405 protein-coding genes, 15 tRNA genes and 1 other RNA gene (2 of these 421 cut by a window edge) are annotated in these 461,373 nt (G+C 51.9%); 242 read left to right on the forward strand and 179 right to left on the reverse strand.

Annotated elements, in window-relative coordinates; all coding sequences use genetic code 11:
* The 10 genes from KFE80_01070 to KFE80_01115 form a co-directional block, all read left to right on the forward strand.
* Positions 1–12: the 3' portion of a hypothetical protein gene (locus tag KFE80_01070; GenBank protein UTW45554.1), read on the forward strand. The gene continues 174 nt to the left of window position 1, outside the view; the window shows 12 of its 186 coding nt (coding positions 175–186); its start codon lies beyond the left edge, outside the window; the stop codon is at positions 10–12.
* A 109-nt stretch (positions 13–121) separates the two neighbouring features.
* Positions 122–754 (forward strand): cytochrome c biogenesis heme-transporting ATPase CcmA, encoded by a 633-nt coding sequence (ccmA, locus tag KFE80_01075; GenBank protein UTW45555.1) that lies wholly within the window; start codon positions 122–124, stop codon positions 752–754.
* A complete protein-coding gene (gene ccmB, locus KFE80_01080) occupies positions 751–1,422 on the forward strand; it encodes a heme exporter protein CcmB (protein UTW45556.1) in 672 nt (223 codons plus the stop codon). Before ccmA ends, ccmB begins: the two co-directional genes overlap by 4 nt.
* 139 nt (positions 1,423–1,561) lie before the next feature.
* The gene (locus KFE80_01085) at positions 1,562–2,317 is read left to right on the forward strand and encodes a heme ABC transporter permease (GenBank protein UTW45557.1); all 756 of its coding nucleotides are present in this window, start codon (positions 1,562–1,564) and stop codon (positions 2,315–2,317) included.
* 40 nt (positions 2,318–2,357) lie between these two features.
* On the forward strand, positions 2,358–2,519 hold the full coding sequence (gene ccmD / locus KFE80_01090; protein UTW46570.1) for a heme exporter protein CcmD: 162 nt from the start codon (positions 2,358–2,360) through the stop codon (positions 2,517–2,519).
* Positions 2,519–2,998, forward strand: a complete 480-nt coding sequence (ccmE, locus tag KFE80_01095; protein UTW45558.1) for a cytochrome c maturation protein CcmE — start codon at positions 2,519–2,521, stop codon at positions 2,996–2,998. Before ccmD ends, ccmE begins: the two co-directional genes overlap by 1 nt.
* 21 nt (positions 2,999–3,019) lie before the next feature.
* Positions 3,020–4,993 carry a heme lyase CcmF/NrfE family subunit gene (locus KFE80_01100; protein UTW45559.1) on the forward strand — a complete coding sequence of 658 codons (1,974 nt, stop codon included), beginning with the start codon at positions 3,020–3,022 and terminating at the stop codon, positions 4,991–4,993.
* A complete protein-coding gene (locus tag KFE80_01105) occupies positions 4,983–5,516 on the forward strand; it encodes a DsbE family thiol:disulfide interchange protein (protein UTW45560.1) in 534 nt (177 codons plus the stop codon). The genes KFE80_01100 and KFE80_01105 overlap by 11 nt, the downstream gene beginning before the upstream one ends.
* A 241-nt stretch (positions 5,517–5,757) precedes the next feature.
* A complete protein-coding gene (locus KFE80_01110) occupies positions 5,758–7,953 on the forward strand; it encodes a hypothetical protein (GenBank protein UTW45561.1) in 2,196 nt (731 codons plus the stop codon).
* A gap of 216 nt (positions 7,954–8,169) precedes the next feature.
* Positions 8,170–10,467: an RHS repeat-associated core domain-containing protein gene (locus KFE80_01115; GenBank protein ID UTW45562.1), complete on the forward strand. Its 2,298-nt coding sequence runs from the start codon at positions 8,170–8,172 to the stop codon at positions 10,465–10,467.
* Between the two features lie 680 nt (positions 10,468–11,147).
* On the opposite strand, the gene KFE80_01120 is transcribed toward KFE80_01115, so the two are convergent.
* Positions 11,148–12,365, reverse strand: coding sequence for an MFS transporter (locus tag KFE80_01120; protein UTW45563.1), 1,218 nt, complete (start codon positions 12,363–12,365; stop codon positions 11,148–11,150).
* A gap of 425 nt (positions 12,366–12,790) precedes the next feature.
* On the opposite strand from KFE80_01120, the gene KFE80_01125 reads away from it, so the two are divergent.
* Genes KFE80_01125 through KFE80_01135 form a run of 3 tightly spaced genes read left to right on the forward strand, consistent with a single transcriptional unit; the run spans position 12,791 to position 15,495 of the window.
* A complete protein-coding gene (locus KFE80_01125; GenBank protein ID UTW45564.1) occupies positions 12,791–14,740 on the forward strand; it encodes a trypsin-like peptidase domain-containing protein in 1,950 nt (649 codons plus the stop codon).
* Between the two features lie 46 nt (positions 14,741–14,786).
* Positions 14,787–15,185, forward strand: coding sequence for a Rieske 2Fe-2S domain-containing protein (locus KFE80_01130; GenBank protein ID UTW45565.1), 399 nt, complete (start codon positions 14,787–14,789; stop codon positions 15,183–15,185).
* On the forward strand, positions 15,178–15,495 hold the full coding sequence (locus tag KFE80_01135; protein ID UTW45566.1) for a YqfO family protein: 318 nt from the start codon (positions 15,178–15,180) through the stop codon (positions 15,493–15,495). The genes KFE80_01130 and KFE80_01135 overlap by 8 nt, the downstream gene beginning before the upstream one ends.
* Positions 15,496–15,679: 184 nt before the next feature.
* Here the strand turns inward: KFE80_01135 and KFE80_01140 are convergent, their stop codons facing one another.
* The 4 genes from KFE80_01140 to KFE80_01155 all read right to left on the reverse strand — a co-directional run bounded on the left by KFE80_01140 (position 15,680) and on the right by KFE80_01155 (position 19,923).
* Positions 15,680–16,783, reverse strand: coding sequence for a phosphoribosylaminoimidazolesuccinocarboxamide synthase (locus tag KFE80_01140; protein ID UTW45567.1), 1,104 nt, complete (start codon positions 16,781–16,783; stop codon positions 15,680–15,682).
* Positions 16,784–16,943: 160 nt separating this feature from the next.
* Positions 16,944–17,960: a cytochrome d ubiquinol oxidase subunit II gene (gene cydB / locus KFE80_01145; protein ID UTW45568.1), complete on the reverse strand. Its 1,017-nt coding sequence runs from the start codon at positions 17,958–17,960 to the stop codon at positions 16,944–16,946.
* Positions 17,957–19,354 (reverse strand): cytochrome ubiquinol oxidase subunit I, encoded by a 1,398-nt coding sequence (locus tag KFE80_01150; protein ID UTW45569.1) that lies wholly within the window; start codon positions 19,352–19,354, stop codon positions 17,957–17,959. Before KFE80_01150 ends, cydB begins: the two co-directional genes overlap by 4 nt.
* Positions 19,351–19,923 (reverse strand): GbsR/MarR family transcriptional regulator, encoded by a 573-nt coding sequence (locus KFE80_01155; protein ID UTW45570.1) that lies wholly within the window; start codon positions 19,921–19,923, stop codon positions 19,351–19,353. Before KFE80_01155 ends, KFE80_01150 begins: the two co-directional genes overlap by 4 nt.
* Positions 19,924–20,542: 619 nt before the next feature.
* Here KFE80_01155 and gspC point away from each other — a divergent pair.
* The 16 genes from gspC to KFE80_01235 all read left to right on the forward strand — a co-directional run bounded on the left by gspC (position 20,543) and on the right by KFE80_01235 (position 36,452).
* Positions 20,543–21,520 (forward strand): type II secretion system protein GspC, encoded by a 978-nt coding sequence (gene gspC, locus KFE80_01160; protein UTW45571.1) that lies wholly within the window; start codon positions 20,543–20,545, stop codon positions 21,518–21,520.
* A gap of 19 nt (positions 21,521–21,539) precedes the next feature.
* On the forward strand, positions 21,540–23,555 hold the full coding sequence (gene gspD, locus KFE80_01165) for a type II secretion system secretin GspD (GenBank protein ID UTW45572.1): 2,016 nt from the start codon (positions 21,540–21,542) through the stop codon (positions 23,553–23,555).
* A complete protein-coding gene (gene gspE / locus KFE80_01170) occupies positions 23,552–25,021 on the forward strand; it encodes a type II secretion system ATPase GspE (GenBank protein UTW45573.1) in 1,470 nt (489 codons plus the stop codon). The genes gspD and gspE overlap by 4 nt, the downstream gene beginning before the upstream one ends.
* 54 nt (positions 25,022–25,075) lie before the next feature.
* A complete protein-coding gene (gene gspF / locus KFE80_01175) occupies positions 25,076–26,293 on the forward strand; it encodes a type II secretion system inner membrane protein GspF (protein UTW45574.1) in 1,218 nt (405 codons plus the stop codon).
* 41 nt (positions 26,294–26,334) lie between these two features.
* The gene (gene gspG / locus KFE80_01180) at positions 26,335–26,787 is read left to right on the forward strand and encodes a type II secretion system major pseudopilin GspG (protein UTW46571.1); all 453 of its coding nucleotides are present in this window, start codon (positions 26,335–26,337) and stop codon (positions 26,785–26,787) included.
* 34 nt (positions 26,788–26,821) lie between these two features.
* Positions 26,822–27,430 carry a type II secretion system minor pseudopilin GspH gene (gene gspH, locus KFE80_01185; GenBank protein ID UTW45575.1) on the forward strand — a complete coding sequence of 203 codons (609 nt, stop codon included), beginning with the start codon at positions 26,822–26,824 and terminating at the stop codon, positions 27,428–27,430.
* Positions 27,427–27,804: a type II secretion system minor pseudopilin GspI gene (gene gspI / locus KFE80_01190; protein UTW45576.1), complete on the forward strand. Its 378-nt coding sequence runs from the start codon at positions 27,427–27,429 to the stop codon at positions 27,802–27,804. Before gspH ends, gspI begins: the two co-directional genes overlap by 4 nt.
* Positions 27,801–28,460 (forward strand): type II secretion system minor pseudopilin GspJ, encoded by a 660-nt coding sequence (gspJ, locus tag KFE80_01195; protein UTW45577.1) that lies wholly within the window; start codon positions 27,801–27,803, stop codon positions 28,458–28,460. The genes gspI and gspJ overlap by 4 nt, the downstream gene beginning before the upstream one ends.
* A 31-nt stretch (positions 28,461–28,491) precedes the next feature.
* A complete protein-coding gene (gspK, locus tag KFE80_01200) occupies positions 28,492–29,487 on the forward strand; it encodes a type II secretion system minor pseudopilin GspK (GenBank protein UTW45578.1) in 996 nt (331 codons plus the stop codon).
* A 32-nt stretch (positions 29,488–29,519) separates the two neighbouring features.
* A complete protein-coding gene (locus KFE80_01205; protein ID UTW45579.1) occupies positions 29,520–30,755 on the forward strand; it encodes a hypothetical protein in 1,236 nt (411 codons plus the stop codon).
* Positions 30,756–30,758: 3 nt separating this feature from the next.
* Positions 30,759–31,232 (forward strand): type II secretion system protein M, encoded by a 474-nt coding sequence (locus tag KFE80_01210; protein ID UTW45580.1) that lies wholly within the window; start codon positions 30,759–30,761, stop codon positions 31,230–31,232.
* Positions 31,229–31,981 (forward strand): type II secretion system protein N, encoded by a 753-nt coding sequence (locus KFE80_01215; GenBank protein ID UTW45581.1) that lies wholly within the window; start codon positions 31,229–31,231, stop codon positions 31,979–31,981. The genes KFE80_01210 and KFE80_01215 overlap by 4 nt, the downstream gene beginning before the upstream one ends.
* Positions 31,981–32,943 (forward strand): FAD:protein FMN transferase, encoded by a 963-nt coding sequence (locus KFE80_01220; GenBank protein UTW45582.1) that lies wholly within the window; start codon positions 31,981–31,983, stop codon positions 32,941–32,943. Before KFE80_01215 ends, KFE80_01220 begins: the two co-directional genes overlap by 1 nt.
* A 15-nt stretch (positions 32,944–32,958) precedes the next feature.
* Positions 32,959–33,501, forward strand: coding sequence for a glutathione peroxidase (locus KFE80_01225; protein UTW45583.1), 543 nt, complete (start codon positions 32,959–32,961; stop codon positions 33,499–33,501).
* 66 nt (positions 33,502–33,567) lie between these two features.
* Complete coding sequence (locus KFE80_01230) at positions 33,568–35,004, forward strand: M20/M25/M40 family metallo-hydrolase (GenBank protein ID UTW45584.1); 1,437 nt, start codon at positions 33,568–33,570, stop codon at positions 35,002–35,004.
* A 140-nt stretch (positions 35,005–35,144) separates the two neighbouring features.
* On the forward strand, positions 35,145–36,452 hold the full coding sequence (locus tag KFE80_01235; protein UTW46572.1) for an MATE family efflux transporter: 1,308 nt from the start codon (positions 35,145–35,147) through the stop codon (positions 36,450–36,452).
* Positions 36,453–36,459: 7 nt separating this feature from the next.
* On the opposite strand, the gene KFE80_01240 is transcribed toward KFE80_01235, so the two are convergent.
* Together KFE80_01240 and KFE80_01245 are read right to left on the reverse strand one after the other, a co-directional pair.
* Positions 36,460–38,577 (reverse strand): hypothetical protein, encoded by a 2,118-nt coding sequence (locus KFE80_01240; protein ID UTW45585.1) that lies wholly within the window; start codon positions 38,575–38,577, stop codon positions 36,460–36,462.
* 12 nt (positions 38,578–38,589) lie between these two features.
* Positions 38,590–39,282 (reverse strand): response regulator, encoded by a 693-nt coding sequence (locus tag KFE80_01245; GenBank protein ID UTW45586.1) that lies wholly within the window; start codon positions 39,280–39,282, stop codon positions 38,590–38,592.
* Between the two features lie 163 nt (positions 39,283–39,445).
* On the opposite strand from KFE80_01245, the gene KFE80_01250 reads away from it, so the two are divergent.
* The 11 genes from KFE80_01250 (at position 39,446) to KFE80_01300 (ending at position 47,437) form a co-directional block, all read left to right on the forward strand.
* The gene (locus tag KFE80_01250) at positions 39,446–39,637 is read left to right on the forward strand and encodes a hypothetical protein (protein ID UTW45587.1); all 192 of its coding nucleotides are present in this window, start codon (positions 39,446–39,448) and stop codon (positions 39,635–39,637) included.
* The gene (locus KFE80_01255) at positions 39,622–40,137 is read left to right on the forward strand and encodes an OmpA family protein (GenBank protein ID UTW45588.1); all 516 of its coding nucleotides are present in this window, start codon (positions 39,622–39,624) and stop codon (positions 40,135–40,137) included. Before KFE80_01250 ends, KFE80_01255 begins: the two co-directional genes overlap by 16 nt.
* Before the next feature lie 2 nt (positions 40,138–40,139).
* Positions 40,140–42,173 (forward strand): marine proteobacterial sortase target protein, encoded by a 2,034-nt coding sequence (locus tag KFE80_01260; protein ID UTW45589.1) that lies wholly within the window; start codon positions 40,140–40,142, stop codon positions 42,171–42,173.
* Positions 42,173–42,769, forward strand: coding sequence for a class GN sortase (locus tag KFE80_01265; protein UTW45590.1), 597 nt, complete (start codon positions 42,173–42,175; stop codon positions 42,767–42,769). The genes KFE80_01260 and KFE80_01265 overlap by 1 nt, the downstream gene beginning before the upstream one ends.
* A complete protein-coding gene (locus tag KFE80_01270) occupies positions 42,766–43,005 on the forward strand; it encodes a hypothetical protein (GenBank protein ID UTW45591.1) in 240 nt (79 codons plus the stop codon). Before KFE80_01265 ends, KFE80_01270 begins: the two co-directional genes overlap by 4 nt.
* Before the next feature lie 139 nt (positions 43,006–43,144).
* Complete coding sequence (locus KFE80_01275; protein ID UTW46573.1) at positions 43,145–43,504, forward strand: helix-turn-helix transcriptional regulator; 360 nt, start codon at positions 43,145–43,147, stop codon at positions 43,502–43,504.
* Positions 43,498–44,826, forward strand: a complete 1,329-nt coding sequence (locus KFE80_01280; GenBank protein ID UTW45592.1) for a type II toxin-antitoxin system HipA family toxin — start codon at positions 43,498–43,500, stop codon at positions 44,824–44,826. The genes KFE80_01275 and KFE80_01280 overlap by 7 nt, the downstream gene beginning before the upstream one ends.
* 14 nt (positions 44,827–44,840) lie before the next feature.
* Positions 44,841–45,140, forward strand: coding sequence for a DUF1244 domain-containing protein (locus tag KFE80_01285; protein UTW45593.1), 300 nt, complete (start codon positions 44,841–44,843; stop codon positions 45,138–45,140).
* Between the two features lie 2 nt (positions 45,141–45,142).
* Positions 45,143–45,859, forward strand: coding sequence for an ABC transporter permease (locus KFE80_01290; protein ID UTW45594.1), 717 nt, complete (start codon positions 45,143–45,145; stop codon positions 45,857–45,859).
* A gap of 43 nt (positions 45,860–45,902) precedes the next feature.
* The gene (gene djlA / locus KFE80_01295; GenBank protein UTW45595.1) at positions 45,903–46,691 is read left to right on the forward strand and encodes a co-chaperone DjlA; all 789 of its coding nucleotides are present in this window, start codon (positions 45,903–45,905) and stop codon (positions 46,689–46,691) included.
* A 29-nt stretch (positions 46,692–46,720) separates the two neighbouring features.
* Entirely contained in the window at positions 46,721–47,437 is a 717-nt protein-coding gene (locus KFE80_01300; protein ID UTW46574.1) for a class I SAM-dependent methyltransferase, read from the forward strand.
* Positions 47,438–47,485: 48 nt separating this feature from the next.
* Here the strand turns inward: KFE80_01300 and ppk2 are convergent, their stop codons facing one another.
* The 4 genes from ppk2 to recQ form a co-directional block, all read right to left on the reverse strand.
* Positions 47,486–48,454 carry a polyphosphate kinase 2 gene (gene ppk2 / locus KFE80_01305; protein ID UTW45596.1) on the reverse strand — a complete coding sequence of 323 codons (969 nt, stop codon included), beginning with the start codon at positions 48,452–48,454 and terminating at the stop codon, positions 47,486–47,488.
* Between the two features lie 82 nt (positions 48,455–48,536).
* Positions 48,537–49,391: a PHP domain-containing protein gene (locus tag KFE80_01310; protein UTW45597.1), complete on the reverse strand. Its 855-nt coding sequence runs from the start codon at positions 49,389–49,391 to the stop codon at positions 48,537–48,539.
* Complete coding sequence (arfB, locus tag KFE80_01315) at positions 49,391–49,804, reverse strand: aminoacyl-tRNA hydrolase (protein UTW45598.1); 414 nt, start codon at positions 49,802–49,804, stop codon at positions 49,391–49,393. Before arfB ends, KFE80_01310 begins: the two co-directional genes overlap by 1 nt.
* On the reverse strand, positions 49,798–51,618 hold the full coding sequence (gene recQ / locus KFE80_01320; protein UTW46575.1) for a DNA helicase RecQ: 1,821 nt from the start codon (positions 51,616–51,618) through the stop codon (positions 49,798–49,800). The genes arfB and recQ overlap by 7 nt, the downstream gene beginning before the upstream one ends.
* 90 nt (positions 51,619–51,708) lie before the next feature.
* Here recQ and kynA point away from each other — a divergent pair, with 90 nt between their 5' ends.
* The 4 genes from kynA to KFE80_01340 all read left to right on the forward strand — a co-directional run bounded on the left by kynA (position 51,709) and on the right by KFE80_01340 (position 53,918).
* Positions 51,709–52,554, forward strand: coding sequence for a tryptophan 2,3-dioxygenase (gene kynA / locus KFE80_01325; GenBank protein UTW45599.1), 846 nt, complete (start codon positions 51,709–51,711; stop codon positions 52,552–52,554).
* Between the two features lie 70 nt (positions 52,555–52,624).
* Positions 52,625–53,188, forward strand: a complete 564-nt coding sequence (locus tag KFE80_01330; protein ID UTW45600.1) for a hypothetical protein — start codon at positions 52,625–52,627, stop codon at positions 53,186–53,188.
* A 24-nt stretch (positions 53,189–53,212) separates the two neighbouring features.
* Positions 53,213–53,554, forward strand: coding sequence for a cupin domain-containing protein (locus KFE80_01335; GenBank protein UTW45601.1), 342 nt, complete (start codon positions 53,213–53,215; stop codon positions 53,552–53,554).
* A 67-nt stretch (positions 53,555–53,621) separates the two neighbouring features.
* Complete coding sequence (locus KFE80_01340; GenBank protein ID UTW45602.1) at positions 53,622–53,918, forward strand: antibiotic biosynthesis monooxygenase; 297 nt, start codon at positions 53,622–53,624, stop codon at positions 53,916–53,918.
* Positions 53,919–53,928: 10 nt separating this feature from the next.
* Here KFE80_01340 and KFE80_01345 read toward each other — a convergent pair whose 3' ends face one another.
* Entirely contained in the window at positions 53,929–55,074 is a 1,146-nt protein-coding gene (locus tag KFE80_01345) for a methyltransferase (protein ID UTW45603.1), read from the reverse strand.
* Between the two features lie 69 nt (positions 55,075–55,143).
* Here KFE80_01345 and KFE80_01350 point away from each other — a divergent pair, with 69 nt between their 5' ends.
* From KFE80_01350 to KFE80_01370, 5 genes are all read left to right on the forward strand, one after another.
* Positions 55,144–56,061 carry a MoxR family ATPase gene (locus KFE80_01350; protein ID UTW45604.1) on the forward strand — a complete coding sequence of 306 codons (918 nt, stop codon included), beginning with the start codon at positions 55,144–55,146 and terminating at the stop codon, positions 56,059–56,061.
* A gap of 19 nt (positions 56,062–56,080) precedes the next feature.
* Complete coding sequence (locus KFE80_01355) at positions 56,081–57,082, forward strand: DUF58 domain-containing protein (GenBank protein ID UTW45605.1); 1,002 nt, start codon at positions 56,081–56,083, stop codon at positions 57,080–57,082.
* Positions 57,079–59,106 (forward strand): DUF3488 domain-containing transglutaminase family protein, encoded by a 2,028-nt coding sequence (locus tag KFE80_01360; GenBank protein UTW45606.1) that lies wholly within the window; start codon positions 57,079–57,081, stop codon positions 59,104–59,106. Before KFE80_01355 ends, KFE80_01360 begins: the two co-directional genes overlap by 4 nt.
* Before the next feature lie 40 nt (positions 59,107–59,146).
* Positions 59,147–59,785, forward strand: a complete 639-nt coding sequence (gene msrA / locus KFE80_01365; protein ID UTW45607.1) for a peptide-methionine (S)-S-oxide reductase MsrA — start codon at positions 59,147–59,149, stop codon at positions 59,783–59,785.
* Between the two features lie 95 nt (positions 59,786–59,880).
* Positions 59,881–60,360, forward strand: a complete 480-nt coding sequence (locus tag KFE80_01370; protein UTW45608.1) for a thioredoxin family protein — start codon at positions 59,881–59,883, stop codon at positions 60,358–60,360.
* A gap of 16 nt (positions 60,361–60,376) precedes the next feature.
* On the opposite strand, the gene KFE80_01375 is transcribed toward KFE80_01370, so the two are convergent.
* Positions 60,377–61,192 carry a sulfurtransferase gene (locus KFE80_01375; GenBank protein UTW45609.1) on the reverse strand — a complete coding sequence of 272 codons (816 nt, stop codon included), beginning with the start codon at positions 61,190–61,192 and terminating at the stop codon, positions 60,377–60,379.
* Between the two features lie 60 nt (positions 61,193–61,252).
* Between KFE80_01375 and KFE80_01380 the strand changes: the two genes are divergently transcribed.
* The 4 genes from KFE80_01380 to KFE80_01395 are packed head-to-tail and all read left to right on the forward strand — an operon-like array spanning position 61,253 to position 66,613.
* Positions 61,253–62,302: a phospholipase A gene (locus tag KFE80_01380; GenBank protein ID UTW45610.1), complete on the forward strand. Its 1,050-nt coding sequence runs from the start codon at positions 61,253–61,255 to the stop codon at positions 62,300–62,302.
* A 41-nt stretch (positions 62,303–62,343) separates the two neighbouring features.
* Positions 62,344–62,673, forward strand: coding sequence for a DUF4286 family protein (locus tag KFE80_01385; protein UTW45611.1), 330 nt, complete (start codon positions 62,344–62,346; stop codon positions 62,671–62,673).
* Between the two features lie 29 nt (positions 62,674–62,702).
* The gene (locus KFE80_01390) at positions 62,703–63,737 is read left to right on the forward strand and encodes a c-type cytochrome (GenBank protein ID UTW45612.1); all 1,035 of its coding nucleotides are present in this window, start codon (positions 62,703–62,705) and stop codon (positions 63,735–63,737) included.
* Positions 63,734–66,613: an EAL domain-containing protein gene (locus tag KFE80_01395; protein ID UTW45613.1), complete on the forward strand. Its 2,880-nt coding sequence runs from the start codon at positions 63,734–63,736 to the stop codon at positions 66,611–66,613. The genes KFE80_01390 and KFE80_01395 overlap by 4 nt, the downstream gene beginning before the upstream one ends.
* A 103-nt stretch (positions 66,614–66,716) precedes the next feature.
* Here KFE80_01395 and KFE80_01400 read toward each other — a convergent pair whose 3' ends face one another.
* The 3 genes from KFE80_01400 to KFE80_01410 form a co-directional block, all read right to left on the reverse strand.
* Positions 66,717–67,163, reverse strand: a complete 447-nt coding sequence (locus tag KFE80_01400) for a hypothetical protein (GenBank protein UTW45614.1) — start codon at positions 67,161–67,163, stop codon at positions 66,717–66,719.
* A 108-nt stretch (positions 67,164–67,271) separates the two neighbouring features.
* Positions 67,272–68,513, reverse strand: a complete 1,242-nt coding sequence (locus KFE80_01405; protein ID UTW45615.1) for an ABC transporter permease — start codon at positions 68,511–68,513, stop codon at positions 67,272–67,274.
* Positions 68,513–69,196, reverse strand: a complete 684-nt coding sequence (locus KFE80_01410; GenBank protein UTW45616.1) for an ABC transporter ATP-binding protein — start codon at positions 69,194–69,196, stop codon at positions 68,513–68,515. The genes KFE80_01405 and KFE80_01410 overlap by 1 nt, the downstream gene beginning before the upstream one ends.
* A gap of 115 nt (positions 69,197–69,311) precedes the next feature.
* Between KFE80_01410 and KFE80_01415 the strand changes: the two genes are divergently transcribed.
* Positions 69,312–69,905, forward strand: coding sequence for a DUF3299 domain-containing protein (locus KFE80_01415; GenBank protein UTW46576.1), 594 nt, complete (start codon positions 69,312–69,314; stop codon positions 69,903–69,905).
* A gap of 49 nt (positions 69,906–69,954) precedes the next feature.
* Here KFE80_01415 and hisI read toward each other — a convergent pair whose 3' ends face one another.
* The 9 genes from hisI to KFE80_01460 form a co-directional block, all read right to left on the reverse strand.
* Entirely contained in the window at positions 69,955–70,386 is a 432-nt protein-coding gene (gene hisI, locus KFE80_01420) for a phosphoribosyl-AMP cyclohydrolase (GenBank protein UTW45617.1), read from the reverse strand.
* 25 nt (positions 70,387–70,411) lie between these two features.
* Positions 70,412–70,807, reverse strand: coding sequence for a MerC domain-containing protein (locus KFE80_01425; protein UTW45618.1), 396 nt, complete (start codon positions 70,805–70,807; stop codon positions 70,412–70,414).
* A 37-nt stretch (positions 70,808–70,844) separates the two neighbouring features.
* Entirely contained in the window at positions 70,845–71,315 is a 471-nt protein-coding gene (locus tag KFE80_01430; GenBank protein UTW45619.1) for a transcriptional repressor, read from the reverse strand.
* Positions 71,316–71,320: 5 nt separating this feature from the next.
* On the reverse strand, positions 71,321–71,938 hold the full coding sequence (locus tag KFE80_01435; protein ID UTW45620.1) for a DUF2796 domain-containing protein: 618 nt from the start codon (positions 71,936–71,938) through the stop codon (positions 71,321–71,323).
* Positions 71,939–72,119: 181 nt separating this feature from the next.
* The gene (locus KFE80_01440) at positions 72,120–73,700 is read right to left on the reverse strand and encodes an ABC transporter ATP-binding protein (GenBank protein ID UTW46577.1); all 1,581 of its coding nucleotides are present in this window, start codon (positions 73,698–73,700) and stop codon (positions 72,120–72,122) included.
* Between the two features lie 14 nt (positions 73,701–73,714).
* Positions 73,715–74,602: an ABC transporter permease gene (locus KFE80_01445; protein ID UTW45621.1), complete on the reverse strand. Its 888-nt coding sequence runs from the start codon at positions 74,600–74,602 to the stop codon at positions 73,715–73,717.
* Positions 74,599–75,537, reverse strand: a complete 939-nt coding sequence (locus KFE80_01450; GenBank protein UTW45622.1) for an ABC transporter permease subunit — start codon at positions 75,535–75,537, stop codon at positions 74,599–74,601. The genes KFE80_01445 and KFE80_01450 overlap by 4 nt, the downstream gene beginning before the upstream one ends.
* A 6-nt stretch (positions 75,538–75,543) precedes the next feature.
* A complete protein-coding gene (locus KFE80_01455) occupies positions 75,544–77,220 on the reverse strand; it encodes a peptide ABC transporter substrate-binding protein (protein ID UTW46578.1) in 1,677 nt (558 codons plus the stop codon).
* A gap of 45 nt (positions 77,221–77,265) precedes the next feature.
* A complete protein-coding gene (locus KFE80_01460; protein UTW45623.1) occupies positions 77,266–79,290 on the reverse strand; it encodes a S9 family peptidase in 2,025 nt (674 codons plus the stop codon).
* 139 nt (positions 79,291–79,429) lie between these two features.
* On the opposite strand from KFE80_01460, the gene ffs reads away from it, so the two are divergent.
* From ffs to KFE80_01520, 12 genes are all read left to right on the forward strand, one after another.
* Positions 79,430–79,526: signal recognition particle sRNA small type (gene ffs, locus KFE80_01465), an RNA gene on the forward strand.
* 112 nt (positions 79,527–79,638) lie between these two features.
* Entirely contained in the window at positions 79,639–81,384 is a 1,746-nt protein-coding gene (dnaX, locus tag KFE80_01470; GenBank protein UTW45624.1) for a DNA polymerase III subunit gamma/tau, read from the forward strand.
* A 7-nt stretch (positions 81,385–81,391) separates the two neighbouring features.
* The gene (locus KFE80_01475) at positions 81,392–81,715 is read left to right on the forward strand and encodes a YbaB/EbfC family nucleoid-associated protein (protein ID UTW45625.1); all 324 of its coding nucleotides are present in this window, start codon (positions 81,392–81,394) and stop codon (positions 81,713–81,715) included.
* Positions 81,716–81,815: 100 nt separating this feature from the next.
* Positions 81,816–82,409: a recombination mediator RecR gene (gene recR / locus KFE80_01480; protein ID UTW45626.1), complete on the forward strand. Its 594-nt coding sequence runs from the start codon at positions 81,816–81,818 to the stop codon at positions 82,407–82,409.
* On the forward strand, positions 82,406–83,545 hold the full coding sequence (gene rnd / locus KFE80_01485; GenBank protein UTW45627.1) for a ribonuclease D: 1,140 nt from the start codon (positions 82,406–82,408) through the stop codon (positions 83,543–83,545). The genes recR and rnd overlap by 4 nt, the downstream gene beginning before the upstream one ends.
* 44 nt (positions 83,546–83,589) lie before the next feature.
* Entirely contained in the window at positions 83,590–83,880 is a 291-nt protein-coding gene (locus tag KFE80_01490) for a YcgL domain-containing protein (protein UTW45628.1), read from the forward strand.
* Positions 83,877–84,353: a YcgN family cysteine cluster protein gene (locus tag KFE80_01495; protein ID UTW45629.1), complete on the forward strand. Its 477-nt coding sequence runs from the start codon at positions 83,877–83,879 to the stop codon at positions 84,351–84,353. The genes KFE80_01490 and KFE80_01495 overlap by 4 nt, the downstream gene beginning before the upstream one ends.
* Before the next feature lie 12 nt (positions 84,354–84,365).
* Complete coding sequence (locus KFE80_01500; GenBank protein ID UTW45630.1) at positions 84,366–84,812, forward strand: hypothetical protein; 447 nt, start codon at positions 84,366–84,368, stop codon at positions 84,810–84,812.
* Between the two features lie 111 nt (positions 84,813–84,923).
* Positions 84,924–85,610 carry an ATP-dependent zinc protease gene (locus KFE80_01505; GenBank protein ID UTW45631.1) on the forward strand — a complete coding sequence of 229 codons (687 nt, stop codon included), beginning with the start codon at positions 84,924–84,926 and terminating at the stop codon, positions 85,608–85,610.
* Between the two features lie 78 nt (positions 85,611–85,688).
* On the forward strand, positions 85,689–87,170 hold the full coding sequence (locus KFE80_01510; protein ID UTW46579.1) for an inactive transglutaminase family protein: 1,482 nt from the start codon (positions 85,689–85,691) through the stop codon (positions 87,168–87,170).
* A 145-nt stretch (positions 87,171–87,315) separates the two neighbouring features.
* Positions 87,316–88,275 (forward strand): alpha-L-glutamate ligase-like protein, encoded by a 960-nt coding sequence (locus KFE80_01515; GenBank protein ID UTW45632.1) that lies wholly within the window; start codon positions 87,316–87,318, stop codon positions 88,273–88,275.
* A complete protein-coding gene (locus tag KFE80_01520; protein UTW45633.1) occupies positions 88,272–89,018 on the forward strand; it encodes a ferredoxin--NADP reductase in 747 nt (248 codons plus the stop codon). The genes KFE80_01515 and KFE80_01520 overlap by 4 nt, the downstream gene beginning before the upstream one ends.
* 64 nt (positions 89,019–89,082) lie before the next feature.
* Here the strand turns inward: KFE80_01520 and KFE80_01525 are convergent, their stop codons facing one another.
* The 4 genes from KFE80_01525 to KFE80_01540 all read right to left on the reverse strand — a co-directional run bounded on the left by KFE80_01525 (position 89,083) and on the right by KFE80_01540 (position 93,239).
* Entirely contained in the window at positions 89,083–89,454 is a 372-nt protein-coding gene (locus KFE80_01525; GenBank protein ID UTW45634.1) for a hypothetical protein, read from the reverse strand.
* Positions 89,451–89,996 (reverse strand): sigma-70 family RNA polymerase sigma factor, encoded by a 546-nt coding sequence (locus KFE80_01530; GenBank protein ID UTW45635.1) that lies wholly within the window; start codon positions 89,994–89,996, stop codon positions 89,451–89,453. Before KFE80_01530 ends, KFE80_01525 begins: the two co-directional genes overlap by 4 nt.
* Before the next feature lie 18 nt (positions 89,997–90,014).
* Positions 90,015–90,704, reverse strand: a complete 690-nt coding sequence (locus KFE80_01535; protein ID UTW45636.1) for a hypothetical protein — start codon at positions 90,702–90,704, stop codon at positions 90,015–90,017.
* A gap of 186 nt (positions 90,705–90,890) precedes the next feature.
* Positions 90,891–93,239, reverse strand: a complete 2,349-nt coding sequence (locus tag KFE80_01540) for an RNA-binding transcriptional accessory protein (protein UTW45637.1) — start codon at positions 93,237–93,239, stop codon at positions 90,891–90,893.
* Positions 93,240–93,351: 112 nt separating this feature from the next.
* Between KFE80_01540 and KFE80_01545 the strand changes: the two genes are divergently transcribed.
* The 3 genes from KFE80_01545 (at position 93,352) to fadA (ending at position 97,474) form a co-directional block, all read left to right on the forward strand.
* Positions 93,352–93,996: a class I SAM-dependent methyltransferase gene (locus KFE80_01545; protein ID UTW46580.1), complete on the forward strand. Its 645-nt coding sequence runs from the start codon at positions 93,352–93,354 to the stop codon at positions 93,994–93,996.
* Between the two features lie 131 nt (positions 93,997–94,127).
* Positions 94,128–96,293 (forward strand): fatty acid oxidation complex subunit alpha FadB, encoded by a 2,166-nt coding sequence (gene fadB / locus KFE80_01550; protein UTW45638.1) that lies wholly within the window; start codon positions 94,128–94,130, stop codon positions 96,291–96,293.
* A 2-nt stretch (positions 96,294–96,295) separates the two neighbouring features.
* Positions 96,296–97,474, forward strand: coding sequence for an acetyl-CoA C-acyltransferase FadA (gene fadA / locus KFE80_01555; protein UTW45639.1), 1,179 nt, complete (start codon positions 96,296–96,298; stop codon positions 97,472–97,474).
* Between the two features lie 205 nt (positions 97,475–97,679).
* On the opposite strand, the gene KFE80_01560 is transcribed toward fadA, so the two are convergent.
* Positions 97,680–97,988 carry a hypothetical protein gene (locus KFE80_01560; GenBank protein ID UTW45640.1) on the reverse strand — a complete coding sequence of 103 codons (309 nt, stop codon included), beginning with the start codon at positions 97,986–97,988 and terminating at the stop codon, positions 97,680–97,682.
* Positions 97,989–98,155: 167 nt separating this feature from the next.
* Between KFE80_01560 and KFE80_01565 the strand changes: the two genes are divergently transcribed.
* The 7 genes from KFE80_01565 to KFE80_01595 all read left to right on the forward strand — a co-directional run bounded on the left by KFE80_01565 (position 98,156) and on the right by KFE80_01595 (position 106,962).
* Positions 98,156–98,240: transfer RNA gene (locus KFE80_01565), tRNA-Leu, on the forward strand.
* Positions 98,241–98,265: 25 nt separating this feature from the next.
* The gene (gene tig, locus KFE80_01570) at positions 98,266–99,603 is read left to right on the forward strand and encodes a trigger factor (GenBank protein UTW45641.1); all 1,338 of its coding nucleotides are present in this window, start codon (positions 98,266–98,268) and stop codon (positions 99,601–99,603) included.
* A gap of 230 nt (positions 99,604–99,833) precedes the next feature.
* Complete coding sequence (gene clpP / locus KFE80_01575) at positions 99,834–100,412, forward strand: ATP-dependent Clp endopeptidase proteolytic subunit ClpP (GenBank protein ID UTW46581.1); 579 nt, start codon at positions 99,834–99,836, stop codon at positions 100,410–100,412.
* Positions 100,413–100,506: 94 nt separating this feature from the next.
* Positions 100,507–101,796, forward strand: a complete 1,290-nt coding sequence (clpX, locus tag KFE80_01580; protein ID UTW45642.1) for an ATP-dependent Clp protease ATP-binding subunit ClpX — start codon at positions 100,507–100,509, stop codon at positions 101,794–101,796.
* A 206-nt stretch (positions 101,797–102,002) separates the two neighbouring features.
* The gene (lon, locus tag KFE80_01585) at positions 102,003–104,468 is read left to right on the forward strand and encodes an endopeptidase La (GenBank protein ID UTW45643.1); all 2,466 of its coding nucleotides are present in this window, start codon (positions 102,003–102,005) and stop codon (positions 104,466–104,468) included.
* A gap of 183 nt (positions 104,469–104,651) precedes the next feature.
* Positions 104,652–104,924, forward strand: coding sequence for an HU family DNA-binding protein (locus KFE80_01590; protein UTW45644.1), 273 nt, complete (start codon positions 104,652–104,654; stop codon positions 104,922–104,924).
* 163 nt (positions 104,925–105,087) lie between these two features.
* Positions 105,088–106,962, forward strand: a complete 1,875-nt coding sequence (locus KFE80_01595; protein UTW45645.1) for a SurA N-terminal domain-containing protein — start codon at positions 105,088–105,090, stop codon at positions 106,960–106,962.
* Positions 106,963–107,050: 88 nt separating this feature from the next.
* Here KFE80_01595 and KFE80_01600 read toward each other — a convergent pair whose 3' ends face one another.
* Positions 107,051–108,598 (reverse strand): LysM peptidoglycan-binding domain-containing protein, encoded by a 1,548-nt coding sequence (locus KFE80_01600; GenBank protein UTW45646.1) that lies wholly within the window; start codon positions 108,596–108,598, stop codon positions 107,051–107,053.
* Between the two features lie 65 nt (positions 108,599–108,663).
* Positions 108,664–109,443, reverse strand: a complete 780-nt coding sequence (gene gloB, locus KFE80_01605; protein ID UTW45647.1) for a hydroxyacylglutathione hydrolase — start codon at positions 109,441–109,443, stop codon at positions 108,664–108,666.
* A gap of 134 nt (positions 109,444–109,577) precedes the next feature.
* On the opposite strand from gloB, the gene KFE80_01610 reads away from it, so the two are divergent.
* The 3 genes from KFE80_01610 (at position 109,578) to dnaQ (ending at position 111,605) form a co-directional block, all read left to right on the forward strand.
* Complete coding sequence (locus KFE80_01610; protein UTW45648.1) at positions 109,578–110,324, forward strand: methyltransferase domain-containing protein; 747 nt, start codon at positions 109,578–109,580, stop codon at positions 110,322–110,324.
* Positions 110,311–110,742 carry a ribonuclease HI gene (rnhA, locus tag KFE80_01615; GenBank protein UTW45649.1) on the forward strand — a complete coding sequence of 144 codons (432 nt, stop codon included), beginning with the start codon at positions 110,311–110,313 and terminating at the stop codon, positions 110,740–110,742. Before KFE80_01610 ends, rnhA begins: the two co-directional genes overlap by 14 nt.
* 140 nt (positions 110,743–110,882) lie before the next feature.
* On the forward strand, positions 110,883–111,605 hold the full coding sequence (gene dnaQ, locus KFE80_01620; protein ID UTW45650.1) for a DNA polymerase III subunit epsilon: 723 nt from the start codon (positions 110,883–110,885) through the stop codon (positions 111,603–111,605).
* 211 nt (positions 111,606–111,816) lie between these two features.
* On the opposite strand, the gene nhaD is transcribed toward dnaQ, so the two are convergent.
* Complete coding sequence (gene nhaD, locus KFE80_01625; protein UTW45651.1) at positions 111,817–113,268, reverse strand: sodium:proton antiporter NhaD; 1,452 nt, start codon at positions 113,266–113,268, stop codon at positions 111,817–111,819.
* Between the two features lie 155 nt (positions 113,269–113,423).
* Here nhaD and nudC point away from each other — a divergent pair, with 155 nt between their 5' ends.
* From nudC to KFE80_01640, 3 genes are all read left to right on the forward strand, one after another.
* Positions 113,424–114,224 carry an NAD(+) diphosphatase gene (gene nudC / locus KFE80_01630; protein ID UTW45652.1) on the forward strand — a complete coding sequence of 267 codons (801 nt, stop codon included), beginning with the start codon at positions 113,424–113,426 and terminating at the stop codon, positions 114,222–114,224.
* A gap of 46 nt (positions 114,225–114,270) precedes the next feature.
* Positions 114,271–115,350 carry a protease SohB gene (gene sohB, locus KFE80_01635; GenBank protein UTW45653.1) on the forward strand — a complete coding sequence of 360 codons (1,080 nt, stop codon included), beginning with the start codon at positions 114,271–114,273 and terminating at the stop codon, positions 115,348–115,350.
* 102 nt (positions 115,351–115,452) lie between these two features.
* Positions 115,453–116,331: an alpha/beta fold hydrolase gene (locus KFE80_01640; GenBank protein UTW45654.1), complete on the forward strand. Its 879-nt coding sequence runs from the start codon at positions 115,453–115,455 to the stop codon at positions 116,329–116,331.
* A gap of 14 nt (positions 116,332–116,345) precedes the next feature.
* On the opposite strand, the gene KFE80_01645 is transcribed toward KFE80_01640, so the two are convergent.
* On the reverse strand, positions 116,346–117,515 hold the full coding sequence (locus KFE80_01645; protein ID UTW46582.1) for an FAD-dependent oxidoreductase: 1,170 nt from the start codon (positions 117,513–117,515) through the stop codon (positions 116,346–116,348).
* A 5-nt stretch (positions 117,516–117,520) separates the two neighbouring features.
* Positions 117,521–118,261: a hypothetical protein gene (locus tag KFE80_01650; GenBank protein ID UTW45655.1), complete on the reverse strand. Its 741-nt coding sequence runs from the start codon at positions 118,259–118,261 to the stop codon at positions 117,521–117,523.
* 185 nt (positions 118,262–118,446) lie between these two features.
* On the opposite strand from KFE80_01650, the gene KFE80_01655 reads away from it, so the two are divergent.
* The 4 genes from KFE80_01655 (at position 118,447) to KFE80_01670 (ending at position 119,319) form a co-directional block, all read left to right on the forward strand.
* Positions 118,447–118,523 (forward strand) — tRNA-Pro (locus tag KFE80_01655).
* Between the two features lie 42 nt (positions 118,524–118,565).
* Positions 118,566–118,642, forward strand: a tRNA-Arg gene (locus tag KFE80_01660).
* Positions 118,643–118,687: 45 nt separating this feature from the next.
* Positions 118,688–118,763: transfer RNA gene (locus KFE80_01665), tRNA-His, on the forward strand.
* 163 nt (positions 118,764–118,926) lie between these two features.
* A complete protein-coding gene (locus KFE80_01670; protein ID UTW46583.1) occupies positions 118,927–119,319 on the forward strand; it encodes a dioxygenase in 393 nt (130 codons plus the stop codon).
* 25 nt (positions 119,320–119,344) lie between these two features.
* On the opposite strand, the gene KFE80_01675 is transcribed toward KFE80_01670, so the two are convergent.
* On the reverse strand, positions 119,345–120,271 hold the full coding sequence (locus tag KFE80_01675; GenBank protein ID UTW45656.1) for a LysR family transcriptional regulator: 927 nt from the start codon (positions 120,269–120,271) through the stop codon (positions 119,345–119,347).
* 126 nt (positions 120,272–120,397) lie between these two features.
* On the opposite strand from KFE80_01675, the gene KFE80_01680 reads away from it, so the two are divergent.
* From KFE80_01680 to KFE80_01700, 5 genes are all read left to right on the forward strand, one after another.
* Positions 120,398–120,610 (forward strand): hypothetical protein, encoded by a 213-nt coding sequence (locus tag KFE80_01680; protein UTW45657.1) that lies wholly within the window; start codon positions 120,398–120,400, stop codon positions 120,608–120,610.
* Between the two features lie 5 nt (positions 120,611–120,615).
* A complete protein-coding gene (locus KFE80_01685) occupies positions 120,616–121,551 on the forward strand; it encodes a sodium-dependent bicarbonate transport family permease (protein UTW45658.1) in 936 nt (311 codons plus the stop codon).
* A 13-nt stretch (positions 121,552–121,564) separates the two neighbouring features.
* Positions 121,565–122,047 carry a 5-(carboxyamino)imidazole ribonucleotide mutase gene (purE, locus tag KFE80_01690; GenBank protein ID UTW45659.1) on the forward strand — a complete coding sequence of 161 codons (483 nt, stop codon included), beginning with the start codon at positions 121,565–121,567 and terminating at the stop codon, positions 122,045–122,047.
* A complete protein-coding gene (locus KFE80_01695; GenBank protein ID UTW45660.1) occupies positions 122,047–123,171 on the forward strand; it encodes a 5-(carboxyamino)imidazole ribonucleotide synthase in 1,125 nt (374 codons plus the stop codon). The genes purE and KFE80_01695 overlap by 1 nt, the downstream gene beginning before the upstream one ends.
* Before the next feature lie 85 nt (positions 123,172–123,256).
* Positions 123,257–123,946, forward strand: a complete 690-nt coding sequence (locus KFE80_01700; GenBank protein ID UTW45661.1) for a heme-binding protein — start codon at positions 123,257–123,259, stop codon at positions 123,944–123,946.
* Positions 123,947–124,034: 88 nt separating this feature from the next.
* Here KFE80_01700 and KFE80_01705 read toward each other — a convergent pair whose 3' ends face one another.
* On the reverse strand, positions 124,035–124,664 hold the full coding sequence (locus tag KFE80_01705) for a hypothetical protein (protein UTW45662.1): 630 nt from the start codon (positions 124,662–124,664) through the stop codon (positions 124,035–124,037).
* Between the two features lie 144 nt (positions 124,665–124,808).
* The gene (locus KFE80_01710) at positions 124,809–126,896 is read right to left on the reverse strand and encodes an elongation factor G (GenBank protein ID UTW45663.1); all 2,088 of its coding nucleotides are present in this window, start codon (positions 126,894–126,896) and stop codon (positions 124,809–124,811) included.
* Between the two features lie 197 nt (positions 126,897–127,093).
* Here KFE80_01710 and folD point away from each other — a divergent pair, with 197 nt between their 5' ends.
* The gene (folD, locus tag KFE80_01715; protein UTW45664.1) at positions 127,094–127,936 is read left to right on the forward strand and encodes a bifunctional methylenetetrahydrofolate dehydrogenase/methenyltetrahydrofolate cyclohydrolase FolD; all 843 of its coding nucleotides are present in this window, start codon (positions 127,094–127,096) and stop codon (positions 127,934–127,936) included.
* A gap of 81 nt (positions 127,937–128,017) precedes the next feature.
* Here the strand turns inward: folD and trmA are convergent, their stop codons facing one another.
* On the reverse strand, positions 128,018–129,100 hold the full coding sequence (gene trmA / locus KFE80_01720; GenBank protein UTW45665.1) for a tRNA (uridine(54)-C5)-methyltransferase TrmA: 1,083 nt from the start codon (positions 129,098–129,100) through the stop codon (positions 128,018–128,020).
* A gap of 75 nt (positions 129,101–129,175) precedes the next feature.
* Between trmA and KFE80_01725 the strand changes: the two genes are divergently transcribed.
* The 13 genes from KFE80_01725 to KFE80_01785 all read left to right on the forward strand — a co-directional run bounded on the left by KFE80_01725 (position 129,176) and on the right by KFE80_01785 (position 142,629).
* Positions 129,176–129,583: a secondary thiamine-phosphate synthase enzyme YjbQ gene (locus tag KFE80_01725; GenBank protein ID UTW45666.1), complete on the forward strand. Its 408-nt coding sequence runs from the start codon at positions 129,176–129,178 to the stop codon at positions 129,581–129,583.
* A gap of 136 nt (positions 129,584–129,719) precedes the next feature.
* The gene (locus tag KFE80_01730; GenBank protein UTW46584.1) at positions 129,720–131,621 is read left to right on the forward strand and encodes an SLC13 family permease; all 1,902 of its coding nucleotides are present in this window, start codon (positions 129,720–129,722) and stop codon (positions 131,619–131,621) included.
* Between the two features lie 260 nt (positions 131,622–131,881).
* On the forward strand, positions 131,882–133,315 hold the full coding sequence (locus KFE80_01735; protein ID UTW45667.1) for an MATE family efflux transporter: 1,434 nt from the start codon (positions 131,882–131,884) through the stop codon (positions 133,313–133,315).
* Positions 133,316–133,357: 42 nt separating this feature from the next.
* On the forward strand, positions 133,358–133,906 hold the full coding sequence (locus KFE80_01740) for a DUF2058 domain-containing protein (protein UTW45668.1): 549 nt from the start codon (positions 133,358–133,360) through the stop codon (positions 133,904–133,906).
* A gap of 13 nt (positions 133,907–133,919) precedes the next feature.
* Positions 133,920–134,231 carry a hypothetical protein gene (locus KFE80_01745; protein ID UTW45669.1) on the forward strand — a complete coding sequence of 104 codons (312 nt, stop codon included), beginning with the start codon at positions 133,920–133,922 and terminating at the stop codon, positions 134,229–134,231.
* Between the two features lie 3 nt (positions 134,232–134,234).
* Positions 134,235–134,753: a SprT-like domain-containing protein gene (locus KFE80_01750; GenBank protein UTW45670.1), complete on the forward strand. Its 519-nt coding sequence runs from the start codon at positions 134,235–134,237 to the stop codon at positions 134,751–134,753.
* Positions 134,754–134,768: 15 nt separating this feature from the next.
* Complete coding sequence (locus tag KFE80_01755) at positions 134,769–135,959, forward strand: NAD(P)/FAD-dependent oxidoreductase (protein ID UTW45671.1); 1,191 nt, start codon at positions 134,769–134,771, stop codon at positions 135,957–135,959.
* Positions 135,956–136,915: a DMT family transporter gene (locus KFE80_01760; protein UTW45672.1), complete on the forward strand. Its 960-nt coding sequence runs from the start codon at positions 135,956–135,958 to the stop codon at positions 136,913–136,915. Before KFE80_01755 ends, KFE80_01760 begins: the two co-directional genes overlap by 4 nt.
* Complete coding sequence (locus tag KFE80_01765; GenBank protein UTW45673.1) at positions 136,912–137,529, forward strand: YigZ family protein; 618 nt, start codon at positions 136,912–136,914, stop codon at positions 137,527–137,529. Before KFE80_01760 ends, KFE80_01765 begins: the two co-directional genes overlap by 4 nt.
* A 381-nt stretch (positions 137,530–137,910) precedes the next feature.
* Positions 137,911–138,117, forward strand: a complete 207-nt coding sequence (locus KFE80_01770) for a bacterioferritin-associated ferredoxin (protein ID UTW45674.1) — start codon at positions 137,911–137,913, stop codon at positions 138,115–138,117.
* Between the two features lie 218 nt (positions 138,118–138,335).
* The gene (bfr, locus tag KFE80_01775) at positions 138,336–138,800 is read left to right on the forward strand and encodes a bacterioferritin (protein UTW45675.1); all 465 of its coding nucleotides are present in this window, start codon (positions 138,336–138,338) and stop codon (positions 138,798–138,800) included.
* Between the two features lie 107 nt (positions 138,801–138,907).
* Positions 138,908–140,863: an oligopeptide transporter, OPT family gene (locus KFE80_01780; protein ID UTW45676.1), complete on the forward strand. Its 1,956-nt coding sequence runs from the start codon at positions 138,908–138,910 to the stop codon at positions 140,861–140,863.
* 185 nt (positions 140,864–141,048) lie between these two features.
* Positions 141,049–142,629, forward strand: a complete 1,581-nt coding sequence (locus tag KFE80_01785; GenBank protein UTW45677.1) for a peptide MFS transporter — start codon at positions 141,049–141,051, stop codon at positions 142,627–142,629.
* Between the two features lie 64 nt (positions 142,630–142,693).
* Here KFE80_01785 and mnmC read toward each other — a convergent pair whose 3' ends face one another.
* The 5 genes from mnmC to KFE80_01810 form a co-directional block, all read right to left on the reverse strand.
* A complete protein-coding gene (gene mnmC, locus KFE80_01790; protein UTW45678.1) occupies positions 142,694–144,739 on the reverse strand; it encodes a bifunctional tRNA (5-methylaminomethyl-2-thiouridine)(34)-methyltransferase MnmD/FAD-dependent 5-carboxymethylaminomethyl-2-thiouridine(34) oxidoreductase MnmC in 2,046 nt (681 codons plus the stop codon).
* A gap of 2 nt (positions 144,740–144,741) precedes the next feature.
* Positions 144,742–145,266, reverse strand: a complete 525-nt coding sequence (fldB, locus tag KFE80_01795; protein UTW46585.1) for a flavodoxin FldB — start codon at positions 145,264–145,266, stop codon at positions 144,742–144,744.
* On the reverse strand, positions 145,266–145,709 hold the full coding sequence (locus tag KFE80_01800) for a flavodoxin domain-containing protein (GenBank protein UTW45679.1): 444 nt from the start codon (positions 145,707–145,709) through the stop codon (positions 145,266–145,268). Before KFE80_01800 ends, fldB begins: the two co-directional genes overlap by 1 nt.
* Positions 145,710–145,781: 72 nt before the next feature.
* Positions 145,782–146,246 (reverse strand): tRNA (uridine(34)/cytosine(34)/5-carboxymethylaminomethyluridine(34)-2'-O)-methyltransferase TrmL, encoded by a 465-nt coding sequence (gene trmL, locus KFE80_01805; GenBank protein UTW45680.1) that lies wholly within the window; start codon positions 146,244–146,246, stop codon positions 145,782–145,784.
* Positions 146,247–146,249: 3 nt separating this feature from the next.
* Positions 146,250–146,780 (reverse strand): ACT domain-containing protein, encoded by a 531-nt coding sequence (locus KFE80_01810; GenBank protein UTW45681.1) that lies wholly within the window; start codon positions 146,778–146,780, stop codon positions 146,250–146,252.
* Between the two features lie 92 nt (positions 146,781–146,872).
* On the opposite strand from KFE80_01810, the gene KFE80_01815 reads away from it, so the two are divergent.
* From KFE80_01815 to rlmM, 3 genes are read left to right on the forward strand one after another with little or no spacing between them, the layout of a single operon-like run.
* Positions 146,873–147,112, forward strand: coding sequence for a YheU family protein (locus KFE80_01815; GenBank protein UTW46586.1), 240 nt, complete (start codon positions 146,873–146,875; stop codon positions 147,110–147,112).
* Between the two features lie 4 nt (positions 147,113–147,116).
* Entirely contained in the window at positions 147,117–147,761 is a 645-nt protein-coding gene (locus KFE80_01820; GenBank protein ID UTW46587.1) for an alpha/beta hydrolase, read from the forward strand.
* Positions 147,762–147,788: 27 nt separating this feature from the next.
* A complete protein-coding gene (gene rlmM, locus KFE80_01825) occupies positions 147,789–148,847 on the forward strand; it encodes a 23S rRNA (cytidine(2498)-2'-O)-methyltransferase RlmM (protein UTW46588.1) in 1,059 nt (352 codons plus the stop codon).
* Here rlmM and KFE80_01830 read toward each other — a convergent pair.
* Positions 148,837–149,118, reverse strand: a complete 282-nt coding sequence (locus KFE80_01830) for an antibiotic biosynthesis monooxygenase (protein ID UTW45682.1) — start codon at positions 149,116–149,118, stop codon at positions 148,837–148,839. The genes rlmM and KFE80_01830 overlap by 11 nt on opposite strands.
* A gap of 178 nt (positions 149,119–149,296) precedes the next feature.
* On the opposite strand from KFE80_01830, the gene tusA reads away from it, so the two are divergent.
* Both tusA and KFE80_01840 read left to right on the forward strand, forming a co-directional pair.
* Complete coding sequence (tusA, locus tag KFE80_01835; protein ID UTW45683.1) at positions 149,297–149,530, forward strand: sulfurtransferase TusA; 234 nt, start codon at positions 149,297–149,299, stop codon at positions 149,528–149,530.
* 47 nt (positions 149,531–149,577) lie between these two features.
* Positions 149,578–150,066: a bifunctional (p)ppGpp synthetase/guanosine-3',5'-bis(diphosphate) 3'-pyrophosphohydrolase gene (locus tag KFE80_01840; GenBank protein UTW46589.1), complete on the forward strand. Its 489-nt coding sequence runs from the start codon at positions 149,578–149,580 to the stop codon at positions 150,064–150,066.
* Between the two features lie 54 nt (positions 150,067–150,120).
* Here the strand turns inward: KFE80_01840 and KFE80_01845 are convergent, their stop codons facing one another.
* A complete protein-coding gene (locus KFE80_01845; GenBank protein UTW45684.1) occupies positions 150,121–150,825 on the reverse strand; it encodes a hypothetical protein in 705 nt (234 codons plus the stop codon).
* Between the two features lie 118 nt (positions 150,826–150,943).
* Between KFE80_01845 and KFE80_01850 the strand changes: the two genes are divergently transcribed.
* Genes KFE80_01850 through KFE80_01860 form a run of 3 tightly spaced genes read left to right on the forward strand, consistent with a single transcriptional unit; the run spans position 150,944 to position 153,528 of the window.
* The gene (locus KFE80_01850; GenBank protein UTW45685.1) at positions 150,944–151,501 is read left to right on the forward strand and encodes an elongation factor P hydroxylase; all 558 of its coding nucleotides are present in this window, start codon (positions 150,944–150,946) and stop codon (positions 151,499–151,501) included.
* On the forward strand, positions 151,498–152,403 hold the full coding sequence (locus tag KFE80_01855) for a flap endonuclease (protein UTW45686.1): 906 nt from the start codon (positions 151,498–151,500) through the stop codon (positions 152,401–152,403). The genes KFE80_01850 and KFE80_01855 overlap by 4 nt, the downstream gene beginning before the upstream one ends.
* A 27-nt stretch (positions 152,404–152,430) precedes the next feature.
* Positions 152,431–153,528: a 4-phosphoerythronate dehydrogenase gene (locus tag KFE80_01860; GenBank protein UTW45687.1), complete on the forward strand. Its 1,098-nt coding sequence runs from the start codon at positions 152,431–152,433 to the stop codon at positions 153,526–153,528.
* 101 nt (positions 153,529–153,629) lie between these two features.
* Here the strand turns inward: KFE80_01860 and KFE80_01865 are convergent, their stop codons facing one another.
* The 3 genes from KFE80_01865 to KFE80_01875 form a co-directional block, all read right to left on the reverse strand.
* Positions 153,630–153,776 carry a hypothetical protein gene (locus KFE80_01865; GenBank protein UTW45688.1) on the reverse strand — a complete coding sequence of 49 codons (147 nt, stop codon included), beginning with the start codon at positions 153,774–153,776 and terminating at the stop codon, positions 153,630–153,632.
* A gap of 111 nt (positions 153,777–153,887) precedes the next feature.
* Positions 153,888–155,108, reverse strand: coding sequence for a pyridoxal phosphate-dependent aminotransferase (locus KFE80_01870; GenBank protein ID UTW45689.1), 1,221 nt, complete (start codon positions 155,106–155,108; stop codon positions 153,888–153,890).
* Between the two features lie 39 nt (positions 155,109–155,147).
* On the reverse strand, positions 155,148–155,315 hold the full coding sequence (locus tag KFE80_01875) for a hypothetical protein (GenBank protein UTW45690.1): 168 nt from the start codon (positions 155,313–155,315) through the stop codon (positions 155,148–155,150).
* 200 nt (positions 155,316–155,515) lie between these two features.
* Here KFE80_01875 and KFE80_01880 point away from each other — a divergent pair, with 200 nt between their 5' ends.
* The 9 genes from KFE80_01880 to KFE80_01920 all read left to right on the forward strand — a co-directional run bounded on the left by KFE80_01880 (position 155,516) and on the right by KFE80_01920 (position 159,862).
* Positions 155,516–156,316: a DUF1499 domain-containing protein gene (locus tag KFE80_01880; GenBank protein UTW45691.1), complete on the forward strand. Its 801-nt coding sequence runs from the start codon at positions 155,516–155,518 to the stop codon at positions 156,314–156,316.
* Between the two features lie 60 nt (positions 156,317–156,376).
* Positions 156,377–156,452: transfer RNA gene (locus tag KFE80_01885), tRNA-Glu, on the forward strand.
* Position 156,453: 1 nt separating this feature from the next.
* A tRNA-Gly gene (locus tag KFE80_01890) sits at positions 156,454–156,529 on the forward strand.
* Between the two features lie 91 nt (positions 156,530–156,620).
* Positions 156,621–156,696, forward strand: a tRNA-Glu gene (locus KFE80_01895).
* Between the two features lies 1 nt (position 156,697).
* A tRNA-Gly gene (locus tag KFE80_01900) sits at positions 156,698–156,773 on the forward strand.
* Between the two features lie 140 nt (positions 156,774–156,913).
* Positions 156,914–157,864 (forward strand): ABC transporter ATP-binding protein, encoded by a 951-nt coding sequence (locus KFE80_01905; protein ID UTW45692.1) that lies wholly within the window; start codon positions 156,914–156,916, stop codon positions 157,862–157,864.
* Complete coding sequence (locus KFE80_01910; protein ID UTW45693.1) at positions 157,861–158,634, forward strand: ABC transporter permease; 774 nt, start codon at positions 157,861–157,863, stop codon at positions 158,632–158,634. Before KFE80_01905 ends, KFE80_01910 begins: the two co-directional genes overlap by 4 nt.
* A 4-nt stretch (positions 158,635–158,638) precedes the next feature.
* Positions 158,639–159,448 (forward strand): NADPH-dependent 7-cyano-7-deazaguanine reductase QueF, encoded by an 810-nt coding sequence (gene queF / locus KFE80_01915; protein UTW45694.1) that lies wholly within the window; start codon positions 158,639–158,641, stop codon positions 159,446–159,448.
* 93 nt (positions 159,449–159,541) lie between these two features.
* Complete coding sequence (locus KFE80_01920; protein ID UTW45695.1) at positions 159,542–159,862, forward strand: hypothetical protein; 321 nt, start codon at positions 159,542–159,544, stop codon at positions 159,860–159,862.
* Between the two features lie 53 nt (positions 159,863–159,915).
* Here KFE80_01920 and KFE80_01925 read toward each other — a convergent pair whose 3' ends face one another.
* Together KFE80_01925 and KFE80_01930 are read right to left on the reverse strand one after the other, a co-directional pair.
* The gene (locus tag KFE80_01925; protein UTW45696.1) at positions 159,916–161,286 is read right to left on the reverse strand and encodes an adenylate/guanylate cyclase domain-containing protein; all 1,371 of its coding nucleotides are present in this window, start codon (positions 161,284–161,286) and stop codon (positions 159,916–159,918) included.
* A gap of 112 nt (positions 161,287–161,398) precedes the next feature.
* Positions 161,399–162,175 carry a methyltransferase domain-containing protein gene (locus KFE80_01930; GenBank protein ID UTW46590.1) on the reverse strand — a complete coding sequence of 259 codons (777 nt, stop codon included), beginning with the start codon at positions 162,173–162,175 and terminating at the stop codon, positions 161,399–161,401.
* A gap of 158 nt (positions 162,176–162,333) precedes the next feature.
* On the opposite strand from KFE80_01930, the gene KFE80_01935 reads away from it, so the two are divergent.
* The gene (locus KFE80_01935) at positions 162,334–163,320 is read left to right on the forward strand and encodes a glutathione S-transferase family protein (protein ID UTW45697.1); all 987 of its coding nucleotides are present in this window, start codon (positions 162,334–162,336) and stop codon (positions 163,318–163,320) included.
* Positions 163,321–163,339: 19 nt separating this feature from the next.
* Positions 163,340–164,239, forward strand: a complete 900-nt coding sequence (locus tag KFE80_01940) for a LysR family transcriptional regulator (GenBank protein UTW45698.1) — start codon at positions 163,340–163,342, stop codon at positions 164,237–164,239.
* A gap of 19 nt (positions 164,240–164,258) precedes the next feature.
* Here the strand turns inward: KFE80_01940 and KFE80_01945 are convergent, their stop codons facing one another.
* Together KFE80_01945 and KFE80_01950 are read right to left on the reverse strand one after the other, a co-directional pair.
* Entirely contained in the window at positions 164,259–164,798 is a 540-nt protein-coding gene (locus KFE80_01945) for a redoxin family protein (GenBank protein ID UTW45699.1), read from the reverse strand.
* A 10-nt stretch (positions 164,799–164,808) separates the two neighbouring features.
* Positions 164,809–165,411, reverse strand: coding sequence for an NAD(P)H-dependent oxidoreductase (locus KFE80_01950; protein ID UTW45700.1), 603 nt, complete (start codon positions 165,409–165,411; stop codon positions 164,809–164,811).
* A gap of 129 nt (positions 165,412–165,540) precedes the next feature.
* Between KFE80_01950 and KFE80_01955 the strand changes: the two genes are divergently transcribed.
* Positions 165,541–165,900, forward strand: coding sequence for a helix-turn-helix transcriptional regulator (locus KFE80_01955; protein ID UTW45701.1), 360 nt, complete (start codon positions 165,541–165,543; stop codon positions 165,898–165,900).
* A 106-nt stretch (positions 165,901–166,006) separates the two neighbouring features.
* Entirely contained in the window at positions 166,007–166,702 is a 696-nt protein-coding gene (locus tag KFE80_01960) for a pirin family protein (GenBank protein ID UTW45702.1), read from the forward strand.
* Positions 166,703–166,891: 189 nt separating this feature from the next.
* On the opposite strand, the gene KFE80_01965 is transcribed toward KFE80_01960, so the two are convergent.
* The 9 genes from KFE80_01965 to KFE80_02005 all read right to left on the reverse strand — a co-directional run bounded on the left by KFE80_01965 (position 166,892) and on the right by KFE80_02005 (position 174,899).
* Positions 166,892–166,979, reverse strand: a tRNA-Ser gene (locus tag KFE80_01965).
* Positions 166,980–167,023: 44 nt separating this feature from the next.
* Positions 167,024–167,578, reverse strand: a complete 555-nt coding sequence (locus tag KFE80_01970) for a nitroreductase family protein (GenBank protein UTW45703.1) — start codon at positions 167,576–167,578, stop codon at positions 167,024–167,026.
* A gap of 25 nt (positions 167,579–167,603) precedes the next feature.
* Positions 167,604–167,680: transfer RNA gene (locus KFE80_01975), tRNA-Arg, on the reverse strand.
* Positions 167,681–167,957: 277 nt separating this feature from the next.
* A complete protein-coding gene (locus KFE80_01980) occupies positions 167,958–169,610 on the reverse strand; it encodes a protein BatD (GenBank protein UTW45704.1) in 1,653 nt (550 codons plus the stop codon).
* 4 nt (positions 169,611–169,614) lie between these two features.
* Positions 169,615–171,471 (reverse strand): VWA domain-containing protein, encoded by a 1,857-nt coding sequence (locus KFE80_01985; protein ID UTW45705.1) that lies wholly within the window; start codon positions 171,469–171,471, stop codon positions 169,615–169,617.
* The gene (locus KFE80_01990; GenBank protein UTW45706.1) at positions 171,464–172,447 is read right to left on the reverse strand and encodes a VWA domain-containing protein; all 984 of its coding nucleotides are present in this window, start codon (positions 172,445–172,447) and stop codon (positions 171,464–171,466) included. Before KFE80_01990 ends, KFE80_01985 begins: the two co-directional genes overlap by 8 nt.
* Positions 172,440–172,958, reverse strand: a complete 519-nt coding sequence (locus KFE80_01995) for a DUF4381 domain-containing protein (protein UTW45707.1) — start codon at positions 172,956–172,958, stop codon at positions 172,440–172,442. The genes KFE80_01990 and KFE80_01995 overlap by 8 nt, the downstream gene beginning before the upstream one ends.
* A complete protein-coding gene (locus KFE80_02000; GenBank protein UTW45708.1) occupies positions 172,955–173,914 on the reverse strand; it encodes a DUF58 domain-containing protein in 960 nt (319 codons plus the stop codon). The genes KFE80_01995 and KFE80_02000 overlap by 4 nt, the downstream gene beginning before the upstream one ends.
* 10 nt (positions 173,915–173,924) lie before the next feature.
* Positions 173,925–174,899: a MoxR family ATPase gene (locus KFE80_02005; GenBank protein UTW45709.1), complete on the reverse strand. Its 975-nt coding sequence runs from the start codon at positions 174,897–174,899 to the stop codon at positions 173,925–173,927.
* A gap of 262 nt (positions 174,900–175,161) precedes the next feature.
* Between KFE80_02005 and KFE80_02010 the strand changes: the two genes are divergently transcribed.
* Positions 175,162–179,997 (forward strand): NAD-glutamate dehydrogenase, encoded by a 4,836-nt coding sequence (locus KFE80_02010; GenBank protein UTW45710.1) that lies wholly within the window; start codon positions 175,162–175,164, stop codon positions 179,995–179,997.
* Positions 179,998–180,342: 345 nt separating this feature from the next.
* On the forward strand, positions 180,343–181,398 hold the full coding sequence (locus KFE80_02015; protein UTW45711.1) for a quinone-dependent dihydroorotate dehydrogenase: 1,056 nt from the start codon (positions 180,343–180,345) through the stop codon (positions 181,396–181,398).
* A gap of 56 nt (positions 181,399–181,454) precedes the next feature.
* Here KFE80_02015 and KFE80_02020 read toward each other — a convergent pair whose 3' ends face one another.
* Positions 181,455–181,664, reverse strand: coding sequence for a ribosome modulation factor (locus tag KFE80_02020; GenBank protein ID UTW45712.1), 210 nt, complete (start codon positions 181,662–181,664; stop codon positions 181,455–181,457).
* Between the two features lie 233 nt (positions 181,665–181,897).
* Between KFE80_02020 and rlmKL the strand changes: the two genes are divergently transcribed.
* Genes rlmKL through KFE80_02040 form a run of 4 tightly spaced genes read left to right on the forward strand, consistent with a single transcriptional unit; the run spans position 181,898 to position 187,288 of the window.
* Positions 181,898–184,159: a bifunctional 23S rRNA (guanine(2069)-N(7))-methyltransferase RlmK/23S rRNA (guanine(2445)-N(2))-methyltransferase RlmL gene (gene rlmKL, locus KFE80_02025; protein ID UTW45713.1), complete on the forward strand. Its 2,262-nt coding sequence runs from the start codon at positions 181,898–181,900 to the stop codon at positions 184,157–184,159.
* Positions 184,160–184,170: 11 nt separating this feature from the next.
* Positions 184,171–184,410, forward strand: a complete 240-nt coding sequence (locus tag KFE80_02030) for a glutaredoxin family protein (GenBank protein ID UTW45714.1) — start codon at positions 184,171–184,173, stop codon at positions 184,408–184,410.
* A gap of 56 nt (positions 184,411–184,466) precedes the next feature.
* Complete coding sequence (gene ppdK / locus KFE80_02035; GenBank protein UTW45715.1) at positions 184,467–187,073, forward strand: pyruvate, phosphate dikinase; 2,607 nt, start codon at positions 184,467–184,469, stop codon at positions 187,071–187,073.
* 2 nt (positions 187,074–187,075) lie between these two features.
* Complete coding sequence (locus KFE80_02040; GenBank protein ID UTW45716.1) at positions 187,076–187,288, forward strand: RNA-binding S4 domain-containing protein; 213 nt, start codon at positions 187,076–187,078, stop codon at positions 187,286–187,288.
* A gap of 28 nt (positions 187,289–187,316) precedes the next feature.
* Here KFE80_02040 and KFE80_02045 read toward each other — a convergent pair whose 3' ends face one another.
* Both KFE80_02045 and KFE80_02050 read right to left on the reverse strand, forming a co-directional pair.
* Positions 187,317–187,793 (reverse strand): DnaJ domain-containing protein, encoded by a 477-nt coding sequence (locus tag KFE80_02045; protein UTW45717.1) that lies wholly within the window; start codon positions 187,791–187,793, stop codon positions 187,317–187,319.
* Between the two features lie 86 nt (positions 187,794–187,879).
* On the reverse strand, positions 187,880–188,920 hold the full coding sequence (locus tag KFE80_02050; GenBank protein UTW45718.1) for a sensor domain-containing diguanylate cyclase: 1,041 nt from the start codon (positions 188,918–188,920) through the stop codon (positions 187,880–187,882).
* A gap of 243 nt (positions 188,921–189,163) precedes the next feature.
* On the opposite strand from KFE80_02050, the gene KFE80_02055 reads away from it, so the two are divergent.
* Both KFE80_02055 and KFE80_02060 read left to right on the forward strand, forming a co-directional pair.
* Entirely contained in the window at positions 189,164–190,759 is a 1,596-nt protein-coding gene (locus KFE80_02055) for an AbgT family transporter (protein ID UTW45719.1), read from the forward strand.
* 47 nt (positions 190,760–190,806) lie between these two features.
* A complete protein-coding gene (locus KFE80_02060; GenBank protein ID UTW45720.1) occupies positions 190,807–191,202 on the forward strand; it encodes a hypothetical protein in 396 nt (131 codons plus the stop codon).
* A gap of 125 nt (positions 191,203–191,327) precedes the next feature.
* On the opposite strand, the gene acnB is transcribed toward KFE80_02060, so the two are convergent.
* Complete coding sequence (gene acnB / locus KFE80_02065; protein UTW45721.1) at positions 191,328–193,943, reverse strand: bifunctional aconitate hydratase 2/2-methylisocitrate dehydratase; 2,616 nt, start codon at positions 193,941–193,943, stop codon at positions 191,328–191,330.
* Positions 193,944–194,213: 270 nt separating this feature from the next.
* On the opposite strand from acnB, the gene KFE80_02070 reads away from it, so the two are divergent.
* Positions 194,214–194,858 carry a glutathione S-transferase gene (locus tag KFE80_02070; protein UTW45722.1) on the forward strand — a complete coding sequence of 215 codons (645 nt, stop codon included), beginning with the start codon at positions 194,214–194,216 and terminating at the stop codon, positions 194,856–194,858.
* Between the two features lie 82 nt (positions 194,859–194,940).
* Here the strand turns inward: KFE80_02070 and KFE80_02075 are convergent, their stop codons facing one another.
* Positions 194,941–195,450, reverse strand: a complete 510-nt coding sequence (locus KFE80_02075; protein UTW45723.1) for a hypothetical protein — start codon at positions 195,448–195,450, stop codon at positions 194,941–194,943.
* A 681-nt stretch (positions 195,451–196,131) separates the two neighbouring features.
* Here KFE80_02075 and KFE80_02080 point away from each other — a divergent pair.
* The 4 genes from KFE80_02080 (at position 196,132) to KFE80_02095 (ending at position 198,675) form a co-directional block, all read left to right on the forward strand.
* Positions 196,132–196,785 (forward strand): tRNA-(ms[2]io[6]A)-hydroxylase, encoded by a 654-nt coding sequence (locus tag KFE80_02080; GenBank protein UTW45724.1) that lies wholly within the window; start codon positions 196,132–196,134, stop codon positions 196,783–196,785.
* Positions 196,745–197,266: a paraquat-inducible protein A gene (locus KFE80_02085; protein UTW45725.1), complete on the forward strand. Its 522-nt coding sequence runs from the start codon at positions 196,745–196,747 to the stop codon at positions 197,264–197,266. Before KFE80_02080 ends, KFE80_02085 begins: the two co-directional genes overlap by 41 nt.
* Positions 197,267–197,344: 78 nt before the next feature.
* Positions 197,345–197,992 carry a hypothetical protein gene (locus tag KFE80_02090; GenBank protein ID UTW45726.1) on the forward strand — a complete coding sequence of 216 codons (648 nt, stop codon included), beginning with the start codon at positions 197,345–197,347 and terminating at the stop codon, positions 197,990–197,992.
* Positions 197,989–198,675: a TIGR04283 family arsenosugar biosynthesis glycosyltransferase gene (locus tag KFE80_02095; GenBank protein ID UTW45727.1), complete on the forward strand. Its 687-nt coding sequence runs from the start codon at positions 197,989–197,991 to the stop codon at positions 198,673–198,675. Before KFE80_02090 ends, KFE80_02095 begins: the two co-directional genes overlap by 4 nt.
* A 10-nt stretch (positions 198,676–198,685) precedes the next feature.
* Here KFE80_02095 and KFE80_02100 read toward each other — a convergent pair whose 3' ends face one another.
* Genes KFE80_02100 through KFE80_02115 form a run of 4 tightly spaced genes read right to left on the reverse strand, consistent with a single transcriptional unit; the run spans position 198,686 to position 201,061 of the window.
* The gene (locus KFE80_02100) at positions 198,686–199,414 is read right to left on the reverse strand and encodes a tetratricopeptide repeat protein (GenBank protein ID UTW45728.1); all 729 of its coding nucleotides are present in this window, start codon (positions 199,412–199,414) and stop codon (positions 198,686–198,688) included.
* Between the two features lie 46 nt (positions 199,415–199,460).
* Complete coding sequence (locus KFE80_02105; GenBank protein ID UTW45729.1) at positions 199,461–199,724, reverse strand: hypothetical protein; 264 nt, start codon at positions 199,722–199,724, stop codon at positions 199,461–199,463.
* Between the two features lie 46 nt (positions 199,725–199,770).
* Positions 199,771–200,493 carry a UDP-2,3-diacylglucosamine diphosphatase gene (locus KFE80_02110; GenBank protein ID UTW45730.1) on the reverse strand — a complete coding sequence of 241 codons (723 nt, stop codon included), beginning with the start codon at positions 200,491–200,493 and terminating at the stop codon, positions 199,771–199,773.
* 58 nt (positions 200,494–200,551) lie between these two features.
* On the reverse strand, positions 200,552–201,061 hold the full coding sequence (locus KFE80_02115) for a peptidyl-prolyl cis-trans isomerase (GenBank protein UTW45731.1): 510 nt from the start codon (positions 201,059–201,061) through the stop codon (positions 200,552–200,554).
* Positions 201,062–201,227: 166 nt separating this feature from the next.
* Between KFE80_02115 and KFE80_02120 the strand changes: the two genes are divergently transcribed.
* The 6 genes from KFE80_02120 (at position 201,228) to KFE80_02145 (ending at position 209,653) form a co-directional block, all read left to right on the forward strand.
* Positions 201,228–202,886 (forward strand): glutamine--tRNA ligase/YqeY domain fusion protein, encoded by a 1,659-nt coding sequence (locus KFE80_02120; GenBank protein ID UTW45732.1) that lies wholly within the window; start codon positions 201,228–201,230, stop codon positions 202,884–202,886.
* A gap of 22 nt (positions 202,887–202,908) precedes the next feature.
* Positions 202,909–204,288, forward strand: coding sequence for a cysteine--tRNA ligase (cysS, locus tag KFE80_02125; protein UTW45733.1), 1,380 nt, complete (start codon positions 202,909–202,911; stop codon positions 204,286–204,288).
* The gene (locus KFE80_02130) at positions 204,288–205,283 is read left to right on the forward strand and encodes a D-cysteine desulfhydrase family protein (protein UTW45734.1); all 996 of its coding nucleotides are present in this window, start codon (positions 204,288–204,290) and stop codon (positions 205,281–205,283) included. Before cysS ends, KFE80_02130 begins: the two co-directional genes overlap by 1 nt.
* 234 nt (positions 205,284–205,517) lie before the next feature.
* Positions 205,518–206,687: a hypothetical protein gene (locus KFE80_02135; protein UTW45735.1), complete on the forward strand. Its 1,170-nt coding sequence runs from the start codon at positions 205,518–205,520 to the stop codon at positions 206,685–206,687.
* A gap of 223 nt (positions 206,688–206,910) precedes the next feature.
* Complete coding sequence (gene gltS, locus KFE80_02140) at positions 206,911–208,122, forward strand: sodium/glutamate symporter (protein UTW45736.1); 1,212 nt, start codon at positions 206,911–206,913, stop codon at positions 208,120–208,122.
* A 22-nt stretch (positions 208,123–208,144) separates the two neighbouring features.
* Entirely contained in the window at positions 208,145–209,653 is a 1,509-nt protein-coding gene (locus KFE80_02145; GenBank protein ID UTW45737.1) for a TAXI family TRAP transporter solute-binding subunit, read from the forward strand.
* A 71-nt stretch (positions 209,654–209,724) separates the two neighbouring features.
* Here KFE80_02145 and KFE80_02150 read toward each other — a convergent pair whose 3' ends face one another.
* Complete coding sequence (locus KFE80_02150; GenBank protein UTW45738.1) at positions 209,725–210,651, reverse strand: LysR family transcriptional regulator; 927 nt, start codon at positions 210,649–210,651, stop codon at positions 209,725–209,727.
* Between the two features lie 276 nt (positions 210,652–210,927).
* Here KFE80_02150 and KFE80_02155 point away from each other — a divergent pair, with 276 nt between their 5' ends.
* From KFE80_02155 to KFE80_02180, 6 genes are all read left to right on the forward strand, one after another.
* The gene (locus KFE80_02155; GenBank protein ID UTW45739.1) at positions 210,928–213,984 is read left to right on the forward strand and encodes a TonB-dependent receptor; all 3,057 of its coding nucleotides are present in this window, start codon (positions 210,928–210,930) and stop codon (positions 213,982–213,984) included.
* A 272-nt stretch (positions 213,985–214,256) separates the two neighbouring features.
* Positions 214,257–215,438 carry a succinylglutamate desuccinylase/aspartoacylase family protein gene (locus tag KFE80_02160; GenBank protein UTW45740.1) on the forward strand — a complete coding sequence of 394 codons (1,182 nt, stop codon included), beginning with the start codon at positions 214,257–214,259 and terminating at the stop codon, positions 215,436–215,438.
* Between the two features lie 42 nt (positions 215,439–215,480).
* Positions 215,481–216,803 (forward strand): diaminopimelate decarboxylase, encoded by a 1,323-nt coding sequence (locus tag KFE80_02165; GenBank protein ID UTW45741.1) that lies wholly within the window; start codon positions 215,481–215,483, stop codon positions 216,801–216,803.
* A 211-nt stretch (positions 216,804–217,014) separates the two neighbouring features.
* Entirely contained in the window at positions 217,015–218,769 is a 1,755-nt protein-coding gene (gene ggt, locus KFE80_02170; protein ID UTW46591.1) for a gamma-glutamyltransferase, read from the forward strand.
* 4 nt (positions 218,770–218,773) lie between these two features.
* On the forward strand, positions 218,774–220,387 hold the full coding sequence (locus KFE80_02175) for an amidohydrolase family protein (GenBank protein ID UTW45742.1): 1,614 nt from the start codon (positions 218,774–218,776) through the stop codon (positions 220,385–220,387).
* Entirely contained in the window at positions 220,335–222,509 is a 2,175-nt protein-coding gene (locus KFE80_02180) for a CapA family protein (protein UTW45743.1), read from the forward strand. Before KFE80_02175 ends, KFE80_02180 begins: the two co-directional genes overlap by 53 nt.
* 112 nt (positions 222,510–222,621) lie before the next feature.
* On the opposite strand, the gene ggt (KFE80_02185) is transcribed toward KFE80_02180, so the two are convergent.
* On the reverse strand, positions 222,622–224,388 hold the full coding sequence (gene ggt / locus KFE80_02185) for a gamma-glutamyltransferase (protein ID UTW45744.1): 1,767 nt from the start codon (positions 224,386–224,388) through the stop codon (positions 222,622–222,624).
* A gap of 171 nt (positions 224,389–224,559) precedes the next feature.
* A complete protein-coding gene (locus KFE80_02190) occupies positions 224,560–225,147 on the reverse strand; it encodes a hypothetical protein (protein UTW45745.1) in 588 nt (195 codons plus the stop codon).
* Between the two features lie 109 nt (positions 225,148–225,256).
* Between KFE80_02190 and htpG the strand changes: the two genes are divergently transcribed.
* The 17 genes from htpG to ggt (KFE80_02275) all read left to right on the forward strand — a co-directional run bounded on the left by htpG (position 225,257) and on the right by ggt (KFE80_02275) (position 244,105).
* Positions 225,257–227,170, forward strand: a complete 1,914-nt coding sequence (htpG, locus tag KFE80_02195) for a molecular chaperone HtpG (GenBank protein UTW45746.1) — start codon at positions 225,257–225,259, stop codon at positions 227,168–227,170.
* A gap of 153 nt (positions 227,171–227,323) precedes the next feature.
* Positions 227,324–228,349, forward strand: a complete 1,026-nt coding sequence (locus tag KFE80_02200) for an NAD(P)H-dependent glycerol-3-phosphate dehydrogenase (GenBank protein UTW45747.1) — start codon at positions 227,324–227,326, stop codon at positions 228,347–228,349.
* A gap of 42 nt (positions 228,350–228,391) precedes the next feature.
* Positions 228,392–228,946 carry a DUF4389 domain-containing protein gene (locus KFE80_02205; GenBank protein UTW45748.1) on the forward strand — a complete coding sequence of 185 codons (555 nt, stop codon included), beginning with the start codon at positions 228,392–228,394 and terminating at the stop codon, positions 228,944–228,946.
* On the forward strand, positions 228,943–229,398 hold the full coding sequence (gene sixA, locus KFE80_02210) for a phosphohistidine phosphatase SixA (GenBank protein UTW45749.1): 456 nt from the start codon (positions 228,943–228,945) through the stop codon (positions 229,396–229,398). Before KFE80_02205 ends, sixA begins: the two co-directional genes overlap by 4 nt.
* A complete protein-coding gene (locus KFE80_02215; GenBank protein UTW45750.1) occupies positions 229,380–230,282 on the forward strand; it encodes an alpha/beta fold hydrolase in 903 nt (300 codons plus the stop codon). Before sixA ends, KFE80_02215 begins: the two co-directional genes overlap by 19 nt.
* On the forward strand, positions 230,269–231,114 hold the full coding sequence (gene pabC, locus KFE80_02220) for an aminodeoxychorismate lyase (protein UTW45751.1): 846 nt from the start codon (positions 230,269–230,271) through the stop codon (positions 231,112–231,114). The genes KFE80_02215 and pabC overlap by 14 nt, the downstream gene beginning before the upstream one ends.
* On the forward strand, positions 231,108–232,136 hold the full coding sequence (gene mltG / locus KFE80_02225; GenBank protein UTW46592.1) for an endolytic transglycosylase MltG: 1,029 nt from the start codon (positions 231,108–231,110) through the stop codon (positions 232,134–232,136). Before pabC ends, mltG begins: the two co-directional genes overlap by 7 nt.
* A 23-nt stretch (positions 232,137–232,159) precedes the next feature.
* The gene (locus KFE80_02230) at positions 232,160–232,798 is read left to right on the forward strand and encodes a dTMP kinase (protein UTW45752.1); all 639 of its coding nucleotides are present in this window, start codon (positions 232,160–232,162) and stop codon (positions 232,796–232,798) included.
* Positions 232,791–233,750 (forward strand): DNA polymerase III subunit delta', encoded by a 960-nt coding sequence (locus KFE80_02235; protein ID UTW45753.1) that lies wholly within the window; start codon positions 232,791–232,793, stop codon positions 233,748–233,750. The genes KFE80_02230 and KFE80_02235 overlap by 8 nt, the downstream gene beginning before the upstream one ends.
* A 64-nt stretch (positions 233,751–233,814) precedes the next feature.
* Positions 233,815–234,168, forward strand: a complete 354-nt coding sequence (locus KFE80_02240) for a PilZ domain-containing protein (protein UTW45754.1) — start codon at positions 233,815–233,817, stop codon at positions 234,166–234,168.
* 45 nt (positions 234,169–234,213) lie between these two features.
* Positions 234,214–234,996 carry a TatD family hydrolase gene (locus tag KFE80_02245; protein ID UTW45755.1) on the forward strand — a complete coding sequence of 261 codons (783 nt, stop codon included), beginning with the start codon at positions 234,214–234,216 and terminating at the stop codon, positions 234,994–234,996.
* A 3-nt stretch (positions 234,997–234,999) separates the two neighbouring features.
* On the forward strand, positions 235,000–235,605 hold the full coding sequence (locus tag KFE80_02250; GenBank protein UTW45756.1) for a dUTP diphosphatase: 606 nt from the start codon (positions 235,000–235,002) through the stop codon (positions 235,603–235,605).
* 101 nt (positions 235,606–235,706) lie between these two features.
* Positions 235,707–236,687, forward strand: coding sequence for a malate dehydrogenase (locus KFE80_02255; GenBank protein UTW45757.1), 981 nt, complete (start codon positions 235,707–235,709; stop codon positions 236,685–236,687).
* A 218-nt stretch (positions 236,688–236,905) separates the two neighbouring features.
* Positions 236,906–237,490 (forward strand): RNA polymerase sigma factor, encoded by a 585-nt coding sequence (locus tag KFE80_02260; GenBank protein ID UTW45758.1) that lies wholly within the window; start codon positions 236,906–236,908, stop codon positions 237,488–237,490.
* Positions 237,483–238,625 (forward strand): FecR domain-containing protein, encoded by a 1,143-nt coding sequence (locus tag KFE80_02265; GenBank protein ID UTW45759.1) that lies wholly within the window; start codon positions 237,483–237,485, stop codon positions 238,623–238,625. Before KFE80_02260 ends, KFE80_02265 begins: the two co-directional genes overlap by 8 nt.
* Positions 238,626–238,783: 158 nt before the next feature.
* Positions 238,784–242,059: a TonB-dependent receptor gene (locus KFE80_02270; GenBank protein ID UTW45760.1), complete on the forward strand. Its 3,276-nt coding sequence runs from the start codon at positions 238,784–238,786 to the stop codon at positions 242,057–242,059.
* A gap of 306 nt (positions 242,060–242,365) precedes the next feature.
* Entirely contained in the window at positions 242,366–244,105 is a 1,740-nt protein-coding gene (gene ggt, locus KFE80_02275) for a gamma-glutamyltransferase (protein UTW45761.1), read from the forward strand.
* Positions 244,106–244,151: 46 nt separating this feature from the next.
* Here the strand turns inward: ggt (KFE80_02275) and KFE80_02280 are convergent, their stop codons facing one another.
* The gene (locus KFE80_02280) at positions 244,152–244,922 is read right to left on the reverse strand and encodes a hypothetical protein (protein ID UTW45762.1); all 771 of its coding nucleotides are present in this window, start codon (positions 244,920–244,922) and stop codon (positions 244,152–244,154) included.
* A gap of 219 nt (positions 244,923–245,141) precedes the next feature.
* Here KFE80_02280 and KFE80_02285 point away from each other — a divergent pair, with 219 nt between their 5' ends.
* Positions 245,142–245,585, forward strand: coding sequence for a hypothetical protein (locus KFE80_02285; GenBank protein ID UTW45763.1), 444 nt, complete (start codon positions 245,142–245,144; stop codon positions 245,583–245,585).
* A gap of 13 nt (positions 245,586–245,598) precedes the next feature.
* Entirely contained in the window at positions 245,599–246,729 is a 1,131-nt protein-coding gene (locus KFE80_02290) for a PQQ-dependent sugar dehydrogenase (protein ID UTW45764.1), read from the forward strand.
* A gap of 4 nt (positions 246,730–246,733) precedes the next feature.
* Here KFE80_02290 and folE read toward each other — a convergent pair whose 3' ends face one another.
* A complete protein-coding gene (folE, locus tag KFE80_02295; protein UTW46593.1) occupies positions 246,734–247,273 on the reverse strand; it encodes a GTP cyclohydrolase I FolE in 540 nt (179 codons plus the stop codon).
* A 264-nt stretch (positions 247,274–247,537) separates the two neighbouring features.
* Here folE and prmB point away from each other — a divergent pair, with 264 nt between their 5' ends.
* The 5 genes from prmB (at position 247,538) to KFE80_02320 (ending at position 252,916) form a co-directional block, all read left to right on the forward strand.
* Positions 247,538–248,440: a 50S ribosomal protein L3 N(5)-glutamine methyltransferase gene (gene prmB / locus KFE80_02300; GenBank protein ID UTW46594.1), complete on the forward strand. Its 903-nt coding sequence runs from the start codon at positions 247,538–247,540 to the stop codon at positions 248,438–248,440.
* 33 nt (positions 248,441–248,473) lie between these two features.
* On the forward strand, positions 248,474–249,577 hold the full coding sequence (gene aroC, locus KFE80_02305; protein UTW45765.1) for a chorismate synthase: 1,104 nt from the start codon (positions 248,474–248,476) through the stop codon (positions 249,575–249,577).
* Between the two features lie 3 nt (positions 249,578–249,580).
* Positions 249,581–250,744, forward strand: a complete 1,164-nt coding sequence (locus KFE80_02310) for an MFS transporter (GenBank protein UTW45766.1) — start codon at positions 249,581–249,583, stop codon at positions 250,742–250,744.
* A 64-nt stretch (positions 250,745–250,808) separates the two neighbouring features.
* Positions 250,809–251,708, forward strand: a complete 900-nt coding sequence (locus KFE80_02315; GenBank protein UTW45767.1) for a 5'-nucleotidase — start codon at positions 250,809–250,811, stop codon at positions 251,706–251,708.
* A gap of 236 nt (positions 251,709–251,944) precedes the next feature.
* Positions 251,945–252,916 (forward strand): LysR family transcriptional regulator, encoded by a 972-nt coding sequence (locus tag KFE80_02320; GenBank protein UTW45768.1) that lies wholly within the window; start codon positions 251,945–251,947, stop codon positions 252,914–252,916.
* On the opposite strand, the gene pabB is transcribed toward KFE80_02320, so the two are convergent.
* Both pabB and KFE80_02330 read right to left on the reverse strand, forming a co-directional pair.
* Positions 252,908–254,269: an aminodeoxychorismate synthase component I gene (gene pabB, locus KFE80_02325; protein UTW45769.1), complete on the reverse strand. Its 1,362-nt coding sequence runs from the start codon at positions 254,267–254,269 to the stop codon at positions 252,908–252,910. The genes KFE80_02320 and pabB overlap by 9 nt on opposite strands.
* Positions 254,270–254,340: 71 nt before the next feature.
* Positions 254,341–255,300, reverse strand: coding sequence for a GNAT family N-acetyltransferase (locus tag KFE80_02330; GenBank protein UTW45770.1), 960 nt, complete (start codon positions 255,298–255,300; stop codon positions 254,341–254,343).
* Between the two features lie 111 nt (positions 255,301–255,411).
* On the opposite strand from KFE80_02330, the gene KFE80_02335 reads away from it, so the two are divergent.
* From KFE80_02335 to KFE80_02355, 5 genes are all read left to right on the forward strand, one after another.
* Positions 255,412–256,326, forward strand: a complete 915-nt coding sequence (locus tag KFE80_02335; protein UTW45771.1) for a LysR family transcriptional regulator — start codon at positions 255,412–255,414, stop codon at positions 256,324–256,326.
* A 96-nt stretch (positions 256,327–256,422) separates the two neighbouring features.
* A complete protein-coding gene (locus KFE80_02340) occupies positions 256,423–258,543 on the forward strand; it encodes a type I secretion system permease/ATPase (protein ID UTW45772.1) in 2,121 nt (706 codons plus the stop codon).
* A gap of 62 nt (positions 258,544–258,605) precedes the next feature.
* Positions 258,606–259,901 (forward strand): HlyD family type I secretion periplasmic adaptor subunit, encoded by a 1,296-nt coding sequence (locus KFE80_02345; GenBank protein UTW46595.1) that lies wholly within the window; start codon positions 258,606–258,608, stop codon positions 259,899–259,901.
* 326 nt (positions 259,902–260,227) lie between these two features.
* Positions 260,228–261,559, forward strand: a complete 1,332-nt coding sequence (locus tag KFE80_02350; GenBank protein ID UTW45773.1) for a TolC family outer membrane protein — start codon at positions 260,228–260,230, stop codon at positions 261,557–261,559.
* A 74-nt stretch (positions 261,560–261,633) separates the two neighbouring features.
* The gene (locus tag KFE80_02355; GenBank protein ID UTW45774.1) at positions 261,634–278,919 is read left to right on the forward strand and encodes a VCBS domain-containing protein; all 17,286 of its coding nucleotides are present in this window, start codon (positions 261,634–261,636) and stop codon (positions 278,917–278,919) included.
* Positions 278,920–278,957: 38 nt separating this feature from the next.
* Here the strand turns inward: KFE80_02355 and KFE80_02360 are convergent, their stop codons facing one another.
* Positions 278,958–279,641, reverse strand: a complete 684-nt coding sequence (locus tag KFE80_02360) for a transglutaminase-like cysteine peptidase (GenBank protein UTW45775.1) — start codon at positions 279,639–279,641, stop codon at positions 278,958–278,960.
* A gap of 199 nt (positions 279,642–279,840) precedes the next feature.
* Here KFE80_02360 and KFE80_02365 point away from each other — a divergent pair, with 199 nt between their 5' ends.
* The 4 genes from KFE80_02365 (at position 279,841) to purU (ending at position 284,590) form a co-directional block, all read left to right on the forward strand.
* On the forward strand, positions 279,841–281,805 hold the full coding sequence (locus tag KFE80_02365; protein UTW45776.1) for an EAL domain-containing protein: 1,965 nt from the start codon (positions 279,841–279,843) through the stop codon (positions 281,803–281,805).
* Between the two features lie 84 nt (positions 281,806–281,889).
* Complete coding sequence (locus KFE80_02370) at positions 281,890–283,374, forward strand: glutamate--tRNA ligase (protein ID UTW45777.1); 1,485 nt, start codon at positions 281,890–281,892, stop codon at positions 283,372–283,374.
* 83 nt (positions 283,375–283,457) lie between these two features.
* A tRNA-Ala gene (locus KFE80_02375) sits at positions 283,458–283,533 on the forward strand.
* A gap of 196 nt (positions 283,534–283,729) precedes the next feature.
* Positions 283,730–284,590, forward strand: a complete 861-nt coding sequence (purU, locus tag KFE80_02380) for a formyltetrahydrofolate deformylase (GenBank protein UTW45778.1) — start codon at positions 283,730–283,732, stop codon at positions 284,588–284,590.
* Between the two features lie 22 nt (positions 284,591–284,612).
* Here the strand turns inward: purU and KFE80_02385 are convergent, their stop codons facing one another.
* From KFE80_02385 to KFE80_02395, 3 genes are read right to left on the reverse strand one after another with little or no spacing between them, the layout of a single operon-like run.
* Positions 284,613–285,788 (reverse strand): ABC transporter permease, encoded by a 1,176-nt coding sequence (locus KFE80_02385; GenBank protein UTW45779.1) that lies wholly within the window; start codon positions 285,786–285,788, stop codon positions 284,613–284,615.
* On the reverse strand, positions 285,785–286,519 hold the full coding sequence (locus KFE80_02390) for an ATP-binding cassette domain-containing protein (protein ID UTW45780.1): 735 nt from the start codon (positions 286,517–286,519) through the stop codon (positions 285,785–285,787). Before KFE80_02390 ends, KFE80_02385 begins: the two co-directional genes overlap by 4 nt.
* Positions 286,516–287,841, reverse strand: a complete 1,326-nt coding sequence (locus KFE80_02395; GenBank protein UTW45781.1) for an alpha/beta fold hydrolase — start codon at positions 287,839–287,841, stop codon at positions 286,516–286,518. Before KFE80_02395 ends, KFE80_02390 begins: the two co-directional genes overlap by 4 nt.
* A gap of 296 nt (positions 287,842–288,137) precedes the next feature.
* Here KFE80_02395 and sdhC point away from each other — a divergent pair, with 296 nt between their 5' ends.
* Together sdhC and sdhD are read left to right on the forward strand one after the other, a co-directional pair.
* Positions 288,138–288,518, forward strand: coding sequence for a succinate dehydrogenase, cytochrome b556 subunit (gene sdhC, locus KFE80_02400; GenBank protein ID UTW45782.1), 381 nt, complete (start codon positions 288,138–288,140; stop codon positions 288,516–288,518).
* Positions 288,509–288,841, forward strand: a complete 333-nt coding sequence (gene sdhD / locus KFE80_02405; GenBank protein ID UTW45783.1) for a succinate dehydrogenase, hydrophobic membrane anchor protein — start codon at positions 288,509–288,511, stop codon at positions 288,839–288,841. Before sdhC ends, sdhD begins: the two co-directional genes overlap by 10 nt.
* A 70-nt stretch (positions 288,842–288,911) precedes the next feature.
* Here the strand turns inward: sdhD and KFE80_02410 are convergent, their stop codons facing one another.
* Complete coding sequence (locus tag KFE80_02410) at positions 288,912–289,124, reverse strand: hypothetical protein (protein ID UTW45784.1); 213 nt, start codon at positions 289,122–289,124, stop codon at positions 288,912–288,914.
* 139 nt (positions 289,125–289,263) lie between these two features.
* Between KFE80_02410 and bcp the strand changes: the two genes are divergently transcribed.
* The 3 genes from bcp (at position 289,264) to KFE80_02425 (ending at position 291,574) form a co-directional block, all read left to right on the forward strand.
* Entirely contained in the window at positions 289,264–289,737 is a 474-nt protein-coding gene (gene bcp, locus KFE80_02415; GenBank protein UTW45785.1) for a thioredoxin-dependent thiol peroxidase, read from the forward strand.
* Positions 289,738–289,830: 93 nt separating this feature from the next.
* Positions 289,831–290,166, forward strand: a complete 336-nt coding sequence (yajC, locus tag KFE80_02420; protein UTW45786.1) for a preprotein translocase subunit YajC — start codon at positions 289,831–289,833, stop codon at positions 290,164–290,166.
* A 127-nt stretch (positions 290,167–290,293) separates the two neighbouring features.
* Entirely contained in the window at positions 290,294–291,574 is a 1,281-nt protein-coding gene (locus KFE80_02425; protein ID UTW46596.1) for a sodium:alanine symporter family protein, read from the forward strand.
* Between the two features lie 40 nt (positions 291,575–291,614).
* On the opposite strand, the gene KFE80_02430 is transcribed toward KFE80_02425, so the two are convergent.
* Positions 291,615–291,691, reverse strand: a tRNA-Pro gene (locus KFE80_02430).
* Positions 291,692–291,936: 245 nt separating this feature from the next.
* On the opposite strand from KFE80_02430, the gene KFE80_02435 reads away from it, so the two are divergent.
* Positions 291,937–292,596: a TetR/AcrR family transcriptional regulator gene (locus tag KFE80_02435; GenBank protein UTW45787.1), complete on the forward strand. Its 660-nt coding sequence runs from the start codon at positions 291,937–291,939 to the stop codon at positions 292,594–292,596.
* 8 nt (positions 292,597–292,604) lie between these two features.
* Positions 292,605–293,156: a DUF1285 domain-containing protein gene (locus tag KFE80_02440; GenBank protein UTW45788.1), complete on the forward strand. Its 552-nt coding sequence runs from the start codon at positions 292,605–292,607 to the stop codon at positions 293,154–293,156.
* Positions 293,157–293,162: 6 nt separating this feature from the next.
* Here KFE80_02440 and KFE80_02445 read toward each other — a convergent pair whose 3' ends face one another.
* From KFE80_02445 to KFE80_02510, 14 genes are all read right to left on the reverse strand, one after another.
* Positions 293,163–294,785 (reverse strand): electron transfer flavoprotein-ubiquinone oxidoreductase, encoded by a 1,623-nt coding sequence (locus tag KFE80_02445; protein UTW45789.1) that lies wholly within the window; start codon positions 294,783–294,785, stop codon positions 293,163–293,165.
* 126 nt (positions 294,786–294,911) lie between these two features.
* The gene (locus KFE80_02450) at positions 294,912–295,175 is read right to left on the reverse strand and encodes a DUF3106 domain-containing protein (protein ID UTW45790.1); all 264 of its coding nucleotides are present in this window, start codon (positions 295,173–295,175) and stop codon (positions 294,912–294,914) included.
* Positions 295,168–295,497, reverse strand: coding sequence for a hypothetical protein (locus KFE80_02455; protein UTW45791.1), 330 nt, complete (start codon positions 295,495–295,497; stop codon positions 295,168–295,170). The genes KFE80_02450 and KFE80_02455 overlap by 8 nt, the downstream gene beginning before the upstream one ends.
* Positions 295,494–296,105, reverse strand: coding sequence for an RNA polymerase sigma factor (locus KFE80_02460; GenBank protein UTW46597.1), 612 nt, complete (start codon positions 296,103–296,105; stop codon positions 295,494–295,496). Before KFE80_02460 ends, KFE80_02455 begins: the two co-directional genes overlap by 4 nt.
* A gap of 10 nt (positions 296,106–296,115) precedes the next feature.
* Positions 296,116–296,643, reverse strand: a complete 528-nt coding sequence (locus tag KFE80_02465) for a hypothetical protein (GenBank protein ID UTW45792.1) — start codon at positions 296,641–296,643, stop codon at positions 296,116–296,118.
* 91 nt (positions 296,644–296,734) lie between these two features.
* Positions 296,735–297,550, reverse strand: a complete 816-nt coding sequence (gene xthA, locus KFE80_02470; protein ID UTW45793.1) for an exodeoxyribonuclease III — start codon at positions 297,548–297,550, stop codon at positions 296,735–296,737.
* Positions 297,547–299,553 carry a carboxy terminal-processing peptidase gene (locus KFE80_02475; GenBank protein UTW45794.1) on the reverse strand — a complete coding sequence of 669 codons (2,007 nt, stop codon included), beginning with the start codon at positions 299,551–299,553 and terminating at the stop codon, positions 297,547–297,549. Before KFE80_02475 ends, xthA begins: the two co-directional genes overlap by 4 nt.
* Before the next feature lie 467 nt (positions 299,554–300,020).
* Positions 300,021–301,376: a glutathione-disulfide reductase gene (gene gorA / locus KFE80_02480; protein UTW45795.1), complete on the reverse strand. Its 1,356-nt coding sequence runs from the start codon at positions 301,374–301,376 to the stop codon at positions 300,021–300,023.
* Positions 301,377–301,394: 18 nt separating this feature from the next.
* Complete coding sequence (gene tsaA / locus KFE80_02485) at positions 301,395–302,108, reverse strand: tRNA (N6-threonylcarbamoyladenosine(37)-N6)-methyltransferase TrmO (GenBank protein ID UTW45796.1); 714 nt, start codon at positions 302,106–302,108, stop codon at positions 301,395–301,397.
* Between the two features lie 16 nt (positions 302,109–302,124).
* The gene (gene serS, locus KFE80_02490; protein ID UTW45797.1) at positions 302,125–303,402 is read right to left on the reverse strand and encodes a serine--tRNA ligase; all 1,278 of its coding nucleotides are present in this window, start codon (positions 303,400–303,402) and stop codon (positions 302,125–302,127) included.
* A gap of 75 nt (positions 303,403–303,477) precedes the next feature.
* Positions 303,478–303,846 (reverse strand): fluoride efflux transporter CrcB, encoded by a 369-nt coding sequence (gene crcB / locus KFE80_02495; GenBank protein ID UTW45798.1) that lies wholly within the window; start codon positions 303,844–303,846, stop codon positions 303,478–303,480.
* A 1-nt stretch (position 303,847) separates the two neighbouring features.
* Complete coding sequence (locus tag KFE80_02500) at positions 303,848–305,194, reverse strand: replication-associated recombination protein A (protein UTW45799.1); 1,347 nt, start codon at positions 305,192–305,194, stop codon at positions 303,848–303,850.
* 45 nt (positions 305,195–305,239) lie between these two features.
* Positions 305,240–305,857: an outer membrane lipoprotein chaperone LolA gene (lolA, locus tag KFE80_02505; GenBank protein ID UTW45800.1), complete on the reverse strand. Its 618-nt coding sequence runs from the start codon at positions 305,855–305,857 to the stop codon at positions 305,240–305,242.
* A gap of 14 nt (positions 305,858–305,871) precedes the next feature.
* The gene (locus KFE80_02510) at positions 305,872–308,238 is read right to left on the reverse strand and encodes a DNA translocase FtsK 4TM domain-containing protein (GenBank protein UTW45801.1); all 2,367 of its coding nucleotides are present in this window, start codon (positions 308,236–308,238) and stop codon (positions 305,872–305,874) included.
* A gap of 231 nt (positions 308,239–308,469) precedes the next feature.
* Here KFE80_02510 and trxB point away from each other — a divergent pair, with 231 nt between their 5' ends.
* The 4 genes from trxB (at position 308,470) to infA (ending at position 311,214) form a co-directional block, all read left to right on the forward strand.
* A complete protein-coding gene (trxB, locus tag KFE80_02515) occupies positions 308,470–309,414 on the forward strand; it encodes a thioredoxin-disulfide reductase (GenBank protein UTW45802.1) in 945 nt (314 codons plus the stop codon).
* Positions 309,415–309,428: 14 nt separating this feature from the next.
* Positions 309,429–310,100 carry a leucyl/phenylalanyl-tRNA--protein transferase gene (gene aat / locus KFE80_02520; protein UTW45803.1) on the forward strand — a complete coding sequence of 224 codons (672 nt, stop codon included), beginning with the start codon at positions 309,429–309,431 and terminating at the stop codon, positions 310,098–310,100.
* 72 nt (positions 310,101–310,172) lie between these two features.
* Positions 310,173–310,919, forward strand: coding sequence for an arginyltransferase (locus tag KFE80_02525; GenBank protein ID UTW45804.1), 747 nt, complete (start codon positions 310,173–310,175; stop codon positions 310,917–310,919).
* A gap of 76 nt (positions 310,920–310,995) precedes the next feature.
* Positions 310,996–311,214: a translation initiation factor IF-1 gene (gene infA / locus KFE80_02530; GenBank protein UTW45805.1), complete on the forward strand. Its 219-nt coding sequence runs from the start codon at positions 310,996–310,998 to the stop codon at positions 311,212–311,214.
* A gap of 91 nt (positions 311,215–311,305) precedes the next feature.
* On the opposite strand, the gene clpA is transcribed toward infA, so the two are convergent.
* Complete coding sequence (gene clpA, locus KFE80_02535) at positions 311,306–313,594, reverse strand: ATP-dependent Clp protease ATP-binding subunit ClpA (protein UTW45806.1); 2,289 nt, start codon at positions 313,592–313,594, stop codon at positions 311,306–311,308.
* A gap of 57 nt (positions 313,595–313,651) precedes the next feature.
* Positions 313,652–314,029: an ATP-dependent Clp protease adapter ClpS gene (gene clpS / locus KFE80_02540; GenBank protein ID UTW45807.1), complete on the reverse strand. Its 378-nt coding sequence runs from the start codon at positions 314,027–314,029 to the stop codon at positions 313,652–313,654.
* Positions 314,030–314,262: 233 nt separating this feature from the next.
* Between clpS and cspD the strand changes: the two genes are divergently transcribed.
* The 4 genes from cspD to KFE80_02560 all read left to right on the forward strand — a co-directional run bounded on the left by cspD (position 314,263) and on the right by KFE80_02560 (position 317,961).
* Positions 314,263–314,517, forward strand: a complete 255-nt coding sequence (gene cspD / locus KFE80_02545) for a cold shock domain-containing protein CspD (GenBank protein UTW45808.1) — start codon at positions 314,263–314,265, stop codon at positions 314,515–314,517.
* 148 nt (positions 314,518–314,665) lie between these two features.
* Positions 314,666–316,891: an NADP-dependent isocitrate dehydrogenase gene (locus KFE80_02550; GenBank protein UTW45809.1), complete on the forward strand. Its 2,226-nt coding sequence runs from the start codon at positions 314,666–314,668 to the stop codon at positions 316,889–316,891.
* A gap of 37 nt (positions 316,892–316,928) precedes the next feature.
* Positions 316,929–317,552: a pseudouridine synthase gene (locus KFE80_02555; GenBank protein UTW45810.1), complete on the forward strand. Its 624-nt coding sequence runs from the start codon at positions 316,929–316,931 to the stop codon at positions 317,550–317,552.
* On the forward strand, positions 317,512–317,961 hold the full coding sequence (locus tag KFE80_02560) for an NUDIX hydrolase (GenBank protein ID UTW45811.1): 450 nt from the start codon (positions 317,512–317,514) through the stop codon (positions 317,959–317,961). The genes KFE80_02555 and KFE80_02560 overlap by 41 nt, the downstream gene beginning before the upstream one ends.
* Here the strand turns inward: KFE80_02560 and KFE80_02565 are convergent.
* Both KFE80_02565 and KFE80_02570 read right to left on the reverse strand, forming a co-directional pair.
* The gene (locus KFE80_02565) at positions 317,950–319,335 is read right to left on the reverse strand and encodes a DUF3482 domain-containing protein (protein ID UTW45812.1); all 1,386 of its coding nucleotides are present in this window, start codon (positions 319,333–319,335) and stop codon (positions 317,950–317,952) included. The two genes, KFE80_02560 and KFE80_02565, sit on opposite strands and share 12 nt — an antisense overlap.
* Positions 319,332–320,597 carry a DUF2868 domain-containing protein gene (locus KFE80_02570; GenBank protein UTW45813.1) on the reverse strand — a complete coding sequence of 422 codons (1,266 nt, stop codon included), beginning with the start codon at positions 320,595–320,597 and terminating at the stop codon, positions 319,332–319,334. The genes KFE80_02565 and KFE80_02570 overlap by 4 nt, the downstream gene beginning before the upstream one ends.
* Before the next feature lie 177 nt (positions 320,598–320,774).
* On the opposite strand from KFE80_02570, the gene mnmA reads away from it, so the two are divergent.
* The 4 genes from mnmA to KFE80_02590 all read left to right on the forward strand — a co-directional run bounded on the left by mnmA (position 320,775) and on the right by KFE80_02590 (position 325,196).
* Complete coding sequence (gene mnmA, locus KFE80_02575; protein UTW45814.1) at positions 320,775–321,869, forward strand: tRNA 2-thiouridine(34) synthase MnmA; 1,095 nt, start codon at positions 320,775–320,777, stop codon at positions 321,867–321,869.
* Entirely contained in the window at positions 321,862–322,503 is a 642-nt protein-coding gene (gene hflD, locus KFE80_02580) for a high frequency lysogenization protein HflD (protein UTW45815.1), read from the forward strand. Before mnmA ends, hflD begins: the two co-directional genes overlap by 8 nt.
* 109 nt (positions 322,504–322,612) lie before the next feature.
* Positions 322,613–323,980: an adenylosuccinate lyase gene (gene purB, locus KFE80_02585; GenBank protein ID UTW45816.1), complete on the forward strand. Its 1,368-nt coding sequence runs from the start codon at positions 322,613–322,615 to the stop codon at positions 323,978–323,980.
* Between the two features lie 76 nt (positions 323,981–324,056).
* On the forward strand, positions 324,057–325,196 hold the full coding sequence (locus KFE80_02590) for a cupin domain-containing protein (protein UTW45817.1): 1,140 nt from the start codon (positions 324,057–324,059) through the stop codon (positions 325,194–325,196).
* Between the two features lie 111 nt (positions 325,197–325,307).
* Here KFE80_02590 and KFE80_02595 read toward each other — a convergent pair whose 3' ends face one another.
* From KFE80_02595 to KFE80_02635, 9 genes are all read right to left on the reverse strand, one after another.
* Positions 325,308–325,754 (reverse strand): hypothetical protein, encoded by a 447-nt coding sequence (locus KFE80_02595; protein ID UTW45818.1) that lies wholly within the window; start codon positions 325,752–325,754, stop codon positions 325,308–325,310.
* A 5-nt stretch (positions 325,755–325,759) separates the two neighbouring features.
* Positions 325,760–333,367, reverse strand: a complete 7,608-nt coding sequence (locus KFE80_02600; GenBank protein UTW45819.1) for a VCBS repeat-containing protein — start codon at positions 333,365–333,367, stop codon at positions 325,760–325,762.
* A 301-nt stretch (positions 333,368–333,668) separates the two neighbouring features.
* The gene (locus tag KFE80_02605; protein UTW45820.1) at positions 333,669–334,031 is read right to left on the reverse strand and encodes a hypothetical protein; all 363 of its coding nucleotides are present in this window, start codon (positions 334,029–334,031) and stop codon (positions 333,669–333,671) included.
* A 465-nt stretch (positions 334,032–334,496) separates the two neighbouring features.
* Entirely contained in the window at positions 334,497–334,733 is a 237-nt protein-coding gene (gene acpP / locus KFE80_02610) for an acyl carrier protein (GenBank protein ID UTW45821.1), read from the reverse strand.
* A 148-nt stretch (positions 334,734–334,881) separates the two neighbouring features.
* Positions 334,882–335,634, reverse strand: a complete 753-nt coding sequence (fabG, locus tag KFE80_02615; protein ID UTW45822.1) for a 3-oxoacyl-ACP reductase FabG — start codon at positions 335,632–335,634, stop codon at positions 334,882–334,884.
* A gap of 16 nt (positions 335,635–335,650) precedes the next feature.
* The gene (gene fabD / locus KFE80_02620) at positions 335,651–336,589 is read right to left on the reverse strand and encodes an ACP S-malonyltransferase (protein ID UTW45823.1); all 939 of its coding nucleotides are present in this window, start codon (positions 336,587–336,589) and stop codon (positions 335,651–335,653) included.
* A 47-nt stretch (positions 336,590–336,636) separates the two neighbouring features.
* Positions 336,637–337,656 carry a phosphate acyltransferase PlsX gene (gene plsX, locus KFE80_02625; GenBank protein ID UTW45824.1) on the reverse strand — a complete coding sequence of 340 codons (1,020 nt, stop codon included), beginning with the start codon at positions 337,654–337,656 and terminating at the stop codon, positions 336,637–336,639.
* Positions 337,657–337,701: 45 nt separating this feature from the next.
* On the reverse strand, positions 337,702–337,884 hold the full coding sequence (gene rpmF, locus KFE80_02630) for a 50S ribosomal protein L32 (GenBank protein UTW45825.1): 183 nt from the start codon (positions 337,882–337,884) through the stop codon (positions 337,702–337,704).
* Between the two features lie 64 nt (positions 337,885–337,948).
* The gene (locus tag KFE80_02635; GenBank protein ID UTW45826.1) at positions 337,949–338,476 is read right to left on the reverse strand and encodes a DUF177 domain-containing protein; all 528 of its coding nucleotides are present in this window, start codon (positions 338,474–338,476) and stop codon (positions 337,949–337,951) included.
* Between the two features lie 113 nt (positions 338,477–338,589).
* On the opposite strand from KFE80_02635, the gene maf reads away from it, so the two are divergent.
* Positions 338,590–339,168 carry a septum formation inhibitor Maf gene (gene maf / locus KFE80_02640; protein UTW45827.1) on the forward strand — a complete coding sequence of 193 codons (579 nt, stop codon included), beginning with the start codon at positions 338,590–338,592 and terminating at the stop codon, positions 339,166–339,168.
* Here maf and KFE80_02645 read toward each other — a convergent pair.
* Together KFE80_02645 and rluC are read right to left on the reverse strand one after the other, a co-directional pair.
* Positions 339,165–339,824: an HAD-IIIA family hydrolase gene (locus KFE80_02645; GenBank protein ID UTW45828.1), complete on the reverse strand. Its 660-nt coding sequence runs from the start codon at positions 339,822–339,824 to the stop codon at positions 339,165–339,167. The genes maf and KFE80_02645 overlap by 4 nt on opposite strands.
* 41 nt (positions 339,825–339,865) lie before the next feature.
* On the reverse strand, positions 339,866–340,876 hold the full coding sequence (gene rluC, locus KFE80_02650) for a 23S rRNA pseudouridine(955/2504/2580) synthase RluC (protein ID UTW45829.1): 1,011 nt from the start codon (positions 340,874–340,876) through the stop codon (positions 339,866–339,868).
* A 609-nt stretch (positions 340,877–341,485) separates the two neighbouring features.
* On the opposite strand from rluC, the gene rne reads away from it, so the two are divergent.
* Complete coding sequence (rne, locus tag KFE80_02655) at positions 341,486–344,317, forward strand: ribonuclease E (protein ID UTW45830.1); 2,832 nt, start codon at positions 341,486–341,488, stop codon at positions 344,315–344,317.
* A 72-nt stretch (positions 344,318–344,389) separates the two neighbouring features.
* A tRNA-Ser gene (locus KFE80_02660) sits at positions 344,390–344,480 on the forward strand.
* Positions 344,481–344,620: 140 nt separating this feature from the next.
* Here the strand turns inward: KFE80_02660 and KFE80_02665 are convergent.
* Together KFE80_02665 and KFE80_02670 are read right to left on the reverse strand one after the other, a co-directional pair.
* Positions 344,621–345,898: an alpha/beta hydrolase gene (locus tag KFE80_02665; GenBank protein ID UTW45831.1), complete on the reverse strand. Its 1,278-nt coding sequence runs from the start codon at positions 345,896–345,898 to the stop codon at positions 344,621–344,623.
* A gap of 48 nt (positions 345,899–345,946) precedes the next feature.
* Positions 345,947–347,764, reverse strand: a complete 1,818-nt coding sequence (locus tag KFE80_02670; GenBank protein ID UTW45832.1) for a DUF885 domain-containing protein — start codon at positions 347,762–347,764, stop codon at positions 345,947–345,949.
* 191 nt (positions 347,765–347,955) lie between these two features.
* On the opposite strand from KFE80_02670, the gene KFE80_02675 reads away from it, so the two are divergent.
* The 10 genes from KFE80_02675 (at position 347,956) to maiA (ending at position 356,343) form a co-directional block, all read left to right on the forward strand.
* Positions 347,956–348,624, forward strand: a complete 669-nt coding sequence (locus tag KFE80_02675; protein UTW45833.1) for a Bax inhibitor-1/YccA family protein — start codon at positions 347,956–347,958, stop codon at positions 348,622–348,624.
* A 51-nt stretch (positions 348,625–348,675) separates the two neighbouring features.
* Positions 348,676–349,071 (forward strand): sulfurtransferase complex subunit TusD, encoded by a 396-nt coding sequence (tusD, locus tag KFE80_02680; protein UTW45834.1) that lies wholly within the window; start codon positions 348,676–348,678, stop codon positions 349,069–349,071.
* A gap of 3 nt (positions 349,072–349,074) precedes the next feature.
* Positions 349,075–349,434 carry a sulfurtransferase complex subunit TusC gene (gene tusC / locus KFE80_02685; protein ID UTW45835.1) on the forward strand — a complete coding sequence of 120 codons (360 nt, stop codon included), beginning with the start codon at positions 349,075–349,077 and terminating at the stop codon, positions 349,432–349,434.
* The gene (tusB, locus tag KFE80_02690) at positions 349,431–349,706 is read left to right on the forward strand and encodes a sulfurtransferase complex subunit TusB (protein ID UTW45836.1); all 276 of its coding nucleotides are present in this window, start codon (positions 349,431–349,433) and stop codon (positions 349,704–349,706) included. The genes tusC and tusB overlap by 4 nt, the downstream gene beginning before the upstream one ends.
* Positions 349,706–350,038 (forward strand): TusE/DsrC/DsvC family sulfur relay protein, encoded by a 333-nt coding sequence (locus tag KFE80_02695; protein UTW45837.1) that lies wholly within the window; start codon positions 349,706–349,708, stop codon positions 350,036–350,038. The genes tusB and KFE80_02695 overlap by 1 nt, the downstream gene beginning before the upstream one ends.
* A gap of 80 nt (positions 350,039–350,118) precedes the next feature.
* Positions 350,119–351,651: a sigma 54-interacting transcriptional regulator gene (locus KFE80_02700; GenBank protein UTW45838.1), complete on the forward strand. Its 1,533-nt coding sequence runs from the start codon at positions 350,119–350,121 to the stop codon at positions 351,649–351,651.
* 162 nt (positions 351,652–351,813) lie between these two features.
* Entirely contained in the window at positions 351,814–352,893 is a 1,080-nt protein-coding gene (gene hppD, locus KFE80_02705; GenBank protein UTW45839.1) for a 4-hydroxyphenylpyruvate dioxygenase, read from the forward strand.
* Positions 352,894–352,955: 62 nt separating this feature from the next.
* Positions 352,956–354,269, forward strand: a complete 1,314-nt coding sequence (gene hmgA / locus KFE80_02710; GenBank protein UTW45840.1) for a homogentisate 1,2-dioxygenase — start codon at positions 352,956–352,958, stop codon at positions 354,267–354,269.
* A 39-nt stretch (positions 354,270–354,308) separates the two neighbouring features.
* Positions 354,309–355,622, forward strand: coding sequence for a fumarylacetoacetase (fahA, locus tag KFE80_02715; protein UTW45841.1), 1,314 nt, complete (start codon positions 354,309–354,311; stop codon positions 355,620–355,622).
* Positions 355,623–355,695: 73 nt separating this feature from the next.
* Positions 355,696–356,343 carry a maleylacetoacetate isomerase gene (maiA, locus tag KFE80_02720; GenBank protein UTW45842.1) on the forward strand — a complete coding sequence of 216 codons (648 nt, stop codon included), beginning with the start codon at positions 355,696–355,698 and terminating at the stop codon, positions 356,341–356,343.
* Here the strand turns inward: maiA and KFE80_02725 are convergent.
* From KFE80_02725 to KFE80_02775, 11 genes are all read right to left on the reverse strand, one after another.
* Positions 356,322–356,828, reverse strand: coding sequence for a hypothetical protein (locus tag KFE80_02725; protein UTW45843.1), 507 nt, complete (start codon positions 356,826–356,828; stop codon positions 356,322–356,324). The genes maiA and KFE80_02725 overlap by 22 nt on opposite strands.
* An 18-nt stretch (positions 356,829–356,846) precedes the next feature.
* Positions 356,847–357,509: an alpha/beta fold hydrolase gene (locus KFE80_02730; protein UTW45844.1), complete on the reverse strand. Its 663-nt coding sequence runs from the start codon at positions 357,507–357,509 to the stop codon at positions 356,847–356,849.
* Positions 357,510–357,589: 80 nt separating this feature from the next.
* Positions 357,590–358,441: a hypothetical protein gene (locus KFE80_02735; GenBank protein UTW45845.1), complete on the reverse strand. Its 852-nt coding sequence runs from the start codon at positions 358,439–358,441 to the stop codon at positions 357,590–357,592.
* 30 nt (positions 358,442–358,471) lie between these two features.
* Complete coding sequence (locus KFE80_02740; GenBank protein UTW45846.1) at positions 358,472–359,188, reverse strand: hypothetical protein; 717 nt, start codon at positions 359,186–359,188, stop codon at positions 358,472–358,474.
* Positions 359,189–359,343: 155 nt separating this feature from the next.
* Entirely contained in the window at positions 359,344–360,216 is an 873-nt protein-coding gene (gene sucD, locus KFE80_02745; GenBank protein ID UTW45847.1) for a succinate--CoA ligase subunit alpha, read from the reverse strand.
* Between the two features lie 15 nt (positions 360,217–360,231).
* Positions 360,232–361,398 carry an ADP-forming succinate--CoA ligase subunit beta gene (gene sucC / locus KFE80_02750; GenBank protein UTW45848.1) on the reverse strand — a complete coding sequence of 389 codons (1,167 nt, stop codon included), beginning with the start codon at positions 361,396–361,398 and terminating at the stop codon, positions 360,232–360,234.
* Positions 361,399–361,461: 63 nt separating this feature from the next.
* On the reverse strand, positions 361,462–362,898 hold the full coding sequence (gene lpdA, locus KFE80_02755) for a dihydrolipoyl dehydrogenase (protein ID UTW45849.1): 1,437 nt from the start codon (positions 362,896–362,898) through the stop codon (positions 361,462–361,464).
* A 57-nt stretch (positions 362,899–362,955) separates the two neighbouring features.
* Positions 362,956–364,152, reverse strand: a complete 1,197-nt coding sequence (gene odhB, locus KFE80_02760; protein UTW45850.1) for a 2-oxoglutarate dehydrogenase complex dihydrolipoyllysine-residue succinyltransferase — start codon at positions 364,150–364,152, stop codon at positions 362,956–362,958.
* Between the two features lie 49 nt (positions 364,153–364,201).
* Complete coding sequence (locus tag KFE80_02765) at positions 364,202–367,033, reverse strand: 2-oxoglutarate dehydrogenase E1 component (GenBank protein UTW45851.1); 2,832 nt, start codon at positions 367,031–367,033, stop codon at positions 364,202–364,204.
* A 130-nt stretch (positions 367,034–367,163) separates the two neighbouring features.
* Positions 367,164–367,868, reverse strand: coding sequence for a succinate dehydrogenase iron-sulfur subunit (locus KFE80_02770; protein UTW45852.1), 705 nt, complete (start codon positions 367,866–367,868; stop codon positions 367,164–367,166).
* A gap of 61 nt (positions 367,869–367,929) precedes the next feature.
* Complete coding sequence (locus KFE80_02775) at positions 367,930–369,702, reverse strand: succinate dehydrogenase flavoprotein subunit (GenBank protein ID UTW45853.1); 1,773 nt, start codon at positions 369,700–369,702, stop codon at positions 367,930–367,932.
* 419 nt (positions 369,703–370,121) lie between these two features.
* Here KFE80_02775 and gltA point away from each other — a divergent pair, with 419 nt between their 5' ends.
* Positions 370,122–371,396, forward strand: coding sequence for a citrate (Si)-synthase (gene gltA / locus KFE80_02780; GenBank protein ID UTW45854.1), 1,275 nt, complete (start codon positions 370,122–370,124; stop codon positions 371,394–371,396).
* A 161-nt stretch (positions 371,397–371,557) separates the two neighbouring features.
* Positions 371,558–372,748, forward strand: a complete 1,191-nt coding sequence (locus KFE80_02785; protein UTW45855.1) for a GGDEF domain-containing protein — start codon at positions 371,558–371,560, stop codon at positions 372,746–372,748.
* Between the two features lie 8 nt (positions 372,749–372,756).
* Here KFE80_02785 and KFE80_02790 read toward each other — a convergent pair whose 3' ends face one another.
* The 18 genes from KFE80_02790 to leuC all read right to left on the reverse strand — a co-directional run bounded on the left by KFE80_02790 (position 372,757) and on the right by leuC (position 391,811).
* Positions 372,757–373,338: a hypothetical protein gene (locus KFE80_02790; protein ID UTW45856.1), complete on the reverse strand. Its 582-nt coding sequence runs from the start codon at positions 373,336–373,338 to the stop codon at positions 372,757–372,759.
* A gap of 113 nt (positions 373,339–373,451) precedes the next feature.
* On the reverse strand, positions 373,452–373,997 hold the full coding sequence (locus KFE80_02795) for an SRPBCC family protein (protein UTW45857.1): 546 nt from the start codon (positions 373,995–373,997) through the stop codon (positions 373,452–373,454).
* An 80-nt stretch (positions 373,998–374,077) separates the two neighbouring features.
* Complete coding sequence (locus tag KFE80_02800) at positions 374,078–375,277, reverse strand: O-succinylhomoserine sulfhydrylase (protein UTW45858.1); 1,200 nt, start codon at positions 375,275–375,277, stop codon at positions 374,078–374,080.
* A 9-nt stretch (positions 375,278–375,286) separates the two neighbouring features.
* Positions 375,287–376,813: an amidophosphoribosyltransferase gene (gene purF / locus KFE80_02805; GenBank protein UTW45859.1), complete on the reverse strand. Its 1,527-nt coding sequence runs from the start codon at positions 376,811–376,813 to the stop codon at positions 375,287–375,289.
* A 36-nt stretch (positions 376,814–376,849) separates the two neighbouring features.
* The gene (locus KFE80_02810; GenBank protein ID UTW45860.1) at positions 376,850–377,377 is read right to left on the reverse strand and encodes a CvpA family protein; all 528 of its coding nucleotides are present in this window, start codon (positions 377,375–377,377) and stop codon (positions 376,850–376,852) included.
* Positions 377,378–377,432: 55 nt separating this feature from the next.
* On the reverse strand, positions 377,433–377,975 hold the full coding sequence (locus KFE80_02815; protein ID UTW45861.1) for an SPOR domain-containing protein: 543 nt from the start codon (positions 377,973–377,975) through the stop codon (positions 377,433–377,435).
* Positions 377,968–379,191: a bifunctional folylpolyglutamate synthase/dihydrofolate synthase gene (locus KFE80_02820; GenBank protein UTW45862.1), complete on the reverse strand. Its 1,224-nt coding sequence runs from the start codon at positions 379,189–379,191 to the stop codon at positions 377,968–377,970. Before KFE80_02820 ends, KFE80_02815 begins: the two co-directional genes overlap by 8 nt.
* Before the next feature lie 12 nt (positions 379,192–379,203).
* The gene (locus KFE80_02825) at positions 379,204–380,127 is read right to left on the reverse strand and encodes an acetyl-CoA carboxylase carboxyltransferase subunit beta (GenBank protein UTW45863.1); all 924 of its coding nucleotides are present in this window, start codon (positions 380,125–380,127) and stop codon (positions 379,204–379,206) included.
* Positions 380,128–380,161: 34 nt separating this feature from the next.
* Positions 380,162–380,968 carry a tryptophan synthase subunit alpha gene (gene trpA / locus KFE80_02830; protein ID UTW45864.1) on the reverse strand — a complete coding sequence of 269 codons (807 nt, stop codon included), beginning with the start codon at positions 380,966–380,968 and terminating at the stop codon, positions 380,162–380,164.
* A gap of 29 nt (positions 380,969–380,997) precedes the next feature.
* A complete protein-coding gene (gene trpB / locus KFE80_02835; protein ID UTW45865.1) occupies positions 380,998–382,230 on the reverse strand; it encodes a tryptophan synthase subunit beta in 1,233 nt (410 codons plus the stop codon).
* Positions 382,211–382,846, reverse strand: coding sequence for a phosphoribosylanthranilate isomerase (locus tag KFE80_02840; GenBank protein UTW45866.1), 636 nt, complete (start codon positions 382,844–382,846; stop codon positions 382,211–382,213). The genes trpB and KFE80_02840 overlap by 20 nt, the downstream gene beginning before the upstream one ends.
* A gap of 129 nt (positions 382,847–382,975) precedes the next feature.
* Positions 382,976–383,815, reverse strand: a complete 840-nt coding sequence (gene truA / locus KFE80_02845) for a tRNA pseudouridine(38-40) synthase TruA (protein UTW46598.1) — start codon at positions 383,813–383,815, stop codon at positions 382,976–382,978.
* A gap of 72 nt (positions 383,816–383,887) precedes the next feature.
* On the reverse strand, positions 383,888–386,089 hold the full coding sequence (locus KFE80_02850; GenBank protein ID UTW45867.1) for a hypothetical protein: 2,202 nt from the start codon (positions 386,087–386,089) through the stop codon (positions 383,888–383,890).
* Positions 386,090–386,165: 76 nt separating this feature from the next.
* Entirely contained in the window at positions 386,166–387,197 is a 1,032-nt protein-coding gene (locus KFE80_02855; GenBank protein UTW45868.1) for an aspartate-semialdehyde dehydrogenase, read from the reverse strand.
* 196 nt (positions 387,198–387,393) lie between these two features.
* Complete coding sequence (asd, locus tag KFE80_02860; protein ID UTW45869.1) at positions 387,394–388,497, reverse strand: aspartate-semialdehyde dehydrogenase; 1,104 nt, start codon at positions 388,495–388,497, stop codon at positions 387,394–387,396.
* A gap of 108 nt (positions 388,498–388,605) precedes the next feature.
* Entirely contained in the window at positions 388,606–389,688 is a 1,083-nt protein-coding gene (gene leuB / locus KFE80_02865) for a 3-isopropylmalate dehydrogenase (protein ID UTW45870.1), read from the reverse strand.
* Positions 389,689–389,733: 45 nt separating this feature from the next.
* Complete coding sequence (gene leuD / locus KFE80_02870) at positions 389,734–390,381, reverse strand: 3-isopropylmalate dehydratase small subunit (protein UTW45871.1); 648 nt, start codon at positions 390,379–390,381, stop codon at positions 389,734–389,736.
* A gap of 2 nt (positions 390,382–390,383) precedes the next feature.
* Complete coding sequence (leuC, locus tag KFE80_02875) at positions 390,384–391,811, reverse strand: 3-isopropylmalate dehydratase large subunit (protein UTW45872.1); 1,428 nt, start codon at positions 391,809–391,811, stop codon at positions 390,384–390,386.
* Positions 391,812–391,942: 131 nt separating this feature from the next.
* Between leuC and KFE80_02880 the strand changes: the two genes are divergently transcribed.
* Positions 391,943–392,815 carry a LysR family transcriptional regulator gene (locus tag KFE80_02880; GenBank protein ID UTW45873.1) on the forward strand — a complete coding sequence of 291 codons (873 nt, stop codon included), beginning with the start codon at positions 391,943–391,945 and terminating at the stop codon, positions 392,813–392,815.
* Positions 392,816–392,950: 135 nt separating this feature from the next.
* Here KFE80_02880 and KFE80_02885 read toward each other — a convergent pair whose 3' ends face one another.
* From KFE80_02885 to KFE80_02900, 4 genes are all read right to left on the reverse strand, one after another.
* Positions 392,951–394,735: an acyl-CoA dehydrogenase gene (locus KFE80_02885; GenBank protein UTW45874.1), complete on the reverse strand. Its 1,785-nt coding sequence runs from the start codon at positions 394,733–394,735 to the stop codon at positions 392,951–392,953.
* Between the two features lie 145 nt (positions 394,736–394,880).
* The gene (locus tag KFE80_02890; GenBank protein UTW45875.1) at positions 394,881–395,237 is read right to left on the reverse strand and encodes an acyl-CoA thioesterase; all 357 of its coding nucleotides are present in this window, start codon (positions 395,235–395,237) and stop codon (positions 394,881–394,883) included.
* 121 nt (positions 395,238–395,358) lie between these two features.
* On the reverse strand, positions 395,359–396,024 hold the full coding sequence (gene trmH, locus KFE80_02895; GenBank protein UTW45876.1) for a tRNA (guanosine(18)-2'-O)-methyltransferase TrmH: 666 nt from the start codon (positions 396,022–396,024) through the stop codon (positions 395,359–395,361).
* Positions 396,025–396,027: 3 nt separating this feature from the next.
* Positions 396,028–398,244: an EAL domain-containing protein gene (locus KFE80_02900; GenBank protein ID UTW45877.1), complete on the reverse strand. Its 2,217-nt coding sequence runs from the start codon at positions 398,242–398,244 to the stop codon at positions 396,028–396,030.
* 369 nt (positions 398,245–398,613) lie between these two features.
* Here KFE80_02900 and KFE80_02905 point away from each other — a divergent pair.
* From KFE80_02905 to KFE80_02915, 3 genes are all read left to right on the forward strand, one after another.
* Positions 398,614–398,687: transfer RNA gene (locus KFE80_02905), tRNA-Cys, on the forward strand.
* A gap of 20 nt (positions 398,688–398,707) precedes the next feature.
* Positions 398,708–398,794, forward strand: a tRNA-Leu gene (locus KFE80_02910).
* Positions 398,795–399,567: 773 nt separating this feature from the next.
* Positions 399,568–400,512 carry a hypothetical protein gene (locus tag KFE80_02915; protein ID UTW45878.1) on the forward strand — a complete coding sequence of 315 codons (945 nt, stop codon included), beginning with the start codon at positions 399,568–399,570 and terminating at the stop codon, positions 400,510–400,512.
* A gap of 169 nt (positions 400,513–400,681) precedes the next feature.
* Here the strand turns inward: KFE80_02915 and KFE80_02920 are convergent, their stop codons facing one another.
* Positions 400,682–401,326: a hypothetical protein gene (locus tag KFE80_02920; protein UTW45879.1), complete on the reverse strand. Its 645-nt coding sequence runs from the start codon at positions 401,324–401,326 to the stop codon at positions 400,682–400,684.
* A 52-nt stretch (positions 401,327–401,378) separates the two neighbouring features.
* Positions 401,379–405,233, reverse strand: coding sequence for an ankyrin repeat domain-containing protein (locus KFE80_02925; protein UTW45880.1), 3,855 nt, complete (start codon positions 405,231–405,233; stop codon positions 401,379–401,381).
* Between the two features lie 649 nt (positions 405,234–405,882).
* On the opposite strand from KFE80_02925, the gene KFE80_02930 reads away from it, so the two are divergent.
* Positions 405,883–406,743, forward strand: coding sequence for an SGNH/GDSL hydrolase family protein (locus tag KFE80_02930; GenBank protein ID UTW45881.1), 861 nt, complete (start codon positions 405,883–405,885; stop codon positions 406,741–406,743).
* A 48-nt stretch (positions 406,744–406,791) separates the two neighbouring features.
* On the opposite strand, the gene pgsA is transcribed toward KFE80_02930, so the two are convergent.
* The 3 genes from pgsA to KFE80_02945 all read right to left on the reverse strand — a co-directional run bounded on the left by pgsA (position 406,792) and on the right by KFE80_02945 (position 409,920).
* Positions 406,792–407,355, reverse strand: a complete 564-nt coding sequence (gene pgsA, locus KFE80_02935; protein UTW45882.1) for a CDP-diacylglycerol--glycerol-3-phosphate 3-phosphatidyltransferase — start codon at positions 407,353–407,355, stop codon at positions 406,792–406,794.
* 88 nt (positions 407,356–407,443) lie between these two features.
* Entirely contained in the window at positions 407,444–409,273 is a 1,830-nt protein-coding gene (gene uvrC / locus KFE80_02940; protein ID UTW45883.1) for an excinuclease ABC subunit UvrC, read from the reverse strand.
* A complete protein-coding gene (locus KFE80_02945; protein ID UTW45884.1) occupies positions 409,270–409,920 on the reverse strand; it encodes a response regulator in 651 nt (216 codons plus the stop codon). The genes uvrC and KFE80_02945 overlap by 4 nt, the downstream gene beginning before the upstream one ends.
* Before the next feature lie 171 nt (positions 409,921–410,091).
* On the opposite strand from KFE80_02945, the gene KFE80_02950 reads away from it, so the two are divergent.
* Both KFE80_02950 and KFE80_02955 read left to right on the forward strand, forming a co-directional pair.
* Positions 410,092–411,672: a PDZ domain-containing protein gene (locus KFE80_02950; protein ID UTW46599.1), complete on the forward strand. Its 1,581-nt coding sequence runs from the start codon at positions 410,092–410,094 to the stop codon at positions 411,670–411,672.
* The gene (locus KFE80_02955; protein UTW45885.1) at positions 411,669–412,061 is read left to right on the forward strand and encodes a hypothetical protein; all 393 of its coding nucleotides are present in this window, start codon (positions 411,669–411,671) and stop codon (positions 412,059–412,061) included. Before KFE80_02950 ends, KFE80_02955 begins: the two co-directional genes overlap by 4 nt.
* Here the strand turns inward: KFE80_02955 and rapA are convergent.
* Positions 412,051–414,915, reverse strand: coding sequence for an RNA polymerase-associated protein RapA (gene rapA / locus KFE80_02960; protein UTW45886.1), 2,865 nt, complete (start codon positions 414,913–414,915; stop codon positions 412,051–412,053). The genes KFE80_02955 and rapA overlap by 11 nt on opposite strands.
* Before the next feature lie 105 nt (positions 414,916–415,020).
* On the opposite strand from rapA, the gene KFE80_02965 reads away from it, so the two are divergent.
* The gene (locus KFE80_02965; protein ID UTW45887.1) at positions 415,021–415,461 is read left to right on the forward strand and encodes a YchJ family protein; all 441 of its coding nucleotides are present in this window, start codon (positions 415,021–415,023) and stop codon (positions 415,459–415,461) included.
* Between the two features lie 13 nt (positions 415,462–415,474).
* On the opposite strand, the gene KFE80_02970 is transcribed toward KFE80_02965, so the two are convergent.
* Entirely contained in the window at positions 415,475–416,272 is a 798-nt protein-coding gene (locus tag KFE80_02970; protein ID UTW46600.1) for a zinc-dependent peptidase, read from the reverse strand.
* Positions 416,273–416,348: 76 nt separating this feature from the next.
* Between KFE80_02970 and KFE80_02975 the strand changes: the two genes are divergently transcribed.
* Positions 416,349–417,629: a glycosyltransferase family 4 protein gene (locus tag KFE80_02975; protein UTW45888.1), complete on the forward strand. Its 1,281-nt coding sequence runs from the start codon at positions 416,349–416,351 to the stop codon at positions 417,627–417,629.
* A 3-nt stretch (positions 417,630–417,632) separates the two neighbouring features.
* On the opposite strand, the gene rdgC is transcribed toward KFE80_02975, so the two are convergent.
* Positions 417,633–418,553 (reverse strand): recombination-associated protein RdgC, encoded by a 921-nt coding sequence (rdgC, locus tag KFE80_02980; GenBank protein UTW45889.1) that lies wholly within the window; start codon positions 418,551–418,553, stop codon positions 417,633–417,635.
* Between the two features lie 134 nt (positions 418,554–418,687).
* Here rdgC and ylqF point away from each other — a divergent pair, with 134 nt between their 5' ends.
* From ylqF to KFE80_03005, 5 genes are all read left to right on the forward strand, one after another.
* On the forward strand, positions 418,688–419,626 hold the full coding sequence (gene ylqF, locus KFE80_02985) for a ribosome biogenesis GTPase YlqF (protein ID UTW45890.1): 939 nt from the start codon (positions 418,688–418,690) through the stop codon (positions 419,624–419,626).
* The gene (locus tag KFE80_02990) at positions 419,626–420,348 is read left to right on the forward strand and encodes a hypothetical protein (protein UTW45891.1); all 723 of its coding nucleotides are present in this window, start codon (positions 419,626–419,628) and stop codon (positions 420,346–420,348) included. The genes ylqF and KFE80_02990 overlap by 1 nt, the downstream gene beginning before the upstream one ends.
* The gene (locus KFE80_02995) at positions 420,345–421,217 is read left to right on the forward strand and encodes a GntR family transcriptional regulator (GenBank protein UTW45892.1); all 873 of its coding nucleotides are present in this window, start codon (positions 420,345–420,347) and stop codon (positions 421,215–421,217) included. The genes KFE80_02990 and KFE80_02995 overlap by 4 nt, the downstream gene beginning before the upstream one ends.
* A gap of 272 nt (positions 421,218–421,489) precedes the next feature.
* Entirely contained in the window at positions 421,490–422,626 is a 1,137-nt protein-coding gene (locus tag KFE80_03000) for an ATP-binding protein (GenBank protein UTW45893.1), read from the forward strand.
* Complete coding sequence (locus tag KFE80_03005; GenBank protein ID UTW45894.1) at positions 422,626–423,312, forward strand: DUF4276 family protein; 687 nt, start codon at positions 422,626–422,628, stop codon at positions 423,310–423,312. The genes KFE80_03000 and KFE80_03005 overlap by 1 nt, the downstream gene beginning before the upstream one ends.
* A gap of 100 nt (positions 423,313–423,412) precedes the next feature.
* Here KFE80_03005 and prpF read toward each other — a convergent pair whose 3' ends face one another.
* The 5 genes from prpF to KFE80_03030 form a co-directional block, all read right to left on the reverse strand.
* Positions 423,413–424,597 carry a 2-methylaconitate cis-trans isomerase PrpF gene (gene prpF / locus KFE80_03010; protein UTW45895.1) on the reverse strand — a complete coding sequence of 395 codons (1,185 nt, stop codon included), beginning with the start codon at positions 424,595–424,597 and terminating at the stop codon, positions 423,413–423,415.
* Between the two features lie 24 nt (positions 424,598–424,621).
* Positions 424,622–427,216 carry a Fe/S-dependent 2-methylisocitrate dehydratase AcnD gene (acnD, locus tag KFE80_03015; GenBank protein ID UTW45896.1) on the reverse strand — a complete coding sequence of 865 codons (2,595 nt, stop codon included), beginning with the start codon at positions 427,214–427,216 and terminating at the stop codon, positions 424,622–424,624.
* Between the two features lie 30 nt (positions 427,217–427,246).
* Entirely contained in the window at positions 427,247–428,368 is a 1,122-nt protein-coding gene (prpC, locus tag KFE80_03020; GenBank protein UTW45897.1) for a 2-methylcitrate synthase, read from the reverse strand.
* A 62-nt stretch (positions 428,369–428,430) separates the two neighbouring features.
* The gene (gene prpB / locus KFE80_03025; protein ID UTW45898.1) at positions 428,431–429,321 is read right to left on the reverse strand and encodes a methylisocitrate lyase; all 891 of its coding nucleotides are present in this window, start codon (positions 429,319–429,321) and stop codon (positions 428,431–428,433) included.
* Between the two features lie 18 nt (positions 429,322–429,339).
* Positions 429,340–430,026: a GntR family transcriptional regulator gene (locus KFE80_03030; GenBank protein UTW45899.1), complete on the reverse strand. Its 687-nt coding sequence runs from the start codon at positions 430,024–430,026 to the stop codon at positions 429,340–429,342.
* 206 nt (positions 430,027–430,232) lie between these two features.
* Here KFE80_03030 and KFE80_03035 point away from each other — a divergent pair, with 206 nt between their 5' ends.
* A complete protein-coding gene (locus tag KFE80_03035) occupies positions 430,233–430,790 on the forward strand; it encodes a DUF2062 domain-containing protein (protein UTW46601.1) in 558 nt (185 codons plus the stop codon).
* Positions 430,791–430,851: 61 nt separating this feature from the next.
* Here KFE80_03035 and KFE80_03040 read toward each other — a convergent pair whose 3' ends face one another.
* From KFE80_03040 to KFE80_03050, 3 genes are read right to left on the reverse strand one after another with little or no spacing between them, the layout of a single operon-like run.
* Positions 430,852–432,078 carry an FtsX-like permease family protein gene (locus KFE80_03040; protein UTW46602.1) on the reverse strand — a complete coding sequence of 409 codons (1,227 nt, stop codon included), beginning with the start codon at positions 432,076–432,078 and terminating at the stop codon, positions 430,852–430,854.
* Positions 432,071–432,763, reverse strand: a complete 693-nt coding sequence (lolD, locus tag KFE80_03045; GenBank protein ID UTW45900.1) for a lipoprotein-releasing ABC transporter ATP-binding protein LolD — start codon at positions 432,761–432,763, stop codon at positions 432,071–432,073. The genes KFE80_03040 and lolD overlap by 8 nt, the downstream gene beginning before the upstream one ends.
* A gap of 32 nt (positions 432,764–432,795) precedes the next feature.
* A complete protein-coding gene (locus KFE80_03050) occupies positions 432,796–434,052 on the reverse strand; it encodes a lipoprotein-releasing ABC transporter permease subunit (protein UTW45901.1) in 1,257 nt (418 codons plus the stop codon).
* 162 nt (positions 434,053–434,214) lie between these two features.
* On the opposite strand from KFE80_03050, the gene KFE80_03055 reads away from it, so the two are divergent.
* Positions 434,215–434,520: a hypothetical protein gene (locus KFE80_03055; GenBank protein ID UTW45902.1), complete on the forward strand. Its 306-nt coding sequence runs from the start codon at positions 434,215–434,217 to the stop codon at positions 434,518–434,520.
* Positions 434,521–434,597: 77 nt separating this feature from the next.
* Here the strand turns inward: KFE80_03055 and KFE80_03060 are convergent, their stop codons facing one another.
* From KFE80_03060 to KFE80_03110, 11 genes are all read right to left on the reverse strand, one after another.
* Positions 434,598–434,804: a cold-shock protein gene (locus KFE80_03060; GenBank protein ID UTW45903.1), complete on the reverse strand. Its 207-nt coding sequence runs from the start codon at positions 434,802–434,804 to the stop codon at positions 434,598–434,600.
* A gap of 202 nt (positions 434,805–435,006) precedes the next feature.
* Entirely contained in the window at positions 435,007–435,255 is a 249-nt protein-coding gene (gene nqrM / locus KFE80_03065; GenBank protein ID UTW45904.1) for a (Na+)-NQR maturation NqrM, read from the reverse strand.
* A gap of 56 nt (positions 435,256–435,311) precedes the next feature.
* Positions 435,312–436,382 carry an FAD:protein FMN transferase gene (locus KFE80_03070; GenBank protein UTW46603.1) on the reverse strand — a complete coding sequence of 357 codons (1,071 nt, stop codon included), beginning with the start codon at positions 436,380–436,382 and terminating at the stop codon, positions 435,312–435,314.
* Positions 436,366–437,583: an NADH:ubiquinone reductase (Na(+)-transporting) subunit F gene (gene nqrF, locus KFE80_03075; GenBank protein UTW46604.1), complete on the reverse strand. Its 1,218-nt coding sequence runs from the start codon at positions 437,581–437,583 to the stop codon at positions 436,366–436,368. The genes KFE80_03070 and nqrF overlap by 17 nt, the downstream gene beginning before the upstream one ends.
* 30 nt (positions 437,584–437,613) lie before the next feature.
* Positions 437,614–438,231, reverse strand: a complete 618-nt coding sequence (gene nqrE, locus KFE80_03080; protein UTW45905.1) for an NADH:ubiquinone reductase (Na(+)-transporting) subunit E — start codon at positions 438,229–438,231, stop codon at positions 437,614–437,616.
* The gene (locus tag KFE80_03085) at positions 438,231–438,896 is read right to left on the reverse strand and encodes an NADH:ubiquinone reductase (Na(+)-transporting) subunit D (protein ID UTW45906.1); all 666 of its coding nucleotides are present in this window, start codon (positions 438,894–438,896) and stop codon (positions 438,231–438,233) included. The genes nqrE and KFE80_03085 overlap by 1 nt, the downstream gene beginning before the upstream one ends.
* A 3-nt stretch (positions 438,897–438,899) precedes the next feature.
* A complete protein-coding gene (locus KFE80_03090) occupies positions 438,900–439,667 on the reverse strand; it encodes a Na(+)-translocating NADH-quinone reductase subunit C (protein ID UTW45907.1) in 768 nt (255 codons plus the stop codon).
* Positions 439,660–440,880, reverse strand: a complete 1,221-nt coding sequence (locus tag KFE80_03095; protein ID UTW45908.1) for an NADH:ubiquinone reductase (Na(+)-transporting) subunit B — start codon at positions 440,878–440,880, stop codon at positions 439,660–439,662. Before KFE80_03095 ends, KFE80_03090 begins: the two co-directional genes overlap by 8 nt.
* Before the next feature lie 5 nt (positions 440,881–440,885).
* Positions 440,886–442,235, reverse strand: coding sequence for a Na(+)-translocating NADH-quinone reductase subunit A (locus tag KFE80_03100; GenBank protein ID UTW45909.1), 1,350 nt, complete (start codon positions 442,233–442,235; stop codon positions 440,886–440,888).
* A gap of 402 nt (positions 442,236–442,637) precedes the next feature.
* Entirely contained in the window at positions 442,638–444,098 is a 1,461-nt protein-coding gene (locus KFE80_03105; GenBank protein ID UTW45910.1) for a glyceraldehyde-3-phosphate dehydrogenase, read from the reverse strand.
* A gap of 156 nt (positions 444,099–444,254) precedes the next feature.
* Complete coding sequence (locus tag KFE80_03110; GenBank protein ID UTW46605.1) at positions 444,255–445,598, reverse strand: nucleotide sugar dehydrogenase; 1,344 nt, start codon at positions 445,596–445,598, stop codon at positions 444,255–444,257.
* 380 nt (positions 445,599–445,978) lie between these two features.
* Between KFE80_03110 and KFE80_03115 the strand changes: the two genes are divergently transcribed.
* The 3 genes from KFE80_03115 to KFE80_03125 all read left to right on the forward strand — a co-directional run bounded on the left by KFE80_03115 (position 445,979) and on the right by KFE80_03125 (position 449,679).
* Positions 445,979–447,655, forward strand: a complete 1,677-nt coding sequence (locus tag KFE80_03115; protein ID UTW45911.1) for an ATP-binding cassette domain-containing protein — start codon at positions 445,979–445,981, stop codon at positions 447,653–447,655.
* Positions 447,656–447,665: 10 nt separating this feature from the next.
* On the forward strand, positions 447,666–448,964 hold the full coding sequence (locus KFE80_03120; protein ID UTW45912.1) for an HlyD family type I secretion periplasmic adaptor subunit: 1,299 nt from the start codon (positions 447,666–447,668) through the stop codon (positions 448,962–448,964).
* 265 nt (positions 448,965–449,229) lie between these two features.
* Positions 449,230–449,679, forward strand: coding sequence for a GIY-YIG nuclease family protein (locus tag KFE80_03125; GenBank protein ID UTW45913.1), 450 nt, complete (start codon positions 449,230–449,232; stop codon positions 449,677–449,679).
* Between the two features lie 118 nt (positions 449,680–449,797).
* Here KFE80_03125 and KFE80_03130 read toward each other — a convergent pair whose 3' ends face one another.
* The 3 genes from KFE80_03130 to KFE80_03140 form a co-directional block, all read right to left on the reverse strand.
* Positions 449,798–451,744 carry a DUF4114 domain-containing protein gene (locus KFE80_03130; protein ID UTW45914.1) on the reverse strand — a complete coding sequence of 649 codons (1,947 nt, stop codon included), beginning with the start codon at positions 451,742–451,744 and terminating at the stop codon, positions 449,798–449,800.
* A 14-nt stretch (positions 451,745–451,758) separates the two neighbouring features.
* Entirely contained in the window at positions 451,759–453,225 is a 1,467-nt protein-coding gene (locus tag KFE80_03135) for a glycosyltransferase (GenBank protein UTW46606.1), read from the reverse strand.
* 164 nt (positions 453,226–453,389) lie between these two features.
* Complete coding sequence (locus KFE80_03140; protein UTW45915.1) at positions 453,390–454,790, reverse strand: biotin/lipoyl-binding protein; 1,401 nt, start codon at positions 454,788–454,790, stop codon at positions 453,390–453,392.
* A gap of 423 nt (positions 454,791–455,213) precedes the next feature.
* Between KFE80_03140 and KFE80_03145 the strand changes: the two genes are divergently transcribed.
* From KFE80_03145 to KFE80_03165, 5 genes are all read left to right on the forward strand, one after another.
* Entirely contained in the window at positions 455,214–456,650 is a 1,437-nt protein-coding gene (locus KFE80_03145) for an MBOAT family protein (protein UTW45916.1), read from the forward strand.
* Between the two features lie 9 nt (positions 456,651–456,659).
* The gene (locus tag KFE80_03150) at positions 456,660–457,802 is read left to right on the forward strand and encodes an alginate O-acetyltransferase (GenBank protein ID UTW45917.1); all 1,143 of its coding nucleotides are present in this window, start codon (positions 456,660–456,662) and stop codon (positions 457,800–457,802) included.
* Between the two features lie 28 nt (positions 457,803–457,830).
* The gene (locus KFE80_03155; GenBank protein UTW45918.1) at positions 457,831–458,523 is read left to right on the forward strand and encodes an alginate O-acetyltransferase AlgF; all 693 of its coding nucleotides are present in this window, start codon (positions 457,831–457,833) and stop codon (positions 458,521–458,523) included.
* 174 nt (positions 458,524–458,697) lie between these two features.
* Positions 458,698–459,711, forward strand: a complete 1,014-nt coding sequence (locus tag KFE80_03160; GenBank protein UTW45919.1) for a hypothetical protein — start codon at positions 458,698–458,700, stop codon at positions 459,709–459,711.
* A complete protein-coding gene (locus tag KFE80_03165) occupies positions 459,708–461,012 on the forward strand; it encodes a hypothetical protein (GenBank protein UTW45920.1) in 1,305 nt (434 codons plus the stop codon). Before KFE80_03160 ends, KFE80_03165 begins: the two co-directional genes overlap by 4 nt.
* Positions 461,013–461,109: 97 nt before the next feature.
* Here the strand turns inward: KFE80_03165 and KFE80_03170 are convergent, their stop codons facing one another.
* A protein-coding gene (locus KFE80_03170) for a hypothetical protein (protein UTW45921.1) crosses the window boundary here: on the reverse strand, positions 461,110–461,373 show its 3' portion. 165 nt of this gene lie beyond the right edge of the window; 264 of the gene's 429 nt are visible here — the last part of the coding sequence; its start codon lies off the right edge, out of view — the gene reads right to left on this strand; it ends in the stop codon at positions 461,110–461,112.

Raw genomic sequence — 461,373 nt, forward strand, 5'->3', positions numbered from 1 at the left:
ATGGACGATTAATCCAGGCGACTAATTATTGTCCATAAACTTGACGTGCTTCATGTGCGAGGCGGGTCAATTTTACGGTTTATCTGTATAATGCGCCCAGCTTAAAAACCGGTGCGCTTCTTTGACTTCATCCCCTCTGTTACAGCTGTGTGGGCTCTCCTTTGAGCGCGATGACCGCCTGCTTTTTTCCGACCTGAGTACCACAGTAGAGGCAGGGGATATTTTGCAGGTCAGCGGCGATAATGGCAGCGGTAAAACAACGCTTCTGAAAGTGCTAATCGGTTCGTTGTCAGCCCATTCCGGAGAGTGTCGCTGGCGTGGAACGCCGGTGCAAAAGTGCGCTTATGAATACGCCAGTGAGCTGTTATATATCGGCCATCAAACTGGCATTAAAAGCACGCTCACCCCAGAGGAGAACCTGCGTTGGCTGGATCGCCTGCAAGGGGGCAGCAAACCCTTAGAGTCTTTAACAGATACCCTCGCCCGTGTCGGCCTGCAAGGATATGAGGACGTTCCCTGCCACAGTTTGTCCGCCGGCCAGCAGCGCCGGGTGGCCCTGGCGCGTTTGTATATCAGTCAAGCCGCGCTTTGGGTGTTGGATGAGCCGTTTACCGCTATTGATCGAACCGGGGTGGCCGCTCTCGAACAGCAATTGCAGCACCATGTAAAAAAGGGTGGGGCGGTGGTGTTAACCACTCACCAGCCGCTGGCTATTGATGGCGTAAAATCCTTGCGCATGGGGTCACAGTCATGAACGGGGCATTTGGGACTGTGTTGCGTCGCGATCTGCTGCTGGCCATGCGTCGCCGCGGCGAACTGGCCAATCCACTGGTGTTTTTCCTGATTGTGTTAACACTGATTCCCCTGGCTATTTCTCCGTCACCGCAACAATTGTCGAGCATTGCGCCGGGCATTATCTGGGTGATGGCGTTACTGGCAACCTTGCTGTCTGTAGATGGTCTGTTTCAGAGCGATTATCGCGATGGCAGTCTGGAACAAATGGTGATCAGTGCCCAGCCTTTGTGGTTGATTGTGCTCGCTAAAGTGGTGGCTCACTGGTTGGTAACCGGGCTGCCCTTGACGCTGCTTTCACCCTTGCTGGGGATAATGCTGTCTTTGCCGGAAACGGGCTATAAGCCGATGTTGCTCAGCTTGCTGTTGGGTACCGCTGCGCTCAGCTTAATTGGTGCAATCGGCGCAGCCCTGACCGTGGCTTTACGTCGTGGCGGATTGCTGTTGTCTTTGGTGGTAACCCCGCTGTATATGCCGGTACTGGTGTTTGGCGCTGGATCGGTACAGCGGGCGGTAGATGGGTTTTCGCCGGATGGCCCGCTGTTGGTAGTTGGCGCACTGTTGGCGCTGTCGCTATTGCTGGCGCCCTTTGCGTGTTCCGGGGCGTTAAAGATTAGTATGCATGGGTAGTAGGTGGGGAAGCTATGCCAGTTGTGGTTTTGAAACACGCTGTGCATACGTTCTTGTAAGCTCGAGGGCAGCATCCCTGCTGCCCACGGTTTTAAAACCACACCCGGCATACTACAGTTGATAAGTTGGTGAGTTGTTGATGGCTAATTGGACTTGGTTTCACCGTTTGGGGTCGCCCAGGTGGTTTTACGAACGCAGCAGTGTGTGGCTGAAGTGGCTGGTGCCGCTGACAGTTATAGTCATGCTGACCGGCTTGGTGTGGGGGCTGGCGATTGCGCCTCCCGATGCCAAACAAGGCAACAGTATGCGCATTTTCTACATTCATGTGCCTTCCGCCATGTTGTCTCTGGCGGGCTTTTACTTGATGGCCATCGCCGGTGCAGTGGGCCTGATATGGCGTATGAAACTGGCGTTTGTTGCCATGAAATGCAGCGCGCCCATCGGTGCCGCGCTGACCGCGGTGGCACTGATTACCGGGGCCATTTGGGGCAAACCCACCTGGGGCACCTACTGGGAATGGGACGCCAAACTCACCTCCATGTTGATTCTGTTTTTTCTCTATCTGGGTGTGGTTGCACTGCAGGAAGCCTATGCGGACAAAGAGGCGGGCAGCAAAGCCAGCGCGGTGTTGGCGCTGGTGGGAACGGTGAATATCCCCATCATCTACAAGGCGGCGGACTGGTGGAATACCCTGCATCAACCCGCCACCTTTAAATTGACTGAACGGTCTTCCATCGATCCTTCCATGGCCTGGCCTTTCTGGGTGATGATCGTGGGCTTTTACGGTTTTTTTGCCGTGGTGCTGTTCTTGCGCATGCGCAACGAAGTTATCTACCGCGAACGCCGTACCCAATGGGTAAAAGCCTTGGTGACTGAATCTGCTCGGGAGTCGTGACAGCGTGTTTTACTTTGAGAGCTTTAGTGAATTTTTAGCCATGGGGCGCCATGGCCCCTATGTGTGGTCGGCCTACGGCATTGCTCTGGTCATTTTACTGGCTACGGTGATGGCCCCAATTCAGCGCGCCAAAAAATTGCGCAAGGATCTGCGGCGGCAGATGCGCCGTGATGCCGCCAAACAGCAAGCGGAGAAAACATAATGCACCCGGTACGTCGTCAACGCCTGTTTTTGGTGCTGTTTATCGTAATAGCCGCCTCCATTGTGGTTGGCCTTGGGGTTACTGCCCTGGGCACCAATATGAACCTGTTTTACACACCCACACAGATTGCTGCTGGTGAAGTTCCGGATGGCGCTCGTATTCGTGCTGGCGGTATGGTGGTTAAAGGCAGCCTCAAAGAGTCCAAGGATTCTCTGTTTGTAAGTTTTGAGGTGACCGATGGCCCTCATCAACTGGAAGTGCACTACACCGGCATTCGCCCGGATTTGTTTGCCGAAGGGGAAGCGGCTTTGGCATTGGGAGTCATTGATGCCAATGGCGTACTTCAGGCGGATGAGGTGCTGGCCAAGCACGATGAAAACTACACGCCGCCGGAAATTCAACAAGCCATGGAAGAAGGCCACCGCTGGCAGCAACAGCAAGAAGCCGGCGAAGCCAGCAATGGCCCGGATGGGGAATAAATAATGGTTGCAGGACTCTCCATGATCCCCGAACTCGGCCAGTTTGCGTTGATTTTGGCGCTGTGCCTGGCGGTGCTGCAGACGATTTTCCCCATGTGGGGGGCAGCAATTGGCAATCAGCGCTGGATGGCCATGGCGCGTTCTCTGTCGGTGGGCCAGTTTGTGTTGGTGGGGCTGGCCCTTTACTGCTTGGTGCAGTCGTTTCTCGACAGCGATTTTTCCGTCGCCTACGTTGCTGCCAACTCCAATACCCAATTGCCGGATCACTATAAGGTTACCGCCGTATGGGGAGCCCACGAAGGCTCGTTCCTGCTCTGGGAATTTATCCAAGTGGGCTGGACATTGGCCGTTGCACTGCTGAGTCGAAACTTGCCACAGGCGCTTTCTGCCCGGGTATTGGCGGTCATGGGGGGCATTAGCGCCTGCTTCCTGTTGTATTTATTAATTGCCTCCAACCCGTTCGAACGCATTTTGCCCGCGTTCCCGTCCGAAGGCCGAGACCTCAACCCACTGTTGCAGGACTTTGGCATGATCGTTCACCCGCCAGTGCTCTACATGGGTTATGTGGGCTTTTCGGTGGCCTTTTCGTTTGCCATGGCGGCCTTGATTGGCGGGCGCCTGGACACCGCCTGGACCCGATGGGTGCGGCCCTGGACCAATACCGCCTGGGCATTCCTGACTATGGGTATCGCTCTGGGTAGCTGGTGGGCTTACTACGAATTGGGCTGGGGCGGCTGGTGGTTTTGGGATCCGGTGGAAAACGCCTCTTTTATGCCCTGGCTGGTGGGTACGGGCTTGGTACACAGCCTGGCGGTAGCCGAGAAGCGGGGCATGTTCCGTACCTGGACTTTACTGTTGGCTATTTTGGCGTTTTCTCTGAGTCTTCTGGGTACCTTCCTGGTGCGCTCCGGCATTATCAACTCGGTACACGCTTTTGCAGTGGACAGCGCTCGAGGTGTGTTTATCCTCGGTATTCTGGGGGTGGTGATTGGCGGTTCTCTGTTGCTGTTTGCCCTTCGCAGTGGGGTGGTGCGCAGCGTATCACGGTTTGAGCCGCTATCCCGGGAAACCTTTTTGCTGCTCAACAACATTTTGCTGATGCTGTGCTTGGGCATTGTGTTTGTTGGAACCCTTTACCCGCTCTATTACGAGTGGATGGAAGGCCGCCGCCTTTCCATTGGTGCCCCTTGGTTTAACCTGCTGTTTAACCCGGTATTTGCGGTATTGGTGGTGTTGATTCCACTGGGAGCCATCATTAACTGGAAGCGTCATCAAGTGGCGAATCTGATGGCGGCTATACGCTGGCCGGTAGCGGCCTCGTTGCTGATGGGTGCGCTGTTGCCACTGTTCATGCCGTTTTATTCCTGGATTGCGGCAGTGTCTATCGCCATCGGTACCTGGGTGTGCGCGGTAACGTTGCAGGATTTGGCCAAAAAAAGCACTCACAATAGTTCCCGTTGGCAGGGCTTGAGGCGTTTGAAAGGCAGTTACTACGGTATGGTAGTGGCCCATGTCGGCATTGCTGTGGCGTTGCTGGGTGTGGCATTGACATCGGTATATAACGAGCGTTCAGACGTTAAAATGGCACCCGGTGACAGCGTTCAGTTGGGTGGCTACGAATTCCGCTTTGATCGGGTAGAGCAATACCAGGGGCCAAACTTTCAGTCTTTCCGAGCCCACTTTTCAGCCCAAAAGGGCAGTGGTTCACCAGCGATCTTGTTGCCCGAAAAACGCTATTACCCGGTGCGTGAGCAACCGATGACTGAGGCGGGAATTGATGCCGGTTTCTGGCGCGATCTGATGGTAACTTTATCCCGGCCAATGGAAGGGGAGGCCTGGGCGGTCAGTGTGCAGGTGAAGCCCTTTGTGCGTTGGATATGGCTGGGTGCCATATTGGTTGCACTGGGGTCGCTATTGGCGGCTTTGGACAAGCGTTACCGCCGCCTGAAGCGCCGCTCCGATACCGCTGAATTGGGGGTGACCAGTGGCGCTTAAACGCTTTTTCCCACTGTTAGCGTTTGCGGTATTTTCCCTGCTGCTGTGGTGGGGGCTAAACTCCGATCGTGATATCCATGAAATTAAATCCCCCTTGATTAACAAGGCGGTGCCGGCGTTCCAGCTGCCCCTGTTGTACAGCCCTTCCGACACCGCGGATAATAGCCAACTTGAAGGCAAAGTATCGCTGCTGAATTTTTGGGGCAGCTGGTGCTATGTGTGTATTCAAGAGCATCCGTTTTTGACCCACTTGGCTGAAAACGGTGTGCACCTGGTTGGTGTCAATTACCGGGATGAGCGGGAAAACGCCCTTGAGTGGCTGGAAGAGCACGGCAATCCGTTTAATCAGGTGTGGGCGGATGCAGAAGGGCGTTTTGCTATTGATATGGGCGTCTATGCGGCCCCGGAGACTTATCTTGTCGATAAGCAAGGAGTGATTCGCTACAAGCGCATTGGCATGGTAACCCCGGAAATCTGGCAGCAGGAGATGGAGCCGATTTATCGGCAACTGGTTGCAGAGTAATTACTGGAAAGTCGTTATTACCGCACTTTTTTTCTGTGAGAGTGTGGATTTTTTTCAATTGCAGCACAAAGAAAAAGCAGTTCTTGCATTTTCTGCATAGTTTTATGCAAAACATTCACTGGAGTTTGAACTTGTTTTTTATAAGGATAAAAAAACACGTCAACTAGCACTCCACGTTCAGTGGCGCCTCCGCCAAGTGCATACGTTGGGATAACACGCATTACAGAATAGGGAAATCATTATGCAACTGCCCCTTCTCTCCAAACCGCTGCTGTCTTCTTTTCTGCTCTCCTTGTTAGCGCTGTGTTCCGTCTATTCGAAAGCAGAAGAATTTATGTCAGATTTAGATGGCACATATAGTATTTCTGCTGATGGAGGTGCCATTCTTGGTGATACTGTCGATATTGATACTGGTGAACTTTCTTTCTATGTGGTCGACATTTCTGTGCCTGGTAATTCGAGACTTCCAGTACAGTTTGGCCGTCGTATCAACACTTCCTTTAGCCATAAATATAGTCCTATGGGGACATGGCGCTTTGATGTTCCGCAAATTGTAGGAGTGGATGGTTCCTGTGGAAACCCTTGGGGGGACGATGGTCAATCTGTAAGAGTCTTGGATACTAATGGGCAAGAGCAATCTTTAACACTGATCGGTAAATCTTACTCCACTTCTGGAGGAGTTCTAACGGCAACACCTTTAGATAACAACCCATTTCCTTCTCATGCTCGCTATGCTACGGAAAATGGTTGGATACTCTATTGCAGTAATGGCACAAGTGGATACATGATTGGTGTATCTCCTGAAGGCACCAAATACCATTTCGATCAGGATGGTGGTAAATATTCTCGGATAAAAATTGCAGGTAGCTATAGAGGAGATGATGCCTTATACGCCTCCCTGGTCGAAGATGTTTATGGCAATTGGGTTCGTTACGAGTACACAACTCCTTCTACACTCAACGCACCAGTGCAGTTAACTCGTATACATAGCAATGATGGGCGCGAAATCACTGTTGGTTACAACTCAAATGGTATGGTGTCAAGCGCAAGCACTAACGGTCGTACTTGGCAGTACCAGTACACTAGCTCTTACGCTGATATTTCTTATGCACTAAATAAAGTTATTCTTCCAGATGGTCGTTTTTGGACAATTGGTGATACTACCGCGCTCATTCGTGAAAATTTACATTCGGAATGCCTTCAAGAAACTGATCTACTTGTAAAGCACCCTAATGGTCTTTTTGGACGGTTCGAATTTCGAATTATTTCAAATGGACGAAAAGATGTAGACGCAAGTGGAAGGCCCAGTGACTATGAATTAAATCAGGATTGTGGCGAAGCTGGTTTTGACGAAGATGATGATGGTTCTAACCCCGTAGCTCCAACTAATTCGCTTAACATGGCCGTTATTCGAAAGACTCTTTATGGTAGTGGTATTCCAGATTACACATGGACTTATGATTATGAAGAAGACCTGGGTAATTTTGATGGATATTCCCCACAACTGTCCGACACCAAGGAGAGAACGATAACTGACCCAGTTGGAAACAGAATGGTCAGTTACGTTAATCGGCAAGCAAGTGGTCAAAGCTGGAAGGCAGGTATGGTTGAACGGGTGGAATATTTCGCCTCTGGATCTACAAGCCCTTTGCAGGTTATTCAACGCGAGTATCAGACTACCTGGCGCTACGGTAGATCAGTTGGGCTTAGTCGAAGTGCCAATGGTAATAAATATGGTCGATATAAATTTCTCTCCAAAGAAACTATAACTCGCGACGGTGATACGTTTACCACGGAATATACCTATAACACTGATATGGCGTCGCCACAATTCTCTTTTGGGCGGCCAGTAAGCGTAAAAACCTACTCCAATGTTTCCACTACGCCGCGCGAAACAGTCACGGCATACGAGCACAATAAAGCCAAATGGGTGCTGGGCCTGCCAAAAACTGTTACCCAGAATGGACGACAACTTGCAGCCTACAATTACGACAGTTATGGACGAAGAACCTCACAATCTCGCTACGGTTTGCTGGAATACACATTTAGTTATCACAGCAACGCTTCGTATAAGGGCGCGCTGTATTGGGCAAAGGATGCGCTGAACAGAACTACGTATTTTCTGGACTATAAGCGCGGTACCGCACAGCGTGTAAAACGCCCCGATAACCTATCAGTTTATCAATATGTGGATAACAATGGCTGGCTAACTCAAAGTCGTGACGCCAAAAATCAGGCAACGTATTACACCAGGGATGTGATGGGACGTGTAACACTGCTCAACCCGCCTGGTAGTTGGAACAATACTTCTGTGAGCTACAATTTTAATAATGGCTTGGTGCAGACAGTGACCAATGGTCAAAGTCGTTCCACTACAACCTACGATGTATTGGGGCGTGCTACTTTGGTAAGAACGCAAGATTTGTTAACTGGCTGATCTTCTTATGTCAATAGCCAGTACGATGGATTGGGTCGAACTACCTTTGTCTCTCTGCCATCTACCAGTCCAACCAATAGCGCAGGAAGAAGTTTTGCCTACGATGGTTTAAACCGCATCCAGTCAGCGTCAGAAACTGTCACGCCTTATGGTGTCACAAATTACAGTTATCACAGTTCACACAGAATGCGCGTACAAGATCCATCTGGCGCCTATATGGATTACTACAGCTACGGATACGATGGCCCCGGTAATCGAGATTATAGGGCGGTGTATCACAGTTCCGGTAAAAGAACATATCTGTATAAAAATGTGTGGGGACAGATAACCCGACTGCGGCAATGGGGTACGCAAAATGGATACAGTGACGATAAAAGTCAATATTTTTACTACGACTTTAATCAACGTTTGTGCCGCTACTATGTACCCGAAGAAGGTGCCACTAAATATCAATATGATGCAGCCGGACAGGTAGTAGCCTATGCAAAGGGGCAGAGCAATAGCGGTTGCTCGGTTCCATCGGATAACAGTCGAGTGAATGCCAGCTACGACCTACTTGGACGCCTCACTACAACAAACTTTAGCCATAGTGGTACGCCAGACATCAGCCGTAGTTACGATGCAAATGGTAATGTCTTAACAATTAACCGTGGCGGTGCTAACTGGGCATACAGCTATAACGATCTGGATATGGTGACTTCGGAAAACTTGGCAATAGATGGCCTTAGTTTTCCGATTTCTTATCTGTACAACAGCAGTGGCCACTTAACTCGCCAAACCCTGCCATCTGGACGCCAGGTAAATTACACCACGGATGGTTTAGGCCGCATAAAAACCGTCAAAAATGGCACAGCTACGCTGGCATCTAATGTGACTTACCACCCTTCCAGCCAAGTAAACACAATGACATATGGCAATGGACAGTTGTTTAGCCAGACGTTGACGGCTCGACTACAGCCAGCACGGATTTTGTCTTACAAGGGTGGACAAAAGGCCATAGATCAAACCTTTTCCTATGATGTTAGGGGGCATATTACCTCAGTTATAGATGGTGCAGTCGCCGGAAATAATCGTTCCTATGGATACGATGCTCTGGGGCGTTTAACCAGCGCCAGTGGCCCTTGGGGCTCAGGCAGCTACACGTATGATGCTCTGGGTAATATCCGCCAGAAACAGCTGGGCTCACGTACTGTGAATCTATCTTACGATAGCCTCAATCGAGTGAGTCAGTCCGCCGATACTGGACCTTCAGGAGTTCGTTCAATCGGTTATGACGCCCGCGGTAATGTCATTACTTTGGGGAATCAGTCTTTTAGTTATGATTATGCCGACCAGCCCATTGCTGTTTCGGGTGCCGCTAGTGGTAGTTACCAATACGATGGCAACCTCAAACGTGTCAAAGCTGTAGTGAATGGAAAAACTGTTTATAACATATACGATAGCTCCGAAAGATTGGTGCATATATACGAGCAGTCGGATAATCAAACTACTGATTATATTTCTGGCCCTCGGGGTTATTTGGCGCGGATTACCAATAATATTGTGACCTACCTGCACAGTAACCAATTGGGGAGTGCCAATAGCGGTACTGATGCCCTAGGAAATGTTACCTGGCGCGAGCGCTATACCCCTTATGGCGAGCAGTTAGTAGGTAATGCGGCCAATGATGATCTTGAGGGATTTACTGGTCATATTCGTGATAAAGCGACCGGCTTGAACTATATGCAGGCCCGTTATTATGATCCCGTGATGGGACGCTTTTTATCGAATGATCCTGTCAGTGCGCCACTTCATTTGGCATATGGTAATGTGAAAGGCTTTAATCGTTATGCTTATGCTAACAACAATCCACTGAGCTATATTGATCCGACGGGTAGGTCACCAGATGATGTAGGTTATGAAGGTGATGTATTTGAACCTTATGATTTTAGGGATGATTTATTTAGCTCATCAGGCGTATATTCTGTTGGCGATTATCGTGGAGATAGCGATGGTAGGAAATCTGCTACACAAGAGAATGCGTGGTATCAAGATGCGTGGAATTGGACTAAAAATACTGCTACTGGTTTTTGGGGGGAAGCAAAGTTTGGGTATAACGCAGTTGTGAATGGAGTATCTGAAGATTTTTCCAATGGATTTTGGGAAGGGATGGTACAGATCACTGGTGGCCGTTCAAATAATAGTGCTGGTGAGGATATAATTCTGAATTATAAGAGAACCAGTATTGCATTCGGCCCTCTCGAACTTGATAAAACAGCAGCGGGATTATTTGTTGCAGGTTCAATGGCGAAGAAGACCGGTGGAATGACTATTGGTCAGTGGGCCAAGATACGGTTTCAGCCAGCAAGGCATTTGCGAACAAGAATACAAACGGCAAGATTGGTTGGTGTTACGACGGTTGCGAATGCTGCCAGAATTGGCCTTGCTTACGAAGGTGGGAATCTTATTGGCTCAGGGATTAGAGTCGGTATAAATAGATTTAGCCAGAAAATGGCGGCTTGGCTTTCGGAATAAGTGAACGAAATGATGAATAATAAATTAAGTTTTTCATATAGAGTCGGTGCATTATTTATATGTTGTTGCTCCGCACTGTGTACTTTGCTTGTAGGTTTTATGTTGCTGACTGAAGGCTTTGAGTGGACTCTAATTTTTGTGATGCTTGTGAGTGGGTTCGCCAGTTACTGGAGTGGATATGCTGGTATAAAAGGAGTCCCCCTTGGGGAATCAAAGAAAGCGTAATAGAGAAAGTAGCAGGTGTAAGTGTCTTTGGCGAATTACTAAGTCAAAATGAAACTAGTAGTTTAGAAGACCTTCGTTAGTGACTTTGTCACCCAAACTTTTTCAGGTTCGAAGGGTTTGGAACTTTGGCTCCCGGCGTTTTCCCATTTTATAAGTCGTGAGCACGATGCTGGTTGTAGTGGTAGTGATTCCTATTCGTTGCTGTCTATGACGGATGCTATTCTATTAGCCCAATCAGGTTTTACGGTGGCAGTTCAGATCCATTAATGAGTTTGGTCATTATCCAATCGACGGCGTTATGCAAAAAATAGTTCAGGGTAAACACTTTGTAAAACTCATCGATGGGCAGGAGTACCCATCTGTTTGATGGATAAATTGGGTAAATGGCATGCATAGTGCAGTTCTAACTACAGCGACTCTGGCTGATGGCAGAACAGCCTTCCGTGGCTGTGTCTTCAGAGATCCCTTGACGATTCCCTTTGTTGCCAGCCCCACCAACATAACAGTACAGCCAGTGGCGCTGCTATCAGTAATAACCAGGCGCCTGCGCCGCTGGCCCCATGAGTGTCCACCAGGCTTCCCAGCCAGGGCCCAAGCAACAAATTAAACCCCCTGAACAATGTGCTCAACACCGAGTTAATAGTGGCCCGGTAAGTGCTGTCCACTAACCGGTTAATGCCTTCCCGTATCCACGGGATGGCGGCGCCGTGTAAGGTGGCGGCCAAATACGCGCCTACCAGCAACCCTGCCAAGGTGGCGCTATGGGCAATAAATGCCCAAGAGGCGAGCACGGCGATGGCCAGTAGCCACCAGCGTCGGCTTGCTAACAAATAGCGATGGGTTCCCTGGGCATAGCGCGCCACCAGCCCAACCACCAGGCATTCTCCACCCCACAACAAGCCAAACCAGAATGGATCCAGGTTAACCCCCAGCCACAAGGGTTGGTTTAACCAGGCCACTAACCAGATAAAGCTCATTACCAACAAAAACAGCGCCGCCAAAATGGGGATGCTGCGCTGGGCAGTGAATGCTTTCCATATGGCTTTGCCATTTTCACGGTGGCTCAAGCTACTGCGGGTACGAGGAGGCTCCCGCAAAGCCAGGCTGAGTAACAGTGGCAGCCAGCCCACGACCATTTGCACCAGCAACACCCAGCGGTAGCCTTTTAACATTAACAGGGTGGTTAAACCGGCAGCTACGGCCTCGCCAAAGCCCATCCAGCTGAGTTGGTGGGCAATGGCTTTGCCGCTATCCGGGCGCTTTAGGGCCTGTTCCGACTCATACACCATGCTGGTATCGGTGCCACTGCTCAGTGAAAATGCCACGCCAATCAACACTTCAAACAGTGCCACGCTGGCAAAGCTGTCGGCGAACAATAAGACACTGAATCCGAGGCCGCCAAACAGGTTGGCGATAATCAGCACCTGTCGACGACCCCAAATATCTGACAGGTAGCCAGAGGGCAGCTCGCACAACAATACCGTGCCGGCAAACACCGATTGCAGCAACATGGTCTGGTGCATGTTCAAACCGTAGTGGGCCATCAGCGGCACGAAAATCGGCAGCACCAGCATAAACATACGGGTAAAGGCGATGCTGTTCAGCAGCACCAAATTGCGTTGCCAGCTTTTTTGATGAGCGGCATTTGCTGCTATGTCCATTGCAGCATCCATGGTCTTTCTCCTCTTTGTCGTGGTGGTAAAAACCGGTAACGCAAAAAACAAAAACCCCGCGAACCGGTTTGATGTTGTGGTTCGCGGGGTTTTGAAAACGGAACTATCTGTCAAAAATGTTTTCTACCGAACAGGAACCTCCCCCCAGACCACAGCAATTTTCTGCTTGCAGGTCGGGCGCATCGCCGAATGTTTTAGGGTTCGGTAGTTCACTGAATGTCCAGTTGTTTGGGTTGTTCAGTCGATAAAACCACAGCCGCTGTTTCAGTGCAACCGCAGAGTCGATTTTTTATAGGTGGCAGGGTTTACAAACGGATGCAGTTTTACAAATTGTGTAGGGGAGCGTTACTTAAATGAAGGTTTGGAAGGTGTGGGGGCGCCTGTTATCCATCGAAGCTATCCATCGAGAATAAAGGTGGTTGATTATGAGTTTGGTTCAGCGCAGTTTTTTTGTCACTTGGGCATTGTTGCTGGCCTTGATGGCCACGGCAACGGAGCAGCCTTTAAACCCAGCGCAACTACAAACTCGGTTAAATCAAGTTGTTCAAAAAGTGATACCGGCCACTGTGGAAGTACGTCGAGGTAACGGTGCCGGAACCTTCAGTGCGGTTATTGTCAGCCCAGAGGGCTATTTGTTGAGTGCCGGCCACGCGGTACAACCGGGTGTGGCTTACGATGTTTTTTTGCCCGATGGCCGCACTTTTAAAGCAACTGGGTTGGGGTCAGAGCCCCATGTGGATATGGGGCTGATAAAAATTGATCAGCCAAACAATCTGCCGGTGGCAGAAATGGGTTGGTCGTCTACTTTGGAAGTAAATGAGCCCTGTATTAGCCTCGGTTATCCGGGGTTACGCAGTGAACAACGAGGCGTCGTTGTTCGTTTTGGCCATATTGTTGATACCGCCACCGACGACGGTTTTATTCAATCTACCTGTTTGATGGAGCCTGGGGACTCTGGTGGCCCTTTATACGATATGGCGGGTCGTGTGATTGGGATTCACAGCAATATTGGCCGTTCGCTGGATCGCAATCACGAAATTCCCGTGGATCAGTTCCGCCGCTACTGGCCCCATCTTTTGAGAAAGGAAGAGTTTCACGACCACGATGTGGATCTGTTGCCGGAGTTTGGCTTTGATATTGCCGAGCCGGAAGAATCCACCAGACACCGCCGCTGGTTGGGTGGTGCTGAGCAAACCGCCACGGTGGTTTCGGTGGACCTCGGCGGACTCGCTGATGACTCCGGCTTACGCACCGGTGATCGCCTATTGGCCATTGGTAGGGAAGAGGCAAAATACCCGCGGGAAGTAAAATTGTTACTGCAGCGCGCTTATACCCGTAAACAGTCTGAAGTAGCGGTGCAGGTGAAACGGGGTGGTCATACAGTAAACCTGTCGTTGCAGCTGCCAGAAAATACTCAGCCTGACGACGGTTGGAATCAGGGCATTGCGGTCATCCAGCAGCCGCTTGGCGTTAATAAAGTAGCACCGCAACCACAGCTGATAAATTTGCAGCAGGTATTTTCCGTTCAGGAAAAGCGCATGCAATCTTCCACTCTGTCTCTGAGCAGCGTGCGACATGGTGAAATAGTAAACACCCTGGCGACTGTCCTGCACCCAGGCAATTTACTGATCAGCAAAAGCTCCAGAGTTGGTGAGAATGTTACGTTTGAGCGCAACGGTGAGCGCTACAGTGCGACGGTGGTTGATCGTGACTCCAATCTCGACCTGGTACTACTGAAATTGCCGATGCACCTGAGGGGTGGTATTCGTCTGCCCAGTAATGGCCGTGTATCTACGGAACGAGGGCAATTGCTGATTTCTCCTCATCCCGAAAATAACGGTTTGGTCAGCGTTGTAAGCACCGGTGAGTTTGCTATTGCCAAGCGCCAGAGTGCTGGCTATTTGGGCGTTGCGCCTAATACAGTGGGAAATCGGGTGCGTTTGGAGCGGGTATTTCCAGATACTCCCGCATCGGGGCAATTCCTGGACGGTGATTTTTTGTTGACGGTCGATGGAGAATCCGTGAAGTCCGCCCAGCAGTTGATTGAAACTCTGCGTCGCTATGCCCCTGGTGACAAAATTATTTTGACCGCATTGCGCAACACCCAACCGATTTCCGTGGAGCTGGTGCTTGGCGTTCGCCCCAATTTCAGTGGCCACGTTGCCGAGTTTTTTGAGGGCGGCAAAAGTATCCGTCGAGATGGCTTTGAGGCCGTTTTCTCTCACGATGCGCGCCTGCGCCCGGAAGCCTGTGGCGGACCGGTGTTTACCGCGAATGGAGATTTTGTCGGTATTAACATCGCTCGCTACAGCCGTACCCGTGCTTACGCAATACCAGCAAAACAAGTGGTGGACTTCGTTAACAAATCCATCTAACTTGAAGTGTAACCAATAAACTTGGTTGCCAAGTGAGTGTGTTTTTATGAAGCCAATTATTCGCTCAGAACCGTTTACCCGATTGCGCAGTGGTTATTCACTGTGCTCTCTGGAAGAAATAGTCAACCCCGGCGCCAAGGAGTTTGTATTCGAGGGCAAGGACGGTCAGCGAGTGTCAATTTTTGTAGTTCGCCGTGATCATTTGGTTCGTGGTTATGTAAACCGCTGCCCCCATGCGGGAGCTCGTTTGAACAGTGCTCCCGACGATTTTCTGAGTTTGGATGGCTCGCTGATTGTGTGCAGTCATCACGGAGCTACTTTTTCCCTGGAACAGGGCGTCTGTACCCAAGGACCTTGTGTGAATTACGGTTTGCAACAAGTTCCGGTTACCGTTAACGACGGTGTTGTGTTGACTGCGGACGTAGCGGTATTGAGCAATGTATAAATTGGCGTTTTTTATTCCAGAGTCTCATCTTGAAGAGGTAAAAGACGCGGTATTTTCTGCTGGAGCAGGGCGTATAGGGGATTATGACCATTGTTGCTGGCAAGTACTTGGGCAGGGGCAGTTTCGACCACAGGCTGGCAGCCAACCCTTTTTAGGAAAGCAGGGAACTGTGGAAACCGTAACGGAATACCGGGTGGAAATGGTCTGTGAAGATCACTTGATTGGCGGTGCGGTGAAAGCATTGATTTCAGCACACCCCTATGAAGAGCCTGCTTATGATGTTTGGAAACTGGCGACAGACGTCTATTAACCCGGCGCGAGCCCAAAAGATCAAGAAGCTCCGCGCAGCATCGATAGATTTTGTTGGGCGACAATCAAATAGTTCAGGGCGAACTATTTGATTGATAGGTTAATAGCTATGGGCTGCGAAGCGAACGCTCATAAAAAAGGCGCCAACCGTTTTCGGTGGCGCCTTTTTTTGCTCAGAACGAAACTTAATCCACGAGACCAAAATCATCCCGCAGAATGTCAATAATTTCGGCTTTCGGGTTCTCTGAAAGCTGAATTGCTTGCCCGGTAATTTTCTCCGCAATATCCAGGTAGGTTTTCGACACCTGCATCAGAATTTCTTCTGGCAGTACATTGTCTTTTGCCAGCGCGGAGCGTTCTTCCATACGGTCTTTGTTGACCAGAATATCCGGGTCGGGAAAATGGCTGAGCAGTAACTGGCGAAACTCTTCTTTGGATTTTTCCACCACCACACCGTTGCGATATTCGGCGCCGTCCCAAATGCGAGATGAATCCGGGGTGCCTACTTCGTCCATGTAAATCAGCTTTTCGGTGCCGCTTTTGTCGGTGACGTAGCCAAACTCGAATTTGGTATCCACAAAAATCTGATCCAGTTTGGCCAGCTCGTTACTAATCACATCAAAGCCTTCTTTCAGCAATCGCTCGTAGCGGTCAATATCCGCTTTGCTCTGGAACTTAAACGCCTCATGATTGTTATCAATATCGCCGCGGGTGATATTGACATCGTCCTGGGCCGGAACGCCGGGAATACCTTCCAGAATGCCTTTGGTGGATGGGGTGATCAGCAGCTCTGGCAACTTACTGTCTTTTTCCAGCCCTTCGGCAATCTGGATACCGCAAAATTCTCGCTCGCCCTTGGTGTAAGCGCGCCACATAGAGCCGGTAATGTACTGGCGGGCGATGGCTTCAATCATCACCGGGCGGGCTTTTTGCACAATCCACACAAACGGGTGGGGGATTTCCAGGATATGGCTGTCCGCCAGGCCCTGTTCGCGAAATAACTTGAACCAATGGTTGGAGATGGCATTGAGTGCCGCGCCCTTGCCAGGTACACCGTCCATACCGCCTTCACCGCGCCAGATGCACTCAAAAGCCGAGATACGATCGCTAATTACCATAATCGCCAGCGGCGCATCGGCGGCCACATCGTAACCGCGCTCTTCTATCAGGCGGCGGCTGTCGGCTTCGGTAAGCCAGTACACGGAGCGAACCTTGCCACTGTGAACGGGCTGGTCGGTGCGAATAGGTAAATCGTTGTTAACGGCCAAGACTTTATTGGCAAGACTCATAGCAAAAGATCCTCGCCTCCCTCGTCGGGGAGCATCTGTTCATCGGTAAAGAAGTGAGAGAAAAGACCAGGAAATCATGGGGCTGCCGATTTCAGGCAGCCCCACTGGCTTTAAGGGAGCGGATAATAGCAGATATCCGCTTTGGGAACACAGTAACTGGTTACTGGGCGTCGTAACTCAAGTTGCTGGATTTGCCCCAGAATACCCGGTAAGAGTAGATGGTGTAGCCGATAATGGCTGGCACGGTAATGATCACTCCCACCAGCATAAATTTGAGCGACGCAGTGGCGCTGGCGGCTTCCCAAATGGTGAGTTGGTCAGGAATGATATAGGGGAAAAAGCTATAAGCCAGACCGTGGAAGCTGAGAATAAAAATCACCACCGCACTGGCGAACGGTACCCAGCAAAAACGGTCGCTGCTGTAAGGAAAGCCTTTCAAAAACTGATTGACCACCAGCACCAAGCCAAACGTGATAATGGGGATGGGTGCCAGTAACAACAGATTCGGCAAGGTCAGCCACTTGTCGTAGATGCGCTCACTGACCAAGGGGTTTACGATACACACCGCCAGGATACCTGCGGCCATAATCCACAGGCTGCGTCGGGCCCACTTGGTGGCTCTGGCCTGTAAGTCGCCATCGGTTTTCAGGATCAGCCAGCAAGCACCAATAAAATGGTATCCCGCAGTGATGCAGATAGCGCTGAGTACCGCAAACCCATAAGCGCCCAAGCTGGTGTCAAAACCGTGTATATAGCGGCCGAACATATAGCCTTGGGCCAGTGTCGCTATCAGCGAGCCAATACGGAAACAGTGGTCCCATAAACGCTTGTGGGATACCGCTGCCTTGGCGCGGAAGTCGAAGGACACGCCCCGCAGAATCAGCCCCACCAGCAAAAATGCTGCCGGTAGATAGAGCTCGCCCAGAATAACCCCGTGAGCTTTAGGGAAGGCGACCAACAAGATGCCCACCGCCAGTACCAGCCAGGTTTCGTTGGCATCCCAAAATGGCCCGATAGAGGCAATCATACGGTCTCTTTGCTGATCGTTGCTGGCGGTTTTGCTGAACGGCAGCAAGATCCCCACGCCCAAGTCGTAGCCATCCAGAATGGCGTAGATCAGCATAGCCAGGCCCATCAGCCCGGCGAAAATAGCAGGGTATACGCTGGCTTCGGTCATGCTCTGCTCTCCTCAACAGTAAGTCCCAAAGTGGGTTTTGCAGGTGCATCTTTTGCAGATTTTTGTGGTGTACCCGCTTTGCGCGCGATCAAAAACAGGGTGCTGACATAAGCGATCAGCAATACCACATACAGAGACAGGTACAGCGCCAGGGTAAAGCCGACGTTGCTGGGTGGAATCGCGGCTGCGGCGTCAGCGGTGCGTAAGATGCCGTGTACCAACCAGGGTTGGCGGCCAATTTCTGTGACGTACCAGCCGGCCAGTGTGGCTATCCAGCCAGAGAAGGTCATGCCCAGCAGTGTAGTTAACAGCCACTTCGGCAATGGGTTTTGCTTGCGCCCCAGCCAGGTGGCTAACCAAGAGCTAGCCAGCATCAGCAGGCCAATACCCACCATTATGCGAAACCCCCAAAACAACGGCATAACCGGCGGGTGGTCGGCAAAATCGTTGAGCCCGGTGATCTCGCCGTTGGCGTCGTGGGTCAGAATCAGGCTGGCCAGGTTGGGAACCCCCAGCGCGTAGTCGTTGCTGCGAGTGGTTTCATTGGGCAGTGCAAACAGCAGTAATGGTGCGCCTTGCTGAGTTTCCCAAACTCCTTCGATGGCTGCCACTTTGGCCGGTTGGTGTTTAAAGCTGTTGAGGCCGTGCAGATCGCCCACAAAGATTTGTATGGGGATCAGTATGGCGGCCAGTACCACGCCGGTGCGCAGTGCTTTGTTCACCGATGGTTGATGATCGCCACGGAGCTTGCGGTAGGCGGAAATGCCAGCCACCAGAAACGCGCCGGTTAAGCCGCAGGCCAGCATCATGTGGGTCAGGCGATAGGGCATGGATGGGTTAAAAATGATCTGCCACCAGCTCACCGGGTGGGCGATGCCATCGATCATTTCGTGGCCGGTGGGCGTCTGCATCCAGGAATTCAGGGACAGAATCCAAAATGCCGACAGGGAGGTACCAATGGCCACCAGCCAGGTAGCCAGTGTGTGGGTGCGCTCTGACACCCGGCCACGGCCAAACAGCATAATGCCCAGGAAAGTGGCTTCTAGAAAGAACGCGGTTAATACCTCGTAAGCCAGTAATGGCCCGGCAATATTGCCCACGGTTTCCATAAAACCGGGCCAGTTGGTGCCGAACTGGAACGACATGGTAATGCCACTGACCACCCCCAGGGCAAAAGTAAGGGCAAATATCTTGATCCAGAAGCTGTAGGCATCCATCCAGCTCTGATCGCCAGTTTTGAGGAAGCGCAGTTTAAAAAACAGCAAAATCCAGCAAAGGGCGATGGTGATGGTAGGAAATAAAATATGAAAGCTGATATTGGCGGCAAACTGGATGCGTGCCAAGGTAATTACCGTTGGGTCTGCAACGGTCGCAAACAGTGCGGCGGCATTCATGAGTCGTTACCTCCTGCTGTGCCAGAGCGCTTGCCTTTCAGTTTGTCTTTGATGTCCAGGACTTTGCTGACCCCAGCCCCCAGCTTCATCAATTGCGCCAGGCTGTCCGAGCTGAGCCGCTGCATGTCGTTACTCCACCCGGTGACCAATTCGATCATGTCGTGAATTTCTGCAAACTGCTGATGTGCGTATTCCTCCGCATCATCCACAGGGGGCTTCATCAACAGATTACGCAGCATGGAAAGGGTAGGGTCGATCTCCCGTTTGCGACGTTCTTCAATCAAGGTGCGGGTAACCTCCCAGATATCATCCGGCGTGCCGTAATAATCTTTGCGGTCACCGGGTACATTGTGTTGACGCAACAGGTTCCAGGACTGCAGTTCCTTGAGGCCCATGCTGACGTTGGAGCGGGATATACCCAGTGCGTCCACAATTTGGTCGGCATTCAGCGGCTCTTGAGAAACCATTAACAGGGCGTATATTTGGCTGACAGTGCGGTTCATGCCCCAACGGCTGCCCATTTCACCGAAGTGCATAATGAATGTTTGCATAGAGGGTGTAAGAGTCATGGCATATCTCAATATTTGAATTTTCAGAAATTATTGAAATTTTAGTAATTAAGTTGACTTGGGTCAATGCAATTCGTCGTGCTCAATAAAATCTTATTGTTGGGAATTTAAGGGGAATAATTGGCGCATAGGACTGCTACCAAGATTTTGGTATGCTACTCAGTCGCATACGTTAAAAAGATAAGAAAATACCTGCACTTTTTGGGTTAGTGACTGGATACCGTTTTTTTTAGGGCAATTGCGATAAATTGCCCCCCGAGTCCTGCTGTGACTTATAACGGTAAACAATGCCCGCCAGAATGCGGGGCCGCTCCAGGGTCTGTTGACGTTTCATATCCGCCGCTGTTGGCGGCTGAAAAGGCGTCCATCTAGGCGCGAGGAATGCGGTTTGGTCATTCCAAATGATTGACGAGCAACAACGAGGGGCGCCTTTTCAGCCCCAACCCGCAGGGCTGAGGCTATTTTTGCGCTCCACTGCGTTGTAAATCGCTGATGTAGAATGACTACACGGCACTCTTTACGCCTTGTTGAGCGCAAAAATTGCTCTCAGCAGAGGTGGATATGAAACGTCAACAGACCCTAGGCGACAGGTTTTGAATCAAGCAAACAGAGGTAACAGGTGTTAGCGGGCAAAGTGCCTACCATCGCGGCTAACTCGGCGCTGACACGGGCTGTTCAGCAGTTAGGTGCAGGTCTGAAGCGAGTACCGTTGCACGCATGGCAATTATTGGTTGTGGTGTTGTGCTTGCTGGTAATCGCCAACAGTGGTGCCAAACTGTTATGGGCACTGTGGCCCCAGCAACAACCACAGCAACCATTGAATGCTACTTTGTCATTGCAGCCTGCCAGTGCAGGAAATGCCGGTGCGGCCAGTGCTGATATCAGCGGTTTATTGAAGCTGAATCTGTATGGTGTGGCTGGTGAAGTTATCGTCAATGAACCCGTCGATACGATACCGGCGAACGAAGAGTTTGAAGCGGAAGATACCAAGCTGGCGTTGAAACTCACCGGGGTTTTGAGCAGCAGTGATCCCAAGGCTGCCCGCGCAATGATTGCCCACAGCAACAAACAAGCGGTTTACAAGGTTGGTGATAAATTGCCAGCCGGTCGCAATGTGACTCTTGATCGGGTGCTGGAGCGGCGAGTTATCTTAAACAATGCCGGGCGCTATGAATCTCTGTGGCTGTTTGAGGAAATGGAAGGTGAGCCTCTGTTGGTGGAAACGCCGGTTGCCGAAAGTAGAGTGCAACCAGTTAATAAACCTGTAGCTCGTCAGCGCCCGGCTGCACAGGTCGTTAAACGAGAACTGCCAACCCCTGAAACTTTGGCGCAAGTTATTCGTGTTACCAAGCGTAAACAAGGTTTTGAAGTATCACCTCTTAAAAGTCTGGCTCAGTTTGAACAATTGGGATTTAAAGCAGGTGATGTCGTAACCGCTGTTAATGGCACACCGGTGAGCACTGACCCAGAGCAGCTGCGCCAGCTGTACTTGGAAGTGTTGCAAGCACCAACGGCCCAAATGCAGATATTGCGTAGTGGTCAGACAGTAGATATTGATATTGACTTGGCAAAGCTCAGCCAAGTGATCAACCAATAAGGACCAGTAAGGAGTCGTGGTGAAGTCGCTCGTACTGAATACAACAAGAAAATGGTGTTGCGCCATTGCTTTGTCGCTGGTGTGCGCTACGGTGCCTGCTCAGGAAGACTCTGCAGAGAGAACCTGGACACCCAATTTCCGTGATGCGGATATTCGCGAGGTTATTCACTTTGTCAGCGGCACGATTGGTGCCGATTCCGTCATTATTGATCCGCTGGTAAAAGGCAAAGTGGACGTGATTTCCCGGGTTCCGCTGAGTCAGGAAAGACTGTACGACCTGTTTGTGAATGTGCTCGATGTTCACGGTTTTGCTGCTATCAACAGCGGTGGTGTATTGCGGGTCATCCCCGCCAAAAAGGCCCGCACAGCCCCGTCCAGTACAAATGGTCGCAAAGATGACAACACCGGTTTTGTTACCCGTATTATCCACCTAAAGCACGTATCTGCGGCCAAGGTGCTGCCCATTCTTCGCCCAATGGTGCCCCAACATGCCCATCTGGCGGCTTCCAGTAACGGTACCCTGGTGATTTCCGATGTAGCCGCCAATGTAAAACGCATTGAACAGCTGGTTAGGCAACTGGATACGGTGTCAAAAATTGAAACCGAGCTGGTCGAATTGCACCATGCCCATGCGGAAGAGGTTGTTGGCACTCTGGAGCAGTTGAGCAAAGGTCAGGGCCAGGACGCTCAGCAAAAACAGCTGATTATGGTGCCGGAGGCGCGCACCAACTCTGTGTTGTTAAGAGGTGATGAACTGTCCCGCCTGGAAGCCAAAAACCTGATTCGGCAGCTGGATCGCCCCGGTGAACAAACCGGCAATATCCGTACTATTTATTTGCAGCACGCCGATGCAGAGTCTCTGTCAGAAGTGCTTCAGGGGGTCATCTCCAACCTGGAACAGGGCCAGCAGCAAAACGCTGGTCAACAGGGCCGCTCCGCAGTGGTGGCAGACGTGGATACCAATTCCCTGATTATCACTGCACAGGGGGATACTCTGGATTCCCTGTTGCAGGTGGTAGAGCGCCTGGATATTCGCCGTTCCAATGTGATTATTGAAGCGGTGATTGCCGAGGTAAATGATACCGTCGATCGCAATTTGGGCATTGAGTGGTTTTACAGTGATGAAGATCGGGGCACCTTTGGCAGCTCGGTCAATAACAGCAGCAGCCTTGGAGCACTGGCCGGAGCCATTGGCGGTGATGACAACAGCTCCAATGACGATGATGACTCTGGCAGTAATGTCACCATTGCCGGTGCATTAGCCGGCATACCCGGGCAGACCATTGGTATTGGCCGCTTGGGTAGCACAACGGATTTTGCGGTTGTGTTGAACGCCCTGCACAACGACACTGACTCCACTATTCTTGCCAAGCCTCACCTGATTACTTTGGACAACAGCGAAGCGGTGTTTAACAATGGTCAGCAGGTGCCCTTTATTACCGGTTCATTTACCAATACCGGCACCAATGGCAACGCCACCAACCCCTTTCAGACCATTCAGCGTGAAGACGTGGGTATCCGCTTGGAGGTCACCCCACATATCAATAATGGCGGCAGTATGGAGCTGGAAATCTATCAGGAGGTTTCCAGCGTCAGTAGCAGCGGTATCGCTTCCGACTTGATTACCAACAAGCGAGACATCACCACCGTGGTGCGAGTAGACGACGGTGAAATGATCGTGCTCAGTGGCTTGATTCGCGATGATCTCACTGATACCGAGCGCAAAGTGCCATTGCTGGGCGATATCCCTTTATTGGGGCGCCTGTTTCGGTCTACCACCACGCAGTTGCAGCAGACCAATTTGATGGTGTTTATACGCGCTCGCATTCTCCACGACGAGCAGGACACTTACGATTTTACCGCTGAGAAGTACGACTTTATTCGTCAGCGTCAACTGGAAGCGCAAGGCAATAGTAAAGGCTGGCTCGATAAAGATCGTATCCCCGTATTGCCCAAATGGGATCAGCCGCGACCTCAACAAACTCCACAGGGCGCACCAGAGCAAACAGAAGCCGCGGAGCAGTCCGACGAATGAGCACCGCGAACAGCGATAGTCTGCCGTTTGCCTTTGCCAAGGCCCACGGGGTACTGCTGGACGAGGGCAGGGTAGTGCACCGTGAGGGACTTACCCTAACCACACTGTTGGAATTGCGTCGCTTTCTCGGTGCTCCCTTTGATTTACAGCAGGTGGATGACAGCGAATTTGCCCGCTTGCTAAGCACCAGCTATCAGCGCGGTGAAAGCGGCGAAGCCCAGCGGGTTGCCGAAGACATGAGCGACGACATCGACCTGTCGCGACTGGCGGACGAAATCCCCGAAGACAGCGATTTGATGGAAGGGGAAAATGACGCCCCGGTGATTCGCCTGATTAACGCCATTCTGTCTCAGGCGGTGCGGGAAAAAGCTTCCGATATCCATATTGAACCCTTTGAAGATCGCCTGGCGGTGCGCTTTCGCGTCGATGGTGTACTCAGCGAAGTGCTGTCACCAAAGCCGTTGCTGGCACCGTTGTTGGTGTCTCGCCTCAAGGTGATGGCGCGCCTGGATATTGCCGAAAAACGTTTGCCTCAGGATGGCCGCATCTCCGTGCGCCTGGCGGGTCACGGTGTGGATATTCGCCTGTCTACGATCCCGGCGACTCACGGTGAACGGGTAGTACTGCGCCTGTTGGATAAACAAGCGGGCCAGTTGCAGGTCGATCAGCTGGATATGCCTGCAGACATGCTGAGCACCTTCAAAAGCGCGCTCAGCCGTCCTCACGGAATTATCCTGGTCACCGGCCCCACCGGTTCTGGTAAAACCACCAGCCTGTACGCTGGGCTCAGCTACCTCAACAACAGCAGTCGCAATATCCTGACCATCGAAGATCCGGTGGAATACATGCTCCCCGGTGTTGGCCAGACCCAGGTGAATCCCAAAGTGGATATGACCTTTGCCCGTGGCCTACGGGCAATTCTTCGCCAAGACCCGGATGTAGTGATGGTGGGGGAAATTCGCGATGGTGAAACCGCCTCTATCGCCGTACAGGCCAGTTTAACCGGGCACCTGGTGCTCAGCACCCTGCACACCAATACCGCCGTGGGTGCTATTACCCGTTTGCAGGATATGGGCGTGGAGCCGTTTTTACTGGCTTCCAGTCTGGTGGCGGTGATGGCACAGCGCTTGGTGCGTGTGCTCTGCACCGAGTGCAAACAAGAGTACCTGCCCGATGATGCAGAGTGCGAACGCCTAGGACTGGACAACCCGGTGCCTATTTATAAAACAGTGGGTTGTGAAAGCTGTAACCACACTGGTTATCGAGGCCGCAGTGCGGTGTTCGAGATAATTGAAATTGACGAAAAAGTCAGCCGCCTTATTCACGATGGTGCTGGTGAGCAAGAAATTCTGGATGTGGCACGCAAACGCAGCGCGTCTTTGGCAGAATCCGCCAGAGATCGAATCATTGCCGGTGATACCAGTCTGGAAGAAGTTCTGCGGGTAACGGCTACCTCTAACGGATAACCTGCCATTGCCACGCTCTTCGTAGTGACGGTATACGACAAATAGGAACAACCATTGGGCGCCTACAGCTACCGCGCATTAACCGACACCGGTTCCGTCACCAAAGGGGTGATGGAAGGTGACTCTGAGCGCCAGATTCGCAGTCAACTGCGTGCCCAATCCCTGCGCCCACTGGAGGTCAAGGCCACCAAATCCTCTTCGGTGGATAAAGCCCCCAGCCGTTGGCAGCGCAGCAGTGGCCGACTCAAGGCACCAGAGCTGGCTCTGTTTACTCGCCAGTTGGCAACTCTGGTGGAGTCGGGGTTGCCATTAACGGACGCTTTAAAAGCCTGCGCTAAGCAAAACTCGAAGCCTCGCGCCCAGGAATTGATTTTGCAAACCCGCAGCCGGGTGCAGGAAGGTCACAGCCTGGCTTATGCGCTGGGTGAGAACTCCCGTAGTTTTGATGCTCTCTACCGGGCCACGGTAGAGGCGGGAGAGAGTGCCGGTTACCTGGGCCCAGTACTAACTCGCCTGGCGGAGTATTGTGAGGCCGGGCAGAACACCGTACAGAAGCTACGCAGCGCCATGGCTTACCCACTGGTTTTGCTGGCAGTATCGATAATTGTGGTGGCAGTGCTGATGACTAAGGTGGTGCCACAAATGGTGGATACCTTTACTCGTCGCGGCCAGGAATTGCCACTGCCCACTATGATGCTTATCGACATCAGCAATTTTTTTGTCAATTACGGTCTGCACCTGTTGCTGGGGGTAATCCTGGCCGTAGTGGGTTTTGCCTTGTGGTTGCGAAGTGACAGCAATCGCAAACGTTGGCACCGTCTGCAGTTGAAAATACCGGTTATTGGCGAGTGGAAGCGGGCGCTGGACTGTTCGCGTTTTTCCGCCACGCTGTCCATTTTGGTATCCAGCGGAGTGCCACTGCTCAACGCCCTGCAAATCGCCCGCCAGGTAATGTTGAACCTGGAATTGCGCGATCGCTGTGAAACCGTGGTCACTATGGTGGCAGAGGGCAGCTCGCTCAACCTGGCTATGGACAGGGCGGAGGTGTTTCCCCCACTACTGGTACAAATGGTGGCCAGTGGTGAACTCAGTGGTGAGCTCGGGGATATGCTTGCCCGGGCCGCTGAAAACCAAGAGCGGGAACTGGATTACAAATTGTCTGCCATGATGTCCATATTACCGCCGGCGATGGTGGTGTTTATGGGCTTGATCGTCGCCTTTATTGTGGCGGCGGTACTGCTGCCGGTGTCGCAACAAATTAATTTAATTTAGAACGTTTTATTTTAGAGAGTCTCGCGGTAATGAAAAACACAATGAACAACCTCAACGCTTCAGTTAAGGACGCCGGATTTACTCTGGTGGAAATGATGGTGGTGCTGGTGATTATTGCCTTGCTGGCGGGCATGATTGTGCCCAATATTCTCGACAGCGCCGACAAGGCTCGAGCTCAAAAAGTACAGGCGGATTTTGCGGCCATTAAAACGGCACTTTCTGCCTATCGCTTGGACAACTACACCTATCCCACTACCGAACAGGGCCTGGAAGCGTTGGTGGATAAACCGGAACTGCCACCGGAGCCTCGCCACTGGAAAAACGGTGGTTATCTGCCAGAGCTGCCTCTGGACCCTTGGGAGCGCCCCTATTACTACCAGAGCCCTGGTGAGAACGGCCCCTTTGATATTTACACTTTGGGTGCCGACGGCATTGCCGGTGGTGAGGACGTCAATACCGATATCGGTAACTGGCGACAGGAAGAGCAGCAGTAGCTGGTTTTTATTGTGAGCCCAGCGAATCAATCTCGTGACCTTACTTCCATACAGAACGCTACACCGCTTTCCACATAGCACTGCTCGCGGCTTTACCATGGTGGAGCTATTGGTGGTGGTAACCGTTGTTGGGTTGATCGCCACCATTGCTACCGTTGCTATCTTTTCCGATTCCACCCATCAACAACTGCGTCGCCTGACTGCTCAGTTGCAGGGCCAGGTGGAACTGATGGCCGAGGAGGCCCAGCTTAATGGCGCGACCATTGGGTTGTTGATCAACCGTGATGAAGACGATATTTGGAGCTATCGTTGGCGCACCGAGCTGGCGCAGGCGGATCGTCAAGCGGATCAAACCGAGGCAGACTGGTGGTTGCCCCTGGCGGGCGAAGCCCGTCAACTGTTCCCGCCGATCAGCTTCCCTGCGGGGGTTGAGTTGGAATTGCGCTTTGCGGATGTCAACGGCCCCCCGGTGGATATTGATGACGATGAACCGGTTCCCCAAGTGCTGTTTTTTCGCAACGGCGAAATAACACCCTTTCAGTTGCAGTTGATTAGCAGCGCTGGTGACAGCCATTTCCAGTTACAGGGCGACCTGTTGGGTCGAGTGGAAATGGTGGACAGAATGGACGATTCACAGCAATGAAATGGCGGTCTAGTATCCGTGGCTTGGCACTGGTTGAAGTACTGGTGGCGCTGGCTGTGGTGGCTATTGCACTACCTGCGTTGCTCAATTCTGTGGAAGGCATTACCGATGGCACCAGCCATATGCGCGACAAAGCCATGGCCCAGTGGATTGCCAGCGACCGCCTGACTCAGCGGGCCATCAATCGGCGTTTGGGGCAAACCGGCGGCACCAACAGCAGCGGTGAAGTGGAAATGGCTGGGCAGCGTTGGCAGTGGCGCATGGTGGTACGCGAAGCGCCTACAAACCCCAATTTCCAGCAGGTTGAAGTATCGGTGTTTCGCTTTGGGCAGGAGGAGTCCCTGATTGCCATGATGGCGGTGGAGCGAAAATGATGGTCACAGGCAATTACCCAAAAAGCCGGGGTTTTACCTTGGTGGAAGTGCTGGTGGCGATGGCGATTACCGCTTTTATTGGCACCGCGGCCTACCTCAGCTTTGACGCTGCCATGAGTACCGGTGATACCAGCCAGGCAAAAATGCGCCAGTTAAAAACCATCGATCAGGCCATGAGCCTGATGGCACGAGATTTACAGCAAGCCATTGGTCGCCCGGTGATCGCTGGTAATGGTCAGGCACAGTCTGCTTTTGAGGGCCTTGGCCAGGCAAACTTTGGCGGCTTTGAACAGTACCTTATGCGTTTTACCCGCTCTGGCTGGCAGAACCCCCAGCAACAACTGCGCAGCCATTTACAGCGGGTGGGCTATCGTTTTAACGACGGCCAGCTGTGGCGCGACCACTGGCCTTATATTGATATGGCTGACGATGTGCTACCCACTCAGCTGCCTTTGTTGGAAGGGGTGGAAGCGGTGCGTATCCGTTATTTAAATGCGCAAACACCCGCCAACTGGCTGCAAGAGTGGCCCGTCGGCTTTGCCTCTGGCAGCGCTTCCCTGGCAATCAGTACCGCGCTGCCACTGGCGGTGGAAATAACCCTGGAACTGGAGGAGTGGGGTGAAATTACTCGCCTGTTTATGCTGCCTTCCGCCTAGCGCCTCTAACTCGCCAAAGCAACAGCGAGGTGTGGCGTTGATTCTGGCACTGCTGATCGTGGCAGCGGTGGCGGCCATGGCGACGTTTTTAAACAGGGATTTTGATCGCAGTGTGCGCTTTGCCGAAAACCGCTTGTTTAGCCAGCAGGGTAATCACTTGCTGGCTGGCGGTGAGGCGGCAGCACAGTTTTATTTGTCTGAGGACTTAAACGACAACACCGTGGATCACTTGGGGGAATTTTGGGCGCAGAGCTACAGCTTTCCCCTGGATATCGCTGTCATTAATCTGCAGCTTGAAGACATGCAAGGGCGCTTGAATATCAACGAACTGCAAGCCAAAGTCAGCAGCGAAAGCCGCCGGGGTGGTGCAGAGAATTTTACCGTACCCCAGCGCCGCTTTATCCGCCTGCTGCAAACGTTTGACGATGTGTTGCCACTGGATCGCAATGAAGCCATTGAAATCACCCAGGCGGTGATTGACTGGCTCGACGCTGACGACGATACCACCGGTTTTGGCGGCGCTGAATCCATCTTTTACCAAACTGCTGGCCAAACCGGGTATCGGCCCGCCAACCGAGAGATGACCAGCACCAGCGAACTGCGCCTGGTAAAAGGGGTTACTCCAGAGCTTTACCAATTATTGGAACCGTTGGTCTGTGCGTTGCCTATCGGTACAGAATTGAACGTGAATACCGCGCCACTGGCGGTGTTGCGCACCTTTAATATTGGCGATCAACTGACACCGCTGTCGTTACAAGACGGTGAAGAGCTGCTGAATGAGCGCACCGAAAAAACCTATGACGACATTGCGGATTTTCTGGATACACCGATCATGGCGGATTTACAGGCCCAGGCGACTCGTGAAGGTCAAGTTTTGAGTACTGATTTGTTGAGCGTGTCTACCAGCTACTTTATGCTCAGGGCACAAGCGGTGGTGGCGCAAAGGTCCAGTTACAGCCAGAGTTTGCTGCATCGAACTCCCGACACAGTTCGCCTAATCAGTCGTGAATTGGGTAACTGGCAGTAATTCACCGGCGTTAATTTTTTGGAAAACAGGTTATGGCAAATACGATTTTTGTCCGTCAAACCCGCAGTGGTGATTATCACTGGTTCGCGGATGGCGTGGAGCTTGCCCAGGGCAGCTTGGCACAATTCAAGGCGGACTTGTCATCGCTAAGCAACGCTCGGGTGTGGTTACTGCTGCCGGGCAACGATGTGGTTTTCAACCAGCTGCCCTGCAGCGCAAGAGAGCGTCGTCATTTGCGCAAAGCGGCTCCCTATGAGTTGGAAGAACAACTGATTGATGAAGTCGATCAGCTGCACTTCGGTTTTGCTCATCTGTCTGATGACCAGCTCAGTATCGCTTGTTGCGACCATCAATGGCTGCAGCAGCTGTTGGATCATTTTCAACAAGCGGGTATTGAAGTTCACCATATGGTGCCGGAGATATTGTTACTCCCTTGGCAGCCAGAAACCTGGACCCTGGCGGTTAGAGGGCAGTCCATCGTAGTGCGTTGTGGTGCTAGCCAGGGTTTTGCCCTCGAGCCCGCGCTGATTCCAATGGCCTTGCAACAGCTAGTGCAACAGGACAAACCTCAGCGGGTATTGTTGTTGGCCGGCAGTGACGAGCAATTGCAACTGCTGCGGCGGATGCTGCCAGAGGCGTTGCAAGCCCAGTGTGACGCCGAGCTGCAAAGCTGGCCGCAAACGGTGATTGCCAACAGCCCGACAAAACCCCCATTGGATATGCGCCAGGGCGCGTTTTCCAATCACCTGCCAGTACGTCGCTGGTGGCAACACTGGCAGCGGGTGGCGGTTGTGGTGGCCGTGGCGTTGGTGGTGTTTGTGGCCGGGCAGTGGGCGCAATACAGCGATGTCAAACAGCAGGGCCTGCAGCTGCAACAGCAAATTTCAACAACGGTTTCCCAGGCGTTGTCGCGGAGAACGGTGGGGGATAGCCAGCGCCAGCTCAACGCCTTAAAGAGCGAATTGAGGAAGCGCCGTGGCAATGCCACAGGCAGCTACAACTCTCCCAGTGCCATGCTGGCGGACGTCATGCCGGTTTTTGCCGCTAGCAAAGGTGTGTTGCCGGGTAACTTTACCTTTAGCGGCCGCAATGGTGAGCTGAGAATGAATTGTTGGGCACCCAGTTTTGAGGCCCTGCAAACCATTCAGTCGCAGCTGGAAAAACGCCGCTACCAGGTGCGTTTTACCGCCAGTGCCGATGGCGATGGCCAGCAGGGTAATTTTCGCATTCAGCGCCAGTCGGCGCCCAACGCTGTAGCGGGGAGGTAAGCCATGGCCAATTGGCAACAGTTTGACCGCCGCGAACAGGGTGTCTTGCTGTTTGGGGGCATCGCTGTGGTGTTGATTTTACTGTGGTGGCTGTTGATTCAGCCGATGCTCGCCATGGTGGATAAGCGGGAGGCCAATAACCGCTTGCTCAGTGCGCAACTGCAAGAGGCCACCCAGCTGGCGGGGCAGATCAAATCCCTCAAAGCCACTAATAATCCAGCTGCAATAGGCAGCAACAATTTGATGCGTTTGGTAAGCCAGAGTGCTCGCAGCTTTGGCTTGGGGTTGAGTAACTTTACCCCCAACAGCGATGGCAGTGTGTCGTTGCGTTTTGAACAGGCAGCGTTTAATGGCTTTATGCAGTGGCTCAGCGAAATGGAAAGTCAGCACAGTGCCACCGTGGACAACCTCAGCGTAACGCCCACCGGTGACAGTGGCGTGGTTAAGGTGTCTGTTCGCTTGCGGGGGAATGGATGAAGCGCTTTGCTCGCTGGCTGTGGTGCTTGCCGCTGCTGTTATTGGTCAACTTTGTGGTTCAGGCCCCGGCCCGTTTGCTGGAGTCGTTATTGCCTCAGGAACTGGCTTTTCAGGCCAGTTCCTACCAGGGCAGTTTGTGGAAGGGGCGCGCCCAGCAGGTGGTTACCGGTTCAGACGGCGCTTATGTGAACATCGATACTGTTCAATGGACACTTCACCCTTTGTCACTACTGAGCCTGTCGCCCTCGGCGGACGTGGTGCTTGAAGCCAGCGGCAGTGAATTTCTGTCGGGAGAGGTACAGTGGTTGGGTGGGCAGCGGTTGGGTGCCAGCGACCTGGAAGTGTCTCTGCCCGCTGTCACCGTCGGCCATTATGCGGGGAGCTATCCATTGGCGGGGCAGCTATCGTTGCGCTTGGAAAAGTTAGTTCTCGATGGCAGCCGGGTAGAGGAGTTGGCGGGTAACGGCAGCTGGCAAAACGCCCGTGTGGATATCGGCGGCCGTTGGTTTGCCATGGGCACCCTGGCGGGTGACCTGGCAATGCAAGGAAACAGCGTTCAACTCAGTTTTTTTGATCTTTCAGGCCCGGTGGATTTGGACGGGCAGCTGCTGTTTAACCCCAGTGGCACAACTTCGGTGGATGCGCTGGTAGGACTGCCACCACAAACCGACGATGATGTTGTGCAGAGATTGTCGCTGTTTGCAGAGCGTCAGCCGGACGGAAAATACCATATCGAGTTTGAATACTAATGACTCGGTGGTTGCTGTTATTGGTACTGTTTTCGCCTCTGTCATGGGCTCAGTGGCACAGCGATACCCAAGCCATTATGGGAACCCAGATACGAGTGGTGCTTTGGCATGCGGACGCTGAAACCGGTTCCGCCGCACTGAATGCGGTTATGGCAGAAATGCACCGTATCGACCGCCTTTACAATCCCTGGGATAAAAACAGCGACCTTTATCGCATCAACCAGCAAGCCACCCAAGGCCCGGTGCCTATTTCTGCGGAAATGGTGCAGCTGCTGGATAAAGGGCTTTACTACGGTAAGTTAACCGGTGGTGCCTTTGATATCAGCTTCGCTTCTGTGGGGCACGGTTACGATTATCGAACCGGTAAAAAACCCAGCGATAAAACACGCAGCAATTCGGTGATTGATTATCGCCTGATTGATCTCAACCGGGGTGAAAAGCGTGTTTATTATCGCCATCCCAGCATTAAGGTGGATTTGGGTGGCATTGCCAAAGGGTACGCCATCGACAGGGGGGGCCAGCTGTTAAGGGAGTACGCCGTCGAACACGCCAGTATCAGCGCCGGCGGCGACACTCGACTGCTGGGTGACCGCCGCGGCCGGCCCTGGGTTGCCGGCATTAAAAACCCCCGTGGCGGCGACAATGACATCGCCATTAAGCTGCCGCTGCAAAATGAAGCGTTATCTACATCCGGTGACTATGAGCGCTTTTTTATCGACGAAAACGGCGAGCGTATTCATCACATTCTCAATCCCAAAACCGGTCGCTCTGCCAATGGCATTGCCAGTGTGAGTGTGATCGGCCCCAACGGGTTTGATACCGACCCACTGTCTACATCGGTGTTTGTGATGGGTGTAGAAAGGGGTTTGCAGCTGATTGATTCATTGGTGGGTTTTGAAGCGATTATTATTGATGAATACGGCAAAACCCATTATTCGAAAGGTTTGGGCGAGCCGAATTAACAGGAGGGGTTATCGATGAAATTGCGTTTATGGTTGGTGTTGTTGTGTTTTGTAGCCAGTGCTTTTGCCCATGCTGGCTCTGCGCTGCTTGATATTAATGTACGCACATTGGCCGGAGATGAAAAAGTTAATTTGGCTGACCAATACAATGGAAAAGTGGTGTTGGTGGTCAATGTGGCCAGCAAATGCGGCTATACCTACCAGTATGAGCAGCTGGAAGCCACCTATCAAAAATATCGTGATCAGGGTTTGGTGATTCTCGGTTTTCCCAGCAACGATTTTAAAGGCCAGGAACCGGGCAGCGAAAAACAAATCGCTGAATTTTGTCGCCTGACCTACGGGGTGCAGTTCCCCATGTTTGAAAAAATGTCGGTCAAAGCAGGCGGTGATGTTCACCCGTTATATCAGCGCTTGGCGGACCAGGCTGGTTATCCGAAATGGAATTTTTTTAAATACCTGATTGGTCGTGATGGCAAATTGGTGGACATGTATAACAGCAAAGTAGAACCAGATTCGGAAGAGCTGGTGTCTGCGATTGAACGGGAATTAAAGGGCTAACCAGTTAGGTTCTCGTCACGTTGAGCGCTGCCTGGGCCAAAATTACCCGCAATTCTGGAGTAAAAAATGCACTTCGCAAAACGTCTCGCATCTTCTCTAGTACTGAGTGCGTCATTCGGCCTATTCAGTGCTGGGACTTTGGCTGAAAAGCCAGTCGTGAGCGACGAGCAGATCAGTACCGCCAAACAGTTGATACAAACCGCGCTTGATAGTGACCTTGGTTTTGACATTGTTGAGTCACTGACCACCGAGATAGGGCCAAGGCTGGCTGGTTCAGAGGCTGAAAAGAGAGCCCGGGAGTGGGGGTTTAAACTCGGCAATAAACTGGGCTTCGACAAAGTAGCCATTGAAGAATTTACCATGCCGTTTTGGGATCGTGGAGAGCTGCAATTGTCGCTGGAAGCTCCGTATCAACAGGATTTGTATGGCACCGCACTGGGCGGGGCCGGGCCGTCGAAACGTGCCATTAAAGCGAGCGTTGTGTATTTTCGTGATATTCACGCATTAGAAAAAGTTGCTGCCGGTGCGTTGAAGGGCAAAATTGCCTTTGTCGACGGTGATCGAATCGTAAAAAGCCAGACCGGTGCGGGTTACAACCCAGCCAACCAGCGCCGCAGAATTGGTTGGCAACACGCTGAGCGCGGTGGTGCCAGTGCGCTAGTGGTACGCTCAGTGGGGTCTGATTCACACCGTTTCCCCCATGCGGGCATGATGAGCAAAGACGGCGACAAATGGGCGAGCATTCCGGTGGTTGCCATTTCCAGCCCGGATGCAGACCATTTGCGCCGCCTGCATAATCTGGGTAAGCCACTCGAATTGTCTTTGAATTCATCCTCTAAATGGAAAGGCGAAGTCAGCAGTGGCAATGTGACTATGGACCTGGTGGGCAGCGAACGACCTGATGAAATTGTGCTTATCGGCGCTCATCTGGACAGCTGGGATCTCGGTACGGGTGCCGTTGATGATGGGGCAGGGATTGCGATTACCACCGCTGCGGCTGCATTGATTGCGAAATTACCCAAGCGGCCCAAACGCACGATCAGGGTGGTGATGTTCGGTGCCGAAGAAGTTGGTTTGCTGGGTGCAAAAGCCTATGCAGCAAAGCATGATGCCGATTTGGAAAATCATGTATTGGCCACTGAGTCTGACTTTGGTGCGCAAACTATTTGGCGGCTGGTGTCTAATGTAAATCCCGGTGCCAATTCATTGATTGACGAAATTGCCAAGGTCCTGTCACCTATTGGTATTGTACGTGGTGGCTCTGAGGTGCCCGGTGGTGGCCCGGATATTATCCCGCTGGCGGCCAGAGGCGTACCCACCATACGCTTGAATCAGAATGGCATGGATTATTTTGACTTGCACCACACGCCGGATGACACACTGGATAAAATTGACCCGAAAGAACTGGCACAAAATATTGCAGCTTATGCGGCGACAATTTATTTGGCGGCGGATTCCGATATTGAATTTCGCAAATCTGTGACAGCAAAAGCTGGCCAATAGTTTTTATATTCAAGCGGAATAAATCATTGTCTGCCTCCAGTGAACAAGAGAAATCGACAGCAAACCATGACCACAACAAATCTGCGCTAACCCCAGATCACGATCTCACCCAGGGTTCCATTCCCCGACACTTTCGCAATATGGCTGTGCCGATGGCCATTGGTATGTTTTTTAATACCGCTTACAGTGTGGTAGATACTTTTTACGCGGGTTTGATTTCCACGGATGCTCAGGCCAGCTTATCCATCGCATCTCAGGTGTTTTTTCTGTTGATCGCTGTCGGGTTTGGGCTGAGTTCTGCGATGGCGGCGTTGATTGGAAACGCCTATGGAGAAGGGGACACAGAAAGGGCGCGCCAAATCGCCCAAAAAGGTTTGCTATTCGGCGCGTTGGTGTCATTTCTGCTCACCTTAGTTGGGCTCTATCTGGCGCCAGAACTGATCAAACTTATTTCTACAGAAGGCCCGTATCGGACTGGTGCCAATCACTACCTAAACTGGTTGTTATTGGGTGTTATCTTTTTCCTGTTGGCTTTTATCGGCAATGGCATTCTTCAGGCCAGGGGTGATACTCGTTCCATGCAGCGAGCCCATATAGTGGCTTTCTTCGCCAACCTGGCTCTCAATCCTCTATTTATTTTTGGCATCCCTGGGCTATTCCCCGCGTTTGGTTTTAACGGTCTGGCGCTTTCCACATTGCTTAGCCAGTCCGGCGTTATGTTTTATATTCTTTTTCGGGTTTTTAAAACGGGTACCTTTGCTAACGCCAGCCTGGCCAGCTTCCTTAGAATGGAATGGCAGATATACCGAGACATACTGGCGCAGGCCATTCCGTCTACATTTACCATGATGTTGATGATTCTTTCGGGATTCGTCATCCAGTTTTTTCTAAAGGACTTCGGTTCACAGGCGGTGGCGGGCTACGGGGTCGCCATGCGCATAGAGCAATTGGTTCTTTTGCCGGTGTTTGGGCTAACAGGAAGTTTGATGCCATTGGCAGCGCAGAATTACGGTGCAAAAAACTATCAACGTGTTCGTGAAGCGGCTTTTTTCTGCTTCAGATTTGGCTGCACAATGATGTTGTTGTCCGGCGCGTTTCTCTGGTTTTTAGGGGGCGTCGTACTGACCTTTTTTACCTCGAATCCGGAGGTGGTTCGCATCGGTGCCAGCTATCTGAAAGTCACTGGCTTGATACATTGGGCTTATCTGATCATGTTTGCGATTAACTCGCTGTTGCAAGCATTCAAAAAACCGGCTTGGTCGCTGCTGATCGGAATTTACCGGCAGGGTATCGGTATCGCGTTATTTAGCTACATCTATCTGGCGATTTTTGATTTTGGTGTTATCGGCATATGGTTGGGTATTGCGACCAGTGTGTTGACTGGCATGCTGTTGTCTGTAGTTATTATTCGTAGGCTTGCCAGGCAGCTTGGGGTGCTGGCAGCGTAAAACCAAATTAATCCAACGGCAGCCGCACACTAAAACAAGGCCCGGAATTATCTTCCAGATTGAATGCCCGAATTGAGCCGCCATGGTGTTCGGCAATCACTCGGGCGACATAAAGCCCTAAACCAAAGTGCCCGGGAGTTTTGTCCCGTCGTTTGGAGTGCATCATCTGGAATAAATTGGGGATCTGTTGCTCGTCAATTAAATTACCCCGATTAATCACCTGCAATTCACAGGCCTCTCGGTTCAGCAATAAATTGATAGTGATGGGTGCGCCTTCTGCGCTGAAATCCCGAGCGTTATCCAGCAATTTATCCAGCAGCTGTTCGATGTGCATATCGGAGCCGTTGAAGGGCACCGAGTCGCTGTCCATATTCAAAATTAATTTGTGATCCGGGCTCAGTTTTTGCTGGTTTTCTACGTAGGCGCTGAGCATGGCGGCCAGGTCGAATTCGAAAATATCTTCTGCGTTTAAAGCTTCTTCCAGGTTGGCAGCGTCTGCCAGTTTGCCGATCAACACACTGATTCGCATCAGTCCGCGACGGGCACTGTCCAGATAAGTGCTGTCTTTGTCGGACAGTTGTTCACGTTCCAGATTGTCCAAAGAGGTACTGATGGTATTCAGTGGATTGTTAATTTCGTGGCGCAGTGTGCGAGGAATGTTAGCCAGGAAGCCTTGGTGCTGGTTTAGCTTTTCCAGTGCCAGGTTAATGTTTCGAGCCAAGTCGCCAATTTCATCACCAGCGCGCAAATCTTTAGAAATACTGATGCCCTGCAGTCGGCCGTAATCGTCGATAGATGTATTGGTTTCTCGCCCCAAACGGCGAATGCGCCAGGCCAGTCGCGCAGCAAACAACAACATGGCAATCACTACGGCAAACAAGCTGAAAAACGTGCGTTCGGTGACTCGTTCCAGGTGTTCGCTCTGTTGCTTCAGCACATGGTGGGTGCTTTGTTCCAGCAGTACAACACCAAGAATCTGGCCGTTGCTCTGGATGGGGGAGGCAGCGCTGATAATGCGGGTTTTTTCATCCAGGGAGAGACGATTGTGAGTAGTGGCTTTGTTGCTGAGCGCATCTCGCAACATCTTATCGCTGCGGCTGCTGGTGAGGCTCGGATCGTAGTCTTCAATATCACCAGTGGGTATGCCGATCAATCGATCTGTGGCGCGGGAAATAAAGCTCCCCCATAAGTAGCTTGCATTGAGAGAGTCTTCAGCTTCGGCGATGTAGGGCTTGTTTTCGGCGCTGGCCAGTTCACCACTGTTGGCCCGCACCCGCAGTTCACCATCAAAAATCCAGATCCGAGACGACGTTTTGGCGATGCTGTCGAGGATGGTTTGCAGCTGTGCCGAGCGCAACACCATGGGGCTATAAGGGCTGCCATCTACAGTGTCGAAGGTGCCACTGAGGGTGTTGATCTCTTTGCGCCCATCCACCTGCCAGGCATCGGCGACAGCAACCCCAAGGTGGCCATCGCTGATCATTTCCAGGGGAATGCGAAATTCCAGGCGGTAATCGTTGTCACTGCGGCGCATATATCCTTGGATGCGATAGTCCGGCAGGCCTCTATCGGTGGCGTTTACCCACTCATCGTCCATAAAGTACGTAGTGGTTTTGCCGTTGCCCTCCCAAATAATCTGGGCGCGCTGCTCCACGCCATTTTTATCGCGAAAATAAAGGCGTACATGATCCGTGTGGTTGAGGCGGTTGATGCTGGGGTCGCGGTTTACTGGTGTGCTGTCGTTGGCCTCCAGCAAGCCGTAGAGGTTGCCATCCCGTTCCCCCAACACCAGATGGAAATTATTGTAAGGCTCAGACTTCAGCGTCAGGCCATAGGTTTGCCATTCTTCGTCATCCGCATCTAACTGAATGCCGGTTTGCAGTGGGTAAATAGGCAGGGTGGCATAGCCTTCCAGAGTGGGAGGGGTGTCGTTAAACAGCTCGTCCCGGCCATAGAGTAGGGTGGCAATGCCTTGGGCGGTCATCAGCTGCGCTTGCTGCTGCCCGCCCACCAGAAAATTTTTCATGGCGCGCAGGGTTTGTGTTCCCAGATAGGGAATCACCAGGAGTACCAAACCGAGCAAAATCAGTTTGGTACTGAGGCGGGGGCCGCGCAGTTTTCTCAACCCGGAAACACCTTATTTGGCCCAGCGGTAGCCAAACCCGTATTCATTTTTAATGCAATCAAATTGATCGTCCAGTTGACGAAACTTTTTGCGAATATTGCGCATGTGGGTGTTGATGGTATTGCTGGTGACGTAACTTTGAATAGTGGATTTCATCAGGCTGTCGTAAGTCACCGCTTCTCCCGGCACTCGCAGCAAGTGGGCCAGCAAACGGAATTCAGTTAAGGTCAGATCCACTCGTTCGCCGCACCAGGATGCTTGCATGGCGCTTTCGTTAATGCTCAGGTCTCCCAGAGTTTTAGAGCTGCTGTTGCTCTCTGGGGCGGAGCGCACTTCTTTAAGTCGCAGCAGAGAGGCAACTCGTTCCGCCAAAAAAGTAGCACTGATGGGTTTGGGCTGATAATCCCAGGCTCCCAAACGCAGCCCGGATATTTTGTCGATTTCGTCCACTCGTTCGGTGAGAAAAATAATCGGCAAATCCGGGTTTTGTGCCAACAGATCGCGGCACAACATAAAGCCGCCATCCACCTCGCTCTCCAAAATAATATCCAGTACAGCCAGGTCTGGCTGGCGTTCCTGAATGCCTTTTAGGGCATCGCTGCGATTGGCGTAAGCGGTGGTTTCAAACCCTTTGTTTTCAATGGCGGCGCAGTAGTTGCGGCGCTGGTCGGCGTCGTCTTCAACAATAGCGATTAGGTAGCTCATAGGGTGCCCTTTAGGTATCCAAACCAGATTTTGCGCCATCCTATCACAATCCCGGAGCGCTCTTTTCAACTCCACGATTTGTCCACGGTCTGTTCCTCGTTGGTTCACTTTCCTTGGTTTTAATGGCAGCCATAAAAACTTATGCGAACTACAGGAGCCAACCATGAAGCAGTTTGTTGCCATTACCGATGACATGTTTTACAGCAACCCCCAGTTGTTTGAGCAACTGGTGCCATTCAGTCACAGCATTGACTGCAGGCACTTGTTGCAGCAGCCACTGGCCGCAAGGCCGGAAAATGATCTTGATGATGTGTTGGATGTGCAAGTGGAGGTGAAGTCGTGTCGGTCTCACTAAAAATACTCGGGTTCTTTTCCATTGGGCTGCTGGCGGGCTGTAGCAGCCAGCCGTTAGTCCATGTTGATAGCCCAGCAACAGCGGAGCTGGTTGTGGCGGATAAACCAGTACTTTACCCGGCGCGCTTCTCCCTGCAGCTGCACGGCGGTGTTAGTGGCGCGCTGTTGCCGGAAAACCTGGATTCACAACTGGAGCCGTTATTGAAGCAGCTTGTCGATTGGCAGCAAGTAACCCGGGTTGTGGTGGTGGGGCACACCGATGCTGAGGGCTCCGCAAAGAGCAACCTTTTGCTCAGTTTGCGACGGGCCAATGCGGTGGCGGATAAGCTGCAAGATCATGGCATTGCAGCCGGTGTGCTCGAAGTGGATGGCCGCGGCGAAGAAGCTCCCATTGCTGACAACAACAGCATCAGTGGTAGAAAGCTCAATCGCCGTATTGAAATTCTTGCTGAAGGGCTATCTGAAGCGCCACAAAAAATTTGGTTTGGGCAGAGGAATTAGTCGTGAAAAAGGCATGGACGATCGCAATGGTGTTGGTGAGCTTTTTAGGGGGCTGGCCGTTGGCAGCCACGGCCAACGACAGTGACCCCGGTGCGGGTACGTTGTTACTGCGCTTTGATGGGCAATCGGTTCGCTGGGTGGCACCGACGCTGGACACGGATGTACAACTTTCTGTGAATGGCCCCATCGTTCGCTCGGTGGTGTCTCAGCGCTTTTACAACCCATCCGAGCAGTGGGCAGAGGCGAGCTACTTGTTCCCGCTGCCGGAAGACGCAGCGGTAGACCAGCTACGTATGCGTATTGGTGAGCGTGTTATCGAAGGTCAGATCAAAGAGCGCCAGCAGGCGAAGGCTATTTACAAGCAGGCCAAACAACAAGGCAAACGTGCCAGCTTGGTGGAGCAGCAGCGGCCCAACTTGTTTACTACCCAGGTTGCCAACATCCCTCCCGGCGAGCAGATTGTGGTGGAAATTGAATACCAGCACAGTGTTGCTCGAGACGGTGATACCTACAGCTTGCGCTATCCGATGACGATTACGCCTCGTTATACGCCAAGGCAGGTTGTTGCCGACATAAGTCCTACAGCAGGCCCGGCAGAATCTCAACAGCCCAATCAAGAGCAGCCGGTTGCCCCCTGGCCAATCAGTGACAACAACAGCAATCCCACCCGTATCAAAATAGAACTGGATGCTGGTTTTGAGCTGTCTGAGGTGCTGTCGCCCAGCCACCGGTTGCAAGCCAGTGCGGTCAGCCCATCCCGTCGAACTCTGGTGCTCAATGAGCCCGGTGAACGAACCGCAGCGGATCGGGATTTCTTGCTCCAGTGGCACCCCATAGAATCCCAAACCCCTCAAGCGTCACTGTTTGTGCAGCAACATAACGGTGAGCAGTATGGCTTGCTGCAGGTAACGCCGCCGTCTCTGGAAGCGGGTGCTCAGCGCTTGCCCAGAGATGTGGTATTTGTGATTGATACTTCCGGTTCTATGGGCGGTGAGCCCATACGCCAGGCAAAGGCCTCTTTGTTGTGGGCGCTGCAGCGGCTGCAGCCGGAAGACCGTTTTAACATCGTTCAATTTAATTCGGTAACTGACTCGCTGTTTGTGGATGTGCAACAAGCTATTCCGGGCGTGCTTAATCGCGCTCAGCGCTATGTGTCTCAACTTCAGTCCGGCGGCGGTACCGAAATGCTTTCGGCGTTGAACAGAGCGCTGTGCAAAAGTTGTAATGATCCGCAGCGAGTCCGGCAGGTGATATTCATTACTGACGGTTCGGTAAGCAATGAGGATCAATTGTTTCGTGCCATCAGTACAAGTATTGGTGCCACCCGCTTATTTACCGTGGGTATCGGTTCGGCACCCAACAGTTACTTTATGCGCCGGGCCGCGGAATTTGGTCGCGGCACCTTTACCTATGTGGCGGATGCCACTCAGGTGCAACCCAAGATGGCGGCGCTGTATCGTAAATTGGAAGCACCGGTTTTGACCGATTTGAAGCTCAGTGTGCCTGCAAACAGCCATGCGGAGATATTACCCAACCCTCTGCCGGATTTGTACGCGGGGGAGCCGCTGGTGGCGGTAATGAAAATGGCACCATCTTCCGCGTCTATTAATGTCAGTGGCCGAATTGGTGAGGTGGAGTGGCAGCGGGAGTTGGAGTTGCTGGAAGGGCAGCAGCAGGCCGGAGTGCATCAGCTTTGGGCGCGAAATAAGATTGCCCAACTTAATGATTTGCGTCGCAACCAGCACGACCCTGTGGCCAGAGAGCAGATTCGCGATCAGGTGGTACAAATCTCACTGAGTCACCACTTGGTCAGCCCATTTACCAGCCTGGTGGCGGTGGATACAACGCCAGCTCGCCCGCTGGATAAGCCTGTTGAATTTCGCAAAGTACCGAACCAAAGCCCTCATGGAACACGCCTTGCTCTGCCGCAAACAGCGACAGGAGCTGATATGTGGTTGTGGTTGGCGCTATTGAGCTTGTTGGTATCTGCAATGGTGCTTTATTGGCAGGGTCGATCTCGTCAGGTGGCCTGCTGATGGGTCGCAGCAGGGCATTATTAAGGCGTTATTGGGTGCCGTTATTGCTGTTGGTTGTGGGGCTTTTTTGTGCCCTTAACGGCGGATACATTCATGCCAAGGCAGTGGTTGGCCAATGGTTAATTGAGCGGGCCTGGCAGCAGAGTCTTGCCACGGGTAAGCCCAGTAAGCCCTGGAGTTGGGCGGATACCTGGCCAGTGGGGCAGTTACAAATACCCGCGCTTGGAGTGGATCAGGTGATTCTGGCGGGAGACTCCGGTCAGGCTCTGGCATTTGGCCCTGGTCATAACCCTCAAAGTGCGTCGCCGGGTGGTCCTGGAGTGGTGATAATCAGTGGTCACCGGGATACACACTTTCGCTTTTTGGCTGCTTTAGAGCCGGGCGATACCATTTTGCTGGCGGGCTCTGGCGGTCAGCAGCGTTATCGAATGGTTGATGAGCAGGTGGTGGACACCCGCAATGGCCAGCTGTTTTTGAATAACGTAGCCAATGACCAGTTGATACTGGTCACTTGCTGGCCTTTAGGGGGTATTCAGCAAAACACCCCTTGGCGTTATCTGGTGTTTGCCGAGCCATTAATTGAGGAAGTGACATGATTGAACTGCGAGTTCTGTCAGGCAGCTGTGTGTTGGAGTTTGTGTTTCTTGTAGAGAGAGCGGTGCCCGCCAAGCGTCAGGTTGTTTATCTGCAGCGGCAGCAGATACTTGAGCTGCCTGATTTGGAGTTATCCGATGCCCGTTCTGATTTTTCCCCAGTGGATGGCAGGTGGAATACAGACGCTGCTTATCAATGCTGGTATCAACGTGTTGCTGAGTTACTATCTAAAAATTAATAAAAAGCCTTTAATGGCCATTTTATAAGATTATGGCCTTTATTAAGGCTGTTGTTTTTTGTTTTGTGCTTTGATTTAATAGTCAATTATTGGTATAAAATTTAATTTATTCGATTTTATAGATTAAAAATTGGCTGTTATGTTTTTTGAGTCCGAAAGTGATAAGTCAATACTCGCTGAACTGGGTGGCAGAGTTCGGCAACTGCGCCTGCGCAAAAATCTGACCCAGCAGCAGTTGGCAGAACGTACGCTTTTATCCCTAAATACCATCAAATCATTAGAAGTTGGGCGGGCAAAGCTGGCAACGCTGGTGGCGGTGTTGCGAGAACTGGGTGAGCTGTCATCCCTTGAAGTGTTTTTGCCAGACCCAGGCATCAGCCCTATGCAGCTTGCCAAGCGCAAAGGCAAGGTGCGGCAGCGAGCGACGGGCAGCAGGGGCGGCGGCTTCGGAGACGATGGCGGCTCTAATTCTGGCCACAGTGGTGATGTGGAATGGTAGCCACGGTGGATACCGCCCTGATCTCCCTGTGGGGCAAAACCCTGGGGGCGGTAAGCTGGTTGCCTGACAAACAGCTGGCTGTGTTTGAATACGACTCCGACTTTCTGCGCAGTGGTCTGGAGCCATCTCCCATACACATGGGGGTTGCCAACATCGCTGGCGGCGACGCCATCTTCAGCTTTGCTGGCCTCAATCGAGACACTTACAAGGGCTTGCCCGGCTTACTGGCCGATTCGCTGCCGGATAAATTCGGTAACAGCATTATTGATGCCTGGTTGGCTCGCAGCGGTCGCCACGCAGCCAGCTTTAGTCCGTTGGAACGGCTTTGTTACACCGGCTCCAGAGGCATGGGCGCGCTGGAATACCAACCGGCCCTGAGCGGCCGCAACAGCGATCAGTCTGTACCGGTGGAAGTGGCCGAATTGGTAGAGCTGGCTCAGGCGGTGACCCGTGAACGCAACCAGTTGCAAGTGGAACTGGCGCTGGAAGATCAGCAGCAAAACGCCGACGCCTTACTGGATATCCTGCGAGTGGGCACATCGGCGGGTGGTGCTCGCCCTAAAGCCGTTATTGCCATTAACGATCAGGGGCAGGTGCGTTCCGGCCAGGTTGAGGCGCCATCGGATTACGGTTACTGGTTGCTGAAATTCGACGGTGTGGACGACCTGGAATTGGGTAAGCCCAAGGGCTACGGACGCATCGAATACGCCTACTACCAGATGGCACAGACGGCGGGCATTTATATGGCCGAGAGCCGGTTGTTGGAGGAGGGCGGCAGAGCCCATTTTTTAACCCGTCGCTTCGACCGCCAAAAATTGGCAGACGGCTCCGTTGCCAAGCTTCATATGCAGTCCCTCTGTGGCTTGGCTCACTTTGATTTCAATATGCCGGGAGCTTACGGCTACGAACAGGTATTCGGGGTGATGCGCCAGCTGCGCCTCTCCCGTGCCGATGCAGAACAGCAGTATCGCCGTATGGTATTTAACATACTGGCCCGCAATCAGGATGACCACACCAAGAATATTGCCTTTCTGATGGACCACCAGGGTCGCTGGCAACTCTCGCCAGCGTTCGATTTAACCTATGCTCATAACCCGGCGGGCGTCTGGACCAGCCAGCACCAAATGACCGTTAACGGTAAACGGGACCATTTTACCCGTGAGGATTTGCTGACCGTGGGCCAATCCATTAGTCTGCCCAGGCCCGCAGATACCATTGATGCAGTTGCCGAGGCATTGTCTCAATGGCCAAAATTTGCCCGTGCTGCGGGCGTGCGGCCAAGCGTTATCAAACAAATTCAGCAGGCCCATCGCCAGTTGTAATTACAGGATTTACTATGGATAAGCAGACTCAAACCGACATAGAGGCGGCGACGTTTCGGCGCTTGCTCAAACACCTTGATAACCACAAGGAAGTGCAAAATATCGACTTGATGATTCTGGCGGATTTTTGTCGCAACTGCCTGGCCAAATGGTACGCGGCGGAAGCGGAGCAGCGCGGGGAGTCGGTAGATTATGAGCAGGCCCGGGAGCGGATCTACGGAATGCCCTACAGTGAATGGAAAGCCAATCATCAAACGCCAGCCACGCCAGAACAAATGGCGGCACTTGAAGCGCGACTAAACTCCAAGGCGTAGCCATGGGTCAAACATTGCGCGAGCTAACCCTGCTGGACTTGGCCATTGCTCTGGTGCCAGTGGTGATTGTCGGCTTTATAGCCGCTCGCTGGTTAGCTAACAGTCGTCAGGTGGCCTGGGCTGCAGGGCGGATGCTGTTGCAATTGCTGTTGGTGGGTTACGTACTGCAACACATTTTTGCTCAGGATTCCCAGCCTCTGTCCTTGGGCATTTTGCTGTTGATGATTGTTATCTCCAGCGCGATCGCGTTGCGACCGATCCCAAACAAACAGGCCAATCACTGGTGGGCTACCTTGCTGGCCATTGGCATTGGCGGCAGCGTCAACCTGGCACTGGTGGTGGCGCTGTTCAGCGGTGGCAGTGACTGGCACAACCCGCATACATTGATTCCCATGGCGGGCATGGTGTACGCCAATTGCATGAACGCCGTTAGTCTGGGTGCCGAGCGTTATGGGTCGGAACTGGAACGTGAGCAAGGCTTTTTGCAAGCGCGAAACCTCGCATTCGGTGCCGCTATGCTGCCGCAGATTAACTCTCTGTTGGCGGTTGGTCTGGTGTCATTGCCGGGGATGATGACCGGGCAAATACTCAGTGGTATTTCCCCACTGGTGGCAGCTCGCTATCAGATAGTGGTGATGTGCATGATTTTTGGCAGTGCTGGCATCAGTACCGCGGTGTATCTGTGGTGGATGGGCCGCAGTGCGTTGAAATTTGAATGAAAACTACGAGTCCTGACGAAATTTTTATTTTAGGAAGAGAGCATTGATAAAAATTATTGGCGCCGTTATTGGCTTTTTGTTGCTGGGTGGTAGTTTTATAGGCGCTATTCTCGGTTACCTGTTTGCCGGCGGCTTTGAGCGTTTGCAGAACTACGGCAGCGGCGGCTTTAACCCGTTTACCCAGGGCAACCGTCAGGCGGTTTTTCTGCGCACTGTGTTTTTACTGAAGGGAAAGCTGGCCAAGGCAGATGGCCATATTTCCCAGGCTGAAATAGACCACACCGAAAACTTTATTCGTCAACTGGGCATGTCTGCGGAGCATCGCCAGCAGGCGATTGAATGGTTTAAGCAGGGTTCTGCGGAGGGTTTTGCCATCCAGCCAGCTCTGCAAGAATTTGTGGCTGCCTGTGGCCATACCCGCAACCTGCCTCAGGTGCTGCTGGTGTACCTGATTGTGATGGCCATGGCCGATGGGGTGATGGACAGTGCTGAAGAGGCCTTGTTGCGCTCTATTGCTGGCCAACTGGGTTACAGTGAAGCGCAATTTCGTCAGCTGCTGGATATGACCTTAAACCAGTCCCAGTTTGGCGGTGGTGGTCAGGGTGCAGCCTCGCCATCGGCTTTGGAGGATGCCTACAAAGCACTGGGTGTGCAGAGCGATTGCAGCGACCAGGAACTGAAACGGGCTTACCGCAAACTGATGAGCCAGTACCATCCCGATAAGCTAATGGGGCAGGGGGTGCCTGAAGATATGCTCAAAGTGGCCACTGAACAGGCCAAGGATATTCAGGCCGCTTACGACCTGATTAAAAAGAACCGAGGGTTGAAGTAATGAAGCTTGGCTCGTTCTTGCTGTTGCTGATGGCACCGCTATTGCTGAATGCGGAGTCGTTGACATCCGCTGAAAAAAACGCGATTCAACAAGCGCTAAATCACCCCAACCGACCAGCAGCGGATAAGACTCGCGACGCCAGTCGAAAGCCTGCGCAATTGCTGGCCTTTTACGGCATCAAGCCGGGTATGCAAGTGGCGGATATGATGTCTGGCGGCGGTTACTACGCGGAGATACTGTCCCGTTACCTTGGTGCCGAATCCAGAGTGTATGCACAGAATAACTCCATCGCCCTGGAACGTTTTGCCGACAAGGCCATGGCGGAACGATTGAACGGCCGCGACCTGAGCAACGTGGTTCGCCTGGATCGGGAGTTGGAACAGCCGGGTTTTCCGGCGGGGCAGTTGGATGTGGTGATGATGGGTTTGTTTTATCACGACAGCTACTGGATGAATGCCAATCGACAAACGATGAATCGCTCTATTTTTGACGCGCTAAAGCCTGGAGGTGTATTTGCCCTGTGGGACCACCGTGCTCAACCGGGCAGTGGTGAGCGCGATGTAAAAACATTGCATCGAGTGGATGAACTGCTGGTCATCAAAGAAGTATTGGCGGCGGGTTTTGTATTGGAAGCCAATGCTGAGTTTTTGGCAAATTCAGAAGATAGCCACACCCTGAATGTGTTTCAGCCAGAGATTCGCGGCAAAACCGACCGCTTTGTATTGCGCTTTCGCAAGCCGTTATAAAGGACTGATCCCCGCTTAAGCGGGGAGGGCATTCCCCTTATCCTATTTTTAACGTCGTTGCTTGGGGTGTAGTGATTTCCCCAAAATGTGCTCGCTGTTGCCAATCACATGGGCGCTGTGGCCAACAATCAATGGGTCCGGTCCCTTTTCAACCTCTTTGCTTTTGCCGTCGTAGGGCAGGCTTGCCAGAAAATGCTCCATGGTGTTGAGGCGCGCGCGCTTTTTATCGTTGGATTTAATAATGGTCCAGGGTGCGTCCGCGGTGTCGGTATAGAAGAACATGGCTTCTTTGGCCTCGGTGTAATCGTCCCATTTGTTTAACGACGCTTTGTCGATGGGGGACAGCTTCCACTGTTTTAATGGATCATTTTTGCGCGCTTCAAAACGGCTGGCTTGTTCTTCCTGAGTCACCGAAAACCAGTATTTAAACAAACGAATGCCAGAGCGAGTGAGCATGCGTTCAAGCTCTGGGCACTGGCGCATAAATTCCAGGTACTGGGTTGGGGTGCAGAAGTCCATCACCCGTTCTACGCCAGCGCGGTTGTACCAGGAGCGGTCAAACAGAACGATTTCTCCGGCCGAGGGCAGGTGTTTGATATAGCGCTGAAAATACCACTGGGTGCTTTCTGCGTCGGTGGGCTTTTCCAGGGCTACTACTCGGGCACCGCGAGGGTTCAGGTGCTCCATAAAACGCTTGATGGTGCCACCTTTGCCTGCCGCGTCCCGGCCTTCAAAAATAATCACAATTTTTTCGCCGGTTTCTTTCACCCAGCGTTGTGCTTTCAGTAATTCGGTTTGCAGGAACACTTTCTGTTTTTCGTAGCGAGAGCGATTTAATTTGGCTTTGTAGGGGTATTCGCCGGTTTCAAAAGAACGGCGAATGGCCTCGCTGTTGTGGCGCAATTCAGCCAATTGATGAGATCGGTTGGTGGTGTGGCTCGCTTCGGCATTAACGGCCATCTCGGATTCTTTCAAAATGGCGTCGTAGTCGTTGGTTTGCTTGTTGGAAGTGTCCATGACAATGATCTCAATGAGGTGAAGTAATCCATTAATTATAGATACCTGAGAGACTTCGAGACGGCCGGATGATTGATGCAAATCAACCGAAACCCATGTTTTGTAGCCGTGAAAAAACCGTATTTTCACTGTCAGGCAGGTGGGCGTATTGGCCAATCTCTGCCCAGTGAGTATCCGGGTGGTGAAAATCAGAGCCGCAAGATGCCAGCAAACCTGTTTGTTGGCAGGCAGCCATCATTGCCTGGGTGTCGGAGGGTACCTGTTTGCCAGAAGCTACCTCCATGGCTTCGCCACCTAAAGCTTTAAAGTCGTCCAGCAATTGCAGCAGTTTTGTGCGCGTTAATTTGTATTTCAGGGGGTGAGCCAATACCGCAATGCCACCGGAGGCTCGTATCCAGTGAATCACTTGCTCCATGGTTGCCCAGTGTTGTTTGGCGTCTCCCGGCTTGCCGTCGCCCAAATATTTTTTAAACGCTTGCTGAGTATTGGCTACCTGGTTTGTGGACACCAGATACTGGGCAAAATGAGGGCGCCCCAATTGGCTGCCATTGGCGATTTTTACAATCTCTTGCAGGGGGCAGTTTAATCCGGCTTTGCTGAGTTTACTGGCGATACGCTCGGCGCGCTGTTGGCGAGCCCGGGTCTGCGCTGTCACTGCTTCGGCAATAGCCGGGCTGTTCAAATCGATACCCAGGCCAACAATATGCACACCGCGCTTGCGCCACGTGGTGGACAGCTCAATGCCGGGAATCAGGGTTAGCGGGCATTCCTGTGGGTCGATTTGCGAATAGGCCGCCACGGTATCGTGATCGGTGATGGACAGATGTGTGACCCCAAAGCGGTATGCTCGTTGCACCAATTGATTGGGTGGTAAAGAGCCATCCGACGCGGTGCTGTGACAGTGGAGGTCAAATTTGATCGCTGCCGGATCCGTCATCAGTCGCTCACTTTGCCGCGCATGGCTTTCACTTTTGATCGTCTTGCCTTGCCGTCCAGGCGACGCTTTTTGGACGCCAGTGTGGGTTTGGTGGCGCGGCGTTTTTTCTGTACCGCGGTGGCCGCCAGAATCAGTTCTTTCAAGCGGGCGAGGGCGGCATCGCGATTCTTTTCCTGAGTGCGAAATTCCTGAGCTTTGATGACCACAATGCCGTCTTTGGATATGCGTTGATCGCGATAATTCAGCAGCCTTTGTTTGTAAAAACCCGGCAGAGACGAAGCGCGAATATCAAAGCGCAAATGAATGGCACTGGAGACTTTGTTGACGTTCTGGCCGCCAGCCCCCTGGGCGCGAATGGCGTTAAATTCCAGTTCGTGCTCAGGGATGGTGACCTGGTTTGATACGGTCAGCATTGGGCGTGCTCGCGTATGACTTCGAGAAAATCGACGCCAAACTTGTCCAGTTTTGACTGGCCGACGCCGCTGATATTCAGCAACTCCACTTCACTGGTGGGCTGGTATTCCATCATCTCCATCAAGGTGGCGTCGTGGAACACCACATATGGCGGTACACCGTTTTCATCCGCCAGTTGTTTACGCCGTTGGCGCAACGCTTCCCACAGTGCTCTGTCGGCGTCGCTGACGTTGCTGTCAGCGGCTTTGCGCGCGGGTTTGCGCAGGGTTTTTTGCGCCACATCCTGGCGCAACGTCAAAATCACTTCGCCGCGCAACAGGGGGCGGCTGTGCTCAGTGAGGCGCAGGGCTCCGTAGTGCTCGGCATCGGCCACCACAAAGCCCTGTACCACCAGCTGCCGCAACACCGAGCGCCACTGGGTTTCGTTTAGGTCAGCACCGATACCAAAGGTGCTCAGTTGCTGATGTTGCCACTGGTGGATTTTGTCGTTCTCCCGACCTCTCAAAATATCGATGACATGAGCGGCGCCAAAACGCTGGCCGCTGCGGTATATGGCGGACAATAATTTTTGCGCAGCTTCGGTGCCATCCCAGGTTTGCGGTGGTGTTAAACAGGTGTCGCAGTTGCCGCAACGGCCGTCGCCACTGGGGCCCTGATAGTGCTCGCCAAAATAGGCCAGCAGTGAATGGCGGCGGCATTCGGTGACTTCGCACCAACCCAACAAGCTGTCCAGTTTGCTGCGCTCAATACGCTTTTGTTGCTCTGGAGCCGTTGAGCTGTCCATCATCTGCACCAGTCGAACCACATCTTGTAGGCCGTAAATCATCCAGGCATCAGCGGCCTCGCCGTCGCGTCCGGCGCGCCCGGTTTCCTGGTAGTACGCCTCCATGCTTTTGGGCAAATCCAAATGCGCTACAAAACGCACATCCGGTTTGTCGATACCCATACCGAATGCGATGGTGGCGACCATAATAATTGCGTCTTCGCGCAGAAAGCGCTGCAGGTGTTCGGCGCGCATATCACTGGGCAGACCTGCGTGGTAAGGCAGGGCAGTCAGGCCACGACTACAGAGCCACTGGGCGGTGCTCTCTACTTTTTTGCGCGACATGCAGTAGACAATGCCACAGTGTTCTTTGTGGGGCAGCAGAAACTTGATCAGCTGTTTTTTAGGGTCGCTTTTTGGGTGTACCTGATAGCGAATATTGCTGCGATCAAAGCCACTGATAAAGCTTCGATGATCACAGAGGCCAAGTCGCTGGGGTATTTCTTGCTGGGTACGCGGATCGGCGGTGGCGGTGAGCGCCATACGCGGTACGCCGGGAAAGTGCTCTGCCAGGGTGTACAGCAACAGGTAATCCTGACGAAAATCGTGACCCCACTGAGAGACACAGTGAGCTTCATCGATGGCAATCAGGGAGACGGGTATCTGGCTCAACAGGTTCAATGTGCGCGGCTGCAACAGCCGCTCTGGGGCGATGTAAAGAATATCCAGATCGCCGCAGTGCATTTTTTCAACCACTGCTTGTTGCTCGCCAGGGCTTTGGGAGGAATTGAGAAACGCCGTATCAAGACCCAGTTGCTGCAGGGCGGATACTTGGTCTTGCATCAATGCAATCAGCGGTGATACCACAATGCCCATGCCCGGTCTCAGCAGAGCCGGAATCTGGTAACAGAGGGATTTGCCACCCCCGGTTGGCATCAGCACCAGGGTGTCAGAACCTTCCAGAGCCGCCTCAATAACCGCCTGTTGCGGCCCACGAAAGGCTTGGTAGCCGTAAATTTCCCTGAGTATGTGCAGTGCTTCGTCGATCATCGCGGCATTATAGCCGGGCATGGGTGCACAGTTTCCCTATTTGTGTGGGAACGACTAGAATTTTTGCTTGATCAAATCCGGAGAGCCGACGTGAAAACCCCCAAACCCGAAAATGCGGTGGATCTGAGCGGTGAAGATATTCACTGGAATCAGGACATCAGCTACGGCCAATACCTGAATCTGGAAAAAGTGCTCAATGCCCAGCAGTGCCTGTCTGGCAGTCACGATGAGATGATGTTTATTGTCATTCACCAGGCCTCGGAGCTGTGGATGAAACTGATGATTCACGAGCTGACCGAGGCCATGGCCTGTGTACAGCGAGACGATTTGGGGCCAGCCATGAAAATGGTGGCACGTATTGCCCGCTGCCAGGAACAGCTGACGTACTCCTGGAACGTGCTGTCGACCATGACCCCCAAAGACTATCTGAGTTTTCGCGATTCTCTGGGCCAAAGCTCCGGGTTTCAGTCCTATCAATACCGCATGATTGAATTTGCCCTGGGCAATAAGAACCCGGGTATGGTGGCTGCGCACAAGGAGTTTCCAGAGATTTACCAACAGGTAAACCGCGTTCTCAATGCCCCGAGTATTTATGACCTGACCATCCAGCTACTCGCCAGGAGAGGCTTTGATGTGCCCGATGACTATCTACAACGGGACTGGAGCCAGCCGTATACTGCCAGCCCGGCTATTGAGGCGATCTGGTCGACGGTTTATCGCGACAGTGAACAGTATTGGGAGCTGTACGACTGGGCGGAAAAGCTGGTGGATATTGAGCACCGCTTCCAGACCTGGCGCTTTGCTCATATGAAGACTGTGGAGCGCATTATTGGTCATCGCCGCGGCAGTGGTGGTACCGGCGGAGTTAGTTACCTGGTGAAAGCCTTGGAGCTGAGTTTTTACCCGGAGTTGTGGTCGGTGAGAACTGCCCTTTAGTTTCGGCTATCCGAATGGGCTATAGTTAATACCTGTAGTTAATCATTTGTTTCACCTTGAGGAAAATATCATGAAATTGGCACTCGTAGCGGCGCTTTTGGCCGCGGTAACTGTCATTGGTGGCTGCTCCACGGTAAAAGGCAACTCGGTTCAGGAGAGACGCGCCTACGTGGACACTATGCGCAACAACACCCTTCAAGACCTCTACAAAGAGCACCCCAAAGCGCGCCAGCAAATTGCCGATGCGGCGGGCTATGCCATCTTCAGCAACATCAACACCAACCTGATTTTTGTCACCACCAGTGGTGGCTACGGCGTAGTGACTCGCAAAGGTGGCAGCAAAACCTATATGAAAATGGCCGGTGGTGGCTTGGGTATTGGCGCGGGTTTGCGGGATATGCGCCTGGTGCTGATTTTCAAGAAAAGTCACGACCTGGAAAACTTTGCTGACAATGGCTGGGATGTCTCCGGGCAAGCCGGTGCCACCGCTCAATCCGATGATCAGGGCGGCTCGGTAAATGTGGTTAAGTCTGTGGATTTTGATATTGTCAGTTACGAGTTGACCAAAGCGGGTATTGCGTTGGAAGCTACTGTAGATGGTATGAAGTTCTGGAAGGATAAAGAACTGAATTAAAGGCTGACCGGTTTTCCTTTTGCTATGAGTGTCGTTAACACCAAAAATTCAGATCACTATAAGTGGGGCCAAAGCTCTGATGGTTGGCACTTGCTTAAATCGGATGGTCTAAGTGTTATCGAGGAGCGTGTCCCAGCGGGTGAAAGTGAAGAAAGACATTATCATAACGAATCACAGCAGTTTTTCTATGTACTGTATGGTATTGCCCATCTGGAAATATCTGGTGATGTGTACGAGGTGCATGCAGGCAGTGGTATTCATGTTTCTGCAAAAGCACCTCATCAATTAATGAATAAAAGTTCTGGTGACTTACGTTTTTTGGTTATATCACAGCCAAAAAGTCATGGTGATAGGGTCGTTGTATAAAATTTTAAATTTGCTGCAGTCTCTTACCAGAAACCCTTCAAGTAAAAGTAGTTGTTGAGTAAACGCGTTGCCAAAAATAATACTACAAGGCCATATTGTTGTGCCTGAAACTGATCTGCCCGAGGTGGAGGCTGAGCTTCCTCGGCATATCGAATTGACAAAAGCTGAGAAAGGTTGCCTGGATTTTCAGGTAACCCAAAGCTTGGAAAATAAGCGTATTTTCACTGTTTACGAAGAGTTTATTGATCGGGCCGCTTTTGAATATCATCAGCAGCGGGTTAAGAAGTCGTACTGGGGAACAATGGCAGTTAATGTGGAAAGGCACTATAGAATCAGTGAAATTGATTGCCCCGAAGCACAATAAAATATCTAGACTATTTCTTAGTTGATTTTAAAATTACAAATTTTTGATTGCTCACCACTGTCTGGCAATTGCCGAACAGTCTCTTGAGTTTCACGTGGTAGCCCAAGTGGCGGTTGCCAATCACCCAGAGTTCTCCACCGGTTTTTAATACTTGTTTTGATTCCCGAAACATTTGCTCCGCGACCTGAGTGCTGACCGCGTTTTGTTGGTGAAAAGGTGGGTTGTTCACAATCAGATCAGCACTGTTTTTTGCGATGCCCTGCAGGCAGTCGGTTACTTTAAAGGTTGCGTTTCTGTCGGCAAAATTGGCTGAGAAATTAGTTTTAGCAGACGCCACCGCCATAAAGGATTCATCCACAAAAGTCATATCGGCTTGTGGGTTTCGCTGTGCGGCCACTATTCCCAGCAGACCGTTGCCACAGCCTAGATCGATTATCTGTTGATAACGATCATTAGCAGGCAGGTGTTCCAGAAAAAATCGCGTGCCAATATCCAGCTTATCTCTGGAAAATACATTGGCGTGATTGCTGACCTCAAGTTTGAGTTCCGGTATCGGGCAGGTTTTGGGGTAGGGGTTTTCTACCGGTTCATGCTTGCCTGGTTTACAAAACACCAGGCGGGCCTTTTTCTTTGCCAGTGATGTGGTGGTGGCGCCCAGCAGTCGTTCAAACAAAGTCAGGTGGGAGTTGTGCAAATACTTGACCATAGAGGCCGCTACGACAACCGTGTCAACGCTTATAAACTGCTGCAAACGGTGCAGCTGGTCTTCCAGCAGTGATAAGCTCTTGGGAATTTTTATCACCACCAAATTGAACGTTTGTTCGAGCTTTGGCCACTCAAGAGAAGAGTGTAACTTAACCGCCTCAGGGGAGAGCTGATTGGCTGTCAAATTGTGATCTGTGCCTCTATGGGAGAGCCAGGAATCGCCAATGGAGATTGGCTGCAATCCTGGAAAACCTGTGCACAGGGTCACAGCCAAAGCGCCAAAGCTGTCGTTCAATATCAACACTTGGCTGTTGGGGTTGATTCCCGGTTGCTCTGCCAGATAATTGACCAGGTACTCATCCGCAGCATCCCAGGCACGCAATGTGTCTTTGGGGTGAGCAGGATAGCGTGTCAGGCCAATAGGACCGTATGGTGAATCAAAGGTATCCATAAAGCAGCAATTTTGCATCTGTTGCGGTCAAAGGCCGCAGTATAAATAACAATAAGGAAAAATCAGAGAATGAAGCCGGTTACCGATACGATCGTAGAGGCCGTTGGCCAGGTGCTGATGGGTAAAGAGCAGCAGGTTCGTCTGGCACTGGCTTGCCTGTTGGCCAAGGGGCATCTGCTGATTGAAGATTTGCCCGGTATGGGCAAAACGACTCTGGCCCATGCCTTGGCTGCTGCTTTGGGGCTGGATTTTAACCGGGTGCAATTTACCAGCGACTTGTTGCCAGCGGACATCCTCGGGGTTTCGGTGTACAACCGCAACACCGAACAGTTTAGTTTTCACCAGGGCCCGATTTTCAGCCAATTGCTGGTGGCAGATGAGATAAACCGCACCACACCAAAAACTCAAAGTGCGTTGTTGGAAGCGATGGCAGAGCGACAGGTCACCACAGAGGGTGAGACTCGCAATTTGCCAACGCCTTTTTTTGTGATTGCCACTCAAAACCCGGTTCATCAATCCGGCACATTCCCACTGCCGGAATCTCAGTTAGATCGCTTTTTAATGCGCCTGTCACTGGGCTATCCGGATCAGGCCGCAGAGCTGAAATTGCTCAGTGGTATCGATCCGCGAGAGTCTCTGCGAGGGCTCAAAGCGGTGATTCCCACAGAGCAGTTACTCAAGTTGCAAGAGCATGTTGGGGAGATCAAGACGTCAACCAGCTTGCTCAGCTACCTGCAGCGTTTGATCAGCTTTTCACGCTCAGAGCCGGGTTTTGAATACGGTATCTCCCCACGAGGCTCTCTGGCCTTGCTACACAGTGCCAAAGCCTGGGCACTGTTGGAAGGTCGGGATTATGTGATCCCCGAAGACATTCAGCATGTGGCACCAGCGGTATTGGGGCATCGTTTGCGCGGTGCCAACGAACTGGCTGGCAATCCGGGCAGTCAGCTGGTGGAGCGCTTGCTCAGTAGTGTGGATATCGTCTAGCACTATGCTTTCCAGGAATATGGCTGCCAAAGCCCACGGTTTTATTCCCCCGTTTATGCGTCGCCGTTTTTCTCTGTGGCTCAATCGTCGGATGCCTGCAGCCCGGCGCATTCGTTTAAATCAGCAGCGTTTGTTTATCTTGCCCACCAAAGCGGGTACTGCGTATTTGGTACTGGTTAGCATTATTTGGCTATTGGCCACCAACTATCAGAATGGTTTGGTATTCGCGGTAGCCTGTTTACTCAGCAGTTTATTCATCACCGCCATTTTGCACAGCTATGCCAACCTGGCTGGGCTGGATGTGTCTTTTGTGGCGGCAGAACCGGTATTTAACGGCCAGCAGATGCTGTTTCGGATAGCGGTTTGTTGCGCCGATCAACGTCAGCGCCAGGGTATTGAATTGCACTTTCGGCATGCCGAAAGCCAGGTCTTGGATCTACTGGACAGCAACCGCCAGGAGGCACTGGTGCCTGCTCAAACTGACCACCGTGGTTGGTTTCACCCGGGAAGAGTGACTGTAGAGAGCCGCTACCCGGTAGGATTGTTTCGGGTATGGACGTATCTGGATTTGAACTGCAAGGGTCTGGTGTATCCGCAACCTGTGGAAGGGCCTGAGGTGATGTCTGCACCGGCCCAGGGAAGCTCTGGTCAGCGTCAGTTGACGGTGGGGAGTGATGACTTTGCCGGCTTTAAAGCCTATCAAAAAGGCATGCCGCTACAGCATTTATCCTGGAAGCACTACGCTCGTGAGCGCGGTTTGTTGGGCAAGGAATACGCAGACGCTATCGATGAGCGACTGTGGCTGCGTTGGCAGGATTACCCCGGTGTCGACAGCGAACTGCGCCTTTCTTACCTTTGCGATCGACTATTGGATGTTGCCCGCAGAGAAGCGGAATACGGGCTGCAATTGCCAGGGGTGGAGGTATTACAGGGCCGAGGTGATGCTCATAGTCAGGAAATTCTGCGCAACTTAGCGCTGTTTGAACCCGGTGGTGGTTCTAAAAGGAGAGAAGCCTTTTGACTCCCCAGTGGCAAATACCCAGAGCCGGTTTGGTGTGGCTGATCTGCGCCCAGCTAGCCATTGCTGCAGGGTTATTCGCTGTACTGCCACTGTGGATACTGATGGTGTTGGTGTTGAGCTGTTTGTGGCGTATACAAATCTATCGCGGCGTGTGGAGTTACCCCGGTCGCTGGAGCAAATTGCTGCTGTTGATACTGAATATTGCGGCGATGGTGTTTTCATTCGATCGGTTTACCGGGCTGGAACCGCTAACCGCATTACTGGTGAGCGCGGCTGCGTTTAAATTGCTGGAAATGCATCGGCGCAGTGACGGTCTCAAGTTGATATTCGTTTGTTATTTCACCGCTTCACTGCAACTGCTCTATGAGCAGACCATCGCTGTGGGTGGTTACACCCTGTTTTGCCTGTTGCTGGTCACTGCCGCACTCACCGGTATTTTTCAGCGCGCAGAGGGGCATGCGGCCACTTGGGCACCGTTAAAGCGTGGTACCGCGCTGCTGAGCCAATCGTTGCCGCTGATGGTGGTGCTTTTTCTGGTATTGCCCAGGTTGCCAGCGTTTTGGGCAGTGCCGGGCCAGCAACAGGCATCTACGGGTGTCAGTGGTGAAATGTCGCCGGGAGACTTTTCTCGCTTGGGTAAAAACGGTGATCTGGCATTTCGGGTATCTTTCGAAAAAGGGGCGCCACCGTCTCCGGATTTGCTGTATTGGCGAGGGCCGGTATTGACCCACTTCGATGGTCGTCGCTGGAGCCAGCTTGACCCGATTAACTTTGGCGATGGCTCTCACGTCGCCTGGGGAGGCAATGGTACCGGTGGCAAATCCGGTAGCCACTGGCTACAACGGATTCAACGGGGCGGCCAGCAGCGCGACTATACCGTGGTTATGGAGCCCACCCAGCGCCTCTGGTTATTTGCGTTACTTGCACCCGACAGCAATGACTCCAGTGTTGGCATAACCCGAGAGATGCGCCTGGTGAGCCGCCAGCCAGTAAGCGGTAAAAAGCAATACTCGGTCAGTTGGTGGCCGCAATATCGGTATTTTGCCGATACATTGGTACCTTGGCAGCGCTTTCAGGTGCTGAAACTGCCCAAGGGTTACAACCCCAGAGCGGTTGCCTTGGCAACCCAGTGGCGTGAGGAAAGCGTTACCGAAGAGGCCTACATACAACGGGTGTTGCAGTGGTTTAACCGAGAGTTTACCTACACTCTGGAACCACCCGCACTGGGCCGCAACACGGTAGACGAGTTTTTGTGGGGCAGCCAGCGAGGCTTTTGCGAACATTATGCAGGCAGCTTTGTATTTTTAATGCGCGCTGGCGGTGTGCCTGCACGGGTAGTGACTGGCTATCAGGGAGCGGAAGCGCACCCGGATGGTTATTTGCTGGTTCACCAATACAACGCTCATGCCTGGGCGGAAGTGTGGCTGGAAGGGCGAGGCTGGGTGCGTGTAGACCCTACTGCCGCTGTTGCCCCTGAGCGCATTGAGCAGGGCGCAGAGTCGTTTTTTGGGCAAAGCGCCACCAGTTTGGCAGAAGATGGATTTTCTTTGTCGCGATATCGCCATATTGGCTGGTTAAACAGTTTGCGCTTGCAACTGGATGCTCTGGACTACTACTGGAGCACATGGGTTCTCGGCTATCAGAGCCAGCAAAAGTCATTTTTGCAGCGCTGGTTGGGCGAGATCAGTTGGCGCAGCATTGGTTTGCTGTTGTTTGCCACCGGTGGTCTGGTGATGTTGATGACTTTACTGTGGCTGCTGCGTGGCAGTTTGAAAGCCCGCCGTCAACCAGCACTGCAGCGCCAGTTTGTGAAATTGTGTCGCCGCCTGGCAAAAGCCGGGTGGCCCAGAGCGTCTGCCGAAGGGCCCCGAGATTACCGGCTGAGGTTAGAGGCCAGTGAATTTAAGCAGCGCACAAAAAGCCAGAATGCTCTGCTGGCGTTGAAGCTGTACGAAAAGGTTTGTTACGGTGACCAACCCCAGCATGCGGAAGCGTTTTACCGTGAAGCAAAACAATTTCGTTAGTGAATAGGTCCAGAGGAGCAGCTCCTAGAGAGTAAAGGCTATGGAAAACGATCGTCACAAACAGCAAATGGTCAGTGCCAGTTCGGCGCTGAAGGGCCGTACCCAAAAGGTTGCAGTACCCAGTGAACACTATGTGACTGGCAACGATATGCAGTCGCCATTTCCTCTGGGTATACAGCAGGCAGTTTTTGCTATGGGGCCTTTTTGGTTGCCAGAATTTCTGTACTGGCAACAGGATGGCATTTACGCCACGGCGGTAGGTTACTGCGGTGGCTACACCCCAAATCCCACCCACGAAGAAGTGGCCAGCTCTCAAACCGGTCATGCGGAGAGCGTGCTGGTGGCCTATGACGCCTCTGAAATCAGTTACAGCCGGTTGCTGAAAATTTTTTGGGACTGCCATAACCCCACCCAAGGTATGCGCCAGGGAGACCATGTGGGCACTCAGTTCCGGTCAGTTATTTTCTGTTTTGACGATGACCAGCAACAGCAGGCTGAACAGAGCCTGATTCAATACCAGCAGCAGCTTACTGCCAAGGGTTTTGGTGACATCACCACATCGGTTGAATGGGCGGGAGACTTCTATTACGCCGAGTCTGATCAGCAACAGTACTTGGCCAAAAACCCAGATTGCGACTGTGATTTAGAGGGCACCGGAGTTTCTTTCCGCCTGTCTTGACAGTTAAGACTTGTTTACAAAATTTAACCACTCTTGCATGGCAAGCCTCAGTAGCCACTACTAAACTGTAGCGGATTTTTTGAGGACACCTTCACATGCAAAAATACCTGTTGGCTGCTGTTGTAGCCATAATTTCCGTTTCTGTTTTAGCCCTGAATATCGATTATGCACCCACCGTTGAGCAGCCAGTTCGTGAGGCTGCTGTTAAAGCACCTATTGAAAAGCAGGGGATTCGGTTTTTCCAAGGCAGCTTTGAAGAAGCACTGCAAGAGGCAGGCAGACAGGGCAAGCCGGTATTTGTCGATATGCACGCCGACTGGTGTGGCCCTTGCGTTTATATGTCTGCGGAAGTGTTTCCAGTGGCAGAAGTGGGAGAGTTCTACAATCAGAACTTCATCAGTGTGAAAGTGGATGTGGAAGATGAGCGCGGCGGGGAAATTGCCACTGCTTATCAAGTGAGCGGGTTGCCAACGTTACTTTACCTGAACAGCGACGGCGGTGTGCGTTACGAAGCTCTGGGTGGCCTGGGTGTTCAGGAATTGCTGAATGCAGGCAAGCAGGCTTTGGCCCAGTAATTCTCCCTAAACGGATTTATTGATAAGAACACCAATCACTCCAACTGCCTCCGTACAGTTTTGCAGGGGGCAGTCCGGCAATTTCCATGGCCAGTAAATTCACACAGGCCGTGACTCCAGAACCACAATAAACCACCCATTCTTTATCACCAGGCAATGTTGACCAGCGCTGCTTTTGATGGCTCGGGCAGCGAGCGAAACCACTGTCATCAGTCACTTCTTGCCAAGGGAAATTGGCGGCACCAGGAATATGCCCGGTGATGGGGTCAATGGGTTCTTCCAGCCCTTGGTAGCGAGGTGCCTCCCGCGAATCAATCAGCAACCGGCTTGTGTTGTCCAGATTACCTGCGATGTCTTTATAACTGAGCAGCCATTGTGTTTGCTCTTTAGCCTCAAACTGTCCCGATTTGGCAACGGTTGGTATTTGCGATGTGGTTTCCAATTCTGCCTGATACCAGGCGCTAAAACCTCCGTCGAGTACTTTTACGTTCTGATGGCCAAAGTAACGCAACATCCACCATAGTCGAGAGGCGAAGGCAAAACGTTGGTCGTCATAAACCACCACCAAGGTGTTTGAATTTACGCCATAGCGCTGCATGAGGGCTTCAAAGTGTCTGCGGGTGGGCATTGGGTGGCGGCCGCCGTGCGTGCCTAAAGGGCCAGATAAGTCTCGATCCAAATGCAAGTAGTGGCTGCCGGGGATGTGACTGATGTCGTAAGCCTGCTGGTTTTGTTCGGTATTGGCTAATGAGAAACGACAGTCAAAAATAACCATATCTTTGCCGAGTTGTTGGTGTAATTCCTGAACAGAAATCAATGGCGAACAAGTCATGGTGATATTCCAGTGGTAAACTCCCCGCAGTTTATCGCCAGGAACGCAGCAGAGATAGCCATGATTCGCTCAATTGTTAAAACCGCTTTACTCCCTGTGATTGTTTGTACAGCGAACGTGCAGCATGCTGATGCTGAAAACGGTGTCGATGATTTGCAGGCGTGTATGGCTCAGGCGCTATACACTGCCAGCGACAGTACCACGGTTGGTCAGTTGCGCCAGCAGTGTGAGCGGCAGCTGGTTGTCCAGGATCAGCTGCATATAAGCCCCGGCCAGGTAAATACGGCCTTGAAACGCCGCATTGCTCACGAGCAATCGGCGTCTGATAACCCGTTTGCCCTGATTGCCCACCGTCCCACCTATTTTTTGACCGGTGTGTACAACGGAGGTATTGAGGATTCGGTGAACACCCAGGAAGGCGAGCTGGACAATATTGAAGCGCAGTTTCAAATGAGCTTCAAAATCCCGCTTTACAGAGGGTTGTTCCGTGAAATTCCAGTGTTAAAAGATGTGTTTGGGGAAAATGGCAACCTCAGTTTTGCTTATACCAACCGCTCCTTTTGGCAGGTGTACAACAGTGAACTGTCGGCACCATTTCGGGAAACCAACCACGAGCCAGAGATGATTCTCTCGTTTTTCAACGACTGGCAATGGGGTGAACTGCGCAATGTATCCAATCAGCTGGTGTTTAATCACCAGTCCAATGGCCGCAACGTGCCATTCTCTCGCAGCTGGAATCGGGTGATGATGGATTTTATTTTTGAGTACGGAGATAACTTCGCGTTTTCTTTGAAACCGTGGTATCGCCTCCCGGAACCATTAAAAATGGACCCTTTGGAAACCACCGGGGACGACAACCCGGATATCACCCGTTTTCTCGGTCATTTTGAGTGGCAGGGGGTATATGACCGCAATGGCCACAGCGTCAGTTTGATGATTCGAGACCCAATTACTGCTGAAGGCGCTTATGAGCTGGGTTGGAGCTTCCCGATTAACGATCGTTTGCAAGGTTACCTGAAATATTTTAACGGTTATGGTGAGAGCTTGATTGACTACAATGTAAAACACGAAACCATTGGTATCGGCTTTCAGTTGACGGATTGGCTGTAGTGAATGTGCTTAAAAGCCCTAATTTTTGTAGGTGAATACGAATGCTGATTTATGAAGTAAATCTCACTGTGAGCCGAGATATTGCGTCAGACTATCGACGTTGGCTGCAAATTCATATTGAGGAAATGCTAAAGAATCCCGGCTTTCAGGCCGCTAAATTCTATCAGCGGGATGCCGATGAAGCGGGGGGTGATGGTGAATGCTGGACGGTGCACTATTTTGTGGAGAGTCGAGCCGCCCTCAATGACTACTTTGATGGCCCTGCAGGGGAAATGAGAGAGCAGGGTATCCGGCGTTTTGGCGGTAAATTCAGTGCCAACCGCCGTGTTTTAGAGCCACTGGAGAAGTTTGTTGCTGATGATGTGAACTGATTTAAATCATCAGCACAAAGGGAAACATAATGATAAAAACAACAATTTGTGTGCTGTTCTTGAGGGTCGTATTACTGCCTTCGTTATTGGCATTTTCCCTGTACTTTTCAGGAAACCTTTTAGCTGCTGAAGCTGAAGCACCCACTCAACATCAATCTCCAGGTACGAGTGAAGGTGAGGCCTATCTGCCACTGATTAAACCTCTTCCGCAATCCCTTCCTGTGGACCGGGAAAAAGCACTGCTTGGTGAGCAGTTGTTTCACGATATTGGCTTGGCGGCAGGGCAGGCGTCCTGCGGTACTTGCCATATTCTAGAGCGTTGGGGTACGGACGGTTTGGCTAAGTCCATTGATATTCGCGGTGGCTTTGACGACATGAATACCCTGAGCGTTTTCAACGCGGTGCTGAATTTCCGCTTATTGTGGAACGGCGATGCAGAAACGCCTCACCAGCAAATTGACAAAGTCATGAATAATGACCGCCACATGGGGGCTGGCTGGCCAATTGCTTTGCAATACATCAGTAGCAGGGAAGAATATATCCAACAGTTTGATAAGTTGTTTGGTGGAGCAATTAATCCGAGCACCGTCAGCGACGCCATTGTTGAGTATGAAAAAACCTTAATCACGCCCAATGCACCTTTTGACCACTACCTTCGCGGCGACAATAACGCCATTGACCGTGAACAGAAGCAAGGCCTGAAACTATTTATCGAGTACGGCTGCATTGCCTGCCATCAGGGTACCAATGTCGGTGGCAATATGTTCGCCCGCTTTGGTGTATTTATTGAACCTTACCAAAGTACGACTGCCAGCCAGTTTGATTTGGGCCGCTTTAATGTCACAGGTAAAGAGTCAGACCGCTATGTTATGCGTGTTCCCAGCTTACGCAATGTGGCCAAGACAGGGCCATACTTTCACGATGGCGGCACAAAGGATTTGAAAAGTGCTGTGCAGTCTATGGGTTATTACCAGCTGGGCAGAATGATAGCGGACGATGAAGCAGAGAAGATCGTACGCTTTTTAGAATCTTTAACCGGGGAATTTCCGGAGCCGCTGAAATGATGGTTCGTCGCTGGTTATTTATTGCTCTACTGATGGCGACGTTTGGCCTGATTTGGTTGGCATTGACGGCTAACCAAGATGAAAACAATCGTTTGCTGGCAAGGTTGAATCAGTTATACGCTTTGAATGTGCAGGTAAACGAAGAGGTAGGGCGCAGTTACATCGGTATTGCCTCCAATTATGATCACCTTATTGAGCAAGTTCGCCTGTTGTCTGCCGAGGCTGACGGTTTTATTGCTGACGCTCAACGTTTGGATGGCAGTGCAGGCTATCTGGACAGGCTCAAGCAGGCAGTGGCCGATAAAAAACAGCAAGTTGAAGATTTTAAGTACAGAAATTCCATTGTTCGATTGACCTGGCACCACTACCCAACACTGGGCGCGACCACACTCGAGCTATTGCAAAGAGACACGACCGCCAGGAGTGCAGAGCTTGAGTCGTTGGTTAAAAACCTGATTATTGCCACCTCTCTGTATGTGAACAGTAATCAAAATCAAACTGCGGTAAAAGATAGCCTGGAGTCGTTGAAGCAGTGGTCTGGCGATTACGGCGAAGCCGATTCGAATTTAAAATTGCTGATGCGCTATTCAGAGAAAACTCTGGAATACAGCGTTCTGCTTGAGACGTTAACACAAGGCATTTATGAGCATCCGCTACAGGGGCGGCTGGGCCAGGTTGAACGGTTTATTGTTAAGCAGCAAGCGTCTTCAGAACAGCGCGTCAAGCTGTTGAGAATAGCAGCATTGTTGGGGGCAATTTTTCTCAGTGCCATTGTTGTCTATCTGGTTCGTGGTTTTTCACGTGCTTCCAGCGAGTTGAGTAAATCTGAACAGCAGGTGGATTTTCAGCAATACGTGCTCAATGAGCACGCCATGGTCTCGATTATCGATCGCAATGGAATTATTCGCCAGGTTTCTGATCGCCTTTGCGAAGTATTGGGTTACCAGCCGGAAGAGGTGGTGGGGCAGCCGCGTACGATATTTTTTTCCACCAAGCACGATAAAGCGTTTTATAAGGAAGCCTGGGAATACATTAATACCGGGCAGGTCTGGAATGGCGAAGTGTGTTTGGATTGCAAAAACGGTGACCACTTTTGGTCGATGACCACGATCATTCCCAAAAAAGATCAAAAGGGCGATATATCCGAATTTATTTTTATCCGCACAGACATCAGCAAACTAAAGCGAGCCGAAGCAGAAATTTCTGTGTTGGCGCGCTTGCCAGAAGAAAATCCGGAAGCGGTATTGCGTGTCGATAAAGACAATACTGTTCTGTACGCTAACAAGCCGGCGGATTATTTGCTTGAGCACTGGGAGACCGCAATTGGCAAACTGGTGCCGGAAACTTGGTGCCTGCTGTTTGACGACTTGCGGCGAACGGGCCGCAACCAAGAAGTGGAGGTGGAGTGTGCTGGCCGCTGCTTTTTGTTGTTGATCATCCCAGTAAAAGATACACCGTATATCAATATCTACAGCCGCGATATTACTGCTCGTAAAAAAGCGGAAAAAGAACTGGCTTATATGGCTTACCACGATGATCTTACGGGATTGATCAATCGCGGTGCCTTTGAGCAAGAGCTGGAGGCCGCAGTACTCAGTGCGGCTAATGGCACCATTGTCCACTGTCTGATGTACATCGATTTGAACCAATTCAAAATCGTCAACGATACTTGTGGCCACGTGGCTGGTGATGAATTGCTGAAACAGGTTTCCCGTATTCTTATCGATACCGTGCGCAACAGCGATGTTGTCGGCCGACTGGGTGGGGATGAATTCGGGGTTATCTTATGGGGCTGTGATGTAGATGCGGCCATGGGGGTTGCCGAAAAAATCGTTTCGCTAATGCAGGGCTTTCGCTTTACCTGGGATGACTTGTTTTTCGATGTGGGTGCCAGCATTGGTATCGTCAAAGTGGATAACTCCGGTGGCGGCTTGGAAGATTTGATGGGTAAAGCCGATGTTGCCTGTTATTCCGCCAAAGAGGCCACCAGTAGCCATATTCACTTGTATCAGGAGCAGGTGTCAGAAGCCTCGGCTCGGCACAGCGAGATGCGCTGGGTATCCCGCATTCCCAGAGCTCTTGAGAATGACCAGTTTTGCTTGTTTACCCAGCCTATTTTGGCTCTCAAGGAAGATGACCCAAGGCCTCGCTACGAGGTGCTGGTGCGCTTGCGCGATGATGATGGCGAGTTCGTACCACCGGGTGCATTTTTGCCCGCTGCAGAACGATTTAAACAAATTACCCTGATCGACAGTTGTGTGATTCGCAAAATATTCGAGTTTATGGCCCAGAATGCGGACTATATGGCGCGGCATAAGCCAATCTTTTGCATTAATTTGTCAGGTACTTCGCTGGGTGATCAAGAAATACTGGAGTTGGTTACCAAGTGCTGTGAAACGTACCCGGAGTACATGCAGTATTTACACTTTGAGATTACCGAAACCTCAGCGGTAAAAGACTTTACGATCACCAGTAGCTTTATTGAAAAGTTTTTGATTCTCGGCTGCGATGGCATTTCTCTGGATGACTTTGGCAGTGGTATGTCGTCGTTTGCCTATTTGCAACAACTGCCGGTTGATGCTGTGAAAATTGATGGCTCTTTTGTACGGGATATGGCTAACAATGAAGTGAACCAATCCATTGTGCAATCGGTTCACGCTATCGGCCACGCCTTGGGCATGGAAACCGTTGCTGAATGGGTGGAAGATACAGAAACCATTAGCATGCTGAAAAAAATTGGTGTGGATTACATACAGGGCTATGTAGTTTCGGCACCGTTTCCTATTGAAGCACTGATAACCCGTAAAAGCTGGGATGAATTTCGTGAGGTGATTAAGCAGGACAAGCTGCTGCCCAAGTCCGCACTCAACCAGTAAATCAGAACAGATTAACTTTTCAAGGTGACTATTAGCCCCAATTATATTTCGGTTAATAGTGCGGTGTAATGCTGGTCAATACGGGCTTGATACAGTGGAGAGCTTATTGCTCAGCTTCCTTGGCGCGGACATAAAGAATGCTGAAATGGTTATTCACTTTTCCATCGTGCTTGCCTGTTAGCTTCATTTTAATGGTCTGGTGACCATCTTGATTCAATGAAAACCTAACGGTAACGGTGCCCTTATGTTGATCCAGCTTGATTGTCTCTTCTGATAACTCAATTCCTTGAGTGCCGGTCAACGTCAGTATCAAATCCTCAGACGATGGTGGGGAATTGTATTTAATAGCCACTTCGTCTGAGCTACCGATGGGGGCTCGGGAAACGGATGGGTGCCATAGTTGAAATTTTGGCCCGGAGGGCACCAGGAATGATTGGCCTGGCACGTAATAGTGATTCAAGCCAAAACCATCCAGGTCGCAAGCGCTGGCGTACTGAATTGGCAGTAAAAAATTAAGGGCTATCAGGGCAGCAAATGTCTTTTTCATCATAACGGCTGGTTAGCAGGCTCCGTACAACAGCCTATTACTATACGCTTCTGTTGGAAGGTCAGACAACAAAAGTGCGACTTTGAGCCAATTGCGATGGATTTATTGGTGTTATTGACTGGATTTGGCGTTTCGGTAAGCGGTTATAGAGGGAATCATTGCAGCAAGGGTGGTTGCACCCAAATACACCAATAAAAACAAGGCGTTGTTGCCGGAGAGAATATTCAGGCCGATGTGCAAGCCAAAGCTGGAGGCGAGAGCCGGCCCAGCGGCCAGCAGGGTGCCATACAAGCCTGCCAACCCCAGCAAAATACTGACAAAAGCGATCAACAGTGCTTCCAGCTCAATCAGTAGAAACAGGTAAAAGGGACGTGCCCCGATTACCCTCAGTAGGTGTATTTCCTGTTCGCGCTCTCTGATTGAGGCCAACATCATCGCGCATAAACCCAAAAGTGCGGCAACAAGTACCAGAGCGGATATAAGCCGTAGGGTGTTCTCCAACAGGCCCATCATCTGCCAGAGTTCCGACAGGGCCACGCCCGGCAGAATGGCGGTTAAGGGCTCATTGCGATAGTGATTGATCTCTCGCTGAACGCGAAATGTAGCCAGCTTGGAGTTCAAACCCAGCATAAACGCGGTGATGTTTTTTGGTTCTAGCTCCATCGCCCCCAGTTGATCAACATTGAGATGGCTGCCGGGCTGTTTGACACCTTGCTTCCAATCGATATGAATGGCTTCGATGCCCTGAAGGCTGATATGCAGGGTTTGATCCACTGGTGTTCCAGTGGGTTTCAATATGCCAGAGACTTTAAAAGGCCGGTCGTCGTGCAGGCTAAAACTGGTTGCTGCAATGCCGTGCGCCAATACCAGCTGGTCATCCAGCTTGTAGCCCAGGCGTTTGGCTACTTCGGCGCCCAACACAACATCGAACACATTGCTAAAGGGCACTCCTTGTGCGAATTCGAGAGGGCGTTTTTTGCCGTAGCGAAAGTGTTCGAAATAACCGGTGCTTGTGCCCATAACCCGGTAGCCCTTGTGAGAGTCACCGAGAGAGATGGGTACAGCCCAGGCAACCCGCTTATTGGACGATAACGCCTGGTAAGTGTCCCAGCTGATGTTGTTGGTGGGAGAGCCGATGCGAAACACCGAATAGAGCAACAAGTTAAGGTTGCCGGTTCTGGCACCTACTATCAGGTCAACACCGGAAACCGTGCTGCTAAAACTGTCCTTGGTTTGATGGCGAATATGCTCAACGCCCAAGAGCACAAAAATACTGACGGCCATGGCCATTACCGTCAGCAGTACGGAGCCTTTGCGGTTTAGTAAACTTTTTGAAGCCAGGCGGATAAACATCAGTGAACATCGGCTACAGAGTTGATGTCTGACAACCCCTGAACGCGGCCAAAATGGCTGGATAGTGACATGTCGTGGCTGACAAACAGCAGGGTGATCTGTTGCTCCGCCGCCAGTGACATAAGCTCCGACATAAAGTTGTCGCGATTTTTAGGGTCGAGAGAGGATGTCGGTTCGTCAGCAATCAGCAATTCGGGTTTGTTGATCATCGCCCGGGCGATGGCGATACGTTGCTGCTGGCCAATACTCAAGTTAACCACCGGCTTTTGCCAGGCCGAAGATGGAATATTGAATGTGTTCAGCAATGACTCAGCAGCCTTTCTCAGAGCGGGCCTGGTGGCCCCTTTATTGGAGAACTGATTGGCCAGTTGAATGTTATCAACAGGGTCCAGATAGGGGATCAGGTTGAACTGCTGGAATATATAACCGATATGGTTGGCTCGGAATTGATCCCGCTGCCGATTGCTCATTTGCTCAAGGCGTTGGCCCAACACAGATACTTCGCCATGGGTGGCCACCAACATACCACTGAGCAGGTTTAGCAGGGTGGATTTACCGCCGCCGGATGGGCCGTGAATAAAAACGTGCTCTTGCTCGCCGACAGACCAGTCTTCGATATGAAGTACTGGCTGATCAGGGGAGTCGGGGTAACAAAAGCGGACGTCTTTTAAATGAATAGCCATTGTTTGCCCAAAGCTCGGTAAACAAATATTTTGTGAGTTATTAATGATATATAGTATCTTCTTGTGGTCGAATATCCAATCTCATCCTTTCCGTGTACAAAAAACTGTGGTCAAAATGATGTTGTTTGTTAAGCGCTCTATGCTGTTGTCGGTACTTCTGGGTCTTTTTCTGCTCAATGCAGCCTTGGTTCAAGGGAGCGAGGCAGATACGGGCGAATTTAAAACCATCAAATGGCCGGACCTGATTCCGGCAGAAGACCTGGAGGCTCTGCTTAATCCACCAGAGTACCTCACTGAGATAGAAGATGGCTCTGAAGAGGATTTGATCAGTAGCCAGCTTAAAAATGACACTGAAACGGATAAAGATGATCGCTACCAGCAGGCCTTGGTGTCCACCAAAGTCAAAGGGGAAATGGACGGTCAGTCAGTGCGAATCCCGGGCTTTATCGTTCCCCTGGATTTTAATGATGATCAGGTTGTAACTGAATTTTTTCTGGTGCCATTTTTTGGAGCCTGTATCCACGTACCGCCTCCGCCACCTAACCAGATTATCTACGTCAACTACCCCAAGGGCTTTAAACTTGATGCCTTGTACAATCCGTTTTGGATTTCGGGTGTGTTAAAAACGTCTCTTATCGAGAATGACATGGCGACAGCGGCTTACACCATGGACGTGCAAAGTTTGGATGTTTATTCAGAGGAAGGGTAGGTAAGGGGTGGAGAGGGATTAAGCATTTCTCCCCCCAGTTTGAGCCAGTCTACGGTGGTGAGCTAAGCAGAGACACGGCCGCCTTTGTCCCGTCTTCGCTGTCATCAATTTGCAGATAGAAACAGTTACTGCGGCCAGTATGGCAAGCAGGCCCCTCCTGGTTAACCAGGCACAGAATTGTGTCGCCATCGCAATCAAGGCGCATCGACTGCAACTTTTGAAAGTGCCCGCTGGTTTCGCCTTTGATCCAAAACTGGTTCCGGCTTCGAGACCAGTAAGTCATCAGTCCGGTAGACAGGGTTTGCTCGATAGATGTTTTGTTCATCCAGGCGAGCATGAGAACGTCTTTGGTGATTGCGTCCTGAGTGACAACAGGAATCAGCCCCTGATCATTGACAGCCAGTTTGTCGAGGATATCTGCGAGCGCTACCTTCTGACCTTTCTGCAAAGGCTCAAGCGACTGGAAGTAGTGGTTTTTCATGGCGCTTTGTTTGTAAAAAGACAGGTTAATGGCATTCGCACTTGGTCTTTCGACACAGGCGATGGTTTAACAGATGCCCCGCTGCAATGAGGCAGGCGCCAACAACCGTGAGCAGCTTTTCACCGACTTCGCCGAGTACAGCGTGACCTAAAAAGACCGCTGCAATAAGCAAACACAATCCGGATATGCCAAGCAGTGCGACAGTCAGGTTTTTATGCTTCTTACAACCAATTGTCAGAGCGATTAAGCTGATCGGTATCACTGCTAATACCATCCATAAATGAAAGATCTCATTGTCCAGGTTTAACGCGGTGATGGCTGGCAAAGAAACCGCCAATACAGGCAGTGCAAGGCAGTGAAAAGTACAAATAAAAGACAAGCTAATCGCCGTCTTGTCCGTTATGGTTTGAATATTTTTCATGATTTTTTGGTCTTTTAAAAGGTTTTCTACAGATAACCTAGGTGAGTTCGTTTTTGCAGTGGCCGCAAAGGCAGTTGATTTCCAGCTGTGAACTGACTAAATGAAACCCGGCTTTTTCCACATTGTGTTTTAAATGAGCTATGGTCGATTTGCTGACGGTGATTTCCTCAACTTGCTGGCATTTGCTACAAATCAAAAACTGTGGAACCCCGTGTTCGTGATCGCAGGTAATGTGAGCACAGGCAATGTATTTTTTTGCCGAGTCCAGTTTGTGAATCAGCCCCTCGTCTTGCAGAAAATCGAGAATGCGATAAACAGACATGGGTGGAATGGATTTGCCATTTTGTTGTTTGCAGTAATCAACCAACTCATAAGCTGACATGGCTTTTCCGGATTGCAGTAAGCCTGAGAGAATTTTTTTGCGTTTGTCAGTGAGCCTTGTTCCCCGAGACTTACAGTTGTTTTCGGCGTAACTGAGAATTTCCTGAATTTGACTTGAGCTGTTCATCAGCATTACCTGAAGCGGATGACTTTTGTTGTGGAATTGAGCGTAGCTGAACCTTGTTGGTTATCGGTTATCCACATAACATCCAGTTCTTCAATGCCCGGAAAGAAGTCGAGCAAATTAACCGACATGCTGTTTAACTTTGTCCCTTGTATACAGTTAAAGCGATAGCTGACGGTAACTTCGCTATGGCTATCCTCATCTTTCTGATGCTTGTTGTGGTGACCGTGGTGGTGGTCTTCGTCATGGCTAATCAAGGCGGACAAGTCTGCTTTGGCTTCAACAGGTACGCATTCGGTGCCAGAAAATACAAACAACTGCTTTGGCTGTTCGAGCGTTGTTTTTGCACGTTCCAGTGTTTGTTTTTGTTTGCTGGATGTTGCCCGGTGTTCAAAGCCAACAATATTTGCAGCGGGAGACTCCAGGCCAATTTCCAATGTGTTTCCTTCAAGAGCCAGGGTGAGTTCCCCGTGGCCATGAAGGTGCGCTTCTTGTTGTTGCGCTACGCCGCTGTGCTCCTCCGCATGATCCGCATGAGTGTGGGAATGCTCCGAAGGGCCAGCTTTTAGCGCAAGTGGAATTAGCAGCGTTGTACTAATGGCTGTACTGATAACAGTACCGATCATTGATCTGTTCATAACAGCGTAATTGTTGGTTTAAATTGCGACCTGAAATTGATGTTGAATGATACAGTGTATCATTTTTGAAGAAAAGTCGTATTCACTGCCTCCCCAGGGGATCAGGGGGTGATCTGTGCAGAAGCGTTTACTCCTACAGGCCTACATCGGAAAGTACCCATACGCGATATCAGGCAACGCTTTTCGGTACGGCTTCCATCAGTTGCTGGCAGTATTCGGTTTGTGGCGCTGAAAACAATTGCTCAGTCATTGCGGTTTCGACGATTTTGCCTCTCTGCATAACCGCAACCCGGTCGCACAGCATACGTACCACGGATAAATCGTGGGAGATAAACAGCATGGTGAGCTGGTGTTCGCGAGCCAGTTGCAGAATCAATTCCAGAATCTGTGCCTGAATAGTCACATCCAATGCAGACACCGGTTCGTCCGCCACAATAAACTCGGGGCTGGTGGCAATGGCACGGCCAATGGCGATGCGCTGCCGCTGACCGCCGGAAAACTCGTGGGGGTACTTGCGAATAAATTGTCGAGCCAGCCCCACATCATCCATAAGCTGTAGCACTTTCTCGGTGACGTTTTTACGGTTTGCCAGGTTGTGGTAGAGCATAGGCTCTGCGAGTGTATCGAACACCGTCATACGCGGATTTAAGGAAGCATAAGGATCCTGAAAAATCATTTGCATGCGAGGCCGATAGGGCAGCATCTGTTTGCTGTTCAAATGAGTAATGTCATTGCCATCGTACTCGACACTTCCCGCGGTGGCGGGCACCAGGTTTAACAGCGCCCGTCCGGTGGTGGATTTGCCGGAGCCGGACTCTCCCACCAGGCCAAGAATCTCCCCTTTGTTTACGGTCAGGCTAATGTCGTCGACAGCTTTTACCCACTGCTTTTGCTGATCTTTAAACCAGACTTTCAGGTTGTGGCAAGCAACCAATGGGGTATCGGCGACAGTTTGTTGCTGTTTTGCACCACTGGGAATGGCGGCCAGTAACTGGCGGGTATAGTCGTGTTCTGGTTGTTGAAAAATTGCTTTGGCGGGGCCTTGTTCGACAATCTTGCCGCGCTGCATTACGGCCACTTTATCGGCAACATCCGCGACTACGGCGAGGTCGTGGCTGATAAACAGTACGGCAATGTTGTGGCGCTGCTGCAGCTGGCGGATGAGCTGCAAAATCTGCGCTTGTATGGTGACGTCCAGCGCGGTTGTTGGCTCATCGCAAATCAACAGCTTTGGCTCGGTAATCAGTGCCATGGCAATCATCACCCGCTGGCGCATGCCGCCAGAAAATTCATGGGGGTAGCTGTTGTAGCGCCGCTCCGGCTCAATGATGCCCACTTCGTCGAGAATGGCAATGGCCCGTTTGCGAGCCTCTGCTCGGTTGATGCGGCGGTGTTGCAACAACGGCTCGATCAGTTGTTCGCCCACGGTGAGGTAGGGATTCAGGCTGGTCATTGGGTCCTGAAAAATCATAGCAATATCGTTGCCACGAACCTGGCGAAGCTCGGCTTCCGTCATTTGCAGCAAATCATCGCCATCGAAAACCGCCGTACCGCTTTCGATTTTACCCGGTGGTTGGGGGATCAGACTCAACAGGCTGTAACAGGATACCGACTTGCCAGAGCCGGACTCGCCGACAATGGCCAGTGTCTCCCCTCGGTCGATACTGAAGCTGACGCCATCGACGGACTTCACCACACCGTTGCGGGTGTGGAAGTAGGTGCGGAGGTTTTTAACGCTGAGTAGTGGCACGCTGGCTTCTGTCATCAATCTTTACTCGCCTTGGGATCCAGTGCATCCCGCAACCCGTCCCCTAAAAAGTTCAGGGCAAACAGGGTGATGGATAATGCAAGGCCCGGATAGATCAACAGCCATGGGTATTCTTCCATGGTTTCCACGCCATAATTAATTAGTAGCCCCCAGGAGCTTTGTGGGGGCTGAATACCCAGCCCGAGGAAGCTCAAAAATGCCTCCAGCAACATCACGTTGGGGATGGTGAGCGTGGTGTACACAATCACTGGCCCAAGGGTATTGGGAATAATGTGGCGGCGGATAATGGCCCATTTGGACAAACCGATAGAAGTCGCGGCCTCCACGAACTCCTGGTGCCGCAGGGTCTGCACCTGGCTGCGCACAATACGAGCCATGGTTAGCCACTCCACGGCACCGATGGCCAGGAATAACAACAGAATGTTTTTTCCGAATACCACCATCAGCAAGATGATAAAAATCATAAACGGCAGGGCGTAGAGAATATCCACAAAGCGCATCATTGCAGCATCTATGCGTCCACCCAGATAGCCAGCGACAGCACCGTAAGCCACGCCAATCAGCAGTGCTACGCCAGTGGCGATAAAGCCAACTGTCAGAGACACCCGGCCGCCGTAGAGGATGCGTGTTAACAGGTCGCGGCCAAAGGTGTCGGTACCCAGCCAGTGGTCTGCAGACGGTGCACTGGCACCCAGTTCCAGGTTCTGCAGGTCGTAGGGGTAGGGGGCTATCCATGGGGTCAACAGTGATAACACCACCAATGTGCTGAGCACTCCAAGGCCAAATAACGCCAGTCGGTTTTTGCGCAAACGCACCCAGGCGTCTTGCCACAAGCTGGTGCCTTTTTCTGCGTTCAAACTATTGTCTATCGCTAATGGCTTCATGACTTGCCTCCCTGATACTGCTGACGCAATTTGGGGTTGAGCCAAACAGCCAGCACGTCGGAGAGTAAATTGAACAGAATAATCAGCGTGGCGAAGAACACAGTGGTACCCATAATCAGGGTGTAATCCCGGTTAAATGCGGCCTGTACATAGAGGCGGCCCATGCCCGGTATCTGAAAAACCGTCTCCACCACAAAAGAGCCGGACAGCAAGCCGGCAAAGGCGGGCCCAAGAAATGCGACCACCGGCATCAGCCCACCCCGCAAGCCATGCTTGAGCACAATTAACCATTCCGGTAAGCCTTTGGCGCGGGCGGTACGAATGTAATCCTGTGACAGGACTTCCAACATGCCGCCACGGGACAGGCGTGCCACATAAGCGGCATAGGCGGCCCCCAGGGTAATAGCGGGCAGTATTTTGTCGCCGGGGATATTGCCCCAGCCGGATACCGGTAGCCATTCCAGCCAGATACCAAAAATCAATACCAGCAGTGGCCCCAATAAAAATGACGGCATGCAGATACCCAACATGGCGGCAGACATGGGTAGGTAGTCACTGGCGCTATTGGGCCGCAATGCGGCGACCACCCCGGCACAGATGCCAATCAATAGAGCCACCAGCATGGCGTACAGACCTAGCTCGGCGGTAGTGGCCAGGCCGGCACCAATCAGCTCATTGACGGTGCGGCCCAGGTATTTGAATGACGGCCCAAACTCCCCCTGCAATAGCCCACCCAGATAATTGATGTACTGCTGCCAAACTGGTTTGTCCAGCTCATACAGGGTGCTGAGTTCTGCGTACACTTCTGGTGGCATGGCTTTATCTGAGGACAGCGGATCCCCCGGTGCGGCCCGCACCAGGAAAAACGTAAGTGTGATAACCGCAAACAAAACGGGGATGGCCTGTAACAGCCGCACCAGGGTAAATCGCAACATGGTTTATTAGTTACTCTCGTTAGGCCGCTGGGTTTGCGTATCTTCAAGGGAGAAGTGGCTGAAGAACGGGCGGTCCAGTAGATTGGGTGTCACACCTTTTAATGATGGATGAACCAAGTGTCGAGTGGCGTAAGTGTATATGGGAATCACTGGTACCTCGTCCAACAAAATTTTCTCCGCCTGCATTAGCAATGCGTAGCGCTGTTCACGGCTACTGGCTCTAGGCGCTTGCTCCAACACCAAGCGATCGTATTCAGGGTTGTGCCAGCCAGTGCGATTGTTGCCGCCGTCTTTAATCCATAAATCGAGAAAGGTATTTGGGTCCAGGTAATCGCCGATCCAGGATGCGCGGGATACCTGATATTCGCCGCGTTTTTCAGAATCCAGATAGACTTTCCAATCTTCATTGCGCAGGGTGATGTTGATATTCAGCTCCTGCTTCCACATTTGCTGGATGGCAACGGCAATTTTGCGGTGGCTCTCTTTGGTGTTGTACAGCACTTCCAAAGTATCGATGCCTTCGCCACTGGGGTAGCCAGCTTCTGCTAGCAGCCGCCGGGCCTCTTCCGGGTCGTAACGTAAGCTGGATTCCGCAGTGTATCCGGCGGTATTGGGTGGAGTAATGGTAAAAGCGGGCAGCTGCCCCTGCTTGGTGATTCGCTCAACAATCTGTTGGCGATTAATCGCCAGCGCCAGAGCTCGGCGAACCTTGGGGTTGTCCAGTGGCTTGATACGCGTATTAAGGCGATAGTAGTAGGTGCCGAGATAGGGCTGGTTCAGCAGTTGCTCCGGGGCATTTTCGCGATAGTAGCTGGTTTTATCGGCGGGTAGCTCGTAGGTATGGTGCAACTGGTTGGCGCGAAACATACGCTCTTCGGTGGTGATGTTCTCAGTGGGTAAAAATCGAATGCCATTGAGCGCCACTTGGTCGGCTTTGTGGTAGTAAGGGTTCTTTTCTACTTCAATGTAGTTGAACAGTTTCCACTGGGTGAGCCGAAAAGCACCGTTGCTCACCATGTTGCCGGGCCGTGTCCAGTGACTGCCTCGGGTCCAGGCGTTGCCGTGGGCTTCGATGGCACTTCGGGGTACCGGGTAATAACTGTGGTGGCTTAACAAACCGAGAAAGTACGGTGTGGGGTTCTCCAGCTGAATTTGCAGGGTTTGCTTATCAATGACTTTAATTCCAACCTTGTCAAAATCATTGATGTCACCGCGCAAATAGGGCCCAGCATTTTTAATGGGGTAGTACATGTAGTTGTACTGGTTGCCCAGCTTGGGGTGCATGGCGCGCCAGAACGTCCAGCGAAAGTCCTCTGCGGTTACTGGCTCTCCGTTAGACCAGCGGGCATTGGGATTAAGATGAAAGGTGTAAGTGGTTTTGTCGTCGTTTATGTCCCAGCGCTGGGCGACACCCGGTTCTGGCTCCAAGGTTTCCGGATGGCTGTTGACTAAGGGTTCAAACAGGGATTCCTGAATATAGGACTCTGAGACTCCAGTGGTGATATGAGGGTCTAAATCCTGAGGCTCCTCGCCATTGCCCCAGTAGAGGATTCCTGCTCGATTGCCTCTGTCTACATTGGTTTCTCCGCTGCCGCAGGCGGTAAGCAATATCACGGATATCACAGTGATAAATAAACGAGTCACATTGGCTCCTGTCGATGGCTTAGCCGGATTGCAAAGCAAGCAAGTTGGCACTTGCCTGCTTTGATGAAAAATGCAGAAAGGCTACTACTTGGAGGACAGCTTTTCCCCGTGCTTTAAGTCCTGCTCCGGTGGTTTGCCACCGGGGCCAGTGAGGTAATGTTCCATCCAGCGCAACAGGCGCAGGGAGTAATCGTATTTGGCCCCGACCTTGCGGTTGCCGTGGCCTTCACCGGGGTAAAGAACCAAGCGCACTGGGGCGTTGTTCAGGGTTTTCAGGTAGCGGTACATCTCCAGAGACTGGCTGGGGTGCACCCTGGGGTCGGCCTCGCCGTGCATAATCAGCAGGGGAGTGCGATGCTTTTTGGCGTGGTAGATCGGGCTGCGCTCCAGCATCCACTGAAAGTCGTCCCAGGGCCAGGCGCGAGCGTGTACCAGGTACATTTCGTTGGGAATATCAGTGGTACCGAATTTGGACAATTGGTTAGAAATGCCCACAAACATCACCCCTGCCTGGTAGTGCTCACTCAATGCAGTGGCGCTCCATGCGGTGGCAAAACCACCGTAAGAACCGCCGGTGATGCCCACTTTTTGTGGATCTACCATGCCTTTTTCAACCAGATAATCTTTACCGGCGACAATGTCCCTAAATTCCGGGTCTGCGTACGCGTGTTGTCCCTCTTTGGAAAATTCCACACCGCGTCCGGTGCTGCCTCGGTAGTTGGGCCACAAGCTAAAGTAGCCTTTGCCGGAAAACACCTGAGCGGGCTCCGAGTAGCGGTTGTGCCAGCCATTGGAAATGTGGGCTTCCGGGCCGCCGTGGATAAAATTAATCAGTGGGTACTTTTTGCCCTTTTTGTAGTTCACTGGGTAAACCAGCACGCCTTGAATGTCGGTACCGTCTTCGGTTTTCCAGGTGATGCTTTCTTGTTTGCCCAATGCAATCTCATCGAGCCAGGGATTGCTATTGCTCAGGCGAGTAACGTTGCCCCTTTGGTACCAAAACACTTCTCGCGGATGGTTGGGGGCGTCTGCTATAAACGCAAAACCACTGCCTGCTTTAGGCGTAGAGATCGAGCGTACAATGCGTTTGCCAATATTGAGTTTTTTGCCGTTCCCCGATTTGCCTGGCTTCAGGGTCACTATCTCGCTGCCGGTACCGATATGGTTGAGCGCCAGTAGATCGCCACCGGGTAAGAATTCGATGTCTTTGCTGTGACCCAACAGGCCCGGTTGTAAATCAGTGGTTTTGCCATTGCGGTAGTATTTAACAATGCCGCTCGATGGGTCGTGAATGTCTTCACTGCCAATATAGGCGATGTCTTTGCCGTTGGGTGCCCAGTGGCCATGACCCACTTTGCCATCGCTGTTGAGAGTGGCTTTGATGCTGCCGTCTTTGTTGAGAATCGCCACTTTGGATTTCATCAGTGTGTCATCCACCAATGGTGTCGGTGTGATGGTGGCGACAATGCTTTTGCCGTTGGGGCTGTAGGCCACACGCAAAACCTGGCCTTCTACATTGAGAGCCTCTGCCTTTGGATTGGCGGCAGATAAATCCAGACGATACAGACGGTTGAATTTCAATTGCTCTTCATAAACTTTGGGCTGAAAGCCTTTGGCAATGAGTTTTTCCTGGTTTTTGGGGATCTCTGCCGTGGTTAGTAAAAGAAGTTCACCTTTGCTATTGATGTCGTAGTTGATGATGTCAGAGCTGTGGGTATAGACAAGGCTTGATTCACCACCGTCGATGGGAATTCGATAGAGACTGATAACTTTGTCATCGTTGCGCTTGGCCAAATAGTAGAGATGGCGGCTGTCGTGAGACCACTTGATCACGTTGACATTCACGGCACCGGTGACAAAGGGGCGTGAGTTTCCCTTGGTGTCGCTAATGTGTAGTTCTCCCCAGTCCGGGCCGTCATCGTCTTTGTAGGGGGTGCGCTGGACGCTCTTGGTGTAGGCAACCCAATCACCGTTCGGTGAAGCGGAAACGGACGTTACCTGAGAAACCCGGGCAATATCGTCCAGAGTCATAGGTTGTTTTTCGGCGCTGGCAGTGACTGAGATCAACAGAGCAATGAGTAGTGTGATTGTGGGTATTGTTTTCGACACCGGTACCTCCTGGGTAAACAAAAAACAGGCTTACGGCAGAGCGTAAAGCGAATCAGTATACCTGTTGCTACAGCGGTTTGCGTGCCCTTGATTTGCCCGGGTAAAGCGCACATAATGCCGCGCTCTCAATGGTGGCCTCTGTCGGTCCCCTCGCAATGACGACCTGTAAACCCCGCCAGGCCCGGAAGGGAGCAACGGTAGCAGCGAATTCATGTGCCGGGGTGTGGCTGGCAGGGGCCGCCTCCATTTCAGATCACAGTATTCAAAAGACCGTCTTTAGAAGACAGAGGACAGTACGGCCTCTGTTACCTATAATGCCCGCCTTGGTTTCTGAAACAGAGTAATCCTATGAGCTATCAGGTTCTCGCTCGCAAGTGGCGGCCCCGTGTATTTCGTGAAATGGCGGGGCAGGAACATGTACTGCAGGCACTGATTAACGCCCTGGATAATGAACGTCTGCATCACGCCTACTTGTTTACGGGTACTCGAGGGGTGGGTAAAACCACCATCGCCCGCATCCTCGCCAAGTGCCTGAACTGCGAGCAGGGTATTAGTTCCACTCCCTGCGGTGAGTGCGGTGCCTGTACGGAAATTGCCGAGGGTCGTTTTGTTGACCTGATTGAAGTGGATGCGGCGTCGCGCACCAAAGTGGAAGATACCCGCGAGCTGTTGGAAAACGTTCAATACGCGCCAACCCGGGGGCGCTACAAGGTGTACCTGATCGATGAGGTGCACATGCTCTCTACCCACTCCTTCAACGCGCTATTGAAAACTCTGGAAGAGCCGCCACCCCACGTCAAGTTTCTGCTGGCCACCACGGATCCGCAAAAGCTGCCGGTCACTATTTTGTCTCGTTGTCTCCAATTCAACCTCAAGAATCTGAGCCCGGAACGCATCAGCGAGCACCTGAAGTATGTGCTTGGGGAGGAATCGGTACCTTTTGAAGAGGCGGCGCTGTGGCAGTTGGCGCGCTCTGCAGACGGCAGTATGCGCGATGCACTTAGCCTGACTGACCAGGCCATTGCCCACGGCGGTGGCAAAGTGGCCGAGACGGAGGTGAATGCCATGCTCGGCACCATCGACCGCACCTGGGTGGTAGAACTGTGTAAGGCCATCGCCGCTGGCGAGGGTCAACAGGTGCTGGATGTCGTAGCCAGGATGGCGGAGCAGGGGCCTGATTATACGGGGGTGTTGTCTGATATGTTGGGCATGTGGCACCGGGTGGCTATCGCCCAGACCGTGCCCGAAGCGTTGGATAACCGCCATGGTGATTATCAACAGGTTGTTGAGCTGGCGCAGCAGATTGAGCGTGAAGATGTACAACTGCTCTACCAAATTGCGTTGTTGGGGCGGCGGGATTTGCCACTGGCGGCAGACCCTCGCAGTGGTTTTGAAATGGTGCTGTTGCGCCAGTTGGCTTTTAAGCCGGGCAGTGGCGAGATGCGTGCGCCAGACAGCGCAGCTGTGGCTGTGGAGAGCAGGGAGGAATCCCCGGCAAAAAAGCCCCTCAGCCCGCCGATTGAGGCACCGCCGCCGATCGAGGAATACCCTCCGGAGCCACTCCCAGAAGAGCCTCCTCAAGCCGAGCACGAGCCTGTACTTGAGCCGGCTCAGGAGGTGCCTGATACGGTGTCTTTGCCTGCTGACGATGAAGTTGAAACCGCTGAAGAGCCGCTTGTTGAGGAGCACCCTACGTGTGACGTCTCGGGTGAACTTGACGGAGACTGGATTGGAATTTACCAGCAGCTAAAGCTCTCAGGTGTGCTTGGTAATACAGCGGCCAACCTGGTGGTGACTTGCCGCCAGGATAACCAATTTGAGTTTATTCTCGATGAAGAATACAGCTCTCTTTATGAAGAGGGCCAGCAACAGCGGCTGGCCGATGCCCTGCAGGCATTTTGTGGTGAGCCTTGTACAGTCAACATTACGGTGGGGGCGATTGATCAAGAGACTCCGCGCACATACGGTGAGCGCAAAAGGGCTGAGCGCCTGGCTAATGCGGTACAGTCCATGCGCGATGACCCTTTGGTAAAAGATTTGGTGGAACAACTGGATGGCTGTTTGCTGGAAGACAGTGTGCAGCCCATAGATTGATGAGGTAATGATGAAAGGCCTGAATGACTTAATGAAGCAAGCCCAGCAAATGCAGGAGCGCATGCAGCAAATGCAGGAAGAGGCAGCCAATGCCGAGGTGTTGGGGGAGTCCGGTGCCGGCATGGTGAAAGTGGTCATGACTGGGCGCCACGACGTGCGCAAAGTTGAGATTGATCCAGATTTGTTGTCGGAAGACAAAGAGATGCTGGAAGACTTGTTGGCCGCGGCCATCAATGATGCTGTGCGCAAAGTGGAATCAGCCAGCAAAGAAAAAATGGGCGAGTTAACCGCCGGTATGCAAATGCCACCGGGCTTCAAAATGCCGTTTTGATGTGTTCGTCGGTATAAAAGTTAGGCTTTTTAATCGACGACAAATAGTCATAATTCACATTAATAATATTTTTTAAAATATTGAATAATAAGGGTTAAATTTGTTTGGCGATCTTATCGATGAGCTGATAGGTGCTCTTCGGCAACTTCCTGGCGTAGGCCCCAAATCTGCCCAGCGTATGGCTCTGCAATTGCTGGAACGTAACCGCACTGGCGGTGTGCGTTTGTCTGAAGCCTTGGCAGCCGCTATGGAAGGCGTCGGTCGTTGCCGCCAATGCCGTACCTTTGCCGAAGCCGAGCTCTGCGCTATTTGCCAAAGCCCGAGGCGCGACCCCAGCCAACTCTGTGTGCTTGAAAGCCCGGCAGACCTGTTTGCGATCGAGCAAGCGGGCAACTACCGCGGTCGCTATTTTGTGCTGATGGGCCATCTTTCCCCCATTGATGGCATTGGCCCGGAGCAGCTGGGTATCGATCAGTTGCTGCAACAACTAAAAACTGGCGAGGTAAAAGAACTTATTCTGGCCACAAACCTCACCGTTGAAGGCGAGGCCACGGCCCACTTTATCAGTGAGCGTGCCAAGCCCCTGGGGGTGACTGTCAGTCGTATTGCTCACGGTGTTCCCCTTGGGGGTGAGCTGGAGTACGTGGATGGCGGCACCCTGGCTCACGCATTTACGTCGCGCAAACCCCTATGACCGATAATATTGAATTGAATATCGAATGGGTCGACCAGGATGTTCGTCTGGCTGAGCTGTGCGACCAGTGGAGCCAGTTGCCACACCTGGCAGTGGATACGGAGTTTATTCGCACAGATACCTTTTACCCCATACTCGGCTTGTTGCAAGTGTCTGATGGCGAGCATTGCTGGCTGATTGATCCTCTGGCCATTGACGACTTATTGCCTTTTGCCGAGTTGCTGGAAGATCGTCGTGTGGTGAAGTTGTTCCATGCCAGTTCAGAGGATCTTGAAGTATTACGCCACAGCGTCGGTGTGCTACCCAAGCCCATTATCGACACCCAGGTGGCCGCTGCTTTTGTGGGCTATGGCTTTTCCAGAGGCTATGCGGCTTTGGTGGGGGATACGCTGGGTATACAGCTGGATAAACACGAAACCCGTTCAGACTGGTTGCAAAGGCCTCTGACTGAAGCCCAGAAGCGCTACGGTGCTGAAGATGTCTTTTATCTGGTAAAAGTGTACCAGCACTTGCTGCAAAAGCTGGGTTCCCGCCTGGAGTGGTTGCAACAGGATATGGCGGCATTGTTGGCAAAAGCCAATGCCCCGGAAGATACTGCCGAGTACTACCGCCGCATTAAAGGCGCATGGCAGTTGAAGCCTCAGCAATTATCGGCTCTGCAAGTACTCGCCCAGTGGCGTGAGGACACTGCCCGAGAACGCAATCGACCTCGCAACCGGGTAGTCAGTGACAAGCAGCTTCTCGATATTGCCCGCCAGCAGCCATCGACAGAGGCTCAATTGGCCGCTTGTGGCAAACTGCACCCGGGTAGTGTGCGCCGTTTTGGCAGTGATATTCTGGCGTTGCTTGAAAGTCTTTCCAGTGATCAATGCAGTTGGCCAAAGCCGTTGCCGCAGCCTCTGCCTCGTGAAGCGGGCGTTTGGGTAAAACAGCTCAGATCCATCCAAAATACGGTTGCTGAGGAATTGTGCCTTGCCCCTGAAATACTGGCTCGCAAGGTGGATTTGGAAGCCATTATTGCCTCTGCCTACAAAGGCAAAACCCAGGTGCCAGAGCATTGGTGCGGAAGCTGGCGAGAGAGGTTGATGGCGGAGAAAATGCTCCAGGCTTTGCCTCAATTGGCTCAGCCGCTGTAGTTGTAGACGAGCAGTTGTAGCCGGTTCTACCAGAATGGTTCGTTATGAAAACACTTTGTACTATTTACAAAAGCCCAAACGAGGATGAGTTATACCTGTATGTGGATCGCCGCGACCAATTGACCCGCGTGCCTGAGGCGTTGCTGGATCGCTTTGGACCACCTCAGCAGGTAACGACGCTGCCTTTGCATCCAGATCGAAAATTGGCTCGCGCCGATGCCACTAAGGTGTTGGATGCCATTGCAGATAAAGGCTACTACTTGCAACTGCCGCCCGCCAAAGAGCATTACATGCAAGAGATTAATGTGCACAACCACAAGCTGTCCGGTAAGTGACCCGGTTTTGGGAGCAAAAAACACTGGAGCAAATGAGCCGTGACGAGTGGGAGTCCCTGTGTGATGGTTGTGGTAAATGCTGCTTGGTAAAATTGCAAGACGAAGACGATGATGAGGTTTACTACACGGATGTGGCCTGCAAGCAGTTGGATATTGACGCTTGCCGCTGCCGTGACTATCCCAACCGCAAAACTGTAGTGCCAGAATGCCTGTGCCTGACCCCGGCGGATTTGTCACAGTTTCATTGGTTGCCGGCCAGTTGCAGCTATCGCCTGGTGTATGAAGGGCGCGAGCTGCCCAGTTGGCACCACTTGGTATCCGGTGATAAAGAGTCTATTCATCAGGTAGGGGGCTCAGTGCGTGGCCGGGTAATATCAGAGTGCCTGGTGCATCCGGATACACTGGAAGAGCGAGTCGTTTACTGGGTGGATGACGCCCCTGAAATTGACCCTGAAACTGGGCAAGTTGAGTAAGTCGAGTGAGTTATGTACACAGAAAGTAATTATTTTTGGGGTTTGGTGGGCTACTATCTGGGCGCGCTAGTGGTGCTTTGGTACGTGCATTGGCTGCTGGCTAAAGTCGCGATTCGCCACCTCCGCAATGGCCTGTTTTTATTGGCTGCGGCGCTGTTGTTAACCCCGGTACAGGCCTACAGCAATCCCGACATTACCCATTTAGCGCCAGCGTTTCTGGTGTATCTGTTTGAGGGCTTGGTGATCGGCACCGAGCAGGATCCCAACCGTGCACTGGTGCCCATTGTGTTCGTTTTTCTGCTGCTGCTAGCCGCTTACGCAGGCTGGCTGTGGTGGCAGCATAAGCGGGGCAAAACGGCTGTTGCGCCCGAGCCAGATCAACCGGCACCCGATCAGACCGATAGCCAGTCTGTAGGTGATAATAATGAGCTGGATGACAAAACAGCCGAAAGTGCTTGATAGTTGAGGTAATATGTCAGGGTGTGATCGGATGCATGACCTGCAAGACCGCCGCTCGCTATCATGGCCAGCTGCTAAAGATACGATACGTGTGTGGGGGCACAGTACTTCATGGATGCACTAAAAAACACCGCTAAGCCTTTATTTGTTGCCTTGTTTGGGTGTTTGCTCGCGGGTTGTCCGGCGAGTCAGAGTACCAAGGGCAACGTCGCTGATGCTCCCCCCGCAACATCGCAGTCAGCGACTGAACAAGCGGGTTCGGGTAAAACGGCTCAATTGCCTCAGGTAGCGGTTGTTACCCCGCCAAAAGTTGTCGAGCCCGTCCGCCCCAAGCCCAAGCCAACTCCACCGCCCAAGCCAAAGCCGCCAAAGTACATGGGCGAGAAAAAGCTGCTGGTGGTGGGCAGTGTTGAGCGGGTCACTGTAGATCCCCCCGGGGTAAAACTGAGGGCCCGTATCGATACGGGTGCCGAAACCACGTCTTTGCATGCAGACCCGATTGTGCGTTTTGAGCGTGACGGTAAACGCTGGGTACGCTTTACGGTTCAGCAGGGGCCAGACGCTGAACCCATGGTATTGGAGCGCCCTGTAGAGAGGCGGGTGCGCATCAAACGCCACGATGCCGAGTCACAGCGCCGCTACGTGGTAAAGCTGTGGCTCAAACTGGGGGAAATTGAGGAAAACGTTGAAGTAACACTGACTGACCGTTCCGAGTTTGAATTCCCTTTATTGGTGGGACGCAACTGGTTGACGGATACGGCTGTTGTGGATGTGAGCCGCCGATACGTCATTAAATAACACGCTGTTCAACGACCAGGGCAGGGAGTAACTGTGCACTCATCTCGTCTACAGCTGATTATTGTCGCGGGCCTGTTGATGCTGGCGGGTGTCGGGCTCACCCTGTACAAAGCCATTGAATTGGGCTTCCCCCTTTGGCCCGGCGAAAACCGCCAGGTCTGGACCCTGGAATCTAAAGTCACATTTACCCCTGGTGAAGGGCCTGTAGAGGTCTCTCTGGCTTTGCCAGAGTCGCAAGCTGGATGGAAAATACTGGATGAGCATTTTGCGTCTGCGGGGTTTGGATTTGCTGTTCAAGAAGATGGTGATTCCCGCCGCGCAGTGTGGAGCCGTCGCTCATTGGATGAGAAAACCACTCTTTACTACAAACTACAGGTATATCGCGAGGAGCAACAGGCCCTGTTGCCGATGGCCGCCCAACCGGTAGTGCCACCGAGTCTGCCTCGGCAACGTCAGCAGGTGGTTGACAGTTTGGCGGCGGAACTCACCAAAAAGTCCGTAGATAATGCCAGCTTTGCCCGCCTGGCCATTGCCGAATTTGCCAAGGCTGAACCCAGCCAGGAAGTGTTTTTTCTGTTGTCCGAGCACAACCGCAAGGCACTGCCAGCCATGGAAGAGCTGTTTGCCGTAGCCGCCATTCCCACCCAAAGAATCAAAGGGGTTTCCCTGGAAAATGGTCGCCGCCGTCAACAAGTCAGCGATTTGTTGGAAGTGTACCTGGATGGCGAGTGGCTGCCCTTTGACCCAGATTCTGGGCAACTGGGTTTAGCGGATAATTTTTTAGTGTGGCAGCGAGGCAACGGTTCCACTTTGGATGTAATGGGGGGCAATCGCTCTCGTCTTGAATTTGCCATGGTTGCCAACTCCTTGCCTGCAAAAACCGTTTTGCTGATGGAACCGGGTGTCGCCAGTGCGCCATTGCTGGACTTTTCAATTTATGCACTGCCGGTGGAGCAACAGGGGGTTTTTAAAAGCATTCTGTTGGTGCCCATCGGCGCATTTTTGGTGGTGCTGTTGAGGGTATTTGTCGGCCTGCGAACTGCAGGCACCTTTATGCCCATCTTGATTGCGTTGGCGTTTATTCAAACCACGTTGCTGACCGGTTTGTGGACCTTCCTGGTAGTGGTCAGCATCGGTCTGTGGATTCGTTCTTATTTAAGTCATCTCAATTTATTGTTGGTAGCCCGTGTATCTGCGGTGGTTGTTGTTGTGGTGCTATTAATGGCTGCCTTCAGCATCGTCAGCTATAAACTGGGCATCGATCAGGCGCTGACGGTGACATTCTTCCCCACGATTATTCTTTCCTGGACCATTGAGCGGATGTCGGTACTGTGGGAAGAAGAGGGCGGAAAAGAAGTATTTATCCAGGGCTCTGGCAGCTTGGTAGTGGCCGTGGCGACCTATTTGCTGGTGAGCAATCGCCTGATCGAACACCTGACGTTTAACTTCCCAGAATTGATGTTGAGCTTGTTGGGGGTGATTTTGGTTCTCGGCCAGTACAGTGGCTATCGCTTGAGTGAGCTTTACCGGTTTCGGTATTTGAAGGATCAGGTGAAGTGATGGCACTTTATTTCCGTAGTTTAGTGTGGGCACGGTTTTTCAAACACGCGGTGAATACATCCGTGTACGCTCGGATGCAGCATCCATGCTGCATACGGTTTGAAAAACCATGCCCCCCCCAAATCACTTGCTATGGTGGTGTCTGATGGGGCTGATCTGGCCGTCCGAACTTCGCCAGCTTGGCATTGTGGGTATGAACCGCCGCAATGTGGAGTACATTGCCCGCAATAACGAGCGCCGCTGTTATCCGATGGTGGATAACAAGTTGAAAACCAAACTGGCGGCGACGGAGTGGGGCATTGATGTACCGGAGCTGTATGGCGAAGTGCGTTACCAGTACCAGGCTCGTCGCCTGGAACAAATCATTGGCGATCGGGAAACCTTTGTGATCAAGCCCGCGCAAGGGTGTGGTGGCAAAGGTATTTTGGTGATTGTCGGCCGTCGTGGTAATCGTTTTATCAAACCCAGTGGCAGTGAACTTTCCCTGCGTGAGTTAAAGGGGCATGTCTCCAATATACTCAGTGGGCTGTTCAGTCTTGGTGGCCGCCTTGATGTGGCCATGGTGGAAGAGCTGGTTAATTTTGACGATCGTTTTGCCCGCTACAGTTATGAAGGCGTGCCCGACGTTCGCGTGGTGGTTTACAAAGGCTACCCAGTGATGGCGATGCTGCGTTGCTCCACTCGTGAGTCCGATGGTAAGGCCAATTTGCATCAGGGTGCGGTGGGTGTCGGTATTGATATTGTGAGTGGCACTAGCATCTGTGCTGTGCAACACAACTGCAACGTGGATAAGCACCCAGATACAGGCCATTCTTTCGAGGGCCTGAAAATTCCACAATGGCCAAAAATTCTCAAGCTGGCTGCCGGTTGCTATGAAATGACCAGCCTGGGTTATTTGGGGGCGGATGTGGTGCTGGATGCGGATCGCGGCCCGCTCATTCTGGAAATTAATGCTCGCCCCGGATTGGCCATCCAAATTGCCAATCGCATCGGCTTGCGAAAACGCCTTAATGAAATCGATTTGCTAAAGCCTGGCCCCAAAGATGTGGATTCCCGCATCGCTGACAGCCGCCGTCTGTTTGGTGCCCGCCGAGATCAAAAATGAAGGGCTGGATAGAAGCAACCGTTACAGAAAATAAGCGTTGGAATCAGCGTCTTTGCTCCCTTCGAGTCAATGCGCCAGAATTGCCAGAATTTCGCGCTGGGCAGTTTTTACGTTTGGGTCTGGAGATCGACGGTGAACTTGTGGCGCGGCCTTACTCATTGGTTAATGCGCCCCACGAGCCAGAAGCCGAATTCTACTTCAATAAAGTGGATGAAGGGCCGCTGTCACCACGACTGCACAGTCTGGAAAAAGGCGACAAGCTGTGGCTCTCTAAAATGGTGGCGGGCTTTTTAACCTTGGACGATATCCCTTCCAGTAAGCGCCTGTGGATGCTGGCAACTGGCACAGCTCTTGGGCCGTTTCTCTCAATATTAAAAACAGAACAGATTTGGCAGCAATACGATCAGGTAATTCTTGTGCACGGTGTGCGCAGCACGGATGAACTGGCTTATGGCGATTTAATTGCAAGTATTCAGAAGCAACAAGGCGAGAGCTTTGTGTTTCTGAAATCCGTTACTCGGGAAATTGCTGTAAATACGTTGTCGCAACGAATTCCTGATGCGATTGCAGCTGGTCATTTGGAAGCTTTATTGAGGGTAACCATAAATCCGGATGAAGACAGAGTGATGCTGTGTGGCAACCCTGGAATGGTGGAAGGCTGTGTGCAGCAACTGGAAGTAAAAGGTTTAAAACGCCACCGCCGCCGTAATCCGGGGCAGGTGGTGATGGAAATTTATAAGTAAGTAACGGCCACCGCATTTAGTATGCTTGAAGCCAGAATTTGAAGAAGAGTGGGAAGGGTGGATTTTAAATCCACTCCCGATAATTCGCCCAAATCACTGTTCCCGCCACCACCAGCAGCCCACCAGCAACCGCTGCCAACATAGGCAAGCCCACTGTAACACCCGACATCTGCGCCAGCCATTGATTAACCGGAGCCGCAAAGGAAGGCAATAAAGCCGCCGCACAGCCCGTGCCTAAAACAGCAGAGCCAACAATGATCCCGTTCTTTTTGCCATTACTGAGGCGGTTGCCCGGTTGTGGCGGCAGGTCGGCGATCACGTTGTCGCTAAAGCCGTCGTCCCTTAGGTAGGGTTCTGTGGCACGGGCTGCGCTGAACAGGGTGTCCAGTTCGTCCGGTTGCGAGTTATCACGATTATCTGAGATAGGTGTATTCATGGTGTCACCGTTGTCTGCCAAGCAGAGAGTAGCACTTTTAGTTTTTCCCGACCACGCTGGATATGGCTTTTCACCGTACCCAGTGGGCTGTCCATAATTTGCGATATTTCCTGATGAGTGTGCTCCCGCTGTAAATGCAGGTGCAGAGCCATGGCCTGTTCCGGTGGCAGCTGCGCCAGCGCTCTGGAAATATCCCGGTGAAGGTCCGTTTCGCCGGCAGGGTTGTGAGAGTCGTTGTCGTCTTCATTGTCGGACAGCGGCTCTGTCGGTTTACGAGAGCGGTAATAGCTGGCGAACTGCCGATAGGCAATGCGGTACAGCCAAGTGTAAAAATTGGCGTCGCCGCGGAAGCTGCCCAGGTTGGCAAAGGCCTTAATAAAGGTCTCCTGTGCCAGGTCATCCGCCAACGCTTCGTCCCAGCCAGTAAGCTGACGCAAGCTATAGCGCAGCTGTGACTGGTAGCGGTTAACCAGTTCTCGGTAGGCGCGCTGGTCGTTAGCGGTGAGAACCCTGGCAATCAGGGTTCTGTCGTCGTTATTCACGAGGCTTGTCCCTAAGCCTTAGTGTTCTAAACCAGAGTTTTTACTTTCCAGCTTCCATACCAGCAGCTGTGCTAGGCCGATAAACAGGGGGATCAAACCCAGCCCTATTGCTTCATCGCCGCCAGCGATCAGGAAGAAGCTAATAATGCCCAGGCCAACAGCCACCATCACCAAACCTTTGTGCAAGTTGCTTTTGGGGTCTTGCTGCCGCTGCAAGCCTTGCAGTACTTCAGTGGGGATATCTTTGCCGGCGGATACGTAGTTGTTGATAGTCTCGTGGGTCAGGCGGCGCTTTTTAAAGGAACTGTAGAGCGCAATAGCAACAATAATGACTGGAGCGCCCAGGCTAAGAATCACCGCTACCAGGCCAATTAACATGCCCATAAATGGCGTGTCGCCGTCGCTGCCGACGCGGATGTTGATCTCATCCAGCTCTTTTAGCGCTTCTTTGGCGTCGTAAAGGCCCTCACGCAGTTCCTCCCTTTCTTCCTCAGTAAGATCGGATTCTTCTTCCTCTAACTTCTTGGTGAGGCGATCAAACAGGCGGTCGATTTTTTCATCCTTGCTGCTTTTTTGGCTTTCTTCCTCTTGCAGGGCCACTTCAATCTGTTCTTCAACAGGTGTTTCTTCTGGTTCTGCCCAGGCGAGTGGTGCGCTGATAACTAACGCCAATACAGGGGCCAGCAGGGGGGCGATCAGGGTTTTCATGATGTTCCTCGCAGTGTTTCGAGTGGTTACAAGTTGTGGACGATTGTAGCGGATGAAGCCATAACCGCCTCTTTGAACACTTAGACGCGGGGAGGATGGTGTTTGGATGCAGGGAATTTAAAAAAAGCTGCGAGCCGCGTGATACGGGCCGCGCGCAGCTCGTAGCACGCGGCCCGTAGCGGTGTTTTAAAGGCGCTTACCTTTATTATTCTGGGCTTGGCTAAACAGTGCCGCCATAGTGCCGGTAGCCGCTGGTTTTTGCTGGCGTTGCTGGGGTTTGCGGTGATTGCTGGAGTTTCGCGGTGCTGATGAGCGCTTGTTTTGTTGGCGTGAGTCCTGCCCGGGCTGGTCGTCCAGACGCATAGACAGGCCAATGCGTTTGCGGGGGATATCCACTTCCATCACTTTTACTTTGACGATATCGCCAGTTTTCACCACCTTGCGCGGGTCTTCCACAAAGCTGTGGGAGAGGGCAGAGATATGCACCAAGCCGTCCTGATGAACACCGATATCCACAAAGGCGCCAAAGTTGGCCACATTAGTGACAGTGCCTTCTAACACCATACCCGGTTCCAGGTCTTTCAGGGTTTCTACGCCTTCCATAAAGGTAGCGGCCTTAAATTCCGGGCGTGGGTCGCGGCCGGGCTTATCCAGTTCTTTGATAATGTCGGTGACGGTGGGAATGCCGAATTGATCGTCGGTGTAATCCACGGCTTTGAGGCTGCGCAGAGTGGCGCTGTCGCCCAACAGCAGTTTCACGTCTTTGTCTTGCTTGTTGGCAATGCGTTCAACCACTTGATAGGACTCCGGATGAACCGCTGAACTGTCCAATGGGTTGTCGCCGTTGGCAATGCGCAGGAAGCCGGCGGCTTGCTCAAAGGTTTTGTCCCCCAGACGCGGTACCTTTTTCAGTTCTTTGCGATCCTTGAATACGCCGTTGGCGTCCCGGTAGGTGACGATATTGTCGGCGATGGTCTGGTTCAGGCCGGAGACCCGACGCAGCAGGGCGGCGGAGGCGGTGTTTACTTCCACACCCACGGCGTTTACACAGTCTTCCACTACCGCGTCCAGGCTTTGCGCAAGCTGGCTCTGACTAACGTCGTGCTGGTACTGACCGACACCGATGGATTTTGGTTCGATTTTTACCAATTCCGCCAGCGGATCCTGCAGGCGGCGGCCAATGGATATCGCGCCGCGAATGGTGACGTCCAGGTCAGGAAATTCTTTGGCGGCGAACTCGGAGGCGGAGTAAACGGAAGCACCGGCTTCGCTCACCATAATTTTTTGCAGCTTCAGCTCTGGGTGGCGTTTGATCAAATCGCCAGCCAGTTTGTCTGTTTCACGGGAAGCGGTGCCGTTGCCGATAGCCACCAGCTCAATGCCGTGAGCTGCTGCCAATTTGGCCAATACGGCAATGGATTGGTCCCACTGGTTTTTCGGCGCGTGGGGGAAAATAGCACCGTGATCCACCAGTTTGCCGGTGGCATCGATCACCGCCACTTTTACGCCGGTACGCAAGCCGGGGTCCAGGGCAATGGTGGCTTTCAGTCCAGCAGGAGCGGCCAGCAGCAGGTCTTTCAGGTTTTCGGCAAAAACAGTAATGGCTTCGGTTTCCGCCTGCTGGCGCAAGTCGCCCAGCAAGTCAGTTTCGATATGGGAGTGCAGTTTGACCCGCCAGGTCCAACGCACAACTTCGCCCAACCACTTATCAGCCGGGCGGCTCTGGTCAGCAATATTAAAATGGCTGGCGATGCGGGTTTCGCAGGGGTGCTTAACAAGAGGACTGGCGTCTTCCGACTGCGGTAAATCCACCTTGATATGTAAAAAACCTTCACGACGGCCGCGGAACATAGCCAGCGCTCGGTGAGACGGTGTCTTTTTCAGAGGTTCGCTGTGCTCAAAGTAGTCAGAGTACTTTGCACCTTCCTGTTCTTTGCCGGGCGCAACATTGCTGTTTAAAACACCTTGATCCAGAATTTGCTGGCGCAGCTGCCCCAACAGCTCTGCGTCTTCGCTAAAGCGCTCCATCAAAATAAACTTGGCGCCGTCCAGAGCGGCCTTGGTGTCGTCAATTTTGTGATCGGGGTTCAGATAGTTTGCCGCTTCGGTTTTCGGCTCCAGGCTGGGGTCGTTAAACAGAGTATCTGCCAACGGCTCCAGTCCTGCCTCAATGGCGATCTGCCCTTTAGTGCGACGCTTGGGCTTGTAGGGCAAATACAGGTCTTCCAGACGGGTTTTGGTGTCTGCAGCGAGAATGCTGGTTTTCAGTTCCGGGGTCAGTTTGCCCTGTTCTTCGATGCTGTTAAGGATGGTGCTTCGACGCTCTTCCATTTCACGCAGGTAGACAAGGCGATCCTGCAAGGTACGCAGCTGGCTGTCATCCAGGCCACCGGTAACCTCTTTGCGGTAGCGAGAGATAAACGGCACCGTGGCGCCTTCATCCAGCAGTTCTACCGCAGCATCCACCTGGCGAGCGGTGACGCTGAGTTCGTTGGCAATGGTGTCGACAATGGATTTCAGAGTTGCAGCAGACATAAATAAAGAGGGCCGTTTGGGAATAGAAAGGCGGCGATTATTAACCAAACCGATGACGGCAGGTAGTCTTGTATTTGCCCGGTAACTGTGGTTTTACTGGGTGTCTATGAGCCTGCCTAATTGCCCACTTTGCCACAGCTCCAATATTCAGCCTTACAGCCGAGACAAGCACCGCCACTACCTGAGTTGCCAGCAGTGCCAGTTGGTGTTTGTGCCTGCGGAGCAGCACCTGTGTGCTGAACAAGAAAAGGCAGAATACGACCTCCATCAAAACGAGGTCAATGACCCCGGTTATCGCCGTTTTCTGAGTCGCCTTTATCTGCCCCTTGCTGAACGCTTGCCTACTGGCGCCGAAGGCTTGGACTTTGGCTGTGGCCCCGGCCCGGCGTTGGCGGCGATGTTTCGTGAGGTGGGTTATCCTGTGAGTTTGTACGATTGCTTTTACCAGCCGGATTTAGGCGCACTGCAAAAATCCTACGATTTTATAGTCGCCACTGAGGTTGTTGAGCATTTGTCGCAGCCAGGGTTGGAGCTACGGCGCCTTTGGGAACGGCTAAAACCTGGCGGTTGGCTCGGTGTAATGACTAAACTGGTGATTGATCAGGCTGCCTTTCAGCAGTGGCACTACAAAAACGATATGACGCATATCTGTTTCTTTAGCCGCACTACCTTTAACTGGTTGGCGAAGCAATGGGGCGCTACCGTGGAGTTTGTGGGCACTGATGTGATTTTGTTGCGCAAACCCGCCACCGAATAAAACTGCGGAGTCACAAACAAGGTAGCCAATATTTACGAAACCGTGGTCGTAATTCTGGTCACGGGTATGAAGCTCGCTTTACACTCAGATCGTTAGGCCAATAACGGACTCCTTAATTCGGAAGCTAAGTTATGAATAACCCTCTCTACAAAGGAGAAGCGCTGTCGGTAGTGGTGCAGGATTCAGGCATTGCCGAGATGTGCTTTGACAATCAGTCGGATTCAGTCAACAAATTCAACCAGCAAACCGTGCGCGAGCTGAGCGAAGCTCTGAAGGCTTTGCAGGGTACCTCTGCCGTAAAAGGCCTGTTGGTGACCAGCGGCAAACCGGTATTTATCGTTGGTGCGGACATTATGGAGCTGTCACAGCTCGATGCAGACGGTTTAAGTGCCGTATCCAAACAGAACAACGCCAACTTCAGCGCCTTGGAAGATTTACCGTTTCCCACCTTGGTAGCCATCAACGGCTTCGCTCTGGGGGGCGGATTTGAGTTCTCCCTGGGCTGTGATTTCCGGGTGATGAGCACCGAAGCTCAGGTGGGCCTGCCGGAGACCAAATTGGGCATTATTCCCGGTTGGGGAGGCACTGTACGCCTGCCGCGACTGATTGGCTTTGATAATGCGGTGGAGTGGATTGCCAGCGGCAGCCACAAACGCCCACCCCAAGCGCTCAAAGATGGTGCAGTAGACGCAGTGCTGGCGCCAGAACAGCTGCGCGACGAAGCCCTGAACATGTTGCAGCGCGCTATTGATGGTGAGCTGGATTATCACGGTCGCCGCAAGCGCAAAACCAGCCGTTTGCAGTTAAATGCAGTGGAGCTGCAACTGGCAGCTACCACCTGTCGCGCTTTGGTGGCAGCCAAAGCGGGCAAGCACTATCCGGCACCTTTGCTGGCGGTAGACTTGATGACCAAAGCGGCGTCTCTGGATCGAGACGGCGCGTTGGTGGAAGAATCGAAAGCCTTTGGCAAAATCGGCACAACCCCCCAGTGCCGGGCCATGATCGGCCTGTTCCTGAATGATCAATACCTGGGCAAGGTAGCTAAAAAGCTGGCCAAAGGTGTTGATAAACCAGTGACCTCTGCTGGGGTACTGGGCGCAGGCATTATGGGTGGTGGTATTTCTTACCAGCACGCGTTGAAAGGGGTGCCGGTGGTGATGAAAGACATCGCGCAACCGGCCCTGGATCTGGGCTTGTCGGAAGCCAATAAACTGGTGAACAAGCGGGTGGCAAAAGGCCGCTTGACTCCGTTGAAAGCCGGCGAAATTCTGTCTCGCATTAATCCCACACTGCACGATGTTGAATTGTCTGGCACCGATCTGGTGGTGGAAGCGGTGGTGGAAAACCCCAAGGTGAAGAAGCAAGTTCTGGCGGAAGTGGAGCAGGTGATTGGCAGCGATGCCATTCTCGCCTCCAACACGTCCACCATTTCCATTACCGGTTTGGCGGAAGGGTTGCAGCGGCCGGAGCAGTTCTGCGGTATGCACTTTTTTAACCCGGTACACGCCATGCCCTTAGTGGAAATTATACGTGGCGAACAAACTTCTGATGCCACCGTGGCCAAGGCGGTCTCTCACGCACTGGCGCTGGGTAAAAAGCCGGTGGTGGTCAATGACTGCCCAGGGTTCTTGGTGAATCGAGTACTGTTTCCATCGGTGTTGGGTTTTGACGCATTGTTGCAGGCTGGCGCGGACTTCCAGCAGGTGGATCGAGTACTGGAAAAATGGGGTTGGCCTATGGGGCCGGCCTATTTGATGGATGTGGTGGGTGTCGACATTGCGGTACACGCATTGGCGGTTATGTCCAAAGGCTTCCCGGATCGCATGGCCAGCTCTGAACATTCACCCTTGCAACGGCTGTTTGCCGCCCAGCGCCTGGGGCAGAAAAACGGTGCTGGTTTTTACCGCTACGAGGCGGATAAAAAAGGTAAGCCGAAAAAGCTGGTGGATGAATCTGTATATCCGCTGTTGGGTGGCGGACAACCTATTGAGCCGCGCGAATTCAGTGACGAAGAAATTATCGCCCGCTTTATGGTGCCCATGTGTACCGAAATGGCCCGTTGTCTGGAGGAGGGCATTGTCAGCTCGCCATCGGAAGCGGATATGGCACTGATTTACGGAGTGGGCTTCCCGCCGTTCCGGGGCGGTGTGTTCCGCTGGCTGGATGAGATTGGCCTGGATACGTTCTGCGCTATGGCAGAACCGCTCGCAGCAATAGGGCCTCTCTATCAGCCAACTGAAACCATGCGCACGATGGCCACTAACGGCAAAACGTACTACGGCCTGCAGGAGGTGTAACTATGAAGCTTGATCCCCGCGATGTTGTAATAGTTGATTACGCCCGCACCGCCATGGGCCGCTCAAAGAACGGCTGTTTTCGCCATCTGCGCGCCGACGATATGTCGGCCCGACTGGTGGAAGCGTTGCTGGATCGCAACCCCAAGGTGCCGGAAGATGAAATCGACGATCTGATCTGGGGCTGCGTGATGCAGACCCGGGAGCAGGCCTTTAACGTGGCGCGCAATATTATCCTCGGTACTCGTTTGCCACACACCATTACCGGTATGACGATTAATCGCCTGTGCGGTTCATCCATGTCAGCACTGCACACCGCCGCCGCCAATATCATGGCCGGGCTCGGCGATATCTATGTGGTGGGTGGGGTAGAGCACCTGGGGCATATTCCCATGGACCACGATGTGGATATCAACCCGGCGCTGAGCCTGTCGGTGGCCAAGGCTGCCAATATGATGGGCATTACCGCTGAATACCTGGCCAAATTGCACGGCATCAGCCGCAAACAGCAGGATCAGTTCGGTGTGCGCTCTCACCAGCGCGCCGCGGATGCTACCGAGAATGGCTGGTTTGAGGGTGAGATTATCCCCATGGAAGGTCATAACGCCGAAGGTGGATTGGTTTCGGTGACTGCGGACGAGACCATTCGCCCGGAAACCGATTACGAAGGGCTGTCAGCCTTGCGTCCGGTGTTTGACCCCAGAAACGGCACCATTACCGCCGGTACTTCTTCCCAGCTGTCCGATGGCGCTTCCACGATGTTGGTGATGTCGGCTGAGCGAGCAGAAACCTTGGGTGTTGAGCCAGTGGCCCGCATACGCTCCATGGCGCTGGCGGGAGTAGACCCTTCTATTATGGGTTACGGCCCGGTGCCAGCCACAAAGAAGGCATTAAAGCGCGCTGGCCTGAAAATCGCCGATATCGATTGTGTGGAATTGAACGAAGCCTTTGCCGCACAGGCGTTGCCAGTGTTGAAGGATTTGGACTTGCTGGCCAAGATGGACGACAAGGTGAATCTACACGGTGGTGCGATTGCTCTGGGTCACCCATTTGGTTGCTCCGGAGCCCGGATTACCGGCACACTGCTGGGAGCCATGAAGCAACACGGTGGCACCTTGGGTGTGTCCACGATGTGTATTGGCTTGGGGCAGGGGATTACGACGGTGGTGGAACGGCTTAATTAATTGGTCGTCTTAGGGTTTAAGGGCACCACGGGTATTGGGGTTCCCAGACACGTTACCAGTACATCCATGTAGGCTCCTTGGCCGCTATCCCTGCGGCCAAAGGTCTGGAAACCCCAATACCCGTAGTGCAGCAGGTTTTGTAGTGACTCCAACAAAAAATGCCCCGCCAATTGGCGGGGCATTTTTTTGAAACCGGCCAACTGTATTACTTGTGACCCAGCTCATTGAGTTTGTCAGACAGCTCACCGGCTTTTTCTTCAGCGGCGTCTTTGGCTTCTTCGATTTTATCTTCGGCAGCCTCTTTTACGTCTTCGGCTGTTTCTTTAGCGGCCTCAATGGCCTCTTCACCCGCTGCTTTGCCTTCTTCAACCAGGTCGTTTGCAGTGGTTTGGGCTTCGGCAGCTGTCGGTGCTTGCTCAGCAGCGGGTTGGCTATTATTGGCAGAGTCGCCGCCACAGGCAGTCAGCAGCGCCAGCAGGCCGGCGAAAGTCAGTGTAATTGCTTGGTTTTTCATGGTATTCCCCATTAGTTAAGTTGATTTGCTAGCTGTTTGTTATAGGTTTGCTGGCGGCGCAAGATTAACCGATTACTGAGCAGTTGCCCAGTGGCATGTGGTGTGGCAAAATCTGCCCCCTTTTTTGCGGGGGTACTACGTATTGTAGTGATCCCGGTGATTGAATCGCGGAAGTGGTGGAATTGGTAGACACGCCAGATTTAGGTTCTGGTGCCGCAAGGTGTGGGGGTTCAAGTCCCCCCTTCCGCACCATATATGAACGCTTACGAGGAACAACATGCAGGTTTCCATTGAAACAACTTCTGGCCTTGAACGCCGTCTGACGGTAGAGGTTCCTGCCGACCGCATTGACAGTGCTGTAGACGCCCGTCTGCAAAAAGAGGCCAAGACCATCAAAATGAACGGTTTCCGAAAAGGTAAAGTGCCGTTCAAAGTGGTCAAGCAGCGCTATGGCAAATACGTGCGCCAGGAAGTGATGGGCGAAGTGGTGAGCCAGTCGTTCTACGAGGCGGTGTCCCAGGAGAAGCTGCGCCCGGCCGGGCAGCCATCTTTTGAGCCGGTAAAAGGTGAGGAAGGTGAAGACCTGGAATACATAGCGACTTTTGAGGTCTATCCCGAAGTGGCTCTGCAAGACTTGAGCAGCGTTGAGGTGGCCAAGCCGGTTGCCGAGGTTGAAGACGCCGATATTGAAAAGATGATCTCGGTATTGCGCGAGCAGCAATCCAGCTGGAGCGAAGTCGAACGCGCTGCTGCTGAAGGCGATCAGGCCAATATCGATTTTCTCGGTACTAAAGATGGTGAGGAATTTGCCGGCGGTAAAGGCGAGGGCTACAACCTGGTGTTAGGCTCAAATCAAATGATTCCTGGCTTTGAAGATGCCATTGTTGGCCTGTCTGCCGGTGAAGAAAAAACCGTACCTCTGAGTTTTCCAGAAGACTACCACGCGGAAGAGCTGAAAGGCGCAGACGTGGAATTTGCGATCAAGGTTAACTCTGTGTCTGAGCGTCAGCTGGCAGAGCTGAACGACGAGTTTTTTGCGGCCTACGGTGTGTCCGAAGGTGGTGAAGACAAGTTCCGCGAAGAAGTACGCAGCAACATGGAGCGCGAGCTGAAAAACGCGGTAAACAACAAGGTCAAGACCCGTGTAATGAACCAGTTGGCGGAGCTTCACCAGGTTGAACTGCCCAAAGCGTTGGTCACTGGCGAAATCCAGGGCCTTAAGCAGCAGATGTTGCAGCAATACGGCGGTGGCCAGCAGCAAAATATCGACCTGTCTGTGTTGCCTGACGATATGTTTCAAGCCCAGGCAGAGCGCCGTGTGACACTAGGGCTGATCGTTGCGGAAGTGGTTAAGGCCAACGAAATCGTTGCTGACCCGGATCGCGTACGTGCTCAGGTTGAAGAGATCGCCAGCACCTACGAAGAGCCCGCTCAGGTTGTGGAGTACTACTACGCCAACCCCCAGCTGCTTGACGGCATTCAGTCTGCGGTACTGGAAGAGCAAGTGGTGGAGCACATTCTGGACAGTGCCAAAGTCACCGAAGACAAGGTTTCCTATGAAGATGCCTTGAAACCGGATGCAGAGCCTGTGGCTGAGGAAAAATCAGAGGACTGATTTTCCGGGCAAACAGAAAGGCGAGCTGACTGAACCAGCTCGCCTTTTTTGTATCTGAAATTAACCAGCTACTGTCTCTTTGGGTCGTTCCCTTTTGCTCGGCATACAGGATAGAATGCTGCTTTTTACCGCCGCTGGCGGGTTCGATGTTCTGACAGGAATCTACAATGATAAACAGCAATTCACAGGCTCCCTTTTCCGTAAATCCGCTGGATACTCAAAACGTTGGCCTGGTGCCAATGGTGGTGGAACAAACTTCCCGCGGTGAGCGCTCTTACGACATCTACTCGCGCCTGTTAAAAGAGCGGGTGATATTCCTGGTGGGCCCGGTGGAAGATCATATGGCCAACTTGATTGTCGCCCAGATGCTGTTTTTGGAGTCAGAAAATCCGGACAAAGACATTCACCTGTATATTAACTCTCCCGGTGGCTCTGTTACCGCTGGTTTGTCTATCTACGACACCATGCAGTTTATTAAGCCGGATGTGAGTACCATGTGTATTGGCCAGGCGGCCAGCATGGGCGCCTTCCTGTTGGCGGCAGGTGCCGAGGGTAAGCGCTATGGTCTGCCCAATTGTCGTACCATGATTCATCAGCCCAGTGGTGGCGCTCAGGGGCAGGCTACAGATATTCAAATTCAGGCCGAAGAAATATTAAAGTTGAAGCAGCGCCTCAACGAAATCATGGCCAAACACACCGGACAGGAACTGGAAAAAATTGTTGCTGATACTGAGCGCGACAACTTTATGAGTGCTCAGGAGTCCATGGAATATGGCCTGATTGATCAGGTTCTGGACAAGCGCCCCTAGAATCGCGTAGGCTGATGCCAACGCTCTTGATGTTATTTTTGTAAATGCCTGTTATATAAAGAATTTTTAAACAGGTAAGTGTAAGGAATAGAGTATGACCAAAGAAACCACAGGCGACGAGGACAACGGCAAGCTGCTGTATTGTTCGTTCTGCGGTAAGAGCCAACACGAAGTACGCAAATTGATCGCCGGTCCCTCGGTGTTTATCTGTGACGAATGTGTTGACCTCTGTAACGACATTATTTCCGAAGAAGTTCAGGAAACGGAAGGGGAGCCGGTGAGCGATCAGCTGCCAACCCCTGCGGAAATCAATGAATCCCTGAACCAATACGTGATTGGCCAAAAGCGAGCCAAGAAGATTCTCTCCGTTGCGGTATACAACCACTACAAGCGCTTACAAAGCGGTGGCAAAGGGTTGAATGGCGATGTGGAGCTGGGCAAGAGTAATATTTTGCTGGTAGGGCCTACAGGTAGCGGTAAAACATTGCTAGCCGACACGTTGGCGCGCTTGTTGGATGTGCCCTTTACCATTGCCGATGCCACTACGTTGACCGAAGCCGGTTATGTGGGTGAAGACGTGGAAAACATCATCCAGAAGCTGCTGCAACGCTGTGATTACGATGTCGAGAAAGCCCAGCGAGGCATTGTTTACATCGACGAAATCGACAAAATTTCACGCAAGTCAGACAACCCCTCCATTACTCGTGATGTTTCTGGTGAGGGTGTGCAGCAGGCATTGCTGAAATTAATTGAAGGTACCGTTGCCTCGGTGCCACCACAGGGCGGCCGCAAGCATCCGCAGCAGGAATTTCTGCAAGTGGATACCTCCAATATCCTGTTTGTCTGTGGCGGTGCCTTTGCCGGCCTGGAAAAAGTGATTCGCGAACGCTCAGAGAAAGGCGGCATCGGTTTTAGTGCAGAAGTGAAGTCGAAAGATGAGCAAGCCAGTGTGGGTGCTACTTTGGCGGATGTGGAACCAGATGATCTCGTGCGTTTTGGCTTGATCCCGGAATTTGTGGGCCGCCTGCCGGTAACAGCAACTCTGGAAGAGCTGGATAAAGATGCTTTGGTTAGTATTCTGGTAGAGCCCAAAAACTCTCTCAGCAAGCAATACAGTGCATTGTTTGAGATGGAAGGGGTCGAGCTGGATATTCGCGCCGATGCTCTTGAGGCGATTGCCGAGAAGGCACTGGAGCGTAAAACAGGCGCCCGTGGCCTGCGTTCCATCATGGAAAACACCCTGCTGGAAACCATGTACGACATTCCCTCCAAAGAGAATGTGCGCAAAGTGGTTATTGATGCAGCGGTCATTTCCGGAGAGTCGGAGCCTTTGCTGGTGTACGAAACTGTCGAGCAGCCTAAAGCCGCCGGTAGCGAAGAATAACCCAGGTAAGCGGTTCGTCGAAAATGCCAGTCAGTGAAAGCTGACTGGCATTTTTTATTGCCGCACTTTTGTCTGAGCCGAATATGTACGGTTTGTGGCGGTTCTTTGTAACCACAGCTATAAAATGCTGATAATTCTTTGAAATCCAGTTGATATCCATGCCCACAATCCCCATATTGCATGGCATACGTAGTAGAGGATAAGTGATGGGACAGGAAACTTACGAGTCAGTTGAAACCCCTGCGGATAGCAATGTGCTGCCGTTGTTGCCACTTCGCGATGTAGTGGTGTACCCCCACATGGTCATCCCTCTGTTTGTGGGGCGCGAAAAGTCCATTGTCGCGCTTGAACAGGCAATGGCCTCGCAGAAGCAAATTTTGCTGGTGGCGCAGAAAGACCCAGCCCACGATGACCCGGGCGCAGAAGATATTTACCGAGTGGGCACCGTTTCCACGGTGTTGCAGCTTCTGAAGTTGCCAGATGGCACTGTGAAAGTGTTGGTGGAAGGCAGCGAGCGGGTAGTGGTCAGTGAAATTGAAGAATTGGAGGACCACTTCCAGGCTCAGATTGAGCCTCTGGATGTGGGCGAGATGGATGAACGCGAGGCAGATGTATTGATGCGCTCTGTCATCAACCAGTTTGAGCAATACGTCAACCAGAGCAAGAAGATTCCCTCAGAAGTCGTCACTACTCTGGCTGGTATTGAAGATGCCGGTCGGCTCGCTGACACCATCGCTGCCCATATGACTTTGGGTTTAGAGCAGAAACAGGAAGTGCTGGAAATTGGCGATGAAAAAGCCCGTATTGAACATTTGATGGCGCTGATGGAATCGGAAGTGGATCTGTTCCAGATTGAACAGCGCATTCGCGGCCGCGTGAAAAAGCAAATGGAGAAGAGCCAGCGCGAGTACTATCTGAATGAGCAAATGAAAGCAATTCAGAAAGAGCTGGGTGATATCGACGAAGGCAGTAATGAGCTGGAGGCCCTGGAGAAAAAAATCCAGGAGGCTGGCATGCCTAAAGCGGCTCAGGAAAAAGCGGAGGCGGAACTGGGGAAGCTCAAACTGATGTCGCCCATGTCTGCGGAAGCATCGGTACTGCGTGGCTATATTGACTGGATGATCAGTGTGCCCTGGAAAAAGCGCAGTAAAGTGCGTCACGACCTGGAGCGAGCGGATCGTATTCTCAACGAAGATCACTATGGCTTGGAAGAAGTCAAAGAACGTATCCTGGAATTCCTGGCAGTACAAAAACGGGTCAAGAAACTCAAAGGGCCGGTGCTCTGCCTGGTAGGGCCTCCCGGTGTGGGTAAAACCTCCCTGGGTGAATCCATTGCCCGCGCTACCGGGCGCAAATTCGTGCGCATGTCGTTGGGTGGTGTGCGCGACGAAGCCGAGATACGTGGTCACCGCCGCACTTACATTGGTTCTATGCCCGGTAAGTTGATCCAGAAAATGGCCAAGTCAGAGGTGAAGAACCCGTTGTTCCTGCTGGATGAAATCGACAAGATGGGCATGGATCACCGTGGCGACCCTGCTTCAGCATTACTTGAGGTTTTAGACCCGGCCCAGAACCACAACTTCAATGATCATTATCTGGAAGTGGATTACGATCTGTCCGAAGTGATGTTTATCTGTACGTCGAACTCCATGAATATTCCGGAACCCTTGTTGGACCGAATGGAAGTGATCCGTATTCCCGGTTACACCGAAGATGAAAAGATCAATATTGCCAAGCGTTACCTAGAGCCCAAACAACGCAAAGCCAACGGGCTAAAAGACAGCGAACTCGACGTTTCTGAAGAGGCTGTCCAGGATGTGGTGCGCTATTACACCCGTGAAGCCGGAGTTCGGGGCCTTGAACGAGAGTTGGCCAAACTGTGCCGTAAAGTGGTTACCCGCCACGTGAAAGAGCAGGCCGCAAGCAAGGGTAAGGGCAAAGGTAAGGTTGCGTTGCCAAGTACCAGTATTGGCCCGGAGCAGTTAGAAGAATTGCTGGGAGTGCGCAAGTTCGACTTTGGCCGTGCAGAGGAAGAAAGTCAGATAGGGCAGGTTACAGGCCTTGCCTGGACCTCGGTGGGTGGAGAATTGTTGACCATTGAGTCATCAGCAGTTCCCGGCAAGGGAGGGGTTATCAAAACTGGCTCCTTGGGGGATGTGATGCAAGAATCCATTCAGGCAGCACTGACCGTTGTTCGCGGTCGTGCGCAAGGCTTGGGCATTAAAAAGGATTTTCACCAGAAACAAGATCTTCATATTCACGTGCCCGAAGGTGCCACACCAAAAGATGGCCCCAGTGCTGGTGTTGCCATGTGTACGGCTTTTGTCTCCGTGTTAACCGGCATCCCTGTGCGTGCTGATGTGGCCATGACTGGTGAAATTACCCTTCGCGGTCAAGTGCTTAGGATTGGCGGTTTAAAAGAGAAGTTGCTGGCGGCTCACCGGGGTGGCATATCAACGGTGATTATCCCCCATGAAAATGAGCGGGATTTGAAAGAGATCCCAGACAACATTAAAGCTGACCTCGACATTCACCCGGTAAAATGGATCGATCAGGTTTTGGAGATTGCTTTGCAATCTGCGCCGACTCCGTTGAGTGATGAGGAATTTGCTGCCGGCGACAAAAGCAGTGGTAACGGTGACGATTCAAGGGAGCGAATCAGTACACATTAAATTGTAAAAATACTTTATACGCTTGACCGGCCTACCCACTATTGGTATAAATTTCCGCCTACTGACGCGGGCTCCCAGCTTATGGGCTAGGGCATTTAGCGGAATGCAGAATTATAAACTGGGCTCATGCCAGTGAGCCTTTAACTAGAAATATTAAGTAATAATTGAATAGGGGTTACTCTCGTGAATAAAGCTGAACTGATCGAAACCATCGCTGCCGAAGCAGACATCTCCAAGGCATCTGCCAGCCGTGCACTGGATGCGGCCACTGGTGCTGTTGCAGCCGCTCTGAAAAAGGGCGACCAGGTTTCTCTGGTAGGTTTTGGTACTTTTTCTGTTAAGCACCGCGCCGCTCGTACTGGTCGCAACCCACAAACCGGTGCTGAAATTCAAATTTCCGCTGCCAATGTACCGAGCTTTAAGCCCGGTAAGGCTCTGAAAGACGCGGTAAACTAAAGCCAAGCTGGTTGCTGGTATTGCCAGCCACAGAGCTTGCTCTAAAAAGGGTGCACCAAATCTGGTGCGCCTTTTTTGCATAGAGGCAATGAGTAATTGCAATAATTGTTCTCTACAGTGTTAATTTTTAAAACAAGTTTTAAAACAGGATTAAGGGATCACCATGCTGCAGAATATGCGCGACAATTTGAAAAGCTTTGGCCTGATTATCGTGGTCATTATTTCAATTCCTTTCGTGCTAACCGGCGCCGAGCAATTTTTCACTTCCGGCTCCCAAGAGCCTACGGTGGCTGAGGTAAATGGCGTTGCCATTACCAGTGGCGATGTCGCCCGAGAGCTGAGCCGCTTGGGTATTCCCCCTCAGCAGCTGGAAACGATGGATCAGAGCATTCGTCAGCTGTTTGAACAGCAGGCGCTCAGTGCGATCACTTCACGTATCGGCATCCAGACCACTGCTGAGAAAGAGGGTATGGTGGTGTCCAGGGCTGCGATCAATGAGCGTATGCGCGAGGAACCTGCTTTCCAGCGCGATGGCCAGTTCGATCCTGATGTTTACTACTCGGTGCTGCAGCAGGCGGGGTATACGCCGTCATCCTATGTGGCCGGTTTGGAGCGAGACTTACTCACCGGACAATTTGTCGGTGGTTTGCTGAACAGTGACTTCATCAGCAACACCGAGCTTGAGCAGGCTGTTGCCGCCGCTGAACAGACTCGTGATTTTTACTATCTAACCATTCCTATGGCGCCAGTGTTGTCTGCGGTGAATGTGGATGAAGAAAGCCTGAAAGCCCACTACGAAAACGCCAAAGAGCAATTACAAGTGCCTGAACAGGTGGTGGTTGAGTATGTGGAGCTCAACCTCAGTAAGTTGATTTCTGCTCAATCAGCTTCTGAGCAAGAAGTTCGCCAGCGTTTTGAGGAAGAGCTGGCTGAAGCGCGTCAGCAAAATCAACAACAACGTCGTCTTGCCCACATTCTGATCAATCAAGGCAGTGATGCTGAACAACAACAACTGATAGCCGATATTAAAGCCCAGCTCGACCAGGATGGCGACTTTGCCGAACTGGCTCAATCCCGCTCTCAAGATGCGGGTACTGCCAATATTGGCGGTGACTTAGGCTTTATTGATCCGGCAATTCTGCCAGCTGAGCTGGCGGCTGCTGCAGAGCAGTTGGCGTTGAATGCGGTCTCGGCCCCTGTAAAAACAGACATGGGATATCACTTGGTAAAAGTAACCGATCTGCAACAGGCGGCACTGCCTACGTTTGAAGAACAACAGCATCGAATCGGCAACGATATTAAAACCGAACAGGCCGAAGCTCGTTACGCCAGCCTGTTGGAGAAGCTAAAAGAGGCTGCCTACGATACCTTTGGTGATGACAGCTTGAAGAAAGTCGCTGATGAACTGGATCTGGAAATGGCGTTATCTGAGCCGTTTTCCAGAAACGGTGGTACCGGTATTGCTACTGAGCCTGTGATTGTCACCGCTGCATACAGCAAGCCTGTGTACAACGACAATTTCAGCAGTGATGTTCAGGAATTGGTGCCCGGTGAGCGCGCCATCGTGGTTAAGTTAAAAGAAAAAATTCCCGCTCGTACCCAGGCATTGGAAGAAGTTCGTGATCAGTTGCTGGCTGAGCTGAAAAACGACAAGGCCAGCGAACAGGTGCAAGCCCGTGGTGAGTCGTTAAAAGCCCGCGTGGAATCTGGCGAGTCTTTGGAAGAAATTGCCAAAACTGAGCAGCTACCATGGCAGGTAGGCCTGCAAACCAAACGCAGCGGTGGCAGTGTAGATGCTGCTGCGCGAGATCGTGCCTTTGCGCTGCCAGCGCCAGCCCAGGGGGAAAGCCGGGTAGACAGTGTTACCAATAACAATGGCGACTATATCTTGCTGCAACTGACGGCGGTCAATTACCCGGAAGGTGACAAGCTGCCAGACGCCCAGCGCAATGCCCTCAGTGCTACGCTGGAGCGTTCGTCAGCCAACCGTGATTTGTCCGCTTATCAAAGCTGGATTGTCGGCCAGCTGAGTAAATAGCCGTATTGTTTGACGGCTACTCCTAAAAAAATGCCCCCGCAGTGCGGGGGCATTTTTTTATTCTGCCAAGAGACGGCTGTGAATCTGATTATATTTTCCGAATATCCACGAACAGGGTTAGCTTCTGGCCCGGCTGAAGGTATTTTTTGGGGTTCAAGCTGTTCCAGGAAAGAATGTCTTTTACCCGAACATTAAAGTGGCTGGCAATACGCGCCAGTGAGTCACCGCGTTTCACCCGGTAGTTCAGCTTGCGGTTGGCGGTGCGCAGTATCGGCTTATAGCTGGATACCTGCAATTGCTGCCCTGGCTTTAAGTGTTCGCTAGGGGCCAGGTTGTTCCAGGCACGCAATTGCTTAACACTCACCTTATTGTTGCGAGCAATCTTCCACAGAGAGTCGCCACTCACGACGGTGTAATAGCTTTGGCGGGTTTGCATGGGGGTAACACCAGCCCCGGGAATGCGCAGTACCTGGCCGATACTCAGCCGGTCTGAGCGCAGATTGTTTTCCTGGCGTAAGTCAGCCACCGTGACTTTGTGCTTTTTGGCAATACGGCCCAGGTAATCACCGGCTTTTACCCGGTATTCGCGGGCCGCCATCCACTGTTCTTTGGGGGTTGCCTCCAGCGCCTGCTGAAAACGCTCCACGGCATTCACTGGCAGCAACAGCTGCTGGTTCTTACCCGGTGCGGTGCTCAGACGGTTGAATGCCGGGTTGAGCCGATACAATTCTTCGCTGTCGATGGCCGCCAAAAGCGCGGCTTGCTCAAGGTCGATTTGGGCGTCAAAAGTGGCAACGCCAAAATACGGCTCATTGGCAATTTCCAGCAGTGACAGCTGGTGTTGCTCCGGGTTGGCGATAATCCGCGATACCGCCAACAGCTGCGGCACGTATGCACGTGTTTCCCGGGGCAATTTCAACGACCAAAAGTCAGTGGCTTTACCGGCTCGCTGATTGCGCTTGATGGCGCGCCTGACGGTGCCTTCGCCGCTGTTGTAGGCAGCGAGTGCCAACAGCCAATCGCCATCAAATAAACCGTTCAGGTACTCCAGATATTCCAGTGCTGCCCGAGTGGATTCGGTTACGTCCCGGCGACCGTCTTGCCACCAGTCTCGCTGCAAGCCAAAACGCTTTGCGGTGCCCGGTATAAATTGCCACAAACCCGCAGCATGGCTGTGAGAATAGGCAAAGGGGTCGAAAGCGCTTTCCACAGCCGGTAACAGGGCCAATTCCATGGGCATATCGCGGGCTTCCACTTCGTTAACGATGTGGAACAGGTAGCGTTCAGCGCGCTTCAGTACTCGATCAAAATACGCTGGGTGTGAGCCGTACCACTTTTCCTGTTTGTCGATGCGAGGGTTCTGCTGTGTACCTACCAGCACCATGCCTGCACGAACTCGATCCAGCAGTGTATTGGCTTCAATGGTTGCTTCTACTTCGGGTTGAGAGCGCAATGCTTCGTCGCTCAGCGGCGTGCTGGTTTTCAGGGTTGGAACGAGTTCCGACAGCGAAATCGCTACAGGCAACTGTGGCTCGTCAATCTTGTTAGTCTCGCTAACAGTGGGCAGCTGGCTGCACCCGGTGAATAAAGCGCTGCTAGCAGCGGCTATCAATAGTGTTAGTGGTTTCAGGCGCATTGTTAAAAAGAGTTCCTAACCGTTTGTTTTTATAGTATTGGGCGTATTTATAGCACAGCCACTCTCTAAGTCACGAACTGGTCTTTCCATTTGCGAAGTAACGCAAATGTTTCAACCTCTCCAGTGTATGCACGTTGGCTGTGCTGAGCCACATTTCGCTGTAGTGCCTCGTCATGACAGCGCAGAAAAGGGTTGGTCAGTTTTTCTTCGGCGATGGTACTGGGCAGGGTAGGCTGGTGGTTTTCACGCAGCTGCTGACAGAGCCGGGTACGTTCCCCGGTGCGGCGGTTTTGCGGTTCAACGGCATTGGCAAAGGCCAAATTTGCCAGAGTGTATTCATGGGTGCAGTAGACTTGGGTGTTGTCAGGTAGCTCGGCCAACTGCTGCAGGGAGCGATGCATTTGCTCAGCACTGCCTTCAAACAGGCGCCCACAACCGGCGGCGAACAGGGTGTCACCGCAGAACAGCAGCGGCTCAGAAATGTCGAGAAAATAGGCGATATGATCGAGAGTGTGCCCGGGAACTTCGATAACCTGAAACTGCCCGCCACCAAAGTTGACGTTATCACCATGGCGCAATGGCTGATCGATTTGCGAAATTTTGGGGTTGTCGGGGCCATACACCGGCACCCGCTTGTGTGCCAATAGTGCATCAATGCCACCGGTATGATCCCAGTGGTGGTGGGTGATAAAGATGGCTGTCAGCTCCAGCTGTTTGGCTTGCAGGTAATTCAGTACCGGCTGTGCATCCCCTGGGTCTACAACCGCTACCTTGTTGCTGTTATCGGGCTTGATGACCCAGATGTAGTTATCATCAAAGGCAGAGATAGGCTGTATATCGAACATGGCTTTAGCAGGGTCTGGCGGTTAACAGGCTGGAATAAAGATGGTAGTTTATCAGCCCGTGTTTTCACAGTCACAACGGAGTTACAGTGCCTCGGCAACTGGCCAAACATTTTCTCCCAAGCTCCTTTGCTCAAATGCAACCCCAATTGCAACACTGGCTGGTATCTGCTCGTGGCCGCTATTTAATAGAGAAGGAGCGTCAGCTATTAACACGGTTGCCCAAAGTTTATGGCTATCACTTGATGGAGGTGGGTATATCCGCTGAGGGCAGTTTGCTCCATGATTTTGATAACCTGCACCGCTTCACGCTGGGTGCAAGTGGCGATACTGCTGCGGGGGGTGCTATTGCGGACTTTACCGCTCTGCCGTTGCCCTGCGATACCATTGAAACCGCTATTGTTCACCACGCTTTGGAATTTTCGTCCCATCCCCACCAAGTGCTAGGGGAAGTAGCAAGAGTGCTGGCGCCAGGCGGGCATATTCTGTTGTTTGTGCTTAACCCGTTCAGTATGGGTGGGCTTATAAAGTGGCCCGGCGCACTGTTGTCGAAGTCACCGATTTATCGCCACCACTCGCTTCGCTTGGGACGGACTATAGATTGGCTGCGACTCTTGGGCTTTAAGCCGGTAATGGTAAAGCGAGGAGGCTTTGGGCCTGTACAGGAGAGTGAACAATCCTGGCTAAAACGCTGGGGCTATGGTTTGGGGCTACCCGGTGGTACTTTCTATGCGGTTGTTGCCCGCAAACAGGTGGCCAAGGTGATACCCCCCAAGGCCGACCTTTTAAAAAACCTTAAAGTCGCCAACCTGGGTTGGCAGCATCACAATGTACCCACGCCGGAACATCACGCCTCGGTTATGGACAGTTATGAAGACAGTTGAAATTTTTACTGACGGTGCCTGCCGTGGTAATCCCGGCCCCGGCGGTTGGGGTGTTTTATTGCGTTACGGGGATGTCGAAAAACAGCTTCACGGCGGTGAGCCGGATACCACCAACAACCGTATGGAGCTGATGGCTGCCATTCGCGGCCTGGAAGCACTGAGCCGCTCCTGCGATGTGGTGTTGACCACAGACTCCCAGTACGTGCGCCAGGGCATTACAAGCTGGTTGGAAGGCTGGAAGCGCAAAGGCTGGAAGACCGCCAGCAAGCAACCGGTAAAAAACCAGGACTTGTGGCAATTGTTAGATAAGCAGGCTAATCGCCACAATGTAGATTGGCGCTGGGTGAAAGGGCACAGCGGCCATCGTGAAAATGAAATTGCCGACCAGCTGGCCAATCGCGGCATTGATGAGTTGTAACTTTGAATACTTAATTGGCGTGTTCTGTAATGCTTATCAGACCGCCGGTCGCAGGGATAGCGGCCGACGAGCTTACATGGAAGTATTTACAGCGTGTCTGAAAAGCATTACAGAACATGCCTTTCGCAGGAATTAATTGCATGAGACAAGTTGTACTGGATACCGAAACTACCGGTATCGAAATTTCCCAGGACCACCGCATTATTGAAATTGGTTGCGTGGAACTGGTGGACCGAAAGCTCACTGGCAAGCATTACCACCAGTACATCAACCCCGAGCGAGAGGTGGATCAGGGGGCATTTGAAGTCCATGGTATTTCCAACGAATTTCTGGCGGATAAGCCTTTATACGCTCAAGTGGCCCAAGAGTTTCTGGAATTTATCGATGGTGCCGAGCTGATTATTCATAACGCGCCCTTTGATGTGGGCTTTATGGACCATGAGTTTGGCAAGTTAAAAGGTAAATACAAGAAGACCCGCGACTATTGCACGGTGGTGGACACGTTGGTGATGGCACGCCAGAAGCATCCAGGGCAAAAGAACAATCTGGATGCCCTGTGTAAGCGCTACCACATCAACAACGCCCACCGAGAGCTGCACGGCGCACTGTTGGATGCGGAGATTTTGGCGGAAGTGTATCTGGCCATGACTGGTGGCCAGGTGACACTGGGCCTGGGGGGCAGGGGAGGTAGCGCTGCTCAATCGGAGCAACAGCAAATACGGCGGCTGGATAGCAATCGCCCGGCCTTAAAGGTGATTACAGCTTCAGAGGCAGAACTTGAGGAGCACCAACGCAAGTTGGAGGAAATTCACAAAGCCAGTGGCGACAATTGCCTGTGGCTTGCACCTGACAGAGTGCAGTAACAAATACAGAAAATTTACCCATAAAAAAGCCCGGACTGTTTTTGCAGTCCGGGCTTTTTTGTAACTCGTTAATGGACTAATGCAGCGCAGGGATGCGCTGCCGCTGACGGAGTCAGCGCGAGCCCAATAAAATCAAGGAACTTCACACAGTTTCGCCAGATTTTATTGGGCGACGCAGTGAAATAAATAGGACATTTATTTCACTGCCGAATTAATAGTTAACCGGCATACCTTCGAGGCCGCTGTTAACCAGGAAGTGCACCCAGATACTGGCGGCGTAGCCCAGAGCAATGGCCCAGGCCCACTTCAGGTGACCAAAGAAGGTGTACTTGCCACGGGCTTGTCCCATCAGCGCCACACCGGCAGCGGAGCCTACCGACAGCATACTGCCGCCTACCCCGGCGGTCAGGGTTACCAGCAGCCACTGGAACAGGTCCATTTCCGGCAACATGGTCAATACCGCAAACATCACTGGGATGTTATCCACAATAGCGGAAGCAAAACCTACCAATATGTTGGCGGTGGTGGGGCCCAGGTCGTTATAGAAGAATTCTGAGGCCATCGCCAGGTAACCGATATAGCCCAAGCCACCCACAGCCAGGATCACGCCGTAGAAGAAGAACAGCGTATCCCACTCGGCGCCGGAAACTTTTTTGAATACGTCAAAGCCGCGGTTGCCTCTGTTGGGGTCAGGCTCTTCGTCTTCGTGCACTTCCGGAGTATTGGTGATGTCAATATCCGAGTGTTCTTTCTTCTTGATGTAGAAACCAAACAACTTCAGGTAGCCCAAGCCGAACATCATGCCGTAAACCGGTGGCAATTCCAGGTAGTTGTGGAAACACACGGCCGTAGCAATGGTGATAATAAAGAGTACACAGATACGAGTGCCGCCAAACTTGATGGGCGTAATACCGGCTTGTGTTGGCTCTGGGCTGCCATTGGGCAGGGCAAAGTGCATGATGCCCGCAGGAATCACAAAGTTAACAATAGAGGGGATAACCAGGTAGAAGAATTGCTCAAAAGGAACAATGCCTTTCTGCCAAACCATCAAAGTAGTGATGTCGCCAAATGGGCTGAATGCACCCCCGGCGTTGGCTGCCACCACAATGTTGATACAGGCAATACCGACAAATTTGGGTTGGCCTTGGCCCACAGCCAGTACCACCGCACACATAATCAAGGCGGTGGTAAGGTTGTCAGCGATGGGGGAGATAACAAACGCCAGCCAACCGGTGAGCCAAAACAGTGCCTTATAAGAGAAGCCTTTGACCACCAGCCAGTCACGCAGAGCGTCAAAGACATTGCGCTCCATCATGGCGTTGATGTAGGTCATGGCCACCAACAGGAAGAAAAACAGTTCCGCGTACTCAAGGAAGTTGTGGCGGATAGCAACGGAGGCGATATGGTGGTCGCCAAGACCGTAGTAGCAGTAGGCGGCAATCAGTATCCAGATTAAACCGGCAGCCGCCAGAACTGGCTTCGATTTTCTAAGGTGCAGCTGCTCCTCAAAAATCACAAAGATATAGGCCACAGCGAAAATGGCAATGGATGTATAACCTACCCAGTGCGAAGTGACACCCAGAGAGGGCGGCGCTTCACCGGCAGAGGCCATAGCAAAGCCAGGGAACAGCAGAGCTATAAAAAGAGTTAGGAAAGCTTTCATGGTGGAGACCTGGTGACGATTTATTGTTAGGGTAATTCGTGCAGCGCCAGATTATAACCAGCACCCTGTGTGACGGCTACCGCTTCACCGGCGAGATACTTTTAAAGGGGTGTCAGATGGTTTGTTTTTCTGCATAACTGAGTAATGAAGGACAAATGACCAAGAATAATAGTGAATATTGGACTGTTTTTGTTTTCGATGGCCAGGTGCTAGCTTCGGCATGCCCTGAAAATCGTTTGTTTTGGTCGGCATCCCAGGCGGCGCAGTGGCTTGTGGACTCTGAGCAGCTGATAGATGCCGGGGATTGTCGGGGGCGAGCCTGTAGGGCGGCACTGGTTTCAGCGCAACAGGCGCAAGCCATGCAGGCGTCGGGTGCGGAGCTGGTGCCCTTGCGACCTTTGCTGGCCTGGGAGGAGGACTTATTTGCCTTTGCCGGTCGCTGCGTCCAATTGCTCAACAGTTACCAGGAATACCGTTTTTGCGGCCGCTGTGGTGGTACCACCCGGCCATTGGTTGGAGAAACCGCATTGCACTGCGACGCCTGTAACCACTCGTATTACCCCCGACTGTCTCCTTGTGCAATCATGTTGGTAACCCGCGGCGAGCAGTGTTTGTTGGCTCGCCACGGTGGTCGTGGTGATTACCACACTTGCTTGGCGGGTTATGTGGAGCCGGGTGAAACTGTGGAAAATACCGTTCTGCGCGAGGTACATGAAGAGGTCGGGGTGTCGGTCAATGCCCCTCATTATGTTGCCAGCCAATACTGGCCGTTTCCCGGTCAGTTAATGCTGGGTTTTTACGCCGACTACGCCAGTGGCGACCTGAACCCGGATGGTATCGAAATTGTCGAGGCGGGTTGGTATCACTTCAACGACCTACCTCCGCACCCCAACGAACACACGCTCTCCGGGCAGTTGATTCGAGGCTTCGTCAACCGCCATAAGAACCGCGAATAGGCTATACTGCGCCGCTTATTTGTACTGAGTTGCTTGGAGAGTTGTGTTGGAATTTTTGATGGAGTACGGGCTGTTTCTGGCCAAGGCGGTGACTTTTGTTGTTGTGGTTGCCCTGATCGTGGGTATTGTCAGCAATTTAGGGCAGCGTCACCGCAAGGGTGACAAAGGCCATATCGAAGTCTTGCCTCTCAATGAGTTTTCCGAGCAGATGCACGAGGCGGTGAAAGAGGCTGTGCTGGATGAGCACCAGCAGAAAGCCGAGCGCAAAAAGCAAAAGCAGGAAGAAAAGGAAAAGCAAAAACAGCAGAAAAAAGCCGCTGCCGGCAAAAAAGACCCCGACACCGACTCCGAAGATAAAGAAGAACGCCGCAAGCGCGTGTTTGTGCTCAATTTCGATGGCGATATTCAGGCATCGGCGGTTTCCCAGTTACGCCAATGCATTACTGCTGTCCTGGCAGAAGCCAATGAAAAAGACGAAGTGGTGGTGAAACTGCAAAGCCCCGGTGGTGCGGTTCACAGCTACGGTCTGGCGGCCAGCCAGCTGGATCGTATTCGCAACAAGCAAGTGCCTCTGACCATTTGTGTGGACCAAGTGGCCGCCAGTGGGGGCTACATGATGGCCTGTGTGGGCGACCGCATCCTCAGTGCTCCCTTTGCCATGATTGGCTCTATCGGCGTAATCGGGCAATTACCCAACTTTAATAAACTTCTCAAAAAACACGATGTCGAATTTGAGCAACACACCGCCGGAGACTACAAGCGCACGTTGACCATGCTGGGTGAAAACACCGATGAAGATCGGCACAAGTTTCGACAAGATCTGGAAGAGATTCACCAGCAGTTCAAAGCCTACGTGGCAGAGCGTCGACCTGAACTGAATATTGAGCAGGTAGCTACCGGCGAAGTGTGGTTGGGCAGCAGAGCCCAGGAATTGGGCCTGGTAGACGAGGTACTGACCAGCGATGAATACCTGACCAGCCAAATGGATCAGGCAGACCTGTTTGAAGTGTCCTTCGTTCAAAAGAAGAACATTCAGGAGAAGCTGGGTCTGGCCGCAGAGCAGGGTGTAGAGCGGGGATTGTCTCGCTGGTGGCAAAAATTGAGCAACAGCCGCTTTTACTCGTGATGCGGTGCTCAATGACATTTTTACAGCAAAGCCTTTTACAGCAAACTTTTTTGCAGCAAACAAGGTAACCACTCCGCGCTCGCGGGGCACCGGGAGCGCGCAATGGCTAAATACATACTGTTGGTGGTGTTGGGGGTATCGGCAACCCTGCTGATCAGTGCCTGTTCGACCTCCCAGGTGTTTCGTGAGCACCGCCAGTTTTTCAATCAGCATATCGCCGGTAACGACGATATTCGTTTAGCCAGCATCCAGAGCCCCGAGGGCAACCTTCATTTCGCCAGTGCTGGTGACTCACATCTACCCGCGTTGGTGCTGATTCACGGTACCCCCGGTAGCTGGACAGACCTGTCGGCACTGATGATTGAGCCGAAACTGCGCAGTCATTTTCGGGTGATATCCATTGATCGCCCGGGATGGGGACGATCAACCGTAGCGGATGGCTATTCTCCGCTGGAATTTTCCTATCAGGCACGTCAGATAGGGTTGTTGCTGCAACAATTGCGCGAACAAAATCCACAGCAGCCAATTATTGTTGCTGGCCATTCATTGGGCGCTTCTATCGCTCCGCGGATTGCTGCGGACTTTCCCCAGTTGGTCGACGGTTTATTGCTGCTGTCTGGTACCCACAGCCCTGAATTGGGCAAGCCTCGCCGTCACCATTGTGTGGGCGAGTGGCGCCTGGTAAAACCATTGATCGGTGAACCGCTGCGAAAAGCGAATCAGGAAATGCTGGTGCTGGACAGGCAATTGGCGCAAATGAGTGAGCGCTGGCAGAGCATTACTGTTCCGGTAACAGTTATTCAGGGGAGAAAGGATGGTTTGGTCAGCCACAAGAACACCGACTTTATTGAGCAAGTGCAGGCTCAAAACCCGAACCTGACGGTAATACGCTTGAAAAAATCAGGTCACTTTACCCATCTGCAACAACAGCCGCTGATTGTGGACAGTGCTATTCAGATGTTGATTAGTGTGCAGAAATAACAGCTGGTCTGGGGTTACTTGCTGTCCACAACGTCCAAAGGCAACTCAGACGTACTTGCCACTCTGTTTCTCAGGCCAATCATTCGTTCCAGATAGGGAATGACCCGTTGAGCAGTGGCGCGGTAGCCAGTGAGTTTGCCTCCGTAAAGGGCCAGGTAGTTGCCCTTGGTCACCAGCTGAACTTCCCGGCTCCTCGAAAACGCAGATCCTTCCGCCTTGGGCAGTACTCGTAGGCCGGCAAATTGGTCACTGGGCTCTTGAGTGTTTTCAGGGAAGTAATGGGCAACCACTGCTTTTAGATAAGAAACTTCTTCTTCCAGTGGTTGGCATTCATCCGGGTGCCCCCGATACAGCGTTTCAGTCGTGCCCACCAATGTTTGGCCCTGCCAAGGCAGAACAAACACCACGCGGCCATCCTGAGGTGCTTCCAGATAGTAGCAGTGCTCAGTAAAGGGCGTTGAATACAGCAGGTGGGTACCCTGTACTAGCTCCACTTCGTGAGCGGGCGGCTTTGGCTGAATAGCGTTGGCTACCAGGTTGACCCAGGGGCCTGCGGTATTGATCAGGCAGCGGCTTTTAAAGCGTCGATTATTGCCTTCAACCTGTGCGTCGATGAGATAAGTGCCATCGTGCCACTGGGCTTTACGCAGCTGTGCCTGGCAGAGCAGGGTGGCGCCAAGCTGCTCTGCAGAATCCGCAACCGCCTGGGTAAGAGCGCGGTCATCGGTTTGCGCATCGCTGTAGCGGTATACACCGGTCAGGTTATCTTGGTTTAGTTCATCGAAGTCGCCGTCGAACTTCTTTGTAGAAGTGTAGCGAAACCGGTTTTCAGAACCGCCGCCAGCCAATAATGTGTAGGCAGACAGTCCCAGGCGCAGCTGCCAGTTTTTGCGCTTGGAAGAGCGATACAGAGGAATGTGAAAGTGTTGTCGGTGTACCAGGTCCGGGGCCAGTCTGAGCAGCAGCTCCCGTTCCTTCAGGCTTTCCCATACCAACCGAATCTGACCGCTTTCCAAGTAGCGCAAACCGCCGTGGATCAGCTTGCTGGATTTACTAGATGTGCCCTCGCCAATGTTTCCCTTTTCCAACAGCAATACCGAATAGCCCGCCGCCGCGGCGGCCTGTGCCACACCGGCTCCCTGTATGCCACCACCGATAATGGCGACGTCGAAAAACGTATCCAGTGATTTCATAGGCTGTTGTTATCCAGCTCCTTTAGCAAGCCGCCAATATTAAAGGTTTCCACCATATCTGCCCCACGCTGAAACCAGTCAATAGCCCCTTTGGAGTCACCGATTTCATAAATGACCCATTTACTGTGGGGCAGGGTTGGTAGTTGGCCGTCGGGGATATGGCGTTGTGAGCAAAACAGGTATTCCGGCGATGTATCAGCTATCAGCAGATGGCCAAGGTCATCCCAGCTTTCCAACACCATGCCCACCAATGGCCAGTCCTGTTGACGGGCGGCGGCCACAAAGGGTTTGTCAAAACTGATACAAACCACCTGAGCTTGTACCGGAGTCAGTAAACCCAGTAGCTTATTAAGCGCAAATTCCTGGCCCACCTGTTTAAGGCCGCTGCGCTTTGCCTCAACAAAGAACCGTATATGCGGGTGTTGCTGCATAACCGGTATTAATGCAGCCAAGGGCGCTATAGATTCACTGGCAAACTGCTGGCCCAAACGACCGGCTTCACTGGCGGGTATTTTAGCCAATTCTGTCAGGGTGAATTGATGAACGCTGCCTGCTACGCCACTAACGCGCTCCAGAGTGGCATCGTGGTAAATCACCGGCTCACCATCGGCGCTAAAAAGCACATCCAATTCGATATTAAGCGCCCCTGCGTCAATAGCCCCATGAATAGCGGCCAAGGTGTTTTCCGGGTAACAGTGCTGAAAGCCGCGATGAGCCACAAGTCTTTCCGCTGTCATAGGCGCTCCTTTTATAATGCTTTTACAGTAACAGTAATCCAGCCATAGGTTGGTAAACAAGCGGTTACATAGACATCGAATTCTGGGAATAATTTGATTGACGACGGATACTTGCGTCAGTATTATGCGCACCTTCCTGAAGCAGCCCCGGATGTACTTTAAGCGGGTGAATGTGGAAGGTCAGTCGGGGTATAGCGCAGTCTGGTAGCGCGCCTGCTTTGGGAGCAGGATGTCGGGAGTTCGAATCTCTCTACCCCGACCACTTCTTTTACTGTGGAATGCCGGTCAGTAAGAACTGCGTTGAGCGCCCGTAGCTCAGCTGGATAGAGCATCCGCCTTCTAAGCGGATGGTCGCAGGTTCGAATCCTGCCGGGCGTGCCACTTTTTAGTTGTAAATTGTCAGCGTTCAAGCTGCAAATCTCTACGGTGGCTGTAGCTCAGTTGGTAGAGTCCAGGATTGTGATTCCTGTTGTCGCGGGTTCGATCCCCGTCAGCCACCCCATCTTTTGCTATATTTCATGTTTATTGATGATGGCCTGCTGGTCGTTTTATATGCTGCTTTTCGTCACAATTACTCTAGCTGTAAACTAATCTAGTAGGTAATGTGGGCAAGAGGCACAGACCTTTTCAATATTCATTACTTACTATTACAAGGAGTGGTAGCTATCAAGCCGTTTCATTTGTCGTTTATTGTTCCTAGTTTGGATGAAGCCAGAAAGTTCTACGTTAACCTGCTGGGCTGCGAAATTGGCCGGGACACAGGGCAATGGATCGATATCATTTTCTTTGGCCATCAATTGACTATGCACCAAGAGCGTGATGGTTTTTCTGCGAAGCCAATTGATCATTTTGGACCAATTCTGGAAAAAAGTGAGTGGGAGAAAATAGCGGCTTTATTCAAAGAGAGTTCGGTTCCTTTTGAAATGGAACCATTTGTTAAAGCGCAAGATACTGAGAATGAAGCGGGTAAATTTATAGTTAAAGACCCGGCAGGTAATTTACTAGAATTTAAGTATTACAATAGTTTCGCCGGTACCGTAGTGAGTAAGAACCCTTAAGGCATAGCGTCAAATTTTAGCTTATTCATAAGTCCTCCAACATCTGCAATCGATTATTTTTCTGAGCAAACTCAAGCAATGCCGCCGCAATGGGCGAAGTAGGGCGGCTTTTTAAGCTTACTAAATACCAGTTGGTTTTGATCGGCAGTTTGCCCACATTGAGTATGGAAAGCCCGGCACTGCCCCCAAAGGTGAGGGTGTGCTCCGACAGTATCGAGACCCCCATTCCCGACATCACCATGTGTTTGATGGCTTCGTTGCTTTCAATGGTCATGCGCACATTCAGTTCGCAATTGTGTTTCGCCATGTGTTGTTCAATGGCATAGCGAGTACCGGAGCCATTTTCACGCATGATGTACGGTTGGCTGGCAAATTCTTTCAGGCTGATGCGCTTGCGCTGGCTGAGCGGGTGCTCTTGATGAGCAATGGCGACCAGTCGATTGGGCAGGAATTCTGTGAGTTGGTAATCGTCATTGGTGGGTGGGTGGCTGAATACACAGAAGTCATCTTCACCTTCCGCCAGGCGCTTTACGATTTGCGCTCGGTTGCCAATGTTCATATCCACTTCGATATTGGGGAATTGTTGGCAAAAGTCTCCCAGTAAGTGGGGCATAAAGTATTTTGCCGTGGTCACCACTGCCAGCCGCAGAGTGCCCGATGTTAATCCCCTCAGCTTGGTCAGTTTCATATCCAGGCGTTCAAAGCAAAGCAGTACCTCGCGGGCACTTTCCGTGGTCACCTCACCAACTTCCGTCAGTTTTAAGTCTCTGCCAACCTGATAAAAAAGTGGGCTGCCGATGGCTTCACTGAGTTTTTTGAGCTGCATGGATACTGTGGGCTGAGTCAGGTGCAGTGCTTTGGCAGCGGCGGTCACGCTGCCGTGGTGGGCTACCGCCAACAATATCTCCAGCTGGCGCAACGTACCGATATGAGCGTGCAGGCGAGTCTTCATGGCTGTCCAACTATAAATAAATACATAGATAAATATAAATGTAATAACTAGATAATATCTATTTTTAGTTATGTCAAGTTTTGTTCAGAATGGCGCCCGACTAGTTTTCAACTTACAGAGGTATCAATGAACCTGTCTCAAATCTACTTTGGTGTTTGTGTCGGCCTGTTAATCACTGTCATGGCGTCCCTGTTGGCGCAGCAAGGCATTATTGGTTGGGCGCTTGCTTTGGTAGGTGCAACAGTTGCGGTTTGCAATGGCGTTGCCTGGTGTTATCAACGAATCAACAAGCCATCAATCCGGGTTCAGATGCCTATTTACCTGACCGAGAGTAAATAAGCACCATGCAGATTGATGTTGTTGTCGCGTTTTTTGTGCTCGGCATGGTAGCCACCTTGCTGGGCACAAAGATCGATTTTCCCAAAGGGCTTTACCAGTTTCTAACCCTGTTTTTGTTGCTGGCTATTGGCCTGAAAGGGGGCATGGCCCTTGGTGACCACATTGGCATTGAGCTGCTGGGGCAGTCTTTGGTGGTGCTCACTCTGGGTTTGATATTGCCGCCGATTGCCTACCCGATACTGAAGCGCTTTGGTGGTTGGTCGCGGCTGGACTCTGCATCCACAGCGGCTCACTACGGCTCTGTCAGTGTTGCCACTTTTGCCGTTGCGGTGGCGGTGATTGAGGCGCAAAACCTGTTTTACGAACCGTACTTTCCACTGTTTGTGGTGATTCTGGAGGTACCCGCCATTGCCGTAGGGCTGTGGCTGGCCAAACGCGGTGAGCGAGCCCCTGATACCAGCCGACGTCAATTGCTCCATGAGTTATTTGGCAATCAAGGCGTTGTGCTGTTAATCGGTGGTTTGCTGATCGGCTGGTGGGCAGGGGATAACACCAGCAACATCATGCCGCTGTTTTCCACATTATTTCACGGTGTGTTGGCGCTGTTTCTATTGCAAATGGGACGCTTGGCCGCCGAGCAGTTTTCTGAACTGCGTCGCCAGGGGCTATTTCTGGTGAGCTTTGCCATTGCGATGCCACTGATTGGTGCGCTGTTCGGCGGTGTCTTGGCACTGTTGCTGGGGCTTTCTGCCGGTGGCGTGGCTTTGTTAGCAACCTTGGGGGCCAGTGCTTCCTACATAGCGGTTCCGGCTGCGCTGGGCGTGGCGTTGCCGCAGGCCAACTTGAGTTTACCGCTCACCGCATCCCTGGCGGTTACTTTCCCATTCAATGTGCTGGTTGGCATTCCTGTCTATCTGGCGCTGGCTCAACACATTGCCTAAGGAGGCAACAACCATGAAATTTGCAACGGTCAACGTTGTCATGGGCTCAAAATCAGACTGGCCCACTATGCGCAAAGCCACAGAGGTGCTGGAAGCCTTGCAGGTACCGTTTCACGCATCGGTGGTATCGGCTCATCGAACCCCGGCGCGGCTGGTGGAGTTCGCCAACCAGGCCGCAGAGGCGGGCACAAAAATCATTATTGCCGGCGCCGGTGGTGCCGCTCATTTGCCGGGTATGGTGGCGGCGGAAACCTGGCTGCCAGTTATTGGTGTTCCAGTGGCCAGCCGTCATCTCAATGGCTTGGACAGCCTGCTGTCTATTGTGCAAATGCCCAAAGGGGTGTGCACAGCGACCATGGCCATTGGCGAATCCGGGGCTTTTAATGCCGGTTTGATAGCTGCGCAGATGTTGGCGCTGGAAGACTCACAGCTGCGCGAGCGCCTAAAGCAGTGGCGCCAAGCGCAGACAGATTCTGTTGGAACGGAGGTAGAGTAATGCGTATATCGATAGTAGGTACGGGGCAGTTGGCGAGATTGATGGCGCTGGCCGCACATTCGTTGAAACTGGAGGTGTCTTTCCTGAGGTTGGGTGAAGACGACTACTCCAGTGTCGATGGGCTTGGTCGTGTGGTGACGGCTACACCCACGCGCACCGCCGAGGGGTTGTATCGTGATCTGGGGCGGCCCGATGTAATCACCGTGGATCGTGAGTCAGTGGATATTGAATTGCTGAAGTCGTTGCAACGGTTTTGTACCGTTGATCCAGCTCCTGAAGTTATTGAACTTACTCAACATCGTTTAAAGGAAAAGTACTGGGTGGCTCATCAGTTGCAGTTGCCGACCGCAGATTATCGCTACTGCGACGATGGGCACTCGTTGTTTGAAGCGGCTGAGACACTGAAATTTCCGCTGATTGCGAAAAGCTGTGAATCCGGCTACGACGGTAAAAACCAGTGGCGTTTACAGGATTTGAGTGCCCTGAAGTCGTGCTGGGAGCAGATCGTTAAAGCGGAAGCGATTATTGAAAAACAGGTGAGCTTTCAAAAAGAAGTGTCATTGATTGGTGTGCGCAATGTGCATGGGGAAATTTGCTTTTATCCGCTGACTGAAAATTACCACCAAAACGGGGTTTTGGTCAGCTCTGAAGTAGGTATCACTCCATTGCCTGATGAGTTGGTAGGGCAGGCGCAAAGTTACCTCGCTGCGTTGATGTCCAGTAGCAATTACATTGGTGTGATGACTATGGAATGTTTTATCACTGATAAGGGTTTGCTGATTAATGAACTGGCACCGCGAGTACACAACAGCGGCCACTGGACGCTGACAGGCAGTGTCACCAATCAATTTGAAAATCACATCAGAGCGATTACCGGGATGCCGTTGGGTTCTACAGAATTGCTGGCGCCAACAGCGATGGTCAACCTGTTGGGCATGGAACCAGAAACCGTCAGCTTGATTGATGAGCAATCGCAACTTTACGATTACAAAAAAGCCTTAAAACCAGGGCGAAAAATGGGGCACATTAACTGTAGCTACAATGAACCCTGGCGGTTGCAACAGTGGCTCGAACAGCAGTTGAACGCAGTGTACGGTTGGGAGGAAAGGCGCGTAGCCAGTTAGGCTACCCAATTAGACCAACCAATCACAAAGCCTTCACGCACCATCGAATAGTCTTTTGCCGAGATCATTATTGGGAGCTATCACGATGGTGCGCTTTGTATTTCTGTGTTTTGGAATAGTGTTGTCTGCATTTGCCTGGGCAATAGAAGAGGCTGATTACAGGGTAGTCAGTCAGCATGGCAATGTAGAGTTGCGCATGTACGAACCCCAGATACTCGCCGAAGTAGTGATCGAAGGGGATATTGGCAAAGCCAGCAATCGCGCGTTTCGACCACTGTTTAACTACATATCTGGGGATAACATTGCCCGCAATGGCGACTCCCAGAAAATCGCCATGACCGCGCCGGTTTCTCAACAGTGGGCCAAAGCCGAACTTTCTAGCTCCAAGGAATTTAGCTCTAAGGAATCTAGCCCCGACAAACAAAACCAAAAAATTGCCATGACGGCGCCAGTGAGTGTGGAACCCGCTGAGGGCTCTAATCTTTGGGCAGTGAGTTTTATGATGCCTTCCGATTTCACTCTAGAAAATACGCCGCTACCCACCAATTCCCAAGTCTCTATCAGAGAAGTGCCGGCACGATTGGTGGCAGCCATCAAGTACTCGGGCACCTGGAGTGAAAAGCGTTATCAGCGCAACAAGCAGGAATTGTTTGCATGGTTGCAAAGCAGTGATTTTAAAGCCGCAGGTGAACCGGTTTGGGCGCGTTACAACTCGCCCATGTCGCTGCCGTTTTTACGTCGCAATGAGGTGTTAATACCCATTACAAAAAAATAAATTTACACCTTGTGGGTGCTTTCAACAATAGTTATGTAAATGTGACTTTTGTTGTCATGGGTCGAGTTATCATGCCTCTCCTAAATACTTAGATTTGCTTGCTCAGGTTTTTGAATAGTTTTTCAACTATGGGCTTTGACCCTGTACTGAAAAAACGAGTGAAAGACTCAGGCGATTCAAATATTTGGTCTGGCGTGTAAGATACGCTATACGGTGATAACGAGGTTGGTGTTGCCGTATAGGACCAAATTATATTCCCTGCGTCATCGTAAAGCTGTCCAGACAAATTAAATCTGCTGTTTAGTTTGTCGGAAAATCCGTGATTCATTCCAACAACAACGATATTTATTGTTATTTTTAGTTCTGCGTTCTGATCATCGTGAGATATACCTTTAGGGAAGGCGGCTTCTTTCGCTAAGTTACTAAACTGCTCTGTAATGATTTTAGATAGATCAATTTTATGCTGTTCTAGATAATCTAGGATTAAAGGTTTGATCCCCTTGTCGTCACCAGAGGTGGCCGCTACTCCTACACCCAAATAAGTTACGTCTACAGAGCTGATAACACTGAGCTTATCTGGAACTAATGGAGTAGTTTCAATATTTATTGCATCTATTTTCTCAAAAGCTACTTGGTCTAGTTTTGTCGTTGGAATAGCAGTACATGCTGAAATTAAAAATAGTATAAGTGGGATAAGTAGAAGGTTGCCTGCTCTCATGCATCGCCTCTTTTCGATTTCGTGGTAGACCAATATTTTTAAAGGGGTACGTATTCATGATCATAATTGTTATTTTCGAGTAAGCAAACAAAAACCCCGGCAGCTTTCACTGCCGGGGTTTTGCGTTTCAGGATTTAAGAAGGCTTACTTCTTGGCTTCCTGACGCTCTTTCTCTTTGGCGATCACTTCTTCAGCAACGTTCTGCGGGCAAGGCAGGTAGTGGCTGAATTCCATGGAGAACTGGCCGCGGCCAGAGGTCATGGTGCGCAGATGGCCAATGTAACCAAACATCTCCGCCAGTGGTACGTCGGCTTTGATGCGAACACCGGTGGTGCCGGGCTCCTGGTCTTTAATCATGCCGCGACGACGGTTCAGGTCACCGATGACGTCACCCACGTGATCTTCCGGAGTGAACACGTCCACTTTCATAATCGGCTCGATCAGCTGTGGGCCGGCCTTGGGCATAGACTGACGGAAAGCGCCTTTGGCGGCGATTTCGAACGCTACTGCCGAGGAGTCAACGGCGTGGAAGCCACCGTCGTACAGTTCGATTTCAACGTCCAGTACCGGGAAGCTGGCCAGAGGGCCGGTTTCCATCATGCCTTTAAAGCCTTTCTCAATGGCCGGGAAGAATTCCTTAGGTACGTTACCGCCGACAACAGTGGATTCGAACTTGAAGCCGGAGCCTGGCTCGCCGGGCTTGATGCGGTAGTCGATCTTACCGAACTGACCAGAACCACCAGACTGCTTCTTGTGGGTGTAGCTGTCTTCGATTGGGGTGGTGATGGTTTCACGGTAGGCAACCTGTGGTTGGCCCACTTCCAGCTCGACGCCGTAGGTACGCTTGAGGATGTCGACCTTAATATCCAGGTGCAGCTCACCCATACCTCTGAGGATGGTTTCTCCGGAGTCTTCGTCAGTCTCAACCTGGAAGGATGGATCTTCGGCAACCATTTTGCCGATGGCAACGCCCATCTTCTCGGTAGAGCTCTTATCTTTCGGAGATACCGCGATGGAGATTACAGGGTCTGGGAAGACCATAGGCTCAAGAGTACAAGGATTCTTGGGGTCACACAGAGTGTGGCCAGTTTGTACGTTCTTCATGCCCACAACAGCGATAATGTCGCCGGCTTGAGCAGTGCTCAGTTCGGTGCGGTCATCGGCGTGCATTTCCACCATGCGGCCAATGCGCTCGGTTTTGCCGGTGAAGCTATTGAGTACGGTGTCGCCTTTGTTCAGTACGCCGGAGTAGATACGAATAAAGGTCAGGGCACCGAAGCGGTCGTCCATAATTTTGAACGCCAGGGCACGCAGGGGTTCTTCAGCAGAAACCAGAGCCACGTCGCCGGTAGGCTCGCCTTCTTCGTCGGTCAGCGGTTGAGGATCAACCTCAGTCGGTGAAGGCAGGTAGTCAACAACGGCGTCCAGAACCAATTGGATGCCTTTGTTCTTGAATGCAGAACCACAGTAAGTGGGGAAGAAGGCCAAGGTGCGAGTACCTTCGCGGATGCAGCGCTTGATGTCGTCGATGGAGGGCTCTTCACCTTCCATGTAGGCCATCATCAGGTCGTCGTCCATTTCCACGGCAGTTTCAATTAGCTGCTCGCGGTACATGGCGGCATCGTCCACCATTTCCGCAGGAATGTCGGTGACTTCGTAGTTTTCTGGCAGGCCGGAATCGTCCCAGATATAGGCTTTCTGGCTCAGTACATCGACAACGCCTTTAAAGTCGTCTTCGATGCCGATAGGCAGAGTCATGACCAGTGGATTGGCGCCCAGGACTTTCTTAACCTGGTCAACAACGCGGTAGAAATCCGCACCCATACGGTCCAGCTTGTTCACGAAGATGATACGAGCCACTTCAGACTCGTTGGCGTAGCGCCAGTTGGTTTCGGACTGAGGCTCAACACCGCCGGAACCACAGAATACGCCAACACCGCCATCGAGAACTTTCAGGGAGCGGTAAACTTCAACGGTGAAGTCCACGTGTCCTGGAGTGTCGATGATGTTCATGCGGTGGTCGTTCCAGAAGCAAGTAGTGGCAGCGGACTGGATGGTAATGCCGCGCTCAGCTTCCTGTTCCATAAAGTCGGTAGTAGCAGCACCGTCGTGCACTTCACCGGTTTTATGGATTTTACCGGTGAGCTTGAGAATACGCTCGGTGGTGGTGGTTTTACCGGCGTCTACGTGGGCGAAGATGCCGATGTTGCGGTAGAGGGATAAGTCAGACATTTCTATTCTCGAATGTTCTGTTAATGAAACTGGTATGCCCGAGGGCGACCCCAAGCCAAAATAGCGCGCAATTATACAGGAAGTTGAAGGGTAGAACAGGCCTTGATATGGAGGAATTTTGCCTTGCAGGCCCCTTCACAGAGCCGCAGAGCCATGAGAAAATCGCCGCCCTGATTTTACCTCCCGGAAGCTGCCCCATGACTGCCATTGTTCTCGACGGCAAAGCCGTTGCCAAACGCACTGAAACTGAACTGAGCGAGCGCGTTGCTGCCCTCAAAGCCAAGGGCGGAGATACCCCGATTTTGGCCACTATCCTGGTGGGCGCAGATCCGGCGTCCGCTACCTATGTGCGTATGAAACAGAACGCCTGCAAGCGGGTGGGCATGGAGTCCATTGCGGTTGAATTGCCGGAAGAAACCACTACCGAGCAACTGCTGGCAAAAATCCATGAGTTGAACGACAACCCCAACTGCCACGGTATTTTGCTGCAACACCCGGTGCCCGAGCAGATTGACGAGCGCGCTTGCTTTGACGCCATTGCCCTCAATAAAGATGTGGACGGTGTGACCTGCTTGGGTTACGGCCGAATGGCCATGGGCGAAGAGGCCTACGGTTCCGCTACCCCACAAGGTATTATGCGTTTGCTGGCAGCCTACGATATTGACTTCAACGGCAAGCACGCTGTTGTGGTGGGCCGCAGTCCGATTCTCGGCAAGCCCATGGCAGCCATGCTGCTGAATGCCAATGCCACTGTGACCATTTGCCACTCTCGCACCCAAAACCTGGCGGAGCACATCAAGCAAGCGGATATTGTAGTAGGCGCTGTCGGTAAGCCTGAGTTTATTAAGGCCGAGTGGATTAAAGACGGTGCTGTGGTGGTGGACGCTGGCTATCACCCTCCCGGTTTGGGCGACATAGAGCTTGGGCCACTGGTAGATCGTGTGGCTGCCTATACCCCGGTTCCCGGTGGCGTTGGCCCGATGACCATCAATACCCTGATTCTGCAGTCTGTGGATGCTGGGGAGAAGAAGTTGGGCTGAAACCCTACGTCATTCCCGCGCAGGCGGGAATGACGAGTTTTGCAAATTTCGCTGTAGCCTTTCTGCTTGCTGCCCTTGGAGCTATTTCCTCACCAACAGCGCACCACACTCTAAATGATGCGTATAGGGGAACTGATCAAAGGCGGCAAACTTGGCAATGCGATGAGTATTGCTCAGCGCCTCCAGGTTATTCTTCAGGGTTTCCGGGTTGCAGGAAATATACAGAATTTGGTCGAAGCGCTTGACCAAATCCACTGTGCCATCATCCAGCCCTGCCCGTGGCGGATCCACAAATACCGTGGAAAATTGGTAGCTGTCCAAGTCGATATCTTTTAAACGGCGGAATGGACGTACCTTATTGAGAGCGTCGGTAAAATCTTCGCTGGACATGCGCACAATATAAATATTGCTGACGCCGTTCTGCTCCATGCTCCAGTGAGATGAATTCACGGACACTTTGGAGATTTCCGTGGCCAACACTCGTTCAAAGTTCTGCGCCAAGGGGATGGTGAAGTTGCCGTTGCCGCAATAGAGTTCCAACAGGTCGCCATCGCTGTTTTTGGAATTCTTTACTGCCCAGGTCAGCATTTGTTCATTCACACCGGCATTGGGCTGGGTAAAGCCGGTTTCCACCTGTTTGTAGCGGTAGGTTTTACCAAGCACGTTCAGCTCTTCAATGACATAGTCCCGTTCCAATACCACTTTTTGCTTTTTACTGCGGCCAATAATGGGGACGCCAGTAGTTTTGCTCAGCTCCCGAGCTTGCTGCTCCCAGTGCTCGTCCAGCGGTTTGTGGTAAATCAGGGTAACCAGGGCATCGCCGCTCAGTGTGGTGAGAAATTCCACCACATAGAGTTTGCGGCGCAATAATTCATTACCACTAATACCCGCCATAACTGCAGGCATCAGCTGGTTAATTTTTTCCGAGCCGATGGGAAAGTCATCGATGGGGATAGGGCGGCTGCCACCGGGTTTGTGCATGGCGTAGAAAGATTGTTCCCCTTCGTGCCAGATACGAAATTCTGCGCGCATGCGAAAATGGCTGGGTTCCGATGGGTATACTTCAATATCCGGCAGCGCCAAATTGGTGAAGTCAGCGTTCAGCTTGGCAATTTTCTCATCCAGCTGTTGCTGGTATTGGTTGGTGTCGATTTGATTGAACATGGCTTTTGCTTGTGTGGCACTGGAGCGTGGGGTGCGGCATTATACGGCACCAAACGATAAAGGTGAGGGCGGCAGGTGATCAAAACCGTAGCGGTCTCTGTTTCTGGGCAGGGCTTGCACGATATAACGTCTGATATAAACAGTGTAGTTGCCGCAGCAGATTTATTGGAAGGGCTTTGCACGCTGTATATCCAGCACACCTCTGCCAGCTTGCTGATACAGGAAAACTGCGATCCGTCGGCTCGTGTGGACCTGGAAAATTGGCTCAATCGACTGGTGCCAGAAAATGACTCGCTCTATACCCACACCCTGGAAGGTCCAGACGATATGCCCGCTCATATTAAAGCGGCGCTGACAGCAACCAGTTTGTCGATACCGATCATCGATGGGAAATTGGCGTTAGGCACGTGGCAGGGCATTTTCCTGTGGGAGCATCGCCACCGCCCAGGGTGTCGCAAGGTACTGGTTCATCTTGGTGTTTAAACCACTACCCTTAATATGATGTCGACAATACCCTGTTACCCTGAGATTATGTGGGGCTATTGTCGCCAGCTCACCGAAAACGGGAGATAGAGTGGAAACCAGAAAACGCGCTGTAACCCTGAGTATTGTTGCACTGATGTTTGTGCTGCTGGGGTTATACCTTGCCAGTGTTGCCCCTACTATTCAGATTGCCTGGGTTCTGGGCATTTTGCTGCTGACGGTTTACCTGTTTACCTTTGAGGTTATTCCCATCGATATCGCTGCCATCACGGTAATGGTGTTTTTGGGCCTGACCACCTTAATTGCGCCTTTAATGGGTTTGTCCGAGGGGCTGACTGACATCAACAACCTGTTTGTGGGCTTTTCCAGTAATGCGGTGATGTCCATTGTCGCGGTGATGATTATTGGCGCGGGTTTGGATAAAACCGGGATTATGAATATTGCTGCCAAGCAATTGTTGAAATGGGGGGGCACCACAGAAAAGCGCATTATTCCCCTGATTTCGGGCAGCGTCGGAGTGATTTCCGGATTTATGCAAAACGTAGGTGCCGCGGCTTTGTTTTTGCCGGCGGTTGGCCGGGTGGCTTCCCGGGCGGGTATTTCTGTTTCCCGTTTGCTGATGCCTATGGGGTTTTGCGCCATTTTGGGCGGCACGCTGACTCTGGTGGGTTCCAGTCCACTGATTTTGCTGAATGACCTGATTGCCAATTCGAACAAGCAGCTGGGTGCTGATCAACAAATGGGCACGTTTGACTTGTTCTCTGTGATGCCTATTGGCCTTGCCATGATTGCCACCGGCATTGCCTACTTTGTATTTTTTGGCCGCTATGTGCTCCCTGAAGGCAAAGAGGCGAGCCGTAAAGCCACCCGTTCTGCCAGTTATTTTCGGGAAACCTACGGCCTCGATTACAGCATACGGGAAGTTCGTGTGCCCGCCGGCAGCCCGCTAATCGGGCAGACACTGGATGAGTTTGAAACCCGCTACCGCGTCAGAACCATTGCTGTTACTTCGGGCAAACGCCTGAGAATGGGGCAGGGCGGCTTGCTGCTGGATATGAAAATCGAAGAGGGTGATGTAGTGGCCTGGATTGGTGATGCCAGTGCACTCTTTGATTTCGCCCAGGAAATGAATCTGGTGATGAGGCCTCGGCTGATGTCGTTTGCAGAGGCTTTGTCCCCCAGCCATTCCGGCCTTGCCGAAGTGCTGATTCCCCCCACCTCACCCATGGTCGGCCAGTCCGCTCGTGACTTGGGTATGCGCAGTGAGCACGGGGTATCCACCCTGGCGATTGTTCGCAGCGATGGTACCTTGCGTGAAGGCCAGGACGTGCGCAACAGCCCTTTTGAAGCTGGTGATACCCTGGTGGTGTACACGGATTGGGAAAGCCTGCAGCGTCTGGATACACTGAAGAACTACGTGATTGTCACCAGTTATTACCCCCGCGAAGAAGTGCGTAGCCACAAGGCGGCTCATGCGCTGATTTTTCTGGCCATTGCCTTGTCGCTGGTGTTGTTTACGGACTTGCGGTTATCGGTAGCGCTGTTGGTGGGTGCTTTGGGAATGATCCTCAGCGGCGTACTCAGCGCCGAGGAGGCGTACCATTCGGTGAGTTGGAAAACGGTGTTCTTGCTCGCCAGTTTGATTCCCCTTGGGGCAGCGGTGGAAACCACGGGAACCGCTGCCTGGATTGCCGACCAGTTGCTGGGCTTTATCGGTGAAACTTCAGCATGGGTGTTGCAACTCACCATTGCGATCCTGGCCACGCTGTTTACCTTGGTTATGTCCAATGTGGGCGCTACGGTATTGTTGGTGCCGTTGGCCATTAACATTGCTTTAACCGCCGGTGCTAACCCGGCGGTATTTGCACTCACGGTGGCGCTTGCCACGTCAAACTCTTTTCTGATTCCCACCCACCAGGTTAACGCTTTGATTATGGGCCCGGGGGGCTACAAAGTGGCGGACTTTGTTCGTGCCGGTGGCATTATGACAGTGCTGTTTTTGGTGGTGCTGATGGTGATGTTGAATTTGTTGTATTGATGTAGGGTCGCACGTCGCACGCTAAAACCAAGTACCTTGTTAGAGCCTATCCGTCGCCCCCGCGGAGGCGGGGGCCCATCTATCTGACGAAGTAGCCAAATGGATTCCCGCCTTCGCGGGAATGACGATAGCTCGTTGGGCTTAGCGTGCGACGTCAGACGTGTGATCACACTCAACTGGCACCGTAAAATTAAGTTAACCCACAGTGTTTATGTGGTTTACTACGTTACCCTTGCACGCTTTTCTCCAACATCTATCTCATGTCCAAAACCGCCGTATTTACCCAAGGTTCTACACTCCGTCATATCCTGGTGATGACCGGTGCCAGTACGGTTGGGTTGCTGACCCTGTTCCTGGTGGACTTGGTGGATATGTATTTCCTCAGTCTGTTGGGGCAAGCAGAACTGGCGGCAGCGATTGGCTTTTCTGGCACTCTGCTGTTCTTCTTGACCTCCGTGGGGATCGGCTTGCAAATCGCCATGGGGGCATTGGTATCTCGAGCGGAAGGTACCCACGATCGCCAGTTGGCCAGCCGTTACTGTTCCAGTGTTATGTGGTTCAGTGCGCTGTTTTCTGCTCTGGTGACATTGCCTGCCTGGTATTTTCTCGAAGAACTGCTGATCTTTCTCGGAGCCACTGGCCTGACTCTGGAGCTGTCTTTGCAATACAGCAATATCCTGTTGCCCAGTACACCGTTGCTGGCCTGTGGTATGTGCTGTGCTGCTGCCTTAAGGGCGGTGGGGGATGCCCGGCGATCCATGTACACCACCATGGGGGCGGCCATTGTTAATGCGGTACTGGATCCGATTTTTATTTTCGCTCTGGGAATGGGCATTGAAGGCGCGGCAGTTGCGTCTTTATTATCTCGTGTGGCATTGGTGATTATTGGCTTGCACGCCATCATCAAGCATCACGGGCTCAGCTGTGGCCTGTATTGGCACAAAATGGTTGCGGATCTGCGAAATATTATTCCCATCGCGGGGCCAGCGTTGTTGACCAATTTGGCAACGCCTATTGGTGGTAGCTATGTACTAAAAACCATGGCCACATATGGGGACAGTGCCGTTGCCGGAGCAGCGATTCTTGGGCGTATTACGCCAGTTGCTTTTGCTTTGGTGTTTGCTCTGTCCGGGGCCATTGGCCCCATTATTGGTCAAAACGCCGGTGCTGCCTTATACCACCGAGTGCGGCTTACGTTACTCAACGCCATGATGGTGAACCTGGGTTATGTATTGCTGGTATGGGTAGTGTTGTTTTTGCTCAGTGATAGCATCGTTCGTATGTTTAGTGCCGAGGGCGATGCGGCTTATCTGATAGGCTTTTACAACACCTGGCTGGTGATTGGCTTTGCCTTTAACGGCGTGCTGTTTATTGCCAATGCCGCTGCCAACAATCTCAATCGCGCGACTCAAGCTACCCTGTTTAACTTTGCCCGTGCTCTTTTAGGGACTGTGCCTTTGGTGTATCTTGGCTCTCAGTGGTTTGGTGCCGTGGGTGTTATCGCCGGTGAAATGGCCGGTGCTTTGGTGTGGGGAACCGCGGCATTTCTGGTGGTGCTGTGGCAAGTGAATCAATTGCAGGTTAGCCATGAGAAAACGCCGGTATCGGCCTCGTTGGAATCCGTCACGCCATCACAATTCAGCTCTCCCCGTACCCAATTGGGAACATCATTGTCTACGCCTTCGGAGGATTGAGGCGATATAATGCCCCTTTATTCATAATGGGTCGGAACTCAGGTGGCAAACTCTTTACAAGATCAATTGCTGAAAGCAGGCTTGGTGGACAACAAAAAAGCCAAGCAGGTACAGCGCCAGAAAAAGAAGCAAACCAAACAGCAACACAAAAGCGGTGTCCAAGCGGTTGATGAAACCAAACTTGCCGCGCAGCAGGCTCAGCGGGAGAAAGCGGATAAAGACCGCGAGTTGAATCGCCAACGTTTGGAAGAGGCGGAGCAAAAGGCTATTGCTGCACAGATCAAACAGCTGATTGAAAGTAATCGCCAGCCTCGCAGCGGTGAAATTGGTTACAGCTTCTCCCACGACAATAAAATTAAAAAAATCTACGTAGATGCCCGCCAGCAGAAACAGCTGGAGCGGGGAATTTTGGCGATTGTGTTGTTGGGTGATCAGTTTGAATTGGTAGCGGTGCCTGTGGCGGAAAAAATTGCCCAGCGGGATGCCGGTTATGTGGCATTGCTGAATAATCCTAAAGAGCAACAGGCAGAGCCAGATTCAGACGATGAGTACTACGCCCAATTTGAAATTCCCGACGACCTGATGTGGTAGCTTTTATACGTTAATGGATATCTCTATTTCTCCAATCGCCCTAGAAGGCTTAAAAGTTTTAGGAGTATGCATCGGCGTATTTCTGGTTTTTAGCGGACGACTTGTTAAGATTTCGCAAGATATACTGGATGATATAGAAAAAGAATCTATCTTCCTGCAACCTTGGATGCGAAATAGTGAAACGCTGAAAAAAATGTTGCAGTGGTACTTGTCTTTCTATGATTCAGTTACCACCAATCTGATAAAAAGTATTCCATTTGTAGTTGGCCTTATTTCTTCTTTAGTTGTTCTATGGGTAACTTACAAACTCCTGATAGACAAATAATCTATGATTACCCCAATAGCTGAGGTGCAGCAAAAACGTGTAATTATAGAAACTCACCGCTATGTCCAGCTGGCAAACAATGAACTGGATTGTTGTATTGAGGAGATCCCCGTTCTGTTCGACTTAAAAGGGCAGGTGGCGGGGATGTACCGTATCACCGGGCGAGGCGCAAAGCTGCACAGGGTAATTCGCTACAACCCCTGGTTATTTGCCAAGTATTGGGACGATAACTTTACTACCACCATTCCTCATGAAGTGGCTCACTATGTGGCAGAGCAACTGTTTGGCAAAGTGCAACCTCATGGTGTGGAATGGAAAAACTTGATGGATTTGTTTGGCGCTGACAGCGCTCGCACTTGCCAATTTGATATGAGCGGCATTCCCGGTCGCACGGTAAAAACCGTTACTTATGAATGTGGGTGTCGTCAGCACCAGTTGTCGATGATTCGCCATAACCGTGTGCTGCGCAAGGGTGCCCGATATTTTTGCCGGTATTGCCAGGGGCCTTTGAGAAAGGCATAGAGCCAGAGAGTTTTCTTGAACAAATACGATGTCATTGTTATTGGCGCCGGTGCTGCTGGTTTGATGTGCGCCATTATTGCCGGGCAGCGAGGGCGCTCTGTGCTCGTGGTGGAACGTGCCAATAAAGTGGGTAAAAAAATTCTTATGTCCGGTGGTGGCCGCTGCAACTTCACCAACCTTTATGTGGAGCCGAGCAATTACCTGTCTACTAATCCGCATTTTTGCAAATCCGCACTGAGCCGTTTTACCCAGTGGGACTTTATCGACTGGGTGAATCGCCATGGCATTGCACACCATGAAAAAACCTTGGGGCAGCTGTTTTGCGACGGCTCTTCAAAGCAGATTGTTGCCATGCTATTGGCAGAATCTGAAGCCGTTGGCGTGGAAATACGCACCCATTGTGACCTGCAAAAAGTTACTGCGGAAGATGACGGTGGCTTTAATGTGCAGACCAATCAGGGGCAATATCACAGCACTTCCCTGGTGGTGGCATCTGGGGGACTGTCTATTCCCACCCTGGGTGGCTCCGGTATGGGTTACCAGTTGGCGGAACAATTTGGCCATCAGGTGTTGCCACAGCGAGCCGGATTGGTGCCATTTACGGTCACGGATCAATTAACCACTTTGTGCACTGAGCTATCCGGTGTGTCTTTGGAAGCAGCGGTTAGCTGCAACAACGAGCAATTTCGGGAAAGTATTTTGTTCACCCATCGCGGCCTCAGCGGCCCGGCGATGCTGCAAATTTCCAGCTATTGGCAACCGGGTGACAGTATTGTTATTGACCTGTTACCGGACTGTGATGCAGCTCAGTGGCTTGCAGAGCAGAAACAGCAGCAACCCAAAGTTCTGTTGCGCAGCCTATTGGGTAAGTATTTGCCAAAACGGTTGGTACAGCAGTTACAACAGCTGTGGTGGCCACAACGGGTAAACAGCCCTTTGGCTGAGTGGCCCAGTGAAGCCTTGCTGCAAGTTGCCAAACAGCTGAACCACTGGTCTTTAAAACCTGCAGGCACAGAAGGGTATCGAACTGCGGAGGTAACTCTTGGAGGGGTGAATACGGATGGTCTGTCTTCCAAAACCATGGAGAGTAAACAGCAACCAGGGTTGTATTTTATTGGTGAGGTTGTCGACGTAACCGGCCATTTGGGTGGCTTTAATTTTCAGTGGGCCTGGGCATCGGGCTACGCGGCGGGACAAGTAGTATGAGTATTCAGTCGCCCATTAAAGCCATCTGGCTGCTGATATTTGTTTGTATGATCTGGGGGCTGATGTTCGTACTGGTGGATCAAACCATCGAGCATCTTCCCGTACACAGCTTTCACGCGTTTCGCTTTGGTGTAGCGGCGCTTTGCTTATTGCCACTGTGGAAACTGGATAAAGAAGCCAAAGGGTTAACGTTTTCTCGCAGCTTATGGGTGTCTGCCGCCGGTTTGGCGCTGATAATGTTTGTCAGCTTTGCCACCCAAACCGTAGGCATGAAGTACACCACGGTTTCCAATACAGGGTTTATAACCGGTTTGTGTGTGCCCCTGGTACCGATAATCGGCCTGTTATTGTTTCGCGCCCGTGTAAAAGCCATAGCCTGGGTAGGTGTGTTGTGTACGACAGCGGGTATTTACTTGTTAACCGTAGGGGACAAACTGAGTTTTAACCGTGGTGATGCCTTGGTACTTATTGCCGCCTGTGCGTTTGCGCTGCACATTGTGATTACCGGCCGCGTCGCGCCTAAATTTCCATTGATCCCATTGTGCACGTTGCAATTGGCGGCGGTGAGCCTGTATAGCTTATTCGCTGCTTTGGCGACTGAGCCAGTGGGTGAACAGACCTTGCAAGCGCTTCAACACCCCATTGTTTGGGTCACGATTCTGACATCCGGCATGTTGGCGACAGCGCTGGCCTTTTGGGCACAAACCGCCTCCCAGAGAATATTGGAACCCTATAAAGTGGGGCTAATCTTTGCCACCGAGCCTCTATTTACCCATATTGCAGCGGCTCTGATACTGGGTGAACGCTTGGGAGGAATGGGCTGGTTGGGTGCAGGCATGATTGTAGCGGGCATGCTGGTTGCGGAATTGGCAGATCGAAGACACCCACCCAAAATGCAGCCGGTGGATATGAATGCAGCACCAGACTTTAGTGAGCCAGTGGAGAATAAACGGTGAGTGGGTTTTCCACCCCCGGCGAGTCTGTAGAAACGGTGTATGAAATTAAGAAAAGCCGCTTTATTGCCCGAGCTGGTTTGGCTGAAAATCGTGAGCAGGCCATGGCATTGGTACAAGCCTGTAAATCCACTTATCCCGATGCTCGCCATCACTGCTGGGCTTATTTGCTGGGTAACCCGATAGCGGCCAGTAGTGCGGCGATGTCAGATGATGGTGAGCCCAGCGGCACAGCGGGTAAACCCATACTCAATGTGTTGCAGCATAAAAACGTTGGTAACGTTGTGGTGGTGGTAAGCCGCTATTTTGGTGGTATTAAACTGGGAGCCGGTGGCTTGGTCAGGGCCTATTCAACCGCAGCTCAGCAAGTTATGGAGGCGCTACCCTTGCAGCAACATCGGTTGATGACCATTGGCGTAGTTGAGGGTGATTTTGCTGTCGAGCAGGTGATACGCCACTGGCTGGATAAGCAGGGTGGGGTAGTGGAGGGGGTGAACTACGACCATCAGGTGTCTATGACCGTGACTGTCCCAGTGGAACAGGTGGATGCTTTTCAGCGCTTTGCTTTAGCCAATAAGTGCCAGTGGAGGGTACTAGGGCCTGTTCACACTAGTTAAGTCGTCACTGTTGTGACTAAAAAAGCGCCAATCAAGGCGCGAGGAGGGTGGTTTGGTCATTCCAAATGAGCGACGAGCAACACAGAGTGGCGCTTTTTTAGCCGCAACCCCAGGGGCTGGGGCCATTTTTTCGCCCAGCCGTGTTATCAGTCGCTTATGTAGAATGACTACACAGCACTCCTTCTGCCTTGCTGAGCAAAAAAATGGCGCCCAGCAGTGATGACTTAACTAGAGTGAACAGGCCCTAGATACTGCAAGTTGAAGGGGAGAGCGACACTAATATTGAAGCTTGCTCACAGTAGCGTAAAGATTTTGCGAATAGAATTGACAATAATTCTTATTTAGATTTAAAATCCGCTCAGTTACTAAAGAGTCACATCAATGTACGTTTGCATTTGCCGCGCAGTTACCGACAACCAAATTCGCCAAGAAGTAAGCCATGGCGCCTCCACCATGCGTGAAGTGGGGCAGCGGCTGGGTGTTGGCACCCAGTGTGGCAAGTGCAGCAAGCACGCACGCAGTGTGATTCGAGAGGCGATGGCGGATCGCCCCATGGAAGACCCGGCTATCTGGGAGCCTTCCGCATAAGTTCAGGCCCTGCTTCGCCAAAACACGTATCCCGTAAAATCCGGCGCCCTTCAAAGGCGCCGGATTTTTTTGTGTCCACAGCTTTTAAATCTGCTATAGTTGTTTTGCAAGTTATTGATATTTAATGATATTTTGTTTTGTTTGCAGCTGATAATCAGTGCTAAATAAACTTGATATCACTTTAATCCAAGCGCAAGACATTAAACCAGGAGATAACCATGAAAGGTGATGCAAAGGTCATTGAATACCTGAACAAGGCGTTGACCAATGAGCTGACCGCCATCAATCAGTACTTTCTGCACGCTCGTATGTACAAAAACTGGGGGCTGGAGAAGCTCAACGAAAAAGAGTACGAGGAATCAATCGATGAGATGAAACACGCCGATCAATTGATTGAGCGTATCTTGTTCCTGGAAGGCCTGCCCAACTTGCAAGATTTGGGTAAGCTGATGATCGGTGAAGACGTTAAAGAGATGATCGAAGGGGACATGAAGATTGAACAGCTGGCCATTCCCCTGCTGCGCGAAGCCATCGCTTACTGCGAATCGGTTTCTGATTACGTATCTCGAGAGCTGTTTGAAAGCATCCTGGAAAGCGAAGAGGAACACTTGGATTGGCTTGAGACCCAGCTGGAACTGATCGATCGAGTTGGAATACAGAATTACCAGCAGTCGATGATGTAAATCTGTTCGATCATATGTGTACAAAACGGAGCCTGTTGGCTCCGTTTTTGCTGGCGCTGCTTTTGAGTGCTACAGTTTCCAGCTGATAATAATAAAAGGACGTTAGCGTGCCCCAGAATGGCTTAGATCCCAAAGCGTATACCGAGCTGCAACCTGGAGACGACTACCCACCTTTTGTTCCTGCTTCTGAATCTGTTGCCGAACTCACCTTTAAATCACTGGGTTTGGGCATTCTTTTTGGTGTGATATTCGGTGCTGCCAATGCTTACCTTGGGCTGAGGGCAGGGCTAACCATCAGCACATCGATACCGGTAGCGGTTATGTCTGTGGCGGTTTTCCGCATCCTTGCTCGTTATGGCAAGCCCTCTACGATTCTTGAAACCAATATTGCTCAAACTACTGGGTCTGCCTCCAGCTCAGTAGCCAGTGGTGTCATTTTCACATTGCCAGCGCTGTTTATGTGGGGAGTCGCCCCAGGGCTCTTGCAGATGACAATTTTGGCCATGTGCGGTGGCCTACTGGGCATCCTGTTTATGATCCCCCTGCGCAAATTCCTGATCGAGCGAGAGCATGGTAAGTTGCCTTACCCAGAGGGCACTGCATGCGCAGAAGTATTGGTGGCTAATGAAGCAGGGGGCGGTCGTGCCAAGCGTATTTTTGCGGGCATCGGTGTCGGTATGCTGTTCAAGGCCCTGACCTCCTGGATTAAAGTGATTCCAGGTCACGTCAGTGCCAACATCCCTTTTATCAACAAGGCCCAGCTGGGCCTGGACTTATCACCGGCACTGTTTGGTGTTGGCTACATACTGGGGTTGCGTATTGCTTTGGTCATGGTGGGCGGTGGTCTTTTGTCTTGGTTAGTGATTATTCCGGTAATCGACGCCCTGTGGGCCATGCAAACTCAACCGGTTTTCCCGGAAGCGGTGAAGTTGGTAAAAGATATGTCCGCCGGCGAAATCTGGACACGTTATGTGCGCTATATCGGCGCTGGTGCAGTAGCCACTGCCGGAATTATTACTCTGGTACGCAATATCCCGATGATGATTCAGAGCTTCAAAGTGGGTGGTGCTGAACTTCGTGATCGCGCAACCAATACCGCATCCCCTGTGCGCCGCGAGCTTCGTACCAAGCGGGACTTACCCCTGAAGTTTGTGGGCGTTGGCGTTGCGGCTATCGTATTAGTATTGACGTTAGTGCCTAATGCGTTCGGCGATATTGGCAACATTGGTGCTCGATTGGCGGCAGCGCTTTGCGTGTCGTTATTTGCGTTTTTCTTTGTGACAGTAGCGTCCCGAATTGTGGGTATGGTGGGGGTAACCTCTAACCCCACCAGCGGTATGACCATTGCTGCGTTGCTTGGCACTGCGTCTATCTTTTTGGCGTTTGGCTGGACAGATACGACGGGCAAGGCGGCTACGTTGATTGTGGGTTGTGTGGTCGCTATTGCTGCATCTATTGCCGGAGATACGTCTCAAGATCTGAAAAGTGGCTTTCTGTTGGGTGCAACACCCAAGTATCAACAAATGGCCGAGTTGATCGGGGTGCTGACTTCCGCCACCTTTGTTTGTCTATCCGTGCTTTTATTGGCGGAAACCTTTGGTTTTGGCTCTTCCGAGCTTCCCGCCCCCCAGGCCACTCTGATGAAGTTGGTCATTGATGGGGTGCTGGACCAGAATCTGCCTTGGGGCCTGGTACTTATTGGAGTGGCAATTGCTGTCGCCTGCGAGTTACTGCGTATTCCATCGCTACCGTTCGCAGTGGGTGTTTATCTGCCAGTGTCGACCATGACGCCAATCCTGATAGGCGGCCTCATCCGTTACTATTTCGAGCGCAACAAGCAAGGCGAAGCGTTGGAGGCTTGTCGTGAAAAAGGCGTTTTACTTGGGTCAGGATTTGTCGGTGGTGTAGGCCTTCTGGGTGTGGGTATTGCAGCAACGGCTTTTATCACCTCGAGGAAGCCCGAGGGGGTCGGCAGTGATTGGCCTGGGGCTGAATGGGCGGGCTTGGCTGCTTTTATTGTGTTGGTGTTCTGGTTTTTTAGGTCGATCAATAGCGGAAGATAAGTAAATAGCCTTGGAGGCGATACTGTAAGGTTATTTGTACAGAGTTTGACGGTAGTTTCATTCCCGTTTTATTGCCAAGGGCCTCAGGATGCCTACACTGACGGGTTTTCGAAAAATATTGCCAATAAAAATAAAAGCCTTGGTTATTAAAATTAACACTTAATATTTGTGGAGTTTAGGTAGATATGTCTAATGGTGATGCAGTAGCTACCCCCGGTAGTGACGCGCTTAACAATTCCGTCGCCGGTATTCGTGAAGAGGTCATGAACCATCCCTCAGGTTTGTTTGTCCTGTTTTTTACCGAAATGTGGGAGCGTTTTAGTTACTACGGCATGCGTGCTTTGCTGGTGCTGTTTCTTGTGGCAGGCATTGCTGATGGCGGTTGGGGATGGGAGCGTGCGGATGCTCTGATACTGTTTGGTTGGTATGGCTCACTGGTTTATCTGACGCCGCTGATTGGTGGCATGATCGCGGATAAATTTACCGGCTGTCGAAATGCGGTGGTTATTGGCGCATTGCTCATGACATTGGGGCATGGTTCTTTGGCATTGGAGTCAGAGTGGAGCTTCTACCTTGGTCTTCTGCTGTTGATCTTGGGCAACGGTATGTTCAAGCCCAATATTTCCTCAATGGTTGGCGACCTGTACAAAGGGCAAGAGGGTAAAAAAGACTCCGCCTACACCATTTTTTATATGGGTATCAACGCAGGTGCCTTTCTCGGCATTATGCTGTGTGGCTATGTGGGTGAGACCGTAGGCTGGCACTATGGATTTGGCTTGGCTGGTATTTTTATGTTTTTTGGCCTTCTGCAATTTTATTTTTCAAAAAAGCTATTTGGAAGTATTGGTGAAAAAGATGATCCGGATCATTTGGTAGAAACTGCGGATGAAACCGGGCACGAGCCAGAGCCTAAAGTAGTTAGGGAGCGGCTATTCGTTATTGGTGTTTTTGCGTTTTTCACGATTTTCTTTTGGATGGCTTTTGAGCAGGCCGCTGGTTCTATGACCATTTTTGCCAGCGATTACACCCAGCGAACTCTTACCGGCACCTGGGCTACTGTGTTCACATGGACGAATTTCCTGTTAACGATAGTTCCTATAGTGATCGTTACTGCAGTACTGTACTTGCTTATCCGCCGCACTTTTAAATACATTCCTCTATCAAATGCGTTACTGGCATTCAGCTTTTTAATTATCTGGTGCATTGTTATCTGGAAGGTTCAAAATGAGCTGAGCGCAGATACTACCGAAGTACCTGCGTCCTGGTTTGGTATTCTCAACTCATTTTTTATTATTGCTCTGGCACCGTTGTTTTCAAAATTTTGGGCGGGTAGTGGTAAGAATATTTCTGGGCCCACCAAGTTTGCTCTGGGTCTGATTTTGCTGGGCAGTGGTTTTGGCTTCCTGGCTTATGGGGCTTCTTCAATACCGGCTGGTGCAAGTACTGCAGCAGTGTCTATGATTTGGCTGGTACTTGCGTATTTTATGCACACTGTAGGTGAGCTTTGCTTGTCGCCAGTTGGTTTGTCTTACGTTAATAAACTATCGCCCAAACGCTTAATGAGTACCATGTTCGGCATCTGGTTCTTGTCCAGTTTTGTGGCACACCTTCTGGCTGGTTACAGTGGCAGTGTTATTGATAGCTTCTCAGCGGAGTATTCCATGTCAGGGTTCTTCTTGCTGTTTACTGCGATACCTGTCGTCGCAGGAGTTGTTATGTTTCTGCTTAAACCGACTCTAGTACGCTGGATGCACGGGGTCCATTAACTGGATTCGACAGTCAAATAAAAAAACGCGCCTCAATGTAGGCGCGTTTTTTTGTGCCTTTTTTCTATCCTCTTTTTAAACGGCGAATTAAAAACCGCGCCGGGTTTAATGCCTGTGCCAGCTGCCTGTCCACAGGTATCACTTCGCCACAAATTTGGGCTGCCAGAAGCTCTGCCGCTAGTGGTGCGTAGCTGAGGCCGCGGGAGCCATAGCCGCAACTGATATAAAGCCCAGAGTAGTATGTGCCCGGAAGTGGGATATCCGCTCGTGCATTTTTTTTCATCAGAGCAAATCGCTCTTGCATTGCTTTGGCTATAGGTGCTGGGCCGACAATGGGCAGATAGTCCGGAGTCGTGCAACGAAAACCCACACGGCCAGTGGCTGCCTCTGGGCTGCCTGGTAAGGCTTCCGCAATTCCTGAATCCATCGAAGCGAGTTTGGCAAAGTTTTCCCGATGGTCTTGCAGGCGTACATCGGGGCAGTTGTCGTTGAGGTGGTAAGTGGCCCCCAGTGTCAGCGAGCCTTGATGGGCGGGGGCAATGTAGGCGCTGCCACAGACAACGGTTTTTAAGGGGCTGTTGGGGGTTTCTACCTGGCTAATTTGGCCGCGAATCCGTTTTAGGGGCAGGTGCTGGCATTGCTGCAGCGTTGCTGCCTGGTGGCTACAGGCGACAACTACGGTTTCACTGGAAATCACCAGATTGCTCGTAGCATCCAGCAGCTGCCAAGTATCGACGCTTTGCTCCAGCTGTGTCACTTCCCCCTGTATAACCTCAATATTGGGGTGTTCGGTTAAGGCCTTGCAGATTTTGGGGGGAACCACCCAGCCCAAACTTGGGCAAAATAATCCTTGGTCATTGTTCAGGGGCAGCCCGCAAATGTTATCGATCTCACCGCCGGAAACAGGTCGTACCAGCCTTTGGGCATTGGCAAAGCGCTTACTGATGGCAATAAAGTCATCCGCCTGTTTGGGGGTTTCAGGCAACAGTAGTACGCCACAACGTGCGCCGTAATTGCCGTTTTGCCAAAAGGGTTGGTAAAACCCGCTGGCGTAGAGCAGGGCGTGCAAGCCATAGCGAGACAGGGTGGAGTTTTGCTTGGAAAATTTGGGGTAGATAACTCCCTGGGGGTTGCCAGAAGCTTCGCTGGCAAGCTCCGAGTGGCGTTCGACCAGAGTGACTTTCCAGCCGCGTACTGCCAAGGCGCGAGCTACACTGCAGCCGGCAATGCCGCCACCAATAACAGCGGCGTGCTTCCTATGGGCGCGACGATTGGTGTTCAAATACCAGAGTGCTGATGTTGGGCCGTTACGGGGAGAAGGTGTTAATTGCTCTACGTTTGGTTCAGGAGGTTGTTGAGTGGCGATTGTGGCCCGAACCATTTCCCGCTTGCGACCAAACCCTGCCACCTTTTCCACTTCAAAGCCCACCGCTGCCAAGCCGCGCCGTACCGCTCCGGCGGCGGTAAAGGTGGCCAGAGTGGTGCCAGCTTTACTGAGGTCGGCAATAGCGCGAAACAGCGCTTCGCTCCACATATCCGGATTTTGGGATGGCGCAAAACCGTCCAGAAACCAAGCGTCGATGATCGGGTTGTGGCGCTGTTGCCACACCGGGTGGTCACTGCTACGCAGCTGCCCCAACAGGTCGGCCGCTTCCCCAAACAACAGAGTTAGCTGAACCCGGTCATCAAAAAGGGACAATGTGTGAACCCCTGGTATTGGCGGCGGGTAGTGGTCTTGCAACTCTGTTGACAGTTTGTTGAGTTCCGGCCACAGCGCCAGAGCGGTGGCGAGGTCAGCGGCTGAGAGTGGGTACTTTTCGGCGGAGACAAACACCAGCCGCCAATTCGGCGGTGCGGTTTTTAACCACAGCTGCACAGCGGCGAGAAAATTCAGGCCGGTGCCAAAACCGGTTTCGCCAATAGTGAAATGATGGGGTTGATCTGGATTTAATGCCAGCCAGCGTTGTTGCAGATGGTTGTGGTGTAAAAAAACATGGCGGGTTTCGTCGATGCCGGAAGCTTTGGAAAAGTACACATCGTTGTATTGGCGAGAAGTGGGCTGGCCATCGCTGTCCCACTCCAGCTCTGCCGGCTGAATCGAGTCGGTCACCGTTAACTCCAGGTGCGGCCGAGCTCAGTCATCACTTGTTGGCACCAGCGCTGTAATCGCTGCTCTGACAGGTCGAATTCATTTTCGTCGTCCAATGCCAGGCCAACAAAGTGTGTGCCGTCTTTGGTTAAGGCTTTTGACTGCTCAAAATTGTATCCATCCACTGGCCAGTAACCGACAGCGTGGGCTCCGAGGTTAACCACTTTTGCCCACAGAAATCCCACCGCATCCAGAAACCACTCAGCGTAGCCCACCTGATCGCCCTGGCCGTAAATGGCGACACCTTTACCGCTAAAGTCAACGTCGTCAATATCATCCCAGTAGTTCTCCCAGTCCTCCTGCAGTTCACCGAAGTCCCAAGTGGGGATGCCCAGAATTAAGTGCTGGTAATCGGCCATGGTGGCAATGGGCTCATCGGCGATATTGAAAACATCTACCTGATCAGCGCCGAGAATGCGCTGGATTTTCTCCGCCGTCATCTCGGTGTAGCAAGTAGAGGAACCGTAAAAAAGGCCAATCTTGCCCATTAAAGTTGCGTCACCCACTGGCTCGCCCAGGCGGTGGCTTCCCGGTCTGGGTTAAAGGTTTCCATGGCGTCAATCAGCAGCGGTTCACCCACGCGCACGGCACCGATATCCGATAACGCGTGATCGAGAGCGGTGGCGGCAGCGGCGTAGGTGTTGAAGGAACTGTCCCCAAGGCTGATAACGCCATAGCGCCGCCCGGCAATATTGGGTGGGGTGGCCTGCAGAGCAGCGACAAAGGGGCGAATATTGCTGGGAAATTCACCGGCGCCGGTGGAGGAGGTGCAGATTAACAAAACTTCCTCTGCATGTTCCAGGTCAGCCAGGGTCGGTTTTTCAGCAACAGCAACCTGACAGCCGTTGGCTGCCAGGGTTTCTTCAAGGGCGTCGGCCACGTCCAGAGCGGTACCGGTTTCGCTGCCCACAATAATGCGTATGTTGGTCATGGGTACTTATAGTTGGTGATTAATGATTGGTGAACAATGGAGCGGAATTATACAAGAGCATTGGATGGCAGGTTAGCTTCCCCCATCAAATCCCAGTTGTCGCCAGGCCTCGTAGACAACCACTGACACTGCGTTGGACAGGTTCATACTACGACTTTGGGGTTGCATGGGGATACGTATCACCTGGTCTGTGGGAAGAGCATCCAAAAAGCTCTGCGGCAGGCCCCGGGTCTCAGGGCCAAATACCAGGGCATCGCCGTGCTGGTAACCCACTTGAGCGTGATTGTTAGATCCCCGGGTGCTGATGGCAAACACCCGTTGCGGGTTCACTTCGCTCACAAAGGCTTCCCAGTTGGTGTGAACCGATGCCTGCTGCCACTCCCGGTAATCCAGCCCGGCACGGCGCAATTTTTTATCGTCCATGGTAAAGCCCAAAGGCTCAATCAAATGCAATCGAAAGCCGGTATTGGCACACAGGCGAATAATGTTGCCGGTGTTGGGGGGAATCTCCGGCTGGTACAACACAATATCCAGCATGGTTTATTCGTCGTTGTCGTCCAGGTCAAACAGCTCCACCATCAGGTCGTCTGACAGGGTTTCCAAATGCTGTCGCAGCCCTTCTTCATCGAGGGAGGAGGGCAGCACTACCACGGCCGATGCTTCAAACAGGTGCTCGGAAGACATCGCTGCCACTGTACGGTTGGTGTGCAGGGACTCCACGTTGACGTTGAGGGATGACAACAAAGAGGTTAATTCCCGTACGATGCCGGGACGGTCGTGGGCAACCACTTCCACCTCCAGGATGCGCTCCTGTTCATCCGGCTGCTCGTTGTAGTTGCTGTCGAGAGAAACCTGCAGATCGCTGTTTTGCAGGGCTGCCAGATTGCTTTCCAGCTGCTCCTGATTGTCGGGATCAATTTCAACTAACGCGATGCCAGCAAATTTGCCCGCCAGGTGGCTCATGCTGCTTTCCAGCCAGTTGCCCCCGGCGTCGGCAACCGCATCGGCCATTTTGTTGACCAGGCCGGTTTGGTCGTTGGCGATAAAAGTAAGAATCTGCTTGCTTGTCATGGGTATTGCCCTTAAATCCGTGCAAAGGCTTATATGATGCCTGCTAATAACGGATAATGTCAGCCCCTGAATGCAATTCCTCAATGACCATGATCGAAATTCCCCCGGAGCGTTTGAACTCAGAAGTGCTGGAGGCTGTTTTGGAGGCCTTTATTGCGCGCGAAGGCACCGATTACGGTTTTGAAGAGCGTTCGATGGAAAGCAAGGTAACGCAATTGAAAGGCCAGCTATCCAAAGGCGATGTGGTGATTTGCTTTGATGAGGAATCTCAAAGCTGCACTTTGTTAACTCGCCACCAGTTCCAGCTTGCCAGCCAGCAATCCTGTGATTGATTCCATTGTCACCGAGCCGGTAAAGCCAGCTGTTGCCACACTGGTTCTTGCCCATGGTGCCGGAGCGCCTATGGACAGTGATTTTATGGAGCAATTGAGTTCGGCGTTGAGTGAGCTGGGTATTTGTGTGGTGCGGTTTGAGTTTCCCTACATGCAGCAACGGCGTAGAGATGGCAAAAAGCGCCCACCCGATCGCCAGCCCCGTTTGTTGGAGCACCTGCAAGCGATGGTTGAACAAGCACAGTCGATGGAGTTGCCCGCGCCCTTGCTGGTGGGCGGCAAATCCATGGGCGGGCGTATGGCAAGTCTGCTTGCGGATTGTTTGCAGGGTACAGAACCAGGGCGGGCGTTGATATCCGGTGTTTGCTGTTTTGGTTATCCGTTTTTCCCCGGTGGTAAAAAACGATCTGACCGGGTTGAACACTTGCTGCGTTGTAAAACACCTACTCTGATTGTGCAGGGCACCCGCGACCCGTTTGGCAAACTGGCGGATATCGACCCATTGAATTTAAGCGCTGCTGTCAGCGTACATTGGCTGGAGGCCGGGGATCACGACTTCAAGCCCACAGTACGCTCTGGCATTGCCCACCAACAGCATATCGACAGCGCTGCCCGAGCGGTACTGCGATTTGTACAACAAATCACATAGAGGCAATACGTGTCCGAGCCTTACTCCCTGAATCACCTTGTCTTGCATTGCCGCGCGGGTTTTGAAAAAGAATGCGCCGCCGAAATCAGTGAATGCGCAGCCATGGTGGGTATCAGTGGTTACGCAAAAGCCAAGCCCGGTGACGGTTATATGGTTTATGTGTGTCACCAGCACAACGGCGCCCTACAGGCCATGGAGCGCATCGCTTTTGATCAGCTGATTTTTGTCCGCCAGTGGTTTGCGTCGGTGTCATTGCAGGAACAACTGCCGGTTGAAGATCGGGTAGGGGCTTTGGTCATGGTTGCTGACGGCCTGGCTACCCGGTTCAGCGATATCAGTGTTGAGCACCCGGATACCAACGAGGGTAAGGCACTGTCGAAACTGTGCCGCAAAATCAGCCATCCCCTGCGCGCCAGCCTGGCCAAGAAGGGGCTGCTAAAAGCGTCCGCCAAATCTCGCTTGCAACTGCTTTTTCTGGATGGACAGCGCGCTTTTGTGGGTGTTGCCAGGGAAGCCAATCAAAGCCCGTGGCCAATGGGCATACCTCGGTTAAAAATGCCGCGCCAGGCCCCCAGCCGTGCCACTTTGAAGCTGGATGAGGCAATTTTGTGGTTTTTGCGCGACGACCGTCAGCAGGAATTGATGAAAGCAGGCACGTTGGCTGTGGATTTGGGGGCCGCCCCCGGAGGTTGGACCTGGCAGTTGGTACAGCGGGGCTTGTACGTAGATGCGGTGGACAACGGGCCCATGGACAAAGACTTAATGGACACCGGGATGGTGGCCCATGTGCGCGGTGATGCCTACACCTATCAGCCCAAAGGCAATGTCAGTTGGTTGGTATGCGATATCGCTGACAAGCCAGCCCGTACTGCCGATATGGTCGCCCGCTGGGCAACCAAAGGCTGGTGTAAAAGGGCGATCTTTAACCTCAAACTACCGATGAAACAACGTTATACGGCAGTACAAAGTTGTCGTACGCTAATTGAAGAAGCGATTCAGCAGTCTGGCCTAAAGGCAGAGCTGCGTTTTAAACAGCTCTATCACGATAGGGAAGAAGTGACCGGTTTTCTGGCGGTCAGTGACTGAGCAGAGTGATTTTTTCCGGTTCCAGCAATAGAGGCGTGACTTGCTCCAGCGCCTGATTGCGCTCTGGTGACGCGTGCCAAGCGTACCAGTCCAGTTCAGAACGCATCTTCACCATGACATAGCGAACATTGGGGTACTCCAGGTTGTGCATGGACTCGCCGGAGATAAAACCGGGCACACTAAGAGCAGATTGCATGGCGGAGTTGATGATTTGGTCGTAACTGGGTTCCATACCCGGAGCGATAACCCGTTGAATTAAAACACTAATCATTATTTTCGAAGGTACCTTGTTGATAAATGGTGCTGCAAAAGCGGCGCGCAGGATAACACGGGGAGCCGTTGGGGTAAAAGTACACCAAAAGGCTGCATTGGCGGGGCTTCCAGCCCCCCAGTGGTTATAAATCTAAGCCCACTTGTTGCCGTTGGCTATTGTTTGAGAAAATGCGCCCATGGATATAGAGACCAATCAAACCCTCGACGCCTCAGGCCTGCTGTGCCCAGAACCGGTGATGCTGCTGCACAACACGGTGCGGGATATGGCCGCTGGCGATACGGTGAAAGTGCTGGCCACCGACCCTTCCACCACACGGGATATTCCCAAGTTTTGCAACTTTCTCGGTCACGAGCTGGTGGCAACGGGGGAAGAGGGGAAAACTTATCTGTTTGTGATTCGTAAGGGATGAGCCACCTTGGTTTCATTGCTTTTTAGTTGATCAGATTCATGAAATCGATGCTAGATAAAGCAAGAGCGTACGCCATAAAAAATCACGGCGACCAGCAGTATGGTGACAAACCGTACATTTATCATCTGGAGTCTGTGGTTTCTATTTTACAGCCCTATGGTGAAAGGGCTCAGGTGATCGGTTATTTACACGATGTGGTGGAAGACACTCCGGCAACGTTTGAAGAGATTGCTCGGGCATTCGATGCGGACATTGCTAAAGCGGTAGCTATTTTGACGGACCAGGTGGGTGCCAACAGAAAAGAACGCAAACGCAAAACTTACCAAATAATGTCCAGAGTTACAGGGGACCTTGAAATCGCTCTGTTGGTAAAAACCGCGGACCGTTTGGCGAATATACAGGCTGCAGTTGATGGTGGGCGCAAGGATAAATTCGCAATGTATGCGAAAGAGCATGACCAATTCAGAGAAGCAGTTTATCGGCCAGGTTTGTGTGATGATTTGTGGCTGAAAATAAGCGGCTTAATGCCCTCATAACAAAGGCTTGCAATGAGCGCTGCCGTATTGCCACAGATCAGATTCTGTTGCCTATCAAGTCTCCATTAACATGGACATCGCCGCCATGGCTTCCGGGTCTTGGGATTTGATCATATTGGCGATATGGTGCTGGAAGTAGTAGCGGAAGCCGTTGTCTTTGGTGGCTGGGTACAGGCTGCTGTCGCCGGGCAGCACTGGAGTGGCTTCCACCTTATCGTCGTCAATCAGCATACCGTAAATGCTGCCATCCCCATGCAAGCGCCAACTGACCACTTCTTTGAGTATCAGGCTTTTAAAACCATCGCTGGAGAGCACTGCATGGGTGCCAATGGTGTCCGGTAATTCCTGAATAATGACCGAGCTTGTACTTTCGTCGTTGGCCTCGTCACTGTAGTACTCAGCAGCGGTTTCCAGCTCAATCACCTTGTGCAGTGGCGGTTCGGTAAAAAGATCGTCAGCGCTGGCGTCGTAGTAACCCTGCCAGTGACCATTGAGCGGGTCCTGAATATCGGGGCAGGGGACAATATCATTCAGCCAGGGCACCATGCCAACCACTTCGCCGTCGGCGCGCAAGCCCCAGCAAAGCACTTTTACACTGAATAACTTTTCTGAATGAGCGCTGTTGGCGTACAGCATTTCCAGGCCATCGAGTTCGGGAGAGAGTCGGATAATGCGCCGATTAAACGCATCGGAGAAAGGCTTCCCTGAAAACAGGTCAACCACATTGTCCGTATTGTGGCTGTGGGTTGAGGTAGTCATAATACGCCTCCTCGGGGTGGGTGAAGCTTATGATTATTGTTCACCGCCTGCCTGCGACATCAGCTGACAGGCACTTCTTACACTACTCCTGATTGTTGCAAATCACAATAGGCCGTTTATGGGCAGCTATGTAATTCACAATCCGACCATCAGCTGCCAGCAGTTGGAGCAGCTGTTCAACCAGTTATTTCTGGAGGGGTTTAACACCCGCTTGATCGGCGGAGCCAACGAGCCCCTTTATCTGCCGGCCGATGACACCTGTCACTACCATCGCTTGTATTATCGAGAGGATTACCTTTCCAGTGCCTTTCACGAAATTGCCCACTGGTGCATCGCCGGTGAGCAACGTCGCCAGCAAGTAGATTTTGGTTACTGGTACAACCCGGATGGCCGTACCGCTGGGCAACAGCGTCAATTTGAGTCGGTGGAGGTTAAGCCCCAAGCGGTAGAGTGGCATTTGTCGTTGGCCGCTGGGCACCGCTTTCATCTCAGTGCCGATAATCTAGATGGTGATGTCGGCACCAGCGAGGCATTTGCGGAAGCGGTATGCCAGCAGGCGCAGGTCTACTGTCAACAAGGTTTGCCCGCACGAGGGGCACAGTTAGCGGCTCACTTGCGCCAGCAACTTGGTACGGCTCCTGTTGGCCCTGAGTTGTTTCAACAGGGGTGTTTGTGACGGTGGCAAAGGCGTATTTGATTGATGCGTCTATTTACTTTTTCCGCCACTACTTTGCCTTGCCAGACAATTGGCACAGCACAGAGGGCTATGCCACCAATGGTGTGCAGGGTTACACCAACTGGCTGCTAACCTTGCTGCAAAAACAACAGCCCCGGTATGTGGCTACTGCTCACGATGAAAGTTTGGGAACTGGTTTCAGGCACCAGTTGTTCCCCGCCTATAAGGCCAACCGGGCACTGCCGGATGAGGCGCTTGAGTTTCAGTTGCGCGCCAGCCGTGAGGTGGCTGAAATTCTAGGGGTGGCTCACTTTGCCAGCCACAGCCACGAAGCGGACGATATTATCGGTACGCTCGCGAATCTGGCCCGCAGTAATCGCTGTGAACCGGTGATCATCAGTCGTGACAAAGATCTGACTCAATTGCTGCAACCCGGTGAATGCATGTGGGATTTTGGCTCCAGTGAAGCAAACGACCGAGCTCATTACGAAGCCAAGCTGGGTATTGGCCTACCCCAAATGGCGGATTATCTGGCTTTGGTGGGTGACCCTACCGACAATATACCCGGTGTGCCGGGCATCGGGCCGAAAACTGCAGTGGCCTTGCTAAACCACTTTGCCGATATCGATACTCTGTTAGCCAATTTAGATCAGTTGCTGAATTTGCCAATCCGGGGTGCATCAGGGATTGCGCAAAAGCTTGCGCCGCTTGAAAAGCAGCTTCAACTAACCCGGCAGCTAACCGCCATTCATTGCGATGCTCCTCTGGGAGTTGAAGAAAGCCAATTTGACAGGGCCCTGCAATGGCAGGGTGTTGACCATAAACGCTTCGAGGACTTTTGCCATCGTATGGGCTTGGGGCGGCAGCTGTTGATGCGTGCTGGCCGATTAAATGGCACTTAGTTCCTGTTTATAGACGTTGAGATGCGGATGAAAATTATTGCCGACGAAAATATGCCTTTGGTGCGGGAGCTGTTTAGCCCCTATGGCGAAGTGATAACTGTGCCGGGACGCAACCTCAGCGCCGCTCAGGTACGCGACGCGGATGTGCTGCTGGTGCGCTCAGTCACTCAGGTGAACAGGACGCTGCTGGCGAACAGTGGTATTCGCTTTGTGGGCTCTGCCACCATTGGCGTTGACCATGTGGATCTGGATTACCTCGTCGAGCAAGGTATTGAGTTCAGTGCTGCCCCCGGTTGTAACGCAACGGCGGTGGTGGATTACGTCTGTGCGGCACTCTGTACTCTCAATGTGGACTGGCAGACATTGTGTGCCGGCCAGACTTCTGTAGGAATTGTTGGTTGTGGCAATGTCGGTGGGCGACTGTATCGTCGTTTTCGGGCAATGGGTGTGTCTGTGCACTGCTATGACCCGTTTCTGGATATTGAGGAAAATCCGGATTTGACCGATCTGGAAACCGTGCTGGGATGTTCTGTGGTGTGTTTGCATACCCCGCATACCGTTGATGGGCCGTTTCCCACCCACCATATGCTCAGCGAGGCGGAGCTGGAGCAATTTGCTCCAGGTACTGTGCTGTTGAACGCTGGTCGTGGGGCGGCTATTGATAACAGTGCACTGCTAAATCGGCTCAACCGGGGCGCGGATTTAAAGGTGGTGCTGGATGTGTGGGAAGGGGAGCCAGATGTTTCACAACCGCTGTTGGAGGCGGTGATTTTGGCTACGCCTCATATTGCGGGTTACAGCGTACAAGGCAAAACCAACGGCACGACCATGGTGCGGGATGCGTTTTTGCGTTGGCGGGAGGAGCCTGCCAACCCTGTTGTTGAGCAGGACGAGCCTATGGTTTTGTCAGCGAAGGTCTTGAATGAGGCTGTTCAGGGGGCTTACGACATTCGTGAAGATGACCGGCGTATGCGCGCTCAATTGGCCATGGCCGATAGCGCACATCAGTTTGACCGACTGCGTAAGGAATACCCCCAGCGCCACGAGTTTCATCGCTATCGGGTTGTCGGTGACAAGCTGAGTGCGTTTGATCGGCAGGTGCTGACGGCGTTTGGCTTTGGCTAGCCATGAGCAGGGGATTTTCAGGCTGAAAAAAAGCCGCCGTTTTTCAACGGCGGCCTCAGTGTTTTTAAAACCAGTGGTCTTGAATGAAAGGCGAACAACAATTAGCTGTTAGTGCTGCTTTGTTCGTCTGTCGCCAACTCGTGGCAAGCCCCCTGTACCATTTCTTCCGTAATCGGCACTTCTTTGCCGTTCTGATCCAGAATGGCTGCGCCGTTGAAGTTGGTGGCGTCGCTAATTTGGTTGTCCATGTGGCTACTCCCCTAATTTAAGCCCGTGCTACCTGGCCGGCAGTCTATGAGGCATTTTTTACAGTTATATGTCACCGCTTAAACGGCTTGTTATCAGCACCCTAAAGTGCCTTATTTTTGAAGGCGGTATTGACGCAGGTGCAGGGCCAGTTTGTCAATGGCAATATCCAGATCTTTGACGTCCGGCAAAAAAACGATGCGGAAGTGGTCTGGCTGTGGCCAGTTAAAGGCGGTGCCTTGTACCAGCAGTATGTGCTCTTGAACCAGCAGGTTGAGTACAAACTGCTCATCGTCAGGGATGTGGTATACCTCGGGGTCAATTTTGGGGAACAGGTACATGGCCCCCTTGGGTTTGACACAGCTGATGCCGGGAATGTCATTGAGTTTACGCCAGGCCAGTTGCATCTGCTCGTACAGGCGCCCGCCGGGCTTAATCAGGTCGTCGATGCTCTGGTAGCCGCCGAGAGCGGTTTGAATGCCATGCATGGAGGGCACATTGGCGCACAAGCGCATGGACGCCAACATTTCCAGGCCTTCAAAGTAATCTTTGGCCAGGTGCTTGGCACCGCTGAGGATCATCCAGCCAGCGCGAAACCCCGCCATACGGTGGGTTTTGGAGAGGCCGTTAAAGGTAATACAGGGAATGTCCGTGACCAGTGAGCCCAGGGGTATGTGTACGGCGTCATCGTAGATAATCTGGTCGTATATCTCGTCGGCAAACAGAATCAGTTCCTGCTGCCTGGCAATGGCCACCAGTTCCCGCAAAACGCTTTCCGAGTACACAGCGCCAGTGGGGTTATTGGGGTTGATGACCACAATGCCTTTGGTGTTTTCTGACACCTTGCTGCGAATGTCATCCAGATCCGGTTGCCAGCCGTTGGCTTCATCGCACAGGTAGTGCACCGCTTTGCCCCCCGCCAGGGTCACCGCTGCAGTCCACAAAGGGTAATCCGGTGCGGGCACCAGGATTTCGTCACCGTTATTGAGCAAACCCTGCATGGCCATCACGATCATTTCGCTGACGCCATTGCCAATAATGATGTCGTCTACGGTGACATCCGGTATGCCAGTGACCTGGCAGCGCTGCATAATCGCTTTGCGAGCACTGTATAGCCCCTTGGCGTGGCCGTAGCCCTGGGCAGCGGGGAGGTTGTGAATCACATCCTGAATGATTTCTTCCGGGGCAAGCAGGCCGAATGCGGCGGGGTTGCCAATGTTCAGTTTGAGGATGCGATGACCATCTTCTTCCAGGCGGTTGGCGTGGTCGAGAATAGAGCCGCGAATGTCGTAGCAGACATTGTCCAGCTTGTTGGACTTGATAATTGGTTTCATGGGGTAAAGTTTGGCAGTAATTGGACGATAAAGTGGCAGTTACTCAGCCTTGGGTGCTGAGTCGTCTGCCTGGGCTTCATCCAGTTTTTCGCAGGCGTCTTTCACCATATCTTCGGTGATAAGCACTTCCTGGCCGTCGTCGCCAATGATTGCGGCGCCGTGGAAGTCTGCCTCGGAGGCGGGCTGTTGTTTTTTGTTTGCAGTCATATCGGCCTGTATCGGCTTGTAAGCCGATGGTGTTATTTCTGTTGCAGGACTGGCAACATATCATGCATTGACCGACTCACCAACGTGTAAATGGAGCAAAATGTGGTGAATGGATTAGAAATTGCCCCCAAAAGGGTAATGCCAGTGGCTCAGAGCAACCGCAGGCGCTTTACCGGCGATTGTTCCGCTGAGGCTTGTCTATGAGAACCTTGCTAACGGCGCTGTTGATTGGCGGCACCATTTTGACCATTGGCGGTATCTTGTGCAGCCGTTACGGCCTGACATCCATGTTTACCGGGCTGGTGGCCACTGGCAGCGGCTTGCTCTTTATTACTCTGGTTGCCGTGCTGTCGATCATTACCATGTTGATGCTGTTCAAGATTCAAGGTGGTTTGTTGGTGTTCTTGCTGCTGGGGTGCTCGCCACTGATTGTTGGCTTTGTTGTGATGGGGCCGGGGAGCTTTAAGCTGCCACTGATCCACGACATTACTACGGATACGGCGGAGCCGCCGGAATTTGAGTTTGCCCGTATTGGCCGCCAGCGCCAGGACAACAGCCTGAATTACCCCGGCAAAGAAGTGGCTGCTCAGCAGCTCAACGCTTACCCGGATATTGTGCCTCATGTGGTGGATACAGCACCTCTGCAATTGTTGCCGGCCGTGGAAGGGGTGGCCGAGTCTTTGGGGTGGAAGCTGTTGGGCTCCGATGAGTTGATGTTGCGTGTAGAAGCCCAAGACCGCTCAACCCTGTTTGGTTTTATTGATGATGTGGTGGTTCGTCTTTCGCCATTGTCTACTGGGAGCCGCGTGGATGTACGCTCGGTATCCCGTTTGGGGCGCGGTGATTTCGGCGCCAATGCCGCCCGTATTCGAGATTTTTATCGGGCTCTTTGCAACACCCCTGGTATTTCCTGCAAAGCGTTGCAAGATATTGAAAACCCTGATGGAAAAGGGGGCTCTCTGAGCCAGAAAAGTGTTGACAGCATTTCATCGGATTCATAGAATGCGCGCCTCTTCGTTGATGACCAAGTCAGTTGGCTGATCATCAATCAAGTGTTCAGTGTCCCGTTCGTCTAGAGGCCTAGGACACCGCCCTTTCACGGCGGTAACAGGGGTTCGACTCCCCTACGGGATGCCACGCGGGAATAGCTCAGTTGGTAGAGCGCAACCTTGCCAAGGTTGAGGTCGCCGGTTCGAACCCGGTTTCCCGCTCCAACTTTTTTGGACTGGTTCTTTTGAACAGATGCCCTGAAAAGTTGCCGAACACAAAGCGAAGAGAGTATCGCCTGGCAACCGATACAACCGTGTCCCGTTCGTCTAGAGGCCTAGGACACCGCCCTTTCACGGCGGTAACAGGGGTTCGACTCCCCTACGGGATGCCACGCGGGAATAGCTCAGTTGGTAGAGCGCAACCTTGCCAAGGTTGAGGTCGCCGGTTCGAACCCGGTTTCCCGCTCCAATGTTTTTGAAATGGAGAGCTTTCTAAATGGAAAGCTTTCCAGGTAGCAAGTTAACGAAAAGGCGCAGATTGTCGATCTGCGCCTTTTCTGTTTCTGCCCTATACTTCGCTCTCTTTAAACGCTCGGGTATGCCACTTCCATGACCGCTGCACTAAAAATACAGGACTTGCACAAAGTCTATGACAATGGCTTGGAGGCACTGAAGGGCGTTAGCCTGGATGTCCAACCAGGGGATTTTTTCGCTTTGCTTGGCCCCAACGGAGCTGGGAAATCCACCACCATCGGCATTATTTGTTCCCTGATACGTAAAAGCGCTGGCAACGTGGAGATATTTGGCTGCGATATCGACAGTGATTTTTCCACGGCCAAGCAGTACCTCGGGGTGGTGCCGCAGGAGTTCAATTTCAACCAGTTTGAAAAGGTCTACGATATCCTGATTACCCAGGCGGGTTATTTTGGACTGCACCCAAAACTGGCGGCAGAGCGTGCCGAAAAGTACCTCAGGCTACTGGGGTTGTGGGATAAACGGCACAGCGTTTCCCGCATGTTGTCCGGCGGTATGAAGCGACGCCTGATGATTGCCCGGGCAATGATTCACGAACCCAAATTGTTGATTCTGGACGAACCCACTGCCGGTGTGGATATAGAACTGCGTCGATCCATGTGGGACTTTTTGCGGAAAATTAATGGGGAAGGCACCACGATTATCCTCACCACCCACTATCTGGAAGAAGCGGAAAGCCTGTGCCGCAATATCGCCATTATTGATCACGGCCTGATCGTACAGAACACCAGCATTCGCCAGCTACTGGCGCAACTGAACAAAGAAGTGTTTGTGTTGGATATAAACGGCAAGTTGGATCAGTGCCCGCAACTGCCCGGATTTCCCTCACGCCTGGTGGCCGAAGAGGAGGGCAACTGCCTGGAGGTGGAAGTGGTGAAGGGGCAGTCGCTCAATGAACTGTTTGCCGCGTTGGCAGAGCAAGGTATTCAAGTGCAAAGCATGCGTAACAAGGCCAACCGCCTGGAAGAAATGTTTGTCTCCATGACCAATAGCAGCCCTAGCCAGGCGCAGGGAGAGACGTCGTGACCACCACTGAAAAATGGATTGCGTTTCGTACCATTGTGGTGAAAGAGATTCGCCGCTTTACCCGTATCTGGATGCAGACCTTATTGCCCCCGGCGATTACCATATCCCTATACTTTATTATTTTCGGCACGTTGATTGGTCCACGTATTGGTGAAATGGCCGGATTCAGTTACATGGAATTTGTGGTGCCGGGGCTGATTATGATGTCGGTGATTACCAACTCCTATTCCAATGTGGTGTCGTCTTTTTTCAGCACCAAATACCAGCGCAGTGTGGAAGAAATGTTGGTCTCGCCAATTCCTAACTACATTATTCTGTTGGGGTTCTGTATTGGTGGCGTTTCCCGTGGTTTGGCGGTGGGGTTGATAGTGACGTTGTTGTCGCTGTTTTTTACTGAGCTACAGGTAAAACATTTGGGCGTCACTGTGGGCATGGTGCTGTGCACGTCTATTATGTTTTCGTTGGCGGGCTTTATTAATGCGGTGTTTGCTCGCAGCTTTGACGATATTTCCATTATTCCCACCTTTGTGCTGACTCCGCTTACCTATCTGGGTGGCGTGTTTTATTCCATCAGCTTGCTGCCGGAGTTTTGGCAAGGCGTGTCTATGGCCAACCCGGTGCTGTATATGGTCAATGCCTTTCGCTACGGATTGCTGGGCGTATCCGACATTGATGTGACCTGGGCGTTTGCCATGGTGATTGTATTTAGCCTGGTGCTGTTTGTGGTTGCTCTGCACCAGCTGGAAAAAGGTTCACGGTTGCGGAGTTAACGATATGGCTGACCTGCATTTGGGAAAGCACACCCAATACCCATCGGAGTACGACGCGTCATTACTCACGCCGATTCCTCGCAGTGAAGGGCGCAAGCAGCTGGAGTTTGCTGAAGTGCCTTTTGTGGGCGCAGACTTATGGACTGGCTATGAACTTTCCTGGCTCGATGACAGTGGAAAACCGCAAGTGGCGGTGGCGGAGTTTACCGTACCGGCGAACAGCGCAGCACTGATTGAATCCAAATCCTTCAAGCTGTACTTGAACTCGTTTAACCAAACCCGCTTTACCCGTTGGGGCGAAGTCAGTCAGCGATTGGAAGTGGATTTAAGCCAGTGCGCCGGTGGGCCAGTATTGGTGCAATTGTTTACTTTGGCGAACTACCAGAAATTAGGCGTTGCCGATTTGCCAGGCACCTGTATTGATAATCTGGATGTGGCGATTGACTGCTATCACCCAGATCCATCCCTATTGGATGTAACCGATGTCGGTGAGGTGCAGGAAACCTTGCACAGTCACCTGCTTAAAACCAACTGCCCAGTGACCGATCAGCCAGACTGGGCCAGTGTGATGGTGCGCTACCGGGGGCGACAAATCTCCCGTGAGGGATTACTGAAATACCTGATTTCTTTTCGTCAACACCAGGATTTTCACGAACAATGTGTGGAGCGCATTTTTATGGATATCTTGTCTCGCTGTGGGCCTGATGAGTTGGATGTTTATGCGCGCTATACGCGGCGGGGTGGGCTGGATATTAACCCCTGGCGGAGTACGTCAAATGCCACACCCACGAGTTTTCGGTTGGTGCGGCAGTAATCATTAGTAAGTGCGTAGTTTTTTTTACAGATTTTGACCCCGGGTTACGCTGCGCTTTACCCGAGCTACGATACTGGCAATGAAAGAAGCAATATGTTTAATATTTTCTTTAAGAGAAAAAGCAATTCAAGATTAATTTCCTGGCAAAATCTTTTGCCGAAAATTAAACCTTATTCAAAAGGATGGGAAATATACCTAGTCAAAGGCGATAGTTATATTTTAGCTTCTGAAGCAGGAAAAGAGTTTAATGCAGAAAAGGTGGCTTTAAACTATCCCGGAAATATAGAACCTTGGGAAAAGAAAGCTCCCTGTAAGCATTTGCTTGATCAAATAATGAAAGTGTCAGGCTTTACCGCACATATTGCTATTAATCGCAAAGGTCCTTTTTACGGGTATTATATTTCTATTGAATAAGCACGTAGGAATGTTTTTGCAGATTTTGACCTCGGTACGTTCAGTAAAAAAGCTTACAATCCTTCATTCTCCAACCGATCAATCGCCTCTTTTAACGATTTCAAAACCCGACTCTTTTCGTAGTTATTAATTTTGTCGGTATCCATATACATGGAAAAGCCGTCGGTGGCGTGTTCAAAGTAAGCCTGGTCTTTGCCGAGGTTTTTGCGGGTATCGATGGCGGAGTACACTTTTACCGGTTGCTGGTAACCTTTCACGGTAATCTCGCCTTTGTCCTGACACATCACTGTATCTTTTACCAACGCGTAAGTAGCGTGGGAAACCAGTATCTCGCCGGGTTGGGCAGAGGATTCCAGGCGGCTGGCCAGGTTCACTTCCGTACCAAGCAGGGTGTAGTCCAGGCGGTTTTCGGTGCCAAAGTTGCCCACGGTGCAAAAGCCGGTGTTGATGCCCATGCGAATTTCCATGGGTTTTTGTATTCCCTGGTTGGCCCAGCGCAACTGCAATTCTCGCATGTGTTTTTTCATGGCAATGGCCATAGACACACAGGCCAGACAATCGTCTTTGGCGCCCCGGGTGCTTGGGTCGCCGAAGAACACCATCATGCCATCACCCATAAATTTGTCGATGGTGCCGCCGAACTTGATGGCGATGTCCGACATCTCCGTCAGGTAGTTATTCAGCAGGCCGGTCAGGGCTTCCGGCTCCATCTCTTCCGCCAGTTCACTAAAGCCGCGGATGTCGGAAAAGAACACGGTCAGTTTTTTGCGCTGGGTTTCCAGGCGCACTTCCTTGCCGGACAAAATTTCTTTGCGCAGAGCAGGGGAGAGGTATTTTGACAATTTGTAGGAGCGCAGCTTGTTTTGCAGCAGTTGCTGCTCGGTGGTTTTCAGGTGGCGCTTGAGGTGTCGGGATTCATAGTGGCTGTAGGAGCCGTAAATACACAAGTAGGCCCCCAGCGTCACCAGACTGGCAATGGCCGTGCCCAAATCCACTTCTGGCGAGAAACCCGCGGGCTGCACAATCAGCAATAAGGCTGCGCCGATCAATAGTGAGATAAAGCTTTCCAGCATGCGTACAGCGCCCCCGACAATGGCGCTGTTGTGCAGGGTTAGCAGTGCAAACAGTCCGCCGGGTAACAGGGAGAAGTCGCTGTAGGAAACGAACACACCAATGAGTATGGCGTCCAGGTAGTTGAGCAGGTGGTTGCAGAGGTTGCGTTTTTCTTCCTTAACGACACCGCTGATAAAGTGCGCTATCAGGATGTACAGCAATACGCCGATAGCTACCAGGCTAAAAGCGAGGCCGTTGAACAGTTTGGGCAGGAGCAACAGGTGGCACACGGCGGACAGCCCCAATAGCACCCGAAATATATTCTGGTGATGGTTGCCGCTGGAAAATTTGGTGTCGCTGGTTGTTGTCATTATCAGGTACAGCGTGATCGGAAGATGGGCCTATTACATAACCTGTTTTGCAAAAAGTCCACAGCTGCAAACACTATTTCCGGCCAAGTTGCGTCTTTCCGGTACAGGAAGGCTAGCAGGGCCTGCACAGCAGGTGAATATAGCGCCCAAGACCGATAAATGATTCTTTGCTGGAGTGCAGTAACTCCATGTCTTTAATGGCATCAGGCAACTGGTTGCCACCACTGGGTTGGCGCACATAATCGTGAAACACGCGTATACCGCTTTTATAAATGACTTTGAGGCCGTGCTGTGCCAGCTGGCTTTCAACGTCATTCAACGTCAGAGGATTGGGTGGCGTCAAGCTGTTGGGGTCGCCGGCAAAGTCGTTGCTGGTGGCTTTGTTGAAGTTGCCTCGAATCAGATTTCGATACACCAGGGCGTCGCGGTTGTAGAAGGTGAGTGAAAGGTAGCCGGTGCTTGATAGCAGGGGTGCCAATGCGGCAATGCCTTGCTGCGGCTCTGCCAGCCACTCCAGCACTGCATGGCACATCACCAGGTCAAATGTTTGCCCGGATAGTTCTTGGTGAAGCAATTGCAGCGCTGTTTGCAGCCAGCGGATTTTTCCGACACTTCCTTCGCCCTCTGCCCGCTGCTTTGCCAACGCCAACATTTCCGCAGAAATATCACTGGCGGTTACCTCGTAGCTTTGATTGGCAAGCCCGGAGGCGATCTGACCCAAACCCGTGCCGGCATCGAGTACGCTGGCCCCTTTGGGGATATTCCTCAACACTTGCTCATTGAGGTCACGCCACAGTACCCCCAGGCGAATCTCACCTTTTAGGCCACCGTAGATTTTGCGGGCAAAGTGATCGGCAATATTGTCGAAGTTGCGGTCGTTTTTGGGCATCGCTTGTGGTTCTGATTGAGAGAGCATATTTCAAGGCCTGGGTAGGGGGCTTTATATCCTATTTTTTAGAATATGTGCTGCTGGTTTTTCCAATTTTTATTTGTTTTCCGAACTCTATACTGTTTCCAACAATACACTGAATGGTAAGAGGATTTCCGATGGGACTTTTAGTTAACGGCGAGTGGCAAGACCAATGGTACGACACCAAGCAATCCGGCGGTGCTTTTCAGCGCGAAGCGGCACAGCTGCGCAATTGGGTAACGGCTGATGGTTTAGCGGGGCCAAGCGGTAAGGGTGGTTTTAGGGCCGAATCTGGCCGTTACCATTTGTATGTATCCCTGGCTTGCCCGTGGGCGCATCGCACCCTGATTTTTCGTCAGCTGAAAAAACTGGATGCCCATATCAGCGTCTCTGTTGTCAGCCCGGATATGCTGGATCGTGGGTGGACGTTCAACACCGAGGAGGGCGGCTCGGGGGATGATTTATTCGGCTATGAATTTCTGCACCAGGTGTATACCCGCAATAAAGCGGATTACACCGGCCGAGTCACCGTGCCAGTGCTGTGGGATAAGCAGCAGAATTGCATTGTGAGCAACGAATCGTCAGAAATCATTCGCATGTTCAACCAGGCGTTTAATGAGATTACCGGCGATACCCAAGACTTCTTTCCAGCAAACAAACACGATGAAATTGAGTCCATCAACAAGGTCGTTTACGACACCATTAATAATGGTGTTTACCGGTGTGGTTTCGCAACCAGCCAGGAAGCTTATCAACAGGCTTACCAATCTCTTTTTGAGTCGCTGGATCAGATAGAAGAGCGCCTGAGTGGCCAGCGCTACTTGGTTGGCAGCGATGTTACCGAAGCAGATTGGCGGCTGTTTACAACATTGATTCGTTTTGATGCGGTTTATCACGGCCACTTCAAATGCAACCGGGAGCGGCTGGAAGATTTTCCAGCCATCAGCAATTACGTGCGCGAGCTGTATCAATGGCCGGGGGTGGCGGATACGGTGGACTTCTACCACATCAAACGACACTACTATTTCAGCCACACCATGATCAATCCAACACAGGTAGTGCCCGCCGGCCCGGATATTGATTATGATCGCCCGCACAACCGCGATACAGTGTCACTGGATTAATTGTCGGCGATAGCAGGCTATGCAAAAAACAACGTTGGAGCAATGGCGCATGTTTAAGGCCGTCGTTGATGGCGGCGGCTTTAACCAGGCGGCAAATATCGTGCACAAAAGCCCGTCCAGTATCCACCATGCAATCCACAAGCTGGAAGAGTCTCTGGGTATCAAGTTGTTTGATGTACAGGGGCGCAAGACCGTGTTGACCGATGCCGGGGAGCTGTTATTGCGCCGTAGCCAGTATTTACTGGATGAGGTTACCCGCATCGAAGCGGTGGCTGAGACATTGGGCAGTGGTGTTGAAACCGAAATACGTATCGCGGTGGACGGCGCGTTTCCGCAGCATTTTGTATTTGAAGCGCTAAAAAAAGTCTCAGCGCTGTACCCGCAGACTCGCATCGATATTATCGATACGGTGCTGTCGGGTACCAATGAGTTAATTGCAGAGGGCAAAGCCGATATTGGACTGTCGCCTTTTCCCATGCCGGGAGGCTTAAACGAAGAAATCTGCCTGATAGAGCTTGTTGCGGTAGCTCACAGGGAGCATCCATTGCACCAGCTTGACCGGACGCTCCATTATGAAGACTTGAAGGCCTATCGGCAGATTATTGTTCGCGACTCCGCTCTGCAGAACAAAGTGAGCGCCGGCTGGCTCGGTGCTGAGCAGCGCTGGACTGTGAGCCATATGAGGGCGTCGGTGGAACTGATTGAACAAAACCTGGGTTATGCCTGGTTGCCAAAACCGGCCATCAGTGCTGCGTTGCTCGCTGGTGATATTAAACGCTTGCCTCTCAGTGAAGGCGCCAGCCGCAGCGCCAGTTTTTACCTCAATTATCAGGATAAAGATCGCATTGGCTTGGCGACAAGAGAGTTTATGGGCGAACTGCGGCTGTTGACCTTAGACCTGCAAACCTCTGAGGATTAAGACTCGGCTCAGTAAGCCCTCAATAAGCCAAGGTGCCCCGAATCGGATAATTGTTGTCCGGGTTGCGAATCCACTCCAGCCCGGATATCAACGCCTCCAGTTCCGGGCGCACGAATGGGTTGTTGGAAATATCGATCACCTGAATAGCGCCTTCTTCATTGATGACAAACAATCCTGGCTCGGCAAAGTTATGATCGGTTTCTTCGGCTGAGCGGGGGATAGAAATGTAAAGCCCCAGCGTCTGCATTTGTTCCTGGGTCAGGCCGTAGCAAAGCGCAAAACTGACCTGTAATTTGCTCAAGTGTGCTTGCAATTGCGCTTTGGAATCCCCTGAAACTGCCACTACATCCACACCATTTTGCAGTAATCGGTCCCTGTAAGATTCCAATTGATTGAGGTACTTGGTGCATAAGGGACAGTGGCGGCCACGATAAACCAGTACAAGTTGCCAGCTGGCTCCCTGTTGAGGTTTACCCAATGTAACGTTGTTATCGTTCAGGTCTTTAACCTGCAGTGGTGGAAAAATACTGCCCGCAGGCAATTTATTATTTGAATTCATAGGATATTCCTCAGTCTGCCACAGACAGCTCAATAATGTGTTCTAAGTGTTGTTCAAATCGCGCGAAGTCGGAATCAATGTCTGGATTTTTTAATACGTCATAACAGGTAAAAGTGGGTAATGCTTGCATCGCAAAAAATCGAAAATTCATATGCATGGGCAGGAATAAGTCGTCCACAGACTTACCTTGAAACAGATACTGATCCGGATTATCAAAGGCTTCTATCGGGGCATTAAATGTAAGTGACAACATGTAACGGGTATCTGGCAGTGTGCCTCCACTGCCATAGTGCTTGCCAGTGTCTGTTCGGCTGCGGCCATCGCCATCGCACAACTCGCCGTTCATGCCCGCTGTATACACTTCGTCCATATAACGCTTGAAAGGCCAGGGCACGCCCATCCAATTTACAGGCATCTGGACAATGACCAAGTCGGCCCAGCGATGCTTATCCAGCTCGGTTTTAACATCATAGCCTTCGGCCACAATGGTCGTTTTTACGCTGCAGTCGCGTTTGGTAAAAAACTCTGTGGCCTGGGCAACCAACGATGCATTCAACCGGCCTTCAGAAAACTCATAGGGCTGGTGGGCGTTAATAATAAAAATATTTTTCATACAAATTCCCTATAGGCTTAAAAGCAGTGGGGCACATTCTCTTTCCATAGGTTACTAAAATCAACTAGTATACTTTTTGTAACCTTTGATGAGACTCAGCAAAATACTCGTAGAGAAGAGGGCTTTAATATGAGTGAGGTAACTGTTCGTGTCAGCCCGAATGGCCGTAAGGGAGTCGATAGACTGTGTGATGGCCCCTGTCCCATTGAACGTGGCATGCGTATTATCGGCGGCAAATGGAAGGGGTCTATACTCTGGCATTTAAAAGACGGCCCGGTGCGCTTTAATGAATTGAGTCGCCAATTGGGGGGTGCCAGCAAAAAAATGGTTGATCAGCGGCTGAAAGAAATGGAGGCGCAAGGGTTGGTACTTAGAAACGTGATCAGCACTCGGCCTATTGCGGTCAGCTATGAAATGACCACCTTTGGTCGTTCTGCACTGGGGATTTTGGAACAGCTGAAAGACTGGAGTGAAGAACATAAGATCTAGGGCTTCAAACTCTTTCTAATTTTTAGAATAAAAAACGCGAATCAACACAATATTCACTCGGCCCAAATTTACATAGCATGTACTCATCATCAATGAGGAGGCGGTTATGTACTACTTACGCCCCGGCAGTGAGCGCGGTCGCGCTAACTACGGCTGGTTGGATAGCAAACATTCTTTTTCATTTGGCCATTACTACGATCCTAAGCACATGGGTATCTCCGCCTTGCGCGTGATTAACGACGATACTCTTAAACCCGGTGCCGGATTTGATACTCACGGCCATCGTGATATGGAGATTATTTCCTATGTGCTTGAGGGCGCTATTGAGCATAAAGACAGCATGGGTAATCGCTTTGTGGTGCCCGCCGGTGAAGTGCAGCGAATGAGTGCTGGTACCGGTATCACTCATTCTGAGTTCAATCATTCTCACAGTGACAGAATGCGCTTTTTACAAATATGGATTCAGCCTAATAGGCAGCGCACACAGCCAAGCTACCAGCAAAAAAAGATCGTACAACAAGGGCCACTAACGCCACTGGTGACGCCAGATGGTCGCGATAACTCAATCACCATGCAGCAGGATGCCAGCCTCTATTGTTTGCAGTTAAAGCCCGGTGAGCGATATCAATTCAGCCCTCAGCAGCGCCCGGGTTATATGCACGTTATCAGCGGTAAGGCTGATCTGAATGGTTACGAATTAAAAGATGGCGACGCCTTAGGCATTGTGGAAAAGCCTTTGGCAGTAAGTGCCAGAAGCGATTTCACCGCTTTGTGGTTTGACCTGCCGGAAATCAATGTTTAATTGTAGTGGTGACTTGGTGCATGGATTGACTCAGGCCATCCATGGCCTTCGGGCTGCGCCCGCTTGCGCTACACTACAGCGCCCAAAATTGCTGTCCTGCAATTTTGTCGAACCGGATGGTTCGTCCACACATCCCTCACCGCCACCCATAAAAAAACCCAAGTGCAATGACTTGGGTTTTTTTATGGGTGGCGGTGAGGGAGGGATTCGAACCCTCGATACGTTTCCGTATACACACTTTCCAGGCGTGCTCCTTCGGCCACTCGGACACCTCACCGTGAAGGTCGCGCACTTTACACAAACGTGCTTTTAAAAGCAACGCTACCAGTTGCTGAAGAACTGCTCAGTGTCTACTTCTGGAACGGCCTTTTGGCGACCTTCCGGTGTGCCCAGGTAAAGGTAACCAACGATCTTTTCGTGGTCGTCAACGCCAAGGCCGTTGCGTACCGCACGATGGTAGGCAAAATCCCCGGTGCGCCATACAGCGCCAACGCCTTGGGCGAAAGCAGCGTTGAGCATATTTTGCACGCAGCAGCCTGCGGAAATAATTTGTTCTATTTCAGGGACTTTTTCGTCGTCTTTACAGCTGGCAATAGCAACGATAATCATCGGTGCCCGCTGTGCCTTACAGGCCCACAATGCCTGCTGGTCGGCGGACAAGGTTTCGCCCTCGGGTGTCTTGGCGGCAACAAACAGTTGCCCCAGCCTGGTCAGGCCTTCACCTTCAATCACCAAAAATCGCCACGGACGCAGCATGCGATGATCCGCTGCCCGCATGGCGGCCTGTTTGATGTTTTGCAGTGCTTCAGAGCTAGGGGAGGGGGCGCTTAGTCGCGGGGTTGAAACGCGGTTTTGCAAGGCGTGTAGAGCGTCCATAGGTGTTTGTGTCTCGACGTTGAAATGGCGCCCCGATCAGGATTCGAACCTGAGACCTGCCCCTTAGGAGGGGGCCGCGCTATCCAGCTGTGCCATCGGGGCGTGAGGAGAAAGTATTCTAATGGTCGGTCTTGAAACTACAAGAGGGTTGTTTGAATAAACGGCGGTAAAGGATTGACTCGGGCCATCCGGGCCCTCGGTCTGGCGACCGTCTTCGCTGCGCTGCGACGCCCAAATTTGTTCCCGACAAATTTGTCGAACCTGAAGCCTGCCCTTTAGGAGGGGCTGCGCTATCCAGCTGTGCCATCGGGGCGTGAAGGGGAAGTATTCTAATGGTCGGCCTTGAAACGATAAGAGAGTTGTTTCAATGCTGTGTTCTTCACTGTGGGTAGAGTGGCATTAAGTTGTCACCATTAGACGGTTTGTGAGCACCACCCCCATGAGCACGGAAGCGTTTTAGCTGTGTCGCAATCCAGGGCAGGTCAACTTCGGTGGCCGTTGGGCCATAGAGTTGTTGATCCAGCGCGTTCAGCTTCTGATGCAGTTCGCTGTCATTCACCAACCTCCCCAGTTTATCCAGTGTCATGGACGCTTGCTGGGGCCAGTAGGCATTTGCCCAGGCGATAATGCTGTTGCGGGTTGCCAAAGTGTCGCCCGCTTTGCTGTGGCGACGCACGTTGGCAAACAGTTCTTTTTCGTTGCCGGCAGACGATGTGGCCGATGTTTGCGGTTCGCTGGTGGGTTCAATGTGATTGCGGCGATAAAAAACCAACAGCAAAACGATGGCGATGGCCATAAGCAGGTTGATTGCCACAGATATCCATATGCCCCAGTGTGGTGTTTCTTCAGTAGCTACTTCTACGGTGTTGGTTTGTACGGTTGTCGGCGGGGTGTAGTTGGGGGTTTCTGCAGGCAATACTTGCAAGGTTTTTTCCGCCAGGCGGGCGGTTTTTAGCCGGTTACTGTTGGTGTCCCACCACTGCACTTCGACAGCTGGCAGGGTAATGATCCCAGGCTCTGTCGGCACCAGGGCGATGGATTCTGTGCGACTGGCGATAACGCCATTTCCGGCGGCGGCTTGTTCCAGTTTTGGTTGGTCTGGGTAGCTGCGAAGTTTGGTATCGTCGGGTATAGACACAGGCGGTAAAAACGTTGAGGTAGTGCCCATACCCGTCAAGGTGATTTTTCGGGTTAACGGCTCGCCAACCCGCCACTCCCGATTGGCGTCAATGGCTTGCTCGGTCAGCTCAACGTTGCTGGCGGGTAACCAGTGGCTGCCACCGTTGGCGGGTTTGGGTTTGACCGGCAATTCCAGGGATTTGCTGAACTGGTTGAAGCGTCGACCACTGCGAAAGCGAATGCCACTGGGGCTGTACGCATTAATTCGAAATGGCGGTACCTCCAAAGTGCCACTGGCGTTGGGGAACAAGGCAAAACGCCATTCAATCACTTCGTATTGGCGGCCACCCAGTGTGGCCTGGTATTCCTCTTGCCCCAGCTGCAAAATCTCGGCGTTGTCGATATCTCCCCAGCCGGGGGTGATATTGGCCAAAGGTACTTCGTGGTACAGCCGGTAGGTCACCAACAGCTGCTCCTGAACATACAGAGATTCTTTATCGGCTTCCGCCTCCAGAAATACCGGGTTTTGCTGGTCGGGCTTGGTGGCCGCGGCCTTGACGGTAACCGCGATGGGTTGGCTGCGCACGCCTGCCAGCTCAAAAGCGGGAATGGTCAGCGTGCCTGTGCTTTTCGGGTGCAGGGTGATTTGCCAGACTTGCGACGATTCCGATTCGCCGTTGATCCATTGGAAACTCTGCTGATGGCGCGGTGCGGACACTCGCTCGAACTGTGAATCCAGAGTCGAAAACTCAATGCTCTGGTTAGTATTTCCGCCCTTGTAAACCAGTGTCAGCTCAAGACTTTCGTTGGCGGCCAGTGTGGAACGGTTAACCGAACTGGTCAGCGTCGCAGCACTCGCCTGAGTCGTAGCCAGTAGCAAAAAAACGAACAGAAAACGTGAAAACAGTGTCATTAATCTACCATCGCTCCGGTTGGTTTTGGCGTTGTTGGCGCTGCTGTTGGCGGCGAAACTTTTCCCTCAAAAAAGCCCCGGGGTCATCGGGTACTTTGCGTAAAAATTGCTCCATAGCGCGTTCCGCTTCTTCGTCGGAGTTGTCGGAGCTACTGCCCGCAACAGGCTTTTGTTCTTCATTGCCTGGTTGCTGCTCACCTTCAGAGGAGTTTTGTTCACTGGCCTGTTGTTGGTCTTCAGAGGGCTGCCCCTGTTGATCTGGGCTTTGCTCCCCTTGCTGGTCGTCAGCTGAGGATTGTTGCGGGTTGCTCTGTTGCTGGGAATCGCCCTCGGATTCTGACGGCGAGTCTTGCTGAGATTGCTGTGGCGAGCCAGAGCTGTCCTCACCTTGTTGTTGATCACCTGAACCCTCGTGGCCTTCGTCTTGCTGACTTTGTTGCTGTTGCTGTTTTTGGGCTTGTTCTACCAAGGCCTTGTTGGCGGCTGCGGCACTCAGGTTTGGATCTTTTGCCAACGCTTGTTCATAGCGCTTGATCGCCTCTTCCAGCTGGCCCAGCTGTGCCAAGGCGTTGCCCTGGTTGTACAGTCCGGTGGCACTGTCGTCTTGTTGAAACGCCTCAAGAGCCGTTTTGTAATCACCAGCCCGGTAGGCGGCACTACCGCGCCACTGCGGAGACTGAAACGCTTCAGCAGCGTCTTCAAAACGTTTTTCCCGAAATGCCTTTTGGCCCCGTTGATCCGGGGTTTGCAAGACATCGGGCAGTTGTTCAAAGCCGGGAGGGCGAGTGTCTGCTTCATCGGCATGGCTGGGCTGCACGGAGCCCAGTGTGATCAGTGGCGCCACCATCAACACAGTGACAGCTCCGCGCCGAAAAGCCAGTACCACCAGTGGCAGCAACAACAGCGCCAGCCAGTAGCCTTGGTCGTGCCAGCTGTCAAAGGTGCGCTGCAAGGTTTCTCGCTGTAACTCAAAGGGAGAAGACTGGGCGCTGCTGATATGAGCCATCAGGGCGTCGATATCTCTGTTGTCCGCAGCCAGGTCACTGTACTGGCCGCTGTTGCGCTGGGCCAGCTGAATCAGCGGTGGGCGATCGAGGCGGGGGATAACAATATTGCCGTCGCGATCTTTGGCAAAACCGCCATCGGGCAGGGCGATAGGCGCGCCTTGTTCAGTGCCCAACGCCAATACCGACAACCGATAATCGCTGCCACGCAATGCCTGATAGATATGGGTACGAGCTTTGCTGGCGACACCGTCAGTAATCAACAGTAAATCGCCGCGGGTAATGCGGCTGTTTCTCAACAGTTGCAATGCCAGGTCCAGTGCCGCTTCGGTATTGCTGCCAGCGGGGCTGAGCAGGCTTGGAGTAAGCACCGGCAGTTGCGACACAATGGTTGCGGTATCGTCGGTGAGTGGCGTCACCACGTGGGCGTTAGCGCTGTATACGATCAACGCCGTTTGCCCTTGTTTGCGCTGCTGCAGGATGTCGCGCAGTTTGTAGCGAGCTCGAGTGATGCGGTTGGGCTTTAAATCCTGAGCCTGCATGGATGGAGACAGGTCCAGCAGGATCACCAGGGCACCTTGGTCCTTGTGCAGCGGCTGCGGCAGTTGCTGCCAGGTGGGCCCGGAGAGCGCCACTGCCGCTATGATCAATGCGGTAATCCAGGGCCAAAGCTGGTGCTTGCGCGCTGTGGCGGATTCCACCATAAACGGCAGCCAGCGAGCGTCGATTACCTTTGCCCAGTCGCCGGATGACAAGCGCTTGCGGCTCAGCCACAACAGCGCGATGCCCACTGGTATCGCCAGCAACCACCAAGGGCGCAACAGGTGAAAGTTTGCCAGTAATTCCAAGTCAGCCATGGGTGCCCCCGCGAATAAAACGGCGCAACAACAGGCCTAATGCGGCGAGCAATGCGATTGCCAGCGGCCAGTGGAACAGGGATTTGCTGGGGCGCAGGGTTTCTGCGTCTTGTTCAATGGGTTCTAACTGATCTAGGTGGTGGTAAATGTCGTTGAGCTGTTGCACATCCTTGGCTCGATAAAATTGGCCGCCGGTGGTGTTGGCAATGGCCAACAAGGTTTGCTCGTCGACTTCATTGCGGCTGAACCAGCCGCGGCGGCCACCGCCGATGCCAACGGTGTATATTTTGATGCCCAGCTGAGTGGCTGCCTCGGCCGCCTGCATCGGCTGTAAACTACCAGCGGTGTTGGAACCGTCGGTAAGCAGGATGAGTACCCGGTGGTTTTCCGGGCGTTCCTTGAGCTGTTTAACAGCCAGTCCGATGGCGTCGCCAATGGCCGTGGCGGAACCGGCCATGCCCAGTTCCGCTTCCTGCAATAGCTGATTGAGGGTGGTTCGGTCAAAGGTGAGAGGGGCTTGCAGGTAGGCGCTGCCACCGAACAAGATCAACCCCAGGCGGTCGCCACTGCGGCGCTCCACAAATTGGCCGACAACCGCCTTGGCGGCAATAATGCGCCTCAACATATCCCGCCCCAGAGGCATATCCGGTTCCGCCATACTTTCTGAAATATCCACTGCCAGCAGCAGGTCGCGGCCGCTGGTGGGCAGTTCTATTTCCTCACCGATCCAGGTGGGGCGGGCAACTGCCAGCAGGCAGCCCAGCCACACCGTGCTCAGTAATGCGTGATTAAACCAGCTGGATGGCAGCTGTGCAGAGGCGGGTTCCTGGGCATCCAACAGGTGTTGATAAACCGGAATATTCAGCGCCGCACTTTGTTGCGGCAGAGCTGGGCGCACCAGACGGTATACCCAGGGCACCGGCAATAGCCACAGTATCCAACTCCACTGGAGTACCAAACCGCTGGATTCAGCCATGGCTGGGCACCTCGGGGGTTAACTTGGCAGTATTCACCTGCTTGACCCATTGCAGAGCGTTCTGGCGTAACTGTTGTAGTTGTTCATCAGATAATGGTTGTGGCTTTGGTGCGTAGAGTTGCTGCTCTACAAGTGCTATTAACTCTCTTGAAAACAAGGTTTTGCCGGGTTGGTCGGCGACGGTCAGCAAGTTACTCAGGGAATAACTGGCCGCTGCCGCCAGTTCAATGTTTGCGGACGTCAGCAGGCAACGGCGCAATGTGCTGAACAACTGCCGGCACAGTTGCTGCTGATTATTGTGCTGCTGATAGTCACTAAAGTGATGGGCAATAGATTTGCGTGTCAGGCGTCGATAGCGGTTGCGCCGATAGCTGACAAATGCCCACCAAAGCAGAGCAGCGAGCATTACCAGGGTAACCACCAACAGACCCCATAAAGCGGGGGATAATGGCCACCAGCTAATGGTTTGCGGCAGGTGAATGTCCTGCAGTTGCGTCAGTGGGTCGTTCACGCGGGCTTTCTCCGCTTGCTGTAGCTTTGCCGTAACAGGGTAGGGACAGAGTCCTGTGTACTTACCCTCAACAACCCCATACCCATTTGCCCGGTGAGCTGCTGCAATTGCTGTTGGTGGCTATCAAACAGCTGGCGACAACGCTGCTGCAATTGACGGTTGCGGGTGTTGAGCAATTGCCGCTTGCCACTGCTAACAATGGGGTAAAGCCCTCCCGGCGGTAGCTGTTGCTCCAGTGGGTCGTAGACCTGGCACAGAGTCACGTCGCAGTGGCGAGTCAGGTTGTAAAGGTGCTCTTTGCTGGTGTTGTCCAGGTCGTGGAAATCACTGACCACAAACACCGAGGCCCCGGGGTGGGCAATGCGACGACCTTCTTCCAGCAGGTGGCTCAAGGTAAAACGGTCAGCGTTTGCTTGCGGTAGCTCGGTGCACAGGTCGTGCAAACTGTGAATAACTTGCAAGGCGTTATGGTGGCTGCGCCGTGGCCTCAGTGTCAGTTGGCGCTGAGTACCAAACAACAGCGCACCAACCCGGTCATTGTTGGCAATGCCCGCCCAGGCAAGAGCGGCGGTGAGCTGACAAACCGTGGTTATTTTCAGCTGCTTGCTGCCGAACAGCATGGTGCGCCGCAGGTCGGCAATCACAAACACCGGCCGTTCCCGTTCTTCGCGAAATACTTTGGTGTGTGGCGCTTCAGTACGTGCGGTTACTCGCCAGTCAATGGTGCGAACATCGTCCCCTGGCTGGTAGTGGCGAACTTCTTCAAAGTCCATGCCGCGGCCGCGAAACTGCGAACGAAGCTGCCCGGCCAGTTGACTGCGGACTATCTTGCGAGGGAAAAACGCCAGATCAGAGACCGCGTGGCGCAATGCCACCAAGTCATTGATGTCGGCAACTGCGGTGGCAAATTGCGACGCTTTAGCTGTGGCCGCCATCTGATGCGTTTTCTCTGTCATGGGTTCGATCTCAGGCCGACGGTACCACTGCCAGTAACTTGTCGATCACCTGATTGGCATCGATGCCTTTGGCCTCGCTCTCAAAACTGAGAATCAGGCGGTGCCGCAACACATCGTGGGCCACGCTGCGCACATCGTCGGGGCTCACATAGTCGCGACCTTGCAGCCAGGCGTAGGCGCGGGCGCAGCGATCGAGTGCAATGGTGGCCCGTGGGCTGGCGCCGTACTCCAGCCAGCCCGCCAATTCTTCGGTGTATTTTTCCGGGTGGCGTGTCGCCAGTACCAGCTGCACCAAATATTCTTCCACGGCTTCTGACATATGCAGCCCAGCCACTGCCTTACGGGCGGCCAGTAGCGCGGTTTCGGCGATCACTGGTGGCTGGGCGACCGGTTCTTCCAGGGCTTCGCCGCGGGTAATGTGCAGTATTTGCCGTTCGGTTTCTGGCGCCGGGTAACCCACCAATACGTGCATTAAAAAGCGATCCATTTGAGCTTCCGGCAGGGGATAGGTGCCTTCCTGCTCAATGGGGTTCTGGGTGGCCATCACCAGAAACAGCTTGGGCAGCGAGTAAGTTTTGCGGCCCACGCTGATTTGCCGCTCTGCCATGGCTTCCAACAACGCGGACTGGACCTTTGCCGGAGCCCGGTTAATTTCATCCGCAAGTACCAGGTTGTGGAATATGGGCCCGGGTTGAAACTGAAAGTTGCCTTCTTGATGGCGGTAAATGTCACTGCCGGTAATGTCAGCTGGCAGAAGGTCCGGCGTAAACTGAATTCGATGGAAGTCGCCTTCGATACCGTCCGCGAGGGTTTTGATGGCGCGGGTCTTTGCCAGCCCGGGTGCTCCCTCCACCAACAGGTGGCCGTCGGCCAGCAGGGCGATCAGCAAACGCTCAGTCAAATGGCTCTGGCCAACGATCTGGCTGTCCAGCCACTGGCGCAAATCCCGTAGCGGGTGTTGGATGTCGATTTGCTCGCATTCCATTTAGGTATACCGTTATTTGTTATTTGATGATTACCACGCCATCTTAGTAGGTGCGGCTAGGGGCGGAAGATTGTAAACTTCCAGCAAATAAGCTGCCAGCTAAGGCGCTGACTTTTGATTCACTGTATACCTTGCTGCCTATGAGGGGGTGCCGGGTATGCGGTGTTTGGGTTTTTGCTTTGCACACAATCCTGCAATTGTCGGTGTTTTTGACTGGGGGTATTGATGCTTCAGGCCAGACAATAATATCCAGGAGAAAGGTGTGAAAAAGTTTCAAGACCATGAGCGTTACCAACAAGTAGAACAACAGATCAAAAAAGATCACGCCCACTGCGATATGAAGCAGTTGCTGCCCTTTACCCACAAGTTGTTCAGCTTGCTACCTGTTGAGGAATATCAAAGCGTACCGGTTAGTGATATGTCCGGCTTGGTGGGTTCCGCCTGGGATTTTACTCAGCAGTACGACAGCAAAAAAGGCCCCAAGATCCGGGTCTTTAACCCCACCCTGGAAGAGGATGGTTGGCTCAGCCCCCACTCGGTGGTGTATGTGCTGCAAAACGACATGCCGTTCCTGGTGGACTCCCTGCGTATTGAATTGAAAAACCGCGGCATCAATATCCACCTCAGTAAGAGCATCATTTCCAAGTCCAAGCGCAACGCCAAGGGCGACTTCGGCGGTTTCACCGAGGCCAAAACCGGCCAGCAAGAAGCCTTGATGATGTTTTTGATTGATTTGCACTCCTCTCAGGAAGAGCTGGATGAAGTGGCCGATGGCCTGGCGGATGTACTCAGCGATGTGTCTGTGGTGGTGCAAGACTTCCGGCCGATGCTGGATCGTGTTGCCAAACTCGCTGATGAAACCGCTGCCTTGAAAAAGGGCGTGCCTGCAGAAGAGCGCGACGACGCTACTGAATTGTTGAAGTGGATGCACAGCGGTTACTACACCTTCCTGGGTTGCTCTGAATACAGCCTGAAAACGGTGAAGGGCAAACAGGTGGTGACCGAGCTGGAAGACAAACGTCTGGGTCTATTCCGGTTGCACGGTACCAAGCAGACCAGTGCTGACCTGGAATCTCTAAACCCTGGTGTTAAAGCGTTTTACGAGCGCGATGATCTGCTGGCCTTTACCTATTCATCGGTTCGCTCTCGAGTACACCGCAGCATCCACGCCGACTACATCGTTGTTAAAAAACTCAATGGCAATGGCAAACCGGTGGGCGAGGTGCGCTTGCTGGGTATGTTCACGTCGCCTGTGTACACCATGAAGCCATCGCTGATCCCTGTGCTGCGCAACAAGGTGAAGCGGGTGATGGAGCGCTCCGGGCTGATGACCAGCAGCCACGACGGCAAAGCCCTGCAACAATTGCTGGATGTGCACCCTCGCGATGAGTTGTTTCAAAGCACCGAAGACGAGCTCTACCGCACTATCGTCGATACCTGGCAGATCAACGAACGCCGCAAGGTGCGCTTTTTCATGCGCACCGATGCCTACGAACGCTTTGTCAGCTGTATGGTGTATATCCCCCGCGACCTCTACAACACCAATGTGCGTCACCGCATCGAGGCGATGCTGAGTGAGCAGCTGGATGCCACCGGTCGCGATTTTTATACCTACATGTCCGAGTCAGTGCTGGCTCGTATCCAGTTTATTTTCCGAGTCAACAGCGAAAGCTACAAAGAGCTGGATGTGGCGGATCTGGAGCAGCGTATTATCCAGATTACCCGCAACTGGAGCGATGACCTTCGCTCCGCTGTTGTTGACCATTACGGCGAAGAAGAAGGCCAGCGTATTTGTCGGGTTTACGCCAGTGGCTTCCCCACTTCCTACCAGGAACACTTTGATCCCCGCGGTGCCCTCGGGGATATCGGTTTGGTGGAAAACATCGATAGCGACAACAAAATTGCGATGAGCTTCTATCAGCCACCGGCAGTGGCCAAAGACGTGATGCGCTTTAAAGTGTTCCACCGAGATACGCCGCTGGACCTGTCGTCCATGGTGCCGCTGTTGGAGAACCTGGGCTTCCAGGTACTGGGTGAACACCCCTACATCATCAACACCAGCAAAGGCGAAGTGCATCTATCTGACTTCACCCTGAAATTCCGCATGGGCGTGGGTGTGGATGTGCCTTCGGTGCGCAACAACTTCCAGGACGCCTTCCAGGCAATCTGGATGGGTGAAACCGACGATGACTTCTTTAACCGCCTGGTTATTGGCGCGCGTTTAGACTGGCGCTCTGTAGCGATGCTGCGTATGTACGGTCGCTATATGAAGCAGCTCGGCTTTAGCTTGGGGCAGCGCTTTATTGCCGATACTCTGTCTAAACACCTGGATACGGCTCGCAACCTGGTGGCGTTGTTCAAGAGCTACTTTGACCCCACCCACGAAGGGGAAGGGCGTGCAGCGCGCTTGACCAAAAAGATCTCCGCTGACTTGGATGCGGTATCCAACCTTAGTGAAGACAAGGTGCTGCGTACCTACTTGAACCTGATTAACGCCACCTTGCGTACCAACTTCTTCCAGCACGATAAGAATGGTAAGAACAAGCCGTATATTTCCATCAAACTGGCCACTCACCAGTTGCAGGAAGCGCCCAAGCCGCGGCCTGAGTTTGAAATTTACGTGTACTCCCCCCGTATGGAAGGTGTGCACTTGCGCGGCGGCAAGGTGGCCCGTGGCGGTTTGCGTTGGTCAGACCGTATGGAAGATTACCGCACCGAAGTGCTGGGCCTGGTAAAAGCCCAGCAGGTGAAAAACGCGGTGATTGTACCCACCGGCTCCAAAGGCTGTTTTGTGGCCAAAAATCTGCACCAAACCAATGGTCGTGAAGAATTTATGGCCGAAGGCATTGCCTGCTACCAGACCTTTATTCGCGGCCTGCTGGATGTGACCGACAACATCGTTGGCGGTGAAATTGTGCCTCCGAAAGAAGTGGTGCGCAGAGATGAGGACGACCCTTACCTGGTTGTGGCTGCTGACAAAGGCACCGCCACCTTCTCAGATATCGCCAACGATATTTCTGAAGAGTACGGCCACTGGCTGGGTGACGCCTTCGCCTCTGGCGGCTCTAACGGTTACGACCACAAAGGTATGGGCATTACTGCCCGCGGTGCCTGGGTGGCGGTACAGCGTCACTTCCGCGAGATTGGCGTCAACACTCAGGAAGACGAATTTACCGTAATTGGTATCGGTGATATGGGTGGTGACGTATTCGGTAACGGCATGCTGCTGTCCGACAAAATCCGCCTTAAAGTAGCGTTTAACCACCTGCATATTTTTATCGACCCCAATCCAGATGCGGCGGCGACCTTCCCAGAGCGTCAGCGCCTGTTTGATACCCCTCGCTCCACCTGGGCGGATTTCAACAGCAAGTTGATCTCCAAGGGTGGCGGTGTGTTTGATCGCAGTGCCAAGTCCATTGTGCTGACCCCGGAAATCAAGGAATCCTTTGGTATCGAGGCAGACGAGTTACCGCCCACTGAGCTGATTCACGAATTGCTGAAGTCCGAGGTGGATCTGATCTGGAACGGCGGTATTGGTACCTACGTAAAAGCCACTGATGAAAACCACGACGAAGTGGGCGATCGCGCCAACGATAGCCTGCGTGTTAACGGTAAAGACCTACGCTGCCGGGTATTCGGTGAAGGCGGCAACCTGGGCTTGACCCACCGTGGTCGTATTGAGTTCTGTCAGAACGGCGGTGCTTGTAACACCGACTTTATCGATAATGCCGGTGGTGTGGACTGTTCGGACCACGAGGTCAACATCAAGATTCTGTTGAATGAGCTGGTGGCCACAGAGGATTTGACGACCAAACAGCGCAACGTCTTCCTGGAGAAGATGACCGACGATGTTTCTGACCTGGTACTGGATAACAACTACCAGCAAACCCAGGCCATCAGTGTTGCTGAATTCCACTGCCACAGTAACCTGGCCGAGTACTGGCGCTTTATCACTACCCTGGAATCAAAAGGCCGTCTGGACCGTGCCCTGGAGTTCCTGCCCAGCGATGAGGAAATGGGTGAGCGTGACGGTCGCGGCCAGGGTCTGGTTCGCCCAGAACTGTCTACGTTGATCTCCTACGCCAAGGTAGAGTTGAAAGAAGCCCTGATCGATTCTGACGTGGCGGACAACGAGTACATGGCGCAAGCGGTAGAGAGCTTGTTCCCGCAGCAAATGCGCAAGAAGTACCTGCCACAGATTCATGAGCACAGCCTGAAGCGTGAAATCATCGCTACTCAGTTGGCCAATGAGTTGATCAACACCATGGGCCTGACGTTCTACATGCGTCAGGTGGAGTCCACCGGTGCCACGGCAGGTGAGGTGTTGAAAGCCTACGCTATTGTTCGCGACATCTTTAAGCTGCCACAGGTGTGGGCAGATCTGGAAGCTCTGGATTACAAAGTTTCTTCTGCTCTACAACTTGAACTGATTACCATCTACATGCGCCTTGGCCGCCGTGCCACTCGCTGGATACTGCGCAACTGGCGTGGTTCTCTGGATCCCGCTCAGCTGGTTCCCAAAATGCGCATGAAAATGGAAAAAGTGCTCAAGGTACTGCCTAAAATTATGGTGGGTGATCACAAACAAAAATGGGATACCCTGCACGGCAACCTGATCAGCAACGGCGTTAGCCCGCAAGCGGCCGAACTGGCGGCCAGCTCCAATAGCTTGTATTTCGCTTTGGGTGTGGCGGAAATGTCCATCAATAACAACATTCCCGTGGAATATGTTATTGAGCTCTACCACCTGATGGGCAACCAACTCGCTCTCGACTGGTTCGGCGATCAAATCGTGTCTCTGCGGCCTGAAAACCGCTGGAAAGACTTTGCTCGTGAGTCCTTTGTGGATGAGCTGGAAGCTCACCGTCGTGAGCTGACACTGGCTGTGCTCAAAGAATACGGCCAGCAGAAAGACATCAAGAAGATTCTCGATGACTGGCACGACAAGCACGAGCAACTGGTCGATCGCTGGATGGAAACCGTGCAGGAACTGCGTTCCACAACCACTCAGGATTTTGCTATGTATTCAGTAGCGCTGCGTGAGTTGCAGGACTTGTCCCGCAGCACCGCGTCTCGCCAGGCTCTGGCTGCGGAGTAACGGAAAGCCATCACTTTGCGTTACTATTACGCCCCGCTACATTAGGGCCTGTCGACGCTAATTGAGTTGCCACTGTTGTGGCTAAAAAAGCGCTAATCAAGGCGCGAGTCGTGTGGTTTGGTCATTCCAAATAAGCGACGAGCAACACTGAGTAGCACTTTTTTAGTCACAACCCGAAGGGCTGGGGCCATTTTTCCGCCCAGCTGTGTTATCAGTCGCTTATGTAGAGCGGCTACATGGCACTCCTTCTGCCTTGCTGGGCAAAAAAATGGCTCCCAGCAGTGATAGCTCAATTAGTGTCGACAGGCCCCAGTAGCGGGGTTTTTCATTTTCTGGAATTGATTTATGTACGATCTGGCCCGCAAAGCTCTTTTTACCTTACCCGCCGAAACCGCCCACGAAGTGGCTCTGGATAGCATCGGCTGCAGCGAACGCCTGGGCTTGATGAAGCTCGCCAAACCCGCTGTATCTGCTCCGGTGGAGGTTATGGGCATTCGCTTCCCCAATCCGGTAGGGCTGTCTGCGGGTTTGGATAAGAATGGTGATTATTTCAACGGCCTGGGTGCGTTGGGCTTTGGCTTTGTAGAGATCGGTACGGTGACGCCGCGCCCTCAGCCGGGCAATCCCAAACCTCGAATGTTCCGCTTGCCTGAGCATCAGGCCATTATCAACCGCCTGGGGTTTAACAACCTGGGGGTGGATCATTTGGTCGGGCGAGTAAAGCGCCGTCGTTATGACGGAGTACTGGGCATCAATATCGGCAAAAATTTCGACACTCCGGTGGAAAAGGCGGCGGACGATTACCTGATAGGTATGGAAAAAGTTTACGCCCATGCGGACTACATTACGGTCAATATCTCCTCACCGAATACCCCCGGATTGCGTGATCTGCAGTTTGGCGAGCAACTGAGTGAATTGCTGGCCACCTTGAAACAGGCCCAGGCCCGCCTGGCGGATGAGCACGGTCGCTATGTGCCTCTTGCGGTGAAGATTGCCCCAGACCTGGATGAAGCTGGGGTGGATGATATCGCGCTAATTTTGGTGAAGCAGAAAATTGACGGCGTGATTGCCACCAATACCACCATATCCCGTGATGCGGTGGCGGATTCGCCACTGGCAGAGCAGGCCGGTGGACTCAGTGGTGCGCCAGTGCGAGAGAAATCCACACAAGTCATCGCTCGTTTACACGAAGTGCTGGAAGGGGCGCTGCCAATTATTGGCGTAGGGGGGATTTGCAGTGGCGCTGATGCGGTGGAAAAAATAGAAGCTGGTGCCAGCTTGGTACAGGTGTACACCGGGTTTATTTATCAGGGGCCGAAACTAGTAAGGGAAGCGGCGGACGCAATCGCGTCCTGTAACCGCTTCCAAAGCCTCGTTGCAGGCTCTAGGGATGGGCAGTAAGCCCAGGGGTAAAAAGTAACGGGTGGCTGTTCTGCATTGGCTGCCCGTGGATTGCTTTACTGTAAATTAACTGCCTTTTGGTGGCTGGTAAATTGGTTGTATCCAGACCAGTGATCTTCACGACCCTCGTGCCATCCACGTTGCCATTCCATGGCGTTGTATGTGTCTGCAATGTGAGGGCAAAAAGCCTTTGGTTTGCCGTTGTAGCCAGCTTGGTAACCTTTGATAAACGCGCGGTGTGAAGAGTCACGTTTCTGAGTTTTCATCGTTTTAGTGTCCTCCTGAAAAGGCCCGACAAGGGGTCGAAAGAGGGCCGGTAATACGAAACTTCGTGCCGTGGTTACATTTTTCCGTCGTCACAACGGACTGCTAACTAGAACAAAAAACAGGAGTTTTGTCGAAGAATATATTTTTCTTAGCGGTAGGATTTTTATAGCGTTTTGGAATGCAAAATTAACCATTGTTTCTGTAAAAACACAGGTTTTGTGAAAATTAAGTAATGACGAATACCAAATTTGACTGGCTGGCCAGCTGCCCCAAAGGTCTGGAACAATTGCTCGCAAAAGAGCTGGATGAGCTGGGAGCCAGCGACATTCGTGAGACTGTGGCCGGGGTTTCATGTCGTGCCAGCCTGGAATCCGCCTACCGAATTTGCCTGTGGTCGCGGCTGGCTAACCGCCTGTTATTGCAGTTGGATCACAGCCTGGTCAGCGATGACGAAAGCTTATATCAAGGAGCAAAAAACGTTGACTGGTCACGGTACATTGGTTCTGGAAAGCGTGGTTCTGAAAAGAGTGGTTCTGGAAAAGCGGGTTCTGAAAAAACCATCGCTGTTCGCTTTAGCGGTGGTAACAAACACATTACCCACACCCAGTACGGTGCCCGCCGGGTAAAGGACGCCATCGTCGATCACTTTCGCGAACAGGGCTTGCCCAGGCCGAATGTGGATACGCGAAACCCTGACATCTGGATACAAGCTCACCTTGCCTCAATTAAAGGCGGTAAAAGTCGGTTGCATTTGGCGCTGGATTTTAGCGGCGACAGCTTGCACCGACGTCGCTATCGCGCAGCCAATACCGCCGCGCCACTAAAAGAGAACCTGGCAGCCGCACTGCTGTTGCGCGCCAACTGGCCGCAAGTGGCAGAGGCGGGTGGCGCTTTGATCGACCCCATGTGCGGCAGCGGCACCTTGCTGATCGAAGCGGCACTGATGGCCCTGGATGTCGCACCGGGGTTGCTGCGAGAAGAAGCGGGTGATGTGCCTGCTTTCACACATTGGCCGGATCACAATGATAACCAGTGGCAACTGTTGCTGGCAGAAGCTCGCCAGCGCCGTCAGAACGGGCGTGACAAGGCAATCCCTGAAATACGCGGCTACGATGTGGATGGTCGAACCATACGTGCCGCCGAAGAAAACATCCAACAAGCGGGGTTGGCGGAATGGGTGCGAGTTAGCCCCAAACCTTTGAAAGAGCTCAAACAGCCTACCCATAAAACCCTTGCCCCGGGGCTGGTCATCACCAACCCCCCGTATGGTGAGCGCTTGGGGGAGCAGGAGGCACTGCGGGATCTTTACCATCTTCTCGGTGAGCGCCTTAAAAGCCAGTTCCCCGGTTGGCAGGCCGCGGTATTTACCGGCAACCCGGAGTTGGGTCCGGAGATGAACCTGCGCGCCCACAAGCAATATCGGCTATTTAACGGTGCCATTCCCTGCAAGCTGTTGTTGTTTGCAGTGAATCAACAGTCGCTGGCCGCCAGTGAGCCAACAGAACCAGAGGCGTTATCTGAGGGTGCGAAGATGTTTGCCAATCGCATCACCAAAAACCAGCGCAAGCTCAAATCCTGGCTCAAGCGGGAGAATATCCACTGTTATCGCCTCTATGACGCGGATATGCCTGAGTATGCAGTGGCGGTGGATATCTACCGCACGGAGCAGGGCGAAGCGGTGCACCTGCAAGAGTATGACCCGCCAAAAACCATTGACCCACGGGATGCCCGACGCCGCCTTCGCGAAGCCCGCCAAGGATTACAGGAGGCTCTTCAGTTGGGCGAGGGCGAGCTGTTTTTTAAACAGCGCAAGCGCCAAAAGGGCAGTGACCAGTACCAGCGCCAAAATGCGGAAAGTGCGGATAATCAGGCAGTGCGTACCGTTGCCGAAGGCGCTGCCAAACTGGAAGTTAACCTCAAAGATTACCTGGATACCGGGCTGTTTTTGGATCATCGCCCCTTGCGGCGTCTGGTTCACCAAAAAGCGGCGGGTAAGTCATTGCTTAACCTGTTTTGCTACACCGCCAGCATCAGTGTGCAGGCCGCCTTAGGGGGTGCCAGCCGCAGTTTGAGTGTGGATATGTCGCCCACCTACCTGGATTGGGCGCGGCGCAATTTTGAACTCAATGGTCTTGATCTCAACAAGCACCAGCTGGAGCGTGCCGATTGTTTGAAATGGCTGCAGGAGGCCTCTGAGGGGGATCAGCGTTACGATGTGATCGTGCTCGATCCACCCACGTTCTCCAACTCCAAGAAAATGGAAGGGGTGTTGGATATCCAGCGGGATCACGGCTTGCTGATTCGCCAGTGCGTACGCCTGTTGGCAGCCGGTGGTGAGCTGTACTTTTCCAACAATTTCCGTCGTTTTCAGATGGATGGAGATGTGCTCAGCTTTCTGGATGTGGAAGATATTACCCGGGACACCATCGACCCGGATTTTCAGCGCAACTCGAAGATTCACAATTGCTGGCGCATTAAGCGGCGGGGCGAGTAGGGGTTAACGTCATGGCCTCACAGCTTGTTTTATATACCGGCCCTCATTGCTCTTTGTGCGAGAAGGCCAAACAAGTGATCTACCCGGTGATTGCCGCCACCGGTCATCAGCTGATAGAGCGTGACATCACCAGTGATGTGAGTTGGTTGCGGCAATACCGCACCAGCATACCTGTTGTGGCTGTGGATGATCGCGAATTGAATTGGCCGTTTGACCAAGAGCATCTGTACCAATTTATGCAGATATCATAAAGTTTGTGGTGACTATTTAGCTTAACAAGAGTAACTAACAACAGTGGGGGGCTGTTATGGCCAAGCGTGTTTACCTGTTTAACGAAGGCAGCAAGGACGATAAAGAGTTATTGGGCGGCAAAGGTGCCAACCTGTGCGAAATGACCAATCTTGGGCTGCCTGTTCCCTACGGTTTTGTGATTACCACACCCACTTGCCAGGAATTTTTTGATTCGGGCAATCAACTGCCGCCACAGCTGGATCAGGAATACCGTGTTGCCCTTGAGCTGGTGGAGCAAGAAATGGGTGCGCGCTTTGGTGACCCGGAAAACCCGCTGCTTTTCTCCGTGCGTTCCGGGGCGGCGATCTCCATGCCGGGGATGATGAACACCATCCTTAACCTTGGTCTGAACGACGATATCGCTGCCGGGTTGGCGAAAAAGACTGCCAACCCTCGCTTTGCCTACGACTGCTATCGGCGCTTTATCCAGATGTTTGGGGATGTGGTGTTGGGTGTCGATGGTGAAAAGTTTGAGCACGAAATCGAAGCCTACAAAAAGGCACACGGCAAAGCCCAGGATGTTGATATGACTGCCGAAGACTGGCAGGCCGTTATCAACACTTTCAAAACCCTGGTGGACTTCCCTCAGGACCCTTACGAACAACTGCGTCTTGCCATCGAAGCGGTGTTCCTGTCCTGGTATACCCCGAGGGCACAGGTTTACCGGGAAATGAACAACATTCCCGAATCCCTGGGTACGGCAGTCAACGTGCAAGCCATGGTGTTTGGCAACTTTGGGGATGACTCCGGCTCCGGGGTGGCCTTTACCCGCAATCCCTCCACTGGCGAAAAAGCGTTCTTTGGTGAATTCCTGTTTAATGCGGCGGGCGAAGATGTGGTCGCGGGTATTCGCACCCCAGAGCCTATCGATGCGCTGAGGCAGCGCCTTCCAGACGTCTACGACGAGCTGTATCGCACCCAGGCTATGCTGGAACAACACTATCGCGATATGCAGGATATTGAATTTACGGTTCAGCAAGGCCGTTTTTACATGCTGCAAACCCGCAGCGGTAAGCGCACTGGCCACGCCGCCATTGGCATGGCGGTGGATATGGTGAACGAAGGATTAATCAGTGAAAAAGAAGCCTTGCTACGTGTGACCCCCGAACACGTGGAAGCTCTGTTGCACCCGATGCTGGATCCGGCGGCGAAAACCGAGCCGGTGGCCACTGGCCTGCCTGCCAGCCCCGGTGGGGCAACCGGTTGCGTGGTGTTTTCTGCGGACGAAGCGGTAGCGCGCAGCGGGGAAGGGCAGAAAGTGGTGTTGGTACGCCGTGAAACCACCCCGGAGGATATTCACGGCATGAAAGTGGCCGAGGGTATTCTCACTGAACTGGGCGGCATGACCTCTCACGCCGCTGTGGTTGCCCGGGGTATGGGGGTTTGTGCCATTACCGGCTGTGGCAGCCTGACTATCGATTACAGTGCGGGCACTGCCACGACAGAGAGCGGTGTGGTGATGCGTCGCGGTGATGTCATTACCCTGGATGGCTCCACCGGGGAGGTGATGCTGGGAGAGATTGCCAAAATGGAAGCCAGCGCCAGCGAAGATTTTCAGACCATACTGGGCTGGGCTGATCGTTACCGCCGCTTGAAAGTACGGGCCAACGCCGAAACCCCGGAAGACGCGGCCAAGGCTCGTGAACTGGGTGCGCAAGGCATTGGCTTGTGCCGTACTGAGCATATGTTCTTTGCGGCTGATCGCATTGATGTGATGCGCGCCATGGTGCTGTCTGAAACCGTAGAAGAGCGCCGACAGCACTTGGCAAAACTCAAAGAGTTCCAGCAGGCGGACATGCTCGGCTTGTTCAAAGAAATGGCAGGGCTGCCGGTTACCATTCGCTTGCTTGATCCGCCATTGCACGAATTTTTGCCTCACGATGGCGATAGCCTTGAAGGACTGGTAGCCAGTACCGGCAAATCGGAACAACAGATAAAAGCCATTAGCCAGCGCTTGAGCGAAGTGAATCCCATGCTCGGCTTTCGCGGCTGCCGTTTGTCCGTGGTATTCCCGGAAATTACCGAAATGCAGATCGATGCAATTTTCTCTGCTGCCATCGAAGCGGCTGAAAAAGGCTATCGGCCGATGCCGGAAATTATGATTCCCCTGGTGGTGAATGTGCGGGAAATTCGCCTGGTAACAGATATTATCGATCAGCGCATTCGCCGCCTTTTGGACAAACAGCGTTTCTCCATCCCCTACAAAATTGGCACCATGATGGAAACACCACGGGCTTGCCTGGGCGCAAAACGCTTGGCGCCGGCGGTGGAATTTATGAGCTTCGGCACCAACGATTTAACCCAGATGACCTACGGATTTTCTCGGGATGATGCCGGTACCTTTATCCCCAGCTATCTGGATAAGAAGCTGATCGAACACGACCCGTTCGTGTCTCTGGACCAACGGGCGGTGGCCAAGTTAATGAAAATGGCGATCAGAGATTCCAAGCGTGCCAAGAAAGGCCTCAAATACGGTATTTGCGGGGAACACGGCGGCGACCCTATCTCGGTAAAATTCTGCCACAAGCTCGGTCTGGACTATGTATCTTGCAGCCCATTCCGGGTGCCTGTCGCCCGAATTGCCGCGGCCCAGGCCTGGGTGATGGAAGATGCGGACGGTTAACGATGGAACAGTTTGAACTGGAAGGCCGGGAGTTTGTGGAGCTTCATAACCTGTTAAAACTCACCGGCTTGGCTCACAGTGGCGGCACGGCAAAATTGCTGATTGCGGATGGATTGGTCACTGTGGATGGCGAGGTTGAATTGCGTAAGCGCTGTAAAATTCGCGCGGGGCAGGCGGTGACTTTTCAAGGGCAGACTGTGCAAGTGCAGGCCTGAGTAGGCAGATGTCGCGCGCCATAAAAGATTACGACAACAGTTTGTCCTTGGCCTGATTGATTTTCGCGGCCAAATGGTCGTTGCCGCCGCGATCTGGGTGCAGCTTTTGAATCAACTTTTTGTGTGCGCGGACAATATCTTCTTTACTGGCGCCCGGCTCAAGGCCAAGGGTGTCCCAAGCTTCTTGCTCGGTCATATTGCCCTGCTGAGAAGTTGGCGTTGCCGGCCCTTGTTGGCTGTCGGCGCGGCGCCGCAAATTCAATAACGGCAGTATTCTTAATGCGAGCCCGAGCAATCCTTTGAACAGTGGCACCAAGCCAGCAACTGCCACTCCAAGCCAGTGCATTCGCCCGCTGACTGCAAGAATGACCAAAATGCCCAACACTCCCCAAAAACCGGACCACAGCAAAAAATTGCGGCGTTTTTCAGGGGGGCAAGCTTTGAGTTTTGACCACCAATACCAAGCGGCAAACAAGGCGGCAATAACAATAATCAGGCGGTGCATTAGGCGGGCTTCAGTCAGTGTAAACAGGCCCTAGTGTATCGATGCATGAACAAAGAGGCCATACGCTCACCATTAAAACCTTAGCTTCAAAGGCAGACGCGATTACGCCCCTGCTGTTTGGCCCTGTACAAGGCTTCGTCAGCTTGTTTGATGAGTCTTGCGGCATCATCAAATTCATCGGCAGAAGCCGCGCCAATACTTACCGTCAGCTTTTGTGGGCAACAGTGGTTGTTGGCAATGGCGCGACGAATTCGCTCTGCTGCTTTTTGGGCATCGGCAAGATTGGTGTTAGGTAACAGCACAGCAAATTCTTCGCCGCCATAGCGGGCCAACAAGTCGCTGTCGCGAAAAACGGGCAGCATCAGGTTGGCCACGATTTCCAGAGCTTTATCACCTGCTTGGTGGCCGTAGTTATCATTGACCTGCTTAAAATTATCCAGATCAAGCAGCAACAGTGACAAAGGGGTTGAGTAACGCTTGTGGCTGGCAAATTCCCGTTTTAACTCCTGATTGAATGCGCGCCTGTTGCGCAAGCCAGTCAGCTCGTCGCTTAAGCTCAACGCTTTTAACTCATTGTTAACTTGGGTGATGTCGCTGTGGTACTTCTGTAAAAGCTTGTTTTCGAACTCTTGCTTAACCAGAGAGCGGCGCATATCAAACAGGGAACCGACAAAGCGCGATAGAGCTTTAAGGCTGTCCTGTTGGGCTTGTGTCAGGGCTTTGGGTTGGTGGTCGAGCACGCACAAGGTGCCCAAAGCGTGTTGCTGTGGATTGAAAATAGGGACGCCAGCGTAAAAACGAATGTGCGGGGCTTTGGTAACTACTTCCAAATCTTTAAAAACCGGGTGTTTGTGAGTGTCATTCACCACCATCATGTCGCGCTGTAAAATCACATGGGTGCAGATTCCCATTTCACGGGGGACAGAATCCTGGTCGGTGCCGTACTTTGCTTTTAACCAGTTACGTTTCTTGTCGACCAGCACAACAGTGGACATCGAGGTTTTACAGACTTGTGCGGCCACCTGCACAATATCGTCGTACTCCTGCTCGGGAAGTGTATCTAGCAGCTGATACTCTGCCAGCGCTTTGATACGTGCTTCTTCGTTTTCGGGAATAGGGTAGTTCATTGAAAAATCGATACAGGTAGCTTGGCTCCCACTATAGTCAATTTTTTGACGAAATAATTCCCAGAGTCTTTATATTTGTTCTAAATGTCATTCAAAAGTATTAGTTTTAGGCGGCTTAATCCTTTTAAATCGATACAAACTCCAGATTCGTAGGTATTTATGTCTAGTGTGAACGGGCCTTAATAAGCCTTATTATCTGTTTTTGTGTTTTGCCCGTGGGCTGTGACTGGATGGAGCGAGTAAGTGAATACCAATAATAATGTTGAATACGACGAGGGGACTCCAAAGGGTGGCTGGTTTGCCCGTTTCTTAGGTGTGGTGGAATGGCTGGGCAACTTATTGCCTCACCCGGTCAGCCTGTTTGCTTTGTTTACCCTGTTTATCTACCTGCTTAGCGGTTTGCTGGGGTATCTGGAGGTGTCGGTGGCTGACCCACGCCCGGTGGGAGCAGCAGGGCGTGAAGCGGATGGTGTGATTGAGGTGATCTCCCTGGTTAACGCCGAGGGCTTGCAACGCATCATGGCCGGGCTGGTCACTAACTTCACCGGGTTTGCGCCACTGGGTACGGTACTGGTGGCATTGTTGGGGGTTTCTGTGGCCGAGCACTCTGGGCTGTTGTCCGCCTTAATGCGGGGCATGGTGGTCAATGCCTCACGCCGCACGGTAACGGTGTTAGTGGTGTTCGCGGGTATTATCTCCAATACCGCCTCTGAATTGGGCTATGTAGTGCTGATCCCGCTGGCGGCAATGATCTTCCACTCCTTGGGCCGTCATCCATTGGCGGGTTTGGCTGCCGCCTTTGCCGGGGTATCCGGTGGCTACAGCGCTAATCTGTTGCTGGGCACCATCGACCCACTGCTGTCGGGCATTACCGAAGCCGCCGCCCATATGATCGACCCCAACTATGTAGTTGGCCCGGAAATGAACTGGTTCTTTATGATTATCAGTACCTTTCTGATTACCGGCCTGGGTGCGTTTGTGACGGAGAAAATTGTCGAGCCGCGGCTGGGTACCTATAACGCCAGTGAAGCGTCGATCAATCTGGGTGAACAGAAGGTTGAATCCCTGACTGTTCAAGAGAAGAGGGGCCTGAAGGCGGCAGGTGTCACCTTCTTGGTTATATGCGCTTTGTTGGCACTATCCATCGTGCCGGAGAACGGAATTTTGCGTCACCCGGAAACTGGCGCAGTGGCTGGGTCGCCTTTCCTCAAGGGCATTGTGGTGATGATTTTTGTGGTATTCGCGCTGCCAGGTTTTGCCTACGGTAAGGTTGCAGGCACCATGAAAAACGACCGCGATGTCATCGACGCCATGGCGAAAAGCATGGGCAGCCTCAAGCTCTATATCGTGCTGGTATTTTTCGCCGCTCAGTTTGTAGCCTTCTTCAAATGGACTAATCTCGGCACCGTATTGGCAGTAAAAGGCGCCGCAGCTTTACAGGCCATGGGCCTGGACGGCCCGGAAGTGTTTATCTTTTTTATTCTGATGTGCGCCATGGTCAACCTGTCCCTGGGCAGCGCCTCAGCGCAATGGGCGGTTACCGCACCGATCTTTGTGCCCATGCTAATGCTGGTAGGCTTTGCCCCGGAAACCATTCAGGCGGCGTACCGGATTGGTGACTCGGTGACCAATATCATCACCCCCATGATGAGCTACTTTGGCCTGATCCTGGCCATTGCTACTCAATACAAAAAGAATCTGGGTATGGGTACCTTGATTGCTACTATGCTGCCGTACTCCATGGTGTTCTTTGTGGGCTGGACGATTTTGTTTTACCTGTGGGTCTTTGTGCTGGGAATGCCGGTAGGGCCGGGGGCGGAGACTTATTATCAGCCTTGAGGAACCTTCCCATTATTAATGGCTGTCTAAATATCAAGGAGTGAGAAGTGCACTTTGCATGTGGTTTTGAAACGTCAAAGTTTGATGTTACTAAAGAGCAAAAAAATCCGATAAATCCAATTTATGGGGAGTCGTTGCTCCTTTGGTTAAAAGATCGGTTATTGAGTCAATTAGAAATAACGGTGCCTGAAGCAGAGGATTGGGGTTGGTACAGCTATGTAAACTGGAAAGGTCGTCAATACATGCTTGGTGCATCAGCATATTTTGATGAAGGAGATGATCCAAACGAAGAAGTTAGTTGGATCTTTCAATTAACTAAGGAGCGCTCACTGAAAGAAGTGCTTTTATTTCAAGAAAAGATGAAAGCAGATGATGAGTGTTTAATATTTTTTACATCTATCTTCAATGAAGATTCTGATTTTCACAATATAGTCCGTGTGTAAAGAAACTCAATAGAGTTCAAGAAATTTATCATTACATCAGAATGACAAAGTAAAAAGCCCCGACAGTAACCTGCCGGGGCTTTCGTCTTTTAACGTCTCACGTTTTACATCTCTCGTCTCACGTATTACGCCACTTCCACAATCTGCTCCGCAGCAATCAACTTACCTTCTTCAGCGCCTTTCTGGAACGACTCAATCTGGTCGAAGTTCATATAGCGGTAAATGTCGTCCGCCATGGAGTCGATATCACCGGCGTATTGCAGGTATTCCTCCGGGGTGGGCAGTTTGCCCAGTACCGCACCGATGGCCGCCAGTTCCGCTGAGGTCAGGTACACGTTGGCACCGTCGCCCAAACGGTTCGGGAAGTTGCGGGTGGAGGTGGACAGTACCGTGCTGTTGGGGGCTACTCGGGCTTGGTTGCCCATACACAGGGAGCAGCCGGGCATTTCCATACGGGCGCCGGAGCGGCCGAAGATGTTGTAGTAGCCTTCTTCCATCAGGGTGTGCTCATCCATCTTGGTAGGGGGCGACAGCCACAGGCGGGTGGAAATACCGCCACCGGCATGTTGTTCCAGCAGTTTGCCGGCAGCGCGGAAGTGACCGATATTGGTCATGCAGGAGCCGATAAACACTTCGTCCACTTTGTCGCCAGCAACTTCGCTGAGCAGGCGGGCGTCGTCTGGATCGTTGGGGGCGCAGACGATGGGTTCTTTAACTTCGTTGAGGTCAATTTCGATCACCGCCGCGTATTCCGCGTCGGCGTCTGCTTCCATCAGGCTGGGGTTGGCCAGCCAGTCTTCCATTTTGCGAACCCGGCGTTCCAGGGTGCGCACATCGCCGTAGCCTTCGGCAATCATCCAGCGCATCAGGGTGACGTTGGAACGCAGGTATTCGGCCACTTCTTCCACGTTCTGCTTAATGGTACAGCCGGCGGCAGAGCGTTCTGCAGAGGCGTCAGACAGTTCAAATGCCTGCTCCACAGTAAGACCATTCAGGCCTTCAATTTCCAGAATGCGGCCGGAGAAGAAGTTCTTTTTGCCTTTCTTCTCCACCGTCAGCAGGCCCTGCTGAATGGCGTAATAGGGGATGGCGTGCACCAGATCGCGCAGGGTAATGCCCGGTTGCATTTCGCCTTTAAAGCGCACCAGTACCGATTCCGGCATATCCAGTGGCATTACGCCTGTGGCGGCGGCAAAGGCCACCAGACCAGAACCAGCAGGGAAGGAAATGCCCATGGGGAAGCGGGTGTGGGAGTCACCGCCAGTTCCTACGGTGTCCGGCAGCAACATGCGGTTTAGCCAGCTGTGGATAATGCCGTCGCCGGGGCGCAGGGACACACCGCCGCGGTTCATAATAAAGTCTGGCAGGCTGTGTTGGGTGTCGATATCCACGGGCTTGGGGTAGGCAGCGGTGTGGCAGAACGACTGCATGGTGAGATCTGCGGAAAAACCCAGGCAGGCCAGGTCTTTCAGCTCGTCACGGGTCATCGGGCCAGTGGTGTCCTGGGAGCCCACAGTGGTCATTTTCGGCTCGCAGTAGGTGCCTGGGCGGATGCCTTCAACACCACAGGCTTTGCCCACCATTTTTTGCGCCAGGGTAAAGCCCTTGCCGCTGTCGGCGGGGGCGGTGGGTTTGCGGAACAGGTCGGATTCCGGCAAGCCCAGAGATTCGCGGGCGCGAGCGGTCAGGCCACGGCCAATAATCAGATTGATACGGCCGCCGGCTTGTACTTCGTCCAGCAGCACGTCGGATTTGAGTTCAAACTCAGACAGTACTTCGCCGCTTTCGGAAAGGATTTTTCCGTCGTAGGGGCGAATTTCGATCACGTCGCCCATGCTCAGTTTTTCTACGGGTGCCTCAAACACCAGTGCGCCGGCGTCTTCCATGGTGTTGTAGAAAATCGGTGCCACTTTGCCACCGATGCAGATGCCGCCGCCTTTTTTGTTGGGTACGCCGGGCAGTTCGTCACCGAAGAACCACAGCACCGAGTTGGTGGCGGATTTACGGGAAGAACCGGTGCCCACCACGTCGCCCACAAAGGCAACCTGGTGGCCTTTGGCCTGAACCTCGGCCACTTGCTGCATGGGGCCGGTGACACCGTGTTCTTCAGGAGTCAGGCCGTCGCGGGTCATTTTGAACATGGCGCGGGCGTGCAGGGGAATGTCCGGGCGGCTCCAGGCGTCTGGGGCAGGGGACAGGTCATCGGTGTTGATTTCACCGGTGACTTTAAAGATGGCAACCTTGATGCTTTCAGGTACTTTGTCCTGGCTGGTAAACCACTCGGCGTCTGCCCAGCTTTGCATCACCGCTTTGGCGTTTTCGTTACCCTTACTGGCTTTTTCTTCCACATCGTGGAAGGCGTCAAACATCAGCAGAGTCTTTTTCAGTTGGGTGGCGGCCAGTTCACCGAGATCGGCGCTGTCTAGCAGTTCCACCAGGGTAGAGATGTTGTAGCCACCCAACATCATACCCAGCAGTTCAACCGCTTTGGCACTGTCGATCAGTGGCGAAGTGGCTTCGCCTTTGGCAATGGCAGACAGGAACCCGGCTTTTACGTAAGCGGCTTCGTCAACACCGGGAGGAACGCGATTGGTAATCAGGTCTACCAAAAACGCTTCTTCACCCGCCGGAGGGTTTTTCAGCAGCTCGACCAGGTCGGCAACCTGTTCCGGGCTGAGGGGTTTGGCGGGAATATTGAGAGCGGCACGTTCAGCGGCATGTTGGCGATAGGCTTCAAGCACTGGGACTTCCTCTTGGTGATGTGGATATTCGCTATCCCGCAATACACAAGCTATCGGGGATTTTCTGAGTGGTCGCAAATAGTACTAAAAACTGCCTTTTGATAACAGGGTAATTAGCCAAAGGTACGGCAGATATAGATTGTATCTATACTCTTTGGGTAGCGCGTGTTTGCTGCGTTGCCAATCAACACAGCAGTCTCAGGAATTTATCCATTGGCCCGTGGTCAACCAGTGCAATAACAACCCATGATAACTGCGAGGATAGAACCCATGATCAAGCTCCACGGCCTGGCCATCAGCAACTACTACAACATGGTGAAACTGACCCTGTTGGAAAAAGGATTGGACTTTGAGGAAGTGACAACCTTACCCAGCCAGGAACCGGAATTATTAGCTGCCAGCCCAAGAGGCAAGATCCCTTTCCTCGAGGTGGACCGAGGTTATTTGAGTGAAACGATTACCATCATGGAATATCTGGAAGATTTGCACCCAGAGCCGATTCTTTACCCGCTGGATGCTTATGACTCCGGTGTTGTTCGCCAGCTGATCCAAATGATGGAACTCTACGTAGAGTTGCCTGCTCGTAAATTGCTTGGGCACGTGGTGTTTGGCCGTGAGTTGACGGAAAGCGCCAGTCAGGAGGCTCGCGAAGGTCTTGAGCTGGGCCTGCCTGCAATACAGCGTGTGGCACGTTTTTCGCCCTACATTGCCGGAGACAGCTTTACCGCTGCGGATATTTTCGCTTACTACACCACGATGCTGGCTGGCTTCCTTACGGAAAAGGTGTACGGTGAAAACCTGATGCTTCAACTGGAAGGATACAGTGAATGGCGGGCGACGGTTGCAGAGCGACCACTGGTGCAAAGGGTGGATTCAGATCATGGGGTGGCGATGGCGGAGTTTATGGCGAAATAGGCAAGGTGCCATCTGATGCTTGTGTTTGTCCTGTATTTATTTTGCGAGTGAGACGTTACTTAAAAAATTAACAGCAATTACATTATATAGGCTTCACCTGACGTAACATGTCTGCCATTCTATCTAGGTTCATAAGGCGCCACTCATCAGTGTTGATCTTTTGGACGCTTTTAAGTATGGAGTGAGCATATTTTTTTTGAGAAATTCTGCGCTGAATATTAGAAGTACGTATCTTAATGTTTTCATCATACACTTTGAGCGTCTCAATATATTCTCCCAAAGCCACGCATACAGCATCTAGTGGGTAATGTTCCCTAGCGCCTATAGTCTTATCAATTTTTTTGCCATCGATAACATCTTGGAGAGAGACATTTACATTGCTACCAAAAAAATCGGTGCGTAATAACAACCTATTTAAGCGTTCTTTAATTGGGGCTAGCCGCATTTCATGGTCAAGTTCTTTCTGATCATATTCCTTATCTTGTCGGTTGTTCCTAAAAAAGCCTAGAGTTGCTACTAAGGTCAATAGCAAAGATATGAGAGTTATGATGTGCCCAGTTGATAAGTCGTATGATGGTAGGGTAAGTGTCATTTGCCGCCTCTGCCAATAATAATCCTGACTGCAATTGGGTATAAAAGCGGCGGTTTCCCGCCGCTTGGTTGGTGATTAGTTAGGAGTGGATCGGTAATGCTCTTTAACCCGTTTTTTCTTACCCTCTCGAGTAGTTCGGGTATGAGCTGGAACGTGAACTTTTTTCTTACCTTTTTCTGTCTTAGCCATGGTAGGTCTCCAATTTTTAAGCTAAATAGAGAGACCGACTGACCACAAAATCGGATTTGACTTTGTTTCTATCAACAACCAGAATTGCTCGGCTAATCGCATAAGTTGTTGTGTCAGTGGTGTGTGCACGCCTCTCTAAGACGTGATCCTTATGCACTTAAAGGTCGCTGAGGTTGGTGATGTAGGAATCCTAATTACCTCAGCGGCCTTTCTTTCTTCGGGTGTCGGAAGATACTCGAAAGTCCTTGGGTAACAATATATAGGGTGTTTTTTGTCTTAACAACACTATATGTTGATTGTTGTGGCTTTCTTTGTTGATTTGTTAGTGTGTGCTTACCATGTGATGCTTTTGTATATGTATACAGTAAAAGGTCAACTGTTTTTAAGGGATTTTTTTCCGAAAAGAACTTATTGTTTGTATGCGAATAGAAGAGATGAATTGAATACAGAGGCTATATTCGCCTCTATAGCAATAAGGACTAAAACCGAAATATGACGCTTGAGATTTTACACCTTCAGGAGTTTCTGCCCTGTGAAACCCCGGATGCCTGGATCGAAGCTGCCCTGCAAAACCCCCATATTTTGTTGATTGACCACGCCAATTGCGAACTCAAGGCGGCGCAGTCGGCTCAGGCATTAATCTGGAAGTACGGCAGCTCACCCGCAGAGGGGTTTGCCCCCAAGAAGGGCCACTATGTGGCCAGTTTTGAGCTGTTGAACAAAATGTCGAAGCTGGCCCGGGAAGAACTGCGTCATTTCGAGCAGGTGCTGGCCATTATGAAAGATCGCAATGTGCCTTACACACAAATCTCCGCGGCCCGCTACGCCGCTGAACTGCGCAAACTGGTGCGCACCCAGGAACCGGATAAGTTGGTGGATACACTGGTGATTGGTGCTTTTATTGAGGCTCGCTCTTGCGAGCGCTTTGCCAAATTGGCGCCGCATCTGGATCCAGAGTTGGAAAAATTTTACAACTCATTGCTGAAGTCCGAAGCCCGCCACTTTAAAGATTACCTGAGCCTTGCTGAAAAGGTGGCGCAGGGCAGTATTGATGCCCGTGTTGAACTGGTACGCCAGCGAGAACAGGAGCTGATCGAAAGCCCGGATGCCGAGTTCCGTTTTCACTCCGGGCCAGTGGAGGCCTGAGGAGTTGGCCAGCGCCGGGGAATATTCTCTATTGCGGCTGATATTATTGCTAGCCAGCGCATTGTTTATTGCGGGGTTGTGGATGCCCATTGCCACCATCGAACAGTTTTTTATTTTCGATAACCAAATTTCTGTGCTCTCTGGCCTGTGGGAGCTGGCTACAGGCGGTCAGCTGGTTTTATTTGTATTGATTCTGTTGTTCAGCGTGTTGTTGCCGCTGGCCAAAATGGGGTTGTTGTGGTCTATTTTACTGGTGCCTCAGCAGTCCACTTCCCCCCGCAGTAAGCGCCTGTTACACATCATGCACGACTTTGGTCGTTGGTCCATGCTGGATGTGTTCGTGGTGGCGATGTTAGTGGTCGGCGTAAAACTGACTGCAGTGGCAGATATGGAAACCCATCTCGGTCTTTACCTGTTTTGCAGTGGAATCCTGCTGACCATGGGAGTGACTGCGCGGGTAGCCTATTGGCATCGGCATTGAATTAATCCTGAAGCTCTTGGGAACCTGTACTGATCCTTGTTATCTGAATAGCACCTAATTACTGAGCTTGGGACTGCCATGCACTTTGCACCTGATGAATCGATTCAGATCGCCCGTATGCTACAGGTGTTAAAACAGGGTGAAGAGGTAGCCAGAGACTGCGCTCGTATGCAGGCACAACTCAGGCACAAATATGAGCCCCGGGTGGCCAAGTTTCTGCGCTCCCAAGCCCGTCAGGAACACTTTCATGCCCAGACTATTCAGGCAGGCATTCTGTGGGCAACCCCCAAAGCTCATCGTCAGAATACCCATTCGCCAGCGATGGAAAGCCTTTATCGACGTTGCTGCCAGGCTATCAAAGAAGGTCGCTATGCCGAGTCAGTGCTGGCTATTCAAATTGTGTTGGAAGGCATGGGGGAGACTGTGCTTCGAGCCATCGACAGCAATATGGAACGGCGCCGGTTGGGCTTGAAAAAACTCCGCCATATCATTGTTCACCAGGAAGTGGCCCACCACACCTTTGGCTTGCGTGAATTGGATAAAGCGGTAGCGGCTGAAGGAATGGAGCAGAGTGAAGTCGTGAGGCTGTCTCAGGAGTACTTGGATTTAAGCGAGCGAGTATTTGCCGAGCTGGATACGGTATTTGAGTATTTTGGTGAGAGCGAACAGAAGTTCCAAACCAGCGTAAAAGATGCCTTGCCTGAATGGCTGCAGGCGGCCATATGATCTCGGTGGTTATTCCCACACTGAATGAAGAGCGGGCACTGCCCGCTACCTTGCGCGCGTTACTACCGCAGCAGCATCTTCAGGAAGTGATTGTCTGTGACGGCGGCAGTACAGACACTACCTTGGCAAAAGCACAGGGTTTTCGGGGCCTCCTGCCCAATCTACAGGTTTTTCAGGCGCCTCCTGGTCGTGCTCAACAGATGAACGCAGCGGCCCAGAAAGCCAGTGGTGAGTGGCTGCTGTTTCTCCATGCGGATACCACATTGCCAGCGAATGCTTTGGCAGCCATTGCCAGTTGTGACAGCGATGCCGGTGTTTTTTGCCATCGCTTTTCTGGCAATCACTGGGGGTTGAGGTTGATTTCCGTGTTGCACAATAGCCGTTTTCGCCGCTCTGGGATTATGTACGGTGATCAGGGCATTTTTGTGCGCAGGGCACTTTTTCAACGAGTGGGCGGCTACCCGGAAGAACTGATGGAAGACATTCGTTTTAGCGAACAGCTGCTAAAACACACCAGCCCGGTACAGCTTACACAAACCCTGATTACCGATTCGCGTAAATTTGAGCAGATCGGCGTTTGGCGAGCGTTTTGGTGGGTGTTGATCATTCTTTGTAAGGACAGGTTGTGGCGGGGTAAAGCCGGAAAACTGGTTAAGCCTGAGTTTTTTGCAGAATACCGCTAATCGCCATACTCTACTTCTTTTCCGCGTCAAACCCATTGCCTTTCATGGCTTCGATCACCCAGTGATTCCCCGGAGAAATCTCCAGTGCTTTCTGGTAGTGAGTCAGTGCTGCTCCCGGTTGTTTTAGCTTACTAAAAGCCCGACCCAACCAAAGGTGCAGATCAACAGTACCCCAATTGACTGGGTCGTTTTCGTCACTGGCGTTCAACCCTTGCTGCAATAGAGTAAGCGCTTCTTTGCTGCTCCCCCCAAACAGTGCTGGAGTTTGAAATTTGGCCACACCCAGCATCAACATTGCCCGGGGATTTTTTGGATCCAGAGCTTGGGACGCTTTTAACGCGCGGGTGGCTTTGCGATTAAGACCGATGGCAGAAAAGGGTTTGACAATAATTTTCAAGCCGTAAAGAGCTCCCAGCATCACTTGGTATTCACTCTGTAGCGATTCCGGTGCGGTTTTTATGGTTTGTCTGGTTTGTTTGATGGCGTTGTTGAGTATGACTTTGGCGGCTTTTTTATCGCCGTTTTGGATCAGTGCAGCGGCAAGTCGGTAATCCAGTAATAGGGTGGCGTAAGGGTAGATTTCTGTGTCTGAACTTGTATTTGCGTCTTTTCGCAACAGTTGCAGCTCTGCCACCTGATTCTGAGCGAACAGGGCTTCAATTTCGCCGATTTCCAGGGCAAGCGCCTGATTGAACTGTAGTGTGAGAGAAATGGCCAGCAGCCAGTAGATAAAGCGCATGAGTCGTCCATCTTTAGGTATGCATCACAGACCTTATAAATAGACTTCAGTTCTCTGGTGCAATCTCAAAACTGCTTAATTCCAGATTGTTTTGATCGGCGGTGAGTATCCAGCCGTGATGGTGCCAGTCCCCAAGCACAATACGTTCGCCGCCATTGTGGTGATGGCGAGCGGGGCGGTGAGTGTGACCATGAATCATTTTGTCTACATGGTATTTGGCGAATAGCCGCTCCACTGCATCGCCATTAACATCCATGATATTGAACTGTAGTGTGAGAGAAATGGCCAGCAGCCAGTAGATAAAGCGCATGAGTCGTCCATCTTTAGGTATGCATCACAGACCTTATAAATAGACTTCAGTTCTCTGGTGCAATCTCAAAACTGCTTAATTCCAGATTGTTTTGATCGGCGGTGAGTATCCAGCCGTGATGGTGCCAGTCCCCAAGCACAATACGTTCGCCGCCATTGTGGTGATGGCGAGCGGGGCGGTGAGTGTGACCATGAATCATTTTGTCTACATGGTATTTGGCGAATAGCCGCTCCACTGCATCGCCATTAACATCCATGATATTGCTGGCTTTGTTGCTGTTGGCATTCATGCTCTTGTCGCGCCAGTCGGCGGCGATCTGCAGGCGTTTCTTCAGGGGAATGCAACGTAGCAAACCCGTACCCAAAGGGTTGCGTACCTTGCGGCGAAACTTCTGGTAATCGATATCGTCGGTGCACAGGGTATCGCCGTGCAATAACAGAACTCGTTGGCCATACAGGTCAATGACATGATGCTCAGGCAACAGGGTGCAGCCAGTGGCCTTGGCAAAGCGTTTGCCCACCATAAAGTCGCGATTGCCGTGAGTGAAGTAAAGGTGAGTGCCGCTGGTTGTCAGTGCTCGCAAGCGGGATTTGATGTTCGCTAAAAATTCCGATGGGTCGTCATCACCCACCCAGGATTCAAACAGGTCGCCCAGGATGTACAAAGCATCCGCCTGTTTTGCCTCATTTTCCAGAAATTCATAGAACGCCTGGGTAATTTCCGGGCGCTCAGGAGCGAGGTGAAGGTCAGAGATAAAGAGTGTTGTCATGGGGGTTAGACGTTCGACGTCAACGCTATCGTCCGACGCCGAACATTACGTCAAATGATTACTTCTCTGCGTATTCGTCAGAGACGGAAACACTTTCGATAACAATGGAATCGGTCGGTACATCCTGATGAAAGCCAAAGTTGCCGGTTTGAACGCCTTCGATGTCTTTTACGACGTCCATACCGTCAGTAACTTTGCCAAATACTGCGTAGCCCCAGCCCTGGCTGTTTTTGCCGGTGTGGTTAAGAAAGCCGTTGTTGGCCACATTGATAAAGAACTGGCTGGAGGCGGAGTGAGGATCCATGGTGCGGGCCATGGCCAGGGTGCCTTCGTCGTTGGCAAGGCCGTTGTCTGCTTCGTTCTCAATAGGGTCGCGGGTGGGTTGTTCTTTCATATCCGCATCCATGCCGCCGCCCTGGATCATAAAGCCTTTGATTACCCGGTGGAAAACGGTGCCAGCGTAAAAGTCGTCTTTGCAGTATTGCAGAAAGTTGGCGGCGGACTTGGGTGCGTTGTCAAAGTCCAGTTCAATGGCAATATCGCCTTTGTTGGTATGCAGGGTAATCATGGTGCTTTCCTGATGATAGGTTGAGTAGGTGGAAAGTGGCGTATGGTAAGGGCTGGCGCGCAAAGAGGCAATTTCGGGTGAGACAGGGTAGGGGTGCTGCCGTATAATCCCGCGCTTTGGCACAGTAATCAGTACAGCAATAGTTGCACTCTTAATTGGAACCGTGATGTCCGACGACGTAAAACCTCTTAACTTTATCCAGCAAATCATCGAGAAAGACCTGGCTGATGGAAAAATCAGCCAGGTGGTTACCCGTTTTCCACCGGAGCCCAATGGCTACCTGCATATTGGCCATGCTAAATCCATTTGCCTGAACTTCGGTTTGGCCCAGCAGTATGGTGGCGTTTGCAACCTGCGCTTTGACGACACCAACCCGGAGAAAGAGGAACAGGAGTACGTTGACGCCATCAAGGAAAACGTTCGCTGGCTGGGCTTCGATTGGAACGGCGAGGTGCGTTTTGCCTCTGATTACTTCGACCAGTTTTATGAGTGGGCCAAATACCTGATTGCCGAGGGCAAAGCCTATGTGTGCGAGCTGAACGCGGAACAGACCCGCGAGTACCGCGGCACCCTCACCGAGCCGGGTAAAAACAGCCCTCATCGGGACCGCCCGGCGGAGGAGAGCCTTGCCTTACTGGAAGCCATGCGCAACGGTGATAAAGACGAAGGCAGTATGGTGTTGCGCGCCAAAATTGATATGGCGTCACCCAATATGAACCTGCGCGATCCGGTGATGTACCGTATTCGCAAGGCCAGCCACCATCGCACCGGCGACAAGTGGAATATCTATCCAGCCTACGATTTTGCCCACGGTCAGGAAGATGCTATCGAGGGCATCAGCCATTCCATCTGCACCTTGGAATTTGCCGCCAACCGACCTCTGTACGACTGGTTTATTGAAAACCTGCCGGTGCCCAGCGAACCTCATCAGTACGAATTTGGCCGCCTTAATATCAACTACACGGTGACCAGCAAGCGTAAGCTCAAGAATCTGGTGGATGAAGGTCATGTGGATGGCTGGGATGATCCCCGCATGCCAACCATTTCCGGCCTGCGTCGTCGCGGTGTTACTCCAGCGGCAATTCGCAATTTTTGCGATTCCCTGGCGGTGGCGAAAACCGACGGCATTGTCGATATGGCGCAGTTCGAGTTTTTTATTCGCGAAGACTTGAACGAAAATGCCCCACGGGCGATGTGTGTGTTGGACCCCATCAAAGTTGTGTTTAGCAACGTCGATGGGGCCGAGAGCATGGCCCAACCAGTGCATCCCAATAAACCAGAATTGGGCGAGCGCCAGCTGCCATTCGGTAAAGCCATTTATATCGACCGGGCGGATTTCAGTGAAGACACCACCCTGTCTCGCAAGAAGTTCAAGCGCCTGGTATTGGGCGAATACGTGCGTTTGCGTGGCGCCTATGTGATTAAGGCCGATGAAGTCATCAACAATCAGCAAGGTGAAGTAACCGAGCTGCATTGCTCTATCGTGCCCGGCACAGTGGGCGAAAACCCACCGGAAGGTATTCGCCCCCGTGGTGTTATTCACTGGGTCGACGCGGATAACTGTGTGGATTGCGAGGTGCGCCTGTACGACCGCCTGTTTAATGAAGCGGCGCCAGACAGTGGTGACAAAAACTATCTGGATCATATCAACCCGGATTCACTGAAGGTGCTCACCGGTTGTAAGGGCGAAGCTGGTTTGGCAGAGGCGGTGGCAGAGCAGCCTTACCAGTTTGAACGGGAGGGCTACTTTACGAAAGATAACCAGCGCGCTGACAAGCTGGTGTTTAATCGCACCATTGGTTTGAAAGATAACTGGAAAAAGTAAAAGCCTGACGTTGGACGTAGATATGACCCTGAAAATTTACAACACTCACAGCGGCCAGAAAGAAGCCTTTACCCCACTGGAAGAGGGCAAGGTGAAGATGTACGTCTGTGGCCCCACGGTTTACAACCGGGTACACATTGGTAATGCCCGACCGGTGGTGGTGTTTGACACCCTTTACCGGGTTTTAAAGTCGCTTTACGGCGATGTGACCTACGCTCGCAATATCACCGACATTGACGACAAAATCATGCAGGCGGCAGCAGACAACGGAGAGGATATTTCCGAACTGTCGGCCCGCTACGCTCAGGCGTATTTTGAGGATATGGCGGCGCTCAATAACCTTGAACCGGACATTGTTCCCTATGCCACCCAGCACCTGCCAGAAATGATCGCCATGATCGAGCGATTGATTTCCACGGGCAACGCTTACGCGGCGGAAGGCCACGTATTGTTTGGGGTGCAGTCGATGGATGATTACGGCAAGCTCTCCAACCGTTCATTGGAGGACATGCTGGCTGGTGCCAGGGTGGAAGTGGCGCCGTACAAAAAATACGCTGGCGATTTTGTGCTGTGGAAGCCGTCCAGTGACAGCGAGCCAGGGTGGGACAGCCCCTGGGGCCGTGGCCGCCCCGGCTGGCACCTGGAATGTTCGGCGATGATTGAAAAACACCTGGGTGACACCATCGATATTCACGGCGGTGGCCGCGACCTGGTGTTCCCTCACCACGAAAACGAAATTGCCCAGAGCCAATGCTCCCACGGTGGTAAGCAGTTTGTGCGCTACTGGATGCACAATGGTTATGTGAATATCGACGGTGAGAAGATGTCCAAGTCATTGGGCAACTTCCGCATGGTTAACGAGCTGCTAAAAGAGTACCCCGGCGAACTGCTGCGCTTTGCGCTGCTTTCTGCCCACTATCGTTCCGATGTGAACTTCAATGCGGACATGTTGGACAGTAACTGGAAGGTCCTTGATAGTTTGTACGGTGCGTTGCGTGATGCTCAGGATGTGGAAGCTGTGGATGCCAGTTTATCCGGTAGCGCTTTTCTGGCAGCTTTGCATGACGATTTGAATACTCCGTTGGCGATTAGTGAATTGCACCAGATGGCACGGGAACTAAACAAAGCGGAAGGTGCTGAAAAAGCCCACAGAAAAAGTCGCCTGCTGGCTGCTGGCGCGATGTTGGGCGTTTTGCAAGGAGATGCAGAGAATTGGTTTAAGCAGTCCCGCGGCAGTGATGAAAGTTTGTCAGAGCAACAAATAGAAAACCTGATCAATGAACGCACTGATGCCAAAAAATCCCGTGACTTTGCTCGCGCCGACCAGATTCGCGATGAGCTGCAAGCTGCGGGTGTGGTTCTGGAAGATGGCCCTGAAGGCACCAAATGGCGGCGTGAGTAATGTTGCAACTACCTGAACGTTTGTCTCTGGCCCAGCGCAACACGCCGTTGCAATTTTTGCCGCGCTTGTCTGCTGAGGTGGGCTGCAATATTTGGGTGAAACGAGACGATATGACCGGTTGCGGCTTGACCGGCAACAAAGTCCGCAAATTGGAGTTTACCCTTCACCATGCCTTGGCAGAGGGCTGTGATACCTTGATTACCTGTGGTGGAGTGCAGTCCAACCACTGCCGTGCGACGGCGTTACTGGGTGCTCAGTTGGGTATGAAGGTACACCTGATTCTGCGCGGTGCTCCAGAACAGGCAGAAGGTAATCTGTTGCTGGATAAACTGTTCGGTGCAGAAATCAGCTATTACCCGCCGCGGGAATACATCCCCAACCTGCCGCAATTGTTTGCCCACTGGCAAAAGCATTATCAAGATCAAGGGCGCAAGCCTTGGCTGATTCCTACAGGTGGCAGTGATGGCATAGGTCTGTGGGGCTATATCAGTTGTGCTCAAGAGCTGGCTAAAGACGTTCAGGCTGCGGGCATTAATCCGACTGCTATTGTTTCGGCATCCGGCTCTGGCGGCACCCAGGCGGGGCTGACCGTTGGTGTGGCGGATGCTATTGGTGCTGAGCTACCGGTGATTGGTATCGCGGTGTCTGATGACAGTGCGTACTTTGTGAATAAAGTGAAGGAAGATATTGAGGACTGGCGGCAGCGCTATGGTTTTTGTGGCGATAGCTGGTTGGATGAGCTCAATGTACTGGTCAATGCAAATTACATTGGCCCTGGCTATGGTGTAGCGACTCAGCCAGTATTCGACACCATTAAACGTCTTGCCCGCCTGGAAGGAATTTTGTTGGATCCGGTGTATACCGGCAAAGCCTTCCATGGGCTGCTTGGTGAGATAGAGCAGGGCGCATTTGCTCCCGGTAGTGACTTGGTATTTGTGCATACCGGTGGCGTGTTTGGCCTTTTTGCTCAGAAGGGCCAGCTTGATTTGGATTAGCTTTTCACAGTGTAGGGGTGCTTTATTTATCTTGTCCTCGATCAAGGTGGCCAGAGCTCCAGAGCAGCGCTATTTTCTGACAAGGGCGCTTTAATTGAACTCTGTCGCCAGCCGGTTTCTACAAGCTACCCACAACCGGGGTGGGTTGAGCAAGACCCATTAGAAATTGTCAATTCCCTGCGCAGTTGTATTGTCGGGTTAAAGGAAACAGCACAGATTCAAAGTGCAGCCCTGGTGACGCAGCGGTCGAGCATCGTCTGCTGGGATCGAGCAACAGGGGAGCCGTTGACGCCAGTTATCAGCTGGCAAGACACCCGGGGCTCAAACATCCTTGAGCAGGTAAGTCTTTCATTAAATGACGTTCGCCATCGTACCGGGCTGTTTGCCAATAGCCATTTCGGTGCCAGTAAAATAGCCTGGTGTTTGCGTCACTCCACGGCAGTGCAGAAAGCTTCTCGTGAGAAGCGCCTTTGTATAGGGTCGATCAGTAGCTTTTTGCTGCATCATTTGGCGGCAGAAAGGCCGTTCTCCATAGACCCTTGTAATGCGCAGAGAACCTTGCTGTACAACATCTCTGGTAGGTGTTGGGATGCTGGCTTGCTAGATCAGTTTGGCCTTTCAGTAGATAGCCTGCCAGAAGTGAAACCCCATATCAGTGACTGGGGTACATTATCTGTGGCTTCTCGGCCAATCCCCATTCGTTTGGTGTCCGGTGATCAAAATACGGCCTTTGTGGCCCTTGGTGCTAATCATCAGAGTACGGCGGTGGTGAACGTAGGCACCGGAGCATTTATTGGCATACCGGTTGCCAATCCAGCTGATGTGCCTGACCGACTGTTGAAAACAGTTTTGCCAGGTGCTGGTCAACAGCAGTTTATTGCCGAAGGAACGGTAAATGGTGCGGGCAGGGCGCTAAATACCGTGGCTCAGCAACTGGGTTGTGATATTGAGGCAATGCGCCCCCTGCAAAATAAAGAGTTGATCTTCCTCAATGGTGAAGGTGGCTTGGCTGCGCCGTATTGGCAAGGGGGTTTTCAGTCCCGTTTTATCGGTGAGGGTGACCCTGGCCACAAATTGATGGCGGTTCGGGAGAGTATCGGTTTTTTGTTGCGCTGCTGCCTGATGGAGTTTGGTCAACAGGAGAATCAGGTCGACTGTCTCAAGGTTGCTGGCGGTGTCTCCCGCTCAGATACCTTTTGCCAACAGCTGGCGGATCTTTTTCAGCGTCCGGTGCTTCGCCCGAGTATGTCCGAGGCGACTGCTATGGGTGCGGCCATGTTACTGGCGGAAAGCCCATCATGGGAAACGACTGAAGATCGATTCGTGCCGAATCAGGATAAATGCCTGCACAAGCGCTTCCAGCACTGGTTGGATGCTATGGAAGCTAGCAAAGGGCTGCTGTAGGGTGTATAACTCGTTGGCTGCGTAAAAACGACAGGGGCTGGGTTTCTCTCCATACCCTCAGTCGGTATTGAACCCATTATAACCTTGAGCTATAAGTTCAAACTTATCAGCAGTGTAGGCGTTCTGAGCGCTGGGCTAGGATAAACAGCTGTACCGAAGTATGCATCGATTGGGTAGGTCGATCAGGTGCACTAATCAAAACCACAACAAAGATAACCGGGTTATGGAAATTAATATCACAGTAAACCTTCTCGGCACCTTGCTGATAGCACTTATTATTCTCGCTATCGGTTATTTTCTTTGCCACAAAATCCCATTTTTGAATCGCAACAGTATTCCTGAGCCGGTGGTCGGGGGTCTGATTTTTTCAATTCTCTCTGCCATTGCTTATTCGTTTTGGGGGGTTCAGTTCGACTTTGATATGAGCCTCAAAAGCCCATTAATGGTGATGTTCTTTACCACCGTGGGTTTGGCGGCCAGTGTAAAATTGCTGATTAAGGGTGGCCCCAAGGTTGTGCTGTTTCTGGGTGTGGCCACATTGATGCTGATTTTGCAGAACAGTATCGGTGTGCTGATGGCGACATCCGCTGATATGCACCCGCTTTACGGCTTGGTGATTGGTTCGGTAACTCTCTCTGGTGGCCACGGTAACGGTGCCACTTATGCAGGCCTGTTTGGCAGCCACTATAACCTTCAGGGTGTTTTGGAAATTGCCATGGCGGCAGCTACCTTTGGTTTGGTGCTGGGCGGTATGATCGGTGGCCCGGTAACAGAGCGTTTGATCAAAAAGTACAACCTCAAGCCCACGGAAAAGCATGTTTCGCCGGATGATATGGTGACTTATGACGTGGATGACAAAGACATCGTCACTCCACGCCGGATGATGGAAACTCTGCTGATTCTGGCGGCCTGTATGTTGGGTGGCGGCTGGCTGCATGCAATAGTGGTTGAAGCTGGCTTGGTGCTGCCTTCGTTCCTGATGCCTTTGCTGTTGGGTGTTGTGGCTACCAACCTGTGTGAGCTGAGTGGTAAGTACAAAATCAGCAATGGTGCCATCGACTTGTGGGGCACCATGTCTCTGTCTATCTTTTTGGCTATGGCAATGATGTCGCTGAGGGTTTGGGAGTTGATCGCACTGGCTGGCCCAATGCTGTTGATCATTGCTTGTCAGGTGCTTGCCGTCATGATGTTTGCCTACTTCATTACCTTCCGCATCATGGGTAAAACCTATGACGCGGCGATTATGGCAGGTGGTCACTGTGGTTTTGCGATGGGTGCAACACCAACGGCAGTGGCCAATATGGAGGCTCTGGTTAACCGCCATGGCCCTTCGCCTCAAGCGTTCTTGGTGGTTCCCCTGGTAGGCGCTTTCTTTATTGATATTACCAATGCGTTGGTAATTCAGTTGTTCCTGGCATTTCCTTTTGTGCTGTAACTGATACGGGTAGGAAGACACCATGAAAAAAATAGTTGTTACCGCACTCTCGGCTTTTCTCGTTTTGTTGGCTGGCTGCTCCCGCGGCCCAGATGTCTCCAACCTGCAAAGTGACCTGCAGGATCGTCTGGATAGCACCTTTGGTGAGGGGCTTTTTGAAGTCTCCTCATTTCGCCGCTACGGCTCACAACCGCTGTCTTCAGCGGAGGGCGATAATCGCGACCGCATTGCCATTTACTTTAAGGCAGACCTGGAGCTTCAGAAAGATCACCGATTTTCCGATTGGACGGGCCAAAATAAGGCGACCTTGCACACGGTGCTGGGCTCTGCTGAAAAGGGCATAGAAGGCATTGTTGATAAAGGCAACAGCAGTGGCGACGTGATCAGTGCCCACGGCTTGGGTGTTTATGCCGACAACAATGGTTCTTGGGTGGCTGTCGCTGCAGATCTTCTTCAGGAGCAAACCGGCGGACAGTCTGAAGCTGGGCTGGTTGCAGAAATAGATGCTGCCGATAACCCTCGTGATGTGATGGTCATGAGCTGGCAGCAAAAAGCTTCCGGTGAGCTTTCCAAGGTTGCCGACACTCTTGATGAACGAGGCATGACCGTAGAAAGCAGTGCGTTGCGTTCTGGTATGCAGTCTCTGCTGACTGAAGCCAACTTAAAGGTGTTGAAGAGTCAATCTACCCATAGCCTGGTCAGTGGCACACAAGGGGGTGACTACTACGCACTGGGTGAGGGCCTGGAAAAGGCAATCAGTAGTCAGGGTGTAAAAACCGCTGTAGTGCCATCGACAGGTGCTCTGGATAATTTGCGCCTGCTCAAGGAGCAGTTAACCTCCCTGGCAATTACCCAAAGTGATTTGGCCATCGCTGCCTATAACGGTTCCGGTGCATTTGAGCGCAATGGCAGCCAATATATTCGTGCAGTAGCGAGTTTGTACCCAGAGCCAGTGCAAATTGTGGTTCGGGAGGGTGCCGCTATTAAGGGTCTCGCCGACTTGGCAGAAAAACGTGTCAATATTGGCCCTGATGGCAGTGGTACTCAGAATAATGCCCGCCAGATCCTGGGCCTTGCAGGTATCGATGAGCGTGACTTTACGACTTACGATCTGGCGACTTCTGTGAGTGAGCTGCTGGCCGGAAACTTGGATGCTGTGTTTATTACCAGTGCCGCGCCTACCAATTATCTGAAAAATATAGGTGATAGCGTCAGTTTGCTGCCTTTGGAGCAAAATATTGTCAATGCGCTGAGCAGTGGTGCTGGTTATGTGGCTCATCAGGTACAGGCTGGTACCTATCCTGGTGTCGACGAGCCGGTGAATACGGTTGCCGTTACTGCACTGCTGGTGGCCGATAGTGAAACGCCGGAAGAGCAGGTAAATGCTGTGCTCAATGGTCTGTTCGGTGACTCTGTGCAATTGAGTAATTTTGGTGAGCGGGGCGCGAGCCTCGATCGCAGCAAAGCGTTATCCGGTATTGCTATTCCTCTGCACTCGGCAGCAGAAGCCTACTTTGCTGAGTCGAAATAATTTGGCACCAAATAAAAATCCCCGCTTTTGCGGGGATTTTTTTGCTTGGTAATTCGTTCCATCGCAGCAGATCAGGCAGGGCCTTTGTGCAATGTTTCTTGGTTGAGTTGGTGAATTTCCTGAAAGGCATTTTTAATGTAATCAAGAAAGTCTTCAGAGGCTTTTGAAAGCGGCTGATTGCCGTGATAAAAACAGCGCAATTCAAACTCAATGGGTGGGCTGAACCCGTGGCTGACGACATTGTCCATGCCAAGAGCATTGGCGGTAAACTCATCCAGTATGGAATAACCCAGCCCCCTGGATACCAGGCTTTTTGCCATATAGTAAGTTTGAGCGCGAATAAAGGTTTGCGGAATAGGGTGGTTTTCCAGATTAAAGCGCTCGTTGAGTAGGTCGCCTAACGGGCCGGTGTCAAAAATAGAGATATAGTTTTCATCGGGCATGTCCGATAGCTTCACTCGGTTGTCACCATCCACCGGTGGCTGAGTGGTTGAAACATGCACCAATTCACCGGTGCCGATATTGCGAGATTCAATGCCTGGGTGGTCTCGGTCTGTAAAAACCACACCGAGGTCATTTTCGTGCTCGTACAGCGAATCAATCAGCTCACCGTAGTGTTTGGTCTGCACATCGAAGGTGATGTTGGGAAACTTGTCGTGAAAGCGCTCTATCGCCAGTGGCAGTAGGTTGAGGCCCAAAGCGGGCATACAAACTACTCGAATATGGCCGTGAGTATGTTCTTTCAAGTTTTCGGCGGTCTTTTTGATGGTGCCGATTTGCTGGTAAATTTTACGCACTTCCTCAATGAGAGAGTGGGCTTCGGAGGTGGGCACCAGCTTGCCTTTGACCCGCAGAAAGAGTTTAAAGCCCAGCTGCAGCTCGGCATGGCTCAATACTTTGCTGACGGAAGGTTGGGAGACGTGTAGAAGGCGGGCGGCATCAGATATGGAACCAGTGTTATACACCGCATGAAAGACTTCGATGTGTCGTAAACGCATGTTTAAAAAGGTCTTTGTTATTGTCTATAGCCTATAGTTATACCTTTCAAGCCCTTAGTCAATACGGAAGTTACCCCAATAGGGGGGTATTTGCTTTTTCGCTAGTCTCCTGGGGCATTCTCTCTATTACTATTGGTTATAGGCGGTACAACTAGTGTTAGTGGTAAATGCACTGGTTTCTGTCTAGATTTAACATTGACGTGTCTAGAAACGTCAGATTTTTATGGTTTAAACCTAATTTATCTAAGATCAAGAAGTAACCGAGGGGTACTAAAGATGGCACTACACAAGAGGTCAAAACTCAGCTCTCTGTTTGCTAATGGACTCACGTCCTGCTGCTCACTGCTGGTAATGGCACCACTGTCCATGGCATTTGCCGAAGAGTCAGAAGACGAAGCGGTAGTTGATGAAGAAATTGTGGCGGTTGGCTCACAAATTAAAGGCGTTAACATTGCAGGTACATTGCCTGTAACTCAGCTGACTGCAGACGATATCTCTGCAACTGGTGCTGTGGATGGCGAAGACTTGGTTCGCTCCATTCCACAAATTGGTGCAGTTGGCTTTACCGAAACACGCGGCGGCACCACTGGTGTTAACGCTGCTCGTGGTGATGTTTCTTCCATTAACCTGCGTAGTATTGGTGACGGTAACACCTTGGTGCTGTTGAACGGCCGCCGTTTGGTATTGCACCCCATTACTCAAACCAGCAGCATCGACGGTGTACCCGTAACCGCTGTTAACGTAAACGCACTGCCCGTTGCCGGTCTTGAGCGTGTTGAGGTTCTTCGTGATGGCGCAGGCGCACTGTATGGTTCTGATGCGGTTGCTGGTGTTGTTAACTACGTTGTTAAGAAAGAAGGTGATCAAGGCCGCTTTAATGTTCGCTTGGGTACAGAAACTGGTACTACTCGTGACGATATTTCTGTAAGTGGTTTCAAAACTTTCCAATTTAACGATGGAGCTACTTTCTTAACTGTCTCTGGTAGCTTTGACTCTAAAGATGGCGTATTGGCTTCTGAGTATGGCTTCTCTTCTAATGAAGATATCCGTGGCCTTTTGCCTGAGCGCTTCCAGGATGATACCAGTGGCGACAACCGTACTACTTTGGATTTCTTGCCACGCCTGACTTATGACGTACTGGGCAATCTTCAGTTGCGTCCTGCTAACGTAGTGGGTAACCAGATTAGCAATCCGACACCAACATTCTTCGGTCCTGACCAATGTGGTGATACCGGGATTGACGGCAATTTGTTTACTTTTGAGTCAGACGGCCAACTTTTGTGCCTGGATAATGACATCGGTTCAGAGACTTTAGACTCTCTCGAAGATGCTATCCGCTTTAACCGAAATGAAGTGCGTACTCTGGTTCCGGATCGTGAACGTTTTAACTTCTACAGCTACTTGTCTCACGAGCTGGAGAGTGGTACTGAGCTTTACGGTGAATTCAGCTACTACTATTCAGAGACAGATCGAATCCGTGAACAGCCCAGTATCCTGAGTAATGGTCGATTCCGAGTTGCTGCGGACTATTTCTGGAACCCTCTCGGTCCTGTAGGCAGCCCAAATCGTCTGCCTGGCCTGGATGGAATTATCCCTGATGAAGGCTTGGGCTTCGAGTTGCGCGAATTCCGCCCCGTTACTCTTGGACCTCGTCAAACTACTGTAGAAAGTGACAGCTACCGCTTCTTGGTAGGAGCCACAGGTGAGTGGGGTGAAAACTGGTCGTGGGATACAGCTCTTGTTCACAGTGAAGCTAACACCGAAGATAGCACTAGCAATCGTGTGTTGACCTCTGCTCTGCAAGCGGCGCTGAACAATACGCCAAATGCATTTAATATCTTCTCGTCGGTAAACCCAAATGATCCGACCAGTGGTATTGATGCAAGCCCTGCTGACCCCAGCACTTTCCAGTCTTTCCTGACTACTGTAGTTCGTGATGTGACAACTACACTGACTTTGGTGGACTTCAAGCTGTCTAATGCTTCGCTGTTCGCCTTGCAAGGCGGCGACGCGGCGTTAGGTTTGGGTGTTGAGTATCGTCAAGAAGAGCTGGACGAAGATAACAGCTCTAACTTGGATGGCTCCGCTCCATTTATTGATCCTCTGGATACTAGCCTGGCGCCAGGTGAGGTAACTAACCCAAGTGACGTACAGGGCAGTAGTACTCGCCCAGACGTATTTGCTGATCGTGACGTGTTCTCTGCTTACGCGGAACTGGTTCTGCCTATACTGGCAGATGTTCCTGGAGCAGCTAGCCTGGATGCTCAGATCGCTGTACGTTATGAAGACTTTGATGACGTAGGTAGCATTACTCGTCCGAAGTTCGCATTGTCTTGGTCGCCTATTGAGCAGTTGCAATTCCGTGCTGCCTTCTCTGAAGGTTTCCGTGCACCTAACTTGATTCAGTTGAACTCCCCAGGAACCTCTATCACTACTGGTGTTGATGACTTTGCAACCGGTATTGCCCTGGGTACAGGTGATATCAACGATGGCCCCGCTAATGGTAACTATGTGTTGACTACTAGTGGTAACCAGAACCTGACTCCTGAAGAAAGTGAAAACCTCAGCTTTGGTATTGTTGTAAGCCCAACTGATGATTTGACAATTACTCTGGACTGGTGGGAAGTTGAATCGGTTGGTACTGTAGGTGTACTGAGCGATGAAAACGAATCTCGACTGGATGCTGTATTGCGTGCTCAAGGCTCCTTTAACCCACGTGTTATCCGTGATGCCAGCACTATTGATCCAGTAACCAACCCATTTGGTGACATCGTTCAAATAACCCGTTCGTTTGAAAACCTGAACACCCGGACAGTTGAAGGTGTTGATATTCAAGTTGAATACAGCTTCGACACGGATATCGGTAGCTTTAAAGCTGGTTTGAACGGCGCTCGTACTCTGTCCTTCGATCAAGAGGCTGGTGGTGATGCACTGCAGATTGTAGCTGCTGGTGCTGATTTAGCTGTTCTTGGTTCAGCTGTAGGCTCTCAAGTTGAGCGTGAGTTCATTCCTCGCTGGCGTGCTTCTGGTTCATTGAGCTGGAACAGCAACGATGACCTCTGGGGTGCCCGCCTCTTCGGTAGCTTTGTAGGTAAAGTGTTTGAGCCTACAATTACTGATAATGGCGACTTCTTCTTCCTGGAGACTCAAACCAGATTTAACGCAAGTGTTGTGCGTCGTGATCTGTTTGGTGAAGGCAGCAGCGTCACCTTCGGTGTTAACAACCTGACTGGTGAAGAGCCTCCTGTAGCTGATGAGTCTTTTGGCTTTGAAGGTGAGTTGCACTCCAGCCGTGGACGTTACTTCTACTTAAGTGCTACATATACTTTCTAAGCACTCTTTGTAGTTGAATTAAAGCCGGGCAGGGCAACTTGCCCGGCTTTTGTTTTTCAGTTTTTTTAGAAAAATTGAAGATATAAAATTAGCGTCTGACGTAAACCCAGGTTTTAGTTATAGCCAAAAGATATATCCGCTTTAAACACTACTAATAGCTAATCTGACGCTAACCACTAAGATGGAATATCGTTTAAAATGGGATTCAATTTGAGCTCAGAAAAATATTTTGAGTGTCTTTGAGTCGCAGAAAAAAGAGAGTGGGGACTGTATTGAAAAATCAAAATTTAGTTTTAATTTTTGCAATATTAACAGTCCTGCTGTCATCTTGTGATTATCGTATTGCACAAGATATTGCTTCTGAAACTGAGTGCGTCTTTGATGATGTAAGTTTTGATGCCAATTTCCCAACAGGTCGAATTGATGGCTGTCAGCAAACTGCTGAGAACCAATTTGAGCTGACCATAGAGCCTGAATCGCTGCCTGCGCACCACAGCCCCTGGTATGCGTTTAAAGTCACTTCTCAGCAAGAAAAAACCATTTTGGTGACATTGAATTACACCGAAAAATCTCATCGCTATGCACCCAAAACCAGCCCAGATAAAAAAGTTTGGACCCTGGTGCCAGAGGCTCAGGTAGCCGAACTCAACGATGGCAAATCGGTGCGTATTGAACTCGCTGCCGGCCCCCAACCCTTGTATGTGGCCGGGCAGGAAATCATCGACAATGATGATTACGAACAGATGGAAACACTGCTGGCTCAAAAGCCGTTTGTGACACGCACCCAGATTGGTAACAGCGAGCAAGGTCGCCCCATCTACAAACTGGAAACCAATAGCTCCGACAGTGGTGATTATCTGGTATTAACTGGCCGCCAGCACCCGCCAGAAGTTACTGGTGCATTGGGGATGATTCATTTTGTCGATACCGTAATGGCAGATACCCCGTTAGCCCAGGAGTTTCGCAGTAACGTTAATGTGCTGATTGTTTTTAATATGAACCCGGATGGGGTTGAGCACGGCCATTGGCGTAAAAACGCCAACGGTATTGACCTGAATCGCGACTGGGGCCTGCTGGAACAGGCGGAGACTCGAGTTGTGATCAACGAATTGCAACGTTTTTTAGATAACGACAACGAGCGTATGCGCTTTTTTGTGGATTTTCACTCCACAGGCAAAGATGTTATTTACACACTGAAAAACAGTGAACCGGCTGATGCGGAAGAAACCATCTTTCAGTGGCTTGATAAAATTATTGAGCGTTTGCCCGAGTATCCGTTAGTGACTGGTGGCAGCTACGACCCCAGTAAATACGTTTCAAAAAATTATATTTTTAAGACGTTTGGTGTGCCAGCAGTGACTTACGAAATGGGCGACCATACGGATCGCGAAGTGATTCGAATAAAATCTGTAGTCGCTGCTGAAGAAATGATGAAACTACTGTTAGGTCGATAAGGCCGTACAATTGCAAGTAACGAGGGGACCCCGGAGTTAATTATGAATGATCATGAGTTTGAAACAGAATACAGCACCGCAATTACTAATAATGCGGAGTATGAATTAATTGCCAAAGCGGCTATTGCCAATGGCATGCTCTCTCCAGAGAAACCACTGGTGGGGTTTGTGAATATCGAAGGTGTTCGCAAGACGGTTGCTGAAATGAAAGCGGCGTTTCCTGACCATTTTTACCACCACTTTGCGGTGAAAGCCAATGGCATGACCTCGGTTCTCAGCCTGTTACGTGAATGCGGAATATTGGTAGAAACCGCCAGTCCCGGTGAATTGAAGCAGGCATTGAAAGCGGGCTTTACTGGTAAGGATATCGTTTTCGATGAACCTGCAAAAACCGAGTACGTGATTCGTGAAGTCATTTCACTGGGTGCTACGTTGCACGTAGACAACTTCGAGGAAATGGAGCGTGTCCGCCGTATTATGGGTGAGCTGGGTGAAGGCTACACGGGCGAGATTGGTTACCGCATTAATCCTCAGGTAGGCAGTGGCAAGATCAAGGCCATGAGTACCGCAGGGGCTCACTCAAAATTCGGTGTTCCGCTGGAAGACGAAGGCAATCGTGAGCAAATTATTCAGGATTACCTGGACAATCCATGGATGAAAACAGTGCACACTCATGTCGGCTCTCAAGGTTGCCCGTTTGATTTGATTGCCCAAGGTTTGAATAAAGTCGTTGCCCTGGCAAAAGAGGTGAATGAGCGAGCTGGAGAGCAGCGTATTCAGTCCATTGATATTGGTGGTGGTTTGCGGGTTAATTTCTACAGCGACAAAGTCACCCCAACTTTCCAACAGTACGCGGACTTTTTGAAAGAAAACGTTCCTGAGTTGTTCACTGGTGAATACCGCATTAAAACCGAATTTGGGCGCGCTACTATGGCCAAAAACGGTTCTATTTTGGCCCGTGTTGAATACGCGAAAAACAGCGGTGGGCGCCATATTGCCACCACTCACGCCGGTTCACAAATAGCAGCTCGTACCACTTTTATGCCCGAGTCTTGGCCTCTGCGTCTGTCTGCTTATACCCCAGAGGGCGAGTTCAAAAATGGCGAGTGTGTAGAGCAAGATATCGCCGGCCCTTGCTGTTTCGCTGGCGACGTGGTTGCCCACCAGCGCAAAATGCCCAAGTTGGAGAGTGGTGACTGCATTATGCTGCACGATACGGGTGCTTATTACTACTCCAACCCGTTTTACTACAACTCCCTCCCAGTTGCTGCGGTTTATGGCTATACCATTAACGATGGCAATGTGGAGTTTGTTCAGTATCGTCGTCAACAAACTCTTGACGAAATGATGGCAATTATTGGATAAAACCACTTCTGTTGTTATCCTCAATGTAGCGACTGCGGTAGTCTCCAGCTGATTGTTAAGCCAGAGCCTGCTCAGTCGCTTCGTTGGTTTCCGTTTGGAGTCATTTCTTGAAGGCAATAAAGCAGTTCCAGCAGCGGTAGGGTGTTTCTATGCTTTGCTTCAAGGTGGCAAATAATAATTTTACCGGTATAGGGCAACCCTGATGCTTCCATTGCGCAAAGCTTTCCTACAAAAAATAGTCTCTTCGCTCTTTATTTCCTTACTCGCTTTCCATCCTTTCGCTCACGCCGCCAGTAGCCATGTTGACAACAGTGCGGCCATTATTCGATACGACACCATTCATCACCCGGTTATTGGTACCGGCGGTATGGTCTCCAGCCAGCGCATGCTGGCCAGCGAAGTGGGTGCCGAAATCTTGCGTCAAGGTGGTAATGCGGTGGATGCCGCGGTAGCTACCGGCATTGCCCTGGCTGTCACCTTGCCACGCGCCGGCAATTTGGGTGGCGGTGGCTTTATGTTGGTGCACTTGGCCGACGAAAACAAAACCATTGCTTTGGATTACCGTGAAATGGCCCCTAAGGCCGCTCACCGGGATATGTTTTTAGACAGCGATGGCAATGTTGATAATCGCAAAGCCCAGTTCAGCCACTTGTCTTCTGGCGTACCGGGAACCGTTGCTGGCCTTTCCCTGGCTCTTGAGCAGTACGGCACTATGAGCTGGGCAGAGGTGGTGAAGCCATCCATCAAGCTGGCAGAAGAAGGCATAGTGGTGTCTTACGATTTGGCCGAAAACCTGAAGAAGCGCCATGCCTGGCTAACGGCAAATGCAGCCACCGCCAAAGCCTATTACAAAAAGGGTGGTGTACCCTACGAGCCCGGCGATGTGTTGCGTCAGCCAGACTTGGCGTGGACTCTTAAGCGCCTGGCAAAATACGGCCCGGATGAATTCTACAAAGGTAAGATCGCCAAAAAAATCGCTGCCGATATGAAGGCCAATGGTGGCTTGATCACCATGGAAGATCTGGCTAATTTTAAAGTGGCAGAGCGGGAGGTGGTCTCCACCACCTACCGCGGTTATGACGTTATTTCCATGCCGCCTACCAGCTCCGGTGGTGTGCATGTTGCCCAGATGCTCAATATCCTTGAACACTTTCCAATCGGTGAAATGGGTGCAGGCAGTGCCGATGCCACCCACCTGCTGGCAGAGGTTATGAAACTGGCTTATGCGGATCGCAGTGAGCACCTGGGTGATCCGGATCATTACCCAGTGCCGATTAAGGGGTTGACCAGCAAAGCCTATGGCAAAGAGTTAGCTGATAAAATTTCTCTGGATAAAGCGCTGTCTTCAGACGAAATCAAGCCTGGAAACCCTGCACCTTACGAAAGCCCGGATACCACTCACTTTTCAGTGATGGATGCTCAGGGGAATGCCGTCTCTAACACCTACACCCTGAATTTTTCCTATGGCTCCGGCATTGTCATTCCCGGCACCGGTATTTTGATGAACAACGAGATGGATGATTTTTCTTCCAAGCCCGGTGTACCCAATGCCTTTGGTTTGGTGGGGGGCGAAGCCAATTCTATCCAGCCCACTAAGCGCCCGCTGAGTTCGATGACGCCGTCTATGATCCTTAAAGACGGTAAGCCGTTTGTAGTAACCGGTAGCCCCGGAGGCAGTCGCATTATCAGCACAGTATTGCAGGTGCTGGTTAATGTGATGGACCACAATATGAATATGGCAGAAGCGATTCACGCACCACGTATCCACCATCAATGGTTGCCGGATCAACTGGAACTGGAACCCGGATACAGCCCGGATACCATCAAGCTGCTGAAACAAAAAGGCCAGAAAGTGAAAAAGGGCCAGACCATGGGCAGCGTGCAAACCATCATGTGGAAAGACGGACGTTTTTACGGCGCATCCGACCCTCGTCGCCCAGATGCAGGTACCGTAGCGGTCAAGTGAGGTAATGAGTATGTTTTTAAACAGGCTAGTGCTGAGAAGAAAATCCCTGTTATTGACTGTGGTGTTGCTGCTTGGCTCAGCACTCACCGCCTGTTTAACTACAGAAGAGGGCGAGGCAATCTCTGTCGACACGCTGATTGTCAACGGCCTGGTTTATGCCGGAAAAAATCAGGCCCCGATTGAGGCTGCGGTTGGTGTTACAGGGGACAAAATAGTTTTTGTCGGTAACCCTGAGAAGCACAAGTTGATTACCTCGCGAACTATCGATGCTTCCGGAAAAATTGTTGCACCGGGGTTGATAGACCCTCATACCCACTCCCTAAGTGATCTCCAAAACGCCAATGGCGATGGCAAGAACAGCAATCTTAACTATCTGACCCAAGGGGTTACTACGGTTTTTAATGGCAATGATGGTCGTGGGCCCACAAATACCGGCGAGTTGATTGATGGCTTCAATCGCAATGGTATTGGTACCAATACGGCGTTGTTTGTGGGGCATGGGTTTGTACGTACTCAGGTGATGGGTCAAGACAATCGCAAACCCACTGACGCCGAATTGCAGGAAATGAAAACCCTGATTGCCAAGTCTATGGAAGAGGGCGCTTTGGGGTTTTCTACCGGATTGTTTTATGTGCCGGGCACCTATTCTGACACCGCTGAAGTGATTGAGCTTTCAAAGGTGGCTGCCAAATACGGTGGTATTTATGAGAGCCACATTCGCGACGAGAGCACCTACAACATTGGTGTTGTCGCAGCAGTACAGGAAGTCCTTGATATTGGTAACGGCGCCGATATTCCCGTGCACATTGGCCATATCAAAGCACTGGGCGTTGATGTTTGGGGGGAAAGCACTCGTATTATCGAACTGATTGAACAAGCTCAGGCAAATGGCCAAACAGTGACCGCTGACCAGTACCCATGGAGCGCATCCAGTACTCGCCTACACAGTGCAGCCATACCCAGAGAAGTATTGGCGGGGGGATACGAAGAGTACAGCAAGCGCCTCCGTGATCCTGTATTACTGCCGGAGATCCGAGCTGGCATTGCGGAAAATATTCGTCGGCGCGGTGGCCCGGAGTCTTTTTTAATGGTCCAGGGTGAAGTGCCTTCAATTATTGGCAAAACCCTCGCACAACTTTCCGAGGAGCAGAACAAAGACCCGGTTACGGTGGTTATTGAATCGGTTCTCGCCGGTTCGGTTGGCATCGCCTCGTTCAATATGAACGAAGAGGATATCGCCAACTTTATGAAAAAGCCCTGGGTGATGACCAGCTCCGATGGCACCAATGGCCACCCAAGAAAGTACGCCAGTTACCCACGCAAGTACCGTGAATACGTGGCCAAAAAAGGCGTCATCAGTGAACAGGATTTTATTTATCGCAGCTCAGGTTTGGTAGCAGATACCTTTGGTATTAACAACAGGGGTTACCTTCAGCCCGGTTTTTATGCCGATATTGTGGTGATTGATACTGACCGCTATGAGCAAGTGGCCGACTTTAAAAATTGGAATAAGTTGACCACGGGAGTGGATTACGTTCTGGTTAACGGAAAGGTGGTGATAGAAGATGGCAACTACAATGGTGCCTTGGCGGGCAAAGCGTTGCGCCTCAATGATTGAGGTCTCTGCTGTTAATCAGGCTCGCTGCAGTGGCAAAGTAGCTGGCTCCATGCTGGCAATTTTGGCTTTAATCGGCTTTGTGGCTATCGCTGTTGCCATGAATAAAGGCGGCAAAGGCGATGATAGCCAGGCTTCATCCAATGCTTCCGCTTCAGCGTTACTGGTTTCCGGGCGTGTGCTTGATGAAGGTGGGCAGCCTATTGATGGGGTTCAGCTTTCCATCAATGGAAAAGATGGGGGCGATACCACTGACGGCAAATATCGTTTCTCTTTGTCTGATGAACGTGTTTACCAACTTCGCTTGGAAGCACCGGATTATTACCCAATTATTCACACTTTTTCCGCCCATGAACTAAAAGCAGCAAAAGGGGCTATTTCAGATATTACCCTGGTTGCCCGTAAACCGGGGCGAACGATGTTTGCTTTTGGCGGTGATGTTATGGCGGGTCGCCGTTACTTCAACCCTTTAACCGGGGACCAGGCGCTCATCAGTATGGAGGCGGAGCAAGGCGATACGCGGCAGTTACTGGCGCAAATAGAGCCTTACCTTGTTGATGCCGATGTGGCTTCCGTTAATCTGGAAATAGTGGTTGCTGAAGAAAAGCCAGAAGTTGAAACACCCAAAAGCGTTATCTTTTTTGCTCGTCCAGCATTAGTGGATGCACTGAAAAATGCTGGTGTGGATTTTGTAACACTTGGCAATAATCATGTTTTTGACTTTGGTGATGAAGGTGTAGTACTCACCCGCAAGTATCTGGATCAGTACCAGATTCCTTATTCCGGTGGTGGCCTCAACGAAAAGGAAGCGTTGGCGGCTTATGAAGTTAGCCACAATGGCCATGGTTATAAAATGCTTGGTTACGTGGGCTGGAAGGGCAATTTTACGCCTAATCAAGTGGCTGAAGCCAATAAGGGAGGAGCCGCTTGGGGCAGCGAACAGAACATTAAGCAATCGGTTGCCCGCGAAGCCAGTACTGATCAGCCGGTGATTGTTCAATACCACGGCAGTAACGAGTACAGCTACGGCCCTACAGAAGAGACCCGTAGTCGCATGCATCTGGCCATTGATTCCGGTGCTGCGCTTGCCATTGTCCACCATCCTCATGTGGTTCAGGGCTTTGAATTGTACAAAGGCAAGTTAGTGGCTCACTCACTGGGTAACTTTCTGTTCGATCAATACTTTCAGGAAACTCACCGTTCCGCCATGCTGTATGTATGGATGGATGGGGAAGAGTTTGTGCGCGCAGAAGCCGTTCCCCTCTACGTCAAGCACTACCAACCCACGCCAGCGGTTGGTGCAGTCCGGCAGCACATATTGCGTCGTATCAATCACCAATCCAGCTTGCACGGCCTGACGTTGGCCAGCAGCGGTGGCCACGCTATTGTGGTTGCTGATGAACAAAAACCATCAAGTGTGAAAAGCACAACTACTTTACCGTTAACCGGTGGCGCCTGGTCGGGTGAAATATTGCCTAACTGGCAGAACCGTTTGCTGCAAGTAGACACCGCGGAAGGAGCAAGCTGCCAGCTTGGCCGTGATCTGCTGGTGACCGGAGATTTTGAGTCGGCCCCTATTCTGCCGTCAGACCCAGGTACTTGGAATTTTAGTGAGGGTAGTGGTGTCGAGAATGGCGATGCTCACAGTGGTGAATTTGCCATGGTGCTAAACCCAAGTTCTGATGGCAGCTACGCGGTAACCCGAGGTTTTCATCGCTTGGTAGAAGCCCAAGACGGTGCCACACACTCTTTAACAGGTGTCATTCGTTCGGCGAAGCCACAAGCTCTTGAGGTGTGTCTGGAGTTTGCTCCAAGAGCTAAGCCGTTCAGTGCGTCGTTGGACGCAGCGCCCCACCAGTGTTTTGGTGAAATTAACAGCTCAGGTGATGGCTGGCAAAATTTTCGTTTTGATTTCCCAGTTGTGGATCAGCAGCAAAATAAAGGGTATCGAATTCGCTTGCAAAGCAAAGGCACGCTAGCCGCACCGGTTCAGTTGGATGATCTTTCATGGGTCGCTTGGGAACAGCCTGTTGCTTGTGCTGAACTGCCCAGCAGTGAAGTGACGAATAGTGACCGATTAAGCCTTGGTGGTGCAGGTGAAACGGCACAAATTATTGTGCAGTAAAATTTTATTGCTGGCACAGTAATAGAAAATCTACCTGTTTGTTCTGAACAACTACGGCGATCTTTTTAGATCGCCGTAGTTTTTTCCTTTTCCTGTGAGTCGGTTTTGCTCTTTACTTTACGCCAACCGCTTTTGCGTCTGGCCTGCGAGTGTCTGCTGCTCCATTCAACTCGCTGCCTTCAATCAGGATCGATTGGGTGCTACCCATGGTGGCCCCATGTTTAATACTGTGGCCCCGTTGTTCCAGCGCCCTGACCACGTCTTTGGGGTGGCCGCTTTCCAATTCCAACTGATTTGAAATTCCTTGATAGCTGCGAGGTGTCTGAGTGGCGTCAGCGATGTTCATACCATGATCGATGACGTTCATTAGCACCTGTGCAACCACAGGCATAATGCGTGCACCACCGGGCGAGCCGCTAATAATTACCGGCTTGCCATCTTTCAGAACAATGACCGGAGAAATGCCGGAAACTACACGTTTGCCAGGGCGCAGCACATTGGCCAAGCTGGCTTTGCTGTTGCGAACTTTGCTCTCGTCCACAGACAGGCCGAAGTTGCCCAAGTGGTCGTTGAGAATAATACCGGTGCCCTCGGCCATCACGTAGGCACCAAACGATGAGCTGATGGTGTATGTATTGCTAACTGCATTGCCGTCTTTGTCCACCACGGAATAATGGGTGGTGTCTCGGCTTTCGTACTGCAGTGGGTCACCAGGCAAAATATCAGTTATTGGGCGAGCTTGCTGCATATCGATGAGTTCAGCCAATTGTTTCGCGTAGGCTTTACTACCCAAACCCTTTTCGGGGACTTTGTGTTGGGGATAACCACCCATAAAGCGAGTGCGATCCACGGTGACCAGTTTCTGGGCTTCTGACAATAGGTGTATATTGTCGGAGCTGTTGGAGCCATATTCAGCAATAGGAAAATTTTCCAGAATATTCATCAATTGCTTAAAACCAATGCCATTGGATGGTGGTGGCATATAAGCCATCTGATAACCACGGTAATCCCCCCAAATTGGCTGGCGCTCGTTGACACGGTAATTGGCCAAGTCATCGTGAGTGATAACACCGCCGTTGGCCTTCATATCGGCAACAATTTTGTCGGCAATGGCACCTTTGTAAAATGCATCGGCACCGCCTTTGGCAATTTGCTTGAGTGACCATGCTAGGTCTGTTTGTTTTAAGCGCTCTCCAGGTTGATAGCTGGATTGATCTTTCTTATAAAGAGTTTCTGCAAGTGCTTTGTTGTTTATCAGTTTGCCTTGCATCGTGCTCAAGGCATAAGACAAGTCCGGCGTGACGGTAATGCCTCGTTGAGCCAGTTCGATTGCCGGTTTTACCAAGGTTTTCCAGGGGAGTTTGCCGTACTTTTGGTGGGCGTGATAAAGGCCGGCAACCGTTCCGGGTATGCCAACACCGAGGTGGCTGTAGCGCTTGTCTCGGTCCCATTCACCATCTGCCGTGGCAAGCAATTCCGGGGTGATGTTCTGTGGTGCTTGCCCATAGTATTCAATGGCAACGGTTTTGTTTTCTTCGGCAAGATGAACCAACATAAAACCACTGCCACCGATGTTGCCAGCACGGGGCAGGGTAACCGCAAGGGCAAAGCCGGTGGCTACCGCAGCGTCCACCGCGTTGCCGCCCTGTTCAAGGATTTCTGCGCCCACCTGAGATGCCAGGCTATTCTGGCTGACCACCATGCCTTCGGTAGAGGTAACCGGGTGGTTGATGGTGTCATAGCGAATCAGGAATTGGCTGGTGCTGCTCTGTTTTTTTGCCGTTGGCACTTCCGCGCTAGCGGGGGAAAGGTTGAGCGTCAGCAGCACACTGAGCAGGAGCTTGAGAGGTAGTTTGTTGGGGAATGGATTTGAATGCATGTTCTCGCTCCAGCCGTTAATCAAAACGCCAAGTCTATATCAGGCATTTTTCCTGAGCCAGTGGTGTATTCAATGAGCATTCATGCTGCCTGAGAAAAGTGCTTGTAGGGTGAATTAGCCGCACAGCGGCGTAATACACTCTATCTGAAAGACGACGAATCGGTGATGGCTTTACTGCAACAACGCCAGCTTGATGGCCTTTAAATCCATTGCTTCCAGAAAGGCTTCCAAAGCATCTTCATCACTCAGGTTCTGGCCTTTCAGTTGCAGCAGAATCTGGCCTGCCAGCATCAGGGTGATCTCTACAGAATTTCGCTCTTTGCGCTTGATGCCCTTATTGCGCTGGTAGCGATAGGGCTCGGCGTTAGCGTCGTTGCGCAGCAACATGGGGTTGTTAATCATGGCGCCCAGGCCACTGACCATAGGGGAATTGGCACTGATGCTGATCTCCACCGTCTCGCGGCCCTTGCGGTAGCGCTTGGACATATGAGTGCCACCGCCGAGCATCGCCATGGCGGCGCTATTGTGTTCCACATCCTCAGCAGACCAACCCTCCAGAGGCTTGGGCAGCAGCTGGGCATTGTCTTTATCCAGTTTGCTTTGGATCTGGGAAATGGCGTACTGCAGCTCATCAATGGCGGCTTGGTAATCCTGGTCGTTGTAGGCCTCGAGGCCCAGGTTAATCTGCTCGCTGATCTTGTCGGCAAAGGCGGGGGTTGCAAACAGCAGGGTGGCAATCAGGGAAACAGTGGCTTTCATGGTTATCTCCTTATAAATCACAGGCAATCGATAAAAGTGTAGCCCTTGAAAGTCGGAAACTCGACCTTATTTACCTGTCATCCTGTTTTTTCCACGGAGCAATAACACTATGAGCGATACCGCCACCCAGACGGAAACCCACGGTTTCCAAACAGAAGCCAAGCAGCTTCTCCATTTGATGATCCACTCCTTGTACAGCAACAAGGAAATCTTTCTTCGCGAGCTGATTTCCAATGCCTCAGATGCCGCCGACAAGCTGCGTTTTGAAGCTTTGGAAAATGCCGATCTGTTTGAGAACGATAGCGAACTGAGAGTTCGCATCAGCGCCGACAGTGAGGCCAACACCATTACCATCAGCGATAACGGCATTGGTATGTCGAAAGAAGAGATCATCGACAACCTGGGTACCATTGCCAAGTCCGGTACCGCGCAGTTTTTATCTTCGCTGAGTGGCGATCAAAAATCTGACTCCCAATTGATTGGCCAGTTTGGCGTGGGCTTTTACTCCGCCTTTATCGTTGCCGACAAAGTGGTGGTGGAGTCCCGCCGTGCCGGTGATAGCGCTGATTCCGGAGTGCGCTGGAGCTGTGAAGGCGAAGCGGAGTTTCAGGTGGAAGCCATTGATCGTGCTGAGCGAGGCACGGCGATTACTCTGCACCTGAAAAGTGATGAAAGCGAATTTGCCAACGAGTTCCGTTTGCGCAATATCGTCAAAAAATACTCAGACCATATCGCCGTGGCGGTGGAGATGGCCAAGCCGGAATACCCTACCGGTGAAGAGGAAGAACAAGAAAAGGAAGAAAAGGCCCCTGAGTTTGAGGTGGTCAACAGCGCCAAAGCCATGTGGACCCGTTCCCGCAGTGAGCTCAAGGACGAGGACTACAAAGAGTTCTACAAGCACATTGGCCACGACTTTCAAGACCCGCTGGTATGGAGCCATAACCGGGTAGAGGGCAAGCTGGATTACACCAGCCTGCTGTACGTGCCTGCTCACGCGCCCTTTGACCTCTACAACCGGGAAGCGCCCAAAGGCCTTAAGCTGTATATTCAGCGCACCTTTATCATGGACGACGCCGAGCAGTTTTTGCCCCTGTACCTGCGTTTTGTCAAAGGCGTAGTGGATTCTGCAGACTTGCCGCTCAATGTGTCTCGCGAAATCTTGCAGCAGACGCCAGCGGTAGACAGTATTCGTTCTGCCCTCAGCAAGCGGGTACTGGATATGCTCGGCAAATTGGCTAACAAAGAAGGGGATGATTACCAGACGTTCTGGAATACCTTTGGCCCGGTATTGAAGGAAGGCCCGGCGGAAGACCACGGCAACAAAGAGAAAATTGCCAGCCTGTTGCGCTTTGCCTCCACCCACACCGGCAACAGTGACCAAACCGTGGCACTGGCGGATTACCTGGAACGCATGAAAGAAGGCCAGGAGAAGATTTACTTCCTCACTGCCGACAGCTACAGCGCCGCCCAGAACAGCCCTTACCTTGAAGTGTTCCGCAAGCACGGCATTGAGGTGCTGCTGCTCACCGACCGCATCGACGAGTGGTTGATGAGCTACCTCACTGAATTCGATGGCAAGTCTTTCCAGGATGTGGCTCGCGGCGAGCTGGATCTGGGTAAGATTACTGGTGAGGAGGACAAACCGGAAGATGACAAGCCCTCTGAGGAGCAGACTGCTCTGGTGGAGCGTGTCAAAGAGCTGTTGGGCGATACCGTGGAAGACGTGCGCACCAGTACCCGACTCACCGATTCACCGGCCTGCCTGGTGGTGGGGGATCAGGATGTGGGCATGCAGATGCGCCGTATTCTTGAAGCTGCTGGCCAGGCGGTGCCGGAAAGCAAACCGATTCTGGAAGTCAACGCGGAGCACGACCTGCTCAAACAACTGGACGTGGAGCCCGATGAGGATCGCGCCGGTGATCTGGCGCTGTTGATGTTTGAACAGGCACAACTGGCTGCTGGAGAACAGTTGGATGATCCGTCCGCGTTTGTTCAGCGCTTGAACAAGCTGCTGTTCAAATAAGCATATTGCAAGGCCGCAAAAAGGCGAATGGGCGTTCAGCCATTCGCCTTTATTTGTGTCTGGGATGTCATTTTTCGGTCTCTTTTGAGTCATGGCTATGCACCCCATTACCCCCTATAATCGACCTTCACAACAGCACCAGACGCTTACTTTATGACCGATAACAACCATAAAATTACGGTACTTGGCGGAGGCAGTTTTGGCACTGCCATTGCCAATATGATTGCCTGCAACGGTTTTCCAGTGACCCAGTGGATGCGCGACGAGGCCAATGCAAAAAATTGCATGGACAGCGGAGAAAACAGCCGTTATCTGCCAGGCTACAAGCTGGACAGCCGCCTTGAGGTTACTGCAGATCTTGAACAGGCGCTCAGTGGCAGTGATGTGGTGTTTTTCTCCATCCCCAGTAAGGCGTTTCGTTCCGTAGCGGCCGTGGCCGCTGCTTATATGGATTCTCGCACCATGGCGGTAAGCACCACCAAGGGCATTGAACCCAACAGCTTTGAGCTGATGAGCCAGATTCTGGAAGAGGAACTGCCCACCCAGCGAATTGGTGTAATCAGTGGGCCCAACCTGGCCAAAGAAATTGTCGCCAAGCAAATTACCGCCACGGTGGTTGCCAGTGACGACAATGAGCTCTGCGAAACCGTACAGCAACTGTTGGGCTCCCGTTATTTTCGTGTGTACGCCAATGCCGACCGCTACGGTGTTGAATTGGCCGGCGCGCTCAAGAATATCTACGCCCTGGCAGCTGGGCTGGCGGCGGCGTTGGAAGTGGGTCAAAACACCACCAGTGTGCTGATTACCCGCAGCCTGGCTGAAATGAGTCGGTTTGCCATGCAGTTGGGTGCAAACCCGATGACTTTTCTCGGCCTCAGTGGCGTCGGAGATTTGTTTGTTACCTGCACCTCACCCCTCAGTCGCAACTACCAAGTAGGCTATGCCATTGGCAAGGGTAAAACCCTCGAGCAGGCCATTGAACAGGTGGGCCAGGTGGCAGAAGGGGTGAATACCACCCGCCTGGTGAAGGAAAAATCCGATGAGCTGGATATCTACATGCCCTTGGCTAACGCCATGTATGAGTGCATGTTTAACGGCTCATCCATCGAGCAGTTGATGGGCAATATGATGTTGGCCGAACAGTCGAATGATGTTGAATTTTCGGCACTTAAAGCTTGAATTTAAAGTAAATTAACAAGAACTATTTTAGTGGGAAAAGTTATGAGTGAGAAGCAAGGACAACCCCATTTTTTGAACGTTAATGTGTGGCTGCGTTTGTTGTTTATGGCATTTGCCTTGGTATGCCTGTTCATTGCCCGAATCCTGGTTTGGGTGGCGGTAGTATTTCAGTTTTTGGTGGTGCTATTTACCGGCCAGGATAACGACAACTTGCGCAACTTTGGTCAGGGCGTCAGCAAATGGGTGTACCAATGTCTGCTGTTTTTAACCTTTAACAGCGAAGAGAAGCCCTTTCCATTCAATGAATGGCCAGAGGTTGAACCCGGTGAACCCTATCGCGCCCCACAACCGGAAGTGGTTTCTGAAAAGGAACCCGAAGAGGAACAGCAAAAAGAGCAGCAGCAAGAACCTCAACCAGAACCTCAACCAGAACCACAAGCGACTGCGCCGGTAGAGCCAACCTACCAGGGCGGTGAAGCTGAGGTGGAGTTGGACGACCAGCCAGAGCCCCTGGAATCGCCCGCTGAAGACACTTCCTCGCTAAACAGTGCCCCGCTAAACAGTGATGGCCAGGATGACCCCGAAAAGCGCGGATGAAGCTGTTCCTGTTGCGCCATGGCGATGCGGCCAGTTACGGAGAGGGTGGTGAACGGCCACTGACGCCTCTGGGGTTGGAGCAAACCCGCCGAATTGTCGCCGAGGCTGCCAATGGCCTCAACGCTGTAGAGAGCGTGTACAGCAGCCCTAAATTACGGGCTCGGCAGACCGCAGAAGCTGCTGTTGATGCGGCCCAATTGGGATTGCAACCGCAGGTTGTGGAGCAGTTGTTGCCAGGTGCAGATATCAACGCATTGCGCGCTGTTATCGGTGGCAGCGAGCACAACAGTGTCTTGCTGGTTACCCACCAGCCGTTGGTGGGTAAATTATTGGATTATCTGACGGATCGCTCTGATCTCGGTTACCAGATGGGCACCAGTTGCCTGGCTTGCCTGGATGTCACTGGCTTTGCCTGTGGTGGTGCGACCTTGCAATGGTTGAAGCAGCCTTGACTCGCCCGGTAGTGGAAAAACCGTTTACGGTAGCAGGGCGCTCCATGGCCGCTTGCTACTGGCAAGCGGAGCAACCCAAACAAAGCCCAATTCTGGCCCTCCATGGTTGGCTCGACAACGCCAACTCGTTCCAGCCATTGGCTCAACAGCTGCCAGATTACTCCATCCTGTCTCTCGATCTCGCCGGCCATGGTCAGAGTGAAGGTCGTTCCGAAGATTCCGGTTACAACCTGTGGCAGGACGTCTGGGAAGTGCTGGATGTGATTGAGCAGATGGGCTGGCAGAAGGTCAACCTGATGGGCCATTCCAGAGGCGCGATGATCGCAGTGCTGCTGTCTGCGGTGGCGCCACAAGTGGTGGACAAACTGGTGCTTATTGATGGCCTGGTGCCATTACCGATTCCCGAGGCGGATGCCCCCAGGCAACTGGCTCAGGCAATCGCTGATCGGCACAAATACCGCAGTTACCATCGCCGTCGTCACCGCACTGAGGAGGATGCTCTGAAAGTACGCATGAAGGGCACCTTCCCATTGAACCGGGAGTCCGCTGCATTGTTCGCAGAGCGTGGTCTTAGCCAAGATCAGGATGGCTTTTATTGGCTGGCAGACCCGCGCTTGCAGGCGGCTTCAGACAGCAAATACAGCGAAGCCCAACTGCGTGCTTTTATCGAGCAAGTTAGCGCTCCCGTGATATTGTTTTTAGGCAGTGAGCAGATGGACATCAAAGAGCGGCTGTTTGCCAGCTTTTGGCAACAAATCAAAACCTGCCAGAAGTGGGTTTTGGAAGGTGGCCACCACCTGCATATGGAAGGCGCGCAGTCTGCCATTGCCAAACATTTGAAGGTCTTTTTTAACAGCCAAGAGAGCGGTGATGGCAGCTGCTGATCGAACACAATGCTGGCTTAATGGCGAGCCCGCAACGGGTATCGATGCGCTGGATCGTGGCTTGGCTTACGGCCACGGTTTGTTTGAAACCGTTCGCATCGCCAATGGCGTTGCGCCATTGCTTGACTACCACCTTCAGCGCCTTGAAAAGGGCCTGCAGGTGCTATCTATTCCCCTCGATCTCGTTGCACTCAAACAGCATTTTATGGACTTTCTCGCTGGCCGGGGTGAAAAAGGGGTCGTTAAAATCATGGTTACCGCCGGAGTTGGTGGCCGTGGTTATCAGACGCCTGATTGTGTACAGCCCAACACGCTGTTGCTGTGGTATCCATTGCCGCCGATGTTGACACAAACGGCCCCACTGCGGCTGCGTGTGTGCCAGCACCGATTGCCGTTGCACCCGCCACTGGCAGGGCTCAAACACCTCAACCGCCTGGATCAGGTGTTGGCTCGACGGGAATGGCAGGACGCTGATATTCACGAAGGGCTGCTTCTGGACGTCGAGGGCCGAGTGATAGAAGCCACCGCCAGCAATTTGTTTGCTCTGCACAATGGCGTTTGGGTGACACCAACCCTTGAGCGCTGCGGGGTAGCAGGTGTGATGCGTGAATTGCTGTTAAAAGAGCTGCTTCCAGGGCTTTCTTTGCCCGTTGAACAGCGTGATATGGGTGTGGATGAGCTGGCTGAAGCGGAGGAACTGTTTTTGTGCAACAGTCTTTACGGTATTTGCCCAGTGGGCAGTGTCGACGATTTGGCCGATTTTGCCAGCGTTAAGCAGGCTGGGCATTTACAGGTGGCCTTACAGGAGCGTTACCCGTGTTATCGCTGTTAAGGCGTTTATTGGTTGGTGCACTGATAGCCACTGTTCTGCTGGCTATCGGCGGTTACGTCTGGCTGACACACCTTGTTAAACAGCCGCTGTCGCTTGAAGAGCCTTTGGAGTTTAGCGTTGAGTCGGGCAGTAATCTGACTCGACTGCTGGGCCAATTACACGACCAGCACGATCTGTTCAGTAGCCACATCCAGCAACAAAGCCTTTTGCTCTACGCTCGCTTTAACGATTTGGGTGATATTCAGGCCGGTGACTATCGTTTGCAGCCCGGTGTTACTCCAATCTCGCTGTTGGATAAACTCAACAGCGGAGATGTGGTGTACCATCAGGTGACTCTGCCGGAAGGGTTAACGGTTAAGCAGTGGCTGGCCAAACTGCGCGACCAACCTCACTTGCAGGCCAGCGATTCTGACCAGGAATTATTGGCAGCGGTTAAAGAGGCAAATCCGGAGGGGTGGCTGTTTCCAGACAGTTATCGTTATCACCGCGGTGATAACGCGGCCGACATTGTTCAGCGTGCCCATCGCACCATGCAGCAAACGCTAACGGAATTGTGGCAGAACCGCGCGCCGGATTTGCCTTATCAAAACCCCTATGAAGCGCTGGTGATGGCATCGATTATTGAGAAAGAAACAGGGGTGGCTCACGAACGCCCGGCAATAGCCGGTGTATTTGTGCGCCGCTTGCAGCGAGGAATGCGCCTGCAAACCGATCCAACGGTTATTTATGGCCTGGGGGACAGTTACAAAGGCAACCTGACTCGCACCCATTTACGTCAGCGCACCGCTTACAATACCTACGTGATTAAAGGGTTGCCGCCAACCCCTATCGCCAATCCGGGGGCGGAAGCTATCTACGCGGCGTTGCATCCGGCGGATGGTAATGCTTTGTACTTTGTAGCCAAGGGGGATGGCAGCCATTATTTTTCCGCCACCTTAAAAGAACATCAGCGCGCGGTTGACCAGTACCAGCGCCGCCAGCGTCGCAGCGATTACCGCTCGGCACCACCAGTGAATAAATGACTTTAAATAATTAAGGTAATCCATTGAAAATAGGCCGATTTATAACGGTTGAAGGCACAGAGGGGGTGGGCAAAACCACCAATATGGCTTTTATCCAACAGTGGTTGCAGAGCAATAATCTGCCATTTATTACTACCCGTGAACCGGGCGGTACACCGCTGGCAGAAGACGTGCGCAGCTTGTTGCTATCTCCCCGGCAAGAGTCCGTGGATGAAACCGCAGAATTGCTGCTCATGTTTGCTGCCCGGGCGCAGCATATCGCCCGGGTGATCAAGCCCGCTCTGGCTGCTGGTCAATGGGTGTTGTGCGATCGCTTTACCGACGCCACTTACGCTTATCAAGGCGGGGGCCGAGGTCAACCACTGGAAAAGATTGCCCAATTGGAAACCCTGGTGCAGGGGCAGTTACACCCGGATTTGACGTTGATTCTGGATTTGTCGGTGGAGGAGGGCTTGCGTCGTGCTCATAACCGCAGTGCGCCGGACCGTTTCGAGCAGGAAAAGCAGCAATTTTTTGCCAATGTTCGAGCCATGTACCTGCAGCGGGCTGAGCAGCAGCCGCAGCGCTGTAAAGTGATTGATGCTTCTGAATCGTTGCCACAAGTGCAAGATCGAATCGGAGCGGTGTTGAATCAATTCTTAGCGAGTCACAGCCATGGCTGAGCAACCACAAACACTGGCCATGCCTTACCCTTGGCAGGGTGGGGTTTGGGACGACATGGTGGGCCAACACCGGCGCGATCGGCTACCTCACGCATTGATGGTGGCGGGCCCGTCGGAAGTGGGCAAAATTCAGTTTGCCCGGGCTCTGGCACAGCGAGTCATTTGCACCGAGCCCCTGGGGGATTACGCCTGCGGCACTTGCAAGGCCTGTAAGCTGGTGGCCGCAGACAGCTTTCCCGACTTGAAAATTGTGTCTCCGGAAGAGCCTGGCAAGGCGATCAAAATCGACCAGATAAGAGCGCTTTGCCAGTTTATGTCGAAAACCGCCCAGCAGGGCGGTTGGAAGGTGGCCCTAATCGAGCCTGCTGAAGCCATGAACGTCAACGCCGCCAATGCGTTGCTGAAAAGCCTGGAAGAACCTGGGGAAAACACTCTGCTGATTCTGGTTTGCCACCAGCTATCACGGGTGCCCGCTACCGTTCGCAGCCGCTGCCGAATGGTGAATTTCCCGATTCCGGATGTATCCAGCAGTCGCGACTGGCTGGGCAAGGTGGCCAGTGGTGATCAAGACCCGTCATGGTTATTGCAGGAAGCCGGGGGCCGGCCACTGCATGCGCTCAGGTTGGTGGAAAGTGACCTGCTGGAGCAGCGGGGCGAGTTTTACCAGTTGCTGGATGACTTGGCTGAACACAGGCTCTCGGCGGTTCTGGCTGCTGAGCGCTGTCATCGTCAAAAGCCACAGCGGTTACTGAAATGGCTGTTAGCGCGAGTAGAGGGAGCGATACGTGAATACCCTGGAGAGCCGTCTACCCGCAAGTGGTTTCACCTGTTGGATCGCATTAACAACGCCAGGCGAGAAGTAGACAGTGCCAGCAACCCCAACATGCAGCTTTTGTGGGAATCACTGCTGTTGGATTGGCAGAGCCTGGGCAGTGTTTCCCGTCAAGGATGATTGCTACTGGCCACACCATGACGTACTATCACAACTGCAACAATAACAAGGCATTACAAAGTCTATGGACGCGCTAGGCGGCGGTGTACGCAACGGCATTCTCAATTTAAAACTGTCTTCCCAGGAGGAGCTGTACGCCTCCTATATGCCTTTTATTACTAATGGGGGATTGTTCGTGCCCAGCAAGCAAGAATATTTGCTGGGTGACGAAGTGTTTGTGTTGCTGCAGTTGATGGATGAACCAGAGAAAATCCCCATTACCGGCAAGGTGGTGTGGATGTCGCCAAAAGGTCTGGGTGGTCAGCGCAAGCAGGGCATCGGTATTCAGCTGGATGAGGCCAATATTGAGCTGCTTGGCAAAATAGAAGCCTATCTGGCGGGGCTGCTGCAGAGTGCTGAACACACGTACACCATGTAACCAGCGGCTTTTCTAGCAACCAACTGCGCGGCTTTACTCTCCTTCATGCTTGTTGACTCCCACTGTCATCTCGACCACCTCAACTGTGATCATTATTCCAGTGGTCTCAGTGAGCTCTTGGACACCGCTCGCGACCGCGGTGTGCAAGGGTTTCTGAGTGTTGCAGTAGATTTGGATTCCTCAGCCAATATTCAGCAGCTTGCTCAAGCGCACGATGATATGTGGGTATCTGCGGGTGTTCACCCACTGCAAAAACAGCTGCCCCCATTGCCGGATGTGGCACGGCTTACTGAGCTGGCTCAACACCCCAAAGTCGTGGCCCTGGGAGAAACCGGCCTCGACTATCACTACAGTGAGGATACCGCCGATTGGCAGCGGGAGAGCTTTAAGCGCCATTTGCAGGTGGGCAAACAATTGGCAAAACCGGTGATTGTGCATACCCGTGAAGCCCGTCAGGAAACACTGGATGCCATCGACCGCTACGGCTGCCGCCACAGCGCCGGGGTACTGCACTGTTTTACCGAAACCATGGAGATGGCCCGTGAAGCCATCGAGCTGGGTTACTTTATTTCGTTTTCTGGCATTATCACCTTTCGCAGCGCCGATGCGCTTCGCGAAGTGGTGAAGCAAATGCCGCTAGAGCGCATTCTGGTTGAAACTGACTCCCCGTGGCTGGCTCCCGTACCTTATCGGGGCAAACAGAATGAGCCGCAATATGTAGTGGAAGTGGCTCGTTGTATCGCTGAGCTAAAAGACGTCAGTGAGCAGCAGGTGATCGAACACACCGGCGAGAACTTTCGCCGTTTATTTTTGACTTCTCAGGCGTAACTTATGCAACAACAGATTTTGACCATGCTGGAACTGCAAGACGGTATGAACAGCAAAGTTCACAGCGATTGGCGTGAGCGCGGCTTTGAATGGTATCGAGCCATCTGGATTGAGTGTGGTGAACTGATGGACCACTACGGTTGGAAATGGTGGAAGCACCAGCAGCCGGATACCGATCAGGTAAAGCTTGAGCTGGTGGACATTTGGCATTTCGGCCTCAGCATTCTGTTGCTGCAAGGAAATTCTGGTGAAGAGATTGCCAAGCGTGTACAAGCGGAGTTGCGCGGGCAGGGCGATGATTTTCGCAATGACTTGGAGTCTTTTACTCAAACAACTCTGGAGACCAAAGGCTTTGACATTCCAGGGTTTGCTCGCTTGATGGCCGGTATCGATATGGACTTCGATGAACTCTATGTACGCTATGTGGGCAAAAATGTACTGAATTTCTTCCGCCAGGACCATGGCTACAAAGATGGCAGCTATATCAAGGTGTGGAATGGCCGCGAAGACAACGAGCATTTGGTGGAAGCGGTGCAAGCGTTGGATACCGCAAGTACTGACTTCAAAGACCAGCTCTACGCTGCCCTCGAAGCCCGCTATCCAGGCTAGCCTGACTACCCCCTTTAAAGGCATTCAGATATAACCGCCGATCCCGTATAATTCGGCGGTTTTTTTAATTACTCAACCTTATAACTATTCGGAGAGTCCTCGTGAAAGCACCTGTACGCGTTGCCGTGACTGGCGCAGCCGGTCAAATCAGTTACTCCTTGCTGTTTCGTATCGCCTCTGGCGATATGCTGGGCAAAGATCAACCGGTTATCTTGCAAATGCTGGAAATTACCCCGGCTCTGGACGCCCTCAAAGGTGTGGCCATGGAACTTGAAGACTGTGCCTTTCCGCTGTTGCAGGGCATGGTGCAAAGTGATGACCCCAATGTAGCCTTCAAAGACGCCGACTACGCGTTGCTGGTAGGTGCACGCCCTCGTGGCCCCGGTATGGAGCGCAAAGACCTGCTGGAAGCCAATGCGGCTATTTTCTCTGTGCAGGGTAAAGCCCTGAACGATCACGCTTCTCGCGATGTGAAGGTTTTGGTTGTCGGTAACCCCGCCAACACTAACGCCCTGATCGCCCAGCGCAATGCGCCGGATCTGGATCCACGCAACTTTACGGCGATGATGCGCCTGGATCACAACCGCGCCATGTCCCAGCTGGCCAACAAGCTGGATGTACACAGCAGCGACATCACCAAGATGACTGTGTGGGGCAACCACTCTGCTACTCAATACCCGGATCTGCATACCGCTATCGTCAATGACAAGGTGGCCATCGAGCAGGTTGAGCAAGACTGGTACGAAAATGACTTTATCCCCACTGTGCAACAGCGCGGTGCAGCCATTATTAATGCCCGCGGTGCTTCTTCCGCCGCTTCTGCCGCCAATGCAGCTATCGATCATATTCGCAGCTGGGCCCTGGGTACTGCAGACGGTGACTGGGTGAGCATGGGCATATACAGCGATGGCTCCTACGGTATCGAAGAGGGCTTGATCTATTCTTACCCCTGCACCTGCAAAGACGGCGACTGGCAAATTGTTCAGGGCCTGGAAGTGAATGATTTCTCCCGCGCCAGAATGGCAGCCACTGAACAAGAGCTGAAAGAAGAGCGTGACGGAGTGGCTCACTTGCTGCCCTGATGCGTGAGCTACTTGAAAACTGCCTTATGGCGGTTTAAGTGACTGACAAACCCTGGCTTTTGCTGGGGTTTGTTATTTTTGGTAGCCGCTTAGATTCGGGTCTATTTTTACGGTTTTTATCGACTGACTTGTTTTATGTCTAGGGCAGCAGTATCGCCTTTCGAGTCGTTATAGCGCCTTTAGCGCGGGGTAATGCCAGAAACAGGGGACCTGGTTCATTGGGCAAAAAAAACTTATCGAACATTTCCAGCTTTTTTATAGAGCACAGCCTGTTTTTGAAAAAATTCTTAGCCAGGTTTTTAACGTCTGAGCAGGACATTGAAGATGTTGCTCAAGAGGCTTATTTGAAAGCGTATTGTGCCGAAAAAGACCGCGGCGACATTGAGCAGCCAAAGGCTTTTTTGTTCACCATTGCAAAAAATTTGGCGCTGAATGAGCTCAACAAAAAGAGCCGACAGATAACCAAGTATTTGGAAGACTGTGAAGAGTTGGTCGAATTGGATAAGGGGCAGACCCCTGATAGCCAGTTCGAAGCGGTGGAAACGCTCAGCATTTACTGTGAGGCCATTGCCAGCCTTCCGGAGAAAAGTCGCCGTGTGTATTTAATGCGGAAAGTCCATGGCCTGCCTCATAAAGAGATTGCGAAACGGCTAGAAATGTCACTGAGCTCTGTAGAGAAGCATCTGAAGTTCGGCGTCTTAAGCTGTAGAGATTATATAGATTCAAAACAAATGAGTACTGATCAAAAAGTAGAGATTCCTGTCTCGGAATTGGCTTCGACCAAGGAGGCAGGTAATGAATAAGTCTTCTTCGTTAAAAGCGCATGCTGCTGTTTCTGAGCAAGCGGCAGACTGGCTGATAAGAATGGATGGCGACAAGCCCTTGACCAAGGCAGAGCTAAAGGAACTCGGTGAATGGTTGCATCGTAGTCCCATGCATCGCAGTGAGCTGGAAAGCCTGTATGCGTTATGGAGCGACAATGTGCTTACTGAGTTAATGCAGCCTTTACATCAGGGTGTCTCTACTGATAAAGCAGAGTTTGTAGAAAGAAAAGGCTCTATTACGCGTTCCCCTTGGCGATGGGCCGCTATGGCAAGTTGTATTTTGTGTGTTTGTGTCCTGGCATTTTTGAATTTCTCTACAAGGCAGGAGCTTGGCAACGGTAATGGAATCTATGCTACCAGCATCGGCGAGCAGAAAACGCTTTCATTGCTGGATGGCTCGACAGTACTCCTGAATACCAACAGTGAGCTAGAAGTTAGTTATGCAGAAACACACAGAAGTGTGTACTTGCTTCGTGGCGAGGCCTATTTTGAAGTTGCCAAAAATGCTGACAGGCCATTCCGGGTATATGCTGGAAGTGGACGTATACAGGCTATTGGCACAGCGTTTTCTGTTCATGTTCAGGAAAGTGATGTGAGTGTCTTAGTTGCTGAGGGGAGTGTAGCCTTTGCGCCTGTGCAGCAAGCCTTAACGGAGGGCCAGGTAACCCAATCAAATGAACAAATCAGTCAGAAAGATACGTACGGTAAAAACCGCTCAATAGATGTTGATTCTTCCCAGTTAGAACCCGTTGCCGAGAGCATACTCAATGCCGGAGAATCAGGAACTATAGCGTTGTTAGTAAAAAAACACACCGACACTGCAAAGGTTGAGAAAAAATCGATCCCGTCTAGCGAATTATTTCGAAAACATTCATGGCGCGATGGTTACCTGACGTTCTCAGGTGAAAGTCTTGAAGACGCTATGCAAGAAGTGAGTCGTTATACCACAATGTCCATTGAAATTACGGACCAAAAAGTAGCTGGTATCCCCATAGGAGGCCGTTTTAAATTTGATGAAATGGAAAAGATGTTCGATATTCTGGAGCAGGGTTTTGGCATAGATGTACACAGGGTTGGCGAAAATAGAGTGCAGCTTTCCTCGATTAAAAAATAATTTAAGTAATTCGAATAAAATTTTTACGGTTTCTCTACATTGATTTGTTATATCCCTGAGGGGTTGCCATGCAGTCTTGGATAAAATCTTTGAACAGTTGTGGCAAGTTACTAACTATAAAAAGTAGTTGGCGTCAAAGTGTCAGAGTATTGACTGTCATGTTTCTGCTACTTAGTGCCTATGCAGAAGCGGCCAGTAATGTGGATGATACAAAGCTTTATAAGATCGATATTCCTGAACTTAATGCGGCAGAAGCACTAAATCTTTTTGCCGAGCAAACGGATATTGTCTTGCTTTTTCCCTATGAAGAAGCCAGTCAGCATCGAGCTAATAAAGTCCGAGGTCAATTTACTTTAGGTCAAGGGCTTGACGCTTTGCTCAAAGGGTCTGGGCTACAGGGCAACCTCTCTACAAATGGCACAGTGACTATTTCACTGGCTACTCAGAATCAAAACGTAGAGGGGAGAAAAAAAGTGCCTAAAAAAAATAGGTTAACCTTAGGTATTTTGACAGCAATAAGCTCTTTTTTTGTTGTTTCAACCAGTGCTGAAGAAGCCAATTCAGAAGACACTGTTGTTGATGAAGAAATTGTAGCAGTTGGCTCACACATCCGGGGCGCTAAAACTACGGGGGCACTACCTGTCACTTCGTTGGGTAAAGCGGATCTTGACTCCATTGGTAGCGTCACTACTGATGAATTAATCGCAGCTTTACCACAAGCTGGTGGTCAAAACTTTAACGGTGAGTCACAGGGGCCAAACAGTGCCCGTGGTGATGTTGCCAGTGCTAACTTGCGTAGCTTAGGCTCAGGTAATACGCTGGTTCTGCTCAATGGTCGCCGTATGGTACTTCACCCAACTACCCAGAATGAAAATATTGGTGTTGGTAGTGTGCCTGTGCAGATTGTCAATATTAACGCTATTCCAGGTTCTGCAATCGAACGCATAGAAGTGTTGCGTGACGGCGCAGGTGCAACCTATGGTGCGGATGCTACTGCCGGTGTGCTGAACCATGTAATTGATGGTGACTACGAAGGCCTGCAGCTCGGAGTTCGTTACGGTCAGTCTCAGGGTACCTCCCTGGATGAAACCTCTTTTGATTTCAAATGGGGCACTTCATTTAATGATGGTGCTACCAACCTCACCATCGCTGGTGGCTATTTTGACCGCAGTGCTCTGCGAGCTACTGAACGCAGCTACTACAGCTCATCAGATCGTAGCAACCTTGTTCCACCAGAGCTTGCAGGCAGTTTTAATAATTTATCTTCTGATAGTCCTTGGTTACAGTTTGATACGCCTGATGATGTAACTATTGGTGGTGTTACGGATGATCGCTTTCATGTTCGCCCCTGTAATAACGCAGATGTTATTGCTGCCAGTGGTGCGGATGTTGCTGATTTAGGTGACGGCATCTGCTTAGGGGCTGGATCTTTGCCAAGGACTGTTTTGGGTGATGATGATGCACCCAATGTTGATTTGGTACCCGAGTCTGACCGAATTAGCGTTTTTGTGTCCCTGTCTCATGAGCTGGAATCTGGAACCGAGTTTTTTGGTGAACTGAACTACTACGATTCCAATTCTTTTGCGACGAGAGGCGGATCTGGTGTTTTGAGTTCTGCGCCTATAGCAATTGGCGCTGACAATCCTTTTAACCCTCTGGGCTCTGGTGCTGGTAGGTTGGCTGGCTTGGGGGCGGATGTACCGGCTGAAGGATTGCGGTTAACAACATCGAACTTCCGAACTTTTGAAGCTGGTAACCGAACCATTGATGTGAATTCGGAGGTGTTTCGGGTTTTAGGGGGGTTCAAAGGACAATTTGAAAATTGGGATTGGGAGTTTGCTGGGCTTTATTCCGAAGCTGACACTATTGATATCGAGGGTAATCGTACCAGCTCAACGGCTCTTCAGAATGCTCTGAACAGTGCTGATGCTGCTACTGCGTTCAATGCCTTCAACGGTGGTGATATCAACAACCCCAATGTGGGCGATACCACCCTCAATAGCAATTTAGCGGATGCCTTGCGAATTGATGTTACCCGCGACAGCAGCTCTAGCTTGGCTTTGTGGGACTTCAAGTTGTCTACCCCTGAGTTCTTTAATCTTCGTGGTGAGCCGGTAGGTGCTGCTTTTGGTGCCGAATGGCGCAGAGAGGAAGTCAGTGATAACCGTGATGATCGTGTTGATGGTACGATTGGTTTTACAACTGCTAGTGGGGGTATTACCAGTGATGTGGTAAACACCAGTCCAACTTCTGACTTTGACGGTAGTCGTCAAGTGTTCTCTGTATTTGGTGAATTGCAAGCACCCCTAATTACAGAGAATGACGCTATCCCGCTCGTTCAGAGCGTTGATGTTCAACTGGCTGCGCGCTATGAGAGTTTTTCTGATATTGAAGATGAAATCCTTGTACCAAAACTTGGTTTAAGTTGGCGTGTGAATGATTGGCTGATGTTCCGTGGTGCATACACAGAAGGTTTTAGGGCACCAAATATTGAGCAGTTGCAAAGGGAACAAGTTTCTCGAGTAAGTCAAAACGTAGTGGACTTCCATGCCTGTGTTGCGGAAGGTGCAGCACCATCGCTGGATGCAGCTCTTGCTACTCCTGCTCTGTGTGCAGCTGTATTGACTAACCCGGAAACAATTACTGGTGGTAACCTCAACCTTGATCCTGAGGATGGTGAATCTGTTACCTACGGTTTTGTGCTTCAGCCTTGGGACGGTATGACCTTTACAACGGATTTCTGGAGAATTGAGCAAACTGGTATTGTAGGAACTGGTGCTTCGCTAGCTGATCAACTGCTGTTTGATGCTCTTGAACGCTCAGAGGGTAGAGCGGGGAACCCAGCGGTAACTCGCGGTTCGGATGGGCGTGCATCTGTAGTATCTACGCAATTTCAGAATACTGATACCCGCGTTGTAAGGGGTGTTGACCTTAGTGTTCAGCAAGATTTTGATACTGATATTGGTACGATTCGACTGAAGACTGATTGGTCTTTGCTGAAGACTTTAAGTTTCCAGCCTGGCCCTCTTTCTCAAGCGCTGCTTGATGCTGGTCTGCCTACTTCCGGTGGCGGTTCTTTGATTCGTAATAGAGATAATCCCTATAGCCGTGGCTCAGCCAGCGTACAGTGGGTTGGAGATCAGTGGGGAGCAAGTGTGTTTGGCCGTTATGTGGGCCGCGTACTTGATACCAATGGTGGCCTAGGTGGCTTGCCTGAAGGCGGTTTTGACGGAGGTGACTTCGTGCAAGTCAATACCTCGGTGAACTATCGCTTTGAAGGTGGTGCCTTGGATCAATCTGTAGTCAAAGTTGGTGTGAATAACGTCTTTGATGAAGAACCACCGCTGGCCGATGAAATAACAGGCTACTTTAGAGCCTTGTACAGCAATAGGGGCCGTTACTTTTTTGTGTCCTTTAGTAAGGAATTCAATTAATAGATTTTTTACTTTGCTGAAAAACCCTTGGTAGCAATACCAAGGGTTTTTTTATACGTATCAGTTACAAAGAGGTTATTGGTTTAATTGCCACTAAATAGTTTTTATGGCTAAAAAAAGCCCCACCTTGAAAGGTGGGGTATTTACTGGAGCCACAATCGCTGTGGCAGGGTAGGCCATTTGTTGTAGTGGTAAATAGCAGCTTAGCTGCTCTCACAGTACTCTGCTGATTTTCTGCCGAACGGTCGCTACTGTTATTTTTGACCTCAATTGCTATGATGCTCCCACAGTTTGGGAGGTCCTTTCATGTATTACCGATGGTTCGCCGTATGTTTGTGCTGGGTGGTGGCAATCGCACCGCTCCATAGCGAGGAACAGCAAACCGAAAAACCCATTTTGGATTACGGTGCTCGAGTACACCCAGTCATCAGCCATGGTGGCATGGTGGTGTCGCGAGATGCGCTAGCCAGCAAGGTAGGTGCAGATATTCTTGCCAGCGGCGGTAATGCGGTAGACGCTGCTGTAGCCACCGGTTTTGCGTTGGCAGTTACCTTCCCCCAGGCCGGCAATATCGGTGGTGGCGGCTTTATGATGCTGTACTTGGCTAAAGAGGGCCGGACTATTGCCTTGGACTACCGGGAAATGGCACCAGCGGCCGCCCACCGGGAGCTATTTTGGTCTGAAGACGGCGGTGTCGATGCCGAACGTGCTCGTTTTAGCCTCCAGTCTGCCGGGGTGCCCGGAACCGTTGCTGGTTTTCTTCATGCCCAGAAGAAGTATGGGGCGTTACCCTTAAAGAAGGTGCTACAACCCGCCATTAAACTGGCCAATGAGGGTTTTACCGTAGGCTACCCATTGGCTTTTTCCCTGCAAAATCGCGGAGCACGATTGAAAAAAGATCCAGCGTCAACACAATATTTCTTCAAGACCGATGGTGAGAACTATCAAGCTGGCGACAAGCTGATTCAAAAAGAACTGGCCTGGACGTTGAATAAAATCGCCAGTACAGGCCGCAAGGGTTTTTATGAAGGTGAAGTTGCTGATCGCATTGTCGCTCAAATGGAACAGGGCGGTGGCCTCATTACCCGTGATGACCTGCAAAACTACAAAGTGGTTGAACGTCAGCCGGTTCGGGGCACGTACAGAGGGTATGACATCGTTTCCATGCCACCACCTTCCTCTGGCGGTGTGCACTTAATCCAAATGCTTAACATGCTCGAAGGCTTTGATATACAGGAGCTTGGCCACAACAGCGCGTATTACATTCACACATTGACCGAAGTGATGCGCCGGGCCTATGCAGATCGCAGCAAGTACCTGGGTGATCCGGATTTTTACGATGTGCCGGTTGAGGCGTTGCTTGAGAAAAGCTATGCAGAGCGCCTGCGCAAGGATATTAGCTTGATACGCGCTACTCCATCGTTGGATGTGGCGCCAGCATTGGAGCTGCCAGAAGAGAGCCCGCAAACCACCCACTTTACCGTTTGGGATCAACACGGCAACGTGGTTAGCAACACCTACACTCTTAACTTTTCCTACGGCAGCGGGATTTCGGTGGCAGGAGCGGGCTTTCTGCTGAATAACGAAATGGATGATTTTTCCGCCAAGCCGGGTCAGCCCAATGCTTATGGGTTGGTGGGTGGTGAAGCTAATGCCATTGAAGCGGGTAAGCGCCCGCTGTCTTCAATGACGCCGACATTGGTATTCAAAGACGGAAAGCCCTGGATGGCCACTGGCAGCCCTGGAGGCAGTGTGATTATCAATGTGGTGTTGCAGACTATTCTTAACACCATTGATTTTGACATGAACGTGGCCGAGGCGGCGATTGCTCCCAGGATTCACCATCAGTGGTTGCCGGATCGTTTGCGTCTGGAAGAGGGCATTAGCCCGGATACCCAACGCCTGCTGGTTCGCCAAGGCCACCATCTGCATTCCGGCCGCTGGTTACCTGGCCGTACCAGCACGATTTTGTCTGAAGGCGGCAAATTGTTTGGCTATTGCGACCCCCGTTGGCCCGGTGGTGCGGCGATAGGAGTGGAGCCCTGAAAACTCTCTTACAGGGCAAAACCTGTAAGAGAGCATACCGATAAAGCTACTTTTCCCTTTTCATGGATAATTCGGGACGATGGCTATAAATGGTGTAGTAGGTGCTTTTGAAGTTGCTGTCGAATTGTTTAAACATTTCCTTGGCTTTTTCTTCGGAACCCAGATGCTTGGAGGCGGCTTTCAAAAAGCTGACTTCGGGAGGCTGCATAGCTGCAAAGTTTTCAAAGGGGAATACCAACATAAGCATGTCTGGCCCGGTTACTGAGTAAGCCCAGCCCCAGGAACGATCCCATTTGATGTCTTTCGCCAATTGGCTCATGGCTTTTACTGAGTCACGCACGTTGGCGTCTGCTTTTAATTTAAACGAACGTACGCCAATGTATTTATAGCCGTTTTTGCTCTCGACCCAGTTACCGTTTTCGTGATCAATGCTGGAGTACTCGTGGCCGTATTCAGCGACGTATTGGTCGACATTGTTGTCCCAGTGATCAGAGATTTTTTGTTTTTCACCCCATTCAACATAGTCATCCCGGTCGGCCCAGTTAAAGCAGCAATAGCGAATAATGTAACTGCCCATGTGCTTTCCTGTATGTGGGTTGTACACTTGCCAAGCTCTTGGGTCCCCGGCTTTCTGGCGGAACTTCATATGCTCGGTAAACGCTTTTTCAAACTCTTTATGCATGCCGTCTTTAACTGTGACAACCCAGGATTCAGCCAGGGCGGGTGCTTTGTGATTGTCTGCTTGAGATGAGAGTGGAATAAGAAAAAGTGCAATAAGAAATGACGTAAGGGTAACTCTTTCGATACATCTGCTCATGATTCAATCCTCGCTTTAATTAAGAATGTAATCCCTCGTGGAGCATTTGCTGGAAAGGCAATATGGCCTTAAAAAGGTGGCGAATTATAGAGGATTACTTTGCCTCAAGATAGGAAAGAGTTTATTTTTCAATAAGTTAAGTATATTTTTTAATTAAAACCCAACTTTTTATTACGGATGGTAATAAAGAATTTGTAAATAGACATCGAGGTTTAGGCCGTGAATATTCGAACAGTTGCGACAAAACCATTGTTCCGTTTCTGCGTGGCGGTTGTGGTAACACAACTGTGCGCAAGTGCGGCTGCAACCCATATGACCTTAATGGATTTAGAGCAAATGGGTGTATCTATCCCGTTATCGATGCGCTTACAAACCACCGGCTTTGACGTTATGGCTACAGCGCCATTTTTTCTGGGATTGGCAGTGGCTGCGATGGCCAGCGCACTGGGTGTGTTGCGCATCATCCCGGCTATAACCTCGGCAACCGGGAGAATAGCTGTTTTGATGGTGCTTAACGGTACCCTGTTGGTGGCCATAAACGGGCTGGTTAATATGTTTGCTGGTATCGCCGTGGTTGCAGGATTTCGTGGCTTTGGCATTATTGGGCTGGCGGTAGCGGGGTTAATCGGCGCTGCCAGCTATGGTTTTTTCCTGAAGCGTTGACGAGGTTCAGCTTATGGTGATTGTTTATAGATGTGTCGTTTGTGTGCTGTTAGCGTGCACCTCAGTTGTTGCTCTGGGAGAAAATAAAGCCGTTGTTGAGCAAGACGCCCCTAAATATCACGTTGATACCGTGGCTAAAGGGCTAGAGCATCCTTGGGCCATCGCGTTTTTGCCCAACAATGACGTATTGGTCAGCGAACGCGCCGGGCGTTTGCGCATCATCAGAGAAGGCGAGCTGTTACCAACGCCAGTGACTGGCTTGCCGAAGATATACGCCAGGGGGCAGGGTGGACTGTTGGGTTTGCTGCCGGCAACGGATTTTGCCGACAGTAAAATGCTTTACATGGCCTATTCCCACGGAGATAAAAACGCCAATACGCTGCGTATCGCCAGAGGGAAATTACAGGGAAACAGCCTGGTGGATGTAGAAGTGATTTTTACCGCTGAAGCCTGGCGCTCATCATCGGCCCATTACGGTGGGCGTATGTTGTGGTTGCCGGATGGCACCTTGCTGGGGGCTACGGGTGACGGTGGCCGCCATCAGGAAAAAGCACAAACCCTGGATAATATGTTTGGCAAATCTTTCCGGATCAATAGTGACGGTTCTGTCCCTGAAGATAACCCATTCGTTAATAAAGCCGGAGCGCTTCCGGAGATATGGAGTTATGGCCATCGCAACCCTCAGGCACTGGTGTACGATGCTGACACGAATATCGTGTATATGCACGAACATGGCGCCAAGGGAGGCGATGAGTTGAATCATATCTTGCCTGGCAATAATTATGGCTGGCCAGCTATTACCCATGGGGTAAATTACAACGGCTCGACCATCTCGCCTTACACTTCACTGCCCGGTATGGAACAGCCTTTGGTGTATTGGGTGCCATCCATTGCACCGTCCGGCATGGCCCTTTACCGGGGAGATAAATTCGCCTCGTGGCGCAATAATCTGTTTATTGCCGCCCTTAAAGAGCGTTCGGTACGCAGGTTAGAGATGAACAAAAGAGAGGTTGCCTCGCAAGAAGTGCTTTTTACGGAACTCGGTGAACGTATTCGTGAAGTGCAAGAGGGGCCGGATGGTTACCTGTACTTATTAACCGACAGCCCCAGAGGCAAAGTTCTGCGGATCAGACCCACCCAATAAAGGCTTATTTCAGCAGCGACAGGAACTCAGAGCGAGTCATCTGGTTTTCCCGGAAGATGCCTCGCATCGCGGATGTTTTCATCAGTGAGTTTTGCTTTTCCACGCCGCGCATCATCATGCACATATGCTGTGCTTCAATAATGACGCCAACGCCAAGAGCCCCGGTGACTTGCTCAATGGTTTTGGCAATTTGGGTGGCCAGATTTTCCTGAATTTGCAGGCGCCGGGAAAACATATCCACGATGCGAGCTACTTTGGAAAGTCCCAACACTTTGCCATCGGGGATATAGGCCACGTGGCATTTGCCAATAAAGGGCAACAGGTGGTGCTCGCAAAGGGAATACAGCTCGATATCCTTAACTATCACCATTTCCCGGCTTTCACAGGGGAACAGGGCACCATTAACAACCTCATCCAGGCTCTGCTGGTAGCCGTGAGTCAGAAACTCAAAGGCTTTGGCGGCCCGTTCAGGTGTGTCTTTCAGGCCCGGCCGTTCCAGGTTTTCGCCGATACTTTGAATAATGTTGGCAAATGCGTCTTTCATGGTGATATCGCTGCCCATTGGGCGGTACTTGCTGGGGCGGCTAAGGTACGTGAAAGCGTTATTCAGGTAAAGGGTGCTTTCTAAAAATAGTGATATTTACCCAATAGCAAGGCGGCTGCGCACGCAGAGCCGCAGTGTATAAGTGATACATGAGGAATCGAGTACAAAGCCAACGCCGCTATTGGGCAAATAGCGCATTTTTAGATGTACCCTGAAGCATTTTTGCCGCCGCACAGGTAGAATGGCGCCCCTGTAAAAGTAAGCATTGGGGCTCAGGTGGAGATTTCAGAACAGCTGCACAGCGTACGGGATTATATTCGCTGGGGGGCGAGCCGCTTTTCCCAAGAAGCGTTGTTCTTTGGCCACGGTACCGACAACGCCTGGGATGAGGCGGTTGCGCTGGTGCTACACGGCTTGTTTCTTCCCCAGGACAGCGGTTTGCACGTTCTGGATGCTCGTTTGACCCTTGAAGAGAGGCAGCGGGTTATACAGTTGCTGGAGCGGCGTATTAGCGAACGCATTCCCGTTCCTTACATTACCGGTACCGCCTGGTTTTGCGGTCTGGAATTTATGGTGGATGAGCGGGTTCTGATTCCTCGCTCACCCATTGCTGAACTGATTACTCAGCAGTTTTCTCCCTGGCTGGTCAACTCGCCAGAAAGAATTCTGGATATGTGCTGTGGCAGTGGCTGTATTGGTATTGCCTGTGCGCATACTTTTGAACAAGCTCAGGTGGATTTGAGTGATATTTCTGCGGATGCCCTGCAAGTGGCTGAACAGAATATTCACCTGCATCACCTGCAGGGCCAGGTCAGAGCGGTTGAATCTGACCTGTTTGCGGGCTTGTCCGATGAGCGTTACGACTTGATTGTATGTAACCCGCCCTATGTGGATCGGGATGACTTTGCCTCCATGCCCAGTGAGTTCCAGCACGAACCCGCATTGGCGCTCACCTCTGGTGATGATGGCTTGGATTTTACCCGCCGCTTGTTGGCGCAAGTCACTGAACACTTGAGCGATGATGGGCTGCTGGTATTGGAGGTAGGCAACTCATGGCCTGCACTGGAAGCCGCTTATCCTGAACTTGAGTTTAATTGGGTTGAATTCTCCCAAGGTGGCCACGGCGTTTGTGTGCTGCAGCGGGAACAGCTTTTAAAGTTGGGCTAGTAATAGCTCTTTATTGAATACTGAGAATACATTATGTCCGGCAATACTTACGGCAAATTGTTTACGGTGACCACCTTTGGTGAGAGCCACGGCCTTGCGTTGGGTTGTATCGTAGATGGCTGCCCTCCGGGGCTGGAGCTCTGTGAAGAGGATATCCAGGCAGAGCTGGAGCGGCGCAAGCCCGGCCAATCCCGCTACACCACTCAGCGACGAGAAGCAGACCAGGTGAAAATTCTGTCGGGTGTCTTCGAAGGTAAAACCACCGGCACGCCCATTGGCTTACTGATTGAGAATACCGATCAGCGCTCCAAGGATTACGGCAAAATCAAAGACCAGTTTCGCCCGGCTCACGCAGATTACACCTATCACCACAAATACGGCCATCGCGATTATCGCGGTGGCGGCCGCTCATCGGCCAGGGAAACCGCTATGCGTGTGGCTGCAGGGGCCATTGCCCGCAAATACTTGCAGCAGCAGTGGGGTATCAGTATTCGAGGCTATCTCTCTCAACTGGGGCCAATCACTGTGGACACCGTGGACTTGCAGGAGATAGACAACAACCCGTTCTTCTGCCCGGATGCGGCCAAAGTGCCGGAGATGGAAGCCTATATGCAGGCCTTAATCAAAGAAGGGGATTCTGTCGGTGCTCGAATCAGTGTAGTGGCCAACAATATTCCGGTTGGTTTGGGTGAGCCGATTTTTGATCGTCTGGATGCGGATATTGCCCACGCTATGATGAGCATTAATGCTGCCAAAGGCGTAGAGATTGGCGCCGGTTTTACCTCGGTGGTGCAAAAGGGTACTGAGCACCGGGATGAGCTGACCCCAGAGGGCTTTTTATCCAACAATGCCGGTGGCATTTTAGGGGGGATTTCTTCCGGGCAGGATATCGAAGTCCATGTGGCATTTAAACCAACCTCCAGCTTGCGAATTCCAGGCCGTAGTATTGATGTGCACGGTAACCCGGTAGAAGTGATTACCACCGGTCGACATGACCCCTGTGTGGGAATTCGGGCTGCGCCGATCTGTGAAGCAATGCTGGCACTATCTTTGATAGACCAGCTACTGCGTCATCGTGCCCAAAATGGGGATGTGCAGGTTGAGGGGACACCGATTCCCGCCCAAGCGCCAAAATAGCGAATGAGCTCGCTATCTTCGAACAAGCCGTCGGTTCCTTACTGGCGGCTTTCGTCGTTTTACTTCTTTTACTTTGCCATTTTGGGCATTTTGGCTCCTTACTGGCCGCTGTATTTCCAGTGGCTGGGGTTTACTGCAGAGCAAATAGGCTGGCAGTTGGGCACCGTTACCGCTTGTAAAATCATTGCTCCCAATTTGTGGGCCTGGCTAGCGGATCGATCCGGGCAGCGCCTCACCATCATGCGTCTCGGGTGCCTGCTGGCGCTATTGTTTTTTGCGGGGCTGTTTTTTGAGCTAAGCTTCTTTGCCATGATGGCAGTTTTGTTTGGTTTCAGTTTTTTCTGGAATGCGGTGCTGCCCCAGCAGGAAGCCATTACCCTGAATTTTTTGCATGGCCAGACAGAGCGCTACAGTCTGGTACGTTTGTGGGGCTCGGTTGGTTTTATCCTGATGGTATTACTGGCTGGCCACTTTTTGGCGGGGGAGGCCATTGCTTATCTTCCTGCCGCCACAGCACTACTGCTGTTATTAACGCTAGTCAGCAGCCTCGCCATTCCAGCGGATAAGCAGTGGCTTAAAAAAGCCGCCAATCGAGGCTTTTGGCGTCAGATTTTGTCGCGCCCGGCCATGGCTTTTTTGTTGGGTGGGCTGTTAATGCAGCTGGGCCACGGGGTTTATTACAGTTTTTTCAGCATTCACCTGGCGGCCTTGGGCTACGACGCGTTCACCATTGGCTGGTTGTGGGCATTGGGTGTCGTCGCCGAAGTGCTGTTGTTTCTGTTGATGCACAGCTTGCTGCCGCGCTTTGGGGTGAAGTGGTTACTGGTGGTGAGCTTGTTGCTGGCATCCATACGCTGGTTGATGATCGGCCACCTTGCCGAGCAGATTGCCTGGCTTCTTGTGGCGCAGTTGTTTCATGCGTTTACCTTTGGCACTTTTCATTCCGCTGCGGTTGAAGGGGTACGCAAATTGTTTGGTGCTGGCCACCAGAGCAAAGGCCAGGCGCTGTACAGCGCAGTAAGTTTTGGCTTGGGAGGTGCTTTGGGTTCTATCATTGCCGGTCAGGTGTGGCATATGGGTGCCGGCTTTACATTTAGTTTGGCAGCCGGCGTTTCTGTGTTGGGTTTGGCCGTGATTGCCTTTTGGTACCGCGAGAAAACTGATTAGGGTTATTTGGGTCGTTGCAATCAAATATGTATTTATATACAGTGTTTTGATTGTGGAGTGAATCATGCCGAAGCGTAACGATGAAAAGTTAGTAATTGCCCTGTCAACTCGGGTGTTGTTCGATTTGGCGAGCAGCCATCAGGTATACGAAGCAGATGGTCTGCAAGCCTACTCGCAATACCAGATCGAGCACGAAGACGACGTGCTTCAGCCAGGTGAAGCGTTTCCTCTGGTGCAGAAACTCCTGCGCATTAATGAAAAGTTAGGCGGCGAACCACAGGTCGAAATTATACTGTTGTCGCGCAATTCCGCAGATACTGGTTTGCGAATTTTTAATTCCATTGAGCACTACGGGCTCAATATCAGCCGTGCGGCTTTCTGTGGCGGCGAGAGCCCTTACCGTTATGTATCCGCATTTGGTTGCCAACTGTTTCTGTCCACCCATGGCGACGATGTGCGGAATGCTCTGAAAAGTGGTGTAGCCGCGGCTACTTTGTTATCTGCCAACAGTGCTAACGACAATGACGATGAACTGCGCTTTGCTTTTGATGGTGACGCGGTTATTTTCTCTGACGAGGCAGAAAAAATTTACAAACAGCAGGGGCTGCCAGCGTTTACCGACAGCGAAAAAGCGTTGGCGAAAACCCCTTTGGTGGGAGGTCCGTTTAAAGCTTTTTTACAAGCCTTGCAGGGGTTGCAAAGTAAATTTACCGGCGACGATAGCCCCATTCGCACTGCCTTGGTTACCGCGCGTTCAGCACCAGCCCACGAACGGGTGGTGCGCACTTTGCGCCACTGGAATATTCGCCTGGATGAATCTTTGTTTCTCGGTGGTATGGATAAAGGCGCTTTTTTGAAAGCGTATGGCGCAGATGTATTCTTTGATGACCAACAAAAACACTGTGACTCCGCCAGCCCCTATGTGGCCACTGGTCATGTTCCTCATGGTGTGGCTAATGAATAGTATTCTGTGCTTGTATGAGATGGGAGTTGCTTGCTGTGACACGCCGTAAACCCTTCCGTGGGGGCTCGTCGCCAGCATCCATGCTGGCCACGGTCACAGCAAGCAACTCCCATCTCATGTATGTACCTAGGGTAACGTTTTAAAAAGTCCAAAGCTCTAATGCAAAAAAGCTATTAGAAAAGTGGCTCTTATGCCGTTTCACTTCTATGCTGTAAGAGAGGCAAGGGGAACTCTCTATGAAATTGCAGCAGTTTCGTTCTATCTGGGAAGTGGCTCATCACCAGTTAAATATATCGGCCACCGCAAAAAGCCTGTACACGTCTCAACCCGCTATCAGTAAACACATTATGTTGTTGGAAAATGAACTGGGTGTGGAGATATTTTCCCGTCGCGGCCGCCATATGATCGAAATAACACCGGCCGGTGAAAAAATTATCGAAATTGCCGGCGAGGTTCTCAAGCATGTGGATACCATTCGCCAAGTCGCTCAAGAGTATAGCGATCCAAACAAGGGCAGCTTGCAGCTGGCCGTAACCCATATGCAGGCCCGCTATGTTTTGCCTCGAGTTATTGAGCACTTTCAACAGCGTTACCCCAACGTGGCTATCCATATTCAACAGGACAGCCCAGATCATGTGGCGGAACTGGTGCGGGAAAGCCATACAGATATGGTGCTCACCAGTAACGAATTGGTAGAAAGCCAGGAATTGGCGCTATTGCCGTGCTTTCGCTGGCGTCAATCCGTTGTGGTGCCCACAGGCCACCCTTTAGCCTCCGTTGGGCAGCTGTCTATAACCGACTTGGCCAATTTCCCCTTGATTACCTATGCCAACGGTTCCGCTGGTCACCGGGAAGTAGAGCGGGTGATGTGCAATCGCAAAGTTCAGGCACAAATAACCTGCACGGCGGCGGATTCTGATGTCATTAAAACCTGTGTGCGTATGGGTATGGGAGTGGGTGTCTTGGCTACCATGGCGGTGGAAAAAACCGACCTGGATTTGGTGGTGCTGGATGCCAGCCATCTGTTTAATCCGTGCACCAGTTATTTGGGCATTTGGCGGCACACCTTCCTCAGAGAAATTCATCACCACCTGATAGAGCTGTTGGCGGTGCAGTTGGATCGGAATTTGGTTGAACAGATTCTGGAGACAGATTCTATGGAGAAGCGTCGTCGGTTATTAAAAGATGTGGACATGCCGTTACTGTGACGGCTGTATTCCCTCCAGACTTTTCATCAGCACATCGATTTTATCCATGGATTCCTGATACTCGCTGTGAGGGTTTGAGTCTGCCACGATGCCGCCCCCACCCCAGCAATGAAGGGCATTGCCGTCAGCAACCAATGTGCGAATGGCGATGTTGGTATCCATGCGCCCGCAACGGCTGATGTAGCCAATACTGCCGCAATAGGCTGAACGCTGGCAGCTTTCCAGCTCGTGGATAATTTCCATAGCCCGCCGTTTGGGAGCGCCGGTAATCGAGCCACCGGGGAAGCAGCCTTGCAGCAATTGCAGGGCACTTTTTTCGGGAGATAATTGGCCGCTGACGGTGCTTACCAGGTGGTGCACATTGGCAAAACTTTCCAGCGCAAACAGCTTTGGTACCTGAATAGAGCCCGGTGTGCAGGATTTGCCCAAATCGTTGCGCAGCAAATCCACAATCATTAAATTTTCTGCCCGATCTTTGTGGCTGTTAAGCAGCTGGTCGGCATTGCTTAAATCGGCAACCGGGCATTTTTCTCGGCGAATGGTGCCTTTTATGGGTTTGGTTTCCACCTCACCGCTGCGATTTACCCGCAATAGCCGCTCTGGTGATACGCAGAGAATGGCTTGTTGTCTGCCCTGATGTTGCCAGGCCATATAGGCGCTAAAGGGGGAGGGGGTGGCACTGCGCAACTGCTGGTAGGCCGTGTACGGGTCGCCCTGAAATTGTGCTGAAAAGTGCTGGGCAAAATTCACCTGATAACAGTCGCCAGCAATAATGTAGTCGTGAATACGTTTTATGGCTCGATGGTATTGCTGCTCGGTCAAGCTGGCCTGAAAAGGGCCGCTTAACTTGAAATCGGATGCATTCTCAAGTGGCTTGTGCAGCCACTGCTGCACGATTTGTTGAACCTGGCTGCGAACGTTAACGCTGCAACTGTCGAGAAAGGTCAGCTGGGTTGATTGCTGTTGATGGTCACTGACCAATGACCAGTGATACAAACCCAGCCTGGCCTGTGGCAGTTGAGCCGCTTGTGGCAAAGCTGGTATTTTGCTCAACTGGGAGCTACCCAGGTCGTAGCCAAAGTAGCCCGCCAGCCCACCGGCAAACGGCACGCTCTGAGCTTTAACGGGAATCTGGGGCAATTGATTCAGCAGGCTTTGTGCATCAATAAATAGTTGGCTGGCGCCCTGATCCGCGATCAGGGTTTCGGAGGGAGCTGCGCTGATAATATCGTAACGCCCATAGCCACTGGCGGGCTTGCCACTGTCAAACCAGACTGCCCCGGGCATGGCATTGATGTGCCGAAACAGGTGGCTGCAATCGGCAATGTAGGGCAATGGAACAGTCAGGCACATGGTGATGGCGTGTTTTAAGAAGGTGGCAAGGGTAGACAGTTAGCGGCCGAAAGACAATTACCAGTAAAACGCTAGCCCGATATACTCAGCCGGCGCAGTTCCGCCGGAACCACGGAGCGCTGCCATAATTGTTCAAAGCGCTCAGTATGCTGTCTGGCTTCTGCGTAGGCATTCTTTCGTTGTACTCCGTGAAGGGTACTAGTGCCGACGCTGGTTCGCAGTAGTTGGCTGTCATCTACAATGACTAGCAGTGCACTATCTGGTGTACTGTCTTGGCTATCGCACTGGCGTATTTGAAAGCGGCTGTCTATGGCCCGCTGCAACCCTAACAGCATATCCTGGGAGTGGTTGTTGGCATCAATGTCCTGCACCAATAAGTGCAATTCGCATCGATCCGATTGCTGCAAAAAGTGACGCAGACTTTCTACAATCTGGGCGCTGGCCAGGATGTCATGATTAAACGGTTGGCAGTACCAGCGAATGGTTTGTCGCGCCTCAGATATGGCTTTTCTGAGGCTGCTTTCCAGGGCTGTAGAATTTTCTATAAACGTTGTTTGTACAGTACCGGAATTGCCGCGTTGGCGGTAACGGCCGAGATCCAGGTTCATGGCAACATGGCTAATGCCGGCTTCGTCAAATTCGTCACCATAGGGTAAAAAATCGAACTGCTTGTAGAAGTCGATGGCATGACTTTGGGCGTGTAAATAGAGCTTGCTGTGCCCACTGCTACTGGCGTCGAGAATAATGCGTCGCAACAAGCTGGAGCCCACTCCTAGGCCCCGGTGGTTTTTCAATACCGCCATGCGGCCCACTTTACCGCTGGGCTCAAGACGTGCCGTGGCTATTGCCTGCCCCTCAGCACTGAATACCAACCAGTGTTGGCTTACAGGGTCTTGTTGGTCAATTTCAATTTCTACGGGCACTTGCTGTTCTTCAACAAACACGGGTTCGCGAATACTCAACAGCAGCTGGCGGTGCTCTTGCCAGCTGGCTGGTTCAATACGCGTAGCGTTGAATTCGATACTTTCCACAGTGCACTCAAACTTCCAATAGCCGTTAAGTATGTGGCGCTGGCGGCGGGCTTGCCAGTGCTTTAATATGAGCAATACTGAATTAAATGCTTAAAAACATGATTTTATTTTATGATTGACCTTAGGCACCTGCGCACAATTAAAGCTTTGCACCAAGGAGGTTCGTTGGTGGAGGCATCGGAGCGACTTCATCTGACCCAATCGGCATTGTCCTACCAGCTCAAGGAAGTAGAAGACCGTATCGGCACCCCCTTGTTTGTTCGCAAGTCCCGCCCTTTGAGACTGACCAACGCCGGCCAGCGACTGTTGCAATTGTCTGAAGATGTACTGCCGTTGATGGAACGGGGAGAGCGTGACCTTAAGCAGATCACTGCTGGGCGGGCAGGCCGGCTTTATATGGCGATTGATTGCCACAGTTGCTTTGATTGGTTAATGCCTTCTATTAACGAATTTCGCAACAACTGGCCAGAAGTGGAAGTGGATTTGAGCACTGGTTTCAGTTTCGAACCACTGCCTGTACTGCTGCGTGGTGATCTGGACTTGGTGGTGACTTCGGACCCTGAGCCCACGGATAATATTCATTACGAACCGTTGTTTCGCTACGAAGTACAACTAGCGCTGCCTAAAGAGCACCCACTGGCCGATCAAACGTATGTATTACCGCACCAGTTGAGTGATCAAACACTGATTACTTACCCAGTTGAGCCCCAGAGAATGGACATTTTCAAACACTTCCTGACACCAGAAAATGTGGAGCCTGCGGAACTGCGCAAAGCGGAATTAACACTAATGATTGCTCAGTTAGTGGCCAGTGGCCGGGGTCTTGCAGCACTTCCCAACTGGGCGCTGTCAGACTATGTAAGCAATGACTTTTTGAAAGTGTGTGCACTGGGTGAGCAGGGTTTGTGGCGAACGCTGTACGCCAGTGTTCGTGAAGAACAAATTCGGCAACCTTATATAGCGGACTTTCTGGCAACCGCCAAACAAGTGAGTTTTGCGACTTTGAAGGGCATCAGGGGTTGCTAACAAGCCCTAAACACCCATGACCTTTGTTGTTGCCGCAGAGCGCAACGGTTAGAATCGCAACAATTTGAAATTAAAAGCATTTAAGGCATAACAATAATGAGCTTACCGACCGGGCAAAGCCTGCTGGACTGCCTGCTGATTGCAGCCAAGCTGGAAGGGCGCCCAACCACTGCAGCGGCAGTGACCTCTGGCTTACCCATGGAAGATGGCAAGCTCACCCCGCAATTGTTTGTGCGCGCAGCTAACCGTGCTGGCATGGCGGGGCTGTTGGTGGAGCGCAGCCTGGATACCATCAAGTCTGCAGCGCTGCCCAGTGTATTGATGCTCAAAGACGGTGGCGCAGCGGTGCTGACGGAGCTCGATCTTGAATTGGGTTACGGCGTGTTGGTTTCCGCCGATGAACAATACCAGCAGTTTTCACTGGATGAGCTGGCCCAGGTGTACGACAACCACCTGTTTTTACTGCGCCCAATGCAGCAGTTCGACCAACGCTCCCCCAAAATCTACCCAAGCACGGGACAACACTGGTTTTGGGGAGTGATTAAAAGCTCGTCCTCGATTTATCGGGATGTATTAATTGCCTCGTTGTTGATTAACCTGTTTGTGTTGGCGCAACCCCTGTTTGTTATGAATGTGTACGACAGGGTAGTGCCGAACAATGCCTTCGAAACCCTGTGGGCCCTGACCATTGGCATTTTTGTGGTTTACCTGTTTGACCTGTTACTTAAAGGGCTGCGCAGCTATTTTGTGGAGCTGGCGGCCAAACGCTCCGATGTGATTCTGTCTGCCCAGCTGTTCGAACGGGTGTTGAACCTGAAGATGAAGCATCGGCCCATTTCCGTGGGTGCTTTTGCCAACCGGCTGCACGAATTCGACAGTCTGCGCAATTTTATTACTTCGTCGACCATCCTCACCCTGATCGATATTCCGTTTTTAATTCTGTTTTTGATTGTTATGGCGTTTTTGGGGGGTTGGCTGGTTGCGGTACCACTATTGATACTCCCGATTGCGGTTTTTTACGGCTTTGTGGTGCAAAAGCGCCTGCGGCCAGCCATTGAAAATGTCATGCGTGCCAGCTCTCGCAAGAACGCCATTTTGGTGGAAGGCTTGATTGGGGTGGAAACGGTTAAGTCACTGGGGGCGGAGAGTAAAGTTCAGCACAATTGGGAACAATCGGTGGGCTACGTTTCCCAGTGGGGGCTGCAGACCCGGGCCACCTCCAACACTGTTTTGCAAGTGGTGCAATTCCTACAACAGCTGGCGATGGTTGCTGTGGTGGTGTGGGGTGTTCACTTGATTGCCAACCACGAATTGTCATTGGGTGGATTGATTGCCTGTGTGATCCTCAATGGTCGGGTTATGGCGCCTTTGGGGCAAATCGCTGGTTTGTTGAGTAGCTATGATCACGCCGAGGCTACTCTGAAGTCTCTCGACGAAGTCATGGCTCTGCCGGTAGAGCGAGATCACAACAAACGTTACCTACATCGCCCGGTATTGCGCGGCGACATTCAATTTAAAAATGTCAGTTTTCGCTATCCAGATCAGGATATCCCCGCGCTGAGTAACATCAACATCAGCATTCGAGCCGGAGAGCGAGTAGGTGTGATTGGACGCATTGGTTCTGGCAAGTCCTCTTTGGCCAAGCTGCTGCTCAGGTTGTACGAACCAGACTCTGGTTCGGTGACCATTGATGGCTTCGATTTGCAGCAAGTGGACCCTGCAGATACTCGCCATAATATTGGTTATCTCTCCCAGGAGGTAACCCTGTTCTACGGTACCATTCGCGATAATATCGCCTATGGAGTTCCCGCCGCGGAAGATGCTGAGATAGTCGCAGCAGCTGAGGGGGCCGGTGTTGCAGAATTTATCAATCGCCACCCTTTGGGTTACGAAATGCCGGTGGGTGAACGGGGGGAAACCCTGTCAGGCGGCCAGAGGCAAGCCATTGGTTTGGCCAGGGTATTGCTGCGCAACCCGCAAATCTATCTGTTGGATGAACCCACGGCGTCTATGGATATGGGCAGTGAACAGCGTATTCGCCAACAGCTGAGTGAGCATACAGCGGGTAAAACTTTAATACTGGCTACCCATAAAACCTCCATGCTGGAGTTGGTGGATCGCTTGATCGTGCTGGATCAGGGTGGGGTTGTTGCCGATGGCCCCAAAGACAAAGTTCTTGATGCTCTGAAGCAGGGCAAACTCGCCAAGAAGGGTTGATTGTGGATTTAAAAAAGCTCTCGCGTTACCTGGATGACAGCAAAAGTGTCGACCTCAAGTACATGTCGTACTCCTCAGAGGCGATGTTGCAGCAGTCTCCGCTGATGAGTCGGTTGTTGCTGTGGATTGCGGGAGTTTTTTTACTGATCATGGTGGTTTGGGCCGCGTTTGCGAATATCGACGAGTTCACCCGGGGTGATGGCAAGATTGTGCCTTCCAGTGATATTCAGATTGTGCAAAACCTTGAAGGTGGAATATTGACCGATTTAATGGTCACAGAGGGCCAGCTGGTTGAGCCTGGAGAAGCGCTGCTCAATATTGACGATAAAACCTTTTCGGCCGATTTTGGCGAGTTGACTCTTGAGATTACTCAGCTCTCAATGCGTGCAGCACGCTTGCGTGCGGAAGCTGACAGCACTAGCCTGGATGCCGAGTTGGCCAAACTGTCTGGTGAAAAGCCGGATGAAATTGTGTCTGAGCAGCGCCAGCTTTACCTTGCTCGGCAGCGAGAATTCAGTTCTAAGGCCAGTGCGTTAAAACAAAAGGTCGCTCAGAAAAAGCAAGAGCTGTCCGCGGCAATCGCCTCTCGTGATAACTTGTCTCGCAGTTACCAGTTGCAGCTCGAAGAGCTTGAATTAAACCGCCCCTTGGTGGAAGACGGTGCTGTCTCACAAGTGGAATTTTTACGCTTGCAGCGACAAACCAATGATCAGTTGGGCGAACTGGAAAAGGTAAAGCTGGAAATCCCTCAGTTGCGTTCGGCCATTCTTGAGGCAGAGCAAACAGCGGCGGGTTTTGCTGAGGAGTTTTCCAGCAAAGCGCGCAGCGAATTAACCGAAGTGCTGGCTGAATTGCAGCTCAAGCAGGGCAGCAGTCAATCCCTTGAAGACAAAGTACTGCGGCGTATCGTCCGCTCTCCCGTTAAAGGCATGGTAAAACAGCTGAAGGTGAAAACCATCGGTGGTGTTATCCGACCGGGAATGGATTTGGTTGAAATCGTACCAGTGGAAGACTCGCTGCTTGTTGATGCTCGCATTCGACCGTCGGATATTGCCTTTATCCACCCCGGACAGGCAGCGTTGATTAAATTTACTGCCTACGACTATTCCATTCACGGTGGGTTGGATGCCGAGGTTGTCCATATCAGCCCTGACACTATTATTGACGAAGAGGGTGAGAGCTACTATCAGGTTCGACTGAAAACCGCAGGTGCCTATATTGGCAGTGGTGATCAGGAGCTGCCCATTATTCCGGGAATGGTGGTGAATGTAGATATCCTCACCGGTCAAAAAACCGTTCTGGACTATGTGCTCAAACCTATCCTGAAGATGCGCGAACTCGCTCTACGCGAGCGCTAATCCGTCGTAATTACTAGTTTTATCTCTTCCGAATGGTACCTTAGTGCTATTTAGCGGCGTTGATTCACACTTTTTTTGTGACTAATATCACACTTTAGAATTAATCGATGCTGAAAGTAGCTCTGTTTTTTGGCAAATTGGCTGAGTTAGATGGTGCAAGTTACTGATTTTAATTGTAACTATTTTGTAATTCACAATAATTCAGCCAATGGAATGAACTAAAGTAGCAGCTGATAACACTTATAAGGTGTGAAGCTAAGCCGGTTTATGGCCGTTATCACACTGACGCTGCGTATACACGACACACGTTTGACAAGGAAATACTAATGGCAAAGCACACATTGCTTTCGTTTTTTACCCTCGCCGCAATCGCTATTGCGGGAGTACCGGCCTCAGCGGGTACTTTATCGTTGGAGGAAGCAGTTAATATCGCACTGCAGAGCAACCCGGAAATTCGCACCGAGCAGAGAGAGGTCGATGCCCGTGATCGCGAAGTGCGTCAGGCGCTGGCGGGGTATTACCCAACCCTGGACCTGGTGGCTGCTTATGGGTTTCAGGAACGAGACCCAGTTGTCGGTCGCAACCCATTTACCGGCGAACTGCCTGCAGGGCGTACGCGTAATGAGCTGGATCGCAGTGAAGTGCAATTAAACCTGCGTCAATTGGTGTTTGATGGATTTCGTACCCAAAGCGAACACCGCAACCAGAAAGCCCGTCTGAAAAGTGCTCAGCACCGGACTTACTCTGTTGCCGAAGATGTGTCCTTGCGTGTCGTCCAAGCCTACATCGATGTGCTCAATCGCCAGCAAATACTGGATGTGGCCAAAGAGTCTCTGGCATTCCATGAAGATGTTTACCAACGTATGGAAAAGCGTTTTGATTCTGGTGCTGGCAGTAAAGCCGATCTGAGCCAGATCTCTGGCCGTCTGGCGTTGGCAAAAACTAATCTGGTGACTGCTTCCAACAACTTGCTGGATTCGCGCATTAATTTCCAACGTGTGGTTGGACGTTTTCCTGAAGAAGGTGAATTGGTCACCCCTGGCAGTTACGCCAGCGCCTTGTCTGGCAGCGTTGAAGAAGCGGTTTCCCGAGCTGTTAATAATCACCCGCTGCTAAAAACCGCCGAAGCTGACGTCGAAGCAGTTAGTGCAACCTATAAGCAAACCAAAAGTGCATTCCTGCCATCGCTTCACATTGAAGCTCAACGGGACTGGAATGACAACATCAATGGTGTAGAGGGTCGCATTGACGATACTCAAGTATTGCTGCGTCTGCGCTATAACATCTTCAATGGGCAAGCTGATGTGGCCAGAAAACAACAGTTTGCGTATCTGGTGGAACAAGCTCGCGAAATTCGTAACAACGCCCGTCGCGCGGTAGAAGAAGAATTACGTTTGGCCTGGTCTTCAAGAGAAGCGTTGGCTCAACAACTGCCTGCGTTGAAAACCCACATGGAAGATTCACTGTCCACCAGAGACTCCTATACCCAACAGTTTGACCTGGGTCGCAGAACTTTGCTGGATTTGTTGAATACTGAGAACGAATACATTGATGCCCGTATTGCTTATCAGCAAGCGTGGCATCAGGTGCTATTTAGTGAATATCGCATCTTCAGAGCCACTGGCGACTTGCTGGGAACTTTGGGTGCACAGCTGTAATCGCAAAATAATAAAAAGAGCCCCCAGCAGCCAATGGCTGCTGCTTTAGGTGACACACAATACAAGGTGAAAAAATGGAAAACCAAGGCGTAAACAACCCTGCTGTGACTCCCATTGGCGTGGTAAAGGCCACCGATGGTGGAGTATTGGTTGCCGTCTCAGTAAATGGAGAAGCTCGAGACCTGAAAGTGGGAGACCCTATATTCTCTGGTGAAGGTTTGCGAGTACACAGCACTTTACGTATTGATGTCGCTGATGCCGAGGGGCAAATTCAACAGCAGGTTCACTCCGCTCGAAATACCATTGTGTTTACCGATGGCTCAGAGAGAGAAGTACCTCATCAAGGCATTGCCAGCCTGGACGCAAACAGCTTTCTGACTATGGCAGAGGTAACTCCTGAAGGCAGCAATTCAGAAGTTCCAAGCTTTGAAGAGCTGCTGGCGGCCCTAGAAAGTGGTCAAGACATTAATGAATTATTGGAGGCTACAGCTGCCGGTGAAGAAAGCGCAGGTAGTGAAGGCGAGTTAGGGCAGGGTGTACGTTTCGACAGAGTCGAACAAAGTGCGACACCTGAAGCAGGCATTGATCCCGATTTGGCATTTGCCGCGGCCCCAGTGGTAACCACCGACGATTTGTTGGGCGATGCTGTTAATGCGTTTCCATCTTCACAGCCTATTAGTGCTCAAAGTGGCGATGACGGTCAGTTTATTTCTTTCAGCGTGGCAGACAGCTTCAGCGACCCGGACGGTGCGCTCACTTACAGTGCTTCGGGTTTGCCCGAAGGCCTGAGTATTGACCCACAAACCGGTATTATCAGCGGCTCCATAGCAGCGGATGCCAGTGGCCAAAACAGCCAAGACTACAATATTACAATCACAGTCACCGATACCGGTGGTGCACAGGTTTCTGAAAGCTTTCTCTGGACGGTGAGCAACGTTCCACCAGTTGCACAAAACGATAGCTTTGATATTGATGAAGACGGTGTCCTGCAAGGCAACCTGCTTGCTGATAATGGTAATGGCGCAGATACGGACGGAGGTCAGGACAATGACCCGATTACTGTAGATACCACGCCCGTCATTGCTCCAGAAAATGGCACCCTACAAATTAATGCTGATGGCACTTTCATATACACACCGAACCCCAATTTTAGTGGTACGGACAGCTTTACCTACAGTATTAATGACGGTCAAGGTGGCACTGATGCGGCCACAGTGACTATCAGCGTTAATGAAGTTACCGACTTGGTCGCTCAAGCTGACGCTGGAAGCGGTAATGAAGATGGCTCAATTTCTGGCAACGTTGGCGATAATGACTCAACCACCTCCGGTGGAGTACTCAGCTTTGAAGTAGTTAACACAACCATCAATGGTTCTCTTGTTTTCAGTCCAGATGGCAGCTACACCTATACACCCAATGCTAACTTTAACGGTACTGACAGTTTTGATTATCTTGTAACAGATACAGTATCCGGCGAATCTGTTCTGCAAACAGTTACACTGACAGTGAGTGCCGTTAATGATCCGGCGGTGATCACTGTTGTTGCGGCGGACACCGCCGTGACCGAAGACGACGCGGGCAACAACACCGCCAGCGGTACCGTGACGGTGACCGACGTGGACAACGGCGAAGGGGCGCTGGCATCGAGCACCGCGACCTTCGGTACCGTGACCGTGGACGGTGCGGGCAACTGGACCTACGCGCTGGACAACGGCAACGCCACGGTTCAGGCGCTGGCCGCCGGTGAGACGCTGACCGACACCATCACCTTCACCAGTGACGATGGCACCACCCAGACCCAGGACATCACCATCACCGGCGCCAACGACGCGGCGGTGATCACCGTGGTGGCGGCGGACACCGCCGTGACCGAAGACGACGCGGGCAACAACACCGCCAGCGGTACCGTGACGGTGACCGACGTGGACAACGGCGAAGGGGCGCTGGCATCGAGCACCGCGACCTTCGGTACCGTGACCGTGGACGGTGCGGGCAACTGGACCTACGCGCTGGACAACGGCAACGCCACGGTTCAGGCGCTGGCCGCCGGTGAGACGCTGACCGACACCATCACCTTCATCAGTGACGATGGCACCACCCAGACCCAGGACATCACCATCACCGGCGCCAACGACGCGGCGGTGATCACTGTTGTTGCGGCGGACACCGCCGTGACCGAAGACGACGCGGGCAACAACACCGCCAGCGGTACCGTGACGGTGACCGACGTGGACAACGGCGAAGGGGCGCTGGCATCGAGCACCGCGACCTTCGGTACCGTGACCGTGGACGGTGCGGGCAACTGGACCTACGCGCTGGACAACGGCAACGCCACGGTTCAGGCGCTGGCCGCCGGTGAGACGCTGACCGACACCATCACCTTCATCAGTGACGATGGCACCACCCAGACCCAGGACATCACCATCACCGGCGCCAACGACGCGGCGGTGATCACTGTTGTTGCGGCGGACACCGCCGTGACCGAAGACGACGCGGGCAACAACACCGCCAGCGGTACCGTGACGGTGACCGACGTGGACAACGGCGAAGGGGCGCTGGCATCGAGCACCGCGACCTTCGGTACCGTGACCGTGGACGGTGCGGGCAACTGGACCTACGCGCTGGACAACGGCAACGCCACGGTTCAGGCGCTGGCCGCCGGTGAGACGCTGACCGACACCATCACCTTCACCAGTGACGATGGCACCACCCAGACCCAGGACATCACCATCACCGGCGCCAACGACGCGGCGGTGATCACTGTTGTTGCGGCGGACACCGCCGTGACCGAAGACGACGCGGGCAACAACACCGCCAGCGGTACCGTGACGGTGACCGACGTGGACAACGGCGAAGGGGCGCTGGCATCGAGCACCGCGACCTTCGGTACCGTGACCGTGGACGGTGCGGGCAACTGGACCTACGCGCTGGACAACGGCAACGCCACGGTTCAGGCGCTGGCCGCCGGTGAGACGCTGACCGACACCATCACCTTCACCAGTGACGATGGCACCACCCAGACCCAGGACATCACCATCACCGGCGCCAACGACGCGGCGGTGATCACTGTTGTTGCGGCGGACACCGCCGTGACCGAAGACGACGCGGGCAACAACACCGCCAGCGGTACCGTGACGGTGACCGACGTGGACAACGGCGAAGGGGCGCTGGCATCGAGCACCGCGACCTTCGGTACCGTGACCGTGGACGGTGCGGGCAACTGGACCTACGCGCTGGACAACGGCAACGCCACGGTTCAGGCGCTGGCCGCCGGTGAGACGCTGACCGACACCATCACCTTCATCAGTGACGATGGCACCACCCAGACCCAGGACATCACCATCACCGGCGCCAACGACGCGGCGGTGATCACTGTTGTTGCGGCGGACACCGCCGTGACCGAAGACGACGCGGGCAACAACACCGCCAGCGGTACCGTGACGGTGACCGACGTGGACAACGGCGAAGGGGCGCTGGCATCGAGCACCGCGACCTTCGGTACCGTGACCGTGGACGGTGCGGGCAACTGGACCTACGCGCTGGACAACGGCAACGCCACGGTTCAGGCGCTGGCCGCCGGTGAGACGCTGACCGACACCATCACCTTCACCAGTGACGATGGCACCACCCAGACCCAGGACATCACCATCACCGGCGCCAACGACGCGGCGGTGATCACTGTTGTTGCGGCGGACACCGCCGTGACCGAAGACGACGCGGGCAACAACACCGCCAGCGGTACCGTGACGGTGACCGACGTGGACAACGGCGAAGGGGCGCTGGCATCGAGCACCGCGACCTTCGGTACCGTGACCGTGGACGGTGCGGGCAACTGGACCTACGCGCTGGACAACGGCAACGCCACGGTTCAGGCGCTGGCCGCCGGTGAGACGCTCACCGACACCATCACCTTCACCAGTGACGATGGCACCACCCAGACCCAGGACATCACCATCACCGGCGCCAACGACGCGGCGGTGATCACTGTTGTTGCGGCGGACACCGCCGTGACCGAAGACGACGCGGGCAACAACACCGCCAGCGGTACCGTGACGGTGACCGACGTGGACAACGGCGAAGGGGCGCTGGCATCGAGCACCGCGACCTTCGGTACCGTGACCGTGGACGGTGCGGGCAACTGGACCTACGCGCTGGACAACGGCAACGCCACGGTTCAGGCGCTGGCCGCCGGTGAGACGCTGACCGACACCATCACCTTCATCAGTGACGATGGCACCACCCAGACCCAGGACATCACCATCACCGGCGCCAACGACGCGGCGGTGATCACTGTTGTTGCGGCGGACACCGCCGTGACCGAAGACGACGCGGGCAACAACACCGCCAGCGGTACCGTGACGGTGACCGACGTGGACAACGGCGAAGGGGCGCTGGCATCGAGCACCGCGACCTTCGGTACCGTGACCGTGGACGGTGCGGGCAACTGGACCTACGCGCTGGACAACGGCAACGCCACGGTTCAGGCGCTGGCCGCCGGTGAGACGCTGACCGACACCATCACCTTCACCAGTGACGATGGCACCACCCAGATCCAGGACATCACCATCACCGGCGCCAACGACGCGGCGGTGATCACTGTTGTTGCGGCGGACACCGCCGTGACCGAAGACGACGCGGGCAACAACACCGCCAGCGGTACCGTGACGGTGACCGACGTGGACAACGGCGAAGGGGCGCTGGCATCGAGCACCGCGACCTTCGGTACCGTGACCGTGGACGGTGCGGGCAACTGGACCTACGCGCTGGACAACGGCAACGCCACGGTTCAGGCGCTGGCCGCCGGTGAGACGCTGACCGACACCATCACCTTCACCAGTGACGATGGCACCACCCAGACCCAGGACATCACCATCACCGGCGCCAACGACGCGGCGGTGATCACCGTGGTGGCGGCGGACACCGCCGTGACCGAAGACGACGCGGGCAACAACACCGCCAGCGGTACCGTGACGGTGACCGACGTGGACAACGGCGAAGGGGCGCTGGCATCGAGCACCGCGACCTTCGGTACCGTGACCGTGGACGGTGCGGGCAACTGGACCTACGCGCTGGACAACGGCAACGCCACGGTTCAGGCGCTGGCCGCCGGTGAGACGCTGACCGACACCATCACCTTCACCAGTGACGATGGCACCACCCAGATCCAGGACATCACCATCACCGGCGCCAACGACGCGGCGGTGATCACTGTTGTTGCGGCGGACACCGCCGTGACCGAAGACGACGCGGGCAACAACACCGCCAGCGGTACCGTGACGGTGACCGACGTGGACAACGGCGAAGGGGCGCTGGCATCGAGCACCGCGACCTTCGGTACCGTGACCGTGGACGGTGCGGGCAACTGGACCTACGCGCTGGACAACGGCAACGCCACGGTTCAGGCGCTGGCCGCCGGTGAGACGCTGACCGACACCATCACCTTCACCAGTGACGATGGCACCACCCAGACCCAGGACATCACCATCACCGGCGCCAACGACGCGGCGGTGATCACCGTGGTGGCGGCGGACACCGCCGTGACCGAAGACGACGCGGGCAACAACACCGCCAGCGGTACCGTGACGGTGACCGACGTGGACAACGGCGAAGGGGCGCTGGCATCGAGCACCGCGACCTTCGGTACCGTGACCGTGGACGGTGCGGGCAACTGGACCTACGCGCTGGACAACGGCAACGCCACGGTTCAGGCGCTGGCCGCCGGTGAGACGCTGACCGACACCATCACCTTCATCAGTGACGATGGCACCACCCAGACCCAGGACATCACCATCACCGGCGCCAACGACGCGGCGGTGATCACTGTTGTTGCGGCGGACACCGCCGTGACCGAAGACGACGCGGGCAACAACACCGCCAGCGGTACCGTGACGGTGACCGACGTGGACAACGGCGAAGGGGCGCTGGCATCGAGCACCGCGACCTTCGGTACCGTGACCGTGGACGGTGCGGGCAACTGGACCTACGCGCTGGACAACGGCAACGCCACGGTTCAGGCGCTGGCCGCCGGTGAGACGCTGACCGACACCATCACCTTCATCAGTGACGATGGCACCACCCAGACCCAGGACATCACCATCACCGGCGCCAACGACGCGGCGGTGATCACTGTTGTTGCGGCGGACACCGCCGTGACCGAAGACGACGCGGGCAACAACACCGCCAGCGGTACCGTGACGGTGACCGACGTGGACAACGGCGAAGGGGCGCTGGCATCGAGCACCGCGACCTTCGGTACCGTGACCGTGGACGGTGCGGGCAACTGGACCTACGCGCTGGACAACGGCAACGCCACGGTTCAGGCGCTGGCCGCCGGTGAGACGCTCACCGACACCATCACCTTCACCAGTGACGATGGCACCACCCAGACCCAGGACATCACCATCACCGGCGCCAACGACGCGGCGGTGATCACTGTTGTTGCGGCGGACACCGCCGTGACCGAAGACGACGCGGGCAACAACACCGCCAGCGGTACCGTGACGGTGACCGACGTGGACAACGGCGAAGGGGCGCTGGCATCGAGCACCGCGACCTTCGGTACCGTGACCGTGGACGGTGCGGGCAACTGGACCTACGCGCTGGACAACGGCAACGCCACGGTTCAGGCGCTGGCCGCCGGTGAGACGCTGACCGACACCATCACCTTCACCAGTGACGATGGCACCACCCAGACCCAGGACATCACCATCACCGGCGCCAACGACGCGGCGGTGATCACCGTGGTGGCGGCGGACACCGCCGTGACCGAAGACGACGCGGGCAACAACACCGCCAGCGGTACCGTGACGGTGACCGACGTGGACAACGGCGAAGGGGCGCTGGCATCGAGCACCGCGACCTTCGGTACCGTGACCGTGGACGGTGCGGGCAACTGGACCTACGCGCTGGACAACGGCAACGCCACGGTTCAGGCGCTGGCCGCCGGTGAGACGCTGACCGACACCATCACCTTCATCAGTGACGATGGCACCACCCAGACCCAGGACATCACCATCACCGGCGCCAACGACGCGGCGGTGATCACTGTTGTTGCGGCGGACACCGCCGTGACCGAAGACGACGCGGGCAACAACACCGCCAGCGGTACCGTGACGGTGACCGACGTGGACAACGGCGAAGGGGCGCTGGCATCGAGCACCGCGACCTTCGGTACCGTGACCGTGGACGGTGCGGGCAACTGGACCTACGCGCTGGACAACGGCAACGCCACGGTTCAGGCGCTGGCCGCCGGTGAGACGCTGACCGACACCATCACCTTCACCAGTGACGATGGCACCACCCAGACCCAGGACATCACCATCACCGGCGCCAACGACGCGGCGGTGATCACTGTTGTTGCGGCGGACACCGCCGTGACCGAAGACGACGCGGGCAACAACACCGCCAGCGGTACCGTGACGGTGACCGACGTGGACAACGGCGAAGGGGCGCTGGCATCGAGCACCGCGACCTTCGGTACCGTGACCGTGGACGGTGCGGGCAACTGGACCTACGCGCTGGACAACGGCAACGCCACGGTTCAGGCGCTGGCCGCCGGTGAGACGCTCACCGACACCATCACCTTCACCAGTGACGATGGCACCACCCAGACCCAGGACATCACCATCACCGGCGCCAACGACGCGGCGGTGATCACTGTTGTTGCGGCGGACACCGCCGTGACCGAAGACGACGCGGGCAACAACACCGCCAGCGGTACCGTGACGGTGACCGACGTGGACAACGGCGAAGGGGCGCTGGCATCGAGCACCGCGACCTTCGGTACCGTGACCGTGGACGGTGCGGGCAACTGGACCTACGCGCTGGACAACGGCAACGCCACGGTTCAGGCGCTGGCCGCCGGTGAGACGCTGACCGACACCATCACCTTCACCAGTGACGATGGCACCACCCAGACCCAGGACATCACCATCACCGGCGCCAACGACGCGGCGGTGATCACTGTTGTTGCGGCGGACACCGCCGTGACCGAAGACGACGCGGGCAACAACACCGCCAGCGGTACCGTGACGGTGACCGACGTGGACAACGGCGAAGGGGCGCTGGCATCGAGCACCGCGACCTTCGGTACCGTGACCGTGGACGGTGCGGGCAACTGGACCTACGCGCTGGACAACGGCAACGCCACGGTTCAGGCGCTGGCCGCCGGTGAGACGCTGACCGACACCATCACCTTCATCAGTGACGATGGCACCACCCAGACCCAGGACATCACCATCACCGGCGCCAACGACGCGGCGGTGATCACTGTTGTTGCGGCGGACACCGCCGTGACCGAAGACGACGCGGGCAACAACACCGCCAGCGGTACCGTGACGGTGACCGACGTGGACAACGGCGAAGGGGCGCTGGCATCGAGCACCGCGACCTTCGGTACCGTGACCGTGGACGGTGCGGGCAACTGGACCTACGCGCTGGACAACGGCAACGCCACGGTTCAGGCGCTGGCCGCCGGTGAGACGCTGACCGACACCATCACCTTCATCAGTGACGATGGCACCACCCAGACCCAGGACATCACCATCACCGGCGCCAACGACGCGGCGGTGATCACTGTTGTTGCGGCGGACACCGCCGTGACCGAAGACGACGCGGGCAACAACACCGCCAGCGGTACCGTGACGGTGACCGACGTGGACAACGGCGAAGGGGCGCTGGCATCGAGCACCGCGACCTTCGGTACCGTGACCGTGGACGGTGCGGGCAACTGGACCTACGCGCTGGACAACGGCAACGCCACGGTTCAGGCGCTGGCCGCCGGTGAGACGCTGACCGACACCATCACCTTCACCAGTGACGATGGCACCACCCAGACCCAGGACATCACCATCACCGGCGCCAACGACGCGGCGGTGATCACTGTTGTTGCGGCGGACACCGCCGTGACCGAAGACGACGCGGGCAACAACACCGCCAGCGGTACCGTGACGGTGACCGACGTGGACAACGGCGAAGGGGCGCTGGCATCGAGCACCGCGACCTTCGGTACCGTGACCGTGGACGGTGCGGGCAACTGGACCTACGCGCTGGACAACGGCAACGCCACGGTTCAGGCGCTGGCCGCCGGTGAGACGCTGACCGACACCATCACCTTCACCAGTGACGATGGCACCACCCAGACCCAGGACATCACCATCACCGGCGCCAACGACGCGGCGGTGATCACTGTTGTTGCGGCGGACACCGCCGTGACCGAAGACGACGCGGGCAACAACACCGCCAGCGGTACCGTGACGGTGACCGACGTGGACAACGGCGAAGGGGCGCTGGCATCGAGCACCGCGACCTTCGGTACCGTGACCGTGGACGGTGCGGGCAACTGGACCTACGCGCTGGACAACGGCAACGCCACGGTTCAGGCGCTGGCCGCCGGTGAGACGCTCACCGACACCATCACCTTCACCAGTGACGATGGCACCACCCAGACCCAGGACATCACCATCACCGGCGCCAACGACGCGGCGGTGATCACTGTTGTTGCGGCGGACACCGCCGTGACCGAAGACGACGCGGGCAACAACACCGCCAGCGGTACCGTGACGGTGACCGACGTGGACAACGGCGAAGGGGCGCTGGCATCGAGCACCGCGACCTTCGGTACCGTGACCGTGGACGGTGCGGGCAACTGGACCTACGCGCTGGACAACGGCAACGCCACGGTTCAGGCGCTGGCCGCCGGTGAGACGCTGACCGACACCATCACCTTCACCAGTGACGATGGCACCACCCAGATCCAGGACATCACCATCACCGGCGCCAACGACGCGGCGGTGATCACTGTTGTTGCGGCGGACACCGCCGTGACCGAAGACGATGCGGGCAACAACACCGCCAGCGGTACCGTGACGGTGACCGACGTGGACAACGGCGAAGGGGCGCTGGCATCGAGCACCGCGACCTTCGGTACCGTGACCGTGGACGGTGCGGGCAACTGGACCTACGCGCTGGACAACGGCAACGCCACGGTTCAGGCGCTGGCCGCCGGTGAGACGCTGACCGACACCATCACCTTCACCAGTGACGATGGCACCACCCAGACCCAGGACATCACCATCACCGGCGCCAACGACGCGGCGGTGATCACTGTTGTTGCGGCGGACACCGCCGTGACCGAAGACGACGCGGGCAACAACACCGCCAGCGGTACCGTGACGGTGACCGACGTGGACAACGGCGAAGGGGCGCTGGCATCGAGCACCGCGACCTTCGGTACCGTGACCGTGGACGGTGCGGGCAACTGGACCTACGCGCTGGACAACGGCAACGCCACGGTTCAGGCGCTGGCCGCCGGTGAGACGCTGACCGACACCATCACCTTCACCAGTGACGATGGCACCACCCAGACCCAGGACATCACCATCACCGGCGCCAACGACGCGGCGGTGATCACTGTTGTTGCGGCGGACACCGCCGTGACCGAAGACGACGCGGGCAACAACACCGCCAGCGGTACCGTGACGGTGACCGACGTGGACAACGGCGAAGGGGCGCTGGCATCGAGCACCGCGACCTTCGGTACCGTGACCGTGGACGGTGCGGGCAACTGGACCTACGCGCTGGACAACGGCAACGCCACGGTTCAGGCGCTGGCCGCCGGTGAGACGCTGACCGACACCATCACCTTCACCAGTGACGATGGCACCACCCAGATCCAGGACATCACCATCACCGGCGCCAACGACGCGGCGGTGATCACTGTTGTTGCGGCGGACACCGCCGTGACCGAAGACGATGCGGGCAACAACACCGCCAGCGGTACCGTGACGGTGACCGACGTGGACAACGGCGAAGGGGCGCTGGCATCGAGCACCGCGACCTTCGGTACCGTGACCGTGGACGGTGCGGGCAACTGGACCTACGCGCTGGACAACGGCAACGCCACGGTTCAGGCGCTGGCCGCCGGTGAGACGCTGACCGACACCATCACCTTCACCAGTGACGATGGCACCACCCAGACCCAGGACATCACCATCACCGGCGCCAACGACGCGGCGGTGATCACTGTTGTTGCGGCGGACACCGCCGTGACCGAAGACGACGCGGGCAACAACACCGCCAGCGGTACCGTGACGGTGACCGACGTGGACAACGGCGAAGGGGCGCTGGCATCGAGCACCGCGACCTTCGGTACCGTGACCGTGGACGGTGCGGGCAACTGGACCTACGCGCTGGACAACGGCAACGCCACGGTTCAGGCGCTGGCCGCCGGTGAGACGCTGACCGACACCATCACCTTCACCAGTGACGATGGCACCACCCAGACCCAGGACATCACCATCACCGGCGCCAACGACGCGGCGGTGATCACTGTTGTTGCGGCGGACACCGCCGTGACCGAAGACGACGCGGGCAACAACACCGCCAGCGGTACCGTGACGGTGACCGACGTGGACAACGGCGAAGGGGCGCTGGCATCGAGCACCGCGACCTTCGGTACCGTGACCGTGGACGGTGCGGGCAACTGGACCTACGCGCTGGACAACGGCAACGCCACGGTTCAGGCGCTGGCCGCCGGTGAGACGCTGACCGACACCATCACCTTCACCAGTGACGATGGCACCACCCAGACCCAGGACATCACCATCACCGGCGCCAACGACGCGGCGGTGATCACTGTTGTTGCGGCGGACACCGCCGTGACCGAAGACGACGCGGGCAACAACACCGCCAGCGGTACCGTGACGGTGACCGACGTGGACAACGGCGAAGGGGCGCTGGCATCGAGCACCGCGACCTTCGGTACCGTGACCGTGGACGGTGCGGGCAACTGGACCTACGCGCTGGACAACGGCAACGCCACGGTTCAGGCGCTGGCCGCCGGTGAGACGCTGACCGACACCATCACCTTCACCAGTGACGATGGCACCACCCAGACCCAGGACATCACCATCACCGGCGCCAACGACGCGGCGGTGATCACTGTTGTTGCGGCGGACACCGCCGTGACCGAAGACGACGCGGGCAACAACACCGCCAGCGGTACCGTGACGGTGACCGACGTGGACAACGGCGAAGGGGCGCTGGCATCGAGCACCGCGACCTTCGGTACCGTGACCGTGGACGGTGCGGGCAACTGGACCTACGCGCTGGACAACGGCAACGCCACGGTTCAGGCGCTGGCCGCCGGTGAGACGCTGACCGACACCATCACCTTCACCAGTGACGATGGCACCACCCAGACCCAGGACATCACCATCACCGGCGCCAACGACGCGGCGGTGATCACTGTTGTTGCGGCGGACACCGCCGTGACCGAAGACGACGCGGGCAACAACACCGCCAGCGGTACCGTGACGGTGACCGACGTGGACAACGGCGAAGGGGCGCTGGCATCGAGCACCGCGACCTTCGGTACCGTGACCGTGGACGGTGCGGGCAACTGGACCTACGCGCTGGACAACGGCAACGCCACGGTTCAGGCGCTGGCCGCCGGTGAGACGCTGACCGACACCATCACCTTCACCAGTGACGATGGCACCACCCAGACCCAGGACATCACCATCACCGGCGCCAACGACGCGGCGGTGATCACTGTTGTTGCGGCGGACACCGCCGTGACCGAAGACGACGCGGGCAACAACACCGCCAGCGGTACCGTGACGGTGACCGACGTGGACAACGGCGAAGGGGCGCTGGCATCGAGCACCGCGACCTTCGGTACCGTGACCGTGGACGGTGCGGGCAACTGGACCTACGCGCTGGACAACGGCAACGCCACGGTTCAGGCGCTGGCCGCCGGTGAGACGCTCACCGACACCATCACCTTCACCAGTGACGATGGCACCACCCAGACCCAGGACATCACCATCACCGGCGCCAACGACGCGGCGGTGATCACTGTTGTTGCGGCGGACACCGCCGTGACCGAAGACGACGCGGGCAACAACACCGCCAGCGGTACCGTGACGGTGACCGACGTGGACAACGGCGAAGGGGCGCTGGCATCGAGCACCGCGACCTTCGGTACCGTGACCGTGGACGGTGCGGGCAACTGGACCTACGCGCTGGACAACGGCAACGCCACGGTTCAGGCGCTGGCCGCCGGTGAGACGCTGACCGACACCATCACCTTCATCAGTGACGATGGCACCACCCAGACCCAGGACATCACCATCACCGGCGCCAACGACGCGGCGGTGATCACTGTTGTTGCGGCGGACACCGCCGTGACCGAAGACGACGCGGGCAACAACACCGCCAGCGGTACCGTGACGGTGACCGACGTGGACAACGGCGAAGGGGCGCTGGCATCGAGCACCGCGACCTTCGGTACCGTGACCGTGGACGGTGCGGGCAACTGGACCTACGCGCTGGACAACGGCAACGCCACGGTTCAGGCGCTGGCCGCCGGTGAGACGCTGACCGACACCATCACCTTCACCAGTGACGATGGCACCACCCAGATCCAGGACATCACCATCACCGGCGCCAACGACGCGGCGGTGATCACTGTTGTTGCGGCGGACACCGCCGTGACCGAAGACGACGCGGGCAACAACACCGCCAGCGGTACCGTGACGGTGACCGACGTGGACAACGGCGAAGGGGCGCTGGCATCGAGCACCGCGACCTTCGGTACCGTGACCGTGGACGGTGCGGGCAACTGGACCTACGCGCTGGACAATAGTAATCCAGATGTGGAAGCTCTCTTAGAAGGTGAAACGCTGGTCGACACTATTATATTTACTAGTGACGATGGCACGAGTGTGACTCAAAGCGTCACTATTACAGGAAGTAATGCAGTTCCCATCGTTTCTAACGATACGGCTACGACTTCAGAGAACACAGTTTTAAATGACACTGTACCAGTAGCTACGGATGTGGATGGTGTCATCACGGGCTACAGTTTGGCCTCCGGTGTTGGTGCTGGTAACGGAAACCTTGTGTTTAACCTTGATGGCAGTTACAGCTTCGATCCGAGCAGTGATTTTGATGATTTGGCAGTTGGTGAAAGTCGTGATGTTACGTTTAACTACACAGCGTTAGACGATGCAGGTGGAGAAAGTAGTGAGGCGACGGTAACGATAACGGTTACTGGCACCAACGATGCTCCGATTGCATCAAATGCAAATGCTGGAACAACGGAAAATGCAATTTTAAATAGCAACGTTCCAGCTGCAGCCGATGTAGATGGCACTATAGCCAGCTACGATTTACGGACAGATGTTGGCGAGGGCTCATTGGTATTTAATCCTGATGGTACCTTTACATTTGATCCCGGCAGTGACTTTGATGATTTGGCTCCAGATGCAACGCGTGATGTAACCTTTACTTACGTTGCCATAGATAACAACGGAGCGGAGAGCAACGAAGCAAGTATAACCATTACTGTAACGGGTACTAACGATGTGCCTGTAGCGTTTGATGATACGGCTACGACTTCAGAGAACACAGTTTTAAATGACACTGTACCAGTAGCTACGGATGTGGATGGTGTCATCACGGGCTACAGTTTAGCCTCCGGTGTTGGTGCTGGTAACGGAAACCTTGTGTTTAACCTTGATGGCAGTTACAGCTTCGATCCGAGCAGTGATTTTGATGATTTGGCAGTTGGTGAAAGTCGTGATGTTACGTTTAACTACACAGCGTTAGACGATGCAGGTGGAGAAAGTAGTGAGGCGACGGTAACGATAACGGTTACTGGCACCAACGATGCTCCGATTGCATCAAATGCAAATGCTGGAACAACGGAAAATGCAATTTTAAATAGCAGCGTTCCAGCTGCAGCCGATGTAGATGGCACTATAGCCAGCTACGATTTACGGACAGATGTTGGCGAGGGCTCATTGGTATTTAATCCCGATGGTACCTTTACATTTGATCCCGGCAGTGACTTTGATGATTTGGCTCCAGATGCAACGCGTGATGTAACCTTTACTTACGTTGCCATAGATAACAACGGAGCGGAGAGCAACGAAGCAAGTATAACCATTACTGTAACGGGTACTAACGATGTGCCTGTAGCGTTTGATGATACGGCTACGACTTCAGAGAACACAGTTTTAAATGACACTGTACCAGTAGCTACGGATGTGGATGGTGTCATCACGGGCTACAGTTTAGCCTCCGGTGTTGGTGCTGGTAACGGAAACCTTGTGTTTAACCTTGATGGCAGTTACAGCTTCGATCCGAGCAGTGATTTTGATGATTTGGCAGTTGGTGAAAGTCGTGATGTTACGTTTAACTACACAGCGTTAGACGATGCAGGTGGAGAAAGTAGTGAAGCGACGGTAACGATAACGGTTACTGGCACCAACGACGCGGCGGTGATCACTGTTGTTGCGGCGGACACCGCCGTGACCGAAGACGACGCGGGCAACAACACCGCCAGCGGTACCGTGACGGTGACCGACGTGGACAACGGCGAAGGGGCGCTGGCATCGAGCACCGCGACCTTCGGTACCGTGACCGTGGACGGTGCGGGCAACTGGACCTACGCGCTGGACAACGGCAACGCCACGGTTCAGGCGCTGGCCGCCGGTGAGACGCTCACCGACACCATCACCTTCACCAGTGACGATGGCACCACCCAGACCCAGGACATCACTATTACCGGCGCCAACGACGCACCGGTGGCCGTGGACGACACATTTACAGTCGCGGAAGATGGAACAACGGCAGTATTGGATTTGTTGGGCAATGACACCGATGTCGACGGCGATTCGTTAACTTTGCAATCTGTGGCAGGGACAGCAGTGACCCCAGGCACAGCCCAGTCTATTGCTGTAACTAATGGTACGGTCAATATCGATGCAGCTGGAAATGTCACCTTTACTCCATCTGCCAACTACAGCGGCCCGATCAGTTTTGATTATGTTGTGTCAGATGGTGCCGGGGGTACTGATACGGCAACAGTGACAGGAACTGTTACACCTGTCGTAGACGCACCGATTCTTACTGTTGTCGATCAAGTGACCTCATTGCTGTTACCTGATGAGTCCATAGACACTGTAACAGCGACATCTCAGGCAGATTTAGAAAGTCAGCTTGGCCTGACTGCCGGTAGCCTGGATACGTTCAGCCCACCGGGAAGTGATCCAGGCACTGTCAACGTGTTTGATGGTGATAGAACAAGCTACACAATCAACCTGGAAGCTGGGGGCGAGGCAAGCTTTGACTGGGTGTTTGATAATGGGGAAGACACAACAGGCGAAATCAACAATGGTTTTAACGACCTTGTATTGTTTGTTGTTACCGACCCCAATGGGGTAACCACAACGTCCATCGTTACCTCCTCTGAACAGGCAGGTGCATCCACCGATACCAATGGTACTCAAACCCATACAGCTGGACTGTCAGGGGAGTTCCAGTTCTCGTTTATCGTGCTCAATGGTCGGGATGGCGCCAAAGACTCCAGTGTTTCTCTATCCAATGTGCGCGCCACCAATGCAGCCGGTAATCTGATTTTCGGCAGTGTAATTCCTTTGGCAATTGGTGCTGCGCTGGCCGATACAGACGGTTCTGAAACATTGGCGCTGCAAGTAAGTGGTGTTCCCGCTGGAGCAACACTGAGTGCTGGTACGGATTTGGGAGGAGGTGTATGGAGTTTGTCGGCAGCTGATTTAAGTGGCTTGACGATAAACCCGCCTGCTGGATTTACTGGCACAATTAACCTTGATGTGCAGGCTCAATCTACAGAGAGTGATGGCACAACGGCCACTGTCAATGAAAGCATTACAGTAACCGTTGATAGCACAACAAATAATATTTCAGGTACCACCGCTGGAGACACACTAACCGGGACGGCCGGTAACGATAATATCAGTGGTTTGAATGGTGGTGATGTTATTACTGGTGGCGGTGGTAACGACTTGATCCACGGTGGTGGCGGTGCTGATGTAATTACTGCGGGTGCTGGTAATGATATCGTTTATGGTGGAGCTGGTGGTGACAACATTTCCGGGCAGGCCGGTAACGATATCCTGTATGGTGGCTCCGGTATTGACACGATAGATGGTGGTGCCAATAACGACATCATCTACGGTGGTACTGGAGGTGACACATTAACCGGTGGAACAGGTGCAGATACTTTTGCCTGGGCAGCCGGTGATGCAAGTGGCTCCCCTGTAGATACCATTACCGATTTCAATACCGGGGAAGACCTTTTGGATCTCAGTGATTTGCTCAGTGGTGAAAATGCCAACAATTTGGAAGAGTATCTGTCTTTCAACTTTGACGGCAGCGACACTACCATCACCGTAGACACTAATGGCTCAGCCGCTGGTGGCGATAGTCAGGAAATCGTCCTCCAGGGTGTAGACCTCACCGCTGGCGGCACTTTGGTTGATGCCGATATCATCAACAATTTGATTACCAATAATAATTTGATTGTTGATTAAGAGGCGGCGCATATATCGCGGAAAACGGCACCTTGGAGTTATTGCTCCAAGGTGCTTTCTTTTATTCGCTTTCTCAAATCTGACCAGGCTTTTAGTTGATTGGAACTGCCGCTGGCTTGCGATTCGTTGCGAGATCGGCTCAACCATAAATTTTCGGCATTAAAGCTATAGACGGGAATCAAATCAGTGCGCTCTGAGGCGGGTTTGATGCGGCGATTGAGGTTGTCGAGAATCAGCGGTTGGGATGATGGAGTAGGGTAGTAGGCCAACACCATGTGAGCCTGGTTGATGCTGGTAGCAGTTACGTAGGTAATGCGTAGCTTCTCGGCTTTTACCCCCAATTCTCTTAGGGTGAAATATTTAGCGATGGAGTAATCTTCGCAATCGCCGGCATCCTGAATCAGAAATTCAACAGGCGTGGCCCAGTAATCTTTTTGTTTCCACAGGGCCATATCGTTGGTAAAACGAGCGCCGTTAAAAAAATCATTCACTGCCTCCAACTTGTCCGGTTCCTCTAACTGCTGGCTGCTATGAATTAATTTTTGCCAGTAAAGCAAGCGGTTTTCTGCTGCTATGCCATGTTGCTTGCGAACATTGCTTAGCAATTTATCGCTGAGGCGGAACAGAGGTTTTTCCTGGGAATACACGTACAGGCCCAGAAGCAACAGCCCTGTGCTACAGAAAACAACTATGGCCTTGGAAAGCAGTCGCCTAGCCAACATTATTCTTTTTATGCCCGTGTGATGCTCTGTTATCGGCAACAATCGAAAAATCATAATACCTGGGCGAGAAATTGTTGCGGCAGAGCCGACAAAAATAAAAGTTGGTATTTGCAATTGCGGTGGCTAACCGTGATGATTTGGGCTCAAGCAACGCCAAAATTGGTCGAAAAGCAACAATAATAACCACGGGAACTAGTAAGTGACGCTTTATCGACAGCTTATTGCCGCTGTAACTCTACTGCTTACCCTTCTGTATGGCGTCAATATCGTTATTGGCGTTCACCAGACTCGCATTCTTCTGGACGCGCAGATGGCTGTGCATGCTCGGGATACGGCGACATCAGTCGCCTTGTCCATGACCCAGGCAGCCCAGCAGCAAGATATGGCTACGTTAGACACCATGTTTAACGCGGTTTCCGACAGTGGCTATTTCAGCAGCATGGTGTATCGGAATCTGGATGGCGAGGTGGTTCTTGAACGTACCTTCCCCATTGCTGCCAATGGCGTACCCCAGTGGTTTGTTGAATTATTGCCACTAACTTCGCCGGTAGGGCAGGCCGAAGTGCATTCCGGTTGGCTTCAATTGGGCACATTGACAGTGACCAGCCACCCGGGCCAGGCGTATATCAAACTGTGGACTACTACTGAACAACAGCTGAGTGCTTTTGCGCTGGTGATGTTTTTGGTGTGTTTGATCGCGTCATTGGCTTTGCGGGTTTTGCTAAAACCCTTGGCTCAGGTGGAACAACAGGCGAAAGATATCGCCGAGCAACAGTTCGTTACCGTGGACTCACTACCTCGAACTCGGGAGCTGCGCCGGGTGGTAGAAACCATGAACACCATGTCTACCCAGTTGAAGAGTATTTTTGAGCAGCAACTGGGGCAAATTGAGCACTTGCAGGAACAGTCTTTACGGGATCCGGTTACCGGGCTTAGCAGTCGTTTGGATTTTGATGCCAGAACCGCCAGCCTGTTGCGGGAAGAGCGAGGAGAACTGCCTGGCGCACTGATGATCCTTACCATCAGCAATATGCAGCAGGTTAATGGCAAGGAAGGCCGGGCAGGGGGCAACAAAGTGCTGCGGGCGGTTGGAGAGCAACTGCAAGAGCTGTTGGCACCATACCCTCACTCCATTGTCAGCCGTCGTCAGGGGCCAGAAATTACCTTGTTTATCCCCCACATTATCGAAGCTGAAGGCACTGAACTGGCCGAGAAGGTGTTTGATGTGACTCGCCAGGTGCAGTGGCACCACTGGAGTGACGTGTCATTGGTGGTGCATATGGGTTACAGCTATGCCAGCCAGATTAATGATATCGGCAATTTACTCAGTGAAGCGGATATCGCCTTGTATCGAGCCAAAGAAAGCAGTGACAGCTGTTGGAAAAGCTTGGAGGAAGCAGAACAAGAACAGGCATTACCCGTGCTGTCTGCCTCCACAGACGAATGGCGTCAGATTCTCAATAGTGCCATTGATAACGCCACGCTTGCTTTGCATTACCAGCCGATTTTCGATACCGATAATCAGCTAATTGCCTACGAGAGCTACGCCCGCCTGCCCAGCGGTAATGAGCTGATCAGCGCTGGGGTATTTATACCCATGGCCGAGCGCTTTGGTTTTATCAGCGAGTTTGACAAACTCAGTTTGCAAACCCTGGCAAGGCAACAAAACGAATTCCCGAAAAACGTGTATTTCTGTGCCAACCTGAGCCTGGTTTCCATTCAGGACAGTGCGTTTATTGAGTGGCTGGCGGAGTTCCTGGCTGAGCACTCTTCGTTAAGTGCGCGCTTGGTGGTGGAGTTATCAGAATACGCCATGCAGGTGAATGAGCAGTATGTGCGCCAGTTCAGTGAATTACTGCAAGAACACAACGCCAGCCTGGCCATTGACCACTTCGGGCTCGAGTCCTCGGCCTTTGGCTACCTCAGCAGCTTGCCATTGCGCCACATTAAAGTGCACCACAGCTTTATTCACGACTTGGATAGTAATCAGGACAACCGTTTTTACATCCAGTCTCTCGTTCAAGTGGCACGCAGCCGCAATCTGTTGCTGATGGCGGAAGGGGTGGAGCGCCAGGAAGAGTGGGACACTCTGCAGGAATTGGGCGTGGATGCCGGCCAGGGTTATCTGCTTGGCCGCCCCTCTGAAAAGCCCATAAAGTCATAACTGCAATCACACCTGCCCCTTACGAAAGGGGCAGGTGGCCTCTATAATACGCCGCTTTATTTCTCACACGAACCCGGACTACCCATGACCGTTCGCACCCGTATTGCTCCGTCGCCCACTGGCGACCCCCATGTGGGCACCGCCTATGTGGCCTTGTTTAATCTTTGCTTTGCCCGCCATCACGATGGTGAATTTATCCTTCGCATTGAAGATACCGACCAAACTCGCAGCACACCGGATTCGGAAAAAGCCATTCTCGATTCCCTGCGCTGGCTTGGCCTGAATTGGGATGAAGGCCCGGATATTGGTGGTGATCACGGCCCGTATCGGCAAAGTGAGCGTATGGATATTTACGGCCAATACGCCAAAGAATTGGTAGACAAAGGCCATGCGTTTTATTGCTTTGCAACGCCTGAAGAGTTGGATCAAATGCGTCGCGAACAAGAGGCGGCTGGTGAAGCGGTTAAATACGATGGCCGGGGTTTGAAGTTAAGCGCCGATGATGTCGAGCAGCGTCTCGCCGCTGGCGAGCCTTATGTGATCCGTATGAAGGTGCCGGAAGAGGGCACTTGTACGGTGAACGACATGCTGCGTGGTGATATCGAAATCCCCTGGAAGCAGGTGGATATGCAGGTGTTGTTGAAGGCCGATGGTATGCCCACCTACCATTTGGCCAATGTGGTGGACGACCACCTGATGAAGATCACTCATGTGATGCGCGGCGAAGAGTGGATCAATTCGGCTCCCAAGCACAAGCTGCTGTATGAATACTTTGGTTGGGAAATGCCAACCCTGTGTCACATGCCATTGCTACGCAACCCGGATAAAAGCAAACTCAGCAAACGCAAAAACCCCACCAGCATTACTTTCTACCGGGATATGGGTTACTTGCCAGAAGCGCTGCTGAATTACCTGGGTCGTATGGGCTGGTCGATGCCTAACGAAGAAGAAAAATTTACCCTGGCTGAAATGCAGGCAGCGTTCGATATTCACAATGTCTCGCTGGGTGGTCCGGTATTCGATGTGGAAAAGCTGGATTGGCTCAACGGCCGTTGGATTCGTGAAGACCTGGACGAAGAACAGTTTGCCGAGCGGGTAGCCGCCTGGGCGTTTAATCGCGATAACCTCAAGCGTATGGTGCCACTTATACAAAGCCGGGTAGAGAAGTTTACCGATATCGCACCACTGGCAAATTTTATGCTTTCGGGCCTGCCGGTGCTGGATGAAAGCAGCTTTGATAACAAGCGCCTGGACCGGGAAACCGTTTGCAAGATACTGCAATTCAGTTCCTGGCAGTTGGATGCGCTGCAAAACTGGGAAAGGGACAGCCTCTACAGTGAGTTAAACCAGCTTGCGCAGGCAATGGAGATCAAGCTCAAAGACTTCCTGTCTCCACTGTTTATCGCCATTGCTGGCTCGCCATCAGCACCGCCGCTGTTTGATGCGATGTCGATTTTAGGGGCCGATATGGTGCGTGCGCGAGTGCGCCATGGCTTGAACTCAGCCGGTGGTGTTTCCAAGAAACAGGCTAAAAAATTGCTCAAGGAATACCAGCAGTTAGGCCAATAACAGGGGTGAGTTTGAACCGCTTTTTTTGCCATAAATCCCCTTGACAGCCACAGGTGTCGCACCTAGAATGCGCACCTCTTTACGGGGCCTTAGCTCAGCTGGGAGAGCGCAACACTGGCAGTGTTGAGGTCAGCGGTTCGATCCCGCTAGGCTCCACCACTTTCTTTTGAAAGAATGAAAACCCTACGCGAAAGCGTGGGGTTTTTTGTTTTTTAAAACTGTTGAACCAAAGCACCTAAATTAACTACTCATACAAAGACGAGTAGTCATTAGGCGCCGATGTTTTGCGGCACCTTTTTAACCCCTCGTGCTACTATTCGCGCCTTATCTGCCATACAAAAAGCTAAGAACCACTATGGAAACCCGCTATATTTTGACGGCCTGTTGCGCCTCTGGCGTCGGCATTGTCGCCGCTATTACCAGCTGTCTCGCCAAATGCGATTGTGATATTACGTCTCTCGAACAATTTGACGATGACACTGGAGAGCGCTTTTTTATCCGCGCTGTGTTCCGCCCATTGGAAGCTGCTCCGAATATCGACTCCGTACGCAGTGAATTTGCCGATGTGGCCGCAGGGTTTGGTATGCAGTGGCAAATACGCGACCAGTCTACGCCGGTAAAAACCCTGATTATGGTTTCCAAGTACGACCATTGCCTTAACGACCTGTTGTATCGGTTGCGCAAGGGTGAGTTGAATATGGAAGTAACGGCGGTGGTGTCAAACCATCAGGATTTGCGCTCAATTCCGGAAAGAGAGGGCATTCGCTTTGTGCATCTGCCAGTGACCCCAGATAACAAGGCTGATCAGGAAGCCCAGTTGTTATCGCTGGTGGAAGAAACTGGTACGGAGCTGGTGATTCTTGCTCGCTACATGCAAATATTGTCTGATAACTTATGCCAGCAGCTGTCTGGGCGCTGCATTAATATCCACCATTCGTTTTTGCCGGGCTTTAAAGGCGCCAGACCTTACCACCAGGCTTACGAGAGAGGGGTGAAAGTGATCGGTGCCACCGCCCACTACGTAACCTCTGACCTGGATGAAGGGCCGATTATTGAGCAGGTATTGACCCGAGTTGATCACAACTACCAGCCGGAAGATTTGGCCCGAGTCGGCCGTGACAATGAGTCTCAAGCCTTGGCCAGAGCGGTGAAATACCATATGGAGCGCCGGGTATTTCTTGACGGTAATAAAACCGTCGTGTTTTTGGGTGGCTAATTTAGATAGACAGCTTAGAAGGTTAGCTGTTGAACACCAAATTCGGGCGGCTGTAGAGTCTGGCCGCCACCACCGCCAGTAATAGTCCCAGCAGGGCAGAGCTGGCAATGCAGCTGAGTGCCCAGGTAAGCTCTATAGTTTCACCTTTAATCAGCTGATTGATAATCACACTTTGGGACAGCAGTGGCACCCAACTCATCCAAAACTGCTCTTTCAGCGGGCTGACCATCAGCCATATACCCGGAACCATTGGCACCAGCTGCAGAAAAGACAAGTACGTCTGCGCCTCGCGAAAGCCTTTGCTGAAGGCGGCAATAATGGTTTGCAGGCTGCTGGCGATCAGGGCCACAGGCAATACCACCGCGAAACAGCTGAGCAGTACCCGGGGTGACAGGTTGGGCTGAATATTATCGACGTTGCTGGAAATAATCTGCGCTGACAGGGCAAACGCCAGCAGTGCCACCACCAATGTCAGCACACAAAAGCAAAAAGTGGCGGTGAGTTTGCCGGCCATGATTTGCCAGCGCGGTACGGCGGTTATTAATAACGGCTCCAGTGATTGGCGCTCTCGCTCGCCGGCGGTGGTGTCAATGGCCAGGTACATGCCTCCGATAAATACAGTCATTAATACGAAAAAGGGCAGTACGCCAAATACCAGGGCGCTTTGACTGTCTGGTGTCGACAAGTCCATTTCTCGGGTGCGAACCGCTTGAGCGATTGTTGGGTCGATACCTCTCAAGTACAGCCGTAGGGAGCCAGTTTGTTGGCTGTAACTGGATAACAAAGCCTGTAGGCGATTACGGCTGAGTTGTGCCTGCTGCTGGCTGCGGTCTGTGATAATTTCCACGCTGGCAGGTTCACCGCTGCGCCACTGTTGTGGGTATTTTTCTGGGATACGCAACACCACATCGTATTTTTTATTGCGCACAGCCTGTTCCGGATTTGGGGGGGCAGCCAACACCTCCACACCTTGGCGCTTTAAAAAGGCGACCAGATTCTGGGCGTATTCGACGCCAACAATGGGCAGTTGTAGCGGGGCTTGAGCCTTTTCTTGAGCTTGCTGGCTGATGGTGGTTAACATCAGGGTCATCACCAGAGGGCCAATCAGTGGCCCAAACAACAACGAGGAAGTCAACGCCCGGCGATCACGCAGGTTGTCTTTGATTTCTTTTAACGCAACAGTCCACATTGCCCTCATAACGCGATGCCCTCGCCACTGCCAACCAGGGTGACAAATGCGTCTTCCAGGGTGGTTTTGCCCGCTTGCTCTATGAGCTCTGTTGGTGAGCCTTCAGCAATGACTTTGCCGGTGGCGATAATAATTACCCGATCGCAAAGTTCAGCCACTTCTTGAAGAATATGGCTGGAAAACAGCACACAGCGGCCATTGTCCCGCTGTTCACGTATAAAGGTACGTAGTGCACGGGTACTCATTACGTCAAGTCCATTTCCAGGCTCGTCCAGCAACAGGTTCTGCGGTTGATGCACCAATGCTCGAGCAATCGCGACTTTTACTCGCTGCCCCTGAGAGAAGCCGTCGGTTCGCCGATCGATAAAGCTCTCCATGTCCAACGCGTGGCTCAGTTGTTCAATGTTGTCGCTAATTTCCGGCTCAGCAACACCCTGTAATTGTGCGAAGTAACGGATGTTCTCCCGGGCCGTGAGGCGCTGGTACAAACCTTTCGCATCTGGCACAACACCCATGGAGGCTCGCACAACCTGTGCTTGTTGCTGAGGGTTGATGCCATCCACCTCAATGGCTCCAGAGTCTGGTTGCAGCAGCGTGTAAAGCATGCGCAAAGTGGTGGTTTTGCCCGCTCCGTTTGGCCCCAGAAGGCCGGTTATCTCGCCATCGCGGGCACAAAAGCTGACACCATTAACCGCATCTACTTTGCCAAAAGATTTGTGCAGGGCTTTCACTTCAATCATGGTTCTGCACCCATCAACGTGGTGAAAAATGGCGTATTCCCCATGGGCTGTAAACAGGACATATCGAGGTTTTTATTGCTTTCATCGTTAAGAAACTGGTTGATCACTGCAGGCATACAGCCTCGCTGGATAACGGAGTGCCCCTGACCTTTGGCGACGATGTGGCGGCCATTGGCGTATTGTTGAAGTGCCTGCTCTCCGTACTTGGGTGGTGTTACCGGGTCGTATTCACCAGATAGCAATAAAACAGGTGTACTGCTGGAGAACGCTTTGTGGAAGTCGCGCGGCGAGCTACCTAAACGCCAGTTGGGGCACACTTGTTCGCTGATTTGCGTCATGACGTCCCCTAATAGCAGGGCTGGATCATCACCTGCGGGTGATTTTGGCTGGCGCAGTGCGTGGGCGTAATCTTCACTGCAGATGACAGACCACTCCATGCCTCGGCTAATCGCGCCTTGCAGTTGCCCCTCGATCATCAGTGCGGAGGTGGCTACCTGGCCCAAATCGTTGTTGTCTGCTGCTTCAGAAATCAACAGAGGCAGTAGCGCCTGAGTTTCTGGTGCGTAACTGAGCAAGCGAATGGCTGTTGCCAGCACATCCTTGGACACTTGTATCTCGGTTGTTTTACCACTGACAGGGTGTTTTACGGTGAGAGTGGGTGGCGCCTCTGTAGTTTTTTGAACCAACTGTTGTAGCTTGGCTTGCAGCCGGGGGAAACGTTTGTTGCAGTCATTGGATCGCTCACAGCGTTTGAATAAGTCATTTAGAGTTTGCTGCAGGTTTGTTGCGTGCTCGCTGCCTACCACCAGTTCAGTCGGCAGCACACCGTCGAGTATCACTGTGCTGATAGAGTCAGGGTGATATTTCAGGTAGGTCTGCGCTACCCGGGTGCCATAGGAAACACCGAGTATATGGATTTTGTCGTACCCAAGAGATTGACGAATTTGTTCAAAATCACTGATAGCAATGGAGGTTGTATAGAATCTCGGGTCACCCTTCAACTGTTGCAGGCAGTCACGAACATAGTTGGCCAATTGCTCGGGGGCGAGTGGCTCAGATACCTGGCTGTGTTGCGCAGGGCAGTTCAGCGGGTTTGATTGGCCGGTGCCTCTTTGGTCAATCAGCACAATATCTCGCTGTTGGCGAATTTGATGAAAGCGATTCAACAGAGGTGCAAAAGAGTCTATGGCGCCTTGACCTGGCCCTCCAGCAAACATAAACAGCGGGGCTTTGTTGGCAGTGGATTTGCGAGCAGGAATCACAGCGAGATGTATCGGAATTTTCCGGCCATCCGGTTGAGCCGGATTTTCAGGGACAGGCAATATCCCACATTGGGCCTTAACGCTGGTGTTTGCTAACAGGCAAGAGGTTAGCTGCAATGGCTTGTGGGTTGGGTCAGCCGTTGCTGGAAGCACCAAAGAGAGCAGAAAAACGGCAATATACCCGCAAACAGAAGTAGGGCGCATAAAAAGATAGTGCATTTATTGTGATTAGTGAGCCTGGAAGATACTACATTTAGGTATTATGGGTGTCCATCTGCGCAGCTCATTGGTAGAATGCACCGGCTTGGGGTCGCTCAATAAAAGCGACGTTCCATAGGGGGGCTTTAGGAGAAGATATGAATAATAGTCGACCTGTAAACCTTGATTTGGGAACGGTTGCGTTTCCGATTACTGCGATTGCATCCATCCTGCACCGTGTTTGTGCAGTTATCAGCTGGGTAGGCATTGGCTTTCTGCTGATGGCCTTGGCTTTGGCGCTGGGTTCACCAGAAAGCTACGATGCACTGGTTTCTGTTCTCAGAGAGAACCTGCTGGCGCAAATCGTTGCCTGGGGCTTGTTAACCGCTTTTGGTTATTACTGCATGGGAACCATCAAACACATTGTCCAGGACTTTGGCCTTTGTGAAGACTTCCAGGGTGGCAAAACCATCTCCTGGATCGCGATTTTGGGCGGAATTATTATCAGTATTGCTGCGGGGGTGATGATATGGGCCTGATGAGTGGTAATGGTACACGCCAGTGGGTATTCCAGCGTTTGAGCAATGCACTGACCGTCGTATTTGGTATTGTGATGCTCAAGGTTTTGATGAGTAATGATCTGAGCCACGAGTCTCTGGTCGCGTTGTTCTCCGGCCAGGCTTTTCAGATTTACGCAGGTCTGACTCTGCTATTTGTTTGCTTCAACTCTATCTTGGCCGGCTGGCAGATTGAGGGGGATTACCAGAAAAAACTGCACATCCCTAAAAACCTGCTGACTACAGTGGCTGTTGTGCTGAGCCTCTGTTACTTAGTGTGTGGCTTGATGCTGCTGTTTCGTTAATTCACACACAGCAAAATAAAAAGGCCGGCTCACATCAATGAGCCGGCCTTTTTTGTTCACAAGGAACAGCTTAGATATCCATCGCTTTAATGGACAGCTCCTCTAGAGGCTTTTTAACCACCTCATCGGCCACGTAAGATTTCATTTCATCAATAGAGCCAAAGTGGCGACTCATGTCGTACTCGCCTTTAAAATTGTTGCCGCTGTCGTCTTCCAGCCTGGCCAGCTGAAATTTACTGCCGCCTTCGCCACGACCGCGGATAACGTAGTATTCAAGATTCATCGCTTTTTCCTCATATATGCATGACGTGTGCGCCATTGTTATGTGGGCCTGATTGTAACCCAATGTCGGCGTTTTGTTGTAGACTTTGGCGTTTACCGGCCGACAACAGACCCTATTTTTATCACACCGGAGATGTGCAATGGCATACCCCAAAATTGGCAATATGGCACCGGCATTTACGTTGCTCAACCAAAATGGCGACAAAGTCTCTCTCAAAGACTTTCGTGACAAAAAACACGTGGTGCTCTATTTCTACCCTAAAGCCATGACCCCGGGCTGCACCGTTCAAGCCGGTGGTATTCGCGACAGCCGCAAAGCATTGGATAAACTCGATGTGGTGGTGTTGGGGGTTAGCCCAGATCCAGTGAAACGGCTGGACAAATTCATTCAGCGCGACGAGCTCAACTTTGACCTGCTCTCTGATGAAGATCACGCCATTGCCGACAAATACGGGGCTTGGGGGCCAAAGAAATTTATGGGTAAGGAGTTTGACGGCATTTTGCGCACCACCTTTATTATCGGCAAAGATGGTCGCTTAAAAGAGGTGTTGAACAAGTTCAAAACCAAAACCCACCATGAAGATCTACTCGCCTGGTTACAGGAAAATCTGTGATTTTGGCCCTAATAAACCCTGGGCATTGAGACCCACCTCGGAAACCGCTAAAGTGCACGGTTTTCTACCATTTCGAATATAGAGAGAGAGTTTATGTCCTGGTTGATTCCTGCAGCCCAAGCAGCTGAAAGCGCACCTGCCCCACAGGGTGGCAGCCCGATGGGCTCATTGCTGCTGTTCGGCGGTATGTTCCTGATTTTCTGGTTTTTGATTATTCGCCCCCAGCGTAAGCGCCAGAAAGAACACCAGGCCCTGGTTGCCGCGCTGGGCAAAGGTGACGAAGTGGTTATGACCAGCGGCATGCTGGGCAGCATCAAGCAAGTGGACGATACCTACGTGGTTATTGAAGTGGCTGAAGGGGTGGAAATGAACTTCCAAAAAGCCGCAGTACACGCGGTATTGCCTAAAGGCACTATCAAGAAAATTTGATAAATAGCCACAAAAAAAGCCGCCATGTGCGGCTTTTTTTGTGGCTGTCACTATTACAGTGGAGGGTTACGTGGAGCAATTTGCCACTTTGGTTGATACCGTCAATGGTTGGGTGTGGGGGTATGTAATGATGTTCCTGCTGTTGGGAACCGGTATCTACCTGACAGTGGGCTTAAAATTTATCTCTATTCGCAAGCTTGGCTATGCCTTTTCTCAGCTGTTCAAAGGGCGACGAGGCAACGGCGATGGCGATATCAGCCCGTTCAATGCATTGATGACGTCTCTGTCGGCAACCATTGGAACTGGCAATATTGCAGGAGTTGCAACAGCCATAGGGGTTGGCGGCCCAGGTGCTCTGTTCTGGATGTGGATGACAGGCTTGGTGGGTATGGCTACCAAGTTTGCCGAAGCTGTGTTGGCGGTGCGTTACCGGGAAGTTGATGCCGATGGTCGCCATGTGGGTGGCCCCATGTACTACATTCGCAATGGTCTCGGCCGTCATTGGGCCTGGCTGGGGGTTCTTTTTGCCTTCTTTTGCGGGTTTGGAGGCACCGGCACTGGCAATATGATTCAGGCAAATTCCATTGCCAAGGCGATGGAATCTACGTTTTCTATAGATCCAATGGTCACTGCTGGGGCTTTGGTGCTATTGGTCGGTTTCGTGATTATTGGTGGTGTTCAGCGTATTGCTCAGGTAGCCGGTGCTCTGGTGCCTTTTATGGCAATTACCTATGTGACCGCTGGGTTGGTGATCTTGTTGATGCACGCCCCGGAGATTCCTGCGGCTATTGCTTTGGTATTTGAAAGTGCGTTTGCGCCTACTGCCGCTGTGGGCGGTTTTGCTGGAGCCGCCACTAAAATTGCTGTGCAGTATGGGGTGGAGAGAGGGCTGCTTTCCAACGAAGCCGGGCAGGGCAGTGCGCCTATTGCCCATGCTGCAGCGGAAACAGATAACCCGGCGCGCCAGGGCACTATTGCCATGCTGGGTACGTTCATTGACACCCTTGTGGTGTGCACCATCACCGGCTTGGTATTGGTTGTTTCAGGGGTCTGGACCAGCGGTGCTGAAGGTGCTGGTATGACCGGCTTGGCATTTTCCAATAGCCTGCCTGGCGGTGGTTATATTCTGGCGCTGGGATTGGTGTTGTTTGCCTTTACCACTATGCTGGGCTGGGCTTATTACTCTGAACGCTGTATGGAATACTTGTTTGGCGAACGCTCTATCAGCTGGTTTCGTTATTATTGGATAGCGGTTATACCGGTGGGTGCATTGATGGAGTTGGGCACCGTGTGGAAGCTGACCGGTATTTTTAATGGGCTGATGGCTTTCCCAAATTTGATTGCCTTGTTGCTGCTGAGCCCGGTGATTTTTAAAGCGGCTAGTGAGTACTTTGCGGATAAATCGTAGAATTTTGAGAGCTTCTTAAAGCTGTCAACAGTGCTGATACTGGTCGGAGTGAGAGGATTCGAACCTCCGACCCCCTCGTCCCGAACGAGGTGCGCTACCAGGCTGCGCTACACTCCGAAAGCTTTGGTGGCATTAAAAGCGGCCGCAATTATAGCACTGTTAAAAGGCCTGTGAATGAGCGTTGGATCACCTGAAAGTAGCCAGGTTTGATGCACAGATTACCTCTAATTCTTCTTTAAAAACGCCAAATTAACCCATTGGATATCAACAAAAACGCCATTTTATTTGTCCTATTGCTTATAGATGCCTATGCTTAAAGGGTTCTTTTGATCTTATTGATGGTAACGCGCTGTAAAAACACTATGAAAACAAGCAGAAATTCCAGTACCGAAAAAATTCTCGAGAAAAAGCGCCGTTTCTTGGCCCGGGAAGAAGGTATTGTCGAAGCTGCATTGGCGCTGTTGCTGGAAAGAGGGGTAGATCGAGTAACTGTATCGGATATAGCTCACTCGGCGGGCATAGGTAAAGGCACTGTTTACAAGCATTTTTTGACAAAAAACGAAATCCTGATGCGCATTGTGATGGATTACGAGCGGCGTTTGAGTGAAAGCCTGAATGCAGGCATTGAGCGAGCCCGAAATGGTGAGCCAGGAGCTGCAGCAATGGCGTATTTTCAGTGGCGGCTCAGTAACCCATCCCTGGACCGCCTGGTTCAACAGCTGGAAATGCGCCTTGAAGCAGAACCGGAAATGCTGACTGAGTTAAAGGAATTGCACAGTTTACGCCACTCAAATATGGACAGTTTGAACAGCATGGTGGAAGACTTGATCAAGGAAGGCCGACTGGAAAATGTGCCCCCGCATCACCACTACCTGGCGTGCTGGGCTTTGGCTCAGGGCGCTGTAGAGCTGTTTTTTAACAAAACTCTGGATATTCTGGATATCAGCGACAAGCGTGAGTTGCTGAATTACATCACCAGTATTGGGGTTACTATGGGCAATCGCGGTCAGCTGAAAGGGTAGCCACTGCAATGGCTCAGTTGGGTTCACTATTTACCACTCTCCTTGAACAACAAAAAAAATCCAGCGATTCTCTTCCCCCCGTAGACAAATGGGCCCCGCCATTTTGTGGCGATATGGATTTGGTCATACGCCGGGATGGTGCCTGGGTACACCAGGGAGACCCCATCAAACGGGAGGCTCTGGTAAAACTGTTTTCCACAGTGTTAAAACGGGAGGAAGATGAATACTTTCTGGTAACTCCCGTTGAAAAATTGCGTATTCGCGTAGAATGCGCGCCCTTTTTGGTGGTTGATGTAAAACGTTGCAGGCAGGGCGATCAGAGTGCTCTGCTGTTTACCACCAATACCGGTGACCAAGTCATTGCCAGTGCTGACAACCCCATTTGGATGCAAACGCTTCAGTCTGAAGCGCTGCCTTTTATCACGGTGAGGTCCAATTTACCTGGCTTGCTCAACAGGGCTGTTTATTACCAGTTGGCAGAATGGGCGGAGTACCAGTTGCTTGAAGGCCAGCAAGTGGGTGGGGTGACCAGCCTTGGTGCTTTTTTCCCGTTAGAGTAATTGCCATTACATATTGGGGTAGTTGGGACCTCCACCGCCTTCAGGAGCAACCCAGTTAATGTTTTGGCTGGGGTCTTTTATGTCGCAGGTTTTGCAGTGTACGCAGTTTTGGCTGTTAATTTGGAACTGTTTGCCGTCTTCCTTTTCGACAATTTCGTAAACTCCGGCAGGGCAATAGCGCTGCGCAGGCTCGTCAAACACCGGCAAATTATGGCTGAGAGGTAGAGTACTATCGGAAAGCTGCAGGTGGCAGGGCTGGTCTTCTTCGTGATTGGTGTTGGACAGAAATACTGAGGAGAGTTTGTCAAAACTCAACACCCCATCGGGTTTGGGGTAATTCATAGGGCTGCACTCAGCCGCGGGCTTTAAGGTTTGCCAGTCTGGTGTTGGGTCGGAGAGTGTCCAGGGCAAGCGGCCGTTGAACAGGTTGATATCAATAAACGCGTAAGCGGCACCGAGCACATTGCCCCAGCGGTGTTGCGCCGGCCCGAAATTTCGCTGCATATGCAGTTCTTTCCAGGCCCAGCTGCCCCGGTAAGCGGTTTCAAAGTTGTTGAGTTCGTCGTTGTTGCGGTTCGCTGCAAGTGCTTCGGCTATGGATTCAGCAGCCACCATGCCGCTCTTCATTGCCGTATGGGTGCCTTTGATTTTGGCAAAGTTTAGTGTGCCCGCATCATCGCCAATTAGCAGACCCCCAGGGAAGGTCATTTTTGGCTGTGACTGAATGCCGCCTTTGGTCAGTGCTCTGGCTCCGTAGGAGATGCGTTCACCGCCTTTGAGATAGCGTGCAACGGAAGGGTGCAACTTGTAACGCTGGAATTCGTCGAATGGGCTGACATGGGGGTTGCTGTAGGAAAGGTCGGTAATCAGGCCAACGGCAACTTGATTATCTTCCAGGTGGTAGAGAAAGCCGCCGCCTCGGGAGTCACTTTCTGTCAGTGGCCAGCCGGCACTGTGAAGCACCAATCCTTTCTCATAATTTTCTTGAGGTATCTTCCACAACTCTTTGATTCCAATGCCGTAGTGCTGTGGCTCTTTGCCCTCATCCAACTGATAACGACCAATCAGTTGTTTGCCTAAGTGCCCTCGGCAGCCTTCGGCAAATACGGTGTATTTGGCGTGCAGTTCCATGCCCGGCATATGACTGTCTTTGGGTTCGCCATTGGCGGCAACACCCATATCTCCAGTAGCAATGCCGCGAACACCCCCTTGCTCGTCATAGACGATTTCAGCGGCGGCAAAACCCGGGAAAATTTCCACGCCTAACTGCTCTGCCTGTCCAGCCAGCCAGCGACACAAGTTGCCCAGACTGATGATGTAGTTACCGGTGTTGTGCATAGTTTTTGGCGCAAAAAAGCCGGGGATGTTGCGCGACTTTTGCCCATCAGATAACAACAGAATCAGGTCCCGAGACACTTTGGTGTGCAACGGTGCTTCCCGTTCTTGCCAATCGGGAAACAGTTCATTTAGCGCACTGGGCTCAAACACTGCGCCAGAAACAATATGCGCACCCACCTCAGAGCCTTTTTCAACAATGCAAACACTGGTCTCGGGAGACAGTTGTTTGAGCCGGCAAGCGGTAGACAGTCCCGCAGGGCCTGCACCCACAATCACCACATCGTATTCCATAGACTCTCTTTGCACAGGGATACCCTCTGGTTATGCTAAAGAGTTGATTCTAGCGCGCTTAAACGGGATCGTCACAGGGTGGTGTGATTAAAAAGTGTCCGGTGGGTCTTACGGGAGAGTGTTTTGCTATTTTTGTTGTTTTTTCTTCTGTTTTTGCCACTTTTCGCGCAGGCGGCGCTGCTGCTCCGGTGACAGATCCTGATAGCGTTCGCGCACATCGCGTATACGATTACGCTGTTTAGGGGAAAGGAATTTGTAGTTTTTACGTTCTTTTTCTTGCTTGTGCTGTTTGTCTTTGTTGTCGGCGTAGACCTCTGAGGATGGGGCGCCGATCAGAAGCACCGTGAGAGCGAAAATAGGGGCAGCTGTTTTCATTGGGGCGTTATTCATCAATGCCTTCGATAGCATCAGTTTCCAATAACCACTGGTAAAAATCCAGGTTTTGTTCTAGGTCATTTTCCAGTGCTGCTACGGAGTTTTCCAGAGCCGTATTGTTGTAATTAAACATCGGCGCAAACAACATGGCGACAACAATAACCGTAGCCATGGCAATAGCGAAGCCAGACCAGGTTAACATGGGTTGTGGCTCGGCCTGGCTGTCCAGGGCTGCTTGCCGAGCCCCTGCAATCTGTTCCTGCAGGTCATCCGGCATTGTGTGTTCAGATTCCCGGAGAGCATCTTGCAGCTGTTTTTCCAACTTAGGTTGAATCATGTCCAGTAACCTTCCAGTTTTTTTCGCAGGGATTGCAGCGCCCTGAAATAGTGGGTTTTTACACTGCCTTCACTGCATTGCATAGCACTTGCTGTTTCAGCGGTGCTTAGGCCTTCCCAGCAACGCAGCATAAACGCCTCCCGCTGGCGACGGGGCAGGGCCTGCAGCGCTTGTTCCAACTGCGCAATGCGCTCAGTACTTTCCAGCTCGGCGTCGGGATTTACGTGCTCTGCGGCTGCCACGTATTCATAAGGGTCGGCAGCCTGCGCTTCGGGCTCAATGGTGGTTGGTTTTAGTCGCTCAATCCAGGTCCTGTAGCGATTTTGTACAGCCCGACGGCGATGAAAATCATTGATGCGACTGCGCAAAATCCGGTAAAACAAAGGGCGCCAGTCGTCCCATGTCCGGTCGCCATACAACTGAGCCAGTTTGGCCATGGTGTCTTGAAGAATTTCCAGCGCATCCTCGCGGTTGCCAACAGCAACTTGCGCCATGCGAAAGCCACGCTTTTCCACAGAGCGCAGAAATTCATTTAAAGTGCGGTTATCCAGCACAACCTCCCACTTCAGGGGGGAAGTGGCCAGATTAACAGCGCAGCTGCTTGCCATGGCCATGGTTTCAGCTGCCATTGTATCTGGCTGCGTGGTAAGAGCGGTAGTGTTGTTCGTGATTACCCTCAACAATTTCCGCAGGCTCATGGTCGTTATCATGGTGCTCGCTGTGATAATGATAGTGCTCGTGGTAATCATCTTGGGGGTTGTCCAGAGCGTGATGCAACAGCTCCGAGGCGACAACTGCCCCGGCTAACCATTTAACCCCATCGTACCTACAGTAATCGTTCCGATAGTGACGCCGGTGGTTGCGATAATGGCGTCTGTAGTGGCGGTCATTACGGTAGTAACGCTTGTTGTAGTTTGGGTAAATGTGGAAGTTGTAGTTCCGGTTGTAATGGCGGTTGCGATAGTTGCGCCGGTACTTGCGGTGATGACGTTTGTGGGTGCGGTAGTGACGTTTGTGGTGAACGCTTTCGTAGCCGTCAGCGAAATGCGCGTACAGAGTAACACCCTGGTAATCACGGTGGTCTGCATGGGCGCTGCTGGCCCCAAAAGCAATGGCCAAAATGGCGGTTTGCAGCAAAAACTTCATGGCTGTCTCCCTTATCAATCAGGCATACAGCAGAAAACGCCTGTTGAAGAGGGTGGTTGACAGGTATTGAGCGCTTTATAAGGGGGGTCGATTAAAGATTAAATTCTGCCCACACGGGTGCGTGGTCAGACGGTTTTTCCATCCCTCGAACCTTATAGTCGATTCCTGCGTCAGAGCAGTGTTCAAGCAGGCCGGGTGTGGCCAAAAGGTGGTCTATGCGCAGGCCGCGTTTTGGTTCGCGCTCAAAACCTCTGCTGCGATAGTCAAACCAGCTGTAATGCTCTTGGCTGTCAGGGAAGTGCTCGCGATAGCAATCCCTAAGCCCCCAGTCGTAAAGGGCTTGATACCACTCTCGCTCTATGGGCAAAAATGAACACTTACCACTGCGCAGCCAGCGCTTGCGGTTGTCGTCACCAATGCCAATATCCAGATCAGAAGGGGATATGTTCATATCGCCCATTATCAGCAGGTGATCACTGGGGCTGTAGGCGTCATTCAACAGAGCCAATAAGTCGGCGTAAAAACGTTTTTTTGCAGGGAATTTTTGAGGGTGATCCTGATTTTCCCCCTGGGGGAAATAGCCGTTAATGACGTGTAAATTCTGTCCGTTTTGCAAGGAAATAGTGGCACCAACTAGCCTTCGTTGGGCGTCATCTTTGTCAGTGAGGAAGCCTTTAAAAGTGGCTGCCGGAGCCTGGCGGCAGAGTAGGGCGACGCCGTAGTGACCCTTTTGACCGTGAAACACAACGTGGTAACCCATGTCTTCAACAGCCTGCAAGGGAAATTCATCATCGTGAACTTTGGTTTCTTGTAGCCCGATCACCTCTGGTTGGTGTTGGGTGATCACTTCCTGCAATTGGTGCAAACGGGCACGTAGCCCGTTTACGTTGAACGATACAAGTTTCATTGATGGCTAATGGGGTTGTCGTTGTTTATTTGAATTTGCTGGGCAAACACTTTGGGGTTTTGCTCAAGGAGTACCATGTCAGCCACGATGCGGCCGGCTTCCATCAACAGCGGATCTTTTTCAGCCAGTGGAAGGGCGTCCTGATCAATATTATCGGATGCGGTTTCGTACTCGGAATAATCTTTGTAAGGCTCCAGGCCTTTCGCGACTCGCCGTTGGTTTTCCAGCTCCAGTTGAAGCTGCTCCCTTTGTGCCAGAGTGCCGCGGCGTTCTTCCAGGTTAAGGCTCAGGGGTTGTTCGTTTTCTTTTCGAAAACGCTTGCTCAAAGCGGCAGCCTTGGCAACAAAGTCGAAATCCGGGTCGTTAGCAGCTCTCTGCTGATGGCTTTGTTCAAGCAGTACCACTTTGTCCGACAAATCGCCGTAATTTCTGTGTGGGGCCGCTTTGATACGATCCCAGGGGAGCGCGTTGTCGTTGCTGCTTTCGCCGATTTCTTCAGGGTCAAAATTGCTGGGGAAGGCAATATCCGGAATGATGCCGCGGTTTTGGGTGCTGTCGCCAGATACCCGGTAGAACTTTGCTTCAGTGAGCTTGAGCTGGCCCTTGCCAAGAGGCTGAAGGGTTTGCACTGTGCCTTTGCCAAAACTCTGACTGCCCACAATCACGCCACGTCCGTAATCTTGAATAGCGCCGGCAAAAATTTCAGACGCGGAGGCGCTTAGGCGATCAATAAGTACCACCAGAGGGCCTTTATAGGCGGCAGGGCGGCGAGAACGCTGAGTGCGGTCAATCTGGCCATTGCTGGATCGGATCTGAACAACGGGCCCCGGATTGATAAACATATCGCTCAGGTAGGTGGCTTCAAGCAGTGAGCCGCCACCGTTGGCGCGTAAATCCAAAATAACGCCATCCACACCTTCATCGTTAATCAGCTCGCCCATCAGGCGAGATACATCCTTATGTGTGCTGCGGTAGTTGCGATCATTATTTCGCAATGCTTCAAAATCGAGGTAGAAAGTAGGAATATCAATAACGCCTACTTTGTACATCAAATCACCCACTGGCACTTCTATTACTTGCTTTTGGGCGGCCTGATCTTCCAGCTTCACTTTGTCACGAACGATATCGATCTGTTTGGTCAAGCCAGATGAGCTGGCTTCACCGGGTATTACTCGCAATGAGGCAATGCTGTCTTTAGGGCCTCTAATCAGCGTTACGGCGTCATCCAGGCGCCAGCCGATCAAGTTGGTTGGCTCGTCATCTCCTGGGTTTTGAATGGCAATAATTTTATCCCCGACAGCTAACTCACCTTGTTTAGCGGCAGGCCCACCGGGAACAATACGAACCACTTCAATATGATCATCGCTGCGCTGCAAAACCGCGCCAATGCCCTCTAGTGAAAGGGACATATTAATATTGAAAGTGTCGCTGTTGCTGGGTGAAAAGTAATTGGTGTGCGGATCGAAGAGGGCGGCGGTGACTCGAGCGTAGGTGCTGAAAACGTCTCGTGATTCTGTTTGTAAAGTGAACTTACGTTCGTTTTGGTAGCGTTTCAGCAACTGTTCCCGTGCATTTGCCAGCTCCTCTCCAGCCAACAGCTTTTGTACTATTTCCGCTTCCATGCGTTTACGCCACCAATTATCGCGCTCTTGTACGGATTTTAACCAGGTGCGGTCTTCATGTTTCTGCGGCAAAGACTCTTTATCGTCCAGATTAAATTCAAAATCGCTTTCCAGCAGCGCAATGTTCTTGTTCAACTGCTGTAAACGAATATCTCGCAATCTATTGAAGGCGGAGAAACCAAAGCTGACTCGGCCTTGCTTTAAAGCTTCGTCCAGCGATGAGCGCCAATGAGACATGGCGTCGATATCTGACTGCAGGAAGTAACTTTTGGTGTTATCCAGAGTATCCAGATAAGTGTCGTAAAGCTCTTGGGAGAAGCTGTCGTCGATAGCCCGTTTTTGATAGTGGCCGGCTGCCAGACTTAACACCATCTCTTTCATAAGCTTCTTATGTTGCGGCTCTGGCCTTAGCGGTAGCTCATTGGATGGCGATGTTGCAGAGGCGTATGCAGCTATAGAGAAAAGAATGGCTGGCAGCACATAACGGCAAATATTGGGCATAAGGAGTACTCACAGATCTCAGTTCACCCCAATAAGACAAGGGGCTTTTCTTGGAGTTTAACACCGGCTACAGATTTTTCCGCCAGCATGGCAACACTTTTTTACACGTTGTGTTGGTTGGTACACAAAAGGTCGTAGAGAAGAGACGGTTTTGGGGTGTAAGTCTGGGGCTCCTATCGTATATTTGATTTCGCATAATGTATATTATGTTAAATTAAATATAAAAGCCGAGGACTGTAATGAAAAACAGCGGTACACCCCACTTCTGTTATTTCATATAAAAATAAGGGCCTGAAATCATTAAGGCCCTTATCTATCAATAAATTACTTGGTGAATTTAAAGTAAATTATTCGACAGGCGTTCTCATGGTGACAAACTCTTCCGCAGCGGTTGGATGAATCCCTACCGTATTGTCGAAGTCTGTTTTTGTGGCGCCGGCTTTCATGGCGATACCAATGCCTTGGATAATTTCTCCGGCATGGTCACCCAGCATGTGACAGCCAACTACCCGATCACTGGCTTTATCGACGATCAGTTTCATCAACACTTTGTCGCTGCCTCCGCCCAGGGTTTGTTTCATGGCTCTGAACTGACTCTTGTAAATCGTCACATCGCCGTACTGCTCTCGCGCCTGCTCTTCACTCAGGCCAACGGTTCCGATATTGGGTTGGCTGAACACTGCGGTTGGAATGTCACTGTAATCCACAGATGTATGTTCGTTTTTATAGAGCGCAGCGGACAGCGACATGGCTTCGGTGATTGCTACGGGCGTTAGTGCAACCCGGTCAATCACATCGCCGATGGCGTAGATGCTGGGCTCAGCAGTCTGAAAGTTATCGTCTACTACAATGGAACCGTTGTCGCGCACTTCGACGTTGGTGCTGTCGAGCCCAAGGCCCTGCAAATTGGCCTTGCGGCCAGTGGCGTACATAACCTGGCCGACTTCCAGTGAAGAGCCGTCGGTTAAGGTGGCAGTTAGCAGCTCATTTTCACCGCGCTCGATCGACTCAATGTTGGTATTAAAGTGCAGATGAACACCCTTCTGCTTCATTTCGGCAGCTAAGGCTTCACGAATGTCGTCATCAAAGCCACGCAGGAACATTGGGCCGCGATAAATCAAGTGGGTTTCAACGCCCAAGCCATTGAATATTCCAGCGAATTCCACGGCAATATAACCGCCGCCAACAACGATAATTTTCTCCGGCAGCGATTCCAGATAAAAGGCTTCGTTAGAGGTAATCGCCAGGTCTTTACCGGCGATGTTTGGTACAAACGGATAACCGCCTGTGGCAACCAGAATACGCTCTGCAGTAATGGTTTCGCCATTTACGGATACCTGATTGGGGCCAGTAATGGTGGCTTTGTGCTCGTAAAGTGTCACACCGGAACCATCGAGTAAGTTGCCGTAGATACCATTCAGGCGCTCAATTTCAGCGTTTTTATTGGCGATCAGGCGCTGCCACTGGTGTTTTGGCTCAACATCGATATCCCAACCAAAGCCTTTGGCCGCAGAAAATTCGCCAGCAAATTCAGATGCGTATACAAACAATTTCTTGGGAACACAGCCAACGTTAACGCAGGTGCCGCCCAGGTACTGCTGTTCGGCAACAGCGACTTTGGCCCCGTATTGGGCAGACATGCGCGCTGCCCGGACTCCGCCAGAACCAGCGCCAATAACAAACAGATCGTAGTCGTAACTCATAGTGATTCCTTTTATTTCTCACATTTGTTCAATTCGTAGCACGTGGAAGCCGTCAGCTGTGACTGTCCAAACCACATTGAAATCGTAAAGTTTTACACCGTATTCCCTGCCTGCGTCGGCAGCTTGGTTGTGCCGATAAGCCGGCCTGGGGTCTTGAGACAATAATTGGCAAATAAATTCCCTCAGCCCAGCATATTGCGCCTCTTTTTCGTGAAGCTGCTCTTCCGCTTCACAGGCAAATTGCACTTCAATGCTGGCGCTTGGCGGTTCGCTGGCAAAACCTGCTGATGTTTCCGGCAAGCTGTCGGCATAAGGGACGTAAGGTTTTATGTCCACCACGGGTGTTTGATCAAGCAAGTCATGACCACTGATTTGCAGTGAAATAACGCCCTCCTCTGCCAATACTTGCTCCAGCGCGACTACAGACATGCCCAATGGGTTGGGGCGGAATGTTGAGCGAGTGGCAAATACGCCGGTCTTGCGGTTGCCTCCCAAGCGTGGTGGCCGTACCAATGGCTTCCACCCCTGAGCGAGGGTTTCGTGGAACACAAACAATACCCAGATATGGCTGAACTGTTGCAAGTCTCGCACTGTGTCCGGGTGGTTGTAAGGTGGCAACAACTCTATGCGCCCTTTGCCTCCAGGCACCAGCCCTGGTTGCCTGGGTATGGCAAATTTCTCCCGGTATGGGGAGTGAACAATGCCGATGGTGCCGAAGCAATGAGTGCTCAACGACCTGCCCAGCGGGTTACGGCGCAATAACGCTGATGCCGCCCAGATAAGGCTGCAATACCTCGGGAACAACCACACTGCCGTCCGCTTGCTGGTAGTTTTCCAGCACCGCTACCAGGGTACGCCCTACTGCCAGGCCGGAGCCATTAAGGGTATGCAGTAATTCGGGTTTGCCGGTTTCCGGGTTGCGCCAACGGGCCTTCATGCGGCGTGCCTGGTAATCGCCAAAGCTGCTACAAGAGGATATTTCCCGGTATTTGCCCTGGGATGGTAGCCATACTTCAATGTCATAGGTTTTAGTGGCAGAGAAGCCAATATCACCACCGCAGAGCACCACAGTACGGTACGGCAATTCCAGCTTTTCCAGAATTACCTCTGCGCAGCGGGTCAGTTCTTCCAGTGCCTGCCAGGACGTTTCTGGCTTGACGAACTGCACCATTTCCACTTTTTCAAACTGGTGCTGCCGAATCATGCCGCGAGTGTCACGACCATAGCTGCCCGCTTCACTGCGGAAGCATGGAGTATGTGCGGTTAATTTCATGGGCAGCTGTTCCGCATCCAGTATTTCGTCGCGCACGATATTGGTGACAGGAACCTCAGCGGTTGGAATCAGGTAAAACTCCCGCTCATCAGTCAGTTTGAACAAGTCCTCTTCAAATTTTGGCAATTGGCCGGTGCCAAATAAAGAATCCCGATTGACGATATAGGGCACATAGGTTTCGGTGTAACCGTGCTCGCTGGTGTGTGTGTCCAACATAAACTGAATCAGTGCCCGGTGCAGACGAGCAACCCCACCGGTCATGGTGGCAAAGCGGGAACCGGAAATTTTTGCCGCGGTTTCGAAATCCATTCCTCCAAGCGCAGCGCCCAAGTCGACATGGTCTTTCACCTCAAAGTCGAATTCTTTGGGCGTTCCCCAGCGACGAACCTCCACGTTGTCTTCTTCAGAGCTGCCTTCTGGCACAGAGTCGTGCGGAACGTTGGGTATGCTCAGCAACAATTCCTGAAACTGTTGCTGCACTTGATCAAGTTCAGTTTTAGCTGTTTCAAATTGTTCGCCAAGGGATGCGACTTCCGCTTTTAGTGCATCCACATCGCCGCCATTTTTGATGGCTTGGCCAATAGACTTTGATAGGGTTTTGCGTTCTGCCTGCAGAGCCTGGGAGTGCGCTTGCAGCTCGCGGCTTTTTGCCTCCAGGGTTTGAAAATGGTTGCCATCGAGTTGATAGCCCCGTTTGCTTAGTGCGGCGGTTACCGCGTCGATATCTGCGCGGATTAATTTGGGATCAAGCATAGTGAAACAGTCTTTTATTGTATGAAGCTAATAATCTGTGAAGCTAATATTTTATGAAACTAATGTTTTATAAAGTTAAAGCAATCGCGCCAGCCAGATCGCCGTAAACGTGGCCGCCAAACAACCGGCGACACTGACAAACACATAGCTGGCACTCAGTACCGGGTGGCCATTCTGCCACAAAGCCAGGGCATCGAGCGAGAATGCAGAAAAGGTAGTAAATGCCCCTAAAAAACCGATCATCAACAGGCTGCGCCATTCTGCGGGCATGCCTTTATCCACCACAAAAACATACAGCAGGCCCATAACGAATGAGCCAGACAGGTTGACCAGCAAGGTACCCAGAGGAAAGCGTTCGCCCAGCAAGGGGAAAACCAAAGTGTTGAGCCCGTAACGACATACAGCGCCCAGTGCCCCACCTGCAGCGACAGCCAGCCATTGCATGCTAGTGCCCTGCTCCGCTGTCTTTGGGATAGCGCCGGTTTTTGCTGGAATTATCGAGATCTTTCAAGTGCTTTAGCTTCTCGGCGATTTTCTGTTCCAAGCCTCGGTTAACCGGCTGATAGTAACGTTGATGTTGCAGGGGCTCTGGCAAATAACATTCCCCGGCTGCATAAGCTTCGGGTTCGTCGTGAGCGTAGCGATACTCAGCCCCATAATCCAGTTCTTTCATCAGCTTTGTGGGCGCATTGCGTAAATGCAGGGGCACCTCGTGGCTGGGCTGCTTGCGCACATCCGCCATGGCTTTTTTAAAGCCGGCGTAAACCGCGTTACTTTTGGGGGCTGCCGCCAGGTAAACCAATGCCTGAGCAATGGCCAACTCGCCTTCCGGGCTGCCCAATCGCTCTTGAGTTTCCCAGGCGTCCAGGCAAATTCGCAGCGCTCTGGGGTCGGCATTGCCAATATCTTCGCTGGCCATGCGCACTACCCGGCGGGCGATATACAGCGGGTCGCAGCCACCGTCCAGCATACGAGCCAACCAGTACAGTGCGGCATCTGGAGAAGAGCCGCGCACCGATTTGTGGAGCGCTGATATCTGGTCGTAAAAATTTTCTCCACCTTTATCAAAGCGTCGAGTGTCTGCTACCAACACCTCCTGAACATTTTCTAGGGCAATTTCACCACTCTGCCCGGCCAAATCGCTGGCGATTTCCAGCAAGTTTAAAGCGGTGCGCGCATCACCGTCTGCGGCGGCCACCAGTGCCGCCATGGCGTCTTTATCAATGGAGAGGCTTGGCGGAAGATTGGATTGTTCTGATGCCAAGGCGCCCTGAACCACTGCGGTCAGCTCCTCTTCACTGAGGCTGCGCAACACATAAACCCGACAGCGAGACAACAGCGCGTTATTCAATTCAAAAGATGGGTTTTCGGTGGTGGCACCAATCAAGACAACGGTGCCATCTTCTACAAAAGGTAAAAACGCGTCCTGCTGGGATTTGTTAAAACGATGTACTTCGTCCACAAACAGAATGGTTTTCCGGCCCCGTACATCCCGTTCTTCTTCCGCCCTGGCAATGGCGGCGCGAATTTCTTTAACGCCGGATAAAACCGCGGAAAGGGTTTCAAAATGGGCGTCGGCGCTGTGGGCAATAATTTTTGCCAGCGTGGTTTTACCAACACCCGGTGGCCCCCAGAAAACCATGGAATGGAGCAAACCATTGGTAATGGCGTCTCGAAGCGGTTTACCTTCGCCGAGAATATGAGTTTGACCGATATACTGCTGCAAGCTCTGTGGCCGCATGCGAGCAGCCAGGGGGCGGTAGACGTCTTGCTGGAACAGAGATTGAGTCATGGGTTAAAAGTGAATTTTCGCCTGCGCGGGGCTGACGATTAATCGTCAGTTATGGATAACATCCACCCCTTCCGGAATGTCGAAAACAAACAATTTTTCTTCCAGCGCAGGATTTACACTCACTTTATCTAGCGTAATCAGGGTTTGTTCACCAAGGTTGTCGACCACCTTAATGGCGTTGGGATGACCGCTGGAGAATTCGATTTGCACCAGTTCGTAGAGGCTATCCGCCAGCAGCGGATAAAGTAAAAACTGATTGGCCGCCTTACCTTGTTCAATGCGGTAGTTGTTGCTGAGCCGTTCGAAATCCCCCATTAGCAACAGTGCCGGAGAGCTGTCGTTTTCCGGGTTTACTGCCTGAATGGTTACTTGCTCCAGATCCGGGTCATAAAACCAAAGGGTGCTGCCGTCGCTAATCAGCTGCTGGCCGAAGTCGCCATCGACAATCCAGCGAATTTGGCCTTGGCGAGTGACCTGCATCTGTCCACGCTGGGAGAGTTCCGTCAAAACCACTCCATTGGCATCTTGTTGCTGTTGACTAAATTGCCCCTGCATGGATTCGATGGGAGCCAGCAGGGCTTGCAGGCGCTCAGCAGCGGGTTGCCCCCCCGCGTGTCCCTGGGCACAACACATCACTGTGAAAACCAACGCTATCAATCGCATAAAATCTGCTCTCATCAATCTCGGCCACCAGGGGCCAATACTTCGCGACTGCCGTTACTGCCCATTGGGCTGACTACGCCAGCGGCTTCCATGGTTTCGATCAAGCGCGCGGCCCGGTTATAGCCAATACGCAACTTGCGCTGCACCGAAGAAATCGACGCTTTGCGACTCTCCAGCACAAAGTTGACGGCTTCATCGTACAGAGCGTCGGATTCATCATTGCCATCGCCCTCACCTTCTGCGGCAAAGCCTGGTACGGCAATGGTGTTGGTGACACCCTCATCCAGAATTTCATCCAGGTAATCCGGCTCACCGCGGCGTTTCCAGTCGGCGACCACTTTATGGACTTCGTGGTCATCCACAAACGCGCCGTGTACCCGCACCGGCACACCGCTGCCCGGTGGCAGGTACAGCATGTCGCCGTGGCCCAACAGTTGTTCCGCCCCGCCCTGGTCAAGAATGGTGCGAGAATCAATCTTTGAGGAAACCTGGAACGCAATACGGCTGGGAACGTTGGCTTTGATCAAACCGGTAATCACATCCACCGATGGACGCTGGGTGGCCAGAATCAAATGGATACCTGCTGCCCTCGCTTTTTGCGCGATACGGGCAATCAGCTGTTCGACCTTCTTGCCAACAATCATCATCATATCGGCAAATTCATCGATCACGACGACGATATACGGCAAGGGCTCCAGGCCGGGTGCTTGTTGAGGTACTTCCTCCTCAAACACAGAGGCATGAGGGTCTGGCTGCCACAGTGGGTCGGGTATCGGTTCACCAGCCGCTATAGCGTCTTTTACTTTGCGGTTGAAACCAGAGATATTGCGCACACCCATAGCGGCCATAAGCTTGTAGCGCCGCTCCATTTCACCCACACACCAACGCAAGCCATTGGAGGCGTCTTTCATATCGGTGATAACTGGTGTTAGCAGGTGCGGAATGCCATCGTACACCGACAACTCAAGCATCTTTGGATCCACCAAAATCAGGCGCACTTCATCCGGCGATGACTTAAACAGCAGACTCAACAGCATGGCGTTGATGCCCACTGATTTACCAGAGCCGGTGGTGCCCGCCACCAACAAGTGAGGCATTTTGGCCAGGTCTGCGACCGAAGGCACCCCTGAGATATCGTGGCCCAGCGCCAAGGTCAGTGGCGACTTGGCACTTTCGTAAACATCGGACGACACCACCTCCGACAGCCGCACCATTTCCCGGTGTTCGTTGGGTATCTCAATACCCATCACCGATTTGCCGGGTATTACTTCCACAACTCGAACACTGACCACTGCCAGTGAGCGGGCCAAATCTTTTGCCAGATTTGTGATGCGGCTGGCTTTGACGCCAGGAGCTGGTTGGATTTCAAAACGGGTAATCACCGGGCCTGGCATGACTTCCACCACCTCCGCAGAGATGCCGAAATCCTGCAGTTTCAATTCCAGCAGCCGTGACATTGCCTCCAGGGATTCTTTGGAAAACCCTTTACCGGAGTTTGTGTCGGCCTCGTCCAGCAAGCCAATGGCCGGCAAGGCACCGCTCACCGGTTCTTCAAACAGAGTAGCCTGTTTCTCCTTGACGGCTCGTTTACTGGGGGCTGCCTTGGGTGTAGGGGTTGGCACCTGAATACTGGGTGGAATGCGCTTTTCTGCTGCTTTCACTTTTTTGGCGACTTTTTCCTTGCGCAACTGCTGAGCCTCTGATGCCCTGCGCGCTTCCTGGCGAGAAGATCGCAGCTGAACCACTTTGCCGCGCAGCCAGTCGTAGCCGTTGAGGCTGATTTTGCCCAGGCCATCAATCAGGGCCAACCAGGAGATATCGGCAAAGATGGTCAGGCCAAACAGCGATACCGCCAACAGTACCAAAGTGCTACCGACAATATTAAAGGCCGATACCGCAACCTGAGCCACCCCTGAACCCATGATACCGCCAAGGCCTTCGGGCATTGACGTGCTCACTGCCCCATAGTGCAGGTCAGTCAATGCGGTGGCGCTGAGCATCACCAGCACCAACCCCAGAACCCGCTGTGCAAAGGTCAGCCAGTCAAATGGCGCGCCGGCGTCTTCGCGCTTGGTGCGAAAAACCCGCCACGCTCTCCACATCAACAATATCGGAAACACATAAGCCATCAGCCCAAACAGCCAGAACAAAACATCCGCCAACCAGGCGCCTGCAGGGCCTGCGGCGTTGCTGACGTGGTCGCGGCTGCCGGTATGGGAAAAGCCGGGGTCATTCGCAGAAAAGCTAAACAGTGCAATCAATAAGTAGATACACACCACCAGCCAGCCGATCAGTGCGCCTTCCCGCAAAATCAGCTCAAAGCGCCCCGCCCCGCCACTTTCGCCTTGGGGCTTGGCTCGAGAGTTAGTGGATTTACTCAATTATCTTATCCAAGTGTTTGTCATTATTGTAAAAATTGTACAGACAATATCCAATTTGGAAGCAATTGTAACCGCCAATAGGCGGCCATAATAGGCTTAATTAACCGGTTCTATTGGTTCAATCAGGTGGATTAAGTATGATAACCCGCTTGCCTTGTGCCCCAACGGTTTTTTTTCACAAAAGTACCGTTTAAAACACAACATTCGAACACCAGAACAGGAAACCATTTGATGTCTGATGCGCAACACCACCGCTTGATTATCCTCGGCTCTGGCCCGGCGGGTTACACCGCTGCCATTTACGCCGCTCGCGCCAATCTCAATCCGGTGGTGATTACCGGCATTCAGCAAGGTGGCCAGCTCACCACCACCACCGATGTAGATAACTGGCCCGGTGATCACGAAGGTGTGCAAGGCCCCGACCTGATGGTGCGTATGCAACAGCATGCGGAGCGCTTTAATACCGAAGTGATATTCGATCATATCGAGAGTGTCGACCTGAAACAGCGCCCTTTTAGGCTGTTTGGCAACCAGGCTTACACCTGTGATTCTTTAATTATCTGCACCGGCGCTTCCGCCCAATATCTTGGGCTGCCTTCCGAAGAGGCGTATATGGGTAAAGGCGTGAGCGCCTGTGCCACCTGTGATGGCTTTTTCTACCGGGATCAAAAGGTGGCGGTGATTGGCGGTGGTAATACTGCCGTTGAAGAGGCCATGTACCTTTCCAATATCTGTAGCGAAGTCACGCTGGTACACCGTCGCGACAGTTTGAGAGCGGAGAAAATTCTACAGGATCACCTGTTTGAAAAAGCCGAAAACGGCAACATCAACATTGAGTGGAATCATACCCTCGATGAAGTACTGGGCGACGATGCTGGCGTTACAGGCATACGCCTGAAAAGCACCGAAGATGGCAGCACCAAAGAGCTGGATCTGCACGGTGTATTTATCGCTATTGGCCACAAGCCAAACACCGATTTGTTTGCCGAGCAATTGGATATGAAAGATGGTTACCTGACGGTGCAAAGTGGCACTGAGGGCAACGCCACCCAAACCTCCATCGACGGTGTATTTGCCGCTGGCGATGTGGCGGATCATATTTATCGCCAGGCAGTAACTTCCGCCGGCTCCGGCTGTATGGCGGCACTGGATGCGGAGAAATTTCTTTCCTCCTGAGTCCGGTAGTACGGATGAATCTAACCTTACTGGACAGCGAGCAGCCTCAGTTTCCACCCTCTGAGCAAGCTTTAACCGAACCCAACGGCTTGTTAGCGGTTGGCGGCAATCTGGAGGTAGAAACTCTGGTTGCCGCCTATCGCCAAGGTATTTTCCCCTGGTACAGCGATGGTGACCCGTTGCTTTGGTGGTGCCCTGACCCGCGCACCGTCCTTTTTCCAAATCAGTTTTACGCGTCTAAAAGCCTGATCAAACTGTACCGCCAACAACGCTATCAGGTAACCTTTAATCAAGCGTTTCCAGAAGTGATCAAACACTGTCAAACCGTGCCTCGAAAAGAAGATGGCACCTGGATTGATCAACAAATGCATGCAGCTTACTGCAGCCTGCATCAAGCTGGACACGCACATTCCGTTGAAGTCTGGGATCGTGAAACTCTGGTTGGGGGCTTGTATGGGGTTGCTGTTGGCGGTGCTTTTTGTGGTGAATCCATGTTCAGTTTGGTGAGCAATGCATCAAAGCTGGCCGCCCTCAGTTTGGTGCGCGAGCTGGAAGGGTTGTGTTTAATTGATTGCCAAATACCCAACCCCCACTTGAGTACCCTGGGAGCCGTGGATATATCGCGTAAAGAATTTTTACAGCTGCTCGAAAAATACGGAAACCAACGCTTGAAGTGGCCGTCTTAATGATTGTCTAAAAAGTGGATTGTTAAGCCACAACACAGCTACACTGATGGTGTAGCAAATTGAGGGTAATGTATGTCGCGGGATATATCGCCAGATGTTTCGACCATACGGCTGTTCTTGACCGAACCCCATCCATGCAGTTACCTGAAAAATCGCAGCGCCACCACCGCCTTTGTTGACCCTTCCCTGCCACTGAACGCCCCCATTTACGATCGTTTGACGGACAGCGGTTTTCGCCGCAGTGGCAAATATTTATATATTCCCCACTGTCAAAGTTGCAGCGCCTGCCAGCCCTCGCGCATTCCGGTAGCTGCTTTTAAACCCAGTCGGCAGCAGCGTCGCTGTTTACGCAAAAATGCCGACTTGCAGGTGTCTCTTAAAGCCAGTGTGGATAATAACGAGCACTTTGTGCTTTACAGTCGCTACATCTGTGAACGCCATGCAGATGGAGATATGTACCCCCCTACTCGCAGTCAGTACGACGATTTTATTGGCTCGCCATTCGAATTCACCCGCTATCTGGAATTTCGTAAAAACGGGCAATTGCTTGCTTGCAGTGTAGTGGATGTACTGGATCGCGGCATTTCTGCCATTTACACCTATTTTGACCCTGCCGAAGATGGAAGAAGTCTGGGTACCATGGCCATTCTGAGCGCGCTGGATCAGGCCCGACAGCTCAACTTGTCTTATGTTTACCTGGGTTACTGGATCGAAAGCTGCGCCAAAATGCGCTACAAAACCCGCTTTAAGCCCATTGATATTCTGATTGATGGCAATTGGCAGGAATATGAGGATAAAAGGCCGAAAAGAGGTGGCTAAGCGATGGGTTTTCAGGCAGAATTGCCGCCTTCAAAATCGAAGCGCCTATTGAAACGTATTGGAGTGCATTGCGAGTATGGCAAAAGAAGACGTCATCGAACTGGAAGGGGAAATCATTGATACCCTGCCAAACACCACTTTCCGGGTTAAGCTGGAGAACGGCCATGTGGTCATCGCCCACATTTCCGGAAAAATGCGCAAGCACTACATTCGTATCCTTACCGGTGACAAGGTCAAGGTTGAGTTGACGCCTTACGATCTCAGCAAAGGTCGGATTACCTACCGAGCTCGCTAATAGTCAGAAATTTTAAGAAGGCCAGCATGTTTCCATGCTGGCCTTTTTGTATGTGCCTGCTTTTCATGGGCACTTGAATGGGTGTGAGCTGTTAACTGGGCTCGGGCACTTTTTCTTCGGCTGCGCCGGAGATGCTGAAGCAAAGCTCGTCTTCTTCCACCGATACCTGTACCGTGCCACCCTTGTCTGCCAGGTTGCCAAACAGTACTTCCTCGGCCAGAGGCTTCTTGAGCTTTTCCTGAATCAGGCGTGCCATCGGCCGCGCTCCCATGCGCTCGTCATAGCCATTTTCTGCCAGCCACAACACCACCTCTTGCTCCACATCAAGCACCACTTTTTTGTCGTCCAATTGGGCCTGGAGTTCGGTCAAGAATTTATCCACAACGACTTTGACAACATCCAGTTGCAGTGCCTGGAATTGGATAATGCTGTCCAGACGGTTGCGAAATTCCGGGGTAAACGCTTTTTTGATCACCTCCATACCGTCGGTGCTGTGATCCTGATTGGTAAAGCCAATGGACGACCGGCTCATTTCTTCGGCGCCGGCATTGGTGGTCATAATCAGAATCACATTGCGGAAGTCCGCTTTGCGGCCGTTGTTGTCGGTCAGCGTGCCGTGATCCATCACCTGCAGCAGAATATTGAACACATCTGGATGAGCTTTTTCGATTTCGTCCAGCAGAACCACCGAGTGTGGGTGCTTGGTGACCGCGTCTGTCAGCAAACCGCCTTGATCGAAACCTACATAACCAGGAGGTGCGCCAATCAGCCGGGATACCGTATGGCGCTCCATGTACTCTGACATGTCGAAACGGATTAATTCGATGCCCATCACTTCGGCCAGCTGTTTACTGACTTCAGTTTTACCGACACCGGTTGGGCCGGCAAACAGAAATGAACCGATGGGTTTGTCGCCATCACGAAGCCCCGCCCGAGACAGTTTGATGGATGTAGACAGCGCGTCGATGGCTGGGTCTTGGCCAAATACCACCAGTTTCAGCTGCTCTGACAAACTGCGCAGGCGCTCTTTGTCGCTGGCGGTGACACTCTTCGCCGGAATACGGGCAATTTTCGCCACGATGCGTTCCACATCCGCAACCCCTACTGCTTTTTTGCGCTTATTGACCGGTTGCAGGCGTTGGTAAGCACCGGCTTCATCGATCACATCAATAGCTTTATCTGGCAAAAAGCGGTCGGTGATGTGTCGTGCTGACAACTCCGCCGCCGTGCGCAGTGCACCCTGGGTAAAGCGCAGATTGTGATGTTCTTCAAAGCGCCCCTTCAAGCCTTTGAGAATTTCAAAAGTCTCTTCAACCGTCGGTTCGGGCACATCAATTTTTTGGAAACGTCGAGCCAGAGCGCGATCTTTTTCAAAAATACCGCGGTATTCCTGGAATGTGGTGGAGCCGATGCAGCGGATTTTTCCGGAGCTCAGCAATGGCTTGAGCAAATTGGAGGCATCCAGAACGCCACCAGAGGCGGCACCGGCGCCAATAATGGTGTGAATTTCGTCAATAAAGAGCACCGAGTGAGGCATTTTGTCCAGCTCAGCCAGAACCCCTTTGAAGCGCTTTTCAAAATCGCCACGGTATTTAGTGCCGGCCAGCAGTGCACCAAGATCCAGAGAGTAAACCGTACTTTCTTCCAGAACTTCCGGCACTTTGCCTTCAACGATATGCTTGGCCAAGCCTTCCGCAATGGCAGTTTTGCCGACACCGGATTCACCGACCAATAGCGGGTTGTTCTTGCGGCGGCGTGCCAGTATCTGACAGACCCGCTCCACCTCAAAGTCGCGCCCCACCAATGGGTCAATCTTGCCCAGCTCGGCTTCACGGTTCAGGTTGGTGGCAAACTGCTCCAGCAGGCTTTTGCCGGGAGCTTCACTTTCACCACTGTCTTCGCCACTTTGAGGATCTTCATCGTTGTGAGGTTGAGGCTGCTCTGCCACTTTGGAAATGCCGTGCGAGATGTAATTGACCACATCCACACGGGCAATGTTTTGTAAGCGCAGAAAATAAACGGCTTGGCTTTCCTGCTCGCTGAAGATAGCCACCAATACGTTTTCACCTTTGACCTCTTTTTTACCAGAGGACTGAACATGAAAGACCGCTCGTTGCAATACCCGTTGAAAGCCAAGAGTTGGCTGGGTGTCGCGCTCGGCATCGGCGACGGGAATTAAAGGGGTGGTGGACTCGATAAATTCATCCAGGTCACGACGCAAGTCGTTGAGCTCGGCCCCACAGGCTTTAAGCACCGTGGCGGCAGATTCGTTATCTAGCAGTGCCAATAGCAGGTGCTCGACAGTCATAAATTCATGACGTCTGGAGCTGGCACCTTTAAACGCCAGGTTCAGGGTTACTTCCAGGTCTCGACTCAACATAACCAAGCCTCCGTAAAAAAGGGCGCAATATAAAAACAGCCATTACACCAAAGGGCGTTAGTCGCGATCATCATCCCCCTCTGAGGGTTCTACTTCGCACAAGAGCGGGTGATCGCACTCTCTAGCATATTGATTCACTTGATTGGCTTTAGTTTCCGCAATATCGCGGGTATATAAACCGCAAACTGCTTTACCTTCGGTGTGCACCCGCAGCATTACCCGGGTGGCTTGCTCGCGGTTCATACCAAAGTAACTTTCCAATACTTCTACCACAAACTCCATAGGAGTAAAGTCATCATTGAGCATGACAACCCGATACATAGGGGGTTTGCGCAGCCTTGGGCGGACTTTTTCGACAACTGCATGGCTGCCCAGTCCGGTACCGTGCTCTTTGTCCTCGTCGGAGGCTTTTACGACTAACCTTGTTTTACTCATTGCCACTTGTACAGCGATTCTCGATATAAAAAATATTTACACCCGTTAACGGTAGTTTAACTCTAAATTATCACTTTTAAAGCGAATTTCACGCTTTTTTCCACCTTGACTTGGTGGTCAAATCCCTATAAAAGTTAGCACTGTATGTTTTTTATACAAACAAGCAGCACAAAAGCCAACAAAATCAATTACAACGCTGCTCTCACAACAGGTCCAAAGGGGGGATGACTGTTATGCCCATGGGAACCGTCAAGTGGTTTAACAACGCGAAAGGCTACGGCTTTATTCTGCCTGAAGATGGCGAAGGCGATATCTTTGCCCACTACTCAGCCATTGAGATGGAAGGCTACAAAACACTTAAGGCAGGCCAGCGAGTAAGTTTTGACGTCACTGAAGGTGGCAAAGGTTTACACGCTGCAAACATTCGCTCTGCTGATGACGATGGCTCGGTATTAGATCAACCTGAAACCGAATACCAGCAAATTTAGTATTTAACCCGATCGCAACCTCTCAGCTCCCGTGGGGCCTGCCGACGTACACTGTCGGCTACTCTACAGAGTGCTCTGCTGCTATACTTTGCGCCCGAATGCCCCTTTCCAAGACACCACCCACTGAACTCAAAGGAAGCTATTGAGTATGACTGACTCGTCCAAAATCATCTATACCATTACCGATGAAGCCCCTGCCCTGGCGACTTACTCTCTGTTGCCAATCGTGCAGGCATTTGCTCAATCTGCGGGCATCAAGGTGGAAACCCGCGACATTTCATTGGCTGGGCGCATCATTGCTAACTTCCCGGAAAACTTGACCGAGGCACAGCAACAGGGAGATGCCCTGGCTGAGCTGGGTGAGCTGGCTAAAACTCCAGAAGCCAATATCATCAAGCTGCCGAACATCAGTGCTTCCATTCCTCAGCTGGTGGCCGCCATTAGTGAACTTCAGGCCCATGGCTACGACATTCCCAGCTTCCCGGAAGAGCCTCAAAATGACGCTGAAAAAACCATCAGGGCTCGCTACGCAAAAATACTTGGCAGTGCGGTTAACCCGGTGCTGCGTGAAGGCAATTCAGATCGTCGCGTAGCCGCACCGGTAAAAGCCTATGCTCAGAAAAACCCTCACCCCATGGGAGCCTGGGCAGCAGACTCCAAATCCCACGTCGCTCATATGAGTGATGGTGATTTTTATTCCAGTGAGCAGTCTGTGGTGATGGCCGAAGCGGGCAATGTGAAAATTGAATTTGTTGCCACTGATGGTGCAGTGACTGTATTGAAAGCAGAAACGCGACTGCAAGCGGGTGAAGTGATCGACTCTTCACGTATGAGCAGCGCTGCTTTAAGAGAATACTTTGAGCGCGAAATCAGCGCTGCCAAAGACGAAGGCGTACTACTTTCCCTGCATTTAAAAGCCACCATGATGAAAGTGTCTGACCCCATCATGTTTGGCGAAGCAGTAACAGTTTTCTACAAAGATGTTTTTGAAAAACACGCCGCTTTGTTCGATGAGTTGGGTGTAGACCCCAGTAACGGCTTGGGTGATGTGTACGCCAAAATTGCCGACTTGCCCAGCGATCAAAAAGCCGCTGTTGAAGCGGACATCCAGGCGGTTTACGCCAACCGCCCTGCCCTGGCCATGGTGGATTCAGACAAAGGCATTACCAACCTGCACGTTCCCAGCGATGTGATTATTGATGCTTCCATGCCTGCGGCTATTCGTTCCTCTGGCCAAATGTGGGGGCCAGATGGCCAGCTGCACGACACAAAGGCATTGATCCCCGACCGCTGTTACGCCGGTGTCTATCAGGAAACCATTCAGTTCTGTAAAGATAATGGCGCCTTTGACGTATCCACCATGGGCAATGTGTCCAATGTTGGCTTGATGGCCCAAAAAGCCGAAGAGTACGGTTCTCACGACAAAACCTTCAAAGCCACAGAGCAAGGCACTATTCGCGTTGTTGACGACAGTGGCAACGTACTGATGTCGCACGCTGTTGAAAGCGGTGACATCTGGCGCATGTGCCAAACCAAAGACGCCCCCATAAAAGACTGGGTAAAACTGGCGGTAAATCGTGCCAGGGCTACCGGCAACCCCGCTATTTTCTGGCTGGGAGAGGGCCGCGCCCACGACCGCAGCCTAATTGAAAAAGTAAATCAATACCTGCCAGAACACGATACCAGCGGCCTGGATATTCAGATTTTGTCGCCCATTGAGGCAACCCGTTACACCCTGCAGCGTATCAAAGAAGGCAAAGACACAATCTCGGTAACCGGCAACGTATTGCGGGATTACCTCACTGATTTGTTCCCCATTCTGGAACTGGGTACCAGTGCCAAAATGTTATCCATTGTGCCTCTGTTGGCGGGTGGCGGTTTGTTTGAAACTGGTGCCGGTGGCTCTGCGCCAAAACACGTTCAGCAGTTTAACAGTGAGAACCACCTGCGCTGGGACTCCCTCGGGGAGTTTTTGGCGTTGGCAGTTTCCCTGGAAGACCTGGCCATGAAAACCGGCAACCAGAAAGTGGCGGTTCTAGCATCAGCACTGGACGTAGCCAATGGCCGCTTCCTGGATACCAACAAGTCTCCCTCGCGGAAAGTGGGTGAATTGGATAACCGCGGCAGCCACTTCTACCTGGCTTTGTATTGGGCTCAGGCCCTGGCGGATCAGAACGATGATCAAGACTTAAAAGCTCAGTTCGCACCATTGGCTAATGCATTGAGCAGCAACGAAGCAACTATTGTTGCCGAGTTGAATGATGTGCAAGGCCAGGCAATGGATATTGGTGGCTACTACCAGCCGAACCCGGAGCTGGCCTCCCGAGCGATGCGCCCGAGCGATACCTTAAACGCAGCGCTAGCGGCGCTGTAACGCCACACAGGCCGGGGCATCAGCCCCGGCTTTTTTTATGTCCACAATATATCTTTTTAACAAACCCTACGGTGTGCTCTGCCAGTTCAGTGGCGCGGATGAGCGTCCTACCCTGGCTGACTTTATTAAAACCCCAAACATCTACCCCGCTGGACGACTGGATCAAGATTCCGAGGGCTTACTGCTACTTACCGATGACGGCAACCTGCAAGCCCGAATTGCCCATCCCAAACACAAGCTGCCAAAAACTTATTGGGTGCAGGTGGAGGGCGAGGTTAATGACGAAGCCCTGGAAAAGTTATGTCGCGGTGTTGAGCTAAAAGATGGCCCAACAAAACCCGCAAGAGCGAAAGTTATCACCGAACCGGAATTATGGCCCCGCAATCCGCCAGTGCGCTTTCGCCAATCAATACCCACCAGCTGGATAGAGCTGACCATCACCGAAGGCCGTAATCGCCAGGTAAGGCGTATGACCGCCGCAGTGGGCCACCCTACTTTGCGTTTGGTGCGTGTGGCTATTGGCCACTGGAAATTGAACGATTTACAGCCTGGACAGCACCGTAAAGAAGTTGTCCACTTGGGAAATGCGCCAGCAAAAAACAACCAAAGAGCACGAAATAATGGGCGAGCAAATACACCTCACCGTCGCCACCGTCGTTGAGCGCGACGGCAAATACCTTTGCGTTGCAGAATATGAAAATGGTAAGCGAGTTTACAACCAGCCAGCCGGGCATGTGGAACCGGGGGAAGAAATTACCGCCGCCGCTTTACGGGAAACACTGGAAGAAACTGGCTGGCATGTGGATTTAACCGGGTTTATGGGTATTACCACCTACACAGCGCCCAGTAACGGTGTTACTTATTACCGGGTGTGCTTTGCTGCCAAGGTACAGCGTTTTGATCCGGATTATGAGCTGGATTCAGATATTGAGGAAGCGTTGTGGCTTAGCTATGAAGAATTGCTGCAACGCGAACCTGAATTGCGCAGCCCGCTGGTTCTGCAAGCGATAGAAGATCATCGCAGTAGTCATATTTACCCGATGTCGTTATTGAAGGCGTTACAGCAGTAGCGAATAAACAAGTCGCTGCAAATGTTCACGCTGTTTCCCAGAAAGTCCTTTATGGCCGGTTTTTAAAAGGCCGGTTAACGCCACCTGTTTCGATTTCTCCAAGGCGTCTATCCAACTGCCAGATTCTTGCACAACAAGCGGATTGCGATTGCCGTGGGCGCGCGCAGCAATGGCGCGTTGATAACTTACCGCTCGGCCCAACAATACAAACGCAAAGTTGAGGTCTTTCACCGGCCCCGCGGTTAACTGTTTGCCACCCAGTGGCAGTCCTTTTATAGACAAGGTATCGGGTTTATTGCTGATATATAAACTGGCCACTCCAGCGCCAATGCCGCCAATCAGTGCGCCGGTCATCAATGATGCACCTCCCAGCCCTGCATCCACTAAAGCACCGGCGGCAGCACCGGAGGAGCTTGCTAATGCAACTAATTTTTTTCGGCTCATACCAAACAAATACCAGTAATCCTGATTGAATAAATCCGGGTAATCCAGTTCAAGATTCGCCTCCTGAATATCAAGCCGTTGGTGCCGATACAGGCCCAAAATGGCTTGTCGCAAACGTTTTTCATGCTGCTGCAGTCGTAAGCGGTATTCTTTACGAATCAACTCTTCAAGGCTGTCTTGTAACTCATCTGCGAGCAGCGGTTTGGATACCTTTGCGGCTAAAGCCTGGGAGATAAATTCACTGATTAAAAAAGCCGCTTTGTTTTGGGTATTCTGGTGGTGGTGTTCAATAGCCGTTGCCGACTTCAGCAAATCTTCGCGCCAGGCGTCACTCAATTCTGCGAACGACCTTAGTACTGCCAACTGCTTTTCGATGCCATCAACAACCGGGTTAAACACTTTCACTAAACTGAAGTATTGCCCAAGTGCCTGCTTCCACTCATCTACATATTGCTCGCCGCCAATGGGGTTGATCAGTGCCATGCGCGGCTGCCCTGTCCACTGCAGCACGGTCATTTCCGGTTCGTATTTGGGGGAATACGGGACTGAACCATCCACTACGTAAATAATGCCTGCGCCTTCACGAACGATGGGCGACAGCAGTTCCACTTCATCTCTAAACCGTTCGCCAGCTTCCTGACCAGCACCAAAGTGCTGCAAAAATTGCTCAATGGCTTGCAGGCGTTTTGACGCGTCTGTGTCCTGTTGCTGCAACCATTCCATTAACTGTCTGGGGCGCTGGAAGCCAGGTGTGTCGAACAAGCTGTACAGCGGTTGTTGATCCAGTTGGTAGGAATAGCAATGAGTTGCCACCGTGGTGCCAGACAGTTCCGAGATAGCAATATCGTCACTGTGCACCATGGTGGCCACAATGCTGGATTTGCCTTTATTGGGGTGGCCGACAACCGCAAACCGGGGGCAAGCATTCATTGGCCGCCCTCCACACGCTCACCAAAGGGCAATTGGTATTTGCGCGCAAATAACTGCCAGGATTTACGCGCCCCTTCTGCTGCCTTTTCTGGCCCGGATAGCAGCCACAAAGAAATATCTAATTTTGGATTTTTGGTGCGGATTACTTCAATAGTATCCGCCAGCTCGGCAGTGGGCACTTGTTGCGGTGTTACCAACAGTTGCACCGATGCATTCCACTGTGGCGCAATATTCGCCAGCCATTGATTGTCCTCTTGCCAGCTGCTCAGCCCCAACACCTTTGTGCTTTGAATTTGTTTTGGTTGCCACTGCCAGGCCAAACAAATAGCGTCTGACTGCCAACTATCTACGTCACTGAGTAGTTTGCTTTCAATGTTTGCAGCGTCGCTTGTTGATGCGAGGTTGGGCTCCAGCGTTAAGGCAAAGCGCTCGATATCGCCGCTGTGGCGCATTTCATTCAATAAGGTTTTTGCCAGGCGGTAACGTAACCAGAGCGCCAGCATTAACCGGGGCAACAGACCGTAGGTCACCATTGCCATCACAAGGTACGACCACCACTGCCCCAACAATTCGCCGTTAAACGATGCTGACTGCTCTGCCCCACCCCGATAGAAGCGGCTACTGCTCAGCAATTCCTGGCTCGGTGCGCCCAGCAACCACTGCCAAGGCCAGCTGAGGTGTACCAAAAAGTTCTCAACCAGCTTTTCTGCCTGAGTGCCCCGCTCGGCGACGGTAGAAGACCAGGCGAATGCCAGGTCTTGAAACAGTGCCATGATCAAAAAGCAGACAACGGCGCCAACTTGAAATGCCAGGGATAAGCGCTGCAATTTCCACAGCAGCCAGTGTTTGAATACTGGCGATTGAAGGTGCTGCTGTGGCAATCGCTTCAGTAATGGCCGGAGCGCCAACTGCCCAACAACAGCAATGGGTGCATCCGGGCGCAATGCTCGTCTTAAACCCCATAAGGTCAGCAGGGTTAAGGCAAAAGGCAGCAGCGCGAACAGCCCCAACATCAGCCATAAGTTAATGGGGGCATTACCGGAATAGCTGCACGCACCGGCCATGGCCAGACAACCAGCAATAGCACTTACCAACAGGGCAATCACCAATCCTGAATGGCTGGCGTTTTGGATGGAGCTTGTGTCCTTCTGAAATTGACGTAATGCAGCCTCTGTATCACTTGGTGTCGGCTCATGTGGCTGCTCTACCCACTCTTGCCACTTGGGTTGTGTCAAAGCGTGGCGAAACTGCAGCCACTCCATGGCCCTTTGAGACAAGCCCAGCGCTGAAAAATAAGGGATGTTTGATGACTTTTGTGGCAAGGGAGGCTCGATCCTTGTATTTATGACGCTATGGTATCAGGAATACGGGTAACGGCAATTTACCCGAGGCTTGCGCCCCTGTTAGAATCGCCGCCTTTGCCAAAACCGCTGTTCAGTATGTCTCAAGCCAAAACCACCGTTATTGTCGGCATGTCCGGAGGTGTCGACTCCTCTGTATCCGCTTTGTTGCTTAAACAACAGGGCTACGAGGTGGCCGGCCTGTTTATGAAGAACTGGGACGAGGACGACGGCACCGAATACTGCACTGCAAAGGCTGACCTTGAGGACGCCCAGGCAGTGTGCAACAAAATCGGCATCCCCCTGCATACGGTGAATTTTGCCGCGGAATACTGGGACAATGTGTTCGAGTATTTTCTGGCGGAATACCAGGCTGGGCGCACGCCCAACCCGGATATTCTTTGCAACCGGGAAATCAAGTTCAAGGTATTTCTGGAATACGCCCAGGTTTTGGGTGCTGACTTAATTGCTACTGGCCACTATGTACGCCGTGCGGACAGCGACGGCCATGCCCAGCTTCTAAAGGGTTTAGATGGCAACAAAGACCAAAGTTATTTTCTTTATGCCGTTGGCGAAGATGCGTTTGCTAAAACTTTGTTTCCAGTGGGCGAACTGGCCAAGCCCGAAGTGCGCCGTCTGGCGGAAGAGTACGATCTGATCACTCACAACAAAAAAGACAGCACGGGTATTTGTTTTATTGGTGAGCGCCGTTTTAAAGATTTTCTGGAGCAGTATTTACCCGCCCAGCCCGGCAATATCGAAGACCCGGACGGTAGGGTCATTGGCCAGCACAGTGGTTTGATGTACCACACAATGGGCCAACGCCAAGGTTTGGGCATTGGTGGCACCAAAACTGGCACCGAGGCGCCTTGGTATGTAGCTGGTAAAGACCTGGAGCGCAATGTGCTGATTGCGGTGCAAGGCAGCGATCACCCATTGTTGTTCCACAATAGCCTGGTGGCCAATCAGCTTAACTGGATCAATGGTAAGCCCCAGCAAACGAATTTCCGGTGCCATGCCAAAACCCGCTATCGACAGTCTGATCAGGCGTGCACAGTCACCTTGGTGGGAGACAGCTGTCAGGTTGTGTTTGACCAGCCACAACGAGCGGTAACACCGGGCCAGTCACTGGTGTTGTACCAGGGCGATCACTGCCTGGGCGGTGGCATTATTGAGTCTCGCGACAATGTTTGATTTATCCGCCTTTAAAAAGCCCACCTGCGAGCAGGCGATCGCCCTTGCGGGTGTGTTTCAGGCCTGCCATTTGGTGGAGCAGCTGGCACGCAATGGCCGTGCAACCAGCGATGAGTTCGCCACCTGCGTGCATGCTATTTTTGAACAAAACCCGGAAAGTACAGAAGCGGTTTATGGCGGTGCTCGCAATCTCAAGCTGGGTGTGGACACCCTGCACGAACAGCTAACCCTGCAGCGCAATGGCCAAGCCTCTGACGCCCTGCGTTACGCTGTTGGCGTTACCCATCTGCAAGGGCGATTATTGCGCGACAAAAACATGCTGGTGCGTTTGAGCAATGGCATAGACCGGGCTCGATCCCAGGCTGAACACTTTTCCCAAACCCACGAGAACATTATTGCCAACCTGGCGGATTTGTATCAAAACACCATTAGTACTTTTCGCTACCGCATTCAGGTGAATGGGTTTGCAGATTATTTGCGCCAGGAAGATATTGCCAGCCGTATCCGCACCCTGCTGCTGTCTGGGGTGCGCAGCGCGGTATTGTGGAAGCAACTGGGTGGCAGTCGCTGGCATCTTATTCTGTACAGAAAAGACTTAGTCAAACTTATCAATAAGTTGCAGAGCAAAATTTAAGTTAGCTATCAGTTTTTGGTTGTGCCCGGCGGAGTGCTTTCCCGCCCTGTTTCCGGTATTATGCGCGCCTTTTTAAAACACCTTTAATCCTTCCGAGAGACTTGATGCCATGGAGCTTTCAACCCTTACCGCTGTCACCCCAATCGATGGCCGCTACGCTTCCAAAACCGATGCCCTGCGCACGGTGTTCAGTGAGTTCGGGCTGATCAAGGCGCGGGTAGAAGTTGAAATACGCTGGTTACAACAACTGGCCAACCACCCGGAAGTAACCGAAGTGGCAGCCTTCTCAGAAGCCGCTAATGCCCTGCTTAACGATATGGTGGCCAACTTTGGCGAAGCAGACGCTGCTCGAATCAAAGAAATCGAAGCCACCACCAACCACGATGTAAAAGCGGTTGAGTATTTTATTAAAGAGCGCATCCAGGGTAATGCAGAACTGCATGCGGTGACCGAATTTGTTCACTTTGCCTGCACCTCTGAAGACATCAACAACCTTTCCCACGCGTTGATGCTGCGCGCTGGCCGGGAGCAAGTGCTGGTGCCCATGCTCCAGCAAATCGCCGACGGCATTGCCGATATGGCCCATGAATACGCAGCGGTGCCCATGCTGTCACGCACCCACGGTCAAACCGCTTCACCCACCACTGTGGGTAAAGAATTTGCAAACGTGGCGGCGCGTTTGTTCCGTCAAATCGAACAGATCAAATCTGTGGGGCTGCTGGGTAAAATCAACGGCGCTGTGGGCAACTACAACGCTCACCTGTCTGCCTACCCCAATGTGGATTGGGCGCTGAATGCGCAAGATTTTATTCAAGGATTGGGCCTTACCTGGAACCCTTACACCACACAAATTGAGCCGCACGATTACATCGCTGAGTTGTTTGATGCCATCGCCCGTTTCAACACCATTCTTATCGATTTTGATCGCGATGTGTGGGGGTATATCTCTCTGGGTTATTTCAAACAAAAAGTGATTGCTGGCGAAGTGGGTTCATCCACCATGCCCCACAAAGTGAATCCCATTGATTTTGAAAACTCGGAAGGCAACTTGGGTATCGCTAACGCCGTATTTGGCCATCTGGCGGCCAAACTGCCAATTTCTCGCTGGCAGAGGGATCTCACCGACTCCACCGTTCTGCGTAATATGGGCGTTGGCTTTGGCTACTCAGTGATTGCGTACGCGGCAACATTAAAAGGTTTGAGCAAGCTGCAACTGAACGAAGAGCGCCTGGCTGAAGATCTGAATAATGCCTGGGAAGTACTGGCTGAACCTATTCAAACGGTGATGCGTCGCTACGCCATTGAAGAGCCTTACGAAAAGCTGAAGGCCTTTACCCGTGGCCAGGCGATTAATCAGGCGTCTATTGCCACGTTTATCGATTCCCTTGAACTGCCGGAAGACGCTAAAGCGGAATTGCGCGCCCTGACCCCAGCCAACTACATTGGCAATGCGGTGGCACAGGCTCAGAATATTTAACGGGCTGCCATTCATGGACCCCCGCCTTCGCGGGGGTGACGCCTCTATAGGGCACTGAATTATCAAAGTACCTCTCATGCTTACCCATCTTGGCAATATCACCACAGAGGAATTTCTGCGCTACTACTGGCAGAAAAAACCTCTGTTGGTGCGCAATGCGTTTCCCAACTTTGAATCGCCGTTGACGCCGGATGAGTTGGCAGGCCTTGCCCTGGAGGATGAGGTTGAATCCCGCATTGTGCTGGAAAATGGCACTGATGGCCCCTGGCAGCTACTGAATGGCCCTTTTGAAGAAGACGTTTTTACCCAGCTGCCAGAAACCCACTGGACGCTGCTGGTGCAAGCGGTGGATCAATGGGTGCCTGAAGCACAAAGCATTTTAGAGGCGTTTCGGTTTTTGCCTCGTTGGCGCCTGGACGACCTGATGGTGAGCTACGCCCCTGAAGGCGGCAGCGTAGGGCCGCATTTTGATTATTACGACGTGTTTCTAATTCAAGGGCACGGCCAACGGCGCTGGCAAGTGGGCTCCAAGGCGGACGATGACAGCCCGCGTATTGACGGCACCCCATTGCGAATTTTAAAAGAGTTTATCCCGGAGCAAGAATGGGTTTTAGAGCCGGGGGATATGCTCTATCTGCCGCCGCAATACAGCCATAACGGCGTTGCATTAAACGATTGCCTCACCTACTCCGTGGGTTTTCGCGCTCCCAGTATTGGCGAAATTATCGACGACCTGGCCACAGAAGCCATCTCCCACCATCGTGGCCATCAACGTTATACTGACCCTGCACAGCCGGTTAAGCACCACGGTGAAATCTCAGAAGCAGCAGTTGAACGGCTTGGCGAACTACTTCAAACCGCACTGCTGGATAAGCAGTTGTTGCGCAATTGGCTTGGGCGGACAATGACATCCAGAAAGTACCCTGAGCTGGATATTAGTCAGGAAAGTGGCCAAGCTAACTGGATTGGCGAACTAAAGAATGGCGCTACACTGCAACGCCATCCAGCCTCCCGCTTTGCTTTTGCAGACACAGTGAATAAAAAGGCTGAGCTATTTGTTGATGGCGAAGCAGTTGTTGTGGAGCTGGAGTTTGCTCGCTTGCTTTGTGGTGGCTGCGAGCTTAATTGGCAGGTATTAGGTCCTTATTTCAGCACTGAAAAGACTAAAAACGTTATTGAACAGTTAATTGAGTATGGGGCTTTGTATTTGAATTAATTGAGCACTGCCCCGATCTATTACAGCGTATAAAGCATACGCTCTATTTTTATTTTTTTGCTCATTACGTAGGCTTACTAATTTCAGACTAACTTAGTCTCTTTTTCACAACTAATTCATCAAAAGAGCATTAAAATTCTTAATATCTGTACACCCCTCTACAAGCCGGAGGGCATCTAAAGCTTTCCTTTTACATGAGCTATAATCTGCCTCCTCAATGGATGTAAGCGATGAGTCTGCTTCACCATAAGAATCTATGATCTCCCATATAACTTGCCGCATAGATTCTTTAGAAATCTCCCCTCGTTCAAACCTCAAAATAGTAAAGCCCACCAATAGTTCGCTAGTTACTTCGGGCAATATGACAAAAAACTCTTTCAATGCTTCGCGAATAATTTGCAATGCCTGATCAGAAGTCTGCACAAGGCTAAGGTTAACAATCCATAACTTAGGATTATTGAGCTTTAAAATCACATTATCTGCCCATGAGCTGATGTCTTTTGCTCTCCAGAAACTACTATCTAACAAGCAAAACATTACTGCCAGTAGGTTTGTCATACTCATCAGCTCCCAAACAGCCCTGGCCAGATTCTACTACCTTCTGTATTTTTCAGCCGCTCTCTGGTTACAGGGTCTATCCTGTGATGGTGTGGATTTGGATGATCAATTTCTCGTCCGTGAGTAGTCCTATCTGTCCTACCTACCTCACGACCAAATTCATCATAGTGCGTCGTTTGGTGATAAGTCCCCCCGGAAGAGCTAGGTTTTTCTACATCATTAATGGTTCGAGTTCCAGGAGTCACTTGATTAGGGTTTCTCTTATAAATCCAATACTCATCTGGAAGCGCTGTTTTGTTTGTAGTATTTCTTCGCAAAAAGCTTTCGAGCAGTTCATCGGCAACACCAATAAATCGTCTCAGACCTCCACTAATGCCTTCGACAGCCAGGGCTTCCTTTGCTTGTTGTTGTTCTGGTCTAGTGAGTACATTTCCAGAAAAGATATTTATAGGCTCATTAAAAGGATTATCTTGCAAGCCAATATGATAAAAAAGAAACCCTGCTTGATCTCCAGCACCTTCCCATATGTTGCCTAAAATTGGAATTTCTAAAGCCTTTTGGGTGACTGTTTTATCTATTGGCCCTATAGTTCCAGTGGGAGCCTCTCCACCTCCTCGGAAAACTCTACCCACATGCTCCATAGTTGAACAGCCATAGGAAGTGGTAAAAACACCATTCGAATATTTGCCTCCCGTTCTTTCCGACCATGTGTCAGCTAGTATCTTTTCTAATGTTCTAGAGGCAGCTGCATCACTGGGTAAATTTGAAGGCCGGCCAAACAGACCGCCAGCGAATCCAGGGGTGCCTGTAAATGACGAGGTTGATGCGCTACTCGTAAATGAACTGATTGTGGGGGCACCAGCTGCAAAAAGATCGTCATATCCACCGCCAAAGTAAGTTGATGCGAGAGCGAAACCCTGTCCACTGCACTCTCCGCCAAAATAAGCGCATACCACTTCAACAACTATAGCGACAATCACGACCGCAAGATCCAAAGGGTTTCTTATCGAAATATACCCACTAGGATCAGTCGCATTCAGAGGGTTGTTCCATGTGTAGGAATAGCGGTTTAGGCTTTGTGTGTAAGTCGGATCTTGTATAAACGGATCCGCCTGCAGGAACCTGGCAATCTTCGGATCGTAAATGCGCCCATTCATATGGATCACACCCACCTCATCCAGCATCTCATGGCCCGTAAAGCCTCTGGTGGTGATGCTGCTGTCAAAGGTGGTCAGTGCCCCATTGGCCAACGCCGTCCAGTCGGTGGCGTCCCTTCTCTCGCCCCAGGCGTCAAAGCTCATTTCCTGCACAATCGCACCGGTTTCGTCGGTGATCACGTCCAGGCTGCCCAGATGGTCGTGGTACTGGTAGTGCGTGTCCACGCTCTGCAGTTGTTCTGTACTGTTGAGTTTGAGGGTGATTAAGGTACCGCCCAGGTGGCGTTTGATTTCTTTATCGCCATTGATCTGGGTAATCCACTCGGTGTTGCCCACGTACAAGGTGGTTTTGGTGCCACTGCTGTTGGTGTCGGTGCGCTTATAGCGGGCCCTATCCGGCCCATACTGGAACCCGGTGGTGTGACTGCCTTTGCTGATGGTTAAGGGTTTGTCAAAGGTGCTGTAGACGATGGTGCGACCGTCCCCACTGAGGTTGTTGCCGTTGTCGTCGTAGCTGTAGGTGGCCGCTTCCGCTCCCGTAATTTGGGTCACCGCGTGTACGCCCGCGTCCCCGGCTCCGCTATTATTGCCCGTACCGTAGCTGTAGGTACCCACATCACTCTTGTAGAGGATGTTGCCCAGGGCGTCGTATTGCACGGTTTTGGCCGCTTGGCCTACCACCTGGTAGCTGGTCAGGCGGTTGAGGTCGTCGTAGCCAAAGTTTTCTCGCAGGTTTTTGTTACCGGATTTTTCTTCTCGCCATTCCAGGTTACCAATGGTGTCCCACTCGTACTCAAGGTCCTGGACTTCGGCCCCCAAGGCGTGAGTGGCATCAATGGTTTCGATGCGCCCGGTTTGTGGGTCGTACACCCGAGCGATACTGACGTTGTCGCCCCGGGTTTCACCCGTCACGTTACCCCGTGCGTCCATGCTGGTGATGGTGCGGTAGATACTCCGCGGTTGACCATTGCTGCCCAGCACTGCATCGCCCACCCAGTCCATGTAGCCGTAGGCGTTGTAATGGCTTTGAGTGCCCTGGTAACCGGTAGCCCCAGTGGGGTCGGTAGACGCATCGAAGGTTTGGTAAGTACGGCCGTATTGGTCGTAGGTCACTTGTTCGATGTAGCTGCCGTCGCTGCCGCCAGCCCCCAGTGCCGTGGCGGTGTGGGTCACCCGCCCGTAGGTGTCGTAGGTAACGGTTTTGACGTAGTCGTTAGTGCCGTCATCGCCGTTGTCTTGTTGAACGTTGTTCAGCAAGCCAAGGCCCAGCCCACTGGTGCCGTTGTTGTAGTGCCACTGGGTGTCGCTTTCCACACTGTTGTTGGTGCGGCGATCAATCCGATGGATCAGTCGGCCCAACACGTCGTAGCTCAGTGTGCTGGTCTGACCGTTGGCATCGGTTTGTGATTCCAGTTCGCCGTACACGTTGTAGCTGTAGGTCCAGTAGCCCTTGTCCGGATCATCCATCCAGTCTTTGCGGCCCAACAGGTCGTAGTGAATGGTGCTCACGTTGCCCGCCGAGTCGGTCATGGTGGTCATGTTGCCCTGGGCGTCGTAGGCGTAGCTGACCGAGGAGGTTTCATGACCACTGCCCCCTTCGTTGTCGGTCACACCCACCACTTCGCCCAACGCGTTTTTGGTTTCCACCTTGCGGTGGCCTTTGTCGTTGATGGTGACGGTGCTGTAGCCGTTGTATTGCACGCTACCGGTGCTGTTGTCCGGCAGTGTGGTGGTGGTCGGACGGCCCAGGATGTCGTAGTCGATGGTGGTCCAGTAGATGGGAGAACCACTGTCCAGGTAGTAGGGTTCGCTCTGGCGTTTGGTGCGACCCAGGGTGTCGAACTCCACGTCGCTGGCAATCCAGTTGCCACTAAAACCCACGCTCAGGCTACGAATCGCACGACCCAGTTTGTCAAAGCATTGCTGGCTCTGCCCACCCCCGGCGCTGTGGCTGATGGCTTTGTAGACCGTGCCTGTCGGACAGTGGCTGGTGTCCGCGTCCGTCAGGTAGGTTTTACTAAAGCCACCGGTCTCGCCGCGTTCAAAGTATTTGCGGCCCAACGGGCTGTAAGCGCTGACCACGTCCAGACCATTGAGGTCTCTGGCCTGGGTAACTTGACCGTAGCCGTTGCGGGTAACCACTTCGCTGGTTTTTTGTTCCAGGCTGTTGAAGCTGCGCTCGACATAGCGGCCCAAGGCGTCGTATTCGCTGCGGCTGTAGCGAGAGGTAACCCCTGCCCCACTGGTGGTAGCACGCAGTTTGTTGCCAAAGTTGTCGTACTGGTACGTTGTGGTCAACCGGTAGGCAACATTGTCTGGCTCAATAACTTCCGTGGCCAGCAGGCCGCGTTTGTCACCGCTGGTGATGTAGGTAAAGGCACTGGTGCGGGTCTCGGTGTCGGCGACACTGCCGCTGCGGGTGCTCACCACCTGGGTGCGACTAAGGCGACCCATCTCCCGCTCCCAAGTACTGGTGCCGTAGGTGTTGGTGGTGGTTTTGACAAACTGGTCGCTGCCGGTTTCATCGTCGGTGGTGACGGTAATGGTCAGCGGGTTGCCGTAACTGTCATAGACGTTGTCGGTGGTCACCGTTTGCAGGTGGGTGCCTTGGACAGTGCCATTACTCGCCAGGTCGTAGGTTTTTTCGATACTGCGGGCCAGGTACGGCGCGTAAAGTTTGGTCGCCGGCATGCCGGTGCCACTCCACTCCGTATGGCTGCTCCCGTTCCAGTGTTTGAGCTTCCAGATGTTCTCAGACATGCTCAGTACGTGGCCATCGTCGGTGGTCACCGTAGTTTGCAGTGGTGAACCAATAAACGGGAAGTCTTGCCGATAGCTGGTGGTGGTGATCACCCCGGTTTGGTTGTCCACGGTTCTCAGCCGCTGGAAGCCCAAAAAGCCTCGGCCCATGGCCTGTACTTTGGCTTCGCCGTAGTAGTAGCTGATGGAACTGGTGGCGTTGTTGTTCACAGTACCAGGATTGGCGTCATCCGCCGCCGGTGCGGAACTGGCCACATCGGTCACTACGTACATGGGGCCGTTTAGCTCCAGTACCGGATCTCGCTGCCCGTCGTCGTTAACGTCTTTGCCCAGAGTGTGGGCGCTGGATTGCACGTCCCATCCGCCGTTGAGCATGCTGTAAAAGTCGCCCACATTGGCAGTGCTGTAGGTGTATTCGCACTCGCCTGGGTCAAACTCTTCCTCGTCTTCGTCGTAGGGATTCTCGGGGAAGCAGGGACCGTCGTAGGTGTGGGTAGTGCTACCAACGTTAACGCGCTGGTAGTGGCCGCTGGTAGCCAGGGTACCGTAGGTGATATTGGTTTCCGCACCCAGGCCATTGGTTACACTGGTGATGCGATTGGTGGGCACGTTTTGTTGCGTGGAGAGTGATAATCTTACAAAGCTATTACTAGCAAACTTTGTATGAAATTCAATATGGTCGAGAATGCCATCAGAGTTCGCGTCCACCATGCTGTGAGCTCGGTCTTCGCTGTCCGCGTTACTTCTTACTAATACCGGTGCATCAAATCCGGCACCATTCCAGTAACGAACTCTAATGTTTTTTACCGTACCAGTGCTGTCATACCAAACAAAATCTGGGTAACCATCACGGTTGTAGTCGACGAGCTGAACATCCTCATCGGCCGTTTGTATTGAAAAAGCATACTGAGCTATTTCAAATGTTGAGCCGTTACTGAAGCGGTAATGAACTTTATTGTCGTGAGTAATGTAGAGAACATCCGATAGTCCATCAGCATTAAGATCCGCAATTCTTAATGCTGCAATACTGCCGCGAGGAGCGATTTCACCAAAGTTCGTTAAAACACTGCCATCCCGCACCATTGAAAACAATTGATGATCGTTAAAATGATTACCGTAGCCATCAAGCTCGATAGAACCATCGTCATCATAATAGACTTCACAGTATGCTGAGCGTCTGGAGCTACCTATAAAGTCAAGAACACCATCACCATTAAAATCGCCGGCACCAATACTTGGTACCAATGTGTTTTCCATTAAACTATTGCAGGTTCCAACCGGTGCAGTTGTAGCTGGCATACCCTGCCAACTCCAAGACTGTTTAGTACCAAATTGGTATGGTGTGCTACTGGATGTTGCAGCTCCTGAGTCTACCAATGGCCAATAACCATCGGCTCGAACAAAATCGGCCAATCCATCACTAGTGACATCTGCTATAACTGAGCCCGCTGTTACTTCAGCACCGTTCTGATATGTATAGCCACTTGTATCTATGTTAATAAACTGGTCTGCATACTGTATATCCGGAATTGGAGATTCGACCAAACGCCAATTATTACCGCCTTGATCGACCGCAAGATATAGCCATGTCATTTGATGTTCATGCCCTACTAAGACATCACTATGGCCATCACCATTGTAGTCAGTAACCACAAAAGTGCCCTTGCTCATTGCAGTTGGGTGATCCTCAAATATCTGCGAGCCTTCGCTACTTAGCTGATAACGAATAAATAAATCAATATCGTCATCATCTCTTTCTGTATTTCTTGATTCCAACCATATAGTGTCGGCAATACCATCCCCATCAATGTCAGCAGCTTGACTGCCTGGAGTTGCATTTACAGCTAGATCGTCATATGTGTCATTGGTTGGTAATTGATGAATGATCGTCGCAGTGCTACTCAAGCGCCATTGGCCATCGTTTTGGGGCTCCGATAATACAAGGCGCCAGTTGCTTTTATCCCAAATTAAGACATCCACGCGACCATCGGCGTTGTAGTCCATTACTTTCATTTGCATTGGCGTTTTAACGTTTGAGTTTAAACTCCAAGCGGTGTGCAGAGCGCCAAAGCCATTGCTATCAGCGAGCGCATACTTCAGTTCGTGCAGATCGAAACCGCCATCACTTTCGTCTACACTGGCACGAAGCCATACCAAGTCCAAACGGCCATCACCATTAATATCCGCTGTCTGATAATCAACAACACCATCATCACTTCCAAGATCGAAGTTAACTGTGTCAGTGACAACCCCAACCCCCGAGATAGGCAGTGCCCAGTTAAAGGTAGTAGCCGGTAAACAACGACTGTCCACGCACTCTTCAATGCGGGTGAGACGGCTCAGGTCATCCGTCGCCGGCTGGCTTTGATTGGTGCCGTTGTTGCTCTGATCCAGATACGTCAGGTGGTAGGTGCGCAGCACCGTTTCACCACTGCCACCGGTGTTGTAACTGGTCACGCTGGTCAGCCGCTGGCTGGTACTAAATTCGTACCCCGCCACATAGCCACGGGTCACATCGTTTCGAGAACCGTAAGCAAAGCGAACCCGCGCGTTAGACCCACTGGGGCCACCGGCACTGCCATAGGCGTACTTCACTTCCTCAATACGTTGACCATTGGCGTCGTTGTGGTAATCGAACCAGATGGGATTGCCCACACTGTCCTGGAACTTTTTGAGAGCCCAGGTCAGGGTTTGACCCGCTGTGTTGTTTTGCTTGGCATCGGTAAAGTTGCCCGCCGGTACATCCCCGTAGTAGGAGGTCGAGCCGTCCTTACGATGCACTTCCCAGTAATCCGGGTGGCCCGTTGTGCCACCACGAGCGTAGATTTTGGCAAAGCTGTCGATCTCAGTGCGGTATTCAGTATCAGGAGCGCCATAAGCAGCCGTATTAGTCACCAGAATCAAGCGTTGGCCATCCAATGCGAAGCGGTCATCTGGGCCCCATGTGATGGGCATGGGGTCACCGTCTTGTTGCAGGGTCTGACGGCTGCGGGTAATACCGCTCAATCCGCCAATGTTCCAACCCAGACCCACCAGGCCGTTGCCGCCCTGGCTGCTGTAGTTTAAGGACAACTGTGGCGCCACACCCGCCGTACCTGCGGCCGTGGCAATGGGGATGCTGTAAGTAGCACTGCCGGATTCGTCCACCCGGAAGTTACCCGCAATAGTGCCCACGCTGTCGGTTTCGATCACGGCAGGGTCAGTTTGTGGAGGGGCACTTTCTTGATGAATGGCCGGCGCCGCTGCGACAAATTCACCTAAACTTGGAGTTGAACCACCGGCTAATGTCAGCCCTGCATTGGAAGATGAAGCTGGGACTAGCCGAACATCCAGAAAGCCGTCATTATTGAAGTCACCGCTCACATATTGGTAGCTACCAGCAGTCAAGCTGGCCACGTCAATGGATTCGTCCACCAGAATATTGGCGTCTGGATAAATACACTGGCTATTTACCACCGAGCTGAGGATTTTGTAGCTACTGCCCGCAGGAGGAATCAGAATTGGTGTGGTGATATCACCAGTAATGAGAATTACACGCTCTTTGGCTTTGAGGTAGATGTCTTCACAGCCATCATTGTTCAGATTGCCGCTGTATACAGCATAATCATTACTACCAAATTCCACTGCATTGGCACTGCCAGCCAGAAAGAAAGATGTAGCTAGCAGCGCGCCAGTAATAGCACGTTTAATCCCCATGACTATGGTTTCCCGATTGTGTTATTAATTCCAATTAAAAATTTTTGAGTAACTTTGTTTTATTTTGAGCAATTAGTTTTCTTTTATCAGCATGACATAACAGGGAGAAGGCTTCGAAAGTGATAACTATTCGGCCATCTGCAAATGGATAAACGCTCCGAATTTTGGAGTCATGCCAGGTAGGCATCGCGGCGATAGCAATAGTAGAGGCCGCCAAATGAAAAAGTAAAACCACGAGCTTCAGTGTTTTCACAATTTCCATAAATATTGTTATTGATCCAAAATTCTCACTGAATTCAAATCAGTGGCGAATATACATTCCTCCTGCTCCCCCTAGAGTGCTGAAAGATCCACCATGCCAACCCACATCAGTACAGCTGTGAGCGTAGGCTTGAATTTTTTTACCCGCAGTAAAGGCAGTGAGCGCCATAGAGTACAATTGTTCATACTGAGGGTGGTTAATTGCCACCCACAAATATCCCGTATTGCCGCAGTTCGCTGGATCACCCAGCTCGCCAAAAATCATAAATCCTTGGGCTCGAATAACTTCGATGTTTTCGATAGAGCCTTTGGTATCTGAAGAGCTGTAGGTTGTCCAACCGCCGGCTAAACTTACCATCGAGAACGATAGCAAGAAGGTGGTCATAATGATTTTTTTTATCATGCTGAAAGCACCTCTATTATTTGCGCCAAGAATTACTTGGAGCTGGTTAAAGGCAGAGAGGCAGATTTAAAATCAAGAAACGAGATTCCAGCTAAAGCTGAAAGCTTAAGAAGAATACGCTGGGAACCCAGCCTATATGCTGATTCCATCTCACCATTACCCTGTTAAAAATTGTATCCATACGCCCCATCAATGGGACATTAAGTAAATAATGCGTGCACTAAACCAAAGCGACAAACGATTGTCAATTGGCCGAATCAAAATCAGAAAATCGGCTTAGCGAATTAGGCAGAGCCAATCTCAAACAGCTAATACTGGTGACAACTAAATACTAGCCAGGCTCGAAACTTGTTACATGGCTATTATAAAAATCGTTACACCATGGTCTGTAAATTATGCGAGATAAACAAAAAAGCCGCCCTTGAAACAAGAGCGGCTTTCGGTCTTTCAGCTATCAGGCTAATATCAGTCGAGGTTCTCGCTGATGTAGCTGATGGCTTGCTGAACGGTGGTAATTTTCTCAGCTTCTTCGTCAGGAATTTCGGTGTCGAATTCCTCTTCCAGAGCCATAATCAGCTCTACGGTGTCCAAAGAGTCAGCGCCCAGGTCTTCAACGAAAGAAGATGCAGGTTTTACTTCGTCTTCTTTAACACCCAGTTGCTCAGCAACCATTTTGATTACGCGTTCTTCAATGCTGCTCATGAGTAATATCACCCCTAATTGGTAAGCATTTTAAGTTGTTAACCCAGCCGTTTTTCCGAGGCTGTGGTGTATATAAAAACTGTTGTCTAACGACAATGGCTGCGCATTGTACCTGAAAATTGCTCATGCGTAACCCATTTTTGAGCCTCTAGCCCATGTACATACCGCCGTTGACGTGGATGGTCTCGCCAGTGATGTATCCTGCGGCGTCGCTGGCCAGAAAAGACACCACTTGAGCGATCTCTTCCGGCTGCCCCAAACGCGCCAATGGCACCATAGCCATCAGGGAATTTTTGGCGTCTTCGCCAAGCTCATCGGTCATATCCGTTTGAATAAAGCCTGGTGCTACCGAGTTGACGGTAATGTTGCGAGAGCCCAGTTCTTTGGCCAGGGCGCGCGCCATACCGGCAGCACCGGCCTTGGTGGCGGCGTAGTTGCTCTGGCCAACGTTACCCATGGAGCCAATCACCGAGGTAATGTTGATAATGCGGCCCCAACGGGCCTTGGTCATGCCACGTACGGAAGCTTTACTGAGGCGGTAGATCGAGCTGAGGTTGGTGTCGATCACATCAAACCACTCGTCGTCTTTCATGCGCATCAGAATGTTGTCTTTGGTAATGCCTGCGTTGTTGACCAGAATAGTGGGTGCACCGTGCTGCTCGTTAATCGCAGCAAGCAAGTTATTCACTGACTCCTGATCAGTAACGTTCAGCACCATTCCCTGCCCGCCTTTGCTGGCCAGGCGCTCGCCGATACGCTGTGCTCCGCCTTCACTGGTGGCAGTACCGATAACTGTTGCGCCCTTGGCAGCCAGCTCATCGGCAATAGCGGCACCAATACCCCGGCTGGCACCGGTAACCAGTGCTACTTTGCCCTGCAAAATGGCTTGTTGTTCACTCATTATTGCTCTCCTGCCCTTAGGCTTCAGTCAATGCGTTTTCGAGGCTGGCTTGGTCTTCTGTGGCCAGAGCCTTGATGGTGCGATCAATGCGTTTACACAGGCCGCTGAGCACTTTGCCAGGGCCGCATTCCACAACGGTCTCAATACCTTGTTTGGCCAGCGCCTTGGTGCAATCCACCCAAAGAACTGGCTTGTAGATTTGCTCAATCATCAGCTGTTTGATTGCCGCAGGGTCCGACTCTGTTTGTGCGTTTACGTTGTGCACGATGGGTACCATGGGGGCGTCGAAGTGAGTCGCCTGTATCTGTGCGGCCAGCTTGTCCGCCGCAGGGCGCATTAATGGCGTATGGAAAGGTGCACTGACTGGCAGTGGCAATGCCCGCTTGGCCCCGGCTTCTTTACAGCCCTCCATTGCCCGTTCAACGGCACCAGCATGGCCGGCAATGACTACCTGCCCCGGAGAATTAAAGTTCACCGGCACCACCACTTCATCATCGCCACAAGCCAGTTTGCAGGCAGAAATAATGACTTCATCATCCAGACCGATAATCGCCGCCATAGCGCCAACGCCTGCAGGCACTGCCTCTTGCATGTAAGCACCCCGCTGGCGAACCAGGTCGACAGCATCAGCAAAGGCAACCACCCCAGAGCAGACCAGTGCTGACCATTCCCCCAGGCTGTGGCCCGCCATCAGCGCCGGTTGTGCACCGCCCTTCTCCTGCCAAACCCGCCACATGGCGACGCTGGCGGTGAGCAACAGTGGCTGAGTACATTCAGTGAGGTTGATTTGTTCCTGTTCGCCATTTTGAACACGGTCCCACAGGTCGTATCCCAAAACCTCTGAGGCCTCGGCAAAGGTTGCCTCGACAATGGCAAATTGTTCGGCGATATCTGCCAACATGCCGATTTTTTGGGAACCCTGCCCCGGAAAGACAAAAGCGAGCTGGTTGTTCATAGGCATTCTCTATTTAATAGTTCGTTTTAGTTGTTGTAGTCGATGCATCATTCGGCATTTTGAGCGGCACCCATGGCCTGCTCGATTTGCTTGGGCAGGCCCGCAGTTGCTTCTTCCAGTGCCACTTCCAGCGCCCGGCGAAACCCTTGCCTGCATGCAGAGCCGTGGCTTTTTACCACTACCCCCCGCAACCCCAACAGGCTGGCACCATTGTATTCCGCCGGATCAATGCTGGATCGAAAGTGTAGCAATATCGGTTTCGCCAGTGCACCCACCAATCGGGTATACCAGGTACGCATAAAAGAATCCTTTAGGCGCTCGGCAATCATTCTTGCCACACCCTCTCCAGCCTTGAGAGCAACATTGCCGTTAAAGCCATCGCAGACCACTATGTCCGTGGTGCCGCGATAGACATCGTCGCCTTCAACAAAGCCCTGATAGTTGAGGCTATCGTCAGCGGCTATTAGCTCTGCAGCGTCGCGAACGCACTGGGCGCCCTTCTGATCTTCCGAGCCGACATTAAGAAGCCCCACAGTTGGATTGCCAACTCCCCCTATGGTGCGCACCAGGCAGCTGGCCATGGAAGCAAACTGATGTAACTGTTCGGGGCTGCAATCCAGGTTAGCACCCGCATCCAGTAAATAGCTGTTGCGCAGTTGTGCCGGCAAAGTCGCACAAATGGCAGGCCGTTCAACACCGGGGAAAAGGCGCAGTTGTATCAAGCCCATGGCCATTAAGGCGCCGGTATTGCCAGCGCTGACACTGGCGGAAGCCTCCCCCTGGGAGACTGCATGGATGGCCTGCCACATGGAGGAGTCGCGTTTTTGGCGCAATGCCTGGGAGGGTTTTTCGTCGTTGTCCACCACTTGTTCGCAGTGAACCACCGTCAGCCTTTCAACAGGTGCCAGCAGAGAATCCAGAAGATAGGAGATTTGTTGTTGGTCGCCAAACAAGCTGGCGGACACAGCGGGATGGGCCTTGAGAAAATCGACAGCGGCCGGAACCGTGATGCGGGGACCGAAGTCCCCGCCCATGGCGTCAATGGCGAGACAGATTGAGTCCGTCAAGGTGAGCCTGTTGACCGCGAATGGGTCAAGAGGTTACTGGCTCAATCAGTCGTCGCGACCGGTTTCTACCACTTTCTCGCCGCGGTAGAAACCATCGGCAGAAACGTGGTGACGGCGGTGTTTTTCGCCACTTACCGGATCAACGGACAGCTGTGCTGTACCCAGTGAATCGTGAGAGCGACGCATACCACGCTTGGAGCGGGTTTTACGGTTTTGTTGTACAGCCATGATGTTCTCCTGATGACTATTCCAAGTTTGTTCAATTCTCAATCAGGCCAAGGCCAGATTGCATTTATTGCTTACGCTTTAACTGTTCCAGAATCTGAAACGGATTGGGCTTCTCTTCTTGCTCTACCTCTCCGGTAGAAAAAGAGCCCTCCCCAGGGCATTGCTCCAGTGGGTGGTAGCTCACATAGGGCAATACCAACAGCAATTCGTCTTCAACCATGCCACTTAAAGAAGCCGCTTCGTCAGCGACTATCCAGGGCTCCAGATCCTTATTCAGGTGGGGGGCGTCTTCTTCGCTCCACACCAATCCCAAATTAACCTGTGCCTGCAGGGGTTGTTCCATATCTTGCAGGCATCGCTGGCAAGTCACCGTAGCTACGGTGCTCACCTGTCCGGTAACAACCCGCTGGTGCTGCTCATCCATGGCGAAATCCAGCTCTACACTCACCGGCTCCGGGAGCGCAGTTACGGCAGCCGCCAAACGAGGCAATTGCGAACCAGCAAAAACACCCGCCAGCCTCACTCCCTGACCGGTCAATTTTCGTGCATCGACCGTACTGGGAAGTGCTCTGTGCGGGGGGGTGTCTGACATAGGCGCGCAATAATAGTGACCTGAATGGCATAAGTCAAAGAGATTTCAGCGTTTTTTCGGCTTATTCAGGGTTACAATTCCCACCTTTAAATAGCTTGGGGCAAACGCCGCTGATGACCGACCTTATTCTCGCTTCTTCCTCCCCTTATCGGCGCAATTTGCTGACTCGCTTGGGATTGCCATTTGAGCATTGCTCGCCGGATATCGACGAATCCCCTCTTGCTGATGAAGCCCCGAAAACGCTGGCAGCACGACTGTCCCAGCAAAAAGCCCAAGCCGTTGCCGAGACTTACTCAAATAGCGTCATTATTGGTTCGGATCAGGTGGCCGAGTGCAGCGGAGAGTTCCTAAGCAAACCACAACAATTTGAGGCTGCCTGCGAGCAGCTGCGCCGACAGTCTAGCCAGAGAGTTACCTTTTATACCGGCCTCTGTGTATTGGATACCCGGAACAATCACTCTCAAGTGGATGTGGTGATTACTCAAGTGCAGTTTCGCCAGCTAAGCGATAACGACATCGTTTGTTACTTAAACAAGGAAAAACCCTTTAACTGCGCGGGAAGCTTTAAAGTGGAGCAGCTGGGTATTGCTCTGTTTGAGTCTGTGGGAAGCCAGGACCCAACCGCCTTGGAAGGTTTGCCACTTATTCGCCTGTGCCAAATGCTGCGCCAGGCCGGCTTTCAGCTACCCTAGGGTTTCAAATTGCGGATAGCGTCTGCTACCTGAGAAAAGCAATCCACCACTGCAAATGGCTGGTGTTTTTGCAATCGGGTCGAATCGTGAGCGCCATAGCTGACACCCAGCCCAGGCACACCGGCACGGCAAGCCATTTCCAGGTCGTATTCGGTATCCCCCACCATAACTGCCTGTTCGGGCTGGACAGCAAATTCCGTCAACAGCTCTTCAATCATTTGCGGGTGCGGCTTGGAACGAGTTTCATCCGCGCAGCGGCTGCCGTGAAAAAAATCGCCCAGGCCCTTTTCCGCCAACACCCGATTCAAGCCCCGGCGACTCTTACCGGTAGCGACCGCCAGCTGATGGCCGGCATCCCGCAACTCCTGCAGGGACTCCATCACATAAGGGTAAAACGGCGATGGCACTTTGTCGTTCGCCATAAAATGCTGGGAGTAAGCGGTTTTCAGTTGCTCAATTTTTTGTTGGTCGTCGATGATTGCCGGGTAAAGAACGGCAATGGCTTCCCGCAATCCGAGGCCAACAATATTCTTTACCTCGTCAGTGCTCGGCGGCGTTAAATTGCCATCCTCTGCGGCCCGCTGCATGCAAAAGGCAATGCGGTGGAGGGAATCACTGAGGGTACCATCCCAGTCAAAAATCAGCAGTTTGGCCATCAATAAATTTCCAATAAAAATTATTAAATCAAATTATTAGATTATTTTTTTGAAGTTGATTCTAAATTAGCCAGAGGCTTTGCCAGCTCATCAGGCAAGGGCGCCTCCACGCGACAGCGCTCTCCGCCTTGGGATAGCTGGAATTCAAGGTGGCTGGCGTGCAGGAACATCCTCTCAAGGCCAACGGATTTCACGTACTCATTAAAGTCTTCATCGCCGTACTTGTTGTCACCCGCTAAAGGGTGATTGGCAAACTGACTGTGAACCCGAATTTGGTGGGTACGACCAGTTTCCAGGCGTGCCTCAACCAAGGTCGCTCGCGAGTAACGGCGAGATACTGTGAAGTGGGTGATCGATGGCTTGCCATCTGGGGATACCCGCACCACCCGCTCGCCGGACTTTACTTCGTTTTTGCGCAGCGGCACATCAATTCGACGTCGATCCGATGGCCAGCGCCCTTTGACCAGCGCGGTATAAACCTTGGTCACTTGATTGTGGCGCATTTGATCCTGAAGCCAGCGCAAGGCACTGCGCTTTTTGGCCAGCAAAATACAGCCGGATGTATCCCGATCCAGACGGTGCACCAATTCAAGAAAGGGCTGCTCGGGACGCATTGCTCGCAACGACTCAATCAAGCCCAGGTTAATGCCACTACCCCCATGCACTGCCAAGCCTGCGGGCTTATTGATCACCAGAATACGCTCATCTTCATAGAGAATGCTGTCTGCCAAGAGCTTTTGCAGGCCAACCCCCGGCCCTGCCAGCGCTGGTCGCTCAGACACTCTGACCGGGGGAATGCGTACCTGGTCGCCTTCATTGAGTCGGGTTTCAGGTTTTACCCTGCCTTTGTTAACCCGCACCTCCCCTTTCCGCAACAGGCGATATATCCGCGACTTGGGAACACCCTTGAGGCGAGACATCAAAAAGTTGTCTACTCGTTGGCCGTGCTGATCCTCACTGACCGTGACAAAGCGTACGCTGCTATTGGTGGAGGTGTTGTTGGAGGATTGACTGGACACGGCATTCAGTGTGGGTTGCTTAAGCGGCCGCATTCTAGCAGGTAATCACGCAACTATCCGTGGTTTGGTGACTCTTTCTTCTTTATATTGAAGGAGTTAGCAATTGCTGATATAGTCCCCAGCCGCATTGGCTACCATTTGAGACCAGTGCAAGTAAATGACGGCATCGCCTCAACGCAAATAAGCGACGGCCCTGCCCTCAACCGGATTTTAACCCCCTGCTGCCAATAATGGCCCAGGGGTTGAAGAAAACCGCACATCGGGTGCGGAGCATACACAGAGAGCAAACAGATTTTTTTGTCATTGGCTATAACGCCCTGACACAACCGATGGCGAGTGCGCCAGGTACTGCAAATATCCCACGATTAAGGTGAAAATCAGTAACAACCGCTGCAAATGGCAGCAAAGCGCGCGACCAATATAAATGAAGACATCGGCTAAGCAACAGAGAATACAAGCGACTCATCAACACAGATACAGATGACTACAGCACCTAGAAGCACATACAGCCTGCATTAAAATGCACGCCAACACTGCCGTTAATTGCGACAGTGTTGGGATATTGCTTCCTCTGCCCTGCCACCCGTTTGCCCTGCCCGTAAGCCCCGCCTGCTGTGCGTTAACACGTACACAGGAAACACAATGAAACGCATGCTAATCAATGCAACTCACCCGGAGGAGTTGCGCGTGGCCATGGTTGATGGCCAGAAGTTATACGATCTCGATATCGAAAATCGCACTCGCGAACAGAAAAAAGCCAACATTTATAAAGGTAAAATCACTCGGGTTGAACCCAGCCTGGAAGCCGCCTTTGTGGATTACGGTTCCGAGCGTCACGGCTTTTTGCCGCTGAAGGAAATTGCCAAAGAGTACTTCAGTAAGCAACCCAACGAGATTCAGGGCCGCATCCGTATCCAGGACGTGGTTAAGGAAGGCGTTGAAGTTATCGTTCAGGTGGAAAAAGAGGAGCGCGGCAACAAAGGAGCAGCACTGACCACCTTTATCAGCTTGGCGGGTCGCTACCTGGTGTTAATGCCCAACAACCCTCGCGCTGGCGGTATCTCACGCCGCATTGAAGGGGAAGAGCGCTCCGAATTGCGCGAGGCCATGCGCGATTTGAATATTCCCAAAGGCATGGGTGCTATCGTGCGCACCGCCGGCATTGGCCGCTCCGCCCAGGAACTGCAATGGGACTTGGATTACCTGGCTCAGCTGTGGACCACCATCAAGGAAGAGGCAGATAATTCCAGCGCGCCGCACTTTCTGTTCCAGGAAAGCAACATCATTATCCGCGCCATTCGCGATTACCTGCGCCCGGACATTGGCGAAGTCATCATCGACAACAAAGGTGCTTGCGACCTGGCCCGTGCTTTTATTCAGCAGGTGATGCCCAATTTCCACAGCAAGATTCGCGACTACGAAGACAGTATACCGCTGTTTACCCGCTACCAGGTGGAAAATCAGATTGAGACCGCTTTCCAGCGGGAAGTGAAGCTACCCTCTGGCGGCTCTATCGTGATTGACCCCACCGAGGCGATGATCTCCATCGATATCAACTCCGCTCGCGCCACCAAAGGCAGTGATATCGAAGAAACTGCGTTCCAAACCAACCTGGAAGCGGCGGATGAGATTGCCCGCCAGTTGCGCCTCAGAGACGTGGGCGGTTTGATCGTCATCGACTTTATCGACATGAACTCCAGCCGCCACCAGCGCGAAGTGGAAAACCGCATGCGCAATGCTCTGGATCTGGACCGGGCACGGGTGCAAGTAGGCAAAATTTCGCGCTTCGGCTTGCTGGAAATGTCTCGCCAGCGGCTGCGCCCTTCGCTGGAGGAAACCACCTCCAAAGTATGCCCCCGCTGTAGTGGTCAGGGCACCATTCGCGGCACCCGCTCATTGGCGCTATCAATTTTGCGTTTGGTGGAAGAAGAAGCCCAAAAAGAATACAGCGTAGAGATTCGCGCCATTACGCCAGTAGAAATCGCTACCTTCCTGCTCAATGAAAAACGCGGTGAAATCAGCGAAATAGAAACTCGCAACAATATCCGTGTAGTGGTGATTCCCAACAATCACATGGATACGCCACACTTCGAAGTGCAGCGCTTGCGTGAGCAAGACGGTGTCAGCAAAGAATACAGCTATGTATTGGCCGACAGCATCACTCCAGAGAGTATTACCAGCGACACGCTGGCAGCTCCAGCGGCTCCGGCTGAACTGCCAAAGCCCGCTGTTCAAGGTATGGTGCGTACCGCCCCTGCCCCCGTCCAGGAAAACAAGCCAGCCAAAGCACCTAAGAAAGCTGAAAAGCCAGGATTGTTAAAGCGTATTCTCAATGCCCTGTTTGGCGACAAAGAGGAAGAGAAAAAAGGCCGCAACAATAAAGGTAAGGGGCGCTCGCAACAGGCCCGAAACCGCCACAATCAAAACCGTCGCGGCGGCCAAAACCGCAATCGCCGAGGTGGTCAGCAGAATCGCAACCGCCAGCAGCAGGCGCAAGGCAAAGACAATCGCAATAAGCAAGGTCGTGAACAAAACCGCAACCAGAATCGGGATAACCGCCGCAAGAACGAGCAGCGCAGCACCCAGGCTCAAGGGCGCGACAATCGCAACCAAAAGCAGAATGCAGCGCAAGAGCAACAGCAGCAGGCTCCACAACAAAAAGCCAATGAGCAGGGCGGCAACAAGCAGCAACGTCCACCCCGCCGCAGCAGTGGTGAGCGCCGCCCACCGCGCCGCAAGCGTGAACGCCGTCCGGTAGCGCCGGAACTGCTTGAAATGACCGCAGTAAACCCCGCAGTAGCTGAAACAGACAAGGTAGAGGCACCAGTAGAAGCGGCACCAGCTGCTGAAACTCAAGCTCCCAAAGCCGAAGTACAGCAACCTGTTGTTGAGACTGCCACTGACACCGAGCAAAACGCTGTTAATACCCAGCAAACTGCGGTTGAAGAGCCTCAATCGACAGTTGAGGTAAACGACACTGCCGATGAAGCATCCAGCGTACAAGTGGATGCTGACAAAGCTGAAGCGGCTGTGAGTGAACAAGAAGCCAGCGTTGATTCGGAAGCTGAGGTAAGTGAAGAAACCCAGCAACAACAGACTGAAGAAAATAGCGCCCCTGCCCCTGCCCCCGCTGAAGCGACAGAGCCAAACGTTGAAGCGGAGCAGGCAGCTGAAGCTCAAACAGAAGCCGCCACTGAGGTTGAGCAAGAAACAACGGCGACTGAAGAGACAGAAACCACTCAGGCGACCGAAGAACCTAGCCAGGAAGATAGTGAGCCGGCTCGACCCAGTAACGATCCGCGCAAAAACCCGCGCAAGGTTGCCAAAGTGGAAGTGACTTCAGTAGAAGTTAAAGCCGCTGCATCCGAAGCTCTGGATACCAGCAAACCCGCCCCGGTCACCGCCGTTGCCAGCGACTTCACTCGCCCGGCCAACGACCCTCGGGCTAAACGCCAAGACAGCGCGGCGAACTAATAAAAAGGCACAAGCGTATGCGCAATTGACGCTTGTGCCTTTTGTTTTACCCGCTATAATTGCGCACCTTACGGAGGGATGGCTGAGTGGTTGAAAGCACCGGTCTTGAAAACCGGCATAGGTTAATAGCCTATCTAGGGTTCAAATCCCTATCCCTCCGCCATACAAAAAAGGCCACCTGATTAGGTGGCCTTTTTTGTATGGCGGAGACAATAGTATGTAGTTTAAATCATCACTCATGCATTGGCAGGATAAAGAAATTTATGGCACTACATATAGCTAAATCTTATTTCTACCCAGCGCCTAGTGTTCAGAGCTGCCCGCATATGGAGGCTTAAGAACTCCCTTTGACCAATCAGCCATTAGGTCATAATACTTGTCGGTGACACGAATAAAATATCTTGAGCCATCTGGCTGCTGCTCATATTCCCACATTCCGTGATCTACCTTTGGGAAAACAAATACAGTTATATCTTTCTTTTCACTTCTCAGTATTTGCAGTCGATCCAGAGTCGTCGAGATTGGAGCTTCTCGATCATCTTCAGCAAGAGCCCATAGCTGGGGCACGTCGACCTCACGAAGAACTTTCATGGGTTTAACTGACCAGTCAATATCAAGCCGGTCGAACATGGGAATCCCTTTTTCACGAAGCTCATTAGACGAGATACCAAGAATTACGCCAGTAAAGCCACCCCGTATCATTGGAAACCACTCTTCATCAGCGTATAGCTTCCTAAGACTATCAAGGTCATTCAAGCCGTCTTGATATCCAGATACAGCAAGACGAGCTGTTACATCTGTTATGCCCTTCGCCTTGGCGATTACGTCGCTACCATAACCCGCCTCTCGAAGCTCTAATGCAACTTGTGATGCGTCTTCCTCCAAAATATCAACGACCAATCCATAACCTACCCCAATAAAATCTGCTCCCGTTCGGTCAGCCGCCAGTGGTGCAATCCAACCACCTTGGCTAAAACCCAGAAGGCCAAATCGTTTGAAACGATGTTTCGCAAGTCGCTTGGCTTCCTGAGAAGCCGCTACCAAATCATCAGCAAGCCGGGGGAAGTTCTGCGAATAAATACCTTTTGATTTTCCGGTTCCGCGTTTATCGTAAACGAATACCGATACGCCACGTCCAACAAGTTGGTAGGGGTAACTCGCAGCTTCTATCCAGCCTAATTCTTCTGAGCCATGCGCTAATACAACTAGAGGGGTTTCAGCATTTGCAAATAAGGGCTCAATAAGTTGCCCCGCTAGCGCAACTCCGTTGGCATCAAAAGTAGTGTCAGTGATTTGAAGAGAGCGTTTTTTCCATACCCTTGAGCCTTCAGTGCGAACGGAGTTATCTCCACACTCGAACGAAACATCTTCATTAACTTTGCCCCACCGACCATCGCTGTAAGAGTAACGAAAATTATTGTCACGGCGAGTGACGGCAACAAATTCGTCACCCAGTTCATACAAACCCACTTCACAAACAGCAGGTGTAAACACCAATTTTTCATCTGACGGCTCTTTGCTGCTACATGTACAAGCAACAAGAGCTCCTACAAAAATGCCAATAACAATTCGTAAGCACATAATGGCCTCTAGGCAACCACTTAAATCAAGTTAGGTGTTTAGGTACGCCTACTTTTGCGCCCCTACCCAGCGCTTAATTTTTTCTTCGAGCACGTTGAGTGGTACTGGGCCATCTTTTAACACTTCATCATGGAAGCCGCGAATATCAAACTGCTCTCCCAGCTGCTCTCTTGCCCAAGCTCTCAGTTCCATAATTTTAAGCTTGCCGATCATGTAAGCAGTCGCCTGGCCGGGCATGGCAATATAGCGTTCGATAGCTTTTACTGCGTCATTCTGCGGGTTTGGCGTATTGTCGGTCAGGTATTGTATGGCCTCTTCCCTAGTCCATTTTTTGCTGTGAATGCCGGTGTCGACTACCAGGCGGCAAGCGCGCCACAGCTCCATGGCAAGCCGCCCAAAATCTGAATAAGGATCTTGGTAAAAACCCATATCTTTGGCCAGCTCTTCGGTGTAAAGCCCCCAGCCTTCTGTATAAGCCGTAAAAGAAACGTATTTTTGAAATTCCGGTATGCCATCCAATTCCTGGGTAATCGTCCTTTGCATGTGATGGCCAGGAATACCTTCGTGGAACGCCAGCGCTTCCATTTGATAAATAGGCATACTGTTCATGTCGTACAGATTTGCGTAATAAATGCCGGGGCGGCTACCGTCTTTTGCCGGACTTTGGTAGAACGCCTTACCTGCTGACTTTTCTCGAAAAGCCTCAACTCGTTTAACGATCATGTCCGCTTTGGGCTGTAGGCCAAAATACTCGGGAATGACTTCGCGCATTTTCGCTACCCATTCGGCAGCTTCTGTGAGATAGCGCTGACGTCCCTGCTCCGTGTTCGGGTAGTAAAATTGCTGATCGGCACGCATAAAATCAAAGAACTCGTTGAGCGACCCCTCAAAGCCCACAGTTTGCATAATGTCACGCATCTGCTTGTGAATGCGCTGGACATGCTGCAAACCAAGTTCATGGACCTCATTAGCGGTTAGGTCGGTCGTGGTAAACCAAGCCAGCCGGTTGGCATACCATTTGTCGCCATCGGGCAGGCGCCACACTCCGTCACCAGCTGGTGTCAGGGAGCGCTGTCTGGTCAGCTCTTTAATGATGTTTTCATAGGCTGGTTTAACCGATGTTAGTAAAGCGTCCTTCGCCTTCTGCTTAAGCTTGTCAGCTTGCTTACTATCCAGTTCAAGCGTATCGACTTTGTGGTTAAAGTCACTCCAAATGGTCGATAGGCTCTCGGAGTCATCAAAAGGTTGGCCGCTAATGACATTGCGCGAAGCGACAATCATTTGGTCATAAGACCACTTGGGCGGAAAAACGCCTTTCGCTTCCCTAAGGCGCAACTGGTCAACCACTTGATTAAACAACGGGGCTACTTTCTCCAGCCTTGAAACGTAAGCTTCAGCATCGGAAAGCTCAGTTACTCGGTGAATATTGATCAAAAAACTCGGAACTCGAGTATGCCAGGCACGAAACTGGTGCATGATGTAAGTGTGGTGCCTGAACTCATCGTTGTTTTCAGAGCGTTCAAGCGCCAGACGGTTGATGGTCAAACTCAGCTTTTCTTTGTCATTGAGCTGGTTTTGGTCAAACTGGCTGATTGCCTGTAATCGCTGACGTCTTTTTTGAGCATCAGCATCAGCCTTTACTTCGGTAATGGTGTTCCACTTGTCGTAGTCCCACTTATAACCCAGATAGCTCTGTCGCATAGGGGAGTCTTTGAGATCCTGCTCGAAATTTTTGGCAAAAAAATCCGTCAATCGGGCTGATTCCGACAGGTTTTCGCTTTGACTCGCAGTTTCTTGCTCAGGAGAACAGGCGCTTAAAGCAATAACCATTAAAACTATAGGGAAAAGAGAGTTAAACCGTTTCATAAATGTTCCTGCTGTTTCCACCATGGCAAGGAAATTCCTTGCAGCTCATGTCTTTTCGTTAAGTTGACCCTGTTTTACCCGCTCAGCCTGAATATAACAACCTCAAGACAGAGTAAATGAAGGTTAATTTCCCTTGATTTAGCGATTTGGGTTTGTATGATGAGCACAGTATTTACGCACTGGAGGCTGAAATGGCTGAACAACACTACACAACCGCAACTACGGCGCCTCGCGGCATTGAGTCCGCGGGCGAAATCAGCAAAGTATTGAAAAATACATACCTATTGCTGGCAACTACTATCGCTTTCAGCGCCATCACCGCTGGCATTGCGATGGCCGTGAACGCGCCCTATTTCGGGCTTTGGACGCTGTTGCCTTACATCGTCTGCCTTTGGATGGTGGAGAAGAACAAGAATAGCGCTGCAGGGCTTTTCTGGGTGTTTGCACTTACAGGTTGGTTAGGATTTAGTCTAGGCCCAATCCTGAATGCCTTTGTTGGCGCTGGCGCTGGCGAAACTATTACCCTGGCTCTGGGTGGCACCGCCCTCATTTTCTTTGCTACCTCAGGGTATGTATTAATCACCCGCAAAGACTTATCTTTTATGGGTGGTTTTTTGATGACCGGTATTTTGGTGGCATTTATTGCTGCTATTGCTAACTTCTTCTTGCAGATTCAAGGCATGCATTTGGCCATCAGTTGCATGTTCCTTGTTCTTTCTTCCGGTATCATCATGTGGCAAACCAGCCGCATTATTCATGGCGGTGAAACAAATTATATTTCAGCCACTGTTACCCTATACGTAATGATCTACAACATCTTTACGTCTTTGCTCAGCCTGATAGGAATGGGCGACGACTGATCTTCAAAAGCCCGGTTCGCCGGGCTTTTTCTTGACCGCCTGTTACCCCTCATGAAATTCTCCTTAATCGTTTTGGGCGCCCCCGGCAGTCACCAATCGGCCTATTCCGCGTTTCAGTTCGCATCGGCGGCCGTTGCCGGTGGCCATCAAATATACCGGGTGTTTTTCTATCATGACGGGGTTCATGCGGGTTCTGGGTTGCTGACATCGCCACAGGGCGAACCGGATCTGGAGCAGCAGTGGCAACAGTTCAGTAATGAACACCATATCGAACTCACCGTTTGCATTGCCTCGGCATTGCGGCGTGGCATCGTGGACAAGGTAGAAGCGGAGCGCTACGAATACCCTGCCAGCAATTTGAATGAGCCCTATTTCCGCTTACAGGGGCTCGGCGAACTTGCCGATGCTGCCATTCAATCCGATCGTTTGATCACCTTTGGGCGTTAACCGATGAGCAAACCGTTGTTATTTGTTTTTCGCTGCCCACCTTACGGCTCAAGTCTGGCCCGCGAAGGGCTGGAAGCGGCGCTGGCCACCGCTTCTCTGGGGCAAACGGTTTCTGTGCTATTTATGGACGACGGTGTATGGCAATTGGTTCAACAGCAGGCCACTGTTATCGAGCAAAAAAATATTTCGGCCATGGCATCCGCACTCCCCCTGTACGGTGTTGAGCAGTGCTTTGTGGACAAACAATCACTGACTGTTCGCCAGCTGGACGCAGAAACTATCGGCACCGACGTGATTCCACTCGACACAGCCGCGGTGCAATCTTTGTTGGCCAATAACAATCATCATATTGTGAGCTTTTGATGATTCTCCACACTGTAAACAAATCTCCGTTCAGCAACAGCGCTTATCACAGCTGCCTGCGTCTTGCTGCACCAGAAGACGTTATCTTGTTGCTGGAGGACGGTGTCTATGGGGCATTAACAGATATGCCAGCTGGGCAAATCTGCGCGTTAAAGAACGATGTTCAAGCCCGTGGCCTGCTGGAAAAAATTCCTGAAAAAGTGGTTTTGGTGGGCTATTCAGAATTCGTTCAAATGGCCTGTGAGGCCAGCGCCGTGCAGAGTTGGTACTGATGGCTTTGCAAGTAGGTCAGTCGCTAATCTCCACCGATAAGGAAGGGTTTCTAGTCAATCTAGAAGACTGGTCTGAGGAGGTTGCCGAGCTGCTGGCAGAGGCAGAAGGCATTTCACTGACAGACAATCATTGGGAGATTCTGCACCTGTTACGCAAGTTTCAAGAGCAGTTTGATCTGTCTCCTCCTATGCGTCCACTGGTGAAATACGTCACTCAGAAGCTGGGGCCAGAAAAAGGCCGGAGCATTTATTTGACTCAATTGTTCCCCCCGAATCCCGCCAAGATTGCCAGCAAACTCGCTGGCCTACCCAAGCCGGAGGGCTGCCTGTAGCTGATTAAAATGTAAGTTGCGGTAGCCCATCTGTAAAGAAATCAATACAATCGCTTTATTGTTTCTTGCAGAGTACTCCCATGCGTTTACAAGTCAGCTGTAAAAACCGCCAGGGCATTGCCTTGGAAATACTTGAAACTTTGGCGCGTCACCACATTGATTTACGAGGTATTGAAGTCAGCCGGGACGGACAGATTTACCTGCGATTTCAAAACCTCGATTTCGACGCCCTGCAAAAGCTGATGCCACAAATACGTCGCATCGAAGATGTCAGCGACGTGGTATTGGTACCCTACATGCCCCTTGAGCGAGAACAGGGGGAAATTCATACTCTGTTACACACTCTCCCCGATCCGGTTATCTCCATCGACCAGGAAGGCAATATCACTGTTGCCAACGAAGCGGCTCTCAGCCTGTTAAAAATGACCATGGATGAAGCCAGGGGCAAGCACATCAAGCAATGGTTAAAAGGTTTTAACCTCGCTCAGTGGTTAAACACACCACAACCCACAGACTGCCAACTGGAATTTGCCGGCTATCCTTATCTGGCCAACATCAACCCCATTAGTGTGAACGACGAAACGGACAATGCTTTTGCTGGTGGTGTTGTTGTGTTTAAAAACGCAGCGCAATTGGGGCGGCAAATAGCCGCCTGGAGCAAACACATGGGGCACTTCGAGTTTATTCAAGCCAAAAGCCCTGGGATGAAGCGTTTATTGCGCCAGGCTCGAAAGATTGCCGAACTGGACTCCCCTCTTCTTATCACCGGAGAGACTGGCACTGGCAAGGAGCTGCTTGCCAGGGCTTGCCATCAGCACAGCTTGCGCAGTGAGCAACCCTTTCTGACCATCAATTGTGCCGGACTCCCTGAAGACGCAGCTGAAAGCGAGCTATTTGGCGCTGTTAGCCCCGACGGCAATGTACACAAGGGGGTGTTTGAAGTTGCAGCCAGTGGCACAGTATTTTTGCAGGAAGTAGCGGAGCTGCCACTGCCTTTACAGGCCAAATTTCTTCGTTTGTTGCAGAACGGCAGTTATCGCCGTGTGGGTAGCGAAGAAGAACTCTCTAGCCAAACACGGGTTATCTGTTCAACCCAGCAAAAGCTGCCAGAACTGTGCGAACAGCGCCAGTTCCGTGACGACCTTTACCACCGACTCAGTGCTCTGATATTAGATATACCGCCATTGCGGGATCGCAGCGAAGACATTATGCCACTGGCTCGCCACTTCTTACGCCAATACAACAGCGCTAGCCGCAGCCGCCTGAACCTGTCCACACTGTCAAAAACCATTCTTGAGCGCTACCAGTGGCCGGGCAATGTACGCCAGCTTAAAAACGCTATTCAGCAGGCAGCTTCAGTAGCCCAAGGGGTGGTTATCGAACCTGAGAACTTTCAATTACCTGGCTATGCAGAACAATGGGGGCTTGTGAACAGGGAGCATGTCACCACACTGGAAGCGGCTGTAAAAGGCTATGAAGCTGAACTTTTACAACGCCTGTACCCCGCCTACCCCTCCTCTCGAAAACTGGCTCAGCGACTGGGCATATCGCACACAGCCATTGCCAATAAACTTCGCGACTACGGCATTGGAAAACCACAAAAAGAACAATAAAAACAATAAAAACAATAAAAACAATAATCTAAAGTTTTTAATGTACAAATATATTTACAAAATACAAAAATTATAAGTCGGTAGTTTTGCGGTAAAAAGTGAGCAATAACAGCGCCCTTTTGCGACACTTTTACATCTTAACCACGCAATTAAGGGCATCCAATGAGCGTAGAACTCGCTGCAGAAAACCCCCTCGGCACCGATGGGTTTGAATTTGTTGAATATACAGCTCCCTCCGCTGAGGGTATTGGCCAGTTAAAAGAGTTGTTTCAACTGCTGGGATTTTCTGAAGTGGCGAAACACCGCAGCAAAGAGGCGTGGTTGTTTAAACAGGGTGACATCAACTTTATTGTTAACGCACAGCCTTCATCGCAAGCCGCGGAGTTTGCGGCCAAACACGGCCCCAGTGTTTGTGGCATGGCTTTTCGCGTAAAAGACGCTGCCACTGCTCACCAATACGCTCTGGAGAACGGCGCCAAACTGTTTACATCCGATATTGGAGCTATGGAGCTGCATATTCCCGCGGTATATGGCATTGGCAACAGCACTCTGTATTTTGTGGATCGCTATGGCGATAACGGCGAAATCTATGACATAGACTTTAAATTCTACGAGGGTTGGCAAGACACTGTCGCCGCCAATGAAGGTGGCCTGTTGGATCTGGATCACCTTACCCATAACGTACAGCAGGGCAATATGGGCAAGTGGGCCAGCTTCTATGAAAATATCGGCAATTTCCGGGAAATCCGCTACTTCGATATCACGGGTAAGCAGACCGGACTGGTATCCAAGGCCATGACTGCCCCCTGCGGCAAAATTCGTATTCCCATCAACGAATCCTCTGATGACAAATCCCAGATTGAGGAATACCTGAAGGAATACAATGGAGAAGGCATTCAGCATATCGCCCTATCCACCGAAGACATTTACCAGACTGTGCGTAACCTCCGCGCCAAAGGCATGGACTTTATGCCCACCCCAGACACTTACTACGAGAAAGTAGATAGCCGAGTTAAAGGCCATGGAGAAAATATCGACGATATGCGTGAACTGCAAATTCTGGTGGATGGCGATCCAGAATCCAGTGGTATTCTGCTACAGATTTTTACCCAAACTGTTATTGGTCCGGTGTTCTTTGAAATCATTCAGCGCAAAGGCAACGACGGCTTTGGTGAAGGCAATTTCCAGGCGCTGTTTGAATCCATCGAAGAAGACCAGATTCGTCGCGGTGTGCTGGACTAATTGTTGAGCCGTCATCCCCGCGCGCCTTTGACGCGCTTTTAAAAACAACAAGGAATCTTCGTATGCCCCATCAATACGACGACCTGAAATACCTCTCCGGTTTCGACAACGAACACGAAACCGAAGCCTTGCCCGGCGCCTTGCCCCAAGGCAGGTTTTCGCCACAAAAAGTGCCTTACGACCTGTACTCGGAAAAATTTACCAGCACTGCTTTCACAGCACCGCGCCACCAAAACCGCCGCACTTGGTTCTACCGCATTCGCCCATCAGTGGCTCAAGGAGAGTACCGCCAGATTGACCAAGGCCTGGTGCGCAGTGCACCCATTACCGAAGTGGTCACCCCGCCCACCATGTACCGCTGGAACCCGCTGCCGGTGCCCGCAGAGCCCACAGACTTTGTCGATGGCCTGGTAACCATGGCCGCTAATGGTGACCTGGGCAGTCAGGTCGGTATTGGTATTCACCATTACCGTATCAACCGCTCCATGGAAGACCGTTACTTCTACAACGCCGACGGCGAGCTGCTGTTTGTGCCGCAGATGGGTGCTCTGGCACTGCACACCGAATGTGGCATTCTCGCCATCAAGGCCGGCGACATTGCGGTGATTCCACGAGGCATTAAGTTCCGTGTGGAGTTGTTGGACGAACAGGCTCGTGGCTATCTGTGCGAAAACTACGGCGCTCCCATGGTGTTGCCTGAGCGCGGCCCGGTGGGTTCCGACGGCTACGCCAATGACCGGGATTTCAAATACCCGGTAGCCGCCTACGAAGACCTTGAAGGGAATTTCCAGCTGGCGTGCAAATTTGGCGGCAATCTGTTTAGTTGCGACATTGATCACTCTCCCCTGGATGTGGTGGCCTGGGTGGGCAACTCCGCACCCTACAAGTACTATCTGGAACGCTTTAACACCATGGGCACCATCAGCTACGATCACCCAGACCCGTCTATTTTTACGGTGCTGTCGTCGCCATCGGACACTGAAGGCGTAGCCAACTTGGATTTTGTGATCTTTCCACCACGCTGGATGGTGGCAGAGAATACCTTTCGTCCGCCCTGGTATCACCGCAATGTGATGAGTGAATACATGGGTCTGATTTACGGGGTGTATGACGCAAAGGAAGAAGGCTTTGTGCCAGGCGGCTCCAGTTTGCATAACTGCATGTCGCCTCATGGCCCGGAAGCAGCGGTATTTGAAAAAGCGAGCAACAGCGATCTGGCGCCAGAAAAACAACAGGCCACCATGGCCTTTATGTTTGAATCCCGCTACGTCATCCAGCCTACCAAGTACGCGCTGGAGTGTAAGCAGCGACAGCAGGATTATTTGGATTGCTGGAATGGCTTAACCAAACACTTTACCGGCAATACGGATCTGTAACCCCTTCTCAACCGGCGACAACCAATAAGAGAGTAAATAATGGCCTCCCTACTCAACGAAACCCACGATGCTTTACTAACCAGTTGGGTTGACTCCGCTCAAGGCAGCGACTTTCCCATCCAGAATCTGCCATTTTCAGTATTCCGTCGCGCGGACAGCGACGAAGAATTTCGCGGCGGCGTCGCCATTGGTGATCAAGTCATTGATATGCAGGCACTGGCCATTGCTGGGATTTTCGACAATCTGGCTCAGGAAGCCTGTGAAGCGGCTGGAGAGCCAATTCTCAACCTGCTGATGGGTATGGGAAAAGAGGCCAACTCGGCTCTGCGTCTGGCGTTATCCCACGCCTTGCGCAGTGGCTCAGACAAGCAAGCCGAGGTGGAAAAGTGCCTCGTGCCTATGACTGAGGTGGAGTATGACCTGCCCTGTGTAATCGGTGACTACACTGACTTCTACACCTCGATCCATCACGCCACTGCTGTGGGTTCCCTGTTCCGTCCGGACAATCCACTACTGCCCAACTACAAGTGGGTACCTATCGGCTATCACGGCCGCGCCTCTACCGTTGATGTATCCGGCCAGGCATTCCCGCGCCCGGTCGGTCAAACCAAAGCGCCAGATGCCGTAGAGCCCAGTTTCGGCCCCTGCAAGCGTATGGACTACGAACTGGAAATGGGTATCTACATCGGCGAAGGCAATACTCTGGGCGAGCGCGTGGATATTGAAAACGCCGAAGACCATGTATTTGGCCTGTGCCTGTTTAATGACTGGTCGGCCCGTGACCTGCAAGCCTGGGAATATCAGCCTCTGGGGCCATTTCTGGCGAAGAACTTTGCCTCTACCGTATCGCCATGGATTATCACCACCGAGGCCCTGGCACCGTTCCGTAGCGCATTTACACGCCCAGAGAACGACCCACAGCCGCTGCCCTACCTAAGCAGTGACTTCAACAATGAACATGGCAGTATGGATATTCAATTGGAATGCCTTATCGAAACCGAACAAATGCGCAGCGCCGGTGAAATCCCTGCCAAACTGTCCGAGTCCAGCTTTAAGCACAGCTACTGGACCGTGGCGCAAATGGTGGCTCACCACACCGTGAATGGCTGCGCCATGCAGCCCGGCGACCTGCTGGGCTCTGGCACCCAGTCTGGTCCAGAGCATGAAGAAGCGGGCTCCCTGCTGGAGCTGAGCCGCGGCGGCAAACAAGCCATCACCCTGCCCAACGGCGAACAACGCACCTTCCTGGAAGATGGCGACAGCGTGATTATGCGCGGCTATTGCGAGCGCGACGGCGTGGTGCGGATCGGTTTCGGCGAAGTAATTGGTACGGTACTCCCTGCTAAGCTGTAATCGTTTAGACAAGACAGACATGCCAGCAGTTTGTTGGTAAACAGCTAATAACACTCAAAGAATGGGACGAAAAATGAAACTCTACGGCTACTGGCGATCCTCCGCTGCTTACCGGGTTCGCATCGCTCTCAATTTAAAAGGTGTGAACTACGAACAGGAGTCCGTCCACCTGGTTAAAGACGGTGGCCAGCAGTTTAGCGCTAGCTACACAGAGCTAAATCCAGCACAGCTGATACCGACGCTGGTGGATGGCGATTTGGTTATTAACCAATCCATGGCCATCCTCGGCTATATTGAAAACCGCTACCCCACTCCTCCCTTACTGCCAGAAAATTATGCGGAACGTGCGCAAGTATTGGCTCTAGCCTACGATATCGCCTGCGACATTCATCCCCTATGCAACTTGCGTATTCAAAAATACATCACTGGTGAGCTGAATGCCAATGAAAGCCAGAAGCTAAACTGGATTCACCAATGGATTGGTAAAGGCTTTTCCTCGTTAGAGATACGGGCAAAACAATATGGCAGCAAAGGTGCCTTTTTATTCGGCGACAAGTTGACACTGGCCGATGTGGTACTGGTTCCGCAGATTTATAACGCGTTGCGGTTTAAGCTCGATATGAATAGATATCCAATACTGAATTCGATTTGGGAACACTGCAATACGTTGGGCGCGTTTGATAAAGCACTGCCAGAAAATCAGTCGGATGCGGTTGGATAAGACCTTGGGCGTGCCATGAAAAGAATTTCATGCAGGCAGCCCATTCTACCTTCTGGCTCAGGAGCCCCAGCCGCATCTTCTATATACAAACCTAAATTTTTATGGTCTTTCGAATAATAGCCTGTGTCATCAACTGCATAACAAAAATTAAATGCTAAGCCTCCTGCTTCATGCATTACTAATTCTGATATTTCTTCAGGTGTTACACCTTTCTTTATTAATTTTTCAGTAATAGGTACATAGGGTTCAAACTGACGAAACTCAACTTCTTCTGCCCATTTTCTATAACGAGAAATAGACTCTGGTGTATACCTATCTGGAGTAAACTTGCCTATGTACTCCCACAGACCATAAAGAAAAAGAAACTCCACAATATCTTCTTCTTTATATTCAGAAGCGTAAGTCCATTGCTCTGGACATTGAATATCCAACTTTTCCACAAGGCTTTTAAATTCATCAAGTGTTTTCGGAAAAGATATTTCCATAATGCTAAGTACTATGAATTATTGCTTCAAAACAGATGCCAACCACTCCCCAATATCCAAAATCTCCGGCAAGCTGACATTGTGTTCGATAGGATAGGTTTTGTAACCCACTGAATAGCCTTTGCTACGCAACAACTGATTGGCTTTTTGCCCCAGCAATTCCGGCACCACCGGGTCGCGAGTGCCGTGCATTATTTGAATAGGCAAACTCTTATTGGCCTCGGAAAATTCGATATCGTCGGCGGTGGCAAAGTACGTGGATAGCGCTAGCAAACCTCCTAGTGGCTTTCCATATCGCAGTGCTAATTCGTAGGCCACCGCTCCACCCTGGGAAAAGCCCGCAAGAATAATATTGCGGCTATCGATGCCCTGCTCTACTTGCTGCTCCACTAGCTTTTCTACAGCGTCTGCAGAGGCACGCAATTGCGCAGCATCCACTTTGCGGTCGATATTCATTTCCAAAATATCGTACCAGGCAGGCATAACGTAGCCGCCATTGATAGTAACCGGCATTTCTGGTGCATGGGGAAAGACAAACCGTACCGCCAGCTCTTGTGGCAACTTTAATTCCGGCACTACCGGCTCAAAGTCGTGGCCACTCGCACCCAGGCCATGAAGCCAGATAACTGCAGCATTGGGGTTGGGGGCAGTTTCAACTTGGATGTATGGAATGACAGACATAGAAATAAAATTATCAAAATATTCACATATAGCCAAAATCCTACTTAAAGGCTGTGGCTGGCTATAAGTCAGAAATGCATTTATTCAAAGTATAATGGCGCTGACTTAACTTCGTCGCGCAAAGTGAAAAACACCACTCGTTCATCATTAATAGATATAACCTTGCCTCGCTCAACTTTCTTTTGGCTGTCTTCGAGATATCTTAATGTCTCAGATTTTTCTTTTTGACCACTATCGTACAAACCTTCTGAAAAGTTTGAAGCCATAGCAAGGGTTCTTGAAAACATAGATTTAAATATATCTATTAGGTGCGACTGCTCAGAGGAATGGACCCCCGTAAGGTCCATAGAATTTTCGTCTGAAATGTAGATGGCTGTGACTTTAATTTTTTTCGAACTTGGATTGCTAGACTGACTAAAAGAAACTTCACTTTTAAGAGTTAAAGAATTTTTCTTGTCAGACATGTAAAACACAGGAGATACTTCTGCAACCCAAGAGTTTTCAGCTGGCTCTTTAAGACTGTAAGGAAAGGCCTCAATGACTTTGCCAGAATCCAATTTAAGTGAGCTTGGTACTAGTGCATCAAAGCTCGTCTGATTTGTAACGCCTTGGTATGACTCCCACACTTTGTTCGCACGTTCCTGTTTCTCTTTCTTTCTGGCCTTCTGGACACCGGAATTTATAGCCGCATGTGTCAGCACCGAAGCTAGAAATGCTGCACCGTTTTGACCTGGATACATAATTGATCCAGATCGCCCATCTTCTTTTGTTCGATCAATTTTTCCTAAAAAAAGGGGCTTTTCAGGGTGCATATTTTTGACATACAGCCTATCAAACGGAGGGACCGGCAATATCGAAATATTTTCTTGTTTCTTTACGCCGGAACAACCAGATGTAAGAACAATGCCGATTAGAAGAATTGCAAACCTCATAAGCCCCTCCCTTTTTGTATAGCTACTAACTCAGTCTTCGCTTTGACTAACAGGTTCTACAGCGCGAAAAGGAGAAAGAATTTCATCCTTACCCTGCTCAATAACCTGATAGAAAGCATTTGTGAGGCCTGGATAGCTTGGCTTTTCCTTCCAATCACCTTCAGCACTTCGATATATGCTAATAGGCTTATACCAGCGATAGGCATTTGTTTCTAAGTCAACCATGTAAGCTGTACCTAAGAGAACGGCTTGAGGATCACCAGTCGGAACATAAGATGCATACCCTCTATGAACTCCGATAGCATTTATGTCTATGACAAGCAAGCTGCCGATATCATATTTTTTCTTGAAAGAGGAAAAGTTTTTCTTAGCAAAGTTTAGCTCTTTGGTCTTATGTTTGGGTAATTTACGAAAGTTGATACTTTCTTCTATTGGAACTACCGAGCTCCCAACTCTGCTGATTTCATTATTTAGGCCCTCAGCGACTGTGAGAAAATCATCCGCTGACAATGATTTAACATGAGCTGTAAGGGCTGTATGCGCGGCAGAGGCAACGCCTATGCACAGCAGGCAGTCAGCACCAGGGAAACCGGTATTAACTTCAGGAAGCTTGTCAATGTATATACCAACTTTTTCACCTCTCACTAATTCCCCATGTGAGAGAGAAACTGGGTATTGAGGATTGGTGGCGCATGCGGTCAAGAATAGAGTAGCTACAGATGCCAATAAGCATAAAAATTTTTTCATGTTTACTCCTTGATTATATTTTAAATTCCTATTTGCAAGGAAAGCTTTATAACGAACAACCAGTCAAGTTTTTATGTGTTTGAAACGGGCCTGCATTATATTAATTAAGACTTTACCATTAAAAAAAAGGGCAGCTCAAGCTGCCCTTTTTTTATTTACCAACCGGTAATTTCCTTCAAACCTTCGCCAATGTCCGCCAGGCTTCGAACGGTTTTTACTCCGGCATCCTGCAGGGCAGCGAATTTCTCGTCGGCAGTGCCTTTACCACCGGAAATGATGGCACCGGCGTGGCCCATGCGCTTTCCGGGAGGTGCAGTAACACCAGCAATGTAAGAAACCACGGGCTTGCTAACATTCTCTTTAATGTAAGCTGCCGCCTCTTCCTCAGCGGTACCACCGATTTCACCAATCATTACGATGGCTTCGGTAGCCGGATCTTTTTCAAACATTTCCAGAATGTCGATAAAGTTGGAGCCGGGAATCGGGTCGCCGCCAATACCCACACAGGTAGACTGACCAAAACCGAAGTCGGTGGTTTGTTTAACCGCTTCGTAGGTCAAAGTACCAGAGCGAGAAACGATACCCACTTTACCGGGCTGGTGAATGTGGCCAGGCATAATACCAATTTTACATTCGCCTGGAGTGATAACGCCGGGGCAGTTAGGGCCGATCAGGCGCGCGCCCAGTTCGTCACACTTAACCTTGGCTTCCAACATATCCAGAGTTGGGATGCCTTCGGTGATGCACACAATCAGCTTGATGCCTGCATTGGCCGCTTCCAGGATGGAGTCCTTACAGAACGGCGCAGGTACGTAGATAACGGACGCTTCTGCACCAGTTTCTGCAACCGCATCGGCAACAGTGTTAAACACAGGCAAGCCCAAGTGCTGTTGACCGCCTTTGCCGGGAGTTACACCGCCAACCATATTTGTGCCGTATTCAATGGCTTGCTCAGAGTGGAAAGTGCCCTGGGCGCCAGTAAAGCCCTGGCAGATTACTTTGGTGTCTTTGTTAATCAAAATACTCATGGTCTACTTCTCCACTCAGTTGCCAGCAGCGGCTTTTACCGCTTGCTGTGCTGCATCGGTCAGGCTGGTTGCGGCAATGATGTTGAGGCCACTGTCTGCCAATACCTTGGCGCCCAGTTCGGCGTTGTTGCCTTCCAGACGAACTACCACAGGCACTTGTACGCCCACTTCTTCAACCGCACCGATTACGCCTTCGGCAATCAGGTCACAGCGCACGATGCCGCCAAAGATATTGATCAATACCGCTTCCACGCTGTCGTCAGAGAGAATGATCTTAAAGGCTTCGATAACGCGCTCTTTGGTAGCGCCGCCACCTACGTCAAGGAAGTTGGCAGGCTGACCACCGTGCAGTTTAACGATGTCCATGGTGCCCATGGCCAGGCCAGCACCGTTCACCATACAACCGATGTTACCGTCCAACGCTACGTAGTTCAGGTCCCACTGGGCAGCGTGTGCTTCGCGAGCGTCTTCCTGAGAAGGGTCGTGCATTTCTTTAACCGCTTTCTGGCGGTACAGGGCGTTGGAGTCGATGACGATTTTGGCGTCCAGGCAGTGCAGGTTGCCTTCGTCAGTGATTACCAGCGGGTTGATTTCCAACAGCGCCAGATCTTTTTCTTCGAACATTTTTGCCAGACCCAGGAAGATTTGGGTGAATTGCTTCACCTGCACACCTTCCAGACCCAGACGGAATGCCAGGTCGCGGCCTTGGTAAGGCTGAGCACCTACCAGCGGATCGACTTCTGCCTTGAGGATTTTCTCAGGGGTTTCTTCCGCCACTTTCTCGATCTCTACACCGCCTTCAGTAGAGGCCATGAAAACGATACGGCGAGTGGAACGGTCAACTACCGCACCCAGGTACAGCTCGTTGGCGATATCGGTGCAAGTTTCCACCAGGATACGGCTCACAGGTTGGCCGTTGGCGTCTGTCTGGTAAGTCACCAGGTTCTTGCCCAGCCATTGTTTGGCAAAGGCTTCTACGTCGTCGTAGTTGGAAACCAGTTTTACACCGCCGGCTTTGCCGCGGCCACCAGCGTGTACCTGGGCTTTAACTACCCAGGTGTCGCCACCGATTTCTTTTGCAGCCGCCACCGCTTCAGCGGCAGTTTCGCAGGCAATGCCCGCAGAAACTGGCAAACCGTATTCGGCAAACAGCTGCTTCCCTTGATATTCGTGTAGGTTCATATCATTAAATCTCTGTTGAACGTGAGATGTGAGATGGAAGTGTTACCTTCCACCTCCCGGAATTTACTTGCGTTTTTTGCGATTGGGCATGTGAATGGCATGGCCATGCACAGCCAGAGCTGCTTCTTTCACTGCCTCGGAGAAGGTTGGGTGGCCAAATACGGTCATACCAATATCTTCTGCACTGGAGCCAAATTCCATGGCAATGGCTACCTGCTGCACCAAATCGGCAGCGCTGGGGCCAACAATGTGGCAACCCAGAACACGATCGGTCTCAGCGTGGGCCACTATTTTCACCATGCCTTCTGCCTGATCTGCAGCCACCGCTCGGCCAATGGCCATAAATGGGAAAGTGCCCACTTCGTAGGGCTCACCGGACTGTTTCACTTCTTCTTCGGTAAGACCTACAGAGGCAATCTCTGGGTGGGTATAGATCACATTGGGGATGATGTCGTAGTTCATAGCGGTTTTCTGACCGGCGATGCGCTCAGCCACCATGACACCCTCTTCCGAGCCTTTGTGAGCCAACATCGGGCCGCGAACCACATCGCCCACCGCCCATACGCCAGGGGCGTTGGTGGCACAGTAGTCGTCGACGAAAATAAAGCCGCGCTCGTCCAAGTTAACACCGCTGTCTGGAGCCAGCAGGCCTTCGGTATAAGGACGGCGGCCAACGCAAACGATCAGCTTGTCAAAGGTTTCCTGTTGAGTACCTTCGCCATTTTCGTAGCTCACTGTCACCTGGCCGTCTTTGACTTCACTGCCGGTAACACGGGCGCCCATGCGAATATCCAGGCCCTGGCTCTTGAAGATTTTCAGGGATTCTTTGGCAATTTGTTTGTCCATCATCGCCAGGAAGTCTGGCAGCGCTTCCAGCACCACCACTTCGGAACCCAGGCGACCCCAAACGCTGCCCAGTTCCAGGCCGATGACACCAGCACCAATCACACCCAGGCGCTTGGGCACTTCCTGTAATTCCAACGCACCGGTGGAATCGATAATCACGTCGTTGTCCACGGGGGCAACGGGGATATTAATGGGCAGAGAACCAGTGGCGATGATGACGTTGTCTGCTTCCAAAGTTTGCACGCTGCCATCAGCAGCCGTCACTTCCACCTTGCGGCCAGCCAACAGGCGGCCGGCACCAAACACAGAAGTTACGCCATTGGCCATGAACAAGCCGGAAATACCACCCGCCATTTGCGCGACAATTTTTTCCTTGCGAGCAATCATTGCGGGCACATCGACAGTAACGTCACCGGTGCCAATGCCGTGAGATTGATAAGCGTGGGCTGCCTCGTGGTACTTGTGGGAGCTATCCAGCAGCGCTTTAGAGGGAATACAGCCCACGTTCAAGCAAGTGCCACCGTTGACCATTTTGCCGTCTTTCTGCCACTTTTCGACGCAGGCGGTTTTCAAGCCAAGCTGGGCTGCACGAATGGCAGCCACATACCCTGCCGGGCCGGAGCCGATCACTACGACATCGTATTTGTCAGACATTTTTATATCCTAAATCAATAATTTATATCGATAAGTTAAAGTTAAATCTCGAGAAACTTATATTTCCAAAAGAATCTTGGCCGGATTCTCAATCATTTCTTTAATCGCCACCAGGAATTGCACCGCCTCTTTACCGTCAATCAGGCGGTGATCGTAGGACAGGGCCAGGTACATCATCGGGCGAATCACCACTTCACCGTTCTCAGCCACAGGGCGTTGCTGAATGCTGTGCATGCCCAGAATGGCGGTCTGCGGTGAGTTGATAATCGGTGTAGACAGCAGCGAACCGAACACGCCGCCATTGGTGATGGTGAAGGTGCCACCAGTCATTTCATCAATGGTCAGTTTGCCATCGCGAGCTTTGCCACCCAATTCAGCAATTTTGGCTTCGATATTGGCAATGCTCATTTGGTCGGCATCGCGCAGTACCGGTACCACCAGGCCACGCTCAGTAGATACTGCGACACTCACATCCTGATAGTCGTGGTAAACGATGTCTTTGCCATCGATAGAAGCGTTGACTGACGGGAAGCGCTTCAGGGCTTCTACCGCTGCGCGCACAAAAAAGCCCATAAAGCCCAGCTTGGTACCATCGTGGGCTTTTATAAAGGCGTCTTTGAACTGAGCGCGCAGGTCCATCACCCGGTGCATATCCACTTCGTTAAACGTGGTGAGCATGGCAGTGCTCTGGGTAACGTCCAACAGGCGCTCGGCGATACGGGCGCGCATGCGGTTCATGGGCACACGTTTTTCAACCCGTTCACCGGGGACTACTGCCGGCTCTGCAGCAGCGGGAGCCGCTGGAGCCGCTGGGGCGGCAGCACCTTTGTGAGCAACCACGTCTTCTTTGGTGACCAGGCCATTCTTGCCAGTACCGGTAACTTGCTGCGGGTCGATACCGCGCTCTTCTGCCAACTTGCGAGCGGCCGGGGCAACTGGCTTCTCGCCATCAGCGGCAGGCGCTTCCGCTTGAGGTGCAGCGTCTGCAGCCGGTGCGGCACTGGGAGCAGCGGCTGCGCCAGCCTCAATACGCGCAATCACCTCGTTGCTGAGAACCGTATCGCCCTCGGCTTTTAGGATTTCCTGGAGGACACCATCCTGGGGGGCTACCACCTCCAGTACAACCTTATCGGTTTCGATGTCTACCAGCAGGTCGTCGCGGCTTACCGCTTCACCCGGTTGTTTGTGCCAAGTGGCAATGGAACCCTCTTGAACAGACTCTGGAAATGTCGGGGCCTTGATTTCGACTGACATTGTTTTGTTCCTTGGTTTTTTTCAGTTAATTATTGGCTACAGCCGCCACCTAGGAGGTGGTCAATGCTGCTCGTACAAAGCGTTGTTGTTCTTCCAGGTGGGTGGACATATAGCCCGCCGCTGGTGCTGCAGAAGCGTCACGCCCTACATAATCCAAGTAAATATCTGGATAGAACTTGTGCAGGATGCGGCGCATATGGTGCTGACTGCTGTACCAGGCACCCTGGTTCACCGGTTCTTCCTGACACCAAACCACCGAAGTCAGGTTTTTAAACTGGTCAATCACCGCCGAAAGCTCATCGTCCGGGAACGGATACAGCTGTTCCAGGCGCACCAGAGCAACGTCTTCGATGCCACGCTCCATACGCTCTTCCAACAGGTGGTAGTAAACCTTACCGCTACACATCACCAGGCGCGTTACTTTCGCAGGGTCCACTTGATTGTCACCAATCACTGAGTGGAAGCTGCCATTGGCCAGATCCTCCAGGGAAGAGGTAGCCAGCTTGTGGCGCAGAATCCATTTCGGACTCATTACCACCAATGGGCGACGCATGGGGCGCACCGCCTGGCGACGCAGCATGTGGAATACCTGGGCCGGTGTTGTGGGAATACATACCTGAATATTGTGTTCTGCACACAATTGCAGGTAGCGTTCCAGGCGCGCTGAAGAGTGCTCAGGCCCCTGCCCTTCATAACCGTGAGGCAACAACATAGTCAGGCCACAGAGACGGCCCCACTTGTGCTCACCACTGGTAATAAACTGATCGATCACCACCTGGGCACCGTTGGCGAAATCACCAAACTGCGCTTCCCAGATGGTCAAGCCGTTGGGTTGCGTAGTGGCATAGCCATACTCAAACGCCAGCACCGCCTCTTCCGACAGATAGGAGTCGTAAATATCAAAGCGAGGCTGAGCCGCCGACAGGTTTTGCAGCGGTACATAGGATTCACCGTCTTTCTGGTTGTGCACAACCGCATGGCGGTGTGAGAAGGTACCACGGCCAATGTCCTGACCGGTCATACGTACCTGATAGCCCTCTTCCAATAACGTGGCGTAGGCCAGCAGTTCCGCCATACCCCAGTTCAAAGGCAGTGCACCACCGGCCATTTTGCGGCGATCGTCATAGATTTTGTTAACTTGGCGCTGGATAACAACGCCATCTGGCACGGTGCTGATGCGCTTGGCCACATCCTGAAGTTTGTGCAAGTCGTAGCTGGTATCTCCGGGCACCAGCCAGTTGTGGCCCAGGTAAGGCCGCCAGTCCACGTGCATCACTTCTTTGGGCTCTAACACCAAGTTGTGGGTAACGTCTTCGCCATTATCCAGTGCTGAGCGGTAGTCGTTGAGGAACTGGGTACCCTGAGCGTCGGAAATTACACCCTCTTTCACCAGCTGCTCGGCGTACAGGGCGCGAGTGGTTTTGTGAGTGCGAATCTTCTTGTACATCAGCGGTTGGGTAGCTGATGGCTCATCGGTTTCGTTGTGGCCGCGACGGCGGTAGCACACCAGGTCGAGAACGATGTCTTTCTTGAACTCGTAGCGGTAATCCATGGCCAACATGGTGGCAAACATCACCGCATCCGGGTCATCTCCATTCACATGAATGATCGGAGCCTGAACCATTTTGGCAATTTCAGTGGAATACTCGGTAGAGCGAGCATCCTCTTTGCGGCTGGTGGTAAAGCCCACCTGGTTGTTGAGCACAATATGAATAGAGCCGCCGGTTTTGTAAGCCCGGGTTTGGGACATCTGGAAGGTTTCCATCACCACGCCCTGGCCGGCAAATGCGGCGTCGCCGTGAATCAGGATAGGCACTACCTTGCTGCCCTCTGGGTCGTCACGACGATCCATACGCGCGCGGCAGGAACCCTCTACCACTGGGCAGGCAATCTCCAGGTGCGACGGGTTGAAAGCCAGCGCCAAATGCACTTCGCCACCGGGGGTCATCACATTGGAAGAGAAGCCCTGGTGGTATTTCACGTCACCAGAGGTATTAACCAGCTTTTTGCCTTCAAACTCTTCAAACAGCTCTGCCGGGTTTTTACCCAGTACGTTCACCAATACATTGAGCCGGCCTCGGTGAGCCATACCTAATACCATTTCCTTGGCGCCGTATTCACCACCGCGACGAATCAGGCCGTCGAGCATGGGAATCAGGCTCTCGCCACCCTCCAAACCGAAGCGTTTGGTGCCCGGGTATTTGGAGTCCAGGTGTTTTTCCAGACCTTCAGCTGCCGTCAAACGCTGCAATACGTCGATACGAGCGCTGCTGTCGTAATTGGGGCGAGAGTGAACGCTTTCCACCCGCTGCTGTAACCAGCGCTTTTCAGAAAGGTCGGTGAGGTAGCCCACTTCCGGACCGACACTGCCGCAATAGGTTTCTTCCAGCGACTGCACGATTTCCCGCAGCGTGGCTTCGTCCTTGCCAATAAATAAAGAGCCCGTTTGGAAAGTGGTGTCCAGATCAGCGCTATTGAGGCCATGGAATTGCAAATCCAAGTCTGGAGAGCCTGGGCGTTTCGCCAAGCCCAGCGGATCAAGTTTGGCCTTGAGATGGCCGCGCGAGCGATAAGCGCTGATGAGTTGCAGAACTTTTACTTGCTTGCGCTCGTGCTCGATGTTGACGCCACCGGAACCGGGGGCTGGGCCTTTGCGCGCTTTGCGCCGCCCAAGCAGCTCAAAATGCTGCTGGATAGTGGCGTGGGAAACATCCGGGCCACCACCATTTACGCGGGGTAAAGAATCAAAAAAGGCGCGCCATTCGTCTGGCACGCCATTGGGATCGTGTAGGTAATTTTCGTAGAGCGCTTCCACATAATCGGCATTGCCACCGGAAAAGTGGCTGCTGCGGATAAACTGCTCCATGATGCTTTCTGGCATCGCTATTTATTCCTCAATGTAGTGTTTAAACCCAATGTCAAAGTGACAACTGCTCACTGCCAAAATGGATATTTGAATCCGTCGCTCTTCCAGGACTGACAAGCCATGGAAGAGCGAGACAAGCACCACATCAGGACTTATTGGACAATAGCATATGACGGATATGGCCAATCGCTTTTGTGGGGTTCAAGCCTTTCGGGCACACCGCCACACAGTTCTGAATAGTGTGGCAACGGAACACACTGAATGGGTCACTCAGGTTTTCCAGGCGCTTTTCGGTAACCGTGTCGCGGCTGTCTGCGAGGAAACGGTAGGACTGCAACAGGCCTGCAGGACCAATAAATTTGTCCGGGTTCCACCAGAACGACGGGCAGGAGGTGGAACAGCAAGCGCACAAAATACACTCGTAGAGACCATCCAGCTTCTCACGATCTTCGGGGGATTGTTTGCGCTCGATACCCTCTACCGGAGTGTCGTTTTGCAGATAAGGCTCTACTTTGCGGTACTGGGCGTAGAACTGGCTCATGTCCACTACCAGATCGCGAATCACCGGCAGGCCAGGTAAGGGGCGCAGCACCAACTTGCCGTTGGGAGCCACCTCGGACAACGGCTTGATACAGGCCAAGCCATTTTTGCCATTCATGTTCATGCCGTCGGAGCCGCATACCCCTTCGCGACAGGAACGGCGATAAGCCAAGCTGGCGTCTTGAGCCTTTAATAGCTCAAGCACGTCCAAAATCATCAGATCGCGACCCTTGGTGTCCACCTGATAGCTCTTCATGTAGGGAGCGCGATCGGTTTCCGGGTTGTAGCGATAAATTTCAACATTCAACATAGTAACTGCCCTCTTGTTCTTTTAGGCACCTTGCTCTTTCAGGTACTTAACTTTCAGGTGCTTAGTAAGTACGTGCTTTAGGCTGGAAGGTATCCACAGTGTTCGGCGTAAAGTTCACATCGCGCTTGGCAACACGCTTGTCCGCCGGGAAGTACAGGGAGTGGCACAGCCAATTTTCGTCGTCACGCTCTTGGAAGTCTTCCCGAGCGTGGGCGCCGCGAGACTCTTCACGCTCTTCCGCTGCAACGGCAGTGGCTTCGGCCACTTCCAACAGGTTCTGCAGTTCCAAGGCCTCGATGCGAGCGGTATTGAACGCTGAACTCTTGTCGTCCAGGCGAACATTCTCGATGCGCTTGCGCAAATCCGCCAGCTTCTCAATGCCCTCTTTCATAAAGTCACCGCGGCGGAATACGCCAAAGTGGTTCTGCATAATGCTTTGCAGTTCGGTACGCAGTTCGGCAGCACCTTCACCATCGTTGGTGTTATTTACGCGATTGAGGCGAGCCATGGCCGCTTCAATATCCGCATCAGTGGCTTCATCCAACTCGATGCCTTCACGCAGCTGCTTCTCGATAAACAAACCAGAAGCGCGACCGAATACCACCAGGTCAAGCAGCGAGTTACCGCCCAGGCGGTTGGCACCGTGAACGGAAACACAAGCGGCTTCACCACAGGCGTAGAAGCCTGGGATAACCACGTCGTTGCCATTTTCGTCTTGGGTCAGAGCCTGGCCATTCACATTGGTGGGGATGCCACCCATCATGTAGTGACAAGTAGGCACTACCGGAATCGGGTCTTTGGCCGGGTCGGTGTGAGCAAAAGTTTTCGACAGTTCCATAATGCCGGGCAAACGGCTGTTCAGAACTTCTTCACCCAGGTGGTCCAGCTTCAGATAAACGTGATCGCCGTTTTCACCACAGCCACGACCATCAAGGATTTCCAATACCATGGAGCGAGCCACTACGTCGCGGCCAGCCAGGTCTTTGGCGTTGGGCGCGTAACGCTCCATAAAGCGCTCGCCGTCTTTGTTAATCAGGTAGCCACCTTCACCGCGACAACCTTCGGTAACCAGTACACCGGCACCGGCAATACCGGTTGGGTGGAACTGCCACATTTCCATGTCTTGCATGGGGAAGCCAGCACGCAGAGCCATACCAATACCGTCGCCAGTATTGATGTGAGCGTTAGTAGTAGAGGCGTAAATACGACCAGCACCACCAGTGGCAAATACCGTGGCTTTGGACTTAACGTACACCACTTCGCCATCTTCGATATTAATGGCAATAACACCAACAACAGCGCCAGAGCTATTTTTCACCAAATCAACCGCAAACCACTCGTTGAGGAAGGTGGTGTTGTTTTTCAGGTTGCTCTGGTAGAGGGTGTGCAGCAGTGCGTGACCAGTACGGTCAGCAGCAGCACAGGTACGGGCTGCTTGCCCGCCCTCACCAAACTCTTTGGACTGGCCGCCGAAGGGACGCTGGTAAATACGACCTTCCTCGGTGCGGGAGAATGGCAGGCCCATGTGCTCCAGCTCAAAGATCGTCTCCGGGCCAACCTGACACATGTATTCGATAGCGTCTTGGTCACCGATGTAGTCTGAACCCTTGACGGTATCGTACATGTGCCAGCGCCAATCGTCATTGGGGTCCGAGCTGGCAATGGAGCAAGTGATACCACCCTGTGCAGATACGGTGTGTGAACGGGTAGGAAACACCTTAGTGATTACTGCGGTGTTAAAGCCCGATTGAGCCATTTGCAGAGCTGCGCGCATACCCGCGCCGCCGCCGCCTACTACGATGCCATCAAAAGAAATTGTTCTTATATCAGCCATTGGCTATATGTCCCCTCGTGTACTGTCTTAAATTGCAAGGTAAAAGGGCCTTTATTCGCTGAGGCCATGACACCGCCAACATCGCTGCAAGAGTGTCACAATGGTGCTTTTTTTATCCAGCTGAAAAGGGTCGATCACCCTTTAAAATCGCGCTGATTATAGGATCGTTACAGTGCCATTACAAATGCTCATCGCCAGAACTCCCGGAGTTGCCGGGCTTTGAGCAATGATATCCTCAATAAAGCACTTTATCTCTGTAAAACAGCTACAAAACCGCAATATGAGTTGACACAAAACCTATCAAACGATAGCTTCTCACCGGGTCATAATCCAGTTTTTCAGGGATTTCCCGATTTCTGGCTTGACATTTTCTTACACACCCACCCCCTTAGTGGTATCTGGTGCTCACGGGAGTTTTTATGTCTGATAGAAAAGCAGTACTTAGCGTTGACGGTCTCGATAACCCAATTGAGCTACCGCTATACAGCGGCACCGCAGGGCAAGATGTAATTAACATAGGCCCCATGGCCAAAAATGGCCTGTTTACTTTTGATCCGGGCTTCACCGCAACCGCATCCTGCGAGTCAAAAATCACCTATATTGATGGTGCAAACGGTGTGTTGCTGCACCGGGGCTATCCCATCGAGCAATTGGCGGCCAAATCGGACTTCCTCGAGACTTGCTATCTGCTGCTCAATGGCGAATTGCCAGACGCACAAGAAAAGAGCGACTTTTACAACACCATTACCTACCACACCATGGTAAGCCGCTCTATTGAGCTGTTTTTGAATGGTTTCCGTTATGACGCCCACCCCATGGCTATTATGTGTGGTTCGGTGGGTGCGATGTCGAGCTTCTATCACGACTCATTGGATATCTCCAACCCCGAGCACCGGATGATTTCCGCACATCGCCTGATTGCCAAAATGCCTACCCTGGCGGCCATGTGCTACAAGCATTACATCGGCCAACCTTATATTTACCCAGACAACTCTCTCAGCTATTCGGAAAACTTCCTCCACATGATGTTCAACACCCCCTGTGAACATAAGGAAGTTAACCCCATCCTGGCTCGCGCTATGGATCGCATCTTTTTGTTGCACGCGGACCATGAACAGAATGCATCCACCTCCACGGTACGCCTGGCAGGCTCTTCCGGGGCCAACCCGTTTGCCTGTATTGCTGCCGGCATTGCCGCTCTGTGGGGACCAGCTCACGGCGGCGCCAACGAAGCTGTACTGACAATGCTTGAGGAAATTGGCGACGAGAGCCGCATTGATGAATTTGTCGCTCGAGCCAAAGACAAAAATGATCCATTCCGCCTGATGGGCTTCGGTCACCGTGTGTACAAAAACTTCGACCCTCGCGCCACCATCATGAAGCAGACCTGTGATGAAGTTCTGGAAGCACTGGGTGTTGAAGATCCGCTGCTGAAAATTGCCAAGCGCCTGGAGCAAATCGCACTGGAAGACGAGTACTTTATCGAGAAAAAACTCTATCCCAATGTGGATTTCTATTCTGGCATTATCCTTAAAGCCATGGGCATCCCAGTGGAAATGTTTACCGTTATTTTCGCCACCGGCCGCACTGTAGGCTGGATCGCTCACTGGAATGAAATGCTCAGTAACGCTTATAAAATTGGTCGCCCTCGGCAACTTTATACCGGGGCCGCAAAGCGCGATTACCCGGAATAAACAAAACGCCCTTCGGGGCGTTTTTTTATGGCTAAAGACTAACCTATTGGTGAAATCACAACACCGCCAACCTGTTGTGTTTACCAATAACACTCAAAGCCATACACTTACCACATTGCTATAACCTGTCTTTGCTCATGGTGCCGATACTCGCTCGCTTTATGACACCACTGCTGTGCCTGGCTGCAGCACTCGTTGTGCTCCCCCAAGCCGCCACAGTGGATCGCGAACAACTTGCCCCCCTGCCTTATGTCATTTGTGCGCTGGCAACCTTAATTGCCTTGCTGGCTCAGCAAGCCAGAGAGTTAGCCGCTGCGGTACTGGCTCTGCTGAGCTATTGGATAATACGTAACTACCTGCAGCTGTCATTAAATACAGAGCCTGCCGGGCAGGTGTTTTCAGTGTTGTCACTGTGGCTTCCAGTAGCAATTATCGCCCTGCTGCTACTGCCCGACACCAGCTTGCGTCACCCCAGCGGCATCACCGCTATTTTGGCAGCACCACTAACCACCCTGTTGATCACTGGCTTATTTGCACTAAACCCACTGTGGTTTAGTGAGCAATCCAACGCGCTATTGGCGACCAGCTTTCATGGCTTGAGATTACCCACTTTATCTGCGTTCCTGTTTATCTCTGCCTTTCTAGTAGCCATGGCACGTCTACTGTGGCGGAATAATTACGCCGATAGCAGCTTGTTGGGTTGTGCTTTGCTTGCCGGGGCAACATTGGGATGGTTCCAGCTGGCTAATATCTCTGCGGTGATGTTTTCTGCCATCGGCACGCTTTTGCTGATTAATCAGGTATCGAGTTTTCTCCATATCGGCTACCGAGACGAGTTGACCCAAATTGCCAATCGTCGCGCCCTGCACAAAGCTGCCAGAGAGTTGCGCAGCAACTACAGCCTGGCGATGGTGGATATTGATCACTTTAAGAAAATTAATGACAAGCACGGCCATGATCTGGGCGACCAGGTACTCAAAGTGGTGGCAGGTAAACTCCGCGAGGTGGGCAGCGGCGGCAAAGCCTTTCGTTATGGCGGTGAAGAATTTTGCCTGCTGTTTAATGGCAAAAATGCAGAACAAATTGAAGCGGAGCTGGAAAAGCTGCGCCAAGCTATTGCCGAATACGATATGGTTATGCGCGATCGCAGCAACCGTCCCCGACGACAAAAAAGTGGGATTAAAAAACGCGGCGCGACTCGCCGTAAAAGTAATATTCGCATTACCGTCAGCATGGGTTTGGCAGACAACACCGTTGATGACGGCGCTTTTGAACGAGTAATGAAAGCCGCAGATAATGCGCTCTATGGCGCCAAGCGCAGTGGCAGGAATCGATTAAAGGTGGCTGCTTAACCCAATCATTATTTATCAAGCTGTATTTCTTGTGCACGATACTCGACATACTTTCTATTTAAATCACTCTTTTCTTTAGCTGTCATAGCGCTAATCGGCAACCCCTTTTCACAACGGTGCAACTCAACGAAGTCTTTCCAAGATGTGTATTTTCCTGAATATGGGGTGATGTCGAGCCAAGAAGGTTTTTCAAATTTGTAGGGAGACTCTTCGAGAGAGATATAGCCTCTTTGCAGTTGAAGAAACTGCCAGTGGCGATAATGAACAAAGTTAATGACACTTAAAAATGCTATCAACGAGAAACTTATTATGGCCAACAAATGGCGTTTTTTTACCAAACTTGAAAGCCATTCACCGAGGCTCCATAGAAGCATCAGTATAAATACCAAACCAAACTGATAAAATGGATCATCCCATCTATCTGCATACAGCCAGATGTCAGAGGCTTGCCAACATTCCCAAGTTGCGTGAATTTGCCAGGATTGAAGAAAGTACAACCAGCCAATAACCAGGCCACCAACTAAAAGCGTCCCTAATCGAAGTTGCTGCCAAGGGTCGTCCGTTTTTACAATTATCTTCTTTCTGAACATACTTGCATCCTGAAGCAAGTATTAGCTTAACAAACTAAAAAGCCACTTAATAATAAAGTGGCTTTTACGTATCTCAAAAACCAAATTAGCTGATAGTTACTCTATACAAACAATCAAGGAGTATTACCCTTTAGGCTTTCCTGCCCCTCCACAACTCGTTTTAAATTTGCCAATCCGGTTTCGTAGTCTGGCCCCAACATGCCATCCATCATCAAACCAAATCCTCGGCTCAATAAATTCCAGCCATGGTCGGTATCAAACGACCAGGTAATACTGGTTAGCTCCCCAGTGCTGGTAATGCGATAGTTGGCATTTGCGGTGCCTTGCGCACCAAAATCCAGGGTGGTTTCTACGTAGTTATAGGGCTCAGATTTAATAATTTCCTGAGAGCCACTCCCCACTTGGTCACTGTCGCTTTGCCAGGCCATTTTGCTGCCGACACCGGACTCAGGGCCACTGTATTGATAGCGAGTATTTGGGTCTTTCGCCGCCCAGGGAGACCACTGGTTAAAGTGCTGAAAGTTATTGACGTACTCAAAGACCCTTTCTTGTGGCGCCTTGATCACTGTGGAACGCTCCACATGAGTAGTCGACGGCAGGCAAAGCCCTACTACAGCCAGCAATACAACAACAATCGATAATACCTTCAGTACTTTCATAGCATCCCCCTGCTTTTTTAGTACTCAATATCCGGTTTTTAAGAATAGAGCTTTTGCATGCGCACTGTAAAAAAGCGGCATCAAATAGCCCTAAAACCCCGTTCCAGATCCGCTTTAATATCTTCAATGTCTTCCAGGCCAACAGCTACGCGAATCAGGCTCTGGCTAATACCCGCCTGTTCCCGCTGCTCATCGGTCAAGCTGCCATGGGTTGTGGTAGCCGGGTGAACAATGGTGGTTTTAGCGTCCCCCAAATTGGCCGTCAAAGACAGTAGCTTGGTGCTGTCGATCAATCGCCACGCCTGTTCGCGACCACCGTCAATTTCGAAAGCCACCACGCCGCCAAATGCTTTCTGCTGCCGTTTAGCCAATTCATGTCCCGGGTGTTCTGGTAGCCCTGCGTAGTAAACTTTGGTTACTTTTGGGTGTTCATTTAACCACTGAGCAAGCACCATGGCACTGGCGGAGTGAGCCTCCACTCGAAGGCGCAGGGTTTCCAGGCCCTTGAGAAACACCCAGGCGTTAAACGGGCTCATATAAGGGCCAGCAGCACGAATAAACAGTCGTACGGCATCAATGTGCTCTTTGCCACCAACTACGGCACCGCCCAATGCCCTGCCCTGGCCATCGATGTATTTTGTGGCAGAGTGAATCACCACATCCGCCCCAAACTCAATGGGCTTTTGCAGTGCAGGTGTACAAAAACAATTGTCCACCAACAGCAAGGCATCATGTTGATGGGCAAGATCAGCCAATGCACTCACATCGCCAACAACGGCTCTGGGGTTGGATGGGGTTTCAATAAAGAAGCCTTTGGTATTTGGCTGAATGGCAGAGCGCCACTCATCCATATCATCCAACGCCACAAAGCTCACCTCCAGGCCAAAGCGGCTGAGGTGTTTGTTAAACAGCGATATGGTAGCCCCAAAAACGTCTTTGGAGCAGATGATGTGGTCACCAGCATTAAACAATGCCATGCAGGTGCACAAAATTGCTGCCATGCCAGATGCAGTGCCAATTCCGGCTTCAGCACCTTCCAGTGCCGCTATACGTTCTTCAAAGGCGCGTACAGTGGGGTTTGTATAGCGGCTGTACACATTGCCTTCACGCTCATTGGCAAAGGTGAGAGCCGCCTGTTCAGCGTTGTCAAACACATAACTTGATGTGAGAAACAGCGCTTCGGAGTGCTCCTGCTCGTGACTGCGTGCTACACCGGTGCGAATTGCCAGTGTATCCAGGCCAGCACCTGTCAGCGGAGAGTTATCGTCTTTATCGATCACAGTAATGTCCTAAACACCTGCAGAGGCGTTGTGAATACCAATCAGCTCTGCGGATTCTGTACCGCTGTCTTTATCGCCTTTGGCGTTGTCATTGCGCGCCTTATTCAACGCATCAAGGTACGCTTGATCCACATCGCCGGTAATGTATTCGCCATTGAATACCGAACAGTCAAAGTGGTTAATATCGCTGTTGCCTTCTTTCGCCGATTCAATCAAATCGTCCAAATCCTGGTAAATTAATTTGTCGGCACCAATTTCCTCAGCAATTTGTTCCACTGTGCGGCCGTGGGCAATCAGCTCCTCCGCCGAAGGCATATCGATGCCGTAAACGTTGGGGAACTTCACTTCAGGCGCGGCAGAGGCGATGTAAACCTTGTTGGCACCAGCATCACGGGCCATTTGAATAATTTCACCACTGGTGGTGCCACGCACGATGGAATCATCCACCAGCAACACGTTCTTGCCCTGAAACTCCAGTTTATTGGGGTTGAGTTTCTGGCGTACGGATTTTTTACGCTGCTTTTGCCCCGGCATAATAAAGGTGCGGCCGATATAGCGGTTTTTCATAAAGCCTTCACGCAGCTTCAGCCCCAGACGCTCGGCAATACTTTGCGCGGCAACCCGGCTGGTATCGGGAATGGGAATAACGACATCGATATCTTGCTCGGGAATTTCGCGGAGAATTTTTTCCGCCAGCTTCTCTCCTTGACGAAGGCGACATTTGTACACCGACACATCGTCAATCATGGAATCCGGGCGAGCGAAATACACATGCTCAAAAATACAGGGCACCAGTTGTGGATTTTCAGCACACTGACGGAGATGCAGTTTGCCCTCCATATCAACGAACAGCGCCTCTCCCGGGTGCACGCTGCGCACCAGTTCATAGCCCATGGTATCGAGGGCTACGCTTTCAGAAGCCACCATGTATTCGGTGCCCTTTGCACCTTGCCGTTTGCCATAAACCAGCGGGCGAATGCCCAACGGATCGCGAAAGGCAAATAAACCGTAGTTGGCAATCAAACCCACCACCGCATAGGCTCCGGTGCAGCGACCGTGCAGGCGCTCTATCGCAGCAAAAATATCTTCCGGCCCTGGCTTGAGCTTGCCCTGCAACTGCAATTCGTTGGCGAACACATTGAGCAGTAGCTCCGAATCCGAGTCGGTATTCACATGCCGCATATCGGATTTAAAAATGTGCTCATGCAACTGGGAAGAGTTGGTTAAGTTGCCGTTGTGAGCCATGCAAATGCCGTAGGGAGAATTCACGTAAAACGGCTGAGCCAGAGCGGGGCTGGAACTGCCCGCTGTGGGGTAGCGTACATGGCCAATGCCTACGTTGCCTTCCAGCAGTTTCATGTGCCGGGTATGAAACACATCCTTGACCAAACCATTGTCCTTGCGCTGGTGAAAAACACCGTTGTCACAGGTGGTAATACCCGCGGCGTCCTGGCCTCGATGCTGCAACATGGTAAGGGCGTCATACAGTTCCAGATTGACGTTACCATTACCAAAAATACCGACTATGCCACACATAATTTATTAACCTAAACGCTCTGTTTTACGATATTGCTAAACACGTGAACCGTTTGTTTCCGGTTGAGATTTCAGTAACTCTTGCCCCGACTGATACAGGTTGGCACCCATATCATTCGCCCATTGTTCAAACTTCAGGAAGTGGGGAATCAGTTTCGATTGTTGCCACCACGGATCTTCATTGACTGGCAAAGCCTTGGGCGCAAGTATCAGCACCACAAGCACCAACAGCAAGCCGCGAGCCACACCGAACAAAGCGCCGATCAAGCGGTCGGTACCGCTAAGACCGGTGGCCTTGACTAGTTGGCCGATCAAGAAGCTAACCAGCATGCCCACCAATAGTGTTCCCACAAGCAAGACGATCCAGGCAACAATCAATTGCAGGGAAGGGGTTTCAATCAGATTGGTAAATTGTTCAGACAGCGGTTGGTGAAATTTTACCGCAACCACCACGGCAATCAGCCACATCGCCAATGACAGCGCTTCGCGGACAAAGCCCCGAACCAAACTAATCAGTGCAGATAACACGACGATGGCAATAATCGCCCAATCAGCCCAGTTCATTGGTCGGTTGCTCCTCGCAGGAATGGCGCGATTTTATCAGAGTGCATCATGAACTTCAGGGTTCAAAAGAAAGAATCTTTGATTTAACACGATATTTGCTGTCGACTTTCTTTTGAGCCTGTAAGAGGGTCTGTTTATCCGCATCAGGGCCGATATAAACGAAAAACAGGCCCCGAGCCGGGTTTTCTCGTTGATAGGCTTTGTAGCCGTCTGCCAACAGCGATTTTTCCAATTTTCGGGCCCGTTCCTGCTCGCTGAAAGCGCCCACTTGGATCACCCAGGCCGCGAGCAGCCCCTGCTCGTTGAGACCAGGAGCTGGCACAGGCTCAGGCGTGGGCTCTTCTTCAACCGCAGGCACATCCGCAACAGCCGGTTCTTCGGGCTGGAAAGAGCGTTCGGCCGGTTTGGGGAAGGTAATATTCTGCGGCCGTTTAGGTTCTTCAAAAGTCAGCTCGGCGATATCTGGCCGCGGGGGAATTTGTGAGGTTGTGTCGATATAGCGCTCACCGCTGAAATCAAACAGCATTGGCAAAAATATAATTGCCAGGGCCGCCAATACAAAAGCCCCTACAACCCGCTGTTTCAGACCGTCATTCAACTGACGTCACTCCGTTACGTTGTAACCATTGCAGCCCTGCCGCCACGGTAAAAAAAGACCCAAAAACCACTGCCCTGCCTCCAGGGCCTGCTGCTTCCAAGGCCTGCTCAATGGCAGCACCCACAGACTCAAATTGACTGGAATTCAGCCCATTATTGTACAACAGCTCGGCGATTGTATCCGGAGATGCTGCGCGAGGCATATTGGTCAACGGCGCCAGAAACCAGTGCTCTGATAGCTCAACCATGGGCTGGAGGACACCATCCATGTCCTTGTCTGCCATCATTGCCACAACCGCTTGGCATTGCTTGCCAGTTTGCCTCAAACGCAACGCCAACAGTTCTGCAGCAGCCGGATTGTGAGCAACATCCAGTATCAATTCACGATCGCCTACAGGTATTCGCTGAAAACGCCCAGGCAGACGAACTTCAGCCAAAACACTCAACAGCTGCTCGCGGGGCGGCAAGTATCCCAGTAGGCTTGCCGCTTGAATCGCACAGGCTACGCTGGGGATCGGTAGTCTGGCTGCTTGGGTGATCTCTGCAGGATACTGAAAGTCTTGCCCCAGATAGCTGCTGTGACAACCAATGCGACTGACTTCATCAGCAAAATTAGCAGGCAGATTTTCCTCACCGCAAATAAGTGGCTTGCCTGCACGGGCAATGCCTAATTTTTCTGAAGCAACAGCTTCCCGCGTGTCTCCCAGGTACTCCTGATGATCCAAATCGATACTGGTGATGACCGCAATGTCGGCATCCACCACATTCACCGCATCAAGACGGCCGCCCAGGCCCACTTCCAATACAGCCACATCCACCTGAGCTTCCGCCATCACCACAAAAGCTGCCAGGGTGGTAAATTCAAAATAGGTTAATAAAACCTCTCCCCGAGCATTCTCTACCGTTTCAAATGCCAAACACAGGCGGGCATCGTCCACAGGTTGCCCATGTATGGCAATTCGCTCGTTAAAACGCAGTAAGTGAGGAGACGTGTACGAGCCAACAGTAAGACCAGCAGTCTCTAAGATAGCCGTTAAAACCGCCACGCAAGAGCCTTTGCCGTTGGTACCGGCAATAGAAATAACCGTGGGCGCAGGCGAAACAATGCCGAGGTGTTGATACACCTCGGCAACACGATTCAGGCCCAATTCAATTTGCTGGCGGTGACGCCCTTCCAACAATTTGAGCCATTCTTCAAGAGAGCTCGGGTTTGACAAAATGGCTAGGGGCTATTCGCTTTCGCTGGCCACCGGGGCTTCAGATTCCTCGGCCTCATCTTCTTCAACCACAGGAAACTCATCACGGCCGGTGAACTTCGCCAACAGGCGAGCAACCGTATCGCGCATTTCCAGGCGCGGAATAATCATATCGATGGCGCCGTGGTCCAGCAGAAATTCCGCCCGCTGAAAACCCGGCGGCAATTTTTGGCGAATGGTCTGCTCGATAATATTTGGCCCGGCAAAACCCGCTCGGGCGCCCGGTTCGGCCGCATTAATATCACCAAGCAACGCCAGGCTAGCAGAGACACCGCCGTATACCGGGTCAGTCATAATGGAGAAGTATGGCGTACCCTGTTGTTTCAGCTTTTCCACAATTGCACTGGTTTTGGCCATTTGCATCAGCGAGATCAGGGCTTCCTGCATACGAGCACCGCCGGTTGCCGGAAAACAAATCAGGGGAATATTTTCTTCAAGAGACAGCTTTGCTGCGCGGGTGAATTTTTCACCCACCACATAACCCATGGAGCCACCGTGAAAAGCGAATTCAAACGCGACCACCACTACGGGGATGCCTTTAACAGATCCTCGCATGGCTACAACCGCGTCTTTTTCACCGGTTTTTTTCTGGGCTTCGCTGAGACGATCCTTGTACTTTTTAACGTCCTTGAATTTCAGGCGGTCGATAGGCTCGACCTCTGTGCAAATTTCTTCGCGTCCGTCTTTGTCGAGGAACACATCCAGTCGACGACGGGCACCAATGCGCATATGGTGTGAGCACTTGGGGCAAACGTCCATATTGCGTTCAAGCTCCGGGCGATACAACGGTGCGCCGCATTTAGGGCATTTTTTCCACAACCCTTCCGGAACACTTTGGGTGCGGTCTTTCTTCTGGGTGGTAAGCCCCTGGGGTCTGATCTTTTCAAGCCAGCTCATAGTATCAACCTGTTCGTCGTCTATTTATTTGGTTCTATGAATCCAACGCACTGCGAATTTCGCCCACTATATCACTGATAGTAGCCTTTATAGAGTCGATCTGCCCATTATTGGTAGCTGCAATGGCGGACACAATGGCACTGCCCACCACTACGCCACTGGCACAAGCGGCGGCTGCGCGGGCAGTTGCGCCGTCTTTGATGCCAAAACCAACGCAGATAGGCAACTGGGTCAAAGAGCGAATTTCCCCCAGTTTTTGCTCGACCGAATCCACATCCAGATGCCCGGCACCGGTAACCCCTTTCAAGGATACGTAGTAAATAAAACCACCCGCTTGCTCCACAATCGCCTGCTGTCGTCGCGCGGTTGTGGTGGGCGCTATCAGGAATATGTTTTCCAGGTGTTGCTGTTTCAGCACTTGGGTAAAAGGCGCAGATTCTTCTGGTGGAAGATCCACAGTTAACACACCGTCAACACCGGCGCTTTTTGCCGCATCGGCAAAGACTGAATAGCCCATTTTTTCAATAGGGTTTGCGTAGCCCATCAAAATAATCGGGGTGTGGTTGTTGGCGCGGCGAAACTCAGTCACCATGGCAAGGGCATCACGCAAGCTGGTGCTGTGTTTTAAGGCTCGCTCGTGGGCCAGCTGGATAACTGGCCCCTCAGCCATAGGGTCTGAAAACGGTATACCCAACTCCAGGATATCGGCACCAGACGCCACCAGGGCGTGCATAGCATCTACGGTGACGGCAGGTTCTGGGTCACCCGCCACAATATAGGTCACCAGCGCTTTTTTATTGTCTTTTTGCAGCTGGTCGAGGGTTGTTTTAATTCGATTCACAAATTGTTGCTCTTAATCGATAGGTGGACTTAAACCGTAATACCGTCTATGTCGGCCACGGTGAGAATATCTTTGTCGCCACGGCCAGACAGATTGACAACAATGGTCTGATCCGGGCTCATGGTGCGCGCCAGCTTGTCGGCATAGGCCAATGCATGACTGGTTTCCAGTGCCGGCATAATGCCCTCCACCTGGGTCAGATAACGGAAAGCGTCTAACGCCTCGTCATCGTTAACGGCAACATAATCCACTCTGTTTTGATCTTTCAACCAAGCGTGTTCAGGGCCAACTCCGGGATAGTCCAGCCCGGCGGACACGGAATGGGTTTCAATAATCTGGCCGTCGTCGTCTTCCATCAGATAAGTGCGATTGCCATGCAAAACCCCTGGCACACCGACGTTCAGTGGGGCAGCGTGCTTGCCACTTTCAATACCGTAACCGCCCGCCTCTACGCCGTACATAGCCACGGATTCATCACCCAGCATCGGGTGAAACAGGCCAATGGCGTTGGAACCACCTCCCACGCAAGCCACCAGTGCGTCGGGTAATTTACCGGTCATTTCCAGGCATTGTGCCCGGGCCTCGCGGCCGATAACCGATTGAAAATTGCGCACCAACTCCGGGTACGGATGTGGGCCAGCGCAGGTACCAATAATGTAAAAGGTATTATCCACGTTGGTGACCCAGTCGCGCATGGCTTCGTTCATGGCGTCTTTCAGGGTGCGCGAACCGGAACTGACCGGATGCACCGTGGCACCCAACAATTTCATCCGGTAGACGTTAAGGGCCTGACGACGCACGTCCTCTTCCCCCATGTACACATGGCATTCAAGCCCCAAGCGTGCGCATACCGTGGCACTGGCAACGCCGTGTTGGCCCGCTCCTGTTTCCGCAATAATGCGAGTTTTGCCACTGTATTTGGCCAACAACGCCTGACCAATGGTGTTGTTGATTTTGTGGGCGCCGGTGTGGTTCAAATCTTCTCGCTTCAGGTAGATTTGCGCGCCACCGGCTTCGCGAGACCAGCGTTCAGCGTGATACAAAGGGGATGGACGGCCGACATAATGAGCCAGGTCACGATCAAATTCTGCTTGCAGTTCCGGATCCGCCTTGAGCTTGGCGTAATTGCGCTCCAGTTCATTGAGCGCGTGCATCAGGGTTTCTGAAACAAAGCGCCCACCATAGGGGCCGAAGTGCCCTTGAGGGTCGGGGTACTGATTAAAGTCGATGTTTGAAGAATGACTACTCACTGTTCTCTCCATCTAAGGCGCTCTTGGCGCGCTCAATAAACTGCTGCATTTTTTGTGGGCATTTTTTACCGGGCGAGCGTTCCACCCCGCCACTGACGTCCACCGCATAAGGGCGAACTGTTTTCACCGCGCGTTCTACATTATCCGGGTTGAGGCCACCGGCGAGAATCACCGCCCGATCGATTTGCGGAATTCTCGCCCACTCAAAGGTAGCACCAGTACCGCCGTATTTGTCTTTTTGCCAGGCATCAAACAACAAACCGTGAGAGCCGCTAAAGGCCTGCGTCTGTTCTGTTACATCCAGATCCGGCGCCATACGAATGGCTTTGTACCAAGGCCGTGAAAACTGGCTGCAAAAATCGTTGTTTTCGTCACCGTGGAACTGCAGCACCTGAATAGGTACTGCTGCCAATACTTTGTTGACCTCAGCCTGGGAAGCGTTAACAAACAAACCCACTACGGTTACAAAAGGCCCCACAGACAATGCAATGGATTTTGCCTGTTCCACAGTAACCGCTCGAGGGCTCGGCGGGTAAAACACCAGGCCGATGGCATCGGCGCCGCAAGCAACGGCATCGAGAGCATCCTGCACGGAGGTAATGCCGCAAACTTTTACCCGAGTTGTCACGCTGAACCCCTGCCGCAAAGCAGCGGATTTTAGCAAAATCGCCTGTTGGCAGCTATGCAAAATATTACGGTGGTATTACTAAAGTTGGATTGTTTTTGGACAGTGGCTTGAGGCATCAGTATCAGGCTTTCAGAATGATTGTCTCTGTACGCAAGCAGGCCTGCGCAGCGGTTCAGAAACCAAATAAGGCCCCGGGGCCAACTCGGGAAAAGCAAAGTCCTGCGGATAACTCACATTCACCAGATACAACCCTTGCGGCGGTGCAGTGATTCCGGCCTGATTTCGGTCGCGCACTTCCATAAGCTCATTGATCCATTCTGGTTGATGCTGTCCAGCGCCCACGGCCATTAATGCGCCAGCAATATTGCGACACATATGCAGCACAAAAGCGTTGGCGCGCAATTCGATAATCACCAAACTGCCCTGCCGCCATACATCCACGTAGTGCATATTGCGGTTGGGGGTTTTGGACTGGCAGCCTGCACCCCGAAAAGAGGAAAAATCCCGCTCTCCCAACAGATAATCCGCGCCCCTCTGCATTTGTTTTTCATCCAGAAGGTGGCGATACCAGGTTAAACCGGCATGCCCCAGCGCCGGGCGATAAGGTTCGTTGTAGATAACGTAGCGATAGGTGCGCGCTGTGGCGCTAAAACGGGCGTGGAACTGGTGCGGTACTGGAGCCAGCCAGTGAAAACGAATACCTGGCGGCAAATTGGCGTTAGTGCCGAGAATCCAGTTTCTCGGCTCACGCTTGGCAAGCGTGTCGAAGTGAATCACCTGGTTGGTGCCGTGAACACCAGTGTCGGTACGACCGGCACAGGCCACCGTAATGGGCTCTGCCGCCACTTTTGACAGCGCACGTTCCACCTCTGCCTGGACACTGGGGCTGTGACTCTGTCGTTGCCAGCCACAAAAAGCACTGCCGTCGTATTCAACGACGGCAGCTATGCGGTGCATGCCTTCTGGCATTTTGTCTTCGGGGCTCAGCAGGCAGTTGCGTTGATACCCCTTGTGGACTTCAGACATAAGAGTTTTTGGCAATCACTCCAAGTCGTCAAGCAGCTTTTTGGCCTCGGCTTTTTGCTCGTCGTTGCCCTCTTCAATCACTTCTTCCAGCATCTCGCGAGCGCCATCCGCGTCACCCACATCGCTGTAGGCTTTTGCCAGATCCAGCTTGGTGCCGATTTCGTCGCCTTCCATATCCAGATCAAAGTCATCGTCATCCAGACTTTCTTGTGGTGAATCGTCTTCCGATGAGCTGTCTTCTGATAATGCGTCTACTGCTTCATCTTCGTCACCTTGGCTTTCGTCCAATACCAGTTCAGGCTCAGATTCCAGCTGTACGTCATCCTCTTTGGTATCAGCAACATCGGCATCAGAGGCATCTTCGTCAAGGTCGAGGCTAAGAGCCTCATCAGAGTCCTCTGAGCTGTCTTTATCGTCCTCGACGTCGTCCTCTTCTTCAAGCTCAGCCAACAAATTGTCATCAAGCTCAAGGTCGGCAGCAAAATCCAGATCGTCTTCAGATTCGGTGTCTTTGCTCGCCACCTCGTCGTCGGCTTCGTCAAAACGGGTAACCAGCTCATCTAAGTCTTCATCTTGCAAATCGCTGTCTTCGGAGTCAGCGTGGTCCATCAAGGATTCGGCGTCATCGACAACCTCGGCTTGCTCAGCAACCTCTTCCTGTTCGCTTTCCTGTTGGCCGTCGTCATCCTCAAAGTCGAACAGTTGATCTTCTTCAGAAAGGTCAATGCCCTCTTCTTGTGCCAGGTCAGCAACAGGGGCTTGCTCAGCAACGTCCTCATCAGCTGCTGTGGCAACCAAAGGCTCTGTGGGCTCTGACTCAAGTGCGGGTTCGGCGGGCTCCTCAAAGGTAAATTCGTCGTCGTTGTCTTCTTTTTTGCGCCGCAGACCCAAAGCCAGCAGTAAAGCCAGCAATACACCGACACCCGCCATCAGATAGTATTTATACTTGGACCACATGTCGGAACTTTCAGCAGGCTGCGTTTGCGGGGCCGCAGCTTGTTGCTGCTCCTGCTGTTCAGCGGCGTTATCTGTCTCAGTTGCTGACTCTCCGGCAGCGGCAGGTGCCTGTGCCGCTTGCTGTTCAGCAGCTTTAGTGTCAGCTTGATTTTGAGATAGCGCCTGCTGGGTTTCACCCAAACTGGTTCCGCCTACTTCCAGCATGCGTTGCATAGTCGCCACTTGCTCTTCGAGCTTGGCATTGCGATCTCGCTGTTCTTCCAACTCGCGATCTTTGCGGGCCAACTCTTCCTGAGCCAACGTCAATTCACTGGACAAACGCCCCTCACCGCCAGCAACTGCACCATCGAGGTCAGAAGCGGAAAAGCCAGTTTGTTCATCGCTTTCCACCTGCTGCTCACTGGCGGCAGACAGTTTTAGACGGCCTTCCGGCTGTGACTGAGACGCACCTTGAGAGCTCGGCGCCTCAGTAGCATCAATCAGTGGGCCACTTTGAGTTTGTTGGCTGATATCAGCCAGCGCATCGCTGTGGCTAACGCCAATGTCATGCCCCTGAGGTAAACGCAATACTTCACCACGTTTAAGCAGGTTGATATCTCCGCGAACAAAAGCACTGGGGTTTAATTCATGTATGGCCACCATAGTTTGATGAATGCTGGCACCTTCAGGTTTGGCACGCCGTGCAATCCCCCAAAGAGTATCCCCGTCGGCCACTTTGTAATCGCTGTCACCTGCCTGGGCGCTGGCGCTGTTACGTTCTGTACTTTGACGAGGGCTTGTAGGACGTGATTGGGGTGATGGTTTTGTTGCTGGCCTACTGGACTGGGTACTCTCAACCGCTTTGGGTTTGGCTTTATCGTCCGAATAAATCGGCAAGTCCACCAATACGGTGTAGTTGCGTAGTAAACGACCACTGGGCCATTGCATTTCTACCAAGAAATCGAGAAATGGTTCGCGAACCGGCTTTTCCGATTTAACCAACACTTTTGGCCTGGGCCCGGACAGGTCAACACTGAATTGCAATCCGGTTAAAAAGAAATCCCTTGGTACACCGGCACGTTCAAAGTCTTTGCGGCTGGCGAGATTGACGAACAATTCCAGTTCATCCAAGTCACCTACGCTCAGCAGTTCGATCTCTGCATTCAGCGGCTCATTGAGAGCGGAGTTCAGTTTGATTTCACCCAGCCCCACTGCGGATGCAGCCTGAGACACTAAAAGCGCCAACGCAGCGCTGAGAGCTTTGACCTTTGGGAAAGCCATGTGTGATGGTCCTATCTACATTATTGTGTTGGTGCCTGACGCAGCTGGGTTCAAGACCCATAACCAGGGCACATTTTTACAGGTACGTTTCTATCAATAATTCGGCAATTTGTACACTGTTAAGTGCGGCGCCCTTCCGCACATTATCGGACACAATCCACAGATTGAGACCATTGGTGTGTGAGACGTCTTCACGAATGCGCCCCACATAAACTGCATCTTTGCCCGCAGCGTCACCAACCGGAGTCGGATAACCACCCGGCTGGCGCTCATCCAACAGCTCAACACCAGGGGCATCGACCATCAGTGCGCGCACTTCGTCTTCACTGATGGGCACACGGGTTTCCAGATGCACCGCCTCAGCATGGCCATAAAACACCGGCACCCTCACACAAGTGGGATTTACCCGAATGCTGCTGTCGGCAAAGATTTTCTGGGTTTCCCAGACCATCTTCATTTCTTCCCGGGTGTAGCCGTTGTCCTGAAAGTCATCGATATGAGGCAGTACATTAAAGGCAATCTGCTTGGGGTAAAGCTCTTCTTCTGCCGGCAAGCCATTGAGTAACTTGGCGGTCTGTCCGGCCAGTTCATTGACACCCTTGCGACCATTGCCTGAGACAGACTGATAAGTGCAGACATTAATGCGCTCAATGCCCACCTCATCGTGAATCGGCTTCAACGCCACCAACATTTGAATGGTGGAGCAATTGGGGTTGGCAATGATATTGCGAGCACTGTAGTTACCCAGAGCATCGGGATTGACCTCCGGCACCACCAGAGGTACATCATCGTCGTAGCGAAATTCAGACGTGTTATCGATCACCACACAACCGGCATCCGCCGCCACGGGGGCGTATTGCGCGGACACGGAACCGCCGGCAGAAAACAGCGCAATCTGCACCTTGGAGAAGTCAAATTCCGCCAGGTTTTCCACCAGCACCGGGCGTTTGTTGAACAACACCGTTTCACCAGCGGAGCGTTCGCTGGCCAGTGCGTAAATTTCACCAATAGGAAATTCCCGCTCCGCCAGAAGCTCCAGAATTGCCTCGCCAACAGCGCCAGTGGCACCGACGACGGCAACGTCGTAGCAGTTTGTAAATTCGCCCACTAGTGCTCCTTGGGGGTAATTTATCGTATTCAGTTAGTGTGTCAGCGTTCATGGCAAGGCGCACCTCGCCGGGAATGGCAACCCCTTGCCAAGAGGTGCAACGCAGTCAATGGGCGCTGACACGCTAACCCGAAGGGCGCAGTTGTGGCGCTTAGCCACAGCTGCGCTGAATGCGTTAAATCACCCCCAAGTGGCACTATGCTTCCAACAGGATGCGAAGCATACGGCGCAGCGGCTCGGCGGCACCCCACAACAGCTGGTCACCCACCGTAAAGGCCGACAGGTATTCACCACCCATGTGCATTTTGCGCAAACGCCCAACCGGGATATGCAAGTGGCCGGTTACCGCCGTTGGGGTGAGGTCGCGCAGAGTATCGTCGCGGTGATTGGGCACCACCTGCACCCAGTCATTGGCTTCCGCCAGCATGGATTCCACTTCGTCCATGGGCACATCGCGGTTGAGTTTTACCGTCAGCGCCTGGCTGTGGCAACGCATGGCGCCAATGCGGACACAAACCCCGTCCACAGGAATGGTTTTGTGACCTTGCAGAATTTTGTTGGTCTCCACCTGAGCTTTCCACTCTTCTTTGGATTGACCGCTTTCCAGCTCTACATCAATCCAAGGCAGCAGACTACCGGCCAGTGGCGCGCCAAAATTGTCGGTGGGGAAACTGTCGCTACGCATGGTATTGGCCACCTTGCGATCGATATCCAAAATGGCAGACGCCGGATTATCCAGCTCTACAGCAACGTTATCGCGCAGCACACCCATCTGGCTGATCAGCTCGCGCATATTACGGGCGCCGGCCCCGGAAGCCGCTTGGTAAGTCATGGCACTAACCCAATCCACCACGCCATTTCTGAACAGACCGCCCATGGCCATCAGCATCAGGCTGACGGTGCAGTTACCGCCAATAAAGTTTTTCACACCACCGGCGATGCCGTTCTTGATCACGTCCAGATTCACCGGATCCAGTACGATCAAGGCGCTGTCGTCCATACGCAGTGCCGAGGCAGCGTCAATCCAGTAGCCGTTCCAGCCGGATTCACGCAGTTGCGGGTACACTGCCTTGGTGTAATCGCCACCTTGACAGGTAACGATAATATCCATAGCGCTGAGTTCGCTAATGTCGGTAGCGTCCTTGAGGGTTTCAGTCGCCTCTGTCGGGCCTTCCTGCCCTACCTGGGAGGTGGTAAAAAATACCGGTTCGATATCGGCAAAATCGTTCTCGGCACGCATGCGCTCCATCAATACGGAGCCCACCATGCCGCGCCAACCTACTAGACCTACTCGTTTCATCGCACTTCTCTTTATTACATCTCAATGGCGATCTGTTGACCGCCTAAAAAAACAGGGCAGGAAGTGTAACGCACCCCCTGCCACTATTCGACCTTACTCTAGCGAGCGTTACTGGGCAGCCAACGCCTCAACAACTGCAGCACCCATTTCACTGGTGGAGACTTTGACATCGCCATCGGTGTAAATATCGGCGGTGCGCAGACCTTTATCCAGCACGGTGTTAACCGCACTTTCAATGGCATCCGCCGCAGCACTCATATCCAGCGAGTAACGCAACATCATGGCAGCAGAAAGAATGGTCGCCAACGGATTGGCAATGCCTTGCCCAGCAATATCCGGGGCGGAGCCGTGACAGGGTTCGTACATGCCCTTGCCGCTGGCATCCAGAGAAGCCGAAGGCAGCATACCGATAGAACCCGTAAGCATGGCGGCGGCATCAGACAGAATATCGCCAAACATATTGCCGGTCACCATCACATCGAACTGCTTGGGCGCCCGCACCAGCTGCATGGCGGCGTTGTCCACGTACATATGGCTCAATTCCACGTCCGGGTAGTCTTTGGCCACTTCTTCCATAATTTCGCGCCACAGAATAGTGGCTTCCAGCACATTGGCTTTGTCGACAGAGCAAACCCGGCCATTGCGCTTGCGAGCGGATTCAAAGGCCACCACGCCAATGCGGCGAATCTCCGACTCGCTGTATTTATAAGTGTTGTAGCCTTCGCGCTCACCGTTCTCCAGCTCGCGAATACCCCGCGGGGTACCAAAGTAAATGCCACCGGTGAGCTCACGCACAATCAGAATATCCAGCCCGGATACCACTTCTGGCTTCAGGGAAGAGGCATCCGCCAGCTGCGGATAGAGAATCGCAGGGCGCAGGTTGCCAAACAGCTCCAACTCAGAACGAATACCCAGCAGACCACGCTCCGGGCGAATGCTGCGCTCGATATTGTCCCATTTGGGGCCACCCACAGCGCCCAGCAAAATGGCGTCTGCCGCTTTAGCCTTGGCGGAGGTTTCTTCCGGGTAAGGTGCACCGTGTTGATCAATGGCTGAACCACCCAACAGGCCATGATCAATATCCAAACCCAGGTTAAATTTTTCATCCGCAGCACGCAGCACGCGCTCCGCTTCGGTGACAATTTCCGGGCCGATACCATCGCCGGGCAGAATTAGAACTTTTTTGCTCATCTTGTTATCTCTCACTTGGAGTTTGGTCGTTAGGCACCCAACTTGTTACTTAATCGCCCCAAACAACCAAGGGCATTGCTGTTTCCAACCACCTTCAAACTCACGAATGGCGTCTGCGTCTTGCAAGGTCAAACCGATATCGTCCAAGCCATTGAGCAAACAGTGTTTGCGGAACGGGTCTACGTCGAAGGGAATGTCGTCGCCGTCCGGGCGCTTGATCAGCTGGGCGTCCAGATCAATGGTCAACTGATAGCCGTCGTTGGCTTCAGTCGACTTAAATAAATCGTCAACTATATTTTCTTCCAAAACAATGGGTAAGAGGCCATTTTTAAAGCTGTTATTGAAGAAAATATCCGCATAACTGGGAGCAAGAATGGCGCGAAAACCGTAATCCACCAGTGCCCATGGGGCGTGTTCGCGGCTGGAACCGCAACCAAAGTTTTCCCGCGCCAGCAGAATGGAAGCGCCATTATAGCGGGGTTTATTCAAGGCAAAATCTTCGTTAATTGGACGCATACTGCAATCCTGCCCCGGATAGCCTTCGTCCAGATAACGCAATTCATCAAACAGGTTCACACCAAAGCCGGTGCGCTTAATGGATTTGAGGAACTGCTTGGGGATAATCATATCGGTATCCACATTGGCGCGATCCATGGGCGCGGCGATACCTTGCAGAACGGTGAATTTTTCCATGGTTACGCCTCCATCATCTGGCGAACATCGGTGAAGTGGCCGGCAATGGCCGCGGCTGCCGCCATAGCGGGACTCACCAGATGAGTTCGACCGCCAAAGCCCTGACGGCCCTCAAAGTTACGGTTACTGGTGGAAGCGCAATGCTCGCCATTACCCAGTTTATCCGCATTCATGGCCAGGCACATGGAGCAACCGGGTTCGCGCCATTCCATACCGGCATCGGTAAAGACTTTATCCAGCCCCTCTGCCTCTGCTTTGGCTTTCACCGCTTGTGAGCCAGGCACAATCAGCACTTGTTTAACGGAATCTGCCACCTTGCGGCCTTTGGCCACCGCCGCAGCTTCGCGCAGATCTTCCAGGCGAGAGTTAGTGCAAGAACCGATAAACACCCGATCTACCGGGATGCTGCTGATATCCTGCCCCGCTTCCAGGCCCATGTACTCCAGGGCGCGGCTGATGCCATTGCTTTTCACCGGGTCGCTTTCGTCTTCAGGGTTGGGCACGGTGGCGTCCACTGGCAATACCATCTCTGGCGAAGTACCCCAGGACACTTGCGGCTTGATGTCAGCACCGTCCAGCTCTACCACAATATCAAACTCGGCGTCCGCATCGCTGTGTAAAGTGTTCCAATAGGCCACTGCCTTGTCCCAATCGTCTCCTTTGGGAGCGTACTCACGGCCTTTGACGTATTCGATCGTAGTATCGTCCACTGCCACCATGCCGGCACGAGCACCCGCCTCAATGGACATATTGCACACTGTCAGGCGCCCTTCCATCGACATATCACGGAACACTTGGCCACCGAATTCGATAGCGCAACCGTTACCACCCGCAGTGCCAATTTTGCCAATAATGGCCAGCACCACATCTTTGGGCGTAACACCCGCGCCCAGTTTGCCGTCCACACGCACCAGCATATTTTTCATTTTGCGCTGAATCAGGCACTGGGTCGCCAGTACGTGTTCCACTTCAGAAGTACCAATACCGTGAGCCAGGGCGCCCAACGCGCCATGGGTGGAGGTATGAGAATCGCCACAAACCACGGTCATTCCCGGCAAGGTAGCGCCCTGCTCCGGGCCCACTACGTGAACAATGCCCTGACCAGGGTCATTGATGCCGTGCTCAACAATACCGAACTCGTCGCAGTTTTCGTCCAGAGTTTTTACCTGAATACGAGAGGTTTCGTCTTCAATGCCATCCACACCGGCCAGGCGCTCGGCACTGGTGGTGGGTACATTGTGATCCGGGGTAGCCAGGTTGGCATCCACTCGCCAGGGCTGGCGGTTCGCCAGGCGTAGACCCTCAAAAGCTTGAGGCGAGGTGACTTCGTGCAGCAATTGTCGATCGATATAAATCAGCGCAGTACCGTCGTCGCGCTGCTTGACCAAGTGTGCATCCCACAACTTGTCGTAAAGGGTTTTACCCGCCATTGGCTAATCTCCTGAATGGGTTATAGAGCGTGGCTCGCGAGGGATAAGTGACCGGCATTCTAATCTGCTCTTGCAATAAAATAAATTCATCTTTTTAATGCATTGGATTCCAATCGGGAATTTATAAGATTATGGACACTTCTTTACTGGAAGCCTTTGTTACCGCAGCCGAAGCAGAGTCTTTTTCCGCCGCCGCGGATCGGCTGCATCTGACCCAGTCGGCAGTCAGCAAGCGTATCGCCTTGTTAGAACAACAATTGGATTGTCGCTTGTTTGACCGCATCGCCCGCACGGTGAGTTTAACCAGCAGTGGCCGTGAATTGCTGCCCAGAGCACGAAGTATTCTTGGGGAGCTGCAAGCCACTCGACAGGCCATTGCCGATCTCAGTGGTTCCGTTAGCGGCACCTTACGCCTGGCTATCAGCCACCATATTGGCCTGCGACGGTTACCAAAAGTATTGAAGCGTTTTACCCGGGAATTTCCGGATGTGTCTATCGATATGGCGTTTATGGATTCCGAGAGCGCCTACGACAATATCCTCCACGGCCATTTTGAATTGGCGATTATTACCCTGTCACCGAAGCCTCACCCAAAAGTTATCGCCCAGAGTATCTGGCCAGATGAGCTGGCATTTGTGGTGGCGCCAGATCACCCCCTGACGGAAACGCCATTTGCAGTAGAGCAGCTGCAAAACTACCCAGCGATTTTGCCGGAGCTCAACACCCACACCAGTCAAATTGTTACCGAACTGTTTGCGACGCAGCATTTAAAGCTCAACACCGCCATGACCACCAACTATTTGGAAACCATTAAAGCTATGGTGGCCATTGGCATGGGCTGGAGCCTATTACCGCTGAGTATGCTCGACAACACGGTGACAGCCCTGCCAGCGAACGACCTGAAATTGGAACGGCAGTTAGGATACATCCACCACAAAGAAAAAACCCTGTCCAATGCGGCCAGGGCTTTGATTGATATGCTTGAAAAGCAGGCTTCGGGTTAAAAAAATACTCGTCATTGCGAGGAGCCTTTTCTTTTCAAGAAAGGCGACGCGGCAATCTTGGCCAGGCTGGCAGAGGACTGATGGAGATTGCCGCGGTCGCTGCGCTCCCTCGCAATGACGTAGGTCTAACAATAATTAAAACTGATCTTCAGCCAACTCCATCGTGGCTTCGTGACCAGAAATAATCGCCTGCATATAACCCAGAGTACGGGGCAAAACTTGTTCAGCAAAGAAGCGTGCTGTAATCAATTTGTTCTTGTAGAACTGGGCATCGCCGTCACCGGCGTCCAGTTTCGCCTGCGCTGCCAGGGCAGATTGAGCCAGCAGTGAACCCGCTGCCGTAGTACCCAACAGCATTAACAAGTTAAAGGACACCGCGCCAGGGAAACTCCAGTCCGCCATTACATTGGTAAAGATATGGCGAATGGCTTTGTCACTAGCATACAGCGCCTGCCCGAGGCCTTTGTGAATTTCCCGCAGAGGCTTGCCGGCAGCCTCTACCTGAGCAAGGGTTTTCTGGAATTCTGCCGCCAACTCTTGCAAAGATTTACCCTGATCCTTCAGCAGTTTGCGGCCAATTAAATCCAACGCCTGAATGCCGTTGGTTCCTTCATAAATTGGCAGGATACGAGCATCGCGCTGGTGTTGGGCAGCGCCGGTTTCTTCCACAAATCCCATGCCGCCGTGAATTTGAACGCCAAGATAAGTCACCTCCTGAGCCATTTCTGTACACCAGCCTTTTACCAATGGCGTCAGCAAGTCTACGCGACGCTGATGGAAAGCTGCCTGTTTTTCATCCGGGTTGTGAAGGGACTTATCCACATGGGCCGCCGCCTCGTAGGCCAGTACACGACCTGCTTCGATCTGGCTGCGCATCAGCATCAACATGCGGCGTACATCCGGGTGTTTGATAATGGGCACTCGGCCATCCACACCAATCATCTCACCCTGAACACGATCGCGGGCGTATTGGCGGGCCTGCTGGTAAGCGCGTTCACCGACAGAAACCCCTTGCAAACCAACAGACATACGGGCGTGATTCATCATCGCGAACATATACTTGAGGCCTTGATTCTCTTCGCCCACCAAGTAGCCCATTGCGCCGCCTTCATCACCGTAGCTCAGTACGCAGGTGGGGCTGGCATGGATGCCCATTTTGTGTTCCACGGAAACTGGATAAAGGTCGTTGGCTTCGGTAGTGGCACCATTCTCATCGTGTAAATTTTTCGGCACGATAAACAGGGAAATGCCTTTCACCCCTTCTGGTGCATCCGGGGTACGCGCCAGCACCAAATGAATAATGTTATCGGTGAAATCGTGGTCGCCCCAGGTGATGTAAATTTTCTGGCCGGTGATCAGATAGTGGTCGTCTTGGGGCACCGCCTTGGTGCGAATGGCCGCCAGATCGGTGCCAGCCTGAGGCTCGGTAAGGTTCATGGTGCCCGCCCATTCACCAGAGATCAGCTTGGGCAAGTAAAACTGTTTCTGTTCATCACTGCCGTAATTTTCAAGAGCGGCGATCACCCCTTTACCCAACAGTGGGCAGAGACTAAACGCCAGGTTGGCGCTCTGGCACATTTCGTCCAGCGCTGCACCCAGCAAATGAGGCATACCTTGCCCACCGTATTCTGCGTTGCCCGCCAAACCTGGCCAACCGCCCTGCACCATGGCGGTATACGCTTCTTTCAGGCCCGGAGCCGCAACCACTTTCTTGTCTACTACTTTGGAGCCCGCTTCGTCCGCATCTCGGTTGGTGGGCGCAATTACTTCACCAAAAAAGCGACTGCCTTCAGCGAGTACCGCTTCAACAATGTCGTCTGTAGCCTGTTCATAGCCGGGAAGTTGAGCGATATCGCCCAAGCCGAGAACGTCTTGCAGCAAAAATTGAATGTCTTGCAACGGGGCTTGGTAGTCGGACATGGTTTCTCCTTAAAGAATCACGGTGATGATTTTATTTGTCCAACGATAGTATGGAATTATCCCGTGGTGATAGGCCGTTTCGTGACTGGAGAGTTTTGAGAATTGACCAAAAATGGAAATTTGGTCACAGCATGCCAGAAAGCCATCAAGAACGGCTAGGCAACGGCTTTTTATTGCCGTCTTGATCGACACAAACAAAAGTCACAGCAGTACTGAACACAGGCTCTCCGCCGTCTTCCAAGCCCTGATACACATTCACCTGGTACTGCACAGACGTGTTGCCGAGGCGCTTTTGATCCGCTTCAAAGCGCAATATGGTGCCCTTCTTTACACTGTGGTGAAACTCAATACTTTCCATACCGATCGTCACCATGTTGGCCTCGGGTAAGTCCAGGCGCGCGGCAATATAGGCAATTTCATCCACCCACATCAGCATATAGCCACCAAACAGAAAGCCGTAGTGATTGAGGTGTTCGGGAAGGACGAGTTTATGGTTTTGCATAGAAGGGTTCCTTTAAAACCGCTTGAAATAGCAGGCTTTGGGCGGGGGATTTTACCCGAAACGCATACAAAGTTTGTCGGTTAATTCAGAGGTAAAACAGATATGTACAGGTTTGAAAGGTTTATTGCTTCAAAGCATCCGTATCAACAATATCCCCCTGCTCATTCAACTCCGGGTACTCCAGCCCCTTGGCCTTGCAGTAATCCGCAATTACCGGATGACACCATTCAAACAGGGTTTTGTGATATTGCCTGTCGGGCAGACGGCGTCGATCGTATAAGCCCACAGCCTGACGCTGACGCTGTGCTTCGGAGAGAATAATGGCGCAGGCGACACTGACGTTAAACGATTCCACCATGCCCAGCATGGGCACGGTAATTTCCTGATCGACCGCATTCAATGCGCTATCACTAACACCTTCACGCTCGGCGCCCAATAACAGTGCCGTCGGCTTGCAGTAATCCACCTGGCGAAAGTCCACTGCTTGATCGGAAAAGTGCGCGGCGACAACTTGAAAGCCTTTGGCTTTCAGACTTTCGATGGGCTCTGCCACCGTTGGCCAAATATTGGCGTGCACCCATTTCTGGCTACCCATGGCGGTACCAGTGTGGGGACGATACTCGCCTTTGGAGTAAACCGCGTGAATTTCAGGAATGCCGGCCGCATCGCAGGTGCGCACAATGGCAGACAAATTCTGCCCCTTGTGCACATCATCGGTAATTACGGTGAGGTCGGGTTGCCGCTTACTTAATACGGCAACAATCCTCTGGAAACGCTCTGGTGTCACGATTTATTGAATTGTGTGGCTGTTGGAGCCCATCTGCTGGGTAAAGGTTTCCGCACTCATGGGCTTGCCGTATAGAAAGCCCTGGGCGAAGCGGCAACCAACACCGTGCAGGTACTTCTCCTGAATGGAACGCTCTACACCTTCTGCCACCACATCCACACCGAGCACATCGCCAAGGCCAATAATAGCGCGCAGCAGGCTGTCGTTTTGCTTGCCGATTTTGATATCGTTCATCAGCTTGCGGTCTACCTTGATCACACTCACTGGTAGCTCTTTCAGGTAACCGTAAGGCGCTTTACCAGTGCCGAAATCGTCGATGGAAACCGCTACACCAATATCGGCCAGTTGCTGAATAAATTGCTTGCTGTGATCCAGATCCACCAGAATGCTCTTCTCAGAAATATCCAACATCAAGCACTCTGCAGGCAGGCCAGATTTTTCCAGCGCTTGCGCTACCATTTTGGGGAATTTGGGATCTTGCATCTGAGTCAGCGACACATTCACTGACATAAACTGAATGGGTGCACCCTGATTGCGCCATTGGCTCATGCGTTCACAAGCAGACTCCAAGGCCCAGTTGCCCAACTCACGAATCAAGCCCGCTTGTTCCGCCAAGGGAATAAAGGTGTTGGGCATTACCTGGCCACGGGAGTGGTGATTCCAGCGCATCAGCGCTTCACAGCCGATCACTTCACCGGTATGAATCAGCACTTGGGGCTGGTACACCAGAGACAGCTGATTACGGGGGATTGCCATACGCAACTCCGAATTAAAGAACAGATCGGAGTTTTCATTATTAGCCTGTTTGGCTGACAAATAGTAGTAGCCATTACGGCCTTCAGCCTTGGCTTTATACATCGCCGCGTCGGCTCCCTTCATCAGGGTAATCAGGTCTTCACCATCGTCAGGGAATACGCCGATACCTACGCTGGCAGATACGTAAAACTCTTTGTCGTGGAGGTTAAATGGCAGTTCGAAAATACCCAGGATTTTCTTCGCCAGGCTGCGCACCTGGTCGTTACCGCCGACATTTTCGGCAATGATAGTGAATTCGTCACCGGCCAGACGTGAAACGGTATCCGCCTCGCGCACAATGCCTCTCAGGCGCTCACCCACCTCTTTCAGCAAGCTGTCGCCCACATGGTGACCCAGGGTATCGTTAATCTGCTTGAACTCATCCAGATCGATAAAGTACACCGCCAGGCGATCTTTCACACGACGTGCCCGCTTGATGCCTTGATCCAGGCGGTCGAGGAATAGGCGACGGTTGGGCAAGCCAGTCAGGGAATCGTGGTTGGCCAGATAGCGTAGCTCTTCCTGGGAGCGTTTCAGGTCGGTAACATCCGAGAAGAATGCTACGTAGTTACTCACTTCACCATCGGCGTCGTAAACGGTTTTCAGGGTCATGCGGCCGGAAAACAGCTCACCAGATTTGCGTTTACTCCACACCTCGCCGCGCCATACACCGCGCTTTTTCAGGTCGCGCCATACTTTTTTATAGAAAGATACATCCTGGCTGGCAGTGCGTGGCAGACCCAGCTTCTCACCCAGTACATCTTCGGCGGTGAAACCGGTGATTTCTGTAAAGGAGTTGTTGACCGACTCAATCACCCGGCGGTTGTCAGTCACCACAATGGCGTCAGCGGTAAAGGAAAAGATTTTCGATGACAGCCGCAGCTGTTCTTCCAAGTCTTTTTCCCGAGTTAAATCCACAGATACACAGTGCACCATGTCGACGTTGCCCTGTATCGACTGATGACTTTGAAAATGGTGGCGGAAAAAGCGCCCATTAATGGGCTGATAAGACATAAACTTACCGCCTTTACGAGCGCGCTCAACATCGCGCAACAAACCGGGCGAGCTTTTGAATACTTTATTAACATCGGTGCCAATTACAGCAGCGCTGGCATCGTCTACGTTTTTCTGGGCTCTGCCACGTATATCGGATATCTGGCCATTGCTATTAATGGACCAAACCATGACCGGAGAAGATGACGAGATAACGTCCAGAAGCAGGCTTTTATTGTCCATTTGATGCTGCTGACGACGTTGCAACAAGTCGGAGTACAACACTGCAGACACACACAGCCAGACGATTGCTGTCATGGTCATTAGCTGCCACAGATTCGTACCTGATTCCATATTCTGTACAAGCAGCAATTCAATCAGTGCAAAGAGTACTGTAATGCCTAGCTGTTGTTTGATGTATCGCCGGTCCAAGGCCCTTCTCCATTGGTATCCATTAAGAGTCTGCTGTGAACTGAGAACGTTATTATTGTGACCCAGTTCCGATTTGAATTATACGCAGTTCCGGAGGATAGTCATCGTATACGCCCTCACTAATACTTAAACGGTAGTTAAGTCGGCTTAAGTGCGAAATTAGTACTAGTGAAGATCCGTTTGTCCGTCATTGATAACCGCTCATTGTCCGCAGCAGTGTCAGGAAGCCTCCCGATGAGGTGACTTGGAGCAACCAGATACCATCGACGAACAGCAACTGTCAGGTAGGGCAAATTATTGGCTTGATTCTTTTCCCGGATTCCCTAGAATAGCCGCCTTCCTGCTTACCAAGCAGAAGACCTACTATTTGGCGCGGTAGCAAAATGGTTATGCCGCGGATTGCAAATCCGCTGATGCCGGTTCGATTCCGGCCCGCGCCTCCACTCTTTATATGTACCCTCCTGCCCGGATGGTGAAATTGGTAGACACAGGAGACTTAAAATCTCCCGACCTCACGGTCGTGCCGGTTCAAGTCCGGCTCCGGGCACCAATAGATACAAGGGTTTCGGCGAAATTGATCCTTTTCGTTATGGCTCCCAAATTCACAATAATAGACATATAGTAGACAAATGTTTAAAGCACTAGCTTTTACGCCTATGGGTAGAAAGTAGCCCGAGTGCTCAACATCAGCTAATTGAGCATTTACTCCCAAGTTCAGCAAAAGCACTGGGAGTCGAATAATGAACAAGCATACTCCTCAAGAGCTTTGTCAGATGTTTAGTGCTATGGAGCTGGCTGAGATTCTTGGTTCTACTTAAGAACCGCCCAGAATTATCAATCGGGCAACAGCAAACCTTCATTAGTAATAATTCGCTTATTATCACTTATGGTTAACGAGCGCATCATGCCAGATTCATGGCCTGAACAAATGCGCTTTGTTGGTGACAATATGTATACCGGCTGCTCAGATAAACCACTAACCTGGCAACACCTCCAACAATATAACTGGGTAATTGGCGAGTGGTATCACTCTATGACGTTTGCAGGCAAACTAGTAAAGCAGGTGCAGAGTTTAAAGGCTAAACTGCCGCCAGAAACTACTGACACCACTCCACCTAGCGAAGCAAGCCTTATTCCGTTCAATAGTCGCGGCAAAGGGCCTCATGGCTGGGGTGTAAGGGGAATGCGTAGACTCTAGCCAACCAGCGCCAATACATACTTTTAGTTACGTCTGGCTATTTTATAGTTGCTAACTGCTGACAGATGTCCGGCCTAGAGCCGACTTTTTATGAATCTGCCTATGAATATGAAAAGGAAATGAATATGACGGAACAAAATACTGAGAAACAGGTATGCGGTATTGTTATGCCTATATCAGCTACCGATGGCTGCGGTAAAGATCACTGGGCTGAGGTTCTTCAGATTATTTCTGATACTGTCGACTCGGCAGGGCTTGAAGCAAACCTGGTTAGCGAAGCTGATGATGTTGGCTCAATACACAAACGTATTGTCCAAAATCTATACGAGAACCCCATAGTCGTCTGTGACGTTAGTGCGAAGAACCCTAATGTAATGTTTGAGCTTGGCATGAGGCTGGCTTTCGATAAGCCTACAATCATTATTAAAGATGACAAGACTAGCTATTCCTTTGATACGTCAACTATTGAACACCTGGAGTATCCGCGCGATCTAAGGTTTTCGACGATTGTTACTTTTAAGGAAACATTAACCAGAAAGATAAGCTCAACATTGGACAAGTTCCGTGATGATAGTGCGACGACTTTTTTGAAGCATTTTGGAGAGTTTAAGGTAGCAAAAATTAGCACTAAGGAAGTAGGAGCTGAAGAAATTATTCTGGAAGAATTAACCAATATCAAAAAGCAATTAGGCGCTTTAAAAAGCGATATTTACCGAGGCAAGAGTAGCCCGGAGTTTAACTATATCAGCAGTTTGTCTGACTCCATCATTAGGAAAAAGGATCCAGATCAGTACCTGCTGAATCTCTCTAGGGTTTCTGTAGATGCTCGGCATCAAGTGATGGAATATGCTCTCAACGATTCTCGTGTAAAAGCTATCGCGCCATCCGAATCCGTAAAATCAGAAAATGAAATATTTGTTTTGTTTTTTAATGAAGGCACCCCTGTTCGCTCTGAAAGGCGATTTATATCAGCCCTTCGCGACAAGTATCCTGAGATTGAAATTGAACCGTTATTTAGAACAGCAAAGTCGGCCATGAAAGACGCACTACGTGAATTAGATTCTATATGACTTGATCGGCGAGTATTAGTCTGACACCTGTGATTAACTTAGGCTTTAATCTGCCTTAGATTTATCACAGGCATCGGCCGAGTTACTGCGACTATTCAGCCTGGCTAGAAAAGGCTACAACTCGCTCTGGTAGATCGTTGGCTATCAAGTAAGCGGAGACGATCCGTAATTAACTATTAAGGACATACTCCACTTTTAATGGCGCATCTATGCTCTCACCAATATCGGCTAATACGGGATGGTCATCAACCATCTTGATCATACCGCTTTGCTCTATAATAAAATCTGCAAAAAAAATAGCGTCTGAGTAATAAACTAACGAAGATACTTTATAATTACCCTGCTTATCCTTACCAAATATTTGGGGATGGCGAAAAATTTTATCAAGACAATTTATGTCGCAACCATCCGGAATATACGGGCTGCCAAGGTGTTCTACAATAAAAAATGGACCCTCGTCACCTCTAACGAAAAAACAAAAAAAAGTGAGATACTGCATCGCAGTACTCTCATTGACATTTATACCAGCTTTACCGTTGACCTCATGGATCGGAGGAGAGCGCCCATCCAGTCGCCAAAAATCCTTTCCATCAGTTAATCCACAAAGGAGGGATCCTTTCGGCTGCCAATGAGTATAGCTGACAGTTACCAATTCAATATTATTGTAAAACGGCAAATCATATGTTTCGATACTACAGTTTTCTAAGACATCTACCAAATTTGGTTCTAGCTCCGAGAGCGACTTTCTCACTAATTTTGTCAATGACCCTCTAGGTTTGGAAGATTTTTTTTCTAAACAGAATGATGGCTTCACGTTACACTCCTAAGCAATCAAATTAGACCAATGTCTCTTGTGCAAAAAATTACTATTTCTCAACCGAAGGGGAAAAAAATTCACTTTCAAGCTCCCTAAATTGGTCTAAGTCAATAACCGATGATAGATCCGAAGGCTTTCTTCCCCAGCTATCAAGTGGTAGAACGAATCTGTACTTTTGAGCAGTTTTTTTAAATATCTCGACTTTACCTTGAATAGCGTGGCTGTGAAAAATAGAGTAACTCATGTCTCCCTGCCCAATTAATCGATCTACTCCACGCTTTATCAACTTCTCAGCATACTCGTAGTCCTCATCTCGTAAAAATCTGTCTAGCAGCATAGCTTGCACTGTGTCATCCGATTGTAAATCATCAATTCGATCTGTTAATTCTTTGCGAACGGATGATGCTTTTGTCTCACAAGCGAGGCTTACTATATCCTGAAAGCTGCTATTCAATAAGCTATTATCGATAATCCCTTCAATTAGGCACTTCGATATGACTATATAGTTCTTTTTCTCTATCAAAATATCCAAGCCCGTTTTGGTTACAGGCTCTTTGGAGATGTGTTTCACAACATGAGAGTCGACAAGAGCAATAGGTGACTGGCGCAGTAATCGCATAATTATATTGCTGTCAGTACTTTTTAAGATCTCCACCCTCATAGAAGACGTCATGTCTTCATACTTAGTAGGCATTCTGTCATCCCGCCATAAAACCCGACGTACCTCCTTATACCTTTCCGCCAAATCAAATACTGTTTTTCCGTTGTTGTCGCGAGAGGTCAGAACTGGGCCATTTTCGTTTACCAATAGTACTTGTACAGTTTTTCGTGCATTTAATTTTTGTTCGTCATTTGGAAACTGATCAAATACGCTTAAATGCAAGAGTGTCTGATTAGAATGGCTAGTATGAGCTTTAGAGCGAGCATTGCAATCTGACAACAATAACCGGACAATCTCATGCATACCTTTTTTAGCGGCAATCATGATAGGGGTGTCTCCTTCTTTATCCCTCTGTCGTAACACGCTGTTAAAGACAGAGGTCGAAACGGAGCTATTCAAGAAAGATTTTACAATTTGAGAATGACCTTGACTCGCTGCAATATGTATCGGATTCCGCAATTTAGTGTCTAGGCAGTTTGGATCAATGAATCGAATGAGCCGATCAAAGCACTCAACAGAACCACCCCATGAGGCGTGATGCAATGCTGTTCTTTTATGTTCATCTAAATAAGAAGTATCTGTCTCCCTATCAATTAAATCTTCAATCACATATTGATTGCCACTGTGTGCGGCACGACTCAACATATTTCTCATGCCCGGGGCCACAACCATATTTATGTCGCTGATACGGTCGATCATCGCTCTGTAATTTTGATTGGCATGCTCTTGAATAGCGTTTTGTATTGGGTGCCAACCGTCATCAGAGTAAATATCATCAATACTTTCCAAACGTTCTAAAATCCAAGGTGTCGCAGGTCCGTCTGACCAACTAGCATCATGCAAAATGGTATCTCCACGACCGCTTTTAACTCCAATAACCGCTTTGCTTTTTGAAAAAAATCTATCTAGTAGGTCCACAAGGTGATATTCCGCCGCAATATGAATGAATTTCTTTTTATAAATAGACGATTTCACAACTGCTTGCGGAGTGCTCGCGTTTAAAAATACTCTTTCAGCATACTGACGGAGCAAGAGATCATCATCATTCAATTCCTCTTTGCTATCCATATGCCAATGATAGGACTGTAACACCGACGCTGCTACATGAATGCTTTCTCTGCTTTTTTTAACAGGTGAATTTTTATTTTTAGCCCACTTTTTTGCCTCTGTTCGAAGCCAGCCCTCATCTCGTAAATAATCCTGTTTATATTCAAACCACGCGCGAGCAACGCTCCAATGATCCAGCACTGCTTGATGAACCAATTTATAGCGAAAAGCGGCATCCCCACTTGTTTGGTTAGTATCATTGGCTCTTACAAGTAGACGATTACGTAGAAAAGAATCCACTATCTTCGATTTATAGCTACTGACAGGGCTGCTTAGCAAAGTTTTATGCCCATCAACATGCAGAGCCACATAGGGTGTTAGAAAATTATTTAGACTATTTAAACCTTCTTTATTGCTTTCCAAGTATTTCGCGTATAACACGCTCTCACCTGCGGAATACCACGCTTGCTCTGCTAAATTATGAATTGTAAGAGAAAAATCGACTTCCTCTTCCAAATCACTCAGCTTAATAACTGCATTCTCTCGGTTAAAGCCAGTACTGTTTGTAGTCGAATTACCACGTTCAACCAGTTCTACCGTCGCTCTATCTTCGAACTTTTCGAATAGGTTAGCTAGCCATAAGCAGGCCAATGGCAGGGGTGAAGCGGATAGATTCTCAAGGTTAGCATCTTGAAACTCATTCCACTTTCGTTTTATTTTTTCTAACAGGTCGTCGCTGAGTGTAATACCTGCCTTGCGAAAACCTTCGACGGCAATTTCCTCAATATCATTTTCGTTAACGTCAACGTCGATAACTTTAGCCGTTAGTCCTATGATCTTTTCGATATTTAAATTCTCAAAAGATTCATACCTACTACTCTCTAAGGTTCCTACCAGCGTAAAGTGATCAGTATTTGACAGACATTTGAGAAAACTTAAAACTTGCTGCCATCCCGACAAGTGGTTTTTATTAGTCGCCGTGCGACCCAGATCATCTATAATTTCTTCGAATTGGTCTAGCGCTAAAATCAAGTTCTGATTAGTATTGGCTAAATGCTTGATAATTCGTTCTGAAAAATATTCGCATTTTTTTCGCCGTGCAATATTGGCCATTTCCGAATGGCTAACCACTAGTCCCAATATCTCAGCCATTCTATGGAAGAGTATATCTAGCTGTTCTTCGGAATCATTTACAGGTTCAACTTCTGTTGGTCGGACCGCTAATATAAGGTCGCCTTGATCTCTTAGTTTGCTTAAAAGACCGCACTGAAGCAATGATGACTTACCACAGCCGCTGCGGCCTTTTAATAAAACAAAATTGGTAGAGTCGTTAGCTATTGTACTGAGTAGCTTCTTTTTTTGGTCTTCTCGACCCGGAAGCTCATGCTCTTCATCAATACCCCAATGCGTTAGTTCGAGCTTAAAAGGGTTATTGGGCGATGTGCGGTATAGACGTTTGGTGAGCTTCTTTTTTAGTTGAGCCAGTACCTCTTCCTGCATAGCTTCAGCGCTTTGGAAGTAACCCTTGACACCATAACGGTTGTTAATAAATTTAATGAGGTTAAGCAGTGCTTCTATTTGCGGATCGTAAATATCTTCACAAATTTGGTCTCGTTCATCTCGACTCGTCGTATTTTTCGTTAAGCGATTCCATAAATTTTTACCACCAAAGTCTATCTGCATTTTTGTAAGGTGATTTGTGACGGGTTTAGACGCTACATAACCTATAACAAGGTCACTTTGATCAATATCTGATGAAGAAGTGTATGCTGAGAGCAGCTCAAAGACTGTACCTGTTAATGGAAAATTTCCTTTAGCAAGCTCTTGTCGCTCACTTTTTAGATCTTTCGGCCATGGGTGGAGAACCCCCGCTTCGCCATCACAAGCCCTCCACTCATCCACGCGGCGGTCCCAATGAGGGAGTAGATCATCCTGTAATGGTACGCCGCATCTCTCTCCAAACATACACACCGTCATAAGCACCGAGGAGTATGCAGGGTCAGGTAAACTTTCTTGGACAGGAATACGATCACTGTATTGCAAAGGTTTGTCTTCGAGATCATCTTCCCAAAGAAAAGGAGCCAACATATCGTCTAACCCTCGATCTCTGAGCCATCTTTCAAGCTCATTACGAATGAAATCACGAGATTCCTTTAGATCAGCGGAGGAAGATATAAAGATATATTGTTGTTCCATCAAACTTTTTCCTAGCAAATGTCAAATTACTGTTATTTAGAATACTTATGGCTAAGCAAGCTTTAAGGCAGCTTGATAAGTAATATATTAAAAGCAGCTTAGAAGTTAAGCTAGTACTCAATCTGTTGACATTTATCGGTGATGAGTTGCACTGATTTAGTAGATATGTGTAAATTTAGGTGATACCGCATCAGTAGTCATTTAGCGGAAAAACCCGCGCGTATCGTGCGTATGCAAGCAAACTAAATCTATAATTTTAAAGGAATTTTCTGTGCCGGCCCCGAACACCAGTAACACCTATAACTACCCCCGCAAGCAATTCATAACACCCTCAGAACGAAAATTCTTGCATTCGGTGTAGTCCTCCTTTCACTGACTTTTTCATACCATCGCTTTTAACTGGCATAAACCTCTCTGTTGTTGGTCTACACTTGAACTGTCAGACCGATCAATAACAGGGATTAAGCGTTACCCGTGTACACACCACGGAATACTGATGGATACCCGTCAAACGATCTATATCTCCCCTCTGCAACCTATGTGCAGCCGCCTGAAACCGTGCTGAAAGCACCAACCATGGAGAATCAACCACCTACCCTGCTTGTGATTAATAAAGAACATCCTTTTTGACATTTACAGGAGAAAAGCTATGGAACACTCAAAAAGACTAAAAGATGATCTTAAATCTCAAATTCGTTCCCGTGTTAGACGAGAAAAACGAACCGCTAAAGAGCTGCAGAAATTTTGCGAGGATTATCGATGCTGGGTAGAAACACAAAAGGCTACTGGCACAAAACCGATAACGATTATCGCGGAGGGAGATTCATGGTTTAAGTACATGATTGGCTTTGCCATTATCTGGCATCTTGAGAACTTGCTTGATATTCAAATACTCAACCTCGCATGGCCCGGTGATGAAGTCGAAGAAATGACCACACCCAAAAAATTAAAGCGCCTTGCCAATCAACTCAAGTCAGGGGCGGCCAGCCGAACAAAATTTGATTTTTTCTTGTTTTCCGGTGGCGGTAATGATCTGGTGGGTAAAGATACGTTCCACAAATGGCTAAACCCCTACGAGTCAGGCATGCAAGCGCAGGATATTCTGAATATGCAAACACTTAACCCGGCCCTTGATTTGGTGGAGAGTGGCTACAGAGAAATCATTGCCTTGCGCGACAAGCACAGCCCTAAAACACAACTCATGTTCCACGGTTATGACTATGCCATCCCCAGTGACAAAGGCGTTTGCGGGCGCGGGCCATGGATGAACCCCGGCCTGAAACTCCGCAAAGTACCGGTTAGATTACGCGCCCCTGTGGTCAGGTTATTTTTAGAAGAATTTGATCGGCGCCTGGACAGACTCGCTGAGGAAAATGACCGCATTACCGTCGCGCAAACCCAGGGGGTTCTCGAGGAAAATCATTGGAGCAACGAACTGCACCCAACCAAGTCGGGGTTTAAAAAGCAGGCAAAGGTATTTGAAGCTGAAATACTGAGGCTTACTAACTAAATTCTTACGCCAACGGAAAAGAGGATTCTCTCTTCCGTTGGCTCTGAATTAGAGTGAATCCGACTTCACCAATTCATCCCATGCGGCTTTCAGGTAGACATACATAGACCACAGGGTGAGGATTACCGCCCCATAAAGCAAAACCAAACCGATAATGTGATACACCCTGTCGGTTTCTGGGTTAAAGAACAGCAAGACGCTGATCGCTATCATCTGTAGGGCCGTTTTGACCTTACCCACCATGGAAACCGCCACACTGGCACGTTGGCCAATTTCCGCCATCCATTCACGCAAAGCCGACACCACAATTTCTCGACCGATAATCACCAGCGCCGGTATAGCAAACCAAAAGTAAGGGTTAGCAGCCAACAACAGTATTAGCGCAGCGCTAACACTGAGCTTATCTGCAACGGGATCCAGGAAGGCACCAAAGGGAGTACTTTGCTCCAACTTGCGGGCCAGGTAACCGTCCAACCAGTCGGTGATTGAGCCAAGAATAAAAATACCTGCCGTTACCGGGTAGCGCCATTCCCAAGGCAAGTAAAAAACCACAATAAAGATGGGAATTAACGCAATTCGCATCAGGGTCAGGATATTGGGGAGGTTCCACATATAGGGGGCTCAGTTTGCCGTTCTCAGTATAGTTTGCTCGTTTTTAAGCCAGTCGCTACGCTCACAGTTACTGACTTGGAATTTCAAGTTACTCGTTGTGCAGGGCACTGTAAATAGTTTCTGCCAGTTTTCGACTAATAGTTGGCACTCTGGCCAAATCACTGACCCCGGCTTGCTGCACTTGCTGCAAACCACCAAAGAATTTCAGCAATTCACGGCGTCGTTTGGGGCCAACACCGGGTATGCCTTCAAGGGGCGAGGTGCGGCGCTTTTTGTCTCTTCGCTGCTTGTGGCCGGTAATAGCAAAGCGGTGCGCCTCATCCCGAACCTGCTGAATCAAATGCAATACGGACTGCTCTGCGGTGAGTTCACGATCGCCCTGTTCCGTGGCCAGGTAAAGGGTTTCCAGGCCCGGCTTTCGAGTAACCCCTTTGGCAATTCCCACCAGAGCAACACCCACCACACCCAGCTCAGCAAGAATCTCTGCCGCTTTGTGCATCTGGCCCTTACCGCCATCAATCAGTAAGACATCCGGCAATTTACCTTCCCCCTTTTGCAGCCGGGTATAACGCCGCTTCAGAGCCTGGGCCATGGCCGCATAGTCGTCGCCGGGGGTGATGCCATCGATATTGAAGCGGCGATAGTCCGACTTTGCCGGGCCACTATGGTCGAACACCACGCAGGAGGCCACCGTTGCTTCACCACTGCTGTGGCTGATATCAAAACACTCGAGTCGCTGAGGCACGTCATCAAGCTCCAGCAACTGCCCCAAAGATTCGAAGCGGCTGTTTAATGATGCCAGTGCAGCCACTCGGCCAGACAGGTTTTCGCTGGCGGTTCGGCTGGCCAGTTCAAGCCAGCGAGTACGAGTGCCACGCACCTGGTGCTTGAGTTGCATACGACGGCCAGTCTGCTCACTGAGTACCTGCTCGATCAGCTTGTAGTCAGGCAACTCAGCATTGACCACAATCTCATCCGGCGGATCCGCCGCACCCCTGCCCCGCAAATAGAGTTGCGGCACAAAGTCCGCCAACAATTCAGTCACACTGGTGGCCAATGGCACCTTTGGGTGATAACTGCGGCTGCCCAATATGCGGCCACGGCGAATGTAGAGCACATGCACACAGCTGTGATCCCCTTCCATGGCCGCAGCTACTACGTCGCAGTTGCCACTGCCTGATTCAATCACCTGCTGAGCCTGAACCTTGCGCAACGAAGCTATCTGGTCACGCAGTTCCGCCGCTCGCTCAAACGCGAGTTGCTCAGCCGCCTGTTCCATTTGCTGTTCCAGCTCTTTCATCAGGGAGCCGGTCGTACCCTCTAAAAACAGGCGGCTGTGTTTTACGTCTCTTTTGTAGTCTTCTTCGTTCACCAAGCCCACACAGGGAGCGGTACAGCGCTTGATCTGGTATTGCAGGCAGGGCCTGGAGCGGTTGCGAAAAAAACTGTCCTGGCATTGGCGTACGCGAAAGGTCTTTTGCAAAAAACTCAGGGTTTCCCGTACCGCCTGAACGCTGGGAAATGGCCCAAAATAGCTGCCTTTGCGCTGCTTCATACCCCGATAAAATCCCAAACGGGGGAACTTGTCCCGGTCAGACAGAAAAATATACGGGTAGGATTTATCGTCGCGCAGCAGGATATTGTACGGTGGGCGATACTGCTTAATCAGGTTCTGCTCAAGAATCAACGCTTCGGATTCGGTTTCGGTAACCGTCACCTCTACCCCGGCAATCCGGCTAACCAATGCTCGGGTTTTTGGTGCCAGGCCAGTGTTGCGGAAATAACTGCTCACCCGCTTGCGCAAGTTCTTGGCCTTACCCACATAAAGCACTTTATCGCTAGCATCGAGCATTTGATAAATGCCCGGCCGCTGAGTCAGCTGTTTGAGAAAGGCGGCACTGTCAAAGCCCTGTGTCATAGGCTTTCAGCGGGATCTACCAAACCGTGGCGCACAGCGGCCAGGGTCAGTTCAACGTCATTGCTCACACCAATCTTGTCGTAGATGCGGTATTTGTGGGTATTGATGGTTTTAGGGCTGATGCGCAGTACCGCAGCCACTTCGTTGGCCCTGTGGCCACTGGTAATCATTTGGGCAATTTGCAGCTCTCGCTCAGTCAGCTGGGAAAACGGGGATTCACCCGCCACCCCTGACAAACTGCCCATGGCCATTTGCTGGGCAATTTGCGGGCTGATATAAGGCTTGCCATTGAGGATGGTTTCCAAGGCTATTTTGATCTCTGCAGATTCTGCGTTTTTGGTGATGTAGCCCTTGGCACCAGCGCGCAGCAATTTAGCCGGGTACAATTCGTCGCTGGCGGCACTGAGCCCAATAACCGTTACCTTTGGATGTAAAGAGGTAATCCGTGAAGTGGCTTCAACGCCCCCCATGCCGGGCATACGAATGTCCATAAACACAACATCCGGCTGGTGGTCTCGCACCAGATTGATGGCTTCTTCGCCACAGGTGCCCTCTGCAATAACTTCAATTTCAGGCACTTCTGATAAAAGGCGGCGAATACCCAAACGCACCAGGTCGTGATCATCTACCAGTACTACGCGTATCATCAAATTCCCCCCAGAATTGGCGTTTATAGACTAGCACCCTTGTAAGATATTTCCTACACGATTGGCGCTTAAACAGTTGCTTTTGGCTAGGCTCACTTTATTATCATTTCATCAAAGGCATTAAACGGATGTGAACCTGTGAATAGGTCACCACTCAAATATCCAGTCGCCCTGTTTGCTTGTTTAATATTAGCTGCTTGCGGTGGCGGTGGTGGCAATAGCAACGGTAACACGGGCTCCGGGCAAACAGGCTCTGGTCCAACCAGCGCCGCTCCAACCTTTCAACAAGGGGTATTTGAGCCGGCAAGTAACTTTGCTGCCCGCTGCCAAACACCGCGAACAGGCATCAATCCAGCAACCGGTGGGGCTTATCCGGACCGAGCAGGATCAACGCTTTTGGAAAACTACTGGCTGCGCTCCTGGAGCAATGATCTTTACTTGTGGTATCGGGAAATCGTCGACCAGAATCCGGCGAGCTTCACCAGCACTGCCAGCTACTTTGACGTTCTGAAAACCGACCAGTTAACCAGTAGTGGCAACCCCAGGGATCGGTTTCATTTTACCTTTGATACCGAAGAGTATCGGCAGCTATCCCAATCCGGTGTTGCTGCGGGTTACGGTGCGAGCTTTGCCACATTGGCGACAACCCCACCGAGAAGAATTGTGGTGGCGTACGTGGAGCCCGGCTCAGCCGCAGACAATGCGGGCATCAGGCGCGGCGACGAAGTGTTAAATGTGGACGGTATTGATGCTGTAAACGATGGCACCCAGGCCCAGGTAAACACCCTCAATGCAGGCTTGTTTCCGTCGTCGGCTAACGAGAGCCACCAGTTTACCTTGAGATCCCAGGCTACCAATACGAACTTTGATGTCACATTGCAATCGGCCAATGTCACCTCTACACCAGTACTCATCAGCAATGTAATCCCCACCGCCAGTGGCAACGTGGGCTACATCTTGTTTAATGACCACATCGCTACTGCTGAACAACAGCTGCTGGATGCGGTAACACAACTGGACAACGCCAATGTCTCTGACCTGATACTGGATTTGCGTTACAACGGCGGCGGCTTTTTAACCATTGCCAGCCAGTTGGCGTACATGATCGCAGGGCCTGCAACAACCAATGGGCGCACCTTCGAGCGCCTGGTTTTTAACGACAAACACCAAACCACCAACCCGGTTACCGGCGAGTCCTTGCAACCCACACCATTTCGCACAACCACAGCGGGGTTTTCCGCCACCGCTGGCCAAGCACTGCCCAGCCTTAACCTGTCGCGGGTATTTGTGCTCACCAGCAGCAATACCTGCTCTGCCAGTGAATCTATTATGAATAGCCTAAATGGCATTAATGTGGATGTGATTCAAATTGGCTCTACAACTTGCGGCAAACCCTATGGCTTTTACCCGCAGGACAACTGCGGCACCACTTATTTTACGATTCAGTTTGCCGGTGAAAACGACATCGGTTTTAGCGATTACAGCGATGGTTTTTCGCCCCAGAACGCCACCACCAACATTGGTGAGATCCTTGAAGGCTGTGCCGTAGCAGACGATTTTTCCAAACCGCTGGGAGACACCAGCGAAGCCCTGTTATCGACAGCGCTAACCTATCGCACCAGCCGCACATGCCCCACCCCAACCGCTGTGATCGCCCGCCAGCGAATCGGAAACAGTAGTACGGCACTGGAAACACCCGGTGAAGGCGTCGTTGCCAAGCCACTGTGGCTGCAAAACCGTATCTTGCAATGACTAGCCTGCTGCAAAAATGCGCTATCGGTAAGCGGCCAATAAAACCGCTTCGATTGCTCATTATCTGCGGGCTGTTAGGAGGTTGCCAACACCCTTCCGCACCGACCGGCGTACCAGCGATACTGGCACCCGCCGAAGACAATGAAACGACTCACCCGTTTAGCGACATTATTTCTTTTATGCTAAATGGTGCCTCAGTCACTCTGGCAGCAGACGCTTTTTACAACAACCACGAAGTGATTATCGAGCCACCAAAACTGGGGCGCAGCTTTGAGCGCCCCGACCACTTTCGCCTGTGGTTGGTCGATGGGCATTGCCAGCTGGAGCACGTCGAAAGCAAACGCCAGCTGGTTATTGCCGGGGCCAGTTGCCTACCGGCTACACCGTAATCGCGACCCGCAGAGAATCCAGTCGCAACTCAGCCCCAGACAAATAGCTTTGTAATTGTTCGATTATCTCTTGCAGGTGAGCCACCTCTTCACTGCGGATATTGGGATTCACCGCCGCCAATGCCTGTAAACGCTGCAGTTCCAGCTGCTGCTGTTGCTGCATTTTCTCCACGGCCTGATCAACAAGATCCGCTTGTTGGCCACCGGCAATCACCTCCGCCTTTTCGACCAACTCACTGATTTGCCCGCGCGCATGGCGTACCAGTTCTTGGGCGGTAGCCATAGCCACCTTCTTGCCCAGACGCTGTAAGTGATCTTTTGTAATAACCGCGCTCAAATCACGACCACTGGATTCCACCACCACTCGCACACTGCTGGCAGGCAAATAGCGTTGTACTTGCAATGCACGTGGTGCGGAGCACTGTAAGGTAAACACAGTTTCCAGTAACAAGGTGCCCGGCTTTAAAGGCGGCAATTTGATCGTACAGAGCGCGGTATTGCCAAAATCGCTACCGGCAATCATTTCCATAGCACCGGTAACCATAGGGTGTTCCCAGCTAAGGAAGTGCATCTCCTCCCGGCTCAAAGCTTTATGGCGGCTGAAAGTCACGGTCATGCCATCTTCTAACAAGCCAGGAAACTGTTCACAGTGCATATGATCGCTCGGCTCAAGAACCAGGGCATCCAGGCTGTGGTGGTTGTGCTCCACCCCATACTGGTCAAACACCTGCTCCATAAAGCTGTGCAATTTCTGGGGGCTTTCCGCCTCTGCTACCTGAGCCACCACCTCTTCGGCTTTTTCCGGGTGGCAAGAATTCATTTCCAGCAGGCGATCTCTGCCCTGCTGAAATTGATGCAGAGCGGCATCAGTGGCTATCCGGGCATCCGTCACCAACTGTTCTGTTGCTTCACTATCCCCCTGCAACAAACACTGGTGCAACCTTTCTTCAAACTGACCTTGAATCGCGCTGGCCACCGGACATACCCGTTCAAAGCCATTGAGCCCATCGTGGTACCAACGCAGCAAATTAAACTGGGCACCGGTGTCGTAAAACGGCACGTGAATCTGCACATCGTGGCGCTGGCCGATGCGATCCAGGCGGCCAATACGTTGCTCCAATAAATCCGGGTTTAGCGGCAAATCAAACATCACCAGGTGACGGGCAAACTGGAAATTTCGCCCTTCGCTGCCAATTTCAGAGCACACCAATATCTGTGCACTTTCGTCTTCATCGGCAAAATACGCCGCAGCGCGATCCCGCTGCACCAAACTCAAACCTTCATGGAATACTGCAGAATGCACCCCGACACGCAGGTTCAGATGTTCTTCCAGTTGTTCTGCGGTGGTGGCAGAAGCGCAGATAACCAATGCTTTTTGGTCACGATTGTCTGCCAGCCAATCTACCAGCCATTTCACCCGTGGGTCCAAGGCCAGCCAGCCCTCACCCAGTAATTGTTCCGGGCGAATCAGGGCATCAAGGGAAGCATTGTCAGTGGCGTTTAAATACTCTTTCGGCGTTGGCAGCTTATAGGGTTTTAAATGGCGTTCGGGAAAACCCGCTACCGCATCTCGGGTGTTGCGAAACAGCACCCGACCAGTGCCATGGCGATCTAACAGTGACGTAATAATTTCTTGTTTCGCCTGTTCGCTGTTTTCGCCTTGCAAACCATCAATTAAACGTGGGGCATCGTTTCCCAGATAGTGCTCCAACTGCTCTTGAAACAGGGGTGTTTGGCTTAACTTGTCCGCCATGTCAGTACTGTTTAACTGCTCCACCAGTTCACTGACACGCTGGTATTCACCCTCTTCATTACAAAATGTTTGCAGATCGTAATAACGGTCAGGATCCAGCAATCTCAGGCGGGCAAAGTGGCTTTCAATGCCCAGCTGCTCCGGCGTCGCTGTTAACAACAACAAGCCCTGCACATGCTTGGCCAAACTTTCCACACAGGCGTATTCCGGGCTTACCTGCTGCTCACTCCACTGCAGGTGATGGGCTTCGTCCACCACCATTAAGTCCCAGTGCGCATCCATTGCCTGCTGCAGACGTTGCTCGTGGGCCGTAAAGAAGGACAACTGACAAAGCACCAGTTGTGCGCTTTCAAAGGGGTTGAACTCGTTGCCATCTTGCTCTGCCAACGCGTCGCACCGATCTTCATCAAGAATGGTGAACATCAAATTAAAGCGACGCAGCATTTCTACCAGCCACTGGTGAATCAGGCTGTCAGGCACCACAATCAGCACTCGATTGGCACGGCCAGAAACCAGCTGCTGATGAATAACCAAGCCAGCCTCAATGGTTTTACCCAAGCCCACTTCATCCGCCAGCAATACGCGGGGTGCGTGGCGGGTAGCTACTTCATGGGCGATATACAACTGGTGGGGCAATAGCTGTACACGTGCACCCAGCAAACCCAGCACGGGGCTGAGCTGATGGTTGTGATGGTGCGTTAGCGCCTGCTGGCGCAACTCAAAACGGCTGAGTTTGTCTATCTGGCCAGCAAACAAACGATCCTGTGGCTTGCTAAATTGAACAAAGCTGTCCAAGTCCAGTTCTTCCAACAACTGTTGGCTGCCGCTGGCATCAAGCCCAAGGTAGGAGATATAGCCACCTTCTTCACGCACTTCCAGCACGTTTAGCGTGTCACCATCGGCGCTGCGAATCTGATCCCCAACGTTGTAGCGCACACGGCTTAAAGGCGCATTGTCTGTGGCATAGGTACGTTGTTCACCAATGGCCGGAAAACTGATGGTTACCCGGCGGTTGTTGGCTTCCACAACAATCCCTAAGCCCGCTTCAGACTCAGTATTACTGACCCAGCGCTGGCCGGGAATATATAGGGTTATCGACAAAGGAATCTCACTGAATACAACTGCAAATACGTAGCCGCACATTATACCCGTTAGGCTGTGAAAGTTGTGACACAATTGCCGTCTCTGTATGCGGGAATTTAACTTATGAACTGCCCCTGTGGATCATCACTAACCTATCAAGATTGTTGCCAACCAATTCACCTCGGCACCCCCGCCAGCAGCGCCGAGGCCCTGATGCGCTCTCGTTACAGCGCCTTCAGCACAGGCTTAATCGACTACCTGATAACCAGCCATCACCCCAGCAGACGCACTCCAAACGAGCACTTGGAACTACAACAATCGATGAGCAACACCCGCTGGTTGAACCTGCAAATCATCGCCAGCGAAACCGATAACACGGTGGAGTTTATCGCCACCTATGAAGAGGATGGAGAGCTGGGCCAACTTCACGAACGTTCCAATTTTGTCTACGAAAACGGTCACTGGTATTACCTGGATGGCCAGCTATTGCCAGCTGCAAAGATCAACCGCAATGACCCCTGCCCTTGCGGCAGTGGCAAGAAGTTTAAGAAATGTCATGGCTGATACACTGCTGGGTTTATTGCAACTCCCTCGGATCAATCTTGTAATACCCCTTTAACTGCTCAAACAGCTCCGGATGCTGCCGGGCCATCTGTGTGGGCTGTTCGTAAAACGTCTCGGTGACAACGGCAAAAAACTCTGCGGGGTTGGTAGCGCCGTAATGATCCAACAGTGTGCTGTGACCCCGCGCCATATCTTCTTGCAGGAACTCAAACTCATGGGAAAGTACCTGTGCCCAGCTGCGATAGCTGGAGGCTTTTTCCATCAATGGCGCACCATTAGCGCTGCCAGATTCCTGATCCAACTGGTGGGCAAACTCATGGAGAATCAAATTGCGTCCGTCGTCAAAATTCCTGACACCGTGCAAAGCCTGATCCCAGGCGAGCACAATCTTACCGCTCTGCCAGGACTCCCCTGCCCGCCCCTGCATCTGGTGGCTGACAACGCCACCTTCCTCCAATTCCTGGTGAGGGGCCATGTAGGGGGACGGGTAAATATAGATGTAACGCAATTTGCCGTATACGCTGGTCACTCGGTTGAGCAGCAACAAGCAAGCCTCGGCGGCAACGGTTAAACGAATTTCATCGGTAATAATCAGGCCATCACAACCCACAAATTCCTTGTTGTGCAGAAATATTTTGATCAGCTTCTGCAACTCACGTTGCTGTTCTGCGGTAAGGCGCTGGTAAGCGGTATTGTTGCGGGTCAGTATGGCCTCCCACTCTGTAGCAAACGGCCTGTTCACCGCCTGCTGTAAGCGCCGCTTGGGCAAAACCCACACCCAAAATACCACCGCTGCCACCACCAACAGCATCACTGCAAAATAGAGCTCTATTGCCACATCAAGGATTCCTTTATGATGCCTGTCACCATTTATTCAGGCATCCATTGTGACAACTATCCTGATTGTTGGCTACGTCTGGCCAGAACCCAACTCTTCCGCCGCTGGTGCCCGGATCATGCAGCTTATTGAGTGTTTTCAGGAACAAGGCTGGAACGTACATTTCGCCAGTGCAGCGGCGCCCACTGAGCATATGGTGGACCTCACTGCCTTGGGGGTAACCACGAAAAGTATTTTGATTAATGACGCCAGCTTTGATGATTACGTTGGCGAGTTACAGCCAGACATTGTGATATTTGACCGCTTTGTCAGTGAAGAACAGTACGGTTGGCGGGTAGAAAAACAGTGTCCGGATGCCCTGCGAGTGCTGGACAGCGAAGACCTGCATTGCCTGCGGGATGCTCGACATAAAGCCCATCGCCAAAACCGGGCCATGGAAGATGCTGATTTAACCAGTGATATGGCGTTGCGAGAAGTGGCCGCCATCTTCCGTAGCGACCTGACTCTGATGATTTCTGACTACGAAATTCAGCTGCTCAAAGAGCGCTTTTCAGTACCCTCCACTCTGTTGCACCACTGCCCCTTTATGCTTGATATAGAGGGGTTAAATGTAGAGGGGCTGGATAGCAGTGGCCTGCCCACTTTCGAACAGCGCCAGCACTTTATATCCATCGGCAATTTTCGCCACGCCCCCAACTGGGACGCGGTGTTGTATTTAAAACAAACCATATGGCCGCTGATACGAAAAGAGTTAGCACGCAAACAACTGCCTGAAGCTGAACTGCATATCTACGGTGCCTACCCATCTCCCAAAGCAACGGCTCTACACAACAAAAAAGAAGGCTTTTTGATCAAGGGCTGGGCAGAAGATGCGTTTGAAGTGATGAAAAGCGCCCGCGTCAACTTGGCACCTCTGCGTTTTGGTGCGGGCATAAAGGGCAAGCTGGCAGATGGCATGCTCTGTGGCACACCATCCGTAACCACCGATATTGGCGCAGAAGCCATGACTGCGGGTTTACCCTGGGGTGGCGGGGTGTGTAATAACCCAGAGCAATTTGCCGAAGCCGCTGTAAAACTTTACACAAACCGGAGCACTTGGCTCAGCGCGCAGCAAAACGGCTTTGCTATTGCCCACAAGTTGTTCGACAGACAACGGCAGTTCCCGGAACTGATTACCAAGCTTGAACAGGCAATGGCAGAGCAGCAACAACGGCGGCAAAACAATTTTATCGGTGCCATGCTGCGCCACCATCACCACCGCAGCACCCAGTTTATGGGGCAATGGATCGAGGCCAAAAATCGGTTAGCGGAAGTGAGCAAACCGGCATAGCGATTACTCTGAAATTGAATCTGTATTCTCCCCACCAAACGCCGCCAGCAATCCTTTAATCAAATCCGCCAGCTCCAGCGTCATAATGGAAAAGTCCACATCAAAGCGTTCCGCGGAGTCGCTGGTGTACACCTCATCCGCTTTATCCTGAATCATATCCCCGTAGCGAATGCGCTTGATGGTGAATTTTTCATCCACCAGGCAGGAAATACCGCTTTTTGATACCAGCTCAATTTTGCTCACATACATGCCCGCTTGAATGTGGTTGCGGATTTCGTCGGCCGTCAGCAGCTGGTTTTTACAGCGGATAACGCCGCCCTCATCACTGGGATCACGCAGCTCGCATTCGGTGCCCAGTTCAAAGCCTTCCGGGGCGTTGCCGGATTGCAACCAGCTGGTCATCACTTGGGCTGGTGTATCCATGGTAGTCAGCGGAATTACCGGCAGTGAACCTACTGCTGCCCGTAAACCCTCGCAAAACTCTTCCCCGCCTTTGGCTGAGGCGGAATTGACCACCAATAACTGGTGTTTGCTGTCCAGATAACCGTGCTGAATGCGCGAGCGTACAAACGCCCTGGGCAGCAAAGAAAAGATCATCTCGTCTTTGATCTCCTGACGCTCTTTACGGCCCACCTTACGGCCCTGCTCCGCTTCGATATCCTCAACCTTTTCCTGCACCTGCTCATTCACTACGGCGGCGGGCAATACCTTGTCCTGGCGCTTGGCAGCCAGCATCTGAAAGCCATTGCTGTTGTGCAGGAACAGTCCCTCCTCCCCGCCTAAGGGGCGCACCCAGCCAGTGCGGCTAACATCCTGGCTGCCACAGGGGGTAAAAGCCTGCTCCGCCAGCTGGTCGTGGAGGGTCTTTTCATCAACATCAAAAGGCTTGGTAAAACGGAATACCTGGATATTTTTAAACCACATAGATCAAACAGCTCGATAGTCATTATTTTGAGGCGGCGCACTATAGCAAAACTTGGACTTAATCAGAGGTTCCCAGGCCACAAAAATTAACCGCTCTGCTAAAATGGCGGCCCCGCTCACAACCAGCTCCAGCCATGCAGCAAATTCAGTGGTACCCCGGCCATATGCACAAAGCCAGCAAAGAGATGAAAAAGCTCTTGCCGGAGGTAGACCTTATTATCGAAGTGCTGGACGCGCGCATTCCGTTCAGCAGCGAAAACCCCATGATTCGTAGTATTCGTGGCGATAAGCCCTGCATCAAGGTGCTGAGCAAAAGCGACCTGGCCGACCCTGAGCGCACCGCCCTGTGGCAGGAATACCTGGAGCAGGAGCAAGGTGTAAAAACCCTGGCAATTACCACCGACGACCCTAGCCGAGCCCTGCAGATCACCGAACTGTGCCGCAAAATGCTGCCTCACAAATACGAGGGCGTGAAAAGCATCAACGCCATGATTATGGGCATTCCCAATGTGGGCAAATCCACCCTGATCAACCTGCTGGCCGGGCGCACCATTGCCAAAACCGGCAACGAACCGGCCGTTACCAAAGGGCAACAGCGTATTAACCTGCGTAACGGCATCGTATTGCATGATACACCGGGTGTGCTCTGGGCCAACCTGGAAAACCGCAATACCGGTTATCGGTTGGCGGTCACCGGTGCCATCAAAGACACCGCCATCGACCACGACGACGTAGCCTTTTTCGCCGCCGACTTTTTGCTGGCCAATTACCCGGAACAAGTGGCCGAGCGTTACGGTATTGCCCAGCTGCCCGATGAACACAGTCCCTCGCCTGCCCTGGAACTGCTGGAACTGATTGGCGCTCGACGGGGTTGCCTGGGTGGCGGTGGCCGGGTGGATTTGGACAAAGTATCCAAGATACTGCTCACCGAATTGCGGGCCGGCACCGTTGGCCCACTGACGTTGGAAACCCCAGCAGAGATGGAACAGGAAGTGGCAGAGCTGGACATTATCCGTGCCAAAAAAGAAGCAAAAAAACAAGCCCGAAAACAGCGGCGCAAAGGAAGTAATTAATGAAATCTTTAACGATTGTTATCCTCACCGCCGCTTTTGTCGTGGGTGCATTTTTTCTGTTTAAACCGGAGCCCGCTGGCAATGGCAGTCGAATCACCCCACCATGGAATATTGCGGTTCACGAAGACGGTAGCAGCTCCGTATTCGGCATCCAGCTGGGCGAAACACAATTTGTCGACGCCGCCCAATTACTGGGCTGGGATCGGGAAGTGGCGGTACTGATTGGCAACGACGATATCGCCAGTTTGGAAATGTACTACAGCCGCTTTCACAGTGGCGCCTTTACTGGCAAGCTGGTGGTGGCCTCCAACGCATCACCACAAATAGCGGCACAACTGGCAGAGCAGTCTGCGGGCGGCGAATATTTGGGCACTGGCTCTCGCCGCTTTGATGTAGAACTTTCCCAATTAGACAGCAACCAGGAACTGGTCGTTAAAACCCTGAGTTTTATCCCCACCATTAACCTGGATGAAGAAATTATTGAAGGCCGCTTTGGTAAGGCCACTGAAATTATCAAGCTGGGTGACAGCCGACATTTTCTGTACCCGGAAAAAGGCTTGGATATTGCGCTCAACCCCAACGGCAAAGAAACCTTACAATACATTGCCCCCAAGCACTTCCACCTGTTGCGCCAGCCCCTTATACAACAACAGCTGCAGCAACAAACCCTTGAGCAAGAAAACAGCCCTGAGCAAAAAGAGAGCACCGAGCAACCCAAATGAGCAATCCCTACCCCACCAGCAGCACAGATATTCTCGGCAAAACCAATCAGCTTCGAGTGGTAAAACAACTGGATTTTGGCATGTATCTGGATGGCGGCGAGCTGGGTGAAATTTTACTGCCTAACAAGTTCATACCGGAGAACTGCAAGCCCGGCGACCTCGTTAAAGTATTTGTGTACCTAGATAGCGACGACCAACCCATCGCCACCACCCAACGCCCGCGGGTTCAGGTTGGCCGCTGCGCCCATTTAAAATGTGTGGAAGTGAATAAAATCGGCGCCTTTATGGACTGGGGGCTGGCCAAAGACTTGCTGGTGCCCTTTGGCGAACAAAGCAAGCCTATGCGCGAAGGCTACAGCTACACTGTATTCGCCTATGTGGACAACGCCAGCCAGCGCATAGCTGGTAGCACTAAACTCAACCGTTTTCTGCCAGAGACCGCTGATGGCAACTTCAGCCCCGGATTGCCGGTAAAACTGCTGATAAGCGGCCGCACCGATATGGGCTATAAAGCAGTGATTGACGGCACTCACCTGGGATTGCTGCACAAAAGTGAAGCCTTGCAAGGCATACAGATCGGCAAAAAAATTGACGGGTTTATTAAAGACATTCGCGACGATGGCCGCATTAACCTGTGCCTGCAAAAGCACAACAAAGCATCACGAGATCAATTACAACAACAGATTCTGGATTACCTGGAATCCCAAGGCGGGGTTTCTTACCTGACCGACAAAAGCCTGCCGGAAGCGATTTATGCGCAGTTTAAGGTGAGCAAAGGGAGTTATAAAAAGGCGCTGGGTGGGTTGTATAAGCAGAAGCTGATTCGCATAGAGGCGGACCAGATTACCTTATACCAGCAATACCGTTAAATCGATCTTTAACGGTTTTTGAGGTCTGCTTGGCAAGCAGCATGACCCTCGTTATGATTGTTTTCGAGAACTCTGATATGAATTTAAAAACCTAACACTTTAAAAACTCTTCAATTCAGAACACTACCAACAGATAAGAGAAAATATTAGTTAAAAAATTATTTACCTGAAGCATACAAACATAAATCGCTTATTACATACTCTAGATATGCACAAATTGTTAAGTGTATGAGCCAGCAAGGCAACAAAAATTTTAACTATGGAGATGAGCTGTGAAGCTTTTATCATTAAGCTTTAGTGAATTTAAAGGGCAGGACAGAGAGTGGATTCTTTCTGATGCGGAATTCGGCCAAGTAAATCTAATTGTTGGAAAAAATTCAACTGGCAAAACGCGCTTACTAAATGTTTTAACTGGACTAGCCAAGCTTATTTCTGGTGAGAAGAAAGGGCTATACCAATGTGGTACATACAAGGCTTCGTTTTTATTTGATGGTGAAAAATACAACTATGATCTAAACATCAATGATTATCACGTGGTAGAAGAGAAGCTCGTGATAGATGACCAAGAGGTACTAAATAGAAGTGAAAGTGGTGAGGGAGTTATATTTGCCGCTGAGATTGGTAAAAATATGCGCTTTCAAACTCCAACTACCGAGCTGGCCGTTGTATTTAGGCGGGACTCAATTCAACACCCATTCCTAGAAAAACTATATGCATGGGGAAAATCAACAAAACATTATCTGTTTGGGTCTGAATTTGGGAGAAACCTCCTAGGAACACCCGCCCTATTAACCAAGGAAGGTTCAGAATCACAAGACAATGTTGTTGACCCCAACTATGTGGTGGGCATATTCGATCGTGCCTTTAAAAAACATGGAAGCGAATATAAGGATGCCGTTTTGGATGACTTTCGCGCTCTTGGATATGACTGCACCGACATATCTGTAGCGAACATAAGCGAATATATGTCAGAAAATAGACAGCTACTAAGCATTGTCGTGCAAGAAAGAGATCTAAACTGCATTACCCCCCAAATACAGATGTCTCAAGGAATGTTCAGAGCACTAGCTTTAGTTATACAGCTAAATTTCAATATATACGAAAAAACTCCCGCATCTATATTTGTTGATGACATTGGAGAAGGATTGGATTACACCAGATCGGCAAATACCATTCTTCTTTTGATAGAAAAATCCTTAAGCAACAACTTTCAGTTATTTATGACCACAAATGATAGGTTCATAATGAACGCTGTAGACTTGGAGTACTGGTGTATTTTAAATCGGGAAGGCAGTATTGTAAGGGTTTACAATAAATCCAATTCCCCCAAAGAATTTAAAGACTTCGAATATATAGGTCTAAGTAATTTCGACTTTTTTTCCAACGAGTATTTTTTAGGTGAAAACTGATGAGCCAAAGGAAAATGGCCTTGTTTGTTGAGGGACAAACAGAATCAATTTTTGTTAAAAAATTATTAATTGAAGTAGCAGGCGAGAAAAATATTGAATTTCAAGAAGAGTCTAACGCAAAGAACATTATTATTTCGAACAAACACTCGAATGACATAAAAAAATACTTTGTATTAATTGTCGACTGCAATAATGACGATTCGGTTAAAACTAGAATACTAGAAAATAGAGACCGTTTAATTCGAGCTAATTATGACATTGTCATTGGCTTGAGAGATACGTACCCGATCCCCGCATCAGAAATCAATCAATTAGAACGCGGTCTGAGAACGGGAGTACCTACGAAAGGCTTACAAATCGAATTCTGTCTAGCAGTCATGGAGATTGAAGCTTGGTTTTTACAGGAAAGTAATCACTACGTAAAAATAGATAATCGCCTCACTAGACAAGCAATAATAGACGAAACAGGATTTGACCCTGTAGAGCACAATGCAGAAAATGTAGAACAACCCGCATCACTGCTAAAAAATATTTATAGTATCGCCGGAAAATCCTATCGAAAAAAAAGAAATCAAGTAAATCGTACTGTTGATGCATTAGATTACGAAGAAATGTATACGGTTCTACCTGAAAAAGTAAGCCGCTTAAAAGTATTTCTTAAATATATAGATAGCTTCATGCAGTAAAAGAAAAGTACGCCAAAAACAGTGCTCGATAGAAGAGTATTCTTCCGCAGTATTCCCTTTTGATGTATAGCCCCTCTCTGCTGGCCTTACATACACAAAGTCACGAAAACGGCACCCACACAAACCCGTCCATTAATATGCGAGCACTGCGACTCATTATGGCCTTTTTAACTTGCCAATGACCACCGTTTTCTACAGCCTCAGCCCCCACCGTCAACGTACCGGACGGATGTCCAAAGGCAACTGCATTACGCTCACCACCACCCGCTGCCAAATTCACTAATGTGCCGGGAATAGCTGCTGCTGTGCCAATAGCCACGGCAGCAGTACCCATCATCGCGTAATGAAGCTTACCCATAGAAAGTGCGCGTACATTGAGGTCGATAGCATCCGCTTCGATGTTTTTACCGTTGGAAGCAGTATAGCTTTTTGGCGGCGCGACAAAAGCGACTTTGGGTGTGTGCTGGCGTTGGGCGGCTTCTTCTAATGTATTGATCAAACCCATTTTTAAAGCGCCGTGGGCACGCAATATTTCAAGACACTCTAACGCTTTTTCATCACTGTTGATATCGCCCTGCAATTCGGTGCCGTTGTAGCCAAGGTCAACAGCATTCACAAAGATGGTAGGAATACCGGCATTAATCAGTGTGGCATCTATTTGACCCGACTCAGCCACCGTTGTTGGTACCTCAAGTGTGTCTACCAAATTTCCAGTAGGAAAAAGTGCCCCTTCTCCGTCCGCCGGTTCCATAAATTCCAGCTGAATTTCTGCGGCGGGAAAGGTAACGCCATCCAGTTCAAAGTCACCGGTTTCCTGCACCTGACCGTCGGTGATGGGCACATGAGCTACGATGGTTTTGCCAATATTGGCCTGCCAGATACGCACCACCGCTACGCCATTTTCGGGAATACGATCTGGGTTCAGCAAACCACTGTGAATGGCAAAAGGCCCCACCGCCGAGGATAGGTTACCGCAGTTACCACTCCAGTCCACAAAGGGCTTGTCGATGGATACCTGGCCGAACAGGTAGTCCACATCGTGATCCGGCTGGCTGCTTTTGGAAACAATCACCGCTTTACTTGTGCTGGATGTGGCGCCGCCCATGCCGTCGGTTTGTTTACCGTAAGGGTCGGGACTGCCGATGATGCGTTGCAGTAATTGGTCGCGTGCTTTGCCGGGGACCTGTGCCGATTCCGGCAGATCTTGCAGGCGGAAGAATACGCCTTTGCTGGTGCCACCACGCATATAGATGGCGGGAATTTTCAGTTGGGGTTTGTGGGGCATAGTTTTACCTACTCACAAAAGACATTAAATTGCTTCGTCTGCTTCCAAAAAATCCTGAGCAAAGCGTTGCAGCACGCCACCGGCTTCGTAAATAGACACTTCTTCCGCCGTATCTAGGCGGCAGGTAACCGGCACTTCTTTTTTATCGCCATTGTTGCGGGTAATCGTCAGGGTCAGTTGTGCGCCAGGGTTTCTCTCACCGATTACATCGTACGTTTCGGTGCCGTCGATATTCAGGGTATGGCGAGTCACGCCAGGCTGAAATTCCAGGGGCAGTACGCCCATACCAATCAGATTGGTGCGGTGAATGCGCTCAAAGCCTTCGGCCACGATCACTTCAACACCCGCCAGGCGAACGCCCTTGGCGGCCCAGTCACGAGATGAGCCCTGACCATAGTCCGCACCGGCGATAATAATCAGCGGCTGCTTGCGTTCCATATAGATTTCGATGGCTTCCCACATACGGGTGACTTTGCCTTCAGGTTCTATTCGGGCCAGCGAGCCCTGCACCACCTCTGCGCCCTCTTTCACCATTTCATTAAACAGTTTGGGGTTGGCAAAGGTAGCTCGTTGGGCAGTGAGGTGATCGCCCCGGTGGGTGGCGTAGGAATTAAAATCTTGTTCCGGCAGGCCCATTTTGGCCAGGTATTCACCGGCGGCGCTGCTGGCAAGAATCGCGTTGGAGGGCGACAGGTGATCGGTGGTGATATTGTCACCCAGTACTGCCAGTGGCCGTAATCCGCTGAGGCTGCGCTTACCAGCCAGTGCACCTTCCCAGTACGGCGGGCGGCGGATATAGGTGCTTTGCGGGCGCCAGTTGTACAGAGGTGCACTTAGCTCTGCTTTGCCTTTTTCCAGATCAAACATGGGAATATACACATCACGAAACTGTTGCGGTTTAACGCTTTGTTTGACGATGGCATCGATCTCTCCATCGCTGGGCCAAACATCTTTCAAAGTAATGGGCTTGCCATTAGCGTCATGGCCAAGCACATCTTTTTCGATATCAAAGCGAATGGAACCAGCCAGAGCGTAAGCCACCACCAGTGGTGGCGATGCCAGAAATGCCTGCTTGGCGTAGGGATGAATACGTCCGTCGAAGTTACGGTTACCGGAAAGTACCGCTGTTGCGTACAGGTCGCGATCAACAATTTCTTCTTGAATAACTGGGTTTAAAGCACCACTCATACCATTGCAGGTGGTGCAGGCAAAACCCACGACCCCAAAACCCAATTGCTCCAATTCCGGAAGTAATTGCGCTTCTTCGAGGTACATTTTTACGGTTTTGGAGCCGGGAGCCAGCGAGGTTTTGACCCAGGGCTTGCGAGTTAAACCCAGGCGATTGGCATTTCGCGCGAGCAGGCCAGCGGCGATAATATTTCGCGGGTTGCTGGTATTGGTGCAACTAGTGATGGCCGCAATAATGACCGCGCCATCGGGCATTTGCCCTTCTGTTTCCGTGTAGTCTGCCGCTACACCCCGCTCTGCCAGTTGTGCCGCAGGTAGTAAGGCGTGAGGGTTGGAAGGCCCGGCCAAATTGCGGCCAACTGTGGATAAATCAAAACGCAGTACGCGTTCATATTCGGCGTTTTTTAAGCTGTCAGCCCATAAGCCAGTGTGTTTGGCGTACTGCTCCACCAGCTGCACTTGTTCGTCGTCTCGGCCGGTGAGCTTTAAGTAGTCGATGGTTTGTTCATCGATAAAAAACAGTCCAGCAGTGGCCCCAAACTCTGGCGTCATATTAGCGATGGTGGCACGGTCGCCCAAGCTGAGTTTGGAAGCGCCTTCACCAAAGAGCTCCAGATAGGCTCCCACTACTCGCTCATTGCGCAAAAACTCGGTAAGCGCCAATACCAAGTCGGTGCCGAGAACGCCCGGTTGCAATTCACCGGTTAACTCCACACCGACAATATCCGGCAAGCGCATCCAGGAGGCGCGGCCCAGCATCACGCTTTCCGCTTCCAAACCACCAACCCCCACAGAAATAACACCCAAGGCATCTACCATAGGTGTATGACTGTCGGTGCCCACGCAAGTATCGGGAAAAGCAACACCTTCGCGTACCTGCACTACTGGCGACATCTTTTCCAGATTAATCTGGTGCATAATGCCGTTGCCGGGTGGAATGACATCGACGTTATCAAAGGCGGTTTTGGTCCAGTTGATAAAGTGAAAGCGGTCGTCGTTACGGCGGTCTTCAATGGCGCGGTTTTTTTCAAAAGCGTCCTGCTCAAAACCCGCATGTTCCACCGCTAATGAATGATCCACAATTAATTGGGTGGGCACTACCGGGTTAATTTGCGACGGGTCGCCGCCCTTATCGGCAATAGCATCTCGCAAGCCCGCCAAGTCCACTAAAGCAGTTTGGCCCAAAATATCGTGGCACACCACTCGCGCCGGGAACCAGGGGAAATCCTTGTCTCGTTTGCGCTCGATAATCTGTTTTAAAGAATCAGTTAATGCTTCTGGCGCACAACGGCGAACCAGATTCTCTGCCAGCACACGGGAGGTATAGGGCAATTTGTTATAAGCGCCCAGCTCGATGGCTTCCACTGCTTCGCGGGTATCAAAATAATCGAGCCCAGTATTGAGGAGTGGTTTGCGGTATTGGGTATTCATATATTTACTGCTCGCAACAACGGCGCACGTTTACCTTTCAGCTATAGGCACAACCGTGCGCGATTCCGGCCCAATATATTCCGCCGACGGGCGAATAATGCGGTTGTCTGCACGCTGTTCAAATACATGAGCAGCCCAGCCGGTAAGACGCGACATCACAAAAATGGGCGTAAATAATTTCGTCGGAATTCCCATAAAGTGGTAGGAAGATGCGTGGAAAAAATCCGCATTGCAGAACAGATTTTTCTCCCTTTTCATCACTGCTTCTACCCGAGCAGAAACGTCGTATAAACGAGTATCGCCCACATCTTCGGAAAGCAGTTTTGACCAGCCTTTGATAATGGCATTTCGGGGGTCGGATTCCCGATAAACCGCATGCCCAAAGCCCATAATTTTTTCCTTGCGCTCCAGCATGCCAAGAACTGCCTGCTCCGCCTCATCAGCGGTTTGCCAGTTTTCAATCATGGCCATGGCTGCTTCATTGGCGCCACCGTGCAATGGGCCACGCAACGTACCGATGGCTGCAGTAATGCAAGAGTGCAAATCAGACAGTGTGGAAGCCGTTACCCGGGCATTAAACGTTGATGCATTAAATTCATGCTCCGCGTAAAGAACCAGTGAGGCGTGCATGACTTTAACGTGCAGATTGCGCGGCGCCTTGCCATGGAGCATGGTGAGAAAGTGGCTGCCTATGGAATCATCGTCTGTCTCCGTTTCTATACGAACCCCATCGTGGCTGTAGCGGTACCAGTAGCAAATAATGCTTGGGAACACCGCCAACAACCGGTCAGTTTTTTCCTGCTGTTCAGAAAAGTCCAACTCTGTTTCCAAGTTGCCCAACATAGAACAACCGGTACGCATTACATCCATAGGGTGAGCATTAGCCGGGATACGTTCCAACACGTCTTTGAGCGGCTGAGGCAAGCCGCGCAGGGTTTTTAGTTTGGCCTTGTAATCAGCCAGCTGTTGGCTGTTGGGCAGCTCGCCTTTCAGAATTAAGTACGCCACCTCTTCGAATTCGCAATTGGCTGCCAAGTCTTCTATTTCATAGCCACGATAGGTCAGGCCAGAACCTTCCACGCCACAGGTACAGAGTGCTGTTTTGCCCGCTACCTGGCCTCGCAGGCCGGCGCCGCCGAGTTCTTTAGTCATTACAAAAACCTCTTGTTTGAATTATTTGCCATCTCCGCGAAAGCGTGAGTAGCAATCAACTGCTATTTGTTTTTTCCTTCCGCAAACAAGCTATCCAGCTTCTGCTCGTAGCTGTGGTAGTTCAAAAAGTCATACAGCTCCATACGGGTTTGCATGGTGTCGACAACGGCTGTCTGGTCACCATCGTCCAGCAGGTGTTGGTACACATTGAGAGCCGCTTTATTCATGGCGCGGAAAGCGCTGAGTGGGTACAGCACCAAGTCTGCACCACTGGCGACCAGCTCTTCTTTGTTGTACAGCGGTGTCTGACCAAATTCAGTGATGTTGGCGAGGATGGGCACATCCAGCGCGTTACGGAAGGCACGGTAGTGTTCCAGTTCGGTAACCGCTTCAGCGAAGATGCCGTCGGCCCCCGCTTCTACAAAAGCCTGGGCCCGCTCAATAGCTTCCTGCAAGCCACACTGAGCGAAAGAGTCAGTACGAGCCATCACAAAAAAGCTGTGGTCGGTGCGAGCGTCTACCGCTGACTTAACCCGATCCACCATTTCCTCTTTGGAAACAATTTCTTTATTGGGTCGGTGGCCACAGCGTTTCTGCGCCACCTGGTCTTCAATATGCACCGCCGCCGCTCCCGCTTTGTCCATATCCTTAATGGTTTTAGCGATATTGAAAGCGCCGCCCCAGCCGGTGTCGATATCCACCAGTAGCGGCAATTCCGTAGCGGAAGTAATGCGACGCACATCTTCAAGCACATCGTTAAGGCTGGTCATGCCCAAATCCGGCAAGCCGTAGGAAGCGTTGGCAACACCACCTCCCGACAGGTAAATAGCCTGGTGCCCTACCCGCTCCGCCATCATGGCGCAGTAGGCGTTGATGGTACCCACTACTTGTAATGGCTTGTTATCGACAATTGCCTGACGAAAACGAGTGCCGGGGGTCTGAGTGTTGCTCATATGAGGTCTCGCTGTTAGTTACTGGCCGGTGTCTTCTGCGCGTTTGCTAAGCTGCGCCTCCACATGCCGCCGAGAAGTACGGATATGCCGGCGCATCAACATTTCTGCCATTTCTCCATCACCATCAGCGATGGCGTCGGCAATAAAACGGTGTTCATTAAAACCCGCCTTGACTCGTGGGGTGCCCATAGAGAATTGGTAACGGTACATGCTCACTTTGGGATAGAGCTCATCGCACAGCAGTTTGATCAAATTGCTGTTTTTACTGCCGTGAATAACCTGGTAATGAAAGTCCAAATCACCGCTGCGATAGTGCTCTTGATTGCTGTTGTCCGCCTGCTGGCAGCTGGCTTCCACCAACTGCTGTAAAGCCGCCACTTCTGCCTCGCTCATATTGCGTGCCGCCAGGCGGCAGGCTAACCCCTCCAACGATTCGCGAATTTCGTACAACTCCCAGAGTTCATCCACGCTTAATGTGGCTACTCGCGCGCCTACATTAATGCGGCGGGTGATCAGCCGAGAGGCCTCCAGGCGACTGATGGCTTCGCGCACGGTGGAGCGGCTTACCTGATGACTACGGGATAATTCCGGTTCGCTGATTTTGGAGCCGCTGGCAATCTCGCCGGTAATAATCTGAGCCATCAGGGTTGCGTAGACTTGATCAACCGCGGACTGAGGGGTTTCTGAGTAGCTATCTAAAGACATTACACCAAAATTGTCTGACGATTTTGGCAAATAATATGCCTTTAAGCGCTTAAAGACAATCTATACGGATACATTGTCGACAAAAAGCCAACCAAAGGACAACTGTCACACTTCGTGACCGAGTAGTTTCATTGCCTGGGCATTGGCGTCATAATGGATTGCGGGATCTCATGGAATTTACCGATAAAAATAAAGTCGTACCCACCATGCCAAGAAAACTGATACGCCGCTGGATGCCTGATCCCGAGAAAGTCACCCGTCAACGGGGGCTACGCTGGCTCGGCCCATTGCTGGAAGACCCCAACCTGTTTCACCTGACTCGCCACTCTGTGTCACTGGCGTTTATGGTGGGCGTATTTATGGCGTTCATTCCCATTCCCTTCCAAATGCTAGTCGCTGCGTTACTGGCTCTTTGGCTGCGCTGCAATTTGCCAATTGCTGCAGGCTTAGTGTGGATTACCAACCCTCTTACCATGCCTCCAATGTTTTATGGGGCCTACTTAGTAGGCTGCCTGCTCCTAAATATGGAACCAACACTTACTCTGGAAGCTATTTGGCAATGGTTTAATAATCTGGACGGCAACTGGCTTTCTGCAATCGATTGGGAATGGCTAAAAAATGAAGGGGCAAAATTCCTGAAGCCACTAGTGCTTGGCAGCCTGGCCTGCGCGACGGTATTCGGTTTTTTGAGCTACTGGGCGGTACGTTTACTATGGCGTTGGCATGTGGTGCATAACTGGGGGAAACGAAAACAACGGAAATAAATTACGGATTACAAACTCAAGTTTCTGCAACCCGCAAATAATTCTCTCTCAAAGACTTCTTTTATTCGTATCTCAGCTCATCCGCCGGACGCACTTTCCCAGCCCGCCAAGCCGGGTGCAAGGTGGCCAGCATATTCAAGGTAAAGGCGACCGCCACCACTACACCGACATCGCTCCACAGCAAATGCGATGGCAGCACATCCACGGGATACACTTCGGTATTGAGAAGTGTCATCCCCAGTTTTTCTTCTAACCATTTGGCCCACTGGCCCACATAGCTGGCAATCAGCACGCCCAAACCGGTGCCAATTACGCAGCCCATCAGGCCAATAAGGCTGCCTTTGACAAAGAAAATACCGAGTATGTCTGTGTTGCTACAGCCCAACGTTTTGAGAATGGCGATCGCTGGCCGCTTGTCGATAACAGCCATCACTAACATAGAAATCACGTTAAAAGCAGCAATTGCCACAATCAGAAATATCAGGATTAACACCAGATTGCGCGACCCCTGAATCGCCTGATAAAGGTTGCCATAGCGACTGCTCCAATCGCGAATGTACACACCGGCGATATCCCTTTGCAGGCGGTAGCCAATCTGACGCGCTGCAAACACATCGTCTACCTGAACTTGCAATGCCTGAGGGTTTTCACCTAGACCGGCAAGCTCATTGGCCACAGACAAACGAGTGACCGCCAAATGCTGGTCGAGCTCGGTACCGGTATTGAAAACCCCAGTCAGTGTAAACACCACGATGCGCGAAGCTCGGCCACCACCGCTGTAATCAGTAGCCGCCGGAATCACAACACGCAAATGGTCACCCACCTTGGTATTCAGCTTATCGGCCATTTTCTGGCTAATAAATAACGGATTGTTAACACCCTCAGCTGCGCCAAGTTTTAAGTGGCTTTGCAATGCCGGGTTACCCTCGCCAAAACGCTCGCCGTGAAGCACAACCGGTTGCACCCTGCCCCGGTGAGTCAGCATGCCGTTGACTTCAGTAAATGGTGTTACCGAAAGCACCCCGGGGCGCTGTTGTACTCTCTGGGTCAAACCTGACAGGTCACTGACCCCACCAATCTCATACACCTGAATGTGAGTCACCAGGTCGAGAATACGGGTGCGTAATTCGCGGTCAAAACCGTTCATTACCGCCAGCACCACAATCAACAACGCAACACCGCACACAAGCCCAGTGACCGCCAAGCCGGAGATAAACGAGACCAGGCGGTTGCCGGAGCTGGCGAAAAAGTACCTTAGACCAACAAACAGGGGGATTCGATTAAACAGGCTCCACCTCCTGCAGCTGACCGCGTTCCAGCTTCAGTGTGCGCGCCATCTGTGCGGCCACATGACGATCGTGGGTCACCACCACAAAACTGGTTTGACGTTCTTTATTCAGGCGCAGCAACAGATTCAAAATAGACTCTGCGGTATCGGAATCCAGATTACCAGTGGGTTCGTCCATCAACACACAATCGGGTTCGGCGACCAATGCGCGGGCGATGGCGACCCGCTGCCTTTCGCCCCCCGACAGCTCCGCCGGTTTATGATTTAAACGTTCTGCCAAACCAACTTGGGCAAGCACTTTTTCAGCCAATTGACGGGATTCTTTAGCGGGCTTTTTACCAATCATCAGTGGCATCACCACGTTTTCCAGAGCGCTAAACTCCGGCAGCAGGTGGTGAAACTGGTACACGAACCCCAGGTGCTGATTGCGCCAGCGGGCGCGCTGATTTTCTGAGCAGGGACCAAGCTCTTTGCCGGCAATAGCAACTGAGCCCTCAGTAGGGTCATCCAGCCCTCCGAGCAGGTTCAGCAACGTGGTTTTGCCAGAGCCTGAAGCCCCAATAATGGCAATGGATTCGCCCCGAGCTACCGCCAAGTTCAAGCCGCTGAGAACGTCAATGGTCTCCGGCCCCTGATGATAGGTCTTGGTGAGGTTGGTGCACTGCAGCACAGTTAATTCGGTCATTTCCTGATTGTTCCAATCAATGTTAAAGCGCACTAATGGTCATACCGCAACGCCTCTGCCGGTTGCACACGGGACGCCTGCCAAGCCGGGTAAATGGTTGCCAATAAGCTCATCATAATGGCACCACCACACACGGTAACCACATCCGTAGACAGCAAAATTGAAGGCAAGGTGGTGGTGTAATACACATCCGGATCAAACACCGTGGCACCCAGCAGCTGTTCAAACCAGGCGACAATGTCGCCCACAGAGGCGCCCAACACACAGCCCAGCAGCGCGCCTACCGCCACGCCCAACAAGCCCGTCACCGTTCCCTGAATCATAAACACGCCCACCACATGGGCAGCAGATGCGCCCATAGAACGCAGTACAGCGATATCTTTGCGCTTTTCAGACACCATCATTACCAGATTGGCGACAATGTTGAACGCCGCTACTGCGATTACAATAGCCAACAACAAGCCAACGACGACTTTTTCCATACGGATGGCCGCTGACAGGCTGCCCAGCTGTTCCTGCCAGTCCACCAAACGGTACTCAGAAGATAGAGAGGATTGCAGCGTACTTGCCAGCTGTGGCGCAGCCATTGGGTCTTGCAGGCGAATTCGCATGCCATCGATATTGCCGCCCTTACGGTACAGCCGTTGGGCATCCGCCAGGTGAAGAAACATCAGGCCGCCATCCACTTGGGCACCCACTTCAAACACCCCGATCACGGTGATGTTTTTTTCTCGGGCAAACAGCCCCATCGGGGTTCTCGACACAGTGGGTAGCGTCATACGAATTTTATCGCCCACTACTGCCCCAAGGGTTCGCGCTGTCTGGGCGCCGATAATCGCCCCGAACTCTCCCGGGGCCAGCAGTGAAAAGTCGCCCAACAGCATGTTGTCGTCTATTTGGCTGACCGCTTGCTCGCGCTCTGGAATAACCCCCTGCACTTGCACCCCTTCAGTGCGGTTCTGCAAGCGCAGCATGGCGTAGCCCTGTACAAAGGGCGCCAGTGCTTCCACAGCGTTGTTTTGAGACAGCTGGTTAGCCTGCTGCTGAATGACCTGTTGATCCGCGCTGTCGCCATTTACCGACTGCAAGACCATATGCGGTACCACATTGAGGACGCGGCTGTATATTTGCCCGGCCAAGCCGTTCATGACAGACAACACAATAATCAGCGCCATTACCCCAAGTGCCATGGCACCAAAGGAAAAGCCGGATACGAAGGAGACAAAACCCGTGCGGCGTTTGCTGCGGATATAGCGCAACCCGATAAATAGAGGCAGGTTTTGGATCATTGAGGGCAAACGGTCGTTTTTATAAAAAGTGCAGGGATTAAACCCAATTCACACTCCCGGTACAACTGTGATCTGGTGCGCTTTCTTACCGCCACCACTTGCACTTTAACGCTGAGCACCTACTATAAGGGTTGAACGGAAGAACCGATGGTGGACAAACTGATGAAAATAACAACAACTCTCCTAACCCTGGTCGCTGGCGGTGCCTTTTTTGTTGGAGCAGCCAATGCCGATGAAGTTCAGATCCCCGTAGGCCAGCAAGCGCCCGAAAAGCAAAGCCTCGAAAAGCCTCGCAACGGTGAAACCAAACAGCAAGTGCAAGATAAGTTTGGCGAACCACAGAAACAAAATGGCCCAGTTGGTGACCCACCCATTTCATCCTGGGAGTATGCAGATTACGTGGTGTACTTTGAGCATAACCGGGTTTTGCACGCAGTATTAAAAGGCTCTGCGAAAGCCACTAAATAGGCGTTATTTAAGCTCATAAAAAAAACGGGCGCTACTGATTCAGTAGCGCCCGTTTTCGTTATTCCGCAAAAACAACCTTACTCAGGATTTACGTTCTCTGCTTGAGGACCTTTCTGGCCTTGAACAACGTTAAAGCTAACCGCTTGGCCTTCGGCCAGGGTTTTGAAGCCGTCGCCCTGAATTGCACTGAAGTGTACAAAAACATCGGGGCCAGATTCTTGTTCAATAAAACCAAAACCTTTGGATTCGTTGAACCATTTTACTTTACCAGTGGTTTGAGACATGGATCTTTCCTTCAAATTTACACATTACTGCCTTCCGGCGTGGAATGGAAAACAGGTGTTGCCTGGAGCTAACGAATGTGTATCTGTGAAGAGATAACACGACCTTACACGTACCAAGGTAAAAACTGAATCCCACGCGGGGATTATAGCTATACCGGTCAGTGGGTCAATGACAAAGTTATGACAGGCTAAAGACTGGAATTTAACGGCCTGGTGAATCTTTGCGAGTGGCATCATAAGCCAAAGAAGTATCAGCACCCTCATCGTTTTGCAGAGACTCACACTTTTTGGGGTCACCACCGCACAGGTCGCAAGAGTAGTCGTCTTCACCGAGCGCAGCCCCTACACCGCCACAAGAGCCCGCCAGAGGCTTACGGCCCATAATCACGCCAATGGCCATACCGGCAATTAACAACACAACCAAAACAATTGCGAGAACAAATGTCAGCATAATCACTTATTTGTTTTTGCCACCCTGTGTACACAGATGCTTAAAAAGCTGAACACTCAGGATGACGGGTTAATATAGGGCTCAAACGCTGTGCTGTAACGAGCCACAAAACTGTCGCCCTGTTTGACCAGCAAATACACCGGCAGTTGCAGCCTTTCAGCCAATTCCAATGAGCGCTCTTCACCCATCACCATAAACGCCGTCGCCAACGCATCCGCCCTGGCACAATTATCGGCAATTACCGTCGCCGATGCCAATGTGTGGGTCACCGGGTAGCCGGTTTGTGGGTCGATGGTATGAGAATAGCGCACACCATCGCGCTCAAAATAGTTGCGGTAATCCCCTGAGGTTGCCACCGCCGCGTCCGTGACATTAACGCCAATGCGAATCGCCCTGGGGCCTTCTGTGGGCTTCTCGACGCCAATACGCCAGGACGAGCCATCGTCTTTAATGCCACTGAGACGCATCTCACCGCCGACCTCAACCAAATAGTTGGTCAACCCTTCGGCAGACAGCAGTTCACTGACAAGGTCCACCGCGTAGCCTTTAGCCACGGCAGAAAGGTCGATGCGTATATCCGCCCGCTTTTCAGCGTTTAGATCGTCTAGCTGAAGCTGGCTAAAGCCTATACGCTCTTTCGCTTGCTCAATACGAGCCGGCTCTGGCACTTGCTCGCGGGTTTCAGCAGCACCAAAGCCCCACAATTCCACCAAAGGCCCTACAGTGGGTTCAAAAGCCCCATCAGTCGCACGGTATATCTGCTGACTAATAGTAAGTACCTCTATCAATTCCGGCGCCAGGGTCATCTTCTCACCAGCCGATAAACCGTTGAATTGGTTTAGCTGGGAGTCGGGAATATAGGTACTCATCAAGCCGTTTACCTTATCCAGCACAGCCTGAATTTGTTGTGGCAAATCACCCGGCACTTGCGCAGCAACCACCGTCACATGATAAGTAGTACCCATGGTGGCACCGGCAAACTTGTGCACTTGAGGCGCTGGTTGGCAGGCTGAGAGCAGCCCCAAAAACAACAATGGCAGGCAATAACAGGAAGTACGCAACCAAAAAAACAGGGCCTTAAGGCCCTGTCTTTTTACCGCTTGAGGTTTGTTAGCCACCGAAATCATCCAGGAAGATATGGTCGCGTTCAACACCCAAATCCTCGAGCATTTTAATCACTGCGGCGTTCATCATGGGAGGCCCACACATGTAGTACTCACAGTCTTCAGGGGCCTCATGATCCTTCAGGTACTGTTCGTACAATACATTGTGGATAAACCCGGTAAGGCCGTCCCAGTTGTCTTCTGGCTGTGGATCTGACAGTGCCAGGTGCCATACAAAGTTATCGTTCTCGTCTTGCAGCTGATCGTATTCTTCGTTGTAAAAACACTCACGCAAGGAACGAGCACCGTACCAGAAGCTTATCTTGCGCTTGCTCTCCAAACGCTTGAGCTGGTCAAAGATGTGTGAGCGCATGGGTGCCATACCGGCACCACCACCGATGAATACCATTTCGTTGTCGGTATCTTTGGCAAAGAACTCACCAAATGGGCCGTACACCTTTACTTTATCCCCAGGCTTCATGTTGAACACGTAAGAGGACATCTTGCCGCAGGGGATACCTTTAGAGCCGGGAGGCGGAGTCGCAATACGAATATTGAACTTCACCACGCCCTTCTCTTCCGGGTAGTTAGCCATGGAGTAGGCGCGAATAACGGTATCATCGACTTTGGACTCCAGGTCGAAGAAACCAAAACGCTCCCAGTCGCCGCGATACTCTTCTTCAATGTCGAAGTCCGAGTATTTCACGTGGTGTGGCGGGCACTCCAGCTGTACGTAACCACCGGCGCGGAAATCAACATTCTCGCCTTCTGGCAGCTTCAGGGTCAGCTCTTTAATAAAGGTCGCCATATTGGGGTTGGATTCCACAGTGCATTCCCACTGCTTAACACCAAACACCTCTTCCGGCACCTGAATCTTCATGTCCTGTTTAACAGGAACCTGGCAAGACAGACGCCAGCCTTCGTTGGCTTCACGCTTGGTGAACGCGGACTCTTCGGTGGGCAAAATGGAGCCACCACCGGATTCCACCACACAACGACACTGGGCACAGCTACCACCGCCACCACAGGCAGAGGGCAGGAACAGGCCCGCTTCTGCCAAGGTTTGCAGCAGCTTGTCGCCAGCAGGAACGTTAATGGTTTTCTCGCCGTTGATGTCAATGGCAACATCACCACTGGATACCAGCTTGGCGCGAGCGCTGAGAATAAACGCCACCAGCGCCAGCACGATAGCGGTGAACATGGCAACGCCAATAACGATAGTCATATTTTCCATAGTGCAATCTACTCCTATCGATTAAAGGTCGATACCGCCGAAGGACATAAAGCCCAACGACATCAAACCAACAGTGATAAAGGTAATACCCAAGCCACGCAGGCCCTCAGGCACATCGCTGTACTTCATCTTTTCGCGAATACCCGCCAAGGCAACAATAGCAAGCGCCCAGCCAACACCGGATCCAAGGCCAAACACCACACTTTCACCCAAGCTGTAATCCCGCTCAACCATGAACAGGGAGGCCCCCATAATGGCGCAGTTCACGGTAATCAGCGGCAGGAACACACCCAGCGCGTTGTACAGCGCAGGCATGTACTTATCCAGCACCATTTCCATGATCTGAACAATGGCGGCAATCACACCGATGTAAGTCAGCAGACCCAGGAAGCTCAGGTCAACAGACTCCATACCTTCAATGCCGGTCCAGGTCAGTGCGCCTTCTGCCAACAGGCCGTTATAAAGCAGGTTGTTGACCGGGACGGTGATGGTCAGCACCACAATCACCGCAATGCCCAGACCCAACGCCGCCTGTACTTTTTTGGAGATGGCCAAGAAGGTACACATCCCCAGGAAGAACGCCAGCGCCATGTTTTCGATAAACACCGCGCGGACGAACAAACTTAAATACTGTTCCATTACGCTACCTCCGCCGGTGCTGAGTTTTTAGCCATTTTAAACTCGGGCTCTTCTACCTGGTCTTTGTGCTTCTGACGAATGGCCCAGATAATCAAGCCAATCAGGAAGAACGCAATGGGAGGCAGCAGCATCATGCCATTAGGCACATACCAGCCACCGTCAGTAACCAGAGGGAAAATTTCGTAGCCCAGCAGTTTGCCAGCGCCAAACAGCTCGCGAATCACCGCCAGTACAATCAGGATAAAGCTATATCCCAAGCCGTTACCGATACCGTCCAGGAAGCTGGGCAGTGGCGGGTTTTTCATGGCAAAGGCTTCAGCGCGGCCCATCACGATGCAGTTGGTGATAATCAAGCCTACAAACACCGACAGGGTTTTACTGATTTCGTAGCTGAATGCCTTGAGCACCTGATCCACCACGATTACCAGCGAGGCAATAATGATCATCTGCACGATGATGCGGATGTTGCCAGGAATGTGGTGGCGTACCAGTGACACAAACAGGTTGGCAAATGCACACACCGCGGTCAGTGCCACACACATCACCAGAGAGACACTCAGGCTTGAGGTAACAGCCAGTGCGGAACAAATACCCAGAATCTGCAGGGCAATGGGGTTGTTTTTAAATACCGGGTCAAACAGCGTGTCTTTCGTCTTACTAGACATAACTTAGGCCTCCCCTGCTTTCAGATTTGCCAGGAAGGATGCAAAGCCACTGTCACCCATCCAGAATTGCATCAAGTTGTGAACACCTTTACTGGTCAAGGTAGCACCAGACAAACCATCCACCTGATAAATCGCTTCCGGCTTACTGCTATCTACAGCGCCTTTCTCGACAGAAATGGCAGTTCTATCACCGTCGTAAATCTTTTTACCCACCCAGATAGCTTTCCAGTTGGGGTTATCGATTTCACCGCCCAGGCCCGGGGTTTCGGCGTGCTCGTAAAAGCCCAGACCAGCCACGGTGTTGAGGTCGGACTCAAGAGCCACAAAACCGTACAGGGTAGACCACAGCGCGTAGCCTTTCACCGGCAGGATCAGCTTCTCAATGCCGTTGTCACCTTCCACCATATAAATAGTGGCGTATTTCACTTTGCGACCGATCTTGGCGATATCCTGGTCACCAGAGAGCTTGTCAGAGAACGCAGGGTCTTTAGACGCCTTGCGCTGGTCGTACGTGGCAACGTCCACCGCGTCGGTGAATTTGCCAGTGCTCAGGTCAACCACTTTGGCAGTAACACTCTCAAATTGCTGGTCGATAGACACACCCTCTTGGTAGAGGCCAGCGGCTTTGAGGATATTGCCTTTCTTGTCTTGCTCTTTGTTTTCCTGCTGCATGCTGCGCAGGCCAACTGCGGCACCAGATACCACCACGGAACAAACCAGGCAGAGTATCAGGGCAACCAGTATCGTATGTTTTACCGTATCTTTAGCCACGTGCCAGCCTCCGTTTGATGTTGCTTTCCACCACAAAGTGGTCGATCAGGGGCGCAAACAAGTTGGCGAATAGAATCGCCAGCATCATGCCCTCAGGGAATGCAGGGTTGAGAACGCGAATCAGAACCACCATCACACCAATCAGCATGCCGAAATACAGCTTGCCGGTATTGGTCATGGAAGCAGATACCGGGTCAGTGGCCATAAACACCATACCGAAGGCAAAGCCACCCACAACCATGTGCCAGTACCAGGGCATGTGCATCATTGGGTTAGAAGAGTCGCCAGCAACCGCATTGAGCAGTGAAGACAAGGCAACCATGCCCAGCATCACGCCCAACATAATGCGCCAGGAAGCGATCTTCATCATCAGCAGAATGGCACCACCGATAAAGATCGCCAGTGTGGAAGTCTCACCGATAGAGCCCTGAATATTACCCAGGAAGGCATCCATCCAAGTGATTTGCTGCTGCAGCACCTCCATGCCATCGCTGTACGCCAGAGACAGTGCAGTAGCGCCGGTAAAACCATCCACCATGGTGGCTGCACCGGTAGCCCACACTGCGTCACCAGACATAGAGGCTGGGTAAGCAAAGAACAAGAAGGCACGACCCGTCAGTGCCGGGTTAAGGAAGTTTTTGCCAGTACCGCCAAATACTTCCTTGCCGATCACCACACCAAAGGTAATACCAATGGCCGCCATCCACAGGGGCAGGTCTGGTGGGCAAATCAAGGCAAACAGCACCGAAGTTACGAAGAAGCCTTCGTTCACTTCGTGGCCACGCTTCATGGCAAACAGCACTTCCCAGAAACCACCCACAATAAACGCAGTGGCATAAATAGGCAGGAAGTACATGGCACCGTGAATAATACAATCGTAGATACTATTGGGATCAAAACCCGCCAGCGCAGCAGTGGCCGCTATGCGCCAGCCTTCAGCAGCAGCCGGGTCTGCCAAGGTAGACAGCCACACGTTGGCCTGGTGGCCGACGTTGTACATGCCGTAGAACATGGCCGGGAAAGTAGCAATCCAAACGGTGATCATTACCCGCTTGAGATCAATACTGTCGCGCACATGGGCAGCGTTTTTGGTGGTGTCCTTGGGAGAATAGAAAAAGGTATCGATGGCCTCATACAAGGCATACCATTTTTCGTGTTTACCGCCCTTGTGAAAATTGGGCTCGATCTTTTCGAGATACTTGAGAAGACTCATCTGGATCAGCCCTCCTTCTCAATACGGGTCAAATTGTTACGCAGAATTGGGCCGTATTCGTATTTACCCACACACATGTAGGTACACAGGGCCAAATCCTCTTCGTCCAGTTCCAGGCAACCCAGTTTTTGAGCCATGTCAGTGTCACCAACAATCAAGGCACGCAATAACTGAGTGGGAAGGATATCCAGTGGCATCACCGTTTCGTACTGCCCAAGCGGCACCATAGCCCGCTCACTGCCATTGGTGCTGGCAGTCAGACCAAAGGTTTTGCCTTTATTAAGGTTGGACAGGTAAATCGGCATCGCCGAGTAGCGGTCAGCGCCCAAGCTCAAATAGTGAAGCAAGTGACGCTCGGCACCCTCTTCGATCACAGATACCTGGGTGTGATAACGCCCCAGATAGGTGAAAGCACCAGAGGTTTTACGGCCTGACAGTACCGAACCAGAAATCGCGCGGTTGTCGCCGTCTTTGGTATTGCCCGCAATCAATTCGTCGGTATTGGCACCCAGGCGAGTGCGCACGAGACCGGGGTTGTTGACCTGAGGGCCAGCAACCGCCACCACACGACGAGTGTCAATGCGGCCAGTGGCAAACAGTGCGCCGTAGGCAATCACATCCTGATAACCGATGCTCCAGACAAACTTGTCGTGGTCAGCACCTACCGGATCAACAAAGTGTATGTGGGTACCCACCAGACCTGCGGGGTGAGGCCCACCGAATTGATGGCTTTCCACACCGGGCACATCGCCACCGGGGATATCGGCGCCAGGAGCGGTACACAAGTGTACCTTGCCACCGCTGAGATTGGTCAGCACCTTGAGGCCGTTGACAAAGTCGTCTTTGCGCTCAGCGATAACCGCGGCAGGGTCTGCAGCCAGTGGGTTGGTATCGATGGCTGTGACAAAGATCGAATTGGGCACGGCATCCAGAGCAGGTACCTTGGAATATGGCCGGGTGCGCAGCGCTTGCCACTGGCCGGATTCCACTAGGTTCTCCACGACCTTCTCCCGCTCCAGGGAGCCCAGCTCAGCCACATCGTATTGTTGGAAAGTGATTTCTCCATCACCTTCTACATCAATAACAACGGATTGCAGTACACGGCGCTCGCCACGGTTAACCGCACTGACGGTACCTGTAGCGGGTGCAGTGTATTTCACCCCGGCTGTTTTCTTATCGGTAAAAAGAACTTGGCCCAGTTTGACTTTGTCGCCCACTTTGACGGCCATGGTGGGTTTCATACCATGGTAGTCAAAGCCAATAATGGCAACAGAGCCTGCTTCGGGGCCATCCTGAATAACCTGTTCGGGCGCGCCCGAAATCGGTAAGTCCAATCCGCGACGGATTTTATTCATAGGTGGTGCCTACTCACGCAAGTGTAAAGAAGACTGTGTGAACGCCCTGACCACCGCTTTACTTGCCAGCGAGTCAGGCAGCGAACATATCCTGTATACGTTTTTGGTAACGTTTTATTTTAATCAGGGCCGGAAAAATGACCGACCAAACGGCGCTGAATTATAAAGGCAGCAGCGCCCAATTACCAGACATGCAAAGGGGTTATTACCACCCCGAAAAGGCTGGAAGTGGCGCATAAATCAATAACTTATCAGCTACGGATTGCAGGTTTTAAGTTGTGTACAAGTCGAAGCACGGAGCCCGTAACTCGCAACCCGCAACAGAAAGCAAAAACCCCGCCTAAGCGGGGTCATTGATGCCCCCCGCCTTCGCGGGGGGTAACGGCCTAATACAACCAGTGATTAAGCCTCTTTCGGGTACACATCCCAAGAAACGCCGGCCATTTCTTCCAGGCAACGAACCACCTGGCAGCTGTAGCCAAACTCATTGTCGTACCAGCAGTACAGCACCGCGCTGTCACCGGAGATAATGGTGGCTTTGGCATCGAAGATACAGGCGTGGCGCGAGCCAACAAAGTCGCTAGACACCACTTCCGGAGATTCGGTGAAGTCGATCTGTTGCTGCAGCGACGAGTGCAAGGCAACGCTGCGCATGTACTCGTTGAACTCTTCCTTGTTGCTGGCGCTGCCCATTTTCAGGTTGAGAATCGCCATGGACACATTGGGTGTAGGCACACGAATGGCATTACCGGTGAGCTTGCCTTCCATTTCTGGCAGCGCGCGGGATACCGCCTTGGCGGCACCGGTTTCAGTGATCACCATATTCAGCGGCGCGGAACGACCACGGCGCTCGGCGCTGTGGTAGTTATCGATCAGGTTCTGGTCGTTGGTAAAGGCGTGTACGGTTTCCACGTGGCCGTGCTCAACGCCGTATTTGTCGATCACTGCTTTCAGCACCGGGGTAATGGCGTTGGTGGTACAGGACGCGGCGGAGATGATCTTGTCTTCCGGCAGAATGTCGGTGTGGTTGATGCCGTAAACCACATTCTTCAGATCACCCTTGCCCGGTGCGGTAAGCAGAACTTTGGCGACACCCGGGCACTCCAGGTGCTGGCTGAGGCCAGCTTCGTCACGCCATACGCCGGTGTTGTCCACCACCACGGCGTTGTTGATGCCGTATTCGGTGTAGTCCACTTCCGACGGGTTGTTGGCGTAGATGATTTTGATGGGGTTGCCGTTACACACCAGCACGTTGTTTTCTTCGTCGATACGAATGGTGCCGTGGAAGGTGCCGTGTACCGAGTCGCGGCGCAGCAGGCTGGCGCGCTTCACCAGGTCATTCTTGGCTTTGCCCTTGCGCACCACAATGGCACGCAGGCGCATCACATCGCCACCGCCGGTCTTTTCGATCAACAGACGCGCCATCAGGCGGCCAATACGGCCAAAGCCGTACAGAACCACATCTTGAGGCTGGGGCAGTGGCTTGGAGTCACTATTGAGTGCATCCGCCAGCTCTACCCGCAAAAATTCTTCCGGAGTCTGGCCATTGGCCTGCTCCATATGCTTGGAGGCAAGCTTGCCCAAGTCCAGATGGGCGTGACCAAGGTTCAGGTCCAGCAACGCCTTGAGCATGGGGTAGGTTTCAAACTCAGAGACTTCATTATGCTCTACCTGACGCACCCGGCGGTGGGCCTTCATAATATCGATAACCGATTGGTTAACTAATGAACGGTCGTAGAGGTAAATACCCACATTGCGCTCGCGATTGAGCTGACCAATCATCGGGATCATGGCTTCTGCCAGGGCTTCACGCTCTTTCCAGTCAGCGAAGAAGTCGGCGGGTTGAGGTCTTGGGTCGGTCACAAGAGTATCCTGTCGTTGCCTAAAAATAGGCAGACATTATCGTGCCTGCCTGCAACAGGTGCAACAAATTGGTCACATTAAAGACAACCTCTTTGGGGAGGAGCTGCAGATGCATATGCTCCTCCCCAAAACAACCTACTTTCAGCAGAGTGAGAATTACCAGCAAACACCGCTGTAATTTGCCAGCTCTGCATGGGTGTCCGGCAACCGGACCAAATCCACCACATGGGTGTAGAGGCGAGCGATTCGGGCAATTTCCTCAGCGTAGGGGTGGTTGTGCGCAATCACCACCACATCGCTCTGGCGAATCAAGGTAAAAAAGTGGTCGCACACAGTTGTTTTCGGCGATTGCCCAAGGTCAGAGGCCACGCCAGCAGACTGTTCAAAATTCAGGTAAGGGTCATAAAACAACACCTCCCTGCCCCGCTCTTTCAGCTGTTGCATAAGCGCAATAGCCGGGCTTTCTCGCAAATCGTCAGTTCCGGGTTTAAAGCTGACACCGACAACCCCAACCGATGCACCGGGCAAATCAGCGATCAGCTGCTCTGCATGGCGAATGTGTCGTGAATTACTGACATCGATCTGATTAATCACTGGCAAGTCCACACCAACCGACCGGGCCAGGTGCTGCATACTGCGAATTTCTTTGGGCAAACAAGAGCCGCCATAGGCGAATCCGGGCTTCAGATAATAAGGCGAAAGATTAAGCTTGGTATCTTGCAGAAAGATATCCATTACCTCATGGCTGTCCACATCCACCGCCTGACACAGGCGCCCTACTTCGTTGCCAAAGCACACTTTAAGTGCATGCCAGGTATTGTCCACACACTTAACCAGCTCAGCCGCCTCCAGGGTTGTACGGATAGGAGCCTGATCAACAGATTGATAAAGCCGGGCCGCGTAATCTGCACTGCGCTTATCGGTAGCGCCAATCACGGTTTTTGGTGGCTTGTGAAAATCATCAATGGCGGTGCTCTCGCGCAAGAACTCCGGGTTGTAGCACACGCCAAAATCTTTGCCGCATTGTTTGCCAGAAAACTCTTCCAGCAAAGGTATCATGACTCGGCGGGTGGTTTGGGGTGGCACTGTGCTTCTGTAAACCACCAAGTGATAGCCCGTCTTTTTCTTTAAAGCCGCGCCAATTTGTCGGGTGGCCTCCTTTAAATAACTCAAGTTACAGCTGCCATCCTCATTGCTGGGCGTGCATACGCTGATAAAACTCACATCGGTACTGAGAATCGCCTGTTCGGCATCTTTGGTTGCCGCCAGCAAGTTTTTGTCATGGGCTTGGGATAACAAATCATCCAGACCATCCTCGACAATGACCGACTTGCCGATATTCATATTGGCCACTTTGGCGTCATCGAGATCAACACCCATGACCTTATGCCCCAAGTCAGAGAAACAGGCTGCTGATACCGCACCGACATACCCCAACCCAAAAATACTGATGGCTGGTTTTTTTAACGATTTGGCAGATGTCAGCCGAGGCCTATCCATCGTCAAAGGTGACAATGGGATATCCAAGTTTGCATCGACTACCTCTCTTTCTGCTAAAAATTCCTGTCGACCGTAAACACCTTGTTTTACGTTATTTTTGTTAATCATGGCCTTCGTCTCCGTTGCAATTATTTAATAACCTGAAACGACTACTGCAGAGAGCGTGCCAACTTAAAAAACCCTTATAAATAAGGCTTTTTATCGATTTATTTCCGATTTTTTTAAATTTTTTTTCACTTGGCATTGCAAGTTGCTTTGCATTTTGCAAAACGATCATAACAACACGTGAATTCCAACCAGAAGCCATGCAATTTCGCAAGAATTTGCATGGCACAAAGCTTGCTCAAGGAATAAAGAGAAATAAGAAATAGGGAAGTCTTATGAAATACAGCAAACTGACATGGCACTCATTGCCCTACCTTTCATTTATTTGCGTGGCCAGCTTAATTACCAATATCTGCGCCATGGCTTTGCCTATATATACGTTGCAAATCTTCGACAGAGTCATTACCAGCGGCAGTGTAGAAACCTTGAGCATGCTATCCATTGCCCTGGCCATCATAAGTTGCGCTTATCTCAGTTTTGAAGCACTGAGACGGAAGATGCAAGAGCTCTCCGGTGAACGAACTGTTACTGTGCTGACAGAAAGGCTATCCGAGAGTTCATCACTATTCTTTTCAAAAAAAAATCAGGAAAACAGCCCTTACGAGCTGATTGAAAAAGCAAAGTCTTTTGTAGTGAGCCCTAACCTATTGGCGGCCATGGATGCACTCTGGTCACCCATCTACATTATTTTCCTGTTTATCTTGCATCCCTATTTTGGGCTTCTGGCATTGGCCATCAATGGACTACAACTGACTACCTTATTGCTGCAAATACGCCATCTTGGTCGCAACAGCCGACATCTGAAAAAGCATCAAAACCAGCTGCAAAAAATCAACAAAGAGTCCATCAATTGCCAGCAAAGACTGAACACCATGGGCATACAAAAAACCTGGCTGGCTCGCATCAAAAGCATGACATCCGTACAACATCGCATGGAAAAAAAACTGGCCAGAAACCAACAGAGATACACGGTTTCCGGTATTACACTCAGGCTCTTATTACAAGCCTCATTGCCCGCCACCGGTGCCCTGCTTTTAATCAGCCAAACCATTACACCAGGTGTCATGCTGGCTGCTCTCATTATTGGGTTTCGCTGCCTGACCCCATTCGACACCTTATTGAAGAACTGGAAATCTCTTGAAGAAAGCCTAGCTGCTCAGTCAGAAATAAACCGCTTACTCAGAGTGGAAAGCCCAGTCAAAAATACTCCACCGCTGCCCTTTGGGGGTTGCTTAACCGTAAAAGAATGGTCGTTGCAAGAAGGCCTGCAAACCGTCAATTTTGCACTCAAGCCTGGGGAATCACTAGCGGTTATCGGGCCCAACGGGGCAGGTAAAACTCAGCTCCTGCAAACCTTGTTAGCGCAGAAAAAGTTGGGACAGAAAAAATACACGGGCAAAGTGCTTTTTGATCAAATGGAGGTTGCCACTATTGATGACGCTTGGCTTGGTAAACAAATAGGTTATGTGCCTCAAGAAAACCACTTTCCCAACGCCAGCTTCGCGGAACACATTTGTCGTTACCAACCTGTTGAGGCGTCCACCTGCCAAGAACAACAAATGGTCGCACTCGCCAAAAAGGTGGCCATTCACGATTGGGTTATGTCGCTGCCGAAAAGATACGACACCTGTGTAGGTGGAGAGTCACCTCTACCACCAGGCCTGGGCCAACGCCTGGCAGTGGCCCAAGCACTGTTCGGAGAACCGCAACTTTTGCTGTTCGATGAAGCCGATTCCGCATTGGATATTGAAGGGCTACAAGCCTACCAAAGCGTCCTTAAAGAACAGAAAAAATCCGGCAAAACCACTGTATTTGTTACCCAGCGCCGACAGTTAATTCACGAAGCAGACTTCGTGCTGGTACTGAATAACGGCGGTGCGGTTTTTTACGGCCCGGTTGCTTCCTTCTTTTCTTCTCATAACAGCTCTGCACACAGCCCGCAAAAAGCGTAAGGATACTCCTATGACCATTCAAGGCCCCACAAAAAGCATTCAGCAAAAAGCACAGAGAATCTGGGTTTCAGCAGCATTGACGCTGACACTAAGCCTGTCGGCTCTGTGTCTGTGGGCGACGTTTGCGCCGCTGCAAAGCGCAGCTACCGCCACTGGTTTTGTGCGCGTAGAAGGCAAAAAGCGCATCGTGCAGCACTATGACGGCGGTATTGTTGATCAGTTATTGGCCCTCGAGGGGGAATACGTGGCGCAAGGTACGCCGATCATGCAGTTACAAACCGTTGAGCTGGACCGCAAAATTCAAAGCCTGCTCAAAAAATACCTGAATTTGTCCGCCATGCAGGTTCGGCTCTCTGCTCAGATAAAGGGAAGCCAATCCATTGAGTTTCCCAAAGACGTAACCGCCCTTGCTGAAAGCATCAACTATCTGGGCGCGCTGAATGTTCACCAACAAATATTACGAGAGGAAAAAAAGTCACTGAAACAGAAGCTGTCTGTACTGGACAGTCAACTATCTCAACTGGAAACTGACATTGCCGGTCAGGAATCCACTCTAAAATCTTTGAAGTACCAACTCAGTCTGATTGAAAAACGGCAGTCCGCCATGAAGAATCTGGCGGAAAAAGATTTGGTCTCTAAAAAACAACTTGCTGATATTCAGCTTTCGGTGTCGTCCCTGTCGGAAAACATCAACCAAGCCAAAACTGCTTACAAAAGAGGCATTGAAAAACGCCGAGAGTTAAGTTTTTCCCGTCATCAACTGGAAACCCAGGACAAAGCCGATGCGCTCAACAAGCTGCAAAAAATTCAGACTGAACTCCCCCTGTTGAAAGAAGAAATCAAACTATTGAAACTCAAACGAGCCCGCGCACAAGTATTGGCCCCTATCTCTGGCCGGATCACCAACCTTCAAGTCAACACCATTGGCGCCACGGTGCATCCAGGAGGGAAATTATTGGAGATTGTTCCCCAGAGTGAGCGCTTGGTGGTAGAGGCACGTTTAAAGCCAGAGGACGTCGACAATATATCCAACGGTTCTGCGGCAAAGATACGCCTGACTGCTTACAACACCCGACGCACATTGCCTATAGAGGCTACCGTTCACAGGCTGTCTCCAGATCGTTTAACCGACGAATACGGGCAGGCCTACTACGAAGTGATTCTCTACCTGAATAACCTGCAACAGAACCAACCGCTTTACCCAGGCATGCCTGCAGAAGTGATTATTCATACGGGAAAACGTCACTTGATGGACTACTTGGTGGGGTCTTTGTTATCGGGCGCAGAAAAGGCGCTTTTGGAAAAATAGATAATCTCACTACTATCTCTAAAGAGAGTCGATTAGCTGTATAAGACGCTCAATAGCGATAGTTTTTGATATAGTACTTTCGGTAGACATGAAATAGGTAGGAAGAAAAGAACACCTCTGTTTTGCTGACCGTTGTCAGCAGGGATGCTGACAACGAGCCTACATGGACGTATTTACGGCGTGTCAGGGAAACAGAGGTGTTCTTTTCATTGGACAGGCGATTATATGTTTAAGCTGAGATGTAGGTATTGAGGGAAACCAATAAATGAAATATTTCGTAGTCCCTCTAATTTACTTTATACAAGGCGATATTACCAAGCATATAAAAATTGGGGAGACGTGCTGTGGAATAGAAGAAAGAATTAGCAGACTGCAGGCTGGTTCACCAGATATCCTAAATTTTCTTGGAGCTTGCTTTGCCCCGATGCCTTCAGAGAAGGCGCTTCACCGAAAATTCAAGTCTCAACGTTTACACGGTGAATGGTTTTTACCATCAGATGAGCTATACGAGTTTATCAATGAGAAATGCTTCAAAGATATCTGGGCTCTCTATGCAGCATATGAGTCAATAAAGGCTGGAGAACTTACCTATAATGAAGCCTTGTATATCGGGGATGACGGTCTTATCGAAATGTCTAATAAGAAAACTATGAAAACTATAAATTCCATGTATATTCAAGATGGTAAGAATGCACTGCATACACATAACAAATAGCTGCATCGGATCGCCACTGCTTGGCTCCTCGGTGAGCTAGACATTACAGGCTACAAATAAAAAACGGCAACCAGAAATGATCGCCGTCTTTTTATAGATCACAATTTAGACTTTCTCGTTAAACAACAAACGAAAAATCACTGAGAGAGGCGTCCGTAACTCCCTCCAAAGTGACGAAATCAACACTGCTGTACTGATCACCACTGCCATCCAAATCTACGGAGAGAACAGTATCGCCACCGGACTCCGACAGGCTCAACCACTCACCAATAGTTTCCAGGGTCAGTGCCGGTGACAAGTCCAGTTCGATAATGTCTTCACCCAGTGAAAAATCCACAATCAGGTCAAGAGAATCATTAATATCACTACTGCGCCAGTAAAAGGTATCACTACCCTCACCACCAATCAGCGTATCATCACCACCTAAACCGCGGATAAAATCATCTCCGGCGCCGCCATCGAGGCGGTTGTCCCGTTTATCACCACGAAACCAGTCATTGAAATCAGAGCCAATGGCGTTTTCGATGGACAACAAGGTATCGGAATCCCCCCCGGTGGTGCGCTTTCCGTGAATATCAATACGAATACCACTGGCCAATGCTGAATAATCTGCGGTATCAATGCCACTGCCACCGTTCAGCTGGTCTTTGCCAGAACCGGATACAAACACATCATTGCCGGAACCGCCCAGCAAGGTGTCTTTGCCATCGCCACCCACTAGGGTGTCGTTACCAGTGCCGCCGTCCAAATAATCGTGTCCGCGGCCACCTGACAGAGCGTCATCACCGGAACTGCCGTAAAGGTGATCGTTGCCATAGCTACCGTCCAGGGTATCTTCGCCGGTGCCGCCTTGCAGTTCATCGTTGCCGGAGCCGCCAAACAAGGCATCATCGCCGGAGTTGCCATACAACACATCATTACCGGAGCCGCCGTTCAATGTATCTTGTCCGGTGCCGCCGCTGAGTTCGTCGTGGCCGTTGTCACCGTACAAGGTGTCGTTGCCACCACCGCCCTTCAGCAAATCATTGCCAGAGCCACCGTAGCCCACATCATCACCAGAGCCGGCGTAAATTTCATCATGGCCGTTATTGCCGTAATGTGTGTCGTTACCGGCGCGGCCGTACAGCTGATCGTTGCCATTGCCGCCGTGCAAAGTATCGTTGTCCGAGTGCACCACAGCAGCAACGCCGTCACCAGTACCATCAACGATCCCATCATCGACACCGCCGCTACTGTGACTGACATTCGGGTCGAGCACCCGGGCATTGGCAGAGCCGAGATCAACGGTAAACACGGAATCGTCAAAGTCTTTATCACCGCCGTTGTAGAGGTCTTCAAACCCCAGGGTCAGCTCGCCCCGGTCGCTGTTAAGCAAACCGACTGTGTGGGGAATACCGTCTGGGTTGAGGCTGTAATCACTGCCATCAACCCCCGCTGCGGTGTGGTATTTGTGGATCATCAATTGCCGTTCCGAGCCATCATCCCCCACAAACCACAGTGAAGGATTACTGTCGTAAATAGTGGCAGAGTCGCCACTGGCGTTGCGAAACACCAGCGTGCCAGCATTAAAATCAATGCCGTTGTAGCCCTGGTTGAAACCGTAACCGTTGGCGACAATAAAAAAGCCAAGCTGGTCACCGGCTTGCAGTGACAGAGCACTTTCGCTCTGCCCACGGATTAAATCGCCGCCAGAGCCTTGCAAACTGGCGTTGGGAAAATGCATGGTGACATCGCTGATCAGCCCGTTGGCATCCACCTTGTAACTGCCCAGGCTGTTGCGATAACCGGCGGTTTCATTTTCAAAAATCACCTTGCCCTGGTAATCCTCAGTGATGGTCAGGTGGGGCAAACTGATGTAGCTGGGGCCGCCGCCACCGTAAATCACATCGTTGCCGCTGTTGCCGTGCAACTGGTCATCACCGGTGCCGCCCCAAACCTGGTCGTGGCCGTTGCGTGCTTCGATCAGGTCATCGCCACCGCGCCCGGAAAACACTTCGTGCCCGGCACCGCCTTGCAGGTGGTCATCACCGCTGCTGCCGATTATGGGTTTAATTGCTATTGCCATGGTTATTCTCCTTTTTAGTATTGGGAAATATTTATCAACGCCAGCAACCCCTGCGCACTGGGCAGATCCGCTAGCGAGGTGTAGAAAAGCACAGCCAAAACCAACGTGGTGAGCCAAACGGTGGTCACGTAAGACGCGATCCAGTTGTTTAATTTGTCGGCAAAACTTTCCCCCAATCCAGCGGATTGATTGCCCCGGTTGGTCCAGCGTTGTTTGGCCAGGCGCGCCAGGCAGTACACTTTTACCGACGCGTTGAGCAGCTGGTTAAAATAGAGAATAAAGGGCCATTCCACGTGCACGGTTTTGCTGTATCGATACAAAAACAAAGACAGCGCCATGCGGGAAAAAGCGATCCAGATCAGGTAAGCCAGAAAATAAAAAGGGTCTCGCAGTAAAGTGGCCAGCAGCGCCACAATGGGGCTGACCAGCATGGTCCACATAGCGATGCGTTGGTCCAGTACACACCACCAAATAAACCCACCCACCTTGCGTGGGCCCAGCTTCAAAGCCCGGGTGCCATTGCGCAGCATATTGCCGGACCAGCGCCGAAAGTTTTGGGTCATGCGCTCAATGCCAGAACCGTCCACCTCTTCCACCGTGTACACCAATGCATCCGGTACATAGAGCATTTTCGCGTCTTGGGTGAGCATGTAGTACCAGGTGCTTTTGTCGTCGCCGGACAAAAATCGAAACTTGCCCCACAGCCAGTGTTCCAGATGGTCCGCCTCCAACATGCGAATAAATTTGTAACGGGTGAGGTGGTTGGCCCGAAATACCGACATGCGTCCGGTCAGTGTTAATACCTTGTTGGACATTGCGTGGGATTGCATGGCAATGCGCCGCTGAGAAAAACGCATGGTGAGCCAGGATTTGACCCAACCAGGGCCAAAACAGATCACTTCTTCATCGGTGGTTACCGCTTGCAGTTCCGGGTCGGCTTCAAACAATGGGCAACATTTGCGCAGGATATCCGGTGCCAGAATGGCGTCACCGTCCATAAACACAATCAGGTCGTCCCGGTGAATGCGGCGCCGGGACATGGCGCGCAGTACCAGGCCAATGGCCATGCGTTTACCAGACACATTCTGGCGAATAATCACCAGCTCCAACGGCAAGTCCGCCCCGTGCTGGCGCAGGTAATTCATGATGATATTTTCGTCGTAGGGGTCTCCAGAGCCCAGCCACAGTGTGGTGGGCACACCGGCGTTGCGCACTTCGTTACAAATACTTTGCACCACCAGCTCTGTGGTGTCGCGGCGCTCTTTAAAGGTGGTCATCATGAAATGCAGGTGATGGGGCCGCCAACCATCGGTCCAGACCGCGTCTGCTGTTTTTCGTATTTGCGGGAAACGACGATGCTGGTAATACTCGGAGCGCACCACGTGCACAAACCACCAGCAATAACGCCAAATACCCAGCGCCCCAAGCGTGATGGTGATTTTTTTCAGGTCACCGTCCCAAATGGTATTGGGTGCGTGCATTACCAGGATAAACGCAATCAGGAAGTAGCCGGAGATATGCAGCACCGTTATCAGTGGCCATTTTTTCGGCGTATCGGTGCAGTGCTGGCCGCTGACAATCGCACTAAAATCCCGCCCTCGGCCTGCTGAAGTGTTTGATCGCGATTTTGACTGTAAACAGTGGCTCATATGGATCCCTCTGCTTGAGTCCGGCCAGCAACCGTTCGCTCGGTATCTTTTGAGAGTCCGTCAGGTTCACTGCGCACCCAACGCCAAAACTCCTCCACCGACTCCGCGGGGAATAACACCTCTACCGGCATTCCCGGCCTTAATACAGACAGCTGCTCTTGAGTGGTCACCGACAACAATTCAATTTCCACCAAGGTATCCTTGCTGGCCGAATTCTCTGGGCGATAACCCCATTTTTCGCCGACTAGCTGAACATGGCTGTCGTGCACCGAGACCACAATGCCCTGCCAGTGACGGCCGCTGCCGCGAATTTGAACCTGCTGATTAATGCGCACATCCGTGGATTGTTGGTGGGAAATATAAGCGTGCACAGTCAGGGCACTGCGTTCGTCGAACAAACTGCGTTCAAACAAGCCAACAGTGTCACCACGCCGAACCAACGCGCCACGACCGCGCAGTAATTTCACCAAACGCCCTGAGCCTGGAGAAAAAATAGACAGGTTATCTTTGTACTCATAAAGAGCGACTAATTGCTGGGTCGCCAAGGTGATTTCCTGCTCCAGGCGATCCACTTCAATTTCATAAACCCTTGCTTCTTTACTGGCGGGGCTGCCACTGATTTCTATGGCCAGAGCGTGTTTTTTGCGTCGCTCTTGCAGCTCTACTTTTTTCCGCTCAACAGCAATCTTGGCTTCGTCGATACGCTTTTTCAGGCTTGGGGAATCAATCTGAAACAGTGGGTCCCCCTCCTCCACATAATGATTGATGGCGGTATTTACCTGCTGCACACGACCATCGACTAACGAAATCAGCGGCTCCACTGGCGCGTGCACTACCGCAGTTTTTACTTTCAGGCTTAAAAAATTTTCATACACCGTGACCGAAGCCACCGCAGCCAGAAAAGTACCAACCGCCAGGTACACAACTGACATCAACCACTTTTTGGCCGAAAAACGTTTAACCGGTACTTCCCCGGTTGGGCTTGGGTCCGGTTTTGTGGAAACCGGCGTTACCGGTGAATCGATACGCAAGATGGTGTCTTGCACAGGCGTCATCGCACCGCGCACCAGCTGTTCAATAAAGTGGCTCATCAGCTCCGTCTGTCGCTCTGTCAGCTCTACAAAACAAAAAGCCGCTTCTCGTTGCGTTTTGTCTATGCGCAGCAAGGTCACTTCGATATCAAAATCGATATTGAACCCTTGAAAAGGCAACTCCAGATTACACAGGCAGTTTTCCCCGATGGACAGTTTTTTGGATCGCACTGGCCAGTTACTTAAACGAAAGCCACCCAGGCTCCAGTCAACAGCGCTGTAATCACGGTCGTTAATCCGAATCCGCAATGGGGTGCGAACTCGGTGGTGCAAACGCTGGCAGGCTTTTTCTCGGGTAATTTTCATAGCACAGGCTTTTTTTACATTTACCCATGCATTGCAACCTTTGTACCAAGTGAAATAAATTACCTGACAAATCAAACAATATTCATTAAAAATCAATCATTTATAGACAAAAACCACAAAATAAAAAGTCATAAAAGATTGTTCCAATACGCATCTCTGATATTGCATATTGAGCAAATTTCGCAATTTGAAAATGTCTGTTTGCAAAATGCAACGCAACAGAAAAAACAGAGTTCTTAATACGCAAATACCCCGAAAATCACCCTCACGCAAAAATAAAAACGAACTTCTAAAGGCCCCGTAAACACTGGACTTCAGAGGGTTATCGAAAATATTTTTTACGGAAAAAAACAATCTGGCCCAGTGATTGCACTACCGCTACAGACAACAAAAAAATGCGGAAAAACAATTCAGGGACACACCATGATTTTTTCAAGCAACATCTTTTTATGCGTCTTTTTACCGGCTTTTATGGCCGCGTATTACCTGACGCCTCAGGCAAAGCGTTCCTGGACGATTCTGTTTGGCAGTTACCTGTTTTACGCCTGGTGGCGGGTGGACTTTCTTTTATTGTTTGTCGCCGTCACCTTGTGGAACTACGGATTCGGATTAAAGATTGAATCCGCTAACCAGCGAGCGGCCAAGTGCTGGGTAACCGCGGGGATTGCTCTTAATCTGGCCACCCTGGGCTATTTCAAATACGCCAATTTCGGTGTCGCTACGGTCAACGCCGCAATGACCTCGCTGGGCTTGGACCCCTGGTTACTCACCCAGGTTATTCTGCCCATCGGTATTTCGTTTTATATCTTTCAGGCCATCAGCTACATCATTGATGTCTATCGCGGCGATACACCAGCGACACGAAACCTGGTGGACTTCGCGGCCTTTATCGCCCTGTTCCCACAACTGATTGCCGGCCCGGTGTTGCGCTACAAAGACATCGCCTGGCAGTTCCAAAAACGCAACCACAGCTGGAGCAATTTTTCCGAAGGCGCCCAGCGTTTTATGGTGGGTTTTATCAAGAAGGTGGTGATTGCAGACACTCTGGCACCAATAGTGGATGCCGGTTTCGCCCTGGAGAACCCAAGCACCTTGGACGCCTGGTTAGCAGTACTTGCCTATAGCGCACAGCTTTACTTCGACTTCTCCGGCTATGCCGACATGGCCATTGGTCTGGGTTTAATGATGGGTTTTCGGTTTGTGGAAAACTTTAATCAGCCCTATATCAGTCAATCCATCACCGAGTTTTGGCGCCGCTGGCACATCAGCCTGTCCAGCTGGCTGCGGGATTACCTGTATATCCCTCTGGGCGGCAACCGCCAGGGGGCCAAAAAAACCTACCGCAACCTGTTTTTAACCATGCTGCTGGGCGGCCTGTGGCACGGCGCAAACTGGACATTTCTGGTATGGGGTGCCTGGCACGGCCTGTTGCTGGCCGTGGAAAAACTGTTGGGCACGGCCACTGACCATAAAACATCGTTCTCTCCCCTGCGCTGTTTGTTCACCCTGTTTTTGGTGATGCTCGGCTGGGTGGTGTTCCGCGCCGATTCCATCGCCAGCGCCACCGTGCTGTATCAAGCCCTGTTTAGTTTCGACGCTTCACAGCTGACTGAGGTTTACGCCAATCAGGTAACGTCATTACAGATCACCACTCTGGTACTGGCCTGGGCCGTTATTTTTACCCGGGGCCTGATGCAGCGCCGCAAAGAAAACGGCAATACCAGCACACCCACATTCGCTCTGCGCTTTCCCACAGCTTACTCAGCCATTTATGCCGCCGTGTTGCTCCCTTTGTTTGTCGCGGCACTGCTGAAACTGTCTGCACAAAGCTACTCCGCATTTCTGTACTTCCAGTTTTAAGAGGCCACCATGAAACCCCATACTGACAAACCATCACTGCGCACCGACAAATGCATCAGCATTGTGTTTATAGGGGTTATCGTTGTCTGCGGTGCCTTTTCCTGGAGCGGGTTGCGCATTGATCAAACGTCGTTCACGGCCAAAAACATTTTCAATGGCAGCGCCGCGCAATCTCTGGAAAGCCATTACGACCAGCGCTTTGCCTTAAAACAATTGGGCACCAACAGCTGGGGAGCACTGGAGTACACCCTGTTTGGTGAAGGCCGCCAGGGTGTGGTTGTGGGCAATGGCGGCTGGTTGTTTAGCAACGAAGAGTTTTATGCCCAAGATGCCCAAAATCACCTTCAGCAAAACCTTGCTTATATTGGCTGGGTTGCCGAAAAGCTGGCCACAGCGCAAGTCCAGCTCTTGGTGGTTCCAGTGCCTGCCAAGTCACGCTTATACGCAGAATATCTGGGTAACCAACAGCCCAACAACGCTTATCGCGAGTTGTACTCATCGCTGACCCGCTCATTACGCGAAGCCAACATTCACTCACTGAATACGCTGGCTCTGATGGAGCAGCAAAAAAACCACAACACCCCGCTGTTCTTACGCACAGACACCCACTGGAGCCCGGAGGGTGCGCAGCTGGTGGCTCGCGCAGTGGCTTATCAATTGAGCGATCTTGAATTGCCCTCTAGCGACTTCACCACTGAAAAAGTGGCGGAGAAAAACCACCGCGGTGACCTCACCCGGTTTCTGCCTTTGTCCCCCTGGTTCGATCAGCTGATGCCGCAGGCAGACACCTTAAATGTGTATCGCACCTACGCCGCCGAAGATGCACTGTTTGAAGAAGACGCACTTTTCGGTGACGAAGACCATTCCCCCGCTGTCGCCCTGGTGGGCACCAGTTACAGCGCCGACCCACAATGGAACTTTGAAGGGGCACTAAAGCAACACCTGAATACCGAATTGAGCAACTTCGCCCAATCGGCGCAAGGCCCGTTAGCGCCGATGAATACCTTTCTGGAACAACAGCTGAACAACTTGCCGGAACTGCAAGTGGTGATTTGGGAAATTCCCGAACGCTACCTGCTGGTGGGTTATCCGGAGCTTTACCCGGAAGCGCATAGCAACATTTCCGGCAAAACCGTTGCAGTAAATCAATAACAAACATTCACAGGTTGGAGGAACCGTTATGAAAAAGCACCCGCTCACTCGCCCCGTTACAAAAGCGATTACCGCATCGGTGGAGCTGCTGACAGGAACCACATTCGTTATCGCAGCAGCGATGGCTGTGCTGGCAGCATCCGCATTGTTGCTGTCGCCAAAGGCTCAATCCGACGAAGCCGCGCTGTACGACAAGGCACCCGAAGGCTCTGCGTTTATCCGCCTGGTAAACACCACCGGCCAACCACTCAACATAACCTTGGGCGATAAAACTCTGAGTGCCGAAAGCCATTGCCAGGCCAGTGGGTTTGTTTACTTGCCTGAAGGCCATTACGCCACTGGCGGCTGGTCTGGCCACTTGCAGTCAGATATTGCCTACACACTGGTGGTAAATACGTCAGGTAACCAGCTGTATCAGCAGCCTGTTTTCCGAAATATTCGCAAAGGTCAGCTGGCGGTGTACAACCTGTCATCCACTGAGTTTTCCATAGTCACCACCAAGGGACACAAAGCGGTATTCGCCAACCTGACCGTTAGCGACTTACGCGCCCGCCCTGTTAACCCGGTCAAGATTCAACTTTCTGTTCAGGCGCCTGGCACAGCTGCCATCGCCACAGCACCGGTTATTTTTCAGCCCAGCACCACCAGTAGCTTGCTGGTGTGTGACAACCACAGCGACAAAACCGAACAGACCCTGGTTAGCCAGTGGATCAACCACTAAAGGGCACTTCTAAAAATGCACTATTTCCGCGATAGCAGCGTTGGCACCGTACTCGACTCCTCATGTATCACTTATACATTGCGGGTCTCCGTGCGCCGCCGCCTTGCTCTCACGAAAATATCACTATTTTTAGAAGCACCCTACAGCGGCTAGATGACTATAAGGAGTAGAACCATGAACACTCGCACGATTATTACCCGCCTTAAAGCGCACACCGCGGCCATGTTATGGCTTACCAGCCAGGCTGTTGCGGCAGGCGAGCTGTGTGGCAATGCGGAAAATCTGGACAACTACAACAACGATTACTTAAAAAACTTTGTCACCCTGCAAAAAGGCACTGACGGCTGGCTGTTTCGGGATATGGACTTAAAGCAAGAGTTCGGCCCCAATAAAACCAGCTTAAATACTCTGGTTAAACTCAACCGTTTGCTAAAACAACAAGGCACCAAACTGGTGTTGGTGCCCACGCCAACCCGAGCCCTAGTACACCCGGAAAAGCTGGGAGAGATTGCCTTTAACGCCAAAAAAGCCCAGCGCTCTTACAAAGACTTTATCAAGCAACTCAACGCTCTGGGCATTGCTACACCCAAGTTGTATCGCCTGCTGGAAAAGACCCATAACGAGCCACTGTTTTTCGCTCGCGATCACCACTGGAACAGCCAGGGTGCCCAGGCAGTGGCCAAATTGACGGCAGACATTATTACCGCGTCCGGAAAATACCAGGCTATCGAAAAGCTGGAATTTTCAACCGCCATCACCGGCAACGACAGCAATCGCGGCAGCCTGAACAAAGCCGCACAGATTCTTTGCAGCCAACAGTTTGCGCCAGAAACCTTTGCCACCTATTTCACCCAACGCAAAGGGGAAATCGACCTGTTTGCGGATACCGCTACCCCGAAAGTCGTATTGGTAGGCACCAGCAACAGCAGAGGGGCGTTGAATTTTAATTTCAGCGGTTTTCTCAGCCAGTACACCGGCGTGGATATCTTAAACAACGCCGAAAGCGGCAGCGGTCAAGACAAGGCCCTGTACAACTACCTCACCAGCAGTGAGTTCACTATTCACAAACCGCGCTTCTTGATCTGGGAACTGCCCAGCTACTACAGCATGAACAATCACAGCACCTTAAACCGGATTTTGGAACACCTGGAAAGCCAACAAAAAACTGCACGGAGGGCTGCAAAATGAGTATTTTCAATAAATTCCAATATCTGAATAAAAACACTGATGCTAAAGGTATGGGTTCGGTATCACTTGATGTGACTGTGGCCAGCATGGATGCTGGCCTCAAGCCCCCATGGAAGGGTTTACGGCGCGTCACAGCAAGTGATACCGAGCCCAGGGCTGACTCAAAAACAGCATTACGTACACTGACATTTAGCTTGCTGCTGGCAGCCACATTAAGTGCCAACGCGGTAGAGCTGACCTTGGAGAAAGGCTACGACAGCAACCCCCATAAAATTTCAGCGCCGCCCTACTCCGCCACCTACACTGGCTTGCAACTGCAACACGCCGACAAGTATTCGCTAAAGAACAAAGCCAGCCTTAGCTATCATGTAAAGGTCAACAGCAAATGGTATCAAGACCCGGCTAAAACAGCGGATAGCCAACGGATAGACGCCAGAGTTCGCTGGGCCAATCGCTTTAAAATCGGCGACAAAACCGCCAACCTGTTGCTAACGGCAGATCTGCGCAGTGATCAGAGCAACTACTTCAGCCAACTGCAACGGCAAATTGCCACCACCAGCCGTGGCGATTCACTGGAAGATCGTTTTAACTACCGCTCTGCCAAACTGGCGGCGGAACTGATCTATCGTTTTGACAAGCAAAAATCCCTCTCTTTACACAGCTATATTGCGCAGCGCAATTACCAGCAAAACTACAGCGAACTGGGTGTGGAAGGCCTGGACTTTAAAGAGATCAATCTGCAACCCACCTTTCGCTACAAAGCCAAAAACGGCCTGTATCTGCGCCCTTTCGTCTACCTGCGCTATCGCCACTACGATCAACTGTTAAACGACAATAGCGATGGCCGCAATATCATTGGCTCCCCTTTGACTTATCGCTTTACAGGCTACGGACTGGTTGCCAACAAACCTCTGACCGATAACCTGATCGTCAAAAGCTATATCAACGGCTACTGGGCCAGAGACAATGCCCAAGGCTATCGCGACCTGAATTACCACAAATGGGAGCTGGGGTTGGAGTACGCACTGGGTAACGCCCGGCAACTGGCTTTAAAAAACATTTGCTACAGCAAAGACTATTTACAAGATTCGTTCCGAACCATGGAAGCAGAAACCGGCGATGCCGGGCGTAAACGCACCGGTTGCTATGTGGAAGGTATCTATCGCCAACCGCTGGATATTGGCTTAGGCGATAAACTCAGCTGGCAGGTAAAAGCTAGTACGGAAAAAGAAGACAACTCTGAAACTGTGTTGAGTTACCAGCGTTCTACTGTAGCGTTAGGCGTTCATTACCAGTTCTAATTTACGAGCTATTTATGCTGAACAGCGATAACCATGTGAACTACCAATGGACTCTATAGCTACTGGAGACACTATACTCTTCACTAATTCAGAATAGTCATTCACTAGAGTTAGTGTTAACAGCAATAAATTGAAATCCCGTAGGTGCTAAGCCATGTTCTGAATAAGTGCGACCTTCGATGGTAAAACCAGTGATATCAATCGAAGTAACTTCTACTATTGCACCAGACTCCCCCCCATCACCTATAGCAACAACAACTGGAACATTTTTGAAAGGGTCTCGAAAGTTCACTCGATAAACTCCTGAATCTACGGGAAATACTGTAAACGGGTAACCAGAATAATGTTCAACTTTTCCATT

This window comes from bacterium SCSIO 12696 (assembly GCA_024397955.1).
Classification (GTDB): Bacteria; Pseudomonadota; Gammaproteobacteria; order Pseudomonadales; family Porticoccaceae; genus SCSIO-12696.

Coding starts and splice junctions, on each gene's coding strand:
- ccmB (UTW45556.1), top strand. CDS start 751: ATGAACGGGGCATTTGGGACTGTGTTGCGTCGCGATCTGCTGCTGGCC.
- KFE80_01085 (UTW45557.1), top strand. CDS start 1,562: ATGGCTAATTGGACTTGGTTTCACCGTTTGGGGTCGCCCAGGTGGTTT.
- ccmD (UTW46570.1), top strand. CDS start 2,358: ATGGGGCGCCATGGCCCCTATGTGTGGTCGGCCTACGGCATTGCTCTG.
- ccmE (UTW45558.1), top strand. CDS start 2,519: ATGCACCCGGTACGTCGTCAACGCCTGTTTTTGGTGCTGTTTATCGTA.
- KFE80_01100 (UTW45559.1), top strand. CDS start 3,020: ATGATCCCCGAACTCGGCCAGTTTGCGTTGATTTTGGCGCTGTGCCTG.
- KFE80_01110 (UTW45561.1), top strand. CDS start 5,758: ATGCAACTGCCCCTTCTCTCCAAACCGCTGCTGTCTTCTTTTCTGCTC.
- KFE80_01115 (UTW45562.1), top strand. CDS start 8,170: ATGGATTACTACAGCTACGGATACGATGGCCCCGGTAATCGAGATTAT.
- KFE80_01120 (UTW45563.1), bottom strand. CDS start 12,365: ATGGATGCTGCAATGGACATAGCAGCAAATGCCGCTCATCAAAAAAGC.
- KFE80_01125 (UTW45564.1), top strand. CDS start 12,791: ATGAGTTTGGTTCAGCGCAGTTTTTTTGTCACTTGGGCATTGTTGCTG.
- KFE80_01130 (UTW45565.1), top strand. CDS start 14,787: ATGAAGCCAATTATTCGCTCAGAACCGTTTACCCGATTGCGCAGTGGT.
- KFE80_01135 (UTW45566.1), top strand. CDS start 15,178: ATGTATAAATTGGCGTTTTTTATTCCAGAGTCTCATCTTGAAGAGGTA.
- KFE80_01140 (UTW45567.1), bottom strand. CDS start 16,783: ATGAGTCTTGCCAATAAAGTCTTGGCCGTTAACAACGATTTACCTATT.
- cydB (UTW45568.1), bottom strand. CDS start 17,960: ATGACCGAAGCCAGCGTATACCCTGCTATTTTCGCCGGGCTGATGGGC.
- KFE80_01150 (UTW45569.1), bottom strand. CDS start 19,354: ATGAATGCCGCCGCACTGTTTGCGACCGTTGCAGACCCAACGGTAATT.
- KFE80_01155 (UTW45570.1), bottom strand. CDS start 19,923: ATGACTCTTACACCCTCTATGCAAACATTCATTATGCACTTCGGTGAA.
- gspE (UTW45573.1), top strand. CDS start 23,552: ATGAGCACCGCGAACAGCGATAGTCTGCCGTTTGCCTTTGCCAAGGCC.
- gspG (UTW46571.1), top strand. CDS start 26,335: ATGAACAACCTCAACGCTTCAGTTAAGGACGCCGGATTTACTCTGGTG.
- gspI (UTW45576.1), top strand. CDS start 27,427: ATGAAATGGCGGTCTAGTATCCGTGGCTTGGCACTGGTTGAAGTACTG.
- gspJ (UTW45577.1), top strand. CDS start 27,801: ATGATGGTCACAGGCAATTACCCAAAAAGCCGGGGTTTTACCTTGGTG.
- KFE80_01205 (UTW45579.1), top strand. CDS start 29,520: ATGGCAAATACGATTTTTGTCCGTCAAACCCGCAGTGGTGATTATCAC.
- KFE80_01210 (UTW45580.1), top strand. CDS start 30,759: ATGGCCAATTGGCAACAGTTTGACCGCCGCGAACAGGGTGTCTTGCTG.
- KFE80_01215 (UTW45581.1), top strand. CDS start 31,229: ATGAAGCGCTTTGCTCGCTGGCTGTGGTGCTTGCCGCTGCTGTTATTG.
- KFE80_01220 (UTW45582.1), top strand. CDS start 31,981: ATGACTCGGTGGTTGCTGTTATTGGTACTGTTTTCGCCTCTGTCATGG.
- KFE80_01225 (UTW45583.1), top strand. CDS start 32,959: ATGAAATTGCGTTTATGGTTGGTGTTGTTGTGTTTTGTAGCCAGTGCT.
- KFE80_01230 (UTW45584.1), top strand. CDS start 33,568: ATGCACTTCGCAAAACGTCTCGCATCTTCTCTAGTACTGAGTGCGTCA.
- KFE80_01235 (UTW46572.1), top strand. CDS start 35,145: ATGGCTGTGCCGATGGCCATTGGTATGTTTTTTAATACCGCTTACAGT.
- KFE80_01245 (UTW45586.1), bottom strand. CDS start 39,282: ATGAGCTACCTAATCGCTATTGTTGAAGACGACGCCGACCAGCGCCGC.
- KFE80_01250 (UTW45587.1), top strand. CDS start 39,446: ATGAAGCAGTTTGTTGCCATTACCGATGACATGTTTTACAGCAACCCC.
- KFE80_01265 (UTW45590.1), top strand. CDS start 42,173: ATGGGTCGCAGCAGGGCATTATTAAGGCGTTATTGGGTGCCGTTATTG.
- KFE80_01270 (UTW45591.1), top strand. CDS start 42,766: ATGATTGAACTGCGAGTTCTGTCAGGCAGCTGTGTGTTGGAGTTTGTG.
- KFE80_01275 (UTW46573.1), top strand. CDS start 43,145: ATGTTTTTTGAGTCCGAAAGTGATAAGTCAATACTCGCTGAACTGGGT.
- KFE80_01280 (UTW45592.1), top strand. CDS start 43,498: ATGGTAGCCACGGTGGATACCGCCCTGATCTCCCTGTGGGGCAAAACC.
- KFE80_01285 (UTW45593.1), top strand. CDS start 44,841: ATGGATAAGCAGACTCAAACCGACATAGAGGCGGCGACGTTTCGGCGC.
- KFE80_01290 (UTW45594.1), top strand. CDS start 45,143: ATGGGTCAAACATTGCGCGAGCTAACCCTGCTGGACTTGGCCATTGCT.
- KFE80_01300 (UTW46574.1), top strand. CDS start 46,721: ATGGCACCGCTATTGCTGAATGCGGAGTCGTTGACATCCGCTGAAAAA.
- ppk2 (UTW45596.1), bottom strand. CDS start 48,454: ATGGACACTTCCAACAAGCAAACCAACGACTACGACGCCATTTTGAAA.
- KFE80_01310 (UTW45597.1), bottom strand. CDS start 49,391: ATGACGGATCCGGCAGCGATCAAATTTGACCTCCACTGTCACAGCACC.
- arfB (UTW45598.1), bottom strand. CDS start 49,804: ATGCTGACCGTATCAAACCAGGTCACCATCCCTGAGCACGAACTGGAA.
- recQ (UTW46575.1), bottom strand. CDS start 51,618: ATGATCGACGAAGCACTGCACATACTCAGGGAAATTTACGGCTACCAA.
- KFE80_01330 (UTW45600.1), top strand. CDS start 52,625: ATGAAATTGGCACTCGTAGCGGCGCTTTTGGCCGCGGTAACTGTCATT.
- KFE80_01335 (UTW45601.1), top strand. CDS start 53,213: ATGAGTGTCGTTAACACCAAAAATTCAGATCACTATAAGTGGGGCCAA.
- KFE80_01345 (UTW45603.1), bottom strand. CDS start 55,074: ATGGATACCTTTGATTCACCATACGGTCCTATTGGCCTGACACGCTAT.
- KFE80_01350 (UTW45604.1), top strand. CDS start 55,144: ATGAAGCCGGTTACCGATACGATCGTAGAGGCCGTTGGCCAGGTGCTG.
- KFE80_01355 (UTW45605.1), top strand. CDS start 56,081: ATGGCTGCCAAAGCCCACGGTTTTATTCCCCCGTTTATGCGTCGCCGT.
- msrA (UTW45607.1), top strand. CDS start 59,147: ATGGAAAACGATCGTCACAAACAGCAAATGGTCAGTGCCAGTTCGGCG.
- KFE80_01370 (UTW45608.1), top strand. CDS start 59,881: ATGCAAAAATACCTGTTGGCTGCTGTTGTAGCCATAATTTCCGTTTCT.
- KFE80_01375 (UTW45609.1), bottom strand. CDS start 61,192: ATGACTTGTTCGCCATTGATTTCTGTTCAGGAATTACACCAACAACTC.
- KFE80_01380 (UTW45610.1), top strand. CDS start 61,253: ATGATTCGCTCAATTGTTAAAACCGCTTTACTCCCTGTGATTGTTTGT.
- KFE80_01385 (UTW45611.1), top strand. CDS start 62,344: ATGCTGATTTATGAAGTAAATCTCACTGTGAGCCGAGATATTGCGTCA.
- KFE80_01390 (UTW45612.1), top strand. CDS start 62,703: ATGATAAAAACAACAATTTGTGTGCTGTTCTTGAGGGTCGTATTACTG.
- KFE80_01395 (UTW45613.1), top strand. CDS start 63,734: ATGATGGTTCGTCGCTGGTTATTTATTGCTCTACTGATGGCGACGTTT.
- KFE80_01400 (UTW45614.1), bottom strand. CDS start 67,163: ATGATGAAAAAGACATTTGCTGCCCTGATAGCCCTTAATTTTTTACTG.
- KFE80_01405 (UTW45615.1), bottom strand. CDS start 68,513: ATGTTTATCCGCCTGGCTTCAAAAAGTTTACTAAACCGCAAAGGCTCC.
- KFE80_01410 (UTW45616.1), bottom strand. CDS start 69,196: ATGGCTATTCATTTAAAAGACGTCCGCTTTTGTTACCCCGACTCCCCT.
- KFE80_01415 (UTW46576.1), top strand. CDS start 69,312: ATGATGTTGTTTGTTAAGCGCTCTATGCTGTTGTCGGTACTTCTGGGT.
- hisI (UTW45617.1), bottom strand. CDS start 70,386: ATGAAAAACCACTACTTCCAGTCGCTTGAGCCTTTGCAGAAAGGTCAG.
- KFE80_01425 (UTW45618.1), bottom strand. CDS start 70,807: ATGAAAAATATTCAAACCATAACGGACAAGACGGCGATTAGCTTGTCT.
- KFE80_01430 (UTW45619.1), bottom strand. CDS start 71,315: ATGAACAGCTCAAGTCAAATTCAGGAAATTCTCAGTTACGCCGAAAAC.
- KFE80_01435 (UTW45620.1), bottom strand. CDS start 71,938: ATGATCGGTACTGTTATCAGTACAGCCATTAGTACAACGCTGCTAATT.
- KFE80_01445 (UTW45621.1), bottom strand. CDS start 74,602: ATGAAGCCATTAGCGATAGACAATAGTTTGAACGCAGAAAAAGGCACC.
- KFE80_01450 (UTW45622.1), bottom strand. CDS start 75,537: ATGTTGCGATTTACCCTGGTGCGGCTGTTACAGGCCATCCCCGTTTTG.
- dnaX (UTW45624.1), top strand. CDS start 79,639: ATGAGCTATCAGGTTCTCGCTCGCAAGTGGCGGCCCCGTGTATTTCGT.
- KFE80_01475 (UTW45625.1), top strand. CDS start 81,392: ATGATGAAAGGCCTGAATGACTTAATGAAGCAAGCCCAGCAAATGCAG.
- rnd (UTW45627.1), top strand. CDS start 82,406: ATGACCGATAATATTGAATTGAATATCGAATGGGTCGACCAGGATGTT.
- KFE80_01490 (UTW45628.1), top strand. CDS start 83,590: ATGAAAACACTTTGTACTATTTACAAAAGCCCAAACGAGGATGAGTTA.
- KFE80_01500 (UTW45630.1), top strand. CDS start 84,366: ATGTACACAGAAAGTAATTATTTTTGGGGTTTGGTGGGCTACTATCTG.
- KFE80_01505 (UTW45631.1), top strand. CDS start 84,924: ATGGATGCACTAAAAAACACCGCTAAGCCTTTATTTGTTGCCTTGTTT.
- KFE80_01510 (UTW46579.1), top strand. CDS start 85,689: ATGCTGGCGGGTGTCGGGCTCACCCTGTACAAAGCCATTGAATTGGGC.
- KFE80_01515 (UTW45632.1), top strand. CDS start 87,316: ATGGGGCTGATCTGGCCGTCCGAACTTCGCCAGCTTGGCATTGTGGGT.
- KFE80_01520 (UTW45633.1), top strand. CDS start 88,272: ATGAAGGGCTGGATAGAAGCAACCGTTACAGAAAATAAGCGTTGGAAT.
- KFE80_01525 (UTW45634.1), bottom strand. CDS start 89,454: ATGAATACACCTATCTCAGATAATCGTGATAACTCGCAACCGGACGAA.
- KFE80_01535 (UTW45636.1), bottom strand. CDS start 90,704: ATGAAAACCCTGATCGCCCCCCTGCTGGCCCCTGTATTGGCGTTAGTT.
- KFE80_01540 (UTW45637.1), bottom strand. CDS start 93,239: ATGTCTGCTGCAACTCTGAAATCCATTGTCGACACCATTGCCAACGAA.
- fadB (UTW45638.1), top strand. CDS start 94,128: ATGAATAACCCTCTCTACAAAGGAGAAGCGCTGTCGGTAGTGGTGCAG.
- fadA (UTW45639.1), top strand. CDS start 96,296: ATGAAGCTTGATCCCCGCGATGTTGTAATAGTTGATTACGCCCGCACC.
- KFE80_01560 (UTW45640.1), bottom strand. CDS start 97,988: ATGAAAAACCAAGCAATTACACTGACTTTCGCCGGCCTGCTGGCGCTG.
- tig (UTW45641.1), top strand. CDS start 98,266: ATGCAGGTTTCCATTGAAACAACTTCTGGCCTTGAACGCCGTCTGACG.
- clpX (UTW45642.1), top strand. CDS start 100,507: ATGACCAAAGAAACCACAGGCGACGAGGACAACGGCAAGCTGCTGTAT.
- lon (UTW45643.1), top strand. CDS start 102,003: ATGGGACAGGAAACTTACGAGTCAGTTGAAACCCCTGCGGATAGCAAT.
- KFE80_01595 (UTW45645.1), top strand. CDS start 105,088: ATGCTGCAGAATATGCGCGACAATTTGAAAAGCTTTGGCCTGATTATC.
- KFE80_01600 (UTW45646.1), bottom strand. CDS start 108,598: ATGCGCCTGAAACCACTAACACTATTGATAGCCGCTGCTAGCAGCGCT.
- gloB (UTW45647.1), bottom strand. CDS start 109,443: ATGTTCGATATACAGCCTATCTCTGCCTTTGATGATAACTACATCTGG.
- KFE80_01610 (UTW45648.1), top strand. CDS start 109,578: ATGCAACCCCAATTGCAACACTGGCTGGTATCTGCTCGTGGCCGCTAT.
- rnhA (UTW45649.1), top strand. CDS start 110,311: ATGAAGACAGTTGAAATTTTTACTGACGGTGCCTGCCGTGGTAATCCC.
- dnaQ (UTW45650.1), top strand. CDS start 110,883: ATGAGACAAGTTGTACTGGATACCGAAACTACCGGTATCGAAATTTCC.
- nhaD (UTW45651.1), bottom strand. CDS start 113,268: ATGAAAGCTTTCCTAACTCTTTTTATAGCTCTGCTGTTCCCTGGCTTT.
- nudC (UTW45652.1), top strand. CDS start 113,424: ATGACCAAGAATAATAGTGAATATTGGACTGTTTTTGTTTTCGATGGC.
- KFE80_01640 (UTW45654.1), top strand. CDS start 115,453: ATGGCTAAATACATACTGTTGGTGGTGTTGGGGGTATCGGCAACCCTG.
- KFE80_01650 (UTW45655.1), bottom strand. CDS start 118,261: ATGACAGCGGAAAGACTTGTGGCTCATCGCGGCTTTCAGCACTGTTAC.
- KFE80_01675 (UTW45656.1), bottom strand. CDS start 120,271: ATGAAGACTCGCCTGCACGCTCATATCGGTACGTTGCGCCAGCTGGAG.
- KFE80_01680 (UTW45657.1), top strand. CDS start 120,398: ATGAACCTGTCTCAAATCTACTTTGGTGTTTGTGTCGGCCTGTTAATC.
- KFE80_01685 (UTW45658.1), top strand. CDS start 120,616: ATGCAGATTGATGTTGTTGTCGCGTTTTTTGTGCTCGGCATGGTAGCC.
- purE (UTW45659.1), top strand. CDS start 121,565: ATGAAATTTGCAACGGTCAACGTTGTCATGGGCTCAAAATCAGACTGG.
- KFE80_01695 (UTW45660.1), top strand. CDS start 122,047: ATGCGTATATCGATAGTAGGTACGGGGCAGTTGGCGAGATTGATGGCG.
- KFE80_01700 (UTW45661.1), top strand. CDS start 123,257: ATGGTGCGCTTTGTATTTCTGTGTTTTGGAATAGTGTTGTCTGCATTT.
- KFE80_01705 (UTW45662.1), bottom strand. CDS start 124,664: ATGAGAGCAGGCAACCTTCTACTTATCCCACTTATACTATTTTTAATT.
- KFE80_01710 (UTW45663.1), bottom strand. CDS start 126,896: ATGTCTGACTTATCCCTCTACCGCAACATCGGCATCTTCGCCCACGTA.
- folD (UTW45664.1), top strand. CDS start 127,094: ATGACTGCCATTGTTCTCGACGGCAAAGCCGTTGCCAAACGCACTGAA.
- trmA (UTW45665.1), bottom strand. CDS start 129,100: ATGTTCAATCAAATCGACACCAACCAATACCAGCAACAGCTGGATGAG.
- KFE80_01730 (UTW46584.1), top strand. CDS start 129,720: ATGTTTGTGCTGCTGGGGTTATACCTTGCCAGTGTTGCCCCTACTATT.
- KFE80_01735 (UTW45667.1), top strand. CDS start 131,882: ATGTCCAAAACCGCCGTATTTACCCAAGGTTCTACACTCCGTCATATC.
- KFE80_01745 (UTW45669.1), top strand. CDS start 133,920: ATGGATATCTCTATTTCTCCAATCGCCCTAGAAGGCTTAAAAGTTTTA.
- KFE80_01750 (UTW45670.1), top strand. CDS start 134,235: ATGATTACCCCAATAGCTGAGGTGCAGCAAAAACGTGTAATTATAGAA.
- KFE80_01760 (UTW45672.1), top strand. CDS start 135,956: ATGAGTATTCAGTCGCCCATTAAAGCCATCTGGCTGCTGATATTTGTT.
- KFE80_01770 (UTW45674.1), top strand. CDS start 137,911: ATGTACGTTTGCATTTGCCGCGCAGTTACCGACAACCAAATTCGCCAA.
- bfr (UTW45675.1), top strand. CDS start 138,336: ATGAAAGGTGATGCAAAGGTCATTGAATACCTGAACAAGGCGTTGACC.
- KFE80_01785 (UTW45677.1), top strand. CDS start 141,049: ATGTCTAATGGTGATGCAGTAGCTACCCCCGGTAGTGACGCGCTTAAC.
- fldB (UTW46585.1), bottom strand. CDS start 145,266: ATGGGCAAGATTGGCCTTTTTTACGGTTCCTCTACTTGCTACACCGAG.
- KFE80_01800 (UTW45679.1), bottom strand. CDS start 145,709: ATGACCAACATACGCATTATTGTGGGCAGCGAAACCGGTACCGCTCTG.
- trmL (UTW45680.1), bottom strand. CDS start 146,246: ATGCTGGATATTGTGTTGTACCAGCCGGAGATTCCCCCCAACACCGGC.
- KFE80_01810 (UTW45681.1), bottom strand. CDS start 146,780: ATGACAAGCAAGCAGATTCTTACTTTTATCGCCAACGACCAAACCGGC.
- KFE80_01830 (UTW45682.1), bottom strand. CDS start 149,118: ATGATTAGTGTTTTAATTCAACGGGTTATCGCTCCGGGTATGGAACCC.
- tusA (UTW45683.1), top strand. CDS start 149,297: ATGGATATAGAGACCAATCAAACCCTCGACGCCTCAGGCCTGCTGTGC.
- KFE80_01840 (UTW46589.1), top strand. CDS start 149,578: ATGCTAGATAAAGCAAGAGCGTACGCCATAAAAAATCACGGCGACCAG.
- KFE80_01845 (UTW45684.1), bottom strand. CDS start 150,825: ATGACTACCTCAACCCACAGCCACAATACGGACAATGTGGTTGACCTG.
- KFE80_01850 (UTW45685.1), top strand. CDS start 150,944: ATGGGCAGCTATGTAATTCACAATCCGACCATCAGCTGCCAGCAGTTG.
- KFE80_01860 (UTW45687.1), top strand. CDS start 152,431: ATGAAAATTATTGCCGACGAAAATATGCCTTTGGTGCGGGAGCTGTTT.
- KFE80_01865 (UTW45688.1), bottom strand. CDS start 153,776: ATGGACAACCAAATTAGCGACGCCACCAACTTCAACGGCGCAGCCATT.
- KFE80_01870 (UTW45689.1), bottom strand. CDS start 155,108: ATGAAACCAATTATCAAGTCCAACAAGCTGGACAATGTCTGCTACGAC.
- KFE80_01875 (UTW45690.1), bottom strand. CDS start 155,315: ATGACTGCAAACAAAAAACAACAGCCCGCCTCCGAGGCAGACTTCCAC.
- KFE80_01880 (UTW45691.1), top strand. CDS start 155,516: ATGAGAACCTTGCTAACGGCGCTGTTGATTGGCGGCACCATTTTGACC.
- KFE80_01905 (UTW45692.1), top strand. CDS start 156,914: ATGACCGCTGCACTAAAAATACAGGACTTGCACAAAGTCTATGACAAT.
- queF (UTW45694.1), top strand. CDS start 158,639: ATGGCTGACCTGCATTTGGGAAAGCACACCCAATACCCATCGGAGTAC.
- KFE80_01920 (UTW45695.1), top strand. CDS start 159,542: ATGTTTAATATTTTCTTTAAGAGAAAAAGCAATTCAAGATTAATTTCC.
- KFE80_01925 (UTW45696.1), bottom strand. CDS start 161,286: ATGACAACAACCAGCGACACCAAATTTTCCAGCGGCAACCATCACCAG.
- KFE80_01930 (UTW46590.1), bottom strand. CDS start 162,175: ATGCCCAAAAACGACCGCAACTTCGACAATATTGCCGATCACTTTGCC.
- KFE80_01935 (UTW45697.1), top strand. CDS start 162,334: ATGGGACTTTTAGTTAACGGCGAGTGGCAAGACCAATGGTACGACACC.
- KFE80_01940 (UTW45698.1), top strand. CDS start 163,340: ATGCAAAAAACAACGTTGGAGCAATGGCGCATGTTTAAGGCCGTCGTT.
- KFE80_01945 (UTW45699.1), bottom strand. CDS start 164,798: ATGAATTCAAATAATAAATTGCCTGCGGGCAGTATTTTTCCACCACTG.
- KFE80_01950 (UTW45700.1), bottom strand. CDS start 165,411: ATGAAAAATATTTTTATTATTAACGCCCACCAGCCCTATGAGTTTTCT.
- KFE80_01955 (UTW45701.1), top strand. CDS start 165,541: ATGAGTGAGGTAACTGTTCGTGTCAGCCCGAATGGCCGTAAGGGAGTC.
- KFE80_01960 (UTW45702.1), top strand. CDS start 166,007: ATGTACTACTTACGCCCCGGCAGTGAGCGCGGTCGCGCTAACTACGGC.
- KFE80_01970 (UTW45703.1), bottom strand. CDS start 167,578: ATGGACGCTCTACACGCCTTGCAAAACCGCGTTTCAACCCCGCGACTA.
- KFE80_01980 (UTW45704.1), bottom strand. CDS start 169,610: ATGACACTGTTTTCACGTTTTCTGTTCGTTTTTTTGCTACTGGCTACG.
- KFE80_01985 (UTW45705.1), bottom strand. CDS start 171,471: ATGGCTGACTTGGAATTACTGGCAAACTTTCACCTGTTGCGCCCTTGG.
- KFE80_01990 (UTW45706.1), bottom strand. CDS start 172,447: ATGGCTGAATCCAGCGGTTTGGTACTCCAGTGGAGTTGGATACTGTGG.
- KFE80_02000 (UTW45708.1), bottom strand. CDS start 173,914: ATGACAGAGAAAACGCATCAGATGGCGGCCACAGCTAAAGCGTCGCAA.
- KFE80_02005 (UTW45709.1), bottom strand. CDS start 174,899: ATGGAATGCGAGCAAATCGACATCCAACACCCGCTACGGGATTTGCGC.
- KFE80_02015 (UTW45711.1), top strand. CDS start 180,343: ATGTACGATCTGGCCCGCAAAGCTCTTTTTACCTTACCCGCCGAAACC.
- KFE80_02020 (UTW45712.1), bottom strand. CDS start 181,664: ATGAAAACTCAGAAACGTGACTCTTCACACCGCGCGTTTATCAAAGGT.
- rlmKL (UTW45713.1), top strand. CDS start 181,898: ATGACGAATACCAAATTTGACTGGCTGGCCAGCTGCCCCAAAGGTCTG.
- KFE80_02030 (UTW45714.1), top strand. CDS start 184,171: ATGGCCTCACAGCTTGTTTTATATACCGGCCCTCATTGCTCTTTGTGC.
- ppdK (UTW45715.1), top strand. CDS start 184,467: ATGGCCAAGCGTGTTTACCTGTTTAACGAAGGCAGCAAGGACGATAAA.
- KFE80_02040 (UTW45716.1), top strand. CDS start 187,076: ATGGAACAGTTTGAACTGGAAGGCCGGGAGTTTGTGGAGCTTCATAAC.
- KFE80_02045 (UTW45717.1), bottom strand. CDS start 187,793: ATGCACCGCCTGATTATTGTTATTGCCGCCTTGTTTGCCGCTTGGTAT.
- KFE80_02050 (UTW45718.1), bottom strand. CDS start 188,920: ATGAACTACCCTATTCCCGAAAACGAAGAAGCACGTATCAAAGCGCTG.
- KFE80_02070 (UTW45722.1), top strand. CDS start 194,214: ATGATCAAGCTCCACGGCCTGGCCATCAGCAACTACTACAACATGGTG.
- KFE80_02075 (UTW45723.1), bottom strand. CDS start 195,450: ATGACACTTACCCTACCATCATACGACTTATCAACTGGGCACATCATA.
- KFE80_02080 (UTW45724.1), top strand. CDS start 196,132: ATGACGCTTGAGATTTTACACCTTCAGGAGTTTCTGCCCTGTGAAACC.
- KFE80_02085 (UTW45725.1), top strand. CDS start 196,745: ATGCCGAGTTCCGTTTTCACTCCGGGCCAGTGGAGGCCTGAGGAGTTG.
- KFE80_02090 (UTW45726.1), top strand. CDS start 197,345: ATGCACTTTGCACCTGATGAATCGATTCAGATCGCCCGTATGCTACAG.
- KFE80_02095 (UTW45727.1), top strand. CDS start 197,989: ATGATCTCGGTGGTTATTCCCACACTGAATGAAGAGCGGGCACTGCCC.
- KFE80_02100 (UTW45728.1), bottom strand. CDS start 199,414: ATGCGCTTTATCTACTGGCTGCTGGCCATTTCTCTCACACTACAGTTC.
- KFE80_02105 (UTW45729.1), bottom strand. CDS start 199,724: ATGCGCTTTATCTACTGGCTGCTGGCCATTTCTCTCACACTACAGTTC.
- KFE80_02110 (UTW45730.1), bottom strand. CDS start 200,493: ATGACAACACTCTTTATCTCTGACCTTCACCTCGCTCCTGAGCGCCCG.
- KFE80_02115 (UTW45731.1), bottom strand. CDS start 201,061: ATGATTACCCTGCATACCAACAAAGGCGATATTGCCATTGAACTGGAC.
- KFE80_02120 (UTW45732.1), top strand. CDS start 201,228: ATGTCCGACGACGTAAAACCTCTTAACTTTATCCAGCAAATCATCGAG.
- cysS (UTW45733.1), top strand. CDS start 202,909: ATGACCCTGAAAATTTACAACACTCACAGCGGCCAGAAAGAAGCCTTT.
- KFE80_02130 (UTW45734.1), top strand. CDS start 204,288: ATGTTGCAACTACCTGAACGTTTGTCTCTGGCCCAGCGCAACACGCCG.
- gltS (UTW45736.1), top strand. CDS start 206,911: ATGGAAATTAATATCACAGTAAACCTTCTCGGCACCTTGCTGATAGCA.
- KFE80_02145 (UTW45737.1), top strand. CDS start 208,145: ATGAAAAAAATAGTTGTTACCGCACTCTCGGCTTTTCTCGTTTTGTTG.
- KFE80_02150 (UTW45738.1), bottom strand. CDS start 210,651: ATGCGTTTACGACACATCGAAGTCTTTCATGCGGTGTATAACACTGGT.
- KFE80_02155 (UTW45739.1), top strand. CDS start 210,928: ATGGCACTACACAAGAGGTCAAAACTCAGCTCTCTGTTTGCTAATGGA.
- KFE80_02165 (UTW45741.1), top strand. CDS start 215,481: ATGAATGATCATGAGTTTGAAACAGAATACAGCACCGCAATTACTAAT.
- KFE80_02175 (UTW45742.1), top strand. CDS start 218,774: ATGAGTATGTTTTTAAACAGGCTAGTGCTGAGAAGAAAATCCCTGTTA.
- KFE80_02180 (UTW45743.1), top strand. CDS start 220,335: ATGGCAACTACAATGGTGCCTTGGCGGGCAAAGCGTTGCGCCTCAATG.
- ggt (UTW45744.1), bottom strand. CDS start 224,388: ATGCATTCAAATCCATTCCCCAACAAACTACCTCTCAAGCTCCTGCTC.
- KFE80_02190 (UTW45745.1), bottom strand. CDS start 225,147: ATGAAAGCCACTGTTTCCCTGATTGCCACCCTGCTGTTTGCAACCCCC.
- htpG (UTW45746.1), top strand. CDS start 225,257: ATGAGCGATACCGCCACCCAGACGGAAACCCACGGTTTCCAAACAGAA.
- KFE80_02200 (UTW45747.1), top strand. CDS start 227,324: ATGACCGATAACAACCATAAAATTACGGTACTTGGCGGAGGCAGTTTT.
- KFE80_02205 (UTW45748.1), top strand. CDS start 228,392: ATGAGTGAGAAGCAAGGACAACCCCATTTTTTGAACGTTAATGTGTGG.
- sixA (UTW45749.1), top strand. CDS start 228,943: ATGAAGCTGTTCCTGTTGCGCCATGGCGATGCGGCCAGTTACGGAGAG.
- KFE80_02215 (UTW45750.1), top strand. CDS start 229,380: ATGGTTGAAGCAGCCTTGACTCGCCCGGTAGTGGAAAAACCGTTTACG.
- pabC (UTW45751.1), top strand. CDS start 230,269: ATGGCAGCTGCTGATCGAACACAATGCTGGCTTAATGGCGAGCCCGCA.
- KFE80_02235 (UTW45753.1), top strand. CDS start 232,791: ATGGCTGAGCAACCACAAACACTGGCCATGCCTTACCCTTGGCAGGGT.
- KFE80_02240 (UTW45754.1), top strand. CDS start 233,815: ATGGACGCGCTAGGCGGCGGTGTACGCAACGGCATTCTCAATTTAAAA.
- KFE80_02245 (UTW45755.1), top strand. CDS start 234,214: ATGCTTGTTGACTCCCACTGTCATCTCGACCACCTCAACTGTGATCAT.
- KFE80_02250 (UTW45756.1), top strand. CDS start 235,000: ATGCAACAACAGATTTTGACCATGCTGGAACTGCAAGACGGTATGAAC.
- KFE80_02265 (UTW45759.1), top strand. CDS start 237,483: ATGAATAAGTCTTCTTCGTTAAAAGCGCATGCTGCTGTTTCTGAGCAA.
- KFE80_02270 (UTW45760.1), top strand. CDS start 238,784: ATGTTTCTGCTACTTAGTGCCTATGCAGAAGCGGCCAGTAATGTGGAT.
- ggt (UTW45761.1), top strand. CDS start 242,366: ATGTATTACCGATGGTTCGCCGTATGTTTGTGCTGGGTGGTGGCAATC.
- KFE80_02280 (UTW45762.1), bottom strand. CDS start 244,922: ATGAGCAGATGTATCGAAAGAGTTACCCTTACGTCATTTCTTATTGCA.
- KFE80_02290 (UTW45764.1), top strand. CDS start 245,599: ATGGTGATTGTTTATAGATGTGTCGTTTGTGTGCTGTTAGCGTGCACC.
- folE (UTW46593.1), bottom strand. CDS start 247,273: ATGAAAGACGCATTTGCCAACATTATTCAAAGTATCGGCGAAAACCTG.
- aroC (UTW45765.1), top strand. CDS start 248,474: ATGTCCGGCAATACTTACGGCAAATTGTTTACGGTGACCACCTTTGGT.
- KFE80_02310 (UTW45766.1), top strand. CDS start 249,581: ATGAGCTCGCTATCTTCGAACAAGCCGTCGGTTCCTTACTGGCGGCTT.
- KFE80_02315 (UTW45767.1), top strand. CDS start 250,809: ATGCCGAAGCGTAACGATGAAAAGTTAGTAATTGCCCTGTCAACTCGG.
- KFE80_02320 (UTW45768.1), top strand. CDS start 251,945: ATGAAATTGCAGCAGTTTCGTTCTATCTGGGAAGTGGCTCATCACCAG.
- pabB (UTW45769.1), bottom strand. CDS start 254,269: ATGTGCCTGACTGTTCCATTGCCCTACATTGCCGATTGCAGCCACCTG.
- KFE80_02335 (UTW45771.1), top strand. CDS start 255,412: ATGATTGACCTTAGGCACCTGCGCACAATTAAAGCTTTGCACCAAGGA.
- KFE80_02340 (UTW45772.1), top strand. CDS start 256,423: ATGAGCTTACCGACCGGGCAAAGCCTGCTGGACTGCCTGCTGATTGCA.
- KFE80_02345 (UTW46595.1), top strand. CDS start 258,606: ATGTCGTACTCCTCAGAGGCGATGTTGCAGCAGTCTCCGCTGATGAGT.
- KFE80_02350 (UTW45773.1), top strand. CDS start 260,228: ATGGCAAAGCACACATTGCTTTCGTTTTTTACCCTCGCCGCAATCGCT.
- KFE80_02355 (UTW45774.1), top strand. CDS start 261,634: ATGGAAAACCAAGGCGTAAACAACCCTGCTGTGACTCCCATTGGCGTG.
- KFE80_02360 (UTW45775.1), bottom strand. CDS start 279,641: ATGTTGGCTAGGCGACTGCTTTCCAAGGCCATAGTTGTTTTCTGTAGC.
- KFE80_02370 (UTW45777.1), top strand. CDS start 281,890: ATGACCGTTCGCACCCGTATTGCTCCGTCGCCCACTGGCGACCCCCAT.
- purU (UTW45778.1), top strand. CDS start 283,730: ATGGAAACCCGCTATATTTTGACGGCCTGTTGCGCCTCTGGCGTCGGC.
- KFE80_02385 (UTW45779.1), bottom strand. CDS start 285,788: ATGAGGGCAATGTGGACTGTTGCGTTAAAAGAAATCAAAGACAACCTG.
- KFE80_02390 (UTW45780.1), bottom strand. CDS start 286,519: ATGATTGAAGTGAAAGCCCTGCACAAATCTTTTGGCAAAGTAGATGCG.
- sdhC (UTW45782.1), top strand. CDS start 288,138: ATGAATAATAGTCGACCTGTAAACCTTGATTTGGGAACGGTTGCGTTT.
- sdhD (UTW45783.1), top strand. CDS start 288,509: ATGGGCCTGATGAGTGGTAATGGTACACGCCAGTGGGTATTCCAGCGT.
- KFE80_02410 (UTW45784.1), bottom strand. CDS start 289,124: ATGAATCTTGAATACTACGTTATCCGCGGTCGTGGCGAAGGCGGCAGT.
- bcp (UTW45785.1), top strand. CDS start 289,264: ATGGCATACCCCAAAATTGGCAATATGGCACCGGCATTTACGTTGCTC.
- yajC (UTW45786.1), top strand. CDS start 289,831: ATGTCCTGGTTGATTCCTGCAGCCCAAGCAGCTGAAAGCGCACCTGCC.
- KFE80_02425 (UTW46596.1), top strand. CDS start 290,294: ATGATGTTCCTGCTGTTGGGAACCGGTATCTACCTGACAGTGGGCTTA.
- KFE80_02435 (UTW45787.1), top strand. CDS start 291,937: ATGAAAACAAGCAGAAATTCCAGTACCGAAAAAATTCTCGAGAAAAAG.
- KFE80_02440 (UTW45788.1), top strand. CDS start 292,605: ATGGCTCAGTTGGGTTCACTATTTACCACTCTCCTTGAACAACAAAAA.
- KFE80_02445 (UTW45789.1), bottom strand. CDS start 294,785: ATGGAATACGATGTGGTGATTGTGGGTGCAGGCCCTGCGGGACTGTCT.
- KFE80_02450 (UTW45790.1), bottom strand. CDS start 295,175: ATGAATAACGCCCCAATGAAAACAGCTGCCCCTATTTTCGCTCTCACG.
- KFE80_02455 (UTW45791.1), bottom strand. CDS start 295,497: ATGATTCAACCTAAGTTGGAAAAACAGCTGCAAGATGCTCTCCGGGAA.
- KFE80_02460 (UTW46597.1), bottom strand. CDS start 296,105: ATGGCAAGCAGCTGCGCTGTTAATCTGGCCACTTCCCCCCTGAAGTGG.
- KFE80_02465 (UTW45792.1), bottom strand. CDS start 296,643: ATGAAGTTTTTGCTGCAAACCGCCATTTTGGCCATTGCTTTTGGGGCC.
- xthA (UTW45793.1), bottom strand. CDS start 297,550: ATGAAACTTGTATCGTTCAACGTAAACGGGCTACGTGCCCGTTTGCAC.
- KFE80_02475 (UTW45794.1), bottom strand. CDS start 299,553: ATGAAAGAGATGGTGTTAAGTCTGGCAGCCGGCCACTATCAAAAACGG.
- gorA (UTW45795.1), bottom strand. CDS start 301,376: ATGAGTTACGACTACGATCTGTTTGTTATTGGCGCTGGTTCTGGCGGA.
- serS (UTW45797.1), bottom strand. CDS start 303,402: ATGCTTGATCCCAAATTAATCCGCGCAGATATCGACGCGGTAACCGCC.
- crcB (UTW45798.1), bottom strand. CDS start 303,846: ATGCAATGGCTGGCTGTCGCTGCAGGTGGGGCACTGGGCGCTGTATGT.
- KFE80_02500 (UTW45799.1), bottom strand. CDS start 305,194: ATGACTCAATCTCTGTTCCAGCAAGACGTCTACCGCCCCCTGGCTGCT.
- lolA (UTW45800.1), bottom strand. CDS start 305,857: ATGCGATTGATAGCGTTGGTTTTCACAGTGATGTGTTGTGCCCAGGGA.
- trxB (UTW45802.1), top strand. CDS start 308,470: ATGTCTGATGCGCAACACCACCGCTTGATTATCCTCGGCTCTGGCCCG.
- aat (UTW45803.1), top strand. CDS start 309,429: ATGAATCTAACCTTACTGGACAGCGAGCAGCCTCAGTTTCCACCCTCT.
- KFE80_02525 (UTW45804.1), top strand. CDS start 310,173: ATGTCGCGGGATATATCGCCAGATGTTTCGACCATACGGCTGTTCTTG.
- infA (UTW45805.1), top strand. CDS start 310,996: ATGGCAAAAGAAGACGTCATCGAACTGGAAGGGGAAATCATTGATACC.
- clpA (UTW45806.1), bottom strand. CDS start 313,594: ATGTTGAGTCGAGACCTGGAAGTAACCCTGAACCTGGCGTTTAAAGGT.
- clpS (UTW45807.1), bottom strand. CDS start 314,029: ATGAGTAAAACAAGGTTAGTCGTAAAAGCCTCCGACGAGGACAAAGAG.
- cspD (UTW45808.1), top strand. CDS start 314,263: ATGCCCATGGGAACCGTCAAGTGGTTTAACAACGCGAAAGGCTACGGC.
- KFE80_02550 (UTW45809.1), top strand. CDS start 314,666: ATGACTGACTCGTCCAAAATCATCTATACCATTACCGATGAAGCCCCT.
- KFE80_02555 (UTW45810.1), top strand. CDS start 316,929: ATGTCCACAATATATCTTTTTAACAAACCCTACGGTGTGCTCTGCCAG.
- KFE80_02560 (UTW45811.1), top strand. CDS start 317,512: ATGGGCGAGCAAATACACCTCACCGTCGCCACCGTCGTTGAGCGCGAC.
- KFE80_02565 (UTW45812.1), bottom strand. CDS start 319,335: ATGAATGCTTGCCCCCGGTTTGCGGTTGTCGGCCACCCCAATAAAGGC.
- KFE80_02570 (UTW45813.1), bottom strand. CDS start 320,597: ATGGAGTGGCTGCAGTTTCGCCACGCTTTGACACAACCCAAGTGGCAA.
- mnmA (UTW45814.1), top strand. CDS start 320,775: ATGTCTCAAGCCAAAACCACCGTTATTGTCGGCATGTCCGGAGGTGTC.
- hflD (UTW45815.1), top strand. CDS start 321,862: ATGTTTGATTTATCCGCCTTTAAAAAGCCCACCTGCGAGCAGGCGATC.
- purB (UTW45816.1), top strand. CDS start 322,613: ATGGAGCTTTCAACCCTTACCGCTGTCACCCCAATCGATGGCCGCTAC.
- KFE80_02590 (UTW45817.1), top strand. CDS start 324,057: ATGCTTACCCATCTTGGCAATATCACCACAGAGGAATTTCTGCGCTAC.
- KFE80_02595 (UTW45818.1), bottom strand. CDS start 325,754: ATGACAAACCTACTGGCAGTAATGTTTTGCTTGTTAGATAGTAGTTTC.
- KFE80_02600 (UTW45819.1), bottom strand. CDS start 333,367: ATGGGGATTAAACGTGCTATTACTGGCGCGCTGCTAGCTACATCTTTC.
- KFE80_02605 (UTW45820.1), bottom strand. CDS start 334,031: ATGATAAAAAAAATCATTATGACCACCTTCTTGCTATCGTTCTCGATG.
- acpP (UTW45821.1), bottom strand. CDS start 334,733: ATGAGCAGCATTGAAGAACGCGTAATCAAAATGGTTGCTGAGCAACTG.
- fabG (UTW45822.1), bottom strand. CDS start 335,634: ATGAGTGAACAACAAGCCATTTTGCAGGGCAAAGTAGCACTGGTTACC.
- fabD (UTW45823.1), bottom strand. CDS start 336,589: ATGAACAACCAGCTCGCTTTTGTCTTTCCGGGGCAGGGTTCCCAAAAA.
- rpmF (UTW45825.1), bottom strand. CDS start 337,884: ATGGCTGTACAACAAAACCGTAAAACCCGCTCCAAGCGTGGTATGCGT.
- KFE80_02635 (UTW45826.1), bottom strand. CDS start 338,476: ATGTCAGACACCCCCCCGCACAGAGCACTTCCCAGTACGGTCGATGCA.
- maf (UTW45827.1), top strand. CDS start 338,590: ATGACCGACCTTATTCTCGCTTCTTCCTCCCCTTATCGGCGCAATTTG.
- KFE80_02645 (UTW45828.1), bottom strand. CDS start 339,824: ATGGCCAAACTGCTGATTTTTGACTGGGATGGTACCCTCAGTGATTCC.
- rluC (UTW45829.1), bottom strand. CDS start 340,876: ATGCGGCCGCTTAAGCAACCCACACTGAATGCCGTGTCCAGTCAATCC.
- rne (UTW45830.1), top strand. CDS start 341,486: ATGAAACGCATGCTAATCAATGCAACTCACCCGGAGGAGTTGCGCGTG.
- KFE80_02665 (UTW45831.1), bottom strand. CDS start 345,898: ATGTGCTTACGAATTGTTATTGGCATTTTTGTAGGAGCTCTTGTTGCT.
- KFE80_02670 (UTW45832.1), bottom strand. CDS start 347,764: ATGAAACGGTTTAACTCTCTTTTCCCTATAGTTTTAATGGTTATTGCT.
- KFE80_02675 (UTW45833.1), top strand. CDS start 347,956: ATGGCTGAACAACACTACACAACCGCAACTACGGCGCCTCGCGGCATT.
- tusD (UTW45834.1), top strand. CDS start 348,676: ATGAAATTCTCCTTAATCGTTTTGGGCGCCCCCGGCAGTCACCAATCG.
- tusC (UTW45835.1), top strand. CDS start 349,075: ATGAGCAAACCGTTGTTATTTGTTTTTCGCTGCCCACCTTACGGCTCA.
- KFE80_02695 (UTW45837.1), top strand. CDS start 349,706: ATGGCTTTGCAAGTAGGTCAGTCGCTAATCTCCACCGATAAGGAAGGG.
- KFE80_02700 (UTW45838.1), top strand. CDS start 350,119: ATGCGTTTACAAGTCAGCTGTAAAAACCGCCAGGGCATTGCCTTGGAA.
- hppD (UTW45839.1), top strand. CDS start 351,814: ATGAGCGTAGAACTCGCTGCAGAAAACCCCCTCGGCACCGATGGGTTT.
- hmgA (UTW45840.1), top strand. CDS start 352,956: ATGCCCCATCAATACGACGACCTGAAATACCTCTCCGGTTTCGACAAC.
- fahA (UTW45841.1), top strand. CDS start 354,309: ATGGCCTCCCTACTCAACGAAACCCACGATGCTTTACTAACCAGTTGG.
- maiA (UTW45842.1), top strand. CDS start 355,696: ATGAAACTCTACGGCTACTGGCGATCCTCCGCTGCTTACCGGGTTCGC.
- KFE80_02725 (UTW45843.1), bottom strand. CDS start 356,828: ATGGAAATATCTTTTCCGAAAACACTTGATGAATTTAAAAGCCTTGTG.
- KFE80_02730 (UTW45844.1), bottom strand. CDS start 357,509: ATGTCTGTCATTCCATACATCCAAGTTGAAACTGCCCCCAACCCCAAT.
- KFE80_02735 (UTW45845.1), bottom strand. CDS start 358,441: ATGAGGTTTGCAATTCTTCTAATCGGCATTGTTCTTACATCTGGTTGT.
- KFE80_02740 (UTW45846.1), bottom strand. CDS start 359,188: ATGAAAAAATTTTTATGCTTATTGGCATCTGTAGCTACTCTATTCTTG.
- sucD (UTW45847.1), bottom strand. CDS start 360,216: ATGAGTATTTTGATTAACAAAGACACCAAAGTAATCTGCCAGGGCTTT.
- sucC (UTW45848.1), bottom strand. CDS start 361,398: ATGAACCTACACGAATATCAAGGGAAGCAGCTGTTTGCCGAATACGGT.
- lpdA (UTW45849.1), bottom strand. CDS start 362,898: ATGTCTGACAAATACGATGTCGTAGTGATCGGCTCCGGCCCGGCAGGG.
- odhB (UTW45850.1), bottom strand. CDS start 364,152: ATGTCAGTCGAAATCAAGGCCCCGACATTTCCAGAGTCTGTTCAAGAG.
- KFE80_02765 (UTW45851.1), bottom strand. CDS start 367,033: ATGCCAGAAAGCATCATGGAGCAGTTTATCCGCAGCAGCCACTTTTCC.
- KFE80_02770 (UTW45852.1), bottom strand. CDS start 367,868: ATGTTGAATGTTGAAATTTATCGCTACAACCCGGAAACCGATCGCGCT.
- KFE80_02775 (UTW45853.1), bottom strand. CDS start 369,702: ATGGCTGATATAAGAACAATTTCTTTTGATGGCATCGTAGTAGGCGGC.
- gltA (UTW45854.1), top strand. CDS start 370,122: ATGTCTGATAGAAAAGCAGTACTTAGCGTTGACGGTCTCGATAACCCA.
- KFE80_02785 (UTW45855.1), top strand. CDS start 371,558: ATGACACCACTGCTGTGCCTGGCTGCAGCACTCGTTGTGCTCCCCCAA.
- KFE80_02790 (UTW45856.1), bottom strand. CDS start 373,338: ATGTTCAGAAAGAAGATAATTGTAAAAACGGACGACCCTTGGCAGCAA.
- KFE80_02795 (UTW45857.1), bottom strand. CDS start 373,997: ATGAAAGTACTGAAGGTATTATCGATTGTTGTTGTATTGCTGGCTGTA.
- purF (UTW45859.1), bottom strand. CDS start 376,813: ATGTGTGGCATAGTCGGTATTTTTGGTAATGGTAACGTCAATCTGGAA.
- KFE80_02810 (UTW45860.1), bottom strand. CDS start 377,377: ATGAACTGGGCTGATTGGGCGATTATTGCCATCGTCGTGTTATCTGCA.
- KFE80_02825 (UTW45863.1), bottom strand. CDS start 380,127: ATGAGCTGGCTTGAAAAGATCAGACCCCAGGGGCTTACCACCCAGAAG.
- trpB (UTW45865.1), bottom strand. CDS start 382,230: ATGGAGAGAACAGTGAGTAGTCATTCTTCAAACATCGACTTTAATCAG.
- truA (UTW46598.1), bottom strand. CDS start 383,815: ATGCCAGAAGGCATGCACCGCATAGCTGCCGTCGTTGAATACGACGGC.
- KFE80_02850 (UTW45867.1), bottom strand. CDS start 386,089: ATGGCTTTCCCAAAGGTCAAAGCTCTCAGCGCTGCGTTGGCGCTTTTA.
- asd (UTW45869.1), bottom strand. CDS start 388,497: ATGAAACGAGTAGGTCTAGTAGGTTGGCGCGGCATGGTGGGCTCCGTA.
- leuB (UTW45870.1), bottom strand. CDS start 389,688: ATGAGCAAAAAAGTTCTAATTCTGCCCGGCGATGGTATCGGCCCGGAA.
- leuD (UTW45871.1), bottom strand. CDS start 390,381: ATGGAAAAATTCACCGTTCTGCAAGGTATCGCCGCGCCCATGGATCGC.
- leuC (UTW45872.1), bottom strand. CDS start 391,811: ATGGCGGGTAAAACCCTTTACGACAAGTTGTGGGATGCACACTTGGTC.
- KFE80_02880 (UTW45873.1), top strand. CDS start 391,943: ATGGACACTTCTTTACTGGAAGCCTTTGTTACCGCAGCCGAAGCAGAG.
- KFE80_02885 (UTW45874.1), bottom strand. CDS start 394,735: ATGTCCGACTACCAAGCCCCGTTGCAAGACATTCAATTTTTGCTGCAA.
- KFE80_02890 (UTW45875.1), bottom strand. CDS start 395,237: ATGCAAAACCATAAACTCGTCCTTCCCGAACACCTCAATCACTACGGC.
- KFE80_02915 (UTW45878.1), top strand. CDS start 399,568: ATGACGGAACAAAATACTGAGAAACAGGTATGCGGTATTGTTATGCCT.
- KFE80_02925 (UTW45880.1), bottom strand. CDS start 405,233: ATGGAACAACAATATATCTTTATATCTTCCTCCGCTGATCTAAAGGAA.
- KFE80_02930 (UTW45881.1), top strand. CDS start 405,883: ATGGAACACTCAAAAAGACTAAAAGATGATCTTAAATCTCAAATTCGT.
- pgsA (UTW45882.1), bottom strand. CDS start 407,355: ATGTGGAACCTCCCCAATATCCTGACCCTGATGCGAATTGCGTTAATT.
- uvrC (UTW45883.1), bottom strand. CDS start 409,273: ATGACACAGGGCTTTGACAGTGCCGCCTTTCTCAAACAGCTGACTCAG.
- KFE80_02945 (UTW45884.1), bottom strand. CDS start 409,920: ATGATACGCGTAGTACTGGTAGATGATCACGACCTGGTGCGTTTGGGT.
- KFE80_02955 (UTW45885.1), top strand. CDS start 411,669: ATGACTAGCCTGCTGCAAAAATGCGCTATCGGTAAGCGGCCAATAAAA.
- KFE80_02965 (UTW45887.1), top strand. CDS start 415,021: ATGAACTGCCCCTGTGGATCATCACTAACCTATCAAGATTGTTGCCAA.
- KFE80_02970 (UTW46600.1), bottom strand. CDS start 416,272: ATGCTGTTGGTGGTGGCAGCGGTGGTATTTTGGGTGTGGGTTTTGCCC.
- rdgC (UTW45889.1), bottom strand. CDS start 418,553: ATGTGGTTTAAAAATATCCAGGTATTCCGTTTTACCAAGCCTTTTGAT.
- ylqF (UTW45890.1), top strand. CDS start 418,688: ATGCAGCAAATTCAGTGGTACCCCGGCCATATGCACAAAGCCAGCAAA.
- KFE80_02990 (UTW45891.1), top strand. CDS start 419,626: ATGAAATCTTTAACGATTGTTATCCTCACCGCCGCTTTTGTCGTGGGT.
- KFE80_02995 (UTW45892.1), top strand. CDS start 420,345: ATGAGCAATCCCTACCCCACCAGCAGCACAGATATTCTCGGCAAAACC.
- KFE80_03005 (UTW45894.1), top strand. CDS start 422,626: ATGAGCCAAAGGAAAATGGCCTTGTTTGTTGAGGGACAAACAGAATCA.
- prpF (UTW45895.1), bottom strand. CDS start 424,597: ATGCCCCACAAACCCCAACTGAAAATTCCCGCCATCTATATGCGTGGT.
- acnD (UTW45896.1), bottom strand. CDS start 427,216: ATGAATACCCAATACCGCAAACCACTCCTCAATACTGGGCTCGATTAT.
- prpC (UTW45897.1), bottom strand. CDS start 428,368: ATGACTAAAGAACTCGGCGGCGCCGGCCTGCGAGGCCAGGTAGCGGGC.
- prpB (UTW45898.1), bottom strand. CDS start 429,321: ATGAGCAACACTCAGACCCCCGGCACTCGTTTTCGTCAGGCAATTGTC.
- KFE80_03030 (UTW45899.1), bottom strand. CDS start 430,026: ATGTCTTTAGATAGCTACTCAGAAACCCCTCAGTCCGCGGTTGATCAA.
- KFE80_03035 (UTW46601.1), top strand. CDS start 430,233: ATGCCAAGAAAACTGATACGCCGCTGGATGCCTGATCCCGAGAAAGTC.
- lolD (UTW45900.1), bottom strand. CDS start 432,763: ATGACCGAATTAACTGTGCTGCAGTGCACCAACCTCACCAAGACCTAT.
- KFE80_03050 (UTW45901.1), bottom strand. CDS start 434,052: ATGATCCAAAACCTGCCTCTATTTATCGGGTTGCGCTATATCCGCAGC.
- KFE80_03055 (UTW45902.1), top strand. CDS start 434,215: ATGAAAATAACAACAACTCTCCTAACCCTGGTCGCTGGCGGTGCCTTT.
- KFE80_03060 (UTW45903.1), bottom strand. CDS start 434,804: ATGTCTCAAACCACTGGTAAAGTAAAATGGTTCAACGAATCCAAAGGT.
- nqrM (UTW45904.1), bottom strand. CDS start 435,255: ATGCTGACATTTGTTCTCGCAATTGTTTTGGTTGTGTTGTTAATTGCC.
- KFE80_03070 (UTW46603.1), bottom strand. CDS start 436,382: ATGATTTCGGTGGCTAACAAACCTCAAGCGGTAAAAAGACAGGGCCTT.
- nqrF (UTW46604.1), bottom strand. CDS start 437,583: ATGACTATCGTTATTGGCGTTGCCATGTTCACCGCTATCGTGCTGGCG.
- nqrE (UTW45905.1), bottom strand. CDS start 438,231: ATGGAACAGTATTTAAGTTTGTTCGTCCGCGCGGTGTTTATCGAAAAC.
- KFE80_03085 (UTW45906.1), bottom strand. CDS start 438,896: ATGTCTAGTAAGACGAAAGACACGCTGTTTGACCCGGTATTTAAAAAC.
- KFE80_03095 (UTW45908.1), bottom strand. CDS start 440,880: ATGAGTCTTCTCAAGTATCTCGAAAAGATCGAGCCCAATTTTCACAAG.
- KFE80_03100 (UTW45909.1), bottom strand. CDS start 442,235: ATGAATAAAATCCGTCGCGGATTGGACTTACCGATTTCGGGCGCGCCC.
- KFE80_03110 (UTW46605.1), bottom strand. CDS start 445,598: ATGGATAGGCCTCGGCTGACATCTGCCAAATCGTTAAAAAAACCAGCC.
- KFE80_03115 (UTW45911.1), top strand. CDS start 445,979: ATGAAATACAGCAAACTGACATGGCACTCATTGCCCTACCTTTCATTT.
- KFE80_03120 (UTW45912.1), top strand. CDS start 447,666: ATGACCATTCAAGGCCCCACAAAAAGCATTCAGCAAAAAGCACAGAGA.
- KFE80_03125 (UTW45913.1), top strand. CDS start 449,230: ATGAAATATTTCGTAGTCCCTCTAATTTACTTTATACAAGGCGATATT.
- KFE80_03130 (UTW45914.1), bottom strand. CDS start 451,744: ATGGCAATAGCAATTAAACCCATAATCGGCAGCAGCGGTGATGACCAC.
- KFE80_03135 (UTW46606.1), bottom strand. CDS start 453,225: ATGCACGCACCCAATACCATTTGGGACGGTGACCTGAAAAAAATCACC.
- KFE80_03140 (UTW45915.1), bottom strand. CDS start 454,790: ATGAAAATTACCCGAGAAAAAGCCTGCCAGCGTTTGCACCACCGAGTT.
- KFE80_03145 (UTW45916.1), top strand. CDS start 455,214: ATGATTTTTTCAAGCAACATCTTTTTATGCGTCTTTTTACCGGCTTTT.
- KFE80_03150 (UTW45917.1), top strand. CDS start 456,660: ATGAAACCCCATACTGACAAACCATCACTGCGCACCGACAAATGCATC.
- KFE80_03155 (UTW45918.1), top strand. CDS start 457,831: ATGAAAAAGCACCCGCTCACTCGCCCCGTTACAAAAGCGATTACCGCA.
- KFE80_03160 (UTW45919.1), top strand. CDS start 458,698: ATGAACACTCGCACGATTATTACCCGCCTTAAAGCGCACACCGCGGCC.
- KFE80_03165 (UTW45920.1), top strand. CDS start 459,708: ATGAGTATTTTCAATAAATTCCAATATCTGAATAAAAACACTGATGCT.